General features: G+C 26.5%; 472 protein-coding genes, 3 tRNA genes, 6 pseudogenes, 6 riboswitches and 3 other annotated features (2 of these 490 only partly in view). Of the genes and pseudogenes, 387 read left to right on the forward strand and 94 right to left on the reverse strand.

Going from position 1 to position 461,373, the window contains the following annotated elements; all coding sequences use genetic code 11:
• From FRIFI_RS03180 to FRIFI_RS03190, 3 genes are all read left to right on the forward strand, one after another.
• On the forward strand, window positions 1-598 hold the 3' portion of the coding sequence (locus tag FRIFI_RS03180) for an LPXTG cell wall anchor domain-containing protein (RefSeq protein ID WP_166504953.1). The gene continues 71 nt to the left of window position 1, outside the view; only the last 598 of its 669 coding nucleotides appear in the window; its start codon lies beyond the left edge, outside the window; it ends in the stop codon at window positions 596-598.
• 231 nt (window positions 599-829) lie between these two features.
• Entirely contained in the window at window positions 830-1,327 is a 498-nt protein-coding gene (locus tag FRIFI_RS03185) for a TspO/MBR family protein (protein ID WP_166504954.1), read from the forward strand.
• A 157-nt stretch (window positions 1,328-1,484) separates the two neighbouring features.
• Window positions 1,485-1,997, forward strand: coding sequence for an HPF/RaiA family ribosome-associated protein (locus FRIFI_RS03190; RefSeq protein WP_166504955.1), 513 nt, complete (start codon window positions 1,485-1,487; stop codon window positions 1,995-1,997).
• Window positions 1,998-2,042: 45 nt separating this feature from the next.
• On the opposite strand, the gene FRIFI_RS03195 is transcribed toward FRIFI_RS03190, so the two are convergent.
• Window positions 2,043-3,017 carry a hypothetical protein gene (locus FRIFI_RS03195; RefSeq protein ID WP_166504956.1) on the reverse strand — a complete coding sequence of 325 codons (975 nt, stop codon included), beginning with the start codon at window positions 3,015-3,017 and terminating at the stop codon, window positions 2,043-2,045.
• Between the two features lie 169 nt (window positions 3,018-3,186).
• Between FRIFI_RS03195 and FRIFI_RS03200 the strand changes: the two genes are divergently transcribed.
• From FRIFI_RS03200 to FRIFI_RS03280, 17 genes are all read left to right on the forward strand, one after another.
• Window positions 3,187-3,423: a YabP/YqfC family sporulation protein gene (locus tag FRIFI_RS03200; protein WP_092927041.1), complete on the forward strand. Its 237-nt coding sequence runs from the start codon at window positions 3,187-3,189 to the stop codon at window positions 3,421-3,423.
• 12 nt (window positions 3,424-3,435) lie between these two features.
• On the forward strand, window positions 3,436-4,743 hold the full coding sequence (gene yqfD, locus FRIFI_RS03205; protein WP_092927039.1) for a sporulation protein YqfD: 1,308 nt from the start codon (window positions 3,436-3,438) through the stop codon (window positions 4,741-4,743).
• A 12-nt stretch (window positions 4,744-4,755) separates the two neighbouring features.
• Entirely contained in the window at window positions 4,756-5,757 is a 1,002-nt protein-coding gene (locus FRIFI_RS03210) for a PhoH family protein (RefSeq protein WP_092927037.1), read from the forward strand.
• 20 nt (window positions 5,758-5,777) lie between these two features.
• Window positions 5,778-6,239, forward strand: a complete 462-nt coding sequence (ybeY, locus tag FRIFI_RS03215) for an rRNA maturation RNase YbeY (RefSeq protein ID WP_092927035.1) — start codon at window positions 5,778-5,780, stop codon at window positions 6,237-6,239.
• Window positions 6,240-6,243: 4 nt separating this feature from the next.
• Window positions 6,244-6,960, forward strand: coding sequence for a diacylglycerol kinase (locus FRIFI_RS03220; RefSeq protein WP_092927033.1), 717 nt, complete (start codon window positions 6,244-6,246; stop codon window positions 6,958-6,960).
• A 344-nt stretch (window positions 6,961-7,304) separates the two neighbouring features.
• Window positions 7,305-7,718 carry a cytidine deaminase gene (gene cdd / locus FRIFI_RS03225; protein WP_092927031.1) on the forward strand — a complete coding sequence of 138 codons (414 nt, stop codon included), beginning with the start codon at window positions 7,305-7,307 and terminating at the stop codon, window positions 7,716-7,718.
• A gap of 28 nt (window positions 7,719-7,746) precedes the next feature.
• Window positions 7,747-8,637, forward strand: coding sequence for a GTPase Era (gene era / locus FRIFI_RS03230; protein ID WP_092927029.1), 891 nt, complete (start codon window positions 7,747-7,749; stop codon window positions 8,635-8,637).
• A 14-nt stretch (window positions 8,638-8,651) separates the two neighbouring features.
• Entirely contained in the window at window positions 8,652-10,031 is a 1,380-nt protein-coding gene (gene mgtE / locus FRIFI_RS03235; RefSeq protein ID WP_166504957.1) for a magnesium transporter, read from the forward strand.
• 72 nt (window positions 10,032-10,103) lie between these two features.
• Window positions 10,104-10,259 (forward strand): YqzL family protein, encoded by a 156-nt coding sequence (locus FRIFI_RS03240; protein ID WP_092927025.1) that lies wholly within the window; start codon window positions 10,104-10,106, stop codon window positions 10,257-10,259.
• The gene (gene recO / locus FRIFI_RS03245; RefSeq protein ID WP_166504958.1) at window positions 10,225-10,998 is read left to right on the forward strand and encodes a DNA repair protein RecO; all 774 of its coding nucleotides are present in this window, start codon (window positions 10,225-10,227) and stop codon (window positions 10,996-10,998) included. Before FRIFI_RS03240 ends, recO begins: the two co-directional genes overlap by 35 nt.
• On the forward strand, window positions 10,991-11,626 hold the full coding sequence (locus FRIFI_RS03250; RefSeq protein WP_242977267.1) for a DUF4342 domain-containing protein: 636 nt from the start codon (window positions 10,991-10,993) through the stop codon (window positions 11,624-11,626). Before recO ends, FRIFI_RS03250 begins: the two co-directional genes overlap by 8 nt.
• 208 nt (window positions 11,627-11,834) lie before the next feature.
• A complete protein-coding gene (gene glyQ, locus FRIFI_RS03255) occupies window positions 11,835-12,710 on the forward strand; it encodes a glycine--tRNA ligase subunit alpha (RefSeq protein ID WP_092927021.1) in 876 nt (291 codons plus the stop codon).
• Window position 12,711: 1 nt separating this feature from the next.
• The gene (gene glyS, locus FRIFI_RS03260; RefSeq protein ID WP_166504959.1) at window positions 12,712-14,778 is read left to right on the forward strand and encodes a glycine--tRNA ligase subunit beta; all 2,067 of its coding nucleotides are present in this window, start codon (window positions 12,712-12,714) and stop codon (window positions 14,776-14,778) included.
• A gap of 372 nt (window positions 14,779-15,150) precedes the next feature.
• A complete protein-coding gene (locus FRIFI_RS03265) occupies window positions 15,151-15,789 on the forward strand; it encodes a helix-turn-helix transcriptional regulator (RefSeq protein WP_092927017.1) in 639 nt (212 codons plus the stop codon).
• 10 nt (window positions 15,790-15,799) lie between these two features.
• Complete coding sequence (locus FRIFI_RS03270; protein WP_092927015.1) at window positions 15,800-16,636, forward strand: pyruvate, water dikinase regulatory protein; 837 nt, start codon at window positions 15,800-15,802, stop codon at window positions 16,634-16,636.
• 149 nt (window positions 16,637-16,785) lie between these two features.
• The gene (gene ppdK, locus FRIFI_RS03275; RefSeq protein WP_166504960.1) at window positions 16,786-19,410 is read left to right on the forward strand and encodes a pyruvate, phosphate dikinase; all 2,625 of its coding nucleotides are present in this window, start codon (window positions 16,786-16,788) and stop codon (window positions 19,408-19,410) included.
• A gap of 318 nt (window positions 19,411-19,728) precedes the next feature.
• A complete protein-coding gene (locus tag FRIFI_RS03280; protein WP_092927011.1) occupies window positions 19,729-19,977 on the forward strand; it encodes a zinc ribbon domain-containing protein in 249 nt (82 codons plus the stop codon).
• Between the two features lie 145 nt (window positions 19,978-20,122).
• Here FRIFI_RS03280 and FRIFI_RS03285 read toward each other — a convergent pair whose 3' ends face one another.
• Entirely contained in the window at window positions 20,123-22,303 is a 2,181-nt protein-coding gene (locus FRIFI_RS03285) for a DNA topoisomerase (protein WP_092927009.1), read from the reverse strand.
• 86 nt (window positions 22,304-22,389) lie between these two features.
• The gene (locus FRIFI_RS03290) at window positions 22,390-23,019 is read right to left on the reverse strand and encodes a hypothetical protein (RefSeq protein ID WP_166504961.1); all 630 of its coding nucleotides are present in this window, start codon (window positions 23,017-23,019) and stop codon (window positions 22,390-22,392) included.
• Between the two features lie 93 nt (window positions 23,020-23,112).
• Here FRIFI_RS03290 and dut point away from each other — a divergent pair, with 93 nt between their 5' ends.
• The 3 genes from dut (at window position 23,113) to FRIFI_RS03305 (ending at window position 25,639) form a co-directional block, all read left to right on the forward strand.
• Window positions 23,113-23,544: a dUTP diphosphatase gene (dut, locus tag FRIFI_RS03295; protein WP_166504962.1), complete on the forward strand. Its 432-nt coding sequence runs from the start codon at window positions 23,113-23,115 to the stop codon at window positions 23,542-23,544.
• A gap of 313 nt (window positions 23,545-23,857) precedes the next feature.
• Window positions 23,858-24,982: a C40 family peptidase gene (locus FRIFI_RS03300; RefSeq protein WP_166504963.1), complete on the forward strand. Its 1,125-nt coding sequence runs from the start codon at window positions 23,858-23,860 to the stop codon at window positions 24,980-24,982.
• A 249-nt stretch (window positions 24,983-25,231) separates the two neighbouring features.
• Entirely contained in the window at window positions 25,232-25,639 is a 408-nt protein-coding gene (locus FRIFI_RS03305) for a hypothetical protein (RefSeq protein ID WP_092927001.1), read from the forward strand.
• Window positions 25,640-26,249: 610 nt separating this feature from the next.
• On the opposite strand, the gene FRIFI_RS03310 is transcribed toward FRIFI_RS03305, so the two are convergent.
• From FRIFI_RS03310 to FRIFI_RS03320, 3 genes are read right to left on the reverse strand one after another with little or no spacing between them, the layout of a single operon-like run.
• On the reverse strand, window positions 26,250-26,822 hold the full coding sequence (locus FRIFI_RS03310; RefSeq protein WP_092926999.1) for a manganese catalase family protein: 573 nt from the start codon (window positions 26,820-26,822) through the stop codon (window positions 26,250-26,252).
• A gap of 21 nt (window positions 26,823-26,843) precedes the next feature.
• A complete protein-coding gene (locus FRIFI_RS03315; protein WP_166504964.1) occupies window positions 26,844-27,107 on the reverse strand; it encodes a spore coat protein CotJB in 264 nt (87 codons plus the stop codon).
• Between the two features lie 2 nt (window positions 27,108-27,109).
• On the reverse strand, window positions 27,110-27,319 hold the full coding sequence (locus FRIFI_RS03320; protein WP_092926995.1) for a spore coat associated protein CotJA: 210 nt from the start codon (window positions 27,317-27,319) through the stop codon (window positions 27,110-27,112).
• Window positions 27,320-27,572: 253 nt separating this feature from the next.
• Between FRIFI_RS03320 and FRIFI_RS03325 the strand changes: the two genes are divergently transcribed.
• The 11 genes from FRIFI_RS03325 to FRIFI_RS03375 all read left to right on the forward strand — a co-directional run bounded on the left by FRIFI_RS03325 (window position 27,573) and on the right by FRIFI_RS03375 (window position 37,780).
• Complete coding sequence (locus FRIFI_RS03325; RefSeq protein WP_092926993.1) at window positions 27,573-28,436, forward strand: tRNA 2-thiocytidine biosynthesis TtcA family protein; 864 nt, start codon at window positions 27,573-27,575, stop codon at window positions 28,434-28,436.
• Window positions 28,437-28,652: 216 nt separating this feature from the next.
• Window positions 28,653-29,669 carry a 3'-5' exonuclease gene (locus tag FRIFI_RS03330; RefSeq protein ID WP_166504965.1) on the forward strand — a complete coding sequence of 339 codons (1,017 nt, stop codon included), beginning with the start codon at window positions 28,653-28,655 and terminating at the stop codon, window positions 29,667-29,669.
• 96 nt (window positions 29,670-29,765) lie between these two features.
• A complete protein-coding gene (locus tag FRIFI_RS03335) occupies window positions 29,766-30,983 on the forward strand; it encodes an MORN repeat-containing protein (protein ID WP_092926989.1) in 1,218 nt (405 codons plus the stop codon).
• 29 nt (window positions 30,984-31,012) lie between these two features.
• The gene (locus FRIFI_RS03340; RefSeq protein ID WP_166504966.1) at window positions 31,013-31,966 is read left to right on the forward strand and encodes a S8 family peptidase; all 954 of its coding nucleotides are present in this window, start codon (window positions 31,013-31,015) and stop codon (window positions 31,964-31,966) included.
• Between the two features lie 167 nt (window positions 31,967-32,133).
• On the forward strand, window positions 32,134-32,820 hold the full coding sequence (gene ftsE / locus FRIFI_RS03345) for a cell division ATP-binding protein FtsE (protein ID WP_092926985.1): 687 nt from the start codon (window positions 32,134-32,136) through the stop codon (window positions 32,818-32,820).
• Window positions 32,804-33,709, forward strand: a complete 906-nt coding sequence (gene ftsX, locus FRIFI_RS03350; protein WP_166504967.1) for a permease-like cell division protein FtsX — start codon at window positions 32,804-32,806, stop codon at window positions 33,707-33,709. The genes ftsE and ftsX overlap by 17 nt, the downstream gene beginning before the upstream one ends.
• 20 nt (window positions 33,710-33,729) lie before the next feature.
• Entirely contained in the window at window positions 33,730-34,848 is a 1,119-nt protein-coding gene (locus tag FRIFI_RS03355) for a murein hydrolase activator EnvC family protein (protein ID WP_166504968.1), read from the forward strand.
• Between the two features lie 175 nt (window positions 34,849-35,023).
• Window positions 35,024-35,521: a 3'-5' exonuclease gene (locus FRIFI_RS03360; RefSeq protein WP_092926979.1), complete on the forward strand. Its 498-nt coding sequence runs from the start codon at window positions 35,024-35,026 to the stop codon at window positions 35,519-35,521.
• 194 nt (window positions 35,522-35,715) lie between these two features.
• Entirely contained in the window at window positions 35,716-36,015 is a 300-nt protein-coding gene (locus tag FRIFI_RS03365) for a hypothetical protein (RefSeq protein ID WP_092926977.1), read from the forward strand.
• Window positions 36,006-37,025, forward strand: a complete 1,020-nt coding sequence (locus tag FRIFI_RS03370; RefSeq protein WP_092926975.1) for a serine/threonine-protein kinase — start codon at window positions 36,006-36,008, stop codon at window positions 37,023-37,025. The genes FRIFI_RS03365 and FRIFI_RS03370 overlap by 10 nt, the downstream gene beginning before the upstream one ends.
• 275 nt (window positions 37,026-37,300) lie before the next feature.
• The gene (locus FRIFI_RS03375; protein WP_092926973.1) at window positions 37,301-37,780 is read left to right on the forward strand and encodes a hypothetical protein; all 480 of its coding nucleotides are present in this window, start codon (window positions 37,301-37,303) and stop codon (window positions 37,778-37,780) included.
• 34 nt (window positions 37,781-37,814) lie between these two features.
• On the opposite strand, the gene FRIFI_RS03380 is transcribed toward FRIFI_RS03375, so the two are convergent.
• Entirely contained in the window at window positions 37,815-37,994 is a 180-nt protein-coding gene (locus tag FRIFI_RS03380; protein WP_166504969.1) for a hypothetical protein, read from the reverse strand.
• Between the two features lie 88 nt (window positions 37,995-38,082).
• On the opposite strand from FRIFI_RS03380, the gene FRIFI_RS03385 reads away from it, so the two are divergent.
• Window positions 38,083-39,003 (forward strand): biosynthetic peptidoglycan transglycosylase, encoded by a 921-nt coding sequence (locus tag FRIFI_RS03385; protein ID WP_092926972.1) that lies wholly within the window; start codon window positions 38,083-38,085, stop codon window positions 39,001-39,003.
• Window positions 39,004-39,013: 10 nt separating this feature from the next.
• On the forward strand, window positions 39,014-39,433 hold the full coding sequence (locus FRIFI_RS03390) for a DUF3785 domain-containing protein (protein WP_092926971.1): 420 nt from the start codon (window positions 39,014-39,016) through the stop codon (window positions 39,431-39,433).
• Between the two features lie 39 nt (window positions 39,434-39,472).
• Here FRIFI_RS03390 and FRIFI_RS03395 read toward each other — a convergent pair whose 3' ends face one another.
• Window positions 39,473-40,114 (reverse strand): SIMPL domain-containing protein, encoded by a 642-nt coding sequence (locus FRIFI_RS03395; protein WP_166504970.1) that lies wholly within the window; start codon window positions 40,112-40,114, stop codon window positions 39,473-39,475.
• A gap of 140 nt (window positions 40,115-40,254) precedes the next feature.
• Between FRIFI_RS03395 and FRIFI_RS03400 the strand changes: the two genes are divergently transcribed.
• From FRIFI_RS03400 to buk, 5 genes are all read left to right on the forward strand, one after another.
• Window positions 40,255-42,198, forward strand: a complete 1,944-nt coding sequence (locus FRIFI_RS03400) for a sigma 54-interacting transcriptional regulator (protein ID WP_166504971.1) — start codon at window positions 40,255-40,257, stop codon at window positions 42,196-42,198.
• Between the two features lie 258 nt (window positions 42,199-42,456).
• Window positions 42,457-43,722 (forward strand): pyridoxal phosphate-dependent aminotransferase, encoded by a 1,266-nt coding sequence (locus FRIFI_RS03405; RefSeq protein WP_242977268.1) that lies wholly within the window; start codon window positions 42,457-42,459, stop codon window positions 43,720-43,722.
• A gap of 82 nt (window positions 43,723-43,804) precedes the next feature.
• The gene (iorA, locus tag FRIFI_RS03410; protein ID WP_166504972.1) at window positions 43,805-45,604 is read left to right on the forward strand and encodes an indolepyruvate ferredoxin oxidoreductase subunit alpha; all 1,800 of its coding nucleotides are present in this window, start codon (window positions 43,805-43,807) and stop codon (window positions 45,602-45,604) included.
• A gap of 1 nt (window position 45,605) precedes the next feature.
• Window positions 45,606-46,193, forward strand: a complete 588-nt coding sequence (locus FRIFI_RS03415; RefSeq protein WP_092926961.1) for an indolepyruvate oxidoreductase subunit beta — start codon at window positions 45,606-45,608, stop codon at window positions 46,191-46,193.
• Between the two features lie 194 nt (window positions 46,194-46,387).
• Window positions 46,388-47,473 carry a butyrate kinase gene (buk, locus tag FRIFI_RS03420; RefSeq protein ID WP_166504973.1) on the forward strand — a complete coding sequence of 362 codons (1,086 nt, stop codon included), beginning with the start codon at window positions 46,388-46,390 and terminating at the stop codon, window positions 47,471-47,473.
• Window positions 47,474-47,595: 122 nt separating this feature from the next.
• On the opposite strand, the gene FRIFI_RS03425 is transcribed toward buk, so the two are convergent.
• The 3 genes from FRIFI_RS03425 to FRIFI_RS03435 form a co-directional block, all read right to left on the reverse strand.
• On the reverse strand, window positions 47,596-47,898 hold the full coding sequence (locus FRIFI_RS03425; RefSeq protein WP_242977269.1) for a DUF1540 domain-containing protein: 303 nt from the start codon (window positions 47,896-47,898) through the stop codon (window positions 47,596-47,598).
• 107 nt (window positions 47,899-48,005) lie between these two features.
• Complete coding sequence (locus FRIFI_RS03430; protein ID WP_166506222.1) at window positions 48,006-48,311, reverse strand: DUF1540 domain-containing protein; 306 nt, start codon at window positions 48,309-48,311, stop codon at window positions 48,006-48,008.
• Window positions 48,312-48,388: 77 nt separating this feature from the next.
• Window positions 48,389-48,814 carry a hypothetical protein gene (locus tag FRIFI_RS03435; RefSeq protein ID WP_166504974.1) on the reverse strand — a complete coding sequence of 142 codons (426 nt, stop codon included), beginning with the start codon at window positions 48,812-48,814 and terminating at the stop codon, window positions 48,389-48,391.
• 176 nt (window positions 48,815-48,990) lie between these two features.
• Between FRIFI_RS03435 and FRIFI_RS03440 the strand changes: the two genes are divergently transcribed.
• On the forward strand, window positions 48,991-50,190 hold the full coding sequence (locus FRIFI_RS03440; protein ID WP_166504975.1) for an ion channel: 1,200 nt from the start codon (window positions 48,991-48,993) through the stop codon (window positions 50,188-50,190).
• A gap of 107 nt (window positions 50,191-50,297) precedes the next feature.
• Here the strand turns inward: FRIFI_RS03440 and yidA are convergent, their stop codons facing one another.
• Complete coding sequence (gene yidA / locus FRIFI_RS03445) at window positions 50,298-51,113, reverse strand: sugar-phosphatase (RefSeq protein WP_166504976.1); 816 nt, start codon at window positions 51,111-51,113, stop codon at window positions 50,298-50,300.
• A 137-nt stretch (window positions 51,114-51,250) separates the two neighbouring features.
• On the opposite strand from yidA, the gene FRIFI_RS03450 reads away from it, so the two are divergent.
• The 65 genes and pseudogenes from FRIFI_RS03450 (at window position 51,251) to FRIFI_RS03755 (ending at window position 107,704) form a co-directional block, all read left to right on the forward strand.
• A complete protein-coding gene (locus tag FRIFI_RS03450; RefSeq protein WP_166504977.1) occupies window positions 51,251-52,945 on the forward strand; it encodes a M3 family oligoendopeptidase in 1,695 nt (564 codons plus the stop codon).
• 109 nt (window positions 52,946-53,054) lie between these two features.
• A riboswitch (glycine riboswitch) is annotated at window positions 53,055-53,164 on the forward strand.
• Window positions 53,165-53,336: 172 nt separating this feature from the next.
• On the forward strand, window positions 53,337-53,627 hold the full coding sequence (locus FRIFI_RS03455; protein ID WP_242977293.1) for a GrdX family protein: 291 nt from the start codon (window positions 53,337-53,339) through the stop codon (window positions 53,625-53,627).
• Window positions 53,628-53,713: 86 nt separating this feature from the next.
• A pseudogene (locus tag FRIFI_RS03460) lies at window positions 53,714-54,384 on the forward strand (NAD(P)/FAD-dependent oxidoreductase).
• A gap of 19 nt (window positions 54,385-54,403) precedes the next feature.
• A complete protein-coding gene (trxA, locus tag FRIFI_RS03465) occupies window positions 54,404-54,721 on the forward strand; it encodes a thioredoxin TrxA (RefSeq protein ID WP_166504978.1) in 318 nt (105 codons plus the stop codon).
• 118 nt (window positions 54,722-54,839) lie between these two features.
• Window positions 54,840-55,494 (forward strand): annotated as a pseudogene (locus FRIFI_RS15440) (glycine/sarcosine/betaine reductase component B subunit); the annotation flags it as partial.
• Between the two features lie 237 nt (window positions 55,495-55,731).
• Window positions 55,732-55,875: a hypothetical protein gene (locus FRIFI_RS15445; RefSeq protein WP_334293983.1), complete on the forward strand. Its 144-nt coding sequence runs from the start codon at window positions 55,732-55,734 to the stop codon at window positions 55,873-55,875.
• A 20-nt stretch (window positions 55,876-55,895) separates the two neighbouring features.
• On the forward strand, window positions 55,896-56,063 hold the full coding sequence (locus FRIFI_RS15350) for a hypothetical protein (RefSeq protein WP_330405576.1): 168 nt from the start codon (window positions 55,896-55,898) through the stop codon (window positions 56,061-56,063).
• Window positions 56,047-56,178 (forward strand): hypothetical protein, encoded by a 132-nt coding sequence (locus FRIFI_RS15355; protein WP_330405577.1) that lies wholly within the window; start codon window positions 56,047-56,049, stop codon window positions 56,176-56,178. The genes FRIFI_RS15350 and FRIFI_RS15355 overlap by 17 nt, the downstream gene beginning before the upstream one ends.
• A gap of 32 nt (window positions 56,179-56,210) precedes the next feature.
• Window positions 56,211-56,387 carry a hypothetical protein gene (locus FRIFI_RS15360; protein WP_330405609.1) on the forward strand — a complete coding sequence of 59 codons (177 nt, stop codon included), beginning with the start codon at window positions 56,211-56,213 and terminating at the stop codon, window positions 56,385-56,387.
• 338 nt (window positions 56,388-56,725) lie between these two features.
• A riboswitch (purine riboswitch) is annotated at window positions 56,726-56,827 on the forward strand.
• A gap of 152 nt (window positions 56,828-56,979) precedes the next feature.
• Window positions 56,980-57,552, forward strand: coding sequence for a xanthine phosphoribosyltransferase (locus tag FRIFI_RS03480; protein ID WP_092926942.1), 573 nt, complete (start codon window positions 56,980-56,982; stop codon window positions 57,550-57,552).
• A 319-nt stretch (window positions 57,553-57,871) separates the two neighbouring features.
• Window positions 57,872-58,522, forward strand: a complete 651-nt coding sequence (gene fsa, locus FRIFI_RS03485) for a fructose-6-phosphate aldolase (protein WP_092926940.1) — start codon at window positions 57,872-57,874, stop codon at window positions 58,520-58,522.
• Window positions 58,523-58,738: 216 nt separating this feature from the next.
• Window positions 58,739-59,440, forward strand: a complete 702-nt coding sequence (locus FRIFI_RS03490) for a hypothetical protein (protein WP_092926938.1) — start codon at window positions 58,739-58,741, stop codon at window positions 59,438-59,440.
• 205 nt (window positions 59,441-59,645) lie between these two features.
• A complete protein-coding gene (locus FRIFI_RS03495; protein WP_166504979.1) occupies window positions 59,646-60,662 on the forward strand; it encodes a sensor histidine kinase in 1,017 nt (338 codons plus the stop codon).
• A gap of 125 nt (window positions 60,663-60,787) precedes the next feature.
• On the forward strand, window positions 60,788-61,474 hold the full coding sequence (locus FRIFI_RS03500) for a lytic transglycosylase domain-containing protein (protein ID WP_092926934.1): 687 nt from the start codon (window positions 60,788-60,790) through the stop codon (window positions 61,472-61,474).
• A gap of 179 nt (window positions 61,475-61,653) precedes the next feature.
• Window positions 61,654-62,961 (forward strand): GGDEF domain-containing phosphodiesterase, encoded by a 1,308-nt coding sequence (locus FRIFI_RS03505; RefSeq protein WP_166504980.1) that lies wholly within the window; start codon window positions 61,654-61,656, stop codon window positions 62,959-62,961.
• A gap of 93 nt (window positions 62,962-63,054) precedes the next feature.
• The gene (locus FRIFI_RS03510; protein ID WP_092926930.1) at window positions 63,055-63,477 is read left to right on the forward strand and encodes a YaaR family protein; all 423 of its coding nucleotides are present in this window, start codon (window positions 63,055-63,057) and stop codon (window positions 63,475-63,477) included.
• A gap of 11 nt (window positions 63,478-63,488) precedes the next feature.
• Entirely contained in the window at window positions 63,489-63,809 is a 321-nt protein-coding gene (locus tag FRIFI_RS03515) for a FliM/FliN family flagellar motor switch protein (RefSeq protein WP_092926928.1), read from the forward strand.
• 33 nt (window positions 63,810-63,842) lie between these two features.
• Window positions 63,843-64,115 carry a flagellar biosynthesis anti-sigma factor FlgM gene (flgM, locus tag FRIFI_RS03520; RefSeq protein WP_166504981.1) on the forward strand — a complete coding sequence of 91 codons (273 nt, stop codon included), beginning with the start codon at window positions 63,843-63,845 and terminating at the stop codon, window positions 64,113-64,115.
• Window positions 64,112-64,525, forward strand: a complete 414-nt coding sequence (locus tag FRIFI_RS03525; protein WP_166504982.1) for a flagellar protein FlgN — start codon at window positions 64,112-64,114, stop codon at window positions 64,523-64,525. The genes flgM and FRIFI_RS03525 overlap by 4 nt, the downstream gene beginning before the upstream one ends.
• 17 nt (window positions 64,526-64,542) lie before the next feature.
• On the forward strand, window positions 64,543-65,826 hold the full coding sequence (gene flgK / locus FRIFI_RS03530) for a flagellar hook-associated protein FlgK (RefSeq protein WP_166504983.1): 1,284 nt from the start codon (window positions 64,543-64,545) through the stop codon (window positions 65,824-65,826).
• A gap of 9 nt (window positions 65,827-65,835) precedes the next feature.
• Window positions 65,836-66,768 carry a flagellin N-terminal helical domain-containing protein gene (locus tag FRIFI_RS03535; protein WP_166504984.1) on the forward strand — a complete coding sequence of 311 codons (933 nt, stop codon included), beginning with the start codon at window positions 65,836-65,838 and terminating at the stop codon, window positions 66,766-66,768.
• 13 nt (window positions 66,769-66,781) lie between these two features.
• Window positions 66,782-67,177 carry a flagellar assembly protein FliW gene (fliW, locus tag FRIFI_RS03540; protein ID WP_166504985.1) on the forward strand — a complete coding sequence of 132 codons (396 nt, stop codon included), beginning with the start codon at window positions 66,782-66,784 and terminating at the stop codon, window positions 67,175-67,177.
• Complete coding sequence (gene csrA / locus FRIFI_RS03545) at window positions 67,164-67,376, forward strand: carbon storage regulator CsrA (RefSeq protein WP_092926915.1); 213 nt, start codon at window positions 67,164-67,166, stop codon at window positions 67,374-67,376. Before fliW ends, csrA begins: the two co-directional genes overlap by 14 nt.
• 13 nt (window positions 67,377-67,389) lie before the next feature.
• A complete protein-coding gene (gene fliS / locus FRIFI_RS03550; protein WP_092926913.1) occupies window positions 67,390-67,773 on the forward strand; it encodes a flagellar export chaperone FliS in 384 nt (127 codons plus the stop codon).
• 11 nt (window positions 67,774-67,784) lie between these two features.
• Window positions 67,785-69,356 (forward strand): flagellar filament capping protein FliD, encoded by a 1,572-nt coding sequence (fliD, locus tag FRIFI_RS03555; protein WP_166504986.1) that lies wholly within the window; start codon window positions 67,785-67,787, stop codon window positions 69,354-69,356.
• 16 nt (window positions 69,357-69,372) lie between these two features.
• Window positions 69,373-69,693 carry a hypothetical protein gene (locus FRIFI_RS03560; protein WP_166504987.1) on the forward strand — a complete coding sequence of 107 codons (321 nt, stop codon included), beginning with the start codon at window positions 69,373-69,375 and terminating at the stop codon, window positions 69,691-69,693.
• 117 nt (window positions 69,694-69,810) lie between these two features.
• A complete protein-coding gene (locus tag FRIFI_RS03565; protein WP_166504988.1) occupies window positions 69,811-70,617 on the forward strand; it encodes a flagellin N-terminal helical domain-containing protein in 807 nt (268 codons plus the stop codon).
• A 137-nt stretch (window positions 70,618-70,754) separates the two neighbouring features.
• A complete protein-coding gene (locus FRIFI_RS03570) occupies window positions 70,755-71,558 on the forward strand; it encodes a flagellin N-terminal helical domain-containing protein (RefSeq protein ID WP_166504989.1) in 804 nt (267 codons plus the stop codon).
• Window positions 71,559-71,643: 85 nt separating this feature from the next.
• The gene (locus FRIFI_RS03575; RefSeq protein WP_166504990.1) at window positions 71,644-73,878 is read left to right on the forward strand and encodes a glycosyltransferase; all 2,235 of its coding nucleotides are present in this window, start codon (window positions 71,644-71,646) and stop codon (window positions 73,876-73,878) included.
• Window positions 73,879-73,915: 37 nt separating this feature from the next.
• On the forward strand, window positions 73,916-74,518 hold the full coding sequence (locus FRIFI_RS03580; protein ID WP_166504991.1) for an HAD-IB family phosphatase: 603 nt from the start codon (window positions 73,916-73,918) through the stop codon (window positions 74,516-74,518).
• On the forward strand, window positions 74,491-75,141 hold the full coding sequence (locus FRIFI_RS03585; protein ID WP_166504992.1) for an NTP transferase domain-containing protein: 651 nt from the start codon (window positions 74,491-74,493) through the stop codon (window positions 75,139-75,141). Before FRIFI_RS03580 ends, FRIFI_RS03585 begins: the two co-directional genes overlap by 28 nt.
• A 273-nt stretch (window positions 75,142-75,414) precedes the next feature.
• On the forward strand, window positions 75,415-75,939 hold the full coding sequence (locus FRIFI_RS03590; RefSeq protein ID WP_240276285.1) for a class I SAM-dependent methyltransferase: 525 nt from the start codon (window positions 75,415-75,417) through the stop codon (window positions 75,937-75,939).
• 65 nt (window positions 75,940-76,004) lie between these two features.
• Entirely contained in the window at window positions 76,005-77,483 is a 1,479-nt protein-coding gene (locus FRIFI_RS03595; RefSeq protein ID WP_166504993.1) for a CDP-glycerol glycerophosphotransferase family protein, read from the forward strand.
• 918 nt (window positions 77,484-78,401) lie between these two features.
• Window positions 78,402-78,483, forward strand: a riboswitch (cyclic di-GMP riboswitch).
• 453 nt (window positions 78,484-78,936) lie between these two features.
• Window positions 78,937-79,260: a flagellar basal body protein gene (locus tag FRIFI_RS03600; protein WP_166504994.1), complete on the forward strand. Its 324-nt coding sequence runs from the start codon at window positions 78,937-78,939 to the stop codon at window positions 79,258-79,260.
• Window positions 79,261-79,264: 4 nt separating this feature from the next.
• The gene (flgC, locus tag FRIFI_RS03605; RefSeq protein ID WP_166504995.1) at window positions 79,265-79,669 is read left to right on the forward strand and encodes a flagellar basal body rod protein FlgC; all 405 of its coding nucleotides are present in this window, start codon (window positions 79,265-79,267) and stop codon (window positions 79,667-79,669) included.
• Between the two features lie 15 nt (window positions 79,670-79,684).
• Window positions 79,685-80,002, forward strand: coding sequence for a flagellar hook-basal body complex protein FliE (fliE, locus tag FRIFI_RS03610; protein WP_166504996.1), 318 nt, complete (start codon window positions 79,685-79,687; stop codon window positions 80,000-80,002).
• A gap of 22 nt (window positions 80,003-80,024) precedes the next feature.
• Window positions 80,025-81,587, forward strand: coding sequence for a flagellar basal-body MS-ring/collar protein FliF (gene fliF / locus FRIFI_RS03615; RefSeq protein ID WP_166504997.1), 1,563 nt, complete (start codon window positions 80,025-80,027; stop codon window positions 81,585-81,587).
• A gap of 16 nt (window positions 81,588-81,603) precedes the next feature.
• The gene (gene fliG, locus FRIFI_RS03620; RefSeq protein ID WP_092926885.1) at window positions 81,604-82,680 is read left to right on the forward strand and encodes a flagellar motor switch protein FliG; all 1,077 of its coding nucleotides are present in this window, start codon (window positions 81,604-81,606) and stop codon (window positions 82,678-82,680) included.
• Window positions 82,661-83,440, forward strand: a complete 780-nt coding sequence (locus FRIFI_RS03625) for a FliH/SctL family protein (protein ID WP_092926883.1) — start codon at window positions 82,661-82,663, stop codon at window positions 83,438-83,440. Before fliG ends, FRIFI_RS03625 begins: the two co-directional genes overlap by 20 nt.
• Window positions 83,437-84,744, forward strand: coding sequence for a flagellar protein export ATPase FliI (gene fliI / locus FRIFI_RS03630; protein WP_092926881.1), 1,308 nt, complete (start codon window positions 83,437-83,439; stop codon window positions 84,742-84,744). The genes FRIFI_RS03625 and fliI overlap by 4 nt, the downstream gene beginning before the upstream one ends.
• A gap of 15 nt (window positions 84,745-84,759) precedes the next feature.
• Window positions 84,760-85,200, forward strand: a complete 441-nt coding sequence (gene fliJ, locus FRIFI_RS03635) for a flagellar export protein FliJ (protein WP_166504998.1) — start codon at window positions 84,760-84,762, stop codon at window positions 85,198-85,200.
• Between the two features lie 12 nt (window positions 85,201-85,212).
• A complete protein-coding gene (locus FRIFI_RS03640; protein ID WP_166504999.1) occupies window positions 85,213-86,454 on the forward strand; it encodes a flagellar hook-length control protein FliK in 1,242 nt (413 codons plus the stop codon).
• A gap of 11 nt (window positions 86,455-86,465) precedes the next feature.
• On the forward strand, window positions 86,466-86,996 hold the full coding sequence (locus FRIFI_RS03645) for a flagellar hook assembly protein FlgD (RefSeq protein ID WP_166505000.1): 531 nt from the start codon (window positions 86,466-86,468) through the stop codon (window positions 86,994-86,996).
• A gap of 21 nt (window positions 86,997-87,017) precedes the next feature.
• Window positions 87,018-87,887, forward strand: a complete 870-nt coding sequence (locus tag FRIFI_RS03650) for a flagellar hook-basal body complex protein (RefSeq protein WP_166505001.1) — start codon at window positions 87,018-87,020, stop codon at window positions 87,885-87,887.
• 20 nt (window positions 87,888-87,907) lie between these two features.
• The gene (locus tag FRIFI_RS03655; RefSeq protein WP_092926871.1) at window positions 87,908-88,723 is read left to right on the forward strand and encodes a motility protein A; all 816 of its coding nucleotides are present in this window, start codon (window positions 87,908-87,910) and stop codon (window positions 88,721-88,723) included.
• On the forward strand, window positions 88,713-89,420 hold the full coding sequence (locus FRIFI_RS03660) for an OmpA family protein (protein WP_166505002.1): 708 nt from the start codon (window positions 88,713-88,715) through the stop codon (window positions 89,418-89,420). The genes FRIFI_RS03655 and FRIFI_RS03660 overlap by 11 nt, the downstream gene beginning before the upstream one ends.
• A 20-nt stretch (window positions 89,421-89,440) precedes the next feature.
• Window positions 89,441-89,893, forward strand: coding sequence for a flagellar biosynthesis protein FliZ (locus FRIFI_RS03665; protein ID WP_166505003.1), 453 nt, complete (start codon window positions 89,441-89,443; stop codon window positions 89,891-89,893).
• Window positions 89,877-90,545, forward strand: coding sequence for a flagellar type III secretion system pore protein FliP (gene fliP, locus FRIFI_RS03670; protein WP_092926865.1), 669 nt, complete (start codon window positions 89,877-89,879; stop codon window positions 90,543-90,545). The genes FRIFI_RS03665 and fliP overlap by 17 nt, the downstream gene beginning before the upstream one ends.
• Before the next feature lie 13 nt (window positions 90,546-90,558).
• The gene (gene fliQ / locus FRIFI_RS03675; RefSeq protein ID WP_092926863.1) at window positions 90,559-90,828 is read left to right on the forward strand and encodes a flagellar biosynthesis protein FliQ; all 270 of its coding nucleotides are present in this window, start codon (window positions 90,559-90,561) and stop codon (window positions 90,826-90,828) included.
• 4 nt (window positions 90,829-90,832) lie between these two features.
• Window positions 90,833-92,659, forward strand: coding sequence for a fused FliR family export protein/FlhB family type III secretion system protein (locus FRIFI_RS03680; RefSeq protein ID WP_166505004.1), 1,827 nt, complete (start codon window positions 90,833-90,835; stop codon window positions 92,657-92,659).
• 17 nt (window positions 92,660-92,676) lie between these two features.
• The gene (gene flhA, locus FRIFI_RS03685; protein WP_092926859.1) at window positions 92,677-94,734 is read left to right on the forward strand and encodes a flagellar biosynthesis protein FlhA; all 2,058 of its coding nucleotides are present in this window, start codon (window positions 92,677-92,679) and stop codon (window positions 94,732-94,734) included.
• Window positions 94,735-94,751: 17 nt separating this feature from the next.
• Entirely contained in the window at window positions 94,752-95,465 is a 714-nt protein-coding gene (locus FRIFI_RS03690; protein WP_166505005.1) for a sigma-70 family RNA polymerase sigma factor, read from the forward strand.
• Window positions 95,466-95,480: 15 nt separating this feature from the next.
• Window positions 95,481-96,254, forward strand: a complete 774-nt coding sequence (locus FRIFI_RS03695) for a flagellar hook-basal body complex protein (protein WP_166505006.1) — start codon at window positions 95,481-95,483, stop codon at window positions 96,252-96,254.
• A gap of 12 nt (window positions 96,255-96,266) precedes the next feature.
• Entirely contained in the window at window positions 96,267-97,016 is a 750-nt protein-coding gene (locus FRIFI_RS03700; RefSeq protein ID WP_166505007.1) for a flagellar hook-basal body complex protein, read from the forward strand.
• Window positions 97,017-97,080: 64 nt separating this feature from the next.
• The gene (locus FRIFI_RS03705) at window positions 97,081-97,968 is read left to right on the forward strand and encodes a flagellar motor switch protein FliM (RefSeq protein ID WP_092926851.1); all 888 of its coding nucleotides are present in this window, start codon (window positions 97,081-97,083) and stop codon (window positions 97,966-97,968) included.
• 3 nt (window positions 97,969-97,971) lie between these two features.
• Complete coding sequence (fliN, locus tag FRIFI_RS03710) at window positions 97,972-98,235, forward strand: flagellar motor switch protein FliN (protein ID WP_092926849.1); 264 nt, start codon at window positions 97,972-97,974, stop codon at window positions 98,233-98,235.
• A gap of 32 nt (window positions 98,236-98,267) precedes the next feature.
• Window positions 98,268-99,386 (forward strand): hypothetical protein, encoded by a 1,119-nt coding sequence (locus tag FRIFI_RS03715; RefSeq protein ID WP_166505008.1) that lies wholly within the window; start codon window positions 98,268-98,270, stop codon window positions 99,384-99,386.
• 430 nt (window positions 99,387-99,816) lie between these two features.
• A complete protein-coding gene (locus FRIFI_RS03720; protein ID WP_240276099.1) occupies window positions 99,817-101,562 on the forward strand; it encodes a methyl-accepting chemotaxis protein in 1,746 nt (581 codons plus the stop codon).
• A gap of 107 nt (window positions 101,563-101,669) precedes the next feature.
• Window positions 101,670-103,814, forward strand: a complete 2,145-nt coding sequence (locus FRIFI_RS03725) for a chemotaxis protein CheA (RefSeq protein ID WP_166505009.1) — start codon at window positions 101,670-101,672, stop codon at window positions 103,812-103,814.
• A gap of 25 nt (window positions 103,815-103,839) precedes the next feature.
• Window positions 103,840-104,907, forward strand: coding sequence for a protein-glutamate methylesterase/protein-glutamine glutaminase (locus tag FRIFI_RS03730; protein WP_166505010.1), 1,068 nt, complete (start codon window positions 103,840-103,842; stop codon window positions 104,905-104,907).
• Between the two features lie 16 nt (window positions 104,908-104,923).
• A complete protein-coding gene (locus FRIFI_RS03735; RefSeq protein WP_092926844.1) occupies window positions 104,924-105,538 on the forward strand; it encodes a chemotaxis protein CheC in 615 nt (204 codons plus the stop codon).
• A gap of 10 nt (window positions 105,539-105,548) precedes the next feature.
• Window positions 105,549-106,034, forward strand: a complete 486-nt coding sequence (locus FRIFI_RS03740) for a chemotaxis protein CheD (RefSeq protein ID WP_166505011.1) — start codon at window positions 105,549-105,551, stop codon at window positions 106,032-106,034.
• A gap of 19 nt (window positions 106,035-106,053) precedes the next feature.
• Complete coding sequence (locus FRIFI_RS03745) at window positions 106,054-106,536, forward strand: chemotaxis protein CheW (protein ID WP_092926842.1); 483 nt, start codon at window positions 106,054-106,056, stop codon at window positions 106,534-106,536.
• Window positions 106,520-107,329, forward strand: a complete 810-nt coding sequence (locus tag FRIFI_RS03750) for a CheR family methyltransferase (RefSeq protein WP_092926841.1) — start codon at window positions 106,520-106,522, stop codon at window positions 107,327-107,329. The genes FRIFI_RS03745 and FRIFI_RS03750 overlap by 17 nt, the downstream gene beginning before the upstream one ends.
• A 21-nt stretch (window positions 107,330-107,350) precedes the next feature.
• Entirely contained in the window at window positions 107,351-107,704 is a 354-nt protein-coding gene (locus FRIFI_RS03755; RefSeq protein WP_092926840.1) for a response regulator, read from the forward strand.
• A gap of 53 nt (window positions 107,705-107,757) precedes the next feature.
• Here FRIFI_RS03755 and FRIFI_RS03760 read toward each other — a convergent pair whose 3' ends face one another.
• Window positions 107,758-108,156 carry a GtrA family protein gene (locus FRIFI_RS03760; protein ID WP_092926839.1) on the reverse strand — a complete coding sequence of 133 codons (399 nt, stop codon included), beginning with the start codon at window positions 108,154-108,156 and terminating at the stop codon, window positions 107,758-107,760.
• Between the two features lie 600 nt (window positions 108,157-108,756).
• Between FRIFI_RS03760 and FRIFI_RS03765 the strand changes: the two genes are divergently transcribed.
• The 3 genes from FRIFI_RS03765 to tpx all read left to right on the forward strand — a co-directional run bounded on the left by FRIFI_RS03765 (window position 108,757) and on the right by tpx (window position 112,429).
• Window positions 108,757-109,449 (forward strand): response regulator transcription factor, encoded by a 693-nt coding sequence (locus tag FRIFI_RS03765; protein WP_166505012.1) that lies wholly within the window; start codon window positions 108,757-108,759, stop codon window positions 109,447-109,449.
• Between the two features lie 228 nt (window positions 109,450-109,677).
• A complete protein-coding gene (locus tag FRIFI_RS03770; protein WP_166505013.1) occupies window positions 109,678-111,816 on the forward strand; it encodes a sensor histidine kinase in 2,139 nt (712 codons plus the stop codon).
• A 124-nt stretch (window positions 111,817-111,940) separates the two neighbouring features.
• Window positions 111,941-112,429 carry a thiol peroxidase gene (gene tpx / locus FRIFI_RS03775; protein ID WP_330405578.1) on the forward strand — a complete coding sequence of 163 codons (489 nt, stop codon included), beginning with the start codon at window positions 111,941-111,943 and terminating at the stop codon, window positions 112,427-112,429.
• 54 nt (window positions 112,430-112,483) lie between these two features.
• Here the strand turns inward: tpx and FRIFI_RS03780 are convergent, their stop codons facing one another.
• A complete protein-coding gene (locus FRIFI_RS03780) occupies window positions 112,484-113,521 on the reverse strand; it encodes a YdcF family protein (RefSeq protein WP_166505014.1) in 1,038 nt (345 codons plus the stop codon).
• A gap of 209 nt (window positions 113,522-113,730) precedes the next feature.
• Between FRIFI_RS03780 and FRIFI_RS03785 the strand changes: the two genes are divergently transcribed.
• The 9 genes from FRIFI_RS03785 to rbsB all read left to right on the forward strand — a co-directional run bounded on the left by FRIFI_RS03785 (window position 113,731) and on the right by rbsB (window position 122,667).
• A complete protein-coding gene (locus tag FRIFI_RS03785) occupies window positions 113,731-114,360 on the forward strand; it encodes a DUF3786 domain-containing protein (protein ID WP_166505015.1) in 630 nt (209 codons plus the stop codon).
• 99 nt (window positions 114,361-114,459) lie between these two features.
• Window positions 114,460-115,242 carry an HAD family hydrolase gene (locus FRIFI_RS03790; protein WP_166505016.1) on the forward strand — a complete coding sequence of 261 codons (783 nt, stop codon included), beginning with the start codon at window positions 114,460-114,462 and terminating at the stop codon, window positions 115,240-115,242.
• Between the two features lie 132 nt (window positions 115,243-115,374).
• Window positions 115,375-116,760 carry an MATE family efflux transporter gene (locus FRIFI_RS03795; protein ID WP_176579602.1) on the forward strand — a complete coding sequence of 462 codons (1,386 nt, stop codon included), beginning with the start codon at window positions 115,375-115,377 and terminating at the stop codon, window positions 116,758-116,760.
• The gene (locus FRIFI_RS03800) at window positions 116,761-117,405 is read left to right on the forward strand and encodes a pentapeptide repeat-containing protein (protein ID WP_166505017.1); all 645 of its coding nucleotides are present in this window, start codon (window positions 116,761-116,763) and stop codon (window positions 117,403-117,405) included.
• A 577-nt stretch (window positions 117,406-117,982) separates the two neighbouring features.
• Window positions 117,983-118,891 (forward strand): ribokinase, encoded by a 909-nt coding sequence (gene rbsK, locus FRIFI_RS03805; RefSeq protein ID WP_166505018.1) that lies wholly within the window; start codon window positions 117,983-117,985, stop codon window positions 118,889-118,891.
• A gap of 3 nt (window positions 118,892-118,894) precedes the next feature.
• Window positions 118,895-119,290 (forward strand): D-ribose pyranase, encoded by a 396-nt coding sequence (rbsD, locus tag FRIFI_RS03810; RefSeq protein ID WP_166505019.1) that lies wholly within the window; start codon window positions 118,895-118,897, stop codon window positions 119,288-119,290.
• A gap of 1 nt (window position 119,291) precedes the next feature.
• On the forward strand, window positions 119,292-120,785 hold the full coding sequence (gene rbsA, locus FRIFI_RS03815; RefSeq protein WP_166505020.1) for a ribose ABC transporter ATP-binding protein RbsA: 1,494 nt from the start codon (window positions 119,292-119,294) through the stop codon (window positions 120,783-120,785).
• Between the two features lie 2 nt (window positions 120,786-120,787).
• Window positions 120,788-121,762, forward strand: a complete 975-nt coding sequence (gene rbsC / locus FRIFI_RS03820; protein WP_166505021.1) for a ribose ABC transporter permease — start codon at window positions 120,788-120,790, stop codon at window positions 121,760-121,762.
• An 11-nt stretch (window positions 121,763-121,773) separates the two neighbouring features.
• Window positions 121,774-122,667, forward strand: coding sequence for a ribose ABC transporter substrate-binding protein RbsB (gene rbsB / locus FRIFI_RS03825; protein ID WP_092926818.1), 894 nt, complete (start codon window positions 121,774-121,776; stop codon window positions 122,665-122,667).
• 121 nt (window positions 122,668-122,788) lie between these two features.
• On the opposite strand, the gene FRIFI_RS03830 is transcribed toward rbsB, so the two are convergent.
• Complete coding sequence (locus FRIFI_RS03830) at window positions 122,789-123,139, reverse strand: cupin domain-containing protein (RefSeq protein ID WP_092926816.1); 351 nt, start codon at window positions 123,137-123,139, stop codon at window positions 122,789-122,791.
• Between the two features lie 149 nt (window positions 123,140-123,288).
• Here FRIFI_RS03830 and FRIFI_RS03835 point away from each other — a divergent pair, with 149 nt between their 5' ends.
• From FRIFI_RS03835 to FRIFI_RS03860, 6 genes are all read left to right on the forward strand, one after another.
• Window positions 123,289-123,585 (forward strand): hypothetical protein, encoded by a 297-nt coding sequence (locus FRIFI_RS03835; RefSeq protein WP_166505022.1) that lies wholly within the window; start codon window positions 123,289-123,291, stop codon window positions 123,583-123,585.
• 179 nt (window positions 123,586-123,764) lie between these two features.
• Window positions 123,765-124,271 (forward strand): superoxide dismutase family protein, encoded by a 507-nt coding sequence (locus FRIFI_RS03840; RefSeq protein WP_092926812.1) that lies wholly within the window; start codon window positions 123,765-123,767, stop codon window positions 124,269-124,271.
• Between the two features lie 614 nt (window positions 124,272-124,885).
• The gene (locus FRIFI_RS03845) at window positions 124,886-125,557 is read left to right on the forward strand and encodes a coiled-coil domain-containing protein (RefSeq protein WP_166505023.1); all 672 of its coding nucleotides are present in this window, start codon (window positions 124,886-124,888) and stop codon (window positions 125,555-125,557) included.
• A gap of 145 nt (window positions 125,558-125,702) precedes the next feature.
• Window positions 125,703-127,820 (forward strand): DNA topoisomerase III, encoded by a 2,118-nt coding sequence (locus FRIFI_RS03850; RefSeq protein ID WP_166505024.1) that lies wholly within the window; start codon window positions 125,703-125,705, stop codon window positions 127,818-127,820.
• A 178-nt stretch (window positions 127,821-127,998) separates the two neighbouring features.
• Complete coding sequence (locus FRIFI_RS03855) at window positions 127,999-128,958, forward strand: alpha/beta hydrolase (RefSeq protein WP_166505025.1); 960 nt, start codon at window positions 127,999-128,001, stop codon at window positions 128,956-128,958.
• Window positions 128,959-129,121: 163 nt separating this feature from the next.
• Entirely contained in the window at window positions 129,122-129,712 is a 591-nt protein-coding gene (locus tag FRIFI_RS03860) for a DUF2238 domain-containing protein (RefSeq protein ID WP_092926804.1), read from the forward strand.
• Between the two features lie 19 nt (window positions 129,713-129,731).
• Here the strand turns inward: FRIFI_RS03860 and FRIFI_RS03865 are convergent, their stop codons facing one another.
• Window positions 129,732-130,970, reverse strand: a complete 1,239-nt coding sequence (locus FRIFI_RS03865; protein WP_092926802.1) for an NAD(P)-dependent oxidoreductase — start codon at window positions 130,968-130,970, stop codon at window positions 129,732-129,734.
• Window positions 130,971-131,264: 294 nt separating this feature from the next.
• Between FRIFI_RS03865 and FRIFI_RS03870 the strand changes: the two genes are divergently transcribed.
• The 4 genes from FRIFI_RS03870 (at window position 131,265) to FRIFI_RS03885 (ending at window position 135,437) form a co-directional block, all read left to right on the forward strand.
• The gene (locus FRIFI_RS03870; protein ID WP_166505026.1) at window positions 131,265-132,125 is read left to right on the forward strand and encodes a hypothetical protein; all 861 of its coding nucleotides are present in this window, start codon (window positions 131,265-131,267) and stop codon (window positions 132,123-132,125) included.
• Between the two features lie 167 nt (window positions 132,126-132,292).
• The gene (locus tag FRIFI_RS03875; RefSeq protein WP_166505027.1) at window positions 132,293-133,369 is read left to right on the forward strand and encodes a peptidylprolyl isomerase; all 1,077 of its coding nucleotides are present in this window, start codon (window positions 132,293-132,295) and stop codon (window positions 133,367-133,369) included.
• A gap of 244 nt (window positions 133,370-133,613) precedes the next feature.
• Window positions 133,614-135,185 carry a hypothetical protein gene (locus tag FRIFI_RS03880; protein ID WP_166505028.1) on the forward strand — a complete coding sequence of 524 codons (1,572 nt, stop codon included), beginning with the start codon at window positions 133,614-133,616 and terminating at the stop codon, window positions 135,183-135,185.
• Window positions 135,186-135,230: 45 nt separating this feature from the next.
• Window positions 135,231-135,437: a hypothetical protein gene (locus FRIFI_RS03885; RefSeq protein WP_092926795.1), complete on the forward strand. Its 207-nt coding sequence runs from the start codon at window positions 135,231-135,233 to the stop codon at window positions 135,435-135,437.
• Window positions 135,438-135,464: 27 nt separating this feature from the next.
• Here the strand turns inward: FRIFI_RS03885 and FRIFI_RS03890 are convergent, their stop codons facing one another.
• A complete protein-coding gene (locus FRIFI_RS03890) occupies window positions 135,465-135,815 on the reverse strand; it encodes a hypothetical protein (protein ID WP_166505029.1) in 351 nt (116 codons plus the stop codon).
• 178 nt (window positions 135,816-135,993) lie between these two features.
• Window positions 135,994-137,085 carry an AI-2E family transporter gene (locus tag FRIFI_RS03895; RefSeq protein WP_166505030.1) on the reverse strand — a complete coding sequence of 364 codons (1,092 nt, stop codon included), beginning with the start codon at window positions 137,083-137,085 and terminating at the stop codon, window positions 135,994-135,996.
• Window positions 137,086-137,243: 158 nt separating this feature from the next.
• Between FRIFI_RS03895 and cspBA the strand changes: the two genes are divergently transcribed.
• The 5 genes from cspBA to cspC (FRIFI_RS03920) all read left to right on the forward strand — a co-directional run bounded on the left by cspBA (window position 137,244) and on the right by cspC (FRIFI_RS03920) (window position 145,994).
• Window positions 137,244-140,549 carry a bifunctional germination protease/germinant receptor pseudoprotease CspBA gene (gene cspBA / locus FRIFI_RS15220; protein WP_278336168.1) on the forward strand — a complete coding sequence of 1,102 codons (3,306 nt, stop codon included), beginning with the start codon at window positions 137,244-137,246 and terminating at the stop codon, window positions 140,547-140,549.
• A gap of 24 nt (window positions 140,550-140,573) precedes the next feature.
• Complete coding sequence (gene cspC / locus FRIFI_RS03905; protein ID WP_166505032.1) at window positions 140,574-142,259, forward strand: bile acid germinant receptor pseudoprotease CspC; 1,686 nt, start codon at window positions 140,574-140,576, stop codon at window positions 142,257-142,259.
• A 54-nt stretch (window positions 142,260-142,313) separates the two neighbouring features.
• Window positions 142,314-142,508, forward strand: a complete 195-nt coding sequence (locus FRIFI_RS03910) for a CDIF630_02480 family spore surface protein (RefSeq protein WP_166505033.1) — start codon at window positions 142,314-142,316, stop codon at window positions 142,506-142,508.
• A gap of 114 nt (window positions 142,509-142,622) precedes the next feature.
• On the forward strand, window positions 142,623-144,290 hold the full coding sequence (locus tag FRIFI_RS03915) for a S8 family peptidase (protein WP_166505034.1): 1,668 nt from the start codon (window positions 142,623-142,625) through the stop codon (window positions 144,288-144,290).
• Window positions 144,291-144,311: 21 nt separating this feature from the next.
• Window positions 144,312-145,994: a bile acid germinant receptor pseudoprotease CspC gene (gene cspC / locus FRIFI_RS03920; protein WP_166505035.1), complete on the forward strand. Its 1,683-nt coding sequence runs from the start codon at window positions 144,312-144,314 to the stop codon at window positions 145,992-145,994.
• A gap of 36 nt (window positions 145,995-146,030) precedes the next feature.
• Here cspC (FRIFI_RS03920) and FRIFI_RS03925 read toward each other — a convergent pair whose 3' ends face one another.
• Entirely contained in the window at window positions 146,031-146,423 is a 393-nt protein-coding gene (locus FRIFI_RS03925) for a hypothetical protein (protein ID WP_166505036.1), read from the reverse strand.
• A gap of 138 nt (window positions 146,424-146,561) precedes the next feature.
• Window positions 146,562-146,794 (forward strand) — a binding site (T-box leader).
• A 94-nt stretch (window positions 146,795-146,888) separates the two neighbouring features.
• Between FRIFI_RS03925 and asnS the strand changes: the two genes are divergently transcribed.
• The 8 genes from asnS to FRIFI_RS03965 all read left to right on the forward strand — a co-directional run bounded on the left by asnS (window position 146,889) and on the right by FRIFI_RS03965 (window position 153,108).
• Entirely contained in the window at window positions 146,889-148,289 is a 1,401-nt protein-coding gene (gene asnS / locus FRIFI_RS03930) for an asparagine--tRNA ligase (RefSeq protein ID WP_166505037.1), read from the forward strand.
• A gap of 158 nt (window positions 148,290-148,447) precedes the next feature.
• Window positions 148,448-148,636 (forward strand): ferredoxin, encoded by a 189-nt coding sequence (locus FRIFI_RS03935; RefSeq protein ID WP_092926779.1) that lies wholly within the window; start codon window positions 148,448-148,450, stop codon window positions 148,634-148,636.
• A gap of 224 nt (window positions 148,637-148,860) precedes the next feature.
• A complete protein-coding gene (locus FRIFI_RS03940; protein ID WP_092926777.1) occupies window positions 148,861-149,043 on the forward strand; it encodes a hypothetical protein in 183 nt (60 codons plus the stop codon).
• A 65-nt stretch (window positions 149,044-149,108) separates the two neighbouring features.
• A complete protein-coding gene (locus FRIFI_RS03945) occupies window positions 149,109-149,402 on the forward strand; it encodes a rhodanese-like domain-containing protein (RefSeq protein ID WP_092926775.1) in 294 nt (97 codons plus the stop codon).
• Between the two features lie 87 nt (window positions 149,403-149,489).
• Complete coding sequence (locus FRIFI_RS03950) at window positions 149,490-150,830, forward strand: hypothetical protein (RefSeq protein WP_166505038.1); 1,341 nt, start codon at window positions 149,490-149,492, stop codon at window positions 150,828-150,830.
• A 19-nt stretch (window positions 150,831-150,849) separates the two neighbouring features.
• A complete protein-coding gene (locus FRIFI_RS03955) occupies window positions 150,850-151,326 on the forward strand; it encodes a zinc ribbon domain-containing protein (RefSeq protein ID WP_166505039.1) in 477 nt (158 codons plus the stop codon).
• A 90-nt stretch (window positions 151,327-151,416) separates the two neighbouring features.
• A complete protein-coding gene (locus FRIFI_RS03960; protein WP_207733502.1) occupies window positions 151,417-152,163 on the forward strand; it encodes a nitroreductase family protein in 747 nt (248 codons plus the stop codon).
• Window positions 152,164-152,250: 87 nt separating this feature from the next.
• Window positions 152,251-153,108 carry an alpha/beta hydrolase gene (locus FRIFI_RS03965; protein ID WP_166505040.1) on the forward strand — a complete coding sequence of 286 codons (858 nt, stop codon included), beginning with the start codon at window positions 152,251-152,253 and terminating at the stop codon, window positions 153,106-153,108.
• A 38-nt stretch (window positions 153,109-153,146) separates the two neighbouring features.
• Here FRIFI_RS03965 and FRIFI_RS03970 read toward each other — a convergent pair whose 3' ends face one another.
• Entirely contained in the window at window positions 153,147-154,736 is a 1,590-nt protein-coding gene (locus FRIFI_RS03970) for an oligosaccharide flippase family protein (protein ID WP_166505041.1), read from the reverse strand.
• A gap of 165 nt (window positions 154,737-154,901) precedes the next feature.
• Between FRIFI_RS03970 and uvsE the strand changes: the two genes are divergently transcribed.
• Complete coding sequence (gene uvsE / locus FRIFI_RS03975) at window positions 154,902-155,861, forward strand: UV DNA damage repair endonuclease UvsE (protein WP_166505042.1); 960 nt, start codon at window positions 154,902-154,904, stop codon at window positions 155,859-155,861.
• A 92-nt stretch (window positions 155,862-155,953) separates the two neighbouring features.
• Here the strand turns inward: uvsE and FRIFI_RS03980 are convergent, their stop codons facing one another.
• A complete protein-coding gene (locus FRIFI_RS03980) occupies window positions 155,954-156,502 on the reverse strand; it encodes a TetR/AcrR family transcriptional regulator (protein ID WP_166505043.1) in 549 nt (182 codons plus the stop codon).
• A 224-nt stretch (window positions 156,503-156,726) separates the two neighbouring features.
• Between FRIFI_RS03980 and FRIFI_RS03985 the strand changes: the two genes are divergently transcribed.
• From FRIFI_RS03985 to FRIFI_RS04000, 4 genes are all read left to right on the forward strand, one after another.
• Window positions 156,727-157,560 (forward strand): DegV family protein, encoded by an 834-nt coding sequence (locus FRIFI_RS03985; protein ID WP_166505044.1) that lies wholly within the window; start codon window positions 156,727-156,729, stop codon window positions 157,558-157,560.
• Window positions 157,561-157,675: 115 nt separating this feature from the next.
• The gene (locus tag FRIFI_RS03990; RefSeq protein ID WP_166505045.1) at window positions 157,676-157,891 is read left to right on the forward strand and encodes a hypothetical protein; all 216 of its coding nucleotides are present in this window, start codon (window positions 157,676-157,678) and stop codon (window positions 157,889-157,891) included.
• A 35-nt stretch (window positions 157,892-157,926) separates the two neighbouring features.
• Window positions 157,927-158,307 (forward strand): hypothetical protein, encoded by a 381-nt coding sequence (locus FRIFI_RS03995; protein WP_166505046.1) that lies wholly within the window; start codon window positions 157,927-157,929, stop codon window positions 158,305-158,307.
• A gap of 70 nt (window positions 158,308-158,377) precedes the next feature.
• Complete coding sequence (locus tag FRIFI_RS04000) at window positions 158,378-159,232, forward strand: RelA/SpoT domain-containing protein (protein ID WP_166505047.1); 855 nt, start codon at window positions 158,378-158,380, stop codon at window positions 159,230-159,232.
• A gap of 31 nt (window positions 159,233-159,263) precedes the next feature.
• On the opposite strand, the gene FRIFI_RS04005 is transcribed toward FRIFI_RS04000, so the two are convergent.
• Window positions 159,264-161,210: a sensor histidine kinase gene (locus FRIFI_RS04005; RefSeq protein ID WP_166505048.1), complete on the reverse strand. Its 1,947-nt coding sequence runs from the start codon at window positions 161,208-161,210 to the stop codon at window positions 159,264-159,266.
• A gap of 268 nt (window positions 161,211-161,478) precedes the next feature.
• Here FRIFI_RS04005 and FRIFI_RS04010 point away from each other — a divergent pair, with 268 nt between their 5' ends.
• The 10 genes from FRIFI_RS04010 to FRIFI_RS04055 all read left to right on the forward strand — a co-directional run bounded on the left by FRIFI_RS04010 (window position 161,479) and on the right by FRIFI_RS04055 (window position 175,690).
• Entirely contained in the window at window positions 161,479-162,876 is a 1,398-nt protein-coding gene (locus tag FRIFI_RS04010) for a sigma-54 interaction domain-containing protein (RefSeq protein ID WP_166505049.1), read from the forward strand.
• A gap of 271 nt (window positions 162,877-163,147) precedes the next feature.
• The gene (gene ord / locus FRIFI_RS04015; protein ID WP_092926751.1) at window positions 163,148-164,212 is read left to right on the forward strand and encodes a 2,4-diaminopentanoate dehydrogenase; all 1,065 of its coding nucleotides are present in this window, start codon (window positions 163,148-163,150) and stop codon (window positions 164,210-164,212) included.
• Between the two features lie 84 nt (window positions 164,213-164,296).
• Window positions 164,297-164,608 (forward strand): 2-amino-4-oxopentanoate thiolase subunit OrtA, encoded by a 312-nt coding sequence (ortA, locus tag FRIFI_RS04020; RefSeq protein WP_092926749.1) that lies wholly within the window; start codon window positions 164,297-164,299, stop codon window positions 164,606-164,608.
• Window positions 164,598-166,016 (forward strand): 2-amino-4-oxopentanoate thiolase subunit OrtB, encoded by a 1,419-nt coding sequence (gene ortB / locus FRIFI_RS04025; RefSeq protein ID WP_166505050.1) that lies wholly within the window; start codon window positions 164,598-164,600, stop codon window positions 166,014-166,016. The genes ortA and ortB overlap by 11 nt, the downstream gene beginning before the upstream one ends.
• Window positions 166,017-166,143: 127 nt before the next feature.
• Complete coding sequence (locus FRIFI_RS04030) at window positions 166,144-166,518, forward strand: ornithine aminomutase subunit alpha (RefSeq protein ID WP_166505051.1); 375 nt, start codon at window positions 166,144-166,146, stop codon at window positions 166,516-166,518.
• Window positions 166,512-168,728, forward strand: coding sequence for a D-ornithine 4,5-aminomutase subunit OraE (oraE, locus tag FRIFI_RS04035; RefSeq protein WP_166505052.1), 2,217 nt, complete (start codon window positions 166,512-166,514; stop codon window positions 168,726-168,728). Before FRIFI_RS04030 ends, oraE begins: the two co-directional genes overlap by 7 nt.
• 2 nt (window positions 168,729-168,730) lie before the next feature.
• Window positions 168,731-170,122, forward strand: coding sequence for a GlmL-related ornithine degradation protein (locus FRIFI_RS04040; RefSeq protein ID WP_166505053.1), 1,392 nt, complete (start codon window positions 168,731-168,733; stop codon window positions 170,120-170,122).
• The gene (orr, locus tag FRIFI_RS04045; protein ID WP_166505054.1) at window positions 170,107-171,201 is read left to right on the forward strand and encodes an ornithine racemase Orr; all 1,095 of its coding nucleotides are present in this window, start codon (window positions 170,107-170,109) and stop codon (window positions 171,199-171,201) included. The genes FRIFI_RS04040 and orr overlap by 16 nt, the downstream gene beginning before the upstream one ends.
• A 171-nt stretch (window positions 171,202-171,372) precedes the next feature.
• Complete coding sequence (locus FRIFI_RS04050; protein WP_166505055.1) at window positions 171,373-173,523, forward strand: YhgE/Pip domain-containing protein; 2,151 nt, start codon at window positions 171,373-171,375, stop codon at window positions 173,521-173,523.
• Between the two features lie 16 nt (window positions 173,524-173,539).
• Window positions 173,540-175,690 carry a YhgE/Pip domain-containing protein gene (locus tag FRIFI_RS04055; RefSeq protein WP_166505056.1) on the forward strand — a complete coding sequence of 717 codons (2,151 nt, stop codon included), beginning with the start codon at window positions 173,540-173,542 and terminating at the stop codon, window positions 175,688-175,690.
• Between the two features lie 302 nt (window positions 175,691-175,992).
• On the opposite strand, the gene FRIFI_RS04060 is transcribed toward FRIFI_RS04055, so the two are convergent.
• The gene (locus FRIFI_RS04060; protein ID WP_166505057.1) at window positions 175,993-177,105 is read right to left on the reverse strand and encodes a DEAD/DEAH box helicase; all 1,113 of its coding nucleotides are present in this window, start codon (window positions 177,103-177,105) and stop codon (window positions 175,993-175,995) included.
• Window positions 177,106-177,463: 358 nt separating this feature from the next.
• Window positions 177,464-177,560: riboswitch (TPP riboswitch) on the forward strand.
• A gap of 150 nt (window positions 177,561-177,710) precedes the next feature.
• Here FRIFI_RS04060 and thiD point away from each other — a divergent pair.
• The 6 genes from thiD (at window position 177,711) to FRIFI_RS04090 (ending at window position 183,047) form a co-directional block, all read left to right on the forward strand.
• Complete coding sequence (gene thiD, locus FRIFI_RS04065; RefSeq protein ID WP_092926731.1) at window positions 177,711-178,517, forward strand: bifunctional hydroxymethylpyrimidine kinase/phosphomethylpyrimidine kinase; 807 nt, start codon at window positions 177,711-177,713, stop codon at window positions 178,515-178,517.
• 16 nt (window positions 178,518-178,533) lie between these two features.
• Window positions 178,534-179,319, forward strand: coding sequence for a hydroxyethylthiazole kinase (gene thiM, locus FRIFI_RS04070; protein ID WP_166505058.1), 786 nt, complete (start codon window positions 178,534-178,536; stop codon window positions 179,317-179,319).
• Window positions 179,319-180,002, forward strand: coding sequence for a thiaminase II (gene tenA / locus FRIFI_RS04075; protein WP_166505059.1), 684 nt, complete (start codon window positions 179,319-179,321; stop codon window positions 180,000-180,002). The genes thiM and tenA overlap by 1 nt, the downstream gene beginning before the upstream one ends.
• Window positions 179,990-180,613, forward strand: a complete 624-nt coding sequence (gene thiT, locus FRIFI_RS04080; protein WP_166505060.1) for an energy-coupled thiamine transporter ThiT — start codon at window positions 179,990-179,992, stop codon at window positions 180,611-180,613. The genes tenA and thiT overlap by 13 nt, the downstream gene beginning before the upstream one ends.
• Window positions 180,614-180,642: 29 nt before the next feature.
• The gene (gene thiE, locus FRIFI_RS04085; protein ID WP_092926723.1) at window positions 180,643-181,257 is read left to right on the forward strand and encodes a thiamine phosphate synthase; all 615 of its coding nucleotides are present in this window, start codon (window positions 180,643-180,645) and stop codon (window positions 181,255-181,257) included.
• Between the two features lie 134 nt (window positions 181,258-181,391).
• Entirely contained in the window at window positions 181,392-183,047 is a 1,656-nt protein-coding gene (locus FRIFI_RS04090) for a sensor histidine kinase (protein WP_166505061.1), read from the forward strand.
• Window positions 183,048-183,082: 35 nt separating this feature from the next.
• Here the strand turns inward: FRIFI_RS04090 and nhaC are convergent, their stop codons facing one another.
• Window positions 183,083-184,489, reverse strand: a complete 1,407-nt coding sequence (gene nhaC, locus FRIFI_RS04095; RefSeq protein ID WP_092926719.1) for a Na+/H+ antiporter NhaC — start codon at window positions 184,487-184,489, stop codon at window positions 183,083-183,085.
• 283 nt (window positions 184,490-184,772) lie between these two features.
• Here nhaC and FRIFI_RS04100 point away from each other — a divergent pair, with 283 nt between their 5' ends.
• Window positions 184,773-185,687: a DNA-processing protein DprA gene (locus FRIFI_RS04100; protein WP_166505062.1), complete on the forward strand. Its 915-nt coding sequence runs from the start codon at window positions 184,773-184,775 to the stop codon at window positions 185,685-185,687.
• Between the two features lie 62 nt (window positions 185,688-185,749).
• Here FRIFI_RS04100 and megL read toward each other — a convergent pair whose 3' ends face one another.
• Window positions 185,750-186,943 carry a methionine gamma-lyase gene (gene megL, locus FRIFI_RS04105; RefSeq protein WP_166505063.1) on the reverse strand — a complete coding sequence of 398 codons (1,194 nt, stop codon included), beginning with the start codon at window positions 186,941-186,943 and terminating at the stop codon, window positions 185,750-185,752.
• Between the two features lie 328 nt (window positions 186,944-187,271).
• On the opposite strand from megL, the gene FRIFI_RS04110 reads away from it, so the two are divergent.
• Window positions 187,272-188,219: a polysaccharide deacetylase family protein gene (locus FRIFI_RS04110; protein ID WP_092926713.1), complete on the forward strand. Its 948-nt coding sequence runs from the start codon at window positions 187,272-187,274 to the stop codon at window positions 188,217-188,219.
• A 46-nt stretch (window positions 188,220-188,265) separates the two neighbouring features.
• Here the strand turns inward: FRIFI_RS04110 and FRIFI_RS04115 are convergent, their stop codons facing one another.
• Window positions 188,266-188,517 carry a DUF1294 domain-containing protein gene (locus tag FRIFI_RS04115; RefSeq protein ID WP_092926711.1) on the reverse strand — a complete coding sequence of 84 codons (252 nt, stop codon included), beginning with the start codon at window positions 188,515-188,517 and terminating at the stop codon, window positions 188,266-188,268.
• A gap of 127 nt (window positions 188,518-188,644) precedes the next feature.
• Here FRIFI_RS04115 and FRIFI_RS04120 point away from each other — a divergent pair, with 127 nt between their 5' ends.
• The 5 genes from FRIFI_RS04120 (at window position 188,645) to FRIFI_RS04140 (ending at window position 191,994) form a co-directional block, all read left to right on the forward strand.
• Window positions 188,645-189,247 (forward strand): NUDIX hydrolase, encoded by a 603-nt coding sequence (locus tag FRIFI_RS04120; protein ID WP_092926709.1) that lies wholly within the window; start codon window positions 188,645-188,647, stop codon window positions 189,245-189,247.
• A 90-nt stretch (window positions 189,248-189,337) separates the two neighbouring features.
• Window positions 189,338-189,985, forward strand: a complete 648-nt coding sequence (locus FRIFI_RS04125; RefSeq protein ID WP_166505064.1) for a C40 family peptidase — start codon at window positions 189,338-189,340, stop codon at window positions 189,983-189,985.
• A gap of 189 nt (window positions 189,986-190,174) precedes the next feature.
• The gene (gene cysK / locus FRIFI_RS04130) at window positions 190,175-191,074 is read left to right on the forward strand and encodes a cysteine synthase A (protein WP_092926705.1); all 900 of its coding nucleotides are present in this window, start codon (window positions 190,175-190,177) and stop codon (window positions 191,072-191,074) included.
• Between the two features lie 19 nt (window positions 191,075-191,093).
• Window positions 191,094-191,609: a serine O-acetyltransferase EpsC gene (epsC, locus tag FRIFI_RS04135; protein ID WP_166505065.1), complete on the forward strand. Its 516-nt coding sequence runs from the start codon at window positions 191,094-191,096 to the stop codon at window positions 191,607-191,609.
• Window positions 191,610-191,685: 76 nt separating this feature from the next.
• Window positions 191,686-191,994 carry a GIY-YIG nuclease family protein gene (locus tag FRIFI_RS04140; protein ID WP_092926701.1) on the forward strand — a complete coding sequence of 103 codons (309 nt, stop codon included), beginning with the start codon at window positions 191,686-191,688 and terminating at the stop codon, window positions 191,992-191,994.
• A 27-nt stretch (window positions 191,995-192,021) separates the two neighbouring features.
• Here FRIFI_RS04140 and FRIFI_RS04145 read toward each other — a convergent pair whose 3' ends face one another.
• Window positions 192,022-193,029, reverse strand: a complete 1,008-nt coding sequence (locus FRIFI_RS04145; RefSeq protein ID WP_166505066.1) for a collagen-like domain-containing protein — start codon at window positions 193,027-193,029, stop codon at window positions 192,022-192,024.
• A gap of 249 nt (window positions 193,030-193,278) precedes the next feature.
• Here FRIFI_RS04145 and FRIFI_RS04150 point away from each other — a divergent pair, with 249 nt between their 5' ends.
• Complete coding sequence (locus FRIFI_RS04150; RefSeq protein WP_166505067.1) at window positions 193,279-194,496, forward strand: hypothetical protein; 1,218 nt, start codon at window positions 193,279-193,281, stop codon at window positions 194,494-194,496.
• Window positions 194,497-194,569: 73 nt separating this feature from the next.
• On the opposite strand, the gene FRIFI_RS04155 is transcribed toward FRIFI_RS04150, so the two are convergent.
• From FRIFI_RS04155 to FRIFI_RS04170, 4 genes are all read right to left on the reverse strand, one after another.
• Window positions 194,570-194,755, reverse strand: coding sequence for a hypothetical protein (locus FRIFI_RS04155; protein WP_166505068.1), 186 nt, complete (start codon window positions 194,753-194,755; stop codon window positions 194,570-194,572).
• A 239-nt stretch (window positions 194,756-194,994) separates the two neighbouring features.
• On the reverse strand, window positions 194,995-195,177 hold the full coding sequence (locus FRIFI_RS04160) for a hypothetical protein (RefSeq protein ID WP_166505069.1): 183 nt from the start codon (window positions 195,175-195,177) through the stop codon (window positions 194,995-194,997).
• A gap of 217 nt (window positions 195,178-195,394) precedes the next feature.
• A complete protein-coding gene (locus tag FRIFI_RS04165; protein WP_166505070.1) occupies window positions 195,395-195,637 on the reverse strand; it encodes a hypothetical protein in 243 nt (80 codons plus the stop codon).
• Between the two features lie 227 nt (window positions 195,638-195,864).
• Complete coding sequence (locus tag FRIFI_RS04170; RefSeq protein ID WP_166505071.1) at window positions 195,865-196,104, reverse strand: hypothetical protein; 240 nt, start codon at window positions 196,102-196,104, stop codon at window positions 195,865-195,867.
• 381 nt (window positions 196,105-196,485) lie between these two features.
• On the opposite strand from FRIFI_RS04170, the gene FRIFI_RS04175 reads away from it, so the two are divergent.
• The 4 genes from FRIFI_RS04175 to FRIFI_RS04190 all read left to right on the forward strand — a co-directional run bounded on the left by FRIFI_RS04175 (window position 196,486) and on the right by FRIFI_RS04190 (window position 199,295).
• Window positions 196,486-196,842: a GntR family transcriptional regulator gene (locus FRIFI_RS04175; RefSeq protein ID WP_166505072.1), complete on the forward strand. Its 357-nt coding sequence runs from the start codon at window positions 196,486-196,488 to the stop codon at window positions 196,840-196,842.
• Window positions 196,843-197,142: 300 nt separating this feature from the next.
• Window positions 197,143-198,306: an AI-2E family transporter gene (locus tag FRIFI_RS04180; RefSeq protein ID WP_092926690.1), complete on the forward strand. Its 1,164-nt coding sequence runs from the start codon at window positions 197,143-197,145 to the stop codon at window positions 198,304-198,306.
• Between the two features lie 249 nt (window positions 198,307-198,555).
• Complete coding sequence (locus tag FRIFI_RS04185) at window positions 198,556-198,960, forward strand: hypothetical protein (protein WP_166505073.1); 405 nt, start codon at window positions 198,556-198,558, stop codon at window positions 198,958-198,960.
• Window positions 198,961-199,067: 107 nt separating this feature from the next.
• Window positions 199,068-199,295: a hypothetical protein gene (locus FRIFI_RS04190; protein WP_166506227.1), complete on the forward strand. Its 228-nt coding sequence runs from the start codon at window positions 199,068-199,070 to the stop codon at window positions 199,293-199,295.
• A gap of 43 nt (window positions 199,296-199,338) precedes the next feature.
• Here the strand turns inward: FRIFI_RS04190 and FRIFI_RS04195 are convergent, their stop codons facing one another.
• Window positions 199,339-199,485: a hypothetical protein gene (locus FRIFI_RS04195; protein WP_166505074.1), complete on the reverse strand. Its 147-nt coding sequence runs from the start codon at window positions 199,483-199,485 to the stop codon at window positions 199,339-199,341.
• A 291-nt stretch (window positions 199,486-199,776) separates the two neighbouring features.
• On the opposite strand from FRIFI_RS04195, the gene FRIFI_RS04200 reads away from it, so the two are divergent.
• Window positions 199,777-201,636, forward strand: coding sequence for an SEL1-like repeat protein (locus tag FRIFI_RS04200; protein WP_092926686.1), 1,860 nt, complete (start codon window positions 199,777-199,779; stop codon window positions 201,634-201,636).
• Window positions 201,637-201,681: 45 nt separating this feature from the next.
• Here the strand turns inward: FRIFI_RS04200 and FRIFI_RS04205 are convergent, their stop codons facing one another.
• Together FRIFI_RS04205 and FRIFI_RS04210 are read right to left on the reverse strand one after the other, a co-directional pair.
• Window positions 201,682-202,644 carry a calcium/sodium antiporter gene (locus FRIFI_RS04205; RefSeq protein ID WP_166505075.1) on the reverse strand — a complete coding sequence of 321 codons (963 nt, stop codon included), beginning with the start codon at window positions 202,642-202,644 and terminating at the stop codon, window positions 201,682-201,684.
• A 188-nt stretch (window positions 202,645-202,832) separates the two neighbouring features.
• Entirely contained in the window at window positions 202,833-203,768 is a 936-nt protein-coding gene (locus FRIFI_RS04210; protein ID WP_092926682.1) for a magnesium transporter CorA family protein, read from the reverse strand.
• 377 nt (window positions 203,769-204,145) lie between these two features.
• On the opposite strand from FRIFI_RS04210, the gene FRIFI_RS04215 reads away from it, so the two are divergent.
• Window positions 204,146-205,276 carry an aldo/keto reductase gene (locus tag FRIFI_RS04215; RefSeq protein WP_092926680.1) on the forward strand — a complete coding sequence of 377 codons (1,131 nt, stop codon included), beginning with the start codon at window positions 204,146-204,148 and terminating at the stop codon, window positions 205,274-205,276.
• A gap of 148 nt (window positions 205,277-205,424) precedes the next feature.
• Here the strand turns inward: FRIFI_RS04215 and FRIFI_RS04220 are convergent, their stop codons facing one another.
• Window positions 205,425-206,480 (reverse strand): NAD(P)H-dependent flavin oxidoreductase, encoded by a 1,056-nt coding sequence (locus FRIFI_RS04220; protein WP_166506228.1) that lies wholly within the window; start codon window positions 206,478-206,480, stop codon window positions 205,425-205,427.
• A 587-nt stretch (window positions 206,481-207,067) separates the two neighbouring features.
• Between FRIFI_RS04220 and FRIFI_RS04225 the strand changes: the two genes are divergently transcribed.
• The 3 genes from FRIFI_RS04225 to FRIFI_RS04235 all read left to right on the forward strand — a co-directional run bounded on the left by FRIFI_RS04225 (window position 207,068) and on the right by FRIFI_RS04235 (window position 211,539).
• Window positions 207,068-209,083, forward strand: coding sequence for a sigma-54 interaction domain-containing protein (locus tag FRIFI_RS04225; RefSeq protein ID WP_092926676.1), 2,016 nt, complete (start codon window positions 207,068-207,070; stop codon window positions 209,081-209,083).
• Window positions 209,084-209,465: 382 nt separating this feature from the next.
• Window positions 209,466-210,200, forward strand: coding sequence for a gamma-glutamyl-gamma-aminobutyrate hydrolase family protein (locus tag FRIFI_RS04230; RefSeq protein ID WP_092926674.1), 735 nt, complete (start codon window positions 209,466-209,468; stop codon window positions 210,198-210,200).
• A 31-nt stretch (window positions 210,201-210,231) separates the two neighbouring features.
• Window positions 210,232-211,539, forward strand: coding sequence for an APC family permease (locus FRIFI_RS04235; protein ID WP_092926672.1), 1,308 nt, complete (start codon window positions 210,232-210,234; stop codon window positions 211,537-211,539).
• A gap of 79 nt (window positions 211,540-211,618) precedes the next feature.
• Here the strand turns inward: FRIFI_RS04235 and typA are convergent, their stop codons facing one another.
• Window positions 211,619-213,442 carry a translational GTPase TypA gene (typA, locus tag FRIFI_RS04240; protein ID WP_092926670.1) on the reverse strand — a complete coding sequence of 608 codons (1,824 nt, stop codon included), beginning with the start codon at window positions 213,440-213,442 and terminating at the stop codon, window positions 211,619-211,621.
• A 400-nt stretch (window positions 213,443-213,842) separates the two neighbouring features.
• Window positions 213,843-214,451, reverse strand: coding sequence for an acetate uptake transporter (locus tag FRIFI_RS04245; protein ID WP_092926668.1), 609 nt, complete (start codon window positions 214,449-214,451; stop codon window positions 213,843-213,845).
• A 230-nt stretch (window positions 214,452-214,681) separates the two neighbouring features.
• Between FRIFI_RS04245 and FRIFI_RS04250 the strand changes: the two genes are divergently transcribed.
• Window positions 214,682-214,873 (forward strand): DUF1450 domain-containing protein, encoded by a 192-nt coding sequence (locus tag FRIFI_RS04250; RefSeq protein WP_092926666.1) that lies wholly within the window; start codon window positions 214,682-214,684, stop codon window positions 214,871-214,873.
• A gap of 455 nt (window positions 214,874-215,328) precedes the next feature.
• On the forward strand, window positions 215,329-215,457 hold the full coding sequence (locus tag FRIFI_RS15225) for a hypothetical protein (protein ID WP_271891992.1): 129 nt from the start codon (window positions 215,329-215,331) through the stop codon (window positions 215,455-215,457).
• A 51-nt stretch (window positions 215,458-215,508) separates the two neighbouring features.
• Here the strand turns inward: FRIFI_RS15225 and FRIFI_RS04255 are convergent, their stop codons facing one another.
• Window positions 215,509-216,033, reverse strand: coding sequence for a 2'-5' RNA ligase family protein (locus FRIFI_RS04255; RefSeq protein WP_092926664.1), 525 nt, complete (start codon window positions 216,031-216,033; stop codon window positions 215,509-215,511).
• A 225-nt stretch (window positions 216,034-216,258) separates the two neighbouring features.
• Here FRIFI_RS04255 and FRIFI_RS04260 point away from each other — a divergent pair, with 225 nt between their 5' ends.
• The 23 genes and pseudogenes from FRIFI_RS04260 (at window position 216,259) to FRIFI_RS04370 (ending at window position 241,542) form a co-directional block, all read left to right on the forward strand.
• Window positions 216,259-216,930 carry a PspA/IM30 family protein gene (locus FRIFI_RS04260; protein WP_166505076.1) on the forward strand — a complete coding sequence of 224 codons (672 nt, stop codon included), beginning with the start codon at window positions 216,259-216,261 and terminating at the stop codon, window positions 216,928-216,930.
• A gap of 124 nt (window positions 216,931-217,054) precedes the next feature.
• The gene (locus FRIFI_RS04265; protein WP_092926660.1) at window positions 217,055-217,729 is read left to right on the forward strand and encodes a hypothetical protein; all 675 of its coding nucleotides are present in this window, start codon (window positions 217,055-217,057) and stop codon (window positions 217,727-217,729) included.
• Between the two features lie 80 nt (window positions 217,730-217,809).
• A complete protein-coding gene (locus FRIFI_RS04270) occupies window positions 217,810-218,367 on the forward strand; it encodes a hypothetical protein (RefSeq protein ID WP_166505077.1) in 558 nt (185 codons plus the stop codon).
• A gap of 275 nt (window positions 218,368-218,642) precedes the next feature.
• Window positions 218,643-221,138 (forward strand): heavy metal translocating P-type ATPase, encoded by a 2,496-nt coding sequence (locus FRIFI_RS04275; RefSeq protein WP_166505078.1) that lies wholly within the window; start codon window positions 218,643-218,645, stop codon window positions 221,136-221,138.
• A 210-nt stretch (window positions 221,139-221,348) separates the two neighbouring features.
• A complete protein-coding gene (locus FRIFI_RS04280) occupies window positions 221,349-221,558 on the forward strand; it encodes a cold-shock protein (RefSeq protein WP_092926654.1) in 210 nt (69 codons plus the stop codon).
• A 135-nt stretch (window positions 221,559-221,693) separates the two neighbouring features.
• Window positions 221,694-222,358, forward strand: a pseudogene (locus tag FRIFI_RS04285) (response regulator transcription factor).
• On the forward strand, window positions 222,342-223,610 hold the full coding sequence (locus tag FRIFI_RS04290) for a sensor histidine kinase (protein WP_092926650.1): 1,269 nt from the start codon (window positions 222,342-222,344) through the stop codon (window positions 223,608-223,610). The pseudogene FRIFI_RS04285 and the gene FRIFI_RS04290 overlap by 17 nt, the downstream one beginning before the upstream one ends.
• 294 nt (window positions 223,611-223,904) lie before the next feature.
• Window positions 223,905-224,114 (forward strand): hypothetical protein, encoded by a 210-nt coding sequence (locus tag FRIFI_RS04295; RefSeq protein ID WP_092926648.1) that lies wholly within the window; start codon window positions 223,905-223,907, stop codon window positions 224,112-224,114.
• 157 nt (window positions 224,115-224,271) lie between these two features.
• On the forward strand, window positions 224,272-224,793 hold the full coding sequence (locus tag FRIFI_RS04300; protein ID WP_092926646.1) for a TIGR04002 family protein: 522 nt from the start codon (window positions 224,272-224,274) through the stop codon (window positions 224,791-224,793).
• 16 nt (window positions 224,794-224,809) lie between these two features.
• On the forward strand, window positions 224,810-225,406 hold the full coding sequence (locus tag FRIFI_RS04305; RefSeq protein ID WP_092926644.1) for a TIGR04100 family radical SAM protein: 597 nt from the start codon (window positions 224,810-224,812) through the stop codon (window positions 225,404-225,406).
• Window positions 225,407-225,627: 221 nt separating this feature from the next.
• Window positions 225,628-226,116, forward strand: a complete 489-nt coding sequence (locus FRIFI_RS04310) for a PTS sugar transporter subunit IIA (RefSeq protein ID WP_092926642.1) — start codon at window positions 225,628-225,630, stop codon at window positions 226,114-226,116.
• A gap of 95 nt (window positions 226,117-226,211) precedes the next feature.
• The gene (gene nagE / locus FRIFI_RS04315; RefSeq protein WP_166505080.1) at window positions 226,212-227,651 is read left to right on the forward strand and encodes an N-acetylglucosamine-specific PTS transporter subunit IIBC; all 1,440 of its coding nucleotides are present in this window, start codon (window positions 226,212-226,214) and stop codon (window positions 227,649-227,651) included.
• A 225-nt stretch (window positions 227,652-227,876) separates the two neighbouring features.
• Window positions 227,877-228,731 carry a DUF4438 domain-containing protein gene (locus FRIFI_RS04320; RefSeq protein ID WP_166505081.1) on the forward strand — a complete coding sequence of 285 codons (855 nt, stop codon included), beginning with the start codon at window positions 227,877-227,879 and terminating at the stop codon, window positions 228,729-228,731.
• 206 nt (window positions 228,732-228,937) lie between these two features.
• Window positions 228,938-229,882, forward strand: a complete 945-nt coding sequence (locus tag FRIFI_RS04325; protein WP_092926636.1) for an L-lactate dehydrogenase — start codon at window positions 228,938-228,940, stop codon at window positions 229,880-229,882.
• Window positions 229,883-230,074: 192 nt separating this feature from the next.
• Window positions 230,075-230,251 (forward strand): hypothetical protein, encoded by a 177-nt coding sequence (locus FRIFI_RS04330; RefSeq protein ID WP_166505082.1) that lies wholly within the window; start codon window positions 230,075-230,077, stop codon window positions 230,249-230,251.
• 21 nt (window positions 230,252-230,272) lie between these two features.
• On the forward strand, window positions 230,273-230,422 hold the full coding sequence (locus tag FRIFI_RS04335) for a hypothetical protein (RefSeq protein WP_166505083.1): 150 nt from the start codon (window positions 230,273-230,275) through the stop codon (window positions 230,420-230,422).
• Window positions 230,423-230,661: 239 nt separating this feature from the next.
• A complete protein-coding gene (locus FRIFI_RS04340) occupies window positions 230,662-231,837 on the forward strand; it encodes an MFS transporter (protein ID WP_092926634.1) in 1,176 nt (391 codons plus the stop codon).
• Window positions 231,838-232,032: 195 nt separating this feature from the next.
• A complete protein-coding gene (locus FRIFI_RS04345) occupies window positions 232,033-233,373 on the forward strand; it encodes a uracil-xanthine permease family protein (protein ID WP_166505084.1) in 1,341 nt (446 codons plus the stop codon).
• 149 nt (window positions 233,374-233,522) lie between these two features.
• Window positions 233,523-235,904, forward strand: coding sequence for a PAS domain-containing sensor histidine kinase (locus tag FRIFI_RS04350; protein WP_166505085.1), 2,382 nt, complete (start codon window positions 233,523-233,525; stop codon window positions 235,902-235,904).
• A 760-nt stretch (window positions 235,905-236,664) separates the two neighbouring features.
• Window positions 236,665-237,399 carry a sulfite exporter TauE/SafE family protein gene (locus FRIFI_RS04355; protein ID WP_166505086.1) on the forward strand — a complete coding sequence of 245 codons (735 nt, stop codon included), beginning with the start codon at window positions 236,665-236,667 and terminating at the stop codon, window positions 237,397-237,399.
• Window positions 237,400-237,517: 118 nt separating this feature from the next.
• Entirely contained in the window at window positions 237,518-239,503 is a 1,986-nt protein-coding gene (locus FRIFI_RS04360) for a tetratricopeptide repeat-containing diguanylate cyclase (RefSeq protein WP_166505087.1), read from the forward strand.
• 179 nt (window positions 239,504-239,682) lie between these two features.
• A complete protein-coding gene (gene lipA / locus FRIFI_RS04365) occupies window positions 239,683-240,540 on the forward strand; it encodes a lipoyl synthase (RefSeq protein ID WP_092926624.1) in 858 nt (285 codons plus the stop codon).
• Window positions 240,541-240,558: 18 nt separating this feature from the next.
• The gene (locus FRIFI_RS04370) at window positions 240,559-241,542 is read left to right on the forward strand and encodes a lipoate--protein ligase (protein WP_166505088.1); all 984 of its coding nucleotides are present in this window, start codon (window positions 240,559-240,561) and stop codon (window positions 241,540-241,542) included.
• Window positions 241,543-241,640: 98 nt separating this feature from the next.
• Here the strand turns inward: FRIFI_RS04370 and FRIFI_RS04375 are convergent, their stop codons facing one another.
• Window positions 241,641-243,011, reverse strand: coding sequence for an alanine/glycine:cation symporter family protein (locus FRIFI_RS04375; protein ID WP_092926620.1), 1,371 nt, complete (start codon window positions 243,009-243,011; stop codon window positions 241,641-241,643).
• Between the two features lie 224 nt (window positions 243,012-243,235).
• A riboswitch (glycine riboswitch) is annotated at window positions 243,236-243,323 on the reverse strand.
• Window positions 243,324-243,627: 304 nt separating this feature from the next.
• Here FRIFI_RS04375 and tlp point away from each other — a divergent pair.
• Window positions 243,628-243,855: a small acid-soluble spore protein Tlp gene (tlp, locus tag FRIFI_RS04380; RefSeq protein ID WP_166505089.1), complete on the forward strand. Its 228-nt coding sequence runs from the start codon at window positions 243,628-243,630 to the stop codon at window positions 243,853-243,855.
• Window positions 243,856-243,933: 78 nt separating this feature from the next.
• Here the strand turns inward: tlp and FRIFI_RS04385 are convergent, their stop codons facing one another.
• Complete coding sequence (locus FRIFI_RS04385; RefSeq protein WP_166505090.1) at window positions 243,934-244,368, reverse strand: XRE family transcriptional regulator; 435 nt, start codon at window positions 244,366-244,368, stop codon at window positions 243,934-243,936.
• A 15-nt stretch (window positions 244,369-244,383) separates the two neighbouring features.
• Window positions 244,384-245,679, reverse strand: coding sequence for an HdeD family acid-resistance protein (locus tag FRIFI_RS04390; RefSeq protein ID WP_166505091.1), 1,296 nt, complete (start codon window positions 245,677-245,679; stop codon window positions 244,384-244,386).
• Window positions 245,680-245,790: 111 nt separating this feature from the next.
• Here FRIFI_RS04390 and FRIFI_RS04395 point away from each other — a divergent pair, with 111 nt between their 5' ends.
• Together FRIFI_RS04395 and FRIFI_RS04400 are read left to right on the forward strand one after the other, a co-directional pair.
• Window positions 245,791-246,948: a serine/threonine-protein kinase gene (locus FRIFI_RS04395; RefSeq protein ID WP_166505092.1), complete on the forward strand. Its 1,158-nt coding sequence runs from the start codon at window positions 245,791-245,793 to the stop codon at window positions 246,946-246,948.
• A gap of 78 nt (window positions 246,949-247,026) precedes the next feature.
• Window positions 247,027-247,437, forward strand: coding sequence for an FxLYD domain-containing protein (locus tag FRIFI_RS04400; protein WP_166505093.1), 411 nt, complete (start codon window positions 247,027-247,029; stop codon window positions 247,435-247,437).
• Window positions 247,438-247,568: 131 nt separating this feature from the next.
• On the opposite strand, the gene FRIFI_RS04405 is transcribed toward FRIFI_RS04400, so the two are convergent.
• The 4 genes from FRIFI_RS04405 to FRIFI_RS04420 all read right to left on the reverse strand — a co-directional run bounded on the left by FRIFI_RS04405 (window position 247,569) and on the right by FRIFI_RS04420 (window position 250,445).
• On the reverse strand, window positions 247,569-248,228 hold the full coding sequence (locus tag FRIFI_RS04405; RefSeq protein ID WP_092926608.1) for an amino acid ABC transporter ATP-binding protein: 660 nt from the start codon (window positions 248,226-248,228) through the stop codon (window positions 247,569-247,571).
• Window positions 248,229-248,238: 10 nt separating this feature from the next.
• The gene (locus FRIFI_RS04410) at window positions 248,239-248,850 is read right to left on the reverse strand and encodes an amino acid ABC transporter permease (RefSeq protein WP_166505094.1); all 612 of its coding nucleotides are present in this window, start codon (window positions 248,848-248,850) and stop codon (window positions 248,239-248,241) included.
• Between the two features lie 17 nt (window positions 248,851-248,867).
• The gene (locus tag FRIFI_RS04415) at window positions 248,868-249,659 is read right to left on the reverse strand and encodes an amino acid ABC transporter substrate-binding protein (RefSeq protein ID WP_166505095.1); all 792 of its coding nucleotides are present in this window, start codon (window positions 249,657-249,659) and stop codon (window positions 248,868-248,870) included.
• Between the two features lie 93 nt (window positions 249,660-249,752).
• Window positions 249,753-250,012: a binding site (T-box leader), on the reverse strand.
• 85 nt (window positions 250,013-250,097) lie between these two features.
• A complete protein-coding gene (locus FRIFI_RS04420) occupies window positions 250,098-250,445 on the reverse strand; it encodes a DUF1622 domain-containing protein (protein WP_166505096.1) in 348 nt (115 codons plus the stop codon).
• 179 nt (window positions 250,446-250,624) lie between these two features.
• On the opposite strand from FRIFI_RS04420, the gene FRIFI_RS04425 reads away from it, so the two are divergent.
• Window positions 250,625-252,028, forward strand: a complete 1,404-nt coding sequence (locus tag FRIFI_RS04425) for a YfcC family protein (RefSeq protein ID WP_166505097.1) — start codon at window positions 250,625-250,627, stop codon at window positions 252,026-252,028.
• Window positions 252,029-252,108: 80 nt separating this feature from the next.
• Here FRIFI_RS04425 and FRIFI_RS04430 read toward each other — a convergent pair whose 3' ends face one another.
• Window positions 252,109-252,525, reverse strand: a complete 417-nt coding sequence (locus FRIFI_RS04430) for a hypothetical protein (protein WP_166505098.1) — start codon at window positions 252,523-252,525, stop codon at window positions 252,109-252,111.
• A 202-nt stretch (window positions 252,526-252,727) separates the two neighbouring features.
• Here FRIFI_RS04430 and FRIFI_RS04435 point away from each other — a divergent pair, with 202 nt between their 5' ends.
• The gene (locus FRIFI_RS04435) at window positions 252,728-253,261 is read left to right on the forward strand and encodes a solute carrier organic anion transporter (RefSeq protein WP_166505099.1); all 534 of its coding nucleotides are present in this window, start codon (window positions 252,728-252,730) and stop codon (window positions 253,259-253,261) included.
• A 31-nt stretch (window positions 253,262-253,292) separates the two neighbouring features.
• Here the strand turns inward: FRIFI_RS04435 and rbr are convergent, their stop codons facing one another.
• Complete coding sequence (gene rbr, locus FRIFI_RS04440; protein WP_092926594.1) at window positions 253,293-253,886, reverse strand: rubrerythrin; 594 nt, start codon at window positions 253,884-253,886, stop codon at window positions 253,293-253,295.
• A 215-nt stretch (window positions 253,887-254,101) separates the two neighbouring features.
• Between rbr and FRIFI_RS04445 the strand changes: the two genes are divergently transcribed.
• A complete protein-coding gene (locus FRIFI_RS04445) occupies window positions 254,102-254,323 on the forward strand; it encodes a YdbC family protein (protein ID WP_092926592.1) in 222 nt (73 codons plus the stop codon).
• A 126-nt stretch (window positions 254,324-254,449) separates the two neighbouring features.
• Here FRIFI_RS04445 and FRIFI_RS04450 read toward each other — a convergent pair whose 3' ends face one another.
• Window positions 254,450-255,055 carry a hypothetical protein gene (locus FRIFI_RS04450; protein ID WP_166505100.1) on the reverse strand — a complete coding sequence of 202 codons (606 nt, stop codon included), beginning with the start codon at window positions 255,053-255,055 and terminating at the stop codon, window positions 254,450-254,452.
• A gap of 218 nt (window positions 255,056-255,273) precedes the next feature.
• Between FRIFI_RS04450 and FRIFI_RS04455 the strand changes: the two genes are divergently transcribed.
• The 5 genes from FRIFI_RS04455 to FRIFI_RS04470 all read left to right on the forward strand — a co-directional run bounded on the left by FRIFI_RS04455 (window position 255,274) and on the right by FRIFI_RS04470 (window position 260,657).
• On the forward strand, window positions 255,274-255,975 hold the full coding sequence (locus tag FRIFI_RS04455; protein WP_092926588.1) for an ABC transporter ATP-binding protein: 702 nt from the start codon (window positions 255,274-255,276) through the stop codon (window positions 255,973-255,975).
• On the forward strand, window positions 255,966-258,377 hold the full coding sequence (locus tag FRIFI_RS04460) for an ABC transporter permease (protein ID WP_166505101.1): 2,412 nt from the start codon (window positions 255,966-255,968) through the stop codon (window positions 258,375-258,377). The genes FRIFI_RS04455 and FRIFI_RS04460 overlap by 10 nt, the downstream gene beginning before the upstream one ends.
• Before the next feature lie 101 nt (window positions 258,378-258,478).
• Entirely contained in the window at window positions 258,479-258,577 is a 99-nt protein-coding gene (locus FRIFI_RS15565; RefSeq protein WP_465231454.1) for a PC4/YdbC family ssDNA-binding protein, read from the forward strand.
• Window positions 258,578-258,671: 94 nt separating this feature from the next.
• On the forward strand, window positions 258,672-260,390 hold the full coding sequence (locus FRIFI_RS04465) for an ABC transporter ATP-binding protein (RefSeq protein WP_166505102.1): 1,719 nt from the start codon (window positions 258,672-258,674) through the stop codon (window positions 260,388-260,390).
• A gap of 102 nt (window positions 260,391-260,492) precedes the next feature.
• Window positions 260,493-260,657, forward strand: a complete 165-nt coding sequence (locus FRIFI_RS04470; protein ID WP_141664391.1) for a DUF4177 domain-containing protein — start codon at window positions 260,493-260,495, stop codon at window positions 260,655-260,657.
• Between the two features lie 204 nt (window positions 260,658-260,861).
• Here the strand turns inward: FRIFI_RS04470 and FRIFI_RS04475 are convergent, their stop codons facing one another.
• From FRIFI_RS04475 to FRIFI_RS04480, 3 genes are all read right to left on the reverse strand, one after another.
• A complete protein-coding gene (locus FRIFI_RS04475; RefSeq protein WP_166505103.1) occupies window positions 260,862-261,830 on the reverse strand; it encodes a radical SAM/SPASM domain-containing protein in 969 nt (322 codons plus the stop codon).
• Complete coding sequence (locus FRIFI_RS15230; RefSeq protein WP_278336161.1) at window positions 261,812-261,943, reverse strand: hypothetical protein; 132 nt, start codon at window positions 261,941-261,943, stop codon at window positions 261,812-261,814. The genes FRIFI_RS04475 and FRIFI_RS15230 overlap by 19 nt, the downstream gene beginning before the upstream one ends.
• A gap of 145 nt (window positions 261,944-262,088) precedes the next feature.
• A complete protein-coding gene (locus tag FRIFI_RS04480) occupies window positions 262,089-262,478 on the reverse strand; it encodes a 4Fe-4S binding protein (RefSeq protein WP_092926580.1) in 390 nt (129 codons plus the stop codon).
• A 257-nt stretch (window positions 262,479-262,735) separates the two neighbouring features.
• On the opposite strand from FRIFI_RS04480, the gene pfkB (FRIFI_RS04485) reads away from it, so the two are divergent.
• The 8 genes from pfkB (FRIFI_RS04485) (at window position 262,736) to FRIFI_RS04520 (ending at window position 269,011) form a co-directional block, all read left to right on the forward strand.
• Complete coding sequence (pfkB, locus tag FRIFI_RS04485) at window positions 262,736-263,671, forward strand: 1-phosphofructokinase (RefSeq protein WP_166505104.1); 936 nt, start codon at window positions 262,736-262,738, stop codon at window positions 263,669-263,671.
• A gap of 192 nt (window positions 263,672-263,863) precedes the next feature.
• Complete coding sequence (locus FRIFI_RS04490; RefSeq protein ID WP_092926576.1) at window positions 263,864-264,136, forward strand: hypothetical protein; 273 nt, start codon at window positions 263,864-263,866, stop codon at window positions 264,134-264,136.
• Between the two features lie 283 nt (window positions 264,137-264,419).
• Entirely contained in the window at window positions 264,420-265,256 is an 837-nt protein-coding gene (locus FRIFI_RS04495) for a GNAT family N-acetyltransferase (protein ID WP_092926574.1), read from the forward strand.
• 56 nt (window positions 265,257-265,312) lie between these two features.
• Complete coding sequence (locus FRIFI_RS04500) at window positions 265,313-265,840, forward strand: GNAT family N-acetyltransferase (RefSeq protein ID WP_092926572.1); 528 nt, start codon at window positions 265,313-265,315, stop codon at window positions 265,838-265,840.
• A 27-nt stretch (window positions 265,841-265,867) separates the two neighbouring features.
• Window positions 265,868-266,434 (forward strand): maltose acetyltransferase domain-containing protein, encoded by a 567-nt coding sequence (locus FRIFI_RS04505; RefSeq protein ID WP_176579604.1) that lies wholly within the window; start codon window positions 265,868-265,870, stop codon window positions 266,432-266,434.
• Between the two features lie 491 nt (window positions 266,435-266,925).
• Complete coding sequence (locus FRIFI_RS04510) at window positions 266,926-267,459, forward strand: sigma-70 family RNA polymerase sigma factor (RefSeq protein WP_166505105.1); 534 nt, start codon at window positions 266,926-266,928, stop codon at window positions 267,457-267,459.
• 1 nt (window position 267,460) lies between these two features.
• Window positions 267,461-268,558, forward strand: a complete 1,098-nt coding sequence (locus FRIFI_RS04515; RefSeq protein WP_166505106.1) for a DUF4179 domain-containing protein — start codon at window positions 267,461-267,463, stop codon at window positions 268,556-268,558.
• Between the two features lie 237 nt (window positions 268,559-268,795).
• Window positions 268,796-269,011 (forward strand): DUF3955 domain-containing protein, encoded by a 216-nt coding sequence (locus FRIFI_RS04520; RefSeq protein WP_092926566.1) that lies wholly within the window; start codon window positions 268,796-268,798, stop codon window positions 269,009-269,011.
• Between the two features lie 90 nt (window positions 269,012-269,101).
• Here the strand turns inward: FRIFI_RS04520 and FRIFI_RS04525 are convergent, their stop codons facing one another.
• On the reverse strand, window positions 269,102-270,244 hold the full coding sequence (locus tag FRIFI_RS04525) for an AraC family transcriptional regulator (protein ID WP_166505107.1): 1,143 nt from the start codon (window positions 270,242-270,244) through the stop codon (window positions 269,102-269,104).
• Window positions 270,245-270,681: 437 nt separating this feature from the next.
• Here FRIFI_RS04525 and FRIFI_RS04530 point away from each other — a divergent pair, with 437 nt between their 5' ends.
• A complete protein-coding gene (locus tag FRIFI_RS04530; RefSeq protein ID WP_166505108.1) occupies window positions 270,682-271,491 on the forward strand; it encodes a transporter associated domain-containing protein in 810 nt (269 codons plus the stop codon).
• A 136-nt stretch (window positions 271,492-271,627) separates the two neighbouring features.
• Entirely contained in the window at window positions 271,628-272,542 is a 915-nt protein-coding gene (locus FRIFI_RS04535; RefSeq protein WP_166505109.1) for a hypothetical protein, read from the forward strand.
• A gap of 58 nt (window positions 272,543-272,600) precedes the next feature.
• Here FRIFI_RS04535 and FRIFI_RS04540 read toward each other — a convergent pair whose 3' ends face one another.
• Window positions 272,601-273,698, reverse strand: a complete 1,098-nt coding sequence (locus tag FRIFI_RS04540) for an ABC transporter permease (protein ID WP_166505110.1) — start codon at window positions 273,696-273,698, stop codon at window positions 272,601-272,603.
• Window positions 273,695-274,414 carry an ABC transporter ATP-binding protein gene (locus FRIFI_RS04545; protein WP_166505111.1) on the reverse strand — a complete coding sequence of 240 codons (720 nt, stop codon included), beginning with the start codon at window positions 274,412-274,414 and terminating at the stop codon, window positions 273,695-273,697. The genes FRIFI_RS04540 and FRIFI_RS04545 overlap by 4 nt, the downstream gene beginning before the upstream one ends.
• A gap of 268 nt (window positions 274,415-274,682) precedes the next feature.
• Here FRIFI_RS04545 and FRIFI_RS04550 point away from each other — a divergent pair, with 268 nt between their 5' ends.
• From FRIFI_RS04550 to FRIFI_RS04560, 3 genes are read left to right on the forward strand one after another with little or no spacing between them, the layout of a single operon-like run.
• Window positions 274,683-275,084 (forward strand): DUF2178 domain-containing protein, encoded by a 402-nt coding sequence (locus FRIFI_RS04550; protein WP_166505112.1) that lies wholly within the window; start codon window positions 274,683-274,685, stop codon window positions 275,082-275,084.
• Between the two features lie 14 nt (window positions 275,085-275,098).
• Window positions 275,099-275,302, forward strand: coding sequence for a helix-turn-helix transcriptional regulator (locus tag FRIFI_RS04555; RefSeq protein ID WP_166505113.1), 204 nt, complete (start codon window positions 275,099-275,101; stop codon window positions 275,300-275,302).
• Between the two features lie 20 nt (window positions 275,303-275,322).
• Window positions 275,323-275,529, forward strand: coding sequence for a hypothetical protein (locus FRIFI_RS04560; protein WP_202819467.1), 207 nt, complete (start codon window positions 275,323-275,325; stop codon window positions 275,527-275,529).
• A gap of 32 nt (window positions 275,530-275,561) precedes the next feature.
• On the opposite strand, the gene FRIFI_RS04565 is transcribed toward FRIFI_RS04560, so the two are convergent.
• The 3 genes from FRIFI_RS04565 to FRIFI_RS04575 all read right to left on the reverse strand — a co-directional run bounded on the left by FRIFI_RS04565 (window position 275,562) and on the right by FRIFI_RS04575 (window position 276,858).
• The gene (locus FRIFI_RS04565; RefSeq protein WP_092926554.1) at window positions 275,562-275,774 is read right to left on the reverse strand and encodes a hypothetical protein; all 213 of its coding nucleotides are present in this window, start codon (window positions 275,772-275,774) and stop codon (window positions 275,562-275,564) included.
• 21 nt (window positions 275,775-275,795) lie between these two features.
• The gene (locus FRIFI_RS04570) at window positions 275,796-276,545 is read right to left on the reverse strand and encodes a DUF6873 family GME fold protein (RefSeq protein ID WP_166505115.1); all 750 of its coding nucleotides are present in this window, start codon (window positions 276,543-276,545) and stop codon (window positions 275,796-275,798) included.
• Window positions 276,546-276,645: 100 nt separating this feature from the next.
• Window positions 276,646-276,858: a hypothetical protein gene (locus FRIFI_RS04575; RefSeq protein WP_092926550.1), complete on the reverse strand. Its 213-nt coding sequence runs from the start codon at window positions 276,856-276,858 to the stop codon at window positions 276,646-276,648.
• A gap of 412 nt (window positions 276,859-277,270) precedes the next feature.
• Here FRIFI_RS04575 and FRIFI_RS04580 point away from each other — a divergent pair, with 412 nt between their 5' ends.
• The 4 genes from FRIFI_RS04580 to FRIFI_RS04595 all read left to right on the forward strand — a co-directional run bounded on the left by FRIFI_RS04580 (window position 277,271) and on the right by FRIFI_RS04595 (window position 280,409).
• The gene (locus tag FRIFI_RS04580) at window positions 277,271-278,506 is read left to right on the forward strand and encodes a NupC/NupG family nucleoside CNT transporter (protein ID WP_092926548.1); all 1,236 of its coding nucleotides are present in this window, start codon (window positions 277,271-277,273) and stop codon (window positions 278,504-278,506) included.
• Between the two features lie 88 nt (window positions 278,507-278,594).
• Entirely contained in the window at window positions 278,595-279,305 is a 711-nt protein-coding gene (locus tag FRIFI_RS04585) for a tRNA threonylcarbamoyladenosine dehydratase (protein ID WP_166505116.1), read from the forward strand.
• Window positions 279,306-279,399: 94 nt separating this feature from the next.
• Entirely contained in the window at window positions 279,400-279,879 is a 480-nt protein-coding gene (locus tag FRIFI_RS04590) for a permease (RefSeq protein ID WP_166505117.1), read from the forward strand.
• Window positions 279,876-280,409 (forward strand): permease, encoded by a 534-nt coding sequence (locus FRIFI_RS04595; protein ID WP_166505118.1) that lies wholly within the window; start codon window positions 279,876-279,878, stop codon window positions 280,407-280,409. Before FRIFI_RS04590 ends, FRIFI_RS04595 begins: the two co-directional genes overlap by 4 nt.
• Window positions 280,410-280,431: 22 nt before the next feature.
• Here FRIFI_RS04595 and FRIFI_RS04600 read toward each other — a convergent pair whose 3' ends face one another.
• From FRIFI_RS04600 to FRIFI_RS04610, 3 genes are all read right to left on the reverse strand, one after another.
• Window positions 280,432-280,863, reverse strand: coding sequence for a hypothetical protein (locus FRIFI_RS04600; protein ID WP_166505119.1), 432 nt, complete (start codon window positions 280,861-280,863; stop codon window positions 280,432-280,434).
• Window positions 280,864-281,116: 253 nt separating this feature from the next.
• Window positions 281,117-282,388: a sensor histidine kinase gene (locus tag FRIFI_RS04605; protein ID WP_166505120.1), complete on the reverse strand. Its 1,272-nt coding sequence runs from the start codon at window positions 282,386-282,388 to the stop codon at window positions 281,117-281,119.
• A gap of 8 nt (window positions 282,389-282,396) precedes the next feature.
• On the reverse strand, window positions 282,397-283,098 hold the full coding sequence (locus FRIFI_RS04610) for a LytR/AlgR family response regulator transcription factor (RefSeq protein WP_166505121.1): 702 nt from the start codon (window positions 283,096-283,098) through the stop codon (window positions 282,397-282,399).
• 136 nt (window positions 283,099-283,234) lie between these two features.
• Here FRIFI_RS04610 and FRIFI_RS04615 point away from each other — a divergent pair, with 136 nt between their 5' ends.
• Entirely contained in the window at window positions 283,235-283,990 is a 756-nt protein-coding gene (locus FRIFI_RS04615; RefSeq protein ID WP_166505122.1) for an ABC transporter ATP-binding protein, read from the forward strand.
• Complete coding sequence (locus tag FRIFI_RS04620) at window positions 283,983-286,076, forward strand: FtsX-like permease family protein (protein ID WP_242977270.1); 2,094 nt, start codon at window positions 283,983-283,985, stop codon at window positions 286,074-286,076. Before FRIFI_RS04615 ends, FRIFI_RS04620 begins: the two co-directional genes overlap by 8 nt.
• A gap of 177 nt (window positions 286,077-286,253) precedes the next feature.
• On the opposite strand, the gene FRIFI_RS04625 is transcribed toward FRIFI_RS04620, so the two are convergent.
• Window positions 286,254-287,216: an arsenic resistance protein gene (locus FRIFI_RS04625; protein ID WP_166505124.1), complete on the reverse strand. Its 963-nt coding sequence runs from the start codon at window positions 287,214-287,216 to the stop codon at window positions 286,254-286,256.
• A 620-nt stretch (window positions 287,217-287,836) separates the two neighbouring features.
• Between FRIFI_RS04625 and FRIFI_RS04630 the strand changes: the two genes are divergently transcribed.
• Together FRIFI_RS04630 and FRIFI_RS04635 are read left to right on the forward strand one after the other, a co-directional pair.
• Complete coding sequence (locus tag FRIFI_RS04630) at window positions 287,837-288,025, forward strand: hypothetical protein (protein WP_092926528.1); 189 nt, start codon at window positions 287,837-287,839, stop codon at window positions 288,023-288,025.
• Between the two features lie 243 nt (window positions 288,026-288,268).
• Window positions 288,269-288,775 (forward strand): GNAT family N-acetyltransferase, encoded by a 507-nt coding sequence (locus FRIFI_RS04635; protein WP_242977271.1) that lies wholly within the window; start codon window positions 288,269-288,271, stop codon window positions 288,773-288,775.
• Between the two features lie 168 nt (window positions 288,776-288,943).
• Here FRIFI_RS04635 and FRIFI_RS04640 read toward each other — a convergent pair whose 3' ends face one another.
• Window positions 288,944-289,378 carry a type II toxin-antitoxin system HicB family antitoxin gene (locus FRIFI_RS04640; RefSeq protein WP_166505125.1) on the reverse strand — a complete coding sequence of 145 codons (435 nt, stop codon included), beginning with the start codon at window positions 289,376-289,378 and terminating at the stop codon, window positions 288,944-288,946.
• 257 nt (window positions 289,379-289,635) lie between these two features.
• On the opposite strand from FRIFI_RS04640, the gene FRIFI_RS04645 reads away from it, so the two are divergent.
• The gene (locus tag FRIFI_RS04645; protein ID WP_166505126.1) at window positions 289,636-290,604 is read left to right on the forward strand and encodes a hypothetical protein; all 969 of its coding nucleotides are present in this window, start codon (window positions 289,636-289,638) and stop codon (window positions 290,602-290,604) included.
• An 18-nt stretch (window positions 290,605-290,622) separates the two neighbouring features.
• Here FRIFI_RS04645 and FRIFI_RS15515 read toward each other — a convergent pair whose 3' ends face one another.
• Genes FRIFI_RS15515 through FRIFI_RS04660 form a run of 3 tightly spaced genes read right to left on the reverse strand, consistent with a single transcriptional unit; the run spans window position 290,623 to window position 291,270 of the window.
• The gene (locus FRIFI_RS15515) at window positions 290,623-290,775 is read right to left on the reverse strand and encodes a YvrJ family protein (RefSeq protein ID WP_092926520.1); all 153 of its coding nucleotides are present in this window, start codon (window positions 290,773-290,775) and stop codon (window positions 290,623-290,625) included.
• A 13-nt stretch (window positions 290,776-290,788) separates the two neighbouring features.
• Entirely contained in the window at window positions 290,789-291,016 is a 228-nt protein-coding gene (locus tag FRIFI_RS04655) for a DUF2922 domain-containing protein (protein ID WP_092926518.1), read from the reverse strand.
• 29 nt (window positions 291,017-291,045) lie between these two features.
• Window positions 291,046-291,270, reverse strand: coding sequence for a DUF1659 domain-containing protein (locus FRIFI_RS04660; RefSeq protein WP_166505127.1), 225 nt, complete (start codon window positions 291,268-291,270; stop codon window positions 291,046-291,048).
• Window positions 291,271-291,390: 120 nt separating this feature from the next.
• Here FRIFI_RS04660 and FRIFI_RS04665 point away from each other — a divergent pair, with 120 nt between their 5' ends.
• The 12 genes and pseudogenes from FRIFI_RS04665 to FRIFI_RS04720 all read left to right on the forward strand — a co-directional run bounded on the left by FRIFI_RS04665 (window position 291,391) and on the right by FRIFI_RS04720 (window position 299,416).
• Window positions 291,391-291,672 (forward strand): Mor transcription activator family protein, encoded by a 282-nt coding sequence (locus FRIFI_RS04665; protein ID WP_166505128.1) that lies wholly within the window; start codon window positions 291,391-291,393, stop codon window positions 291,670-291,672.
• Window positions 291,673-292,377: 705 nt separating this feature from the next.
• The gene (locus tag FRIFI_RS04670; protein ID WP_166505129.1) at window positions 292,378-292,692 is read left to right on the forward strand and encodes a hypothetical protein; all 315 of its coding nucleotides are present in this window, start codon (window positions 292,378-292,380) and stop codon (window positions 292,690-292,692) included.
• Window positions 292,693-292,898: 206 nt separating this feature from the next.
• The gene (locus FRIFI_RS04675) at window positions 292,899-293,261 is read left to right on the forward strand and encodes a DUF3796 domain-containing protein (protein ID WP_166505130.1); all 363 of its coding nucleotides are present in this window, start codon (window positions 292,899-292,901) and stop codon (window positions 293,259-293,261) included.
• A 5-nt stretch (window positions 293,262-293,266) separates the two neighbouring features.
• Window positions 293,267-293,470, forward strand: coding sequence for a helix-turn-helix transcriptional regulator (locus tag FRIFI_RS04680; RefSeq protein ID WP_166505131.1), 204 nt, complete (start codon window positions 293,267-293,269; stop codon window positions 293,468-293,470).
• Between the two features lie 44 nt (window positions 293,471-293,514).
• Window positions 293,515-293,589 (forward strand): annotated as a pseudogene (locus FRIFI_RS15450) (cold-shock protein); the annotation flags it as partial.
• A gap of 761 nt (window positions 293,590-294,350) precedes the next feature.
• Complete coding sequence (locus FRIFI_RS04690; RefSeq protein ID WP_166505132.1) at window positions 294,351-294,893, forward strand: sigma-70 family RNA polymerase sigma factor; 543 nt, start codon at window positions 294,351-294,353, stop codon at window positions 294,891-294,893.
• Window positions 294,894-295,976 (forward strand): DUF4179 domain-containing protein, encoded by a 1,083-nt coding sequence (locus FRIFI_RS04695; RefSeq protein ID WP_166505133.1) that lies wholly within the window; start codon window positions 294,894-294,896, stop codon window positions 295,974-295,976.
• A 155-nt stretch (window positions 295,977-296,131) separates the two neighbouring features.
• The gene (locus FRIFI_RS04700) at window positions 296,132-296,443 is read left to right on the forward strand and encodes a hypothetical protein (RefSeq protein ID WP_166505134.1); all 312 of its coding nucleotides are present in this window, start codon (window positions 296,132-296,134) and stop codon (window positions 296,441-296,443) included.
• 97 nt (window positions 296,444-296,540) lie between these two features.
• Window positions 296,541-297,155, forward strand: coding sequence for a hypothetical protein (locus tag FRIFI_RS04705; protein WP_166505135.1), 615 nt, complete (start codon window positions 296,541-296,543; stop codon window positions 297,153-297,155).
• 539 nt (window positions 297,156-297,694) lie between these two features.
• Window positions 297,695-298,165, forward strand: a complete 471-nt coding sequence (locus FRIFI_RS04710) for a CPBP family intramembrane glutamic endopeptidase (protein ID WP_330405612.1) — start codon at window positions 297,695-297,697, stop codon at window positions 298,163-298,165.
• Window positions 298,166-298,507: 342 nt separating this feature from the next.
• Window positions 298,508-299,038, forward strand: coding sequence for a GNAT family N-acetyltransferase (locus FRIFI_RS04715; protein WP_166505136.1), 531 nt, complete (start codon window positions 298,508-298,510; stop codon window positions 299,036-299,038).
• Between the two features lie 165 nt (window positions 299,039-299,203).
• Window positions 299,204-299,416, forward strand: a complete 213-nt coding sequence (locus tag FRIFI_RS04720) for a hypothetical protein (protein ID WP_092926504.1) — start codon at window positions 299,204-299,206, stop codon at window positions 299,414-299,416.
• A gap of 175 nt (window positions 299,417-299,591) precedes the next feature.
• On the opposite strand, the gene FRIFI_RS04725 is transcribed toward FRIFI_RS04720, so the two are convergent.
• The gene (locus FRIFI_RS04725) at window positions 299,592-299,870 is read right to left on the reverse strand and encodes a hypothetical protein (RefSeq protein WP_166505137.1); all 279 of its coding nucleotides are present in this window, start codon (window positions 299,868-299,870) and stop codon (window positions 299,592-299,594) included.
• Between the two features lie 30 nt (window positions 299,871-299,900).
• A complete protein-coding gene (locus FRIFI_RS04730; RefSeq protein WP_092926500.1) occupies window positions 299,901-300,749 on the reverse strand; it encodes a CPBP family intramembrane glutamic endopeptidase in 849 nt (282 codons plus the stop codon).
• Window positions 300,750-301,402: 653 nt separating this feature from the next.
• On the opposite strand from FRIFI_RS04730, the gene FRIFI_RS04735 reads away from it, so the two are divergent.
• From FRIFI_RS04735 to FRIFI_RS04745, 3 genes are all read left to right on the forward strand, one after another.
• The gene (locus FRIFI_RS04735) at window positions 301,403-301,621 is read left to right on the forward strand and encodes a hypothetical protein (protein ID WP_166505138.1); all 219 of its coding nucleotides are present in this window, start codon (window positions 301,403-301,405) and stop codon (window positions 301,619-301,621) included.
• A gap of 216 nt (window positions 301,622-301,837) precedes the next feature.
• Window positions 301,838-302,512 carry a YczE/YyaS/YitT family protein gene (locus tag FRIFI_RS04740; protein ID WP_166505139.1) on the forward strand — a complete coding sequence of 225 codons (675 nt, stop codon included), beginning with the start codon at window positions 301,838-301,840 and terminating at the stop codon, window positions 302,510-302,512.
• On the forward strand, window positions 302,502-303,005 hold the full coding sequence (locus tag FRIFI_RS04745; protein ID WP_092926494.1) for a GNAT family N-acetyltransferase: 504 nt from the start codon (window positions 302,502-302,504) through the stop codon (window positions 303,003-303,005). Before FRIFI_RS04740 ends, FRIFI_RS04745 begins: the two co-directional genes overlap by 11 nt.
• Before the next feature lie 236 nt (window positions 303,006-303,241).
• On the opposite strand, the gene FRIFI_RS04750 is transcribed toward FRIFI_RS04745, so the two are convergent.
• From FRIFI_RS04750 to gltS, 4 genes are all read right to left on the reverse strand, one after another.
• Complete coding sequence (locus FRIFI_RS04750) at window positions 303,242-303,721, reverse strand: hypothetical protein (protein WP_166505140.1); 480 nt, start codon at window positions 303,719-303,721, stop codon at window positions 303,242-303,244.
• Between the two features lie 212 nt (window positions 303,722-303,933).
• Window positions 303,934-304,146, reverse strand: a complete 213-nt coding sequence (locus FRIFI_RS04755) for a hypothetical protein (protein WP_092926491.1) — start codon at window positions 304,144-304,146, stop codon at window positions 303,934-303,936.
• 119 nt (window positions 304,147-304,265) lie between these two features.
• Window positions 304,266-304,586 carry a hypothetical protein gene (locus FRIFI_RS04760; RefSeq protein WP_166505141.1) on the reverse strand — a complete coding sequence of 107 codons (321 nt, stop codon included), beginning with the start codon at window positions 304,584-304,586 and terminating at the stop codon, window positions 304,266-304,268.
• 186 nt (window positions 304,587-304,772) lie between these two features.
• A complete protein-coding gene (gene gltS / locus FRIFI_RS04765) occupies window positions 304,773-306,017 on the reverse strand; it encodes a sodium/glutamate symporter (protein WP_330405586.1) in 1,245 nt (414 codons plus the stop codon).
• A 298-nt stretch (window positions 306,018-306,315) separates the two neighbouring features.
• Between gltS and FRIFI_RS04770 the strand changes: the two genes are divergently transcribed.
• The 4 genes from FRIFI_RS04770 (at window position 306,316) to FRIFI_RS04785 (ending at window position 309,900) form a co-directional block, all read left to right on the forward strand.
• Window positions 306,316-307,230 carry an ABC transporter ATP-binding protein gene (locus tag FRIFI_RS04770; RefSeq protein ID WP_166505142.1) on the forward strand — a complete coding sequence of 305 codons (915 nt, stop codon included), beginning with the start codon at window positions 306,316-306,318 and terminating at the stop codon, window positions 307,228-307,230.
• A complete protein-coding gene (locus tag FRIFI_RS04775) occupies window positions 307,230-308,480 on the forward strand; it encodes an ABC transporter permease (protein WP_166505143.1) in 1,251 nt (416 codons plus the stop codon). Before FRIFI_RS04770 ends, FRIFI_RS04775 begins: the two co-directional genes overlap by 1 nt.
• A gap of 553 nt (window positions 308,481-309,033) precedes the next feature.
• On the forward strand, window positions 309,034-309,513 hold the full coding sequence (locus tag FRIFI_RS04780) for a hypothetical protein (RefSeq protein ID WP_166505144.1): 480 nt from the start codon (window positions 309,034-309,036) through the stop codon (window positions 309,511-309,513).
• A gap of 219 nt (window positions 309,514-309,732) precedes the next feature.
• On the forward strand, window positions 309,733-309,900 hold the full coding sequence (locus tag FRIFI_RS04785; RefSeq protein WP_166505145.1) for a hypothetical protein: 168 nt from the start codon (window positions 309,733-309,735) through the stop codon (window positions 309,898-309,900).
• Window positions 309,901-310,154: 254 nt separating this feature from the next.
• On the opposite strand, the gene FRIFI_RS04790 is transcribed toward FRIFI_RS04785, so the two are convergent.
• The 5 genes from FRIFI_RS04790 to FRIFI_RS04810 form a co-directional block, all read right to left on the reverse strand.
• Window positions 310,155-310,230 (reverse strand) — tRNA-Asn (locus FRIFI_RS04790).
• A gap of 243 nt (window positions 310,231-310,473) precedes the next feature.
• Window positions 310,474-310,549: transfer RNA gene (locus FRIFI_RS04795), tRNA-Asn, on the reverse strand.
• Window positions 310,550-310,793: 244 nt separating this feature from the next.
• Window positions 310,794-310,869: transfer RNA gene (locus tag FRIFI_RS04800), tRNA-Asn, on the reverse strand.
• Window positions 310,870-311,143: 274 nt separating this feature from the next.
• Window positions 311,144-311,764 carry a DUF2812 domain-containing protein gene (locus FRIFI_RS04805; protein ID WP_166505146.1) on the reverse strand — a complete coding sequence of 207 codons (621 nt, stop codon included), beginning with the start codon at window positions 311,762-311,764 and terminating at the stop codon, window positions 311,144-311,146.
• Entirely contained in the window at window positions 311,761-312,090 is a 330-nt protein-coding gene (locus FRIFI_RS04810) for a PadR family transcriptional regulator (protein ID WP_166505147.1), read from the reverse strand. Before FRIFI_RS04810 ends, FRIFI_RS04805 begins: the two co-directional genes overlap by 4 nt.
• A 269-nt stretch (window positions 312,091-312,359) precedes the next feature.
• Between FRIFI_RS04810 and FRIFI_RS04815 the strand changes: the two genes are divergently transcribed.
• The 7 genes and pseudogenes from FRIFI_RS04815 to FRIFI_RS15520 all read left to right on the forward strand — a co-directional run.
• Window positions 312,360-312,980, forward strand: a complete 621-nt coding sequence (locus FRIFI_RS04815; RefSeq protein WP_166505148.1) for a hypothetical protein — start codon at window positions 312,360-312,362, stop codon at window positions 312,978-312,980.
• A 63-nt stretch (window positions 312,981-313,043) separates the two neighbouring features.
• The gene (locus FRIFI_RS04820; protein ID WP_092926472.1) at window positions 313,044-313,235 is read left to right on the forward strand and encodes a hypothetical protein; all 192 of its coding nucleotides are present in this window, start codon (window positions 313,044-313,046) and stop codon (window positions 313,233-313,235) included.
• Between the two features lie 82 nt (window positions 313,236-313,317).
• Window positions 313,318-313,536: a hypothetical protein gene (locus FRIFI_RS15130; RefSeq protein ID WP_242871338.1), complete on the forward strand. Its 219-nt coding sequence runs from the start codon at window positions 313,318-313,320 to the stop codon at window positions 313,534-313,536.
• A 225-nt stretch (window positions 313,537-313,761) separates the two neighbouring features.
• A complete protein-coding gene (locus tag FRIFI_RS04830; protein WP_166505149.1) occupies window positions 313,762-314,400 on the forward strand; it encodes a hypothetical protein in 639 nt (212 codons plus the stop codon).
• 357 nt (window positions 314,401-314,757) lie between these two features.
• Complete coding sequence (locus FRIFI_RS04835; RefSeq protein WP_166505150.1) at window positions 314,758-314,958, forward strand: hypothetical protein; 201 nt, start codon at window positions 314,758-314,760, stop codon at window positions 314,956-314,958.
• Window positions 314,959-315,167: 209 nt separating this feature from the next.
• Window positions 315,168-316,358: a dicarboxylate/amino acid:cation symporter gene (locus FRIFI_RS04840; protein WP_166505151.1), complete on the forward strand. Its 1,191-nt coding sequence runs from the start codon at window positions 315,168-315,170 to the stop codon at window positions 316,356-316,358.
• Between the two features lie 145 nt (window positions 316,359-316,503).
• Window positions 316,504-316,569, forward strand: a pseudogene (locus FRIFI_RS15520) (DUF4177 domain-containing protein); the annotation flags it as partial.
• Between the two features lie 660 nt (window positions 316,570-317,229).
• Here FRIFI_RS15520 and FRIFI_RS04850 read toward each other — a convergent pair.
• A complete protein-coding gene (locus FRIFI_RS04850) occupies window positions 317,230-318,048 on the reverse strand; it encodes a nucleoside phosphorylase (protein ID WP_330405613.1) in 819 nt (272 codons plus the stop codon).
• A gap of 371 nt (window positions 318,049-318,419) precedes the next feature.
• On the opposite strand from FRIFI_RS04850, the pseudogene FRIFI_RS04855 reads away from it, so the two are divergent.
• Window positions 318,420-318,845, forward strand: a pseudogene (locus FRIFI_RS04855) (GNAT family N-acetyltransferase); the annotation flags it as partial.
• A 110-nt stretch (window positions 318,846-318,955) separates the two neighbouring features.
• Here FRIFI_RS04855 and FRIFI_RS04860 read toward each other — a convergent pair.
• Complete coding sequence (locus tag FRIFI_RS04860) at window positions 318,956-319,393, reverse strand: ImmA/IrrE family metallo-endopeptidase (RefSeq protein ID WP_166505152.1); 438 nt, start codon at window positions 319,391-319,393, stop codon at window positions 318,956-318,958.
• A 22-nt stretch (window positions 319,394-319,415) separates the two neighbouring features.
• Window positions 319,416-319,820 (reverse strand): helix-turn-helix domain-containing protein, encoded by a 405-nt coding sequence (locus tag FRIFI_RS04865; protein ID WP_166505153.1) that lies wholly within the window; start codon window positions 319,818-319,820, stop codon window positions 319,416-319,418.
• A 203-nt stretch (window positions 319,821-320,023) separates the two neighbouring features.
• Between FRIFI_RS04865 and FRIFI_RS04870 the strand changes: the two genes are divergently transcribed.
• The 27 genes from FRIFI_RS04870 to FRIFI_RS04995 all read left to right on the forward strand — a co-directional run bounded on the left by FRIFI_RS04870 (window position 320,024) and on the right by FRIFI_RS04995 (window position 345,305).
• A complete protein-coding gene (locus FRIFI_RS04870; protein ID WP_092926452.1) occupies window positions 320,024-320,224 on the forward strand; it encodes a helix-turn-helix transcriptional regulator in 201 nt (66 codons plus the stop codon).
• 46 nt (window positions 320,225-320,270) lie between these two features.
• A complete protein-coding gene (locus FRIFI_RS04875) occupies window positions 320,271-321,086 on the forward strand; it encodes a phage antirepressor KilAC domain-containing protein (protein ID WP_166505154.1) in 816 nt (271 codons plus the stop codon).
• The gene (locus FRIFI_RS04880; RefSeq protein WP_166505155.1) at window positions 321,061-321,450 is read left to right on the forward strand and encodes a hypothetical protein; all 390 of its coding nucleotides are present in this window, start codon (window positions 321,061-321,063) and stop codon (window positions 321,448-321,450) included. The genes FRIFI_RS04875 and FRIFI_RS04880 overlap by 26 nt, the downstream gene beginning before the upstream one ends.
• Before the next feature lie 8 nt (window positions 321,451-321,458).
• The gene (locus FRIFI_RS04885) at window positions 321,459-322,337 is read left to right on the forward strand and encodes a DnaD domain protein (RefSeq protein ID WP_166505156.1); all 879 of its coding nucleotides are present in this window, start codon (window positions 321,459-321,461) and stop codon (window positions 322,335-322,337) included.
• Window positions 322,240-323,007 carry an ATP-binding protein gene (locus tag FRIFI_RS04890; RefSeq protein ID WP_166505157.1) on the forward strand — a complete coding sequence of 256 codons (768 nt, stop codon included), beginning with the start codon at window positions 322,240-322,242 and terminating at the stop codon, window positions 323,005-323,007. Before FRIFI_RS04885 ends, FRIFI_RS04890 begins: the two co-directional genes overlap by 98 nt.
• A gap of 431 nt (window positions 323,008-323,438) precedes the next feature.
• Window positions 323,439-324,518, forward strand: a complete 1,080-nt coding sequence (locus tag FRIFI_RS04895) for a Hachiman antiphage defense system protein HamA (RefSeq protein WP_166505158.1) — start codon at window positions 323,439-323,441, stop codon at window positions 324,516-324,518.
• Window positions 324,493-326,571, forward strand: a complete 2,079-nt coding sequence (locus tag FRIFI_RS04900) for a DEAD/DEAH box helicase (RefSeq protein WP_166505159.1) — start codon at window positions 324,493-324,495, stop codon at window positions 326,569-326,571. Before FRIFI_RS04895 ends, FRIFI_RS04900 begins: the two co-directional genes overlap by 26 nt.
• A gap of 462 nt (window positions 326,572-327,033) precedes the next feature.
• Entirely contained in the window at window positions 327,034-327,210 is a 177-nt protein-coding gene (locus tag FRIFI_RS04905; RefSeq protein WP_166505160.1) for a hypothetical protein, read from the forward strand.
• Window positions 327,211-327,378: 168 nt separating this feature from the next.
• Window positions 327,379-327,720 (forward strand): DUF4258 domain-containing protein, encoded by a 342-nt coding sequence (locus tag FRIFI_RS04910; RefSeq protein WP_166505161.1) that lies wholly within the window; start codon window positions 327,379-327,381, stop codon window positions 327,718-327,720.
• A complete protein-coding gene (locus FRIFI_RS04915; RefSeq protein ID WP_166505162.1) occupies window positions 327,717-328,157 on the forward strand; it encodes a helix-turn-helix domain-containing protein in 441 nt (146 codons plus the stop codon). Before FRIFI_RS04910 ends, FRIFI_RS04915 begins: the two co-directional genes overlap by 4 nt.
• 1 nt (window position 328,158) lies before the next feature.
• The gene (locus FRIFI_RS04920; protein ID WP_166505163.1) at window positions 328,159-328,953 is read left to right on the forward strand and encodes an ImmA/IrrE family metallo-endopeptidase; all 795 of its coding nucleotides are present in this window, start codon (window positions 328,159-328,161) and stop codon (window positions 328,951-328,953) included.
• Between the two features lie 427 nt (window positions 328,954-329,380).
• Window positions 329,381-329,773, forward strand: coding sequence for a GntR family transcriptional regulator (locus FRIFI_RS04925; RefSeq protein ID WP_166505164.1), 393 nt, complete (start codon window positions 329,381-329,383; stop codon window positions 329,771-329,773).
• Between the two features lie 15 nt (window positions 329,774-329,788).
• Window positions 329,789-331,183, forward strand: a complete 1,395-nt coding sequence (locus FRIFI_RS04930) for a PH domain-containing protein (RefSeq protein WP_166505165.1) — start codon at window positions 329,789-329,791, stop codon at window positions 331,181-331,183.
• 356 nt (window positions 331,184-331,539) lie between these two features.
• Window positions 331,540-331,962: a hypothetical protein gene (locus FRIFI_RS04935; RefSeq protein WP_166505166.1), complete on the forward strand. Its 423-nt coding sequence runs from the start codon at window positions 331,540-331,542 to the stop codon at window positions 331,960-331,962.
• A gap of 366 nt (window positions 331,963-332,328) precedes the next feature.
• Window positions 332,329-332,898, forward strand: coding sequence for a TlpA family protein disulfide reductase (locus FRIFI_RS04940; protein WP_166505167.1), 570 nt, complete (start codon window positions 332,329-332,331; stop codon window positions 332,896-332,898).
• On the forward strand, window positions 332,891-333,040 hold the full coding sequence (locus tag FRIFI_RS15455; protein WP_275890807.1) for a CD1871A family CXXC motif-containing protein: 150 nt from the start codon (window positions 332,891-332,893) through the stop codon (window positions 333,038-333,040). Before FRIFI_RS04940 ends, FRIFI_RS15455 begins: the two co-directional genes overlap by 8 nt.
• A gap of 9 nt (window positions 333,041-333,049) precedes the next feature.
• Window positions 333,050-333,934 carry a 4Fe-4S binding protein gene (locus FRIFI_RS04945; protein ID WP_166505168.1) on the forward strand — a complete coding sequence of 295 codons (885 nt, stop codon included), beginning with the start codon at window positions 333,050-333,052 and terminating at the stop codon, window positions 333,932-333,934.
• 77 nt (window positions 333,935-334,011) lie between these two features.
• The gene (locus FRIFI_RS04950) at window positions 334,012-334,680 is read left to right on the forward strand and encodes a response regulator transcription factor (protein WP_330405587.1); all 669 of its coding nucleotides are present in this window, start codon (window positions 334,012-334,014) and stop codon (window positions 334,678-334,680) included.
• Window positions 334,677-336,128: a sensor histidine kinase gene (locus FRIFI_RS04955; RefSeq protein ID WP_166505169.1), complete on the forward strand. Its 1,452-nt coding sequence runs from the start codon at window positions 334,677-334,679 to the stop codon at window positions 336,126-336,128. Before FRIFI_RS04950 ends, FRIFI_RS04955 begins: the two co-directional genes overlap by 4 nt.
• Window positions 336,129-336,300: 172 nt before the next feature.
• Complete coding sequence (locus FRIFI_RS04960) at window positions 336,301-337,644, forward strand: ABC transporter permease (protein WP_166505170.1); 1,344 nt, start codon at window positions 336,301-336,303, stop codon at window positions 337,642-337,644.
• Between the two features lie 11 nt (window positions 337,645-337,655).
• On the forward strand, window positions 337,656-338,285 hold the full coding sequence (locus FRIFI_RS04965; RefSeq protein WP_166505171.1) for an ABC transporter ATP-binding protein: 630 nt from the start codon (window positions 337,656-337,658) through the stop codon (window positions 338,283-338,285).
• Between the two features lie 23 nt (window positions 338,286-338,308).
• Entirely contained in the window at window positions 338,309-338,686 is a 378-nt protein-coding gene (locus FRIFI_RS04970; RefSeq protein ID WP_166505172.1) for an acylphosphatase, read from the forward strand.
• Between the two features lie 859 nt (window positions 338,687-339,545).
• Complete coding sequence (locus FRIFI_RS04975; RefSeq protein ID WP_166505173.1) at window positions 339,546-340,232, forward strand: FadR/GntR family transcriptional regulator; 687 nt, start codon at window positions 339,546-339,548, stop codon at window positions 340,230-340,232.
• A gap of 206 nt (window positions 340,233-340,438) precedes the next feature.
• Window positions 340,439-342,154, forward strand: coding sequence for a dihydroxy-acid dehydratase (gene ilvD / locus FRIFI_RS04980; RefSeq protein ID WP_166505174.1), 1,716 nt, complete (start codon window positions 340,439-340,441; stop codon window positions 342,152-342,154).
• Window positions 342,155-342,185: 31 nt separating this feature from the next.
• Window positions 342,186-343,559 (forward strand): GntP family permease, encoded by a 1,374-nt coding sequence (locus FRIFI_RS04985; protein ID WP_092926428.1) that lies wholly within the window; start codon window positions 342,186-342,188, stop codon window positions 343,557-343,559.
• Window positions 343,560-343,651: 92 nt separating this feature from the next.
• Window positions 343,652-344,296 carry a bifunctional 2-keto-4-hydroxyglutarate aldolase/2-keto-3-deoxy-6-phosphogluconate aldolase gene (locus tag FRIFI_RS04990; protein ID WP_092926426.1) on the forward strand — a complete coding sequence of 215 codons (645 nt, stop codon included), beginning with the start codon at window positions 343,652-343,654 and terminating at the stop codon, window positions 344,294-344,296.
• A gap of 4 nt (window positions 344,297-344,300) precedes the next feature.
• Window positions 344,301-345,305 (forward strand): sugar kinase, encoded by a 1,005-nt coding sequence (locus tag FRIFI_RS04995; protein ID WP_092926424.1) that lies wholly within the window; start codon window positions 344,301-344,303, stop codon window positions 345,303-345,305.
• A 175-nt stretch (window positions 345,306-345,480) separates the two neighbouring features.
• Here the strand turns inward: FRIFI_RS04995 and FRIFI_RS05000 are convergent, their stop codons facing one another.
• Entirely contained in the window at window positions 345,481-346,170 is a 690-nt protein-coding gene (locus tag FRIFI_RS05000; RefSeq protein ID WP_166505175.1) for a YoaK family protein, read from the reverse strand.
• A 231-nt stretch (window positions 346,171-346,401) separates the two neighbouring features.
• Between FRIFI_RS05000 and FRIFI_RS05005 the strand changes: the two genes are divergently transcribed.
• Window positions 346,402-347,214 carry an alpha/beta fold hydrolase gene (locus tag FRIFI_RS05005; protein ID WP_166505176.1) on the forward strand — a complete coding sequence of 271 codons (813 nt, stop codon included), beginning with the start codon at window positions 346,402-346,404 and terminating at the stop codon, window positions 347,212-347,214.
• Window positions 347,215-347,490: 276 nt separating this feature from the next.
• On the opposite strand, the gene FRIFI_RS05010 is transcribed toward FRIFI_RS05005, so the two are convergent.
• Together FRIFI_RS05010 and FRIFI_RS05015 are read right to left on the reverse strand one after the other, a co-directional pair.
• Window positions 347,491-348,144, reverse strand: coding sequence for a helix-turn-helix transcriptional regulator (locus FRIFI_RS05010; protein ID WP_166505177.1), 654 nt, complete (start codon window positions 348,142-348,144; stop codon window positions 347,491-347,493).
• A gap of 20 nt (window positions 348,145-348,164) precedes the next feature.
• Window positions 348,165-349,349 carry a M20 metallopeptidase family protein gene (locus tag FRIFI_RS05015; protein ID WP_166505178.1) on the reverse strand — a complete coding sequence of 395 codons (1,185 nt, stop codon included), beginning with the start codon at window positions 349,347-349,349 and terminating at the stop codon, window positions 348,165-348,167.
• A 241-nt stretch (window positions 349,350-349,590) separates the two neighbouring features.
• Between FRIFI_RS05015 and FRIFI_RS05020 the strand changes: the two genes are divergently transcribed.
• Entirely contained in the window at window positions 349,591-349,971 is a 381-nt protein-coding gene (locus FRIFI_RS05020) for a DUF1540 domain-containing protein (protein WP_166505179.1), read from the forward strand.
• A gap of 292 nt (window positions 349,972-350,263) precedes the next feature.
• Here the strand turns inward: FRIFI_RS05020 and FRIFI_RS15460 are convergent, their stop codons facing one another.
• Complete coding sequence (locus tag FRIFI_RS15460) at window positions 350,264-350,434, reverse strand: flavodoxin domain-containing protein (RefSeq protein WP_334293981.1); 171 nt, start codon at window positions 350,432-350,434, stop codon at window positions 350,264-350,266.
• A gap of 424 nt (window positions 350,435-350,858) precedes the next feature.
• Between FRIFI_RS15460 and FRIFI_RS05025 the strand changes: the two genes are divergently transcribed.
• From FRIFI_RS05025 to FRIFI_RS05045, 5 genes are all read left to right on the forward strand, one after another.
• The gene (locus FRIFI_RS05025) at window positions 350,859-351,059 is read left to right on the forward strand and encodes a cold-shock protein (RefSeq protein ID WP_166505180.1); all 201 of its coding nucleotides are present in this window, start codon (window positions 350,859-350,861) and stop codon (window positions 351,057-351,059) included.
• A gap of 244 nt (window positions 351,060-351,303) precedes the next feature.
• Entirely contained in the window at window positions 351,304-351,807 is a 504-nt protein-coding gene (locus FRIFI_RS05030) for a CarD family transcriptional regulator (RefSeq protein WP_092926411.1), read from the forward strand.
• Window positions 351,808-352,023: 216 nt separating this feature from the next.
• The gene (locus FRIFI_RS05035) at window positions 352,024-354,906 is read left to right on the forward strand and encodes a cell wall-binding repeat-containing protein (RefSeq protein WP_166505181.1); all 2,883 of its coding nucleotides are present in this window, start codon (window positions 352,024-352,026) and stop codon (window positions 354,904-354,906) included.
• Window positions 354,907-355,251: 345 nt separating this feature from the next.
• Complete coding sequence (locus FRIFI_RS05040) at window positions 355,252-356,553, forward strand: D-alanyl-D-alanine carboxypeptidase family protein (RefSeq protein ID WP_242977274.1); 1,302 nt, start codon at window positions 355,252-355,254, stop codon at window positions 356,551-356,553.
• A 146-nt stretch (window positions 356,554-356,699) separates the two neighbouring features.
• Window positions 356,700-357,542 (forward strand): L,D-transpeptidase family protein, encoded by an 843-nt coding sequence (locus FRIFI_RS05045; RefSeq protein ID WP_166505183.1) that lies wholly within the window; start codon window positions 356,700-356,702, stop codon window positions 357,540-357,542.
• A 209-nt stretch (window positions 357,543-357,751) separates the two neighbouring features.
• Here FRIFI_RS05045 and FRIFI_RS05050 read toward each other — a convergent pair whose 3' ends face one another.
• On the reverse strand, window positions 357,752-358,402 hold the full coding sequence (locus FRIFI_RS05050) for an N-acetylmuramoyl-L-alanine amidase family protein (RefSeq protein ID WP_166505184.1): 651 nt from the start codon (window positions 358,400-358,402) through the stop codon (window positions 357,752-357,754).
• A 178-nt stretch (window positions 358,403-358,580) separates the two neighbouring features.
• Between FRIFI_RS05050 and FRIFI_RS05055 the strand changes: the two genes are divergently transcribed.
• The 7 genes from FRIFI_RS05055 to FRIFI_RS05085 all read left to right on the forward strand — a co-directional run bounded on the left by FRIFI_RS05055 (window position 358,581) and on the right by FRIFI_RS05085 (window position 362,849).
• Window positions 358,581-359,093 carry an ECF transporter S component gene (locus FRIFI_RS05055; RefSeq protein ID WP_092926403.1) on the forward strand — a complete coding sequence of 171 codons (513 nt, stop codon included), beginning with the start codon at window positions 358,581-358,583 and terminating at the stop codon, window positions 359,091-359,093.
• Window positions 359,094-359,254: 161 nt separating this feature from the next.
• On the forward strand, window positions 359,255-359,647 hold the full coding sequence (locus FRIFI_RS05060; RefSeq protein ID WP_166505185.1) for an ArsR/SmtB family transcription factor: 393 nt from the start codon (window positions 359,255-359,257) through the stop codon (window positions 359,645-359,647).
• A gap of 11 nt (window positions 359,648-359,658) precedes the next feature.
• Window positions 359,659-360,402 (forward strand): metallophosphoesterase family protein, encoded by a 744-nt coding sequence (locus FRIFI_RS05065; RefSeq protein WP_166505186.1) that lies wholly within the window; start codon window positions 359,659-359,661, stop codon window positions 360,400-360,402.
• Window positions 360,403-360,553: 151 nt separating this feature from the next.
• Complete coding sequence (locus FRIFI_RS05070) at window positions 360,554-360,880, forward strand: arsenic metallochaperone ArsD family protein (protein ID WP_092926397.1); 327 nt, start codon at window positions 360,554-360,556, stop codon at window positions 360,878-360,880.
• 258 nt (window positions 360,881-361,138) lie between these two features.
• Window positions 361,139-361,495, forward strand: a complete 357-nt coding sequence (locus FRIFI_RS05075) for a hypothetical protein (protein ID WP_166505187.1) — start codon at window positions 361,139-361,141, stop codon at window positions 361,493-361,495.
• 310 nt (window positions 361,496-361,805) lie between these two features.
• A complete protein-coding gene (locus tag FRIFI_RS05080; RefSeq protein ID WP_092926393.1) occupies window positions 361,806-362,165 on the forward strand; it encodes a PH domain-containing protein in 360 nt (119 codons plus the stop codon).
• Window positions 362,166-362,213: 48 nt separating this feature from the next.
• On the forward strand, window positions 362,214-362,849 hold the full coding sequence (locus FRIFI_RS05085; RefSeq protein ID WP_166505188.1) for a hypothetical protein: 636 nt from the start codon (window positions 362,214-362,216) through the stop codon (window positions 362,847-362,849).
• 107 nt (window positions 362,850-362,956) lie between these two features.
• On the opposite strand, the gene FRIFI_RS05090 is transcribed toward FRIFI_RS05085, so the two are convergent.
• Window positions 362,957-363,430: a GNAT family N-acetyltransferase gene (locus FRIFI_RS05090; RefSeq protein WP_166505189.1), complete on the reverse strand. Its 474-nt coding sequence runs from the start codon at window positions 363,428-363,430 to the stop codon at window positions 362,957-362,959.
• Window positions 363,431-363,692: 262 nt separating this feature from the next.
• Window positions 363,693-363,800 (reverse strand): helix-turn-helix transcriptional regulator, encoded by a 108-nt coding sequence (locus FRIFI_RS15525; RefSeq protein WP_166506233.1) that lies wholly within the window; start codon window positions 363,798-363,800, stop codon window positions 363,693-363,695.
• Window positions 363,801-364,134: 334 nt separating this feature from the next.
• On the opposite strand from FRIFI_RS15525, the gene FRIFI_RS05100 reads away from it, so the two are divergent.
• From FRIFI_RS05100 to FRIFI_RS05110, 4 genes are all read left to right on the forward strand, one after another.
• Entirely contained in the window at window positions 364,135-364,782 is a 648-nt protein-coding gene (locus FRIFI_RS05100) for a VanZ family protein (RefSeq protein ID WP_207733510.1), read from the forward strand.
• Between the two features lie 114 nt (window positions 364,783-364,896).
• Window positions 364,897-365,142 carry an MBL fold metallo-hydrolase gene (locus FRIFI_RS15140; RefSeq protein ID WP_242977275.1) on the forward strand — a complete coding sequence of 82 codons (246 nt, stop codon included), beginning with the start codon at window positions 364,897-364,899 and terminating at the stop codon, window positions 365,140-365,142.
• Window positions 365,105-365,632 carry an MBL fold metallo-hydrolase gene (locus tag FRIFI_RS05105; protein WP_242977276.1) on the forward strand — a complete coding sequence of 176 codons (528 nt, stop codon included), beginning with the start codon at window positions 365,105-365,107 and terminating at the stop codon, window positions 365,630-365,632. The genes FRIFI_RS15140 and FRIFI_RS05105 overlap by 38 nt, the downstream gene beginning before the upstream one ends.
• Before the next feature lie 451 nt (window positions 365,633-366,083).
• Complete coding sequence (locus FRIFI_RS05110; RefSeq protein WP_092926381.1) at window positions 366,084-366,497, forward strand: universal stress protein; 414 nt, start codon at window positions 366,084-366,086, stop codon at window positions 366,495-366,497.
• 453 nt (window positions 366,498-366,950) lie between these two features.
• Here FRIFI_RS05110 and FRIFI_RS05115 read toward each other — a convergent pair whose 3' ends face one another.
• Window positions 366,951-367,124, reverse strand: a complete 174-nt coding sequence (locus FRIFI_RS05115; protein WP_166505190.1) for a hypothetical protein — start codon at window positions 367,122-367,124, stop codon at window positions 366,951-366,953.
• 42 nt (window positions 367,125-367,166) lie between these two features.
• Window positions 367,167-367,556 carry a DUF2500 domain-containing protein gene (locus FRIFI_RS05120; protein WP_242977277.1) on the reverse strand — a complete coding sequence of 130 codons (390 nt, stop codon included), beginning with the start codon at window positions 367,554-367,556 and terminating at the stop codon, window positions 367,167-367,169.
• 360 nt (window positions 367,557-367,916) lie between these two features.
• Here FRIFI_RS05120 and FRIFI_RS05125 point away from each other — a divergent pair, with 360 nt between their 5' ends.
• From FRIFI_RS05125 to FRIFI_RS05140, 4 genes are all read left to right on the forward strand, one after another.
• Entirely contained in the window at window positions 367,917-368,630 is a 714-nt protein-coding gene (locus tag FRIFI_RS05125) for a polyphosphate polymerase domain-containing protein (RefSeq protein WP_242977278.1), read from the forward strand.
• A gap of 15 nt (window positions 368,631-368,645) precedes the next feature.
• A complete protein-coding gene (locus FRIFI_RS05130) occupies window positions 368,646-369,317 on the forward strand; it encodes a DUF4956 domain-containing protein (RefSeq protein WP_166505191.1) in 672 nt (223 codons plus the stop codon).
• Window positions 369,318-369,536: 219 nt separating this feature from the next.
• Window positions 369,537-370,187, forward strand: a complete 651-nt coding sequence (locus FRIFI_RS05135; protein ID WP_176579605.1) for a sigma factor — start codon at window positions 369,537-369,539, stop codon at window positions 370,185-370,187.
• A 14-nt stretch (window positions 370,188-370,201) separates the two neighbouring features.
• A complete protein-coding gene (locus tag FRIFI_RS05140; RefSeq protein ID WP_166505193.1) occupies window positions 370,202-371,242 on the forward strand; it encodes an anti-sigma factor domain-containing protein in 1,041 nt (346 codons plus the stop codon).
• 211 nt (window positions 371,243-371,453) lie between these two features.
• Here FRIFI_RS05140 and FRIFI_RS05145 read toward each other — a convergent pair whose 3' ends face one another.
• On the reverse strand, window positions 371,454-372,164 hold the full coding sequence (locus tag FRIFI_RS05145; protein WP_166505194.1) for a manganese catalase family protein: 711 nt from the start codon (window positions 372,162-372,164) through the stop codon (window positions 371,454-371,456).
• A 219-nt stretch (window positions 372,165-372,383) separates the two neighbouring features.
• On the opposite strand from FRIFI_RS05145, the gene FRIFI_RS05150 reads away from it, so the two are divergent.
• The 5 genes from FRIFI_RS05150 to FRIFI_RS05170 all read left to right on the forward strand — a co-directional run bounded on the left by FRIFI_RS05150 (window position 372,384) and on the right by FRIFI_RS05170 (window position 375,736).
• Window positions 372,384-372,776: a hypothetical protein gene (locus tag FRIFI_RS05150; protein WP_166505195.1), complete on the forward strand. Its 393-nt coding sequence runs from the start codon at window positions 372,384-372,386 to the stop codon at window positions 372,774-372,776.
• A 421-nt stretch (window positions 372,777-373,197) separates the two neighbouring features.
• Window positions 373,198-373,470 carry a CD3324 family protein gene (locus FRIFI_RS05155; RefSeq protein WP_166505196.1) on the forward strand — a complete coding sequence of 91 codons (273 nt, stop codon included), beginning with the start codon at window positions 373,198-373,200 and terminating at the stop codon, window positions 373,468-373,470.
• A gap of 107 nt (window positions 373,471-373,577) precedes the next feature.
• The gene (locus FRIFI_RS05160) at window positions 373,578-374,024 is read left to right on the forward strand and encodes a GNAT family N-acetyltransferase (RefSeq protein WP_166505197.1); all 447 of its coding nucleotides are present in this window, start codon (window positions 373,578-373,580) and stop codon (window positions 374,022-374,024) included.
• A 1,096-nt stretch (window positions 374,025-375,120) separates the two neighbouring features.
• Entirely contained in the window at window positions 375,121-375,465 is a 345-nt protein-coding gene (locus FRIFI_RS05165) for a DUF2500 domain-containing protein (RefSeq protein ID WP_330405614.1), read from the forward strand.
• A gap of 37 nt (window positions 375,466-375,502) precedes the next feature.
• Complete coding sequence (locus FRIFI_RS05170) at window positions 375,503-375,736, forward strand: hypothetical protein (protein WP_166505198.1); 234 nt, start codon at window positions 375,503-375,505, stop codon at window positions 375,734-375,736.
• 218 nt (window positions 375,737-375,954) lie between these two features.
• Here FRIFI_RS05170 and FRIFI_RS05175 read toward each other — a convergent pair whose 3' ends face one another.
• Entirely contained in the window at window positions 375,955-376,470 is a 516-nt protein-coding gene (locus tag FRIFI_RS05175; RefSeq protein ID WP_166505199.1) for a VanZ family protein, read from the reverse strand.
• Window positions 376,471-376,929: 459 nt separating this feature from the next.
• On the opposite strand from FRIFI_RS05175, the gene FRIFI_RS05180 reads away from it, so the two are divergent.
• From FRIFI_RS05180 to FRIFI_RS05270, 19 genes are all read left to right on the forward strand, one after another.
• Complete coding sequence (locus tag FRIFI_RS05180) at window positions 376,930-377,913, forward strand: linear amide C-N hydrolase (protein WP_166505200.1); 984 nt, start codon at window positions 376,930-376,932, stop codon at window positions 377,911-377,913.
• A 510-nt stretch (window positions 377,914-378,423) separates the two neighbouring features.
• A complete protein-coding gene (locus tag FRIFI_RS05185; protein WP_166505201.1) occupies window positions 378,424-379,632 on the forward strand; it encodes a S41 family peptidase in 1,209 nt (402 codons plus the stop codon).
• A gap of 267 nt (window positions 379,633-379,899) precedes the next feature.
• A complete protein-coding gene (locus FRIFI_RS05190; protein ID WP_166505202.1) occupies window positions 379,900-380,196 on the forward strand; it encodes a YciI family protein in 297 nt (98 codons plus the stop codon).
• A 336-nt stretch (window positions 380,197-380,532) separates the two neighbouring features.
• A complete protein-coding gene (locus FRIFI_RS05195; protein ID WP_166505203.1) occupies window positions 380,533-381,102 on the forward strand; it encodes a helix-turn-helix domain-containing protein in 570 nt (189 codons plus the stop codon).
• 110 nt (window positions 381,103-381,212) lie between these two features.
• Complete coding sequence (locus FRIFI_RS05200; RefSeq protein WP_166505204.1) at window positions 381,213-382,166, forward strand: UvrD-helicase domain-containing protein; 954 nt, start codon at window positions 381,213-381,215, stop codon at window positions 382,164-382,166.
• Window positions 382,167-382,183: 17 nt separating this feature from the next.
• Window positions 382,184-383,494 (forward strand): 3'-5' exonuclease, encoded by a 1,311-nt coding sequence (locus FRIFI_RS05205; protein WP_166505205.1) that lies wholly within the window; start codon window positions 382,184-382,186, stop codon window positions 383,492-383,494.
• The gene (locus tag FRIFI_RS15530; protein ID WP_416389774.1) at window positions 383,494-383,631 is read left to right on the forward strand and encodes a 3'-5' exonuclease; all 138 of its coding nucleotides are present in this window, start codon (window positions 383,494-383,496) and stop codon (window positions 383,629-383,631) included. Before FRIFI_RS05205 ends, FRIFI_RS15530 begins: the two co-directional genes overlap by 1 nt.
• Complete coding sequence (locus FRIFI_RS05215) at window positions 383,624-386,176, forward strand: hypothetical protein (RefSeq protein WP_166505206.1); 2,553 nt, start codon at window positions 383,624-383,626, stop codon at window positions 386,174-386,176. The genes FRIFI_RS15530 and FRIFI_RS05215 overlap by 8 nt, the downstream gene beginning before the upstream one ends.
• Window positions 386,160-387,797 carry a UvrD-helicase domain-containing protein gene (locus tag FRIFI_RS05220; RefSeq protein WP_166505207.1) on the forward strand — a complete coding sequence of 546 codons (1,638 nt, stop codon included), beginning with the start codon at window positions 386,160-386,162 and terminating at the stop codon, window positions 387,795-387,797. The genes FRIFI_RS05215 and FRIFI_RS05220 overlap by 17 nt, the downstream gene beginning before the upstream one ends.
• Window positions 387,798-387,817: 20 nt before the next feature.
• Window positions 387,818-390,988 (forward strand): hypothetical protein, encoded by a 3,171-nt coding sequence (locus FRIFI_RS05225; RefSeq protein WP_166505208.1) that lies wholly within the window; start codon window positions 387,818-387,820, stop codon window positions 390,986-390,988.
• A 728-nt stretch (window positions 390,989-391,716) separates the two neighbouring features.
• Complete coding sequence (locus FRIFI_RS05230) at window positions 391,717-394,479, forward strand: type I restriction endonuclease subunit R (protein WP_166505209.1); 2,763 nt, start codon at window positions 391,717-391,719, stop codon at window positions 394,477-394,479.
• A gap of 49 nt (window positions 394,480-394,528) precedes the next feature.
• A complete protein-coding gene (locus tag FRIFI_RS05235) occupies window positions 394,529-395,161 on the forward strand; it encodes a restriction endonuclease subunit S domain-containing protein (RefSeq protein ID WP_166505210.1) in 633 nt (210 codons plus the stop codon).
• Window positions 395,152-396,696, forward strand: coding sequence for a type I restriction-modification system subunit M (locus FRIFI_RS05240; RefSeq protein WP_166505211.1), 1,545 nt, complete (start codon window positions 395,152-395,154; stop codon window positions 396,694-396,696). Before FRIFI_RS05235 ends, FRIFI_RS05240 begins: the two co-directional genes overlap by 10 nt.
• 15 nt (window positions 396,697-396,711) lie before the next feature.
• Window positions 396,712-397,938 carry a restriction endonuclease subunit S gene (locus tag FRIFI_RS05245; protein ID WP_166505212.1) on the forward strand — a complete coding sequence of 409 codons (1,227 nt, stop codon included), beginning with the start codon at window positions 396,712-396,714 and terminating at the stop codon, window positions 397,936-397,938.
• 14 nt (window positions 397,939-397,952) lie between these two features.
• Window positions 397,953-399,047: a hypothetical protein gene (locus FRIFI_RS05250; protein ID WP_166505213.1), complete on the forward strand. Its 1,095-nt coding sequence runs from the start codon at window positions 397,953-397,955 to the stop codon at window positions 399,045-399,047.
• A 129-nt stretch (window positions 399,048-399,176) separates the two neighbouring features.
• Window positions 399,177-399,530: a helix-turn-helix domain-containing protein gene (locus tag FRIFI_RS05255; RefSeq protein ID WP_166505214.1), complete on the forward strand. Its 354-nt coding sequence runs from the start codon at window positions 399,177-399,179 to the stop codon at window positions 399,528-399,530.
• A gap of 155 nt (window positions 399,531-399,685) precedes the next feature.
• Entirely contained in the window at window positions 399,686-399,838 is a 153-nt protein-coding gene (locus FRIFI_RS05260; protein WP_166505215.1) for a hypothetical protein, read from the forward strand.
• The gene (locus FRIFI_RS05265; protein WP_166505216.1) at window positions 399,826-399,984 is read left to right on the forward strand and encodes a hypothetical protein; all 159 of its coding nucleotides are present in this window, start codon (window positions 399,826-399,828) and stop codon (window positions 399,982-399,984) included. Before FRIFI_RS05260 ends, FRIFI_RS05265 begins: the two co-directional genes overlap by 13 nt.
• A 454-nt stretch (window positions 399,985-400,438) precedes the next feature.
• Window positions 400,439-401,044, forward strand: a complete 606-nt coding sequence (locus FRIFI_RS05270) for a superoxide dismutase (protein WP_166505217.1) — start codon at window positions 400,439-400,441, stop codon at window positions 401,042-401,044.
• A gap of 247 nt (window positions 401,045-401,291) precedes the next feature.
• On the opposite strand, the gene FRIFI_RS05275 is transcribed toward FRIFI_RS05270, so the two are convergent.
• On the reverse strand, window positions 401,292-401,600 hold the full coding sequence (locus FRIFI_RS05275; RefSeq protein ID WP_166505218.1) for a nucleoside triphosphate pyrophosphohydrolase: 309 nt from the start codon (window positions 401,598-401,600) through the stop codon (window positions 401,292-401,294).
• A 125-nt stretch (window positions 401,601-401,725) separates the two neighbouring features.
• Between FRIFI_RS05275 and FRIFI_RS05280 the strand changes: the two genes are divergently transcribed.
• From FRIFI_RS05280 to FRIFI_RS15370, 3 genes are all read left to right on the forward strand, one after another.
• The gene (locus FRIFI_RS05280; protein WP_166505219.1) at window positions 401,726-404,245 is read left to right on the forward strand and encodes a DEAD/DEAH box helicase family protein; all 2,520 of its coding nucleotides are present in this window, start codon (window positions 401,726-401,728) and stop codon (window positions 404,243-404,245) included.
• A gap of 58 nt (window positions 404,246-404,303) precedes the next feature.
• Window positions 404,304-404,666 (forward strand): HIT family protein, encoded by a 363-nt coding sequence (locus FRIFI_RS05285; protein ID WP_166505220.1) that lies wholly within the window; start codon window positions 404,304-404,306, stop codon window positions 404,664-404,666.
• Window positions 404,667-404,944: 278 nt separating this feature from the next.
• Window positions 404,945-405,970: a YHYH domain-containing protein gene (locus FRIFI_RS15370; RefSeq protein ID WP_330405589.1), complete on the forward strand. Its 1,026-nt coding sequence runs from the start codon at window positions 404,945-404,947 to the stop codon at window positions 405,968-405,970.
• Window positions 405,971-406,065: 95 nt separating this feature from the next.
• On the opposite strand, the gene FRIFI_RS05295 is transcribed toward FRIFI_RS15370, so the two are convergent.
• Window positions 406,066-406,524: a hypothetical protein gene (locus FRIFI_RS05295; protein WP_092926353.1), complete on the reverse strand. Its 459-nt coding sequence runs from the start codon at window positions 406,522-406,524 to the stop codon at window positions 406,066-406,068.
• Window positions 406,525-406,660: 136 nt separating this feature from the next.
• Between FRIFI_RS05295 and FRIFI_RS05300 the strand changes: the two genes are divergently transcribed.
• From FRIFI_RS05300 to FRIFI_RS05480, 37 genes are all read left to right on the forward strand, one after another.
• Window positions 406,661-407,548 carry a GIY-YIG nuclease family protein gene (locus FRIFI_RS05300; protein WP_166505221.1) on the forward strand — a complete coding sequence of 296 codons (888 nt, stop codon included), beginning with the start codon at window positions 406,661-406,663 and terminating at the stop codon, window positions 407,546-407,548.
• A gap of 211 nt (window positions 407,549-407,759) precedes the next feature.
• Window positions 407,760-407,860, forward strand: a riboswitch (purine riboswitch).
• A 79-nt stretch (window positions 407,861-407,939) separates the two neighbouring features.
• Window positions 407,940-409,268 carry an NCS2 family permease gene (locus FRIFI_RS05305; protein WP_166505222.1) on the forward strand — a complete coding sequence of 443 codons (1,329 nt, stop codon included), beginning with the start codon at window positions 407,940-407,942 and terminating at the stop codon, window positions 409,266-409,268.
• Between the two features lie 182 nt (window positions 409,269-409,450).
• Window positions 409,451-410,158: a metal-dependent hydrolase gene (locus FRIFI_RS05310; protein ID WP_166505223.1), complete on the forward strand. Its 708-nt coding sequence runs from the start codon at window positions 409,451-409,453 to the stop codon at window positions 410,156-410,158.
• A gap of 143 nt (window positions 410,159-410,301) precedes the next feature.
• Window positions 410,302-413,526, forward strand: a complete 3,225-nt coding sequence (locus FRIFI_RS05315; protein ID WP_166505224.1) for a DEAD/DEAH box helicase — start codon at window positions 410,302-410,304, stop codon at window positions 413,524-413,526.
• A 135-nt stretch (window positions 413,527-413,661) separates the two neighbouring features.
• A complete protein-coding gene (locus tag FRIFI_RS05320; protein WP_166505225.1) occupies window positions 413,662-414,666 on the forward strand; it encodes a PocR ligand-binding domain-containing protein in 1,005 nt (334 codons plus the stop codon).
• 181 nt (window positions 414,667-414,847) lie between these two features.
• Complete coding sequence (locus tag FRIFI_RS05325) at window positions 414,848-416,512, forward strand: propanediol/glycerol family dehydratase large subunit (protein ID WP_166505226.1); 1,665 nt, start codon at window positions 414,848-414,850, stop codon at window positions 416,510-416,512.
• Between the two features lie 13 nt (window positions 416,513-416,525).
• Window positions 416,526-417,089 carry a propanediol/glycerol family dehydratase medium subunit gene (locus FRIFI_RS05330; RefSeq protein ID WP_092926344.1) on the forward strand — a complete coding sequence of 188 codons (564 nt, stop codon included), beginning with the start codon at window positions 416,526-416,528 and terminating at the stop codon, window positions 417,087-417,089.
• A gap of 20 nt (window positions 417,090-417,109) precedes the next feature.
• Window positions 417,110-417,532, forward strand: coding sequence for a diol dehydratase small subunit (locus FRIFI_RS05335; protein ID WP_166505227.1), 423 nt, complete (start codon window positions 417,110-417,112; stop codon window positions 417,530-417,532).
• A 22-nt stretch (window positions 417,533-417,554) separates the two neighbouring features.
• Window positions 417,555-419,372 carry a diol dehydratase reactivase subunit alpha gene (locus FRIFI_RS05340; protein ID WP_092926340.1) on the forward strand — a complete coding sequence of 606 codons (1,818 nt, stop codon included), beginning with the start codon at window positions 417,555-417,557 and terminating at the stop codon, window positions 419,370-419,372.
• 10 nt (window positions 419,373-419,382) lie between these two features.
• On the forward strand, window positions 419,383-419,739 hold the full coding sequence (locus FRIFI_RS05345; protein WP_242977280.1) for a glycerol dehydratase reactivase beta/small subunit family protein: 357 nt from the start codon (window positions 419,383-419,385) through the stop codon (window positions 419,737-419,739).
• Window positions 419,740-419,753: 14 nt separating this feature from the next.
• Complete coding sequence (locus tag FRIFI_RS05350; RefSeq protein WP_092926338.1) at window positions 419,754-420,188, forward strand: GlcG/HbpS family heme-binding protein; 435 nt, start codon at window positions 419,754-419,756, stop codon at window positions 420,186-420,188.
• A gap of 126 nt (window positions 420,189-420,314) precedes the next feature.
• Window positions 420,315-421,022 carry an MIP/aquaporin family protein gene (locus FRIFI_RS05355; protein ID WP_166505228.1) on the forward strand — a complete coding sequence of 236 codons (708 nt, stop codon included), beginning with the start codon at window positions 420,315-420,317 and terminating at the stop codon, window positions 421,020-421,022.
• A gap of 284 nt (window positions 421,023-421,306) precedes the next feature.
• Window positions 421,307-422,206, forward strand: a complete 900-nt coding sequence (locus FRIFI_RS05360; protein WP_166506240.1) for a D-alanine--D-alanine ligase — start codon at window positions 421,307-421,309, stop codon at window positions 422,204-422,206.
• 102 nt (window positions 422,207-422,308) lie between these two features.
• The gene (locus tag FRIFI_RS05365) at window positions 422,309-423,136 is read left to right on the forward strand and encodes a hypothetical protein (protein WP_166505229.1); all 828 of its coding nucleotides are present in this window, start codon (window positions 422,309-422,311) and stop codon (window positions 423,134-423,136) included.
• A 19-nt stretch (window positions 423,137-423,155) separates the two neighbouring features.
• Complete coding sequence (pdxR, locus tag FRIFI_RS05370) at window positions 423,156-424,598, forward strand: MocR-like pyridoxine biosynthesis transcription factor PdxR (protein ID WP_166505230.1); 1,443 nt, start codon at window positions 423,156-423,158, stop codon at window positions 424,596-424,598.
• A gap of 228 nt (window positions 424,599-424,826) precedes the next feature.
• Complete coding sequence (locus FRIFI_RS05375) at window positions 424,827-426,086, forward strand: cytochrome P450 (protein ID WP_166505231.1); 1,260 nt, start codon at window positions 424,827-424,829, stop codon at window positions 426,084-426,086.
• 593 nt (window positions 426,087-426,679) lie between these two features.
• Window positions 426,680-427,174, forward strand: a complete 495-nt coding sequence (locus FRIFI_RS05380; RefSeq protein ID WP_166505232.1) for a hypothetical protein — start codon at window positions 426,680-426,682, stop codon at window positions 427,172-427,174.
• A gap of 171 nt (window positions 427,175-427,345) precedes the next feature.
• On the forward strand, window positions 427,346-427,558 hold the full coding sequence (locus FRIFI_RS05385; protein ID WP_166505233.1) for an iron-containing alcohol dehydrogenase: 213 nt from the start codon (window positions 427,346-427,348) through the stop codon (window positions 427,556-427,558).
• A gap of 14 nt (window positions 427,559-427,572) precedes the next feature.
• Window positions 427,573-427,998 (forward strand): dehydroquinate synthase/iron-containing alcohol dehydrogenase family protein, encoded by a 426-nt coding sequence (locus FRIFI_RS05390; RefSeq protein ID WP_166505234.1) that lies wholly within the window; start codon window positions 427,573-427,575, stop codon window positions 427,996-427,998.
• 138 nt (window positions 427,999-428,136) lie between these two features.
• Window positions 428,137-430,107: a sensor histidine kinase gene (locus FRIFI_RS05395; RefSeq protein WP_166505235.1), complete on the forward strand. Its 1,971-nt coding sequence runs from the start codon at window positions 428,137-428,139 to the stop codon at window positions 430,105-430,107.
• Between the two features lie 160 nt (window positions 430,108-430,267).
• Entirely contained in the window at window positions 430,268-432,049 is a 1,782-nt protein-coding gene (locus tag FRIFI_RS05400) for a BglG family transcription antiterminator (protein WP_242977281.1), read from the forward strand.
• 166 nt (window positions 432,050-432,215) lie between these two features.
• A complete protein-coding gene (gene pfkB, locus FRIFI_RS05405; RefSeq protein WP_166505236.1) occupies window positions 432,216-433,133 on the forward strand; it encodes a 1-phosphofructokinase in 918 nt (305 codons plus the stop codon).
• A gap of 3 nt (window positions 433,134-433,136) precedes the next feature.
• Window positions 433,137-435,029, forward strand: coding sequence for a PTS fructose transporter subunit IIABC (locus FRIFI_RS05410; RefSeq protein WP_166505237.1), 1,893 nt, complete (start codon window positions 433,137-433,139; stop codon window positions 435,027-435,029).
• A 278-nt stretch (window positions 435,030-435,307) separates the two neighbouring features.
• Complete coding sequence (locus tag FRIFI_RS05415; RefSeq protein ID WP_092926315.1) at window positions 435,308-435,910, forward strand: manganese efflux pump MntP; 603 nt, start codon at window positions 435,308-435,310, stop codon at window positions 435,908-435,910.
• Window positions 435,911-436,175: 265 nt separating this feature from the next.
• Window positions 436,176-436,961 carry a 5'-methylthioadenosine/adenosylhomocysteine nucleosidase gene (locus FRIFI_RS05420; RefSeq protein ID WP_242977282.1) on the forward strand — a complete coding sequence of 262 codons (786 nt, stop codon included), beginning with the start codon at window positions 436,176-436,178 and terminating at the stop codon, window positions 436,959-436,961.
• A 326-nt stretch (window positions 436,962-437,287) separates the two neighbouring features.
• Window positions 437,288-437,839: a glycerol-3-phosphate responsive antiterminator gene (locus FRIFI_RS05425; RefSeq protein ID WP_092926313.1), complete on the forward strand. Its 552-nt coding sequence runs from the start codon at window positions 437,288-437,290 to the stop codon at window positions 437,837-437,839.
• A 202-nt stretch (window positions 437,840-438,041) separates the two neighbouring features.
• Window positions 438,042-438,839 (forward strand): MIP/aquaporin family protein, encoded by a 798-nt coding sequence (locus FRIFI_RS05430; protein WP_166505238.1) that lies wholly within the window; start codon window positions 438,042-438,044, stop codon window positions 438,837-438,839.
• A gap of 60 nt (window positions 438,840-438,899) precedes the next feature.
• Window positions 438,900-440,438 (forward strand): glycerol kinase GlpK, encoded by a 1,539-nt coding sequence (gene glpK, locus FRIFI_RS05435; protein WP_166505239.1) that lies wholly within the window; start codon window positions 438,900-438,902, stop codon window positions 440,436-440,438.
• A 223-nt stretch (window positions 440,439-440,661) separates the two neighbouring features.
• Window positions 440,662-442,122, forward strand: coding sequence for an NAD(P)/FAD-dependent oxidoreductase (locus tag FRIFI_RS05440; RefSeq protein ID WP_166505240.1), 1,461 nt, complete (start codon window positions 440,662-440,664; stop codon window positions 442,120-442,122).
• Entirely contained in the window at window positions 442,112-443,356 is a 1,245-nt protein-coding gene (locus FRIFI_RS05445) for an NAD(P)/FAD-dependent oxidoreductase (RefSeq protein ID WP_092926306.1), read from the forward strand. The genes FRIFI_RS05440 and FRIFI_RS05445 overlap by 11 nt, the downstream gene beginning before the upstream one ends.
• Before the next feature lie 2 nt (window positions 443,357-443,358).
• The gene (locus FRIFI_RS05450; protein ID WP_166505241.1) at window positions 443,359-443,715 is read left to right on the forward strand and encodes a DUF1667 domain-containing protein; all 357 of its coding nucleotides are present in this window, start codon (window positions 443,359-443,361) and stop codon (window positions 443,713-443,715) included.
• A 370-nt stretch (window positions 443,716-444,085) separates the two neighbouring features.
• Complete coding sequence (locus tag FRIFI_RS05455) at window positions 444,086-444,772, forward strand: hypothetical protein (protein WP_092926302.1); 687 nt, start codon at window positions 444,086-444,088, stop codon at window positions 444,770-444,772.
• Between the two features lie 220 nt (window positions 444,773-444,992).
• Window positions 444,993-445,517, forward strand: a complete 525-nt coding sequence (locus FRIFI_RS05460; protein WP_166505242.1) for a dihydrofolate reductase family protein — start codon at window positions 444,993-444,995, stop codon at window positions 445,515-445,517.
• Window positions 445,518-445,893: 376 nt separating this feature from the next.
• Window positions 445,894-447,045, forward strand: coding sequence for a cyclically-permuted mutarotase family protein (locus FRIFI_RS05465; RefSeq protein ID WP_176579606.1), 1,152 nt, complete (start codon window positions 445,894-445,896; stop codon window positions 447,043-447,045).
• 50 nt (window positions 447,046-447,095) lie between these two features.
• Entirely contained in the window at window positions 447,096-447,548 is a 453-nt protein-coding gene (locus FRIFI_RS05470; protein ID WP_166505243.1) for a NanQ anomerase/TabA/YiaL family protein, read from the forward strand.
• A gap of 144 nt (window positions 447,549-447,692) precedes the next feature.
• Window positions 447,693-448,445 (forward strand): creatininase, encoded by a 753-nt coding sequence (locus FRIFI_RS05475; RefSeq protein WP_202819468.1) that lies wholly within the window; start codon window positions 447,693-447,695, stop codon window positions 448,443-448,445.
• Window positions 448,446-448,567: 122 nt separating this feature from the next.
• Window positions 448,568-449,080: a DNA topology modulation protein gene (locus tag FRIFI_RS05480; protein ID WP_166505244.1), complete on the forward strand. Its 513-nt coding sequence runs from the start codon at window positions 448,568-448,570 to the stop codon at window positions 449,078-449,080.
• 84 nt (window positions 449,081-449,164) lie between these two features.
• On the opposite strand, the gene FRIFI_RS05485 is transcribed toward FRIFI_RS05480, so the two are convergent.
• Complete coding sequence (locus FRIFI_RS05485) at window positions 449,165-449,593, reverse strand: EamA family transporter (RefSeq protein ID WP_166505245.1); 429 nt, start codon at window positions 449,591-449,593, stop codon at window positions 449,165-449,167.
• A 230-nt stretch (window positions 449,594-449,823) separates the two neighbouring features.
• On the opposite strand from FRIFI_RS05485, the gene FRIFI_RS05490 reads away from it, so the two are divergent.
• Window positions 449,824-450,963 carry an AI-2E family transporter gene (locus FRIFI_RS05490; RefSeq protein WP_166505246.1) on the forward strand — a complete coding sequence of 380 codons (1,140 nt, stop codon included), beginning with the start codon at window positions 449,824-449,826 and terminating at the stop codon, window positions 450,961-450,963.
• 88 nt (window positions 450,964-451,051) lie between these two features.
• On the opposite strand, the gene FRIFI_RS05495 is transcribed toward FRIFI_RS05490, so the two are convergent.
• A complete protein-coding gene (locus FRIFI_RS05495; RefSeq protein WP_092926290.1) occupies window positions 451,052-451,390 on the reverse strand; it encodes a phage holin family protein in 339 nt (112 codons plus the stop codon).
• A gap of 211 nt (window positions 451,391-451,601) precedes the next feature.
• Between FRIFI_RS05495 and FRIFI_RS05500 the strand changes: the two genes are divergently transcribed.
• From FRIFI_RS05500 to FRIFI_RS05535, 8 genes are all read left to right on the forward strand, one after another.
• On the forward strand, window positions 451,602-453,239 hold the full coding sequence (locus FRIFI_RS05500) for a dynamin family protein (protein WP_166505247.1): 1,638 nt from the start codon (window positions 451,602-451,604) through the stop codon (window positions 453,237-453,239).
• 4 nt (window positions 453,240-453,243) lie between these two features.
• Window positions 453,244-454,926: a dynamin family protein gene (locus FRIFI_RS05505; protein WP_166505248.1), complete on the forward strand. Its 1,683-nt coding sequence runs from the start codon at window positions 453,244-453,246 to the stop codon at window positions 454,924-454,926.
• A gap of 81 nt (window positions 454,927-455,007) precedes the next feature.
• A complete protein-coding gene (locus FRIFI_RS05510) occupies window positions 455,008-456,093 on the forward strand; it encodes a glycosyltransferase (RefSeq protein ID WP_166505249.1) in 1,086 nt (361 codons plus the stop codon).
• Window positions 456,094-456,177: 84 nt separating this feature from the next.
• Window positions 456,178-457,638 (forward strand): UDP-N-acetylmuramoyl-L-alanyl-D-glutamate--2,6-diaminopimelate ligase, encoded by a 1,461-nt coding sequence (locus tag FRIFI_RS05515; RefSeq protein ID WP_166505250.1) that lies wholly within the window; start codon window positions 456,178-456,180, stop codon window positions 457,636-457,638.
• A gap of 148 nt (window positions 457,639-457,786) precedes the next feature.
• Window positions 457,787-458,746, forward strand: coding sequence for a DUF2232 domain-containing protein (locus tag FRIFI_RS05520; protein ID WP_166505251.1), 960 nt, complete (start codon window positions 457,787-457,789; stop codon window positions 458,744-458,746).
• 4 nt (window positions 458,747-458,750) lie between these two features.
• Window positions 458,751-459,482: a glycerophosphodiester phosphodiesterase family protein gene (locus tag FRIFI_RS05525; protein ID WP_166505252.1), complete on the forward strand. Its 732-nt coding sequence runs from the start codon at window positions 458,751-458,753 to the stop codon at window positions 459,480-459,482.
• A 60-nt stretch (window positions 459,483-459,542) separates the two neighbouring features.
• Window positions 459,543-459,792 (forward strand) — a binding site (T-box leader).
• Window positions 459,793-459,903: 111 nt separating this feature from the next.
• Window positions 459,904-461,109 (forward strand): tyrosine--tRNA ligase, encoded by a 1,206-nt coding sequence (gene tyrS / locus FRIFI_RS05530; RefSeq protein ID WP_092926276.1) that lies wholly within the window; start codon window positions 459,904-459,906, stop codon window positions 461,107-461,109.
• 208 nt (window positions 461,110-461,317) lie between these two features.
• On the forward strand, window positions 461,318-461,373 hold the start of the coding sequence (locus tag FRIFI_RS05535; protein ID WP_166505253.1) for a hypothetical protein. Its footprint extends 475 nt past the window's final position; the window shows 56 of its 531 coding nt (coding positions 1-56); its start codon is at window positions 461,318-461,320; the stop codon falls past the right edge of the window.

The following is a 461,373-nucleotide window of genomic DNA, read 5'->3' on the forward strand; positions in this document are numbered from 1 at the left end:
CATAACATTAGATATAGACAAAAAGGGAAATATAAGTGCATCGGCACAAATATTAAGCAGTGATTACCTAATGAAAGGTATAGATGAAGCAAAATTAAAAGAATCATATTCTAATGTAGAAAAAATAACAGAACCAGGGAAAACAGGTTATAAAATAACAGAAAACATAGGAAATATCAAAGATATAAAAATTGATAACAACAAGGATTTAAGCAAATACGCTGATTTAATAAAAATAAATCAAGAAGATAAATTTTTATATAATATATATGATGTTAACATAATGCTAAAAGATTATATGCAAAAAAATATGAGTAGTGAAGAATTAGGTATGCTAGGTCTACTTGGTTCTGGTTTTGATTTGAATTTCCACTTAAATACACCTTTAGAATTGATAGAATCAAATGCAACATCTAACTCAGAAAAAGATGGGATACATACATATAATTGGAATTTTAACTTAGGAAATGTAGATAATATATATGCTAAAGTTAAAATACCTAATATAAAAAATATAGCTATATTAGTAGTTGGTATTATAGCTTTAATAGGTATCATTGTATTTATAATAAAAAAAAGAAAAAAGAATAATATATAAATAAAAGCCAGTTCTAATTAGAATTGGCTTTTATTTATATTAAGAAATCATAAGTTACCTATTTTGTTGATAATCTATAATTAAAAACTATAAAATTTGAGAAATAGAAATACTGCTTATGAAATTATATAGATGATTTTTTATATTTAAATACCGAAAATAAACTTGTCATAAAAAAGAGAACTTGTACATACTTATAAATAAGAAAACAATGAAAAGAGGGGGATAACTTTGATTATATCCGTAAAAGAAGTTATAAATTTTTTTATAAGTGTCCTCATACCACTAGTAGTAGGATATGCTAGTAGTATGATATCTCAAATAATAGCAGGAACAAATACAGCAGCTAACTATGCAAGTTTAATAAAACCAGACTTTGCACCACCCAGCTTTATATTTCCAATAGTATGGACAATTCTATACATATTAATGGGAATATCAGCTTATTTAATATTAAAAAAAGGTTATGAATCTACCAAAGTAAAAGATGCAATGTTTTACTATTGGTTACAACTTGGACTTAATTTTTTATGGAGTATATTATTTTTTGGATTTGATTTAAGACTAACAGCATTAATAGTGCTTGTAATAATGTTGTTAATTGTAATAGTTATGACATATAAATTCTTTAAAATAAATAAAAAAGCAGCTTATATAAATATACCGCATATTATATGGCTTATGTATGCTTTATATTTAAATTATTTTATATGGATAATAAATAAATAGAACAAGCAACAATATATAATATACTACATATACTTAATTAATCATAATTAAAAACCTTATAATATAAAACATTAGTAGAACCTAATGATTAAATTAAGGGAGACTATAAAGTGAAAAATAAAATACCATTTTATTAGACTTTAAGGAGAGGATTTGATTGAAACGTAGTATATGTAGTAGAAATGTAGAATTAAGGGATGGTATAAAAGAGTATATTAATTCAAAGTTTGATAAGTTAAAAAGCTCTTTAGAAGATGGATGTGTCAAAGTTATTATAGAAAAAGATGAAAGCATGTATAACATTGAGGTTTTAATGAGTGAAGATAATGTAAATATTGGAAAAGTGGAAAGTATAAATGAAGACTTGTACTCTGCAGTAGATGCTGCCTTTGAAAAAGTATATAGCAAGCTAATAAGGTATAAATCAAAATTGAAATTTAGTACAGACCCATTAATAATAAAAGGCTCAGAAGAAGCTGAAGAAGATGATGAAATAATAATAAAAAGAAGAAAAAAATTCAATCTAAAACCTATGAGCATAGAAGAGGCAGTACTTCAGATGGAACTTTTAGGACATAATTTTTTTATATTTAGAAATCAAGATAATTATGAAATAAATGTTGTATATAAAAGGAAAAATGGTGGGTATGGATTAATAGAGCATGAATAAAGATATGTAGCTTATAAAAAATACTGAGATTTTTCTCAGTATTTTTTATATTTTATTCTCTAGAAGAAGCAACTCATATACTAGAGAATTAAGAGTATTTATATTTATATATAAACTTTTATTAAAATCATTATGTTTATAATCATATTTAAATGTATAACTTTCAATTATATTATCATATTGATAAGTTTTTATATAGTTTTTATCATAGTATAAATCATTATAAGAATTACTTAATTTATTTTTCAAAAATTCATCAACTATTTTTTGATAAAAATCTTTGCTTTGAATAGGAAGAATTTTTAAATTAAAATATGGTCGCTGATAGATATAAAATATTTTATTATCTTTTTTAGAAATTCTTATTTTGTAAATTTTATTTTTAGTCTTAAAAAAATACTGGTAAAACTTAAGTGCATCATTATTATCGAAAAATATATCAAAATCTTCATCGATTATAGATTCTTCACAAAGAGAATCATCAAATATAGCATTTATAGTTTTTATACAAATAAAACGTAAATATTCATCGGAAGTAGTATCTAAAGTATCATCTTTTGTTTTTTCGCATATATTTAATATGCGTGAGTCACTTGATAAATTATAAGAATTTCTTAAGTTAATTTTAGATTTAGGTTTAATTAATGGATATAAAGATTGCATAGATGAAATTAAATTAAAATAACTATTATTAAGAGATGTAAGTATATTTTTCGAATAATTACTTATTGCATATTTTTTTAAACGTTTTAGATCGGAAAGTATATTAAAGCTAAGTATAAGTATAGAATTTAAATCTACCTCATTTATGGATAATGAATTGGTTGTTCTGATAAATTCATTATCTAGAGAATTATGATATATATTTTTATAAAGTTGAGAGAGTAGCTTCATATTCCTACTATTTTCCTCTTTTATAGAAGTTAACGTATCAATCGAATAAGAATAATCTATGAGATAGCTTAAATATATATCTAGGTAAATGCAATTTTGTATGATTTTTACAAAAATATTTTTCATTTAATCACCTCTTTTTTAATAACATAAATATATAGATATTTTATTCAAATAGATATTATAAGTTTACACGCTGACTTTATTTAAATAAAAAAATAATCATATTAGTATTGAGTTATTAGGCTTAAATTCCATAAAAGAAAAATAAGTAAAAAAATTAAGGAGGAATAGTATGATAGATATTTCAGAAGAATTGTTAGTAAATAAACCAACAGTTACTATAATTTCAAATACCTTCGTAAGTATAGAAAATTATATATCTATAATCACCTATGAATCAGATTTAATAAAAATAAAAACTAGAGAAAAAACAATAAAAATATGTGGAAGTGATCTTTCACTTAAATATATACAAGAAGAAGAAATAGGTGTAAAAGGAGTTATATACACAGTAGAATATATAGATTAGGGGGAAATACGTATGATAAGCTATATAAGGGGATATTATGTTATAAGTGTAGAGGGAGTGGAGATAGAAAAGTTTATAAACCTTTTAATAAGAAGTAATGTAAAAGTTTATAATGTAAAAAGAATAAGTAAGACTAAAATAGAATTTTGTGTAAATAGAGAAGATATGAAGGATTTAAAAAGAGCTTATAGGGGAAATAATTTTGATATAAAGGTAAAGCAAAAAACAGGTGTACCCTTTATACTTAAGAGAATCTATAAATTAAAGGGAATGTGGATTTGTGCTATAATATCGTTGTTTTTACTTATTATGACATCTCAATTTGTAACAGATATATACATAAAGGTTCCAGAAGGGATAAACAAAGATGATGTACGAAAAGAGCTATATAATGCAGGACTAAAGCCTGGAGTTTATAAAAAGAATATTGATAGAAAAGAAATAAGAGACCATATAATGTTAGAATTTAATGATATAGCATACATATCTATAAATGTTAAAGGTACAAATATATTTGTAACTGTAACGAAAAAAGCAGAAACTCTAAAATCTACTAAAGATTCAAATTATTGTAATATAATTGCTAGTAAAAATGGTATAATAGAAAAGGTAATACCAAGAAGTGGAAACCCAAGTGTAAATCCTGGAGATATAGTAAAAAAGGGAGATGTGTTAGTAAGTGGCGCAAATACAAAGTCTCTCCCTGAAATATGGGCAACAACTTTTTATGAAGTTAAAAAAACTGATAGCTATGAAGATACTATAAAAGAAAAAACAGGAAATAAAAAAAGAGTATATACCATAAGTTTCTATGATAAAAAATATACATTAAGGAGAAATATAAAGTATAAGGATTATATTATAGAAAACAAAACACATAAATTATCTATAGGAGATTATACTTTTCCTATAAAAATTGAAGTAAGTACTTTCTATGAAGCTAAGAATAAAAAGATAAGCAAGAATAAAGAAGAATTGAAAAAAGAAATATCAGAAAGGGCTCAAAAAGAAATAGAATATATTATACCTCCATCAGCTAGAATCATAAAAGTAGACCATGATTATAAAGTAAATAAAAATAATATGTTAGAATATGTGTTAACAGTACAAACAACTGAGAATATTGCGCATACTTACGCACTTAGCAAGTCAGAAGCAGAGGAATATATAAAAGAAAGTGAAAAAAATGAGTCAGAGGAAGAAATTCCTAAAAATCCTGATAAAAGACCGATTAATGATATAAGAAATGAATTTGAAGATAAAGATAAAGAAGAAAATGACAAAAGCAAAGAAAAAGATAAAAATTCAAATACAAACTAAGGAGGACGTAAATTGATAGTACAAAAGAAATTTATAGTATCAGAAGAGAAGTTTGAAAGAGAATTATTTGGTAACTTTGATGAAAATATTAAATTGATAGAGGATGCTTTAAATATAGATGTAATATTAAGAGAAGGCAATATAGTTTTAATGGGTGAAGAAAAATATGTAGAAAAAGCCTTAAGACTAATGGATGAACTACATTCAACAGTACAAAATGGAAAACATTTAGACAAGCAAAGTATATCTTATTCTTTATCTCTTTTATTTGAAGGTAGTGAAGAAAAGATAAAAGACCTAGAAGAAACTATAGTATTAACTAAAAAAGGTAATCCTGTTAGGCCAAAAACTCTTGGTCAAAAAACATATATAGATTTAATAAAGAAAAATGATATAACTTTTGGAATAGGGCCAGCTGGAACAGGTAAAACATATCTAGCAGTAGCAATGGCTGTTAAAGCTTTTAAAAAGGATGAAGTAAGTAGAATAATACTTACAAGACCAGCGGTAGAAGCAGGCGAAAGTTTAGGTTTTTTACCAGGGGATTTAAAAGATAAAGTAGATCCATATTTAAGACCATTATATGATGCATTATTTGATATGCTAGGTCCTGAAAAGTTTAGCAAATATTTAGAAAGAGGAACTATAGAAGTAGCACCTTTAGCATTTATGAGAGGTAGAACATTAGATAATGCCTTTATAATACTAGATGAAGCTCAAAACACTACTCCAGAACAAATGAAGATGTTTTTAACAAGACTAGGATATGGCTCTAAAGCAGTAGTAAATGGTGACTTAACTCAAACAGACTTGCCTAGAAAAAGTAAAAGTGGATTACTTCATGCTATAAAAGTACTAGATAAAGTAGAAGGAATAGGAAGTATAAGATTAACAGACAAAGACGTAGTAAGACATGAATTAGTTCAAAGAATAATAAGAGCTTATGATAGATTTGACAATAAGGAATTAGATAAGAAAGAAAGCAAAAAAGATAAAAAAAGTAAAAGAAAATAACTAAGGAAGAAGTGAATAAAATGGAATTAATAATGGATAATAGACAAGATAAAATGGACATAAGTGAAGAATTAATAGAGAAAATAAAAGATATCATATTAGAATGTTTGGACTATGAAGGATATGACGATGATTATGAAGTTAGTTTATCTTTTGTAGACAACAAAGAAATACATGAGTTAAACAAGCAATTTAGAGGGATTGATAGACCAACAGATGTGTTATCTTTTCCAATGATAAGTGAAGATGATTTTGATATAGAATTAGAAGAAAAATCACTAGGTGATATAGTAGTATCTTTAGAAAGAGCTTTTGAACAAAGTATAGAATACAATCATAGCTTTGAAAGAGAAGTATGTTTTTTAGTATGTCATAGCATGTTCCATCTTTTAGGATATGATCATGATACTGACGAAAATACAAAAGAAATGAGACAAAAGGAAGAGCATATACTAAATAAGTTAAGTATAACAAGGGAGTAAGTTTATGAAGGGGACAAAAAAACGTCAGGGGATAGTTAAGGCATTTAATGTAGCTATAGAAGGTATATTATATACATTTAAGTCAGAAAGAAATATGAAAATACATTATTGTGTTGCTGTAATAGTACTCGTAGCTAGTATGTTTTTTAAGCCTTCTAGAATGGAGATGATAGCTTTAATTATGGCTATAAGCTTAGTTGTAATATCAGAAATGTTTAATACGGCTATTGAAAAAGCTATAGACATGGTAACAGAAGAACATCATCCATTAGCTAAAATATCAAAAGACGTAGCAGCTGGAGGAGTATTAATAGCTACTTTAAATTCAGTTGTAGTAGGCTATTTAGTGTTTTATGATAAAATATCAAAACCGGCTGAAAACTTGATAAACTCTATAAGAAGGTCAGAACTTCATATAACTTTAATATGTATAGTAGTAGTTTTAATAGCAGTTGTAGTAGTAAAAACCTTGACAAATACAGGAACACCACTAAAAGGTGGAATGCCAAGCGGACATTCAGCATTAGCATTTGCAATGGCTACAATGATAACTATGATGACAGGTGGACTTATACAATCCACGCTATCATATTTAATGGCGTTTTTAGTTGCACAAAGTAGAATTGAAGGAAAGATACATACATTTTGGGAAACAGTAGCAGGATCAATATTAGGAGTTTTAGTGGGGTTAGCAGTATATCAAATAGGATGGTTTTATTAAATATATAAGAGTCTTCTTTTAATCTTTTTAGGGAGGCTCTTTTTATATTTCATTTTAACTACCTATATTATGAGTAAGTTATGTATATTGATTATATTAATAGATATATTGAATTAAAAAGCAGAAATTAGGCAGATACAAAAATATATTGTAAATAATATAAAATATATATTAAAGTACTCAAATTAAGAGTATTTTATTAAAAAATAAGTCTTAAATTATCAATTTTGTGTTATAATGTAAGGTACTAAATAAATATATTAAATATAAAATACGGAAATAAGAATATTTATTATATATATTTTATAATATAGACTTATAAGATATATCAGGAGGCATATATTATGAATAATAAAGAATTATTAAAAATAGCAGAAGAAGCGAGAAAACATTCTTATTCTCCATATTCAAAGTTTAGAGTTGGAGCAGCTCTTTTAACTAAAGATGGAAAAGTATTCACAGGATGTAATGTAGAGTGTGCATCTTTTGGAGCTACTAACTGTGCTGAGAGAACAGCAATATTTAAAGCTATATCAGAAGGACATAGAGATATAGAAGCAATAGCAGTAGCTAGTGATAACTCTGAAAAAAATGAATCAACATACCCATGTGCAATATGCAGACAGGTTATAATAGAATTTGGGTTAGATATAAGAATAATAACAGGTTATTCTGAAGGAACTATAAAGGAAACAACTATAAAAGAGTTAGTTCCTCACTATTTCTCAGGAATAGACTTTGTAGATAATCATAAATAAAACAAAAGAAAAGACAGGAGACATTTATATGTTTAAATCAGGATTTGTTAGTATAGTAGGGAGACCAAATGTTGGTAAGTCTACTTTAATGAATAATGTGGTTGGAGAAAAAATAGCTATAATGAGTGATAAACCTCAAACTACAAGAAATACAATACAAGCAGTATATACGGATGAAGAAGCTCAAATAGTTTTCTTAGATACGCCAGGTATACATAAACCTAAAAATAAATTAGGAGAATTCATGGTTAAATCAGCAACTGATGCATTTAAAAATGTTGATTTAGTATTATTTGTTGTGGATGATTCTAAAAAGATAGGACCTGGAGACAGAAAAATAATAGAAGAATTAAGAAATGTAAAGAGACCAGTTATATTAGTATTAAACAAAATAGATCAATTACAAGAAGATGAACTATTTGAATTAATGGAAATGTATCACAAAGAAAATGTGTTTAAAGGAATAGTGCCAATATCAGCACTTAAGGGAAGAAACATAAAAGAGCTTATAAAAGTAATAAAAACTTACTTAGAAGAAGGACCAAAGTACTTCCCAGACTACATGATAACTGATCAACCAGAAAGAGTGTTAGTAGCTGAACTTATAAGAGAAAAAGTATTACACTATGTTCATGATGAAGTTCCTCATGGAGTTGCAGTTGAAATAGAAAAAATGAAATCAAGAAAAGATAAAGAAATTGTTGATATATCAGCTGTTATCTATTGTGAAAGAGAATCTCATAAGGGTATAATAATAGGTAAGAATGGAAGAAAATTAAAAGGTATAGGGAAATCAGCAAGAGAAGATATGGAACTATTATTAGGTTCTAAGGCAAATCTTCAATTATGGGTAAAGGTAAAAGAAAACTGGAGAAACTTACAAAATTATGTGAGTAACTTTGGATATACTGATAAATAATAAAGGTGGATTATATGGATAGGAAACAGGATGCTTCCCAGGATTTGTTGGGCGAAGTCAAGAGTTTAATTGAAAATAATAAAATACTAGAATTAAGAGAATTATTAGAAGAATATCATACAATTGATATCTTTGATATTATGGAACATTTAGAGGAAGATATGAAAATAAAATTATTTGAAGTACTTCCCCTTGATGTAGCAGCATCTATATTAGAAGAAAGTGATGCTCAGTTTTTCAGTAGTACTTTATCTAAGATAGATATTGATCATAGAAAAAATATCTTAGAATTAATGTCTTTGGATGATATGGCAGATATTTTAAGTCAGCTTGAAGAAGGCGAGATAGAAAATATAATGGAACTTCTAAGTAAAGAAGATGCAGATGATATAAAAGAACTTTTAATATATGAAGAAGAGTCTACAGGTGGTATAATGACCACTGGATACATAGAAGTAAATAAAGACATGACTGCTAAAGAAGCAATTGAACATATGAGAAGTCATGCTGAGGAAGCAGAAACAATATATTATATATATGTAGTTGATAATGCTGAAAAGCTAGTGGGAGTACTATCTCTAAGAGAGTTAATAACAGCTAGAGATTCTAGCATTATAGAAGATCTAATGAGTGAAAACATAATATCTGTATATGTAGATGAAGATAGAGAAGAGGCTGTAAGATTAGTATCTAAGTATAATCTAATAGCAATACCAGTAATAGATAGACAAAAAAGACTTAAAGGAATAATAACAGTAGATGATATAATAGATGTTATGGAAGAAGAAGCAAGTGAAGATATGTACAAATTTGCAGGTACTTCGGAACAAGAAAGAGACTTTGTAGAAAAAGTTAATCCAACATCAAAAGAACAAATAATATCATCAGTTAGAGCGAGAATTCCATGGCTTATAATAACTTTACTTGGTGGATTATTATCTATGGTAATATTTTCTAATTTAGATTTTATAATGAACCCAACTTATGCATCTTTAGTATTTTTTATACCTGTTGTTATAGGTATGGGAGGAAACATTGGAACACAGTCATCAGCACTTGCTGTTATGGTTCTTTCGAATAAAGATTTAGAATTTAAAAATGTTATAAGAGAAGGTATGGTAGGTCTTATAACAGGAATAATATGTAGTATATTAATAGGAATAGTAATATTTATATTTATGAGGGACATAGATATAGTGTTAGTAGTATCCTTATCTCTATTTATAAACATGATAGTTGGAGCTATGATAGGTGCATTTATGCCATTTTTATTTAAAAAAATGGATGTTGATCCATCAATAATATCAGCACCAATAATAGCAACACTTCTTGATATAGTAGGAATTGCTATATATTTAATGATAACAACTTTGCTTTTGGCAAAAATTGTTTAATAAGTTAATGTATGATTTACCCTCTTCTTACTTAAAATATAAATATAACTGTAAGAAGGGGGTTTTTTAAAAATGAACAATTTATGTTGGGAAATTTTTAAAAAGACAGGCAATATAGAAGCCTATTTATATTTAAAAGATTATAAAACACTAAATGAAGAAGTAGAAACTATGAGGGAGATAGAAACAGACTATGATAGTATTGAACACCCAGGGGATAGTACTTAAGGCAGTAAGATATGAAGAAAACGATGTTATATTAACTCTATTTACAAGAAAGCTTGGAAAAGTATCAGCATTAGCAAAAGGAGCTAAAAAAAACAAGAGCGCTCTACTTTCATCTTCGCAGCTTTTTGCTTATTGTAATTATACATTAAGAAAACAAGGAAGTATGTATAGGGTAAGTCAAAGTGATATTATAAAAAGTTTTTATGATATATCCTACGATATAGATGCATTTTCTTATGCTACCTATATAACTAAGTTAGTAGAAAACTCAACCTTAGAAAATCAAACTAACAATAGGTTATTTATACTACTTGCACAAACTTTATATCTATATACTCAAGTTGATGTAGACAAGAAATTTGTAACACATGTATTTGAATTAAAATTTTTAGATTATATAGGTCTTAGACCAATAATAAACAGGTGCTCAGTATGTGGTACTAGAGACTTAAAATCACCAGCATTTAATGTATACGAAGGTGGAGCATTATGTAGTAGTTGTAGTGAAAATGTACAAGACAACATAAGTATAGATGTAACAACGTTAAAATTAATGGAATATATATTATCAAACGATATATTAAGATGTTCCAAAGCAAAAGTATCTAAATATATCATATATGAACTAGAAAAAATACTAAAACAATACTTAGCGGTACATGTAGATAATATAAATCAAAAATCTTTATACATGTTAAGAGAAATGAAAAAATCTTCAAAAGAAGATTTGAATGAGTAAGTTTAGAATAATTATAAGGGAGTGGATAATGGTGAATGAAAATATTACAATAGAAAAACTAGATGCTGTTATACAAAGAGTACCAGGTGCTACGTATGAACAAACTAAAAGTGCATTAACAAAAACTAATGGAGATGTTATAGAAGCGATAATATCTCTAGAAGGACAGATAGGCTTTAGCGGTAAAAGTAAAAAGGTTAAAAAGAATGTAGAACAAGTATTTTCAAAAGATAGTGAAGATATGAAAGAACTTAAAAATAAAGTAAAAGATTTACTTCAAAAAAGTAGCGTCATAAGAGTTATAGTAGAAAAAAATGGTAAAAATATAATGAATATACCTCTTACAGTAGGAGTAGTAGGTTTAGCACTTGGTCCATTGGTAACATTAGTTGGACTTTCAGCTGCAGTTATAGGAAAATATAACATAATGATTCAAAATGAACAAGATGGTTCAATAGTTGATTTAGGGGAATTAAATGAAGAAAAGTTAAGTATGTTAAAGCAAATGCTAAGTAATACTGCTAAAGGGATAAAAGATACTGTAGTGGAAAGCAAAAAAGACGATAAAGACATAACAGATGAGCTTATAAATGAATATGACAATTCAAATTTAGATAACAACAAATAGAGATAAAATTATGATTTTTCAATAAGATTGACAAAAATTCAAGTATTTGTTATTCTAAAAGTTGAAATATACTAAAGGCCTTTCGTTAATTCGAAAGGCTTTGTTAAGCATATAGGAATTTATATTTTAAAACTTATAATAAAACTTAAACTAAAAATTATAGTTTTAACAATATACATAAAATTAAAAATTTATAGGAGGTATTCATATGAATTTCCAAAATATGATACTTACATTGCAAAACTATTGGGCAAAGCAAGGATGTATCATGATGCAGCCTTATGATGTTGAAAAAGGTGCAGGTACAATGAACCCTAATACTCTTTTAAGATCATTAGGACCAGAGCCTTGGAAGGTTTGCTATGTAGAGCCATCAAGAAGACCTGCGGATGGTAGATATGGGGAAAATCCAAATAGACTTTACCAACATCATCAATTCCAGGTTATATTAAAACCATCACCAGATAACATACAAGAATTATATTTAAATAGTTTAAAAGAAATAGGTATAGATCCAAATGAACATGATATAAGATTTGTTGAAGATAACTGGGAATCAACTACAGTTGGAGCTTGGGGACTTGGATGGGAAGTTTGGTTAGACGGTATGGAAATAACTCAGTTTACTTACTTCCAACAAGTTGGAGGTATAGAGTGTGAGCTTGAAACCGGAGAAATAACATATGGACTAGAAAGACTTGCTATGTATATACAAGAAGTAGATAGTGTTTATGACCTAATGTGGAATGATGAGTTAACTTACGGAGATGTATTTAGACAAGCTGAATATGAGAACTCTGTATATGCATTTGAAGAATGTGATGCAGATATGTTATTTAATTTATTTGATACATATGAAAAAGAAGCTACTAGACTTATAGAAAGAGGACTTGTAATACCAGCATACGATTATGTGTTAAAATGTTCTCATACCTTTAACACTTTAGATGCTAGAGGAGCTGTTGGAGTAAGTCAAAGAGCATCATTTATAGGAAGAGTTAGAACAATGGCTAGAAATGTTTCTTCAGCTTACGTTAAGCAAAGAGAAGAAATGGGATACCCACTTATAAAGGAGGGAAAATAATATGAATAACTATCTTTTATTTGAAGTTGGAGTTGAAGAATTACCATCAAGATTTGTAAGTTCTACATTAGACCAAATCAAAGGTAACTTAACAAAATTATTTAACGAAAATAGAATAAAATTTGATGATATAAAAGCTTATGGAACACCTAGAAGATTAGCGTTTATAGTTGAAGGTATAAGTGATAAGCAAACTGATTTAGAAGAAGAAATAAAAGGTCCATCTAAAAAAATAGCAATAGATGCTGATGGAAATTTCACAAAGCCAGCACTTGGATTTATGAAAAGTAAAGGTTTAAAAGAAGAAGACGTAATATTTAAAACTGTTGGAAAAGATGAATATATATTTGGAACAATAAGACAAGCTGGTTGTGAGACAAGTGAAGTATTAAAAACTATATTACCACAAGCAGTTAAGATGGTAGTATTCCCTAAGGCTATGCGTTGGGGTGGAAAAAACATGAGATTTGCGAGACCTATAAGATGGATGGTTACATTACTAAATGATAAGGTACTAGAAATAGACTTAGAAGGTATAATATCTTCAAATGTAACTAAAGGACATAGATTCTTAGGACAAAGTGAATTTGAAGTTAACTCTTTAGAAGATTATCTAACTAAATTAGAAGAAAACTTCGTAATATTAGATCAAGATAAGAGAAAAGCTATAATAAAGGAACAATGTATAAATGTTGCTAACACTTTAGGTGGAGAAATTGAATTTGACGAAGATTTACTAGAAGAAGTAACTCATTTAGTTGAATATCCAACAGCTTTTTATGGAGAGTTTGACAAAGAATACGCTAAACTTCCTAAAGAAGTTGTAACAACTCCAATGCAGCAACATCAAAGATATTTCCCAGTATTAAAGGATGGGAAATTATTACCAAACTTTATAGCTGTAAGAAACGGTAATGACTATAAAATAGAGAATGTTAAAAAAGGTAACGAAAAAGTTTTAGAAGCAAGACTTGCAGATGCATTATTCTTCTACAAAGAAGACACTAAAAAAGACTTAGAAAGTTACATAGAAAAATTAAAGAGTGTTGTATTCCAAGCTAAGCTTGGTACAGTTTATGACAAATCTTTAAGAATAGAAAAATTAAGTGTTAAGATACTTGATTTATTAGGCTTAAGTCAAGATGAAGCTGATACTAAAAGAGCAGCTAAATTATGTAAAGCTGACTTAGTAACAGGAATGGTATTTGAATTTACTGAACTTCAAGGGATAATGGGAAGAGAGTATGCAAAAGTTGGTGGAGAAAATGAAGCTGTTAGTGAAGCAATATTTGAACATTATTTACCAAGATTTGCAGGAGATATACTTCCACAAACTAATGCTGGTATAGCTTTATCTATAGCTGATAAATTAGATTCTATAGCAGGATTTTTTGCAATAGGAATACATCCAACAGGATCTCAAGATCCATATGCACTTAGACGTCAAGCATTAGGTGTTATAAATATACTAATGGATAGAAAGTTAGATATAAGTCTAAAATCATTAGTTGATATATCTTTAGAAAATTATACAAACTTAGAATTTGACAAGCAAACTGTAGCTAATGAAATGATGGAATTCTTCAATGAAAGAATCAAGAACTTATTTAGAGAACTAGGAATAAGATATGATGTTATAGATGCAGTATTAAGTGCAAACATAGACAATGTAAGTGATATGTATATAAGAGCAGAAGAACTTAATAATTGGCTACAAAAAGATGAGTTAGTTGAAATGCTAACAGCATTTAATAGAGTTTCTACATTAGCTCAAAAAGCTACTTCTAGCGAAGTGAAGGAAGAGTTATTAGTAGAAGATGCTGAAAAGGCTTTATACAATGAATTTAAAAATGTTAAAGAAAGCGTAAAATCTTTATTAAATGAAAAGAGATATAGTGAGTCATTAGATGCATTTGCATCACTAAGACCATCAATAGATAATATGTTTGATTCTGTTATGGTAATGGATAAGGATGAAGCTATAAAGAACAATAGACTAGGACTTTTAAAACAAATATATGATACAATGTTAAGTATATGTGATTTATCAAAAATAGTTTATAAATAATATATCGGGGGCTAAGAGGACACTTTTAGTCCCTATATTATTTTAAATAACATTTTCCTAAAAAGATTCAAAATAATTTATTTGGAAAAAATACAAATAATAAATATTAAAATAATTAAAAAAATATCAATAATATATATTAAAACTATTTAATATATACAATGTTATATTATAATAGATTTAGTATAAACAATTTAGCTACATTATTTAGTATATAAACCATTAATATATACAAAAGAATAAATAGTATATAATAAATATATAAAAAGTATGCGAATTGTATAACAAAAAGATTTACAATTACATATATATGGGTATATAATATACTATATAAAGAAAAAGTAATATAAAGTATAGCACATAAGGAAGAGGGTGACTATTATTCAACTTAATGATAGACAATTAAAGATAATTGATATAGTAAAAGAGAATGAGCCTATAACAAGTGAAGCCATTGCTGCTCATTTAAACGTAACTCGTGCTACACTAAGATCTGACTTAGCCATATTAACTATGACAGGAATATTAGATGCAAGACCTAAAGTTGGATATTTTTACTCTGGAGTTAGCGAATTAAATTTAATAGGCAATAACATAAAAGACAAAAAAGTAAGAGACATCATGAGTCTACCTGTATTAGTAAAAAAAGATATGAGTATATATGAAGTTATAGTCAATATGTTCTTATCAGATGTAGGAAGTATATTCATAATAGATAATGACGACATACTATGTGGAGTGGTTTCTAGAAAAGATCTACTTAAAGCTACTATAGGTGCTAGTGATATAAATCATATGCCAATAGGCATGATAATGACTAGGATGCCCAACATAGTTACTATAAATCAAGATGAGGATATAGTATTGGCAGCTAAAAAGATAATAGAACACGAAGTTGATTCTATTCCTGTTGTTGAACGTGATGAAAATAACAAAAACAACTTAAGGGTAGTAGGAAGGATATCTAAGACTAATATAACAAAATTTTTCCTAGAATTAGCTGACAATTAAGGAGGAATAAATGAAAAATTTAATTATATATGTTATATCAGACTCAGTAGGTGAGACTGCGCAACAAGTAACAAAAGCTGCTATTTCTCAATTTAAAATTAGTGAAGAGTGTGAAATAAGAAGATTCCCATATGTTATGGATGAAAACTTTTTATTAGAAATTTTAGAAGGTGGAAAAAGTGAAGATGCTATAATAGTATATACATTAGTAGACGAAAATCTTTTAAATGTTACTAAAAAATTCTGTGAAAAAGAAAATTTAAGTAATATAGACCTAATGACACCAATTTTAAAAGAAATAGCAAATAAAACTCAAATGAAACCTAAAAGAGAGCCTGGTATAATCAGAAAGTTAGATGAAAGCTATTTCAAAAGAGTAGAAGCTATAGAGTTTGCAGTAAAGTATGATGATGGTAAAGACCCAAGAGGTATACTTAAATCAGATATAGTTTTAGTAGGGATATCTAGAACTTCTAAAACACCACTTAGTATGTATCTAGCAAACAAAAACATAAAAGTAGCAAATGTACCTTTAGTTCCAGAAATACCTATACCTAAAGAGGTATTTGAAATAGATAATAAAAAAATAATAGGACTTACTAATACTCCAGAGAAGTTAAATCAAATAAGAGCAGAAAGACTTAAAGCATTAGGACTATCAAGTAATGCAAACTATGCTAACTTAGATAGAATACTACAAGAATTAGACTACTCAGAACAAGTCATGAAAAAAATAGGATGTCCAGTAATAGATGTTTCAAGTAAAGCAATAGAAGAAACAGCTGGAATAATTCTTGATATTATCAAAGAAAATGGATTAAACATATACAAAGATAGTGATAGATAGTTAAATTTAAAGAGAAAAACCTTAAAAACATCTTAGTTAATTTAATACAAGTTATTTATAGTAAATAAAACCTTATATTAAACTAACTAAGATGCATAAAGGCTAATTATATTAAACTAACCAAAATACAAAATGATGGGGGTTAAATAATGGAAGCTAAATATGTTTATAGTTTTGAAGAAGGTAACAAAGACATGAGATATGTTTTAGGTGGTAAAGGTGCTAACTTAGCAGAAATGACAAATATAGGTCTACCAGTACCACAAGGTTTTACAATAAGCACAGATGCTTGTAATGATTATTACAAAAATAATGAGACTATAAGTGATAATATAATAAATGAAATAGAAGAAAAGCTTAAAGAATTACAAGAAAAGCAAGGAAAAACATTAGGAGGCGAAATTAATCCTCTATTATTATCAGTTCGTTCTGGTGCAGTATTTTCAATGCCAGGAATGATGGATACAATACTTAATCTAGGTTTAAATGATACAAGTGTAGTAGCTTTAGCAAATTCTACTCAAAATGAAAGATTTGCATATGATAGTTACAGAAGATTTATACAAATGTTTTCTGATGTAGCTATGGGAATACCAAAATATAAATTTGAAAATGCCCTAGATAAAATAAAAGAAGCTAAAGGATACACTTTAGACACAGAACTTAATGTAGAAGATTTAAAAGAATTAGTAAAAAAATATAAAGAAATATATACAAAAGAAATAAAAAGTCAATTCCCACAAGATCCAAAAGAACAACTAATGTTAGCTATAAAAGCAGTATTCAAATCATGGAATAATCCACGTGCAATAGTATATCGTAAATTAAATGATATCCCAAGTGATTTAGGAACAGCAGTAAATATACAATCAATGGTATTTGGAAACATGGGAGAAACTAGTGGAACTGGAGTAGCATTTACTAGAAATCCTTCAACTGGTGAAAATAAAATATTTGGAGAATTTTTAATGAATGCACAAGGTGAAGACGTTGTTGCAGGTATAAGAACACCAAAGGACATATCTTCACTAAAAGAAGTGATGCCAAAGGCTTATGATGAATTTATGAAAATTACTTCTATACTTGAAAATCACTACAAGGATATGCAAGATATAGAATTTACTATAGAAAATGAAAAATTATATATATTACAAACTAGAAATGGAAAAAGAACAGCTGGTGCATCTATAAATATAGCTGTAGACCTAGTAGGAGAAGGTATAATAAATGAAAAAGAAGCTATAATGAGAATTGAGCCTAAGCAATTAGATCAATTACTTCATCCTAGATTTGAAAGTAAATCTTTAAATGAAGCAACAGTTATAGCAAAAGGACTTCCAGCATCACCTGGTGCTGCTTGTGGAAAAGTATACTTTAATGCAGAAGATGTAGTAGATGCTAAAAATAGGGGAGAAGAATCAATACTTGTAAGACTTGAAACTTCACCTGAAGATATAGAAGGTATGGTATGTGCAGAAGGTATACTTACAGCAAGAGGTGGAATGACATCTCATGCAGCAGTTGTAGCTCGTGGAATGGGTAAATGTTGTGTAGCAGGATGTTCAGACATAAAGGTTGATGAGTATAACAAGGAAATAAGAACTGAAGATGTAGTTATAAAAGAAGGAGAATATATATCTTTAGATGGTTCTAGTGGATGTGTATATATAGGTAAGGTAGAAAAAACTGAAGTATCTTTAACTGGAAATTTCGAAAAATTAATGAATTGGGCAAATAAATATAAATCTTTAATGGTAAGAACTAATGCAGATAATCCAAGAGATGCTAAGGCTGCCATAAAGTTTGGAGCCGAAGGTATAGGATTATGTAGAACTGAGCATATGTTCTTTGACGAAGATAGAATACCAGCAGTAAGAGAGATGATACTTTCTAAAACATTAGAACAAAGACTAGTAGCACTTGAAAGATTACTTCCAATGCAACAAAAAGACTTCGTAGATATATTTAGAGTAATGGATGGTAAATCTGTAAACATAAGATTATTAGATCCACCACTACATGAATTCTTACCACATGATGATGAAACTATAAAAAGCCTTTCAGAGTCAATGAAAGTTTCAGTTAGTGAAATAAAAAGAAGAATAGTAGATCTAGATGAATTTAACCCAATGCTTGGGCATAGAGGTTGTAGACTTGCTATAACTTTCCCTGAGATATATATAATGCAAGCTAAAGCAATAATTAATGGTGCAATAGAAGCTACTAAAGAAGGTATAAAAGTAATGCCTGAAATAATGATACCTTTAGTTGGAGAAGCTAAAGAATTAAAAGTTATAAAAGAAGATATAAAAGAAACGATAGATAATATATTAGAAAAAGAAAATATGAAAATAGATTATACAATAGGTACAATGATAGAAGTACCAAGAGCTTGTTTAACAGCAGATGAAATAGCTAAAGAAGCTGACTTTTTCAGCTTTGGTACTAATGATTTAACGCAAATGACATTTGGATATTCAAGAGATGACGCAGGTAAATTCTTAGGCGAATATGTAAATAGAGAGTTACTAGAAAAAGATCCATTTGAAGTGTTAGATCAAAGAGGAGTAGGAAAGCTTATAGAGCTAGGAGCTAAACTAGGTAAAAGCGTTAAGCCAAATATAAAGCTTGGAATATGTGGAGAACATGGTGGAGAACCTTCATCAATAGAGTTTTGTTACAAAGCTGGATTAGACTATGTATCTTGTTCACCATATAGAGTACCAATAGCTAGACTTTCAGCAGCACAAGCAGTAATAAAAAATGAAAAATAAATAAATTTAATAAAATATCTATAAAAATACAGGTTTGTGATTATATCACAAACCTGTATTTTTATACACAATAATGCCTTATTATAATTATTAACAATATAGATGCAAACTATATAAATTTATTAGAAAACAAAATACAAATTTTATGCATAGTTTTTTAATTAGCGCAAGTAAAGAGCTTTGCGAAGATACTAAAAATGGTATGATTTAATCATACTAACTAAAATATGATTTTAACATATATCACAGTAAAATAAATTTATCATACAATATACTAATGTACTTATAAGATGTATAAATAAGTAAGGAGGAGATTGTATGATTAAGTGTCCAAGATGCTCAAAGGAAGTATCATCAAGACCAGGAAGTATATGCCCTAGATGTGGGCTAAAAGTATCAGAAGTAAACGAAAAAATAAGATGCCCAGAAACAAGTTGCAGAGCATTAGTATCTAAAAAGTTTGAATATTGCCCAAAATGTGGCTGTAAGTTAAAAAATTATACTTTAACAGAATTTATAAAAATGGCAAGATGTAAAATAGATGATAAACTAAATGAAAAAGAATAAAGGTTGCATTTAGAGCAACCTTTATTTGGAAAGAATTGAAGTTTACATAAATTGGTTTCTTTAAGATAGGACTTAATACATGAAAAGAAAACATTTATTAATATATAAGTATGTAAATTATTATATATTAGTTACACTTAAGTAATTATTTTTCTATTTCAATATCCCATCCAAAGTAACCATTAGCCTTTTTGGAATATTTAAGTATAGCATCAAATTTAGTACCATTTTTACTTGTTAGTGATTTAACTTTGGCTTGACCATTTTTTAATATACCTTTAACCATTGTTTTGTTAGGTTTTTTCTTATAAAATTCTAGAAATTTATCATTTTTCCATATACCAAATTTACATTCTTTGTAGTTGTTGCATATATATCCTTTAGGAATCTCAACAACATCGCCACCACATATAGGGCATTTCCCAAGAGATTCATTTGAAGGAGAATCATTCTTAGCACCACTTTTATTAGAAGATTTAGTATTAGATATATTTTTAGTAAATTTTTTAGTTTTAGGATTATAAACATAATTTTCTGTACTTATGCTTTTAGGGCTATCATGTTTTATTAGCTCAACATTTTTATATATAAAGTTAAATATATTGGTTAAATACTCTTTTCTAGTGAAAGTTCCTTTTTGAATATCACTTAGACTTTTTTCTAATTTGCCAGTATAATCAACATCAAATAGCTCTTTTACTGGGAATATTTCAACTAAATTTTTACCTAAATCAGTTACAGAATAAGACTTACCTTTTTTATTAACATATCCTACTTGTGATATCTTTTTTAATACATCAGCACGAGTAGCAGATGTACCTATTGAATAACCCGATAAAACTGTAGTATCATCATCAGGTACATTTTTACCGCAATTTTTCATAGCTTTAAGTAAGGTATCTTCTGTATAAGGCTTAGGTGGTGTAGTTTGTTTAGTTATCGGTTTAATATCTATGACATCAACTATTTCATCCTTATTTACCATAGGGAGTAAATCATCTTTTTCTTCCTTATTGTATACTTCTAAGTATCCTTTAGTTTTAAGTACTTTACCCTTAGTTAAGAATATATTTTTATCTACATCAGTTTTAATTTCAGTATTTTCATATTCTGCAGGAGGCATAAAGTTTGCTATGAATCTATCTTTGATGGCGTTATATACTATAAGTTCATCAGGTGTTAGATTAGTAGGTATTATATAAGTAGGTATGATTGCACTATGGCTATCTACCTTAGAAGAATCGAAAACCCTTTTAGTTTTAGTAAATTTGATTTTGTCACTATAAGGAACTGTTGCCTTTAATTTATCTAAAGCTTGAGACACTTTAGTTGCTAAACTTTCTTCTAAATAAATAGAATCGGTTCTAGGGTAAGTAATATAACCACCCTTACCTTTACCCTCATAAAGAGACTGACACACGCTTAAAACTTTATCTGAAGTGAAATTAGCATGTTTAGAAGTTATATATCCTTGTAGTGAAGTTAAACTGAAAAGTTTAGGTGCATATTCTTTAGACATTGTAACTTTTTTATCAAGTATTTTACCTTGATTAGAAGTTATGCTATTAATAATTTTATTAACATCTTCTATAGTATCAAATTTACTTTCTTTTCCTTTTATATACTTACCTTTATATTTTCCATTTTGGCATTTGAAATTTCCTTCTATTTCATAGTAGGTTTTTGGTACGAAATTTTTAATTTCCATATCTCTATCATAAACTAATTTGACTGTAGGTAGTATTACACGACCTATATTTAGTAGTTTACCGTTACCATACTTTAATGTGGCAACTGATGTAAAATTTATACCTATTAGCCAGTCAGTTATAAGTCTAGTGTAACCTGCTGATTGTAAATTTCTCATTTCATTATCATCTTTTAAATTATTAAGACCCCTAGTTATATCTTCTGGTGTCCATTCGTTTACTAAAATTCTTTTTACAGGTTTTTTGTTCTTAGATAATAAAAATATTAAAAAAGAAATTAATTCGCCTTCTCTATCATTATCTGTTGCATTTATAACATATTCAATATCATCTCTATGTAACAGTTTTTTTACTGTATTAAATTGCTTTTTCTTAGAACTATCTACTTTGAACTTAAACTTTTCTGGTGGAATAAATGGAAAATTAGCCATTTTCCAAGAACCAGAGTATTTATCTTTATCATAGTCTTTGACATCATATAGACTCACCAAATGCCCAACAGCATAAGTAACTATATATCCATTACCTTCAAAATAACCATCAAGACGAGTTTTAGCTCCTAAAAAAGATGCGATAGTTTTAGCCACAGATGGCTTTTCTGCTAGTATAAGTTTCATGTAAAACTCCTTTCAAGGTGCTTAAATACTACATTTGTAACTTAAATATATTATCATAAAAAAATAAAAGACTGCAAGGCAGTCTTTTATAAATAATAGTTAAAATTATTATTATGATTAGTAAGTCCCTTTATATATGAGTTAAAATAATAGTTGCTATCTTCATTATCTATTATCTCAACAAAAGAGATGTGGTTGTAGTCACTTACCTCTAAATCACATAGTTTATTTAAGGTAACACAAGATATAGTTAAAGATGAATCTGGACTTATATAAATACCTTGTGTATCATATAGTGCTGTAAATATTTCATAGCATTTTGATTTATCAGTAATTAATAAATAATCAATAAGACCTTTAAGTTCTGGATACTTATAATAAATATTACTTAAAGTATTATCTTGATTTAAATTATTTAATTCTTCACTATATCCACAGAGTATTATATATAAGTTATTTTCATATAGTGATTTTAGATTAATTATTAAATCTTTTAAAAAGATATTTAAGTTAAATGGTAAATATAGATAAAGTTTATTATTTATGTCTATATTTATGTTATAATCTTCTAATAGATTAATCAAAATACTAGTTGTAGTTGGAGTATAATTTAAAAATTTAATATCATTATACATAATATAGAGATTACCGTTTATACTCTTATTGTAAATAACCTCAAGTTTTTTTTTCATCCAAGGGGCATGTAATAAATTCATATTTGTTCCTCCTAGAATTAGTATTTTAAATTTAATGTATTTTAATACAATATTAAAATAACCCTTAATTAAATTATAAAAGGAGACATTAAAATGTATACATTAAAAATAAAGAAATTACATGATGATGCAATAATACCAAATTTCGCTCACAAAGGAGATGCTGGTATGGATTTATATTCTATAGAAGAAGTGGTTATTCCTGCTTCAGAATCTAGACTTATAAAAACAGGAATAAGTATAGCACTTCCTAAAAATACAGAAGCTCAAGTTAGACCAAGAAGTGGATTAGCACTTAAACATTCTGTAACAGTACTAAATACGCCAGGAACTATAGATGAAGGGTATAGAGGCGAAATAGGTGTAATACTTATAAACCATGGTAAAGAAGATTTCACAGTAAATAAAAACATGAAGATAGCTCAAATGGTAGTTAAACCTATATATGATATAAATATATTAGAAGTTAATGATTTAGATGACACTGAAAGAGGAAATGGTGGATTTGGATCAACTGGATATTAGACTATATTTATTTAAAGGAACCTTATTTTAAGGTTCTTTTTTTATGCCAATTTGTTATAAGCTAAAAATGATATATAAGATTTAAATGTTAAGAAAATTTTATAAGAAGAAAAATATATATAAATTGTAAATATATAACAGTTATCGAAAAATATAGACAAAAACTTACAAATTTGAAATAATATTAGCATGGGCAAAACGTTAAAATATAAAGTAAAAAAGTATTATAAAATGAAATTTAAAGCTAGGGTATAAATACCAATTAAGGAGAGGAGTTGAGTATACTATAGCTTCTAAGCTGTAGTAATAAAATATGAATAAACAAAGTATAAAAATGGGATTGGTAGCAACATCAATATTACTTCCAATGTCAGTTAGTGTATCAAATGCTGATACTATACAAAAAGCAGACATAGAATATAAAACGATAACTGGAAATTCGGTAAACTTTAGAAAAGGACCAAGTACTAGCTATAGTTCAATTGGTAAGTTTTATAAAGGAGACAAAGTAGAGTACATAGGAAAAAGTGGAGAATGGGTAAATGTTAAGTATAATGGAAAAGTAGGATACGTACATGGAAATTACGTTTCAAACTCTTCTGAAGGAAATACATCAGATAATACTATAAAATACAATAAGATAGTAAATGCAAGTTCCTTAAATGTTAGAAAAGGTCCGGGGACTAGTTACTCAAAGATAGATTCAATACCTAATGGAACAAAAGTAGGAGTAATATCTGAGTCAAATGGGTGGGCAAAGGTAAGTTATAATGGACAAATAGGATATGTATCAAGTCAATATTTAAAGAGCAGTGAAGCTTCAACTACACCAAGTGAAGAAAAAGTAAAATATAATAGAAAAGTAAATGCAAGCTCACTAAATATTAGAAAAGGACCAAGCACAAGCCACTCAAAAATAGGTTCAATACCATATGGTGCTGAGGTAGGAGTAATATTAGAATCAAATGGATGGGCAAAGATAAAATACAATGGACAAATAGGATATGTATCAAGCGCGTATTTAACAGCAGATATATCTAATGGTGGTGGAACAACATCTCAAAGCGCCGACAAGGTAATCAATTTAGCACAAACATTACTAGGAAAGCCATATGTATGGGGAGCAGAAGGGCCTAATAGTTTTGATTGCTCAGGATTTACTCAATATGTATTTAAAAATTCTGCGGGGATAAATATACCAAGGGTATCAAAAGATCAATCAAAATTTGGACAATATGTAAATAAAAATAATCTTCAAAAAGGAGATTTAATATTTTTTGATACAAGTGGTTCAAATGATGGAGATGTAAGTCATGTTGGGATATATATGGGTAATAATAAAATGATACATGCATCATCGAGTAAAGGAAAAGTAGTTATATCTGAATTAAGTAATTATTATAATAATGCATATGTAAATGCAAGAAGAGTCTTATAAATAACTTAAAAATTTTCTCACTATATAAAAAATAGATGTATTATTAATAAAACATCTATTTTTTTTATGCAATGATTTTATATTAGGCATAAAATAATTGATTGTTTATGAATATATACAGATGAATAAATTTGAAAATAAAAAAATCTAATATATTAAGTAAAAAGATTTTTGATGAATAAATAATCTAATATATTGAAAATAATATATAGTGTAAATTAAATTTATAGATTAACAAGGAGTGTTTCTATGGGTGTAGTAACAGATTTTTATAAATTCAAATACAGAAAAGATGACTACTATTTAGATGTATTTATAAATAAAGGAGCAATACCAAATATTGAATCAGCCTTAAATGAAATTCTAAGTGATAAATATATACCTAAAGACTCTCAATGTGCATATATGAAGTTAAAAGAATTATTTCAAGAGGCAAGAAAAAGTACAAGTCATGTTTATGCTGAAATAAAAATACACAAATGTTATTTGAGATATATAAATAATTTATATCTATATTTTTTTGATAGAAAAGAGTATAGAGCTCTGAAAGAGTTAAGCGATTATTTTCATTTATATATAGTAGAGGATATAGAAAATATAGCAAATTTTATAACACTAAGTGAAGACGTAAAGATAAGGATACTTTCAAATATATAAAATAATTAAATTCAAAAAAAGGAAATATTTCTAAATATCTTGCATATAATACATTAAATATGAAACATTTAAAATTAATCCTTCATATTTAATGTATTATAAAAAGAAGGAGGGATGTTAATTTGGATGATAGATTAGAATTAGTAATGTTTGGATATGAAAAAGAAATAGAATATGATTATACACCAGATAGTGGAAGTGAATAAAGTAAAAAGGATTTTTCAAGTTTAGATTAAGTAAAGAATAAAATAAAAATTATCTTGCTAAATCAACTAATATAATTTATATAAATAAAAAATGGAGGTAAAAAATGGAGAGAAATATAGATTTGATGATATTTGAATATGAAAAGGAAATGGCATATGATTATATACCTGAACATGAAAATGAATAATAATTAAAGCATAAGTAATATTATATATCAAAAGGAGAAATAAAGTGAATATAGATAATGAATCCGATTAAAAAGGAGCTATCTCAAAGAAAATAGAGTTTAGCTCCTTTTTATTATAAGTTAAATTATAAAGTTTTAAATTAAAAAATATTATACATAAAAAATGTCTAAAGCAAATCAAAAGGTTGCCTTAGACATTAAAAACAAATTTATAGATTAAAATGTATGTTTACTTTCTTCAAAATCATAAACGTCCATCAAAGCTTCCCCAAATCTTTGATAATGAGTAATTTCTCTTTGACCTAAAAATCTTAAAACTTCTATTATATCAGCGTCATCAGTTAGATTTATAAGTTGATAATAGGTAGCTAGTGCTTTTTGTTCAGCGGCCATATCCTCATGTAAGTCAGTAACGGCATTTCCCATAACAGCAATAGGACAAACACTAAATGGATTTCCAGTTGAATCTGTTGGATATATACCAAATCCATTTTGAGCATAATTAGATCCAAGTCCTGCTTCTTCTAACTCAGTAGGAGTAGCATCATATGTTAGTTGATAAACCATAGTAGCTACCATTTCAACATGTGCTAATTCCTCTGTTCCGATATCAGTTAAAAGTGCTTTAGTTTTCCCTGTAGGCATAGTATATCTTTGACTAAGATATCTTAGGGCAGCTGCTAACTCTCCATTAGGTCCACCAAATTGAGTTATAAGATATTTAGCCATAGTTATATCCTTAGTTTTAAGATTAACAGGATGTTGTAATGTTTTTTGATATATCCACATAAATTAAATCCTCCTTAATTATTAGTCGTTAAATTCTCTTTCCCAAGGCCATGGGCTTTCTACCCATCTAAAAGGATACTTGCTAGGTGAAAATCCAAAGTTAGTTAAAGGTCCATACTTATTTTCATATAAGCATCTTGCTTCTAAAAATTGATTACATAGAGAATTAAAAGTAGCAATTGCATTTTTATCACAAGGATTATTATCTAGATATAAATTCATATCTAAACATGCAAAACAAAGCTCTTGAATTTTTCGCATTAATTCATTTCTAGAGTCACTCATAATTATTCTCTACCTCCTTTTTCTCTTAGTGGAGTTGAATATAAATTCTTGTTATAAATTGGAGAATCTATTAGATATAGCTCAGGGAATAGAGTACCACGTTGAAAGGCTTTAGGTAAGCTATACGTTTTAGTGTAGACTTGACGCTTAATATAAGGTCTAGCTAAGGAATATCTAGGTTCCATACAGTTTTTTCTATTATCATCTTGCATAAATTAAACCTCCTGTCTTAAAGTGAGAATGAACTTAATAATAATATATTGTAGTTGCAAAAAAGTGTTACTAATAAATATATAAACTATATTTAGAGCAAAAATACACATTAAAATAAATGAGTAGATTACTTGAATTATTAGCTTAATATATGATAAAATAATTTGCATGTTTTATTAAAAATAGTCTAAATTTGAAATTTAATGAAAATGAATTATAGATATAACCAAAATATAAATAAGAGGTGATAGTATGAGCAACTTAGCGGGAAAAGGCTGTGAGATAATAGTACCTTTTGATGAAAGACAACCATTAAAAGATATAGAAAGAAGTATAATAAAGAGATATAGAAAACATTTATGGTCAAAATTTATAAAAGCTATAAGAGATTATAATCTAGTAGAAGAAGGCGATAAAATAGCTGTTGCAATATCTGGAGGAAAAGATAGTCTACTTATGGCTAAGATGTTTCAAGAGTTAAAAAGACATGGACAAGTAAACTTTGAATTAGAGTTTATAGCTATGGATCCAGGATATCATGAAGACATAAGAAAACTACTTGTAGATAACTGTGAATACTTAGATATACCAATACACTTATTTGACTCAAGAATATTTGAAATAGCAGATGAAATAGCTAAAGATTATCCATGTTATATGTGTGCAAGAATGAGAAGAGGAGCACTATACTCTAAAGCTGAAGAACTAGGGTGTAATAAGTTAGCACTTGGACATCATTATGATGACGTTATAGAAACAACAATGCTTAACCTACTATGTTCGGCTAATTTTAAAACAATGTTACCTAAACTACATTCAACAAACTTTGATGGTATACAAATAATAAGACCACTTTATTATATAAGAGAAGAGCATATAGTAAGATTTATACAAAATAGTGGTATATGGCCACTAAATTGTGCATGTATGGTAGCGGCTAAAAAGACTGGTAATAAGAGATATGAAATAAAAGATTTAATCAAAAGCCTTGGAGAAAACTTTAAGGATGTAGAAAAATCAATATTTAAAGCAGCGGAAAATGTAAATATAGATTCTGTACTTGGATGGCAAAAAGATGGAGTAAAGCATTCATTTATGGAAAATTTTGAAGACTAACTAGAAATTCTTTAAAGTTTACATTATTTATTTTTAGTATAATTAGATATAATATATTTATAGATTTAGGAAGAATTTTTATTCTTCCTTTTATTTTTGATTTTATGAAATATATTTGAATAAGCAAGAAAAGCGAAAATTTTATAAATGTATAGTGAAAAAATATCATAAAATGATAAAATATAAGTAAAGATATTTAGAAGGTGGGAGTTTGGATTGAAAAGAGTTTATATAGACTTTGAAATGAATATGCCAAGTGTAAGAAATAAAAGAGATATGCTAAATGCAGATATAATTGCAATTGGGGCTATACAATATGATACGGATACAGGTAATATAGAAGAATTTAAGTCATTAATAAAGCCTGTAACTAACCAAGAAATATATCCACATATAGAAGAATTAACTCATATAAAGCAAGATGATGTTAAAGATGCTCCAACATATGAAGAAGTTATGAGAAAATTTAAAAAATGGTTAGGTACATTTTCTCAAATAGAGGGTATATATACCTTTGGAAATCTAGATTTAACTTGCTTTAATAATACAGATAAAAAGAGCGCTCAAAAAAACAATCACCCAAGATTTATAAATAATATAAAAGGTTTATTCGTAGATATAAAGGACAAATATTTAGAATGCGGGATAAAATGTATGAATTATGTTTCGTTAAAAAATTTACTAGAATGTGCAAACGTAGAATTTAAAGGAGACGCACATGATCCTTTATATGATGCATATAATTTATATGTATTAGATGAAGTTTTAGAAAAAAATGAAGGTATAAGGGACATACTAATAATAAAAGATTTTATAAGACCACCATTTATAATATTAAATGAAAACTTAGAAAAAGTTTTTGATGAATACACAAATATATACTATAAAAATCCAAAAGAGGCTAGCAAATTTGATATATCCATAGAAGTTATAAAAACTGTATATTTGTATTTGGAATCTATAAATAACATAGACATATACAATATAGATATAATAAGAGATATAAGTAGAAAAATGGACACAATAGATAAGTTAAAAGATATTAGAACTGGGCATTTTTATATACTTGAGAATGTATATTTTGATATGAAAGATTTAATAGATGATTTAATGCTTTATAAGCTAAAGCAAGAGGAATACGTAGAAGAAATAAATAGTATAATAAACTTATTTTCTGATGATTTAAAGTATGAAGAAATAGAATTTGACTATATACTGGAAAAAAGCTGTTGATAAAATTAAATATCAACAGCTTTTTAATATGAATAAATATGTACAAGAATAAATATAAATTATAAGAAACCAAAAAAGGAAATAGGAGGAGTTTTTGTGGAAGAAATAAGTAATTATTTTTCTATAATATTTAAGGTATTTATATCTTTATCATCAATATTTATATTATTTTATGGTGTAAGTATTATATTAAAAGCAAAATATAACAAGCCTAAAAATAAAGGACATACAAGAGGATATACAAGAAATAGCTTAATGATAGACGACAGAAGCAATGTAGATACAAAGAAAGTAAAAGAAAATATAAGACAAATAGAAAACTCTAGTATATCAAGTAAAGAGAAAACTATGCAATATGATAATGGGGATGTATACAAAGGGGAGATTAAAGATGGAAAAAGAGAGGGTTTTGGTATATGTATATACATGAATAAAGATAGATATGAAGGGCTTTGGAAAGATGATAAAATGCATGGAATAGGTAAATATACTTATCATGATAAAGGGTCGTATAGTGGTGATTTTAAAGAAAATAAGATAGAAGGAATAGGAACTTATACTTATAAAAACAAAGACATATATAAAGGATATTTTAAAGACGGAAAAAGACATGGAAAGGGAATTTTATATTGTAAAGATGGAAGCAAATATAATGGAATGTGGAAAGATAACCTTAAACATGGGCAAGGAAGGCTTATTGATGTAAATATGCAGATTTATGAAGGGGATTTTGTAGAAGGCAAAAAAAATGGACAAGGCAGATATGAATTTGTAGATGGAAGCAAATATAATGGTGAATTTAAAGACAATATATATCATGGTCATGGATGCTACATAGATAAATATGGGAATATATATGAAGGTCAGTATAAATATGGATTAAAAAAAGGCAAGGGTATGATGAAATATAGAAATGGTGAAATATATGAAGGTGAATTTAAGGATGATATTATAAATGGAAGAGGAAGATATACATATAAAGATAAAAGTACTTATGAAGGAGAGTTTAAAGAAGGTAAAAAACATGGAGTAGGAACATACACTTGTGAGTTATATAAATATGTAGGCGAATTTAAAGAAGATAAAAAAGGTAAGGTAGGAACCTACTACTTAAGTAATAATATTATTTTAGAAGTAATTATAGAAGAAAATATTATAACACAAGGTGTATATATATGTAATGAAAATAAAAGATACCTACATAATATAGATGTAAGTGAAATAAATGAAAAATATTTATTAAATAATATAGAAAACTACCTCGAAAATGATAAAGAACAGAATCACATTATCACTTCAAAAATATATAATTAATTATAAGAATAAATTTTGGGGTGGTATCTATGAAAAATAAACCTGAAGATTTAAACATTAAATTGTTGCCATTTAAAATAGAAGCAAACTCAAGAGGAAAAAATACAACCAACCAATACGGAGTGGATATGATAAAAGCTAGAGATATGTGGAAAGAATCTAATAAAGGAAGTGGAGTACGTATAGCAGTAATAGATTCAGGATGTGATATATATCATGAAAGCTTAAAAAATAATATAGTAGAAGTTAGAAATTTTACAAATGAAGATAATAAAAATCCAAATATTGTAACTGATAGAGTAGGACATGGTACTCATGTTATAGGCACTATTGTGGCAAATAACCCAAATAATAATATAGTAGGTATAGCACCTAGTGCACAGATATATGTATTAAAAGCTATAGAAGGTAATGGACTAGGAAAATTAAGTTGGGTAGTTAATGCCATAAATTATGCTGTGGAAAAAAAGGTAGATATAATATCTATGTCACTTGGAATGGGTGGAAGTTCAGATAAATTAGAAAGGGCAGTAAAGGAAGCTGTCAAAAAAGGAATATTAGTAGTATGTGCAGCTGGAAATAGTGGTGATGGAAATGCTGATAGTTTTGAATATTCATATCCAGCTGCTTATGAAGAAGTAATATCAGTAGGTGCAGTTGATAAAAAAGGAAATCCTGCTAGTTTTAGTAATGCAAATTTAGTTATAGATGTAATTGCGCCGGGGGTAGAAATACTTTCAACCTATCCAAATAACAAATATGAAGTACTAAGTGGAACAAGTATGGCAACACCGCATGTGACAGGAAGCTTAGCTTTACTTAAAAACTGGTCAAGGGAAGAATTTCAAAGAGATTTAAGTGAAACTGAATTATATGCTCAACTTATAAAGCATACAAAATCTATTAACTATCCAAGAACTATTCAAGGTAATGGGCTTGTATATCTAGCGCAAGTTAAAACTAAAAATAAGAAAAAGAATTAAAAAACTTCGCATATCTATAAAAAAATTAGATATGCGAAGTTTTTTGATATTAAATGATAAAAATTTGCAATTAAAGTTACAAAAAGGTTACAAAAAAATGCTAAATTGTGTATAATGGTATAGTAAATAAAAAATAGGGCAACAAAAGCAAAATTGGAGTGATGAAAATGATTAAATTTACTAATGTAGATAAATTTTATTCAGATGGTAATAAGTCACTAGATAATGTAAATTTAGGAATAAAACAAGGCGAATTTGTGTTTTTAGTAGGACATTCAGGAGCAGGAAAGTCTACTTTACTTAAATTATTGACTAGAGAAGAAAAAATATCATCAGGAAGACTTTCTGTTTTAGGGGAAGATATAACTAAAATAAAAGCAAGCAAAGTACATAATTACAGAAGAAATTTAGGAATAGTATTTCAAGATTTTAGACTATTAAATGAAAAAACAGTCTATGAAAATGTAGAATTAGCGCTTAGGGTTGTAGGTACAAATGCAAAAGAAATTAGACCAAGAGTTATGGAAGTGTTAAAAAGAGTTGGCATAGCTGAAAAACATAGTAAATATCCACATGAATTATCAGGTGGGGAATCTCAAAGAGTTGGTATAGCTAGAGCTATAGTCAATAAACCATCTATAATAATTGCAGATGAATGTACGGGAAATTTAGATATACATAATTCTATTCAAATTTTAAAATTATTAAATGAAATAAATGAAGAAGGTATTACCGTCATAATGGCAACACATGATATAGAAATATTAAAGCTATTTCCAAAGAGAGTCATAGAGCTTAAAGAAGGAAAAATAATTAAAGATACAAAGAGGGAAAAATATGAAATTAATGTCTAAATTTTTATACAGTCTAAAGCAAGGAATAAAAGGTGCTTTTCACAATAAAACTATGACTATTATATCTACAATTTCTATATCTGCATCTTTAATAATACTAGGAATAGTTTTAACTATAGTATTAAATATAAACCAATTTATAAAATATGCACAAGATGAAATAAATGAAGTTAGGGTATCTATAGAAGAATTCACTAATGATGATGCGAGAATAGAATTAAAAAATAAAATTAAAGATATAAATGGTGTTAAAGGTGTTGAGTTTAAAACAAAAGAAGCTTCTTTTAACGATCTTAAAAGAAGTTTTGGAGAAGAAGCATATCTACTTGAAGGTGTACAAAATCCTTTAGAGGATTCCTTCCTTGTTACAATAGATAATCCAGAGAATATAAAGCAAATATCGAGAGAGATATCTAAGTTAGAAGGTGTAACAGAGATAACTTATTTTCAAGATATAATACAAAATTTCTTAAGTATATCAAGTACAGTTAAGAAATTTGGGTCAATTTTAATAGGGGGCTTACTATTAATATGCCTAGTAATAATATCTAATACGATAAAAAGTAGAGTATATAGTAAAAAAGAAGAAATACAAATTATAAAATATGTAGGTGGTAGTAACTTATTTGTAGTATCTCCATTTATGGTAGAAGGCTTTTTTATTGGATTAGTAGGAGCTACTTTAGCTATTGGTATATGTTTGGTTATGTATGGATATATAGTAGAAAATTTAAAGCAATTTATAAATCCAATAAACAATATTATGTCGGGTGCAGTCCTTCCATTGGCTTCTATATCATCTTCACTAATATCGACGCTGCTTATAACAGGAGTAGTTATAGGGGTATTAGGAAGTGTTATATCAGTTAAAAGACATTTAAAAGTATAAAGTAATAGGGGGACGATTGAGTGAAAAAAATATTGACAGTGCTAACAGTATGCTCTTTAGTATTTGGAACAACATATATATATGCAGATACTGAAGATAAAAATATAGAAACTAAACAAAAGAGTGTAGATGATAAATTAAACAAAAACAGAGAAGAGCAAACAACTTTAGAATCTAAAATAAGAGATTTAGATTTTAAAGTGAAAGAAATAGAAGGAAATATAAAAGAAACTAATGATAAAATAGAAAATTTAAATGGTGAAATAGAAACTACTAAAGTTGAAATAGAAAAACTAAACGAAAATATAAGTAAAAATGAAGAAGCTCTAGGTAAAAGATTAAAAGCAATAAACAATAATTATTCTATGGGATATATTAAGGTTATATTAAGTAGTACTTCTATATCAGATTTTTTCAATAACATATATGTAGTTAAGCAAGTTGTAGAACAAGATCAGAAGATACTAAAAGAATTAGATGAAAATAAATCAGAAGTAGAGAAAAAAGAAAAAGATTTAAATTATAAAAAGAAAATGCAAGAAGATTTAAAAATATCTCTAGTAGAAAATAATGAAAAGGTACAATCTGATAAAAATGAACTAGAAGCTTTAAAGAGAGAACTAGAAACTGAAGAAGATAATTTACAAAATGAACTTGAAAAATTAGCAGCAGAAGCAGCAGCTAAACAAGCACAGGAAGCACAACAAAGTGCTGCATCAATTGATGAAAATTTAAATGGAGCAATAATATCAAGTGGATCTTGGCCAGTCCCAGGACATACTAGAATAAGCTCTCCATATGGATATAGGCTTCATCCAGTATTAAATGTTCAAAAGATACATACAGGTATTGATATACCCGCACCAAAAGGAACCCCAGCAGTAGCAACTGATAGTGGTACAGTTATATATTCAGGACCTAAAGGAAGTTATGGAAATACTGTAATGATACAACATGATAATGGAAGGGTATCATTATATGCACATAACGATCAATTACTAGTATCTGTTGGACAGAAGGTTCAAAAAGGACAAGCAGTAACTAAAATAGGAAATACAGGAAGATCAACAGGGCCACATTTACATTTTGAAATAAGAATAAATGGAAAGCATACAAATCCTATGCCATACATAGGGTAATAAAAAATAAGTATCTATTAAAAAATAATTTAATAGATACTTATTTTTTTATTTAGAAATAAATGAATTAAGTTGTACATTTAAATAAATATTAGCAAATTTTGTGCTAAAACATAATACATGTTATCATATAATATATGATTAGATAAACAAGAATCTAAAAGGAGTTTTACACATGGAAGAATATGTAGTTGTGGATTTAGAAACCACGGGTCTTGACCCATATAAGGGTTGCGAAATAATAGAAATCGGAATAACTGAGATAAAAAATAACGAAATAATTAGGAATTATTCAAGGTTTGTAAAACCAACTTCAGATATACCGCCATTTATAACAGATATAACTAACATAACTAATGATATGGTTAAAAATGAAGACCCTATAGAAAAAGTTTTACCTAGATTTAGAAAATATATAGGAAATAGGACTATAATAGCTCATAATGCTAAATTTGACTTAAAATTTTTAAATTATTATTTAGATAAATTAAATTTAGAACCTATAACTAACCATATATGTACATTAGAAATGTTAAAGGCTAATAAGGACTATAAAGGCAAAAATAAAAAATTAGAAACAGCATGTGCATATTATGGAATAGAAAATAAAAATGCACATAGAGCAGATAGTGATACATTAGCTACAGCTAAATTATTTTTAAAAATAAAATGAACAAAAAAGCAAACTATTATTTAAATATAGTTTGCTTTTTTGTTAGAATTTTATGATTTAAATTATTTTCATATAAGACATAAATTTATATCATTTAAAATAAAAAATTTTTAAAACTAATTATATTTAGTGGTTAATTTTTATTAAAACTCATAGTATATAGTATCTTAAAAAACCTTTAGGGGGTTAGACATATGAATTTTATAGAATTTAATATATCTGTAAGTGAGATAGAGTTTTCAATATTTAAAAAAATAAAAAATAAGAAGATATATATCGTTAAAAATAAATTAATTATACCGAAGTCTTTTGATATCGGGAATAGATTAAATTATATAAAAAAATTAGTAAGTACTATTATAAAAGAGCATGATATTAATAAATCCTATATAAATAAAAATGAATCAGAAAATGAAGATACTATACAGTTAATAAAGATAGAAGGTATAGTAGAGGAACTTCTATTTAATTGTGGGGTGGAAATATGCAAATAAATCCAAATGTTAACTTAAAGGTAATAAAAAAGATTAAATCTGAAGGGGTTAATTCAAATTTATATTTAGTAGAAGATACTCAGCTTGGATGTAAATTTATACTAAAGCAAATAAGTAAAAAAAAATTAAAATCTGCAGATAAATACTTTGACGAATCTAAGAAGATATATAGGTGCAATCATCCAAATATAATGAATATAAATACAGCATCTCAAGATGAAAATAATATATATATAACAATGCCATACCTAGAAAGAGGATCTTTATATAATTTATTAGAGAATAAAAGCTTAACCATTAGAGAAGTTATAAAGTATTCATTAGACTTTTTATCAGCAATACAATATATCCATTCTTTGGGTATAATACATTGTGACATAAAGCCAAATAATGTACTTATAAGTGATAATGATAATGCAATACTAACCGATTTTGGTTCGGCATTGTATTTAAATAATTCAGGAAATGCAAGGCTTAGAAATGTATATTATAAGCATATAGCTCCAGAGCAGTGTACAAATTCTATAATAGATAAAAAAATTGATATATATCAAATAGGTACTACATTATATAGAATGTGTAATGGAAATGAAGAATATAATAATCAAGCCAGAAAATATAAGGACTTAAATAGTTTAAAAATAGCATGCGCTAAAGGGAAGTTCCCTATAAGAAAAAAATATTTGCCTCATGTACCAAGAGAAATTATAAACATAATAGAAAAATGTCTTATGATAGATCCAAGGGATAGGTATGAAGATGTTTTAGAAATAATGAATGATTTATCTAGTGTAAGTAGAAACTTAGATTGGAGATATAAAAAATTAGAAGAAAATGACTTTGTATGGGAACTAGAAGATAAAAACTACAATACTTATATAAGGTTATACAAAGAAGATACAGTATGGAAAGTATTGAGTGATGGGAAAATTTATACAGTAGACACAAAGGCTAAGGGATATAAGCTTATAAGAAGTATTATAAAGAATAAAAAAATGACCTTACTTTAAACCGATCAAGTAAGGTCATTAAAAAGGGGTAAAATATATTATAAAAAGGGGTTTATTAGGGAATATATTTTATTTGGGGAGTAAATAATCGGTTATTAGGGGAATAACCTTGTATTTATAATAACAAGATTCGACAAAAAAAGCAATAGTAAATTTAAAAAAAGTTTTATAAAATTTTTATTTAAACTAAATTTAATTAAAAATTAAATTTAGTTTAAATAAAAATGTATAAAAATACATCTTCTGGATAAACTATAAAAATCTAGGAGGTATATATGAAAAAATCTAAATGTTTGCTTTTAACCTTATTATTTTTTATAGCTATGTCAAATACATCAATATGTATAGAAAAAAACAATATACTAAATAAAGATATATTAATAAATAATGTAGAAAAAGATGATATAAAAATAAGCATAGAGGACATAAATATAGTAGAGGAAAAAATAAGTGTAGGAGATGTTTACAATTCTTCTGCTATAATAAGTATGAATGTTAGAAATAATAGTAAATACGACATAGAATTATCTAATATAGATGTATATCCATATCAAGGCGGAAAACCAGTTAAGTATTTTGTTTCAACAGCTAATGAAGATATACAAGGATTTATAGGAAATATAAAAGGTGGAGAAGATAAAGATATAAAAATGGGAATAACACTTCATAATACTAAAGATCCTATAAAATTAGAGTTAAATAATATAGAAGATAAAAGTAAAGAACAAATTGTACATAGCATAAATATAAAGTAAAAAAGAAAAGCGTTGCTTTTCTTTTTTTTATGTATTATTCCATAGGTTGATGAATATCAACAGGACACTCTGGTTCATAAGTACCGCAACCTATACAAGTATCATGTATAAAATAAGCTATAACAAAATCTCCTTTGCTATTATATATATTATATAATTTCCAAAAATCATTTTTTTTAGCCAAATAATATACAAATAATATATAAAGTTGCATAAACTAAGTATAGTCATAATCTTACAAATTTGTTCTTTGATTTATTTTGTATAACAATGTATAATTACTTTATAAATAAGGAGGCTTTATGAGTTATAATAATGATGATAATAAAATAAGACGGAAAAGAGTAAGCTCAAGTACAAGTAAAACAACAAATAAAACGGATAATAAAGTATTTAATAATAGAAGTGTAAGTGAAAAAATAAAAAATGAAAACACTATAAATAGAAGAACAAGAAGTAGTACTTATAGTTCTCGTTCAAGAGCTAAAAAAAGCAAGAGGAAAAAAAATAAAAAGTTATTAAAGTTATTTAAAAATTTACTAATAGCAATGTTATTAGTATTAGCTTTAGTATCAATAGTTTCTAGTATTTATGTATTTACAGTGGTCAAAGGCTCACCTAAAGTAACTAAAGAGCTATTAGAGCAAAACTATATAAGTAGTGAAGTGGTAGATAATAATGATATACCAAAGTATTTAAAAGATGCTATTGTATCTATAGAAGATGAAAGATTCTATAAACATAATGGTGTAGATACTATATCTTTAGTAAGATCTGTAGTACATAATTTACTAACAGATACAACTCAGGGCGGAAGCACTATAGAAATGCAAATTTCTAAAAACTTACTTACAAGTGATGATAAAACTATAAAAAGAAAGCTTAAGGATATGTTTAATGCAACTTCCATGGATAAAAACATATCTAAGGATGAAATATTAGGTATATACTTAAATAATATATATTTAGGTAAATCAGCCTATGGGGTAGGAAAAGGTGCTAAAGTGTATTTTGGTAAAGATGTTAAAGATTTAAACTTAGCTGAATGCGCTATGTTAGCAGGAATAACTAATAGTCCAGCAAAATATGGTCAATTTGTACAAGCAAAGAAAAGACAAGAAACAATACTTTATAAAATGCATGAACTTGGATATATAAATGATGCAGAATATGAAGATGCATTAACTAAAGAAGTAACTTTTGTATCTGAAATAGGTAAATAAGAGGTGTAATATGAAAGAGTATAAGTTTAATTATGAAGATAAAGAATATGTATTAAGTTTAGATAACTGTAGTGGTTTATTAAATGATGAAGAAAAGCCCGTAGATGGTATAAAATTAGAAAATATATTAGAAATGTTATCTAATGGCAGTGAAATAGATTTTGATATGGAATATTACCAAGAAGCTTGCCCAGAATGTCTAAAAGGAGTTAAGGAAAAGCAAAAGTTTTTTGGTTTTTTAGAATATCATTTTTATATATTCACTAAAAATGGAAAGTTTGTTATAAGTGATATAGATAAAAGTTATGAAGGATTAAGTTTTAACAAATTATTAAGAGCAGGTAAAGTTGATGACAGTTATATAGTTAGTATAATAATATGTGAAAACTGCCAAGATTATATAATACAAATAGAAAACTGTATAGTATAAATAAAAAAAGTCTACCATTGATCTGGTAGACTTTTTTTATTACATACAATAAGTTAAAAAGGATGCATCTACTTGTGCTGTTATCTTAACTATACCAGGTACTACATTTGTGATAGATGATTTAGATGAATAATTAATATTATTTAGCTGAGAACTTATTTCAGTAACTTTACAAGGTATGGGATTATAATTAAGAGAAAAACTTTTAGCTAAAATACTAGCTTTATCTTTAGCATCTTGAGTAGCTTTTTTTAATGCTTTATTATAGTATTCATTAGGATTAGATAAAGAAAAATCTATATATATTTCATCATTTGCACCATTTTCAACTACTAAAGAGTAAATATCATTAACTTTACTTAAATCATGAACTATTATAGTTATAAGTTGAGTTACAGTATAAGAAATTAATGTATTTTTTTCATAATCATAATTTTGAGTAGCAGAAATGTCTTTACTAAAAATATCATCCTCTGAAACACCATAATCAGAAAGACTATATAAAAGTCTGTTTAAAATTTCGCTATTTTTATCTTTTGCTATTTCTAAGCTCTTATCTTGAGAAGAGATTCTAACATTAATTTTTGCCATATCAGATTCTATATTTAAAGAACTTACACCTCTAACTGTTAACGAGCCCTTGTCAGAGGGCATATTAAATAGGCTATTTTTATATTGCATAAACAAAACCTCCATACTTTATAGTTTATTACTAAGTTTATATATTTAAATAAGTATACTTTAAATTATATTAATTAATAGAAATTTAATATGATATAATTAATATAAATTTTTAAAATGAGATAAAAGGGGAACTAAAGGTGGAAAATGTAATAGGGGTTATAGCGTCAAATATAGAGTTAAAAGAAAAAATAGAAACACTTTACCCAAGGGAAATAAAAAATAAAGAAATTATAATAGATATTATAGAATTAGATTTATTAGAAGAACAAGGAAAGATATTAGTTGACAAAGGAGCTCAAGTAATAATAGGTAGAGGTGGAGGATATAAGCTTATATTAGATACTGTAAATGTACCCATAATACCTTTAAATATGAAATCTATAGATTTACTAAAAGCTATAAAATTAGCTAGTACATATAAAAAGGAAATAGTTCTTATATTAGGGTATGATGAAGTAGATTTTGATTATATAAGTTTAAAGGATGTAATAAATATACGTATAAAGGAAGAATGGTTCAAATCTAAATATGAAATAAGAAGCAAGGTATTAAAATACATCGATAAAAAAGAAGGTATAGTTATAGTTGGAAGTGGAATAGCTTGTTCTTTTGCTAGACAGTATAACATAGATAATGTATTTATAAATGCTAGTGAAGAATCTATAACAGAGGCTATAGAATACGCTAAAAATATAATAAGTTCATTATCAAATGAGAAATTTAACAATCAAATGCTTATAAATATACTAGATGGAGTAAAAGATGGAATAATAGCTATAGATACAAAAGGCAAAATAATACTATTTAATGAAAGTGCAAAGAAAATATTAAATACAAAAAAGGAAGAAGTATATAAGAAAAATATAAAAGATGTATTTCCTTGTATGGATTGGTTAGTAGAAGCTATGATTAAAAATGAGAGTCATAAGCGTAAGATAAGAAATATAAATAAATTGACAGTAAACACAAGGTCAGTACCCATAATAGTTGATGGACAAGTTCAAGGAATAATTGGAATACTTCAAGATATAACTAATATACAAAGTTTAGAAAGAAAAATACGTATGGATTTAAATAATAAGGGGCTCTGTGCTAAATATACATTTGATGATTATATATTCAAAGATGAAATAAGTAAAGAACTTGTAGAAATGGCTAAAAAGATTGGTAAAACAGAATTTACGACCTTATTATATGGAGAAAGTGGTTGTGGAAAAGAAGTGTTAGCACAAAGTATGCACAATATTAGTCAAAGAAAAGATAAACCTTTTGTGGCTATAAATTGCGCCACTATATCAGAAAGTTTATTAGAAAGTGAATTATTTGGATATGAAGAAGGAGCATTTACAGGAGCAAAAAAAGGTGGGAAGCCAGGGCTTTTTGAGCTTGCTCATGGAGGGAGTATATTTTTAGATGAAATAAATAGCTTACCTATAAATATACAAACTAAATTACTTAGGGTTATAGAAGAAAAAAAGATAATGAGAATGGGGTCAGATCGGGTGATACCTCTAGATATAAGGATAATGGCTGCTACTAATGAAAATCTAAGACAAAAAATAAAAGATAAAACTTTTAGAGCTGATTTATTTTATAGATTAAGTAGCCTAGAGATAAATATACCTCCACTTAGAAAAAGAAAAAAAGACATAGTATTTTTGTTTGAATATTTTGTGAGAAAAATGATAGAAGAAGGTGGTTTTTCAAATCTATCTTCTATCAGTGATAACTTTCAGCTAAAGCAAGAAGAGGTTAATCTATTAAATAATCACAATTGGTTGGGAAATATTAGAGAGCTAAAGAATGTAGCACAAAAATATGTATTAACAGGTAAAATAGAAATATTATATGTGGAAGATGAATATAATAAAGTGGATGAATATAACTTGAATACATGTAATAGTCAATTTGAAAATATAAATTACGAAAAAATAGGTATTGATATAAAAGAGATAAATAAATATGTTGAAACAAAGATTATAAATATATTATTATCTCAAGGATTAAACAAAACACAGGTGGCAAGTATCTTAGGGATAAGCAGAACAGCTCTTTGGAAAAAATATAAAGGTAATGATTAATGTGTTAAAAAATAGTAACTAATGTTAAGATTTATTAACATAAAAAATTATCATCGAAGGTAAGTCATTATAAATAATAAGATTCACATAAATATGAAACTAATAAAAAACAAGCCTACTTAAAAAAAATTGTTTTTTATTAGTTTATATTAATTATTAGTTTATTATAGTAAATTAATTCAAATATTTGAATATTTGGCACAAGTGTTGCTTTATATTAAGGGTGAAAGTAAATAATTATAGGGTGGTGGGAATATTATGCAAAGTATGGCGGCTAAGCATTCTATATGGCCAAGAGAGAAAGATATAATATTTGATTTATCAGGGAGAGCTCAAAGAGCTGAAAAGAATATAGGAAGAGAAAATGTTATAAATGCTACTATAGGAGCATTAATGGATGACTATGGAAGATTAATAACTTTAGATACAGTTTATAGTGAGTATAAAAACTTAGAAAATGCAGAAATATCTGCTTATGCAGCACTTGAAGGTCAGCCAGATTATCTTGAAGCTGTTAAAAAAGTAGTTTTTAAAGATTACATGCCAAATAGTTATATAAGAGCAGTAGCATCTCCAGGAGGAAGTGGAGCTATAAAATTAGCTACTTGGAATTATACAAATCCAGGTGATGAAGTATTAACATCAGATTGGTTTTGGAGTCCATATGTAAGCATTACAGAAGAAATAGGAAGAACGGTAGGAACTTATGAGTTATTTGATGAAAATAATAATTTCAACTTCAAATCATTTAAAAAAGAATTTTTAAGAATAGCAGATAAACAAGAAAGAATATTTACAATTCTAAACACACCAGCACATAACCCAACAGGATATAGCATACCAGATAATGAATGGGACAAAATAATAGGATTATCAAAAGAGGTAGCAGTAAATAAAGAAAAGAAGATAATATTATTTGTTGATATAGCGTATATTGATTTTGCTAGTGATGATAATGCTAGTAGAATGTTCTTTGAAAAGTTCTCAAACCTACCAGAAAATGTATTAGTTATAGTAGGATTTAGTATGTCTAAAGGATTTACAGCTTATGGCATGAGAATGGGAGCAGCAGTTTGTATAACTTCAAGTGAAAATGTAGCAGAAGAATTTTACTATGCTTGTGTACACTCTTGCAGAGCAAATTGGTCAAATTGCAATAGAGGAGCTATGGCAATTCTTTCCAATATAGTAAATAATTCAGAGAAGTTTAAGAAATATAATGAGGAAAAAAATACGTATAAGGAAATGTTAAAAAGAAGAGCTAATGCATTTGTAGAAGAAGCTGAAAAAGTAGGGCTTGATATACTTCCATATAGAGATGGATTTTTTGTAAGTATACCTTGTGAAAATTCAAGAGAAGTATGCGAGGAATTAACTAAAGATAATGTATATATGGTACCTTTAAAAGCAGGGCTTAGATTTGCTGTTTGTGCAGTAAATGAAAACAAATGTAAGATAGCACCAAGTATAATCAAAAATGCGCTTGAATATGTAAAAAGTCAGAAGTTGGTAGAAAATAGATAATAATACTAAATGTATTATATATAAATTAGTTAAAAATATAAGGGAAATAGATTTAAAACTAAGATATATGGGGGAATTTAATATGAAAAAACTAATGACTGGTAATGAAGCCATAGCTCGTGGAGCGTATGAAGCTGGTGTAAAATATGCATCTGCTTATCCTGGAACTCCAAGTACAGAAATATTAGAAAATATAGCTACATATAAAGATTCAATAGTAGCTGAGTGGGCACCAAATGAAAAGGTTGCACTTGAAGCTGCAATAGGAGGATCTATTGCAGGTGCTAGAACAATAGCATCTATGAAACATGTTGGACTTAACGTTGCAGCAGACCCATTATTTACATTTGCATATACTGGAGTAAATGGGGGAATGATATTAGTTTCTGCTGATGAACCAGGAATGCATTCTTCTCAAAATGAACAAGATAACAGAAATTATGCTAAATTTGCAAAAATTGCCTTATTTGAGCCATCAAATAGCCAAGAAGCTAAGGATATGATAAAAGAAGCATATAGAGTAAGTGAAGAATTTGATAGTCCAGTATTATATAGAGTTACAACTAGATTATGTCACTCAAAGGGAATAGTAGAGTGCAGTGATAGAGTAGAAGTTGGAATAAAAGATTATGTTAAAAATCCTCAAAAAACATTAACAGTACCAGCACATGCAAGAGTACTTAGACATTCAGTAGAAGAAAGATTAGAAAAACTAGAAGAATATTCTAATAATACTTCTTTAAATTATTGTGAAATGAATGATAGCAAAGTAGGTGTAATAGCATCAGGAATGTGTTATATGTTTGCTAAAGAAGTATTTAAAAATGATGCATCATATATGAAGCTAGGATTTACAAATCCATTACCTATAGAAAGAATAAAAGAGTTTGCATCTAATGTTGAAAAAATATATGTAATAGAAGAGAATGATCCATTTATAGAAGATCAACTAAAAGCAGCTGGTATAGATTGTATAGGTAAAGACTTATTCCCTAAAATGGGAGAAATGACTCCAGATGTTCTTAGAAAAGCTGTATTTGGGAAAACAAACGATACAATAAAATATAATAAGGAATTAGTAGTGCCAAGACCTCCAGGTCTATGTGCAGGATGTCCACACAGGGGATTTTTCTATGAGTTAGGAAAGAGAAAAAATGTATTAGTATCAGGAGATATAGGATGTTATACATTAGGATTTGCACCTCCATATAATGCTATGGATACAGTAGTATGTATGGGAGCTAGTTTAAGTGCAGGTCATGGAGCTCAAAAAGTATTTAATATGAAAAAAGATAACGAAATGAGAGTAGTTGGTGTACTTGGTGACTCCACTTTCTTCCATACAGGAATAAACTCATTATTAGATGTAGTATACAACAAAGGTAATTCAATATCTGTAATATTAGATAATAGAATAACTGGAATGACAGGGCATCAACAAAACCCAGGAACAGGGTATACATTACAAGGAGAGGTTACTGAAATAGTTGATATAGAAGGTTTAGTTAGAGCTTGTGGTGTTAAGCAAGTTAGAACAATAGATCCAAATAACTTAAAAGAAGTAAAAGAGACGCTAGATTGGGCATTTGAATTAGATGAACCTTCAGTAATAATAACTAGATGGCCATGTGTACTTAAGAGATTCTCTAAAGAAGACATAGAAGAATTTAACAATCCATTTACAAATAAATGTGATATAGATAAAGATGCTTGCATAGGATGTAAGATATGTATGAAAACAGGTTGTCCTGCTATATCATTTGACAAGGATGAAAAAAAAGTAAATATAGATAAAAATCAATGTGTAGGATGTAATGTATGTTCTCAAGTATGTCCTAAAGATGCAATATCTAATAATGGATTAGCTAAGGAGGTAAACTAATATGACAAAAAGTATACTTTTAGTTGGAGTAGGTGGGCAAGGAACTATACTTGCTAGTAAATTATTAACTACAGGGCTTATGGAAGCTGGATATGATGTAAAAATGAGTGAGATACATGGAATGAGCCAAAGAGGAGGTTCTGTTTCCTCTCAAGTTAGATATGGATCTGAAGTATATTCTCCAGTTATAGAAATAGGTGGAGCTGACATATTAGTTTCTTTTGAAAAAATGGAAGCTTTAAGATGGTTAGAGTATTTAAAGCCAGGGGGAAAAATAATATACAATAACTATAGAATGGATTCTATGCCAATACTTACAGGAAAGGCCGAATACAAAGAAGAAGAAATAGAAAAAGAATTAGAAAGATTAAATGGAAGCTTGTTAAATGCAGCAGAAAAAGCACTAGAACTTGGGAATGCTAAAGTAATGAATATAATCCTTTTAGGTGCATTAGTTAAATCTATGAACTTAGAAGACATAAATTGGGAAAAAATAATAAAAGACAATGTAAAAGAAAAATTTGTAGATATAAATATAAAAGCATTTAATGAGGGGATGAAACTAGTAAGTAATGAAGCTTTAGCTTAAAAATCATAAAACACACAAATTTATATAAATAAAAATTAAGCTATTATAAGTTAATACTTATAGTAGCTTAATTTAAATATACATTAAAATTAAGAATAATTATATTAATTTTATTTATAACTTATGGGGAAAAATTATAAATAGAAATTAGAATTATTTAATATATAACTTAAATAAAGGAAAAGGGGATTATTATGAACTATAGAATATTAGCTATAAATCCGGGGTCTACATCAACTAAGATAGCAGTATATGACAATGAAGAGCAATTGTTAGTAAAAGGAATAGATCATAAAGCAGAAGAAATAGCAAATTATGAAAGAATACAAGACCAATTTGAAATGAGAAAACAAGAAGTATTAAAAGTACTAGCTGAAAATAATATAGATATAAATACTTTAAGTACTGTTGTAGGAAGAGGGGGACTACTTCCTCCAGTAAAATCAGGAGCATATTTAGTAAATGATGAAATGATAGATAGACTAGTTAATAGACCTGTTATTGAACATGCATCTAATTTAGGAGCTATAATTTCTTATGAAATAGCAAAATCTATAGGAGTAAATGCATACATATATGACTCAGTAGCTGTTGATGAATTTAATGATATAGCTAGATTATCGGGAATTAAAAATATGGATAGAGAAAGTCTAAGTCATGCACTTAACTCTAGAGCTATGGCTATAAAGTTTGCAAAAGACAATAATAAAAAATATAATGAACTTAATATAATCGTTGCTCATTTAGGTGGGGGCATAACTGTAAGTGTTCATGAAAAAGGAAAAATGATCGATATTGTATCAGATGATGAAGGACCATTTTCACCAGAAAGATCAGGTAGGGTTCCTTGTAAAAAATTAATAAATACATGTTTTTCTGGGAATTACACACATAAAGAAATGTTAAAGATGATAAGAGGAAAAGGTGGAATAGTTTCTTACTTAGATACAGTAGATGTTAGAGAAGTGGAAAAAATGATGGAAGAAGGAAATAAAGAAGCTAAATTAGTACATGATGCTATGTGTTATCAAGTATCTAAAGCAATAGGTGAATTAGCTACAGTTGTAGAAGGAAAAGTAGATGCAATAATATTGACAGGTGGAATAGCTTACTCTAAGCTTGTAACAAAACATATAAAGAGAAGAGTAGAGTTTATATCTCATGTAGAAATAATGCCAGGAGAAAATGAACTAGATTCATTAGCACTTGGTACATTAAGAGTTTTAAATAATGAAGAAACTGCAAGAGAGTATAAAGAAGAAATATTAGCTAATGCATAAATATGTTATAAATTTAAATAGATTTCAACTATAATACATATTAATTAGTTTTTATTGATATTATGGAAAAATCACTGGATAAATATCCAGTGATTTTAGTTTAAGTAAATATTAAAATATAATTATTTAGATATGAAAGTTTCACAGCTTGCATCTTGTTCGTTTATTTGAACTTTCTCAGCTTTACATGCTTTACTAACATTATATTTACATTTCTCAGCTTGACATATTATATTTTCAGGTGTTATATATTCATCATTAGTACTATTTGTAAAAGATCCAAAAGAACCTTCAACAAAAGTTGAACAAGTAGTTTGAGATGTAGAATCTGCGCTACTACCAGCAACATTTATGCCACCGGCAAAGCATTTTCTACTTTTATTATATGCACAGTTAGTTGCAGAACAATTTAAATTTTCATTCATAATTACATACCTCCTAAAATTATCTTCTAGGTTAGTATGTGAAAAATAAAAGAAAATATAACTTATATATTACAATTAAAGAATTATAATTAATCTATTTATAGCTACTATCTAGGACAAAATGTTTCACAACTTTGATTTTCGTTGTTTATTTGAACACTTAATGCAACACAAGAACCTCCGTCATTATGTTTACATCCTTTAGCTTGGCAAGCTATATTATAAGTTTTAGCATAGTCTTCATTACTAGTTGAGTTAGTAAGAGTTGCATTTTTTCTATCTTCAAAAGTTAGACAGTGGGTACCATTTGTATTTGATGCTATAGAACCTGAGATATTTATACCGTTAGCATAGCAATTACTACATTTATTATAAAAACATGTAGATGCTAGACATATTAAATTTCCATTCATAATTAATATACCTCCTAGAATTTTATCTAGTTTAGTATGTGAAAAAAGTAAAGATTTAATCCATTTAAGGTGTATATTTATTCTAGGCAATTGTCACATAAAACTGCGACATCTTCTAAAGTTTCTCTGCCCAAATTTTTATTAATATGATACACATCTAAGTTGTGTTCTTGTCCACAAATAGAACAAGTGTAATCATTTTCTCTAAGTGCGTAATCTTTAAATATTTGCCAATGTATGCTATTTAAGTATTCCTTATACTTAACTTTAAGGCATGCCTCTAAATATTCACTATATAGATTATCTAAGTCAAAGCTAGTTAGATTAGAATATTCACATTCAAAATAATCACAATCATTATATAAATTAGGCAGTGAATCTAGCAATATACATTTTATATTATATTTGTAATTTTCATCAGGACCATCTAGAGAAAGATGAGTACAATAAGAACAGCATTTCTTTGGTAATATTTCTTTAAGTTTCTCAACACTTTTATCCATATGTAACCTCCAATAATTTATATACTTTAAGAAACAATATATAGCAATACTGAGAATTCATTGATAAATACTCTTTATAAGATATATTAAAAAATAGTGAAATATATTCTATAAATAAAGGGTTTTATAAAAAAATAAAGTAATTATGTTATATTAATTAAAACTAGGGTGATGAAATGAGAACTTATAATTTTGAAAGGGTAAGAGAAGATTCATACAACGAACTGGAAAAAAAGAAAAAAGAAATGAAATATATAAATAGATTAAATTTTAAAATAGAAAAAGAGCAAATGTATATAAGAGAAACTTCAAATAAAGAGTATGACAATTTATATAATATATATGATGAAGAAAAGCTCTATAATTTAAGAATACACAAAAAAAGTATTGATAAATTTTCTAGTGAAGAAAGAAATGAAAAAAAATTAATAAATTTAAAAGTATTGTATTGTGAATTTAAAGAATGTAGGTTTGAAAATATAGAATTTATAGGATGTATATTTATAGGAAATGTATTTTTAAAATGTGATTTTGAAAATGTAATATTTAAAGATTGCAAATTTTATAATGAAGAAGATGATATAAATATATTTAAAGATGAATGTAAGCTTAGAGAGGTTAGATTTAATAATAGTAATATAGAAAAAATAAAATTTGAAAACATAGGTTTAAAAAATGTATATATAAAAGAAAGTAATCTAAATGGTTCTATATTTAATAAATGTATAATGAAAGAGGTTATAATTTGTGACAGTGATTTAAGTTCTATTAAAATATTACGTCCTAAGCATTTAGATATATCTTTTGAAGATTATTATTTAAGTAAATTTGATGAGCATACATTTATAGATAAAGTTGACCTAAAGAAAAAAGATAAAAATGAGTATATAGATATATGCAAAGTATATAAGGATATATCAACAAAATTTGAAGCTAATAGATTATCAAATATAGGTGGAGAATATTATTATATAGCTAAGTTAATAGAGAAAAATGGTTTAAAAGGAATAGCGAAGTTAAAATCCATGATATACTGGGCACTTTGTGGCTATGGAGAACGTCCAACATATGCGCTTATAACATCTTTAGAAATTGTATTAGTATTTGCTATATTATATATGATAACAGGTCTTAATATAGGTGGGGAATTAGTAAATTATAAAAGTGCATTAAGGGGAAATGTAGATGTAGCTTCTATAAATAAAGACTTCATTAACTCATTGTATTTTAGTATAGTAACTTTTACAACAGTTGGATACGGAGATATAACGCCAGTAGGATTTTTTAGTACTTTATTATCTGCAATAGAAATGCTTTTAGGTGTTACTATGGTTGGTATTTGGACAGCTACATTGTCTAGAAAGATAACAAAATAGAGGAAATTTAAACGTATATGTATATAAAAAATGGATATAAGTTAGTTTACATAAAGCAACTTATATCCATAAAGAAAGAATTATATTACATTATTAATATTACATTATTAATATTTATTTAGTAAAAATTTATCTATAACATGTGCAACGCCATGTTCATTATTTGTTTTAGTTACATAGTTTGCAATATTTTTTATGCTATCGCGAGCATTACCCATTGCTACACCAAGCCCTGCATACTCTATCATATGCTTGTCATTTTCTTCATCACCTACAGCTATAGCTTTATTTATAGATAAATCTATATTTTTACATAAAGCTTTAAGCGCATTTCCTTTATTAGCTTTTTTATTTAAAAATTCTAGGAAAAATGGAGCAGATCTGACAACTGTGTATTTATCAAAAAATTCTTGAGGTACATTTTTTATTATTTCTTCTAATTTTTCAGGTTCGTCAACAATCATAATCTTACAAAATGTCATGGTTTCATCTATTTCTTCTTCTGGTTTATAAACTAAAGGTATTTTATTTAAATTAGATTCTAAAACAGTATATTTACTAGGTTTTTCGTTAGGTGTTACAACGTCAATTGGTGTACTTATATGAAGATAAGTATTAAGTTTTTTAGAAAGTTCATATATAGATTTAAAATCATCGTAATTCATTTCTATATTAGATATAACTTTTTTAGTTTTAACTTCTTGAACAACAGCTCCGTTAAAGCATATAACATAGTCCCCTTCATCAGTCAAATTAAGTTCTTCAAGTAGTGGAGTTACACCAGGTAGTGGTCTACCAGTAGATAAAACTACTTTATTCCCATTTTGTTTAGCTTCTTGGATAGAGTCAAAAACCTCCTTTGTTATTTTTTTTTCGGTATTTAATAAAGTGCCATCAATATCTAGTGCTATTAATTTATACATATAATCCTCCTATGATATTTACATAAAGATAGTTATAATTATATCAATATATGCAGAATTTATATAGAGAAAATTAAAAAAGAGTGTATGCTATAATATAAATATTAAAAATAAATATAAATAAAGGAGATATTTCAATGAAGTTTTCAGATTTTGAATATGAAAGACCAAATTATGAAAAAAGTAAAAATCAAATAATAGAAATAATAAATAATATAGAAAATTCAAAAACTTACAAAGAGCAAAGACAAAATATTGATAAACTAAATAGCATTAGAAATAATATAGAAACTATGAGTACATTATGTTCTATAAGACATAGTATAAATGTTGAAGATGAGTTTTATGAAAGGGAAAAAGTGTATTGGGACGAATATTCTCCATTATATGAAGAACTTAATTCACTTTTTTATAAATCAGTAGTAAACTCAAAATTTAAAGAAGATATTCAAAAAGATTTTGGAAGACAGTTTATAAATATAGCAAGCTTTAATTTAAAGTCTTTTAGTAGCGAAATAATAAAAGACCTTCAAGAGGAAAATAAGCTTTGTTCTAAATATACAAAACTATTAGCATCTGCTAAAATTCATTTTGAAGGAGAAGAAAGAAACCTATCTGGACTTTTAAAATTTATGTCAAGTGAAGATAGAGATATGAGGATAAAGGCATCTAAGGCATATTACAATTACTTTGAAGAAAAAGAAAATGAATTTGATGAAGTATTTGATAAATTAGTTAAAGTAAGAAATAATATGGCTATAAAACTTGGTTTTGACAACTTTGTAGAATTAGGATATATAAGAATGATGAGAACTGATTACAACAAAGACATGGTAAAAAACTTTAGAAAACAAGTTTTAGATTATATTGTACCTGTAGCAAATAGTCTTTACGAAAGACAATCTAAAAGGATAGGTGTAGATAGACTTACATATGTAGATGAAAACCTTGAGTTTTTAAGTGGGAATGCAACACCTAAGGGAAGTGACGAATACATAATAGAAAATGGAAGAAAAATGTATTCTGAGCTATCAAATGAAACTAAAGAATTCTTTAATTTCATGCTAGAAAATGAACTTATGGACTTAGTAACTAAAAAAGGTAAAGCAGCAGGTGGATACTGTACATATATACCAGATTATAAATCTCCATTTATATTCTCGAACTTTAATCAAACATTAGATGATATAGATGTATTAACTCATGAAGCAGGTCATGCTTTTCAGCTTTATATGTCAACTTGGATTGATATGCCAGAAATAAACTTCCCAACTTATGAAAGTTGTGAAATACATTCTATGAGTATGGAATTTATAACTTGGCCTTGGATGAAATTATTCTTTAAAGAAGATACAGAGAAATATAAATTTACTCATCTATCATCAGCTATTAAGTTTATACCATATGGAATAGTAGTAGATGAATTCCAGCACTATATATATGAACAGCCTAATATGACTAAAGAAGAAAGAAAAAATATTTGGAGAGAACTAGAGAAAAAATATTTACCACATAGAATATTTGAAGATAATGATTTTTTAGAAAAAGGAACTTGGTGGTTTAAGCAAGGACATATATTTAAAAATCCATTTTATTATATAGATTATACATTAGCTCAGATATGTGCATTACAGTTTTGGAAAAAAATGAGGGTGGACAGAATCAATGGATGGGAAAATTATCTAGACATATGTAGAGTTGGAGGAACAAAGTCGTTCTTAGAAATAGTAAAGATAGGTGATTTAAAATCTCCATTTGAAGATGGATGTGTAGAAAGTGTTATAGATGTTATTAAAAATTATTTAGATAGTATAGATGATAAAGCTTTATAATATATATACTGTAGAAATATGTAGCAATATTTACAGAAAAATATATTGAAATTTAAATAGAAAGTTTCTTTTCTTAACTTAGAAAGTATAAAAAAATTAAACATTCCGGTTGAAGGATATAGGAGATTACTTCTAAAAAGAAGTGACCGAAGGTACAAGTTTGATTAAATCCTAATTTAATCAAATGAAATTCTCAGGTAAAAATATTATATTCAGATGGAACTCTGAAGATTATATTAACAGAGAAAACAAATGGGATTTGTTTTCTCTGTTTTTTATTAAATAGACTTAAAAAGGAGAGGATTTTTATAATAATAATAACCAATAATACTATTGTCAAAAACAAAATAAAGCACAAAAATGTAAAATATATAAAGACACATATCTAGAAATTTTAAAAGAAAGTAGAAATCTAATTCACAAAGGTTACGAACTTTTATCACATCCGATGTATTCCAGTATAAAGCTAAATGAAACTCCATACAGAAGTATAATATTAAAAAAATCAAACAAGTTAGATACAAATTCAGTACTATTGATTGAAGAAGCAATATACATTTCTAATAAATTTCAAAATAATAAACAAACACCTAATTGGACAGATAATGTAATAGATGACTTTAGAGTCATAGACTTAGATATTTTAAGTAATACATTAGAAAGAATTCAATATATATTATAGAAATTAAAAATAATATTTGATTGTATCAAAATAATAAAATATTTATCTATAAAAATGTTAAAAAAATAACTATAAAGGAGGGATTTATAGGAGATATATATGATTTAATAATAATAGGATCAGGGCCTGCAGGGCTTTCGGCAGGACTTTATGGTGCAAGAGCAAAGTTAAAAACTCTTATACTTGAAAAAGGAAAAGCTGGAGGACAAATAGTAACAACTCATGATGTTGCTAACTATCCAGGTTCAGTAGAAAATGCTAGTGGACCTAAGTTAATAGCAAGAATGGTGGAACAATGCAAAAGTTTTGGGGCAGAAATGAAAAGCTAACTTGTGCCAAATCAATAGCAGAAAAAGCACAAAACAATCCTAATATAGAATTTGTACACAATACGACTGTGAAAGAATTATGCGGTGATGGAATATTAGAAAAAGTTGTATTTGAAAATATTCTAACAGGTGAATTAAGTGAATATGAAGCAGATGAAGAAGATGGAACAATGGGGGTATTTGTATTCATAGGACTCAAACCAGAAACAGAAATATTTAGAGATAAAATAGATACAGACCAAAATGACTATATAATAACAGATGAAGATATGAAGACTAATATAGAAGGGATATTTGCAGCAGGAGATTGCAGAGTTAAAGCTTTAAGACAGGTAGTAACAGCTACTAATGATGGAGCTATAGCTACAATAAGTGCTGAAAAATATATAGAAAGTAAAGAATGGAATTTAGAAAAATCAACTATTTAATTATAAAGGTGGAGTTTGAATGATAATTTTAGATAAAAATACCTTTGAAGAAGAAGTTTTAAAACATGAAGGTATAGTTGTTGTAGATTTTTGGAGTGAAGGGTGTGAACCGTGTAAAGCATTGCCTCCAGAAGTTGAAGAACTTACTAATAAATATAAGGAAAATTTTAAATTCTGTAAACTAGATACAACAAAAGCTAGAAGATTGGCTATAAAAGAAAAGGTATTAGGACTTCCAACAATAGCTATATACAAAGAGGGTCAAAAAATAGATGAAGTTACAAAAGATGATGCAACTAGGATTAATATAGAAGAAATGATAAAGAAATACCTTTAATATTTATATAAAATAGTTACTTACAACTAGTTTGATAAATATTAAAGGTTATATATTGAGTTAGTTGAGAAATATAAATTTTAGTTTTTTAAAACTTAAATAATTAGGGGGTGCAAGCATGCGTCTTGAGTTAGGTAAAATTTTTATAAGAGATATTCAGTTTGGGAAGTAACTAAAGTTAAAGATGCTACATTATACATCAATAAGGAAGAGATGCTTAAAGAAATTGGTGGGGACGAGCATATAAAGTCTATAGATCTAGAACTAGCTCATTCAGGTGAAAGTGTAAGAATAGTACCAGTAAAAGATGTTATAGAACCAAGAGTTAAAGTAGAAGGTAATGGAGGAATATTCCCAGGAATAATATCTAAGATTGAATTGTTGGAAGTGAAAAAACTCATGCAATTTATGGGTGTGCTGTTGTTACTACTGGTAAAATAGTAGGATTCTAAGAAGGTATTATCGATATGACAGGACCTGGGGCAAAATATTGCCCTTTCTCTAATCTTAACAATATAGTTGCTATAGCAGAACCAGTAGATGAATTAAAACAACATGACCATGAAAAAGCAATAAGAATGATAGGGTTTAAAGTTGCAGCATATTTAGGGGAAACTGCTAGAAATTTAACTCCTGATGAAGTTAAGGTTTATGAAACTAAGCCACTTTTAGAATCAATAAAAGAGTATCCACACCTTCCAAAAGTAGCATATGTTTATATGCTTCAAACTCAAGGATTGCTTCATGATACGTATGTATATGGTGTTGATGCGCTTAGAGAAATATAGGAATAAGTGAATAAAATAATGGAGTATCTAAAGAAGAAGCTAAAAAGATAATAGCAGAGTCCCTAAGAAAATTAGCATTAGATATGATAGAAGAATAGGAGGTAATATTATGGCTAAAAAGATAATAGGGCAAACTCTTCTAGAGATAGCTGATGCAATAGAAAGTGGAGAATTTGGTAAAAAATAAGAATAGGACTGACTACATTAGGAAGTGAACATGGAATAGATAATTTAGTAAATGGAGCTAATTTAGCTAAGTCTAGCTTATTTTATATAGTTTTAATAGGTAAAAAAGTAGATACTAACTTTGAAGTTGTAGAAGTAAGTTGTGAAAAAGAAATTCATAAAAAAATGGAAGAGTTATAACACCAGGCAAAGGAAAAGAAATGATACTTGCAACAACAGGAACTAGTGCAACTAATAGAATAGAGTCTATGGTTAGAAATGCAATATGTGGTATAGCTACTGCAAAAAGCATAGGTATAAGAAATCCAAAGGAGTTATACTTAATGTTGATGGTGCTAGACAAGTTGAAAAATGCTTATATTATCTAGGGCATCAGGAATTCTAGTAGTAAAAAACGCAATAAAGTATGCTTATGATATAGTAAAAGGAAGTATAAGTGAATTAATTAAAAATGAATTTGAAATACTAAAAAAGCTAAATTAAATGATATAATATCTAAATCTACAAAAAAAGAAATAAAAGCAAAACAAGAAGTTAAAATGCCTAAAAAAGAAATAGTTACAGAACAAATAAGTGGAATAGATATTATGGATTTAGATGATGCAATCATAGATTTATGGGAAAATGATATATATGCAGAAAGTGGTATGGGTTGTACAGGACCTATAGTTTTAATTAATATAATTTTATAGTTTATATTAATATTTAATGAAAAAGTAGGCAATATAGAATTAACATATAAAATAAAAACTACAAACACATTAACTAGATATGAAGAAGGTACTATAACTCAAGTTCTAAATCAAAATTGGAGAAAAGTGGTGACTTTTAAATAAATTGAACGAAGACCCTTATATAAAGAAGTTAATGGATAATTATTAAAAGATTACAATACTTTTGAAAGAAAAGGAGAAGTAAAAATATTTATACTATTAAAATTAGAATATAGCTTAGATGCTAGTGAAAGTGTTTAATTTAAATAAAACTATATTGAATAAAGTAAATATATATAATATAATTATATAAATAAATAGATACATAAAAAACTACCTGTATATTTTTGAAGATATGGTTCAAATGTTTCTACATAGCTACCGTAAATAGCTTGACTACAGGAGCTTAATATAAAGTATAGTTTTATTTAGTAATATAATCATTGTTAGTAATTTTAATATTTACATAATGACTATTTCTATATATTTAACTAGATTATTAACTCCTGTCTATAAATAGAGAGGAGTTTTTTATTAGATCAGAGTTAAACATAATGTTTGGAGGATAAATATGGAATTACTACAAGAGAAAATATTAAAAGATGGAAGAATAGAAGGAAATGATATATTAAAAGTTGATAACTTTTTAAATCATCAATTAGATATAGCTTTTTTAAATGAAATGGGAAAAGAGTTTAAAAATAGATTTAAAGATGAAAAAATAGATAAAATATTAACAATAGAAGCTTCAGGAATAGCAATAGCTTCAATAGCATCACAACATTTTGGAAATGTGCCTGTGGTTTTTGCTAAAAAAGTAGAATCTAAGAACTTAGATAAAGAAGTATATGAAACAAAAGTATATTCATTTACAAAAGGAAAAGAATATAGTGTAAAAGTATCTAAAAGATATTTAAATGAAGGTGAAAATATACTAGTTCTAGATGATTTTTTAGCAAATGGGAGAGCAGCAATTGGTCTTAAAGATTTAGTAGATCAAGCAGGAGCTAATTTAGTAGGAGTTGGTATAGCTATAGAAAAAGGATTCCAAGAAGGAAGAGAACTTTTATTAAGTAAAGGTATAAGACTTGAATCATTAGCAATACTTGATTCTATAGAAAATGGAGTTATAAAATTTAGATAATATAATATTTAAAATAAAATAGAAATTTAATTTAGATTATAATATAAAAGTATAGGATAAAGTATTTAATATGTTATTTGTCCTATACTTTTTTATTACTTACAATTAGAGAATATATAATATGTAGGATTTTTAGATTTATATAATAAAATATAAGAAGTTAAATAATTAATTAACGTGAAAAAATATGTATAATATGGTATATTATATAAATGATATTACTTATTAGAATATTTAATTATGACTAGTAAATAATATTAACTATAATATATAAACAAAAAATAATATAAATATATAAATAAGTTTTAGGAGGGCTAATATGAAATTTTTCGTAGATACAGCCAATGTAGAAGAAATAAGAGAAGCAAATGATTTAGGTGTAATATGTGGTGTTACAACAAACCCATCATTAATAGCTAAAGAAGGAAGAGACTTTATAGAAGTAGTAAAAGAAATAACAGAAATAGTAGACGGGCCTATAAGTGCAGAGGTTATAAGCTTAGATGCAAAAGGAATGGTAGAAGAAGCTGATAAACTATCTAAAATACATAAAAATATAGTAATAAAATTACCTATGACAGAAGAAGGACTAAAAGCTACTAAAATATTATCTCAAAAAGGGATAAAAACTAATGTAACTTTAATATTTAGTTCTGTTCAAGCTCTTTTAGCAGCTAGAGCAGGAGCTACATATGTAAGCCCATTCGTTGGAAGACTTGATGACATAGGTCAAAATGGACTTGAATTAATAGAAGAAGTAGTGGATATATTTGCACAAAATGATATAGATACACAAATAATAGTTGCAAGTGTTAGAAATCCAATACACGTATCACAAGCTGCAAGATTAGGAGCAGATATAGCAACAGTTCCACTTAAAGTTATAAAGCAAATGACTAAACATCCTTTAACAGATAAAGGAATAGAGAGCTTTATAAAAGACTGGGAAGGTGCTTCATTAAAATTATAATATATAAAGGGTATGCAAATTTGCATACCCTTTTTAATTATTTAAAAACATGTTTTAACAAAGGTTACACCGCTGTAACTTTAATTACGAATTTGTAATCTAAAGTAACAGCGGTGTAACTGTTATATATTATTTTACTATGGTAATATAAATACATAGAAAGAAATAAAACAAAAATTTACATAAATTTATATAAAGGAAAAGGATGTGATCTAAATGAAAAGAGCTATAACAGCATTATCAGTATTATGTGGAGGAATGTTATTTATGAGTCCAATAAACAACATAATATTTGCACAAAATTCTAATAAAAAACCTGCTACAGAAGTAGTTGAAAATATAAATAACAATGCTAAAGAAGAAGTAACAAAGCAAGAAAATAAAGATAATTTACAAAAGGAAGTAAAAAAAGTTGAAAAACAAGAAATAGTTACAAATAATAAATTAAACAATCAAAATGATTACATAGATAAAAAACAAAGTAAAATAGATAACAAAGAAAATGTAGTAACTAAAGAAGAAACTAAAACTACTGAAAATAATCAAGTAGTAGAAAAACCACAAGTATCTGAAGATAAAAAAGTTGAAGATAATAAAATTGAGGACAATAAAGTTCAAGAAGAAAACAAAGTAGTTTCAAATGATAAAGTACAATCAGATATAAAAGAAGAAAGTAAAGTTGAAGTTATAGAAGTATTAAACAAAGAACAAGCTAAAGAATTAATACAAATGTATAATCAAGGTGTAAACTATACTTACGAAGGTGATGAAAATAACTTTAATGCGTTAAAAGAAAAAGGTTTAAGTGGATATGTATTCTTCCCAGATTATGATACTGATTTAGGATTTTTTGTTGATAAGAATACATCAAATATATACTACTTCCATCCAAGTGGATACCTTAAATTAGCTATATAAGATAATTAATATAAAACTCCAAATTAAAACTTAAAGAAATAGCATCTTTTTTAATTAAAAAGATGCTATTTTTATGTATTGATTTAAATTTATTAATTTATATGATTAGATAACTTACTTATTAAAATATATTAAGAGGCTTAAGTTGATATATAATATAAAAGATAGGACAAAATAATAAATAACAATATGTTAGGAGAGCAAAATGAGTGTATATGAATATTTAAAGCAGAGGACATTATTTTTTATAGTGAATATAGTACTATTTTTAATCACAGCAAGTATAATGTTATTTGTTAAAGTTAATATAAGCATTATAACTATGGTGTTTTTAATATGGTTTACACCAATTAGTATATATATATTAATGGAGATGATAAAGCATAAAAAATATTATGATGAACTTGTAAGTATAAGTGAAAACTTAGATAAGAAATATTTAATATCTGAAGTAATAAGTGAGCCAGAATTTATAGAGGGTAAATTGGTATATAATATTTTAAAATCAAGCAATCGCAATATGCAAGAACATGTTAAGTATTTTAAAAATATGCAAAGTGAGTATCAAGAATACATAGAAACATGGGTACATGAAATAAAAACACCTATAGCGTCGTTAATGCTTATAATGGAAAATCATGAAGACAATATACCAAATAGTATGAAGTATGAAGTAAAAAAAATAGAAAATTATATAGATCAAGTTCTATATTACTCAAGAAGTAATGATGTTAGTAAAGACTATATAATAAAAAAATTTAATCTTGAAAGAATAATTAGGTGCGCAATAAGGAAAAATGCAAGTGATTTTATAAATAAAAGAATAGGGATAGATATAAAAGAAATTAATTTTAATGTATACAGTGATGAAAAATGGGTTGAATTTATATTAAATCAAATTATAAATAATGCTATAAAGTATTCAAAAGAAAGTGAAGGAAAAGTATCAATAAACGCAGTAAAAAATAAAAATAATATAATATTAAGTATAAAAGACAATGGAGTAGGGATAAATGAAAAGGATATAGAGAGAGTTTTTGAAAAAGGGTTTACAGGTGAAAATGGAAGAATATTTGGAAAGTCAACTGGTATAGGACTTTATCTATGCAAAAAACTTTGTGATAAGTTAGGTTTAGGGATAAATATAGTATCAAAACAGCAAGAAGGAACAGAAATAAGAATAATATTTCCTGTTGGAAAAGATGATATAAGAAAAAATTAAAATTTAAATTAGTAAGAGTTAGATTTATAAAATCTAACTCTTTAATTTTTATACAGATAATTAATATATAAAGAATTGATAAAAAATACCGTATTATTAAAAATAAAAAAATACAGGGAGGCATTATGGTTAATGGTATAAATTTATTTAGCAATATAGCTAATAGTAGTATTAATACTCAAAATAAGTGTGGGTGTTGCTGCGAAAAAAATAGTTCCTTTGATGAGTTAATGCTAAATTTAGTATTAACTTTGTTAGATGAAGAAAATTATAATTTAGTAAGTAATTTAAGTGATGCAGTAAGAAAAAAGCAACAAGAGAATAGCATAGTTAAAGAGAGAAATTTAGGTTTAGAAACCATTAATAGTTCTCAAAATTTAAAAAAAGTAAGCGTAACAGCAAGTGATAAAGATACTAAAAGTGAAATAGAAAGTGCAGTAAAAATTGCTTCGAGCAAATATGGTATAGATGAAAATTTAATAAAAGCTGTAATAAAAGTAGAATCTGATTTTAATCCAAACTGTGTATCATCGGCTGGAGCAAAAGGGCTTATGCAACTTATGCCTTGTAATATAAAGGATTTAGGTGTTAAAAATCCATTTGATATAAAAGAAAATATAGATGCTGGGACAAGACATTTAAAAGAATATATAGATAAATACCATGGAAATATCGAAATGGGTCTTATGGCATATAATGGAGGACCAACAAGAATGGTAAAAAGAGGAGTTAGATCTGTAAATGATATTTATAAGATGCCAAAAGAAACTCAAAATTATGTACCTAAAGTTATGAAATATTACAGAGCATAAAAAATTAAAACATATATGAAATATAAAAATTGAAGGTTCAAAGTTAGTTTTTAAACAGTCTTTTTATTTATAATTTATAAATATCTATCAAAAGTCTATATAAATTAAGTTATAGTTAATCGAATATAATTTAGGGATTTGATTAATAAATTAAATGTTAAATTAATTGGGAGATAAAAATGAAAACAAGCAGAAAGATATTGAAATTAGATAAAACTTTATTAAATAAATGTAGACGTAGGGAGAGAATTTCCTTAAATAAGCATGATCATTTAACTAAAGCTTATAATAGAAATTATTTTTTTAATTATATAGAAAAAAAGGTAAATGGAACTCTTATAAACATTAAGGTTATGTCAATTAAATTTTTAAATTCAAATATTGGCATAAAATATGGGGATGAAGCATTAAAATTAATAGCTAAAATTTTAATGAATATGAAAACAAGTAGTATAGTATGTCGACTATCTGGATCTACTTTTGGGGTATATATAGAACAAACAGATATAAATTACGTTAAAAATATAATTGAAGAGATGATTAATAAGATCTCCAATGTAAATATAGGAATTGAAACTGTAAAAATTTCTACAAATATATCATCTGTTATTTATAAAAATGGTGATTTTGATACAAAAGATGCGATTTCTAAATTATCAATATCTATGTCAAATTCTATAAAAAAGGGTGTAAATAAGTTTGAAATATATAATGAAAGGCATGATTTACGCATAAATATAGACACTATAGAGAGTGCTATCTTAAATGAAGAAATTACACTTTATTATCAACCAAAAATAGATATAAAAACAAAGAAAATAAATGGAGTCGAAGCATTAATAAGATGGTTTAGCAAAGAACACGGATATATTGAACCAAATAAAATCATACAATTTGCAGAAAGTTCAGGATATATAAATACCTTATGGAAATGGGTTATGAGAAAAGCTTGTGAAGATATAAATTATGTAAATACAAATTTGGGTAAAGAAATACATCTTTCTGTGAATACTTCTCCTTATCAATTAGAACATAAAGATTTCATAAAAGATATTAAAGAAGCACTAGAAGAAACTAATTTTAGAAGAGATTTATTAACAATCGAAATCACAGAAAGCGATGATATAGAGAATATAGATAATATACAAAAAATTCTAGGTGAAATGAAAGACATGGACATAAAAGTTTCCATAGATGATTTTGGAAAAGGATATAATTCTATTGATTATATAAAAAATTATAATGTTGATGAAATAAAAATAGATAAGTCTTTGGTTAAGTATTTAAGTGATAATCCTTTATTCATAAAAAATTTGATAGATATGATACATACAACCAATACTTTAGTAGTAGCAGAAGGAGTAGAAGAATATTTTGAATATAAACTACTCAAAGATATGGAGTGTGATTTTATTCAAGGGTACTATTTCCATAAACCAATGGAGCATGAAAGTTTGGTAAAAATATTGAATCAAGAGGATATATAATATATATTGTTATATAAAACTTAAGAAAAAATAAGGATATCCGTATTATTACAAAAGCAAGATAATATAAATTACAAAAATTGAGGTTTCAAAATGAAGGTAAGGAATATTGGATTAAATAAAAGTATTAATATAGAAAGTAAGGGTAAAAAAGAAAAGCTAGATTTTGAAGAAAATTTTAATCAAAGAAATAGACTGAAAAACAAAGAAGAACTCGAAGTATATATGAAAGAGATTAAAAATATAGGAGAAAAATTGGTAGTTACTAAAAATTATAGTGATATTATAGATTATAAAAAAGCTATAAAGAATTATTTGAAATCAGCCGTAGACTATGTATATAGTTTAAATAAAGATAATAGCTTTTGGGATAGAAATTATTTTACTACGGTAAGGACTATAAATGAAAAGCTAGAGGCTATAACTAGAGAACTTATTTATGAGCAAAAAGAAAATATTAGTATAGCTTCAAAAATAGATGAAATAAATGGACTTTTAGTAGATATATACATGTAAGGAGGATAACCATGAAAAATGAAGTAGATAATGTAGACGTATATGAAATAGAGTTTGAGCAGCTAAAAGAAGGTGAGAAAACTCCATTAAATAGTGCTACGGATATATTTGGAGCACTATTAGATATAACTGTATCTATGGGAAGTGCTAGTGAAAAAATAGGGAGAATTATAAACTATAAAGTTGGAGATATAATAGAACTAGATAAACAAGTAGAAGAGAATTTGGATATAAATGTAAATGGTAAAATGATAGCTAGTGGAGAAAGTATAATAATGGACAATAGACTAGCTGTTAGACTAGCTAAAATAAAAAGTGCAGATGAAGATTAATACTAATTAATCTAAATACTAAGGAGGAATATTGTGAATATAAATTTGGTTAAATTTAGAAATTTAGAAAGAGTATATAATAATAATAAAGTAGATGTTAATTATGTAAAGAATACGAAAAAAGGTGACACAGTTGAAATATCACAAATGGGAAAGTATTTAAATAAAGTAAATTCATCTAAGGAAGAAGTTAACATAGATAGAGTAAATGAAATAAAAAGTAAGATAGAATCTGGCCAATATAGAATAGATTCTAATGAATTAGCTAAGAAGATAATAGAAAAAATGAGGGGGGAGCATAATTGATTCCAGAGGTGAAAATAGTAATCTTTGAAGAAAAAAGTGTCTTAAAAAATATGCTAGATCTTTTAGATAATCAATATGAATTTATAATTAATAAAGATCTTATTAAGATAGATAAAATAGCTAAGGAATTAGATGAAGCTGCTAAAAAGTTAGCTAGATTAGAAATAAAGAGAAGAAATTTAATGGAGTCTAAGCCTAGTGTAAAGCAGTATATAGAAGATTGCAATGATGAAAATATAAAACAAGCTTATAAAGAAATAAAAGAAATATTAAATATGATAGAATTACAAAAAAAAGCAAATGAAACTCTTATAAAGCAGAGATTATTTTTCACAAAGAAGATGATAAACTGCATAAAGCCAGGAAAAAGTATTGGAACATATAATGCTTATGGTCAAGTAGGGAAGTAATTGTTTGGAGGAAAATTATGTCAGGATTACTAGGAAGTTTACAGACAGCAAAGTCAGGTATGAGTGTAAGTCAAACTTCTATACAGACTACGTCTCATAATATAAATAACATGAATACACCAGGGTACTCTAGACAAAGAGTACAACAAAGTGCAAGAAGTGCTTATAGTTACCCTGGATATAACAGTAGTATGGGTGCAGGTCAACTAGGTACAGGAGTTGAAGCAACAGATATTATAAGAATTAGAAATACATTCTTTGATTTTCAATTTAGAAATGAGTCTCACAATTATGGAAAAATAAGTACAAAAAGTGAGTATTATACTAATATGGAGACTATATTTAATGAACCATCAGACACTTCTATTTCATCATCATTAAGCAACTTTTTTAGCAGTTGGAATGAAATTTCAAAAAATCCTAATGATAGTGGATCAAAGAACACCGTAGTTCAAAATGCAAAATATTTAGCGACTAATATAAGTAATCTTAAAAATAAATTGGAAAAACTATCAAGTCAGGCAAATGATAAAATAAATAAAAATTTAAATGAAATAAACGATATGGTTGACCAATTAAGAGGATTAAATAAAAATATAAGAATAGTCGAAGGTAGTGGAAAAACACCAAATGACTTACTAGATGAAAAAGATAAAGTGTTAGATAAATTAAGTTATAAATTTAATATAGAAGATAATAATGTTAAGAATTTAATTGAAAAAAAAATAAATGATGGAACAAGTATTACATTAGAGGATATAAAAGCAATAGGAGATGTCTCAGGTGAAATACAAGGTTCTATTGATATGGTAGATAAAATTAATGAATATACGTCTAGTATAGATGATCTATCAGAAGGCATTGCCAATGGTATAAATGATGTTTTAGGAATTAATTTTTTTGAATTTGACAAAAAAGGCAGCCCATCACTTAAAGTTAATGATGATTATCTAACAGACTCAAATAAATTATCAGTTTCATCGAAAGTTGCAGGTGAAATATTTAGATTTAAAGATAAAAAAATGAAAATTGGTAATGAACCAGAAATTACCATAGATAAATTTTATAATAATATAGTTCAAAAGCTAGGTAATGAGGCGCAGGAAGTTATAAGAAATGAAAAGAATCAAAATAAAATAATAAATGAAATAGAAAATTCTAGAGCTAATGTATCTGGAGTATTATTAGATGAAGAAATGGTAAATCTTGTCCAATTTCAGCATGCATATAATGCCAGTGCAAAAGTTATATCTACTATAGATTCTTTACTAGACGTAGTAATAAATGGGTTAAAAAGATAGGAGGATAGTATGAGAATAGCCAATTCTTCAATGATAAGAAATAATATGTATGATAATCAAGAAAATCTTCAAAGAACGGACAAGCTTAATAGACAAATCAGTACAGGGAAGGTCATAAACAAAGTATCAGATGATCCATACAAAGCTATAAAAATAATGAACTTAAAAAATGAAATAAAATATACTGAAAAATATAGTTACAATATTGACGAAGCAGTAGGATGGATGAATAATACAGATTCATCTTTAGAAGAAGTAGGAACTGTATTAGGAGATATAAAAGATGAAATAATAAAGTTAGGTAATGGAACTTATTCGGCAGAAGAGATGAAATCTATAAGGGCTGAAATGAATGAAAAAATAAAAGAACTAGGTGAAACATTAAATTCAAGTCATGGTGGTAATCATATGTTTGGAGGAAGTGACGTAGAAGATTTGCCTATAATTATCGAGGAAAAAGACGGAGTAGCTAAACTTACCCTAAATTCTAAATCAAATTCACAAGACTTAAAAGCAATTATATCTGAAGGAATAGATATAGATTACAATGTATCAGCAAAAGAATTATTAAACAAAGATGGTAAAAATTTATTAGAATCTATAAATAAATTATCTACTGCTATGAATGATATAGTTAATGGTAAAGATGTAGAAACTAATAAAGCTCAAGTGTTAGGGACTATAAAAGATGATATTGATACATTGTTTAATCATTCAGTAGATATAAGAACATCATTTGGTGTAAAAGTTAATACTGCAGAAAAAATAAAAGAGCTAAATGATGAAAATATTATGAACATGAAGGATGTATTATCATTAACTCAAGATACAGATAAAGTTAGTGCATATATAGAATTAAAATCAGCTGAATTAATATACCAAATGTCAGTTCAAGTTGGAAGTAGATTGATTCAACCGAGTATAATGGATTATTTAAAATAGCTAGGAGGATCATATGGACATTTTATTTGAAAAAGGTATACCTGGATTTGAAAATTATAATACTTTTCTAGTTGAAGAAATTAAGGAAAATAAAAATTTTATTAGCATGATATCTAAGGATGACTTAAATGTAGGATTTGTTTGTGTATCTCCATTTGAGATAAAAAAAGATTATGAAATAGAATTAAATGAGGATACAATAAATGAATTAAATATAAAAGATTATAAAGATGTACTAGTATTAAGCCTAATAACATTAGGTAATAGTATAGATACAAGTACAGTTAATTTAAGAGCTCCTATTATTATTAACATAAATAATAATAGAGGAAAGCAATTGATACTAGAGGATACTAAATATAATATAAAAGAACCTTTAACAGGAAGTGAAAATAATGCTAGTAATTAGTAGAAAAAAAGATCAATCTATATTAATCGGAGATGATATAGAAGTTAAAATTATAAAAATTGAGGATGGAAGCGTAAAGATAGCCATAGAGGCACCAAAAGATAAGGTTATACTAAGAAGAGAAGTTTACGAAAGTATAAAAGAAGAGAATTCTAAGGCTATAATTAATACTAAAGATATTACAAAGTTATTTAAGTAAGAGAGGGAAAATAATGTATACAACAAATCCATATAATACATATAAGCAAAATTCAGTAAATATGGCTTCTAAAGAACAACTATTGTTGATGTTGTTAGATGGAGCAGTTAAATATACAAAAATAGCAAGAATGGCAATATTAGAAAAAAATATTTCTAGAGCTCACAATGAATTGGTTAGAGTTCAAGATATATTTTTAGAACTTATGATAACTATGGATAAAAGTGCTGGGAAATATATGGAAGATTTATATAATATATATGATTTTATAAAGGGCGAGCTTGCTAAAGCCAATATGAAAAAGGATATTAAGATAATAGATGAAGTGCTTCCTGTAATAGAAGATGTTAGAGATATGTGGTATGAGGTAGACAAAAAAATAAAGACAGGTAAGTAGGTGAATTTTATATGACAAGAGTAAATACAATAAGAATACCAGGTCTTGCAACGGGAATGGACACCGACACAGTTGTAAAGCAAATGCTTGTTGGTGAACAAAATAAAATTGATAAAGTCAAGCAAAAAGAGCAAATAGTAAAGTGGCAGCAGGAAATTTATAGAGACGTAATGAAAGATTTGAAAAATATAAATGATAAATATTTTTCAGTAACGTCTAAAGATTCAATAGTGAGTAGTAAAGCTTGGAATACATTATCAGTTCAAAGTTCTAATAGTAGTGTAATGTCAGCTACATCAAGAGCGGGAGCAGATAATATACATTATAATTTTGAAGTTAATAAAATAGCAGAACCAGCTAAAGTTGTATCTTCAAAAGACAATTTAGACAAGTTAAGTAATTTAGCGGATTTAGGAGCTAAAATAGGAGAATCATTCAAAATCTCTGTTGGAAAAGATGACAAAGGGAATACTTTATACTCAAATCCTATAAAAATAGAATCAAGTGATACTATAGAGAGTTTAGTTGATAAAATTAACAGTAACGGAAATGGAAAAATAAAGGCATCATATAGCAAGATGACTGGAAGTTTTAGTATTGAATCTTTTGACACAGGATCAAACAGTAATATTGAAATCATTTCTGAAGATGGAAGCAAATCTAATTCTCTAGCATTTTTAGGACTAAAAACAAAAAAATACAAGACAAATGCAGATGGAAGTTTTATATTAAATTCAAAGAATGAACCAGGTTTTGATATGGTTGATTTTTCAGGTATAGCAAGTGGAAGTAATTCTTATATCAAAGTCTCAGGAGATGACGGATTTAGTAAAGTAATAAATGAGCAAAAAAATAATTTCTCAATAGATGGAATAGATTATAGTATTTATAATAAAGGAACTTCTAAGATCACCTCAAAAAAGGATACAACAAAAGCACTAGATAACATGAAAGGTTTTGTACAAGATTATAATAAAATAATGGATAAAATGTATAGTCTTATAACTGAAAAATCTAAGAAAGATTATCAACCGCTTACAGAAGAACAGAAAAAGGATATGAGTGAAGAAGAAGTAAAGAAATGGGAAGCTAATGCTAAAAAAGGTATACTTCGAAATGATTCTGAGATGAGAAGATTTATAAATGATATGCAAAATGCTGTATTTGGTGATAATGTAAAAGTTTTAAGTGAAATGGGTGTAACTAGTCCACAAGACTATAATAAAAAAGGTCAGATATCATTAAATGAGGATAAATTTACTAAATCTTTAGAATATAATTCGGATAAAGTCTATAAATTATTTGCAAAAGATAAATCTAGTATAATGGGAAAAATGAATGATATTCTTAACAAGAATATAGGAGGATCATCATCTATATTTGCTAGAAAAGCTGGACTAGAGAGAACATCTTCTGTTGTGAAGAATTTTTACTCAGAACAAATAAAACGACAAGAGGATATGATAAAAAATCTTCAAAGAAAAATGGATACTAAGGAAAATGCTTTGTATAAAAAATTTGCAGACCTAGAAGCTAGTATGAATAAGCTAAATTCACAGATGAGTTATTTTATGCAGGCTTAAGGCTAGGTGGTTAAAAATGAAGGAAAGTATCAAATTATATAAAAGTTTATCATTAGATATAGTAAATAAATTAAAAAGTAGTAGTTTAATTAATATAGGTGATTTATTTGATAAAAGACAAGAAATATTAAGTAATGTACTTGACTTTGAAGCATTTAAAAGCCAGATGATCGATGAAGGAATATTAGAAATTGATAGAGAGATACATATATTACTTAGTGATAGTATAGAAAAAACTAAAGATGAGATAAAAAATCACAAACTATCAAATAGAGTAAATACCTCATATCTAAGTACGAAAAAAGAAAATTTAAATATTTTTAACAAAAAAGTATAAAGTTAATATAAATTATAACGATATATATATATGTAAGGTACTTGGCCAAGTACAAAATACACAATACAAAAGGCAAAAGACAAGGATGTCGTAAAGTCCTAAGGAGAGGAAAAAACAATGAGAATAAACACTAATATGAACGCTATGATAGCGACTAATCAAATGGCAAAAAATACTGCATTATCAGGAAAGTCTATGGAGAAATTATCAACAGGACTAAGAATAAATAAAGCAGGAGATGACGCTGCAGGTCTTGCTGTTTCAGAAAAAATGAGATCGCAAATAAGAGGGATGCAACAAGCAGATAGAAACGTACAAGATGGTATATCAATGGTACAAACAGCAGAAGGTGCATTAGAAGAAGCAGGAAATATAGCTCAAAGAATGAGAGAACTTGGAGTTCAAGCAGGAAATGACACATTATCTGCAACTGATAGAGACAAGGTAAAAGAAGAATTAACTCAATTACAACAAGAAATGAATCAAATAGGTAAAGAAACTAAGTTCAATGGTAAAAACTTATTAAGTGGAGCAGGAGCATTTACAATACAAGCTGGAGCTAATAATGAAACTAGAACTATAAATACTATAGATTTAGTAGGACAAGCTAAAACTTTAGCTAGTATGGACGTTTCTAGTAGTTCAAAAGCACAAGCTTACGTAAGTAAAGTAGATGCAGCATTAGAACAAATAAATACAGGAAGAGCTAAATTAGGAGCAACTCAAAATAGATTAGAGTATACTTCTGCTAACTTAACAACTTCTACAGAAAACTTAAGTGCAGCAGAATCAAGAATAAGAGACGTTGATGTTGCTAAAGAAATGGTTAACTTATCTAAGTTAAACATATTAAATCAAGCAGCACAAGCTATGGTTGGACAAGCTAATCAACAACCTCAAAGTGTAACTCAGTTATTAAGATAGTTTTAAAATAAGTAAATAAATTATAAATATATTAAAAAATATAAAGTATATCTATATTATGCCGATATATATAATATAGATATACTTTTATAAATAAAAGACAAGGATGTCGTAAAGTTCTAAGGAGAGAAAAAACAATGAGAATAAATACTAATATGAATGCTATGATAGCGACTAACCAAATGGCAAAAAATACTGCATTATCAGGAAAGTCTATGGAAAAATTATCAACAGGGCTAAGAATAAATAAAGCAGGAGATGACGCTGCAGGACTTGCTGTTTCAGAAAAAATGAGATCTCAAATAAGAGGAATGCAACAAGCAGATAGAAACGTACAAGATGGTATATCAATGGTACAAACAGCAGAAGGTGCATTAGAAGAAGCAGGAAATATAGCTCAAAGAATGAGAGAACTAGGAGTTCAAGCAGGAAATGATACATTAACTACAACTGATAGAGATAAGATAAAAGAAGAATTAACTCAATTACAACAAGAAATGAGCCAAATAGGTAAAGAAACTAAATTCAATGGTAAAAACTTATTAAGTGGAGCAGGTACATTTACAATACAATCAGGAGCTAATAATGAAACTAGAACTATAAATACAATAGATTTAGTTAAGACTGCAGGAAGTTTAACTATAGATGTATCTGATAATACAAAGGCTCAAGCTTTCGTAAGTACGGTAGATGCAGCATTAGAAAACATAAACACAGGAAGAGCTAAATTAGGAGCAACTCAAAATAGATTAGAGTATACTTCTGCTAACTTAACAACTTCTACAGAAAACTTAAGTGCAGCAGAATCAAGAATAAGAGATGTTGATGTTGCTAAAGAAATGGTTAATTTATCTAAGTTAAACATATTAAATCAAGCAGCACAAGCTATGGTTGGACAAGCTAACCAACAACCTCAAAGTGTAACTCAGTTATTAAGATAGCTTTATTAAGTTAAAAAATAAAGAGTAAAGCATGTGCTTTACTCTTTATTTTTAAATTTAATCACTTAAAAGGAGTATTAAATATATGCTACTAAGTATTGTAATGATGGTAAAAAATGAAGAGAGAAATTTAGATAAAACATTGAACGCACTACGTCCTTTAATGGAAGAAATAAATTCTGAATTAGTAATACTAGATACTGGATCAACTGACTCGACTGTTGATATTGCAAGAAAATATACTGATAAAGTATTTTTTGCAAAGTGGAATGATAACTTTTCAGATATGAGAAATATATCAATAAGTTATGCAAAGGGAGACTGGATACTTATATTAGATGCAGATGAAGAGTTAATTAATTATGAGAAATTAAAAGAATTCTTTGATAAAAGCTTATTCAATAAATATAATAGTGCAAGTATAAATCTAAAAAATATACTTTCGCTAGATAAAAAAAGTTATAGTATGACTCCTTTAATTAGAATGTTTAAAAACTCAAAAGATTTTAGATATGAAGGAGCAATACACGAACAACCAAAATTTAAACATCCTATATATAACAATGTAGCTTTATTTGATCACTATGGATATTTATTTGAAAATGAAGAAATCAAACAATTAAAAGATAATAGAAATAAAAATATTTTATTAAAAGAAATAAAGAAAGAACCGAATAACCCATATATTAACTATCAATTAGGAAAAACTTATTCTATATCTAAAAACTATGAAGATGCAATATATTATATGGAAAAAGGGTATGATTTGTATACAAAAATTAAATATATACCAATATTTGTAACATTAGATTTAGCTATGCTTTATTTAGAAATGAATGAGTTTGACAAATGTGAAAGTTTATGCACTAAGTATATAAAAAATGATAATAAAAATATAGATATATATTATTACCTAGCGACAAGTCAAAAATATTTAAGAAAATATAAGCGAAGCTTAGAAAATTATAAAAGGTATTTATATCTTATAGAAAATTATGATATATCTACACAAGCTAATGCTGTTGAGTGTAATGCAGATACATTAATACACCAAGATAAAGCTAAAGTTAACATTATTGATATTTATTACAAATTAGAGATGTATCAAGAGATAATAAATAATATAGATGATATAAATATTAATATTTTAGAACAAGCTTACTTAGTTATATTTATGAGTTTATATAAATTAAATCAAGAAGAAAAAATCATTGAAATATATAAAAATCTTTCATCTTGTATAGTACAGCAAAATAAATTTAAAGTTGCGTTAGAAAGTATACTAAAAAGAATAAAAGAAGAAGATTTGCCTAAAATGTATAAAATGCTTTCTAAAATAGATGGAAATTACGGTACTTTAAATAAAATAAGATTAGGTGAAAAATTAACGATTGAACAATATAATGAGATACTAACAAAAGAGCAAGAAATATATTATGCAGATATAATATATTATGCTATGAAAGAAAATCTACAATTAGAAGATATATTAAAAAATATAAGTAACTTAAAAATGCAAGGTTATATAGATTATTTAGTTTCAAATAAAAGAGATTTTATATTTGATTTATATGATTACTTAGACAATACTTTAAATACTTTAGACATAAAGAAACTTCAAATTTATAGTTGTGTATCTAAATCATTGTTAACATATGGTGGTTTAGTTGGTAAAAAGTATGAAAATTTATTTTTAATGTATATAACTTATACTTATGATTATTTGAAGCAATTATATAATACAGACTTAGAAGATGATGATTTACTAAATTTATTGAAAAATGAAGATGAAATATTCATTATAAGTATAAATAGAGCTCAAAAACTTAGTAAAACTGATAAATTAGAGTATGTAAAAAAAATGAAAGACTTATTAATAAAAAATCAAAAATACAAAAAGGGAATAGAAATATTAATAGAGAAATTTAAAAATGAATTTGATATAAATGAAGAGCTAAATGGTCTTAAAAAACAATATAAATCGATAATTCAAAATGACATAGAGGTAGGAAATATTATTGGAGCTAAAGAAAATATATATGAATATGAAAGTATATTTGAAGAAGAAGAGGCAGAGATACTAAATTTAAAAGCAATTATAAAAATGTTAGAAGGAAAGTTCGAAGAATCTGATAAAATGTTTAAAAATTCATATTTATTAGATAGATACAATTATAATGTGGTTTTTAATATAGGGTGCATAAAAGAAATATTAGGACAATATGAAGATGCCACTAAATATTTTGAATTAATAGTAAAAAACTGTGAAGACGAAAACATAGTTCTAGAATCAAAAGAAAAAATTATGATTATAAATTAAAATATACAAAAATTATGTCATAAGAGGAGGCTCAAATTTGAGTAAATATAAATTTGTATTTGACCTAGATTCAACATTAACAAAACAGGAAATACTTCCTGAAATGGCAAAGTATATTGGATGTCATGAAAGTATTAGCAAAATAACAGAAGATACTATGTTAGGTAAGTTGTCTTTTGAAGAAAGTTTTCTAAAACGAATTGAAATATTAAAAGAGATACCTATAAAAAAAGTACGTAATATAGTTAAAAATATAACATTAAATGAAGAATTAATTAAATTTATTTTAGAGAATATAGATAGATGTATTATAATAACTGGTAATCTAGATATCTGGATTTGTGAACTCATGGATATGTTAGGTTTAAATGATATATATTATTCATCAAAGGCTTTAACGGATGGTCAATATATTAAATCAGTTGTAAATGTTATAAAAAAGGAAGATATAATAAAAGAAATAGATGGACCAGTAGTAGCTATTGGAGATGGAAGTAATGACTCAAAAATGATAGAGTATGCTGATATAGGAATTGGATTTGGTGCTGTTAGACCAATAGCTCCGAGTGTATTAAATGTTTGTGACTATGCGTTTTATGAGGAGGAGAAATTATGTCAGTTTCTAAAACGATTATTATAAGTTGCGCAGGAATGGGAACTAGATTAGGTCTAAATACTAATAAATCATTAATTGATATTGATGGAAAACCATTAATAATAAGACAATTAGAATGTTTAGACAAGTTTGATGATATAAGAATTGTTGTAGGATATCAAGCCCAAGAAGTTATTGACGTAGTTTGTTCATATAGAAAAGATATTACTTTTGTGTTTAATCATGATTATACTAATACAAAAACTGCTGCTAGTTTATCACTAGGGAAAAAACATTCTAATGAGATGATTATATCATTAGATGGAGATGTATTATTTAAACCTGAAGACCTCGAAAGATTTATATTAGAAGATGATGAAGAAGCAATAGGTGTTTGTTCTCCATATACTAATGAACCAGTATATATAGATACTGAATTTATAGATGGAACTGAACATGCAGTTAGTTTTTCAAGACAACATGGAAAGTATGAATGGACTGGGTTGTTTAAAATATATGCACATAAACTTAATAGCGGAAATGACCATGTATATAAAATGATAACACCTAATTTACCTTTAAAAGTAGTTCATGTAAATTTAAAGGAAATAGATAATATGAATGAATATAAAAAAGCTTTAGATTGGTATAAAAATGGATACAAATAAAATCGGTTAAATATGAATTTATAATCAAACCTTAACTAGGAGAAATGGGATGACGAAAAAAAATACAAGGGTATATAAAGAAAACATAAATATAAATAAAAAAGTGTAAAACTATTTTGGGATAAAAGAGCAGAAAAGTACACAGAAGATAATCCTTATAAAACTGTAAAATGTAACGATAATGATTCTGAATATGCAAAATTATTAGATGAGTATGAAAAAGAGGTTATAATACCTAAATTAAAAATAGATAAAAATTCTAAAGTTTTAGATATAGGTTGTGGAGTAGGAAGATTAGCAGAAATGATAGTATTAAATAGTAAATACTATTTAGGTACTGATTTTGCAGAAGATTTACTTAATATAGCGAGAAAAAGAATAGGTTGTAATAATAGTTATGATTTTCAAATATGTGATTTTATAAATATATATGATAATGAGGTTGTAAAAAGTAATGCCCCGTTTAATAAAGTAATTTTAGCAGGTCTTATAATGTATATAAATGATGAAGAATTTAACATATGCTTTGAAAATTTACTTAAAGTCTTAGATAAAGAGGCTATGATATATATAGCATCACCAATTGCTACAAAAGAAAGATTAACCCTAGGTGATTTTTACTCTAATGAATTAAATAGTGAATATAATGTTATATATAGAACAATTGATGAATACATAGATGTTTTTAAAGTTCTTATAAATAATGGATTTAAGATTATAGAAAATGAAATGTTTCTAACTGATAAAAAACAATACAAAGAAACTGAGAGACACTATTTTATTTTAAATAGAGGTTAAACAATAAACTTATAACTAAAGTTACAATTTAAATCTTGGATTTATAGAAAGTAGTGTGATTAAAAATGAATGAAAAACAAAGAATAATAGAAATTTTAAAAACCTCAATAGAAGGGATTTCTTATATAATTAAAAATTTAAATACAGACTATGAGTTTATGTCTGAAATTTGTATACAAGCTATTAATACAGTTAAAAATAGCTTTGAAAATGCTAAAAAATGTGACGGTAGACTTTATAATCTATCAAATAGTATATTAGAAAAATTAAAAGATTTAAATAAAACAAAAGATACAGATACACTTTATGATTGCCAAGAAATTATTAATATGATAAATGATATGATAGATATTATAAATAAAAATATTAAGGAAAAATATAATATTGTTTTTATGCCATACAATGCATCTATGTGGAATAGCCTTGAAAGTATTTGGAAAGAAGCTAAAGAAGATGAAAATTGTAATTGTTATGTAGTACCAATTCCATATTATAAGTTAATTTATAATAGAAATGGGAATATGGACGCTATATTTACATATGAAGGTGATATGTTGCCTAAATATGTACCTATTACTGATTATAAAACATTTGATTTAGAAAAAATTAGTCCAGATGTTATATATATACACAATCAATATGATGAATATAATAATGCTACTAGAGTAGATAGCAACTATTTTTCTTATAATTTAAAAAAATATACAGATATGCTAGTATATGTTACTTATGGAATATTAGGTACTTATCCAATTTCATTTTATAAAGATTTTTACTCATTTATAGGAACAAGAGAATTTGATAAAGTTGTTGTACAATCTCATGCATTTGCAGACATTGCAGAATATAGTGGGGTAGCTAGAGAGAAATTATTGCCTCTTGGGTCACCTAAATTTGATGCTTTAGTTAGTAGTCTAAAATCAAATACTACAAATGACTATTATAAAAATAAATTTAAAGGTAAAAAGGTATTTTTATGGACTACAAACTTAATGAAAGTTATAAATGGAAGAGATAAAGTATTAGATGAAGTTGAAGAAGTCTTTAATAAAATTAGAAATGATTTAAACTATGGATTAATATATAGACCTCACCCACTGGAGCTGTCATATGTTAAATCAAGAGCCCCAGAATGCTATAAAAGATATAAAGAGTTATTAAGCTCAGCAAAAAATACAGAAAATATAATTATTGATAATTCACCTAGTTATTACGAAGCTTTTCAAATATCTGATGCACTAATAACAGATAGGTCTTCTGTATTAATTGAATATATGGCTACAGGAAAACCTGTTTTAATATATGACATAGAATTAAACAGAGAATACTATCATGAAAAAGTATTTGATATATTTTCTAATTATATAGTTGGTGAAGATGAAATGACTGTAGATAAATTTATAGATTTAGTAGTCAATAAAAAAGATTACAAAAAAGATAATAGAATTAATGCACTAAATACTGTTCTTTCAAATATTGATGGTAGTTGTGGAGAACAAGTTCACAAACATATAAAGCAGTGTATTGAAAATAATTATTTTTAAAATTTCACAATGATATTAAATACAAAAAGTCATGAATAACTTATTATATTAAGTAACTATTTTTACAAGACTTTTTGTATTTTATTATTAAAAATATTAAGTATTAATTAAAACAGGTATATAATTTTAACTATAAGAGTATTTATAATAATTAATAGTTTTATACATATCCCGATAAGTTCATAAAATAAATCTAAATTAAAAGTAGTTAAATTACTACTAAAGTCTTTAATCATTTTTCAAAATCATGAATTTTTATAATATTATATGAACACAATATTAAATTTTCTTTAAAGAAAGAATAAATTTTAATATTGCAAATGTTATAAAATTTATCTAAGTAAAAACTAACTTTACTATACATTTTGTTAGTATAATAAGCTTTGATTTATTAATAAGGTAGATAAGTATCATAAGAAATTTTATTAATATAATTGAGTGTTAAATCAATATTTATATCAAAAATATCTTTAGGAACTAATATAGATATAAATGTATTTAATTTTCTGGTTTTAATATTTTGAATTTATAAATAAAATTACAGTCATAATTGAAAAAAATAGGAATATTATCTAAATTTATAATATTTATGAATTAATCTGAATAAGGATGTTTAAGTTAAAAATTTTTAGTGATGTAGAATTTATTGTCTAATACATAATTTGTATTATTTTAATAAAAAATATAAAGTTCTAATTATATCAGCCGTATAATATAAAATACAATATAAAATATAATATAAAATAAAATTACACTTTGTGATTTAACAAATAAGTTTAAATGTATTTTTAATATTAGTTTGAAAAAAAATAGTAAGAAAATACAAATAAAAACTTGATTAAATGGTAATTATACTATAATATTTAGTGTATGGAAAAAAATGTCGAAAAGTGTAAAAAAAGAACGAAAAACAACGAAAAACAAAATAGGCAAGCTAGAGAAATCTAGTGACGCAAAACTATAGGAGCTAAAGTAGAAACTATGCTAGCCAGTTGCAAAAAACTGTGTGTTTTTGTTTTCGATATATAAGGTTTATAATTTTGGAGAATTATGAATAATATATAAATTATTTTGATTGTTTGTGTCCAAATTATGCATCTCTATTTATCGACGCTGATATTATATAACTCTCTTTAGAGTTATTTTTTTTTGAAGAAATAATATTTTAATAAATCTAATAATTCAATTATATTATCAAAGTTCATTATGTATCTTACATTTTTTATTATAGGAAAAATTATGTAATAGTATAAATTATATAGAAAAAAATAAGTAAAAGTTTACAATTAAAATGATAAGAAAATTAAATATAAGAAAACGAATAATAAATATATTGATTTAATTTTATATCTAAAATAATCAAATTCTAGCAATGATAGTATGCTATGTAGTATACAAAATTACTCTTTATAGAGTGGTTTTTTGATTTATAAAATTAATGGAGGAGAGTAATATGGAAATCTATAATTTAATGAAAATGGGATTAGATGCTACACATTTAAGGAGTAATGCCATTGCAGAAAATATTGCTAACATAAATACTCCAGGGTATAAAAGAAAGTATGTTAGTTTCGAAGATACTTTAAAGAATAAACTAGAAATTCCTAGTATAAAGTTAAAGGTTGATAAGGAATCTGTGGTCAGAGAAGATGGTAATAACGTTGATATTGAACATGAGAAGGTTAATCAAGCAGCTACGACATTAGAATATAATGCGTTAGTAAGTCTTACAAATATAAAAATCGCTATGACAAAAAGTATAATATCTGGGAGGTAAATAAATGAGTGTTTTTAGTGGTATGAGAATTAGTGCAAGTGGTCTGACAGCAGAACGTATGAGAATGGATATAATATCTTCGAATGTTGCTAATATGCAGACTACAAGAACTAAAAATGGAGGAGCATATAGGAGAAAAGTAGCTAGCTTTGAAGAAAATTATGATGAAAAATTAGGGATGTTAGGTGTTAAAACAAAAAAGATTGAAGAAGATAAATCTCCTCTCAGAAAAATATATGAACCAAATCATCCTGATGCAGACAAAGATGGATATGTAGAATATCCAAATGTAGATTTATTAGCTGAAATGTCAGATCTTATAAGTGCATCGAGAGCTTACGAATCTAATGTAGATACTTTAAATGCTCAAAAAAATATGATATCTAAAGCTTTAGAGATAGGTAGATAGAAAGTAGGTGGTTAAATGACAGGAATAAGCAATATAAATATTAATTCTGATATATTCTCTAATGCTATTAATAATAAGACTACATATAAAGTTAAAGGAAATGAAAAGCCAGACAAGCAATTTGAAGATGTTATAAAGAATGCTATAGGTAAGGTAAATGATAGTATTATAAATTCAAATGAAAAGATAGAAGCGCTTATAAAAGGTGAAGATGTTTCTATGCATGATGTTATGCTATCAGCACAAGAATCTCAAATGTCAGTGCAACTTATGATTGAGATTAGAAATAAGTTATATGATGCTTACCAAGAAATTAATAGAGTGCAATTGTAATTCCTTAATAAGGAGCAGATAGATGAATTTTAAAGAGATAATAGAAAAAATAAAAGATTTTATAAAAACAAGAAAAGAAAAATTTAAGGAAATGAGAAAAGAAAAGAAAATAGCCATTATAGTTGGAGTGATTGCAATTATATTAGCTATAATATTTGGAATTAAGTATAAAAATGATAATAAATATGATGTTCTTTTCTCGGGTTTAGATTCAAATGATGCATCTGTTATAACTAAAGAACTAGAAAAAGAAAAAATTGAAACGAAAATAGAGGGCGATAGTATATATGTACCTAAAGATCAGGTAGATAAGTTAAGACTTGAACTATCTGGAAAAGTTTCAAATGGTTCTAAAGGATTTGAACTTATGGATGAAGGATCATCGTTAGGTCTTACAGATGAAGAATTTGAGGTAAAAAAACAAAGAATGATTCAAGGTGAACTAGAAAAAACTATAAAAACTTTTCCGCAAGTACAAGATGCAAGAGTTCATATAACAGAAGGTGAAGAATCTGTATTTGCTAAAGAGAGCATACCTGGAAAAGCAGCCGTTTATGTAGATTTAAATGTAGGAGAACAATTAAGTCAAGAACAAGTTAAATCTATAATATCTTTAGTATCCGCAAGTACACCAAATATACCGAAACAAAATGTTGAGGTAATCAACCAAAATATGGTCTTATTATCAGAAGGAATATTTGATGAAAATGGAAAATCAAATTCTAGCGATAATTCTAATGGGATTGATATTGCAACTAAGGCAGAAAGAGATCTAGATAAAGGATTAGAAAGAGATATAGTTAGATTACTTGAACCTATATTTGGAGAGGGAAAAGTAAGAGCAACTGTTAATGCTGATTTGAATTTTGACACTAATGAAAAAACTCAAACGATAATAGATCCTAACAAGGTTATAGTAAGTGAGTCAAAAAGTGAAAATAAATCTACAGAGCCAGTAAATACAGGTGGTACTGTTGATAACAATATGAATAATAAAGGCAATGTAAATGATGGAACTACTGAAAGTAAAAGTGAAGATATAAAGTATGAAGTAGGAAAGACAGAAATTAAAACTGTTAAGGCTCAAGGTGAATTAAATAGAATAACTGCTTCGGTTGCTATAGATGGCAAATTAGATGCGGGAGATATTAAAGACGTTAAAGATATGGTATCTAATACCATTGGTGTAGAAAAAAATAGAGGCGATGATGTAGTAGTTGTTGCTATGGACTTTGAAGCAAATGCTAAAAAGAATCTAAAAAATGCATTAGGTGATGAAGATGAAGTGGCTAAGTTATTAAAAACAACAGGATATATAGTAGCCGGATTATTACTAGTTATAGTAATAGCACTTATAGCTATATTTGTTATTAAGAAAAAGAATAAATCTAAAGAAATTGATGAAATAGATGAATCTAATGAAATAGATATGATAAATCAAAAGCTAGAAGAAATGGAAAAACATAGGCTACACAATTTAGAAGATGATGAAGATAATATGACTTTAGAGGAAGAAGTTAAGATATACGCTTCAGAAAATATAGAAGAAGTTACAGAATTAATAAATAATTGGTTAAATGAGTAAAGGGTGGTAGTTTGTTTTGGAAAATGAAGTTACTAAATCAGTAGAGAGTACTAAATCAGGAAATGCATTTGATTTAGGTGATATACCTAAAGTGAGAAGAGTTACTGGTGCTAGAAAGGCAGCAGTACTCTTAATGACATTAGGGACTGACGTTTCAGCGGATATAGTTAAAAATCTATCTGATAAGAAAATACAAAGAATCGGTGTAGAAATAGCTAATATACACACTGTCAACGCAAGAGAAAGAAGAGAAATTCTCCAAGAATTTATAGAACTAAATAAAGGAAAAGAATTTGTGTTAAAAGGTGGTATAGACTATGCAAAATCACTGCTTAATGGAGCTTTAGGAAACCAAAGAGCTAATAAATTAATAGAAGGAATTAGATATGATGCTTATACAAAACTGTTTATGGCAGCGAGAAAAGCTGAACCAGAGCAGATATTAGCATGTATACAAGGTGAAAGTACACAAACTATAGCTATAATCTTATCTCACATACAATCAGACAAAGCAGCTTTGATATTAAGTGAGTTACCACCTAAGATTAAAAATGAAGTTTCACTAAAAATAGGATCAACATCATCAGTATCACCAAGTGTAATAAAGGCCATTGATGAAGCTGTAGAAATGAAATTATCAAAACTTGGACAAAGAGAAATGGAAAGTTCTGGTGGTGTTGATAGCTTGGTTGAAATACTTGGTAATGTAGATAGAAAAACAGAAAAAAGTATTATAAGTTACATAGAAGAAAGAAACAATGAATTAGCTGAGGATATAAAGGCCAATATGTTTATATTTGACGACATTGTAAGGCTTGAAAATTCTACTATTCAGAGAATTCTTAAAGAGGTTAATGTTAAAGATATTGCATTTGCTCTTAAGGGAGCATCTAAGGAAGTATCAAATGTCATATTTAGAAATCAATCTCAAAGGGCATCACAAGCTCTTAAAGAGGAAATTGATTTATTAGGAAAAATAAAAATATCTCAAGTAGAGGAAGCACAACAAAATATAGTTAATGTTATAAGACGACTTGAAGATATGGGTGAAATAACTTTAACAAGAGGATCAGATGATGAGTTTATCATGTAGTAACATAATAAAGGCTAAAAATGTTAATTTAAAAGGCGTAAAAACAATAAATAACCTCTCTCAAATTGAAAGTGAAGAAGAAAGAAAGCTTAGAGAAGACTTAGAAAAAAAATTAAGCGAAAAAAAAGAAGAAATAAATATTAAGTTACAAGAAGCTCAAAAAGAATATGATGACATTATAGACAAAGCTAAAGCTGAGGCAAGTCAGATAATTGAAGAAAGCAAGTTAGAAAGAGAAAATATAGAAAAAAAAGCTTATGAAGAAGGATACAATCAAGGCCTTAAAAACGGATATGAAGATGGATACAAAGAATCATATGAAGAAAATATAGAAAAGGCAAAAAAAGAGTCTGAAGAAATTGTAAATAATGCCAGTAAATTATTGATACAAGCCAAGGATAAAGTAGCTGAGTATATGAATCTAAATAAAGAAGAAATACTAAAAATTAGTATAAGTATAGCTCAACAAGTTCTAAGGGATGAATTCAAATCAGAATCATCTATGAATACTTTATTAACTAAGATAATTGAAGAGTATGAACTTAAGGAAAATATAGTGATAAAAGTAAATCCTTTATATAAAGATAGCTTAAATAATGAAATATTAAGTTTAAAAGAATGTAATAAACTTAAAGGCGACGTATTCGTTTTAGAAGATGAATCTATAGATATTGGAAATGCTATTATAGAGAATATAAAAGGAAGAATAATAGTAGGTGTAGATGCTGTAATAGATAAGGTTAAAGAGGAGCTATTATGATAGACATAGATTTTGAAAGAATACTTAGTAGGATAAAGGATATGCCTACTGTTATATCTGAAGGAAAAGTAAAAAAAGTTATAGGTCTTACAATAGAAGTCGAAGGTATAAAAGGATTTGTAGGTGAGTTATGCTCTGTATACAATAATTTAAATACCCCTATAAATTGTGAAGTTGTAGGTTTTAGAGATGGAGATGTAATACTTATGCCTCTTGGTGAGTTAACAGGAATTGGACCTGGTTGCAAAGTAATTGCACAAGGAGTACCACTTAGTGTTAAATGTAGTGATGAACTTTTAGGAAAAGTACTTGATGGCATAGGGAATCCAATAGATGAAAATATGATTTTACAAGGTGAGAGATATAGTTTATTTAATGAACCACCAGATCCAATGAGAAGACCTCGAATAACAAATATAATGCCAACAGGAATAAGAGCAATAGATGGATTTTTAACTTGTGGAGAAGGACAGAGAATAGGAATATTTGCAGGTAGTGGAGTTGGTAAAAGTACAACTTTAGGAATGATGGCAAGAACGGCAGAAGCAGATGTAAATGTTATAGCCCTTATTGGAGAAAGAGGAAGGGAAGTTTTAGACTTCATTGAGAGAGATTTAGGTGAAGAAGGCATGAAGAAGTCGGTAGTTGTTTGTGCTACATCAGATAAATCACCTTTAGTAAGATTAAAGGGAGCACTAACAGCTACATCTATTGCCGAGTACTTTAGAGATAAAGGTAAAAAAGTAATATTAATGATGGATTCTGTAACAAGATTTGCTATGGCTCAAAGAGAAGTTGGATTAGCTATAGGAGAACCGCCAGCACAAAAAGGATATACTCCTTCCGTATTTGCTATGTTACCAAAGCTTATGGAAAGGACAGGAATGTCTGAAAAAGGATCTATAACAGCTTTTTATACTGTTTTAGTTGATGGAGACGATTTTAATGAACCAATAGCAGATACTGTAAGAGGAATACTAGATGGACACATTGTTTTATCTAGGCAATTAGCACATAAAAATCATTATCCAGCTATAGATATATTAAACAGTGTAAGTAGACTTATGAAAGAAATTGCAGATGATAATCATAATAAAGCTGCATCATTTGCTAGAGATATACTTGCTACTTATAAAGAAGCTGAAGATTTAATAAATATTGGAGCTTATGAAGAAGGTTCAAATAAAAATATAGATATGTCTATTAAATATATAGACAGAGTAAATGATTATTTAAAACAAGGTGTTAATGATAGTACACCATTTAATGAAAGCAAAGAGTTATTAATTAATATGTTCAACTAAAGGAGACTGATGTAAGTGAGTAAGTTCAAATTCAAACTTCAAAAACTGCTAGATATAAAAGTAAAAGATGAGGAAGAAAGTAAATTAAGATATACACAAGCTCAAAATCAAAAAAGAATAATAGAGAATAATTTAAGGAATTTAGAAAATTCTTATAAAAAATACTCAGATATAGGAATGTCTAAAGATATAATTAGTCAAAAAATTACTATTAATTATTTAGCAGCACTTACTCAATCTATAAAATTAACTAGTGAAGATTTGAGAAAAGAAGAAATTAATGTTTCTAAAGCAAAAAAAGATTTTATAGAAAAACAAATAGATAGGAAATCTTTAGAAACCCTTAAAGAAAACGAACTTAATAGATTAAAAAAAGAAGAAGATAGATTAGAACAATTAAAAAATGACGAATTTGCATTATATGCATATATAAGAAATAGAACAAATATATCATAAAGGTGAATTAATATGAATTTAAATATGTCTATAAAAGCAATGACTAATGCAAAAGAAAATACTTTAAAAAAAACAGAGGGAAGTAAAGATATAGTCAATTGTTTTTTTGGCGAAATAGAATCAAAGCTTGAAGATATGAGTTTAAATTTCAATACAGATGAATCTAATAAAAAAGACATTGATTTTAATCTCCTTCAAAATATAATATTTAACCTTAAATACATATATAATTTCGTAAATGATGAGTTAAAAGAAGGTAAAGATGTAGAAGGGTTAAATGAAAGTATCAATAATATACAAGTTATTTTTGATTCTATGAATATAGATAAAAATAATTTAGAAATAAATATAAATAATAAAGAAGGATTAGAAACTTTAGAAAATACTTTAGGTGAAATTGAATTTAAGTCTAATTTATTAAGTAACAATGATAAAGATAAATTAAATGATTTATTAGAGAAAATAAATAATGATACAGAAAATATAATAAAAAAATTTGATATAAACGAAAACAAAAGTAGTAATAATATCAAATCAAAACCAACTTCAAATAGCAATGAATTATTAAATAATGATTTTGAAGATACTAAAAATTATAAAAAAAATGACTTAATAAAGGAAACTAAGTATAGAGAATTAGAAATTAATTCATTAATAAATAAAAAAAACTTAAATCAAAGTAGTAGTTTAGATAACAATGATCTACAAATAAGTAAGTTAGAAGACATCCTTAATAAAGGAAGCATAGGAAATCTAAATACAAATAATATTTTAAAAAATGAAAATACATATAATTTAAATGATAGCTCAGTTAAAGAGATTAGAAAAATATTTATAAATGAAGATATTATAAAAACAGTAAACTACTTAAAAAGAAGTGGTAATGAAGAAATAAAAATTAAAGTTAATCCAATAGAATTAGGAGAGATGACTATAAAACTTATAAAGCATGGAGAAGAAAATAGTTTATCTATAACTGTTAGTAAAAATAATATATTTGACTTGGTAAATAAAAATATAAATGATATAACTAAACATTTGAATGATATGAACATAAAAGTAAAAGATGTATCAATAAATATAAATTCAGAAAACCAAAATGTATTTTCAGACAATCTAAACCAAAATTTTAATAATAAAAATAGCCAGCAAGAAAGACAGAAAAATAACCAAAGACGTATAAGAGATATTATGTTAGAAGATATAAATGAAATCTCTAATATAGAAGAAGATAATCTAAATATATTAGTATAGGAGAATATAAAATGAGTGGATTAGTAAGTATGAATAAACCAGATATAATAGGAAGTCAAAAAGTACCTAAAAATCAAAAAAGTCAAAAAACAGAAAATAACACTCCTATAATAATGCCGGGGGAAGAAAATAACAAAGAATTATTTTTAAAAATGCTAGTTGCTCAAATGCAAAATCAAGATCCTTTTAATCCTCAAGATCCCACTCAATATGTAACACAATTATCTCAATTTACTATGCTAGAACAGACAATGACTCTTAATCATAATATGAAACAAATGATGGGAATGACTAGTGGGTTATTAACTAATTCAGCATTAAATTCTGCGACATCTTTAATAGGTAAGGAAGTCGAAATGAATGCCACAAAATTAGATGAAAGTTCAAATAACACAAAGTCAGAAAATAAAACTATAAAAGGTATGGTAGAAGGTGTTCATATAAAAGATGGGACTGTATATATGGACGTAAAAGATAAAGATACAGGCGAAGTTGCATCTATTGAATATGCAGCTTTAATGAAAATAAATGAAAAAAATTAGAAGTTAAGGGAGATTAGTTTTATGTTAAGATCAATGTACTCAGGAATAAGCGGTATGAAAGCAAACCAAACTAAGATGGATGTTGTTGGTAATAATGTCGCGAATGTTGGAACAAGTGCATTTAAAAAAGAATCTGCAAGATTTTCTGATGCTTTAAACCAAACATTTTTATATGCAAGTGCTCCAGGTGGAGTAATTGGTGGAGTAAACCCTGGACAAGTTGGTATAGGTACTAAAGTTAGTGGTATCTTTAAAAATATGATACAGGGACCAATACAACCAACAGGAAGACCAACAGATTTAGCTATGGATGGAGATGGTTTTTTTACAGTTCAAACAGGAGTTAATCAATATGCATATACAAGAGATGGATCATTTAGTCTAGATTTAAATGGTAATTTAGTAACAGCTGATGGTTATAAAGTATTAGGAGAGGATGGAAATCCTATAGAAATACCAAAGGCAGTAGATGCAAATGGAAATCCAGCACCAGATGGAGCTAAGAATGTTAAAAAGGTATTATCTTTTAATATAGATAAGGAAGGTAAAATATCTTATTTATTAGAGGATGGTACAAAAATGCCATTAGTTGATAAAAATGGAAATATAGTTAAAGGAACACAGCAAAAACTTAAAATAGCAGTTTTTCAAAATCCAGAAGGATTAAAGTTATTAGGTGGAAATCTTTATTCAGAATCTGCAAACTCAGGACAACCGTTAAAGACAGCTGTTCATGGTCAAATTAACCAAGGAGCCATAGAAATGTCTAACGTAGATTTATCAGAAGAATTTACAGAAATGATAGTTACAACAAGAGCATTCCAAGCTTCTAGTAAAGTTATAACAACTAGTGATGAATTATTACAAGAGATAATAAACCTTAAGAGATAAAAGAGGAGAAAGATAAAGAAATGAAAAAGCTTGATATTTTAACACCAATAGGACTAGTGCTAGCTTTTGCTCTTGTAATGTTTGGAATATCTATGGGTGGGACTGGAATCAAACCATTTATAGATATGCCTTCTTTAGCAATAACATTAGGAGGATCATTTTCTGCAGTATTAGTAACATTTTCGGTTGCTGATATAAAAAAGATTCCTAAGTACTTTAAGTTATGTACAACATCAAACAATTTATACAAGATGGATTTAGTAGACCAGTTTAAAGAAATTTCTAAAAAGATAAGAAAAGATGGAGTACTAGCTATAGAAGAGGAAGTTTCGCAGATAGAAGATGAATTTTTAAAAAAAGGATTAGAATTAGTAATAGACGGTGTGGACACTGAAAGTATAAAAGAAATATTAGAAACAGAAATAGCAGAAAAAGAAGTACTTTATTCGGGTGGATCTAAAATGTTTAAAGTATGGGGATCTTATGCACCAGCATTTGGTATGGTTGGGACACTAATAGGTCTAATACAAATGCTTACAGACATGGGTTCTCCTGAAGTAATAGCAAGTGGTATGTCAAAAGCATTAATAACTACTTTTTACGGTGCATTATTCTCAAATGCAGTATTAAACCCTATAGGATTTAATATAGAGGGAAAAGGTGAAAAAGAAGTTGTATTTATGGAAATGATGATTTGTGGAATTAGCAGTATACAAAATGGAGAAAGTACAAGAGTAATAGAAGAAAAATTAATAGCATTCTTAGATGAAAAAGAAAGAGCAAAATATTATAAAAGAGAAGGAAATGAAAAGGTAGCAGATTTAGATGGCGCGTAAAAAAAAGAAAGGCGATGATGTCAATACAAATGCGTGGATGGACACATATGCCGATACAATAACTTTACTTCTTACATTTTTTATATTGCTATATTCAATGTCTGCAGTAGATACTCAAAAACTTAATGAGTTAACTGCTGCATTAAAAAATTCACTTCAAGGAAGTACAAAAGTAACTGATTTAAAAAATATAGACCAGCTAAAGGTAGCTATAGAAAAAGATAGAGATAAATTAGCATCAAAATACGAAGATTTATCTAAAAAATTAAATAAAATAATAGATGAAAAAGGTCTTAAAGATGACATAAAAGTTAGAGAAGAAGATAGGGGTATAGTATTACAATTAGGAGAAAATATATTATTTGACCCAGGAAAAGCAAATTTAAAAGAAGATAGAAAAAAAGTGTTAGATGGAATAACGAGTATAATAAAAAGCACTGATAATGACGTTTTAGTTGAAGGTCATACAGATGATGTTCCTATGCATAATAAAGAGTTTGCTTCTAACTGGGAACTATCAACTGCAAGAGCTGTAGGTGTAGTTGAATATTTCGTAGATGAGCAAAAACTAGATCCTATTAGATTCTCTGCAAAAGGATATGGAGAATTTAAACCATTAGTTAAAAATGATACACCAGAACACAGGGCAACAAATAGGAGGGTAGATATTTTAATTGTTGAGCAAAAGGAGAAGTGATAATAAACATCATGGATAATATGTTGCAATATATAATAAATTTATTGATATTTGTACCACTAATTTTAATCTTAATAGTAGTTTCTTTAAGATTAAGTAAAGCAAGTATGTCAACTATTGCAGGCAAAAAATATACTAAAGTTTTAGAAGTTACAAATTTAAAAAAAGACATAGATTTATTTGTTTTAAAGATAGGTGATGAGGGATGTGTATTAGTATCATCACCTTCTAAAGTAGATAAAATTAAGGATTTAACTAAAGAAGAAATAAATTCAATAGAAAAAATAAAAGATGATTCTGAAATAAACTTAGGGCAGTTTACTCCAAGATATAAGAAATTTAATTTTTTTGGAAATAAATCAAAATATAAAAGCCTTAAAGTAAATAAATCAGATTATAATAATTTAAATCTTAGTAAATACAAGATAGATAAATTAAACTTAAAGAGGAATAAATATGGAAGATTTCGCTAGTATGATGTTAAAAAATCAGCAACATTTAGCTCCTTTAATAAAATTATTTATAGTTTTAACATTTTTAATGTTTTTGCCAACTGTAATATTTATGATGACAAGCTTTGTTAGAATAATTATTACACTCTCATTTTTAAAATCAGCATTAGGAGCACAGCAATCTATACCTAATCAGATTTTAATTGGTATAGCCATGGCACTTACCATATTTATAATGGCACCTACTATAAGTGATATAAATAAAACTGCAATAAAACCTTATATGGAAAAAAAGGTTGAATTTAAAGAAGCTATAGAAAAAGCTGAAGTACCTGTAAGAAAATTTTTATTAAAGCAGACAAGAGAAAAAGATATAAAATTATTTTTAGAAATGTCTAATATGGATGGAAAAAAAGTCACAAGAGATGATATTCCATTATATATATTAGTCCCGGCATTTGCTATAAGTGAATTAAAAACAGCTTTTCAAATAGGATTTTTAATATATTTACCATTTTTATTAATAGATTTAGTGGTATCAAGCACACTTATGTCTATGGGGATGTTTATGCTCCCTCCGGTTATGATTTCATTACCTTTTAAATTACTATTATTTATTATGGTAGATGGATGGAATTTATTAATAAAATCTTTACTTTTAAGCTTTAAATAATGAGGAGAATATTATGAATGAAACTATGGTAATGAGTATAGTAAAAGAAGCATTATATACAAGTATGTTGGTGGGAGGCCCAATTCTTATACTATCTTTAGTTGTTGGACTACTAGTAAGTGTATTTCAAGCAACTACTCAGATTCAAGAACAAACATTAACTTTTGTACCTAAGTTGATAGTTATAGCATTAACATTAGCTTTAGGTGGAAATTGGATGTTGCAGGAACTTATAAAATTTACAACAAAAATAATGAGTATAATAGCTAATATAAAAGGATAAAAAATTGATATTTATATTTATTAGAATAATAACCTTTTTTGCTATCATAAATGTAATATTTCCTGCAGGAACACCAAATATATTTAAAGTAGTATTTTCATTATTTATGTCTACAATAATAGCTTTTTCGGTACATGTAAATGTACACATTACTACAGTTTTACAATTAATAAATTACAGTGTAGTTGAAATAGTAACAGGATTAGTATTAGGATTTATAACAAGTTTGTGTTTTAATAGCTTAAAAATTGTAGGTAGCTTAATAGATCAACAGTTAGGATTATCTATGATAAACATATATGATCCTAACAGTAAAAATCAATCAACACTTATAGAAAATATAATGTATTGGATAGGTATTTTGGTATTTTTTACTATGAACGGACACCATAGTTTAATAGAAGGAATACAACATAGCTTCGAGATAATACCTGTAGGAAAATCTATACTAATTGGAAATTTCAATTACGTAATAAATGTATTTATTGAATATTTTGCAATTGGTTTTAAAATAGCAGTTCCTATTGTACTTTGCTTAATAATAACTGAGATAATAATGGGATTAATATCAAGAAGTGTTCCACAATTTAATGTAATGGTTATAGGAATGCCAATTAAACTTTTAGTAGGAATAGCAGTTTTTATTATAGGAATGCCATTTATACTAAAAGAAATTCATAACTTATTTAATCAATTACCATCTATACTAGATGGAACTTTAAAAGTAAAGCATGGAGTGTTAAGCTCTATTGGACCTGTAGGTATGATTTTATCTTCTAGTGGTGATAAAACAGAAGAACCTACATCAAAGAAAAAGAAAGACGCTAGAAAAAAGGGTAATGTAGCTAAAAGTAAAGAAGTAACAACTGCAATAACCCTAATAGCCATATTATTTATAATTGGTACAATGTCAAATTATATGATATCAGATTTTAAAAATAATATAATACATTATTTAAGTAATAATTTTAAATTTAATATGGATTATAACATATTGCACACTTTGACAGTAAATTTAATAATTTCATTTATGAAGTTATTTTTACCAATAGGATTGATAATAATTGTATTTTCTGTAATAGGAAATGTTATGCAAACAGGGTTTATGTTTAACTTTGAGAGCATTAAGCCAAAATTTTCAAAACTTAATCCAATAAATGGATTTAAAAATATGTTTTCTATGAAATCTGTAGGAATGTTGATTAAAAGTATAGTTGTAATAGCTGTACTTTTTGAAATAGGATACAGTTTTATGAAAAAAAATTTCGAATTAATAATGAACAGTGGAGACATACATCTTCCATACCTTATATACACTATAGTAAATATAATAAAAGATTTACTAATAAATATAGTTTTAGCAGTAGTAATAATAGCAGTAATTGATTTTGTATATCAAAAGTATAGTTACAGAAAAAGTCTAAAAATGACTAAACAGGAAGTAAAAGAGGAATTTAAGCAAGTTGAAGGAGATCCTCATATAAAAGGAAAGATAAAACAAAGACAAAGAGAAATGGCTAGTAAGAGAATGATGCAAGCTGTTCCATCAGCTACCGTAATAGTAACAAATCCAACACACATATCTATAGCAATAAGGTATGAAAGAGGAAAAGATACAACTCCTATAGTTGTTGCAAAAGGAGCTGATGTAGTAGCATTTAAAATAAGAGAAATAGCCAAGGAACATGATATACCTATTTTAGAAAATAAACCTCTAGCAAGACTTATATATAAAGAGGTAGAAATAGATCAAGAAATACCAGAAGAAATGTATCAAGCAGTAGCAGAAGTATTAGTGGCTGTTTATAAAATTAAAAATAAATACAAATAGTTAAAAAGAGGTCATAGATGGAAAAACTAGATTTGAAGAAAAGATTTGATATAATAGTAGGATTTGGAATAATCGGCATTGTTTTAATGATAATAATACCACTACCTCCATTTCTATTGGATGTAATGCTAACATTAAATATAGCATTTTCATTACTAATATTATTACTTACACTTTTTTCAACTAATATATTACAACTATCAATATTTCCTACTATATTGCTTGTTACAACCTTATTTAGACTAGCTCTAAATATATCATCTACAAGACTTATATTAGGGCAAGGTTATGCAGGAAATGTAATAGAATCATTTGGAAGTTTCGTTGTAGGTGGCAATTATGTAGTTGGAGTAATAATATTTTTAATTATAATAATTATTCAGTTTATAGTCATAACAAATGGTTCAAGTAGAGTCTCTGAAGTTTCAGCAAGATTTACTCTTGATGCCATGCCAGGTAAACAAATGAGTATAGATGCTGATTTAAACTCAGGTACAATAGATGAAAAAACGGCAAGAATTAGAAGAAGAGAATTACAACAAGAAGCAGATTTCTATGGAGCTATGGATGGAGCATCTAAATTCGTAAAGGGAGATGCTATAGCAGGTATAATAATAACAACTATAAATGTATTAGGTGGAATTATTATAGGTGTTATAATGCTTGGGATGAGTTTTTCAGAATCTGTGCAAACATATATTAGACTTACAATAGGAGATGGTCTAGTTAGTCAAATACCAGCACTATTAATATCTACATCAGCAGGTATATTAGTAACTAGATCAGACTCAGATGAAAGTTTTGGAAATTTACTAGGAAAACAATTAATATCTATACCAAAAGCTATAGGAATGACAGGAATAGTTCTTATAGTATTAGGTTTTTTACCAGGGCTTCCAAAACTATCATTTTTCTCATTAGGTATAGGAGCAGTAGGAATTTCGTTTTTATTAAATAAAGCAGAAAAAGAAAAAGAAGCAGAATCTTATGACTTAGAATATAAAGAAGAAGATGCTCAAGCTAGTTTAGAAAACGCAGAAGATGTATCTAAGTTAATAAATGTAGAACCTATAGAAGTAGAAATAGGATATGGTCTAATTCCCCTAGTAGATGAAAGTAATGGAGGAGACTTACTACAAAGAATTGTATCAGTAAGAAGACAATGTGCTATTGATATGGGTATAATAGTTCAACCAATAAGAATAAGAGATAATTTACAGCTAAATTCAAATCAATATAGTATAAAAATAAAAGGAATTGCAGTAGCAACATATGATTTAATGCCATCTATGTTACTTTGTATGAATCCAATGGGAATAGATTCAAGTATAGAAGGTATACAAACAAAAGAACCTACATTTGGCCTTGATGCTTTATGGATAAATAAAGATAAAGCAGAAGAAGCAGAATTATATGGGTTTACAGTTGTAGATCCTACTACAATTTTAGTAACACATCTATTAGAAGTTATAAAGTCGAAGTCTCATGAACTTTTAGGACGACAAGAAGTTAAAGAAATAATAGATGAAACAAAAGAAAGATATAGTGCTGTTGTTGAAGAGCTAATTCCGGATTTAATGACATTAGGTGAAATTCAAAAGGTATTTAAAAACCTTCTTAAAGAAAAAATTGCTATAAAAGATAGAGTAACTATTTTAGAAACTTTGGCAGATAATGCAAGAAATACTAAAGATATAGAACTTTTAACCGAATATGTAAGAATGGCAATGAGTAGAAGCATATGCTCGGAATTAATAGATGAGGATAACTCTATTACAGTAGCTACATTATCTATGGAAATAGAAAATTTAATCGGAAATAATCTTCAAAGGTCAGTAAATGGAACATATCCAGCTATAGACCCAGACACTACTAATAAAATATTTAATAGTATACAAATGACAATAGAAGAAATTAACTTTACGAATAACAGACCAGTATTACTGGTATCACCAAAGATAAGAGCACCTTTTAGAAAATTAGTTGAGATTGTATTTCCAAATGTCTCAGTACTATCTCTTAATGAAGTTCCAAGTGATATTCAGATAAAAGCTCAAGGTGTAGTAAATATATAATATGGAGGAATGTAATAATGAATTCACATCAACAAGAAGAACTTATAATTAGTAATATGCCTCTTGTTAAGCATATTGCATCAAAATACTATACGAGCAAAATGGGAATGGAATATGAAGATTTAGTTAGTTATGGAGTCATGGGACTTATAGACGCAACTAATAAGTTTGATGAAAGTAGAGGAGTGAAATTTTCAACTTATGCATCTATAAGAATATCATCTTATATAATTGATGAAATAAGAAAATACTCACCTATATCTAGAATGTATATGAGCAAAATAAAAGAATATAATAAGGCTGTAGAAATTTTGCAAAATAAATTTTTTAGAAAACCAACTATAGATGAAATAGCAAATCATATGGGTGTTAGTAAAAATGAAATTAATGATATAAATGTAAAAATGTTAGATTTAAACAACGTATATCTTGATAATGTAATTTTTGATGATGAAAATGAAGTTAAGCTTATAGATACTTTAAAAGAAAAAGAAGAGTTATCTCCGACACATTTAGTTGAAAAAGATGAGCTACAAGAAATAATGGCAAAGGCTATAGATACCCTTAATGAAAAAGATAGGCTTGTTTTATCTTTATACTATTATGAGGAATTAACATTAAAAGAAATAGGATTAATATTAGGGGTTTCTGAGTCTAGAGTATCCCAATTAAATAGTAGAGCCATAAAGAATTTAAAGTTAGCTATGAAAAAGTTAAAATATATAGACTAATTGGAGGGAGAAAAAATGATAAGAGGATTATATACGTCTGTATCTGCCATGATGGCATTAGAAGCTAAACAAAGTATTGTTACAAATAATTTAGCCAATGTAAATACTGTAGGTTATAAAGAAGATACTTTAGTTGAGAAAAGTTTTGATGAAATTATGCTATCAAATAATGACAATTACATAAATGGAATTGCTCATAAACAAAAGCTAGGTGGATTAAGCTTTGGTACAAGAATAGATGAGAATGCTACAAATCATAAACAAGGTGCACATATTTCAACTGAAAACAATACTGACTTTGCTATAGATGGTGATGGATTTTTCAAGGTATTAGATCATAATAATAAAACATTTTATACGAGAAACGGATCTTTTAATATTGATAATCAAGGGTATTTAGTAACAAAATCAGGGGATTATGTACTTGGAACAAACAGAAATACAAATAATTCAGAGCCTATATATGTCGGACATGGAAAGCTAGTTATAAATCCAGATAATAGTATAAGCATAGATGGTAATAAAATGTATGATTTTAATATAGTTAAGTTTGATAATAAACATGATTTAACAAAGAGTGGAAATAATCTATATAATGGTAAAAATGAAATAAAAACCAATAATATAAAGATCAAACAAGGGTATTTAGAAGGTTCAAATGTTGATAGTATAGGTACAATGTCATCATTAATGGAGACTGTAAAACTATTTGAAGCAAATCAAAAAGTTATTCAAACGATAGATTCTACTCTTAGTAAAGTCGCAAATGAAATTGGAACAGTAAGATAAGGGAGATAAAATATGTACAATATAATGAAAAATAGCGTATCTGCAATGTCTGCAAGTCAAGGGAAAATAGAGGTAACTTCAAATAATATGGTGAATGTGCAGACTACAGGGTATAAGAAATTAGACATTGGTTTTTTAGATTTGTATAATGAAACATTAGATAGAAGCTACTATCCACACAATAATAATAACAATACTGGTACTGGAGTAAAAGTATCTCAATCTTTTAGAAACTTATCCCAAGGAGCAATAAAGGATACAGGAATAAAAAGTAATTTAGCTATAGATGGAGATGGATTTTTTAGAGTTATAAATCAAAATGGTACATTTAGTTATACTAGAAATGGAGAATTTAATGTAGATTCAAATGGTGATTTAGTTGATGATAAGGGAAATAAATTAGATATACAAGTTATAAATGGAAATGATGTTAATTTATCAAAAGGAGAAGTAAGCATAAATAAGTTGGGAGAAATATTTGTAGATAAAGAAGAAGTTGGTAAGATAAATTTATATAAAGTACAAGGCGATAAAGATTTTATTCCTGCAGGTGATAATTTATTTAATTTAAGAGATGGCGCTAAAATTGAGTTAGTAACTAATTCAAATATACTACAAGGATATGTGGAAATGTCTAATGTAAATATGGAAACTGAAATGACAGACTTAATCATAGCTCAGAGAAGTTTCCAATTTAATAGTAAGGGGCTACAAGCTACTGATGATATGTGGAGTATGATAAATAATCTACAAAGTAGATAAATTTTTATAGAAAGGAGTTAGTATTCTAAAATGTATAATTATATATTTTAGATATATACAGTTTATGGAACAAAATGTAAAAACATATGATTTTAAAAAACCACAAAGATATTCAACTGATAACATGAGATTTTTATCTGTTATATCTGAAGACTATTGCAAAAATACAAATTTATTTTTAGCATATGAGTTAAAAAGACCTAATATAACTTGCAAGGTTGAAAAAGTAGAACAAACAAATTATGAAGAATTTATTAACTCAATAAGTCCAAAATCAGTTATCGTAGAACATGCAATACAACCACTAGTAAAGGATCTTATTTATCAAATTGATAAATCTGTAGCATTAACATACATAGATTTAATGCTAGGTGGAGATGGAGTATTTGAAAATTATGAAAGAGATTTAACAGAAATTGATAAGCAATTAATTTTTCATTTATGCACAAAATTGTTAACTAGGTTATATATAGTTGAGACTTGTAAATCAAGAGAAGTATTAAGAGTACATTCAAATGCAGGTGCTAGTAAAAAGTATCCAGTAAGTGAATCAGTACTTATAGCTCATATGAAAATGATGTATGGAGACAAAGAAATCGGAAAAATGCGCTTTTGCAACCCTTATAGTTGCATGGAACCAATATTAGATCAACTAGAAACGAAGATATTATTTAGAAATAAGAATATAGAGTATGATTTTGAATTTACAAATGCAATTTATAACAATGTTTGTGGTGCAAATGTAGATATAGTAGCTAGACTAGGTGAAACAAATATAAGTGTTGAGGATTTATTAAACTTACAAGTTGGTGATATTTTATCACTAGATACAAAAGTAGCAGGAGATTTAGATTTGTATGTTGCAGGGGCTAAAGCATTTAAGTGTAAACCTGGACTTATAAAAAATAAAAAAGGTGTTATAATAACAAACTCTATAAGAAAGGAAGGGTAGAATATGAGTGAAAAATTTGATAGAGTATTAGATATAGAATTAAAAGTTAGTGCTATACTTGGAAGAACTAAGATGTCTTTAAAAGATATATTTGAGTTATCTAAAGGATCTTTAATAGAATTAGATACATTCGAAGATCAAGAAGTAGAAATATATGTAAATGGAAGAAAAATAGGTTATGGACAAGTTGTAGTAGTAGATAGAAATTTCGGTATAAGAATAACAAGTATATTAGGAGAAGAAGAATTAGTAAAAACTTTAAGCTAAGAACCTATATAGTAAAGGATGGTTAGCAGCACATGGCAAAAATATTAAAAAGTAAATACAGCAGTACGGGGGAAAGGTGTGTAGATGCTTGTTTAAATTATGGGATGCTAAGATATGTAAATGAAGATGGATCACCAGTTAATATAGAGATACCTTTTGATAAATATGAGGAAGCTATAAGTGATTTTCAAGATAGGATTAAAGAAGGTATAGCTCAAAAGGATATGAATCCTAAAGCAATATTAAAAAGAGGTACTATAAGTTATAATCAAGCTAAAGAATTAGCTATAGATGGAAAAATTAAAGGTTTAGATTTTTTTGAGATAGATGGAAGTGTAGAATGTGAACACATACTTGGCATATCAGGAAGTATAGAGTATGCACTATCTATTTGGAATGGAGAAAGTAAGATTGAAGCTTTAGAAAAAGCAGTAATTAGGTCTATAAAAGTTTATGGTGAAGACTTTATATATGGGATAACTCTAGATGAAGACTCAGATGAAGTTGAGTACTTAAAATTTGCAAAGAGTATATTTTCAATAGAAAATCTAATGGATGTAGAACTATATAAATCTAAAAACTATAGTATAGATAATGAAATTGAAGAAAATGATTTAAATCCAAAACATAAGATTTTTAAAAGTTTAGATTTACCACTAGGTTTTTTAGGTGGATTACTAGGGTTTATGATTGTACAGATTGCTACTAATTTTGGAGAAAATATTTCAAATGAAATAGTATATCTATTATTAAATGCTATTACAATGTCTATAGTTGCTTTTATTATGATAAAAAGTATAAATTTTATCACGAAAAAATATGTAAAAAATAGTACATCATCCATAATGGAATTATTCGACGAAGAATTAGAAAAAGTTAGCTATGAAAATTTATTGACTGAAAAAGAAGTAAAACTTATACTAAAAAACATTACAAAGGGTGAAGTTACTAAACTTCTTATGGATATGAAGGGGAGTGTAAATAAGAAAGTATCTAGTAATACTCTTGTAACCAAGGAAACTAAGTTTGTATTAGATTCAAGACGTGCAATAATATTACCTAGTGAATATGAAATAATTCAAACCCTTACTTTACTTTTAAATGAATATAAAAGTAAGAGATCTAAAGACTACAGTATAAAAAAAATATAAAAATAAAGCATATGAGTCTATTATAAATATATTAAATAGCTTCATATGCTTTATTTTTATATATTAAATATAAAAAAATATTTAATATATAAAGTATTTGTTTTTTATCCGTATAAATAGAATATAAAATTTATTCATATTATGTAATTATTAAAAACATAATATATAAAATCTAAAGTATTAAATTAAGTATCCGTATAAAATATATGTTAAATGTATTTAATATATTTGGTATGTTTATTAAAGGTATATTTAGGATTTAGCGTGCACGAACTTCAAGAATTAATATTAATGAAATATAAACTAATAACATAGAATCATATATTAATATAATCAAAGCTCAAAATTTTATAAGGAATTAAAATAGTTTATATACTTATGTATAATTTTAAAATCTATATTATCTAATATGAATTATAGGGAGACGATTATGAGAAAGTTTAAAGATTTAAAAATAGGTAGAAAACTTGCAATATCATTTATAATTGTATTACTACTTGCTACATTTTCAAGTATATATACAATATCGAAATTAAAAGAAGCGGAAGAGTTAAATTCTCAGCTATTTAATGGACCGTATGTAGGAACTAATGAAACTATGGGTATACGTAGGGATTTAGTTTCTGCCGGAAGAAATACAGTTAATATCGTACTTAGACAAAAGCCTGATGTTTACTTCCAAAAGGCAAAAGAAAATTTTGACAGTATAAACAATAGAATAGATAAAATATCTAAAACATTTACAGGAGATAAAAGTGATCTTGAAGAGGTTAGAACTGCTGTAAATAATTATAAATTAGAGTGTCAAAATATTTATGATGTGGCAAGAACTGGTGATTACAAAAAAGCTATGGAAATGAGTGATGAAAATACTCCATTTTATAATGATTATAACAAAGCTGTAGATCTTGCTGTAAAGTTAAACGAAGGATCTAACCAAAGAGGTATTGAATTTAATAAAAACATCCATGAAACAGTAAAAAATGCAATAATTGCATCTGTAGCCGTAAGTGTATTAACTATAGTTGTCGGTCTTGCTATATCAATTTATATAACAAAATCTTTAACAAAGCCAATTGAAGAAATAGAAGAAGCTTCAAATAAAATGGCAAATGGAGATTTTGATATAAATATAGAATACGAATCAAAAGATGAATTAGGTTTATTATCTGAAAGTATGCGTCATATGAGTAAAGAAGTAAAATCAATAGTAGATGACACTGTTTGTGTACTAGGAGAACTTGCTAAAGGTAACTTTAATGTTGAAACTAATGTTGAATATATAGGCGTATTTAAAGATATAGAAAAGTCTGTTACAAGAATAAGTAATGATTTAAGTGAAACAATAGCACAAATAAATGCAGCTGCAGAAGAAGTTGAAGCAGCATCAAATCAAGTTTCAAGTGGATCACAAATGTTAGCTCAAGGTGCTACAGAACAAGCAAGTGCTATACAAGAATTATCAGCAACAATAATAGAAATATCAGATAAGATAAAAGAAACAGCTGACAATGCAAGAAATGCTAACTCATTAACTAACAGTTCTGCAAAACAAGTTCAAGAAGGTAATGAACAAATGAAACAAATGGTAAATGCTATGGAAGAAATATCATTTACGTCTAACGAAATAAGCAGAATTATAAAAACTATAGACGATATAGCATTCCAAACAAATATACTAGCACTTAATGCTGCTGTTGAGGCTGCTAGAGCAGGTTCTGCAGGTAAAGGATTTGCTGTAGTTGCAGATGAAGTAAGAAATCTAGCTGCTAAATCAGCAGAAGCTGCAAAGAACACAGCTACATTAATTGAAAATTCTATGGAAGCTGTAAATAAAGGAACTGAAATAGTTGATAATACAGCACAATCTCTTCAAAAGATAATAGATACAACAAACAGAACTACTGTTATAGTAAATGATATAGCTAAAACATCAGAAGAAGAAGCTGTTGCTATAGCTCAAGTTACATTAGGTGTTGAACAAATTTCTGAAGTGGTGCAAACAAATTCAGCAACTTCAGAAGAAAGTGCTGCAGCAAGTGAAGAATTAAGTGGTCAAGCACAAATGTTAAAATCACTTATTGAAAACTTTAGATTAAAAGATGTAAATAGTTCAAATAGATCAATAAACTTTAATACTGACGAAGCTAGCTATTTTGAAATGAATGAGTTTTAGTAAAAAATAATATATCATAAATTATGATTTAAAAAATGGAAGCTTTTAGCTTCCATTTTTAAAAGTTAGTTTTAAAGGAGTTATCTTATTTAATAAAGGAGAGAAATATGAGTGGAGTAGATTCTTTAAATGAATTTTATGTGCATGAAAATATGCAGTTATTAGAACAATTGGAAGAGATTTTACTTGCAGGTCAATCAGAAAATGGGAAGTTAGATAAAGAGCATATAGAAGAAATTTTCCGAGCGATGCATACTATTAAAGGTTCGTCTGCAATGATGGGGTATGATAGTTTAACAAAATTAACTCATAGTGTAGAAGACATATTTGATGCAATACGTAATGGGTTAGAACTTTCAAGTAATCAGTGGGATGAAGTTGTTGATCTTGTTTTAGCGAGTATAGATTTCTTGAAAGAAGAAATGTTAAATATTCAAGATGGTCTTCTTCCAGAAGCAAGTATTGAAGAACTACATGATAAGGCAATTAATTTTTTAAAAAGTGCAACAAATAAAGAAGATGATATAGATAATAAATCAAATGAAAATATACAAGAGTTAGCGGAAAATAAAGAAGAAAAAATTACAGCTAAAAATAGTAATGAAAATTATTTATGTGCAAAAGTATTCTTTGAAAAAGGATGTGCAATGGAAAGCATAAGGGCTTTAGGTGTACTAACAATATTACAAAGTCTATGCTCTGAAGTAAAGCATATACCACAAGATTTAGATTCAGACTGTGATGATGTAATAATTAAAGACGGATTTGTATTATATATGAGAACAGTTCAGGAACAATCATTAATAGAAGAAGCTATAAAAGATACAATGTTTTTAGATAAATACGAAATACATAGACTAAATGATGAAGAGTTAGAAAGTGTATTTGGAATAATTGCTCCAAAAGAAGAAATAAAGGAAGAAAAAAATTGTGATATTAATGAAGAAATAATAGAAGCTCCAAAAGAAGAAAGTGCAGAGGTAGTAGAAGAGTCAAAAGAACAAAGTACAAATATAATAGAGGAAAAACAAGCACAAGTTCAAAAGAAAGATAAAAAAGAAGAACAAAATCAAGGTCATGCACATAGTAAAAATAGCTATCTAACAGTAAATATTAATAAAATAGATACATTAATGAACCTTGTTGGAGAAATAGTTACTACAGAGTCAATGGTAGAAAAGCAATCTCAAGTAGAAAACTTTGACAGAGATAGCTTTGAAAAACAAGCTAGAAGGCTTCACCAATTAACTAATGAATTACAAGATGTTGTAATGTCTATGCGTATGGTTCCAATATCTTCAACCTTTACTAAAATGCAAAGAGTTGTAAGAGATATGAGTAGAAAAACTGGAAAATTAGTAGACTTAGTTTTAATAGGAGAGCAAACAGAAGTAGATAGAAACATATTAGAAAATATTTCAGATCCTTTAATGCACATGATTAGAAATAGTATGGATCATGGTATTGAAACTTTGGAAGAACGTAAAAATACAACTAAGCCAGAAAGAGCTACTGTAACATTAGAAGCTAAAAATACTGGTGGAGATGTTGTAATAATAATTAAAGATGATGGTAGAGGTTTAAATAAAGAAACTATAGTAAAAAAAGCTATTGAAAAAGGAATAACAACTAAAAGTATAGATGAAATAAGTGACAAAGAAGCATATAACTTTATAATGGCACCAGGCTTTTCAACAAAAGAAGCAGTAAGTGAATACTCTGGAAGAGGAGTAGGTATGGATGTTGTATATACCAATATACGTAAGTTAAGAGGCTCAATAAGTATTGATAGCGAGCCAGGAAATGGTACAACATTTATACTTAGAATTCCTTTAACATTAGCGATAGTAGATGGAATGAAGGTAAATATAGGGGATCAAATTTATATTATACCAGCTCTAAGTATAAAAGAAGTATTTAGACAAGGAGACTATGAAATAGTTAAAAATCCTAATGGGCAAGAACATAGCATTATAAGAGGAAATTGCTATGAAATAGTAAGGGTTTCTAATGTATTAGGTATTAACTCTGAGAAAAATGATGAAGGTATTATGATATTAGTAGAGTCTGAAATGGGAAATGTGTGTATCATAGTAGATGGAATTTTAGGTCAACAACAAGTGGTTATAAAGCCAATACCGACTTTACTTACTCAATTTGACAAAGTTCAATCTTATATGTCAGGATGCTCTATTTTAGAAGATGGCTCAATTAGTTTAATACTTGATGTAAATGCAATAATACACAAGTAATTTAGTTATCTAAGGAGAGATATCTATGGAAGGTAGTAAAAAAATAAAAGTTTTAGTAATAGATGACTCTATGGTATTTAGAAGAGTAGTGTCAACTAGATTACGAGAATATTCAGGTATAGAAGTTGTAGGAACAGCTAAAGATTCTTTTGAAGCAAAAGACAAAGTAATACAACTTAAGCCAGATGTATTAACTTTAGATATAGAAATGCCAGGTATAAATGGTATTGAGTTTTTAAAAATACTAATGGAACAACATCCAGTACCAACTATTGTAATAAGTGGAGCAGATGGAAGATGCTTCGAAGCTATAGATGCAGGAGCAGTAGGATTTGTTGGAAAGCCTACTGCAGATACGATGAACCAGTTTTTTGATGATTTATCGACAAAAATAAAGGAAGCATCTATTGCAAAATTAGACAAGAAAACAAAAGTTCAATCTAGTATTATTCAAAATAAACGTAAGTTATTAGAAAATAATATAGTAAGAAAAAATGATAAAGATATAATTGCCATAGGAGCTTCTATGGGAGGTGTTGAGGCAGTAGAAAAGTTATTAAAACAACTACCACTAGGATTGCCACCAATTGTAATAACACAACATATGCCACCAATATTTACAAAAAAATATGCAGAAAGATTAGATAGAGGGTGCGTATTAAAAGTAAAAGAAGGTGAAGATGGAGAAGAACTATTAAGTGGACATGCTTATATTGCCCCAGGAGCATTACAGATGGGAATTATAAAAAGAAATGGAAAATATATCTTAGATATAAAAAAAGGCCAAAAGATTAGTGGTCATTGTCCGTCAGTAGATTATTTATTTATGTCCGTTGCAAAGCAAGCAAAGGATAATTCAATAGGAGTTATTTTAACGGGTATGGGGTCAGATGGAGCAAGAGGACTTTTAAGTATAAAGAATGAAGGCGGATATACTATAGGACAAGATAAAAACTCTTGTGTTGTATATGGTATGCCTATGGTTGCTAAGAAAATTGGAGCAGTGCTAAAAGAAGCATCTTTAGATATGATGCCAAATATTATATTAAATCAGTTAAAAAGAAGACAATTAACATCGAAAGTAAAAGGATAGTTGGAGGATAATATATATGAAATTTGAATGTGATAAATTAAATGTATTTCGAGAGATAAGTAATATAGGATCAGGAAATGCATCTAATTCATTGGCAGTTATGTTAAATGAGTTAGTAGATATAGGTATTCCTAAAAGTGATATGGTAGGTTTTTCTGATATAACAGATAGCTATGAATCACCAGAGGAGTTAGTTGTTGGAACGGTACTTCAACTATCAGGAGATATGGAAGGTTTTATTATGGTGATAATGAAGGTAGATTCTGCATTCAATTTATTATCTAGACTTTCAGGAAGTAAAATAGATTGCGATAGAAATGATTATAATAAAGTTTGTGAAACATTATCTTCTATTGGTGAAGTTTGTAATATACTTTGTGGAACGTATTTAACAGCAATTTCGGATATGACAAATTTAAATGTAACTCCTTCTATTCCATATTTTAGTGTAGATATGGTCATGGCTATTATGAATTTACCAATGTCATTATATGGGCCTGTATTTGATTCTATACTTTGTATAGAAACAGACTTTTTCACGGAAGATCATGAAATAGAAGGAAAATATTATTTCCTTCCAAAGGCTGAATCATGTGATAAATTATTAGCATCACTAGGATTTAATGTTTAGGAGATAAAAAATGAAAAATATAACGGTTGGTATAGCCGATTTTAATATTGTTAAGGCTCCAGACCAAATTACGACTATTGGATTAGGATCATGTTGTGGAATAGTATTATATGACGAAACAAAAAAGATAGCAGGTTTAGTTCATATTTTATTATCAGATTCAAAGAATGAGAGACAAGTTGTAAATAAAGCTAAATATGCAGATACTGGAATAAGTTTACTGTATGAAGAAATGAAAAAATCAGGAGCAAATCCAATGTTTATAAAAGCTAAAATAGCGGGTGGAGCTCACATGTTTACTTTTAAAAATGCAGATAGTAGTATATTTACTATTGGAGAAAAAAATGTAAAGGCATGTAAAGAAACATTAAAAAAATTACATATACCTATTGTATCTGAAGATGTTTTAGGAACATGTGGTAGAACTATTACTTTTGATGTATTAACAAGTAAACTAAAAATCAAAAGTGTAGGAAAAGGTGAAAAAGTCATTTAAAAAGGAGGATGCCTTATATATGAGCACAAATGATGAAATAATAGATAATAAAATTGATGATTTATGTATGGTATTTATTATAGATAATCAAAAATATGCTTTATCATCAAAATATATTACAGAAATTATTGAAATGCTACCTATAACTAAAGTTCCATTTATACCTGAATATATAAAAGGAATTATAAACTTAAGAAGTAATATAATACCTGTTATGGATGCAAGAATGAGATTTGGAATTAGTCCAAAAGAATATGATGAGAGAACTTGCATAATAATAATTGAAAATAATGATGAAAAAATAGGTTTAATTGTAGATGCAGTAAATGAGGTTATTCATATTCCTGATGGTCAAAGTATGAAAATGGATTCAAATGATAGTGATGATAAGCCTAATTTTATAAAGGGAGTTAGCGAAATAAATAATGAAGTTCAATTAATACTAGATTGTGATTCATTAGTAAAAATTGTAGAGGATATAGATTATGCACTTAACAGATAAAGATTTCATAAGACTAAAGAACTTTATGTATAATAATTATGGGATAAATCTTGACAAAAAAAGGACCCTGATAGAAACTAGATTAGGTCTTATGGTAAAAAGATTAGGATTTAGAGATTTTAAGAGTTACATAGACAATTTAATGCAAGATAAAAGTGGAGAACAAGCAGCAGTTTTAGTAGAAAAGTTAACTACAAACTTTACATATTTTATGCGTGAGGAACAACATTATGAATTTTTAAGGGATGAAGTTTTAACACATGCTTTAAAAAAACCTCCAATAGGAGGAGTTAAAATTTGGTCAGCAGCTTCATCTACTGGAGAAGAACCTTATTGTATAGCCATGTTAGCTCAACAAATGATGTCTAAAAATCCTAGGTTAAAAGTTTCTGTAACTGCATCTGATATATCAAATAATGTCTTAAATCAAGCTAAAATGGGGATTTATTCACAAGACAAAATAGCTAAGTTACCACCAGCATGGATTAAGAGCTTTTTTAGGAAATTAAATGATAGAAATTATAAAATTACAGATAATGTAAGAAACATAGTAGAATTTAAATACTTTAACTTAAATGACAATATAGGCTGGAATCGTTCTAAGTATGATGTCATATTTTGTAGAAATGTTATGATTTATTTTGATAATCCTACAAAGCAAAAATTATGTAAGAAATTATATGATTCATTAAAACCAGGAGGATACCTGATAATAGGTATGTCAGAAAATTTATCTAATCTACAAACTGACTTTGAAAGAGTGAGACCATCTGTATATAGAAAAAATTTATAACAAGTAATTGGAGGAAAAAATATGAAAAGAGTATTAATAGTTGATGATGCAGCATTTATGCGTATGTCTATACGTAATATGCTTGAAAATAATGGATTTGAGATAGTTGGAGAAGCTGAAAATGGAGTAATGGCAATTGAAAAATATAAAGAATTACAGCCAGAAGTTGTTACTATGGATATAACTATGCCTGAAATGGATGGATTAGAAGCACTAAGAGAAATAAAGAAAATTGATCCATCTGCCTCAGTTGTAATGGTATCTGCATTAGGACAAGAGGCAAGAATGAAAGAAGCTATAATATATGGAGCAAAAGGGTTTATAGTAAAGCCTTTTAAGGAAGAGATTATAGTATCTGCTTTATCTAAAATATAATTTAATTTATATGAAAATATAGAAGGATAAAAAATAGTTAGCAATATTGCTAACTATTTTTTTATTACTTTCCTCATAAGAAGAAATATTGGGGGAGTAGTAAAAGCTGGAGCAATTATTGGTGATAATATTTCTCCAAGTTTAAATACATTTACAAGTATTACTATAACTCCCATATTTAATATATACTCAAATATATATATTAAAATTGAATAGAAAAATTTTTTATAAGAATATTTCTTTTCTTTAAAAGTATATTTACTATTTAATATATAAGATGCTGTTATACTAATAACACTAGTTATAGTATAGGCTAATAGGTAGTGAAGTTTAAAGTAAATAAACAAAGTAAGATATATACCTTGAGATATTACAAAATTGCTTATACCTATTATATTGAACTTTATATATTCGATTATTTTATGTCTGTACTTTTTTAATATTGTTGACATATATACACTCCTAAGATGAAAGACATAAACTTATAATAATATTATTTGAGCAAAAATTCAATTTATTCTTCATTATAAGTATTTACTATTTCAAAATTTAATATGGATTTATACTGATTATAAATAACTGTCTTTTCTTCTAGTTTCAAGTTTTATAAAAAATTCAATTATCTAACCAACAGGAATTCCCATCAATATAACATTTACACCAAAGAAATTAGAAAATAAATATCAAGCAGGTATCCTTACGATCTATAAAGATATCGTATAGCTTATAAGAGTAACCATCTCACTTTATAGCACTAAATAATATAAATGATTCTACCTTAGAACAAGTATCAAAATCTACCATAGAAGCGACACCGTAGATATTAACCAAAGATTACATGTTTATATCTTCAAAGTAAAATAGCATTTGCCGAATATCTCTATGTTTACATATTTTGTAATAAAATCTTAAGAATTAGGTTAAGAAATTTTTAAGATTTATACTCTATTATATATTTGTAGGATAGGAAATGAATTTATATTATTAATATTTAAAGGATGTGAAATTATTGTATAATATTAAAGAAAATAATAAAGAAGGTGAAAGTTTATATGTACAATATATTAGTAGTGGATGATGATAAAGAAATCGTTGAGTCAATAGATATATATCTAAAAAATGAAGGATATAAAATATACAAAGCTTATAATGGATTAGATGCATTAGATATTATAGCAAATGAAAAAATACACCTTATTTTGATGGATATAATGATGCCAAAGTTAGATGGAATAAAAGCAACTATAAAAATAAGAGAAGAAAAAAATATACCTATAATATTAATATCAGCAAAAAGTGAAGATACAGATAAGATACTTGGACTTAATATTGGTGCAGATGATTATATAACAAAACCATTTAATTTACTAGAACTTGTAGCTAGAGTAAAGTCAAGCCTTAGAAGGTATGTTAATTTAGGAACTTATAAAAATGAAGATAAAGAAGTGATAAAAAGTGGAGGACTTTCTATGAATCTATTGACAAAAGAAGTTTTAGTAGATGGAGAATATGTGAAGCTTACTCCAATTGAGTTTAATATATTAAGGCTTTTGTTGTCCAATAAAGGAGTAGTATTTTCAATTGATGAAATATATGAGAAGGTATGGAAAGAACAAAGCTTTAATGTAGAAAATACAGTAGCAGTTCATATAAGGAGAATAAGGGAAAAAATAGAAATAAATCCTAGAGAGCCAAAATATTTAAAGGTGGTGTGGGGAGTTGGATACAAAGTTGAAAAGCTTTAGGGGCAAAATTATAAAAAATAAAAGTTTAGTGTTTAATTTAATACTTATACTAACTATATTTATGGTTACACAAATAATAGGAATAATAACATGTTTTAAATTTTTTAGCCAAAATTTATTTATGATATTAGCTAATTTATCACTGATAAATTTTATTATATACAAAATAATGAGAAAACTATCTATATTATAGATAATAATTTAAATAAATTGAGATGAGGGATAAATTTGAAAAAAAATAGATTAAAGAATGTATTTTTAATGTTATCTATGATTTCATTATCAATACTACTTACAGTAATACCAACTACATTTTCAATATATAGGCAAAATATGGGACTATGGACGAGTTATATGCATAAAGACAAGCAAATACTAGAAACAGATTTTTATAAAAGTAATGTATTTGAATTTAATGTACTTAGACCTATTTTATATTGGATGGGAGAAAGTGTATCAGATGTAGATTCAAATATAAGTAATTATATAAATGAAAATACATATTATGAAGATGTTACTAAAGGTTTAGATGAATATGGAAATGAAATAAAAGAGACTAAGGAAAGAAAACCTACTAAAGAAGAAGCTAAAAATGATCTTTTAAATAAGGTTAATTATGGTAGAAACCAGCTAAATCAAATACAAAATATTAAATTTATGGTTAAAAATACTAAAACTAATGAGTATTATACTAATACAGAATATAAAACATTTGATGAATTTGATAAAAATATAGATGAATATACAAATATAAAAATAGACAAAAATAATTCAAATAGAAGTTACATAAAAACAATAAATAAAAAAGTATCAGAAAATCCAACCCATTATATAGAGGGTAAGTTATTAGATGCTACACCAGAAGAAAATTTAGAAGTACATATGTCTTTTCCTAAATTATTATCTAATGTAGAAATTTCAGATAAGGTATATAATGAGTATCACCAATATACACAAACTATAAAAGAAGTGTATATATGTTTAATTTTAATGATTGTAAATATAATTGTATTTATTATATCAGCAGTTACATATAAAAAAATAAAAATAAATGAAGACCATGATGAAGGCATATTAACTAAGTTATCAAACAAAGTACCAATAGATATTATACTATGGTTAATGGCTATAGACTTTTTATTATATGTACCATTTTCACTTTCTTATTATCAAGGTTATAGGTATATGATAGAAAAAATATGTGCAGTAATAGGAGCATATCTACTTATATATGCAGCTTACACTATAAATAGAAGAAGCAAAAAATATGATAAAAAAATATATATATTAAAAGAAACTATTGTATATAAACTATATAAAATATTAAAAAATACTGTTATCAGTGGGTTAAAAGCATCTAAAGAAATACCTTTAATAAAAAGAATAATAATAGTATCAATAGGTATAACATTTATAGGTGGGGTAGTGTCAGTCTTATTGTATGAACTTATCTATAATGAGGTTATGCTTTTATTTGGAATACCTATGTCTATGCTTTTATTTACACTATATATAGTAAAAAAATTAGCTTATTTAAGCGATATAATAGAAGGAACTTCTAGAATTAAAACTGGAGAATTAGATTACAAAATAGATATATTAGGAAATGATAGTTTCACTAATTTAGCAGAGAATATTAATAACATAGGCGAAGGGCTAGAAAAGTCAATAGAAACTCAATTAAGAAGTGAGAGAATGAAATCAGAACTTATAACTAATGTAAGCCATGATTTAAAGACTCCACTTACATCTATAATAAATTATGTAGAACTAATAAAAAAAGAAGAAGTAAGCCCAGAACATGTTAATGATTATATAAAAGTATTAGACCAAAAGTCAAAGAGATTAAAAATATTAATTGAAGATTTGTTTGAAGCTAGTAAAGCAAGTAGCGGTAATTTAGAGCTTAATATGGAAAATATAGATATAGTACAGCTACTTAGACAAAGTATAGGCGAAATGGAAGAAAAATTATCAAATTCTAACTTAGATATAAGACTAAACTTAAGTAGTGAAAAAATTAATATATATGCAGATGGTAGAAGAATGTATAGAGTATTTGAAAACTTATTATCAAATATATCAAAGTACTCATTACCTAGTACAAGGGTATATATAGATTTATTAGAAGATGATGAAAGTGTAATTATTACTATGAAAAATATATCTTCATATGAACTTAACTTTGATGCTACAGAGATAACAGAAAGATTTAAAAGGGCAGATGAATCTAGAAATACAGAAGGTAGTGGACTTGGACTTGCTATAAGTAAAGACTTAGTAAATCTCCAAGGTGGTAAGTTTAGTGTAGAAATAGATGGTGATTTATTTAAGTCTATATTAGCCTTTCCTAAGATAGGTAAATAAATACTACTTTTTTAATATTTATAAAAAACTATATTTTGTTGTTTGTATAATTAATATAAAGGTATAAATATATTAACAAATACTAAAAATAACTTAGGTTTATATAAATAATTAGGAGGTAGTTATGATGAAAGTAACATTTCAAGGAGCACCATTAACATTAAAAGGAAGTCAATTAAAAGTTGGAGATAAAGCTCCTGACTTTACAGTTATAGATAACGAATTAAATCCATTAAAATTAGATGATACTAAAGGAAAAAGAGTATTTTTATCTGTTCCATCAATAGATACACCAGTTTGTGATATGGAAGTAAGAAGATTTAATACAGAAGCTTCAAAATTAAACAACGTTACAGTATATACAATATCAATGGATTTACCATTTGCGCAAGCTAGATGGTGTGGTACAGCTGGCATAGAAAATGTAAAAACTGTATCAGATTATAAAGATAGAGAATTTGGGGAAAATTACGGAGTATATATAAATGAATTAGGTCTTTTATCAAGAGCAGTATTTGTAGTTGATGAAAATGATAAAGTTATATATGTAGAATATTTAGAAGAAATAACTGAAGAACCAAATTATAATAAAGTTTTAGAAATATTAAGATAAATGTAAAAATAAAAAAGCAGTATACATAAATTATGTATACTGCTTTTTTATACTTTAGCCTACTAAAAAATAATTTATTAAGGCTAATATAAAGCTACAAATTAATATAAAGGATACAACAATAAAATGACGTTTTTTATTCATTACTACAATAGCAATATATTCTCTTATTAAAGCATTTGGAATAAAATAAAGAGCAGTTTTTGCGCCAATACCTTCACTTTTTAAGTTAGCTTTTTTAGCATAAAGCCCAGCTCTAAATAGGTGATAATTATTAGTAATAAAAATACTTTTGTATCCACTTGGTTTAATTTTATCCATTATATTTTTAGAAAAACTCATATTTTCAAATGTTGTTGTTGATTTATCTTCAAGTATTGTATCAGAAATAGGTATACCATTTTTTATAGCATATTGTTGCATAGCAAATGCTTCAGAAACTTTCTCATCTTTACCTTGACCACCAGAAAATATTATTTTAGGTGGTTTCGATACTTTAGCTTGTTTATTATAAAATTCAATTGCTCTTTTTATTCTGCTAGCAAGTAAAGGTGGAACTTTATCTCCGATTACTCTGCTACCTAAAACAATTATAAAATCTTGGTTTAGCTTAGGTCTATTAAATTGATATAATAGTGAAATCATCAAGAAATTAAAAACACTAAATAAGAAATATATTTCTATAACGAAAAATCCACCAATAAATATATTAATATCACTAGGTAAAAATCTTTCAGGATTAATTATAGTTAGTATTACATGAAAAAGTAAAGCTAAGCCTAAGAAAAATGTTAATAGATTAGATAAGCTTCTACTCTCCCTTTTTATTACAATTCGTGCATTTATAAATAATCCAATTATGAGTATATAAATCCCAAATATTAAAATAAAAATTGCTATAATAAAAAATATAAAAAATATAACTATCAATAATATATTAGAAGTAGAGAAGGTTATGTATGTTGCAGTTAATAAAAACATAAATAATGAAATATTAAATAAAAAGCCATTATAAAGTTTTCTTTTATCTAGATTATAAGAGATTAAAAAGATAGCAAATGAAATTAGAGTTAGTATTAAAAGTATTTTCATACTTCACCTCCAAATTAAAATAAAACTTTATTGATAATTAATAATATTAGCATAAGTAAAAAATATATACAAATAACAACATCAAATTTACTAGGTAGACACTAATTATTAATAATATATTAAATATAGTATGAAATGTTAGTATAATTAAAAGGTTTTAAACTCTTTATGTAGAAAGTAGTAATATAAATTATTTTGGGGGAATTATCATGGAGAAATTTAATAAAGTTGGAAATTATAATATACCGTTAGACTATGCTAAAAATGAATTTAGTAAAAAAGATCCTATTCTTATGGCAAAGCTATCAAATTCATACTATGATAAAAGCACCAGTATATTTCATGTAAAGTGTATGGATTTTACTTTATATGTAGAATATCCTAGTGGAGATATATATAAAGAAAATGGAGAAAAATTAGATAAAATAGCTTTAGAAATTTTAGTAATAAGATTTTTAGTCAATGCTAATCCAATACCACCAACTAATAAATATATAACATTTAAAGAAATTGATGGAGGACATGTATATTACCCGGCATTTTTAAGAACTAGTATAAATAGATTAACTAAAGAATTTGGAGGAAATGTAGAAAAATTTAAATCTGTAATGAAAAATATTGGAGCAAGTAAAATAAATATGGGAGATAGTGCCTATAAAATTAGATTTTTAAATGATACATATATTATATATATTTTATGGAGTGGGGATGATGAAATAGAATCAGCATCTAATATATTATTTGACTCAAATATAAAGCACTATTTTAATGCAGAGGATATAGCAGTAATTGGCGATATACCATTTATAAGAATATATGAAGAATTAGATAACCTATAAATTATATAATAGTGTTCACATTTATTAACCTAGATTTTATAATTAAAATAAGCAAATACATTTGATATAATATACATAAAGCATCAAAGGAGGAGTCAGATGATAAAGCTTATTGCAACAGATATGGATGGAACACTATTAAATAATAATAATGAAATACACCATGATTTTATAGATGTATTTGAAAAACTACAAGAAAAAGATATAATATTTGCAGCTGCTAGTGGAAGACAATACTTTAATTTGTTAAAAAGATTTGAAGATGTTAAAGATAAGATGATGTTTATAGCTGAGAATGGAACAATTGTAGTTTATAAGGGAGAAGAGATATTTATAAACTCATTAGATAGAAATATAGCTAAAGAATTAGTTAATATAGGAAGAAATATAGAAAATTCAAATGTAATACTTTGTGGTAAAAATTCTGCATATATAGAATCTACTGATGAAGAATTTATAAAAGAAGTAGAAAAATACTATGAAAAGTATGAAGTAGTAAAAGATGTAAATGAAATAGAAGATGATATATTAAAGGTTACTATATGTGACTTTAATGGGGCTCAAGAAAATAGCAATAAATATTACGACGACTATAGAGAGGATTTACAAGTATCTATATCTGGGAAGATATGGTTAGATATAACGAATAAAGGAGCCAATAAAGGAATGGCAATTAAAGCATTTCAAGAGAAAATGGGTATAGATTTTAATGAAACTATGGTATTTGGAGATTATCTAAATGATTTGGAGATGATGGAAGCAGCTTATCACAGTTATGCTATGGAAAATGCTCATGATGATTTAAAGAAAGTATCTAGATTTATTGCAAAAAGTAATGATGATAATGGAGTTTTAGAAGCTATAAAATTAAATATATTATAATAAAAGTCTACTTAGTATAAATTTATGCTAAGTAGTTTTTTATTATATTCATTACTAAAATATCTATTGACTGTATTGTAACCATATACTTTATTGTATAATATGATAAGATACAAAATTTAGGAGGATAAAATGGATAATTCAATAGCAAAAAGCTTTAGCTTTTTATCACTTATAAAATTTACTATACCATCGGTGGTAATGCTTGTATTTATGTCTTTATATACAATAATAGATGGAATATTTGTATCTAGATTTGTAAATACTGACGCATTATCATCTGTAAATATAGTATATCCATTTATAAATGTGGTAATAGCAGTTGGTGTAATGTTAGCAACTGGAAGTAGCGCGGTTATAGCTAAAAAAATTGGTGAAGGGAAAACTGAAGAAGCTAAAAAGAATTTTACATTAATAATACTTTTAGGAGCTACTTTAGGAATCTTAATATCATTTATTGGATATACATTTTTGGAAAAGATAATATATACACTTGGTGGCAATAATAGATTATATGGGTATTGTAGAGATTATCTAACAGCAACTTTAATATTTGTTCCAGCGTTTATAATTAATTTATTATTTCAATATCTTACAATAACTGCAGGGAAGCCAAATATAGGATTATTATTTACCTTAATAGGCGGATTTAGTAACATAATATTAGATTATTTATTTATAGTTCCTATGGATATGGGAATATCAGGAGCGGCATATGCAACAGGTATGGGAAATTTAATACCAGCAATACTTGGAATAATATATTTTAGCAGAAAAAAAGCTTCTTTATATTTTGTAAAGCCTAGCTTAGACATTAACGTTATATTAACTACAATAACAAATGGTTCATCTGAAATGGTTACGAATCTATCGGCAGGGGTAACTACAATGTTATTTAACATAGTTATGATGAAACTTTTAGGATCAGATGGAGTAGCCGCTATAACTATAGTTTTATATGGTGAGTTTTTAATAACATCTGCATATATAGGATTTTCATCAGGGGTTGCACCTATTATAAGCTACAATTATGGGAATAAAAATGAGCATGAGCTTAAAAAGATAATAAAGTATAGTATAATATTTATATTGTTAAGTTCTGTGATATTATTTACAGTAGCGATATTAGCATCTCCAATAATAGTAGGATTATTCTCAGAATCTAAAAGTAATGTTTTTAATATTGCTTATAATGGATTTAGGCTATTTGCTATAGGTTTTTTAATTATGGGAACTAATATATTTACTTCTGCAATGTTTACAGCTTTTTCAAATGGAAAAATATCTGCAACTATATCTTTTTTAAGAACCTTTGTATTTATAGTATGTGGAATAACTTTTTTACCTAAATATTTAAATGTAAATGGAGTGTGGTTAGCAGTCCCATTAGCAGAACTATTGACGGTAATAATATCTATATTATTTATAAATAAATATAAAAATATATATGGGTATTGTAGTAAAAATAAAAAATACAATAAGAAAGAAAAAGAATTAGAGGATATAAAGGAGATATAAATGTCTGTTGTGTATAAAATAGAAAAGCCAAAAATATATAGTGATCTACAAGAGTGTAGCAATATAGTAGAACTTATAATAAATGAGGAAAGTATAGAAAATAAAATAATAGAGGATACTGTAATAAGTGATATATATAATATAAGAATTAGTTTTAATTCCTGTGTTTTTAAGAATATAATATTTGAGGAATGTGATTTAAAAAAAATAGATATAGTAGATTGTATATTTGAAAACTGTGATTTATCTAATATAGATATATCAGATAGTAGTATATATAGAACAGAGTTTATAAATTGTAAATTAATAGGCAGTAGATTCGATGATTCTTTAATGAAAAATGTAGTATTTAAGGATACTATAGGGACATATTCAAATTTTTCATATGCTAAATTAAAAAATATATACTTTAAAGATTCTAGTTTTAGAAATTCAGTATTTCAGGAAATAGAAAGTAAAGGTTTAATTTTAGAATCTACAGATTTGACAAAATCAGTTTTTAGAGGAAGTTCTCTTGATAAAGTAGATTTAACTACTTGTAATATAGATAGTTTAGAAATAAGTATAAAAGATGTTTCAGGTGGAATTTTAACACCTATTCAAGCTTTAGAATTAACTAAACTTATGAATATAGTAGTAAAATAAAGCAATATAAAAGGGATATTTAAAGATTAATAAAGGCATAAAGCTTTAAATAAGTATATAGTGATAGTAAAAATGAACTAAAACATAATTGTTTTAGTTCATTTTTTACGCTTAAGGGAATTATGATATTTCATAAATTGTGGATAACTATTGAAATTAAGTAATACTAATTAATTTTATGAGCGTAAAAAAGACATTTTGAGCAACGGACGAAGTCGTTGGTAACATGAGCACAGCGAAACTTTTACATACAAGGAAATTATATTAATTATAAAACTATTGATAATAAGTAAGATATATTAATAAGTTCAAAATATAAAAAATGATATTTTAAGCAACGAATAAATTTGTTGGTGACATGAGCAAAGTGAATTTTTTTATATAAGAGTATATTATTAAAATATAATTATATACTTTTATATGAAATTAGAGTTAGAATTAATATAAAATGTAAAAAAATGCATATAAATATATAAATATGTTGCACTTAATAAATAAATATGATACTCTATAGGAAAGATAAAATGAATATTAAAATAGAAATGATATATATATTATAAAAATTAGGAGGAACATTGTGAAGAATATATGCGTTATAGGTAGTCTAAATATGGATTTAGTTGTAAATGTAGAAAAGATGCCAAAAGCAGGACAAACTTTATTAGGAAGTAATTTCAAAGAAGTTCCAGGTGGAAAAGGTGCTAACCAAGCAGTAGCTATGGCTAGATTAAATGGAAATGTAACTATGATTGGTAAAGTTGGAAATGATAGCTTTGGAGAAACTTTAGTAAACTCATTAAAAAAAGATAATGTAAATACTGATTACATACAAGTAGAAAAAGGTCCAAGTGGTGTAGCACTTATAACGGTAGATAAGAATGCACAAAACTCTATAGTAGTAGCACCAGGAGCTAATTATAAATTAACTAAAGAAGATATAGATAAAAATATAGATGCGATAAAGAATAGTGATATAGTAGTAGTTCAACTTGAAACTCCACTAGAAACTATAAAATATGCTCTTAAAAAAGCTAAGGAATTAGGTAAGTATACTATATTAAACCCAGCACCAGCAGTAGTTTTAGAAGATGGGATAATAGAAAATGTAGATTTGTTAACTCCAAATGAAACTGAACTTGAAATAATAAGTGGAAAATCAATAAGTAATGAAGATGATATAAATGAATGTGCACAAATAATGATAAACAAAGGTGTAAAAGAACTTATAGTAACTTTAGGTTCTAAGGGGAGTTTATATATAAATAAAGAAACATCAATGTTTAAAAAGGCATATAAAGTTGAAGCTATAGATACTACAGCAGCAGGTGATAGCTATACTGGAGCTTTAGCTGTGGCAATATCAATTGGCAAAGATATGGAATATGCTATGGATTTTGCTTCAAAGGTTGGAGCATTATCAGTTATGAAAGAAGGTGCTCAAAGTAGCCTACCAACATTAATAGAAGTTGAGAACTTTAGGGGGTAAATTATGAAAAAAACTAAACTGATAAATAGTGAAATATCATATACTATATCTAAAATGGGTCATACTGATAGTTTAACTATAGGAGATTGTGGACTTCCGATAAGTGATGATGTTAAAAAGATAGATCTAGCATTAACTCATGGAGTACCAAGTTTTATAGATACTTTAGATGTAGTACTAGAAGAATTATGTGTTGAGGAGATAATAATAGCTAGTGAAATTAAAGAAAGAAACGAAAAAATATACAAAGAAATATTAAAACGATTTGAAAATGTAAAAGTTACGGAAGTTAGTCATGAAGAATTTAAAATGATGACTAATAACAGTAAAGCTTTTGTTAGAACTGGCGAGTGCAGTCCTTATGCTAATATAATATTAAAATCAGGAGTTGTATTTTAACATGAAAACACCTATTTTGAAAATGACAAATATAGTAAAAGAATTTCCAGGAGTTAAGGCACTAGACGGGGTTAATCTAGAGCTTTATGAAGGAAAAGTTATGGCTTTGATGGGAGAAAATGGAGCGGGAAAATCTACACTTATGAAAATATTAAGTGGTGTATATAAAAAGACAAAAGGCCAAATTTACTATAATGGAAAAGAAGAAGATATAAAAGGGCCTAAAGATGCAGCTGATAAAGGAATTGCAATAATACATCAAGAGCTTAACTTAGTAAATGATTTAAGCATAGGCGAAAATATATTTTTAGGAAGAGAACCTAAAAATGGACTTAAAATAGACTTTAATAAACTACATAGTGATAGTCAAAAGTTACTTCAAAAGTTAAATGTAGAGACTAGTTCAAAATGTCTTGTAAAAAACTTAAGCATAGGTCAAAAGCAAATGATCGAAATTGCAAAAGCTTTATCATTAGATGCAAAGATAATAATAATGGACGAGCCAACAGATGCACTAACAGATAAGGAAACTGAGAGTTTATTTAAGGTTATAAATGAGTTAAAAGAAGAAGGAAAAGCAATTGTATATATATCACATAGACTAAAAGAAATATTTGAAATATGTGATTATATAACTGTACTAAGAGATGGAAAATATGTAGGTCAAGAAGAAATAAAAGATATAGACGAAGATAAAATGATAGAGATGATGGTAGGTAGAAAGCTTACAGACCAATTCCCTAGAATTGAATGTGAAAAAGGAGAGCCTATACTAGAGGTTAAAAATCTAAAAAATAAATTTGTAGATAATGTAAGTTTTGATGTAAAAGGTGGAGAAATAGTCGGTATATCAGGACTTATGGGGGCAGGTAGAACGGAACTTGCAAAAACTATATATGGACATATAAAAAAAGAAAGTGGAAGTATATATGTAAATAAAAAAGAGATATTTAACAGAAGCTCAAAAGACGGTTTAAAAAATAAAATAGCTTATGTTAGTGAAGATAGAAAAGGGGATGGATTAATCTTAGATTTATCTATAAGAGAAAATATGACCATATCTTCATTAAATACTATATCATCTTTATTTAAAATAAATAAGCAAAAAGAAAAAGAGATAGTAAATAGCTATATAGATAAGATAAATATAAAAACACCAAGCCAAGAACAACTTATAAGAAATTTAAGTGGTGGTAATCAGCAAAAAGTAGCAATAGCAAAAGCACTACTTACAAATCCAGATGTTTTAATTCTTGATGAACCTACTAGAGGTGTTGATGTAGGAGCTAAAAAAGAGATATATGACTTAATAAATGATTTTAAGTCAAAGGGAAAAGCGGTTATAATGATATCTTCAGAAATGCCAGAAATACTTGGATTAAGTGATAGAATATTAGTACTTAGCCAAGGAAGAATAACTGGAGAGTTTGAGAAAGAAGAAGTAAGCCAAGAAGCAATATTAAAATGTGCAGTAGAAACTAGGGAGGCAGTATAGTTATGTCATCACAATGTATACAAAATACGAAAGATAGTAAATTAGATATAAAAAATATATTAATAAAGTATAAAAGTTTAGTAGGATTATTATTGTTAGTAGGTATAGTTTCAATATTAAGTCCATCATTTTTAAGCACTAAAAATATTTTTAATATATTAAGACAAACATCAGTAAATGCAATAATAGCAGCTGGTATGACTTTTGTTATATTAACAGGAGGAATAGATTTATCTGTAGGTTCAATACTTGCTATAAGTGGAGCAATTTGTGCGAGTTTACTTGTATCAGGACAAAATATAGTAATAGCTATAGTAATATCTATATTAATAGGAGCTGTTGTTGGTTTTTTAAATGGATTTGTAATCTCAAAAGGAAAACTTCAACCATTTATAGCAACACTTGCAACTATGACAATACTTAGAGGTTTAACTTTAGTATTTACAGATGGAAAGCCTATAACATTAGGGAGTGGAGATTTAGCAATAAACTTTGGTAAAATAGGTGGAGGAGAAATATTCTCTATACCAACTCCAGCAATAATAATGATAGTAGTATTTTTAGTATGTGCTTATATACTAAATAGTACTAAAATGGGAAGATATACTTATGCATTAGGTTCTAATGAAGAAGCAACAAAGCTATCAGGACTTAATACAGATAAAATAAAAATATGGGTATACACAATAAGTGGTATATTATCAGCACTAGCTGGAGTTATAATAACCTCTAGATTATATTCTGCACAACCAACAGCAGGTACTGGATATGAGTTAGATGCAATAGCAGCAGTAGTACTTGGTGGAACTAGTTTAACAGGTGGAAAAGGTAAAATAACTGGAACTATAATAGGTGCATTAATAATAGGTGTATTAAGTAACGCACTTAATATATTAGATGTATCATCATATTATCAAATGATGGTAAAAGGTGTAGTTATATTAATAGCTGTACTTTTAGACAGAAGAAGTAACTAGGAGGAAATAAAATGAAAAAATTTCTTTCTATAATAATAACTATAATATTATCATCAAGCCTACTAGTAGGATGTAGTTCTAAAGATAATGGAGTAAAAAAGATAGGACTTATAGTATCAACATTAAACAATCCATTTTTCGTAGATCTAAAAGCTGGAGTAGAAGAAAAAGCAAAAGAATTAGGATATGAAGTAGTAGTTCTTGATTCACAAAATGACCCAGCTAAAGAAGTATCTAATATGGAAGATATAAGTGTTAGAGATGTAGATATAGTACTTTTAAACCCAGTTGATTCAGATTCAGCAATAGCATCTGTTATGGTCGCTAATAATTTAAAGTTACCAGTAATAACAGTTGACAGAGCAGCAAATGGAGGAGAAGTTATATCTCATGTTGCATCTGATAATGTTGCTGGAGGAAAAATGGCAGCAGACTTTTTAATAGAAAAACTTGGTGGAAAAGGAAATGTAGTAGAACTTGAAGGTATAGCAGGTTCTTCAGCTACAAGAGATAGAGGTAAAGGATTTGAAGATGGTATAAAAAATAGTGAGTTTAAGTTAATAGCTAAACAAAGTGCAGACTTTGATAGAAGTAAGGGACTTACTGTTATGGAAAATATTATTCAATCAAAGGATAATATAAATGCTGTATTTGCTCAAAATGATGAAATGGCTTTAGGAGCTCAAAAAGCATTAGAAGATGCTAATATGAAAGATGTATTAGTAGTTGGATTTGATGCAACAGATGATGCAGTTGAATCTGTTAAAAGTGGGAAAATGGATGCAACAGTAGCACAACAACCAATACTTATAGGAGAGACGGCTGTTGAAGCTGCCAATAAGGTTATAAAAGGTGAGAAAATAAATAAATATATACCAGTTGAATTAAAGTTAGTAAAAAAGTAATTCAGTAAAACCTAAATATAAATTGTAAGTATACAAAAAGCTTGATTTAAATAATCAAGCTTTTTTGTTTGCAAGGATTTTACGCTAAGTATAAAATTATTTAAAAATTTTAATAAAAATTTTATTTATCTTTGTATTCAGCACCAGCATTAACTTTAGTAACTTGGACAGCAACCATATCCTCTTTATCAGAGTTTTTAATGCCATGCCATTCATTCGCTTTTACAAAAACTGTACATCCAGTATGAACATTATGTTCTTTTTCTTCAACAGTCATAACTCCAGAGCCTTTTAAAAAGAAAAATATTTGCTCGCCATTTGGATGTCTATGCATTGCTAAATCTTGATTTGGTTTAAAATAATAAACTTCACAAGTTATATCGTTACCAGAAAAGACTGGTGTCTTAGGAACTACAGTATCATTGAAATTTGCTGCTTGTGGGTCTAGTAAATGTTTATGATTTGATTCCATAAAAAACCTCCATATATACGTAATTGAATATATTTTACTCAAAATATAAAAGTTATATTCAATTAATAAATTTTAAACTATTAGAAATAATTATTTATATAAATATGGTATAATATTAAAGAGACAGAAGGATAGGAGAGGCTGATAATATGGACATATTAATAACTGAAGAAGCTAAAAAACAATTTGATAAAATATTAGAAAATAGCGAGCATAAATATATAAGAATATATAAAAATCGTCCGTCTATATATGAAGATGCAAAATTAGACTTTATGTTAGATGAAATAAAGGAAGATGATGAACTTCATGAAGTTGATGGATATAAGATAATAATAAATAAAAGACTAGGATGTCAGATATTTTTCATGAATATATCTTATGGCGGACTAATGAGTAGAGATAAGTTCTCTATAGAATGTGATATTGGGCTATTACACTTTTAAATAAAAAATCTCCATCAAAATAAGATGGAGATTTTTTATTTTTAAATCATTAAAAATTAATTACGTCAAAACCTCATAAAAAGCATCTAAAATTATATGAAATAAATATTAACATTCTATTAATGTAAATCATAAGATATATAGCGATAGAAATGTATTTCATTATAAGGAGGTGCATCATGGATAATTCTTGCCCAAAATATGATATTCAAAAAATATTTTCTGGATACAAACCATCTAAACCAAATGCATATGCTCAAATAAATGGAGGACCATTAGCATCTTGTATAAAAGGAATAGTATACCTGTATCAATTAGAAGAGGGGGTATATGTAAAGGCATATATAACAGGAATACCTAGTATAAATAATCAAACTAGTTCGTTTCATGGATTTCATATCCATGAAGTAGGCGATTGTTCAATAGAAGATAAAAATAATCCATTTACTTCTGCAAAATCTCATTATAATTCAACCAACACAGAACACCCTATGCATGCAGGAGATTTACCGCCAATACTATCTGCTAATGGAATAGGGATACTTTCTGTATTTACCAATAGGTTTACTGTAGATGAAGTTATAGGAAAATCTTTTATACTTCATGAAGGATATGATGATTTTACTTCACAACCTGCAGGAAATTCAGGAAAGCGATGGGCATGTGGAGTTATTCATTATTATTAGTAGTTAAAATCTTAAACTTTATATGATTAATATAATAAGTTGTTAAATCTAATAGGATTAGTGCGCTTAAGGATTTGATATTAGGTTTAAATAAAATGTATCACCATTAAAAAGAGTATTTAACTTTTATAATAAAAGAAAATTTTCTTATTATGATTATTCGTTTTTAAATTTTTATAAATATTAATAAAAATTTAAAAAAATATGAATTATTTTTTTAAAAATGGTTAATATATAACTACACAATTAATTGCGTATCTAAGCACACTAGATAAAAGCTCGGATTGCCGAACCTTTTGCTAGTACCTATTGGGTGTTTAGAAGACGAGATATTTTATCATATTAGATAGTTCACCTAGGCTAAAACTACCTCATTTTAATCTATGGCTGTTAGCTAATAAGGTCAAAACCAATAGATGGCTAAATGCTAAGAAGCAAGTATTATCTAATAAAAGTCAAAAAGAGGGAAAAGCATATAGCTTTGTAAAAGGCAATAGATTTGATGGTTACACCATTAAATCCATTGTCTTTTATTTTGTTTTTTTATTGTAATCATATTATGCATAAAATTTGGTATGATAGTATAAATAATATAACCAAAAGGGGAGATACTTATGAAAATCAAAATAGGATTATTAGCACTAGTACTTAGTACAATATTAGTAGGATGTTCAGATGCAACAATAGAAAATAATGATAGTACAAATAAACCTAGTATAGAAGAAAACAAAGATACACATAAAGATAATAAAGAACAAGAAATTAATAAAGAAGGAATAGAAAATAGTGATAAAAATGATAATAGTATAAATACAGAAAAAGAAGAACCTATTGAAAACCTAGAAGAAATCAATAAGGAAAATATAAATATTGAAAATTATAAAGGAGAAATAGATTTTAAATTATACACATTTGACTCTGAAGATAATGATAAAAGGATAGTACTAAAAGATATACATAATATAGATAAAGACGATACGCTAGAAAACAAAATAAATGCTTTATTATCATCTTTAAAGAAAGACTATTTTAAAGATGAAAAAGCAAATATACAATTAGAGTCAATAAATGATGGGATAGCTACAATAAACCTAGTAGATGAAAATTCTTGGAGACAACACTTCCAGGGTTCAACAGGTGGATATATAAATCAAAAGACAATAGTAGAAACACTACTACAAAGAGATTATGATGGTGAGTGGATAAAGGGTGTGAATGTTTTAATAGATGGTAAAAAACAAGAAGTTTTTGATCATGCATCATTTGAAGAAATTTTTTATAGATAAACTAAAAATATAATATAGAGGATAGTTAGCTAGAAGTTAACTATCCTTTACTTATTTTTATTATTTATGTATAAAATATGGTAATATTATAAATAGAACAACGTAGAGACTTATTTAAATTTAGCCTAGAAGAAAGGAAATAAATATGAAAAAAACATTGGTACTAGCAGAAAAGCCTTCAGTAGGAAGAGATATAGCTAGGGTATTAGGATGCAATAAAGATAAAAATGGATATATAGAAGGAAGTAAATATATAGTAACATGGGCGCTAGGACACTTAGTAACGCTAGCAGATACAGAAAGCTATGGTCAAAAGTATAAATCATGGAATATAGATGACTTACCAATACTTCCAAAATATTTGAAAACAGTAGTTATAAAAAAGACTAGCAAACAATTTAATACAGTAAAATCTCAAATGATAAGAGACGATGTAGGTGAGATAGTAATAGCTACAGACGCAGGGCGTGAAGGAGAACTTGTAGCTAGATGGATAATAGATAAAATACAAGTCAAAAAGCCTTTAAAGCGTTTATGGATATCGTCAAATACAGATAAAGCTATAAAAGATGGATTTAACAAATTAAAAGATGCAAAAGAATATGACAATTTATACTACTCAGCAATAGCTAGAGCAGAAGCTGATTGGATAGTTGGTATAAATGCAACTAGAGCACTCACAACAAAGTATAATGCACAGCTTTCTTGTGGTAGAGTACAAACACCAACATTAGGAATGATATATAAAAGAGAAAAAGAAATAATAGAGTTTAAGCCAAGAAATTATTATGGAATAAATCTAAAATCCAATAAAGGAAATTCAGATATTTTATTTACTTGGATAGATAAAAATAATCAAAGTAGTAGTTTTAATGAAGAAAAGATAGATAAAATAATAAACAAAATAAAAGGAAAAGATTTAAAGATAATAAAGGTAGATAAAACTCTAAAGAAAAAATATTCGCAAGGATTATATGATCTAACTCAATTACAAAGAGATGCAAATAAAATATATGGATATTCTGCTAAAGAAACGCTATCTATAATGCAAAAGCTATATGAACACCATAAAGTACTTACATATCCAAGAACAGATTCTAGATATTTAACATCTGATATAGTAGAAACCTTAAGAGATAGAGTTAAGGCTGTTAGTATAAGTGATTACTCTAGAGTATGTAATAAAATACTAAAGTCTAATATAAAGGCAAATAAATCATTTGTAGATGATAAAAAAGTAACAGACCACCATGCAATAATACCTACAGAAGAAAGAGTATTTTTAGGTGAGTTAAGCGACAAAGAAAGAAAAATATATGACCTTGTTGTTAAAAGGTTCTTATCAGTACTTTGCCCTCCATTTGAGTATGAACAAACGTTAATAAATGCTAGTATTGAAGATGAACACTTTATATTTAAAGGAAATAGAGTGATAAATCTAGGATATAGAGAAAACTATAAAGACTTAGATGATGATGAAGATTATGGCGATGTAATAGTAGTAAAGGAAGGCGAAATTTTAAGTATATCAAATATTAATAAAACTATTGGAAAAACTAATCCTCCATCATATCTAAATGAAGGAAGCCTTCTTACTCTTATGGAAAAAAGTAATCTTGGAACAGTAGCCACTAGAGCAGATATAATAGAAAAATTATTTAATACGTTTGTAGTAGAGAAAAAAGGAAAAGAAATACATATTACATCAAAGGGTAAACAATTATTAGAATTAGTACCAAATGAATTAAAAACACCAGAATTAACAGCAACATGGGAAACTAAGCTTACAGATATATCAAAAGGAAAGCTTAATAAAAATGTATTTATAAATGAAATGAAAGAATACTCAAAAGATATAGTTAGAGAAATAAAGGATAGTGATAGTAAATTTAAGCATGATAATTTAACCAAAAATAAATGCCCAGAATGTGGAAAATACATGCTTGAAGTTAAAGGTAAAAGAGGAAAGATGTTAGTATGTGAAGATAGAGAATGTAATACTAGAAAGACTATATCCCAAACTACTAATGCAAGATGTCCAGTATGCCATAAGAGATTAGAACTTCGTGGAGAAGGAGAAGGAAAGACTTTTGTTTGTAGCTGTGGGCATAGAGAAAAGTTAAGTGCCTTTAACAAAAGAAAAAGTGAAGAAAAAAATAAAGCATCTAAAAAAGATATTAATAAGTATCTAAAAAATCAAAACAAAAATGAGGAAGTATTTAATAATCCATTTGCAGAGGCTTTAGCTAAGTTAAAGAAATAGTATACTAAGTGTAGATATTAAAGAATTTATAAATTATTACCTATAGTAAATAAAGCATCTTACTATGTTTAGTAAGATGCTTTATTTTAATTTAAAATAAAAAACTTGTAAACGTGTAGAAAAATAATAAAAAATATTGTATACTAGGTTTTAGTACTAGGTAACAAAGGAGAAAAATATGAATAAAAGCAATAAAATAAGATTAAAAGTAATAGGATTGTCTTTGACAGTATTTATAGGAGTATCTACATTTATAGGATATTTAGTTTATGATGGTTCGGTAGGTTCTAGTCAGAAAATAAAAAATGAAGATGTTGTAGAAGTATTTTCAAGTAGAGAAAATAAGCCACTAGAAAGACTTAAAAATTATGAAAATGAAGATGTATTTATAGATTCACCAGAAAATGGTTATAAAATAGAAGCTAAGCTTATAAAGTCAAACATAAAAACAGATAAGACTGTTATATTAGTTCATGGCATAGAAAGTTATTATTATGAATATCTAGATAAGGCATATGAGTACCTAGAAAAAGGATATAATGCAGTTATATATAATCAAAGACATACAGGAAATACTGGAGGATATGATTATACATTTGGACTATATGAAAGATATGATTTAGAAAATGTAGCTAAATTTGTAAATGAAAGATACCCTAATGGATTACTTGGGGTACATGGACATTCAATGGGAGCAGGTACTGCACTTATGCACTCTAGTTTAAATGAAAAAAATAAAAATGTAGACTTTTATATAGTAGATTCACCATATCATGAAATGGCTGATGCAATAAGACTTGGAATAGAGGCTGAAAATATACCACTACTTCCTGTAGGATATGCAAAATTTATGGGAGATATATACACACAAGTAAAATCAGGATTTTCTTATGAAGATGTAAAACCTTATAAAGAAGTTCAAAATATAACTACTCCAATGTTCTTAATACATGGAAAAGAAGATAAGGTATGCTCACCACAAAGTAGTAAGATAATATATGAAAATATACCGCATGATAAAAAAGAATTATGGCTTATAGATAATGTTGGGCATGTAAACGGATATGAAATATTAGGAGATGAATATTTTAATAGAATATTTAACTTTATAGATAAAAATGTAATTAATAATGGATAATACAAAATGTAGGAATTATAGAAAGTAATTCCTACATTTTTATATTTTACAATATTGACTATATCAATATTGTAAAATATAAAAAAATGTTAAAATAGTAAGTTATAAACACATATTAAAATTAATATATAAATAATACAATAATAGGAAAAGAGTGATTATTATGGGTAATAAAAAATCAACGAAATATACAACATATGCTTTATATATTTTATACTCAATATCTCTTATATTATTTTTTAAAAATGGTGAAATAAGAAACATAGGTATAGCATCTTTTTGCTTGATAGCTACAATAGCGCTTCATAAGATAAATCAAAAGAATAAAAGGCTTATAAATGACAATTTATATTTAGTATTAGCCTTATTTATAATGATATCTTCTTTATTAGGTTCTTGCTATGATTTTTACGACATAAATCATTATGATGATTTTTTACATGTTTGGTCAGGTCTTATAAGTTGTAGTGTAGCATATTCATTATTGTTATTTTTTAATGATAACAAAATAAAATCTATAAGCAAAATATTTATAATTATATACCTATTTATGTTTAGCATGGGGGTAGCGAGCTTATGGGAAATAATTGAATTTTTATTAGATACTTTTATAGGAACTAATATGCAAGTAGGTGGGCTTAAGGATACAGTTATAGATATGATAGATGCTCTAATTGGTTCTTTAGTTATGATCCCTATAATAATGAGTAGTTATAAGAAATTAAATCTTATTAAAGCAAAAAAAAATTCCTAGATATCTAGGAATTTTTTTTTTATTTTATAAATTGCTTAAGGTAGTTATCCATAGAATCACAAACTTTTTTAGCATCTACAACAGCTTCTATAACAGTCTTAGCTCCATTTGTAACATCCCCACAGGCAAATACACCTTCTCTTGTAGTTTGGCCAAACTCGTTAGTCATTAAAAGTCCATTATTTTTAGTATCAAGACCTTTATTGTTTATAACTATATTGTTTTTAGGAATTTGACTAATAGCTATTAATATACTATCACATTCATATAGCTTTTGACTTCCTTCTATAGAAACTAAAGACTCAGTGCCATCTTCATTTAATACAACTTCAGTATCTTCAAATATTATACCTTCATCAACTATTTCAACAGGGGCCTTGAAAGTTTTAAATAAAACACCTTCATTTTGAGCTTCATGTATTTCATGCTTTGTAGCACTCATACTATCAAAGTCTCTTCTATAGAATATTTCTACACAATCTGAGCCAAAGTATTTTGCACTTCTAGAAGCATCCATTGCTACATTACCAGCACCTATTACTATAACCTTATTTCCAAGGTCATAACTTTCAGGGGATCTTAGATAGTTAATAGCATAGTGAACATGTCCAAGAGATTCACCTTTTATATCAAGTCTTCTTGGATTCCAAACACCAGTACCGATAAATATAGATTTATATCCATCCTCAAATAGTTTAGATAAAGTAACTACAGGACCTATAAGCGAGTTTATTTTTATTTTAACGCCTAATTCTTTTAGTCTTTTTTCTAATAAATCAATATTAGTTCTTGGCAGTCTAAAAGATGGTATACCATAAGTTAATACTCCACCTATTTTTTCATTTTTTTCAAATATAGTAACATCGTAGCCTCTTAAAGCTAAGTTAAGTGCAACTGTAATACCAGCAGGACCAGAACCTACAACAGCAACTTTAACACCATTTTGTTTTGGTTTTTTTAGAGTTATATCTTCTAAATATTCGCTAGATATTTCATGTTCAATATCATGAAAACGTACAGGTTCACCTTTTATGCCTTTTATACAATTACCTCTACATTGGTTTTCATGTGGACATACTATGGCACATATTGCTGATAAAGGATTATTTTCAAATAGTATTTTACCAGCTTCTTTTATTTTACCATCCTTGTATAGCTCAATAATTTGAGGGATTGGAGTATTTATAGGACAATTATTTTGACATCTTGCATTTTTACAATTAATACATTTGTTGGCTTCATTTAAGTTTTTAAGCATTATATTACCACCCTTTATTATATTATGATATAAAATATGATGTACTAAATTATATTAAAGGTATATTATATATAAATATAAAGTACACTAATTAACTCGAAATAAGTTATATTATGTTATATTATAACAGAAAAAAGGATAATTATATACAGAAATTATTACATGATACCCAAAAATCTGTGTTAAATAATTAATTAATAAAATTATAGAATTAGTTTACTAATAACGTATATTTTAGTAATATATTATAAGGCATAATACATATAATATCGACAATTTTAGGGAGGAAAAGTGTTGTTAAAGAAATTTATAAATAAGGTAAAACATTTAGTAGAACAAAATAAAGATAACTCAAAAATACATAAAAAAGATAAAGTAGTATATAAAGAAGAGATTGTAAAACCAGATAAAAATAATAAAATAAGTGAAATAAAAGAAGTTAAAAAAGATGGAATACATAATGAAGATAGGACTTATAATGAAAGTAAAGAACATAAAAAAGAAAAAATTGAAAATAAAAGTATAGAAATTGTTAGTGAAGACGATAAATGTTATATAAAAGATATAAAAATAAAAAGAGGTATGTCTATTAAAGCTATAGATGTATATACAAAAGAAGAGAGAGTTTTTAAGACACATAAAGAGTGTGCTAAAAATCTAGGAATTCCTATTGAGTATATAAAGGAAAACCTAAAGTATGGATATACTGATTATCTAGGAGGAGCTATAAAGTATTTAAGTAAAGAGTTAAATCTTGAAAAAGAGTATGAAAGTTATTTGGATAGTAATAAAAAGCCCTCTCAGATTTTAACGATATTAAATAATAAAATATTTACTTCAAAAATATCAAAGGAAAAAAGAGAAGAAATATTATGTAGTGATAAATTAGACCCTGTGAAAATGCACTATATATTTGAGTGTATAGATGAAGAGTATGATGAGTATTTTAATAAATATAAATCAATAATTAAAAGAGGGGGGAAAAAGAAAGTAGAACTTATAGACACAAAAGGAGAAGTAATAGAGATATTTAAGTCTTTAGATGAATGTGCGAATCATTTAAAAAAAGATAAAAAAGAAGTTGTTAAAATGCTAAAAGAAAAAAATACAAAAGTAGGTAGATATGAAATAAGATATAGTTTAAGAAATATTTAAATTCATAATAAATTCATAAGCACTTCAATTACCATTCACTTATATATACTAAAATAATTAATGACAGAAATAAGAGTATATTACTTTATTAAATTTTAATTTTATTTACATTTCAAATAATGTAAAATATAAATAGTTATAAAAAATAGGTATTAGGGAGGATGTAAATGTCTGAAGATAAGAAAATAAATAGTTTAGATGAACATGAAATTGAAAATGAAAAGGGAGAAAAAAAAGAAGTAAAGCCAGCTAAAAAAAATAAAGGAATAGTAAAAACTGCTATGATAACTTCATTAGTAGGTATATTATGCATAGGAGTAGGATTTACTACAGGAAAAAATGTTGGAAGAAAGTTACCAGCAACACACAAAAATTATAGCGATAATAAGGTAATAGCAACAATTGGAGATACTAAAATAACGGGAAAAGAACTTGAAAAAAAGATGGAACCTTTATTTTATATAAATGGTAAAACAGAAATGACGGATGAACAAATAAAAGCTTATGAAGATAGCATGATAGATTATATGACTACAACAGAAGTATTATATTTAGAAGGTAAAAAGGATGGTATAAAAGCTACACAAGAAGAAATAGATGCTGAATATAAATCTTTAATGGAAAGTATTAGTAAACAATTTGGAATATCAGAAGAAGAATATATAAATAAATTTGGAATAAGCAAGAAAGATTCTGAAAAAGATTTAGAAAAAGAAATTATAGCTACTAAATATATAAAAAAGGCTTCAGAAGTAAGTGATAAAGAAGCTAAAAACTATTATGATAAAAACAAAGATGAATTCTTAAAGGTTAGAGCATCTCACATACTTCTTAAAACTACAGATAAAGATGGAAATGATGTAAGTGAAGATGAAAAGAAAAAGATTAAAGAAGAAATAGATAAAATACTTAAAAAAGCCCAAGTTGGAGAAGATTTTGCTACATTAGCAAAAGAATACTCTGAAGATAGTAGTAAAGATAATGGAGGAGACCTTGATTTCTTTACAAAAGGTCAAATGGTTGAGCCATTTGAAAAAGAAGCATTTGCTTTAAAAGTAGGTGAAATAAGCAAAGAACCTGTAGAAACTCAATTTGGATATCACATAATAAAAAAGACTGATGAAAAGCAAGAAAACTTTGATGATATAAAAGAAGAATTAAAGTATAAGCTATCATATGAAAAACAAAGTAATGTTGTCGATAATTTAATAGAAAAGTATAATGTCCAAGTAAAAGATAGATAATATTTTGCTACAGATATAGGTATTCCTAAATCTGTAGCTTTTATTTATTGTAAAATTTTTTATTAAATTATAAAGTTATACTTAAATGCAAGAATGATTAGAGTTTAACTTTATGGATAATAATCAAATATGATAATAAAAAGTGCTTTAAAGGGATTTTAGTAAACATATGGAATTAATATAGATATTAGTACACTAAGATTTAATCATAGATAAAATGAATTGTCATAAAGGATGTGGTTAAATGAAGAAGGTTAGTAAAAATAGCAAGTGGTTATTCATATTAGTATCTTTACCTATATTAGTATTTTTGCAGTACTTTCTTTTTAAATTTGGAGTTTTAAGCCCTATTGTAAGAGGTATAGAACTTAAAGTAGTAAATGGAGATTATGTTACAGATATAGATGAATATACTATAAAATTAAATGATAAAGTTAAATTATCTAGTGGAGACTATATTTGTATACCATCTTATGCAAAAAAACCTGATATTTGGTTTAACGTATTAGATAGTAAGAATATTCTAGAGATAAAAGGAAATGAATTAATAGGTAAAAAAGAAGGAATATCAACAATAGGTGTTATGAAAAATCAAAGAGTGCTAAGGAAAGTCAACATAAGAGTTATAGATCCGAAAGTTGAGGATATAACATATAGTGTTGATAATAATTTAAAGTATGTAGGAGATAGTGCTACTATAACATCAGAAGTTAAAGTAGATTATGACAAATTTAAAGAAAAAGAAAAAGTATTTTATGAGAGTAGTAATGAAGATGTTATAAAAATAGATGACAATAAAATAAAAGCTGTGGGTGTAGGTAGCGCTAAAGTATATATAAAGTCTAAAGATATGGTAGAAACTTTAAAGTATAATATACAAGCAAAGATTGCAGAAATATCTATAAGTAGCACTATAGAAGTAGGACTTGAAAAAAGTAAAAAGTTAAAACCAGATATAATAACTATGCCTGTTGGACTTAAACATCCTAAGATAAGATATGAACTAGTGGAAAATAAATTAGGAGTAGATAGAAATATAAGTCTTGATAAAAATACAGGAGTTATAACTGGAATAAAAGAAGGAAAAGAAAAGATAAGAATAATCTGCGGTGAAAAAGAAAAAATAGTAACCATAAAAGTTAGTAAAGAGTCAGTTACAAGCAACAAAGTAGAAAATATAAAAGCTTTATATGAGATAGTAGATGGTAAACTTTTAGTTAAATTATCTTGGGATTATATAAATGATGTAAATGAATATTATATATATTTAAAAAATAATTCATTAAATTATCCAGATTTTAATTTATACGATTCAATAAAAGTACAAAAGGATAAAATGGATTCAAATACCGTATACAAAAATATAGAAATAGATTTAATAAATGGTAAAATACCAGATATAAGCATATATGTAGCTGGTAAAACTAAATATGGAATGACAAATCCAAGTAATACTATAAATATAAAGCCAATAGATGAAGATATACAGAATGTAGAAGTTAAAAATCTAAAAGCATCTATAGATAGTAATAATAATTTAGCAACACTTACTTGGGATAAATTAGATATAAAAAATGTTAAATATAGTATTTATGTTAAAAACAATTTAAATCAAGATGAAGGGTTTACACTTCTTGAAAGTAATATAGAAAGTAATAAATATACAATAAAACTTTCTGATGAAAATGTAGACCTAGAAGTTTATGTAAAGGCTAACAAGGATGATAAATATTCAAAACATAGTAATATTGAAATTATAAAAAGAAAAGTTAGCGATGAAGATGTAGATATAGAAGAACCAGTAATAAATCAGTAATAAAAAACATATAAGTAGATATACTTTATTAGAGGAGAGATGGTTTTGAGAAGAAGATATGAACAAATAAGTAGTGCTTCAAAAGACTTAGCAGAAGAAGCTTTTAAGTCATATGCAGGCAAAAGAGACTACAAAAGAGCCATTGAAATCTATTCAATATTATCTACGTATACATGTATCCCAAAAGATATATCAGACTTTTCTAAGAATATGTTATCTAGGCTTAGTAAAAAAATCGAAGAAAATTCATAAAATAAAAGGAGTGGTTACCCACTCCTTTTATTTTTTTATATCATTTACTAGTTCTAAATATCCACTTGGATGGAAATAGTATATATCACTAGTATTTTTATCAACAAAATATCCAATATCTGTTTCTACATCTGGTAAGAATACATATCCTTCAAGATTTTTAGATTTTAGATATTCGAATTTACTAGCATCTCCTTGATATATATAATCTACTTTATCATTATATTTTATAAGAAGGTTTTTAGCATCTTCTTTAGTAAGTTCATGTTGATTATTTGAAATTGTGATAGCAGGTTGAGCAAAAACAACTTTTTGTAAAGGTTGTTGAATAATTAAACAACCACATAAGATAGATAAAACTATAATTGCCTTTTTCATAATACACCAACTTTCATAAATTATTTTAATTATATAAATATTATTTCTATAATTAAATATTAACATAATTATCAAAATATAATAGTTACACCCCTGTTACTTATGATTACAATATCGTAATTAATTTATACATAAACAGTAAATATATAAAAAATGAGTAGCATATGCTACTCATTTTTTATATATTTAGTTGATTTTGTTTATAATCAAAAAATTTATTAAGATATATCTTTATAACACCCATTATAGGAACTGATAAAATCATACCTGGTATACCAAAAAAACCGCCACCAATTGTTACAGCAAGTATAGTTAAAAATGGACTAAGCCCTAGCTGACCACCGACTATTTTAGGTTCTATAAAGGCAATCTCAACTTGTTGAACTAGCATTAAATATACTAATGAAAATATTGCTATACTAGGGTTATAAAATATATTTATTAATACGACTGGTGTCATACCAATAACAGGTCCAAAATAAGGAATTAAGTTTGTAACTCCCATTAAAACTCCAAATAATAAAGAATATGGAGACCCAATAAGCTGAAGACCTATACCTGATATTAAACCAACTATAGCAGAATCTATTATTTTTCCTGTGAAATATTTACCTATATTTTCGTTTAAGGTACTTCCAATATCTAAAGTTAAATTACAAAACTTTTGACCAAATATTACGTTTAGAGTCTTTTTATAAAATGAAAAGAAATCTTCTTTTTCGAGAATAATGTAAAAGCATATTATAAACGCTAATACAAATTGTACAATAAATTTAGATATCGAGAATGTAGTTGAAAATACTTGTCCTAAATATCCTATTAGTAAATTACTTATTTGTGGCATAGCAGAAAATAGTTTATCTCCTACTGATTTTAAAGTATTTGGATCAACATTTTTTAAGCTATCACCAATCTGTATAAGAAAAGTTTGAGTCTTTTCAGCATATAAAGGAACTTGACTTATTATATCTGCTAAACTACTTATTAATATAGGTACTGTAATGAATATGAAAGAACCTATTATAAGAAGTAAAAATCCATATGTTATACATAAAGCAAATATCCTTTTAATCTTAAATTTATTTTCTAAGAAACTAACAATAGGAGTGAATATATATGCTAATACAAATGCTATAACAAATGGAGTTAAAAGCGAAAATAAAACTTTCAAAATACCTAAGAAGTACTGATAATTATCTATAAGTTTTATTATTATATAAGTAACTACTAATGTAAGTACGAGACTTAGATTAATTTTTTTATTTTTCAAATTAATACATCCTTTCTAATCTAATATTTTATCTTAATTGATTTAAAATAAATCAATATATGTATTATACAATAAATTTAGCATAAATACATACATATATATTATAAATATTAGAAATAGCAAAAATAAATATAGGTATAAGCATAGGGGGTGTTTTTATCGAATTTGAAGTAATTGTCAGATATAATGGAGATATTTCGTTTATGCAACAAGAATTAGGAGTATTCGTAGAAATTTTAGAATATAACTACGCCATAATAACAGCTGATAGTGCAGAAAAAATTGATGCGCTACTTAATTATCCTCAAATAGTATTTATAGAAAAACCATTTATATTAACCACTCAAGATGTACAAAGTTTTTCGAGGACTGGAATAACTAGGTTTAAAAATTTAAATAATCTAAGTGGAAAAGGAACAATAATAGGTATCATTGATTCGGGGATAGATTACAATTTAGATGTATTTAAAGATAATCAGGGAAATTCAAAAATACTTTATTATTGGGACCAATCAATACAGGGAAACCCTCCAGAAGGATTTAGAAATGGTACTCTTTATACAAATGAAGATATAAATAGTGCAATAAGAGGAGAAAAGATAATACCGGTATCTGCAACTAGTGCCCATGGAACTCATGTAGCAGGGATATGCGCTCAAATTGCAAATGAAGCTAAATTAATAGTTGTAAGAGTTGGAAATAGATCAACTGATGTTTTTTCTAGAAGTACAGAGTTTATGAGGGCTATAAAATTTGTATTAAATAAAGCATTAGAACTATTAATGCCAATTGTTATAAATATAAGCTATGGTAGTAATGAAGGATCTCATAGAGGATTATCGTTATTTGAACAATATATAGATGATATGTGTTCATTTTGGAAGAATAATATAGTTGTTGCAGCTGGAAATAATGCAGACAAAGGCGGACATAGAAATATAAACATAAAGCAAGATAGAGAAGTTGAAGTTGAATTTGTAGTAGGTGATTCAGAAAAGATACTAAATATAAATATATGGCCTGACTTTATTGATAATTTTAGTGTTAGGTTGGTAAGTCCATCTAACGCTAAAACGCAAGAAATATCATTAACATCAGGAGAAATAAGAAATATAATAGGTGCAACTAGAATAAAAGGATACTTTTACCCTATAGCACCATATTCTCTTATAAGAAGGGTTACTCTTCAAATGACATCGAATACATTTATAAATGCGGGAATATGGAAATTGGTATTTACGCCTATAGATGTAGTCGTAGGAAATGTAAATATATACCTACCAACGTCAGAGGGAATAAGCAAAGATACTAGATTTTTAGGTGCAGATAAAAATTTGACTGTAACTGTTCCAGGAACTGCAAGTAAGGTAATAACTGTTGGAAGTTTTAACTCAAGAACTGACAATGTATCTGTATTCTCAGGAGAAGGGGATATAGAAAGAAATGTAATTAAGCCAGACTTACTAGCTCCAGGAGAAGATATACTATCAGTATTACCAGGTGGGAGTTTAGGTGCCTTAACAGGAACGAGTATGGCTACTCCACATGTGACTGGCTCGGCAGCGCTCTTAATGGAATGGGGAATTGTAAATAGAAATGATTTATTTTTTTATGGTCAAAAGTTAAGAGCATTTCTTATAAAGGAAGCTAGAAGAAACCCTGTATATAGATACCCAAATAACTCTATGGGATACGGCCTTTTTGATTTATCAAATGTAGATTTGAGTAGTATGTCTCAAATGAATAATGAATACGATTTTTTATATAGAAGTAATAAAAAAAAAGCGAAAAAGCTTAGAAGACTAGAAATTCCAGACGATATAAAAACATATATTCAAATTTTTCATGGACCTGGATTTGAAGAAGAATTAAAAAAAACAAATTTAGATTATAAGTTTTATCCTATAAGTGATAAAAATGGAATATTAATGATACCTGTAGGAGAACAAAATAAGATTAGTACAATAAAACGTTTAAGCTCTTATAAAACCTCAGAACCTATAATAACAATGAACTCACTAGGAACTATAACTAGAGGGATAGAGAACGGAGTTGTAGCCACAGAGGAAATTGGTGCAAATTTTTTTAAAGATAATATAAATATAAATTTAACCGGTAAAGGTGTATTAATAGCTATAATCGATTCTGGAATAGATTACTTACATGAAGATTTTATATATCCAGACAGAACATCTAAAATATTATATTTATGGGATCAAACTAAAGATGGTAGACCACCAAATGAGTTTTATATAGGTACAGAATATACAAGAGAAGAAATAAATAAAGCAATTTTAGAAAATGATAAGTCTTTGTCAGTAGATGAAGAGGGAACAGGTACAATGTTAAGTGGTATATGTGCAGGACTTGGAAATATAGATAAACGATATGAAGGTGTAGCTCCAGATGCAGAGTTGATAATCGTAAAACTAAAAAAAATTGATGGAAATTATAATAATGCACTTGTAGAAGCTGCGATGGATTATGCCTATAAAAAAGCAGCAGAAGCGAAAATGCCTTTGGTAATAAATATATCTTTAGGAAGTAATGACGTAGTAGGAGCTACACAGAGGATATTAGCAGATACACCATTATTTAGTAGAGGGGTATGTCTTGTATCTGCGGCTGGAAATGAAGGTAATACTAGAACTCATGCTACAGGAGTGATTAATTTTAAGGGAGATGAGCAAGATATAGAATTGGAACTTGCTGAAGATGAAGAATTTCTTGATATTAATTTATGGATAAATAAGCCAGATAAAGCAAGTGTGGCAGTAATATCACCAAGTGGAGAAGTAAGTAAGTTCATTGAAGTTGCAAATTTTAATGAGGTAACGGGAAAATTTGACCTTGAAGGTACATGGTATGCAATAACTTATATATATCCAACATCGTTTTCAGGGCAACAAAAAACTATAATAAGACTAAAGGATGTGACAAAAGGTGTATGGAAGATTAGATTAAGAGGAGAATACATAAGTAATGGAATCTATAATATATATTTACCAAATAGAGCACTTATAAAACCAGGAACTCAGTTTAGAGCATCAAGTCCAAATAATACTATAAACTATCCTTCTACTTATAGTGATGTTATATCAGTAGGAGCATATAACATAATAAATAATAGCTTATGGCCATCTACTTCGAGAGGACCAACTATAAATGGTTTGTTAAGACCAGACATAGTAGCACCAGGGGTAAACATAATATCAACATACCCAGATAATAAGTATGCCACTATAACGGGAACTGCAGCATCAGCTGCGTATGTATCTGGAGCTGCAAGTTTTTACTTACAATACACATTAGTAGAAGGTTATTATAAACAAAAATCACTTACAACAATGATAAGAACTTTTCTTCAGGCAGGTGCAAAAAGAAATAAGGAAATAATTTATCCAAATGAAAGTTATGGATATGGAGAGTTAGATATAATTGGAATGTTTAATCAATTAAAATAAAGTTAGATAGGGAGTAAAATCACTGTGGAAAAATCTTATATTATAGTGTATCAAGGTAGTTTAGATGAAGTAATAAATGATTTATTAAAAAATCAAATAGAAAAATATATAATATTAAATGATAATATATTAGTAATATATGTTCCTATAGATTTTGATGAATTAAAACTAACTAAAATAGATACTATTGCCTGGTGGCAAAATTCAGCTCCAATGAGTTCATTAATAGATATAACAAATAATATGAGTGAAGGAGAAAATACTACTAGTGCTGCTGGAACTGATTATATTTATAAAAATCCGTATATAAATATTACAGGAAAAGGTATATTAATAGCTATAATAGACTCTGGAATAGATTACTTAAACCCAGATTTTATAAATTTAGATGGTACAACAAGGATAGTATCGATATGGGACCAAGAAAGTACAAAAAAAGATCCTCCAGAAGGATTATTATATGGAAGTGAATTTACAAGAGATGAAATAAACCAAGCTATAAAAGAAAATGATGATACATTAACTAAAGATAATATAGGCACAGGAACAATGGCAGCTGGAATTGCATCAGGCAATGGAAGGTTAAATAGAGAATATAAAGGTGTGGCCGTAGATAGTGAACTAATAATAGTAAAACTTAGAGAATACAAAGATAGATACAAAAAAGGTAAAACAAATTATGAAAAAACAGATTTTTTAGCTGCTATAAAGTATGTTTTAGATATAGCTAAAAAAGAGAAAAAAGAGTTAATAATAAATTTGACTGTAGGTCTTATGCCAAAATCAATAATAGAAATTACTATGTTAGAAACATTTAAAGATATAGGTAAATCAGGAATTGTAGTAGTAAGTGGTGCAGGAAATGAAGGAAATACAGATATACATTATCAAGGGGTAATTACATCTTTAGAAGAAAAAAATGATATAACTATTCAAGTAGGAGAGCAGTTAAATTTAGATATAAGAATAGTGGCAGTAGGTCCAGATAAGATTGGAGCATCAATAATATCTCCAGGGGGAGAAGTAAGCTATCAAATAATGTATTCTCCAGATTTTTTTGTATATAGAGGAAAATTTAATCTAGAAGATACAGCCTACGAAATGAAATTTACTTATCCATGGCTAGAATCAGGATACCAAGAATTAATAATAAGATTACTAGACGTTAAGCCTGGTATATGGAATGTAAGGCTTGCACCTGAATTTATAATTAGAGGTGAATATGATTTATATTTACCAAATAAAAATTTAATGTCTGAAAATACTAGATTTCTAGATCCAGATTCAGTAGCAACTATAACTCTGTATGCAACACCAGAAAATGTAATAACAATAGGTGGATACAATGGAAGGACTGATAGTCTATGGATAGGTTCATCAAAAGGACCTGTAAAAAATGGGGGGATAAAACCAGATATAATAGCGCCATGTGTTGATATAATTTCCACATACAAAGACAAGTCATATAATACAGCGACAGGTACTGGCGTAAGTTCATCAGTAGTAAGTGGAGTATTAGCATTAATGATGGAGTTTATAAAAGAACAAACTAATGAGTATGAAGAAGCATTATATACTCAACAATTAAAAACATATTTAATGCTTGGCGCGACTAAGAATGAGATATATACATTCCCAAATGTTTCCCAAGGATATGGAGTTTTAAACCTAAAAGATACTATAATTTCTATTTCAAATAACTTTGAATAAAGCGTATTTTATAAAAAATAATGCAAAAACTAAAGATGAAAAGAGGTGATAGTTTTGAATAATGAAAAATGTAGAGCATTAAGTGGAGAAAATAATAAAAGATTAAAATCAAATAGGCCAACAAATCAAGAAAGCACAGCTGCTTGGGCAAATACACAGGAACTACAAGAAGTAACTAATGTATCAATACCATCTTTAAATAATGTAGAAAATGCTAAAGAGTGGGTTGATAATGGAAGTAGATTATAATAAAAAAAGTATGCTTTAAGAATTTAAAGCATACTTTTTTATAGAGAAGATTAAAATTTTTATCTAAAAATTTTTAACAAAAATAATGGTATATACGGGGGTGATATAAATACTATGAAAAAAGACTTTAGAGTAAATTATACCTTAGTGGGTAATGTTGTTTATGGAGAAGGTTTTGAAGAAGATTTAAAAAAACTAGGAGATAAATTTAAGTTTGAAAAGATTTCAGATACCTTTGGTATATTATTTATGGAGAATTATGAAGTTAGCAATTTTGAATATCTTTTCAACTTGAAATCAATATATAGATTAGAACCTAGTGTTAGATTATCATCGTTAGTGAATATAAATAGAGGTACTTTTAATGGTGTTGTGGCTAACGAAGATATAGGGGCAAATTTTATTAAAGAAAATCCTAATTTATCAATAAGCGGCAAAGGCGTTATAATTGGTATTGCAGATTCTGGGATTGATTATTTACATCCCGATTTTATATATCCAGATAAAACATCTAAAATTTTATATTTATGGGATCAAACAAAAGAAGGAAAACCACCAAATGGATTTTATATAGGTACAGAGTATAATAGAGAGGATATAAATAAAGCAATTTTAGAAAATGATGGTTCTTTATCTGTAGATGAAGAAGGTACAGGAACTATGATAAGTGGAATATGCGCAGGATTAGGAAACTTAAATCCAGAGTATAAAGGAGTAGCAGAAGAATCAGATCTAATAATAGTAAAATTAAAGAAAATAGAAAATGATTATAATAATGGTTATTTAATAGCGGCTATGGAATATATGAATCAAAAGGCAAGACAAGAAAGAAAACCTCTTGTTAACAATATTTCCCTGGGAAATAATAGTTTGGTAGGAATTAGCTCTAGGCTTTCTTATGATAAATTGTTTTTTGAGCATGGATTATGCCAAGTAATAGGAGCAGGAAATGAAAGTAATACACAGACGCATGCATCAGGAAAATTAGGATTTAATGGAGATATACAAGATGTGGAGATAGATATAGGTGAGGATGAAGAAATCTTAAATATAGAGCTATGGGTAAATAGACCAGATAAAATTGATTTATATATAATATCTCCAAGTGGAGAGGAAAGTCAGCTTGCATTTGTTTCTGATTTTAATATTATAAGTGGACTATTCAATTTTGAAAATACTAGATATACAATATCTTTTTCGTATCCATTTTCTTACTCAGGCCAACAAAGAACAGTAATAACTTTAGCCAATGCTAAAAAGGGAATCTGGAAAATTAGATTAATAGGAGCATATATAACAAATGGAATATATAATATGTATCTAGAAAATAGAAAATTCATCAAACCAGGAACTAAATTTTCAAAGAGTGACCCGGAAAATACTATAAATTATCCATCAACATTAAATGATGTAATAAGTGTAGGAGCATACGATACTATAAATAATAGTTTATGGGCATCATCTTCAAGAGGACCTACTATAGAATCAGTATTAAAACCAGATATAGTAGCCCCGGGTGTAAATATAATAGGTCCATATATAAATAAAACATATGCAACAGGTACTGGAACAGGTATAGCATCAGCCTATACATCAGGAGCAGTTGCATTATTTCTTCAATATATACAAGTAAATGGGAATTATGAAAATAAAGCATTTGTACAAAAGATAAGAACATATCTAAGTGCAGGAGCCAGAAGAAATCAAGATGTTGGATATCCTAATTATAGCTATGGATATGGAGAGTTAGATATAAGAGGATTGTTTGAACAATTAAGGTAATTTTAGGGAGAATATATCTATATGGAAAAATCATATGTGGTTGTTTATGAGAATTTAGAACGTTTAGAGGCTGATTTAAATTTATATAACATAGATGAATATATTATACTAAATAGTCAAATAGCAGCAATTTATGTTAATGAAAGTTTTGAAGAAGAAACATTAAAAAGTATAAAAAGCATATCAGATTGGATACCATCAGTACCTATGAGTTCATTAATTAATATAACTGATAATTTAGAAAGTGGAACAAGCGTAAAAATAGCATCAGGTATTGACTATGTTGATAAAAATCCATATATAAGTTCATCAGGAAAAGGATGTATAATTACAATTATAGATTCTGGAATAAATTATCTACATCCTGATTTTTTAAACCCAGACGGTACCACAAAAATAGTATCTATATGGGATCAAGAAAGTCAGTTTGGAACTCCACCAACAGGGCTAAAATTTGGAAGTGAGTTTAAGAAAGATATTATAAATGAATATATAAGAAATAATGACCCAAGTCTAAGTGAAGACACTATTGGAACTGGGACAGTAGCTTCGGGAATAGCATGTGGTAGAGGAAACTTAAACAGAGAATACAAAGGGGTAGCAGTAGATAGTGAATTATTAGTAATAAAGTTAAGAGAATACAAAGATACTTATAAAGAAGGAAAAATTAATTATGGTTTATCAGACTTTTTAGCAGGCATAAAATATGCTATAGATATAGCTCAAAAAGAAGAAAAAAATATGATAATTAATTTAACTTTAGGTGAACGATCAAGGTCTGTAGTAGTAACTACATTATTAGATACTTTTAACTATTTAACAGTAAGTGGTGTAATAGTAGTTAGTGGTGCTGGAAATGAAGGAAATACGGATATACATTACCAAGGACAGGTAAGTAGTTTAAATGATATTCAAGACATACCAATTCAAATTGGAGAGCAAAAAAATTTAGATATAACATTAAGTGTTGCAGGTCCAGATAAAATAGCAGCAGCAATAATATCACCATCAGGAGAAATAAGCTATAGAGTTGTATATGCACCAGATGATTATATATATAGAGGCAAGTTTAATATAGAAAATACATTTTATGAAATGAGATATTTATATCCTTGGATAAAATCAGCGACTCAAGAATTAACAATAAAATTGAATAATGTTAAGCCAGGTGTATGGACTTTAAGGTTATTTCCAGAATTTATTATAGATGGATTGTACGATGCTTATTTACCAAATAAAAACTTAATCTCTAATGAAACTAGATTTATAGATCCAAATTCATTTGTAACTATAACTTTGTTTGGTGCAGTTTCAAATGCAATAACTATAGGAGCATATGATGATAAGATTGATAGTGTATGGATAGGATCATCAAAAGGCCCAGTAAGAGGTAGACCTATAAAGCCAGATTTATTAGCACCAGGGGTTGATATAATATCTCCATCTAAAAACGGGAATTATACAACATCAACGGGGACAGGAGTAAGTAGTTCTATGATAAGTGGGGTTGTAGCTATACTTATGGAATATGTATCAAGTCAGAGTACGTTTAAACGAAATTTATTATTTACAGAAGTTTTAAAAACTTACTTAATGCTTGGAGCAAGAAAGAAAGATTTATATATATATCCAAATGTAACAAGAGGTTATGGAGTACTTGATTTGCAAAATACATTTATACAATTAGCTAAAATATTAAGATGAGTAGACCTATTTTAATAGGTCTACATAAAATATAAATTATTCACTAGGAACGAGTATATAATCACCATAAGATATTTGATAATCTTTGGAAATGGTATCAGGATTTTCATTAAGAGCTACTAATCTAAAATATTCAATATTCTCAATATCAGAATTATAAATTTTTATTATATCGTCTAAAGTCTCGCCGGATAAAACTAAGTGTTTAACTAATATTCTATCTTTCATGACATTATCGTATGCTTTTTTATAGCTTAATTTAGATAGCTTTGAAAAAAATGAAACATTTTCTACAAAATAATCTTTAGCTCTATCTAGAGAAGTTATATAATTATAAACAGATGAGCGTATGATATTAGAAGAATATCCTTTATCAACTGATGGTGATATAAATGTTATTATAAATAAAAATATAAATAGATATTTCAAGCAATGCACCTCCTAGCTAATATTATTGATAAATAAATATAGTATTAAACATTTGTGATAATTATTTAGAAAATAAATTATTGACTAAAAAAATATAAGTTGGTATAATCTTTTTAAATAGTTGAAATAATATAACAATAATAGACTGTGAAGAGAAGAGTAAATATAAAAGGTAGTCATAGCGAGTTGAGGATGGTGAAAGCTCAATACGAAGTTTATATTGAAGAACATCTCGGAGTTTCTAACCGAAATCTTGAAAGAGAGTAGACTTAGACGGGAAGTCCCGTTACAGACTATAAGCAATGCTTACTAAGAGGCCAGTTTTGGCAATTAGGGTGGTACCGCGAGAGCAACAGCCTTTCGTCCCTTTTTATAGGGATGAAGGGCTTTTTTAATACAAAATAATAAATATTTTAGTAATAAATAAAATAAGTAATATAAAAAATAAAATATGGAGGAAACAAAATGCAAAAAGAATTTATAGAAATTAAAGACTTGTACAGAAAAAAAGAAGAGTATGTAGGTAAAACTGTAAATGTAGCTGGATGGATAAGATTATCTAGAGCATCTAAAAACTTTGGATTTATAGAGTTAAATGATGGAAGTTTCTTTAAGAACATGCAAATAGTAATAGCAGAAGATAAATTAGAGAATTTCAAAGAAATATCTAAATTACCAATAAGTTCATCAATACTTGTAGAAGGAGAATTAGTATCAACAGAAGGTGCTAAGCAACCAGTTGAAATACATGCTACTAAAGTAGTAGTAGAAGGAGAATCAGATTCTTCATATCCATTACAAAAGAAAAGACATACATTAGAGTATCTAAGAACAATAGCTCACTTAAGACCAAGAAGTAACACTTTCTCTGCTGTATTTAGAGTAAGAAGTTTAGCAGCATACGCTATACATAAGTTCTTCCAAGATAGAAACTTCGTGTATGCACATTCTCCAATCATAACAGGAAGTGACTGTGAGGGTGCAGGAGAAATGTTTAGAATAACTACTATGGATTTAAACAACATACCTAAGAATGAAGAAGGAAATATAGACTATTCTAAAGACTTCTTTGGGAAAGAAGCTAACTTAACAGTTAGTGGTCAATTAAATGCAGAAATAATGGCACTTGCATTTAGAAATGTTTATACATTTGGACCAACTTTTAGAGCTGAAAACTCATTTACTCAAAGACATGCATCAGAATTCTGGATGATAGAACCTGAAATATGTTTTGCAGACTTAGAAGACAATATGGAACTTGCTGAAGACATGATAAAATACGTAATAAACTACGTAATGGAAAATGCTCCAGAAGAAATGGAATTCTTCAATAACTTTATAGACAAAGGATTATTAGATAGATTAAACAACGTAGTAAACTCTGAATTTAAGAGACTTACTTATACAGATGCTGTTAAAATATTACAAGAAAGCGGACATGAATTTGAATACCCAGTTAATTGGGGAGATGATCTTCAAACAGAACATGAAAGATATTTAACAGAACAAATATTTAAAGCTCCAGTATTTGTTACTGATTATCCAAAGGACATAAAAGCATTCTATATGAGAATGAATGAAGATGGAAAGACTGTTAGAGCAATGGACTTATTAGTTCCAGGAGTAGGAGAAATAGTTGGAGGTTCTCAAAGAGAAGAAAGAGAAGAAAAACTATTAGAAAGAATAGAAGAAATGGGATTAAACAAGGAAGATTACTGGTGGTACTTAGAACTTAGAAAGTTCGGAACAGCTACTCACTCAGGATTTGGACTAGGATTTGAAAGAATAATAATGTACATGACAGGAATGTCTAATATAAGAGACGTAATACCATTCCCAAGAACTCCTAAAAATGCTGAATTCTAATATTTATATATTAAAGCACTAGACTTATGTTTAGTGCTTTTTATATTATAATAATATTTAAAAAATAAATAAAAAATTAGTTATATAAAAAAATCTGTTTAGACCATCACAATATGGATATATACATAATGTAAACAAATTAAATAGGAGGCTTTAAAATGAAAGCATTTGTAGATAAAGACGTATGTATAGGATGTGGAGCATGTGTAGGAATATGCCCAGAAGTATTTGATATGGATAATGATGGATTAGCAGTAGCTATAGAAGGAGAAATAAGTGAGGATTTACAAGAAAGTGCACAAGAAGCATGTGAAGGATGTCCAGTAAGTGCAATAACAATTGAATAGTAAAATTAAAAGCTTAGGGAATATCCTAAGCTTTTAATTTTACTATTCGGCTTTAAATCGAATTATCTACACGTTACTAAATATAAGCGAACTTTATATACAGAAAAATTTAACAAATTATCTAAATAATATATGAGTAGTATAAGTCCTAATTTAATAAAATATAGAAAAATAGATTATATTTTATGTTATAATTATTAATCATAATAAAAATTGGAGGCAAAATGATAAAGATACTTGACAATATAATGTTGATAATAGATATTTTATTAATTATATATTTTTATAACTATGCAGTTGATACAACAGATATAGTTCAAAGGCTTATAAGTTGTGCAGCTATAACTATGGAAATATCATTTATAATAAGACATATTAAGCTTATGAAATCTAGAAAAGTTAATTAATACAATGTTTTTAACAAAATATTCAGGGTATTAAATAGATAGATTAAAGATTTAAGGAGGATAATATGGCTTATATAAATATAGATAATAAAAAATTAAAAGAATTAATGAAAAAAGAGGATACTATATTAATTGATATAAGGACAAGGGAAGAATATGAAGAGAATAATATAGAAAACTCTATAAATATACCATTAAATAATTTATTATTTGAGATAGATGAATTAGAAGAATACAAAGAAAAAAATGTTATTGTTTACTGTAGAAGTGGACATAGAAGTATAACAGCATGTAATCTACTTCATATGGAAGGATTCAACAAATTATATAATTTAGAAAAGGGAATAATTGGATTGTAAACTCTAGCTTTTAGCTAGAGTTTTATAGTATACTTGATAATATGAGTATAGCAATAAATAAGTTAAATGCTTGTATTGGAGGTAAGAATGAATACAGAAGAAAAATATAGTAATTATTCAAAAGAGGATGGGAAAATCTTAAATAAAATTTCAAATTATTATAGACTAGAAATAAATAATGAAATGAATTGTTCTAAGTGCCATACTGAAAGTAAATATGGAAGTAATTATTGTAAACAATGCGGCAATGAGCTTTTTAAAGTAGTAGATAAAAACTTATTTAATATAGTAGAAAAAAGTAAATTTAATATTAATAATATAAAAAGCTATGCTAGTAGCACTAATATATTTATAACCTCTGTATCATCTATATTGATTTTATTTATTTTATCTGTAATTTTTAATGGTATGATGGATATAAGTTTAGGAAAATTAGGGATTAGTATAAGTCCACTTCATACAATGCTAGGTATGAATTTAGGTAGTATTAATATAACATCATCATCTTTAATAGGTGTAGGTGAAGTAAGCGTACATTTAGGAGTAATATCTTTATTAATAGCACCTATAATATCCTTAGTTATAAGTAATATATTATTTATGAAAAATAAAAGTAACACACCTAATGAACTTATTATAAATTCTATAGGGGTTGGAATAGTTTACGCTTTATTTATGGCAGTTATAAGTATGATATCAAAAATTGAATTAAACTCATATGATATGATGAACATAGCTACTTTACTTAAAGTAAAGTTTGCTACAACAAGTATATTTATAAATAGTTTTTTAATAGGATTTTTATCTACATTTACTATAGGATATAAAAAAAGAATAGGCAAAGAAAACATATATATAAATATATTTAAAAAAGTTATAAATATATTTATGATAGGTTACATATTAGTATTTATAATTGTTGGTATACTTACTATATCCGATAGTACATATTTATACGAGTTTGGTATATCTGAATATATGAAATATATAAACACAGGAATAGTCGTAAGTCAATTGTCTGTTTATATGTGGGGATTTGCAAATTTAATTCCTATGGTTATAGGTGATTATACAATATCTATATTTAATATATTAAATTCTAATTTATTTTTTGATACTAAGCTTATATTTATAATAGTATTTATATTAGTAAGTCTTATAATATTAATAGCTGGATGTAATTTAAAGAAACATTTTAAAAATAATGATAAAAATGTATTACTTATATTTAGTATAATGTATTCTTTTGTTATGGCATTAATATCTATGTTAAGTAAAATTGATGTTGGTATGGGAATGTTAACTACAAATGTAAATAATCATAATGTTATTACATTTGGACTACCTATTATAATTACAATTATAAGTTCATTTATATATAGCTATATATTAGCCTTTATAGGATATAAACTTTATAACTTTGAATAAGTATAGTTGGAGGATAAATATGGAAAATATACAAGAGAAAATAGAAGGTGAAGTATCAAAGATTAAAGATAAAATAGAAAAGAGTAAAAATAAAGTAGACTTAATAAAAGAAAAAAATAGTATAAATAAGATTATAAATGAAAATCAAGAATTAAAATCAAGGCTATTTTTAGATATGGGGATATTAATTTATGATAAAATAAGAAAAAATGAAATCGTAGATACTGATTTTGATGAGATAAGTAATGAGATAGTAAAAATAGATAAAATAATATATGAAAATATGAAAATAATAGAAGCTTTAAATAAATCTATGGAAGAGAGTATATGTGAATGTGGAAACACAATAAGTAAAGGTGCTAAATTCTGTGCAGAATGTGGCAAAAAAGTAGAACTTAAGCTAGAAGAAAAAGAATATATAACTTGTGAAATATGTAATATGAATATAGATATAGATTCCATATATTGTACATGTTGTGGAAATAAAATAAATTAAAAAATAAGCATCACGTAAATTTTACGTGGTGCTTATTTTTTATTAATATAAATTGCATATAGATATATAATTATATAGGGAGGGGATATTATGAATGAAGTAATAAATACTATAAATAAAAGAGTGTCATTAAGAAGATACAAGGATAAAATGATAGAGAAAGAACATTTAGATTTAATAATAAATAGTGCAATAAAAGCGCCAACAGCAGGAAATATGATGATGTATTCTATTATAAAGATAACAAATAAAAATACTAAAGAATTATTAAGTAAAACTTGTGATAATCAGCTATTTATAAAAAATGCACAAGTAATATTATTATTTTTAGCAGATATGAGAAAATGGTTTGACTATTTTAATATATGTGATGTTAAAGATATAAAATCACCTGGAATAAATGATTTTATGTTAGGAGTAAATGATGCTATAATAGCATGTCAAAATGCAGTTTTAGCGGCTGAAAGCCTAGGTATAGGAAGTTGCTATATAGGAGATATTATGGAAAATTATGAAAAGCATAAAGAAATATTAGATTTACCAAGCTATACATTCCCAGCTTGTATGATAACACTAGGCTATTATCCTGATAATTTTAAAAAGATTTATAGAGATAGATTTGAAAAAGAATATGTTGTTTTTGAAGAAAAATACCAAAGATTAAATGAAGATGATTTAAATAAAATGTATAAATATAAAGAAGAAAAAATGATAAAAAATAACCCCAAAAATGCTAAAAACTTTGGCGAATTAATATACAAAAATAAAATTAGTTCAGAATTTTCAATAGAAATGGATAGGTCTATAAAAGAGTGGATAAAAGATTTTACTGGATAATTTAATAAAAAATAGTTACTTAATTTAATGAAAATATACTTTATATATGATAAACTATAATAGTATTTTGAGTTATGGAGGGAGCATATGGGAAAAGACAGAAAAGAAAGAATATCAGACGATACTTTTAGCATAACTATGGAATTAGAAAGACCACTAATAATAGATCAGATAAATAAGCATACTGAACAAAAGGAAAAAGAATTAAGAAGAAAAAATATCAAAAGAAAAATACTTATAACAATCGCTATAATATTAGGCATATCATTTTTAGGATTTTTTATATGGATAGGAAATACATATGAACCAGGAACATTGGCAAAAGAAGCGTTAATAAGTGATAAGAATGTAGAAGTTAAAATAGATAAAAATATAGTGTTTACTCCAAAAAATAAGGATGTAACTAAAGGGTTTATATTTTATCCAGGAGCTAAAATAAATCCAGAAGCTTATGCACCAATATGCAAAGAGATAGCAGAGGCTGGGTATGAAGTAGTTATATTAAAAATGCCACTTAATATAGCTTTTCTGGGAGAAAATGAAGCTAGTAAAGTAATGAAGGAATATAAAAATATAACACATTGGGTAGTAGGAGGACATTCTTTAGGGGGAGTGGTTGCTTCAAGCTTTGCAGCTGAAAACAACTTAGTAGATGGAGTTGTATTACTTTCATCATATCCTATGACTGATAAGTTAAAAAATATGACAAAAGACGTAGTGTCTATATGGGGAAGTAAGGATGGTGTAGTAAACTTTGAATCACTAATAGATTCTAAAAAAGATTTACCTAACAATACTACTTATGTAGAAATAGAAGGTGCTAATCATTCCTATTTTGGAGATTATGGACTTCAAAATGGAGATAATGAAGCATTAATAAGTGAAAAAGAGCAAATTAACAAAACTGCTAAGAGTATAATTAAATTCTTAAAAGAGATAAATTAAACAAAAAATACTATAGGAATCCTATAGTATTTTTATTTTTACATATTATTGTAAAATTTATAAAAACCTACGTCACTAATTTTAGTAGGATTTATATCCTTTCTAAAAGCATTTATAAACCACATAACATCATTTTTTCTTATAGATTTAAACAATATTAAAAATATAAAATAAAACAAAATAACTAACAATACTTGTGGTATAATTAGAGTCTTTATATTTGTAACATCAAAAATATATTTTACTATAGTAGCAGATAAAGTAACGGATATGGCTGGTTTTAAAATCCAATCACCTATAAGAAAATCAAGTTTTGTAACTTTTAATAGTTTATTTATACTTAAAGTTGCATTTAGTAAAGTACCAACAAATAATACTAATATAAAACCTTCAATACCCTTTTTAGGGATTACAAAAAATATTAATGCAATTCTAACACTCATATCTATAAGGTTATATTTTAATGTACTAACTTGTTGGTCAAGAGCATTTAAACTACCATCAACAACTCTATCTAGATACATAAAAGGTATCAAAGGAGCAAGAATTCTCATCATATCTCCAACTTTAGCGCTATTATATATAGTAATGCCCATTTCTTTAGAGTATATAATAAAAAGTCCTGATGCAAACACTGCTATCATAAGTGTAAATTTAAAAACTCTAGATATTATACTATTTACTCGATTAGTTTGATTAAGTGCTTTAGCTTCGGCTATTTCAGGTATTATTAGCGTAGAAAATGAAGCTAAAAATATAGATGGAAAGCAGAGAATAGGAAGTACCATACCCTTAATCATACCAAATATAGATAAAGAAGCAGAAGTAGTAGAACCAAATTGTCTAAGAGCATTTGGTATTAAAATATCTTCTAAAGTCCTAAGGCCTGTTTGTATATAAGCGCTACAAGCAATAGGAAAAGCTATTTTGGAAATAGTCAATAAACTACAATTAGAACTAGTACTATCAATGCGCCTAAATCCGGATTTTTTTTCAAATAAATATAGAATGTAAGAATAAACAGCTGCTAGTATATTAGCCACAGTCATAGCTATAGCTACTAAAATACAAGTATAATCAAGACCTTTAGGCAAATATAAACCTAAAAAAGTTATTATTATTATCATTGATGAAGATACTTCAAGAATATCTGAAGTTATACTTTTTACAATTTTTCTCATTCCATAGAAATATCCATGAAGACAAGAGCAAATACCGATAAAAGGTAAACTTAAAGCTAATATTTTTAGAGGGAATATAGTTCTTTCATCTCCGATAAATTTTATAGCTATAAACTCTGAACTATTGTAAATTACAAATGTAGTTAAAGAACTGAAGAAAAGACTATATACAAAGGCTCTATTCATAATTTTTTTTATATTAGCTCTGTTATTTTTTCCAAGTTCTTCAGCTATAAGCCTAGTGGTAGTTACTCTAATACCAGATATGGCAAAAGTAGAAGTCATTATATGAATACTCATTATAAGTTGATATAACCCCATACCTTCAGCACCAATTTCATTAGAAATATACACTCGAAATCCAGTATTTATAAATCCCAGTGTAACGGTGGTAAACGTTAAAATAAACGCATTTATTAAAAGTTTTCTTCTTTTAACTATGTTCATAAAATTTATCTCCTCATTAAGTTAATATATAGTCTATAAAAATAATTATATTAATATAGACATGTATATATATATGAAAAATTAATAGTAAATATTATCTATTAATAAAATTAAAAAAAAAGCAAAAATTAATAGTAAATATAAAAGCTGATAAGGAGAATAGATATGAGAATAAGGCTAGGATATGTTGCTATAGCACTTAATTTACCAAAAGTAACTTCATCAAGTACTCTTACATTTAAAAGATATTCTAGTATGAATAGTGATGAAGAAAGATTGAACAAATTAAAAAAAGTAACATATTCAAATATAATTGATTTAGAGAAAATATTAAAATATAATATAAAAAATAATATACACTTTTATAGAATAACTTCAAATCTTATACCATTAGCAACTCATCCAGAAGTTATGTGGGACTATAGAAAGTATTTTAAAAAAGATTTTGAATATATAGGTAAGATCATAAATGATAATAACTTAAGAATTGATATTCATCCAGACCAATTTAATGTAATAAATACTGATAGAGAAAGTGTATTTTTAAATACATCTAAGAATTTAACTATGCAAGCTAATTTTTTAGAAGATATAAATTGTAAGGATGCTAAGATGGTTATTCATATTGGTGGAGCAAAGGGAGGAAAAGAAAAAGCTATAGAAAGATTTATAACAAATTTTAAGAAACTTCCAGGTATAGTTAAAAATAAGTTAATCTTAGAAAATGACGATAAAATATTTACTGTAAAAGATGTTTTGTATATATGTAAAATACTGAATTTACCTATGGTTTTAGACATACATCACCATAATTGTAACAATAATGGTGAAAATATAGATAGATTGTTAAATGATATATTTAATACATGGAAAAATGAGAAACTGCAACCTAAGATACATTTTTCTACGCCTAGAGAATTTGAAAATGATAGAAGACATTCTGATTATATAGATGCTAAAGAATTCTTAAAGTTTATATATTTAATAAAAGATAATGTAAATAAGGATGTAGATGTAATGATAGAGGCTAAGAAAAAAGATTTAGCATTACAAAAGTTAGTAAGTGACATAAAAGATTTAGACAAATTTATAGTATTTGAAGATGAAAGTACTATTATATTATAAGATAAGGTTATTTTCTTAATATAAAAATAGTGTTTTAAATATAGAATAATTACTATTATATAAAAAGACATCTTAAAATTTAAGATGTCTTTTTATATAAAACGACTAACCAAAAAGTTAGCTATAGATTCATATGGTATTTTTTCTGTTTTTAATAAACCTTGTACAACTAAACCATCTATTATAGATACCAATAAAAAAGAAAGAGCTTCTGCATCTTTTTTATTAGTTTTTATAAGCTCTGATTTAATGGTATTTCTCCATTCAATATATTTAAGTTTTATTTCTTCTCTTAAATCATCATTACTAGTTATAGCTTCACAAAGTATATACATGTGAATTCTGCCTCTTCCTTCAATAGTTGATATTTTATCCATTATAAGATTTATCATTTGCTCGTTAGAAGCATCAGAATCTATATTACATACGCAATCAAGAGCAGCATTTGTAATAGCCATTAAATGCATGTTGGCTATATCTGATATTAAATCATCTTTAGAAGAATAATGATAATACAAAGTTCCTTTACTTATATCAACAGCTTTTGCTATATCTGCTAGGCTTGTATTTTTAATACCATTTTTAATCATCAAATCTGTTGCAGTAAGCAAAATATTTTCTTTCATATTATTTGGTTTCATGTGATATCCCTTTCAAATACTACTATTATAACAAGTAAATTATAATATCATAAAATTTTATTGTCAATAAATCATATAATTGAGAAGATCTCAATAATATATTTTAACTATTGACTTTTATATATAGTAAATATACAATGAAAATATAAATCAGTCAACCGACCGACTGATTTATATTTTTAATATTATGGTGAATTTAAAAATAATAAAGTGAGGAAAGATCTATGAAAAGGGTAAAAATAATAACAGATAGCTCATGTGATTTAAATAAAGATACAATAGAAAAATATGATATAGGCATAGTAAAACTTAATGTTTCTTTTGGAGAAGATGTTTATGAAGATGGAGACATAGAAAAAAGTGAATTTTATAAAATGATGGATAATTCTAATGAACTTCCAAAAACTTCTTGTCCATCTCCTGAAAAGTTTGTAAAGCATTATGACTGCAAGGAAGAGGAAATTTTAGTACTTACATTAACATCTAAATTATCAGCTACATACTCAACAGCATTGCTTGCTAAAAATATGTTTTTAGAAGAAAACAACAAAAAGATTGAAATAATAGATACATTAAATGGCTCAATTGGTCAAGGATTATTAGTTGTTAAAGCATGTGAATTAGCAGAGGAAGGAAAATCCCTTGAGGAAATAGTTACTGAAATTGAAAAATTAAAAAATGAAGTTATATTTTTTGGAGCACTAGATACTCTAGAAAATGCTATAAAGGGAGGAAGAGTAAATCCTTTAGCTGGAAAAATAATAAATGCTCTTAATTTTAAGATTATAATACAGGTAATAGATGGTGTAGTTAAACCAGTAGATAAAGCAAGAGGAGATAATAATTGTATAAAAAAAGTAATAGATAGTGTAAGTAAATATATAAATGATGATAAAAAATCATTAGCAATAGCACATTCAAATTGTATAGAAAAAGCAGAAAAAATAAAAGAGATAATGAAAGATAAATATGATTTTAAAAATATAACTATAAGTGAAGTTGGATCAGTTATGGGAACATATACTTCAAAAGGTGCAATACTTATAAGCATATTATAGTAGCTCAAAATATAAATAGTATTAAATAAATTAAAGGACTTACTCATATGAGTAAGTTCTTTTTTGTTTTATACTCCTATAAAATTGTAAAAATACTATTTTTAGGGGGGAGCATATGGAAACTTTAGATATTAAGATAAATAAAATGAAACAATATATAAATACTAAAGACATAAGTGCTATAAACAAACTAAAACTTAGTGTGATTAAAGATAATAATAAATACAATTTAAATGAAGATGATTTTAAATATATTGATGAGTATAATTACTATGTTAAATTTTTAAGAAATTTAAAAAGGTATATAAAATCAAATGATAAAAAAATATAATAATTAAAGAATATAAAGATAATTTAGATAGACTAATGTATATTATCATTAGTATAGATATAAATACTATATCTGTAGGAATACCTGTGAATATACAAACATTAAGTGGCAGTAAAAACAAGGCATATATGGAATGTGTATACTATCAATACAAAGAAAGATCTAGTTTATACATAAATAATTTTAGAGCTATTAAATCAAAAAAAGGATATGGTAGAAAAATACTTATTAATTTAAAAGATATAATTAGGGATATTAATAAGGTACTTAAAGAGAATAATCTAAAGGAAGTAAAAATTATAGAAGGTCTATTAGTAGCAGATGAGAATATTATAAGTGAAAAGGATTTAAGAAACTTATATAAAAAATATGGATTTATTATAGACAATCAAAATAATATATCTATTAACCTATAGAAAGATTGATTACAAATAAAGTTTTTTATAGGTTATAATATTATTTATACGAACTTAAGTGGAGGCTAAAATGATTAATAAAACAGACTTTTTAAATAGTTACAATATAAGTGAAGATTTTTTAATCGAAAATAGCATAAATTGGAATAATTTAGTAGATATATATGAGGACTTTAAAAATTATAGAAAAAGTTATGAAACGCAAGCTGAACTAATAGCAAATATATTAAGGGCACATAAAAAAGTACACTCAGTTAAAACTAGGGTTAAAGATGAAGAGCACTTATTAGAGAAAGTAATAAGAAAAACACCAGACAGAAGAAAAAAGTATGGAGAAGATTTTAATTTTACTGTATCAAATTATAAACAAGAAATAACAGATTTATTAGGAATAAGAGTTATACATATATTTAAGGAAGATTGGGAAGAAATACATGATTTTATAAGCCTTATGTGGAGTGTTAATGAAATAGTAGCAAATGTTAGAGAAGGGGACAATACTAAGCAGTTTGAAGAATTGGGTATAGAAGTATGCTCAAGAATATCGGGGTATAGATCAGTACATTATCTTATAGAATCTTACCCTACAACACAAAGGGTTATATCGGAGATACAAGTTAGAACTATATTTGAAGAAGGTTATGGAGAAATAGATCATCAACTTAGATATTCATTAAGCGAAATACCAGAGTTATTAGAACAAAATTTAATGTTATTAAATAGGATAGCAGGAAGTTCTGATGAAATGGCATCTCTTATAAATATGTTAAGTAAAAGTTTCGATGAAATGGACATAAGAAAATGTAGACTAGATATAAAAAAAGAGAAAATGTTAGCACTAAAAAAGAAAATAGAAATTAATAAAGAAATGAGTGACATTAAAAAATTAGAACTTATAAGAGATATAGATGAAATTTTAAGGTAATAAAAAGATACAAGTTTTAACTTGTATCTTTTTATTTAAATATATCAGATAGTTCAATGCTAGCACTATTTAAGTTAGAAGGTATTTCTAAATCATCATCAGTAGTTAATGTAGAGTTTATAGGTAATGATACTATAAAAGAGGATCCTTCACCTAATTTTGAGTTAACACTTATAGTACCTTGGTGAAGTTTTACAAATGATTTAACAATAGAAAGTCCTATTCCACTTCCTTCATTTTGTCGTGTAAATACACTATCTATTTGAGTAAACTTTTCAAATATTTTATTTAAGTTAGCTTCATCTATACCAACACCATTATCTTGAACTATAAAATTAAAATTATTTTTATCTGCAATTATTGTTGCAAATATATATTCTCCTTCACTTGAGAATTTTATAGCGTTTGAAAGAAGGTTTAGTACTATCCTTTCAATTTTTTCAGGATCAACACACATGTTAAGTTCTTCTACATTAGTGTCAAATATTATATTTAGTTTCTTAGATTTAGCATAAGGAATTACAGATAAAACAGTATTTTCTATAAATGATATTATATCTATATTTTTAAGTTTTAAGTTATAAAACCCACAGTCAAACTTAGCTACGTCGATAACATTATTTATAAGTCTAATGAGTCTATTTGAATTTTGAGAAATAATATTTAAGTTACTAAGTATTTTATCATCATTATGTAAAGTTTCTTTAGACAATAATATACTTAAAAGTTGATTAGCTGATGAAATAACAGTAACTGGTGTCCTAAGCTCATGACTTATATTAACTATAAAATTACTTTTTGCAATATTAGCATCTTCAGCAATCTTTTTAGATTTATTTAATTCTTCTTTGTGTTTTAAAGTTTTATGGGTATGTATAAGTAAAGCAATTATTATACATACTAGTCCAATTAAAGTAAAAGTAACAGGAAAAATAAGTTCCTTATACTTTTCAAAAAATGGAATAGGTTTATTTATTATTATTGAGTTTTTTGGAAGCTTATTTTCTTGTATATTATATTTAACTAAATTATCATAATTAAAACACCATACATTAGCCTCATCACTGGTTATAAGTTGTTTTGTATTTACTTTATCATCTAATATCGATTTAAGTAATTTACTTGCAAGAGTAGATTGTTCATAATGACTTACTACTTTCCCACCAACCATATTATCATAAAGATTATAGTTTAAGGTTGTAAACATAGGTGCATCTATATACTTAGAGATTGTTTCAACTGATTCATATATATATAAGTCTTTAGGTGAGTTAATTATATATGGATGTAGATACAAAACAACATCTTTATTTTTATCTATATTAGATAGCTTAGATAAAAAGGATTCATCAATTTTATCGGGTATTACAATATTTTTATAATTAAAATTTTTGTATTTAGATTTAAAGCTATAAAATTCATCAATCTCTTTTTTATACTTACTTTCATCACCACTTATTAAGATTAAGTTTTTATTTTCATTAAATAAATTATGTATTAGATTTAAATTTTCTGATATAGATGGATTTTCTATAACACCCCCATTTATATTACTCTCCATTGCCCTTTTTATATTATCTTCATCTGAAATACCAAGAAATACCACAGCAGTATTTTTAAATAACTCTAAATTATTTAGTGCAAAATCTAAAGCAGCATCGTCCCCGAGAATAATGCCATCATATTTTCTATAATTTTTAGTTTTAAATTTTATTAAATTATAGAAATTTTTTCTGAATTCTTCATCATTAAATTTTTTTATATCCATATATTCTATTTGAACTTCGTAGTTACTATCGATAGAATCACAGATACCATTTAATTGGTCATCAAATGTTATAAAACTTGGAGAGTATGAACTGATGAATAATACATTTTTTGTTGAAATTGCATTTGTATTTGTGGTATTTAGACAAAATAAAACTATTAATGTAGGTAATATTAAATACCTAAAATTATTTTTAACTTTATTCAACATTTTTATACACCCTTTTGAAAAAAATTGTAATTATATAGAAATTATAGCAGAAAAAAGTATAAATACCTACATCAAAAATAGAAAGATATTTTATAACACATATATAAATAATTGAAATAATATAAAATTATATATCTAATAAATATATTTGATAAAAAAGGAAAATAGGGTGCAAAAGTTAAATTCTTAAAAGTATGTTGTAATTTTAAGAAAAAGTTTGATACAAAAAATTTTTATATTATAAAATAGATATTTAGGTGGAGGGGCTATGCAAAATAATATATATAAAGAAGTTATAGAAAAAATAATAGAAAGCATAGATGAAGGTATACATTTTATAGATAAAAATGGAAAAACATTAATATATAATAATGCTATGGCAAAATTAGAACATATGAATAAAGAAGATGTATTAAATAAATCTTTCAAAGACGTATTAAAAAATATGGAAATAAAAAATAGTACGCTACTTAAGGTTATTAGAAATAAAAAAGAGATAAAAGATAATGTACAAAAATACTTAAACAAAGATGGAAAAGAAATAACTACTATAAATACGACAATACCAGTTAAAATTAATGGGGAGCTAATTGGCGCATTAGAAGTTTCAAAAGATATGACTCAAATTCAAACATTATCAGAACAGATTATAAAATTAAATGATATTAAGGAAAATAATAGAAAAAATAAGACAAAAGAAGGATATAATTTTAGCGATATAATAGGTGAAAGTGAATGTATAAAAAAAGCAATTAACATATCAAAAAAAGCAACTAAAAGTGATGCAACAGTATTTATATATGGGGAAACAGGAACAGGAAAAGAACTTATAAGTCAATCTATACACTATGAAAGTAAAAGAAGAGATAAACCATTTATAGCACAAAATTGTGCGGCACTTCCCGAAAGCTTATTAGAAGGAATACTATTTGGAACTGTAAAAGGAGGATTCACAGGTGCAATAGATAGGCCAGGTTTATTTGAACAAGCTAATAAGGGTACAATACTTTTAGATGAAATAAATTCTATGCCACTTCAACTTCAAGCAAAGCTACTTAGGGTGCTTCAAGAAGGATATGTAAGAAGAGTTGGAGGAACAAAGGATATACCAGTTGACGTAAGGGTAATAGCTACAACTAATGAAAATCCTGTAGATATATTAAATGAAGGAAAACTTAGGAAAGATTTATATTACAGATTAAATGTAATTTATATAGAAATACCACCTCTTAGAGAAAGAGGTGAAGACATTATATTGCTTGCAAATAAATTTATAAAAAAATATAATTATAAATTAAATAAAAACTTAATTGGTATATCTGAAAAGGGAGCTAAGGTACTTAAAAATCACTTTTGGCAAGGAAATGTAAGAGAATTAGAAAATACTATATACTCTAGTATGAGCCTTATGGAAAATGAAGATGTTTTAGATGAAGATATGATAAATATAAATGAATATAAAACCAATTTATCAGAAAATACATATATAATAGATATAGGCTCAAAGCCTTTAGATTGGATAATAGGAGATATAGAAGAACGATATATACATGAAGCTTTAGAAAAATCGGGAGAAAATGTAACAAAAGCAGCTGCTATACTTGGAATAACAAGGCAAAACCTTCAGTATAAAATGAAAAAATATAATATAAGAATTAATAGATAGTATAAGAGCAAAAAATTTTGCAGTACATGCAAAATTTAATGCTCTTTTTTTTTATTTTCAAACCTATTGATATATATCATTTGTATAAGGTATCAACAGTTTTATGATTAATATAAAATTCTTGCATGTAAAAAAGGAAAGATACCCTATGTATAAAAAATTACGAGGGGAAAAATAGATAAATTTTTAAAAAATAGGAAAAATTAAAAAATTGGCATTACTCTTGCTTTATATATAAAGCATAAAAAATAAATATAAGGGGGAAGTATATATGAGAAATATAAAAGTTGGAATATGGGGATTTGGAGCAATGGGAAGTGGAATGGCAAAAATGTTACTTAAAAAAAATGGAGTAGATATAGTTGCAGTTTGTGATATGCATCCAGAAAGAGTAAATAAAAGTGTATATGATGTACTAGGGTGTGAAAGAGGAGAAAGGCCAGAAGTTATAATAAAGCCTGATTATAAAGAAGCTTTCACTGATGAATGTGCAGATGTTGTGTTACTTGCAACTGACTCATTCACTAAAGGAGCATTTGATAAGATAAAATACATATTAGAAAGAAAAATAAACGTTATATCAACAGCAGAAGAAATGTCTTATCCAAAAGCACAAGAACCAGAATTAGCTGAAGAATTAAATAGGATAGCTAAAGAAAATGGAGTAAGTGTACTTGGTACAGGAATAAACCCAGGATTTGTACTTGATTTACTAATACTTGCTTTAACTGGAACTTGCGAAGAAGTAGAGTATATAAAGGCTGCTAGAGTAAATGACTTATCTCCATTTGGTAAAGCAGTTATGATAGAACAGGGGGTTGGAGTTACAAAAGATGAATTTGAAAATGGAGTTAAAGATGGATCAATAGCAGGTCATGTAGGTTTTCCTGAATCTATAAACATGATAACACATGGTATAGGATGGAATTTAGAAAAAGTAGAGGAAACTAGAGAACCAATAATGAGTAGTGTATATAGAAAGAGCGAGTACGCTGAGGTAGAAGCAGGAAATGTTGCAGGTTGTAGACAATGTGGATATGGATATGTTGATGGAAAAGTTAAAATAGAAATGGAACATCCACAACAAATATTACCTCACTTAGAAGGGCAATCAACAGGAGATTATGTAACTATAAAAGGTACTCCAAATATAAATTTACAAATAACTCCAGAGATACCAGGAGGGATAGGTACTATAGCAATGTGTGTAAATTCTATACCACATGTTATAAATGCAATACCAGGACTTAGAACAATGCTTGATATACCTGTTCCAAGAGCAATAATGGGCGATATGAGAGAATTAGTTAATTTAAAAGAAACTGTTAAGGCTTAAATATAAATTTATAAATAAAGAATATAACAAACCAATACTAGTAAATTAATTTTACTAGTATTGGAAAAAAAGGAGAGTAGATTTATGGATGCTAAGCGTGGAAATTGGGTAATAATTCACAACATAGTATTAGAATCTAGCCAAAGGGCGCCACAAGTTCCAGATGATACAAAATTACATCCTCTTGAAATGTGGGTTAAAGGATTTATAGAAGAAGATGCTAATATTGGGGAACTAGTCAATATAAAAACTATAACAGGAAGAAATGTAAGTGGAAAATTACTAAAAGTAGAACCATATTATGAACATGATTATGGAAAGTGTATACCAGAATTACTTCAAATAGGTTTACAGGCAAGAAATATACTATTTGGAGGTGAAGAAAATGAAAGATAATAGTTATAGTGCTGTAATGAGTAGAAAAAATGAAATAATGAAAAATGCAATAGGGATAGACTATACAAAGTTTGAAAACGAAGGAATATCCTTTGATTATGAAAAAATGATGAAAGAAACAGGATATTCTTTAAGCGAAATAGAAAAAATCCAAGGAAATTTCGCAGTAGGAAATACTCCATTAATAGAGCTTAAAAATATAACTAAACTTGCTAGAAAAGTATCGCCAAAGGGAAAAGGTGCAAAGATATTTGTAAAAGATGAAGCATGTAATGCATCTGGAAGTTTTAAAGCAAGACGTGCAGCAACAGCAGTATATCATGCTAAAAAGATGGGATATAAGGGAGTAATTGCAGCAACTAGTGGAAATTATGGAGCAGCAGTTGCATCTCAAGCAGCTATGCAAGGCCTTAAATGTATAATAGTTCAGGAGTGTTATGACAGTAATGGAATAGGTCAGCCTGAAATAATAGAAAAAGCAAGAAAATGTGAAGCCTATGGTGCAGAAGTTGTTCAATTAACTGTAGGACCTGAGTTATTTTATACATTTTTAACATTATTAGAAGAAACAGGATATTTTAATGCATCACTTTATTCTCCATTTGGGATAGCTGGTGTTGAGACATTAGGATATGAAATAGCTATGCAGTGTAGAGAAAAATTAGGAAAAGATCCAGATGTAGTAGTATGCACTAATGCAGGGGGAGGAAATTTAACGGGAACAGCTAGAGGACTAAAAAAAGCTGGGGCTACAGATGTTAAAGTAGTAGGTGCAAGCGTCAACCTAAAAGGACTTCATATGGCTAGTGATACTCAATTTAATAAAAAATCATTTACTACAGGGCACACTGGGTTTGGAATACCATTTTGTACTTGGCCAGACCGTTCAGATGTACCAAGATCAGCTGCAAGACCACTAAGATATATGGATAGATACTTAACAGTAAGTCAAGGGGAAGTATTTTATATGACAGAACTACTAGCACAACTTGAAGGTATAGAGAGAGGTCCAGCTGGAAATACATCTTTGGCAGTAGCATTTAGTTTAGCTAGAGAACTAGATGAAGACCAAATAATAGTAGTTCAAGAAACAGAGTATACAGGAGCTGGAAAACATATAAATCCACAACTTACATTTGCGCGTGAAAATGGGATAGAAATTAAGTTCGGAAATCCACAAGATGAAGTTTGTGGAGAAAATTTAATATTACCATCACATCCAAGTATGATAAAAGCAGTTGATTTAGACATGAATAAGATAAAAAAATCTTATATAAAAAATGCAATAAAAAATAATAATGTAAGTAAGTTAAATAATGAAGATATAGAATTTTTAGCTAAAGATTGTAAGTGCGATATAGAGTTTGTAAAAAATGTTGCTAATGAAATACTAGTTAAAGGGAAATAGCCTTACATACTAATTATTTCACTTATCATGATTAGTTAGTATAGAGTATAAAAAACTAAAAATTAGGGTTTAAAATTATAATATAGAGATTCGTAAATAGAAAGTAATAGAGAATAGGGGGAGACGTATGAAAAAGAGAAATGATGATTTTAATGAAAGAAGAGCTCATCTAGCAAATTTAAGTGATGAAGAATTAAAGAATAGATTTTGGAGCTTAGCAAGTGAAATAGTTGAACCGATGATAGAACTAGGAAGAAAAAATACCACACCATCAATAGAAAGATCAGTACTACTAAGAATGGGATTTTCTTCTTTAGAAGCTAAAGAAATAGTAAATGGTGTACTTGAAAATGGACTTATAGGAAAAGGTGCGGGGCATGTTGTTTATAAATTTTCCAAGGAAAAAAATATAAGTGTTCGCGAAGCTGGTCTTATGCTTATAGAAAATAAGTATTGGGATGAAGCAGTTAGTTTATTTGCGAAGGAGGGAGCACAATGTTAAAAGAAAATAAAAAATTAGATATAGAATATATATTAAAAGATCTAGAAAATTATAGACCAAAAAGAAGAGGCTGGACATGGAGAGAAAATGAAAAAGATTTAGAAATGGGACCTTTTAAATATAAGGATTGTTCAGCACCTTTAAAAGAAAGTGTAGCACTTCCTTCAGCTAAATACTTTAATAATATAGACCCTCAACCTAATGCAGTTATAACAACAGAAATAGCATCAGGAAGATTTGAAGATGATATAAGAAGAATGAGAATGGCAGCACATCATGGAGCAGACCATTTAATGGTTATAAGAACGGCTGGTCAATCTCACTTTGATGGATTAATAGAAGGAACACCACAGGGAATAGGAGGAGTTCCTATAACAAGAAAGCAAGTTAGAGCACAAAGAAAAGCTCTTGATTTTATAGAAGAAGAAGTTGGAAGACCAATAAACTATCATTCTTATGTAAGTGGAGTTGCAGGACCTGAGGTTGCTGTAATGTTTGCAGAAGAAGGAATAAACGGAGCTCATCAAGACCCACAATACAACGTATTATATAGAAATATAAATATGATAAGATCATTTGTTGATGCTTGTGAAGCAAAAAATATAATGGCTTTTGCTAATATGGCTCAAATAGATGGAGCACACAATGCAAATGCAACAGCTAGAGAAGCTTGGAAGGTTATGCCTGAACTTATGGTTCAACATGCACTAAACTCAGTATTCTCAGAAAAAGTAGGAATTAATAAAGACAATATATGCCTATCAACAGTACCACCAACAGCACCTCCAGCACCATGTTTAACACTAGACCTACCTTATGCAGTAGCTTTAAGAGAGTTATTTAGTGACTATAAAATGAGAGCACAAATGAATACTAAATATATGGATTCATCAACTAGAGAAGCAACAGTAACTCATGTACTTAACTTATTGACTTCAGTTTTAACAAGAGCTGATATACAATCTACTATAACTCCAGACGAAGGAAGAAACGTTCCTTGGCATATGTACAACATAGAAGCTTGTGATACTGCAAAACAAGCACTTGTTGGTATGGATGGACTTATGGATATGATAGAACTTAAAAAAACAGGTCCACTTAGAGATAAAGCAAGAGAGTTAAAAGAAAGAGCAGTATTATATATGGAAGAAATATTAGAAGAAGGTGGATATTTCGAAGCTGTTGAAAAAGGATTCTTTGTTGATTCTGGTAACTACCCAGAAAGAAATGGAGACGGAATAAGTAGAAAGATAAGAGAAGGAGTAGGAGCAGGAAGTGTATATGAAAGAGATGAAGATTATCTAGCTCCAGTTACAGCTCACTTTGGATACAATAATGTAGCTCAATATGATGAAACTTTAGTAGATAATCCTTCTAAGTTGATAGATGGATGTACTTTTGAAGAACCAGATAAAATAATATATATAGATGAACTAGATGATATGGATAATGTAAACGTAAGACTTAAAGAGGTAGAAGAATTTAGAAATTCTACTAATATAAAGCCAGAAATGGAATGGTGTGCAGATGGTACAGTAATGCTTACTATGATGCTACCAACAGATAAGAGAACTGCTGAATTTGCAGCTATAGAATTTGCTAAGAAAATGAATCTAGAAGAAGTAGAAGTTATCCACAGAGAAGTTATGCATAGTGCAGAAGGAACTAGAATAGAGTTGAAAGGTAAAGTTCCATTTAGCATAGATATAGCTAAACTTGATATACCAGAAGAGCAAAAGGTAATGACAGATGATGAAATAAGAGAAGATATAGAAAAAATGCCTATGAAAATCGTTTGTGCAACAATAGGAGAAGATGAACACTCTGTTGGACTTAGAGAAGTTATAGACATAAAACATGGTGGTATAGAAAAATATGGTATAGAATGCCACTACTTAGGAACATCAGTGCCAGTTGAAAAATTAGTAAATGCAGCAATAGAGTTAAATGCAGATGCTATACTTGCATCAACTATAATAAGTCATGATGATATACACTACAAAAATATGAAAAAATTACATGAATATTGTGTAGAAAAGGGAATAAGAGATAAGGTAATGGTAGCAGCAGGAGGAACTCAAGTAACGCCTGATATAGCAGTTGAAAATGGAATGGATGCTGGATTTGGAAGAAGTGATAGAGGGGTTAACGTAGCTACGTTCTTAGTTGAAAAAAGAAGAGAAAAATTAGCACTAGAAGGAAATAATTAAACATGAAAGTAGACGTATTAGTTGCTGAAATAGGCTCTACAACAACTGTTGTAAATGCCTTTTTCGGCATACATACAGACAGTCCAAAATTTATTGGTCAAGGTCAAGCACCAACAACTGTATTTGAAGGTGGAGATGTAAGAAATGGACTAAATGGAGCAATAGATGATTTAGCTAAGAAGTTAGGAGTAGACAGTATAGAATATAATGACTTTTTTGCTACATCTAGTGCAGCAGGCGGTCTTAAAATGACTGTTCATGGACTTGTATATGATATGACGGCTAAAGCTGCTAAAGAAGCAGCACTTGGAGCGGGAGCTGTTATACATAAAGTAACAGCGGGAAAACTAAGAAGAACAGATTTAAAAGAAATAAAAGAGATAAGTCCTAATATAATACTTATAGCTGGTGGGGTAGACTATGGAGAGCGAGATACTGCAATTTATAATGCAGAATTAATAGCAGGACTTAATCTAGGAATACCTGTTATATATGCTGGAAATATTGAAAATATAGAAGAAATAAAATTAATATTTGAAGATACAAACTATAAGCTATATATAGTTGACAACGTATATCCTAAAATTGATTATCTAAATATAGAACCAACTAGATGCGTCATACAAAATGTATTTGAAGAACATATAACTAATGCGCCGGGTATGGAACATATAAAAGAATTAGTCAATTCTCACATAACACCAACACCAGGGGCTGTTATGGAGGCATCAAAGCTACTTAGAAAAAATATAGGAGATTTGATGGTTATAGATGTAGGAGGGGCAACTACTGATATACATTCTGTAACAGAAGGAAATGATGGAATAAGTAGAATACTTGTAAATCCAGAACCAATAGCTAAAAGAAGTGTTGAAGGTGACTTAGGAGTTTACGTTAATATGAGAAATATAGTAAATACCATAGGAAAAGAAAATCTACAGGAAGAATTAAGTGATATAAACTTAGATGAAGTTATAGAAAATTATTTACCAATACCGAAAACTAAAGAACAAATAATTTTAGTAGAAAGACTTACTAAAGAAGCAGCTCTTCGTGCCACTAAAAGACATTCAGGAATTATAAGGAGTATATATTCTACTAGTGGTAAAAGTAGGATAGCTGAAGGTAAGGACTTAACAGAAGTTAGATATATTGTAGGAACTGGTGGTGCTTTAACTAGGCTTCCTAACAGAGTTGAAATAATGAAAGAAATACCTAAAAACAACAAAAATAAGGACTTATTGTTTCCAAAAGAAACTGTAAAGGTATTAGTAGATAATGACTATATAATGGCATCTCTTGGAGTATTATCTAAAAAATACGAAGATGCAGCTCTTAAGCTTATGTTAAAGAGTTTAAATTTTAAGGAGGAAACTTTGTGTATCCAAGATTAGAAATAAATATAACTAAACTTAAACACAATGTATGTAGGCTTAAAAGTATATTAAATGAAGAGAACTTAAAAATGGCTATAGTAACAAAAGCATATTGTGCAATTCCTGAAGTCGTAGAAGAAATAAGTAACGAATATGTAGATTATATAGCTGACTCAAGAATTAAAAATTTAAAGAAACTTCAAAGTCTAAAACTTCCTAAAATATTACTTAGAATACCAATGATAAGTGAATCAAAAGAAGTTGTTAAATACTCAGATATAAGTTTTAATTCTGAAATAGAAACTATATATAGATTAAATGAAGAAGCTAAAAACATTAATAAAGTTCATAATATAGTTTTAATGGTCGATTTAGGGGATTTAAGAGAAGGATATTTTAATGAAGAAGAGCTATGTAATGTAGTAGATAACGTATTAAACCTAAAAAATATAAAACTTATAGGGATAGGCACTAATTTAACTTGCTATGGAGCTATACTTCCATCACAGGAAAATTTAGGAGGGTTAGTAAAAATAGCTAAAAATATAGAAGATAAACATAATATAAAATTAGAATTTATATCTGGTGGAAATTCAAGTTCTATATATTTACTTCAAGAAGGAAAATTGCCAAAAGGTATAACAAATCTAAGACTAGGAGAAGCCATACTTCTTGGAAAAGAAACTGCATATGGAAACTTCATAGAAGAAACATATCATGATAGTTTTAAATTATATTGTGAAATTATAGAAATAAAAGATAAACCGTCAATGCCAATAGGAGAAATAGGTAAAGATGCCTTTGGAAAAGTGCCTCATTATGAGGATAAGGGTATAATGAAAAGAGCAATAGTTGGCATAGGAAAGCAAGATATAGATATTGAATCAATATTTCCAACTGATGAAAATATACAGATAATAGGTGCAAGTTCTGACCATATGATACTAGATATAACAAATAGTGAAAGTATATATAATATAGGAGATATACTAGGGTTTGTAGTTACTAGCTATGGTGGAATATTAACAGCTTGCACAAGTAATTATGTAGAAAAAAAAGTAATATATAACTTAAGTACTCAAATACAACTTGTATAGGTAAAAAGCTATCTTTAAAGATAGCTTTTTTTATAATATTTTATATAAAAATGGCTTTTAAGTTTATAGAATAAGTATATTTATGATTTTAAAAAAATTTAATTATAACGTGAAAAGTGATATAATACTACATGAAGTATGTTTAGGAATCAAACTAAAATGGAGGTAAATATGAAAAATTCCATTAAAATTTTTAAAACAGATATGAAGAATCTAATTAAAAATCCTATAGCTCTAATAATAGTGATAGGATTATGCTTCATACCATCGTTATATGCATGGGTAAATATAAAAGCTTGTTGGAACCCTTATGAAAATACTAGTACAGTTCCAATTGCTATAGTAAATAATGATAAGGGAACGACTCTAGATGGCAAAAAATTAAATGTTGGAGACGATGTCATAAGTGAACTTAAGAAAAATAAGGACATTGGATGGAAATTCGTTGACTCTAAAAAGGGTAATATGGGTGTATTAGATGGAAGCTATTATGCAATGATAGAAATACCTAGCGATTTTTCAAAGGACTTAACTAGTGTTACAAGTGGAAAACCTATAAAGCCAACTATTATTTATAAAGTAAACACTAAATCAAATCCAGTAGCAGGTAAAATAACAGAGGTTGCTGAGGAAACACTTGTAAATGAGATTAATTCAAATTTTATAGCCACTGTAAATAAAACTTTATTCTCTTCATTAAATACATATGGAAAAGATATTGAAGATAGTAAAGATAAAATATTAGAATTAAAAAAAGCTGTGATAGGTTTAGATGAACACATGGATATTATTAATTTTATACTTGATAGTGTCAATAATAATTCTGAGAACTTAGCTACATATTTAAAAAGTATACAAAGTACACTACCACAAGTTACAGGTGGGCTAGATGCAGTATCTAATAATAATATGAATACAAGTAAAAATATAGAAAACATAAAAGATAATTTAAATAGCTCATTTAATGGTATTAAATCAACTTTAAACCAGATTAATAATGAAAATAATCAGACAAAGGATATAGTAAATAGTATTAGTCATAATTCTGGTAATATTTCAAAAGCAGATGTTGCATCAGCGATATCGCAGATAAATAATCAAATTAATAGTACTAAAAACCAAATAGATTCAATTATTAAATATTTAGAAGAATTTAATGAAGTTAAATCTAATAAAAATATAAATAAATTAATTAATGAATTAAATATAATAAAAGATGAATTAAGTAAACAGCAAGAAAACATAGGGAATCTTAAAAATCAACTAAATGGATCAATAGAATCTATGAAAGATACATTAAACTCTATAAATTCAACTGCAAGTAATTTATCAAGTAATGTAAATAATGCAATAAATTCCTATGATTCTAAGGTTAGACCAGCACTAAACAATACTGCGGATAGTTTAGTAAATGCAGCTAAAAATGCAGCTACATTAGTAGATAGCTCAAAGGGATTAGTTCAAGCTTTAAATGATATGCTAGGGTATGTATCTAAAGGGAGTAGTTTAACTGCAGAAATGTCTAAGGATTTAGACTCTAAATTAAATCAATTTAAAGATACTATACATATATTAAGTACAGAATTAAAAAAAGTTAGTGATAATGATTTAAATTCTATAATATCAATACTTCAAAGTAAGCCACAACTTATGGGAAATTATATATCTAATCCATTTAATTTAAAATCAGAACCAATATATCCTATTGAAAATTATGGATCTGGTATGGCACCTATATATACAACACTTTCACTATGGGTTGGAGGATTAGTACTTACATCACTTCTTACAACTGAAGTGGATAAATTTAAAGAATTAAGTATAAAAGAAAAATACATTGGAAAAATGATTACATTTGTATTTTTAGCAATGATACAAGGTTTTATAGTAGGTCTTGGAGATAAATTTGTACTTGGCGTTCAAACTGAAAATCTAGGACTATTTATATTTACTACAGTACTTTCATCAGCAGCATTTGCAATTATTTTATATACATTGGTTTCTCTATTTGGGAATATAGGAAAAGCAATAGGTATAGTGCTTATGGTTATACAAATTGCTGGATCTGGAGGAACTTATCCTATACAAGTAGACCCTTTAATATTTAGAATAATGCAACCATTTTTCCCATTTACATATACACTAAGCAACTTAAGAGAAGCTATAGCAGGTCCACTTTTAAGTACAGTTATGTTTAATGTGTCTATACTTATAGTGTTTGGAGTAGTAACTATACTCATAGGATATTTACTTAAAGAAAAGCTTAATAAATCAGTTAGAAAATTTGAGAAAGAATTTAAAGAATCTGGTTTATCAGAATAATTATAGAGGTGAACATATGAAAAAGATTTTTGAAATTTATTTAAGAGATTTAAAAAATATATTAACTATTAAGTCAGCCTTTATAATAATCGGAGGGCTTTGTTTGATACCATCGTTATATGCGTGGGTTAATATAGAGGCTTGCTGGAATCCTTATTCAAACACGGGAAATATTCCAGTAGCTATAGTAAATCAAGATGAGGGAACTTCCGTTGATGGAAAGTTTATAAATGTAGGTGATGAAATAGTTAAAGAGCTTAAAAAGAATAAAGACATAGGGTGGCAGTTTGTAGATGAGTGGCAAGGAAATTATCAGTTAAATGAAGGAAAATTTTATGCATTAATTGAAATACCACCTGATTTTTCTAAAGATTTGTCAACACTTACAACGAAAGACCCTCAAAAGCCAAATATTATATATAAGGCTAATGAAAAAGTTAATGCAATAGCTACTAAAATAACAGATGTTGCTAAAAATAAGTTAGTAGAAGAAATAAAAGCTAATTTTGTTGATACTTTAAATAAAGAAGCTTTTTCATTTTTATCAACATTAGGAGTTAAGTTAGAAGACAATAAACCGCAGATAATAGAATTAAAAAATGCTTTAGATAGTACATATAATAATTTAGAGAAAATAAATAATTATGTAAAAGAAGCAAATTCTCATGCAAATACACTTAAAAAGTATTTAAATAATACAAAAGGAAATCTTCCTCAGATAAAAAAAGAAATAAATAGTCTTCAAGATGTAGTAAAAAATAGTAAAAATTTAGTATTAGTTACAAAGGATAGTGTGAATAATGCATCAGAAAATATGAATAATAATATGAATACTATAAATAATATAAATACTAAATTACAAAATGAAATTGATAATTTAAAAAATATAAATGATGGTTCTTCAATTGAAAATGTAGAAAATACGATAGAGTCGGTATTAAAATTGATATCAACTATGGAAAATACGATAGATAAAGTTATAAGTGATCTTGAAAATATAAATAGCAAACATGAAAGTTCTAAGACACAAAATATAATAGATTCACTTAATACTTTAAAAACTATACTTTCTTCAGAAAAAGATAAATTAAGTGAGTTAAAATCAGTAATTGAAAGTGGTGGAACTAAAGAACAAATAGATGAACAACTTAATTCTTTATCAGAATTAGAAAATTCATTTAACAATAAGTTAAATTTAACAAATACTATATTTACTTCTGATGTATCTAATGTTTTAGATAGTGTAGGAGATGCTATGATTTCTAGCTCTTCTGATATAAACAACATATTAGAAAGTATAAATGTTATAATACCTCAAATAGATGCACTTTCTACTTATGGAATATCAAGTAGTGATGTTTTTGTAAAACAAGCAGGTAATATATCAAAAGAACTTAATAAGTTTGAAGATGATTTAGATAAGTTAGTAGAAAAAACTAAGATATTAACAGATAAAAATTTAGACAAGTTAATTTCAATATTAGATAAAAATTCAAAAGAGATAGCATCTTTTATATCATCACCTGTTAATGTTAAGACAGAAGAGTTATATAAGGCAGGTATATTTGGAGTCGCTTTAATGCCATTTTACTCAGTACTTGCAATATGGGTAGGAGCACTTTTATCTACATCACTACTTACAACAGAGTGTGAAGAATTAGCGGGAGAAAAAACTAATTTAGTTCAAAAACATTTTGGTAAAATGCTTACATTTATGACAGTATCATTAATACAGTCTTTAATAATTGCAACAGGTAATATATTTATATTTGATAAGCCTGTTAGTATACCTTTAATGTATTTATTTACTATAGTATCTTCTATACTATTTACTACAATTATATTTACATTAGTTTCTTTATTTGGGAACTTAGGTAAAGCTATAGCTATAGTTATTATGGTCTTCCAAATAGCAGGTTCTGGAGGGATATATCCTATACAAACTAACCCTAAGATATTTGAAATATTACAACCATATTGGCCATTTACTTATGCTATAGATGGATTTAGAGAAGCTATAGCAGGACCTAGCATGAGTGCTGTATATTATGATTTATCTATGTTAGCAATATTCTTTGTAATATTTATATCATTAGTCATATTTAAGAAAACTTTCCATAATATAACTGAATTTATGAATGATAAGTTTAAGGAGTCTGGTTTATAGTTATAAATAATGGTAATTATTTAACAAATAAATATTGAATAGCATTTCCATGACTAGTAAAATAATAATCATAATAAACATTAAGGAAGTGACAATATGAACAAGGATTATTATTGCCCATACTGTAAATCTAAATTAGATGTACTAGATGGATGAGGTACTATTAATTATTATTGCATGGAGTGCAATATGCTTATATCTAGAAAGAAGATATTGACTAAAGAAGAATTAGAGAATATTGATATAGAAAATAAAAATACCTAAAGGAATAATTCCTTTAGGTATTTTTATTAACATTACTATTAGTTATTATCTATTTCTCTTCTTGGGATAGTATATTGAATAGCATTTTCAATTTGCTCTAAATATCTTTCATCTTTTGGGGCAACAAATAGACAAGTATAACCTTTTTTACCAGCTCTACCAGTTCTACCAATACGATGTATGTAGTCTTCTGAAGTTTCTGGTATATCATAGTTATATACATGAGTAACACCAGTAACATCAATACCTCTAGATGCAACATCAGTAGCTATAAGATATTGTATATCTGCATTTCTAAAAGATTTCATAATTCTTTCACGTTTTGATTGAGGGATGTCGCTGTGAAGTTTAGCACAATTATACCCTCTTTGACAAAGTGCTTCATCTAAAGCATCTGCTCTTCTTTTGGTTCTACAGAAGATTATAGCTAAAAAAGGATTATCTTTATCAAGTACAGAACATAGTGCATCTTGTTTTCTTCTATCTGTAGTTTCTACAACTTCTTGATTTATATTTTCAAGTGTTATTTCTTCTTTTTCTATAGATACAACAACAGGATTAGTCATATATCTATAAGCTAATTTTTTAACTTGTGAGTTCATAGTAGCGGAGAAACACAATGTTTGACGCTTTTTAGGAACCTCCTTTAATATAGCTTCAACTTCATTTTTAAATCCCATAAATAACATTTGGTCAGCTTCATCTAGTACAAAAGTTTTTAACTTACTAAGATTTACAGTTTTTCTATCTAAGTGATCTAAAAGTCTTCCTGGTGTAGCTACTATAAGGTGTATATTTCCCTTTAACTTTTTTAATTGACCTGCTATATCTTTTCCACCATAAGCTGATAATACATTTATATTCTTACCTTTTGAAAGTTCAATGGCTTGTTCAGTTATTTGAATAGCTAACTCTCTTGTTGGTGACAATATAAGTGCTTGAACATAATTAGCGTTTGGATTAATATTTTCAAATATAGGAAGTAAAAATGCTAGAGTTTTTCCCGTACCAGTTTGAGCTTCTGCTATAACATCTTTTCCAGACTTTATAAATCCAATACTTTCTTTTTGTATAGGTGTAGGAGAGTTAATTCCCCTATTTTTTAGTACATTTACTAAATCTTTACTAATTCCAAGTTCTTCAAAATTCATTATATATTACCTCTTAATATCTTTATAATTTGAGCAACGGATTTGACCGAAATAGTTTGCCAACACGTTGCTTAAAGCATTAGTGAACGTTATATCGTTGCAACATAGAAATAGTTATCCTGAATGTCGCTTAAACGAAGTAAACTTTTTATTTATATTTTCCGTATTAATAAATAATATCATATAGTTATAATTAATACTAATAATATTATTTATTAATATAAAATATTAATGTTAGTTTTATATATTAATGGGTATTAAGTAAATGTTAGTATTTATAAATATACAGAAGATTTTATAAATTATAATTAAAGTTGATTTATTTAGATTATAGAAATATACTATAAGTATAAAATAAAATATTTGCTAGGGGTGCCGAAAGGCTGAGAGACGAAACGTTAACCCTTGTACCTGATCTGGATAATACCAGCGTAGGAAAGCTTGATAATATATTATTATATTATATATTAAATTAGAAATTAAGGCTATATTCCAATGTTGGGGTATAGCTTTTTAATTGCAAAAATATATGATATTGAAGTTAATTGAGGAGATAACAAGCTTTAGCAAATTAAATATTTAATAAATAAAAGGGAGAAGATCATATGAAAAACTACAAAATACCTACACTGACAATAGCAGGTTCAGACTCGTCTGGTGGAGCAGGTGTACAAGCTGATTTAAAAACATTTAGTGCAATAGGAACTTATGGGATGAGTGTTATAACAGCTATAACAGCCCAAAATACTAAAGGTGTATTTATGGTAGAAGATTTAAGCAAAGAGATAATTAAAAAACAAATAGAAGTTGTATTTGATGATATACGTCCAAAATCTTTAAAAATAGGTATGGTATCTAGTGAAGAAATAATAAAAGAAATAGCAAAAACTCTAGATAAATACAAACCAGAAAATCTAGTTATTGATCCGGTAATGATATCAAAGAGTGGATATTCACTACTTAAGCCAGAAGCTAAGCAAAGTATGATAGAGTATCTTATACCAATGGCCTACATAATAACACCAAATACACCAGAAGCAGAAGAAATAACAGGTATTAAAATAGACAATGTTGAGGATATGAAATTAGCAGGTCAAAAAATATTAGAATTAGGTCCGAAGTTTGTACTTATGAAGGGGGGACACTTAGACGGTGATGCTGTAGATATACTTATAGGCAAAGATATATTTAAAGTATATAAGAGTGAAAGGCTATATAGAAAAAATACGCATGGAACAGGATGTACACTATCTTCAGCAATAGCTGCACACTTAGCATTAGGATATGATATATGTGAAAGCGTAAAAAGAAGTAAGGAGTATATAACAAACGCAATAAGATATAGTTTTGATATAGGAAGTGGAGTAGGACCTGTTCATCATTTCTATGAAATAGAAAATAAGAAAATATAGTATTGGGGTAGAGAATATGTATAGTTTAATAAATAAAGTTAAAGAAATTAATCCATTAGTACTTCATTATACTAATGAAGTAACTATAAATGATTGTGCTAATATAACATTGGCACTAGGAGCGAGTCCTTTAATGAGTTTTTCATATGAAGAAGTAGAAGAGATTGTTCAGGTAGCAAGTTCAGTAGTTATAAATATAGGTACTATGAAATCTTCTAACTTAGAATTATTTTTACAAGCAGGTAAAATGGCCAATAAGTACAATAAACCTGTTGTACTTGACCCAGTAGGAGTATTTGCTACAAAAACTAGGGCAAATTTTGTAAAAAGATTATTAAATGAAGTAAGATTTACTGCAATAAAAGGAAATGTAGCTGAGATTAAATATATAGGTGGATTTGATGTTAAAGGCAAGGGTGTTGACTCTTTTGATGATGACAAAAATATTGATGAAGCTATAAAAAAGATTGCTAACAAATTAGAATGTGTAGTTTGTGCAACTGGAAAAGTAGATAGTGTAACTGATGGAAATAGAATAATTAAAATATATAATGGAACACCTAAGTTAAAGTATATAACTGGTACAGGGTGTATGTGTGCTAGCTTAATGGGATCATATCTTGGGAGTAGTGATAAAACTTTAGAGGCTATCTCTATGGGGATAATGACGATGAGTTTATGCGGACAGCTAGCTGATAAAGAAAATATATCTATAGGAGACTTCAAAGTTGAGCTTATGAATAATATATATGACCTAGATGAAGAAAAGCTAAATAAATTTGGAAAGGTTGAGGTTATATAATGAAATTTACAGATTATTTATTTGAAGAAGTTAAAAATATATGGCAAGAATACTTAGAACATCCATTTATAAAAGAACTAGGAGAAGGTACTTTACCTAAAGAGAAATTTAAAAATTATTTAGTACAAGATTATTTATACCTTAAAGAATTTGGTAAAGTATTTGCAATGTGCTTAATAAAGTCAAAGACTATAGAGGAAATGAACTTTTTCAGTAGAGCCATAAGTGCATCGATAGAATATGAAACAGCAGTACATGTTAGTTATATGAACAAATTAGGAGTACCACCAAAAATAGCAGAAACATGTAAATATGAAATAACAACAGATAATTATACTAGTTATATGCAAGCTATAGCCTTAAAAGGAAATTTAAGAGAAATTGTAATCTCTACAATGCCTTGTAACTGGAGCTATAATTATATAGGACACTATCTACTAGATAATTACAAAGAGACATTAGAAGGAAATTACTACAAAGAATGGATAGATATGTACTCTGAAGGAAAATTTGACGAGAATCTAAGGGAGTGGTTAGATTATGTTAACTATTTATGTAGAGATATAAGTAATGAAGAAAGAGAAAACTTAAAAGAAATATTTATAAAATCAAGTTTACATGAATTAGAATTTTGGAATATGGCCTATAAAGAAACTAAGGAGGGAGACTTATGTCTAGTTTAAATAATATATTAGGAATAGTTATATTAATCGTTAGTATAGGATGGTTTTGCTTGTATCTAAAAGATATGAAAAATAGAAAATTAAGCACAAAAGAAATAGTAATAATCGGTATGTTTTCAGCAATGTCTTATATACTTTCTATGATTCAATTTATAAAATATCCTCAAGGCGGGGGAATAACTTTATTTTCAATGTTACCTACAATGCTACTTGCTATACTTTACGGTAAAGAAGTTGGGATAACTGCAGGTTTAGTTTTTGCTTTAATAAAGTTAATAAGTGGACCAACAATAATACATCCAGCTCAGTTTTTATTAGATTATATACTTCCAATGATGGTACTAGGGTTAGCAGGAATATTTGGAAGAGATAAAAAATTTAATATATTTGCAGGATGCATATTAGCAACTAGCCTTAGTGTTTTAATGTATATAATATCAGGAGTATTATATTTTGCACAATATGCACCTAAAGGAATGAATCCTATAGTATATTCATGTGTATATAATATATCAAGTGCAGGTGTAGAAGGATTATTAACTAGCATATTAATATTATTTATACCTATAAAGAGGTTTAGTAAGGTTTTAAATATATCAATTAGCCAATAAATACTAAAAAATTAATATAGGAGATAAAGATGAGAGAAAAATTAAAATTATATTTAGTTACAGACTCAGATATTTTAAAAGGTAGAGATTTTTATGAGTCTATAGAAGAAGCATTAAAAGCAGGCGTAAAAACAGTTCAATTAAGAGAGAAAAAAGCATCAGGAAAAGAATTTTTAGAAAAAGCTTATAAATTAAGAGAACTTACAAAAAAATATAATGCAATTTTTATAATAAATGATAGAGTAGATATAGCAATGTTAGTAGGTGCAGACGGTGTTCATATAGGACAAAGTGATATACCATGTAGTGAAGTTAGACATTTAATAGGGAATGATAAGATAATTGGGGTATCTACTCAAAATCTAGAATTATCACTTAAGGCAAAAAATGATGGTGCAGATTATATAGGTGTAGGATCAATGTTTACTACAACTACTAAATTGGATGCAAAACATGTGAGTATAGAAGAATTAAGAAGTATAAAAGAAAATATAGATATACCAATAGTATGTATTGGTGGTATAAATCTATCTAATATATCTGCTTTAAAAAATGAAAATATAGATGGATATGCAATAGTATCAGAGATATTAAAATATGATGATATATATGGTCAAACTAAAAAATTTATGGATGTTATATAATATAAAAAAAGAAGATGCTTTTAAAAGTATCTTCTTTTTTATTATAAATTAAACTCTAAAAAGGTAATACAATTCAAGGAAATTGCCTAAAAGTGTAGAATACTTATTAAGGGTTATATTTGGGGGAGATAAGAATGAAAGAGTTTTTTAATAATTTGAGTGATAGTATATTTATATTAGATAAAGATTTTAATATAATATTTTGTAACAATAAGTTATTAGAGTATATAAATGAAAAAGACATTAATTCCTTAAACATAGATATAAGTAGTAAAGTAAAAATAGAAAAATTAGAGTTTAAAAACTACTTCGATATAGGTATAAAACTAAATACATCAAATGGAGAATTTGAATTAAGCACTAATATAACTAAAACGAAAGATAATGGTACATATATATTAGTAAGAGATATAACTGACAATAATATAGATAATATGGTAATTAATATAGATAACAATAGAAAAAGGGAGTTTAAAAATTCAGAGAAATTAATATATGATATGAGTGCTATCTTAGATGAAATAAAAAAAGACAGCGATATATATAAAATCTTAGAAAATATAGATTTAGAAGGTACTATAATTAACTTTATAGATGAAATAAAAAAAGTAGAATTTATAAAAAAGGATTTGGAGGTATTCTTAAGTATATCTGCAGATGTAATAGGAGCTATAGATAGAAATGCTTACATTAAACTTTTTACAAAAGAATGTAATAAAATAACAGGATTTAATGAAGAAGAATTAACATCAACTAGTATAATAGATAAAATATATGATGATCATAAAGAAGAATTTTTAAATATCTTAAGTTTAAAGGATGGAAATGTAAAGGTAATAGAAAATAAAATGATATGTAAAGATAATAGCTATAAATGGCTGAGATGGCACTTAAAATATATAAAAGAAAGAGATATCATAGCATTTTCTGTAAGAGATATAGATAAAGAAAAAGAAGATGTAGAAGCTAGGCAAAAATTAGAGCAAAATATATATTTAGAGTCAATGAAAAATGAATTTTTCGCAAATATATCCCATGAATTTAAGACACCGCTTAATATTATGCTTGGAATAATACAGTTAATAGATATTAATATAGTAAAAGAAAATATAAAATTTAATGATAAGATAGATTTAGAAAATTATATTAAATTATTTAAGCAAAACCTATATAGGATACTAAGATTGGTAAATAATATCATAGATATAACAAAAATAGATGCAGGATATTATGAATTAGAGCTTGGAAACTATAATATAGTAAATGTAGTAGAAGAGATAAGTTTATCTGTAACTCCTTATGCTAAAAATAAACAAATTGATTTGGTATTTGATACAAACTGTGAGGAAATGATACTTGCATTTGATCCAGAAAAAATAGAAAGAATACTTTTAAATTTATTATCTAATTCTATTAAACATACAAGTATTAATGGATGTATTTATGTGAATGTAGAAAGCAAAGGAGATAGAGTGTATATATCTGTTTGTGATAATGGAGAAGGTATAGATAGTAATAAATTACAAAGTATATTTGAAAGATTTACACAGGTAAAGAGTAATATAGCAAGTAGTTATGAAGGTAGTGGAATAGGTTTATCACTAGTTAAATCTTTAGTAAATCTTCATGGCGGAGATATAAGTGTAAAAAGTGAGGTAGGAAAAGGTAGTAAGTTTGAATTTTATTTACCAAGCAAGTTAGTAAAAAGCAAAACAAATATAAAGAAATTTATATCAGAAAATAGTAAGATTGAAATGTGTAATATAGAATTTTCTGATATATATAGATAAAAGCATCCATATGGATGCTTTTATTTTTTAGTATTTTATTTATTTACTTCTTTTTTAGGGATTGTAGCTATTTTAAATTTAATTGCTATCAAAAATAGTGAAACAATAGGATTTATTAAGTTTAAGAATGCATATGGAAGATAGGCAAAAGTACTAACTCCTAATGTACCATAGATGTAAGCTCCACATGTATTCCAAGGAACTAAGGCAGAACTCATAGTCCCACTATCTTCAAGCGCTCTTGATAGCATTTTAGGATGAAGACCTCTTTTTGCGTATTCATCTTTAAACATTCTTCCAGGTATAACTATAGATAAATACTGTTCACCAGCTACTGTATTAGTCATTACACATGTAACCATAGTTGAAAAAACAACTCCAAATGTACCTTTTGCAAATTTAAGTAAAGCTGAAGCTAAAGCCTCTAACATACCAGTTTTTTCAAGTATTCCACCTAAAGCTAGAGCAGATATTGTTAAAGAAACAGTACTCATCATATTCATTAATCCGCCTTTAGATAATAATTCATCAACTTCTGCAACACCAGTATTAGAAACAAAACCAGTATGAGCTGCACTTATTATATCTCCAACTGATGCACCTTGAAATACTATAGCAAATACAAATCCTAAAATAGCACCAAATATAAGCCCAGGTATAGCAGGAACTTTAAATATTACCAGACCAATAACCACTATTGGAGGTATAAATAATATAGGTGATAGAGTATTAAATGAACTAGCCAAAGTATCTCTTATTAAATTAATATTAGACATGTCTAATTCTTGTCCTCCATATCTCATACCTATTATACTGTAAAGTACAAGGCATATTAAAAGAGAAGGTATAGTTGAATAAAGCATATAATTTATATGTTCAAATAAAGTAGCACCAGCCATAGCAGGAGCTAAGTTTGTTGTATCTGATAGAGGAGAAAGTTTATCTCCAAAATAAGCACCTGATATTATTGCTCCTGCAACTATAGGTGCTGGAATTTGAAGACCTTGCCCAATACCTAAAAGAGCAACTCCAACAGTTCCCATAGTACTCCATGATGAACCAGTAGCTAAAGAAACTATACCACAGATAATAGTAGTAGCTGCTAAGAATATTCCTGGAGATAAGATTTTTAATCCCCAATAAATCATAGATGGAACAACACCACTAATTATCCAAGTTCCAATAAGCACACCTATTATCATTATGATAAGAATAGCCTGCATGGCCATTTTTATAGAAGAAAACATGCTTTCCTCTAATTCGCTCCACTCAAATCCAAGTCTGTAAACAGCTACTAAGCCAGCGACTATAGCTCCACCGATTAAAGGAACATGAGGAGAAGCTCCGTATTTAAATATAGATATACCTAGAAATAAAGCTAAACATACAATTGGTATTAATGCATCAACTAAGGTAGCTTGCTTTTTTTCTCTTTTACTCATAAAATAAAAGTCCCCCTTAGAAATTTATAATTTTCACTAGAAGTAAATAAAAATATGATTACAATTAAATAAAGCAAATAATATGCCAGATGTATATGATAATAAATAAAAAAGTATTATATATGTAATTAATTAGAAAATTATCTAAAAATTAAAAAAATTATAAAAATATAAAACGCGTTATTGCAAAAAAATAAGCAACTATGCAAAAAAATTTGCTGAAAAGCAAAAATTACTATTTAGATTGGTTAAACTAATTAAAACGATAAATCAGGAGAAAGATATGAATGATTTAATTCTTACGCTGCTTAATTTAAAATACATAGGAAATAAAACAATAGAATACATACTACATATTAGCAAAAGTACAAAACATAATGAAAAAGAGATTTTACATTTACTGGAAGAGGCAAATTTGAAAGGTAAAACAAAACGAATATATACGTTAGATGATATAAAAATAGCTATTAATAAAACATATAAAATTAAAGAATCTTGTATAAAACAAAATATAAAAATTGTAAGCATACTAGAAAGTAGCTATCCTGAAAAGTTAAGACACATAAATGATAGACCATTATTACTTTTTTATAAAGGAAATTATAGTGCTATGACAAATAATAAATCAATAGCTATAATAGGAAGTAGAAAAGCTAGTGTAAAAGGGCTAAAGTCATCTTACAATATGGCCTATTTACTAGGGAAAGATGGATATAGTATTATAAGTGGACTAGCTAAAGGTTGTGATGAACAAGCACATAAAGGTTGCTTAGATGCATTTGGAAGTACAGTAGCGGTTTTACCATGTCCTTTAGATAATATATATCCTAAAAGTAATGTAAAGTTAGCAAATGATATAGTAGATAATAAAGGGTGCTTAGTAAGCGAATATCCATTAGGAAGTAATATACATAAAAGCAATTTTATAAGAAGGAATAGACTTCAAAGTGGATTAAGCAATGCTTTAATAGTATGTGAGACAAATGAAAATTCTGGTACAAATCATACCATTAATTTTTGCATAAATCAAAATAGGATTTTATCTTGTATAAATATTAAGCGAAATGTAGAGATTATAGATAATAAAAATTGTATAGTTATAAATGATGAATGTGATATAAATAAGCTTAAAGAAAAAATAGAAAATGGTAATAAAAATTATATAGATAATGGTAAGCAACTAGTATTTAAATTATAAAAGTTATCTAAATAAAAACTAGAGAGGGCGTTTACCTCTCTAGTTATATTAAAGAAAAATTACTATAGTCTATCAAGACCTTGTTTTAAATCTGCTATTATATCATCACAATCCTCTAATCCAACAGATATTCTAATTAATCCATCTGAAATTCCTGCTGCAGCTCTTTCTTCTGGAGTATATGGAGAATGAGTCATTGAAGCTGGATGTTGAATTAATGTTTCACAGTCCCCTAAACTAACAGCAAGAGTGCATAATTCTAAAGAATTTAATAATTTCTTACCTGCTTCTAATCCACCCTTAACTTCAAAGGCTATCATACCACCAGGCATATCCATTTGTTTTTTAGCTAGTTCATATTGAGGGAAGCTTTTAAGTCCTGGATAATTTACTTTTATAACATTTTCATGAGTTTCTAAAAATTCTGCAACTTTCATAGCATTTTGAGTATGTCTATCCATTCTAATTTGTAAAGTTTTCATACCTCTAAGTATTAAATAAGCATCGAATGGGCTTAAAACAGCACCAGTCATATCTTTAACTCCAAATAATCTTACTTGATTTATAAAGTCTTGTTTACCAACTACAAAACCAGCTATAACATCTCCGTGACCGTTTAAGTATTTAGTAGCTGAATGAACAACTACATCTGCACCTAATTCTAGAGGTCTTTGTATGTATGGAGTACAGAATGTATTATCTACTATGACTATACAATTTTTAACTTCATGTGCAATATTAGATATAGTTTCAATATCCATTATCTTTAAATCTGGATTTGCTGGAGTTTCTAAATAAACAACTCTAGTATTTTCTCTCATAGCAGATTTAACTTCATCTATATTAGATGCATCTACGAAAGTTACATCTACACCATATCTACTTATACCATGATTTAGTAATGCAAATGTACAACCGTATAATGTTTTTGAAGCAACAACATGATCTCCTGCTTTTAAAGCAGTCCAAAGAGCAGAACTTATAGCACCTATTCCAGAAGCTGTTGACATACAAGCTTCTCCATTTTCAAGTAAAGCCATTTTCTCTTCTAATTGAGAATTTGTAGGATTTCCTAATCTAGAATATATGTACCCACCTTCTTCAAGAGCAAATCTTCTACCACCTTGTTCAGCACTATCAAATACAAAAGTTGATGTTTGGAATATTGGTGTAGTTAAAGCACCAGATACTGGATCTTTATGATGTCCTCCGTGAATAGCTTTTGTAGCAAATTTTTTCCCTCTTAAGTTTTCCATAGTAATTCCCTCCTAAATTTGATTAAATAGTAGTGTCTTACAATTTTCTTGAAAACGTTTTGTTAAGTTTTCAACATCAATATAACACTAAAAAAAATTCTTGTAAACAATATGGAATAAAATAGTAAGATTTCTATAATTTAAAATATTTAGATATAATGAAAATTAAAGAAATTAGATACCATTATTTGATAAATTAAAAACCATTAGTATAAAATAGTTGGATACAAAATTGTAAATTTTATCATGTGGTTTTTTACAAATAAGTGCTATATAATTAAATGTAGAACAATTATAGACAATAAAAGACAGAACGGGGGAATTTTTTATGCCGAAAAAGAACAATATAAACTTTGGTTCTAAGAAAAAAGGTCGCGTTGATGTTAAAAAAGTAGCATTAGTTTCAGTAGCATCAATAGTCATAATATTTGGAGGCTATAAGTTAGTCGGAGCGACAGCATCATTTATAGCTGAACAAAAGCAAGAAAAAATTGAAATGCAAAAAAAGGCTGAGGCAGAAAGATTAGCAGCTGAGAAGAAGCGTAAAGAAGAAGAAGAAGCTAAAAAGAGAATGGTCGGAGTTAATCATGAAGGTAAAAAATATACTTATGATGCATTAAAAGTGGCTGACAAATTAAAGAAATACGATTATAGCAACAATGGAGAAAAAGTAGTATTTTTAACTTTTGATGATGGAACATCAACAACAGTTACTCCACAAATATTAAAAATATTAGATGAGTACGGAGTTAAAGCAACATTTTTCTTAACAGGAGAAAATATTGAACGTGGCGGATCAAAAGCTAAAGAACTTATAAAAGAAGAATTTGATAAGGGTCATGCAATAGCTAATCACTCTTATAGCCATGATTATAAAATACTTTATCCTAATAGAGTTTTAAATTTAGATAATTTTAAAGGTGACTTTGCAAAAACTGATAAGATATTAAAGGATACTTTAGGTCCAAACTTCTCAACAAGAGTTATAAGATGTCCAGGTGGACATATGTCATGGAAAGGTATGGAACCATTAGATCAGTATTTAAACGAAAATAAAATGGCATCTATAGACTGGAATGCTTTAAGTGGAGATGCAGAAGGTGGAAGAAAAACTCCAGCTCAATTAGTAGAATATGCTAAAAAGACAGCACAAGGTAAAGAAATGGTAGTTGTATTAATGCATGATACATATGGAAAAGAAGCTACTGCAAAAGCATTACCTCAAATAATAGAATATTTCAAATCAAATGGATATGAATTTAAAACATTATCTTAATTTTATAAAAAGCCTACAGGTATTTATTACCTTGTAGGCTTTTTTATTATGTTAAAATTAGCATCTGAATAATTAAAATTATTGGAACTCCTATTTTAAACTTGTTTTTTTGCGTTTTATGGTGGAATCTATACATTCCAATTAATATACCTAAACTGCCACCTACTAATGATAGCATCATAAGAGTATTTTCGCTTATTCTATATTCATGATTTATGGCCTTTTTCTTATCTATATACATTGAATAAAAAGAAGCTATATTTATAATTAACATATAAAATAAAAATAAATTTTCCATATATAATCCTTTCTTTTTAATTAAAATATTAATAATCGTAAATGAATATAATAACTTATATACTATAAAAATATATTATACATTAGTATAATATTAACATAGAATAAATAAAAAGGAAGTGTAAAACATGACTAAAATAAAAGATGTAACCACATTAGTTAAAACTAAATTTGTAGGGCTTTATGATGTTGAATATGAAAATAAAAATAATGACATAAGACACTGGATGGTAGCATCAAGAAAAGATGAAAATAATCTAAAGGAAATATATATAAACGATAAAGAAGATAAAATAGATGCAGTAGTAATAGCAGCATATCATAAAAGCGAAAAGAAGTTAGTACTTATAAAACAATTTAGAGTACCTATAAATAGTTATATATATGAACTTCCAGCAGGACTTGTGGATAATGAAGAGGGTATAGAAAAAGCGGTAAAAAGAGAATTAAAAGAGGAAACAGGTCTAGAACTTATAAGTATAAATAATATAAATAGTAATGATAAATTATATTTATCTCCAGGAATGACTGATGAATCAGTAGCATTTGTATATTGTTTATGTGATGGCAATTTAAGTAAAGAATTTTTAGAAGAAGATGAAGATATAGAAGCATTTTTAGTATCAAAGGAAGAAGCTAAAGAAATAATAAACGGAAGAGAAAAAATAGATATAAAATCATATCTACTACTTCAAATGTTTATAAACTTAGGTGAAAAACTATTTCATTAATTATATTATATAAATACTAAATATATATATATGATAACCGTATTATTTAATGTACGGTTTTTTATATATAAGTAAGTAGGGAGATTTAGTATGAATGTTAACCAAATAGTTATGATAGAGCTTTTAAATGCTATAAGCAAATCTAATTCAAAAAATAAAGCTTGTACAAACAATAATTCAAATGTATTTGATTTTGTATTACAAAGTACATTTAATAGTATACTTAATGATAGTCCAACATGTAGCTGTAGTTGTAGCTGTAGTAATGAGAATCAAAATAAACTTAATGGTTTAGATACACTTTTAAGTAATGTTAACGTAAGTAAAGTTAATAATAGTAGTAATATAAATAATGCTCAAAAAAGTAATAATAAGATGGATGATGCAATAAAATTGCTAGAAAGCCAAATAGGAAAGCCATATGTATGGGGGGCAACAGGACCAAAATCTTTTGATTGTTCTGGGCTAGTTCAATATGTTTATAAAAATGCACTAGGTAAAGATATACCTCGAGTATCCTATGAACAAAGTAAGTTTGGCAAAGCTATTGACAAAAAGGATTTACAAGTCGGAGATTTAATATTTTTCGATACTATGAATAAAGGCAGAGTTAGTCATGTGGGAATGTATGTAGGAAATGGTGAATTTATACATGCATCTAATCCAAAAGATGGAGTTAAAAAATCTAAACTAACAGGTTATTACGAAAAACACTATAGAGGAGCCAGAAGACCATAGAATTAATTACCTATAAAATAAGTTAAGATGTATCATAAGTTTATGATATAGCTTAACTTATTTTATAGGCAGATATTCTTAAGATTAAGTAAGTGATTTTTTTTATAGTATAAATATATATATTTATGGGATTTATATTTATATATTATAAAATAATAGAAATAAATACTAAAATATAAGGAGCAAATTATGATTAATGAAAATATACTATCTACAATAGGAAATACTCCTATGATAAAACTTAACAATATAGGTAATAAAAATATATATGTAAAACTAGAAAAATACAACCCAGGAGGAAGTATAAAAGATAGAGCTGTTTTAAATATGATAAAAGGGCTAGAAGAAAGAAATATATTAAAAAATGGAAGTGTATTGGTAGAAGCTACAAGTGGGAATACAGGTATAGCTCTATCAATGGTAGGAGCTTTAAAAGGATACGAAGTTATAATAGTAATGCCAGACACTATGAGTGAAGAAAGAAGGACACTTATGAAATGTTATGGTGCCAAATTAATATTAACAGATGGCAAGCTAGGTATGGATGGTGCTATAAATAAAGCTAAAGAGTTAATAGAAAATAATGAAAACTATATAAGTTTAAATCAATTTGAAAATGAAGATAATCCATATGCTCATTACAATACAACAGCAGTTGAAATATTAAATGATGTTAAAGATATAGACATTTTTGTTTGTGGTGTAGGGACAGGAGGAACATTGACAGGAATAGGAAGATACCTAAAAGAAAAAAATAAAGACATTAAGGTGGTAGCATTAGAGCCAAAAAGTTCACCTGTAATATCTAAAAATATTAAAGGACCTCATAAAATTCAAGGTATAGGAGCAGGATTTATACCTAAAAATTATGACGATAGTATAGTAGATGAGGTTATTACAGTAAGTGATGAAGAGGCCTATGAAGGAGTAAGATTAATGGCTAAAAAAGAAGGGATATTAGTAGGAATATCATCAGGTGCAAATGTTTATGGTGCACTAGAATTATCAAAGAGATTTCCTAATAAGAAAATAGTTACAGTATCACCAGATGGGTTAGATAAATATATGTCTTTGAATATATTTAATTAAATCATAGAGGGATGATTATATGTTTGAGAAAATTAAAGCAGATATTGAGTATATAATGGAGAATGATCCAGCAGCAAGAAGCAAAACAGAGGTATTTTTACTTTATCCATCTATACATGCAAGGATAGGGCATAGTATTTCTCATTTTTTATATAGACATAAGAGATTTTTTTTAGCAAGGTTAGTATCACAAATCTCAAGATTTTTAACAGGTATAGAAATACATCCTGGGGCTAAATTAGGTGGAGGAATACTTATAGATCATGGTATGGGGGTAGTTATTGGAGAAACTGCTGAGGTTGGAAGTAGAGTAACTATATATCATGGAACAACTTTAGGTGGAACAGGAAAAGAAAAGGGAAAAAGACATCCAACTGTTGGTGATAATGTAATAATTGGGGCAGGAGCCAAAGTTTTAGGTCCTATCAATATAGGATCAAATTCAAAAATAGGATCAAATGCAGTTGTTTTAAAAGATGTACCAAATGGAGCTACAGTTGTTGGAATACCTGGTAAAGTAGTTAAGGTGAGATAATTTCAAAAAGTAACACAATATATCTAAAACATGTTATTATATATTATAAAGTTAAAAATTAAGGATGGATGATTTTATGCACTTTACATATATAATAAGATGTAGAGATAATTCTTTATATACAGGATACACAACTGATGTAATAAGACGTATGAAAGAACACGAAAAAGGTATAAATTCTAAATATACAAGGTCAAGAGGTTTTTTAAAATTAGAAGTATGTTTTGTAAGTGATACGAAAAGTAAAGCTATGAAATTAGAAAGCTATATAAAAAAACTTTCTAGAAATAAAAAGCTTTGGCTAATAGAAAATAATGAAGAATTTGTAAATGAATTAGAAGATAAAGAAGAATATAAAATATATAAAGAGGAAGCTTTAAAATAATTAAGCTTCCTCTTTATATATTTTATATTAATTTTTATAAGGGATTTTCTTAGGAGGCATATATTTTTCTTTTACTTTTTTACCAGGAGCTTCATATCCCTTAGGTCCCATAGGCCCAACTTCACCTTTGGCGCCTTTAGGCCCAGTAGGTCCCATTTCACCTTTAGATCCAGTAGGTCCCATAGGTCCCATTTCGCCTTTAGATCCAGAAGGCCCCATAGGTCCCATTTCGCCTTTAGATCCAGAAGGCCCCATAGGTCCCATTTCACCTTTAGATCCAGTAGGTCCCATAGGTCCCATTTCGCCTTTAGATCCAGAAGGCCCCATAGGTCCCATTTCGCCTTTAGATCCAGAAGGCCCCATAGGTCCCATTTCACCTTTAGATCCAGTAGGTCCCATAGGTCCCATTTCACCTTTAGCACCTTTAGATCCAGTAGGTCCCATAGGTCCCATTTCACCTTTAGCACCTTTAGGTCCAGCAGGTCCCATAGATCCCATTTCACCTTTAGCACCTTTAGGTCCAGCAGGTCCCATAGATCCCATTTCACCTTTAGCGCCTTTAGGTCCAGCAGGTCCCATAGGTCCCACTTCACCCTTAGGTCCTTTAGGTCCAGCAGGCCCCATAGGTCCCATTTCACCTTTAGGTCCTTGTACACCTACACACGAACTTGTACCACATAGAGGATTAACATATGTTTCTTTACCAAAATCTATATATTGAATGGCATTAAGTTTTACGTATATAGGTCCTTTACCTGATGGAGTTTTACCAACAACTCCGCAACTATTTACATCACATATACAAAGTCTTAATATACAATTATTATCTACTAACTTTAATCCAACAATCCTTCCTATACAATTACATAATATATGAAATATTTCACAGTTGCACAAATCGACAGGATATACAAACATAGGGGACATTTTTAAATTTGCACCCTTATCTTTTTTATATTCTTTTTCACAATGGCAATCATCTAAATCATAGTACTTTTTACACTTCTTAGTTTTATTCATACAATCTTTATGCATACAAACACCCCATGTCAAATATTTTAATTTAGTAGTAATACTACATAATATACATATATGATAAAAACATTTAAAAGGAAACAATAAGTCACCAAAATAAGTAAAATATATATACAATAAGTGATGGGAAAATATAAGAGATATTCACTTTATCAAGCATTTTAAATAAGTCACCCTTAAGAAATTTAATACATATAATGATGTAAGGTGTCGTATAGATACTTTAATTAATAAAAGGAGGCTTATTTTGTGAACTCTGAAGAGAAAAATAATAGAATAGAAGGTTATGAAGAATATGAAGATTATATGTTAATGGATAGGATTTCTAAAAGATCTCCTTTTTACAATTTGAATAAGAGTGTTGAAAGAAAGTACAATAAAAATTGTAAAGAAGAAGAAAAAAAATATAATAAAAAGTCAGACGAGAGTAGTGAAAAATGCGAAGTAACAGAATCAAATAACAGTACTAAAAGCAATGTCAATCAAAATGATAAAGAAGAAGAAAAAGATCACAACAAAAAATCAGACGAGAGTAGTGAAAAGTGCAAAGTAATAGAATCAAATAATAGCACTAAAAGTAATGTCAATCAAAATGATAAAGAAGAAGAAAAAGATCACAATAAAAAATCAATCGAGAGTAGCAATAGATATAAAGCAACAGGCTTGCATAACAATACTAGAAGTAATGGTAATAAAAACTATAAAGAAGAAGAGCACAACAAAAAGTCAGGAAAGAAAATTGACACAAACAAGTTGGTAGAATTATTACTACAATATATCAATAATAAGAAAATTAATCCATTAACTATAATGAACTTAGATGACGATACAAAAAATATATATCCAAAATCTAATTTAGAAGATATAAATGCACTAGAAGGTTTATTATCAAATATGTTAATGAGTGATTATAAACTAAACGAAAGTAATAATAACTCAATTGGCGAAATTATAAAACTAATGAATGGAGGGATGTCAAAAATGAATTCAAATTATGGGAATAGAGAAAATAATAAAAATAATGAAGATATAAACGAAAATATAAAAAGAATACTAGAAAGAGTAAATATAGATGAATTAAAACAAGAAGTAGAAGGAAAATCTATGGATGGAATTATAGAAATGGCTAAAAAAGTATCATCAAGTATGAACTTCGATAATAGACAAAATGAAGAAAAGAAATCAAATGTGAATAATGATGTAAGTAATATATTAGAAGAAATAGATATAAATAAACTAAAACAAGAAGTAGAAGGAAAATCTATGGATGAAATTATGGAAATGGCTAAAGAAATAGCATCAAATATAAATTTTGATAATGGACAAAATGAGAAAAGTAAACCAAATATGAATAATGATGTAAGTAATATATTAGAAGAAATAGATATAAATAAACTAAAGCAAGAAGTAGACGGAAAGTCTATGGAAGAAATTATGGAAATGATAAAAAAGATATCTAAAAAATAATTGCATATATAAAAATAAGACACCTATTATATTGTAGGTGTCTTTTATTAATTAATATATATTATAATTTATACTAAATTAAGCAATCATCGTGTCTTTTTTTGTTACAGCAGAATAAAAGGATTATTATTATAAATATAAAGCATTTATTATTATCACAGTCGAAGTCGAAGTCGCAGTCAAATCCATTGTTACAAAGTAATAAAAGGAATATTATTAAAAAGTTATCATCACAAAAACAATTATTTTTTCCAAACATATTAAAACCTCCATTATATTTTTATTTAAGATTTAAATTAAAAGATATAATTTTTTATATCTAATAAATAATATGTATTAAATGCAGAAAAAGTTACTAATTTCGACAAAAAATTGGAGCGAATTAATTATGTAGTAAATTCAAGTAAAAATATAAAAAATAATTGTATATATAAAAAAGGCACCTATGATATAATAGGAGCCTTTTGTTAATTAATATATATTATAACTTATATTATCTTAGCAATCATCATGTCTTTTTTTATTACAGCAGAATAAAAGGATTATTATTATTATAAATATAAAGCATTTATTATTATCACAGTCGAAGTCGAAGTCGCAGTCAAATCCATTGTTACAAAGTAATAAAAGGAATATTATTAAAAAGTTATCATCACAAAAACAATTATTTTTTCCAAACATATTAAAACCTCCATTAATTTTTATTTAAGATTTAAATTAAAAGATATAATTTTTTATATCTAATAAATAATATGTATAAAACATAGAAAAAGTTACTAAATTCGACAAAATAATTAAAATAAATTAATGGATTATGTAATAAATTCAAATAAAAATATACATAAAAAAGGCACCTACAATAGGTGCCTTTTATTAATTAATAGATATATAACTTATATTATCTTAAGCAATTACCATGTCCTTTTTTATTACAGAAGAATAAAATAATTATTATAAATATAAAGAATCCATTTTTATCGTTGCATTTATCATGGTGACCACATTCATCATTATGATTCCATTTATCATCACAGTCGCAGTCGAACCCATCGTTACAAAGTAATAAAAGTAATATTATTAAAATATTATCATCACAAAAACCATTATTTTTACCAAATATATTTAAACCGCTTCCAAACATACTAAAACCTCCATCGTATTTTTATTATTTAAATTTCAAATTAAAAGATATATTTTCATATATCTAATAAATAATATGTATAAATAACAGAAAAAGTTACTAATTTCGACAAAATAATTAGAGTGAATTAATGAATTATGTAATTAATTCAAATAAATGTATATAAAAATGAGGCACCCATAATATAATAGGTGCCCCTTGTTAATTAATAGATATTATAAATTATATTATCTTAAGCAATTGCCATGTCCTTTTTTATTACAGAAGAATAAAAGGATTATTATAAATATGAAGAATCCATTTTTTTTGTCGCATTTATCATGGTGATCCCATTTATCATGATGATTGCATTTATCATGATGATCCCATTTATCATGACGGTCGCAGTCGAATCCATCGTTACAAAGTAATAAAAGTAATATTATTAAAAAGTTATCATCACAAAAACCATTATTTTTTCCAAACATATTAAAACCTCCACTATATTTTTATTATTTAAGATTTAAATTAAAAGATATATTTTCATATATCTAATAAATAATATGTATTAAATACAGAAAAAGTTACTAATTTCGACAAAATATTTAAAATTATATTACATGAGTATTTAACAACGTATCAATACCTAATGTAAGTCTAGTATAAAAGTAAAATAGAATTTATTATATTTCGATATATAACGAGAATATTAAAAAATAATTTACAAATTAAATGTATTAATTAGACAATACACTTAAGAATAGTTTTTACTAAAAGTGTGCTAACTTAAGTAGTACATATTAGAAATAAAGTTAAAAAAATTTTAATCTAAGTGTACTACGTAAATAATACACTAAAAAGGAGTCAAATTGGATTTAAAAATAGATAACAAATTTTCTATATATACTCAGATAATAAAATATATAAAAAGAAAAAAAGTAATAGGAAAACTAAATTCTGGAGATATAATACCATCAAGAAGAGAGATGGGATTAGAACTTAATGTAAATTTAAATACAGTACAAAAGGCATATAAGGAGATGGAGGAAATGGGAATAATAAATACATTTAAAAACTATCAAAGCACTATAACGATAGATGAAAATATACTTAAAAATATAAAATCAGAATTAATAAATGAATCTCTAAATGAATTTATAGAAAATATGAAAGCAATAAATGTAAGTAAGGAAGAGGTACTACAAATAATTAAAGAAAAATTTTAGGTAGAGATTATCATAGAAGTAAAAAATGTAACTAAAATATATAAAAAGGGAAAATAACAGTATTACTTGGAATAAATGGTGTGGGTAAATTAATAATATTAAAATATATAAGTGGTCTTACTAAAACAGACAAAGATGAAACACTATGTAGTTAAGATTAAATTTTAATATGAAGATAAATTCATATTAAATATATCAATTTATTGACAATAAATATGTTATATTGGTTATAATTATATGATAGGTAAAAAATAATCATCTATTAGAAGGTAAATTTAATTAGGAGGAATCACAAAGTAAATGAAAGTTGAATGGAATAACAAATATACTACTATATCGGTGTATGCGATTATAGTTATATGCTGTAGTTTATTGTTTTTTAATATATTAGACAAACTACCAGCATTTACTGAAAACTTAAGTTGGGTTATGTCAACATTACAACCTTTTGTTATAGGATTTGTAATAGCATATTTACTTAACTTTATACTAGTATTTTTTGAAGAAAAAATTTTAGTGTTTGATTCAATTAAAAACATGAAACAAAAAGGTAAAAGAGCTATAAGTTTATTATTAACTTACACAACAGCTTTTATAATACTTTATTTATTTATACAATTTGTGTTACCACAGTTAGTAGACAGTGTGGTAGGACTTGTTAATGACATACCAACATATGTAAATAATGTAACTGTATTCATAGAAAGTCTAACTAAAAATATAGATTTAAACAATGAATATATGACTATAGCTGTAGGTAAGTGGAACGAATTTATAGACTATACTATAAAAATAATATCTAATTTAATTCCGGTACTTGGAGGCATGTTAAAAACTACTGCATCAGGTGTTTGGAATATAGTATTAGGCTTAATAATATCTATTTATATGTTAATAGATAAGGAAAAGTTCTGTGGACTTAGCAAAAAAGTAACTTATGCGATATTTAATAAAGCACGTGCTGACAAAGCTATTGAGTTAACAAATAGAGCTAATGATACATTTGGTAAGTTTTTAAGTGGAAAGATAATAGATTCAGCTATAATAGGTGTATTAACTTTCATTGTACTTACAATATTTAAAATGCCATATACATTACTTATATCAGTAATAATAGGTATAACTAACATAATACCATTCTTTGGGCCGTTCTTTGGAGCTATACCTTCAGTTATAATAATAATGTTTGTATCTCCAATTAAAGCATTATGGTTTATATTAATAATAATTATTATACAACAATTAGATGGTAATGTAATAGGACCTAAGATATTAGGAGATTCAATAGGAATATCAGCATTTTGGATATTATTCTCATTATTAGTAGCAGGAAAGTTATTAGGATTAGTTGGAATGATAATAGGCGTTCCTTTATTTGCTTGGCTATACTCTATAGTAAAAGAGATAGTGGAATATAGATTAAAGAAAAAAGGGCTGCCAGAAGATACAGAAAAATATATGTAATGCAAAGAGGCTGTTGTAGAATGATTAAATCTAATCATTTTGCAACAGCCTCTTAAATGTTATAAATTCTGAGAGTAACGTAATAACATTTATATTATTGACAAAAAGAATATAAATATACATAAAAAAATAATTTACTTGATTGAGTCAATTATACATTGTATAATGGAGGAAAAGCTTATTTTATATAAGAGTACTTAGCTATAAATTATTAATCATAATAATCACATCATTAGGAGGAAAAGTCTTATGAGTAGGGAGTTAGAATTAGAAGACAACGAAATAGTAAGAGCTAGTATGAAGTGTTATAGGAAAGTAAGCAATACTGAATTAGTATTAAATTTTTTAACCAATATGTTTGTAGCGAGTCAATCACTAGTTGCAGCAGGAGAAATCGTTAATGAATACATAGTTACATTAACAGATAAAAATTTATACTTAGAAGGAATATATCATGTACCATTAGGGGGATTATCCGAGGGAAACAATTTATCAAAGATACCCTTAAAAAATGTTGAGGATTTTATTGTAGAAGAAAAGGGGAAAGAAGAGTTAGTTACAATATTAGTAAGTAAAGGTAAAAATTTAAAATTAATACGTAAAAACAATGGTTGGACAAATGATGCTATGAAGATTAAAGAGCTATATTTTTAATATAAAAAAGAGCTATCTAATATTAGATGGCTCTTTTTTATGATTTATAATTATGATATAATAAGACAAAATTAAAATATATAAAGAAAGGAAGAGTTATGGCAGAAATAACTATAAAACTTACAAGAGATAATTTTAATTTTAGATTTAAGCAGTATGAAGGAATGTTTTTTAATGCAAGTATAAATGAAGGTAATGAAGTTGTAAGATATAAAATAACTAAAGATAAAGAAGGAAAAGAACTTAAGGAATTTGGTAATACACATATAAAAGAAAATCATATGTTGTATATACCTCAAATTGAAGCATATATAGATTTAAAAACATTAAAATAGAAAATACCCCACTTAAAGTAAATCAAGTGGGGTATTTTCTATTTTAGATAAACATTCTATAAACTAAAAGTATTATAAATAGTACAAGTGCTATCTTAAAGACTAATCCACCTAAAAACTTAATTGCTTTTATAGCGATACCAATTAATACAATAGCCATAACTATTTTAAAAATTAAATCTATATTCATAAAATCACTCCTATTTACTAAGTTATAAATATTTATTAAAAAACATTATAATGCTAATACATAAATGAACAAGCCACTTAAACTCATAATAAATATAATTTATACATAAATTATATAAGATATTAGTATGCATGGCTATACACTACATAAAAATTAATTAAATATATCTACTATTACAATATTATTACAGAAAGACAAAAAATTAGCTAAAAATTGTAAGTTTGTTATATAATATATAATTATTAAAACAGATTACTAAAATAAAAGTAAAGTTTAAATAGGGAGTTAAATATGAGAAGTACAAAATTTTCAATACAAAATATAAAAAATATTCCAAAAGACCCAGCAATACATCATACTAAAGCAAGTTTGCTTGAGAAAATGGGTAAAATAGATAAAGCTATAGAAGTATATATAAAATCTGCAGAAGAAGGATATGTAAAATCTCAATATGCATTAGGTAATATATTTGAATCTAGAGGTCAATACAATGAAGCAGAAAAGTGGTATTCTATGGCATTTAGGAATGGACAAGAAGAAGCTGCTCTTAATCTAGGCAATATATATTTTATATCTAATGCTTATGAATATTCACTTTATTGGTATGAAAAATTGGCTATTTTAGGAGATCTACAAGCCCAAAATAATTTAGGAGTTGTTCATTATAAGCTTAAAGATTATATAAGAAGTGAAAAGTGGTTAAAAGAAGCAGCTAAAGGTAATTTTGGTTTAGCTTGCTTTAATCTAGGTATACTTTATGATAAATTAGGAAAAAAAGAAGAATCTATTGAATATTATAAGAAGGGTTCAGTATTATTAAATGAAGAATCTAAGTATAATTTAGCGATAATAAACTATATAGATGGTGATGATAAGTCAGCAATAAGCTTATATAAACATTTACATAAAGTAGGAAATTTAAAAGGGTGCTTTAATATAGGTCTTATAATGGAGATTAATGAAGAATTTGAAGAGGCCGAAAGATATTATATAAAAAGTGCTGACAAAGGTTGTACAAAGTCTCAATATAGATTGGCATATATATATGATAGAGATGAAGATGATAAAAATGCTATAGAATATTATGAAGAAAGTATAAAAAATGGATGTGCTTTAGCAAGTTATAGATTAGGAAACTTATATAATAGAAATAATGATATAGAAAATGCTAAAAAGTATTATGAGATAGCATCAAATTCAGATATAATAGAAGCTAAAAATAATTTAGCAGGTTTATATTTTGAAGAAGAGGATTATGAAACAGCGAAAAAATATTATGAGGAATGTATAGAAGGAGGATTAATAGAATCTATTGAAAATATGGGTGATTTATATCATAAGATAAATGATATAGACAATGCCATATCTTGTTATAGAAAAATAGAAAATAAGTTATCATGTCAAGTTAAGCTTGGGAAGATATATGAAGATAAGTGTGATTTTGAGAAAGCTTTAATGTGGTATAAAAGAGCTAGTGAAAATCAAGATGTAGAATCTAGCTATAAAGCAGGATGTATATATGAAGCTAATAATGATATAGAAAATGCTAAGAAGTATTTTAATATTGCCATATTAAAAAATCACATAAATTCAAGAATACATTTAGGTAGAATATACTTTGCAGAAGAAAATTATGAAGAAGCAAAGAAAATGTTTGAAACACCAGCGAATGATTCAAATATATATTCACAACACATGCTAGGTCTTATATATGATATTTTCTATAAAGACTATACAAATTCAAAGTATTGGTACGAAAAGGCTAGAAACCAAAAGTGCGAAGAATCTATATATAACTTAGGGCAATTAAGTCTAAAATTAAATGAAGATGAAGAAGCTAAAAAATACTATAAAGAAGGTTTTAATTTAGGAAATAAAAAATGTGAATACATGCTAGCTGGTATATATTATAAGAAAAGTTTAGATATGTATAAAAGTCTAGCAGAAGAAGAATATGATAATTCTAAGCAAATATTAAAGACAATGCCAGATCTGAGCATAAACTTTGATGAAGTACTTACTCCGCCATTTAAAGAAATTGATTTAAATGAGGAAGAAGAAGAGTATGTACCAATATATATATTAGAAAAAGATGAGAATTTAAAATTACAATTTGAAAAACCATTAGAAGAAATGATAATAGATAAATAATAGAAAAAAATACCTCAAAGTAAAATATATTACTTTGAGGTATTTTTACCTTGAAACTAAATATATCATATATATAAAATATGTAGTTATTAAAAATAAACTTTCGTACTTTGTTATTTCTTTATCTTGAACAACAAATATATAAGAAAGTATTATAGCGCATATCATAAATATACTATCCAATATTAGTGCAGGCTCTAGAGATAAAGGAGAGATAAATGCTGATGCACCTAAAATAAATAAAATATTAAATATATTAGAACCAATTACATTCCCAACAGCAATATCGTTTTCACCTTTAGTGGCTGCAATAACAGATGTAATAAATTCTGGTAAAGAAGTACCAAGTGCTACAACTGAGATACCAATTAAGTGATCACTTACGCCAAAGGAATAAGCTATATTAGTTGCACAACTTACAACCATTTTCCCACCAATTATAATAGCTATAAGACCAACTCCTGAAATTAATAAAGACTTAGCTAAAGAATTATCTATAGATATAGAGGCTATATTTGTATTTGCTTCTAAAAATTCATAACTTTCTTTTAGTGACAAGTTTCTATTTCTTAATGCTTCTTTTATCATATCATATAAAAATAGTAAAAATAACAATAAAAGTATCATACCATCAATACGACTTATAGTTAAGTCTATTGACAAGTATAAAGCTATCATAGAGGTAATTATAAGTATTGGCATCTCCTTTTTTACTATTGATTTTCTAACCTGTAAATTTTTAATAAAAGCAGTTGTACCTAAAACCATCAATATATTAAATATATTAGAGCCAATAATATTTCCTAGAGATAAACCATTTTGATTATCTATAGAAGCTATTATACTAACTGAAACTTCAGGTAATGATGTACCAAAAGCTACAATAGTAAGTCCAATTAAAATTGGAGGAATTTTTAGTATAGTGGCAATATCTGATGAACCGTCAACAAAGTAGATAGCCCCTTTTATAAGCAGTAAAAAACCGAAAATTAGTAATATGTAATTCATACAATTACCTCCCAAAAATAAATAAGTAAATATAAGTTCACGCAACTTTATAATAAAAAACCTCCAAGGTAGAGCATGTCTGCCTCGAAGGTCTTGATTTATAAAAAACTTGTTAATCAAGTTATTTTACAAGGGTTCTATAATATATGAAAATTATATTATAGAATATATTAAAATTAATTGTTATATTATAATAGCTTATTTCTAGACATAAAGAATGTAACAACTAAGCAAATTAAAGCAGTAATAACCATTACAATCCAAAATCCATTAATATGATTTGCATAAGGAATACCTCCAACGTTCATTCCAAAGAAACCAGATACAATAGTAGGTATAGTAGTTATAAGAGTAACAGATGTTAAAAACTGCATAACATTATTTTGATTATTACTAATAATAGCACTAAAAGCATCCATAATTCTACTTAATATATCTCCATATATAGTGGCCATCTCTAAAGCCTGTTTATTTTCAACTATAACATCTTCTAGCAAATCTTCATCGTCAGAGTATTTTTTTATACTAGTAGTACGAACCATTTTATTTAAAACTAGTTCTATAGCTTTTAAAGAAGTAGAAAAATAAACTAATGATTTTTCAAGTTCTAGAAGCTGTATAAGTTCTTTATTTTTCATAGATTTAGTAACTTCTTTTTCTATAACGGTAGTTATTTTATTTATTTTTCTTAGATAATATAAATAATAACTAGCATTTTTATGAAGAATTTGAAGTATAAACCTAGTTTTTTTATAAGTGTAAAATTCTTTTATATGGCCTACAATAAAATCATTTATAATTTTAGTTTGAGCAGAACATACAGTAAGTATTGCATTTTCACACATTATTATACCAATAGGAATAGTAGTATAATGAGTTGAATTTACATCACTTTCATCAACTGGGATATCAATAAGTATAAGTGTATGATTATCTTCGACATCTATTCTAGAGCGTTCCTCCTCATCAAGAGCAGATCTTACACTATCTTCATCTATATTTAATAAATCAACTATCTCACTTATTTCATTTTGATTAGGTTCAACAAGATTTATCCAACAGCCATTTTCAAATGAATTTAACTTTTCTAATTTGTTGTCAATAGTCTTATAGTATCTTATCATGGCAACACATCCTTTATTCAATTTTATATAAATCTTATCACTTAGTATTATTAATTAAATGACTGATTTATATAAGAAGATAAGTAAATTAGCCATTTAAAAGATAATAATAAGTGATGCTTTTTAAATCAATATCCCCCAAAGGACTTTGATCCATTTTCCATCACTCTCCTATTAAAAATAATATTAAAAATTTTATATCCTTTAAATAGGATACCTTGTTATCAAACATAAATCAAGTTTTCAGTTAAAAATATATTAAAAAAATAAAGAATATAGCATGATTTATTTGATTAATAATAAAAAATTGTAATATATAGGAAAAATTATTAAATATAATATAAGTAGATAATATTTTTAGAGGGGGAGGAAGTAATATGAGATATAGAGAAATCGGAAATACTGGTGAAAAAGTGTCTATATTAGGATTTGGGTGTATGAGGTTTCCATTAAAGGATAATAAAATAGACAAGAAAAAATCAAGGGAAATGCTTATATATGCAATAGATAACGGTATAAATTATATAGATACAGCATACCCATATCATAATGGAGAAAGTGAAATATTTGTAGGAGAAGTATTAAAAGATGGATATAGAGAAAAGGTTAAATTAGCGACAAAGCTACCTTCATGGCTAGTAAATAAAAGAGAAGATATGTATAAATATATATATGAACAATTAGAAAAATTACAAACTGACTATATAGACTTTTATTTAATACATAATCTAAATAAGAAAGATTATACTAGATTAAAGGAAAATGGGTTATTTGATTTTATAAAAGATATAAAAGAAAGAGGAATAGTAAAACATATTGGTTTTTCATTTCATGATACATTAGATGTATTTAAAGAAATAGTAGATGACTATGACTGGGAATTTGCCCAGATACAGTATAATTACATAGATGAAGATTATCAGGCAGGTACAGATGGACTTATGTATGCTCGAGAAAAAGGATTAGGTATAGTTATAATGGAACCGCTTCGAGGAGGAGCATTAGTAAATAATTTATCTAGTGATATAACAAATATAATTAATAATAGCTTAACTAGTAGAAATGCTGTAGGATGGGCTTTTAAGTTTTTATATGATAAGAAAGAGATAGATGTAGTTTTAAGTGGAATGTCAAGTTTAGAACAAGTTGTAGAGAATATAAATATAGCTTCTAAGGAAGGTATAAAAGAATCTATGAGTAAATATGAAAAAGAAACGATAAAAGAGCTTAGAGATATGTTTAAATCCAAAATAAGAGTAAATTGTACTGGATGTAAATATTGTATACCATGTCCAAACAGTGTTAAAATACCAAACTGCTTTGAATTATTAAATAATGCATTCATGTTTAATGATATAGGAAAAAATAAAGAACAATACAATATGTTTTTAGTAGGGTCGGGAAATGATGCAAAAAAATGTGTAGAATGTGGATTATGTGAAGAGAAATGTCCTCAACATATAAATATAATAGAAAAGTTAAAAGAAGTTAAAGATACATTTAAATGATAAAAATATATTAGTTTTAGAAAATAAAAATAGACTAACATATGTTAGTCTATTTTTATTTTAAATTTTTAGCTTTAGAATTAGGAAATAGCCCTAGATTTAGGAGTGTAAGAGCATTTAAATACAATTAAAGCTAAAATTTAATTATCTATAACTTAGAAGTTAATTCTCTTATAACCTCATCAACAGAAGATAATTTATCTACTTTGTAGGCATTTTCACCACAAAATAGCAATCCATTATCAACATCTCCTTTTACTGCATTTATAAGAGCTTCTGATATACAATAAGGAGTAGTTTTAGGATTACAAGGAATTAAACAATTATAGCATTTAGTTATTTTAGGTGATGATATAGAATTACGTTCTATAAATTTATTGTGTATTGCACGACCAGGCATTCCAACTGGACTTACAACTAAATTTATATTGTCTTTAGTAGAATTTATATAGGTTTGTTTAAATTCATAAGATGCATCACACTCATAAGTTGCAACAAATTTTGTACCTACTTGTACACCACTAGCACCTAGATTTATATATTTTAAAACATCATCAGCACTGAATATGCCGCCAGCGGCTACCACTGGTATTTCTTTATTATATTTAACACTATAAGCTTTGGTAATTTTTAGTATATCTACAAATTCTTTATCATAATTAATGCTATCTATATTTTCTAGTTCACTTTTTTTGTAACCTAAATGACCTCCAGCTTTTGGACCTTCAACTATTATTAAATCAGCTGTAGTTTTGTCTTTTTTGTCCCACATTTTTAGGATAACACTACAAGCTTTAGCAGTTGAGACTATTGGTGCAATTTTTACTTTAGAGCCTTTAATTAAAGAAGGTAATTTAATAGGAAGACCAGCCCCAGATATTATAAGGTCAACACCAGAGGAAATAGCTTCCTTTACATGTTCTTCGTAGTAGTTCATAGCTACCATTAGATTAACACCTATTATTCCTTTATTAGAATTTTCTTTAGCTTTTATTATATGACTTCTAAGGGCCGATAAGTTAGCTCTTAGAGGGTTATATTCAAAATCTTTTTCATCATAGCCAATTTGTACGCCAGATATAACTCCTATACCACCAGCACGACTTACAGCAGCTGCAAGGGAAGATCTAGATACTCCTATACCCATTCCACCTTGTATTATAGGAACTTTAGCTATTAAATCTCCAATTTTTAATGCTTTAATAAAAAACGCCTCCTTAATATAAAAAAATTATATCAAATATTAATACCAGGTACTAATAATATTATATAATAAATTGTAAGAAAATAACAAGTAAATTTTTAGAAAAATAAAGATATTGTATAATGATATATTATAAAAATTTAAAAAGGTTACAATATTTAAACTATAAATAAATAATAAAAAAGTACTATAATGTATACATAGTAAAAAATAGGAAAAACTAATGAATATACATGAAATTTCAAAATAAATTCATAAATACTTCATATATTAAAGATATAATATAAGCAAAGGAGTGATAGATATGGGTATAATACTTATAACAGCAGTAATAGTTTGTGTTATGTATGGATTAACATTCTTATCATGTTTAAGCGAGAATCACATACTAGATGATATAAACCAATAGACGACATAAAATAAAATATTAAATAGATATAGAATAAACATAAAAAAGAAGTTTGCTATAAAAATAGCAAACTTCTTTTTTATAAAAGACAAATTAAGTATAAATTAGATATAATAGTGGATAATTAGATAACAAAAATTAAAAAATATATAATACAAAGTAAAAAGGGAGACTTAATATGAAAACAATAGGTATAGTTACAGATGGATTATCCACATTAGAGGTCTTTTTAAACAACAATATAAAGATGATATTCAAAGACAAATTAAAAATAAACAATTATTTTTTTAATAATCTACAAAAAGGTCAAAAAATCGATGATGATATAATTCTTGTCATGCTTAGAGATAGGTCTATAAAACTAAAAAATTATATAGATGATAGCAAGAAAATAATAATAATAAATAGAAGTGTAAAGCAAAAAGATATATACAGACTGTTTTCACTACCTAAAAATATAGATGTGTTAGTTGTAAACGATAACAAGGAAACAATACTTGAAACTATATCCATGCTATACCACATAGGTATAAATCACTTAAATTTAATTCCCTATGATAAAGAAAAAGAATACAAGGATATTAAAGTTTGTGTAACTCCTGGTGAAACACACTTAGTTCCTGATTATATAGAAGAAGTAATTGATATAGGGCATAGATTTATAGACATATCTACATTTCTACAAATAATAACCAAACTAAAAATCGATGAAAAAGAAGTAACACAAAGACTAATAAAATACTCTGAAGAAGTTATTAGTATACATTCAGGAATAAATCATACCTATAAAAATCTTACAGTAGAAAATGATGAGCTAAAATCTATTATAAAGTTATCTAAAAATGGTATGATATTACTTTCAAATGAAGGTATTATAAAAGTCCTTAATGAAAGTGTGAAAAATATTTTAGATATAAAAGAAGATATAATAGGTAAAAACATTAAAAATTTAGATGATAAAGAATTAAAAGATATATTAAATAAAGATAAGACAAAAGATGATAATGTTATTAAATATAAAGATAAGTATATAACAATAAACAAGCACACAATAAATAGCTTTGGTAAAAATATAGGGTCATATTTTTGTATACAAGAGGTAACTTATATAAAAAAATTAGAACAAAATTTAAGTAAAGTTCTTAAAGATAAAGGTCAAGTAGCTAGATATACTTTTGATGATATTAAAACTAATTCTATAAATATGGAAAATACAAAAAAGTTAGCCAGAAAGATATCTAAATCAGATTATACAGTTTTAATAACTGGTGAAAGTGGAACTGGAAAAGAGTTGTTAGCTCAGTCTATACATAATGATTCAAATAGAAGTAAACAACCTTTTATAGCTATAAACTGTGCTGCTATGCCTGAAAATTTATTAGAAAGTGAGTTATTTGGATACGAAGAAGGAGCATTTACTGGTGCATTAAAAGGTGGTAAAAAAGGACTATTTGAACAAGCTCATAATGGAACTATATTTTTAGATGAAATAGGGGATATGCCTATGTATCTTCAAACAAAGTTACTTAGAGTACTTCAAGAAAATCAAATTATGCCAGTTGGAGGACAAAGCGTAATAGATATTGATGTTAGAGTAATAGCAGCAACAAATAGAGATTTGCTTAAAATGATAAAAGAAGAAAAGTTTAGGGCAGATTTATATTATAGAATAAATGTATTACCTATACACATACCTCCACTTAGAGAGAGAAAAGAAGATATAGATATGATGCTTAAACATTTTATAAAAAGAAAAATTAAGGTAAGTGAAGATGTAAAAATTATAATAAATGATTATGATTGGCCAGGTAATATAAGAGAGTTAAGAAATACAGCTATGTATATAGATACTATGGCATCAAAAGATGAAGTTACTACAAATGATTTACCTCATAATCTAACTAATATAAAAAAGGATTATAAAAAAGATATAGATTATATAAAAAATAGAACATCTTTAGAAAAGACAGTAAAGGTAATGAAATGTATCAAAAATCATAATGACTTAAATAAATCATTAGGAAGAAGTGCTATACTTAAAGAACTTATAAAAGAAGATATACTAATAAGTGAAGGTGAAATTAGACATATATTAGAAGTATTAAAAGGAAGAAATATTGTAGTATCAAAAAGTGGTAGGAAAGGAAGCGAATTAAGTCAAAAGGGAATAGAGGTGCTTAAGTTATTAAAATAGGCAGTTAAGTAGGCAGATTTAACTGCCTATTTAACCTATAAATATATTTTAACATTATGTATTATTTAATAAGTAAAGTAAAAGTTTTCCTAAAACGAATATTGAAAAAATTTTTATGATTATTGCTATTTTTCTATTGAAAATATTCATGAAACTAGACTAAATTAACTCATAAAATGAGTGTATACCTTTATTAGAAGAACATCTGAAAATGTATAAAATTAAAAAATATATTAAGTTAATGGACTTAAAAATTATACAAAATATCTAAATATAAAAAAATAAAATACAAATTTGGCATAGTGTTTGCTTAAAGTAATTGATGTACAAAAGATTATAGTTATAATCTAAAAATAATAGAAGAATTGGAGTGCATTAATTTATGACAAACAAAAAGCCTATAGTAGGTATATCAGGTAGCCTTATAATAGATGAAGGAGGAATGTTTCCAGGATACGAAAGAGCATATGTAAATAATGACTATGTTCAATCAGTCGCTATGTGTGGGGGTGTACCTTACATAGTTCCAATGGTTTATAATGATGAAATAATAAGAGAACAAGTAAAAAATATAGATGCTCTTATTTTATCTGGAGGGCATGATGTAAATCCCTTAAATTGGGGAGAAGAACCACATCAAAAATTAGGTGGAATATTACCTAAAAGAGATGCTTATGATTTTAAATTATTAAAATATGCCTTAGAAATGAAGAAGCCAATTTTAGGTATATGTAGAGGAGAACAAGTTATAAATGTATGTGAAGGAGGTAGCTTATATCAAGACTTATCTCTAATAGATGGATGTTATATAAAGCATAATCAAGGTCATTTATCAAATGTAGCTACACATACAGCCATAATAAGAGAAGGTACGAAGTTACATAATATATTAGGAGAAAGTGAGATACATGTTAATAGTTTTCACCATTTAGCTGTAAATGAGTTAGCTAATGGATATATAGTTTGTGCAGAATCTAAAGATGGAGTAATTGAAGCTATAGAAAAAGAAGGAGAAGAATTTGTATTAGGAATTCAATGGCATCCAGAAATGATGACAAAGGATTATCCTATCATGCAAAAGCTATTTAAGGCATTAATAACAGAAGCAACTAAATAATTATAAATATATATTTTGGTGGAGGAAGACTATGGAAAGTAGTAAAAAATTAGGTTTTTGGAGTATAGTACTTCTAGGCATTAACTCAATCATAGGTTCAGGTATATTTGGATTGCCAGGAGAGGCATATAAAATGATAGGACCTGCAAGTATTGTTGTACTAGTATTTTGTACAGTACTTGCAGTATCTATAGCGCTTTGTTTTGCTGAGGCAGGAAGTTGGTTTGATGAAAATGGTGGACCATATCTTTATGCTAAGGAAGCGTTTGGTCAATTTATAGGTTTTGAAGTTGGATTTATGAAGTGGGCTATAGGTATGATAGCTTGGGCAGCTATGGCAAACTTTTTTGCAATAACGATTTCTACTGTTTGGCCTCAAGCAGCAGATCCATTTACTAAAAATGTTATAATAGGTGTAGTATTAATAGGTCTTGGAATAGTAAACATAATGGGTGTACAAGCATCAAAAGTTTTAAATGATATAATAACTATAGGTAAACTTGTTCCATTAATATTCTTTATAGTTGTAGGAATTTTCTTTGTAAAAGGTGGTAACTTTAAACCGTTTGTAATTGTACCATCTGGTGAAGCTACAACAACAGCATTTGTTGCAGCTGCAATATCATTATTTTATGCATTTACAGGATTTGAATCTTTGGCAGTTGCAGCAAAGGATATGGAAAATCCTAGGGAAAACGTTCCAAAAGCTTTAATTACAGTGATGGCAATAGTATCAATTGTATATGTGTTTGTTTTAGCTATAAGTGTTGGTGTATTAGGTCCTAAGTTAAGTGGAGCAGCAACACCTGTAGCAGATGCAGCTAAATCAATGGTAGGTAATATTGGAACTTATATAATAACAATAGGAACAGTAATATCTGTTGGTGGTATAAATATAGCAGCATCTTTCTTAACACCAAGATCAGGGGTTGCATTAGCTGAACAAGGATTAGTTCCAAAGTGCATAGCTAAAAATAATAAAAAAGGTGCTCCATATATAGCAATAATAATAACAGTTGTTGGAACTCTTTTAATAGCTTGGTCAGGTTCATTTAAATTTTTATTACAAATAAGTGTTATATCTAGATTTATACAATATATACCAACATGTATAGCAGTATTAGTATTTAGAAAGAAATATAAAGATAAGCAAGTAAGATTTAGAATACCAGGTGGAGCATTTGTACCAATATTTGCAGTATTAATTAGTTTATGGCTATTAATAGAAGCAGGAATTAGTGACCCTATGAAGATAGTATGGGGACTAGGTGGATTACTAATAGCTGTACCATTCTATTTCTATATGACTAAAGTGTATAAAGTTAAAAATGTTGAATAATAAATAGTATCTAGAATTAATATTTTAGAAATATAAAAAAGAACACTTTAGAGAATTACTAAAGTGTTCTTTTTATAAACTATTTATTAGCTTGTCTAGATTTGTTGTATTTTAATCTATCATGCTCATTTAAGAATTTCTTTCTAAGTCTTATAGCATCTGGAGTTATTTCAACTAACTCATCATCTTCTATAAATTCTAAAGCTTCTTCTAATGTGAATGTTCTAGCAGCTTGTAACTTAACTGCTTCATCAGTACCAGAAGCACGAACGTTAGTTAATTTCTTATTTTTACAAGGGTTAACAGTCATGTCATCTTTTCTAGAGTTCATACCTATTATCATACCTTCGTAAACTTCAACAGCAGGGTCAACAAACATTTGAGCTCTTTCGCTTAATGCATTAAGAGCATAAGCCATAGTAGTACCAGCTGTTTGAGCTATTAAAACTCCGTTAGTTCTTCCAGGTATTTCACCTTTATGTTCTTCATATCTCTCAAATGATCTAACTAAAGAACCTTCTCCACGAGTATCGTTTATGAATTCACTTCTGTATCCAAGTAATCCTCTTGTTGGAGCGATGAATGTTATTTTAACATAGTCACCTTCTATTTCCATAGCTTCCATCATTGCTTTTCTTAGGTTTAATTTATTTATTACAGTTCCTGAGTAAACTTCTGGACAGTTAACTATAACTCTTTCCATTGGCTCTAATAACTTACCATCTTCTTTTATAAATAAAACTTCTGGTTTAGAAACACCTATTTCGTATCCTTCACGTCTCATGTTTTCTAAAAGGATAGATAAGTGAAGCTCTCCACGTCCTGATACTCTGTATCCATCAGTTGTGTCTAATGGCTCAACTTTAAGACCAACATTAACTTCTAATTCTTTGTCTAATCTATCTTTTAAGTGTCTTGTAGTTACGAACTTACCACTTTTTCCGCAGAATGGAGAGTCATTAACTAAGAAGTTCATAGATAAAGTAGGTTCTTCTATGTGTATCATTTCCATTGGAATTGGATTGTCACTATCACATATAGTTTCACCTATAGATATATCACTTATACCAGCTATAACAACTATATCTCCAGCATAAGCTTCATCTTTTTCAACTTGGTTTAATCCTTCATAAACTGTAAGCTTAGATATTCTTCCTTTAGCTACTGAACCATCAGCTTTACATATAGAAACTTGAGAACCATTTTTTATAGTTCCTTTGTAAACTCTACCGATTCCAAGTCTACCTACATAGTCATCATAAGCAAGTGCAGATATTTGTAATTGAAGAGGTTCTTCACTGTAATCAGGGTATGCTTCAACATGTTCAACAACAGTTTCAAATAATGGAGCTAAGTTAGTACTTTCATCGTCCATTTCTTTCTTAGCTATACCTTGTTTAGCTATACCGTATATTATTGGGAATTCACATTGCTCATCAGTTGCGTTTAAGTCAACGAATAAGTCAAATACTTCATCAACAACTTCTTCAGCTCTTTGATCTTGCTTGTCTATCTTGTTTATGAAAAGTATTGGTCTAAGTCCAGCTTCTAAAGATTTTTGTAAAACGAATCTTGTTTGAGGCATTGGTCCTTCACTAGCATCAACTAGTAATATAACTGTATCAACAGTCTTTATAACACGTTCAACTTCAGAAGAGAAGTCACTATGTCCTGGTGTATCTACTATATTTATCTTGTAGTCCTTATAGTTTATAGAACAGTTTTTAGAATATATTGTTATACCTCTTTCTGCTTCAAGGTCATTACTATCCATTACACAGTCTTTAACTACTTCATTATCTCTAAATGTTCCAGATTGATGTAAGAAAGCATCAACTAAAGTTGACTTACCAGCATCAACGTGGGCTATAACCGCTATGTTTATTATTTTGTTTTTTGACATTGAATATGCTCCTTTCGCATTAAAATAACTTATTTAGTATAGCACAGTATAACTGTGTATACAAGATACTAAAACTTAAAATAAAAGTATAACAATGAATATATTTTATGTAAAAAAAAATAATTTAAAGTTAATTTTAAAGATAAAAAATAAAAGTTAGTTTTTTTATCTAAGGGAAAATGTTTGTGGTAAAGGGTAGATATGTATTAAAAATTTTGAATAGAATTTAGATTGCATTTTTTAGTTTAATGAAAATAACAATGAGGAAATCAATAAATACAAATAAAAAATATTAATTAAATGAAAAAATCCTACCTATTTATATAGGTAGGATTTTAATGTCTAAAATATGTCTAAAAATTATTATAATATAAATTTAAAAATCTTAGTTAATATTAAATTATTTTTTGAATATTCCAAATGGCTTACCAACAGGTAAAAATACTCTTCCAAAATGAGCATTCAGTACTGAAGCAGCAGAACCATAGAATGAGAATACTGCTATAAGCATTTCTGAGTATGCAGCAAATGTATGAGTTGCTTCTGACATTATACCGAATGAACTTAAAGTAAGCCCTATAAATAAGCAGTCTATAAGTACAAATATTATAAATAATACTTTATGTGTCTCCATTGCACCTATAGTCATATATAAAGTAAATATTAGGTAACCTAAGTATGCAAAACCTAATTGCTTAACATCTATAGTAGAAGCTAAAGCTTGTCCAAATACTCCATTTTGAATTAACCATACTAATCCAACTGAGTACCAGAAAAATGCATATCCACCAAATGCAGTAGCTCCAAATGTATTGTTATGTTTAAAATCGTTTATACTTGCCATTAATTGGGCAGATGCTCCTAAAAATATTGCCCATGGGATAACAAAAGATACACCAGAAGTTAATCCTAACTTTTGAGATGATGCAACTAATGTTATCATTGCTAATCCAAAAAGCCCTAATGCTGAAGGATCAGCAGTTACAACTTTAACTTTAGTTTCGTTCATGATTTCCTCCAAAAAAATTTATTTATAATTATATAAGTTCATCTTTGTATACAATATACTTTATTCATAACAAAGACTAAACTATAATAACATCTTTATTGACAAAAACGCAAGAGAAAATTCAAAAAAATTCAAATTGAATAAAATTTATAAAAATATACAAATGTTTACTGTATATTTTTATAGGGTAATAATAATTTAAAATAATTAATTAAATAAGGAGAATGAAAATGATTAGAGTGTGTCCATATTGCTCAAACGTTGATGTTAATAAATTAAAAGAAATAGCTGGAGAAGAAAATGTAAGTACAGGATGTATAGGTGTTTGTAGAATGTATTCAAAAGAGGCTGTAGCTAAGATTGATGGAAATCTTGTTATAAAGCAAACAGAAAAAGAGCTATTTGATATGATAAAAAAATAAAAAAATACCATGATTAATCATGGTATTTTTTATGCTTAAGGAAATTATGATACTTTAAAAACTGTGTATAATTATTGTAGTCAAGTAATACCAATAAGTTTAGTTGATCGAAAAAAAGATATTTTGAGCAACTGATGAAGTCATTGGCGACACGAAGTGTTTCTCTGACACGTCGCTTAGGCGAAGTAAATTTTTTATCATATATAAAAGGAAAGGGATATATATAAATTAATTAATATATATAATTCAGAAAATCGATAAAAAAATCTATCTATAAATATACAATATAAATTAAAACAAAAACATGGGAAATATTAGTGTGGGTAATATGAACAAAGAAGGCAAAAACAGTTCTTGGAATTACATTTATCTCGTCACTTATGTTGGTAGGATGTAGCTCCACTAAAACTTCAAATGTTGATCAATTTGTAGTACTACAAAATTAAAATGCAAGAATGAATATAAATCTATCAATAGATAATATATATTTTAAGATATCAAAAGGATTTAATACGATAGTAAACTTATACGAAAGTAGTGAAGTAGATAGAGTTGGTGGTCCAAAAATTAGAAACTGTATATAATTATAAAATTCCCCTTTATTTTTTAAAGGGGAATTTTATATAAAAATATATTTATTTGAGAATATATTCTTTGTGAAGTATCCAATTATTATCTATCCACTTATATATTGAAATATTATCAAAACTGCAATAGAAATCACAAGGGATATTATTTACATAATCCCACAGTTCATTAAACTTACTTCTTATTTTTTTAGAACTTATTGTAACATGGAATATTTTATCCTTACCATCATGGCTATCAAAGTTTATATAATTTATAGAGGAAAGTTCATCTATAAGTTTATCATGAACAAATTTAGCATCATTACTCATAAAAACTTTCATATATATAACTCGATCATCAAAATGATCATATCCATGTATTTCATAAGGTGTAGCATCATTAGAATTAGAAAATATATTTAATGTTTTTTCTAATTGCGAAATATCATCACTTTCAAAAGGGGATTTTATAGTAAAGTGAGCAGGCAGTTTAGAAGATTTAACACCAAACTTATCAAAGACATCCTTTCTTAAAGTGTTATTAAATTTGCCTGCATCTTTTTTTAAAACACTAACTATTACATATCTCAAATGTTTACCTCCAAGTATATTTATACTAATTTTTAACAAATATTTCATAAAGAATTCATATAAATATTATAAAATGAAATATAACATATATTTATATATTAAGTTAAAAGGTTACAGTATTTATACCAATTATAGTATAGACACATGTTATATATAAATATACAATATATTATAAGGTTATGATTATCAATGTATAATCACAATAATAAAAGGATGGGATGAAAAATGAGCTTTTTTAAAAGACTAAAAAATATAGTGGATGCAAAGGCTAACAAAGCGTTAGATAAGCATGAAAATCCAATTGAAATGTTAGAACTATCTATAACTAAAAAAGAAAAGTTATTACAAGATGCTAAAAAACAATGTGCAAACTTTATAGCATCAGTAGATGGAATTAGAAATGAGAAAAAAGATATACAAGAAAAAATAGATAAATATGAAGAAGCCACTAAAGTTGCTATACAAAAGGAAGACAATGAAAAAGCGCAAAACTTTGTAAAACAAAAATTAGAACTTCAAGGAAAATTAACTCAAACAGAAGCTAGAATAAAAGAACAAGATGAAAAAATACAACTTGTAAAAAATAAAATATCAGACTTAGAAATAGAAATATCTAAAATGAAATCTAAAAAGCAAGAATTAGCTACAAGACTTGATGTTGCTGAAATAAATAATGATATAAATGAGACATTAGCTGGTTTAAATGATGATCATGGTATAAACTTAGATGAACTGGAAAAGAAAGTTGTTCAAAAGGAAAGCTATGGTAAAGCATTAGAAGATTTAAAACCTAAAGACGAAGATGAACTTTTAGATGAATATATAAGTAGTTCTCCATCAGTTGATGATGAAGTAGCTAAAGAATTAGAAAGAATAAAAGAACAAATGAAAAAATAAGTAGATTATATTAATCTATTTAAATATTTGTAGATGAATGCTTCGTTTAAATACCAAATCATAAAAGTTGGTTATATAGACGAAGCAAATTTTTTTTATTAGTTAATGTAAGGGGTGCAAAGTTATGGCAAATGAAATAATACAAAGCGAAAAAGACAAATATAAAAAGATTTACTCAGATATAATGTTTTCTTATGATGACTTAAGACAAATGTTAGATGAAAATGAATTAAATAAAAGAACATTTATAAATAAAGTTGAAACATTAAAAGATTATATGGACTTTTTAGATAGATTAGAAAGTGAAAGTAAAAAAGATAAAGGCTTTTTTAAAAAATTATTCAGTAAAAGTGATGATATAGAATCAAAAATTAATAATTATTTAACTATAGATAAAAAAAGGGATATAGATAAACTACAAAAGTGTAGCAAATGTAAGTGTATAAATTGTGCATCAAATTGCATGGTTAATTCTTGTTTAAATTGTAGAGAAGAAGAATATGTATATGGATGTGATAAAAAAACTGATGCATTTACTAAAACAAAGGAAACTGTGACTTTATACGATGGTAATAAAGAAATAATATTTAATGTAGCAGGATACTTAATAGAAAAAAGTGATAGCAATATATTTAGATATGTATATTTAATTGATTCAAAAGACTATGATAATCAACATTTATTAAGATACTCTAAATTTAAAGGGGAAGAAAATTATGATTCTGTAATAGTTGATGATAGTCAAGATGAACTTATAAGACTTAATAATAAATTTATAGAACTAGGGCTTACAGTATAGTGAAGAAAAATAAGTTAAGATTATTTCCCCTATTATTAGTAGCTTTATTTACGTTTTTAGTTACATTTAATTCACTCTCAATGATAAAATCAGAGGCCTATGGGAAAGATTTAGGTGAAGTAGCTTACTCAAGAAGTAGGAGCTCTTTTCATTCAAGTAGTTCTAGTAAAAGTTACTCTAAGCCAAAGAGTATAAAGCCAAGTTCTGGTAGTTTTTCTAGTAAACCAAGTAGTAGCTTAAAGAGCAGTAAAAGTAGCAAACCACAAAGTACTATAAAGCCAGATTCAGGAGGCTTTACGACTAAGCCAAGTGATAACAGCAATATAGACAGTAAAACAGATAGCAAATCAAATAGCACTATAAAACCAGACTCAGGAAGTTTTTCTACAAAGCCTAAAAATGAAAGTAATGAAAATAATTCTAATACCAATAAAAAATATTATGACTATGATGAGCCTAAATCAAGTAGGCCTATATTTGGAGGAGGATATTATAGCGGAGGATTTAGTCCTTTTGGAAGAATGTTTTATAGTTTTTCAATGAGTTCGTGGATAGTAAAGCTAGTAGTTATATTAACTATAGTAGTAGTGTTATATATAGCAATAGATTTTATAAAAAATAGAAGAGACGGAGATTAATATTAGTAAAGAAAAAACAACCTATGGTAGATAATAAGTCTATACATAGGTTATTTTTTTACAGATAAGGATTTTTTAGTATAAAAGTATTGATAAAAAATAGGTTATAAAATGGATATTTTAAGTATAAGAGGAAATTATTATGATATTAGGAAAGTATATTTTTTATTTGTTAAGTGATAACACTTAAAAATTTATAGACTTATAAAAATGTTTTAATATACCTATACAGGGTATATAAAAAATATAATTAAAAAATAAAGGAGCCAAATGACATGGGTAATATAATTACAAAAACGTATAAAGTCACAGGAATGACTTGTGCAGCATGTGCAAAAGCTGTTGAAAGAGCCGTCAAAAAGCTAGATGGAGTACAAAGTCAGAGTATAAACATGGTGACAGAAAAGTTAGAAATAGTATACGATGATAGTAAAGTTGGTTTTGAAGACTTTAAAAAAGCTATACAAAAATCAGGATATGATATATTAGAAGATACAACATATAAAAAGGTTGATTTAAAAATTGGTGGAATGACATGTGCAGCATGTGCAAAAGCTGTTGAAAGAGCTACTAAGAAATTAGATGGAGTAGAAAGTTCAAGTGTGAATATAGCTACAGAAATAGCATCAATAAGTTATGATCCAAGCAAGATTAAATTATCTAAATTAGAAGAAGCTATTAAAAAGTCAGGATATGAAGTATTAGAGAATAATAAAGATAAAAATCAAATAGATGAAGATAAATTAAGAAAAGAAAAAGAAATGAAAACTTTATTTACTAAGTTTATAATAGCTGTAGGATTCTCTATACCACTATTTTATATAGCGATGGGACCTATGATAACAAAACCCTTTGGTCCATTACCAGTACCAAGCATAATAAATCCTAATACAAACCCTTTAAATTATGCACTAATTCAAATGTTACTTGTTATACCTGTAATGGGAGCTGGGTATAAATTCTATGTAAATGGATTTAAAGCATTACTAACAAAAAGTCCTAATATGGATTCTCTAGTTGCAATAGGTACATCAGCAGCATTTTTATATAGTGTATATACAACATTTAAAATAGCAAATTATAATGGACAAATGCCTCACGGACATCATCAGTTATACTATGAAAGTGCAGGAATAATAATTGCTTTAATATTACTTGGGAAATATTTAGAATCAAGATCAAAAGGAAAAACTAGTGAAGCAATAAAAAAACTTATGGGACTTCAACCAAAAACTGCACTTATATTAAAAGGTGATAAAGAAATTGAAGTACCAATAGATGAAGTTGAAGTTGGAGATATAATAATAGTAAAACCAGGTAGCAAGATACCAGTAGATGGTGTTGTAGTAGATGGTACTACATCAGTAGATGAATCAATGCTTACAGGGGAAAGTATACCTGTTGAAAAAAATATTGGTGATAAGGTAACTGGAGCTAGTATAAATAAGCATGGAAGTATAAAATTTAAAGCAGAAAAAGTAGGTAGTGATACAGCTTTATCTCAAATTATAAAATTAGTGGAAGATGCACAAGGCAAAAAAGCACCTATTGCAAAACTTGCAGATACTGTATCAGGATATTTTGTACCAGTTGTTATAATAATAGCTATAGTGTCAGCAGCAGCTTGGGCTTTATTTGGAAATAAAGATTTAGAGTTTGTCTTAACAATATTTATATCTGTATTAGTTATAGCCTGTCCATGTGCATTAGGACTTGCAACACCAACAGCTATAATGGTTGGTACAGGAAAAGGGGCAGAAAATGGAATACTTATAAAAGGTGGAGAAGCTTTAGAACTTGCACATAAAGTAGATACTGTAATATTTGATAAAACAGGAACTATAACTGAAGGTAAGCCAAAAGTAACAGATGTTATAGTAAGTGATGATATAGATGAAAAATATATAATACAAATAGCAGCAAGTGCAGAAAAAACATCAGAACATCCATTAGGGGAAGCTATAGTTAAGTATGGTGAAGAAATAGGAATAAAATTTGTAGAAGTTAAAAACTTTAAAGCTATACCAGGACATGGTATAGAAGTAAACATAGATAATAAAAATATATTACTTGGTAATAAAAGATTAATGGAAAGTAGAGATATAAGTCTAGAATCTCTACATAAAAAATCTGATAGGTTAGCACAAGAAGGAAAAACACCTATGTATATAGCTATAGAAAATAATATAGCTGGAATAATAGCAGTTGCCGATACTGTTAAAGAAAATAGTAAAAAAGCAGTAGACAAATTACATGAAATGGGAATAAAAGTAGCTATGGTAACAGGAGATAATAAAAAGACTGCCAATGCTATAGCTAGAGAGGTTGGAATAGATATAGTAGTATCAGAAGTATTACCTCAAGATAAATCAAATGTAGTTAAAAATCTTCAAAATGAAGGTAAGTTTGTTGCTATGGTTGGAGATGGTATAAATGATGCACCAGCACTAGCACAAGCTAACGTAGGTATAGCTATAGGAAATGGAACAGATGTGGCTATGGAATCTGCAGATATTGTTTTAATGAAAAGTGATTTAATTGATGTATGTAATGCAATAAAACTAAGTAATGAGACAATTAAGAATATAAAAGAAAACTTATTCTGGGCATTTGGATACAATACAATAGGAATACCAATAGCAGCAGGGCTACTTTATATATTCGGAGGACCGCTACTAAATCCAATGTTTGCAGCAGCAGCTATGAGTTTAAGTTCAGTATCAGTAGTAAGTAATGCACTTAGACTAAAAAACTTTAAAACATACAAATAATAAAAAAGAGTTACCTTAAGCAACTCTTTTTAGTTTATAAAAAATTAATTTAAAATAGTGTAAAATGATGAAAATAAAGTTTGTAAATTAGGCAAGCTATTATTTGGTATTAGTAAATCAAAACAAGATGAACTTTAAAGAGTTAATAGTATAAAATATATAAGTAAAGAAATAATATTATTAATTAATAATATTAAAGGAGTAGACAAAATGGCAAAGTTCAACGGTGTAGTAAAGTGGTTTAATAGTGTAAAAGGATATGGTTTTATAACTTGTGATACTGGTGAAGACGTATTTGTTCACTTTACAAATATAAAAGAAGAAAATGATGAAAAGAATTTACATGAAGGTGAAGAAGTTAGCTTTGATATGGTAGAGGCTCCAAAAGGAATGTCAGCTATAAATGTACACAAATTATAAAAATAAGGAACTATCAATTGATAGTTCCTTATTTTTAATTACGGAAAAAATTATATACTTCATAAAAAATTCATATAGTTATAAATTAATTATGATAAAATTAAATATAAATAAAGATCAAATGGAGTTGATAAAATGAGTGAATCTATATTAGTTATTGAAGATGATTCAGATATACAAGAACTCATAGTTGAGTTTTTAGGTTCTAAGGGATATAAAATAGACTCAGCTAATGATGGAGTAGAAGGTATACAAAAGTTTAAGGAAAAAGAATATGATTTAATAATACTTGATATTATGATGCCAAATTTAGATGGACATTCAGTATGTAAAATGATTAGAAAAAATTCAAATGTACCTATAATATTTTTAACAGCATTAACTGACGAATCAGATCAGATAAAAGGGTTTGATTTAGAGTGTGATGATTATATAACAAAGCCTTTTTCATTTAAGTTACTTATAAAAAGAGTAGAAGCAGTGCTTAGAAGGACATCACAAACTAGTAGTGACTGTTTAATCTTTGAAGACTTAAAATTAGATTTAAATACGTATACAGCACAAATAAAAGAAGAAACTATAGAACTTACTTTAAAGGAATTTAATATACTTAAGACTTTAATAGAAAAATATCCACAAGTGGTAACTAGAGAAAGTTTATTAGATAGTATATGGGGATATGACTATTATGGAGATACAAGAATAGTTGATGCACATATAAAAAATATAAGAAAAAAATAGTATTACCATATATAAAAACAGTAAAAGGTATAGGATATACTCTTGAAAAAGATATTTAGTAAATGGGAAAAATTAAATATAAAGTATAAACTATTTACAATAACAACAGGGTTATTACTAGCATTAGCTATAATAATATACCTAATCTTATATTTTTTATTACCAACATATTATTATGAGTATAAAATAGGGAATTTCGAAAAAAGTGTAGCACGACTTAAGAAAGAATCAGTATTTTATACAACGGATGAATTAAAAGAGAAGCTACATCAACTAGAAGCGAGTCAAAATCTATCTGTTCTTTTAACTAACCAAAGTGGAAGAAGAATTTATGGTAGAACAGAATTATTAATACTTAATCATAGTAAATATATAATAAATAATAGTAGAGAATACCCTAAGAATATTACTATATATACTAAAGATTCAATACTCCCATATAATTTAAGTATAGTAATGCCGCTTCAGCCTATAGATGAAGCTACTGAGGTTATAAGAAATCTTATGCCATATATTATAGGGGTAGCTATATTAATAGCTATAATAGGTGCATACATATATACAAAAGTAATAACTAAACCTTTGATAGATATAATAGAAACTGAAAGAGAAGCTGAAAATAAAAGAAAAGAATTTATAGCTACTATATCTCATGAACTAAAAACGCCAATAACTATAATAAGTGGACAACTAGAAGGTATGATTTATAATATAGGGAAATATAAAGATAGAGATTTATATTTAGAAAAATCATATGATACTACACAAGAGTTAAAAGAATTGGTAAATGAGATGATAGAAGTATCAAAATGTGAAATATTAGAAACTGATTTGACTTTAGATACTGTTAATTTAAGCAATATGGTTGAAAATATAATAAAAAGACAAGCATTTTTAATAGAAGATAAAAATTTAAATACAGTAATAGATATAGAAAAAGATTTGTATGTAAAATGTGATGAAGATAGAATAAAAAAAGCAATAAGTAATATAATAAACAATGCTATAAAATATTCACCAAATAAAGAAACTATAATAGTGAAGCTGTACACTAAAAGTGTAAAAATTGCTAGAAGAAAAACTGATTCAAAAATATATTTAGAAGTCGAAAATACAGGCATTACTATAGATAAAAAATATCTAAATGAGATATTTAAGCCATTTTTTAGAGTAGAAAAATCAAGATCTAGAAAAACTGGAGGAAGTGGGCTAGGGTTATATTTAGTTAGTAAAATACTTCAAAGTCATGGATTTAAGCATAACATAAAAAATAAAGAGAATTCAGTAATATTTACTATAGAGTTTAATTAAACTTTCAAAGTTCATTCACTTAAAACTCATATTAAATTCATATTAAAAAGTTAATATATAAGTATAGAAAGACTAGCTTAAAAACCATAATATAATACCCTAAAATAATGGCAACACTCCCTCACATCCTCCTATGGGTTGCCATTATTTATATCCCCTATATTTTATATAGGGGATATTTTTAATTGTAAGTAAAATGTATAATTTATAAAATAATAAATTAGATTTTGTACAAAAAAAGAAAGTAATAATTTTTAATAAAATGCAAAAAATAATATAAATAAAGGAGGATATATGACTACTATGAAAAATTATATGAATAATATGAAAAATGATATGGAAAAAAGACTTGATGGAGCTAAAGAAAAAGCAGAAGATGTAAAAGAAAATGTACTAGGATTTATGGCTAATATGGAAAATCAAGTGGAAGATGGAATGGAAAGATATAAAGAAAAAAAATTTGCTAAAAATTTAAAAAAACAAATGGAAAAAGAACATAAATAAATACCTAAAAGAGCTAAATTATTTAGCTCTTTTAATATTTAAATAAAATTGTATCATTACATTTTATATTTATTATATATTTAAGATCCATATATGGAAATTGTATGGGTTAGGTAGTAATATTTAATTAGGATTCATTAAAAGTGGAGGAATAATTATGGATAGAATGAATGAAGTAAGTAAAACTAAAACAAAATTTTTAGTGACATCATCTTTATTTGCCGCACTAGTTTGTTTAACAACAGCATATATATTACATATTCCAGTAGGAGCTAATGGAGGGTATGTTCATATAGGGGATTCATTTATATATTTAGCAGCAGCTATACTTCCTACTCCTTACGCAATGATTTGTGCAGCAATAGGAGCTGGAATGGCAGATTTAGTTAGTGGTGCAGCTATATGGCTAATACCAACAATAATAATAAAGCCAATATTAGTATTATTTATAAGCTCAAATAGCGAAAAAATAATAACTAAAAGAAATATAATAGGAAGCTTTATTGCGGGATTTGTAGGATGGTTTTTATATATGATAGCAGGGGGAATTATATCAGGTACATTTGTAGGTGCATTTGTATTGTCTCTTGTAGGTTTTGTACAACCAATAGGAAGCTTTATAGTGTTTTTATTAATTGGAAGTACTTTTGATAAATTAGAAATAAAGAAAAAATTTTAATAAAAAGGAGATAGATATGAATATATTATATACAATAGGTGATAGTCTTTATGTAAACTTAACTAATAAATGTCCATGTAGATGTATATTTTGTATAAGAGATGAGAAGGATGAAATTGAAAAAAGTGGAAGTTTATGGCTAGAACATGAACCAAGTATTGACGAAATAAAGGAAGCTTTTAAAAATTATAATTTAAGCGATTATAATGAAGTTGTATTTTGTGGATATGGAGAACCCTTAGTTAGACTAGACGAAGTAATAGAAATTAGTAAGTTTATAAAAGAAAAAAGTAATGTAAAAGTTAGGGTTAATACCAATGGTTTAAGTGATTTGATTCATAAAAAGAAAACAGCAATACTATTAAAGGATAATATAGATTCTATATCAATTAGCTTAAATGCTCCAAATAAAGAGGTTTATACAAAGGTTACAAGACCTAAATACGGGGAAGTATCATTTGAATATATGATAAATTTTGCAAAAGAATGTAAAGAGTATATAAGTGAAGTAGCTTTTTCCGTTGTAGATGAAATATCGCAAGAAGAAATAGAAATGTCAAAAGTGTTAGCAAATAAGCTTGGAATAGATTTAAAAGTAAGAAATAAAAATTAAAATACTTAGAGTACACTAAAAAACTATAAAAATAAATTTATTTTTATAGTTTTTTAGTATATATAATAATAAATAAGTATTAAAATATAAATTTAAATTCAATGGGGAATATTTCATAAAAAGTAAAAAAAATATAAAAAAAGTATAAAATTTGACGGTATTTATGGTAAACTACAACTAAAAAGAAAATTAAATTAACAAAAGAACAGGAGCAAAGAGCAATGGGAATATTTGATATCTTCAAAAAGAAAAATAAAAGCAGTATTATATTATCGCCTACAAATGGTGAAATATTAGAGTTATCATATGTACCAGATGAGGTATTTTCCAACAAGATTATGGGAGATGGATTTGCTATAAAGTCAAATGATGGGGTTATAGTATCACCAGTAGATGCAACAGTTGAGATGATATTTGATACTAAACATGCTATGGGGTTAAAAACTGATGATGGTTTAGAATTACTTATACATTTAGGAATAGATACAGTGAATTTAAAAGGTGAAGGTTTCGAGATATTCACAAATGTTGGAGATAAAGTTAAAGCAGGAGATAAAATAATGAAAATGGATGTTGACTTTATAAAAAATAATGCAACATCGGATATAAGTCCTATAATATTTACTAGTTTAGAAGATGGACAGTCTGTAAAAATTGTAACAGGTGCTGTAGAAGCTAAAGAAGAAAATAGAATAGAAATAGTTAAATAACTAACAAATAGGGGGTCTTTAGATATATCTAAGGACCTTTTATATGTAATAAAATTAAATTAAAATAAATAATGACATCAACAGGAGGAAATTATATGCTTAAATTTTTACAGCGTATAGGTAAATCACTTATGTTACCTATAGCGGCACTACCAATAGCAGGTATTATGCTAAGAATTGGACAACCTGATGTAATAAAAGCATTGTATGCAGTGCCATTTATGTCTCAAATACTTCCATTTTTTGGAGCAGCAGGGTCTGCATTATTTGATAATTTACCATTATTATTTGCGCTAGGAGTTGCAGTTGGTTTATCTGATGATCAAAATGGTGCATCAGCTCTAGCAGGTGTTATATCTTATCTAACGTTAACTAATGTTACTACTAAATATTGGGGTATAAATTTTGCACCAGAAATAGCATCAACATTAAATATATCATTTTTAGGTGGTATACTAGCAGGTTTAATAGGTGGATTATCTTATAATAGATATAGAAAAGTTCAACTGCCAGAGTTTTTAGCATTCTTTGGTGGAAGAAGAGCAGTTCCTATAATGTCTGGATTAATATCAGCTATAGTAGCTATACCTTTAGCTATAGTTTGGCCTAGTATTCAAGCTTTTTTAGGAGATATATCAGCAGCTATAGCAGGGTTTGGAGCTATGGGAGCAGCATTATATGGATTCTTTAATCGTCTATTAATACCAATGGGACTTCATCATGTATTTAATTCATTCTTCTGGTTCCAATTAGGAAACTTTAATGGGACAACAGGCGATTTAAACAGATTCTTTGCAGGAGATCCTACAGCAGGACACTTTATGGCAGGATTTTTCCCAGTAATGATGTTTGGTTTACCAGCAATAGCATTTGCTATATACTGTGCAGCTAAGAAAGAAAAGAAAAAAGCGGTAGCAGGTATGCTTTTATCTTTAGGACTTACAGCTTTATTAACAGGTGTTACAGAGCCACTTGAATTTTTATTTATATTTTTATCACCAGCATTATTAGTAGCACATGCAATACTTACAGCAATATCTATGTTTATTACAGATTCACTAGGAGTACTTCATGGGTTTACATTTTCAGCAGGAGCGATAGACTATTTACTAAACTTTAACTTAGCTACTAATCCAATATATATATTACTAGTAGGGCTTGGAATTGGTGCTTTATACTTTGTAGTATTTTACTTTTTAATAGTTAAGCTAGATTTACCAACTCCAGGTAGAGAAGATGATGATGAACTTAGTTCAAATCCAATACAAAATAGTGAAGTAGCAGCAACTAGTGAAGATGAAATATCTAGAAAATATATAGAATATCTAGGTGGAGATGAGAATATAATTAAGGTTGAAAACTGTGCAACTCGATTAAGATTAGAACTAGTTGATACTAATAAAATGAATGAAAAAGGTTTAAAATCATTAGGGGTAAAAGGTGTTGTTAAATTAAGCAAGACTAGTGCTCAAGTTATAGTTGGTACGAAAGTTGAATTCGTAGCTGATGGAATAAATGAAAGTCTTAGAAAATAGAAAATAATAAGGATATCTAAATTTAGATATCCTTATTTATAATACCATGAATTTTAAACTTTATTAATTTTAGATGATTTAAGCAAGAGATGTTTTTAGTAAATACTAAGACAAAGTGTCGGTAGTAGGAGTAAATTAAATTTTTCTTGTTCAATTTTTACAAAAGTATAGCTATAATATAAAATAAATGAAAATAAAAATTATCTAAAAATAGGAGGGGGATATATGTTAAATACTAATAAAGAACATGTAGTTAAATGGTCAGTACAAGGTAAAATTCATCATCCAATAGGTGGAAATTATAGAATAAGTCACGATGGAAAACCTATGATACTTCCAGCAACAGGTGGAATATCATATAATGTATCTGTTGGTGATAGTGTTTTTAATTGGGCAGGTGACCATGTAGAGCCAGGTGTATCTATAAGAAATGAAAATAGTTCAGAAAATGCAGCATTAATGACATTTGCATGTATTGGAAATGAAGCTAAAATAGTATCAGGAGATGCTAAAGGTAAAAAGGGATATGTAACAGGTATGCATGGAGGTATAGACCATGTGTTAATATATTTTGATGAGGAAACTTTAGAAGATTTAGCAATCGATGATAAAATAATGATAAAAGCATATGGACAAGGGCTTAAGTTAAATAACTATGAAAATGTACACATAATGAATATAGATCCTAATTTATTTGAAAAATTAAACATAAAAGAAGAAAATGGAAAGCTTAAAGTTAATGTTGTAGGAAAAGTACCAGCATATTTAATGGGATCTGGTATAGGTTCTAAAAGTGCCGCTACAGATGGTGATTATGACATAATGACAGCTGATATGGAAGAAATAAAGAGATTAGGTCTTGATAAGTTAAAATTTGGCGATTTAGTATTACTTCAAGATTGTGATAACACATATGGTGTAGGATATTTAAAAGGTGCTGTAAGTATAGGAGTTGTAGTTCATAGTGATTGTGTGAAATCAGGTCATGGGCCAGGGGTAACAGTTATAATGACTTGTAAAGATGACACTTTAGAAGGTATTATAGATGAAAATGCTAATATAAAAAATTATATGAAATAAAAAATAAGGTCTTCTATTTAAATAGAAGACCTTATTTTTGAGTTAAAAGTAAGTATATCTATAGTTACTAAAAAATAAATATTTTATTTTAATATATGAGAATATGTATATTCAAAAAAGTGAAATCTATTATAAAAACAATTTTAAAGATTTAAAATTTACAAAAAATGGTATATAATATGAAAAGACTAACTAGGAGGGGCCAAATGAATAAAAGTAAAGTTGTAATAGTAGGAACAGGAATGGTGGGAATGAGCTATGCTTATTCAATGGTAAACCAAGGAACATGCGAAGAATTAGTGCTTATAGATTTAGATAAAAAAAGAGCTGAAGGAGAAGCTATTGATTTAAATCATGGACTTAGCTTTGCACCAAGAAAAATGAAGATATATGCAGGGGATTATAGCGATTGTAGTGATGCCTACATAATATGCATAACAGCAGGTGCTATACAAAATGAAGGAGAGACAAGATTAGACTTATTACATAAAAATACAAAAATAATGAAGTCTATAATAGGAGAAATAAAAAAGACAGGCTTTAAAGGAATATTATTAATAGCTACAAATCCAGTTGATATAATGACTTATGTATCATGGAAATTATCTGGTTATGATAAATCGAAAGTCATAGGATCAGGAACGACACTAGATTCAGCTAGACTTAGATATACATTAGGTGAAAGATTAAATGTAAATCCTAAAGATATAAATGCATATGTAATGGGTGAACATGGAGATTCTCAATTTGTAGCTTGGAGTTATGCACTTTGTGGATTACAACCAATATATCAAATAGCATCTAGAAAAGATAAGAATATAGATTTTGATGATTTAGAAAAAATAGAAGATGAAGTTAGAAATATAGCTTATAAAATAATTGATTGTAAAAAGTCGACATATTATGGTATAGGAATGGCTTTAACTAAGATAACTAAAGCTATACTTGAAAATGAAAATACAGTACTTACAGTATCATCATATTTAAATGGAGAATATGGAAATGAAGACGTGTATATAGCAGTTCCAAGTATAGTAAATAAAGATGGAGTAAGAGAAGTGATACATTTACCACTTGATGCTACAGAAAAAGAAAAGTTAAATGATTCTATAAAGATAATGAAAGAAAATATAAAAAAATTAGACTTATAAAAATAAATAATTAAAAGCGCTACTTAATTTTAAGTAGCGCTTTTAATTATTTATAGTTATGTAATAGTATATGAAATATTTAGAGTATTAGTTTAAACAAATTTATCTAAAATATAAAAAAACTTATAATAATAAAACTTCAATATATGGATAACTTAAAAGTAAGCACAATTTAAAAGAAAGGATAAAGTTATGAAAAAAGAAGTTAAAGTAAATGAAGGAAGGTCAGATAATAATCCACATATGGATAAGTTATTAAAAGAAAATAAAAATAGAATGGAAATTGCAGAAGAAATAAGTACTAATAAAAAAATAGGTGACATAGTAGGCGAAAGATTAGCTAAAAAACATCATTTCCCACCATGTTAAATTAAATTTAGGAGGAAACTAATGGAGAATAAATTTTCAAATGGACATTATAAAGACGCAATTGAGTATGCAAAATATATACTTTCAAATAGTTCCTCTATAAAAGAAATAGCTGAGAATATAAATGAATTAGAAAAAGAAGACGATAATAAAAAATCAAGTGATAATTAAATTAGCAACACAATAATATAGTTATAAAATAGTAGGTTAATTAATATTTATATTAAATAACCTACTATTTTATTTGAATAAATTATTTAAGTAGACGCATTTAGATATATAAATTATTGAAAAATATAAATAGAAATACTAATATTAATTATTAATGAATGAGGTAATAGAGTTTAGGGGGGATTATTATTAATAAATTACTTAATACATATAAAGGACTCCCAAAAGAGATATACATATTGTTTATAGGTAAAATAGTAAATAGTATAGGTTCTTTTGTACATCCTCTTATGTCATTGATACTTACACAAAAAATAGGAATGTCAGCTTTTGAAGCCGGTCAATTTGTGACAATGCTTGCAGTATTTCAGGCTCCATGTATGATAACTGGAGGAAAGTTAAGTGATACGATTGGAAGAAGAAAAGTTATAATAACATTTCAAGCTTTAGGTGCACTTATGTTAATTATATGTGGGCTTATGGATACTACTGTATTAACAGCTAAGATAATGATATTATCATCATGTTTTTATTCAATATCATCACCTGCTTATGATGCGTTAAATGCAGATTTAACTAATGAAGGAAATAGAAAAGAATCATACTCACTATTGTATATGGGAGTGAATATTGGTTTTTCTATAGGTCCAATACTTGGTGGATTTTTATATAAAGATTATTTATTTTTAATATTTATAGGAGATGCTATAACTACCTTAATAGCCCTAACACTATTTATATTTTATGTAAAAGAGCCAACAAAAATTAAAAAAAGCAATGTAATAGACTCAAAAGAGATATATGATGATGAATATAAAGATTTTTCTACTTTAAAAGTATTAATTAAAAGACCTATACTAATAGCATTTCCTATTATAATGCTATTATATCAATTTTCATATTCTCAATGGGGATTTTCTCTTCCTCTTCAAATGGGAGAAATATTTAAAGAGGATGGGGCAAGATTGTATGGATTATTAGGAGGATTAAATGGATTTATAGTAATTATATTAACTCCTATATTAACTAGTAAAACTAAAAAATATAAATCTATGAACATTATGTCTATAGGAGGAATTTTATATGGGTTATGTTTTTTAGTGGTTAGTTTTTCAAAAGTGATGCCATTATTTTTCCTAGCAATAACATTATTAACTATAGGCGAAGTTTTAATAGCTATTAATAGTTCGGCTTTTATAGCGAACAATACTCCTATATCTCATAGGGGAAGGATAAGTTCTGTAATACCATTAATTACTGGAATGGGATATGCAATGGGACCTATGATAATGGGGAAAATTATAGATTCAAGCTCTATATCTATAGGGTGGATAGTAGTTATGTTGGCATCTTTTATAGGAGCATTCGGACTTTTAACATTAAAAAAACTTAAATTAGAAATAAATGAAGAATAACTAGTATAAAAAATAGAAATTAATATGAATATTAAGAATAAAGTACTTACTAAATCGTACTTAAATAGATAAAATTTAAAAAAAGTTCATAAATTATTGAAAAAAAATCCTGTTATGCTATAATTAACCTATAAATACGAATTATTAAATAAATTTATGGAATAATAATCGGTTTTATAGGGGAGGAAATATAAAATGAAGAATCAAAGTTCGGTTATTTATCAACTAGATGGTAAGCCAAAATTAACAGAAGCTATACCCTTAGGTCTTCAGCATATACTAGCGATGTTTGTTGGAAATGTTACACCACTTATAATAATTTCTAATATACTTAACTTGTCATTAGCTGATAAAACTTCTTTAATACAATGTGCTATGTTTGTATCTGGAATAGTAACATTAATACAATGTTATAAAGTTGGTCCATTTGGAGCAAGGTTACCAATAGTTATGGGAACTAGTTTTGGGTTTGTACCAGTACTTACAGCAATAGGTGCTAAGTATGGATATGAAACGATACTTGGAGCATGTCTAGTAGGTGGGCTTATAGAATTAATGTTTGGTCAAAGTATGAAAAAATTAAGGAGATTTTTCCCGTCAGTGGTAACAGGAACAGTAGTTTTAGCTATGGGTATATCTTTACTTCCAACAGGTATAAATTATTTTGCAGGTGGAGTAGGAGCTAGTGACTTTGGTTCAATATCAAATCTTATATTAGGAACAGTAGTTTTACTAACTGTATTAATTTTTAATCAATATACTAAAGGGATAACTAGTTTAGCATCAATACTTATAGGACTTATAGTTGGATATATAGTAGCAATACCAATGGGAAAGATAGATTTTTCGCAACTATCTCAGATGTCTATGATATCTGTTCCAATGCCGTTTACATTCGGGTTTGAATTCCATCTAGACGCAATATTTGCAGTAGCTTGTGTATTTATAGTTTCAGCTGTTGAGACAGTAGGGGATATAACATCAATAGCCCATTCAGGGATAGGAAGAGATGCTACTGATAAAGAAATAGCAGGTGGAGTTATGGCAGATGGTATAGGAAGTGTTATAGGGGCAATGTTTAGTGTACTTCCAAATACTTCGTTTGGCCAAAATGTAGGGATTATAGCCATGACTAAAGTTATAAATAGAAATGTAGTAGCAACAGGTGCAGTATTTTTAATATTAGCAGCAGTATTTCCAAAATTTGGAGCAATAATATCTTTAATGCCTTCAAGTGTATTAGGTGGAGCTAGTGTAATGATGTTTGCAATGATTGCAGTTAGTGGGATAAAGCTTATAACTAGTGAGCCTCTTAATAATAGAAATAGCACAATAGTAGCACTTTCATTAGGAGTTGGCGTTGGATTATCATTTGTTCCAGGAGTTCTTTCTAATATGCCAGAATCTATACAATTAATATTTGGAGATTCAGGACTTGTATTAGTTGCAATTATAGCAGTAGTTTTAAATATAGTACTTCCAAAAGAAGAAAAATCTGTAGAATTAGAAGTTAAATTAGAAGGTCAAATATCTTAATACAAAATAAAAGATAGTTATTTTTATATGTAAAAATAGCTATTTTTTTATAAAAAACTTTATATATATGTGTTAAAATTTTATTTAAATTTAGGTATAAGTTATATATAATTATAATAGGGAAAGATATAACAGGGGGAAATATACCGATGAAAAGGATATTTAATAAATTAAATGAGAATATAATAATTATAAATAATAAAGGAGATATATTATTTTGTAATGAAGTATTATTAGAAAAATTAGGGTATAAACAAAAGGATATAATACAAAATAATATAAATAATATTTTATATAATATAGAAGATATTGATTGTATAAAAAAAGAAGAAAATATAGATTTGTTGTTTTATAGAAAGACAAAAGACATTGTCAAATTTAACTGTGATATAATAATAGATTTTTTTGAAGAAAAAGAAGCAATTTTTATATTATGTAAAGAAATAAGCAAATCATATACAATAGAAGACTTAGATAATCTACTAGATAGTATACCGATAGGATTATGGATTAAGAATATAGATGGTAAATATTTATACTCAAATAGATATCTAGCAAGTCTTGCCAACAAAGAAAAAGAAAATATGATAGGAAATTATGATATAGATAATTTTAAAGATGAATATGCACATTTATATAAAGAGGTAGATGAAGAGGTAATAAATACAAAAAAGCCAAGGCTATTTGAAGAAGCTATAATAGTAAATGGAATAAGCAAAGAGTTTGAATCGTATAAGGCACCTATACTTGGTGAAAATGAAGATGTAATTTATACGGTAGGAGCTACAAGGGATATAAGTTTGAGAAAAAAGATAGAAAAGCAGGTATTTAATAACCACAATCAAGTATCAACTTTGAACAATATTTTAAATATATCTAATCGTGATATAAAAGGATTATTAGAAAATGGTTGTTATGAGCTCTTAAAATACTTAAGTATTGATGGAATATCTATATGGTTGTATGATAAAGATAAAAAAGAATTAAAATCATATATAAGAAGAGGTTATTCTGTTGTATCACAGCATGAAGGTATAATAAAACTAGGTAAAGATACAATAGAGTGGGAAATTTTTAATAATATGTCAGATGGCTTAAGGGATATAAATGAAGTAAGCCATATAGATATATGTAAAAAAATGGAAAATGATGGAGTGAAATACATAGGAACTTATAAAATAAAATTAAGAGATGATATTATAGGCATATTAACTATATATTATAAATATGATAATAAACCACCAGAATATGACCAAAGTAATTTTATAAAAGCTATATGTGGTCAGATGGCTATATTAATCAAAAACTTAAAACTCACTAATGAAATAAAAATAGAAAATAAAAAAAGAAGCAATACAGAAAGAGAATTGGCATTGTTTTTAGAAACAGCAGTTGATTTAGTAGGGGTTATAGATGAAGATGGATATTTTAAAAAAGCAAACTCAAAATGGAGTGAAGTATTAGGATGGACAGAAGAAGAATTAATAAATATTAATTTAAAAAATTTACTACATCCTGAAGATATGAAAAAGGTATTATCAGTTAAAGATTTTAAAAAAGGTTCTAAATTTAGAAAAAATGTTAAGTATAGATATTTAAACAAAAATGGAAAATATATATGGTTACATATAGGTAGCAAGTATGTAGAGGAAGAAAATCATTTTTTAGTTACAGGAAGAGATATAACAAAAGAAATGTATGTTGAAGAACAAACTAAAAAACTAGAAAAAGCTATTGAAATAGAGAGTATGAAAAATGAATTTTTCTCTAATATATCACATGAATTTAAAACTCCACTTAATATAATACTTGGGAGCATGCAGTTATTAAATCAAAGTATATATAAAAATAGCATAACTACTGAAAAACTTATTAATCATATAAGTACAATAAAGCAAAATTCTTATAGACTTTTAAGACTTGTAAATAATCTTATAGATATAAGTAAAATAGAAACAGGATACTATGAATTACAACTTTCTAATAATAATATAGTTAATATAATAGAGGATATAACTCTATCAGTTGTAAATTATGTAGAGTGTAAAAATATAAATTTAATATTTGATACTGATACAGAGTGTGAAATATTAGCATGTGACCCTGATAAAATAGAGAGGGTTATGCTAAACTTATTATCAAATGCAATAAAATATACAGGAGAATATGGAGAAATAATAGTAAGTTTAAAATCAGATGGTAAAAAGGTAATAGTATCTGTAAAAGATAATGGGACTGGAATACCTAAGGATAAAATAGGAATTATATTTGATAGATTTGGACAAGTAAATGATGCACTAATAAAAAGAAGAGAAGGTAGTGGAATTGGTTTATCCTTAGTTAAATCTTTAGTAGAAATGCATGGAGGCTCTATAAGGGTAGAAAGTGAATTAAATATAGGAAGTGAATTTATATTTGAAATACCTGTATCTTTAATTGAAGATGAAGAAGTAACTATATTAGATAAAAATTTAAGAGATACACAAATAGAAAAGTGTAATATAGAGTTTTCAGATATATATAATATTTAAAAATATATATAATAAATTAATGAATAATTAATTATAAACCATGAAGGTTTTCACTAGCTAAAGTGAAAACCTTTTTTGAATTATATTATTATTATCGATGCTTTGTATAGTTGCTTACGCAGACTATAAATGTATTTATAGTAAATTAGATAGAAAATAAATGGAATATGGAGTTTACTGATAATAATTAAAGAATATAAAATATACATCTTATATGCTTTAATTTACAAAAAGTAATGTATAGAATCTTAAAAAAGTAGATATATCAAGTAATAAAAAATATTTGATATATCTACTTTTTTAGATGCAGTAAATAAACATGATTATAATTATATAGCAATATTATTTAATTTATTAAGTTTTTGTAGTTTGTATTTTTTAAACATCAATGTATTAGACATATTACACAAAGTTAACTTACCTATCTTTCAAATGAATTGCTACTTTCATAGGAACAACAAAATTTACTTCCTTTAAATAAAAAGAAGAATGCGCTGCCCATAATAAGAGGGGTTATAAATGATACAGCTAAAGCGATTGAATTGCTATATGTACTTTTTGTAAAAACTGCAAGAATTAATAAGATAAGATTAATTTAAAAATATGAAAAAAGATGAAGATAAATAATAATACAGATTGGCTAAAATCAAAGGATTCATTGAAATGGTATTATAAACTTATCATAAAAAATAAATAATACTATGATAAAATATGACTATAGACCATAAATTAAGATATTTTGCATAAGGGAGGGGAATTAATGAATATCATATATTTTTTAGTAGGAATAATAGCGACGACTATTGGTGCAATATCAGGAATTGGTGGAGGAGTTATAATAAAGCCAGTACTTGATACATTAGGAAATTATGATATAAGTACGATAAGTATATTATCTAGCTTTACTGTGTTTTCTATGTCAATAGTAGCTTTATTAAAAAGCATAAAAAATAAAGTTAAATTAGATGGAAAGAGAACTATATCTCTAGCAATAGGTTCTATAATAGGTGGGATATTAGGTAAAAATTTATTTACCTTATTTTTAGCGGCTTTAAACAACAATTTACTAGGCCAAAAAATACAATCAACTACATTATTTATACTTATGGGTGTAGTTTTAATTTTATATATTAATGAAGGTAAAATTAAAGGTTTTAGAGTTAATAATATAGGATTTTGTGCATTGATAGGTATTATATTAGGTATAATTTCTTCATTTTTAGGAATAGGTGGAGGACCGATAAATGTAATTGCATTAATGTATATACTAGGTATGGGAAGTAAGGAAAGCTCTATACATTCTATATTTATAATATTTTTTTCACAAGGGTCTAAACTTTTATCGGTGTTTTTATCAGAAGGATTTAGTGTATATAACTTAGAGGTACTTCCTTTCATGGTTGTAGGTGGTATTATGGGAGGATTTATAGGAAGTTATTTATTAGGAAAGATGAAGAAAAACAATATAAAAAATCTTTTACATATACTATGTTAATTATTATGTGTTTTAATTTGTACAATTTAATAAAAAAATAGTTAAATATATATTTAATAACCAAATAATTGTTAATATCAAAAAATATCTAAGTAAGAAAATGAGGGGAAAAAATATAATGATAAAAAATATAAAAAGTATTTTTTTACTTCTTACTATTTTATTTATAATTTGTGTATCAATAAAAAATAATAGTGTATATGCACAAAAACTAAATGATAGTAATTTGAGTAAAGATAGCATAATAGATAGTATAGAGAGTACATATAATAAAAAAGAATTAGAAAAAAACTATATAAACAAAGTTAGGGCTAATTTAAAGGGTGAAGTAAAAGACAGTGAATATTACTTTATACAAGGTTATATAGACTATAGTATACATGATTATAAAAGTGCAATAAAAAATTTTGAATTAGCCAAAAAGGATATAAAAAATTCTAAGGATACATTTTTAAAAGTATACAATTATATACTTTTAAATAATTGTCTTTTAGAAGAAGGCAAAAGTGAAAATTTAATAACTAATGCTAAGAAGGCAATTACATATATAAAGGAAGATAAGTCATATAAAAATAATAGTAATGTAGTTTGGGAAGTAATATTTCCATTAAGTTATAATGCAAAAACTAAGGATGAATCAATAAAATTACTAAAATCATATATAGAAGAAACTAGCAATTTAGATATAGAGACTAAAATGGCATTAAGGGGAAATTTAGCTATAATATATACTATGGATAGAAAGTATGGCAAAGCTATATATAATTATTTAGATGTTATAAATTTAGCAAAGAAACATCCAAATATAGATAAAGCTGGTGTGTATGAAGCTAAAGCATATACTTTTATAGGTAATATAGTATATGAATTAGGTCTGCATAAAGAAGCTATAGATTGGTATGATATGGCAATAAATATAAAAATACCAAATAAATTAAACAATGCAGAAGCAAAGGTAAATACATATATAAATCAGATGCATGCATACTTAAGTATCGGTGATTACGATAAATGTAGTGATGTAGTAAATGAGACAAAAAAATATATAAAATATCTAGATAAAAATGAACAAGATGATGTAGAAATTCTTCTAAATTATAATATAGCCAATATAAATATACATAAAGGAAATTATGAAGAAGCTAAAAAATATATAAAAAAAGGTTCAGAGTTATTAAAAGAAGATAAAGTAGAATATTTTATTCATAAAGATATTTTCTTAGGATTATCATATGCAAGTATATTAAAAGAAGAAGGAAATTATAAAGAAGCTTTAGATATATATAATAAAATACTAAAGCTAAAAAATGAAGGTGCTAAATATATAGAAATTGATATCTATTCTGATATAGCTGAAATATACAGTAAAATAGGAGATCTAGAATCATATAAAAAATACAATGAAATACTAAAAGAAAAGAAAGAATCTTTAGATGAAATTATAAAAAATGATTATATTGAATATTCAATAAAGGCATATGAAAATGAAGTATTAAAAGAGAAAGAGAAAAACGAACAAATAAAAGTATTAATTATGACATGTATAGTAGTAATATTAATTATTATTTTAATAGCAAGAATAGTTCGTGTGAAAGCATTAAAAAAATTACACTATCAAGATAGTATGACAGGTCTTTATAATAGGAGATATCTAGATGATTATGAACAGAGAAATATAAAGAAACTAGAAGAAAAGGAAATTTCTATAGTATTACTAGATATAGACTACTTTAAGAAATATAATGATAATTATGGACATATAGAAGGAGATAAAGTAATAAAAGAAGTATCAAATTCAGTTCTTATGAATATTAGAAAGAAAGGGATAGGAATAAGATTTGGAGGTGAAGAAATAGTTATTATACTAGAGGACACTAGTGAAAATGAAGCCATAGAAATAGTAGAAAAAATACAAAAAGATATAAAAAATAAGGCAATAGAACATAAGTATTCATTAGTTAATGACATAGTAACTACAAGTATAGGTATATATACTAAAAAGAAAAATATGAAAGAAGATATATATTTAGCAATAGATAAAGCAGACAAGGCATTGTATGAGTCTAAAAATAATGGAAGAAATAGATATAGTATATATAATTAAAAAAGTAATGAACTTTTAATTATAAAAATTATATTAAATTTTAAATAAAAGCCCTTAAAATGATATTAATGTTTTAAGGGCTTTTATTTAAAATTTGAATAAGTATGAAGGAATTTATATGTTAATATCTAATATTGTATAAAGAAAGGTATATGATAAACGTTTATCAGGGGGATTATATGGAAAAAACAAAAGTAAGAAGAAAGCCAAAGTGGCTAAGAGTAAATTATGAACGTCAATCTATAAAAGAGATTGAAGTTATGATGGAACAGTTATCATTAAATACAGTATGTAAAGAAGCAAAATGCCCTAATTTAGGTGAATGCTATAAAAAAAGAACAGCTACATTTATGATAATGGGAAGTCAATGCACTAGAAATTGTAGGTTTTGTAATGTAACTAATGGTAAACCTCAAAATCTTGATATAAATGAACCAGAAAATGTAGCAAAAGCAGTAAAAGAACTAGGATTATCTCATGCAGTTATAACAAGTGTAACAAGAGATGATTTAGAGGATTGTGGAGCTAGTCACTTTGCAAAAACTATAGAAGCTGTGAAGAGTTTAAATCCAGATACTACTGTAGAAGTGCTAATACCAGATTTAAAAGGTATCAAAGAAAATTTAGATATAGTTATAAAAGCAAATCCTGATGTAATAAATCATAATGTCGAAACTGTAGAAAGATTATATGATACAGTTCGTCCAGAAGCAATATATGAAAGAAGTATAGATGTTTTAAAATATGTAAAGGAAGTAGCACCTCACATATTAACAAAAACTGGTATAATGGTTGGCCTTAGTGAAAGTGATGAAGAAGTATTTAAGGTTATGGATGATGTACTTAAGGTAGGATGCGACATATTTACAATAGGTCAATATCTAAGACCATCAAACAAACACATAGAAGTTTATGAATACGTAACACCAGAAAAATTTGAAGAATATAGAGTGGTTGGAGTAGAGAAAGGATTTAAGTATATAGCAAGTAGTCCTTTAGTTAGAAGTTCGTATAATGCACAAGAAGCTATTAAATAGACAAAAGGGGATAAAACCATGATATATGTAGAAAATAATTCAACTAATCCATACTTTAATTTTGCACTAGAGTATTATCTTATAAATGAGAAAGACTTAAAAGATGATGTTATATTTATGTTTTGGAGAACAAATCCAACACTTATGATAGGAAAATTCCAAAATACAATAGAAGAAATTAATGAAGATTATGTAAAAAATAATAATATAAATGTAGTTAGACGTATAACAGGTGGCGGAACCATATATACGGATATGAATGGATGGCAATTTAGCTTTATAACTAAAAACTATAATGGAAATGGAATAGACTTTAAAACATTTACAACACCAATTATTGAGGCATTAAAAAGTCAAGGAATAGATGCATACTTTAATAGTAGAAATGATTTATTAGTAGATGGCAAAAAATTCTCTGGAAATGCACAATGTGTTAAAAATGGATGTAAATTACACCATGGTTCTATACTATTTGACACTAACATAGAGGAAATGGTAAGAAGTATAACTATAGCTGAAGATAAGATAATATCTAAAGGAATAAAATCAGTTAAAGATAGGGTTGCAAATCTTAAAAACTATTTAAAGGAAGATATGGATAGTTTAAAGTTTAAAGATATAATGCTAGAGAGTTTACTTAAAGAATCTAGTGGAGTTTATAATTTAACAAAAGAAGATATAAAGAGAGTAGAAGAAATAGCTAAAGAAAAATTTGAAACTTGGGAATGGAACTACGGTAAATCTCCTAAATTTGAAATCACTAAAGGAAAAAGATTAGATGGAGGAAAGGTAGAATTTAGGATTAATGTAGATAAAGGCATAATAAAAGAATGCAAGATAAATGGAGACTTTTTTGGAGAGGGCGAAATAGATGATATATCAAGTTTACTATGTGGATGTAGATATAATAAAAAAGATATATTAGATATATTAGAAAATATTGATATAAATAAGTATTTCTATAGAGTGAACAAAGAAGAACTTATAGAATGTATAATATAATTTTAGATATAATAATAAAAAACCTGTATCAATAATATTGATACAGGTTTTTTATTTAAAATAACATATATAAAATATAAGTTATTAATGTAATTTATTTATATATTAATAGCATAAGAATCTTCTTTTTTTAATTTTAAATAATTCATATAGGTATTAGTTTCAGCTATAACTACAGGAGTAAGATAAATTAGAGCTATAAGGTTAGGTATAGCCATAAGAGCATTAACAATATCCGCAATTATCCAAACCATTTCAAGTTTTAAAAATGACCCAATAAGTATCATTAAAACAAAGACAACCCTGTAAGCGCTTATAAACTTAATACCAAATAAAAACTCAAAACATCTTTCTCCATAATAACACCAACCAAGTATAGTAGTAAAAGCAAATAAACTTAAACTAATAGTTAAAAATAAAGGTCCAATATGTGGAAGAACACTTTCAAATGCACTTTGAGTCATAAGAGCACCATTTAAATCTCCTTTCCATACACCAGATAATATAAGAGAAAATCCAGTAAGAGAACAGATTATCAAACTATCTATAAATGTCCCAGTCATAGATATAAGACCTTGCTCAGCTGGATGATTAGTTTTAGCAGCAGCTGCTGCAATTGGAGCACTACCAAGTCCAGATTCATTAGAAAATACACCTCGAGCAATACCATTTCTAATAGCCATAGATACACTAGCTCCCATAAATCCACCTATAGAAGATGTAGGTGTAAAAGCACTTTTTAGTATTAAGATAAATGTAGATGGTATTTTATTAAATGAGCCTAAAATAATTAAAAAGCACATTAGTATATATACAAAAGACATAAATGGAACTACTGTAGATGCTACTTTTGAAATATTTTTAATACCTCCAAATATAACTAAGGCTACAATTAATGTTAATATAATTCCAGTTATTTTAGGATTAATTCCAAAACTTCCATTAATAGAATCAGTTATAGAATTAACTTGAGTAAATGTACCTATACCTAAAAGAGCAACTAAAATACCACTTATAGCAAAGAAAATAGCAAGAGGTTTATACTTAGATCCCATACCATTTACTATATAGTACATAGGACCACCAGAAATTTCGTTTTTTTCATTTTTAGTTCTATACTTTATAGCAAGTACTCCTTCAGCATATTTAGTAGCCATTCCAAAAAATGCTGCAACCCACATCCAAAATAATGCACCAGGACCTCCTATTTTTAGAGCAGTAGCAACACCAACTATATTTCCAGTACCAACTGTAGCAGCAAGAGCAGTGCATAAAGCGCTAAAGCTTGAAATATCTCCACTACCATTATTTTCTGATTTAAATATTAATTTTAAAGCAGTAGGTAATTTAGTTATTTGTAAAAATCCAAGTTTAAAAGTAAATAATATACCAGTACCAACTAATAGTATTAGTAAAGGTGGTCCCCATATAAATGAGTTAATTTGAGATAAAACATCAATTAAATTCATAAAAATACACTCCTTATATATTCGCTTATTTTTAAGCGAAGTGAATTTTATGCCTTAATAAATCAATAAAGGAAAATGAATTAATTGACAGGAAGATAAGATATTTAGAAATTTTTAATTTTCTAAATAATAAGAATAATAATTGCTTGAATAAAAAAAGCCAAGTCTTAAGACTTAGCTCTGGATAAACTACAACTATAAAACTATACAAAAAGTAAGTATAGTACATAATCCCTGTCCTTTTGCCTGAGAGATTGAGCAAAATTGCCTTGCCCCTTCGGCGCCTATATAGGTCTCTCCAGAGTTCCCTAAGCTTTACAGTCCTACTTATAAAAGTACCTGAGAGTGCGACTCCTTCGGTGTGTCAAAATGACATCTCTTCTATAAAGCTTCAATCGGGTATTGATTTGTTATTGCATTTGCTATAATAGTACAAAAAAAAATATCAAATGTCAAATCAAAAAAAATAAAATTAAAAACTTTAGCTATATAAACTAGATATTTAAAATCTTAGGATAATTTCTACAATATATATTTTTTGACTTAATCAAACTAGAATAAAAATATGTTTATTGAACAATATAACTAATGAAAATTAATTAAAAGGAGATATAAAATGAAACCAAATCCAGACGATAGAAGAGACAATGTTGAGAAAATACAATGTAATATAAATCATACTCTAAAAAATATTAGATTAGCAAATGAAATGATTGAAAAAGTAGATAATCCTGAAGAAAGAAGAAAATTAGAGGAAAAAAATAAAAGAAGAGAGGAATCTCTTAGTAATATGCGTAGTGAAATAAAAGAAGAAGCTAATGTAAATAAAAATGAGTATAGATAATTAAAATATATAATTTATAGTTAGACATAAAAAAGGTAATAAGTATGTACTAACATAAACTTATTACCTTTTAAAATATTAATCATCTAAACAAGCCAAACCTCTATCGTATAAAAGTTCATTTAATTTTAGAATACCGATTCCTTTGTTTACACCAAATATAATTACAGCATCTCTTAAATTTTTAGAATATAGCTCACCACAATCTGCAAGTCTTAAAGCTTTATTAGTTTCTTTAATATCTAGACTTGCTCCGATACAAAGTTTGATAACTTTATCGCGACTAGGTTTTTTACTTCCATTTAAAATTTGATAACCATAAGTTCTATCTATACAAGCATTTTTTATAAGTTCACTTTTAGTAATTTGTTTATGTTTTAAAATATCTTCAAAAAATGTTTTGAACTCTAAGCCTTTATATTTATCATAGATATCTACTAGATATTCATCTAAGCAGCTTTCATCTTTTATATTTTTTAAAACTCTCATTAACTCTATTGTTTCATTATTCAAGCTATCACCTCCAATTTATATAGAAGATTGTTTCATATAAAGTTGTTTTTTTACAACTATAGTATTTTTTCTTTTAAATAAATTATCTAAATAATTATAATAAGTACCAGGTGTTATTATACCATTTATTGCTATTAAGTCTAAACCTATAGAACCTACGATAGTATCTGCAAGTCTTACACAATTTGCTGTTAGAGTAAAGTATGTTTTAAAATACCCAGATTTGAATTTATAAAATTTACAATTAGTATCTAAAAACATTAGATTTGTTTCATCAGTATACTCTTTAAATGGATCTTTCTTTGAATTACATTCCCAGTGAATACAATTATTTTTAATAGATGATATTTTATCTTTAATAGCATTATGTTGAATTTTATTTAATGCTAAAGTAAACCCTATTAGAGAACGATTGCATTTAGAATTTATAAAATTAATATATTTTTTAGTATCAGCTTCTAATAAAACACCATCGCTAACAAGTGTAAATAATCTATTAGAACTACTATCATAAGTTCCATATGAATAAGTTATTCCATCAAAAGATATATCAACATGACCAAATCCATTAGCACAATCAGGAGCTAGATGAATAAATATATCTATTGTTGAAAAAGAGTTATCTATTAGATTATCATAGTCACTACTTTCAACTAAAACTTTATTATTAGGATTTACCTTGATAAAATTATTAATTTTATCTAATAGATGTTGAGGTATAAATGCGGCATAAACTATTGGTAGTGTAATCCTAAATCTCCTTTTTAAATTAGATTTAAAGGCATTGATATCTAAAATCTCCCTTAAAAAATCAGAAAAAAGTGTAAGAGATATTAGTATCACATATATACTGCATATTTTATCTACTATAGATATATAATCTAGTGGATAAAATAATAAAACAACACCAAATCCTAATGATATTAAGCTAAAAATAAAGCCTCTTACACATTCTTTTACATTGTTTTTGTATAAAATAATAGCTGCAGTAATTCTACCTACAAAATTTAATAATGCATACAGACCTATTATTCTTATAATAGATACCGTTAAAAAAATAGGATTATATTTAATAAAAAGCCCAAGAGAAATACAAAGAATACCTTCAACTAGTGTATTTATATGGCGCTTTTCTTTGTTAAAAATATAAGTTAGCATAGATAATGTACCTATAACTAATAAAAAAGTTAGTATCATATCAGTTGTTATACTTCCTATAAAATCAGAACTAAATAACATAATAAGTCCTAGTATAAATAAAATTATAGATTTTGATAATATAGAAAAAGGGGATATAGTTTTTACGTTCATATAAAACCTCCTTACAGATAGTATAATATTATCATTAAATTAGAAGTTTAACAAAATAGTATTTATGTATGATATAATTTTACTGAAAATGTAGATAAAGAGGGATTAAATTTGAATTTAGAAGCAGAACTAGAGTTGTCTTTATATGAAGAACTAAAAACAATACATAAAAGTAGTAAAAGTGAAGTAATACTTGTTCATAATAATATAAAAAACAAATTATATATAAAAAGATTATTAAAAGAATGTAATAAAGATGTATACTATGCTTTAAAAAATATAAAAAGTGAAAATATACCTAAAATATATGAAGTATTTGAAATAGATAATAAGTTGGTAGTAATAGAGGAGTTTGTAAATGGTAAAACTCTTCATGAAAAATTAAAAGAAACAGATCATTTAGAAGAAATAGAAGTTATAAATTATATAATATCTTTATGTGACATATTAAATATATTACATAATCTAAATCCACCAATAATACATAGAGATATTAAGCCATCTAATATAATGATAAGTAATGATAATGTATTAAAGCTTATTGATTTTGATATATCTAGAAATTATAAATACGGAGAAAATATGGATACAATTTTACTAGGCACTAAAGGTTATGCATCTCCTGAACAATTTGGATTTGAACAAAGTGATTGTAGAAGCGATATATACTCATTGGGTATTATGATGAATGTGCTAACTACAGGAAAGCATATAAAAGAAGTTGAAAATAAAGGGTTATTGGAAAATGTTATAAAGAAATGTACTAAGATATCTCCAGATGATAGGTATCAAGATGTATCAGCACTAAAGAGTGATTTAATAAAATTAATTTATAAAACACAAGCCAGTAAAGAAAAAAATATAAACAAAATAGGATATAAATTAAAAGAAAAAATTATAAATGAAGATAGTAGTAAACCTATAAATATTAAAACTAAAAAAATTAATAAAAACACTAGGTTAAAATCTAAGTATATACCAGGGTTTAGAAATGGAAATAGGATCAATATGACACTATCTACAGTATTTTATATATTTTTAATAATAGGACTATTTGTTGTAAGTAGCATTGGTGAATTAATACAAAACTTAATAGTAGTAATAATGCTTTTAATGTATTTTTTATTATATACTAATTTTCTAGATATAAAAAACAAGTTACCAATTATAAAAAGTAATAAATTACATATAAAGATACTTGGATATGTACTATATTCTAATATAATATTTTGGAGCCTAGGTATACCATTAACTTATATTGTAGGGTAGTTGTATGCTATGAGCATACCAATAGGCTATAAATAAACTTTATAATAAATAATGAAATAGTTATTATGGAGGTTATTTATGAAAAAAGTTTTACTAGGAGTTATAATAGGATTTGTAGTTATAATAGGAGGTTGCGCTCTAATGCTTGCACAAGGTGCATCTAGTGTTAACCATGCTATAGAAGAAACACAATCACAATCAGAAAAAGAAAATAAGAAAATAGAAGAGATGGCTAAAAATATTACTTGGGAAATAAAAAAAGAAGATTACATGACTAAAATAGTTGGAGTTTTTGAAAATACAAGTAATGAAATGATAGATTATGTTCAGTTTGATTATAAGCTATTAGGAAAAGATGGTACTGTTATAGAAAAATCTTTTACTAATGAAAGTGATATAGCACCAGGAGAAAAAAGAAAAGTTGAAATATTATGTGAAAAAGATGATTTTGATAGCTACGAAATAATTGCTACGAATACTGCATTTTAAGGAAAGTATATCTTAACAATTGTTAAGATATACTTTTTTTAATACTAAATGCTAAACTTGATTAACGGAAGTAGTTGTCGGTGATATGAAACACTTTGCCTATACGTAGTTCAAGTGAAGGAAATTTTTTATTAAAGTATGGCTAAATTATCAACTAATCCATTTTTTATAGTTATGCTTTTATCGGAAATTTTATTTGCAAAATCTAAGTCATGAGTAATTATTAAAATAGTCATACCATTTTCTTTTAACTTATACATGATATTTATTATATCCTCTATAGATTCTAGGTCTAGTGCAGATGTAGGTTCATCAAAGCATAATATCTTTGGGGATAGGGCTATTGCACGAGCGATTGCTACTCTTTGTTTTTGTCCACCAGATAGTTCAAACGGATATGAATTTAGTTTATCTTTTAAGTTAACTAAATCTAAAATACTAGTAGCTTTTTCTAAAGCTTCTTTCTCACTTTGACCTAGTACATTAACTAATGCACAGGTAATGTTTTCAAGTACAGACATATGTGGAAATAAATTAAAATTTTGAAATACCATTCCAATTTGACCTTTTAACTTTAGTATATCCATAGAGCTTTTCATAGTGGTTTTATCTATTACAATACTTCCACTATCAAAATCTTCTAGTCCACATATACATCTAAGTAAAGTTGTTTTACCAGCACCGGATTTTCCAAGTAAAACTCCAATTTCACCTTTATTTATATTAAATGATATATTATTTAATATTTTATTTTTACCAAATGATTTATTTAAATTTTTTATTTCTAACATATAAAAACTCCTATCTATAATATGAATACTTATTTTCTAAAGCTTTAAAGACACTACTTAGTATGAAAATTAATCCTAAATATATAAGACAAACCTCAAGTAGAGGAATTAAACTTAAAGTTCTATTAGAAGCTATCTGAGCAAGTCTTAGTATATCGTTAAGTCCTAATATATAAACTAAAGATGTATCTTTTATTAATGTTATAACTTCATTAGACATTGGAGCTAAAATACTTTTTACTACTTGGGGTACTATTATTTTTTTATAAGTTGTTAATCTGTCAAATCCAAGTACTAAAGAGGCTTCATATTGACCTTTATCTATTGACTCTATGCCTCCTCTAAATATTTCTGCAAAATATGCACTATAGTTTAGAGAAAAGGCAAGTATTGCTACTGTAAATCTATCAAATACAATTCCTAAAAGAGGAAGTCCGTAGAATATAAATATTAGTTGTAATAAAAGTGGAGTACCTCTAAAGATTAATATATAAAATTTTGAAATACCATTTAAAATATTGTTTTTAGATAATCTTAATGTGCAAATAATTATACCTAGAGGTATTGATATTATAAGTGTTAGCATAAATACAATAAACACTATTTTTAATCCTTGTAACATATTAAATCCTCCTAAATCTAGTTAAACCATTTTTTATAAATTTTATCGAAAGTTTTATCTTCTTTAACTTCAGTTAAAGCTTTATTGACTTTATTGGAAAGTGAAGTATTTCCTTTTTTAAATCCGATAACAAAGCTTTCCTCTCCAAAGTTATCCTTTAAGATAACAAAATTTTGTTTATTTGAATTGCTTATATAATACTTTGCTAATACTTCATCAGCTACAACTGCATCAACTCTACCAAACTCTAAGTCTCTAAATGCATTGTCAAAGCTATCATAAAGTATAGGTGTTTTATCCTGTAAGTTATTAACTATATTAGTATCTTTTTCTATAACATCAAAACCAGCACTACCTTGTTGAGTTCCTAGCAACTTTCCTTTTAAATCAGATTTATTTTTTATAGAAGAATTATCTAAGGTAACTATAACTTGTTTGTTAGTTAGATAAGGATTAGAGTACTCTACTTTTTTCTTTCTTTCTTCTGTTAGTGTATAACCATTCCATAAAGCATCTATATTACCAGAGTCTAGCTCTGTATCTTTCATGCTCCAATCTATATTTTGAAATTTTACATTCATATTAAGCCTAGAGAAAACTTCTTTAGCAAGGTCTATATCAAATCCTACAACTTCATTATTTTCATCTAAAAAACCCATAGGTACAAAGGTATTGTCATACCCTATAACTACTGTATTATCTTGATTATTATTTTTATAATTAGTAAATTTTTTCTCACAACCTCCAATTAATATTAGAGGGATTATAATTAATATCATTAAACTAAATTTTTTTAATATATTTTTCATATAATATCTCCTTATAGTAAATTTAATTTTTTAAGTGTATTTCTTTGCGCGCATAAGGAAATAAACTAAAAAAACTCCCGCCTCTAGCTATTGCTAGAGGACGGGAGTTAACTCACGTGGTTCCACCTCTATTTATTAATGCCTCACGACACTAACCTCTTTGAGTACGACAAATAAATTGTTTATACTCTAGCACTATAACGGGTGCAGGGAATCCGGAAACAGCCTACTAAGATATCTTTTCGGTGCTCTGCTTAAAGATGTGTTCAAAGTAAAATCAATTGCACCTCTCACCAACCGGTAACTCTCTGTTAAAGATACTTACTTTTACTATTTCTTATCATTGCATTTAGTTATGTAATTAACTTTATTGTTTTAAATAATAAATCTATTTTTTATTTATGTCAATATTTTTTTTTAATACTAAAAATTAATATATTAGTTTTTATTAATATATTCAATTTCTTTATTTAAGAAATAAGAGATAATTGTCCTTATTATAACTATGGCAGCAAGGCCTAATATATGATTAAGGCTAGGGTCTAGTATTGATTCTATAATATCTGCACCTATTAGAATTTCTAAGCCAAATAGTATGTATGTGCCCAAAAAGTTTTTGATGGTAGTAACATTTTCAACAGCAGTCTTTCTAGTCTTAGATACAATTTCTGATTTTAACCATAAAGCAAATTGAATTGCTATACCCCATATTATTACTATTGTAGATAAACCTTGTAAAATAATTATTAATTTTTCTAAAATATTTTTAAAATCCAAATTAACCATATCCTTTAAATAAATTATATAAATATAGGTTGTGTAAAATATAAAAACTTATTACTAATTAGATATGACAAAATATAAAAAAAAACTACTGAATATAACATAAATTTAAAAGTAAAGTATTTTAATTTATTATTAAGTATGCTATAACTATTTTAGAAAAAAAATATACGGAGGAAGTTATGGGAAGACAAACTGACAAAAAGAAGTTTAACCTGCCTACTGCATATACTATATTGTTTTCTATAATTATAGTAATAGGTGTAATTACACAGTTTATACCACAGGTTAATAAAGCAGGGATATCAGACGTTGTAATGTCTCCTATAAAAGGATTAAAAGATGCTATAGATGTATCTTTATATGTGCTTTTAATGGGTGGATTTTTAGGTGTTGTAGCAAAAACAGGGGCACTTGATGCAGGAATAGGTTCAATAGTAAAAAAGCTAAATGGGAAAGAATTTATATTAATACCAATACTAATGTTTACATTTTCATTAGGTGGAACTTGCTTTGGTATGTCAGAAGAAACATTAGCCTTTTATGCATTAATAACAGCTACTATGTTAGCTGCTGGATTTGATTCTTTAACAGCAGTTGCTACTATATTATTTGGTGCTGGATGTGGAGTTTTAGGTTCAACTGTAAACCCATTTGTGGTTTCAATAAGTATAGATTCTCTTAAAGGTGTTGGAGTTGAAGTTAATCAAGCGGTAGTTATGGGAATTGGAGCAGCACTTTGGTTGTCATCACTATTAATATCTATATACTTTGTTATGAAGCATGCTAAAAAGGTTAAAGAAAATCCTAATGCAACTTTATTATCAAAAGAAGAAGTAGAATCAGCTAAAAGTGCATTTATAAATTCAAAAAAAGAGACTTTAGAATTTACAACTAAGAGAAAAATAGTATTAGCTTTATTTGGATTATCATTTGTAGTTATGATATGTGGAGTTATTCCTTGGGAAAAGTTTGGAATAACTATATTTAAGCATACTGACTTTTTAACAGGTAATGCACTTGGAAACTGGTGGTTTTCAGAACTTGCTACATGGTATACATTAATGGCTATTGTAATTGGTGTAGTATATGGATTAAAAGAAAAAGAAATAGTTTCAGCTATAATAGACGGAGCATCTGAGATGGTAGGAGTTGCGCTTATAATAGGTATATCAAGAGGAGTATCTGTTATAATGAGTAGTACAGGACTTGATGTTTATGTTCTTAATAATGCATCACATGCATTAAGTGGAATGTCACCTATATTATTTATAAACATAGCATTTTTAATATATATAGGTTTATCATTTTTAATACCTTCTACATCAGGCTTAGCTAGTGTATCAATGCCTATATTTGGACCATTAGCAAAAAGTTTAGGATTTCCATCAGAATTAATTATATCAACTCTTGGTGCTGGATGCGGACTTGTAAATCTTATAACACCAACATCTGGAGTTATAATGGGGGGACTTGCTATAGCAAAGGTTGAATATAGTACATGGGTTAAGTTTGCAAGTAAGATAATCATTTGTATATATATATCATCAGCTATTATATTATCAATAGGGATGATGTTATTATAATTAAAAATATTTAATAAATATGAGATAGTGATAGTAGTGTTTTAAATTATACTATAACTATCTCATATTTTACTTTATACCTAATTTATACTAAAAAGCATATTAATAGAATTTGAAGGAGACTTATCTTTTATAAAAGATTTAAATATTACATTTCCATCTTTGAGGTTATACTTTTCTAAATTGAATTTATTTTCAAAAACAAATTCTAAATCTACATAACTATTTGGAGTAATATTATTTATATCTTTAGATTTTATAGTATAGCTATATTGTTTTTCGTATTTATCGCTTAATATTAAGCTAATATCTGGATCTATAAATTCATCGTTCGATTCATTTTTTAATCTTATATTTATTTTTGTGCAATTATTATCATTTATATAACCTAAAAATTCAAATTTCAAATTAGGGTCTATATTATTATCAAAAGAATTAAAACCTATTAAATACATACTTAATGAAAATAATAAAAAAGCCATAAATAACTTTCTCATAATATAAAAACCTCCAAATTAAAAGATTATATAAGTATTCTTTATAATATATAGAGTTTCCTCTATATAATTAGTTATTAAGTACAAAAAAATATAAGTATTTATAAAAGTTAACTCACATTTTGTAGAAGACTGCATATATATATTATTAAGAAGATGATATTTAATATATCATGTCTAATAAAAAAAAAGGGTGGATATTATGGTATGCAAAAAAGGAAATTATAAAAAGCATAATTGTGGATGTCATAAAAATTTTTGTTGTAAAGGCATAAATATAAATAAAAAAGAGTGTGAAAAAAATCATAAATGTAAATGTGATCATGATATTGATTGCTCAGAATGTAGAAGACTTAAATGTTTAGCTCAAAGAAAATGTGATGAAGCGAATGAAAGAATAAATAGAGCAAATCAAGCTGCACAACAAGCACAACAATCAGAAAGAAGAGCAGAGGAATTAAAAAGACAAGCTATGGAAGAATGTGAAAGAGCTCGTAGATTATGGAATGATTGTAGAAGAATATCAAATGAGGGTGAAGAGTTAATGTGTGAAGCTCGAAGACTTATGAAACAAAGTGATGAATGTCATAAAAATTGTCATGAAGAGAATGATGGATGTAGCTCAAATGGTCATAACTGTGAATGTAACTCGAATAATCATAGCTGTGGGTGTAATTCAAATGATCATAACTGCGGGTGTAACTTAAATTGTAAATGTGTATGTAATTGTAGATAATAAAAATCCCTAGAATAACTAGGGATTTTTATTAATTTTCAAATGGTGAATTAGAATATAATATAAAATATCCTTGTGGATATGAACAAACTGGGCAAGCCATTGGAGCTTTAGTACCTGTATGAACATGACCACAGTTTAAGCAAATCCACTTTTCTTCAGTATCTTTTTTAAATAGAGTATTGTTTTCAAGGTCACTAGCAAATCTTCCAAATCTATCTCCATGAATTTTTTCTATTTCAGATATTTTCTCAAAACTATTAGCTACCTCTAAGAAACCTTCTTCACGAGCTGTTTTAGCAAATTCTTTGTAAACTTTATCCCATTCTTCGTATTCATTATGTTGAGAATCTTTTAATGTTTTAATTAAATCGTCATATACTTCAACAGGATATCCAGCATCTATAGTTATAGAAGAGCCAGAAAGTTCTTTTAGATGATTATAAAAAACCCAAGCATGAGCTTTTTCTTGTTCTGCTGTATAATTAAATACTTTTTGAACTACATATAAATTTTGCTTTTTAGCTAAACTTTCTCCAAATGTATATCTGTTTCTAGCTTGACTTTCTCCAGCGAAAGCCCTCATTAAATTTTCTTTTGTTCTACTATCTTTTAATAAACTCATATTATACTCCTTTAATAAAATATTGCTATTAGGATTATTTACCAAAATAAATAAAATATACATTTATAGTAATTTAATAACTTTTAATTAATAAAGATTGATATTTTTAATAAAAATTAAGTAAATTAAAGCATTTGTTAAATTATTTATTAAAGTTTTATATAAAACTTTTCGTGGTATAATTACTATATATACAAACATAAAGAGGTGAAATCATGTCAAGTATAAAATATGATATAGTAAAAGAGGTAGGGATAATATCAACTACAACTTCAGGGTGGAAAAAAGAATTAAATATTATAAGTTGGAACAATAGGGAACCTAAGTATGATTTAAGAGATTGGTCATCAGAACATGAAAAAATGGGAAAAGGAATAACTTTAACAGCAGAGGAATTAAAATCTCTTAAAGAATTATTAAATAATATGGATATATAGAAATTTTAGTTTATATATTTTTTATATTGAAGTAAAAACTTAGATAACTTAGCATATTTATATATTTTTATTTTATGATGGATTTAAGATAGCATTTTATACACAAAAAATATCTCCAAAAGCAAACTAGCTTCTGGAGATATTTTTATCATGTTTTTTGTTACAAGTTATCCTGTTTTTGCAGTTGTGATTTTTTTTACATATGCAATTAAAATTATTTTTTATTTCATAAAAAGTAGAAAATTTTCTAGGGTAATAGTTTAGAGAACTAAATGATGAAATATCACACTTAGAGTAATCATCGCAGTAATTTTGGTTACAACAAGAATCACAGTTGTTAGATTCAAGTGATACTACCTTTTCTGAATCATAAGTAGCTTTGTTTACTAATAATTTGAAACTAGAATATTTATCTTCATAGTCAGATAAATCAAATTGATAAAATCCTTCACAATCGCTTATAGTATGAGCTATTCCTTTATAGTAAATTTGATCGTCATAACATTCAACTCCTAACAATTTTACTAAGGCATTTTCTACTGGCTCTCCTTTATGATTTACTATTTGCCCCCAAAGTCTAACTGATTTGTACTCAGGCATAACAATGTCTGATCTTATTTCAGGCTCACAGTAGTCAACATCAATATCTAAAGAATTAGCTCCAACTATACTATATTTTGATAAGCAGCTGCAATTATATTCATTGTCTTGGTAGTATGATATACCAAACACCTCCTTTGAAATTTAGTAATTTTTAGCGTCTAATATAGCATATGAACAAAGCATTAAATGTGATTTTTATTATTTAATAATTTTAATGTTTAAAGTTATACATGATGTTTTATATAATAAAATTTGAGAATATAAATATATAATAACTTTATTAAAAGTACTTAAAAATGTATGAGTATAATTAATTATAAAAAATTTAAAAATGAAAGGGCTTTGTCATGTCTATTAGATTAGTGAATGTAGGGAAAATTTATAAAAGTGGAGAAGTTGAAACAGTAGCATTAAAAGATATAAATATAGAAATTAAGGATAGTGAATTTATAGTTATACTAGGTCCAAGTGGTAGTGGAAAAAGTACAATGTTAAATGTTATAAGTGGATTAGATACACCAAGTAGTGGAGAAATCTATTATAATGATGAAAAAATAAGTGATTACAATGAAGATAAGCTTACAAAATTTAGAAGAAATAATTTAGGGTTTATATTCCAACAGTATAATCTACTTCAAAATCTTACAGTAAAAGAAAATATTGAAATAGGTTCAAGTATAGGAAAAAATCCATTAAATATTGATGAAGTGTTAGATGCAGTAAGTATGAAAAATGAAAAAGATAAATATCCATACCAATTAAGTGGTGGGCAACAGCAAAGAGTTTCTATAGCTAGAAGTATAGCTAAAAATCCAAAGATAATGTTTTGTGATGAACCAACTGGTGCATTAGATGAAGAAACTGGAAAGCAAGTATTAGAAATGATACAAAATATGAATGAAAGATTTAAAACAACAACAGTAGTTATAACTCATAACCCAAATATTGCATTTATGGCTGATAGAGTAATAAAAATGAATTCAGGAAAAATAGTCGAAGAAATCTTAAATACCAAAAAAAGAAAGGCAAGTGAAATAAAATGGGGGTAAGAGTTTTATTTAAAAATACTTTAAATACATTTAAGAAAAAGAAATTACAAATTCTTGCCATAGGTATAATAATAGCACTTAGTTCTTTTTTATATACAACCATGTTTTATGCTATTGATAGCTTAAAAACACCTTTGGAAAATTTTATTAATGAAACTAATCAAGAAGATTTTTCTATAAGTATGATAAATAGTTTAACAGAATTTGATATTAATAATTTATCAGATAAAGAAAAAATGAAAGCAAGTAGTATGCTTATATATACATTAAGTGATATAAAAAAGTCAGATATTAATATTTATAATAAGATAATAGAAAATAGAATAAATGCATTTGAAAAAGATTATAAAGGTTTTAAATTAGAAAATAGATCTTACAAAGAAGTAAACTTTAAAAATAATGGTAAAAGTAATAAGATAACATTATTTAAAGATAGTAAAAATATAAACCTATCATATATAGAAAAAGGAAATAAGCCTAAATTAGATAATGAAATAGCAGTAACTAATATATATGCTAAGAAAAATAACTTAGATATAGGCGATAGTATTGACATAAACGGAAAGAATTACATTATAACAGGGTTTGTATTGTTTGCAGATAATACACTGCCTATAAGTGGAACAGATTTTAATATAGATAATTCTAAAATGACTTTAGGATTAGTAAATAATACAGAATATGAAAGTATAAAGGGAAAAGAAGATTTTTATTTATCTGGAGTTTCTAATAATGAAGAAAGCTTAAAAAACTTCAATGAAGATATTATTAAAACATATAAGGATAAAAATGATTTAAAGTATATAACTAGTATAGTACTTACAAAAAATCAAATGAAAAGTGGAGCAATATATGAAGAAATAAAGGGCGGTCAAGCTATGACTATAGGTATAAGTGTAAGTATTAGTACAATAGCTGTTTTAATAGTACTTATGATAACTTATAGAATAGTTAAAAATGAAAAAACTCAAATAGGAGTTTTAAAAGCACTAGGATATTCAAAATATGAAATACTTAAACCATATATAATGATACTAACAATAATATCTTTACCACTTTTACTTATTGGATATATATTAGGGGTATATACAGCACCATATATGAGTAATTTTTACTTAGAGTTTTATTTAATACCTAGTGGAGAAATAAAAACTAATTTAAGTGTATTATTAGTAGCAATAGTAGTACCATTAGTAGTTATAATAGGACTGTCAACTATACTTATAAATAAGATGCTTTCTAAAAAGGCAATAAACCTTATAAAATCAAGTGATAATGAAAAGGTAGGAAAACTTAATAAATTAGTTAGTAAATTATTAAAAAATGCTAAACCTCAAACAAAATTTAAATACTCATTTATACTTGCAAATACTAATAAATTTATAGTATTTTTCTTAGGAATAGTATTTTCATCAATGCTTATAATAATGAGTCTTATGATGTCTGATTTCTTTGATAAAATGAGTGTAGATTATTATAAATCAGTAGGATATATATATGAGGGAATTGTCGATATGTCTAAAGAATATCCAAAGCTTAACAATGATGATGAGAAATTTATAAGTTTACCTAATGGCATATACAAAGAAGACAATATAAACATTACTGGAATAGACAGTGATAATAAATTACATAAAATATATGATAAAAAAATTAATGATATAACTAAAGAATTAAAAGATGGTATTGTAGTAAATAATAGTTTTTACTTAACTTATGGAGTAAAAAATGGTGAAACTATAAATATAACTATAAATGATAAAGTATATAAAGAAAAGATAGTAGGAATATCTAGGGATTATGGAGAGCCTAAAGTATATATGGATAGAAAGAATTTAAGTAATATAATAACTAAAGATGAAGCATTTAAAAATATAGATAAAGATGATTTTTATACTGGTGTATATTCAAAAGATAAATTGGATAAAGGTGATTATTTATCAGTTATAAATAAAAATGATATATTAGAACAAACAAAATCAATGCAAGGATTTGTAAAAGTAGCTATATATTCAATGATAATTACTGCAGTATTTATAGCTGTTATAGTTTTATATGTGCTTACAACTATGACTGTAGAAGATAATTATTATTCAATATCTTTACTTAAAGTAATGGGATATTCTAAAAAAGAAGTTAATTCTATGATGTTAAGTAGTTACCTAGTTTATTCTATAATTTCATATATTGTAAGTATACCAATAACTGTACTTGGGTTAGGATTTGGCATTAGATACCTAGCTAGTGAGTTTGGAATGGTTATGCCATTTGAATTTGAAATATGGCAAGGTATAGTTGGCTTAATTATAATATTATTTATATTTATGCTAGGAACATATGCAGCTAAGAAAAAAATAGAAAAAATATCATTACAGGAAGTTTTAAAATCTTGTAGTGAGTAATAAATTACACAAATTCCATATAACAATATACTGTTTGTATAAGTATTATACAATCATTTTTGTGGTATAATCATTGTATAATAAAGGTAAAGATGTGAATTATGGCAAGTATAAAATACGATATAGTTAAAGAAATAGGAGTGATATCTAGTATAACTTCAGGATGGAGTAAAGAACTATTAAATAATATAGATATATAAAACTGTAGTCTAAACTACAGTTTTTATATTGAAGTTTAAATTTAAATAGTTTAGATAAGTTAAAAATTGATTGTTAATATTAGGAGAAATAGTTATGAAAATGCTTTTGAAATATGCTTTAAAATACAAAGGGCAGTTTTTTACAAGAATAGCTACGATATCTTTAGTAGCATTAGCTAGTATATGTTTTGATTTTATGATGGGATTTATAGTAGACATATTTGCAAGTGGGGATGTAAATAAATTTATACCAATAATAGTGGCAACAATTGGATTAATAATTATAATGTTTATAACAGAGTATTTAGATGGTCTTGTAATGTCTAAATATATAAAAAATACAGTAAATTACTTAAGATGTGATATATTTTTTAAAGTAATAAATAAAGATATAAAAGACTTTTCACTAGATAACAGTGGTAAGTACATATCAGTATTATACAATGATGTAAAAATGATAGAAGATAATTTTTTAAATAATATATTTTTAATAATATCATCATTAATATCTTTTACAATATCATTGGGAGTATTATTTTTTATAAGTCCATCTATAGTTGTATTTATAGCAGTATTTGGAGCACTTGGATTTATAATACCAAATGCTTTATCTAAGAAGTTAGTTATAGAAAAGAATGAATACTCAAAAAATCTAGAAGAAATAACTTCATTAACGAAAGATTTGTTTACAGGATTTGAAGTTATAAAAGGCTTTAATATAAGTAATAAGATAAATAAAATATTTAAAGAAAGTTCGATTAAAGTAGAAAGTAGTAAAAGAAGATATGCAATACTTGAAGCAATAATAAAAGGATTTTCTCTATCTTTTAGTGTAACTATATACCTAGGAGTATTAATTTTAGGTGGGTATTTAATGTATAAAAAAAGTATATCAGTAGGTACTGCCATAATAATAATACAATTAAGTACCCATATAGTATCTCCAGTTAAAACAAGTATATCTCTCATAAATCAAATAAAATCAGTATCTCTTATAGCAGATAAAATAGAAGAAATACTTGAAACATCCAATGAAAGTATAGAAGAAGTTAAGCTTAATGAGTTTGAAAATTCTATAGAAGTTAAAAACCTTAATTACTCATATACTAGTGATAGAAAAGCTTTAGATAATATAAATTTAACTTTTGAGAAAAATAAAAAGTATGCAATAGTTGGAGAAAGTGGATGCGGTAAAAGTACTTTAATAAAATTACTTATGAGGTATTATACAGACTATGAAGGAAGTATAAATTTTGATAATAAAGATTTAAAAGAAATATACAGTTTAGATTTATATAAAAATATATCAATGATACAACAAAATGTATTTATGTTTGATGATTCTATAAAGGAAAATATAAAATTATTTGCAAATTATAGCGATGAACAAGTGTTAGAAAGTTGTAAAAGGTCAGGGATATTACCTCTCATAAATAAACTTGAAAATGGAATAGAGTCACATGTTGGAGAAAATGGAAATAAGTTATCAGGTGGAGAAAAACAAAGAATTGCTATAGCTAGAGCACTTATAAATAATACACAGATACTTATACTAGATGAGTCTACATCTGCATTAGATAATGAAACTGCTTATAACTTAGAAACATCACTGTTAAGTCTTAATGATTTAACGATGATAGTTGTAACTCACAAGCTTATAAAAAATATATTAATAAATTATGATGAGATAATAGTTATGAAAGAAGGAAGGGTTATAGAAAAAGGAAGCTTTAAAGAATTAATCGACCTTAAAGGATATTTTTATAGCTTATATTATATACAAAGTGATGATAACAAAAATAAAATAACATAGACAATTTAAGCAAACAAAATTAACTTAAAAATTTGTAAAAATAGCATATATTATAACCCTCTTAAATATATCAATTATAAGAGTATATTTAAGGGGTTTTTTATGAGCAAAAAAACATATGAATATAAATGTGTAGTAATAAATGAAAATGCTAAAAAGACAGCTGAAATATTAAATAAATATGGAAGTGATGGATGGAAGTTAGTATCTGTTTGGAACTCTTGGCACTATCTTAGCAAAAAGATAAAAATAGAAGATGAAGATTAAAATAATCTATAAAATATATTAGCCTAATTAAATATGTAAAAATTAATGTATAAGTAAATTAAAAAAATGTACCCTATAGAGTAGTTTTTAAATTATCTACTTACATAGGATACATTTTTATATATTTAAATTTTAAAATTTTTAAATAAAACTATATTCAATCAAACATATTAGATATAGATATTAACTTATTTAAGTTTTTATCTAAAATTGTTTGATGGCTTTACATTGATAATTAAAAGAAGGTATATTATCAACAAAAGGCTCTAGGTTACGTCTACATCCACCACCGCAAAGCTTAAAGTACTTACATTTTTTACAGGTATTATGTATGTATAAAGAACGATTTAAAAATTCTAATGCCTTAGAAGAAGCCATAAGTTCGTCTAAAGAATCTTTATTAATGTTACCTAATTTCCAATAATCAAAGCAGTATAAGTCACAAGGATAAACATCACCATTGGATTCAATAGCTATATTAAGACTGCAAAATCCATTCATACCACAGCTAGTTGGATTATATCCTTTAAGAACAGTTATATAATCCATAAAGTTTCTTATTTCTACAAACTTACCGTTTTTAATATCTTTATACCAAAGATTAAATAATTTATCTAAAAATATATAAAAACTAGTAGTATCTAAGTAATTTTTAAACTCATTTTCTATATATTTATTTTGATTATCTATCTCGAAGTTTTTTATATAGGGTATAAATTGTATATATGGAAAATCATTAGATTTAAAATACTCATAAATCTCATCTATATTTTTAGCGCTTTCTTTAGTTACAACAGATAGTATATTAAAATTAACCTTATATTTTTTTAATATATTAATAGCTGATATAACCTCATCAAAAGTGGAAGAGCCATTTTTATATGTCCTATATAAATCGTGAGTTTCTTTTAAACCATCTAGTGATATTTCAACTAAAAAATCGTTTTCTTTAAAGAAAATCGCAAATTCATCATCTATATTTATACCATTAGTTTGAATAGAATTTACAATATTAATATTATTATTGTTATATTTATTTTGTAATGTTATAAGCTTTTTATAAAAATCAATGCCTACTAAAGTAGGCTCTCCACCTTGAAATATAAAGTTTATATAATCTACATTTTTACTTAAAGCATTTTTAACTATATTTTCTAGTGTAGAAATATCCATAAAATCATTAGTATAAACATCCCTATTTTTGATATATCTTTATAAAAACAATATTTACAATCTAAATTACAAGCACTAGAACTAGGCTTTATTAAAATTGTTAAATGATTCATAAAATCCCCCTTTAGGTAGATAAAATTGTATATCTGTTATTAATAACTATTATATATTAAAAAATAATATTTATTAAATATAAAATATATTAATAACCCCTGTTTTTATATTAAACAGGGGTTATTAATATATTTTATTATAAAATTAACCTTCTTTAATCTCAAGAATTCCCATAGGACAAGCATCAACACAAAGTCCACAAGCTATACATTTAGATGGCACAGGCTTATCATCTACTTTTGCTATTATGCCTTTAGGACAGGCATCAACACAAGTAAGGCAACCATTACATTTTTTCTTATTAATCATATAAACACCTTTAGGATTTTGAGTTATTGCTCCTTGAGGACATTTTTTAGCACATAGACCACATTGATTACATGCCTTAACATCTAAAGAATCATCTTTCTTTAATCCTATTTTTATACATGGAGTGTTTAATCCATAATGCTTATAAAATGCATTTGAGCAAGTCATTTCACAAGCTAAGCAATTTTGACATAGAGATCTGTCTGTAACAACTAATTTTTTCATTCCCTTTTCCCCCTAAAAATTTAGATTGTATTGCTAACTGTATTCAAGTTAAGTGTAGGACAAATACTTATAAAAATCAATTTGAAATTATGACAAGTAAGATAATTTATAAAACTTAAAAATTTTAGAACAACAATATGAAAAATATATTAAATATGAAGAAGAAAATAACAAATTAATCAAATGAAATTACAAATACATAAATAAAGTAAATTTATATAATATTAGTGTAATCATAAAAAGGGAGGACAAAGATTATGATAACAGTTATAACATTTAATCCATCAATAGATACACTTTACAAATTAGAAACTTTTGAAATAGGAAAGGTTCAAAGGGCAGGGGATGTTAAAAAAAGTGCAGGTGGAAAAGGTATAAATGTAGCTAGAGTACTAAATCAATTAGGACATAGTCCCATGTGTATGGGTTTTGTAGGTGGATACAATGGCCTTTATATAAAGGATGAAATAAAAAAAATTGGTCTTAGAGATGAATTTATAAAAATAGATGGTGAAACTAGAGTTTGTTTAAATATAATAGATAAAAATAAAGTAAGTACAGAAATACTTGAAAGTGGTCCTATAGTAGAAGAAAACGACATGATAAAGTTTGAAAGACATCTAGAAAATATATTAGAAGAAACTAAGATACTAGTAGCTAGTGGAAGTTTACCTAAAGGATTGCCAATTGATTACTATGGATTGTTAGGAGAAATATGTAGGATTAAAAATATAAAATTTATATTAGATACTAGCGGTAAATACCTTGAAAGTGCAATAAATAGTCATATATATATGATAAAACCTAATATAGATGAACTAGAGGCTTTATGTAAGTGTAATATAAATAATAAAGAAGATGCTATAAAAGAAGCTTATAAATTATTAAGATATAATATAGAAAATATATGTATATCTATGGGCAAAGATGGGATGATTCTTGTAAACAAAGATAGTATATATGAAATAAAAATACCAAATATAAAAATAGAAAATACAGTTGGTAGTGGAGATTCATCAATAGCAGGATTTGCATATGGATTATTAAATGATTATTCATTAAAGGATTGTCTAAGGTTATCTAATGCTTGTGGAATGTCTAATGCTATGAATATTAAAACTGGATTTATAGATGTAAATGAAATTGAAAAATTATTTAAAGAGATAGAAGTATTAGAGTATAGTAAAATCTAATATAATTAGGTTATGTAAACTAAAAAATAAAATAAGTTAAAAAAGCTATAAAATTAGGGAAGATACTAAATTTTATAGCTTTTTTAATTATAAAATAATATAAATACAAAAACCTCTATTTGAATGAATATGCGTTAAAAATGTTGTGTGTTATAATTAAATTAGCAGTTAATATCAAACTAAGGGGGAAGTATGAAAAATAAATTTTTAATTGGTTCATTAAAGTGTATGGTAATTTCGTTTATTATCGGTATGATATTAATATTTTTATCGACATCTATAGGGCTAAAAATGGGATATGATGCAATTCAAGCTAGTGGTGGAGGAATGGAAACATCTCAATATGAAATGATTGTTAAATCTAATATAGATAATTTTAGAACAGGTGGATTTGTTTTTTCTTTTATAGGTGGATTAGGGATGTTGATGAGTGGATATACTTTATATAAAAATATTGAGGAGTAATATTTATCTATTTAAATAAAATTATTATATTGAGAGTAGTAAGATTGAAATTACTGCTCTTTTTATTTTTTATTTGATTTTAAGAATATATAAAGCCTTGTGAAGTAGTCAAAATAATATATAAGTATTTATAAAATCGTGGACACATTTTTATTATTAAAGAAGGAGGAACGAAACGTTCCTCCTAGGATAAAATATATTTATGTATTAATAATAAGTAAATAAGATGTATAATTAAAATAAATCAATTTTATTAAAACAAAGAAGTAAAAAGGGTGAAAAAATGAATTATAAAATACTTACACATGAAGACTATGATGATATAGTGGATATATCAAGAAATATTTGGGAAGGAAATGATTATCTACCTAGTGTATTTCACAAATGGGTAGATGAAAAAGATGGGTGTTTTTTAGGGCTAGTTGTAGATGATAAGGTGGTAGCAGTAGGAAAATATAGTATTCTAATAGATGGACAAGGATGGCTTGAAGGGCTTAGAGTACATGTTGATTATAGAGGGAGACAATATGCACATGCAATTTGCGATATGCTATTTAATTTAGCAAGAGAAGATTTAAGAAATAATAAGATAACTAATATAGCAATGTGCACTCATAAAGATACTGTAGCTAGCATAAATATGATGAAGGCAAAGAATTTTTATTTAGAAGATAGTTGTATGGTAGTATTTAAAGAAAATGATAATTATAATAAAGATATAAATGATATTAATATTGAAAAATGGGACATATCATATGAAGAATTTAAAAACTTAGATTATTTTAAGAAAAATAAAAATAGAATAACTTATGGATTTACTTATTTTAATTTATGTAAAGAAATATATGATGAGTTAGTTGAAAGTAATTCTTTAGTAATAGTAAATGGTCATAGATGTATAGTTAAAGTAAAAGGAAATCCTTCTATAATATGTATAGATAATACTTTTGAAGGTATTAATGACTGTGTAAATTATTATTTATTAAAAGAGAACTATAGTGAAGCTGAAATATATATACATAATCCAAGTGATGAATTAATAAGCAAGTTAAAAGAAAACAAATATGAGTCATTAACTAATTTTGAAAATGATTGTTTGTATTATGTTTATAAAGAATAGAAATAAAGTATATAGATTAATCTATATACTTTATTTCTATAAAGGGGGAAAAATTAATGGGTGTAGAACTAAAAAAGATAACACATAAAGATATAGATGATTTTAAATTAATACAAAAATGGAATAATGACAACAGTATAAAGTATTTACTTAGACCTAATTTTAAAGAAGGAGAAATAGAAGATATAATATTAGAGGAATTAATAGAAGGAACTAGAATAAATGAATACAAGCATACATACATGATAGTTGAAAATGATAAAAAGGTTGGATTTGTAACTATTAATACAAATTTTAAAATGTTATTTAATGAAAGTGATGACACTGCTTGGATTAGTATATGTGTAGGGGATAATAAATGTAGGGGTAAAGGTATTGGACTAAAAGTAATGAAGCTATTAGAAGATAAGGTAATGAAGTTAGGTAAAAATAAAATAGAGTTAGGAGTGTTTGAATACAATACTAAAGCTATAAATTTTTATAAGAAAAATGGATATAAAGCAATAGGAAAATCTGAAAACTTTGTGTATTACAATGGAAATTGGTATAGTGATATAAGAATGGAAAAACAGATAAATTTATAATCAAAATTAGTTAGGGAGATATTTGCAATGAAGGAGAAAATAATACATCAAAAAACAGAAAAAGAAAAAATGTTATCAGGAGAACTCTATTGTGCCTTAGATAGTGAATTAGTAAAAGAACATGAGAAAGCTCAAAGCATTCTTAGAAAATTTAACAATTCTTCAGATATAAATAGAAGTGAAATATTAAAATCTCTATTTGGAAAAACAGGTGAAAATTTTTGTGTAAAACCTACTTTCCGTTGTGACTATGGATACAATATTTATGTAGGAGAAAATTTCTTTGCAAATTATGATTGCATTATATTAGATGTTTGTAAAGTAACAATAGGAGATAATTGTATGATGGCTCCAAGAGTATGCATATATACTGCAACTCACCCATTAGATGTAGAATTAAGAATATCTGGCTTAGAATATGGTAAGCCAGTTACTATTGGAAATAATGTTTGGCTTGGTGGAAATTCAGTTATAGCGCCTGGGGTAACAATTGGTGATAATGTAGTGGTTGCAGCAGGAGCTGTAGTTGTAAAAGATGTTTTGGATAATGTAGTAGTAGGTGGAAATCCTGCTAAAATTATAAAATATTTATAGTAAATATCTATTATTAAATATTTTTCAAAAACTATAAAACTTTATTAAAGATAAGTAATACCAAGTAATATCATAGAATTTATTCTGATATTAGTTGGTGTTAATTTATGTACATTTTTAGTTATATATTATTAATTATAACCTTCAAATAAATGCCTTCCAAAAATATTAACTTTTTATTTAAAATATTTTTAACTTCTTTTCTAAGTGACTTATCTGTATAAAAATCAATAATACATTCTTGTGTTTTTTACTTACACTTGCGTATCTATAAATCATTTGGTATAAAGTTCTTTGTGATAAAATCTATAAATTAATAGTTTATGGCACTGTTAAATGTATTGATTTTGCTAGAGTAATTTAGTTAGTGTCAAAATTTTGATTATATAACAAATAAATAATTAAATAAAAAAATATTTAAACATGCAAGTTTTTTAATTTTATTTACGAATTAATTAGTGTAAAAGCTTTTATAGTTAGGAGGAAGTAACTTGCAAGACAAATTAATGATTAAATATATCAAAAAGGAAAATCAAAAAGGAATGGAAATTTTAATAGACCAGTATAATGCTCTTATTACTTCAGTAGTTAGATATCATTTAGGTACACTTATTAATTACGAAGAAGAATGTGTTAGTGATACTTTACTAGCCATTTGGGATAATATAGAAGGATTTGAAAAAGATAAAAACTCTTTTAAAAACTGGATATGTGCAATAGCTAAATATAAAGCAATTGACTACAAAAGAAAATATCTAAATAAGATAGAGACATCTAGTTTAGATGAACAAACATATTATATAGACAAAAATTTATTAAAGGTAGAAATTCAAGAGGAATTAAATGAGACATTAAACTTCTTATCAGAAGAAGACAAAGAAATATTTAGACGATATTATCTAGATGATGAAAGTGTAGTAGATATAGCAAATGATAAAAAGTTAGCTATTTCAAGTATACATAGTAAATTATCTAGGGGTAAGGCGAAAATAAGAAAAGCTTTATTAAATGACGGAGGAAAATAATATGATAGATAAATATAAAGTATTAAATAATGAAAAAATTCAATTTGATAGATATGATGAAGTAAAAACTGATAACGAAAAAATGAAAAATATAATGAAATCTAAGTTAAAGTCAAGAAAACAAGTAAATAAAAAATTAATAGCAGCAAGTATATCAGCAACACTTATACTAGGCTCTGTGGCTCTAACTAATGAAACTACATGGGCATATATTGATAGATTAGTAAATCATATTGAATCTTTCCTAGATAGAGATTATGGTGAATTTGAGAAGTACAAATTTGAAGGGAATCAATCAATAGAAGATAATGGATTAGTTCTTAATCTAGGAGATGTAATGCTTGATGATAGACAATTAATTATAAGTTTAAGTATGGATTATACTAATTTTGATTTTAAAGAGCATGGCATTAATAAAAAAGATTTTATACCAGATATACCAATAATAACTATAGGAGATATGTCTTTCCCTGGTCAAGGAGGGGGAATCATGCAAAGAGATTTAAGAGCTGAAAATAAAAAAGAGTTTTTATATACTGTTAATTTAACTAGTATTGACACTGACGGAGATGGACTTGTGGATACTGACTTTGAGATACTTGATAATCTAGAAAAAAATAAAGATTATAATTTAAAAATTAAATTTAAAGATTTTGATATAGGGGAATCAAAGACTGAAAAAGGAAGGTTATTAAGTAAAAGTTTTGGCAATTGGGAGTTTAACACAACTATAAATAGTTCTAATATATCTAGTGATTTAAAAATTGTTGATATTAACAAAGTTATGGATATAGGTAAAGGGGTTAAATTTAAAATTGATCAAGTAAGAATTTCTCCTACTTCAGTGAATATTAAAACACAATTAGAAGGAGATGAGTCCAATGTAACATCCTTAATACATAATGCAGATGTCTCTGTAAAAGATGAAAGTGGAAATAGATTATTTGGTGGGGGAATTGGTAATTCAAATGGAAATGGCATATACCATAATTTTGAACGTAAAGGTAGCGAAAAGAAGATTACTATAATTCCTGTAATCTATTCTGAAAATAATACTAAATATTTTGAAGATGAAAAAATAGAAATAGATATTCCTTAAATTAATATTTTTTAATAATACCAATGATTATTAATATAGTCATTGGTATTATTTATTTTTATTAAACTTTTGTGAATTTTTAATAAGGTTATATAAATATTTTAGATAATATAATTGCAAAAAAAGTGTAATAAAAAAATATCGAAAAACAATAAAAAAGTATTGAAATATATTTTTATGTATTATATAATTTATTTATCGAAAAACAATAATTATATATCGCGTATGGAGGAAAATATGAAAAAATATATTTTAAATTTAATACCATTTATTATAAGTATAGGATGTTTTGTAAGTTTTAATTTTATAGGAAGTGAAGTAGCACCAGATGGTACTTTAGTAGAGCCATTTTTCTTAATACCTATAGGATATCTATTTTTATTTATAGGAATAATAGGAGTATTAGTTAGAGTAGGATTAAATTATTTTAAAAGATCAAAATGTAATCAATAGATAAATTAAAAGCTGGCATATAAGCCAGCTTTTTCATATATATAGAATTTATGTTAAGTATAAAATTGTTTAGAATTAATAAAAATGAGGTTAATCATATATTGATTTTGAGTATTCAGTTGGAGAAATACCAAATGATGTCTTAAATTTTTTAGAAAAATAGTGAATAGAAGAAAACCCAAGCATATCAGATATTTCACTAATAGTATAAGAAGTGTTTTTAATAAGTTCTTTACTTTTTGATAATTTTAATTCATTTATATAATTTTTTACAGTATTATCCATATTCTTTTTAAATAATGAGTGTATCATAGATGGACTTATACAAAAATGACTACATAATGTATTTATAGATAATTTTTCGTATATATGTTCATCTATAAATAAAAGTATTTCATTTAATAAGCTGTTTTCATAAGTTTGTCGCATGTGAGTCGTTGGTTTAGATTGAAAGTAGGTATTTTTTAGTCTGGCAGTATGTATAATAAGCTGTTTTAAGTAACAAATAGATAAATCATTGGAGTATATATCGTCGTTTGAAAGTTCTTCTATAAGTTTGCTTATAATATTGTAGGATTCTCTTTCTAAAGTAAATACTTTATTACAAAGTACTTCATAGTCATTAGAGTCCATTTTAAAGTTAATAGTTAAGTAAGAGCTAATATTATTTAAAGTAGCTTGAGTATGAAATTGAAATGGAGCATAAAATATGAGATCGCCTTGTTTTAAATTATATTCTTTACCATCTACATTAGTAGATAGGTTTCCTTTATCAACATATGTAAGCTCCCAATAAGGGTGAGATTCACCAGCAAAAGAATAGTTAGTCCCCTTTTCTTGATAAAACTTAGTATAAATTTGATCAATATTAAGGGAAGATGAAATTTTAGTATAAGTATATTCTTCTTTTAGATTTATAGACTTAAATTCATCTTTAGATATTATGCTTACTTCACTTTCATCTGAAATTGATATTAAATTGAAATATATTCCTTTTTTTAAGTTAATTATCCTATTTATTATAAAAGATTTTATATCTTTTCCATCTAATGAAACTAGTATCATAACAACACCTTTATTTACTTTTAAAAAGGTAGAGTTATCAGATGTTAATTTTAACTTCTTAATACTTTTGTTTTTTATATTTATATCTTTTGAAAAATCTCTATCTAAACTATCACAAACTAGTTCCCCAAAATTTTTAAAGGTAGGATTAGTAGTTTTTATGAACATGGATACCCCCTAAAAAGTTTAATATGTTAAAATTTTCCCCTAATATAATTTTATACTATTTAATATGGTATGTAAATTAAGATAAATAAAAGTGTATTTATTAAAAAAGTTGTAAAGGAAAATGTTTATTCTAAGTAAATTAGGGTATAAAAGTAAAAAATGTATAATGAATTATTTTTGTAGGATGAAACAATCCTAAAGTGAATTTATTAAGTAAAATATATGAATAAAAGTTCAAAGTAAATTTTATAAAAATTGGTTTTAAAATATTTAATTTTAATATAAAATAAAATTATAAGATATAAGTATAGACGTAGTAAATATTTGTCTAACAACTTATACAGACATAAGTCATAGTATATACTATAGGTAAATTGACTTATATAATTAACTGTGATAAAATCATTTAAAAATTTATATTTAAAGGAGATATGAGTATGTTAGAACCTGAACCCGAAAGGACCATCTTACAATCAATTTTTAAAAATGTGAAGGACTTTATAAATAATATTATTCACATTATAACAGGTAAAAAAGAAAATAATGAATTAGATAATCTAGCTGTAGATAGTAAGTTTGAATTAAACGATAAAGTAGCTAGAGAAATTATGGTATCAAGTAAAGATGCATTTTTAATAGATGTAAATGAAAATATAGATACTATATTAGATGATATATCTATAATAAATTATTCGAAAATACCTGTATACGAAGAATATGTAGACAATATAATAGGAGTCTTACATGTAAAAGATTTAATGATTGAGGCTAGAAAAGAAGGATTTAAAAATATAGACATAAGAAAGATTCTTCATAAACCATGTTTCATACCAGAAACTAAAAATGTAAGTGAATTATTCAATTCAATAGATTCACAAAATGATAATTTATTTATATTAATAGATGAATATGGAGCATTTTCAGGCATAGTAAGTATGGAAGATTTAATCTGTGAGATCAAGGGTATAACTTATGACAAAAGTGATTTACACCATGATAAAATCAAAAAAATAGATGACAACAACTTTATGGTTAAAGGAGTATTAAGTGTAAGTGACTTTAACGAAATATTTAATGTTAACATTGAAGAAGGAGATTATGACACCTTAAACGGTTATATTATAAATCAGCTAGGAAAGATTCCAAATGAGAACGAAGACATACAGATTAATTTAGGGAAGTTAATTCTTAAATTAATAAGAATTAATAAAAGAAGAATAGAAGATATTCAAATAAGTATATTATAGGTGTAGATTATTCTACACCTTTTTATAATATTATAAAAAATAATAGTATCTATTTGATATACATAATAGAGTAACTTTTAATTATATATTGTCATATACATATACAAAATAAAAAAATCAACTAGGGGGATTTTACATGCAATTAAATAATGACAATATGAATAAAAATAATATGAATAATAAATCTTTACAAGGGCAAGGAACAAATCAACAATTTCCAGGTGGGTCTCAAAATCAAGGAACAAATCAACAGTTTCCAGGAGGATCTCAAAATCAAGGAACAAATCAACAGTTTCCAGGAGGATCTCAAAATCAAGGAACAAATCAACAGTTTCCAGGAGGATCTCAAAATCAAGGAACAAATCAATTATTTCCAGGAGGATCTCAAAATCAAGGAACAAATCAGCAATTTCCAGGAGGATCTCAAAATCAAGGAACAAACCAACAATTTCCAGGAGGATCCCAAAATCAAGGAACAAATCAACAATTTCCAGGAGAATCTCAAAATCAAGGTGTAAATCAACAATTTCAAGGAGGATCCCAAAATCAAGGAACAAATCAACAATTTCAAGGAGGATCCCCAGGACAAGTTGGTTTACCAAGCATGCCACCGCAACCACAACCACAGCAACAACAACAACAACTAAAGTCAAAGCCTCAGCCTGATAGTGGTAATGAAAGGTCAAGAGTAAAGATAAAGTCAGTATTTGACGATAAATTTGTAGTAATTGGTAGAGATGTTTTTTTATATGCAACAGCTCAAAATGCTAATAGCGGTGATACATTTAGACTTATAATAGATGGTAATAAAGCAAGAATAAGAGAAGCAGGAGGAAGTTTCGTAAGAGTAGATAATAGAGATTTTTTAATTGCAGATACTGATAGAAGAGGAGCTACAGAGTTTACAATATATAGAACAGGTGATAGAGAATATGTATTAAGGGCACCTAATGGATACTTTGTTAGAGTTAGAGAAAGTGATGCTAGACTAGTAGCAAGGGCAGTAAATGCTGATGAAAGAACTAGATTTAAATTTAGAAGAGTAGACTAAAAATAAAGCGTACCTTATAATTTTATAAGGTACGCTTTATTTGATTAAAAAATGAATTTTATATTTTTCTATATCTTTTTAGACCTACTATATTTAATAATGAAAGTATTATAGCAAAGAGTAGCAATATAATTATATCCATATATATATCATTAAAGGTATATCCTTTTAGGACTACACCACTAAGTGCATTAGAACCATAGTATAGTGGTGTAAATCTAGATAAAACTTGTAACCAATTAGCCATAGATTCTACTGGAATTATTCCTGTAAAAAATATTTGAGGTACTATTATAATTGGTACAAATTGCATCATCTGAAATTCTGAATTTGCAAAAGTAGACATTAAAACACCTAAAGTTAATGCTACAAAGGCTATTAATATATTTATAATTATTACTAAAAATACACTTCCAACTATTTTTATATTTAGTATATATACAGAAAATAGTACTAAAATTATAGTTTGTATAACTGAGAATAATCCATAACCTAGTAAGTAACCTCTTATAATCTCACTTCTTTTAATTGGAGTAGAAAGCAGTTTGTCTAATGTACCTGAAGTTCTTTCCTTTAAAAGAGATATACCTGATACTAAAAATACAAAGAAGAATACAAAAAATCCAATTAGTATAGGGTTTAAAGTATCAAAGTAAGATAAATTTTTATCTCCATATATATAGTTATTTTTAACAGATACTTTGCTAATACCTAAGTTAGCGCTTAAGTTAGGTGTATTTTTAGCAAAGGCAAATTGCTTTTGATATGAGCTAAGTGAATTTTTAATATTAATCATTTCGTCTTTTGCTAATGTAGCATTTATCTTAGCTTCAATCTGTTTACTATTTTGAGGAGAACTATTTTCATAAGTAACATTTAAAGTATTATCATCTAAATATATAAATGCGCTTAAATCATCTTTTATATTATCTTTATTTGAATAATTTAGTATATTTAAATCTGTTTCCTTTAAGTTATCATTAAATTCACTATTAGTATTATAAACACCTATATTTAGTTTTACATCTTTACTTGAATTAAATAAAAAATATACTAAAGACATAACTATAAGAGGTGCAAACATCATAAGAGCTAGGGTTCTTTTATCGTTTATAGTTTGTTTTATAATTCTAATTGCTAATGCTTTAACTCTCATTTAGTTTCACCTCCTAATTTTAAAAATATTTCTTCTATAGTATTAACTTCAAATTCTTTTATTAAATTATTAGGAGTACCAGTAGCAATTATTTTACCGTCCCTTATTAAAGCTAATCTATCACATTTTACTGCTTCATCCATAACGTGAGTTGTTACTATTATAGATTTTCCTTCATTTTTTAAGTTATAAAGCTCATTCCATATATCAAATCTAAGGCGAGGGTCTATACCTACAGTAGGTTCATCTAATATTAAAAGAGCAGGGTCTTGAATTAGAGATATAGCAAGTGATAGTCTTCTTTTCATACCTCCTGAAAAACTTTTAACTTTTTTAGAAAGGTGATTTTCAAGATTAACTAATTTTGAAGTATAATCTATTCTTTCTTTTATTTTAGATTTATTTAATCCAAATATTTTTCCAAAGAAATCTAAATTTTCTTTTGCACTTAAATCTTCATATAAAGCATCTGACTGTGCCATATATCCTATGTTTTGTAATACATCTAAATTAGGAATGGGTTTATTAAATACTTTTATAAATCCGCTATCTATTTTTTCCATACCTATTATAGCTTTAACAAAAGTCGTTTTACCAGCACCAGAAGGTCCTATAAGACCAACTATTTCACCTTTTTTTATATCTAAGCTTAAATCATCTAAAATTATAGATTTAGATAGTTTCTTAGATATATTTGAAACTTCAACAATATTCATAAAATACTCCTTTCTATTTTAGTATGTACTGTGCTTATTAATGATTATACTACAATTACAATAAAGTTAGAAAACTTAAGGATAATTAAAATTTTCATATAAAAATAAATTTATAAGTTTAATTTAAAATAATATATATTTATGTAAGTTATTCCAAATGAGAAATAAGTATTGACATTTTTCTACAAAATATGTAATATGAAGTTAACTTCATGTGAAATAAACTTCATATGAAAATTAAATATTATAATATTTAGAGGTGAACTATTTGGAGGATAAATTTATACAACGTGTTATTATATCAGTAATAATTATTCTAATGGGAATTATCGAAATGGTAATTAATTCATCTATAGAAGTAAATTTTGGATATTTAACCGCAATTATAGGTGGAATTCTTTTTATATTATCTATTGCTTCTAACATTAAATATCAAGTAAATAAAGAAGAAATAGATAAAGAATTTTCAAGAAAGTACGATGAAAGAGATGACTTAATAGATGGTAAAGTTGCTAAATTTACTTTAAGGGTTTTAATAGCTATAATCCTACTTACTATGTTCATTTCAAACTGGGTCAAAATTCAAACTGATAATGCTTTATTAATTATAATAATATCTTTTATGGTCACTGAATTTTTAGCTAGAAAATATTATAATAGTAGGATTTAATTAGGAGTGATTTGGTGAGGAATAGAGTAAAAGAATTACGGTTAGAACATGGATTAACACAACAAGAATTAGCTGATAAGGTATATGTATCTTCGAGAACAATAATATCTTTAGAAAAACAAAAATATAACCCATCTGTTTTACTTGCATATAGAATTGCTTCAGTTTTTGATTTATCGATTGAAGAAGCATTTATATTTGATGATGGGGACAAATAAGAAATGGAGAAATGAAAATAATGAGAATAGCATTTATAATTTTTGGAATAATTTTAACACTTTGGGGAATACATAGAATGAAAACTGATGATGCATTTTTTGGAAAAAGCCAAACAGGTAAAAACATATTTAATTTAATATTAATGGGAGAAGCATCTGGGCTAGGACAATTTTTAGGTGGAGTTTTATGTATAGTTATAGGTATAATATCTTTTATAATTAAATAAATAAAAGAGAGGACTTTTAAGTCCTCTTTTTATTAATCTATTATTTCTATAGATTTTATATTATTTTTATCTAAAGATATAGAACTACCAAGTTCAAATCCAGAGACAGTAAGTAAACTTACATATTGATTAGAATTAAATTTGTCCATCCAATCAAGTAGGGCATTAAAGTTTTTAATGTTATTTCTTTCTACTATTTTAGTAAAGCCATTATTAAAGGTTATTTTTAATTTATCAACGCTCAAATATGTCACACCTTTCAAAATTTAGTACATAATAGGTATTAAAGAGCCTAAGTCTAATAATTTTTCATCACTTAAAGAAATAATTTCTTTATTTTTAGATTTAACAAAATCATAAATTTTATCATAATCAGGGTGAAGCTTGATATTACCGTAAAAAGCTAATTCTTTATGAGATATAAGTCCGCTACATCCACCTATAAATCCATAATTCATATTAAATAAATCAATATTTCCTTTAGATATAAGTAAACAATCAATATTGTGTTTTATTACTTCTTTATATATACCTTCATCTGAAGTTATAATAGAATTTTCATCAACAATACATACTGAACATTTTGTATATCCTTGATTTACATTAATCATAGTAAGATTATTTTCTTTTATGTACTTTAAAATGTTTTTGTCTGTATAATCAAAATTATGAATAGCATACTTTCCAAACAAGCAAACATTATATTGTATATTGTTTGGATATTTACTTTCTATAGGTAGATTTCCTTTTATAACATTAAAGTTATACTTTTTTAATTTATCATTATAATAATCATAGACATCAGGAGATACAACTATATTTTCATCATTTAATTTAAATATACTTATATCTGGATGAAACTTTATAGCATCATAAGAATTTTTACATCCAATTGTTTTTATTAAATCTATACCTCTAGCTCTTAAATTTTTCTCCATAGTAGGAGTAATTCTTTTGTCTACTATTGCTAATTTAACATAGTCATTAACTATAAAAGAATCTTTTATAAATTTCATAAATTTTCTCCTAAATATATAATAATTTTAGCTTATCATAAAAATTTAATATTTTACAATATTAAAAGGCATGTTTTTACATGCCTTTTAAGTAACTTTATTATTTGTTATCTTCACTATTACTTTCATAAATATTAGGATCTTGAGATGGATAAGAGTTATTTGTATTTATTACTCTAAAATTTATTAAATCAGTAGTTTCACTATCAGAACTTTCAAAAACGTCGTTATTATCTATTATTTGATTGTATTGGTCATCAAAATGATTTAAAAATGATAAATTATCATGTTTTTTGTTAGAGTTTTTTTTCATTTTATACTCCTTTGATAATAAATTATATATTAAAAGTATATGTAAGCTAATATATTTTATACTAATACTTAGATTAAATTGTTATAAATTTAGATAATATAAAGATTGAAAATGGGTAATATATATACAAATGGGTAATATATATAAAAATGTAAATAAATAATTAATAAATAAAATAAAAGTCTTGTCATAATAAATAAGAAAAGGTTATAATATTAAAGAAAAATAACATTTACATTTTAATTATATTGGTAAATAAAGTTTTGTTAATTGTCGAAAAGTATTGAAAAATGATATGTGTGGGGCAAGGCTTCTAATATTTAATTTTTAAGAAGTGCATATTATAAATACTTAGACTAGATAAATAAACTAAATTTATCAGAAATTAAACAAAAGTAGAGGGCGAGAAAATATGACAATACTAATAAATGCACTAGGCATAATTATTTTGTTAGGAATATTGTATCTATTATCATCTGATAAAAAAGCAATAAATAAAAAGATGATAGCTAAAGCATTTATAATACAATTTATCCTAGCATTTTTACTGGTAAAATTCCCACTTGGAAGAGCTGCACTACAAAAGGTATCTGATGTAGTAACTGCTACTTTAAGTTATGGATTTGAAGGTTTATCATTTGTATTTGGGCCACTAGCAGATTCAGGTGCTCCAACAGGGATGATATTTGGTATACAAGTTTTAGGTAACATAATATTTATATCAGCGTTAGTAGCTGCATTATACTACTTAGGTATAATAGGAGCTGTTGTTAAAGCAATAGGTGGGGTTATAGGTAAAGTACTTGGAACTTCTAAAGTAGAAAGTTTCGTTGCTGTTGCTAATATGTTCTTAGGACAAACTGAATCTCCAATATTAGTTTCAAAGTACTTATCAGGAATGACTAAAAGTGAAATAATGTTAGTTTTAGTATCTGGTATGGGTAGTATGTCTGCAACTGTTTTAATGGGATATGCAGGTCTTGGAATACCTATGGAATACTTACTTATAGGTGGAGCATTAGTGCCACTTGGAAGTATAATAGTATCTAAGATAATACTTCCAGAAACAGAAGTTGAACATGAATTTGTAGCTAAGGGTCATGAACATGAAGGTGCTAAAGAAGAAATAAGCATAGATAATAAAGGGGATAATCCAAACCTTATATCTGCAATATCTCAAGGTGCTAATGACGGGCTTCAAATGGCATTAGGTATAGGTGCTTCACTTATAGCTATAATAGCTTTAGTTGCACTTGTTAATGGTATATTAGGAGTTGTAGGATTATCATTAGAACAAATATTATCATATATATTTGCACCAATAGGAGCATTAATGGGTCTTCCTACAGACAAGATATTAACAGCTTCTCAGCTTTTAGGAAGTAAGTTAGTATTAAATGAATTCGTTGCTTTTGGACAATTAGGTACAATGTTACCAAACTTAGACTACAGAACTGGTCTTATGATGGCAATATCTCTTTGTGGATTTGCTAATATATCAAGTATGGGTATATGTATATCAGGAATATCAGTATTCTGTCCAGAAAAGAGAAGTTTATTAGCTAAATTAGCATTCAAAGGAATGTTAGGTGGATTCTTCGTTAGTGTACTAAGTGCATTAGTAGTTGGATTAATAATAGCTATATAATTAAATAAATAAGATTATTAAGGAGGAACGAATCGTTCCTTCTTTTTTTGTTATACTAATTAAGATATAAATAAAAAGGAGAGTTAAAATGGAAAATAAATTTATAAAAAGAACAGCCATTTTAATAGGTGAAGATGGATTAGAGAAACTTAAAAATTCAAATATTCTAGTTATAGGAGTAGGGGGAGTAGGAAGCTTTTGTGTAGAAGCTTTAGTAAGAGCTGGAATAGGAAATATAACTATAGTAGATTATGCTAAAGTTTGTGAAAGTGATTTTAATAGGCAACTACCAGGGCTTAACTCAAAATTAGGCAAAGACAAAGTAGAAGTAGTAAAAGAAAGGCTTTTAGATATAAATAAAAACTTAAATATAAAAGCTATAAATACTATATTTAATAAAGATACTAGCAAAGAAATAATTAATGATGATTATGATTATGTAGTAGATGCAATAGATATGGTATCATCTAAAATTCATTTAATAGAAGAGTGTAAAAAAAGAAATATACCAATAATTAGTTCTATGGGTATGGGCAATAAATTAGATCCAACAAAAATAGAAGTAAGTGATATTTCAAAAACTCATACTTGTCCTCTAGCTAAAGTAGTAAGAAAAGAATTAAGGGACAGAAATATTGATCATTTAAAAGTAGTTTTTTCAAGTGAAAACCCTTTAGAGTTAAAAGAAAAAATATCAGATGGTCATAGAATAATTCCTGGAAGTATATCTTTTATGTCATCTTCTGGAGGTCTTATTATAGCATCTGAAGTTGTTAGAGATTTGTTAAATAATAAATAGAATTTTTTCTATAATTTCTTTAAGTGGCAATGATAATAAATATTGCATATTATAATTAAATTCTAATTATAGCATGGCTACGGGGGGAGTATGTTTGATTAATTTTATTATTTATTTAATGTGTATTATTTTATTTATTTTTTCATTTATAAGAGATTCAAAAAAAACAAAAAGTGCTTTTGTAAAAGGTGTGAAATCATTAGAAGCGATAATGCCTCAATTTTTTCTTATCGTAATTATAATTGCTATAATCTTATCTGTATTAGACACAGAGTCTATATCAAAGCTTATTGGCGAAGAATCAAAATTTATTGGAACAACTATATCATCAGTGATAGGTGCAGTTACTATGATGCCTACATTTGTGGCTTTTTCAGTAGGGGATTCTCTACTTAAAAGTGGGGCTGGATATGCACAAGTAGCAGCATTTATATCAACTTCTACTATGGTTGGAATACTAACACTTCCACTAGAATCAAAATTTATAGGAAAGAAGGCTGCTTTTTATAGAAATGTTGTAGCATTTTTATTTGCTTTTGTAGTAGCTTCTTTTGTAGGGGGAATTTTAGGATGATAAATATAAGATTTATTTTAAATAGATATAAATATGTACTTATTGGATTTATTATTTGCATATTTATATATTTTTTTAATAATAATTTGGGAACTAATATTTTTAGTAACGTAAAATCTAGTACTTTGCAGATGTTAGGTATACTTCCAGGGGTTATGATTTTACTTTCTCTTTTGGATGAGTGGGTTCCTAGAGAGTATTTTATTAAGTATATGGGAAATAAATCAGGGCTACTTGGTATATTTTTATCTTTTGCTTTAGCTTGTTTTGCAGCAGGTCCTATGTATGCAGCATTTCCTTTTGCCAAAGTTCTTATGGATAAAGGGGTTAGGTTTTCAAATATAATTATATTTTTAAATGCTTGGTGTGTTGTTAAGATTTCTACGTTGACATTTGAAATAGATGCTCTTGGATATGAGTTTACATTAGTTAGACTTATAGTTGATATAATTGGAGTAATATTTATGGGATACTTAGTTGAGTTTATAGATAAAAAACAAATACCTTTTAGTAGAAGACATAATGCCTAAAGGTATTATATCTTCTAAAATATTATACAAATGTTTTAGTTTTATTAACTATAGAATTTGTAATTAGGTCAAATTTAACGTAATTTCCAAATTGGACTTGGTCTAAATATTCTACAATTATAGGATTTAAATCAACGTAAATATTTGATGCAAATATACCTATATTTTCAATTGGTTTAAGCTTTATATGAAAACCATTATCTACTAAACTTAATTTTATATTTTTTAGATTATTTATAGCTTGTTTAGTTTGAGATACTATATCCATACATTCTATTGTTGAGTTTTTAATAATTTCTATTATTTCATTTATATTAATTTCTATATTTAAATCTTTAGTGTTTTCATCTTTGCATTTAAATGCTTTGTCAATTATATAGTAAAGTATTGTTTTTTCAAGTATTGGTAGCTTAGTTGGTGAATTAGCTATTATTTTTGGTAAGTAAATTTCCATATTGTATCCTTTCTATTATGTATTTATTGGTTATTATAACATGAATTTATGTTAAATTTAATCTATGATAATGAGATGATATTAGTAAGTGTATGAAAAAAAGCTAGGAGGAACGATTCGTTCCTCCTTCTTTTAATATATATTTTTTAATGGTATTTGCACAAATATTAAGGATAACATTATTATCAAAGAAGCCAATGTGGTAGTATTAGAATAAAGCTAAATTAAGGGGAAGATTATAGTATTATATATATTAAATTTTAATAATTGCCAATAAATTAAATTCACACTCAGTATAAGTGATATTAAGCGTGCCACTATATTTTTTTACAATATCATCTATGTTTTCAATACCAAAGCCATGCATATTTGCATCTAACTTAGTAGAGTTATACTTTCCACTTTTAAATTTAATAACACCATTATAATTATTAGAAATAGAGTAACTAAAATAACCTTTATTGCAGCGAGCTTTTAAAGATATTTTTCTCTGTGAAATGTCACTTAACTTTAAAGAAGCCTCAATAGCGTTATCAAGTGTATTTGAAAAAATAGAACAAAGGTCAATATCTTCTAAAGGAAGAATCTCGTCTATATCAATATTAAAAAAACAATCAATTTGATTTTGTATTGCTAAATTGTATTTTGAATTTATAACTGCATTTACAATACTATTTTTACAAAACACTCTATTGCTTACATTAAACTTATCTGAAAGTTCATTAAAATAATCTTTTGCACCTTCTAAATTATCATATTCTAAAAATGAATATATTACAGATAAGTGGTTATTCATATCGTGATGTAGCTTTCTTACATTTTTTTGATTTTCTTCAAGCTCTCTATAGTAGCTATATTCTAGTTTTAGGTTTTGATTTTCAAGGCGATTTTTAACATTTTTAACTATATACTCAATAAGAAATATCATACTCAAGCTAGTAATTATACATGCAATTGCTATGGGATATGCTTGATATTCTTTTCCTAAAGGTGTATTTATAATTGTTGTTATTATGGAAATAAAAGGTGCTAAGCATATAATATCTATCATAATCCATGTTTTTATATCAATATATCTACCTATATTACTTAGCTTGTCTTTAGAAAAATGGTAAATTAAAAACCAAGAAAATGAAATAATACACATTTCTAGTGTTTGAGCAAAATAATCCATCCATAAAGTTTCACCTAAATAAATATAAACCTTAGCACAAAAGTCATTGGCCATTAAATTTATAGATACTACAATAGGATAAAAAATCATTACAGCAGAAATATTTTTAATATAGCTAGATTTATAAAAAACAACCATTATTAAAATAAAACCAATCATAGTATAAAAAACATTAACAATATCTGAAGTATATATAATTACATTTGGAATAAGATAAGCACCAAGTATAGAAGTAAATTTAGCATATTTATTATCTTTAACTGATGAAAAATTTGATATAACCTTATAAAAATAGTAGCTTGTTACTGCATAAAGTATTAAAGTTGTAAGATTGTAAATTATATCATACATAAAAGTACCTACCTTAGCATTGTTTTTGCAAATTCAATCATAAATGAATTATATCTACCACGACTTATAGGTAATGTTTCTTTATTTATAACTAAACTACTAGATTCTACTGAAGATACATGATTGATATTAATAAGATAACGTTGATGAATTCTTACGAAAAATGAAGGTAGATTTTTTTCAAGATTGTCTAGTTTATCATAAAAATCTATAGTTTCCGTGAAAGTAACTGCATTTACCTTACGCCTATCGCTAGTAAAATAATAGGTATTACTTAAGTTTATCTTTTCAGTTTTAGATTTGGATTCTACAATATAAAACTTATCTTGAATTTCATCTAATTCTTCAAGAGCAGAGTTTAAAACCTGTCCTATTTTTTCTGGTTTATAAGGCTTTAATATATAGTTAAATGCCTTAACTTCATACCCTTGAAAAACAAAATCGGGATATGATGTAACAAATATAATTATAGATTTTTTATTATGTAATCTAATGTTTTTGGCAGTATCTATTCCATTTAGAACTTTCATTTCTATATCTGAAAATATAATATCATAATTTTCTTTAGTAATTGAATCAATAAGACTTTCCCCACAATCAAATTCATAGATTTTATAATCTAACCCCTTTAAATCTAAATGTATTGATAATATATTTTTTAGTAAATTAATTTGAGATTTTTCATCATCACATATTGCAATTTTTAGCATAAAAATTATCCCCCCTACTTTTTTATTATAGCATACCAAAAATTACAATATCACTGCAAAAGATTACATTTGGTACAGTTTTTAATTGTGCCTTAAAAATATACAATTAAATTATAAAATATTAGGAGGGAAGATTATGCTTAAAGTTAAGAATTTATATAAAAGTTATAAAACAGGAAATGTAAATTATGATGTACTAAAAAATATATCTTTTGATGTGAAAAAAGGAGAGTTTGTAGCTGTTATGGGGCCATCAGGAAGTGGAAAAACTACACTTTTAAATTGTATTTCTTGCTTTGTGCCTTTTGAAAAAGGTGAAATATTACTTGGAGGAGAAAATATATCAGGATTAAATGAAGAAAGTTTAGCGGATATAAGAAATCAAAAGTTAGGATTTGTTTTTCAGGACTTTATGTTATTAGATGGATTAAGTGTAATAGAAAATATTTGTTTACCACAAATTATAGCAGATAAAGATGTTACTAAAATGGAAGTACTAGCAAATAAGCTTTGTACTACTTTTGGTATTTCACATATTAAAGATAAATATCCAGCAGAAATATCAGGAGGAGAAAAACAACGTAGTGCTGTTGCAAGAGCTCTTATTAATAAACCATATATTATTTTAGCAGATGAACCAACTGGAAACTTAGATAGTAAATCATGTAGAGCTGTTATAGATTCGTTTGTTCAAGCAAAAAAAGAATTAGGTGCAACTGTATTTATGGTAACTCACGATAGTTTTGCAGCATCATTTTGTGATAGAGTTATAGTTCTTAAAGATGGTGAAGTATATACAGAGCTTACTAAAACTACAAATAGAATTGAGTTTATGGATAGACTCCTAGATACACTTAAAAAACTAGGAGGTGATGATAGTGACAATGAATAATGTTATATCAAAGCTTAGAAAAAACAGCATAAAAAATTATTATATGCTTGCTTTTTGTATAACCTTATCAGTTTTATTAGTTACTTCATATGCATTGATGTTTTTTAGTCCAACAGTAATGAACATCTTACCATCAGGAGGAGATAGTAGAAAACAAGGTTATATGATATTTTCTATAGCAATTATTGGATGTGCTGTATTTACAACTTATGCATCTTCTTTATTCTATAAATATAAAAGTCGTGAGTTTGGAATTTTAATGGCATTAGGAGAAAGAAAGTCAAAGCTTAAAAAAGTTTTATTAAAAGAACTTATATTAATTATTCCTATATGTTTAATAGTTGGGGTGGTTCTTAGTATTCCTGTTTCTTATATAATATGGAAAGTTTTTCAGATATTTATTATAGATACAAAAGAAATGACATATCAATTTGGAGCTACAGGACTTATATTTGGATTTGGATTTTGCATTTTTGTAACATTATGTATATTTATAAATGGTGCTAAGTTTATAAAAAGAAGTAATATTATGGATATTATTTATGAACAAAGAAAGTCTGAAGTTGTAAAAGATATTAAACCTTGGACTGGTGTAGTTGGCTGGATATTAGTTATAAGTGGATTATTTTTAGGATATGGTGTTCCAAATATAATAGTAGAAATAATAGGATATATTATGCCATCTATATGGAATGTTATGTATTTATTATCATTTTTAGGTCTTTATATGGTATTAACTCACGCAATAATCTATAGCAAAAAAGGAAAAAATCCTAAAAAGTATTATAAAAATATTATATCAACAAATATGATGAGATTTTCAGGAAAACAGACAGTTAGGAACATGTGTGTAATAACATTTTTAATTGCAGGAGGATTGTTTGCAGCATTTTATACACCTACAATTATGGCTAGTCTTTTAGTAGATATAAAAAACAATCCTATAGATTATGCTTTTTACTATAAAGGAAATGAAAATCAAATAAATAAAGAAGAAATATATTCTCTTTCTAAGGATAATAATGTTTCTATAACAGATTACTATGAAGTAGATGCTATTTCACTTATTACAAATGGATATTATAGAGATTATGATGAAAATAATATGCTTATAAATGAGTATGTAGAAAAGATGCAGTATAATGCGTTTTTCAAAGAAAGTGATTTTAATAAAGTATCAGGACAAAATATTGATGTTACTAAAGGCGAGTATTATAAAGTTATAGCTGAGGGAGAATCTGAAAGCATTTGGTCAAAATTTAATGATTTAGATAAAATAACTCATCCAGCAACAGGTGAATCTGACAAAATAAAATTTGCAGGAACAGTTTCTTTTAGACCTTTTGCGAAAAAACATCAAGGAAAGTATGTAATATCAGATGAAGATTATTTAAGACTTTCAAAAGGATTACCAAAAGAACAATACGAGAAGTTTGTGTTATTTAATGTTATAAATCCTAATGAAACTTATGAATTTGCTAAAGCTTTAAAAGAAGAAATTATAAATAGAAGTTCAAAAGATGTAGCAGTATTAACTTCTTTTGATGAGTATGAAAAAATGTTAGCACAAAAAAATGGAGGAGAGTATGATTATGATATCAAGTTAGAACTTTCTTCAGATAATAATCAACTTTTTAATGAGTGGAAGTATTATCCTATGTTTAAACCTTTAGATAAACAAGATTTACTTAAGAATATGGCTGTATTTATTATGTTATTCATTTATATAGCAATAATATGTTTAGCATCAACTGCAATAATAGCCTATACTAGAGCAGTAACTATTGGACTTGATAATAAACAGCTATTTTCAGATATAAAAAAGCTTGGAGCAAACAAAAAATATATTGAAAAAAATATTAAAAAGCAGCTAGCTAAGGTATTTATATATCCAACAGTAATAGGAAGTATTTTTACATATATGATATATCTTACTATATTCTACGGAAATAGCGGAGGTAATATATCGCAAGGAGAGTTTTTAGCTCTTGTTGTAGGATTATTAATAATTTTACTAGTAATATTATTTATGTTTATAATATATAAGTTTTCTCTTGAAAAAGTTAAAAAGATAGCAAAAATTTAGATAGCAGTGTATATTTATGCTTGCCTATATAACTATTTGAATGATTAATATATTAATTAAAGAAAATATAAAACTATTAGTAAATTTTATTATTTTAAACTATAATATAAAATTTAATAAATAACTGTACCTGAGATTTTAAAGTGTTTAAATACATAAGGTACAGTTATTTTTATATTATGTTTGTTTAACATAATTAATATTTAATAATATTTTAGACACTAGAAATAACACAGGCAATTCTATTAAAGGTCCTATTATAAGCGCTAATGATATTAAAGGCTCATTAGGAAAAGCTGAAACTGCTATTGCAAGTGCTATAGGTGAGTTTCTAGCTAAAGTAGTTAAGTTTAAAGCAACATTATCCTCTTTACTTAATTTTATTTTTCTACCAACAACTTGTCCAATAACTAAGTTAATTATAAAAAATAGTAGCACCGGTAGTAAAAGCTGTAAAAGTACTTGAGGATTTTTAAGTAATACTTTACCTTGAGATGCAAACATTGAAATTATTGCTAAATTTAAAAAATAACCTTGGTAATCACAAGCCTTTGGAGATATATTTTCTTCAAAATAACTTAAACCTTTTTTATTAATTGTAATTTTTCTAAAAATAGTAGCTAATAAAAGAGGTATAAATAAGCTTACAACCATTCCTTGAGTAAGGCTTAATGCATCTATGTTTACACTTGAGCCTCCAATTAAAAATACATACACAGGAAGCAGTAGTAATTGAAGCATAAAGTTTAGTGGTAAAATTGATGCTCCTAATGCAACATTACCTTTTGCTATAGCTGTAAATATTAAATACCAATCAGTACAAGGTGTTACCATAAGCATTATAAATCCAATTAAAAGCTCTGGACTATTTTGTAAGAAAAATTTCCCTAAAAAGAATATTAAAATAGGTGTCCATACAAAATTTATAAGTATTGCTGTTAATGTAAACTTTATATTTTTAAATGATTTTGTAATATCTTTTAATGGTATTTGTATAAATACTAAAAATAACATTATTATCAAAGAAGGCATAATTAAATATTCAGAATAGGTTTGTATAATATTTATTTGCCCGAGTATTATTCCTATTAAAACCATCAATAATATAATCAAACTTTGAAATTTATTAATATTGTCCATTTTAAACCTCCTTATATATTTACAATTTTATAGATATTTATTATCAATTGCAACTGTTTATTAAGAAGAATTAAAATATAAAAAATGGGAAAATAAAAGAGGAACGATTCGTTCCTCTTTATCTAAAGTTTATATTCAATTATATTATCATCACAATTAGTAATTATTACTGGAGTGATTAAAGATATATGCTCTGCTCATATTGTAAAAACTATATTAGATGATACATATGGAAGCTAATAAAGATTTATGAAAAACACTAAAATAATAGATAAAAAGGGAATGTATTTCATTCCTTTTTTTATTTTATATGTTTAAAAGAATTGTTGGTTTTTAAATATATGATACTGATATTAAGTTATAATATAAGTATGCAAAAATTGTAGGGGGGATTTTATAGAAGCCATTACGACAGATATAGTTGATGATGAATTTCACAACAAAATAGACAAAGAGTTTTTAGAAAGGCAAAAAGCAAAATGTTATACGTTAACTAATCCACCGGTAGAAAAAGCAACCCAAGGGATACTTAGCAATTATAAAGTAGTAAAAAAAGGAATTTTATACTTCGCTGATTATTATAGTGATGGATAGTAAAGAAGAGATAAGGGGGAGATAGTTTGGATAAAAAAATACTATATTCATTATTAATTACTATAGGTATAGTTTTGGTATGTGTGTTTGTTGTAAATATGGTTTTAAATGCTGTATTAGGAGAGCTTGGGATATATGTATCAATGTTTGCAACTATAATATTTACCATAATTTATTGTACTCAACTAATACTTAGTAAATTAGATAATAAATAAAGAGTGTAAAAATGTTATAAATAGGAATGTTCACGAAAACATCTATTTTTATGTACACTTATTTTCTTATAAGTTATTAAAGGATATTAAATTAATATGTAAAATTTTATGTAGTAGTGTTTATTATAAAATTTTTATTAAAAGGGGATAAGCAAAGTGATTAATAGCAAAAATTTAATAATAAGACAATTGGAATTAGGAGATGAAGAATACTTATATAAATGGTAGAATGATGGAGATATGATGGAACATGCTACTCATGTATTTGGAACTTTACAGAGTAAAGAATCGATAAAGAAGAGCATTTTAAAAGATATTGAAGATACAACAATGTTTCCAAATTCTAAAAGATTTATTATTTGTAAAAAAGATACTTTGGTTCCGATAGGGGAAATAAATTATTGTAATTGGGATAGTAGGAATCAGAAAGCTGAGTTAGGCATAAAAATATGCAATATTGAAGAGCAAGGTAAAGGTAATGGAGTAGATGCTTTATATCACTTTATAGATTTTATGTTCAAGTTCTTAAATATAAATAAAATAGAGCTGACTACTATGAGTGATAATAAAAGAGCACAACAATTATATAGAAAATTAGGCTTTAAAGAAATTGGTATAATTAGAGAGGCTTATTTTGATAGTCGATATGGTAAGTTTGCAGATGTAATGTATATGGATTTATTAAAAAAAGATTGGGATAATTTAAAAAGTGACATACTTAAATTTGAGAGAATTGAAGAATTCATATAACAGGAAAAATAAAAAGCTGGCAGGAAAAAATCCTACCAGCTTTAACACAGAAAACAAATTTAACACAGAAAGGTATCTGTATTAAAATTGAACATTTAACATTATATCATAAATTTTATAAAAAGTATAATAAGAATAGTGAATATATTTTTAAAAATTATTTAAATATTAATACTTTTCTACTATTCCAAGTTCTTTTTTTAAAGCATCTTGTAGTATTTGAGAAAAATTTAAATTTTGTTTCATAGCTTCTATATTTAACCATTGTGGAATAGTTAAAGTTTTCTTTATAGATATATTATCGAAAGCCTTTCTTACTCTAGGCATTATTGCATTTACAGACATTAAAAACTCATTATCCTTTAACTTATCTTTATATTCAATAGGATTTATTGGATCTGGTAAATCTTCATTGTCTTTTTCCCTTCCATATATTCCAAATTCTAAGCATTCAGTTATATTTTTTAAGAGTTCTTCTAAGTCTTCACCATCTGTATATACTTCACCAAAATTTGGGACATATGCTGCATAATATTCATCAGGACGTGAATCATCTTTTTCTAAAGATACTACGGCTATATAAGTATAAAAATCTTTTTTCATTTTTTATTTTCTCCTTTGATAATAATTGGTTTGTTAATATAAAGAAAAATAGACTTAAGATAATTTTTTAATTTATTATTTATATATAAAATAACACGTATTTGAATACGTGTAAATAGGTAAATACAAAATAATCCAATATATAAATAATTATATTTTTAGTTGTGATTTATTTATTTTTATAAATTTAATAATAAATTTAATTCTATTTGTTAAACATAGTAATGAACTTACTAAGAAATGAAAAGAGGACAGCTATGTTTAAAATCAAAGTTATATTTTTAATTACAATAGCACTAATAAGCACACCTATAATAGGAATATGTGAAGGAAAACATGATAAATTAACACTAGGTGGAAAATATATAAAAGAAAGAAAAGTAGAAGATGAACATGATGTTGATAATAGTGAAGAACATTATAGCCTAGAAAGATTTTTTAGACCATCTAATATGCCTATATTAAACGATAGAATAGAAACTTCACTTTACGATATCTATAATGGCAAACCTTCTGATGTAAAATTACCTAAAAAGCTTTTAGAAAATCCAAGGGACACTATAATAAACTATTTTAGTGTTTTAAGAGAAGCAGCAAATCCTACTAAAAGCACAAACACTGGATGTGGTACATTAGGTGAAGCAAAGGGTCCTTATCCTGTTTCATATAACTTTTTATCAGACTCTTATAAAGAAAAATATTCATATAAAGATTATTTAAAATCATTTGAAAACAAGCTACACATTAATTTAATAAAGCTAAATGAAGTTCCACCAAGTGAAAATAATCCTAATGAAATTAAGTACTTTGTTGAACTAGAAGTAATAGAAGGCTCTAAGGAGCAAAAGGGATTATTTACATATTATTATGGATATATTTATTTAGATAAAGAAAATGGATATTATAAAATTAAAGATATAAAATATACAGCTGAAAACTATTTGTGTGCACCTTATCATGGATGGTCATATGATGCAAGGAGTCTTGTTGCCATTGAGTATGGAGATTGGTGTTCTTTAGTTAGTGGTGATATAGATGTTAAGGAAGAAGGATATGAAAAGAGAGTTTATTTTAATGATAAAGATGGAAATGAATACTATGTTTTATTTTATCAGTTAACTAATGGTGTTGATATAAAAATAGCTGATTATAAAAAAGGTAAAGATGGCAAATGGGAATTAATTTATATTTACCCTGAAAAATGCCTAGAGAAGAAAAAGAATTAAAATAAAAAGGGATGAAATTCATCCCTTTTTTATACTTAATATATTGTTAGATAAATTATTAATACTATCAGTAAGATTTAATAGCTTTCCTTCAATTCGTATAAGTAAATACATAGACAAAGTGATAGGAAATCCAATATTAGATATTAAAGTTTGTATATCAAATTCCATAATATCACCTATATTATAATACTAAATCGTATTCAGTAGTGCCAGTCTCAACAACTTTAGCCTCAACTAAAGAATCTAAATCCTCACCATTTACCTTAAATATATTTTTAGATAATATAGTATTCATAGCTGTTTTTATTTCAGATTCAGTTAAATTTTCTCTAGGGTCATCAACTGATATAGATATTTTTTTACCAGATAAAGTTTTAAAAGACATAATTAATTTTTTCTTGATTTCCATAGCATACCTCCTTAAAATTATAATTAATACTAAGCTGATAAAGTATTGTTATCAACTTTAGCCACTTCAAGTAATGTTTGATTTTGAAGTGATGATAATATAGTCCCTACGTCATATACATCTTGATCAGTTGCATCTGGATTTACATTTGAGTAAGACTTTGTTCTTACTACTGTTTTACCAGTTTCATCATCTTTTCCACAATCAAATCTAAGCTTTAAATATGATGGATTTTTAGTTATAGTTACTGCCATTTTCATTCCCCCTTTAAATTTAAACTATAAGTAACTTCCCTTACTTATAATTAGATAGTACTTAAGATTAAACACATGTAGTTAAAACATAAGTGTACAAATTTTGTTTAGGAGGAGAATATGAAGATAAAAAATGAAGATGTTAGTGAAAGATTAGAGGTGCTACTTGAAATAGTAGGTAAGGAGAAGTTTTTAGAAATAGCTAGAATGTATGGAGGGAGTAATATTTATATACCAACATATACTAGCGCTATAAAAAATGCTAGAAATAGAGAGATTATAAAAAAATACAATGGGTTTAATGTAAATAATTTAGCTAGAGAGTACAATATGAGTGTTACTCATATAAAAAGAATACTAAAAGAAGATATAACAACAGCTAAATTAATTAGACAAAGCTAATTAAATAAAGGGGGATTTATATTAAAGAATTATTATTTAATGAAAATTTAAGAGCTCTTGGGATTACTGAAATTAAGAAAAAAGAATTAGCAGATGCTACAATAACCCCACTTGGTCATGAAAGACTACTAACTGGAGCACTAGCGTTAGCATACACAGGATATGATGTTTTAACTAATAAGGTAAATTTATAATAAAGTATTTATTAAAATTATTGGAGACTAATAAAATAGGTTTAAGATTTAATAAAGGAAGGGATTCAAAATAACATGTAATCCCTTCCTTTTTATATTTATATACTAAGTTTTATTTGTTTAAAATTTGTAACGAGTCGTACCACTATACGTATAACCAATCGTCAACAAGTGGTGAAAAAAATTGTAACGACTCGTATTAAAATATAGGACAAGAAAAAGAAGAAGAAAAAGAATAAGATAAAGAAGAATAATAAAAAGAAGAAGTAAGTAATGTAGATTTAATTTGTTTATTAATATAAATAACTAGTTTATTTAATGAACACTAAATTGATAAATAATAGATATAAAGTTTAAGTATGCTTTGTCTAAAAAACTTTGAACTATTTTGTACTTGGTAAATAATTCAATAAAATGTATAATATAACCAAAGTTAGTAACTGTAATTTAACGTCAATTATTTTTCGTTAAACAAATACATAAGTTAGAAAGCTAGGGGGTAAATATCATTATGGATTATGGTCTGTTAAATAGGGGAAGCTTACTATTTGGGGTGATTGCTGTTATACTTCCAATAATTAATCTTATGAGGGAGAATAAGTCTATTAATAAGAATTGGAGTATTTTCTCTATAGCTAGTGCTAGTGCATGTGCTATTTCATTATGTATGCAAATTTTCTACATAAATCATTTAGTTAATATAGAGGACTGGACAGCAATGATGGATACTTTAAGTACAGTAGCACTTGCATCAGCATTACTTCTTGTAATTACAATTACACTAAATGCTATTGTTTGTTCTATATATTGTAAAATAAAATCTTAAATTTAGTAAAAGATGCACCTTAGTATTTTAATATATTGAAATAACTAAGGTACATCTTTTTTTATCTATAATTTATCACAAAGTTGGCTAATAAAGCCAAATATTAAAATATATATTTTTTACTTTAGTCATAATATAAAAATCAATGTGATATATATGTAATATAGAGATATAAATATATCACATATATGAAGGGGGATTTATTTATGAAAGAGTTAAACAAGTATTCAATTTTTTTTGCACTTTTTGGATTTTTAGGTTTTAAAGAATTAAACGGTGACCCACTAGGACTTATATATTTTGCCTTCTTTGGTCAATTAGCTAATTATTGGTGGTACAAGCTAGGTGATTGTGAAGATGAGAGATTAATTTACAATAAACATAGAGCAGCTTCTATAGTATTTCCTGCATGTTTTGCTATAGCAATTGTATCAAGTGTATTAATTCAGTTATATACAGTAGATGTACTAACACTTTATAGACTACAAATATTAATAGTAGCACTTACTTTTGCAATATCAATGAATTTATGGGCATTTTTAACTTACAAATTTGATTTAGGGAAGTAAAGATTATGGCAAAGTTTATTAGTAATTTAAAGAAATATCGTCAATTTAATGAGTTAACTCAAGAAGAATTAGCTAATAAAGTTAGTGTTAGAAGAGAAACTATAGCTCGTTTAGAAAATGCAAAATACAATCCTTCACTTGAATTAGCTGTTAGAATTTCAAGGGAGTTAAATACTCCCATTGAAGAATTATTTATTTTTGAATTTTAATAAATTTAGAGAAATGTAGAAATAGGTTCACAGGTGTATTTTTAATGAATAACGGAATAGTAAAATGGTTTAACAATGAAAAAGGATTTGGTTTTATATCAGTAGAAGATATTAAAGAATAATATTAATATAATGCGAACGAAAAGTAGGAGTTATCCAATTGGTACACCCCTATTTTTTTATTATTGAAGTTGTTTCTAATATCAACATTGACTTAAAACATAGCCTATTTTTTTAATTTTTCCAAATACATATAAATAAATCATCTTAAAAATTTAACCTTATTTATATTTGTATCAATTGTATTTATCTTGATTTATATTTGTATCAATTGTATTTATCTTGTCTCTTACTTTATTTCATTATTTGTCTCTGTTAGATAATTTTGTGATTAATAGTAAATAAAAATGACTATAGGTATTGAAAACACAGTAACCTTTAGTCATTTTACTCTTTTCTCATTAATTACCACTATAAAAAAATGAGTTCATTTAAAAAAAGTTACCTGTGATAATTAATACTTGTTCGTATTATATTAAAATTACGTATTTTTATACATTCATACTGACCAGATAAAATAAGTTCATATAATCCGGAAAATTAACTCTTGCAAGACTTGATTCCATTCAAAATTCTTTATATTCTTGACAAACTCATTAAACACATAATTTTAAGTAAATTAACAATTAAAATATTCTTTCTTATAGATCTTGACTCCTTGATTTGTTTGAAATAATATTTCTTACTATACATAACGTCTTTAAATTATAATTTGTGACAGAAAAAAGTTTTAAGACTTTTAAAAAAACTGAAACTTTTGATACACTTATTACGTCTAATAAAGGGAATATAAAGGACACATAAGGGAGAATTATTACTAATGAAAACTATTAAAGATCTAAATAATAACAGATATAGGCTCATAGTAGAAAAAGCTATGAGGGGAAATAGGGATGCAATTGAAAAAATTATAAACGATCATAAAGAATACTTATATAAAACAGCTTTTTTATACATAAAAAATGAACAAGATGCTGTAGAGGTATGCCAAGAAACAGTATATAAAGCAGTTATAAATATACATAAACTAAAAAATCCTGATTATTTTAAAACATGGATTACTAGAATACTAATAAATAATGTTAACGATAGAAGTCGAAATGAGGGCAGAACTATTAATAATATTGAAAAACTCGAATCAATTGAAGATATATCATATGAAAAATTAGAAGATAAAATTGATTTGTATAATGCTATAGACATATTAGAAGATAAATTTAAAACCCCTATAATACTTCAATATTTTTATGATATGACTATAAAAGAAATCGCGGATATAACTGAAACTAATGAAAATACAGTTAAAACTTACCTAAGACGAGGTAAAGAAAAACTATATAAGATATTAATGGAGGGTAACTAAGTGAATAAATTAGATCATATAAAGATACCGAGTAATTTTGATTGTGCTATAGATGAGGCTATAGATAAGGCTTTTAGTGAAAAAAAGAGAATTAAATCACGTAAAAGAAAAAGTATAGCAGCAGGACTATCCGTAGCTCTTATCGTAGGAACTATAGCTATAAATAGTGAAACAACATGGGCTTATATAGAAAATATAACAAAACATATTGAATCTTTTCTAGGCAGAGAGGATAGTATATTTGATAAATATAAATTTGAGGGGTTGCAAACTGTTGAAGATAATGGACTAAAATTTAGCTTAGGTGAATTAATGATAGATGATGGACAGATATTAGTTAGTATGAGTATGGACTATACAAATTTTAAACCAAAAGATAAAAATATAGATGCATCTAAGATACATCCATCTCTTCCTACTGTTACTATTGATAATATTCCATTATTAGCTCCAAGTGGTGGTGTAGTAGAATATGAAAAGGTCGAAGGGGAGAATAAAGTAAATATGTTATTAAAAATTAATTTCTGGGATCTAAATACTGATATAAATAATACAGATAAAAATTCATATGAAATTTTAGATAATATAGAATCTGGCAAGGAGTATAATTTAAAGATGACTATCAGCAATCTTTATTATAATGATAAAGAAGAATATAATCTTGGTTCGGGAAAATGGGAATTCAACACCAAAATCAATGCATCGAATATAATTAAAGATACTCACGTTCATAAAGTAAATAAAAAAATTAAAATCGACGAAGATGTATATAAAGGCGATTTAGATATAGAAGAAATTAGAATATCTCCTCTATCAGTTAAAGTTAAATATAATTATGATTTATATACTGATATTAGTGTTAATAAGAGACGTGAACCTCGTTTTATAGTAAAAAATCAAAATGGAAAAGAATTAGAACTAGGGTCTGGCGCAGGCGGACAACTAAATAATGGAAAATGGTATATTGGTGACGAATTTAATTTAAAAGGTAATGAGAAAAAAATTATTATAACACCTTGTGTGTATATTAATGACAAAGCAAAACTATTTACAGAAGATGCTATTGTATTAGATATTGATTAAACTTAATAGTTATTCTCTTAGATATGTTAATATACATAAAAAACACAAAAATGACTAGAATTTCATGATTAGAAATTGCTAGTCATTTTTTGTGGATTTAATTTATTTATGGTAAAATTAGTAAATAAGCTAACTTGAATGGAGTGAATTCAGAAATGAGTAAGTATAAAGACTGGAAGATGGTAGATTGGATTATAGCAGGAATTTTAGCTCTCTCCTCTGTATCAGTACCTAATTGGATTATAGACCACAATCTATATGTGGTTCCTATAATGGCAACAGTTTATGATTACCCATATAATATTCCTATAATGGTAGCAGGTGTATTTTTAATATATTGCTTTTTATTAGTAATATATTGGATAATAAATAAAAATATAAATATGGTAATTCATTATTGCTTAATAGCAATCATATATATAACAATTCCTATGCTATATGTTATTGCATATAACTCGGGCGTTTAAAAAACTTAGTAAATAAAATAATTATTCCCCGAAACTAAAGTAAGTAGTCTTAAAATTTTACTTTAGAGACTAGTTATATATATATGGAGGCTATCACATGATAAAGGCGAAAAACAAACGGTTTATTCTTTTGCTAGGGTTATCAATTCTTCTTATTTCTAGTGTATATGTATATAAACATGCTATTTTTGAAAGAAGTTCTATAACAGAAGTATTGGAAACTTTTATCAAAGATGATTACAATTATAATGGAGGAAAGAATGATTTCTCAACAGTTGGAAATGAACAATTAAAGAAATATCTATTAGCAAGAAATACTGTAAAAGCTACTAATAATAAAACAAATTATATAAAAGTACTTTCTCAAAATTTTAAATTTGATTATGGAAACTTTGTGAGCTCTGGAAACTGTGTAAAAATTAATGTTTATATAGAGGAATATTACTCTTTTAAAGATGAAAATACTGGGGAAATAAATGAAGCCGGGGCAGGAAATGATTATGTAGTATATCTTTCAAAAATAAATGGGAAATGGAAAGTTATGTCTGCAACAATTAAAGTTAATGCTGATGCAGTAGATGATGAATTTGATGTAAACAAAGAATTAGGTTATGAAGGAAAGAAAAATCAAAAAAATGTTGAAGCAAATCTAAATAAAATGCTTGATAGGCTTAACTATTTAAAAGACATATATTCTAAACCTCTAAAATAGAATGTTTAAGTATAAATCAGATAATCTATATTTATTTAATTATAATTCTTAATACATAAAATTAATCACTAATCCCGAAATTTAGATTTTCGGAATAGCTGTATATACAAAAGAGTATATCCTTTGAAATAACTATATTTCATTAGATATACTCTTTTGTATTTTTTAAAAAACTATATTAACTTTATTTTTCAAAGACTTTACTTTGCAATGCTAAATATAGAAAAATATACCATAATATTTTAGTTTCTAATGTCAATTCATTCTAATTATATAATATAATCTTGTAGTTGCATAAAACCTATACTTTCCCAATTTTAGAATAGTTACTTAAAGATATAAAGTCAGTACTTTGATTAACATTGTAAATACTCAAAATGCTGACTCTACCCATAGATAAACTTAATACAATAGTGTAAATTTAAGCGAATATCTCAGCATAGAGATGTTCCTATTTTTGAATTTTAAAAATATTTTTAGTTCTTAGGAATCTAATTTTATATGTTACTATATGATCTGCTATAAAGTATATAAGTATAATACTAATTGGATGGATAGTTCAAAGTTCTGCCGAAGAAATTGTAACTCGCGGATGGCTTATGAATGTTTTAAGTGCTAAGTACAATGTATGGGTTGGTTTAATTGTATCATCTACTTACTTTGGATTTATGCATTTACTTAATCCAAATGTTAGCTACATAGCGGTTATAAATTTAGTTTTAACAGGATTTTTATTTGGACTTTATGTTCTAAAAACTAATAACCTTTGGGGGGCTTGTGGCATTCACTGTTCTTGGAATTTCTTTATGGGAAATATATTTGGGTTTGAAGTTAGTGGAACTAATACTTCTGTTGGTACACTATTTGATTTAAACCTGGTTGGAAATCCCTCATTGTCAGGTGGACAGTTTGGACCTGAAGGAGGTATTTGTGAAACTATTGTAATAATTGTAGCTATAATAGTCATTATTTATTTAGATAAGAAAAAGTTTTTTAAACAATGTGCATAAAATTTTATCTAATACTATAAACAGAGGTTGCCTTAAAATTATATAGAAAACTGATTATTTTAATTAGTTTGATTAACTGTATTTATTTTATTGGCTCTGTTTTAAACCAATGTTGATTTTATAAATTATTTTTACAATAAAAGCAGGAGTATAACCCCTGCTTTTAATTTTGCATTATATAATAATTGTATATTTATTTTAATAATATCATTTTCAATATTAATTTAAAATATAGCCATTTGATTAAAGAGTAAAACTGGTAAAATTATTAAATCTAGGGGGAGATTTATGAATAAAAAAAGAAATATTGTAGACTTAATATTTTAATAAGGGGATTAGAATATGAATTTTAAGAATTTAGAAACCAATCGATTATTGTTAAGAAGCATATCAAAGAATGATTCATTAGATATATTTAACTACCTATCAAAGGATGAAGTGACTAAATATCTAGGAAAAACATCACTTAAATGTGAAAATGAGGCTAAAATATTAATTGATAAAATTTTAAAAGCTAGTTCAGAAGATAATGGTATGAGATGGGGAATTGTTCTTAAGGAAAATAATAAATTAATTGGGTTAGCAGGGTATAATAGCATAGATTTTAAAAACAAAAAATGTAATTTAGGATATGATATAGATAGTACTTATTGGCACAATGGATATGGAATGGAAGCTGTTAGTGAAATAATTAGATACGCATTTTATGATTTAAATTTACATAGGATAGAAGCTGAAGTTGTTATAGGGAATAATCCATCTTCTAACTTATTGATAAAGCTTGGATTTAAAAAAGAGGGAATACTTAGACAAAGTATATTTAAAGAAGGCGTCTTTTTGGATGTGGAAATATTTTCATTAATTCAAGAATAGATTCATTGAATTAGTTTAAATTTATAAGGGCTGGATTTAATTTATTTAATTATTGGAAAAAAATTTAGAAAAGTATATAATATAAAAAAGCAACAATTACTATATATAAAAAACTATATAAGTAATTCTTAAAATTTTCAATAAAAGGGTATGGGGAGAGAGACAGTGGAAGAACAAAATCAAATAATAGAGCAACTTAAAGATATATCTAGTGAAATATCTAATTTGCAAAATAGTGTAGACAATGTAAATAATAGTATAAATAATTCAGGTGGCACAGGAATTATAGGTATTTTAATTCTAATATTATTAATTTCTATAAATGATAATTTGCGTAAATTAACACGAGCAATAAAAGATAATAAAAATAATGTATAGCTTATTAGTATAATAAATGTCTTTTTTATTAAATTTAGACCTCATTAGAATTTGTATTAAAAATAAGCAAAAAAATGGCTAGAACTATTGTAATTATCAAAAGTCTAGCCATTTTTATATACTTTAGTTTAAATATGTTAAGATTCTTTATTTGATCTACTCAATAAATTGGTAATTATTTTTTTAAAAATGTAGGTTTTAGCAATAATTTAGCTGATATCATAAAAATAGCTAAAGATATAAAACATGGTACAACTCCAGATAAATTTGGGGGTAACTTGGTAAATACAGGCTCCATTAATAATATTGCTCCAAGAACTGCTATGCCTAACCCTATATAAGAAATTACTCCATATTTTTTTATGTATTTTCCATCTTTATAATTTTTTACAATAAAATAAAGTCCCACAACAAAGAGTAAAGTACCAAGAAACACCATAATCCATAATAACATGATAAAGTACCTCCCACCGTAAATTTATAACTAATTATCTATAGCTAGCTTATTATTTTTTTCTTGTAATTGTTTTATGTAGTTTAGCCCCTTTAAAATACAATATAATCCTAAACAAATGTATGCAATTTTAAATATTATATTACTTGGTACTGGTATGAATATAATTAAATTATTTATAAAATGAGCTAAAATAGATAGTTTCATAGATTTTGTATAATAATAAATATATCCTAGTATTACTCCTAATATAAAAGCATTTATCCCTTGAGGTATATTTAAATGTGCAATAGCAAATATTATCGCAGAATATATTATAGCTTTTTTATGATTTATTTTATATTTACTTAGAAATCCATTTAATAATATTCCCCTAAAAAACAGTTCTTCAAATATAGGTGCTTCTATAAGTGTTTGTAAAAATAACATTAAACTTAGTACAAAAAATTCTATACCACTAGAATTTTCAATAATAAAATCAATAGTTTCATCAGGTATAGGTCCTTCAAACTGTGTTAATACTTCAAACAATACAGCCTCTCTAATTAAAATATACCCTATTATTATCAAACAAATATGTAAATAATCTTTCTTGTTAGGTTTAAAATTATTGTTATTTATTTTAGTACTACCTTTTTCAGTAAATATATGTCCTGCCAATATTACCATAGCTATACTTATAGATACTGTTACTATCATTACAAGTATAATATTATTTCCAAAAGACATATTTGGATTTATTAAAACACTAATAAAAACTGATAACAAACTTATTATATTTTGAACTAAAATATATATAGCTATAGCAAAAAGTGATTTTAATAAAGATATTGGTTTAATTTTTATTTCATTTTTATATATTTGCTTTAAATTATACATCTCCACCCCTTAAATTATTTACCCACATATATTATTTACAATTTATAACAATTTCAAACTTTAGTTATATTATACATAATATTTAATCGTTTTCCTATTACAAAATGGTTTCATTAAACTTGAAGTAAAGTATCTTGATTTAAGTTAGCTAAAGAAATTAAATGGGTATTTTTTTGCATAGCATATTGTATATAAAGAGGACAAAAATTAGCCTTCTTTAATAATATTTATAAGATTATTAACAAAATTTTATTTAGTAGATTTATTAGAGAATTTAATGATAAAAATTTAAAAAAAATATTGACAAATTAATTGAAAAATATTATCATTTAATTAGAAAGTTTGATAAAGATAATCAATTTCCTTTAATGGATATATATACTTTGGTGAGGAAGTAGCCAAACTATAATAAATCCTTAAACCCTTAATTATGTATTCAAATTATGTATTCAAAAAAGTATCTTAATTTTTAAGATACTTTTTTTTGTGCATATAAACTAGTTAAATTTTAAAAATAGGTAAAATAATTATGTACCATAATTTAATATTATTGGTGTTTTGATTTAAATAAAATTATAGAAAATTAATCTATTGATAGTACAATATTATTAAAGATAAAAGCTAGTAAAATTATTAAATCTAGGGGGAGACTCATGAACAAAAAAAGAAATATTGTCTTAAGGATATGTTTTTTATTGGGAATAGTAGGAATGGTTATGGTATATATGAAGGGTAATGATGGTAAGAAAATAAAAAGCTTAAAACAAGTGTATTTTGAAATGATAGAGGATGATATAAAAGGAGAAAAAATTACTTCAGATGAAGTGATGAAAAATATTGAAAATACTAAGGTATGTTTACTTTTATCATAATATTATCACAAAGTTAGCTAACACATAGCCAAAAAGAAAAATAAACAGACTTGAATAAGAAAATAAAGAACTTAAAGAGTAGATTAAAATTAATTATGATGATATATATAAACAGTTATAATATAATTATATCATAGAGATATATTAAAAAAAGGTATTGGAGAATAGTTAAAAATAATAGTTAAAGTTCAGCTATTATTTTTTAGGAGATTAATTATGAAAAGAATATTAATGCTTTTTCTAAGAATGTTATCAGGATTTTTATTATGTGCACTTTCTACTGTACTGTCAATAAAATCAAATTTGGGTTTGAGTCCATGGGATGTTTTTCATCAAGGTTTGTCTAATTTAGTTGGCCTTACAATCGGTCAGGCAAGTATAATTGTAGGTCTATTAATTGTAATTATAGTTAGTATATTAGGTATAAAAATAGGATTTGGAACATTAGCAAATATGATTATGATTGGATGTTTCATAGATTTAATAATCTATATAGATATAATTCCTACAAGTGCTAATTTATTTTACGGCGTATTACTTATGATAGGAAGTATGTTTGTTAATGCAATAGGAAGTTATTTATATATAGGGTGTGAAATGGGATGTGGCCCGAGAGATGGATTAATGGTAGTCTTAGTAAAGCTTACATCAAAGCCTGTAAGTATAATAAGATTTTTTATAGAAGGTCTGGCTCTAATAACTGGATGGATATTAGGTGGGACTGTTGGACTAGGTACTTTATTAACTGTATTTGGTATAGGCTACTGTGTTCAAATGATGTATAAAGTATTTAATTTTGATGTTAAAAATTTAAATCATAAAGATATAAAACAGTGTTTTGCATTTGTTAAAGAATGCGTAACTGACAAGGAGGATATTAGTGAAGTTTAGAAAATCAAAAACAAATGATGTAAAAAGTATAATGAAAATCATCAACCAAGCCCAAGAATTCTTTAAAAATAAAGGAATAGACCAATGGCAAAATGGTTATCCAAATGAAGATACAATTATTGGGGATATAAAAAATGTTGAAAGCTATGTACTAGAAAAAGATGGAGAGGTTGTTGCTACTTCAATGGTAACATTTAAAGGAGAACCAACGTATGAATCTATCTATGATGGAAAGTGGCTAAGTAACAATAAATATGCAGCTATCCATAGAGTAGCTGTAAGTAATAACCACAAAGGGTTAGGTCTATCAACTGAGATTATTAAATGTGTAGAACAACTTTGTGTAGATAGCGGTGTACATAGTATTAAAATTGATACACATGAAGAGAATATTCCTATGCAAAGGGTACTTAAGAAAAATGGATTTAAGTATTGCGGAATAATATATGTAGATGATTCAAGTAAAAGAATAGCTTTTGAAAAATTGTTATAGTTTAATTTATTCGATAATTAGGCAATTTCTTTAGTAGTTTCTAAATTTAGGTTTAGATAATAATTTTATAAAATAAAGTAATTTAAAAAGTCGTACATGAAAATAAATATAATAAAGAATTCTAATTTAAAAGGACCATATAACGGTCCTTTTAATCATTGTATTTTTCAACATTATAATTAAACATAGCGTAAAAATTTATAGTACTTATCATAGTAATAGAACTACTTTTTATATTATTTAAAATATTTTCCGTAAGGCGTAAAATGTTTTAATTCTTCAATTACTTCATCTAAAGGATTCTCGATTTTTTCAATATCATCTCCAATAAATTTTGATAAATAATTAAATAATAGTTCTCCATTTCCATCCATTATAAAACTAGATAAATTATCTCCATCTTCGCTTTCTAAAACAATAATTATTAATTTTCCAGTACTTATTTGATATTCATAAGATGAGCAATCTATATCTTCAACATTTTCGTTAAAATGATTTATAGTTATTTGTATTTCTGATTTTTCATTTTCACTTAATAGTGATTGAATAAAATCTAAATCACTTATTTTATATATTATTGAATTGTCATTTAACTCAATAGTAGAAAGATTTCCACTTAAATTTAAAAGATCTTCTTTAGTAATTTGTTGAACTTTAAATTCATCTACTAAACATTTTGAAATGTCTTTTATTTTACATTTGTTCCCTATATTCATCAATATTACCCCCTTATATTTTATTATATATAAGTATAGATTAAATATATATAAATTTTAAAACTTATTAATGGTTTCTAAATATAATTTTAAGTAATAGTATTGTTTGTATTTATGAAATCATCTATCTTAGTGTATACTTTTTTAACTCTATAAAAACTAATGAATAATGGTATAATACCTAATACAATCTTTATATAAGTAAAATTTTACTAAAAAAATATAAAATACAAAGCTAAAGCTATCGCATAGACATATTGAAAAATAGCCATAGTTGATATATATTTTTTAGTGCTTTCACTTTCATCTTTATCACTTAAAAATTTTAAAGCATATTTAATTCTAATCCATTCAGCTATTAAAGTTACTATAATTATAAAAATCATAAATATAACAACCAATTTAAAATCAATAACATTATCCATAATATTCCCCCTAATTAACCAAATAATTGTTATATATTAAATGATAACTTACACCTATTATAATAACTAAAAAGAATGGCAATTTTGATATTTTTTTATACTCTGTATTGTTTTATATATTACTTTATCCCATTATGATCTTTTAACGCATATTCAATAACATTATTATTAAAACATATATCCTTGAATGAAAATAAAAAACCTATAATTAAACCAGCTATAATATCACTATCATTAAATATAGGTAAAATAAAAATTATTATTAAAAATAATATATTTGCAATTATTCCTAATCTACGTTTCTTTTTTTCACTTAAATTATTTACTTTTATTTGTACTCTTTGAAATAATTGTGGTTTGATATGATTTAACTTATAAAATAAAAAACTAAATAATAGTGTTGATAAATATGCCCATATTACAAAAATTATAAATGACATTATGTTTTCCCCCTAATATATACTTTCATATGAAATTTTAATATATCCTATATAATTATACATTATAAATTAGTGATTTAGAATTACAAAGGAAAAACCGTATCACAAGAAGTGATACGGTTTTTATTATATATATTTGAAATAAATATACAATTATTTTAAATACACTATTTTTTATAAATATGTTTATAGTAGATTCATAAAAGTCGTTATAACTGCTGAATTTATAAATTCTATAAATAATGCTCCAACTAATGGCAATATGAAAAATGCATTAGGTGCTGGACCATATTTAGAAGTTACAGATTCCATATTTGCTATTCCATTTGGTGTAGCTCCAAGACCAAATCCACAATGTCCTGCTGCAAGCACTGCTGCTGTGTAATCTTTTCCCATAACGTTAAATGTAACAAAGTAGGCAAATAGTATCATTAATAATGTCTGTAAAGTTAGTAGTATTAGTATAGGTATAGCTAGGTCTACAAGCTCCCATAATTTTAAGCTACACATAGCCATTGATAAAAATAATGATAAACATATTGAACCTATACATTCTAATTCATTGCTTGATACATTATGTATCCCTTTTGCATCTGAAATATTTCTCATAATAGCTGCTACAATCATAGAACCTATATAAGATGGCATTGTTATACCTATATATGAAAATAAGCCTGATACTATAGTCCCAAGTCCCATAGCTATTATTATTTGTATAATTGAGCTTGTCAATTTACTTTCTGAAAGTTTTCCTATAGATATTTCATTGTATGATACTTCTTCATTTACGTTTGTTGATACTAATTCTTCTTTTACTTCTATTTCCTCTGGTTGAAGATTATGTTTTTGAACTAATCTATTTGCAAGAGGACCACCTATAATACTTCCTGATACTAATCCAAATGTAGCACAGGCCATAGCTATACTAAGAGCACCTTTAAGTCCATTTGCTTCAAGAAGAGGACCAAATGCACCAGAAGCTCCATGACCACCTGTCATAGAAACAGAACTTGAAACAAGTCCTAATAGTGGGTCTACACCTATTAACTTAGCAGAGAAAACACCAACTATATTTTGAGCTAATATTAATATTACTGATATAATTAAAAACTTAATTACTTGTGTTCCACCTTTTTTTAAAACTTTCATACTTGCAGTGAATCCAACCGTTGTAAAGAAGGCTGTCATTAATATATTTTGTAGCGTTGTATCAAATACTATCGTAATTATTCCTGTTTGCCTTAATATAAAGGCTATTACTGCAAAAGAAAATCCTCCTACAACTGGTGATGGTATACAGTATTTATTTAATATAGAGATTTTACTTTTTATAAAAGACCCTATTAAAAGTACAGCAGTAGTAAATGCAATACTTTGAATTATATCTAAATTTAGGGTCATCATTTTTAATTCATTTGAAAATTGAAACATAAGTTTACCCTCCTTAATATAAATTTAAATTTTAAACATTATAATGAATAATTTAAAAACTTAAATTCTTATGATTTTATTTTCTGATAATTGAGAGTAGAAGATGTTGAAATTCATGGAACTTATTTTATATATTACAATAAAAAATTGATAAAGTCAACTTAACTGATACCTTAAGAGATTTTATAGATAAATTATAAAGTGTTTAGTGAATTAGATTTGTTAAGGGAAATAGTTGAATATAAATAATCGTTAATATACTATATAGTAGATAACATCTTTAAAGAGGGGAGAAAATATGAAGCTAGAAGTGAAGGATCTAAGAAAAAGTTTTTCAGAAAATGAAGTATTACATGGAATATCCTTTTCAGTTGAAAGTGGAAAGGCACTTGGACTATTAGGGAGAAATGGTGCAGGAAAAACTACAACAATTCGTATATTAATGGACGTTTTCAAGGCTAATTCAGGAGAGGTATTAATAGATGGAAAGAAGTTTAACCCAAGAGATTACCAGATAGGGTACCTACCAGAAGAAAGAGGATTATATCCTAAAAAGAAAGTTACAGAACAGATAGTTTACTTAGCTCAGTTAAGAGGTGCAGATGCTAAGAGAGCAAAAGAAAGTACAAAGATATGGCTTGAAAAATTAGGCATAGAAGAATATGCAAATAGAACATTAGAGAGTTTATCAAAAGGAAATCAGCAAAAGGTTCAATTAGCACAAACATTAGTATGTGATCCAGAAATAGTTATACTTGATGAACCATTTAGTGGATTAGATCCAGTTAATTCACAGATACTTAAAGATACTGTCAGAGAATTAATAAATGAAGATAAACTAGTAATATTTTCTAGCCACCAAATGAGTTATGTTGAAGAGTTTTGTGAAGAAATAGCTATTTTAAATAAAGGTGAGATTGTGCTGAGTGGAAATCTTAAAGAAATAAAAAAAGAATTTGGTAACAATAGATTAATACTAAGTGCAGAGAATTTTACATTAAATGATTTAGAATCTATATGTAAAGATAAGTTTAAGGAATTAGTAACGGTAGATGAAGTTAAAAAGGATTATTTAATATTAGTGCTAAATGAAAATACAACGAAAAACCAACTTTTAGAAAGTATATTAAAAGAAAATATAGATATAGAGAAGTTTTCTGTATATGAACCAGACTTAACAGATATATTTGTAAAGAAAGTAGGTGAAGAGTAATGAAACAATTTTTCACAGTATTAAAATTTGAACTTGGAAACTACTTTCATAAAAAATCTTTTATAATAAGTACTATAATAATTTCATTAGTAATGATAATTGGATTATCCCTACCTAATTTTATAGATATGTCATCTATATTGCCAATAGGAAATAAAGGTGAAGCTAAATTAGAGGATCTTGCAGAAGAAGATAAAACTAATTTTGCAATATATGATGAAAAGAATATTATTCCTAATAAAGGAGAGCTAAAGACTTATTTTCCAAACTCATATTGGAAAGTGGTAAAAAGTAAAGATGAATTAGATAAGTTAGTTGAAAATAAAGATGTAGAAGCAGGTTTTAATGTTAAAAATCCAACTGAGTATGATTATGTTGTTCAAAATACTAAGTTTAATGATGAGAATAAGTATATATTTGATGAACTTTTACAAAAAGAGTATAGAAAAAATAAAATTACTAGTGAAGGAATAGATTTTAATAAGGTAGATACAATTTATAATACCAAAATAGCATCTAATGTTGAAATACTAGGCAAAGATAGTGCAAATAATTATTTTTATGCTTATATACTAATCTTCGTTATATATATGATGATTTTAATGTATGGTCAATTAATTGCCATGGGAATAACGGCAGAAAAAAGCAATAGAGCAATAGAGGTATTAGTTACAAGTACAAATACAAATAACTTGATATTTGGTAAAGTTATTGCAGGTGCAATAGCAAGTATAATACAAGTTGGAGTAATAATGTCATCAGTACTTATTGCATATAAGGTAAATAGTAAAGCGTGGAATGGAATATTAGATAATTTATTTAAAATTCCACCAGAATTAATAGCTACATTTGCTATATTTGGAATATTAGGTTACCTATTCTATTCATTCATATTTGGAGCATTGGGAGCTTTAGTATCAAAGACAGAAGATATAGGGTCAAGTGTTGGACCTATAATGATGATATTTATTGTAGTATTTATGATTAGTATATTTGGATTAACTAATGGAGATAGTACACTAATAAAGGTTTGTTCATACATACCATTTGCATCTCCAATGACAATGATAGTAAGGGTTGCAACAGGAGCTGTTACATCAGTAGAATTTATAATATCTGCATTAATATTAATAGTATCAACAGTATTAGCAGGAATAGGTGGTGCTAAGATATACAGAATGGCTACCTTAATGTATGGAAATCCAATAAAACTTAAAAATGCCCTAAAGTGGCTTAAAAGTGAAAGGTAAATATTAAAATATGAGAAACTAGGCTTTAAGCCTAGTTTTTCTTTATAACATTTTGATAAATATAATTTTATGTAATAGTATTGTTTATAAAATCATCTGCTTTAGTGGACATATTATTAAGTTTTAGTTTTGACATAATTAAATTAACAATTGTTATATATTGCAAAAAAAGATTGAAAGGGGAAATTATTGTGAGAGATTGTATTGAATGTAATCATAAGTTTACATTTTATGATAGATTAAAATGTTTTTTTAGCTTAGAAGGACATTTGAAATGTTCAAAATGTAACTCAATTTATAAATCTAAAGCAAATGTATATAGGGGAATATACATTTTTATTATTACTATGTCAAATATATTTGTATTTAATAATATCATTATTTTAAATGATTTTATGCTAAAATTTAAACTGCAAATATTAATATTATTTATAACTATTCCTTTGTTTGATTTATTACCTCATAGGTTACATAGATACGAAAAGATTAATTAGAAATTGGTATATATTATGAATTATATAATAGGCTATACAGTATTATGCAAGGGGGAAAAATGAATTCGAAGAAAAACAAGATAATCCTAATATTAGGTTTGATAATAATTATTATGTTTATTGTTATAAAAGTATTTGTAAAAAGTAATGAAGAGTTTGGTGGAGCAGTAATAAGTGGAAGTATTGGTGCACTTAACCTTGATAAAAATGAAAACATCTCAAAAGAAGATGAAGAATATATCATTAGGGTTTGTTTCACAAAACGAAAAAATGGTATAGATATAAACTCAGAAAATGCTAGAAAATTAGGAAAACCAACAAATACTATGTCCTTATTTTTATATAATAAAATTGAGGGAGTATCAAGTAGAGTCCATCGTTATAATTTATGGATAGGTAATAAAATAGGATATATTCAAAATATTAAAGATAATAAAGTTTATATATTGAGTAGTGATGAAAATAAATTCTTTATAGATCAATACTTGAAATTTCATAGTATTGAAGAAGTAAAAAGTATGATATCAAATGAGTTCTGATTTAGATTATAATTTTGTTATATTACGAATTAAGAAATCTAGAAGTTTAAATAATTAGTAATTCATAATATAGCATTTTTATTTAAATACTTATTTCCTAGCATGGGAGCGATAGGAATTGGATATCTTTTAGGTAAAACATTTCTTATTTTTAAGAGTAAGATAAGTTTTAATAAATAATATATTTATATATAAGTAGAAAAATAGGAGGGGTATAATGTGAATTACTTTGAACATTCATATTATCTAGGTATATTAATGATAATTGCAGGCTTGATTATGAGATATGGTGCGGGGGAAAGACCTAATTCATCAGGTTATAAAACATGGACTTCTTGTAAAAATGGCACTAAAAGGAAAAGAAAAAATCATGTTAAGTTTATATAGTTAAATTATAATTAAATATATATTTTGAAGGTGTGAAAGTATGGAAATATGGGATGTTTATGATAAAGATAGAATTAAAACTGGTGAAACAATGGTAAGATGTAGCTAATTTGCGGCTGAAAGATTGTATGGATATTCATTGTAAAAATGTGAATAAAAAAGTAGGAGTATATAAGTAGGTATACAATTACTTTTTTGTTATTAAAACATAGCCAAATAAAAAAACTCTTAGTCAAAACTAAGAGTTTTTAAAGTGGCGGGAATAACAGGGCTCGAACCTGTGACCCATTGATTAACAGTCAATTGCTCTACCAACTGAGCCATACTCCCATATATTTTGGATAGGTAGAAAATTTTCACCTGTCCGTTACAGTTATTATTTTAACCAGTTTATTAAATTTTATTAATATTTTTTAAAAATTATTTAACTATTATAAAATATTTATAAATAGCTGTAATATACAAAAGAGAATTATGTTAATTAAACTTTGGTGACCCTTTATATAATATAATTGATAAAATATTTAAATATCCAAATAAAAAACTCTTAGCCAAAACTAAGAGTTTTTAAAGTGGCGGGAATAACAGGGCTCGAACCTGTGACCCATTGATTAACAGTCAATTGCTCTACCAACTGAGCCATACTCCCGTATATTTTGGATAGTGTAGAAAATTTTTACCTGTCCGTTACAGTTATTATTTTAACCAGTTTATTAAATTTTATTAATATTTTTTAAAATTATTTAACTATTATAAAATATTTATAAATAGTCTGTGATATACAAAATGGAATTATGTTAATTAAACTTTGTTGACTCTTTATATAATATAATTGATAAAATATTTAAATATCCAAATAAAAAACTCTTAGCCAAAACTAAGAGTTTTTAAAGTGGCGGGAATAACAGGGCTCGAACCTGTGACCCATTGATTAACAGTCAATTGCTCTACCAACTGAGCCATACTCCCAAATATTTTAGATAGGGTAGAAAATCTTCACTTGTTCGTTACAGTTATTATTTTAACCAGTTTATTAAATTTTATTAATAGTTTATTAAAAATTATTTATATAAGAATTTAAATAACTTAAAATAAAAATACAAAAGTGGAAAAAGTTGAAACAACAATAAAAGTAGCTATACCACAGTAACTAAAATTAATTTAGCTATGGTGGTATAGCTATATGATAAATTTAATTCTATATAGTTTAAACCTTATATAATATAACTCTTTTAATGTTGAATTATTCATAAAGCTTTTTATCTTTTTTATATTTCTTTACTAAGTTAAAGTATTTTACAGTTTGTATTCCTAAAAATAGAGTAATTAAAATTAATCCCCATAATAGAGTATTTAATAATAAATGATTAGAAGCTTTGTATTTACTTACAAAAGTAATTATTGCAAGAAGTATAGTTGTAAATAAATACATATTTCGTATTGGAGTAAGATATTTTATTAAATCATCATTACTTGTGTGTAGGTTAAAATCCATTCCATCATTTTGCTTTTCTAATATTAGTAATTCTTTGTTAAAACTTCCTGGGGAAGTTGCAATTTTACCGCCATTACTCCATGGTCTAAATTTCATTTTACCAAATGACCAGTTTATATTTATATTCTTTATAAAACTCTTATACCCAATATCGTTTTCTAAAAAATTCTTATATTTTTTTATTTCAGAGTTTGATTTATCAGCAACAAATTCAACGCAGTATATATATTCTGATGGATTGCATTTTTCAAACTCATAGGTTAATTTTCCTACCTTAACAAGTCTATATCCATGTTTAGCCATTTTATTTAACCATTTTTCTTGCCCCTCTAAAAAATCAAAGAAATACTTAAACACTATTTTTTTCATATTTTATCATCCCCTACTATTTTTAAAGAGATATTAAGAACATCATTTAATCGTGCAATTTCATTTTCAACTACGATTTTACCTTTAGATGTTATTAAATACTCCTTTTTCCTACTATCATCTTTACTCTCGTATGGCTCTATCCATCCTTTTTTTAACAAAGTATTAATAGCTCCATAGAGAGTCCCAGCCCCTAATGATAAACGACCACTTGTTTTTAATTCTATAAATTGCATAATACCATAGCCGTGGTTAGGCTTGTATAGTGCCAATAGAATAAAAAGTGTCGTTTCTGTTAAAGCACCACCTTTTACGTTATCTCTCATTTTATTTCTCCTTTATTACAGTAACCTTTATTACGTTTACTGTAATAAGATTATATCAGTAAACGTAATAATTAACAATAAAATTATATATTTATTAAGGCTTACATTAATCCTACATATCTTATCATTTTAAAGATATAAGAGAAGAACTTAAAGTAAATTATGTTGAAATATACAAATAGTTATAACATATAGTATAATTATGCATATATTTATTTACAATTATTATATAACACAAAATAAAAAATAATAGTAAGGGGGTATTTAAAATGATAAGTGAATATACTAATGAATCTTGGTCTATTAGAACATCTAAGGATGAGTTATTAAACTTTATTATATTTACTGGGTGTATGTATAATTTAATTGATAATGAAAATTTTAATGAATCAAATACACCTTGGCCAACTAATCTATCAAATCTAGTTTTTGATGATTTACATATTGAAAAGCTAAAATTACAGTGGAAACTATGGTTTAATGGAGTTATAGAAGAAAGATGTAATAATATTAACCATAATAGAATGAGTATACTTGTTAGTGAAATATATAATGTAAATAATTTTTTAGAGCTGGAATATATTGAGCTTAGGGAATGCTGTAAAAAATCATATCCATATTTCATTGAGTGGTGGGATATGCAAGCTGGAGGTAAAAGTGCGATTTCTTACTATGAAATTATGGGAGAAAATAGATTTTGTGATTATATAGATGAATTAGAATGTGAATTAAATAGAAAAGTTAAGGGATTTAATCTTTATATAGATATAGTATATACGGGAGTACCAGATGTATTAGATGTAAATGATGAATATATTGTAATAACTCCAAATGGATATATGTATTTAACTAAGGATTGGTGGATGAGAAAATTAGCTAAATTAGCATAATAATTCCTAAAAAATTTTAATATAATGCTAATTTAAATAAGACATATTTTAGGGGTATTATCAATGGATTTAGAAAAATGTCCATTATGTGGATGTAATGAAATTGGAGAAGGTAGTTTTGTAGGTTATGGTGGATTAATTAATTCGAATAGTTTAATTCCTAAAACACAAGAAGTAGTAGCTAGTGTATGTACAGAATGTGGATATATAATAGCTATGAGAGTTTTAAAACCTAATAAATTTAAGAAGAAATAATAATATATAGGTTAAAAACTATCCATAAAAAATTAAATGTATGTTATTATAAACTTTATTATTAAATGAAGGGCTAAGAGATATGAATAAGATTTTAATGATAGAAAAAACTAAGAAGTTTGTAAAGAACAAACTATATGGTGAGGGAAGTGGACACGATTGGTTTCACATAGAAAGGGTTTATAACTTAGCTAAATATTTAGCAGAAAAAGAAATAGCAGAAAAAAGACATAAATTTATGGAAGAGTTTTTAAATGAGTTTTATGATGAATGGAGTTTTAGTGGACAAGGTGTTAAATAAAGGGGGGATAAAATGACTACATATTTTTTTACAATTCCATACGGGGCAATTGCAGTATTTGGGATATTGATAGCTGGAGTTGGCTTATTTTTATATAATAAAAATAAGCATAAAAAGTAAACTAATAGAGGATTTAAAATATTTTCATCCTTAGGGATTATCATTTAGGAAATATTTTAAATAATATATATAAATAGGAATTTACATAAGAAAGTGAGTTAGACAGTGATAAAATTTTTAGAACAAATAAGAACTCCTAAGAATGATTTGACGACTTCCAAAAAGATAATAAATTCAATCATAATTTTTCTTCTTGGAATTGGACTTGGAACTTTTTCAAAGTGGCTAGATACTTTAGCTATAGATGATGGTATTTGGTGGCAACATATTTTAGGTATACTAGATTTAGGAAATGTATTCTCTTTACTTGGAGTGTGGATTTTACTTGCAGTATGTATATCTATTTTTAGTAATACACCTTTACGAGCAGGCATTAATGTATTTTTATTCTTTTTAGGTATGTGTGTTAGCTATCATATATATAGTATTATTTTTGCAGGATTTAATCCGATGAATTACATGATGATATGGTATGCAGTAACAATTATTTCTCCATTATTGGCATTTGTTTGTTGGTATGCTAAAGGAAATGGAATTGTACCATTTATTATTAAGGTATGTATAATTACAGTTATGATATTATGTTCTTTTAGTATAGGAATGTGGTATTTCGATTTTACAAGTATAATAAATACAGTGTTTTTTATAACTATATTAGTTGTTTTGTACGATACCCCAAAGGGATCTATATATAGTTTAATGACTTCTATAGTATTGGCATATTTAATCAGATTATTTATATAGTTAAAATAGCTAGATATTGGGTAATTCCCATATGTCTAGCTATTTTTATTGCTTATTTATCATGTAATTATTTAAGATAGTTAAAAAATAAAATATTAAAAAGCATGTGGAGATATAAATACTAAATCATTAACAAATTATTTCTTTTAGTGGACAGTTGTTTAACTATAAGTTCTGCTATAATTAAATTAACAATTGTTATATATTATAATAAAAGGTTGAAAGGGGAAAATATTGTGAGAAATTGTACTGAATGTAATCATAAGTTTACATTTTATGATAGATTAAAATATATTTTAAAAAGGGCAAAACAAAGTAAATGATGCTCAAAAATATGTTTTTTGTGGAGGAGATAGTATGAGAAAGTGTTTAAGATGTAATGAAACTATGGTTGAAGATTATATGTTGAAAACTGAAAATTTTACAGCTCAAGCTTCAGTGTTATTAGGAAAGGGAAGTGGAGTTTTTTCAGATACAAAAGGAAAAGTAAAGGCTACTGTTTGTCCAAATTGTGGTGAGATTTCAATATTTTTTGATAAGTTAGATAAAATTAAGTAGTTTATTTATTTAATATATTGCGAGCTTACAGGGTAGTAATCTAAAGTTATTACTCTATTTTTGTGTATCTGATTTAATATTATAGAAATACTTAAATTTTGTTGAATATTAAGTACTAGTTTGCTATCATTTGTGTTGATGATGATAATATTTTGTCATACTAAATATTTTATTTTAAAAATTTATTCATATTAAAAGGGGGATTTATTATGAAAAAGATTTTCGATAGCTTAATATTTAAGCTAGTACTAGCAGTTACTATTGGTCTTATAGTTGGATTTATATCTTCAGAGTCCGTAATGAACGTAATAGTTACTCTTAAATACGTTTTAGGTCAGGTTATATTCTTCTCAGTTCCATTAATAATCATTGGATTTATAGCTCCATCCATAGCTAAATTAAGACATAATGCTTCTCAATTATTAGGATTTGCAATTGGTTTTGCTTACATATCATCAGTGGGTGCAGCAGCATTTTCTGCAATATTTGGTTACATATTAATTCCAAAATTATCAATCGCTTCAACTACAGGGTCTTTACGTGAATTACCAGAACTTATCTTTCAATTAGACATACCTCAAGTAATGCCTGTTATGAGTGCTTTATTTTTATCTATAATAGTTGGTTTAGCTGTAACTTGGACTAAAGCTGACTTAGTTGAAAAATTTCTAAATGAGTTTCAAAATATAGTTTTAAGCTTGGTTAATAAAGTTGTAATACCTATATTACCTTTCTTTATAGCTACAACATTTGCTAGTTTAGCATATGAAGGTTCTATAACTAATCATCTTCCAGTATTCTTAAAGGTTATAGTTATTGTACTTATTGGTCACTTTATATGGATGTCAGTATTATACCTTATTGCAGGTATCATGTCAGGAAAAAATCCAATGGAAGTTATAAAATATTATGGTCCAGCTTATTTAACAGCTGTTGGAAGTATGTCTTCTGCTGCAACATTACCTGTAGCACTAGAATGTGCTAATAAGTCTAAAGTTTTAAGAAAAGATATATTAGATTTTTCTGTTCCGCTTTGTTCAAATATACATCTTTGTGGTTCTGTTTTAACTGAAGTATTCTTTGTAATGGTTGTATCTCAAATTCTTTATGGTCATCTTCCAAGTGTTGGGAATATGGTTTTATTTATATTATTACTTGGAGTATTTGCAATAGGTGCACCTGGTGTTCCTGGGGGAACAGTTATGGCATCTCTTGGTCTGATAACTAGTGTTCTTGGATTTAATGAAACTGGAACAGCTCTTATATTAACTATATTTGCTCTTCAAGATAGTTTTGGAACAGCTTGTAATGTTGTTGGAGATGGTGCGTTGACTCTTATGCTTACTGGGGTTGCTGATAAGAAGAATATAAAGAGTGATGATAGATCTTTTAATTTATAGTTAGTTTAATTCTTTTATAAATATAATCAAGCCTTACTACATGTATTTTTGTATAAGGCTTGTTTTTTATAGAGGGGTGAGATAGGATGTTTGAATATAAATTTATATAAGTACCATTAAAACAAGGATTTAAAGTAAAAAAGGCGACCATTTTGAGAAATGCAAAAATATTATTAATGAAGAAGCAAAAAATGGGTGGAGATTAAAATAGCTAGTTATTCCACCAGCAGATAGTAATGGGATGTATTATCCATATTGTTATCAAATAGTATTTGAGAAAGAAATCGATTAATACATAATATTGAGGGAAGAAATAGAAAACCTATGTAGTAAATATGGTATAATCTAGCTAAAAGGAGTAGAAGGATATGAATAATAAATTCAATCATAATTTCTCTTCTTGGAATTGGACTTGGAATTTTTTCAAAATGGCTAGATACTTTAGCTATAGATGATGGTATTTGTTTGTTGGTATGCTAAAGGGAATGGAATTGTACCATTTATTATTAAGGTATCTATAATTACAGTGATATTATGTTCTTTTAGTATAGGAATGTGGTATTTCGATTTTACAAGTATAATCAATACAGTGTTTTTCATAACTACATGAGTTGTTTTATACGATAAACCAAAGGATTCTATATATAGTTTAATAATTTCTATAGGATTGGCATATTTAATCAGATTCTTTATATAGTTAAAATAGCTAGAAATTGGATAATTTTTATCAAGAATAAATTTAAATAAATGTTAAAAAGAGTTAAACTTAGTATACTATATATGAATAGTATGTTAAAAAAATCCAACAGATAATACATTGTCTGTTGGATTTTTTAATTCGTAATATATTAATAGTACTAACAAATATATATTATTTAGTTGCTATTTTAACTGCCATTTCCATAGCTATAGTTGCTATTTTATCTTTTTCAATTAATTTTTCATCATTTGATAAACTTCTTTGGTTCCACTCTTCACTATCTAAATTGTCTGCGGCATAGAAAAAATGAAATACTTCTTTTTCTCTAAAAGAGGCTATTGCACCCACTGCTGAACATTCCATATCTACACATATACATCCTTGTTCTTTTCTTCTTCGAACCTTATCTTTTGTTTCACGATACATTGCATCTGTTGTCCACACTTTTCCTATTGTGTATTTTAATTTATGACTATCTAGTATTTCTATAAATTCATCCATGTATTTAGTATTTACTTTAATTTCATCAGAGGGTGGTGCATAGTGATAGCTCGTTCCTTCATCTCTTATTGCACTATTTGGTATTATAATAGAGCAATCTTCTATTGATGCATCTAGTACGCCACAAGTTCCAAATAATATTATTTTTTCACATCCCATTTGAAATATATCTTCTATTTCTCCTATGCAACATGGAGCTCCTACAGTTGACATGTATAGAGCTATGTCTATATTTTCATAATTTACTTTGTATATTATGTTTTTTCCGTTTGTTCCACTCATCTGTGCTATTTGGGTAGCATTTAATTCTTTTATTATTCTTGTAAAAGTTGTTTTTGAAAAACATGATACAGCTATTTTAGGAAATCCATCTATTTTACTTTGTATATTCCAAGGGTTTATTATAGCCTTTTTATTTTCATCGAACTCATGTAGTACTATATATATATCATCCCTCCAAATTATATATTTTTGTAATTGTAGCAGAATATAGTTTTATCTGCAATATAACTATTTATAAATATTTTTATTTAATATTTTTTATGGTGTCATAACTTTATAGTATCGACACTTATTTTTATGTGTATGAAAATATATGTTTTAGTGGCAATTAGTTTTAGAACGATTATTTAAATAAAAATTAGAGGGATTGAAAGCTGTAAAGAATAAATATAAATAAAATGTTAAATTATAGAGCTTTAATTACAAATAAAGGGGGATTATTTTATATGTTAAAGCATATAGGAACTAAAATAATAAATACAGATAGGTTAGTTTTAAGGAAATATGAAATAAATGATGCTGATGATATGTTTAGAAACTGGGCATCAGATAATTAAGTTTCCAAATTTCTATCATGGGATTCACATAAAGATGTCATGTTTACTAAGTCGCTTTTAGATTCTTGGATTAGAGAGTATAGTGATGAAAAAAACTACCATTGGGCTATTGAATTAAAAGAAATTAATGAAGTTATTGGTGATATTGATGTATTTAATTTAAAAGATAAGCATTCTTCTTGTGAAATAGGTTATTGCTTATCAAGGGCATTTTGGAACAAAGGTATTATGAGTGAGGCATTAAATGCAGTTATTAAGTATTTATTTGATGAAGTTGGATTAAATAGAATAGTAGCAATGCATAATACTAAAAATATTGCTTCAGGTAAAGTTATGATAAAAAATGATATGAAATTTGAAGGTACATTAAGGCAAGCAAGTAAATTAGGTGATAGTTTTTATGACTTAAATGTTTACTCAATTTTAAAATCTGAGTGGAAAGCTTAAGATATAGTTTTTAATATTCAATAATTAAATAGATGTTTTATTACACAAGATATTTAAGTATATTACATATAAAGAGGGCTAAAATTAGCCCTCTTTAATATTTATAAAACTTACTTATTAAGATTATTGTACTTATGCTCAACTAATTCATAAGAAACACATTCACACTTTGAAATTTCCTCTAAAGAATAGCCATAATACTCACTAAATACACTATCATCTAAAAGTATTTCAGCAGCAAATTTATTAGCTTGTTTTTCTAGTTTATCCTTAGATTGAAGTGTATTTCTAGATATAAATAATATATTTTTATCTTCATGAAGTATAGCATGACCAAGTTCATGGGCTGCTACTAAGTTAACTTCCTCATCACAAAGATTACTATCAATACATATAACTTTCTCACCAAATTCTTTAGTATAATATCCTCTAAGATTTCCCTTAAGAGGATAGCGAATATACAGTATATCTAAATAATCCATAAGTTCAAAAGGATTATTAGTTTTATATTTATTTATAAGCTTTTTAGCTTCATATTTAGCATTCATAAAATCTCCCCAATAACATTAATTATTTTCCCCTTAGTTTTGACTCTTGCTTTTTCTTAGCTAAAGTAAGAACAACTTCCATTGATTGTAAGAAACTATCTAGTTCTTCATCAGTCATAGGCTCACCATCAAACATTAAACTACCATGAGCTCCAATCTTTTTAAGCATTTTATCCATTTCTAATTTAACATCAGCTATTCCTTCATCTGATATGTAGTTTTTATCATCAGTTCTAGCAAACAAATAATCAGTAGAAACATTAAAATAATTTGCTAATTTATTTAAAGTTTCACCTTTTGGCTCTCTTATTCCATTTTCATATCTAGATAGAGTTACCTTAGTGGTATCTAATTCTTTAGCTAACTCTTCAAGAGTCAACCCTTTTTCTTTTCTTAAAGCTTTTAATCTCATAGATAAAGTTTCCATTTTTTCACCCACCTTAATTTAATTATAGCAGAAGTAGTCCAAATGTATAACAAAATTATCTAAAAATACAACTTGTTACCATATTTTTACCTTTTGGATAAAAACATGTTGATATTTTACCTAAAGGGTAATACTATTAAATTATCAAGGGAAGTTACCAAAGTTTAAATAAAAATAATCATAAAATATATAAAGGAGTAAATATGGGATATAAAAGAAACTTAAAGGGGTTAAGGGTAAGTAAAGGATTTACACAAAAGGAGATAGCTAAACTTATACATATGTCAAAAGTAACTTATGTAAAAAAAGAAAATGAGAAAAGCTCATTTACAGTTTATGAAGCATTAGATTTAGCTAAAATACTTGGAGTTAGTGTGGAAAGCATATTTTTAGGTAACAAATAAATTATCTAAATATGAAATAAATTTTAATTAAAAAATGGGGGATAAAATGTTTGATTTAAAGGTATTTAAAAGCAGTGAATATGGAGAAATAAGTGTAGTATTTGAAAATAATAAAGAATACTTTGAAGCAACTAAAGTAGCACAAATACTAGGATATACTAATCCTAGAAAAGCAATAAGAGATCATTGTGATAAAGATATGGGGACAATTTATAGGGCAAAAGTAATAACTGGAAAAAATAAAGATGGAAGTTTAAAAACTAAAAATATAAATAAAAAATTTATAGATGAAGCAAATCTATATAGGCTAGTATTAAAATCTAAACTACCTAGTGCAAAGAAATTTGAAAAGTGGGTAGTAGAAGAGATTTTACCAAGTATAAGAAGAAATGGGGTATATATGAATGATGAAACAATAGATGAAATACTTAAAAATCCAGAATTTCTATTAAAACTAGCTCAAAAATTAAAAGGTGAAAAAGAAAAAGTAAAAGCATTAAACAAAGTTATAAAAGACTTTGAACCATATATAAAAATAGGACAAGTAGTAGGGGAATGTGAAGATGCTATAAGTATAGGTGCATTTGCTAAAATGTTAAATTCACTAGGAATAGATATTGGAAGGAATAGACTTTTTTATTGGCTTAGAGTAAATGGATATATTATGAATCAAGGAAATGAAAACCAACCAAAGCAAAAGTATGTAGAACAAGGACTATTTAAAACTCGTCAGTACGTAGTAAATACAAATAATGGTCAAAAGATAAAAGTAACTACTTATATAACAGGGAAAGGTCAAAAATATTTTATAAAAATTATAGGGGAGGAATTTGGATATGAGAAAAATTACAGATTTCATTAAGAAAAAAGAAAAAGAGGTAAACCTACCATTTGGAAGTGATGAGTGTGGTAAGTTTTTAAAAGAAACCTATAAAGAAACTTTAAATGAAGTAGTGGTGCTAGATGATGGTCTATATGAAAAAATAGAACATTACAATAGCATAGTAGATAATATAAACAAGCTTGAAAAAGAAAAAAAGACAATAGAACATATTATTCAAAGTGAAATGAGAGAGTACGAAACAGCATTTTGTAAAGATAGAAAAATAACTTGGAAAAAAGTAATTAAAAATAGTATAGACACTAAAAAATTAAAAGTAGATTATCCAGAAATAATTAAAAATTATACAAAAACAAGTACATCTAGAACTTTTAGAATGAAGTAGGTGAGGTTGTGGCAATATTTAGAAAGATACATACACAGTTTTGGAGAGATGATAAAGTATTAGAAGAATATACTCCAGAATGTAAAATATTTATGGTCTATATTCTTAGCAATCAAAATACTACTCAAATAGGAATATATAAAATAACTAAAAAACAGATAGCCTTTGAACTAGGCTATTCTGTTGAAACTATAAATACTTTAATGGACATATTTATAAATAAATACAAAACTATAAAATATAATGAAGAAACTAGGGAATTGGCCATTAAACATTGGGGAAAGTACAACCTAGATAGAACTGGAAAGCCAATGATGGATTGTATAAATAAAGAGCTAAAAGAAGTAAAAGATAAATCACTTATAAAATATGTAAGTGAGAGTATACCTAAAAAAGAAATAAAAGATTTGTTTGATATGTATAGCAATGGCGACTCGTACCACCATACGTATAACGAGTCGTATGAAAATATAGGACAAGAAAAAGAAGAAGAAAAAGATAAAGAAGAATATAAAGAAGAAGAAGTAAATGATGTAGGTAGGTATGCTAAATTATATGAAGAAAATATAGGATTTGTAAATCAATTAGTTAGTGAGTGGCTAATTTATATAAGTGAAAATATAGATATAGGATTATTTAAAAAAGCTATAGAAGTAGCTACTGATAGAGGACATGTTAATAAAGGGTATATAAATGGCATTATAAATAAGTGGATAGATAACAATATAAGAAGCTTAAAAGATTTAAATGCTTATGAAGTAAGTTCTAAAAACAAAGGGGATAGGAAAAATGGAAAGAGTAGATACATTAAAGAACTTGAAGATGAGTCAATATATCAAAAGCCAAGTGAAGAACAAATCAGAGAAATACAAAGACTCCTACAGTGAGTATAGATGTGTTAAGTGTAGAGATTTAAAATTTATAATAGAAGATAATACTGCCATACCTTGTGAATGTAGGGCTTTAAGAGAGTGTGAAGATATATTAAAAAATAGTGGCATAAGTGATGAGTTTAGGAAAAAGACTTTTAAAAACTTTAATTATGCTTATGATGTTCAGACAATAGATGCTTATTACAAGGCTTTAAGCTATAAAAAGAATTTTAAAAATATAGAAAAGACTAGACAAAACTCTATAATATTTATGGGGCAAGTAGGAAGTGGCAAGACTCATTTATCTCTAGCTATTAGCAATGATTTGATGGATAGTGGAGTAGGTGTTTTGTATATGCCTTATAGGGATGTTATTATATCTCTTAAGCAAAATATTATGGATGAGGAGTATTATAGAAAAGCTATTGGTAGGTATAAAAGGGCTAGGGTACTACTTATTGATGATTTGTTTAAGGGTGGGATTAGCAAAAGTGATATAAATATTGTATTTGAGATTATTAATTTTAGATATTTTAATAATTTGCCAATGATTGTTAGTACGGAAAAGAGTTTTGATGAGCTTGTTGAAATTGATGAGGCTACTGGTAGTAGGATTATTGAGATGAGTAAGGACTATTTGGTGAGTGTTAAGGGGAAGAGGTTAAATTATAGGATATATGGATAGGAGGAACGATTCGTTCCTCTTTGTTTATGCGGTAAATTTATATGAAAATATGGTTGTTTACTTATGTTGTTTTTTTTATGATTATATAAATGACGAGTATTTATATAGGATTAGCATTAACATATGATGTATTTAAATTACGGACAAGGGTTCGGTTCCTCTAGTTTCCAACATTGAAATCCACGAAAATACATTGATAATTTAGTCAATGTATTTTTTTTGTTTATTTATATATTATTTTGGTTTTATCAAACAACAAATGTATTATATTTTTACTTAAAATAAGTAATATTTTGTAAAGACTATTTTGAAGTAATTTTAAATTTAGCCTTTTATTATAAAATTGATTATAAAAAATATAAATATAAAATTAAAATATATATGAGCATGTTAGATAAAGCGTGAGTATTAGATGAAAATAAGGTCTTACTATGTATAAAGATGATAAAGATTACACATATAAGTATAAAAATGGTAATATAAATATAAGGATTAATAATAAATTTATAATTATTTATGATAACAAGGGGATGAATAATAGTTTGGGAGTAAAGATTAAAAAAAAAATACCATTAAAAAAAGATACACATCATAACTTCGATGTCCATTATTACAATGATAAGTATTCTTTTATATATATAGAATTTGAAGATAATGAAAAATTTTATGATAAAATATTTGAATATTTCTTTAATCCAGATAGATTAATAAAATATATTGAAGGAAAGTCAGGAATTAAATTCAACAGAACGAAGAGAGACTACTCTATTTTATATAAACATCTCAGATTGTATATAGATGATTTTAATGAAAGTAAAACTATCAAAGAGCTAGAAAATGAAATAAAATCTATTTTATTGGACGAAGATTTACTTGAGGAAGATGAAGGGGGATTTAAAATAAGATTGGATAAGATAGGAAGAATGGGGGAGTATTTTTTTAGTTGTTTATTAGGCGAGTATTTCGGATTTGAGTGTGTGATACCTAAAATACAGTTGACGTCAGATCCGAATATGAATGTATATGGTATAGATACTTTATACTATGACTTAGCTAGAGACGAAATATTATTTGGAGAATCTAAGTTTTGTAAAAGCATAGAAAATGGTGTAACTTTAATAAATAAATCTTTAAAAACTTATGAACAACAAATATCTGATGAATTCTGGTGCGTTCTAAGTAATCGTTTTTACAAACAAAATTTAAATGTATTCAATGATAAATATGGTGATGTAGCAGAAGTATGTATTAGCTTTGAAGAATTTATAAAGGAAGCAGATATAAAATCTATAGGTATTCCTATATTTATAGCACATGGTAGAAATCTTGAAAAAGATGAAATAATAAGAAAATTATCTAATATAAAAAAAGTGGATTTTTTAGGTGTACCAACAACATATTACTGTATATCTTTACCTATTATAAATAAAAGTAAGTTAGTATCGGCAATAACTATGGGAATAAAGGAAAGGTTGGAGTATTATAATGAGCAGAGAAAACATAATCAATGACATCCAAAAAATAAGAGAAAAGTATATTAGAGAGATACATGTATCTGATAATAAGACTCAAAAAATTAGAGAGTTAGCAGATATTCTTTATACTTTAGATTTAACGGTATATTCTAAAGATTATTCCTTTGATTCTGCATTATATAGTGCTTTATCTGAATCCTATATAGATAGCAATATATCTTTACATCCCGGACAATTAGAAATAATAGATGAAATAGTAAATAATAATGCATTAATAGTAAGTGCTCCAACTAGTTTTGGGAAAACTTTTTGTATATTTGAGTATATAATTCGATACAAACCTAAAACTGTAGTTTTGGTGGTGCCAACATTAGCTCTTGTCGATGAATACTTAAAGAAGATAATAAAAAGATATAATTTTCAGTTTAAAGATTATAAAATACATACTGTGATAGATGATGAAAAAAAATATGATTTTGATAAGTGTAATATATTTATTTTAACACACGATAGAGTAGTTCAAGAAGAATCATATAGAACATTTCCAAAGATAGATTTTTTAGTAATAGATGAAGTTTATAAACTTAAGAAGGATATAGAGGATGATAGAGTTTTAGTATTAAATATGGCATATTATAATCTCTCCAAAATATCAGATAAGTACTTGCTATTAGCTCCATTTATAGATTCGATAGATAATATTGAAGCATTGGAAAATGAACCAAAGTTTTTTAAGTCAAATTATTCACCTGTTGTAAATGATATTAAGACTATAAATATATCAAATGACAATGATAGGTATTTAGAGTGCAGAAAAATTTTAAAGAGTTTTGATAAAGATGATAAAAGTATTATATATTTTCCGACGGTATCAGGTATATATAAATATGTAAATGAAATAATATGTGAAGAACCGATTTTAGAGGATTTAGATGATGATGTGAGAGATTTTATTAAATGGGCAAAAGAAGATATACATGAAGAATGGTGCTTAGTCAAAGCTTTAGAAAGAGGATATTTAATTCATAATGGTCAAATACCCATTGGTACAAGAATGTTTCAACTAGACTTTTACGAAGAGAGTGATACTTATAACACTCTTCTATGTACATCAACCCTATTAGAAGGTATAAACACCACAGCTAAGAATATTATAATTACAAGACCCTCAAGATTATCAGAGAAACATAGTGAAAAAGATGCCTTTACAGCATTTGATTTTTTTAATCTCGTTGGGAGGGCAGGAAGGTTAAATCAACATTTAATAGGTAATGCATATTATTTAAAAGGTAGTAAGGATCCTAAATTTATCAAAGAAGATGCAGTAAAAAGTATTAGATTTGAAATAAATGATGATAGCAAAGATATAGATATTCAAAAAGGTAATATTGAAAAACATCAAGAAGTACAAGATTTTCTTAAAGATTTGGAAATATCGATAGAAGAATATTTATCAGAAGTTGGAAGTAGACTTAGATTTAATACAGTATTAAATATATACATTCGTTATAATAAATATAAAGCAGAATTGTTTGAAGAATTAGATATATTAAGTAATGATTCTAAGAGGGGGAGACTTTATCTAATTAGAATTCTATATAAAATAATAGAAGAAAAAGAGAATAAATTATACTCTAATATTATAAATAATTTACTGAATAAAAGTAGGCCTAAGATAAAATCAGTAGTAAAAAAAACTTTAGATTATTATAAAGGACTTGATATTAATTATGTTATAGCAATAACTATAAGATTAAAAATGAGTTATATAGAAAATGATTTTTATACAAAACTGTTAGTTATAAAATTTTTTATAGTTAATATTGATCCTACATATTCGCATCTTATAGATATACTTAACAATAAAGTAGTATCTTCAATTGAACAATTATATTTTACATCGTCAAGACATAAAAAAATGCTGACTGATTTAGGAATATATGAAAGAGATATTGATAAAATTATATCTATTATAGGAAATGATTTTGATGATGCTACAGAATTGAAATATAAGTTAATTAAGAATAAAAATAATTTAAGAAATTTAAGTTTTATATCTAAGTATGTAATTGAAAAGCTTATACAATAATTAAGATTTTATAGCATTTTAATAATATTATACTTTGATAGCGTATCAAACAAAGCCACATTGATAAATCTAAATAGATAATTATAATAATTGAAGCTAATATTTAAGTATGATAATAATAAAATAGGAAGAGATGAGCAGAGGCACTTATACAGAGAAGCATGTATTAAATAAAATGAGGCTATACCAGTTTTAAGTAAGGCGTTAAATGAAAGGTTAAAAATTAAGTCTAATGATAATCAGTAGATATTTAATAATCTTAGAAATAAGCTAGAGAAAGTAAATAAGGAAATTGAAAATGTACTTAAGGTTATAATGAGTGGTATAGTTAACAATATGATTAAAGATAAGTTAGATAAATTAGAACAAGTAAAGTTAAATTTAGACTTAAAGATAAATGAATTATCTATAGAAAGTAATGATGTAGAATAAGTAGATATAACAGAAGATCAAATTAGAAGTATGTTTGGAAAGTTTAAAGGTTTTATTTTTATTAGAAATTTACCAGAATGTAAGAAGTTTATAAGTGATTATGTTACAGCAGTAATAGTATATAGAGACCATGTTGAAGTGATATTCAATGTGGTCTTTTCTTTTGTTGCTAATGAAAAAAGTCACAATTTATATATAAAAAGGTAAGAAATGAAATTATAAATAGATATATAATAGGAGAATTAATTATAATAATATATGGATAATAAGATGTTAATGATTTATAATAATTTATAGTAATTTATAATAATTTATAAAATGGTTATCAAATAAACATTAATAGTATATAATATAAATAAGAAAAGGGAATAATTTATGATTGAATCACTAGCAGAAAAAATAATAAGAAAGAACTTTGAAGAGGGGAATTATGAAATAACGACCCATGCATTTGAAAGAATGAATGAGAGAATGATAGATATAGATGATGTAGAGAGATGTGTAGTACAAGGAGAAACAATTGAATTTCAAAAGGATATAGATACGAAAGATATAAAAGTATTATTTCAAGAAGATACTGAGGATATTCCTGAATTTTATGTTGTAGTAAAGGCATCATATGATATGCCGTCAATTGTAACAGTATGTAGAACTGATAGTGAAGTTTGGGAATGTATAGATAATGTTTTACGTAGAAAGGAGAGATTTAGAAGATGACGAAAAAATGTTATATATGTGATAGTAATATGAATAAAACTACTACCTCAATTAAAACAGGATGGGGAGAATATAAATTAACGATAGATGGTATCAGTGCAAATGTATGTCCAAACTGTGGAGAAATAACTTTAGAAAGTAAAGAAGCTATAATGATTCAAAAACTTAGTAAAAGTTTATCAAGTATAGATGATAAAGAAAAACCTAATATATTAAATTTAACCGAAGTAGCAGATTTGCTTAGAGTAAGCAATCAAACAATATATAATATGATAAGAGATGGAAGAATTAAAGCATATAAAGTTGGTAGAGAATGGAGATTCTTAAGAAAAGATATAGAAACATTCATGAGTGAAGATGTATGTCACATAGCTGCAAGAGGACAAAAAAATACACTAACAGACAATGATACTAAAATAATCGAGAAGTATCTTTAGTATGAGAAAATATATAAATGATAAAAAACCAGAAATATACGCAGAAGAAATTATACAAGCGTTAAATTTAGAGCCACCTATTGATCTTGAGAAGATATGTGAATACTATGATGTGAATGTTAATAATGAACCTTTAAAAAATGTAGAAGCTATATTGATTATATCTAAGGGAAAAAAGAATATATTAATAAATGAATCTAAATACATTTATAATGAAAGAAAAAGATTCACAATAGCTCATGAAATTGGTCACTTATTCATACCATGGCATGATAATATATCTGGGTGTACTGGTATAGGCAATTTTAATTCTGAGGATAATGTAGAGAACGAAGCAGATTTATTTGCATCAGCTTTACTAATACCTAAAAATGATATAATTAAGGATATAGAAGGAAAGAGTGTCACTTTATCATTAATAGAGGAATTAGCTAGAAAGTATCAAGTATCTTTAGGAGCAATGACTAGAAGGATATTGAAATATACGGATGATAATGTAGTAGCATTATTTTATTTTAAAAATGGTAAAAAGATAGTACAAGCATCATCAGCTTCATTTAGTTCTAGTTTAAAATCAGGCAAAATAAAAGAATCGGCAGCCGATAAGATGATAACAGGCAAAATGTATAAGTCGAAAGTATTACAAGAACATACGTATAATACCTGGTTTAGTGATAGTAAAGAAGGTTATATGATTGTAGAGGAATCATTATATCAAAGTAATTTTGACAGAGTCTTTACATTAATTAGAAAATATACATTTACAGATAATAATGAATCTATATTAGATTTTTAAAATTGTCCGTATTATTCTTATGAATCGTCTCCAACATTGAAATTCACGAAAAACGTATTGATTTAATTGTCAATGCGTTTTTTATTTTGATTATTATAAAGGACATAAAATTGAAGCCTATAATGAGCTATATTTTGTAACAACTATATACTTATAAATAAAAAGGTTTATATAAGATTATATATTAAAATATGCATATTAGTTGGAAATAAAAGAAAGTAACTAGGTATAAATAGATACAGTATCGAAAACTTAGACGTACCTCGTCTCCACCATTGAAATCCACGAAAAAGGTATTGACCATATTTAGTCAATATCTTTTTTTATTTTGAAAATTATTGAAACAAAGTATTATTTGTATTACTATATATAATACAAATAATACTTTATTTTAGTTTCAAATTATTTTAAAATCGAGGTGATTTTAATGATTATTAATTTAAATTTTGAAAGTGAAGTTCCTATTTATTTACAACTTAGAAATGAGATTGTAATAGGAATTGGTAAGGGGGAATTTGTTCAGGGAGAAGGTATTCCTACTGTTAGACAAATGGCTGAGGATTTAGGGATTAATCCTATGACAGTCAATAAGGCTTACGGACTTTTAAAAAGAGAAGGTTTTATCACAATTGATAGAAGGCATGGAGCTAAGGTTAATTTACTTTCTGGTGGAAAGTTGGAGTTTAAGGAAAAGTTAGAAGAAGACTTGAATTTGGTTATATCAGAGGCGAGTATCAAAGGTGTAAAAAAAGAAGAGTTTATGGATATGTGTGAGAATATATTTAGTCTGATGAAATGTGTGTCTTTAGATAGCAAATAGGGGGAAAGAAAATATATGAAGAATTTTATCTTAATGCCTGCATTTATTATGATTACAATTGTGGTTTATTTTACAATGAAGAGTGCAGCCAAACCAAGAAGAAATATATTATTTGGAGTTACTCTTCCAACTGAAGCTTTAAGTGATGATGTTGTTTTAAAGATGATTGATGATTACAAGAGAATAATGAATATATTTACATTAGTAATTATATTAACTGGATTGCCAATAGCTTTTATAAATAAGGAACTTTTATCAGTTTTATATTTGCTTACTTGGAGTTTAGTTACGGCAGAATGGTTAGTTAGGCAACCTTATATACATATGAATAGAAAGCTTAAAAAGTTGAAGAGAGATAATGAATGGTTTATTGGGGAAAAAAGAGTTGTAAGTATGGATACTAAAATTAGTAGGTTATTAAAAGATAAGATGCCTATACCTAATAAGTATATTCTTATACCTTTTGGTATATCTTTGATTCCACTTATTATATCTATAGTTAAGTATGACGAAGATTTAAAGTATGCAACTTTTATAGCAGTTATATTAATGGCTGTATTAGCATTATTATATTTTGTAGGATTTAGAAGTAGTAATAAGCTTAGATTAAAAGTGTATAGTAAAAATAGTGATATTAATTATATTTTGAATAAAGAAGAAAAATACTTAAATTCAATTGCTTGGTTTATTACATCTTTAACTTCAAGTATAATTTTCTTGTTTACATATTTAGTAATTTATGAAGTTATTAATGTAAGTTATAACGTTATAACTATTATAGCTATTTTAGGGGCTATAGTTACTTTTGTAGTATATATTTATACTAATAATAGAATAAAAAGTTTAGAAGAAGAGTTACTTAAAATAGATAAGGAAGTTATTTATACAGATGATGATGAGTATTGGATAGATGGATATAAATATTATAATGAAAATGATTATAACTCAAAAGTAAATCCTAGATTTGGATTTAATACATATACTTACAACTTAGCTACTAAAAAAGGTAAAATATCATATTATTCAGGATTTATAATATATGCAGTGATTTTTATACCATTATTTTTTAATTTATTAAGTATGGAACTTACTAATCATAAGATTAATATATCAAGTGAAAGTATAAGTATTGATTACCCTTATTATGATTATGAATTTAGTGTTAATGATATAGAAGATATTAAATTAGTAGATGAAGTTAGTTTTAAACTGAGAACTAATGGTATAGGTACTGATGAATATTGTAGAGGCAATTTTAGATCTAGAGAATATGGAAAGTGTAGAGTATATATTTACAATAATAGTAAACCATATATCATTGTAAAATTGAAAAATAACTATTTTATATATAACGAAAAAACTAAAGATGAGACTATGGATATATATCATCGGTTAATAGAAAAATTATAAAATTAAACCACATTAAATTCATAGATATTTATCAAAACTGCTTGTGCTAATAATATAAAACTACAAAATAATTTATAGTATATATGGATAGGAGGAACGATTCGTTCCTCTTTGTTTATGCGGTAAATTTATATGTTCATAGTATAGATAATAACATAATGATGAAAGTTTATTTAAGAATCATTACAAATCTAATAACTTAGAAAAATATATATAGCTTATAATGTAAAAATATAAAGACTATAAAAGGAGGTTATTATGGAAAGTTATTTTACAATAGGAAATAATATCATAGAAGGAAAGAAATTTTACCTATACGTAGTATTTTAGAAACTATTGCATTTTCTAGTAATGCCATGTATGTATCATTACCTATGGTAGATACTTCAGAAGGTTTAAATTCAGAATTAGGACCATTTTTAGAAGGTGGAGATGTTTTAGTTCTTTACAAAACAGTTTTTGTAGGAAATTCAGGACAATCATCAAATGACAATGGATATAGATGGTTAAAAACATTTTTAGGACATTTTGGTTATAATGTAGTTCAAGTTCCATTAAAAAATAATGTGCTACATTTAGATTGCGCATTAAGTTTGGTAAGAGATGGACTAATGATTGTATGTGAGGAAGCTTTAATAAATGGTATTCCAGAGGAGTTAAAAAATTGGGATAAGATATCAGTGCCTTATAGTGATGTATCAAGATTAGCTGTAAATGGATTGCCAGTTAATGATTCAGTATATATTTTAGATCCGGAGTTTGAATATATAGGAAAATAACTAATTAGTAAGGGGATAACTGTTGAATATATTGATTTTGAAATTTCAAGAAGTTTAGGAGGATCATTTAGATGTAGTACACAGCCATTATTAAGATATTAAACAGTGATAAAATGAATATTTTAATAATTGTACTTAGAAAAACTTAATCGTGGGTATGAAATAAAAAAAGTTATTAGTAATTTGCTAATATCTTTTTTTATTTTAATAATACTAGCGTAATTATATATATATTTAGTAATAGAAAATAGAAAAATATTTTACAAGGAAAAATTTATATTTTATAAAGATAAGCATTTAATTTCATATTGGTTTTACATTAAAACATTATAATATTTATAAAGATAAATATTAGGAGGGGAATATATGAATAAAAGTAAATTAAAAAAGGGAGTTACACTATTATTATCAGCTATAACTATATTTTTAATAGTGGGATGTACAAATTCAGAAAATAGTAATCAAAATATTTCATCTAGTAATATTTTTAAAGAAATGAAGACTAAAGATATTAATGGGAATACAGTAGATAGTTCTATTTTCTCAGAAAAGAAACTTACATTAGTTAATGTATGGAATACAGGGTGCACTCCTTGTATAGATGAAATTCCAATATTAGATAAATTAAATAAAGAGTATGAGAAAAAAGGTGTTTCAATAAAAGGATTATTATTAGAGTCAGGGGTAGGATTAACTGAACAAGAAAAATCAGTAGTAGAGGAAATATTAAGTAAATCTAAATCAAGTTATCAACAAATTACTATGTCAAAGAATATGTTAGAAGATGATATTTTTAAAAATATAGATGCATTCCCTACGACATTTTTTATAGACAAGGATGGCAATATTGTAGATCAAATAGATGGTTCTAATGATTATGAAGGATGGAAATCTAGAATAGAAGACGTATTAAAAAAGGTTGATGTAAATGAGTAAATTTATAAAAAAAAATAAAATTGGCTTAGCTTTAATAACTTTAGGCATGTTATCATTATTTCTTGGCATTCATAGAGGTGAGCACTTAACTGTAGCCAAAAAATCTAATATTATATGTCTTGAATGCATAGGAATTGGATAGGGGATAGCTATGAATTTAATAACCAAAATAAAATCTAATTTTAGACTAATTTTTCAAATTGTATTTACAGCTTTAACTAACGGTTACTTACTAGGATATATGAATGGTAAGATATATAAAGGGGATAGTAAAAAACTATGTGTGCCTGGGCTAAATTGTTATTCATGTCCAGGTGCAATAGCATCTTGTCCAATTGGATCTCTTCAAGCAGTACTTGGAAGTAGAGATTTTAAAATTTCATTTTATATAATTGGATTTTTAATGATTATAGGTGCATTTATCGGAAGATTTGTATGCGGTTGGCTATGTCCATTTGGATTAGTCCAGGATTTATTATATAAGATTCCCGGAATTAAGAAAATAAAAAAGGTACCTAATGATAAGTATCTAAGGATTTTAAAATATATTATATTAGTAGTATTTGTAATTATATTACCATTATCCATATCTAACTATTCAGGTGATGGGAAACCATGGTTTTGCAAATTAATTTGTCCTTCTGGGACACTGCTTGCAGGTATACCGCTTATATCAATGAATAGTTCACTTAGACGTATAATAGGACCTCTATTTGCTTGGAAAATGCTAATTTTAATAAGTATTATTGTTTTATCGATTAAGATATACAGACCATTTTGTAAATATATATGTCCTTTAGGAGCTATATATGGTTTATTTAATAAATATTCTATTTATAGATATGAAATAGACTACAATAAATGCACAAAATGTAATTTATGCCATAAAAAATGTGATATGAATGTAATTGTGCATGAGACACCAAATAGTGTAGAATGTATAAGATGTGGAAAGTGTATAGACGTATGTCCTAAAAATGCAATAACAACTACTTTTTCTAAATCTAAAGGTTTAAATGAGAAGTTAAATATTTAAAATTTACTAATGGAAAGTATAATATATTAGATTATGTTTTGTCTATATTAATTAAAATAATAATGAGGTTATTAAAAGTGAATGCAAAGATATTAATTGTAGAAGATGAAAGAGATATAAGGGAAGGAATAAGTGAATATTTATCTGAGGTTGGATATGAAGTTATGGTAGCCGAAGATGGACAAGAAGGAATTGATTTATTTAAGGGAAGTAAATTTGACTTAGTAGTATTAGATATAATGCTACCAAAATTAAATGGATTTGGTGTTTTAAATCAAATTAGGGAAATAAGTAATGTGCCAGTAATGATGTTAACTGCTATGAGCGATGATTATACTCAAATTATGAGCTTTAATGAAAAGGCGGATGATTATATAACTAAGCCTTTCTCTGTAATAATACTTCATAAAAGAATAGAGGCACTATTAAGACGTAGTCAAGATGTAGAAAATACAAACAAATGGGTGTATAAAGATATAGAGGTAGATTTCTTAGGTTTTTCAGCAAAAAAGCAAGGAGAATCAGTAGATTTAAAGCCAAAGGAAATTAAATTATTGGAGCTATTATTAAAATATAAAAATCAAGTATTAACTAGGAGTCAAATATTAGATAATTTATGGGATATTGATGAAGCTCCAACTGATCGTGTAATAGATGTGTATATTAAAAACCTTCGTAAGAAGTTGTTGATAGACTGTATTGTAACAGTTAAAGGAATTGGATATAAGTTTGAGGAGCAGATATGAAAAAATTAAAGCTATTTCAAAAAACTTATTTATTTACAATGATATTAATGGGGATAATAATTATTATCTCTCATACTTTACTATATATGCTATTACCTACATTTTATATTAATAAAAAGCAACAAGACTTAGAGAATATTAGTAGGCAATTGATAGAAAAGTTAGAAGACAGTGATGAAAATGCTAGTAAGAGTATAGCAAAAGATTTTGCTAATAGATATAATGTTAATATTTCATTAACCATAAAAGATGAAACCTCCGTATTTGAAGGTATTAAGCAAGCTGATGTGTATATAGAGCCTGAATTAATTAATGAAAAATCTTTAATAATTCCTGAAGTAGAAAAAGATATAAACTCAGAAGGACTAAATAATTTACCTAATGAAATAAAACAAAATGCTAATTACTTAAAGGCAAAAGGCAACTCAATAATTACTAATAAAAAATTTAATACATCAGATAATATAAATGGATCCGTAAAAATTGTAATGGATTTACAGTCTTTTAAAGAAGCTAGAAGTGTTGTATTTATGATATTACCATATTCTATAGGGATAAGTTTAGTTATTTCACTATTTGCATCATACGTTTATGTAAAAATAATAACTGATCCAATAAAAGAAATATGTGAAATAACAAAAGAAATGAAGGACTTAAATAAAGATGTTTATTGTAATATAAATACAGGTGATGAAATAGAATTATTAGCAACCAATATAAATAGTTTATATAAAACCCTTTGGAATACTATACATTCTTTAAAACAAGAAATTGAAAATGTAAGTAAATCTGAGCAAAGTAAAGTAGACTTTTTAAGAAGTGCTTCTCATGAACTTAAGACACCTCTTATGAGTATTCATATAATGTTAGAAAATATGATGCTTAATATTGGGAAATATAAAAATCATGATGTTTATTTACCTAAATGTAAGGATGCAGTGGTTGATTTAAGTAACATGGTTCAAGAGATACTAGATACATCAAGGCTAAATACTTTAAGTGAGCATAGTGAATATAAAATTATAAACATAAAAAATGTATTAGAGAAAACTATAGAGCCATATAAAATCACAGCAAAATATAAGAATATTAACATGAGCGTTGATTATTCTAATTCATTAAATATAAATACAGATGAAAGTTTATTAAAGAAAGCTTTATCAAATATTATTTCTAATGCAGTAAACTATACAGATTCAGGAAAAAATATAAATATATACTTTAACAACAATTCATTGATTATAGAAAATGAATGTGATCCAATTTCAAAAGAACATTTAGAGCGAATATTTGAAGCTTTTTATAGAGCGGAATTTGATAGAAATAAAAATACTGGAGGAAATGGATTAGGTCTATATATTGTTAAACAGATATTAAATACATTAGATATACCATATTCATTTGATGCTACTGAAACAGGTATGAAATTTACTATGACTTTTAAATAATATAATCGTATAGAAACTATTAAAGAACACTTAGCAGTGTTCTTTTTTTTATAAATAGAAGAAGAAATATATAAAATACACATGATTAGTTATTTAATTTTATATTTGTTTCACATTGGAATTATATTATTTAGCTATAAACAAAAGAAATATTATTTAAGGAGGAGAAATAATGGACGTACTAAAGAGAGCTTGGTTATATATAACTAGGAAGAAGAAGAAAAGTTTAATAATGCTATTTATATTATTTGCAATAGCTACAGCTATATTAAGTGGTATAGCAGTAAAAAAAGCTACAAATATAGCAAAAGAGAATGCTACCTCAGGGTTAAGCAACTTCTTTAGTATAAATTCGCAAAGAATTTCAAGAAAAACTATAGAAGAGATATTAAAGATTAAGGACATTAAAAACTATAATGCATCAATAGATGGTGGAGGAAATATTGATGGGCTTAAAAAAGTAAAACCAACTAAAGAAGCACCATATGACTATGAAGGATTAGAAAAAACTTTTATAGCAACTGGAAATGATAATACAGAATCAGATCTTAAGTTTGTTAATAAGAGTATTAAATTAGTTGAAGGAAGGCACATAAAGCCTGGAGATAAAGGTAAAGTGCTAGTACATAAGAGTTTAGCTAAACTTAATAATTTAAAGATAGGCGATAAATTAACTATAAATAAAATGCATGGAAGAGATAGTCATGCAGTTCCAGGAAAAGGTCAAGATCAAATGACACTTGAAATTGTTGGTATATTTGATAATGTAATAGAAGAAGCAGAAAGAGAAGGGACTTATTTAGATTTAATAGAAAATTATTTATTAACTGATAATAATTCTATACAAGAGTTTTATGGATATACAGATAATGATGATGTATTTTATACAACAAGTTTCTATGCAGATAAGAATACTAATATAGATTCTGTTATATCTAAGGTAAAACAATTACCTATAAACTTAAATGGTGCAAGAATCGACAAGAGCGGGGATATATTCCTTGCATTATCTAAGTCATTTGAGACAATGGATAAGATTGTAAATATGATGTTAATCGGAAGTACAGTAATCGGTGTAGTTATATTATCACTAATATTAACATTTTGGATTCAAGGAAGAATTCATGAAACAGGAATATTATTATCTATTGGAGTTTCAAAGTTTAAGATAATAGCACAATATATAAGCGAATTATTGATAATTAGTGTATTAGCATTTAGTTTATCATATTTCTCAGGACAATTAATAGCTCAAAATGTTGGGGATTCATTAATGCAAAAGGCAGCAAATGAAACTGTACAAAGTATAAAACAAGAAGCTGGATTTGCTTTAGGAAATGACCCTGACACTAAGATGCTTACTTACACATCAAAAGATATAGAAGTTAAAATAACCCCTAAAGAAATGATCTATGTATGGGCTGTAGGATCAGCAGTTATAACTGCATCAGTAGCTATATCATCATTATCTATAATACGTTTAAAACCAAAAGAAATATTATCTAAAATGAGTTAGGAGTGAAGGATATGTCTATTTTAAAATTAAATCAAATTGATTATTCATATAAAAATGGAAAAAATGTATTAAAAAATATAAATATGGAATTTGAGCAAGGTAAGTTCTATACAATTTTAGGTACATCAGGAGCTGGGAAAAGTACATTATTATCCTTATTAGCAGGATTAGATGAACCTAAAAATGGTCAAATTTTATTCAAAAATACAGATATAAAAGAAAAAGGATATGAATACCATAGAAAAAATAATGTATCTTTAGTTTTTCAAAATTATAATTTAATAGATTATTTAACACCATTAGAAAATATAAAAATAGTAAACCCTAAAGCTACCGAAATGGATTTAGAGGTACTTGGACTAAAAGAAGAAGAGATAAATAGAAATGTTTTACAATTATCAGGAGGGCAACAACAACGTGTTGCAATAGCAAGGGCACTAGTTGCTAATTCACCTATAATATTAGCAGATGAGCCAACTGGAAATCTAGATAGTGATACGGCAAGTGAGATTGTAGAAATATTAAAATCAAGTGCACATGAACATGGAAAGTGTGTAATTGTTGTAACTCATAGCAAAGACATGGCTAAAGCGGCTGATGTGATATTAAGATTAAAAAATAGAGATTTAGTAGAAATTTAAATTTATAAAAAGGAAGATTAATTATGAGAAAATATAGTAAACAAAATAAGAATTTTATAGTTGTAGTATTATATGTTATATCTTCAATTACAGCTATATATACATTATTTAGTATATATAATTCATATATATACATTTCGGGACTTGTAAACAACAATGGTTTAGTTATAAGTGAACAGTTAATGAGTGTTGTATCTTATTATATAAATGCATCTATGCCATATGTATTTTATACTATAGCTATTTGGGGGATAGGTTATATTATATATAAGCTAGATAACTTAAAAATGTATGAGACAAATAGTGAAGATAATCAGGTAGAAAAGGATATTAATATAGAAGGAGCTGAGGAAGATTTAGATTCTTTTATAAATGAATTGAAAAGCGATAACATTCAATAATAAATGAAAAGCTAATAAATCATATAAATAATGAATGTAAGATCATATACAAGAAATAAATAATAGTTAAGAAAATAGTAGATATGATTTATGAGGATCGTCTTTACCATTGAAATACACGAAAAACGTATTGACTTAATTGTCAATGCGTTTTTTATTTTAGTTATTATAAATAATACAAATTGAAGTCTATAATGAGCTATACTTTGTAACAACTATATTAGATTATATAGAAGATGATGTACTTGAAAAACATATTATTGAAAGTGTAATTAATGGACATATATTACTTATAGATATATTAATTGAAAATAAAATTTTAAATAAATGGACAGAGTTAGATAACTAAAAATTAATCTATATTGAACTTAACTCCCATGCCTAAGATGAATTTCTTAGGTATGGGAGTTTCTCATGAAATTAAACCACATTAAATTTATAGATATTTATCCAAACTGCTTATGCTAATTGAATATCACTATTAATGACATATATATTATAGCCTAAATCCTAATAGCTACTTTAAAAGTAAATTATTAAATGAATTGTATAGTAGTGAATTATACTAAAAAAGAATTTATAGAATGAATAAATTTGCTATTTATTTTTAAAGTTAATATAGTATAATATAGTTGTAAGAAAAATAAAAAGAAATCACAATCTAGTCATGTAGAGTAGTGATTTCTAGTATAAATTATTTTTATTTAATTTAAAGTAAAACTTTAAACCACTTTTTCTACGGTTAATAGATAAGTGGTTTTTTATTTTATAAGGAGACATAAAAACTTAGAATAAGCAATTACATAATTAAGCGTAAAGACTCTACAAAAAACATATCAAAAAACAAGAGGAGTAAAATATGAAGGAAGAAATAACAAAACCATTAGGAGAAACAACTTCAGAAAAAATAATAAAGTTAATAGTAGATGAAAACCTAAAAATAGGAGACAAATTACCAAATGAATATGAACTAGCAGATAAATTAGGTGTAGGTAGAAGTACAATAAGAGAAGCGATAAAAGCATTAGTATCAAGAAATATACTAGAAATAAAAAGAGGTTCAGGAACATTTATAAAATGTGGGGTAGCAGATGATCCATTAGGATTAATGTTTGTAAAAGACAAACTAAAACTAGCAGTTGACTTATTAGAAATAAGATTTATGATAGAGCCTAAAATAGCAAGTTTAGCAGCTATAAATGCAACTAAAGAAGATATAGAAGAGCTATCAAAATTATGTGATGAAGTTGAAGAACTTATATTAAATGGAATACCACATATGGAAAAAGATATAGAATTTCATACAGCAATAGCTAGAAGCAGTAAAAACTTAGTAACAACAAGTTTAGTTCCAATAATAAATAAATCTATAGCAGTATTTATAGACGTTACAAATACACAATTAAAAAATGAAACAATAGAAACTCATAAAGAGATTTTAAATGCAATAAAAAATAAGAATGCAAATGAAGCACATGATGCTATGTTACTTCACTTAGCATACAACCGTAGAAATATAAATAGGATAGTAGCTGAAAAAAATTAAATAAATAAAACAAAAATACGTCTGATTAATCAGATGTATTTTTGTTTTTATATTTAATTATATGCTGATTAAAACTACTTAAATACCTTAGGAAAAAGTTTTTACGAAAAAAATAGATAAAATATTGTAAAAATACGTCAGACGTGTTAATATTAAGTAAAGAAAGACGTCAGACGTATTATAAAAACCAATAAGGAGAGTAGGATATGATTAGTCAAGAAGTTAGAAAAATAGCTCCTGAAATGGATCCTTTAAGGAGAGGTATGGGATGGAGTGTAGATGATTTATCTAAGCCACAAATAATAATTGAAAGTACTTTTGGAGATAGTCATCCAGGAAGTGCACACCTTGATATATTTGTAAATCAAGCTATTAAAGGTGTTAATGAACTTGGAGGAAAAGGTTCTCGATTTTATGCAACTGATATATGTGATGGTCAAGCACAAGGCCATGATGGAATAAATTATTCTTTAGCATCAAGGGATACACTAGCAGCGTTAATAGAAATACATGCAAATGCAACACCTTTTGATGGTGGAGTATTTATCTCAAGTTGTGATAAGGGTGTTCCATCTCATTTAATGGCAATAGGTAGAGTAAATATCCCATCAATAGTTGTTACTGGTGGTGTTATGGAAGCTGGGCCTAATTTACTTACATTAGAGCAAATAGGAATGTATAGTGCTATGTATCAAAGGGGAGAAATAACAGAAGAAGAGTTAACATATTACAAGCATAATGCATGTCCTTCATGTGGTGCATGCTCATTTATGGGAACAGCCTCAACAATGCAAGTTATGGCAGAAGCATTAGGATTAATGTTACCAGGAAGTTCTTTAATGCCAGCAACATGCAAAGATTTAGAAGATGTAGCTAAAGAAGCAGGACGTTATGCTGTTAAGTTAGCTAAGTTAAATTTAAAGCCAAGAGATATAGTAACTTATAAATCTTTTGAAAACGCTATTATGATTCATGCAGCAATCTCAGGTTCAACTAATTCATTATTACACATACCAGCAATTGCACGTGAATTTGGAATAGATCTTGATGCAAATGAATTTGATAAAATACATAGAAATATACCGTACTTACTAGACATCAGACCTGCTGGAAAATGGCCAGCAGAGTACTTCTACTATGCTGGCGGAGTTCCTGCAATAATGGAAGAAATAAAAGATTATCTACATTTAGATGTTATGACAGTTACAGGAAAAACATTAGGTGAAAACTTAGAAGATTTAAAAATAAATGGGTATTATGAAAAGTGTGATGAGTATTTAAGTAAAGTTGGATTAAAAAGAGAAGACGTAATACGTAAAAATACAAATCCAATAGGTGACAATGGTGCAATAGCTATACTTGGAGGTAATCTAGCACCAAAAGGAGCCGTTGTTAAGCACTCTGCAGTTCCAAAAGAAATGCACAAAGCTATATTAAAAGCTAGACCATTTGATAGTGAAGAAGAAGCTATAAATGCAATATTAACAAAAGCTATAAAGCCAGGTGATGCAGTTATCATAAGATATGAAGGTCCAAAAGGAAGTGGAATGCCTGAAATGTTTTATACAACAGAAGCTATATCATCAGATGAAGAATTATCAGCGAGTATAGCATTATTAACAGATGGAAGATTTTCTGGAGCATCTAAAGGTCCTGCAATAGGGCATATATCACCAGAAGCTGCAGTAGGGGGACCAATAGCTTTAGTTTGTGAAAATGATTTAATAGAAATTGATATACAAAGTAGAACGTTACAAGTTATAGGAATTAATGGCAAGGAATGTAGCTTAGAAGAAGTTGAAAAAGTATTTGAAGAACGTAGAAAAAATTGGGTTCCTAAAGAGGAAAAATACAAATCAGGAATACTAAGCATATATTCTAAAAATGCAGTTGATCCAATGTTAGGTGGATATATGAAATAATTAAAAATTAATTATAAAATGGGGGAAAAATATGTTAACTGGACCATTATTAATAGGTGTATTTTTATTAGCAATCGCTATATTACTAGTTTCAATAATAAAGTTTAGACTTAATGCATTTATAGCATTATTAATAACATCATTAGTAACATCTATTTTAGTTGGAATGCCAATAGGAGATATAGCCTCTACTATCTCAGGTGGATTTGGATCTACATTAAGTGGAATTGGGATAGTAACTGGATTAGGTGTAATGTTAGGAAAGTTTATGTTTGAATGTGGAGCAATAGAAACTATATCTAATGCAATACTTAATAAGTTTGGTGAGAAAAATAGTCCAGCAGCAATAGCTATATCAGGATTTTTAACTGGTATACCAGTATTTGGGGATGTAGTGTATATAATGTTTGCACCTATGTTAAGAGTTTTATCTAAAAAAACTAATATATCAATGGTAACATTTGCATGTGCAATATCAGTAGCAACTACTTGTACATATTCATTAGTAATACCTACACCAGCACCACTTGTTGTTTCAGAAAGTTTAGGAATTGATGTAGGAATATTCTTTGTATATGCAATTTTAACAGCTTTTGTAGCAACAATTACAGGTGGTATATTATATGGCAAGTTTTTAGATAAGCAAGATAAGAAAAATGGACATTTCTATACTTTTGAAGATATAGAAGAGATAGAAGATGAATTAGAAGCTACTAAAGAAACTAGACCTATGCCATCTTTCATGAAGTCTTTATCAATCTTATTAGTTCCAATAATGCTTATACTTTTAGGAAGTTTTGTACCTTTAGCATTAGGAGATAACAATTCGGTAGTACCTTTAGTTAAGTTCTTAGGAGATAAAAATGTTGCAATGTTGATAGGTGTTATATATGCAGCGCTTATATCAAAACCATATATAACTAGAAGTATATCTGATATTATGAATGACGCAGCTGACCAAATTGGTCTTATATTACTAATAACTGGAGCAGGTGGAGCTTTCGGAAAAGTTTTACAAGCAACAGGGATAGCAGATTATATAGCTGGTTCATTATCACAATTTAGTATACCAATATTACTACTTTGTTTCTTAATATCTCAAATTATACGTTGTGCACAAGGTTCAACAACAGTTGCGCTTATGACAACAGCATCTATATTAAGTGGAACAATAGCAGCAAGTTCTGTATCTCCTATATTATGTGCAATAGCAATATGTGCAGGTGGAATAGGTTTATCACTTCCAAATGATTCAGGATTCTGGGCTATAAGTAGATTCTTTAAAATATCAGTTCAAGACACTATAAGAGGTTGGACAGTAGGTGGATTTATAGCAGGTTTATCAGCACTTGCATTTATATCTATACTATCTTTATTCCAAAACGTTTTACCAGGTCTTTTGTAATTAGTTTTTAAATAAATGGGAATCTCAAAATTAATATATAATTATTTGAGATTCTCTTTTTAAATATATAAATTTAATCGGAGGAATTTATTATGAAAAAGATGAAAGTTTTAAAAGCACTACAAGAGTGTGGCGTAGTTGCTGTTGTTCGTGGAAATACAAAAGAAACAGGAATAAACATTGCAAAAGCTTGTATAAAAGGAAATGTAAAAGCAATAGAAGTAACGTATACTAATAAATTTGCAAATGAAATAATACGTGAATTAAGTGAAGAATTTAAAACTCAAGACGATGTAGTAATAGGAGCAGGAACAGTACTAGATCCTGAAACTGCGAGACTTGCTATATTACAAGGAGCTGAATATATAGTATCGCCATCATTTAATTTAGAAACTGCTACTTTATGTAATAGATATAAAGTAGCTTACATACCAGGAGTTATGACTATAAATGAAATAGTTTTAGCACATGAAAGTGGAGTCGATGTTATAAAATTATTCCCAGGAAGTGCATTTGGACCAAGCTATATAAAAGCTATAAAAGGACCACTTCCATATGCAAATGTAATGGTAACTGGAGGAGTTAACATAGATAACTTAGATGCATGGATAAATGCTGGAGCTGATTTAGTAGGAATAGGTGGAGAGTTAAATACTATCGGAGAAGAAGGTAAATTTGATGAAATAACATCAATATGCAAAAAATATATAGAAAAATTAAACAAAGCAAGAGGATAATAAAATGAGAGTAGCTGGATTTGGGGAAATAATGCTTAGACTAGCAACTAATAAAGGTTTTATGATATCTAATACAAACAACTATAATGCAAATTATGGTGGAGGAGAAGCAAATGTTTTAATATCTTTATCAAAGTTTGGAATAGATACAAAAATGATAACAAAAGTTTCTAATAATGACATTGGAGAAGGAATCATAAATTATTTAAATAGCCATAGAGTAAATACTAGCCAAGTTCAAAAAGGTGAAGAAAGAACGGGAATATACTTTTTAGAAGTAGGAAGTGGAAATAGAGCATCAAAAGTAATTTATGATAGAGCAAACTCAGCATTTAGTAATATGAAAGTTACTGATTTAGATATAGAAAAAGCTTTAGAAGATGTAGATTTATTTCATTTTTCAGGAATAACTTTAGCTTTATCTAAAGAACTAAGAGAATTAACTATGAATATACTAAAGCATTGTAAAAAGAACAATATATTAGTAAGTTATGACTCAAATTATAGAGCAAAGCTTTGGACTATAGAAGAAGCAAGACAAGCTACATTAGAGATATTGCCTTTCGTAAATATACTATCAGCAGGGATATTAGATGCTGAAAATATATTAAAGATGAATTGTGAATATGAAGATAAGTATGAAAAGTTAAGTCATTATTATAATGAAATAAATAAGATTTATCCAAATATAAATCATATGTTTTCATCCATAAGAACTATACAATCAGTATCAGTAAATACTTTACAGTGTAATTATTATACTGAAGGAAAGTTTTATACATCTAAAGAATATATTATAGATGATATAGTGGATAGAGTAGGTGGAGGGGATGCCTTAACTGCTGGAATACTATATTCTATATTAAATAATAAAGAAGCTGAGTACCTGGTAGAATTTGCAACCGCATCATCAGTTTTAAAGCATAGTATATATGGAGATGCAAACTTAGTTAATGTAGATGATGTAGAAAACTTAATGCAATATGGAGCTGGAAAAATAGCTAGATAATCTATATTTTTATATAGAGAATCGTGGGTATTATTGTATAGCAAAGTAAAGTTGAAAAATAACTATTGTATATATGTTATGATGATAATGGAAGAATGATTATATGACTAAATAAAAGTAAATTTTACTCCCATGCCTAAGATGAATTTCTTGGGTATGGGAGTTTCTTATAAAATTAAACAACGCTACATTCATAGATATTTATCCAAACTGCTTGTGTTAATAATATAAAACTACAAACCCATACAGCCTTAGTACTTATAGCAATAGATATTAAAGTACCTGGAATAGCTCCTAATGCAAAAGAGAAAGTAAGACATGTAAAAATAATTAACTTTCTTATAGAATCTTTACTTTTTTCGTCTAATGCACTATATAATAATTGACCAACATTTCTAATATTTCCTGTACATATAGTTGTGTTAAATGCAATACCAAGGCATTCTCTAAATAAACACAGCTGATATCCCATAAAAAAAGAAACTAGATTAGTAACAATAATATCCGGGAAAGAAGTAGGTATGAGTCCTATAAAGAATAGTGCAATTGCTTCTAAGATTAGGGCTAGTTTTCTCCAATCTCCTTTAAATTTATGTATTACAAGTAGAGCTTTAACTAGTTCACTAAATGCAGCACCTAATATACAAGCAACAATTGGAATAAAGTAGCTTAGTGCACCTTGCCACTGACCAAGTGCTATGTTAATTCCTAATTTAGACATATTAGCAGTGTGCATATTAGCCAATATATGATGCCTTGTAATGTAGGTATATCCATTCATATACCCTCCAACAATGGTTACTATCATTATAAATATAGGTTTTTCCCAAGGAGGGACTTTCTGTTTTATTTTATTATTTTTCATATAATTTTACCTCTTGACATGTGAATATCACTATTAATTACATATATATTATACCCTAAATTATGATAGTTCTTTAAAAATAAATTATTAGTATGATTAAAAGCATTTAGTATTTTAACTTACGATATTTGAAAATTAAAATACAGGATAAAAAGGCAAAAGACAACTTACATATTTATATCAATAAGAATAAGCTACTAATAAAGACTTTCTATTAATGGAGGTATTTGTATGGGATATTATGTTAAAGTAGAATCAAATGTAAAACTTTACGTAGAAGATCTTAACCCAGAGGGGAAGAAGACAATCTTGTTTTTGCACGGGTGGCCAGGGAGTCATAAATTGTTTGAATATCAGTTTAATCAGCTTCCTAAAATGGGATATAGATGTATTGGTATAGATCAGAGAGGATTTGGTAAGTCAGATAAGCCTTATGAAGGTTATGACTACAATCGATTGTCAGACGATGTTAGATGTGTGGTTAATGCATTAGGGCTACATAATTTTACACTGGCAGGACATTCAACTGGAGGAGCTATAGCTATCAGATACATGTCTCGCCATAAAGGATACGGAGTATCTAAACTTGCTCTTTTTGCAGCAGCAGCTCCTAGCCTTATCAAACGTCCAAATTTTCCATATGGTTTAGAAAAAGAGGAGGTTACCAAAATTATTGAGGGAACATATACTGATCGTCCTAAAATGTTGAGTGATTTTGGTGACATTTTTTTCTTTCAGTATATAACTAAACCATTTTCTGATTGGTTCTTGCAATTAGGCTTACAGGCAGAAGGTTGGTCAACAGCAGCCATTGCAAATACTTGGATAAATGAAGTGTTATTTACTGATCTAAGAGAAATTAATGTTCCAACTTTAATTATTCATGGAATTCATGACAAGGTTGTTCCATTTTCACTAGGCAAAGTACAAAATCAAAGTATTAAAAACTCAAAGCTTGTACCATTTGAATTTAGCGGTCACGCATCGTTTTATGATCAGCAAGAGAGATTTAACGAAGAATTGGTAAAATTTATTGAAGAATAAAGTTTTGTATGAGTAAATCTAGCATGGTATTGTAAAAATATATATAGTTTTAATGAGATTATTAATATTGATGAGTCTATTGGTAGTAGGACTATTTAAGATGAGTAAGGGGTATTTGGTAAGTATTAAGGGGAAGAGATTAAATTATAGGATAAATAAAGAGGAACGATTCGTTCCTCCTTATTTATACGTAAAATAGAATTTACCAAGTTTTATGTATGATGGCAGTATTTTGGTAAAAATCAATTTTGGTATACTAGTTACATCAATTAAAAATTATAGATAATTTTTTAATTTACTCTTGTTATCATTGTATTTAATTATAGGCCCGGTGTAATATCTATCACATTTTAAAGCATCAAATACCATATTCATTAAAACTAATTTATACTCCTCATCATAACAATATAAATACAATCCTTCCTTTTTTAAAACATAAGAAATAGGAAATACTTCCATGACAGTATTTTCAAGCTGTAACTTTACAAAAGACTTATCATCTATAGCATCCTCAATTACTTTATATACATCTTTTTTATTAATACTTTGGTCTTCATCTAAGTCTATTATAAATATTTCTTTTAATTTTTCTAATATTTTATTACATCTATCAGAGTCAACAAGCCTAAATTTTTCAATAAGATCTGTCTTTTTTAAGTCTGGTTTTATATGCTGAGAAATATATAGTGATAATATTAAATCTTTATAATCATTGTCAGTTAGTATATATTTAGCTATTATATAATTTTTATCTATTTCTACTCCACCATTTACACCTCGATATGAAATTATAGGAATACCCAATAGCGATAATTTATCTAAATCTCTCTGTATAGTTTTTTCACATACATTAAACATCTCTGCTAAATTCTTTATTGTAGTTTTAGAGTTGATTTTTAATAGATAAAAAAGTATTTCTAATAATCTCATATCTTTCTCCTTTTAATCAATTACTTATTATTTTTTAGCCACTCAATAGCACAATAAGCATGCATTGCTGATCCTGTAACCATTATATCCTCATTAAATACAACTTTATTATTATGCATAGGAAGTCCATATAGTGGATTTTCTTGTTCAGTACCTGCACCTAGCATAAAGTAAACACTTGGAACTTCATATGAGTAAGATGCAAAATCTTCAGATCCCATACCTCCACCTTCAAATGAAACAACAGATTTTTCTCCAACTAAATCTTTTACATAGTTTCCAAGTTCATTAGCTAAATTTGTATCATTTGTAAGAGGTGGAACAGAAGATAATTCTATAAGTTGTGCTTGTCCTCTAAACATTTGTGCTGTTGAAGTTACTATTTCACTCATTCTATTAAATATAAATTCTCCTAATTCCTTATCTAAACTTCTTATTGTACCTTCCATAACAACTTCTTCAGGTATTATATTTGGAGCATCTCCACCAGCAAATTTACCAATTGTTAGTACTGCTGGTTTAGTTGGAGATACTTCTCTACTAATTATCTCTTGTAAAGATAAATATATATGAGAAGCAATATTTATAGGGTCTACGCCTGTTTCAGGAAGAGCACCATGGCATCCAGTTCCTTTTACAACTATTCTAAATCTAATACATCCTGCTATACTAGTTCCTAATCCATATAATACAACATTTGAAGGTGTTCCAGAGTGAACATGCATAGCCATAGCAGCATCAACTTTAGGGTTTTCAAGTACACCTGCTTTTAACATATTTTTAGCCCCAGTAAATCCTTCCTCATCTGGTTGGAATACTAATTTAACTGTACCTTCAATTTGATTTTGGTTTTGTTTAAGTAGCTTAGCTGCTCCTAAAAGCATTGCAGTATGCATGTCATGACCGCAAGAATGCATACATCCATTTGTTGATTTAAAATCACACTCAGTAGCTTCATTCATTGGAAGTGCATCCATATCTGCTCTTAATAAAAATGTTTTTCCTGGTTTATTTCCTTGTATAGTAGCTATTATACCACTTTCACAAATTTCTTTTGGATTATATCCAAATGATTTTAATGTATTTATTACAAAAGCTTTTGTTTTAGGTAATTTAGCTCCAACTTCTGGATTACTATGAATTATTCTTCTATAATTTACTATTTCATCTTTTATTAAATCTGCTTGTTTTATAAAGTTATTCATATATTTGCACCTCTTTATTAATTTTGATAAAAAATTTGCTTATATCATATTTTTCACTATATACAGTAAAAAATTCCTTAATGTATAAAGTGTTTTTTTTAATATAAACCTTAAATAGGACATATATAGTCTGTTTTATAGATATTATTTATTTTTTTAGATAAAGTTAAACACATCAAATCGAATTATATTTTGTATTTTGGAAATAATAAAATAGATATTTATTAAGGAGGAAAACAAAATGCAAAGTGGGAATTTAAAATGTAATGCAACTGATTGTATACATAACATAAATTATGACTGTAAGGCAGGTGCCATACATGTAAGTGGGCTTGGTGCAGTAGAGGTTAAAGGGACTAGTTGTACAAGCTTTGTAGATAAAGAGAGTAGTAGTTTAGTAAATAGTTTAGCTGGAAGTCCTAATGAGAAAGAATCATTTTTTAATAGTTCTAATAACAGTTTTGTAAATAGTACAGGTGATTCAACTACAAAGCCATCTGATATAAAATGTGAGGCTCATAATTGTAGATATAATGAAAATAAAAAGTGCTATGCAGAATATGTTGAAATAGATAAAGTCGATGTATATTGTAATTCCTTTGATTATGGAGGACATATTTAATACTATAGAAAATACGCTTCTTAAAAATATTTATAGAAGCGTATTTTAAGTAGATATCTATAATAATTTGTTTTGATGTTTCTTTATCTGGTACAGAAAATAAAGCTATATAATTCTCTGGTACTTTAATTTCTGCCATACCTTTTAGTTGCCACTCTTTATATTTACATAGCCTTTGAATATAGTTTATGGCTTTTGCTGTATCTCCTCCACAAGTCATTACAAAGTAAACTTTGTTACTTCCTAAAAATTTTGTATTTTTTATAAAATCCGTAACAACTATTGGCAACCTTCATGCATAAGTAGGGCATACGAATACGAATGGTTTATCTGTTGATATTAATTCATCTGTTTTTCCTTCTTTTATAAGTTGATTTAGTGATATCAGTTCATCATTTAATTCTTGTGCAATTTTGCGAGCTACATATCGGCTATTACCAGTACCGCTAAAATATAAAATCATAATTATATCTTTTTAACTATTTTTTATTTTAAATATTAATCCTTTTTCTCTAATAAAGTAATTTATCCATAGATTGTATTTTAATAAATATAAAATTTACTAGTTTAAAAAAATTATAGAACATTAATATTTTTTAGATTTATTGGTAAAGAATTTGATTACCATTAAATTTTAATGCCTATTTAGGTTGTATAGATTTTATATTAAAATGTGAGCATACACTGTTAATCCTAAGCGATACCTTTAACAGCTGAGCCAGATTTAATAAATTAAAAATATATACTAATAGAAAATAAATAAGACAGATTTAAAATAAAAAATATATAATAGTATCTATTATTATATATTTATGCTATAATAAATATTGTAGAGATACAAAAGCAAGTCAAGAATATCTTGATGCAGGTTCAATAGGAGAAGTTATATGAATAACGGAATAGTAAAATGGTTTAATAATGAAAAAGGTTTTGGATTTATATCAGTTGAAGGTGGAGATGATGTTTTTGCTCATTTTTCGGCTATACAATCAGATGGATTCAAATCATTAGAAGAAGGTCAAAAAGTAAGCTTTAATATAGTTAAAGGGGCTAGAGGTCCTCAAGCAGAAAATATAACTATATTATAATATATACATTGTTATTAGAAAGATTCCTTAGTGGGGTCTTTTTTATATTTATAACAGTATAAAGAGTTGAATATAATATTAATAATATTTAATATAGAAAATAATTTAAACTTAAAATCTACATTACTAGCAAACTTTAAATAAAATACTATATTAGTATACAGTACATCTTTAGAAAGATAAATCTAGTTAAATAGGCTAAGTTTTATTTTCATATATAAAATAAAAGAGGAGAGATAAAAGCATGTACAAAATTGGAGAATTTATTATTTATAGTAATTGTGGATTATGTGAAGTAGAGGATATAGGTCCACTTAATATTTCAGGTATTAACAATAAAAAGGATTATTACACGCTAAAACCAATATATGAAAATGGAAAAATATTCATACCAATAGATACAGATGTATTTATGAGAGCAATTTCTACGTATGAAGAAGTTCAACAATTAATAGATGGTATTTCTTCCATGGAGGAAATGGATTGTAATGAGAAAAATGTAAATTTATTGCAATCTAAATATAAACGTTTTATTAAAAACTATGAGTGTGTAGATTTATTAGCTGTAATATTAGGTGTTTATAAGAAGAAATATAATGGAAAAAAACTAGGTCAAGTAGATGAAAAGTTTATGAAATTAGCTAAAGGATTAATTAATGATGAATTTTCAATTGCCTTAGGAATATCTAGAGAAGAAGTAGAAAAATATATTAAAGAAAAAGTTAGAGATAGACAATACAATAACTAAAAATATAACTATTAATATTTATATAGATATATATACTAGAATATTATCTTTAATAATACAATTGTAGATTTGATTGTTGAGAATTATTTCCACTATTGAAATCCACGAAAATACATTGACAATTTTGTCAATGTATTTTTGTTTTAGTGTATAAAGATTTTAATAAAAATAGTATAATTAATTTTAAGGGCATTATTACAAATAGGGGGAAGTAACATGAGAAAATATAATAAAAATATGGGGATTATTTTATCGGGAGTAGTAATAGCTACGACTACACAAATCACAACACTATCATATGCATTAGAAGACGATAAAATCCAAACTAAACTAGAAAAAAACATAGAAGAAAAAGTTACACAATCTTCTAATTATGCAAAATCAGAGGTTGCAAAAGTAACAAATGAAAAAGAGTTAGTAGCAGCATTGAGAAATGAAAATATAAAAACAGTAGAGATAAAAAATGATATAGTCATAACTCGACATGCAAGTGATCCTGAGAGGATAGAAGTAAATGGAAAGGAAAAAGAAATAAAGGGAAATGGACACACAGTAAGCGCTATCAAAGAAAATATAACAATATGGATATGTGCGAATACAAAGATAGATAATCTAAAGATAAATCAAATAAGAATATCTAGTTGGAGTGGAACTAACTTAGATATAGTAAACAACAGTGAAATAAACAATGTAAGACTAGAGATTTCAATGAATACAAGGTTAGAAAATGTAAGAATAAATAAAACTATAATACAAAATAGCAAAAACTTAGTTATAAAATCAAGTAAAATGGACTCGAGTTCAATTTCTCATTATGGAGGTATGGGTGGCATTGCGAAGATAATTGATACTGAAATAAATGGGAATCACTGGAGGGATGATATAATACATACGTATGATAGTAAGAGTAATAAAGCATCCATATATTTATCCGGAGGGGATATAGAATTAGAGGATGTAAAAATAACAAATCCAGATGATTATGCAATATATGCAGTAGGTTCTAGTATAATAGATCAATTAGAAGAGCAAAAGATAAGAATAAAAGGAACATTAGATATAGATGGGGTACAAAAAGAAGCAATATTGTTAAAGATGAATAATGATAGTAATAAAAGTGTGCCACTAGAACTTCATATAGACGGAGATATAAAGCAAAAAGGGGATACATATACAATAAAGGCAGAAAATAAAGGCAACAATATTAAGGTACACTATGATGAAAGTAAGATAGAAAAAGGAACTGACCCATGGTCAAATGAATATTACAACACTAAAAATAGAGAAGGAAACACACCACCACTTCCGAATTATGAAAATCCATTTGTAGTAGTAACAAATGAATATGATTTTCTAAGAGCATTAGAAGACCCAAATGTAAAAACTCTAAATATAAGAAATGATATAGTTATAAATGGACCTGAAGGCGAACTATTTAGTATAAGGATAGAAGGAAATGAAAAAGAAATAAAAGGAAATGGATATACAATAAGTAATAGTGCAGGACCAAACTTGTTTTACATATATGCAAATACAAAAATGGATAATTTAAAGCTAGATAGAGGAAGGATATTCACTGTAGAAGGAAAGAGTTTAGATATAGTAAATAACAGCGAAATAAATGATATATTCATAGAGTTTACAAATAATATATTATTAGAAAATATAAAAATGAATAAATCATCAGTATATGGTAATGGGAACTTAGTTGTAAATTCAAGTAAATTAAAAAATAGCTCGATTTCAATCTCAGACTATTATAAAAATAAAGGTGGAGTAGCTAAAATAACTAATACTGAAATAGATAGTCGAGCTAATGCAATAGATTTAAGTGGAGGAAATATAGAATTAGAAAATATAAAAATAACAAATCCAGGAGACCACGCAATATATGTAAAAGGGAGCAAGAAACTTGAAAGTAAGATGAGAATAAAGGGAACATTAGAGATAGATGGTTCAAAAAAAGACGCAATAGTTTTGAAGAAAGGTGATAATAGTAGTACAGATAATCCAGTAGAGCTATATATAGATGGAGATATAAAGCAAAAAGGAGATACATACACAATAAAGGCAGAAGATGAAGGTAAATACACTAAGGTATATTATGATGAAAATAAAATAAAAAAAGTAATTGATAAGTGGTCACATACTTATTATAGTACGAAAAATAGAGAAGGAAAAGAACCACAGTCTGTCGTATATGAAAATAAGCTAGTTGGAGATGATAGATATCAAACAGCTGTAAAAGTAAGTAATGAAGGGTGGAAAAACTCATCCCAGGTAGTAATAGTAAATTCAAATTCAATAGCAGATGCACTTAGTGCAACACCATTTGCAAAACGTAAAGATGCACCAATACTTCTAACAGGACCAGATAAATTAAATAGTGAAACTAAAAAAGAAATATCAAGGCTTAACGCTAAATATATTTTTGTAATAGGTGGAGAAAGCTCTGTATCAAATTCAATTATAAATGAATTAAAGTCTATGAACCTTACTGTAGAGAGGATAAGTGGAAATGATAGATATAAGACGTCTTTAGAAGTAGCTAAAAAATTATATCTTGCATCATCAGAAATAGCAGTTGTAAATGGAGTAACAGGACTTCCTGATGCAATAAGTATTGCTCCAGTTGCAGGGGATAGATATATGCCAATAGTATTAGCATCACCAAATGAAGGAACTAAGGTATTTGACCAATATATAAAAGATAACGAGGTATCAAAATCTTACGTTATAGGAAGTGAAGCATCTATATCAGATGAAATAGCTAATAAATTACCAAATCCAGAAAGATTAGGTGGAATAGATAGAAATGAAACTAATGCAGCTATATTAGAAAAGTTTTATACAAATGAAGAATTAAATAACATATTTATTGCTAAAAATGGAATGAAGAAGCCAGATGATTTAATAGATGCACTTTCAGTAGGGGTGCTAGCATCTAAAGAAAAGTCACCAGTAGTTATAGTAGGAAATGATTTAAATGCTAAGCAAGAAAGTATACTATCCAAAAAACAACCAGGCAAAATAACTAAGGTTGGTGGAAATGGAAATGAAAATGCATTTAATAAATTAGTAAATATGTTTAAGAATTAATTTGGAGACAATATTATAATCGAGGGTATTATTCCTACGAATCGTCTTTAACATTGAAATTTACGAAAAAGCTATTGATAAATTATCAATAGCTTTTTAATTTTATATAAAAAATATATCTCTAGATAATAGAAGATAGTTGTTATTTTTCACATTATAAATAAGTTTTTGTTTATTTATTATTAATATAGTATAATTAAAAAGAAATCGATTAAATCACTCTTATTCTATTAGTAAGAGTGCTTTCTTACGTCTAAGAAGGCTATATTTAGGCTAAGACCAAGAAAAAAGCTATAAAACTTTAAAAGTAGCAACTAATAATATACGATAGAAATGAGGTTTAAAGTGAAAAAATTTAAGTCTTTTAAGACAATAATTCTAACAATTTTAATATTAGCACTAACATCTGTTAGTAGTTTAGCTAATGCCCAAGATAACACAGGTCAAATCCAAGGAATAGTTGCTGAGTCGGCAATAGTTATGGATATGGATACTGGCGAAATTATAGCATCAAAAAATGCCGATAAGCAAATGCCTGTAGCAAGTACTATAAAATTACTAACATCATTAATTTACGCAGAAAATACTTCAAAGTCAGAGCAGATTTCGTTTACTGAAGATGCACTTAAAACTACTCAAACAGCATTAAATAACTTTAAAAAGGTTAATCCAGGAGATAAAATTTCAAGTGATGATCTTATGAAAGCAGTTATGATTTTTTCTGCTAATGATGCTGCATATTTAATGGCAGACTCTGTAGCTGGAAATACTAAAGATTTCGTAAAGATGATGAACGACAGAGCAAAGTCTATGGGATTAAAAGATACACATGTAGTAAATCCATGTGGATTAGAAAGTAATGCTCTAAATCCAGAAAATAAAGAAATAAACTTATCAAGTGCATACGATATAGCAATAATTGCAAGAGAAGCTTTTAAGAATGAATGGATTAGAGATACCATATCAGAAAAAAATAAAAAGGTAACTGTTAACCTAGCAGGATCACCTGTTATTATTGAAACAAGAAATAAAATGCTTGGCCAACATGGCAATATAGGTGGAAAGACAGGAAATGAAGCTAAAGCAGGTCGCTGCTTTGTTGGTTTCTTTGAAAGAGATGGTAGAAAATTAGTTACAGTTGCTCTTAATTCTGTGTATGGGGCAAATGATGTAGATGTATTTAATGATACAAAGATAATTGCAGATGATGGATATAATGCTAAAAAGCAAGTATTTAAAAAAGCTGGAGAAAAGATTGATACAGTAAAATTAGAGTACAAGTTATTTGGGTTATTCGGGCCTAAAAAGACTGTAGATGCTCCAATTGTAGTATCAAAAGATATAATGTATTATAAAAATCCTATCAATGATAAAAATGCAAAAATAGAATATAACACTAAAGATAAAAATGCATGGAAATTAGCAGATAAAGAAGTAGAGCTAACATTTTCATTACCAAATTATAAAGCAAAGGTACCAGGAAAAGTGGATATATCATTATTTGATTTAATTAAAGCTAATATAGTACCATATGGTATTTTTGTTGCTGTTGTAGGAGTTGTTTTAGCAGTGTCTATAATATTGTATAGGAAAATATCTACAAATAGAATGCGTAAAAGAAAAGGATATATATTTTATAAAAAATAAATATAAAAAGCACATTGATTAATTAGTCAATGTGTTTTTTATATTTAAGAATAAAAATTTTGTATTAGCTAGTATTGAGTATAATGGTGCCAAATAAAGAAAAAGCCTCATAGGATATTATAAGAAAGTAAATTTAGAGGTGAAGTATGAAAGAATATAAAAGACAACAACAAAATTTATATAAGTATACCTTAGCTAACACTAATCTAAGAGAAGAAAAGTCTACTTCTTCAAATGTAATCACTGTAATACCTGCAAGGTCTAAGGTTCAAGTTATTGAAGCTGAAGAATATTGGTATGAAGTATTATATAATGGAAAAAGAGGATATATATATAGTGATTATTTATCCAAAACGAAATATACATGGACAGATGTTACTTTAAGATCTTATCCATCTGCTGAATCAAATCCAGTAACTACAATTCCTCCAAAATCTATAGTACAAGTTCTGTCTGTAAATGGAGATTGGAGTCATGTTATGTATAATAATCAAGAAGGATATATATTTAGCTATTTCCTTTCTGATGATGGAAACCTACCTAAAGAATATGATTTTAAGTACTTTTACACAGATATGACAAAGTTTGTAAATGATAATAAAATTAAAAGTCCCACTACAAATTTAATTACAACAGATTTAAAAAATAAGCTTACTTATATATTTGAAAAAAATCATGATGGTTCATGGAATTTACTTTATAAGTGGTCATGTACAGTAGGAAAACCTAGTACACCAACTATTAGGGGAACTTTTTATGTTAGCGGTAGAAAGCCTTACTTTGGATCTGATATTTATAGGGTAAAATACGCTACTAGAATCCGAGGTAGCTACTATTATCATTCAATTTTATTTAATGCAGCAGGAACTGAAATAATTGATGATAGACTTGGTATGGCTTTGAGCCATGGATGTGTTAGATTAGCTACAGAAAATGCTATGTGGATTTATAATAATGTATTAGATAAAACTACTATAATTATAAATTAACTGATAATTTAAATTCATTTTAATTTCTTTTAGTCTATAGTTTTCAGATAATATGATTAATATAAGATGTATTTGAATATAGATTAAGTATAAGGTTTAATATTTATAAGAAGGAGGAACGAATCGTTCCTCCTTGATTTATATATTATTAAAATTGAGAATAAATATAATTAGATAATATATTTTATACTTTTTTACACATCTATCTCTTATATTATATAAGTATCACTAAATCCTTTAGATATAGCTTTGTTTTTAAAATTTATAGCATTTTTCATATCCTCAAAAGCTCCTATACACACACGATATAGTTTTTTATTATTCATTTCCTTATTTACAAAAGATAAAAGCTCATTAGATATTGTATTTGCTATATTTTCCAGGAAATAACTATTAGATAGATTTTTCTCAAATTCTATATTTGATATAAAATCTATTTCTATTAATAGTGCAGGCATTGTTGTTTTTCTAAGCACATAAAATTCTTTTGATATTTTCACTCCTCGATTTTTAGTATTTATTGATTTTGATAGAGAATTACAAATGTTTTTAGATAGGTTATATAGTTTTGAATTTTTGGCGTATACCCATACTTCGCATCCTCTTACTGATTTATTATTTGATGAATTTAGGTGGATGCTTATAAAGTAATTACATTTTTCTTTATTTGCCTTATTTACTCTTTCTTCTAGTGTGTGGTATGTATCATTTGTTCTACTTGTTATTATAGTTTTATTTGATTTTTCTAATGTATTTTTTATTAAGTTTCCTACCTTTAAGACTATATCGCTTTCTTTTGAAAACTCTCCTAATGCTCCTGGGTCTTTGCCACCATGACCAAAATCTAAGTACCATTTCATATTATCAACTCCTTTTTATTAGATTCTATTAGAGAGAGTCTTTAAATTAAATTAATATATGTGTATGAGTTTAGTTTGTCCTTAAAAAACAAATTGTATGGTTACAATTAATATTGAGAATTTTTATAAACACAAATATAATTAACTTATAAGATACTCAAAATTTGGAGGGAGTAATATGGATAATAAAACTAAGAAAATCGTAATAAATGGACTTATGATAGCATTAGTATGCCTTGCTACAATGACTATTCAAATTCCAATACCTGGGACACAAGGATATGTAAATGTAGGTGATAGTGTAATATTTATTTCATCAATTTTATTTGGACCATTTACAGGAATGATTGCAGGGGGAGTAGGTTCAGCACTAGCAGATATTTTAAGTGGATATTCTCATTGGGCATTATTTACTCTTATTATAAAAGGTTTAGAAGGATATATAGTAGGTGTTACTATATTAAAAAGACATACAATGATAAATATGGTTTCTTCAACTTTACTAGGAAGTATAGTTATGGTAATTGGTTACTTTTTAGCAGGTATATTATTAAATGGAGGTGTTTTAGTTTCAGCAGGTTCTATACCAGCAAACATAGTTCAAGGAATAACAAGTATAGTTATAGCAGTTCCTATTACTTGCTCTTTAAGAAAAACAAGTTATGTAAAGCGTCTTAATGCTCAACACTAAAAATAAAGCCAAGGATTTTTATCCTTGGCTATTTTTATTATATTAAGCTAATTATAAAGAAGAAGGATATAAAAAAGAATTGATATAATAGTTTACAAAATTAATTTTTTAGCATACCATATGATTAAAAGTGAATATGATAATTTGATGAAGGAGATTTTATGAAGATAATACAAATGTTAAAGGCTCTAGGAGATGAAACTAGAATAAGAATAGTCAATATTTTAAGAGAAGGTCCATTATGCGTTTGTGAAATTGAATCAATACTTAGAATTACACAATCTAATGCATCTAGGCATTTGAATAAGTTAATGAATGCTAATATAGTTACTTATTACAAAGAGGCAAAATATGTGTATTATAAATTAGATGAAAAAACTTTAAAAAAATATAACTTTATAAAAGTTTTTTTAGAAAATGAATTAGATAAAGAGGAAAAATTAAAATATGACTATGATATTTTAACAGCCTATAAAGATGCTGGATTAAATTGTGAAAATGTATCTAAAGTCAAAGATATAATTTGTAAAATTAACAAAAGAAAATCACTTTAGGAGGGAAGAACATGAGAATAGCAGTAATATCAGATATACACAGTAATATATATGCACTTGATAAAGTTTTATTAGATATTGACAAAAAAAATGTAGATATGATAGTATGCACAGGTGATCTAGTAGGATATGGAACTCGACCAAATGAAGTTATACATAGGATAAAGGAAGAAAATATACTTACTATAATGGGAAATTATGATGATGCTATAGGAAACTCTAAAATAGTATGTGGATGTGATTATCCAGATCCTAAAGATGCTCATAATGCTGGACTTTCAATGCATTTTACAGGGAAAGAAATAACTGAAGAAAATAAAAAATATTTAAGAAATCTTCCGAAAGAAGTAGTATTAATTTTTAACAATAAAACTATAAGATTTGTTCATGGAAGTACTAGAGTAATAAATGAATACTTAAAGGAAAACTCTAAAGAAGCAGATGAAGTTATGAACGAGTTGGTAGAGGATATATTAGTTTGTGGTCATACGCACATACCATATGCAAAGTATCATGGAGAAAAATTACTTGTAAATGCAGGAAGTGTAGGAAAGCCAAAAACTAATAGACCTGATGCAAATTATGTAATTATAGATATAAAAAATAATGATGAGTTATCAAAAACGTATTCAAGTGTTGAAGTTGAAATAATTGAAGTAGAATATAATTTTGAGAAACTAGCAAAAGAAATTGAGGAAAATGAAATACTTCCAAATAAATTTGCAAGACTTATAAGAGAGGGTAACTCAAAATAAATCTATATTTAAGATAACATATTTATATTAAATATAAGTAAACATATTCATAAATTTGAATATGTTTATATAAGTAAGAAGTATTTGTTGAAGTAGCAAATAAAACCAGATACTAGTTTGTAAAATAAAATTATATAGAAGGTGAATAATTGTGAGAATAGAGATTTTTGAATCAATGAATTATGGAATACAAGGTTTAACGGATACATCTAAGGATATGAAAGCTTCAAAATTTTATCAAGATTTAAATATGTTAAAGTCTCAATATAACGATATAGAAGTTTTAACTTATAAGGTGGATGTATATGGAGCTAGACCTAAAAAAATAGATTTTTTAATAAATACAGGTGGAAATAAATTAGTCAAGGAAATGAGCAATAAAAAGTTGCCCATAATATTTATAAATGATGAGATTATCAAATGTGGAGAATATCCAAATATAGAAGAAATTAAAGCGTATATACAAGCTAGTAATTAGTTTTAAATATAAAATCAGAAAAATAAGAATAAGGAGGAGCGATTCGTTCCTTATTTTTATTTGCATAATATGTAAAAATATAATTGAAAGATTAAAAAAGCAATATATGAAAGGTATATAAAGTATTATGGAAAAAGAAATAATATTCTTGTTTAATTAATTTTAAAAATTAATATATGTGTATATATTTGATATAAATCGTAACTATTATATCTAACCTAATCTATTATATAATTATAAATAAAAGGGGAGATTTATATGTCAAATATTAAAAATGATTGTAACATTATGCAAAATCATATAAAAAAATCAAAGTCTAATTTAAGTGTATTTATGTATACAACTAACGCAATTATGTTTATGCTAATGACACCTTTTGTTAAACTTCACGAGAAACACTTTAATAAAGTTGAAGAATATGTAAATATCCTTAATGATTATTGTAAAGAAAATAATTTAGATATAAAATTTGATAAATTTTATGAATTTGAAAACTCATCTATTATGTACAGTCAATTACAACTAGGAGCATTAACCGTTAAACAATATGAAGCAAGAATAAAATATTTAAATACCCTAAACGAGAATATTGAGTATTTAAAAAGGTGTATATAAATAATCGTGAATCGTAATTAAATTATTTATATATTTTTATAACTTAATAACATAAATAAAAAGTGATTTAGAATAATTTCTAGTCACTTTTTTTATTTAACTAAATATTTTTAAAAGGCCTTATTTTACAATATATTAAATAAAAAAATTAATATATTAATATATTTAACTGTAAATTCTACTAAAAAATATAAAAAAATTAATAAGACGACTAAAAATGGCAAATTTCGACAAGGTAGATATGTATAATTAATATGGTGAAAATCAAAATAACAATATCTGGTATTTAATAAAGAAAAGGAGATAAAGTATGAACATAGTAAAATTAGGATTTTTCGGATATGAAAATATGGGAAAAGAACATGAAGGATTCAATCACTTCTTAGGAACTAATGAAGAAATAATATACTCATTTAAAGGAATAAGAGATGAACTTGTATTTACAGACAAAAGAGTAATAATGCTTAATATCCAAGGATTAACAGGAAAGAAAAAAGAATTTAGGTTTTTCCATTACAACAAAATAAACAGCTATGCAATAGAGAGTTCTGGAAGTTTTGATTTAGATAGTGAAGTTAAGTTAGTAATAGGTAGTGTTCAATATGAGTTTGAACTAGGCAAAGGCATAGATGTAATGGCTATAGGTAGATTAATAAGTGATGCAGTATAAAAATTTTTAAATAGGAATAATAAATTTTGTATTAAGGAGAGCAATTATATGAATAAGTTTTTAACTAAAATTAGGGAAATGGGTGCAAAGAAAGTAATAAGCTATATAGTTACATTTGTAGTAGCAATTTTCCTAGGAATAGGTATGGGAGCATCTGGTATGGTATCAAAAGCTGACTATGACGAATTAAAATCAAAGTATGGTAAAGTAAGTAATGAACTAGAAAGCTCAAAGAACACAGTAAATGAATTACAAGCAAAAGTAGATGAAGCAAAGCCATTTTTCGAAATGAAAGATGCAGAAAAAGAGGCTATGAAAATAGAAACTCATAAAAAAGAAGAAGAAAATAAAAAAGAGCAAGAAAGAATAGCCAAAGAGAAGAAAAAAGAAGAAGAAGCAAAAAAACAAGCTGAATTAGATGCAAGAAGTATAACTTTAGGAAATGGAACTTATTTAGTAGGTAAGGATATACCAGAAGGTGTATATGATTTATATGCTGTAAAAGGTGGAGGAAATGTAATGTCATCTGACTTTAGAGTAAATCTAATAATGGGCGTAAGTGGAAATGATGATTTTTATCAAAGAGAAGAACAAAATGTAGTATTAAAGGATGGCACTAATATAGAGCTAAAGGGAGTTACAATAAAATTTGTTCCAGATGATGGGTACGTTATAAATAACTAATAAAAAAAGAGGAACGAATCGTTCCTCTTTTTTTATTTGGATGTGTTATATACTAGAGATAAAATTTATAGTAGGAGTAAAATGCTTATAAATTTAAGATTATTCATTTAATATGCAGATAAACTGGAATTTATATATTTTTTCATTATATAATTCGTTAGCCTTATACCATTTCTCTCAACAAATTGTTTTTTTATTACTTTATATCTACGCTTTTCAAAAAATGGTTTTGCAGTTATGGATGAATGAGTTATAATGTATTCTACATGGTATCGCTTTTCTAATTTATCGCAAAGAGCAGTAGCAATACCAATGTTTTGATAATCCTTATGTACATATAATCTATCTAGATATCCTTCATTATTAATATCACCAAAGCCAATTATCATATTATTTTCTTCTGCAACCAATGTATAGTTATTTAAAAAAGATTTATCCCATTTATAAATATCAATATTTCCTGTAGCCCATACATTTAATTGTTCTTGTGTATAGTCTTTTGCATTAATGAAATGAACAGTATTATAAAACAAATCTGCTATTTTATCACAATCACTTGATTTATATTCCCTTATCTTCATATTTCTTTTCCTCCGAAATTTCTATTTAATTTAAATACATACTTGGTCTTTATTAAATATCTTTTTAAAACTTTATATATCTATATTACAACTTAATTTAAAAAAAGTAATTAATTATCAACAATTATTTAAAATAGAGCAAAATAAAAAAAGACCAGTTTTTTCTAGTCTTTTTATTGTTTATAATTTTATATATTATTTAGTATAACAAGTTTATATTTTAAGTTATTAATTGGTTAATTACAATATTTTTCAATACTATTTAAAATTCAAAGATAAATAGTTTTTCAAGGGGAGTATTTAACTCCTTTGAAATTCTAACAGCTAATTCAAGTGAAGGATTGTACTTTGCATTTTCTAAGCGAGCTATAGTTTATCTTCTAACATTAACTTTATTAGCTAATTCTTCTTGGGTTAATTCATTAAATTGACGATACTTTTTTTAATTACTAATAAACTTTGCCATAATTTTAGTTTCCTGTATCAAATTTATAAGTTAAAAATGCCACCTGTTAATGTGATATATTGATATCTCTATATTACATATATATCACACTCATTTTATATTATGACTTAAATTTAAAAAATACATCTTAATAAATATTAAGAGCTTCTTAATATTTTCTTAATATTTAAAAATTACTATTATGCTAGTATTTATATTAATAAACAAATCAAATTTTGAAAGGAGATAACTTATAATTATGTCGAGTCTTTATCCATTTATTTGTGTAATATTACCTTGTTTAATATACCAAATATTTGCTATAAAACAGGGAGATTTAAAAGAAAAAACATATTTAGTACCACATTTAATATGGGTATATATTTTCTTAATTTATATTTATTTAGCAATTAGTGTAGCAGGGATTGGTAGTGTATGGGATATAGGTCAATATAGTGGAATTATTAGATTAGAAGAAATAAATTTAATTTTATTTAACTCAAATGGTATTTTGACTTATATTTTAAATATTATTATGTTTATGCCTTTAGGATTTTTACTTCCTTTGATTTGGGAGAGATTTAGAAATCCTATTAGAGTATTTCTAACTGGAGTAGGCTTTTCATTAGCAATTGAGATTTGTCAACTATTCAACCATAGAGCTACAGATATTGATGATTTAGTAATGAATTCTTTAGGTGCTGTTTTGGGGTATTTTATATGGATATTTGTAAGCAATTTATTTAATAGCATAAATAAAGAAATTGCTTTTATATCTAAAAGTGAAGATACTATGGATACATATAAAACCACTATGTCCATATCTAAAAATGAGGCTATCATATATCTTATATTATCTGTTTTAGGAGAATTTTTCTTGTACAATTGGTATATTTTCCCTAACTAAGCTATTATATATTAAAAAGATAACTTTTGTATTGTATAATATCAATAAATCAGATGGTTATATGTTAAATAATTTAGATACTAATTTATTGGGGAAAAGATTGGGGGATTATATTTGATAATAACAACTTTAGTTGAGAATACTACAATATCAAAAGAATATAAGAAAAAACATGGATTGTGCTTACATATTAAAACTAGAGAACATAGTATTTTGTTTGATGTAGGTCCAGATGATACATTTATAAAAAACGCTAGAAAGCTAAACATTGATATTTCTGATGTTGATATAGTTATTATTTCTCACGGGCTATACTTCGATAATGAAGTTTGCAAAATATTATGTAGGGCTAGATGCTAAAATTAAGAATAATCATAGAATTGTTTTAATTGATGGTAATTATAAATTAGATGATAGTATATATTTATTTTCAAATGTTAAAGGAAATAATTTAATTCCAAATTCAAATAAATCACTACTAAAAAAAGAAGAAGATAGATATGTTCAAGATAATTTTAATCATGAGCAAAATCTTATTTTAAAAGAAAACAATAAATATACACTTATTGCAGGTTGTTCTCATCGTGGTATAACTAATATTATAGAAACAGCAGAGAAGATAATTGGTAACAATTTAGATATGACTATTGCTGAATTTCACTTGTTCAATCCTGTATCAGTGAAAAGTGAGAGATTTGAATTTATTGAGTTAATGAGCGAGAAACTATCAAATAAAAATATGGATTTTTATACTTACCACTTCACAGGTATAAAACCATTTAATATATTAAAACAACGCCTTAAAAATCAAATTAAATATTTATCAACAGGTCAAGTAATTAAAATCTAATTAATAAATGTAAGGGGGATAGGTATCTTTATTAAATGTATACATACTATATATATAGTTAAAAATGGTTTAAATACATTTAGAGATGAATTAATAAAATTAAGTTTGACATTTCTTTATTCTGAGAGGCTTTACAAGGGTTGAAGATATTAGATTTTTTTAAACTATTACCTAAATACAAATTTAAGTAATAGTTTAAATTTGCATTCTTAAATTTTATCATTTTTATTATTTATAAAATACTTATAAAACAATGAACTAAATCCTCCTATTTTAGAAGTTATAATAGAATCAATAAGTTCAATCATTGGCATAATAACCATTCCTTTTAATATTTAAATTTTTATAATAATTTGGGAAATGTTTTCCAAAAAAGACTATTTTTCTACAATATTTTCTGATAATATATTAAGTATACAGTTAATATTTCTTAAAAAGGATGTGTTGAGAAATGAAAAAAATATTAATTCCTATTGATGGAACAGCAAGAAGCCAAAAATCTTTAGATTTTGTATTAAATAATTTTTCTAAAGATGAAGTTGAAATAGTATTAATAACTGTTAGTGATATTAGCTTAACTAATATTACAAATCCAATGATTATAGATATGAAGATAGAAAAATCTCAAAAAGAAGCAGGTATTATGTTAGAAAAGTTTAAGAATAAATTGCAAGGATATAAAGTAGAAAAATATTGGATATTGGGAGATCCAGGCAAAGAAATTATATCAAAATCAATAGATGGTAAATTTGATGAAATAATAATGACCAAATCTACTAAAAAGAACTTTATTGATTCTATAGGTTCTGTAACTTTATATGTGGTAAAAAAATCTAAATGTACAGTTACTATAGTACCTGAATAGTAAGAGGATTAAATTTTAAAGATTAGATAATTAAAGAAAATGTATAATAAATGCAAATAATATAGATAAAAATAAATCAAAAGTAGTATAATAAATAAAATTTTATAAAAAAGAAAAAAGAGTGTATTTACTAAAATGTAGCAATTTCAATAGATACACTCTTTTTTACTATTTTGAGAATTTAAATTTAGAAATTTGTTATAAACTTTATGTATGAAGAATTATTATATATATCTTTAGAGCTTTTATAAATAAAGTAAGTGAATAAAAGCTTACTACTAAAATTTCAAGAGTTAAAGCTATATATATTATCTAACTTATAATTAGATATTCTATTTTAGAGGCTTAGAATACACTTCTTTTAAATATTTAAGTCTATTAAGCATTTTATTTAAGTTTTTATCAACACTTTCATGTGTTTCTTTTCCTTCATAACCTAATTCTTTATTTACATCAAATATTTGTTAATTCAGAACTAACTATATTATAGTCATTAAGTATGTTTATAGTTTCATATTCATCATTTACATAATTTTCATAACTATCTTTTAGATATTTCTCAAATAATAATTCCTCTATATCTGTTTTATTAGTCGTAGATGTTTTAATTACAGGATAATTATTCAATAAAACCTGTATAAAGATTTATAAATAAACATATTCTGGAGATTAAATCTCTCTTTTAAACTCTAGATATCTACTCCCTTGAAATTTCAAAGTCCCTACATCTCCCTCAACAATCATACCAAATTCTTTTCCTGAAACACTAAACTCCATTCTATCAGTACTTTCAAACTCAAATGTAATATAATAGTTTGTAGATGAACCTCCGTTATGATGTACTCCATTTGAGTCAACATGTCCAGCGTGTCTTATAACTTCACTTCTTTTAGAAACAACTTTACTTTTTATATCTAATATAGGTTGTTTATTATTGTAAGACCATTGATTAACACCTCTAATTATATTAATTATAACTGTACCTAAAATAAGAAAAAAGATTATAAAAAACATGACCGTAAATAAGTCAAAAGTTGGATCAAAAAAATACATATCCATAATAGATACCCCTCATTTCGTATATATTTTAAAAATGTAATTTATGCTAATTTTAAGCTATAGATTCATTTATGTGGTAACAAAATAGATACATTTTTGATTATTCTTAAAAAATACATACTAAAGAAATCTAGTAAAAAAGCCCTTAAAATCTAAATAAATAGATTCTAAGGGCTTTAACTTTATGTAAAATCTATAAATATATTTATTTGATAAATCTTAAATAAGCATTCATGGTATCAGTATATTCTAAATTAATTATATTTTTATTTAAATATTTCTTTAATATTAGAAAAAAAGTCCCTAAATATTTAAAAAAATTTGTATTATATATCGAAAGATAATTTAGGAGGTGAAAATATGAGCAATATTGACATGTTATCTGTATCAAGAAAAGAAGTAAAGTTTTTAGTTTCTCTTATAGATAGAATTTACTTGTTAAATTCTTTAAGTAAAGTATTAACTCCAGATAAATATGGTGATTATAATGGCTATAAAACAAGAAGTGTATATTTTGATAGTATTGATAATGAAGATTTTACACAAAAGTTAGTAAAAACTGAAAAAAGAAAGCGTGTAAGACTAAGAATATACAACACTACGGATACTTTTGCTAAGTTTGAAATTAAGCGAAAACATTTAGACAGAGAATTAAAAGAAAGTATAACAATTTCTAAAGAAGATGCAATAAAGTTAATAAATGGAGATTATTCTGTACTATTAAAATATAATAATAATCCTCTTTCACATTATGCATTTAATCTAATGAAAACTCATAATTATAGACCAGTTTCTATGGTTGAGTATGATAGGAGAGCATTCACACATGAAAGCTTTAATACAAGAATAACTCTTGATAACAATTTAAGGTATACAAACTTTAATTATAATTTATTTGATGAAGATATAAACTTCAAACAAGCTATGCCTAAGGATCAAACTATTCTTGAAGTTAAATATGATAGATTCTTGTTTTATCAGATACAAGAAATTTTATCAAAATGTAATTTTATTGGGAAGCCTCCAAGCAAGTATGGAACATCAAGACAATTATTAAATAGATATTATTATTAGACAGGAGATGATATTATGAATCAAATTTTAAAAGGAAATATAGATATAAACTCAATAATTCAAAATGCACAAACACCAAAATTTATTATACAAAGTATTATCATGACTATTGTTTTTTCTGCAATAATTTATTATACATATAAGCTTTCATATGATACGCTAAATTATAATAAGAAATTTAATATAACACTTGTTATGATAGCTTTTATAAGTACTGTTCTTATGGATTTAATTCAAAGTAATTTAGCCATATCTCTAGGAATGCTAGGGTCATTATCAATAGTAAGATTTAGAACAAATATAAAAGATTATAGAGATATAGGATTTATTTTTTGGAGTATGTCAGTAGGTCTTGCATCAGCCACACAAAATCTTTTTTTATGTCTAATAAGCTCTTGTTTAATAGCTTTATTTATGATTATTACGGGAAAAGAAAGTAAGTGTGGAAATAAATTATTGCTAGTTGTAAGAGGTAAAGAAGTTAATTTAAATACAATTCAAGAGATACTTGATAAATATAAAATTAAAAATAATATAAAAGCTAAAAATATATTAAGTGATTCCTTTGAGCTAGTTTACGAGATAAAGGTATCAAATAATCAAGATAATTTATTGATAGATGACTTACTAAAGTTTGAAAAAATAGATAGTGTAAATGTATTAGCACCAAGTACAGAAGTTATATAAAGAACAAAAGCAGATAGTTTACTAAAATATCTGATTTTACTTATTGGACGATATATAAATTAATAATTTAAATTAAGAAATTAATATTAGTAATGTAATTGAACATTACTAATATTAATTTTATCAATAAGAAAAGTATATGTAGTTAATTAAATAGAAAGTTATTTATTATATAAAACTAGCAAATATATTTTAAGAATCAGGATGGGAATAATAATTATGTCAAAAGAGGTATTTCTAAAGGGTGATATAAATGAGATCGTTGAAGAAAATATCGGATTTATAATAAATACAATTTCAAAAGTTACAGGTAAATATGTTTCAATTGAAAATGACGATGAATTTAGCATAGGCCTTATGGCTTTTGTTGAAGCATTAGATAAATATAATCAAGAAAAAGGTCCATTTTTATCATTTGCAAAGATAGTAATTGAAAGCAGAGTAAAAAATTATTTAGTAAAAGAGAAAAAAAAGGTTGATGTTGTATCAATAGATTTATATAAGGAGATAGGAATAGACATAAATAATATCTTATATAATCCAATTGAAGATAAAACAGAACTTATAAATGAAATACAACAATTTAAAGAAGAACTTAATTTATTTAAATTAACAATGGAAGATTTAATAAAAGAGGCACCAAAGCATAGTGATACAAGGGAAAATGCTATTAATGTATCAAAGAAAGCAAGTAAAGACCTTGAGGTTACTGATTTTATGTATGAAAAAAAGAGACTTCCAATAAAAAAAATCTCTTTAAAATATATGGTTACAGAAAAAGTGATAAAGAGAAGTAAAAAGTTTATAATTTCACTTATAATAATTTTCTTTAAAAAATATAGAAACCTAATGTTATGGATAGGGAAATAGAGGTGACTAAGCTTATGTATTACAAAGGTATCGTTATGGAATTAAATAAAGACCATGCAATAGTTATGATAAATAGTGGGGATATATTAAAAATAAAAATTAAAAAGGGGTTATTGATTGGGGATGCAATTATATTTACTGAAGAAGATATAATTAAAGAAAGCAAAGTTATAGAATTTAAAAATAAAAAATGGATAAAGCCATTGGCATTAGTTGCATCAATTTTCTTTATAATTATATTTAACTTTTCAGGTAAAGACAAAGAGCCTATATCTAATCCATATGCATTAGTAACATTAGATATAAATCCAAGTATAGGGCTTGAAGTTGATGAGAATAAAATAGTAGTTAATGCAAAAGGTTTAAATAAAGATGGAAAGAAAATGAATATGAAAGATTTAAATGGGAAAAGTCTTGATGAAGCAACTAAGATTATTAGATCCTATGTACAAAGTAATAAAGATATAAAGAATAAAGATTCAATGATAGTAGGATTTGCATTTTTAGAAAATACAAACAATAAAGTATTTGAAAAAAGTATCCAAAATATAATAAGAAAGAACTTTAGTGGAGTTGAAATAGTTTATATGTATGGTTCATCACAAGATAGAGAAATGGCAATTGAAAAAGGGATAAGCCTTGGAAGATATAAAGCAGATGAGATAATAAATGAAGATTTATTAGAAGATACTATAGAAAATATGTCTGTTGATGAGCTTATAAATCTACTAAAAAATAAATCTACTCCAGTTTATTTAAATAAAGAAATAAAAGATGAACTTGAAGATAGATATGAAGACAATAAAGATAATGACGATAGTGATCGTGATTATAATGACAGCAACAAAGATAATGACGATAGTGATCGTGATTATAATGACAGTAACAAATATGACGATGATAAAGATCGTGATTATAATGACAATAACAAAGATGATGAAAAAGATCGTGATTATAATGATAATAACGAAGATGATGACGATAAAGATCTTAAATATAAAGATAATAACAAAGACGATGATAAAGATCATAATTATAATGATAATGATGAATAAAAAATATAGACTTATAATTAAAAAACAATAAATGTAAAAATATGGTACAATTTACAAATAAATTTAATTTCAATTAGTATCTAAAACACATTTAAAGTAAATATATCTAGGGAAAATGCCCTTGAAATCCATTTATTTGGGTTCTAAGGGCTTTAACTTTATTTTATAAATACCTAATTACAGTGTATATTTCAAATTGATATACTTAATGTTACTTTTTAGAATTCTTTCCAACTGGAATACTATCATTATTTATAGGGTTATCAAATGATGGTGGAGTAATATTTATTTTAGTATCATGGTTAGGTCCAGGAGTAGATAAGTCAAAATATAACTTAGAATCTTCTGTAACCCCAAAGTCTTTATTTGAGCCTGTACCTTTAACTTTATTTAGTGCATCTCTAAATAAAGCATTATGTGCTTCCTCTCTATTAAGTAAGAAATCAATAGTTTCTCTAACGTATTTATCTTCAATTTGTCTATATAAGTATTCATATACAACTTTTGCTCTTTGCTCTGATGCTATATTAGATAATAAATCTGCAACTAAATCACCGGTTACAGTTACATAATTTGCACTCCATGGTGCTCCTGATGAATTTATTAATACAGGTGATAATCCAGTTAATACGTGTGTCTCTATCTCTCCTGAATCAACAGCCTTATAATCTACATCATGTCCGTTAAGTAAGTTTATAGTTTGAGCTACCATTTCCATATGACTAAGTTCTTCTGCAGCTATATCTAAAAATAAATCTTTTATAACAGGATCTTTTATTCTAAAACTTTGTGCCATATATTGCATAGCTGCTTTAAGCTCTCCATTACCTCCACCTAATTGTTCTTGCATTAAAACTGCATATTGAGGGTTTGGTTTTTCTACTTTTACTTCTCTTAATAACTTTTTATCATGCTTAAACATTTAAATATGTACCTCCATTTGATCTTTGGTTAAAAATATATTTTCCAAATTAATGTAAATTATTCTTGTTTGAATAAATAATGTGTTAATTTTTCTTTATGTAAAGTACATAATTAATACCTAAAGTAAAATTTAAGATATACTTAGAATTATTATATGGATTGTAAATTATTTTTCAAAGATATATTATTAAAGTAATACAAATTAATGGGGGATTCGATGGATAAATACAATAAATTATTTAAGTTGACAAGGGCATTAACATACCTATTTATACTTTCCGTACTTATATTGATTTTTACTGGATTTATTATAGGAGAAGGAGAAATAGTACAGTATAGTGTAGGTTTTTTTGTCATAAGTTTTATTTCATGCTTAGTCATAGGAGGAATTTCATTAATAATAAAAATCATATATCTAAATTCGATGGATAGAAAAAGAAGATTAATTAATGCTTTAAAAGATTTTTTATGTTCATTTATAGTATTATTTATTTTAGAATTTATTCTGAAAAGTTCAGGTATAAATTTAGGTAGTATCTTTAGTATAAGTTTTGGAAGCGCGGTAGGAGTAAATTTTGGAGATTTAATATTCTTTAATCACAAAGTTTAACTAGTCACTAAGAAGTTTTTTTATATATAGTAAAAACTTATAGAAAATAATCTTTATAATCAATTCTAGGGAATTTTTATATTAATTAAGGGACAAACCTTACACACTCATAAATAACTTATTTTTGTTATATTTTACTAGGCATCTTTAAATATGTTTTTAGAGAATAGTATTTATTGAAATTGTTCATGAAAACATCTGTTTTAATGGACATTTAGTTTTAGAATTTAAATTATGATATAATAATGTAATTAATCAAGAAGGTAGGTGTCATCATGTTTTGTAAAATTAGATTAATTAATTTAGCTCCAAGCAAAAGCTGCAATAATATCAAAGCATAGTTTGTAAGGAGCGATAAAATAGATGTTTTGTGCAGTTTTTGATTAAATATTTGCTCTAATAATAAATAGGAGAAATACTTATGAAATATAAAAAAGCACAAAATATATTACCTAAAGATGTTTTAGATTTAGTTCAAAAATACATCGATGGTGATTATATATACATTCCAAAGAAAGATGATAGCAAAAAATCTTGGGGTGAGGTTAGTGGAATAAAAGCTGAACTAAAAACAAGAAATCTTGAAATATATAGTAAGTACTTACAAGGAACATCAATTAAACAATTGTCTAAAGATTATTTTCTATCTGAAAGTAGTATTAGGAGAATATTATATATCTATAAAAATAAATAAATATATTTAATTGATTATAGTTAGTACAGAAATGTTCTTAATAAACTTTTCAAATTATATTTAACATATAATATTAAGTAACATACTTACTTAGGAGGAATTGTTAAATGATAAAAATTGAAAATTTAAATATTATTAATAATAAGGATATGGAAGAAATACTAGATACATGGGAATCATCAGTAAGAGCGACACATGACTTTTTAAGTGAAGAAGATATAATCTCAATAAAACCTCAAGTTATAGAAGGTGCTAAATATGTTAGTAAACTTTTATGTGTAAGAGACAAAAATGGTATTATAAAAGCTTTTATGGGAATACATGATTTTAAAATTGAAATGTTGTTTGTAAGTAATGAAAGTAGAGGACATGGAATCGGAAAAAAACTTGTAGAATATGCAATAGAAGTATTAAATGTAAATTATGTAGATGTAAATGAGCAAAATCCACAAGCATTAGGCTTTTATAAACATATAGGATTTAAAGTTTTTAAAAAATCTGAGTTCGATGAACAGGGTAATCCATTCCCTATACTGCATATGAAATTAAAATAATACAACTTATAGTATAACTAAATAAATATAAATAGAGTAATAATATTATTACTCTATTTTTCATTCAAAAAACATAGGATTTAATGAACATATTTAATTGCTCTATAATATATCTAAAAATATTTAAATCAATATCCAAACGGTACAAGAAATAAAAAACATCATTTTATGTACAGTTTTTTATATCAAAATAACAAGTTTTAAAATTTTACTTTATAAACTTGTTAGGTATTTTAAATAAGTTTTTAGAAAATAGTTTACTAAATTTTTACGAAAACATCTGTTTTAATGCACAATCTGTAAAATAAAGATATCTTTAAATGTTTTTTAAGACTAGTTAAAACTAAATTTAATAATAATTTAAGATTAGTTTAAGTTTAGTTTAAGTTTAGTTTAATTATTATGATATATTATAATAATTAAAAAAACTAGATTTCTAGAAAGGATCTGATTAAAATATCACAATTAATTGCAATAATTACTGCTATTTTAAGCTTATTAAATTACTCATTTTGGACAAGCAATAATCTTGATTTTTTATTTAAACTATTTAGTGTAAGTGGACAAGGATTGTTAGTAATATTTACACTTTTTGCTATGATATCTTATTCTGGAAAAAAGCTTACATTCAATTATAGAAATTGTCCTTATAAAGTATTTACTATAAGATATTCAATATTATTAATTTCGTTATTAGGAAATTTATCTATATTTATTGTCTTATTCCTAAACTTTATAGGAAAAATAAATGCTTTGTAATTTAATTAGAATATAACTATTTACTAAATTTCACTTTGGAGATTAGTTATGTATTTTGTATAAAGTTAATGCCATTAGAACACAAATAAGTAGGGTTCTAATGGCATTTTTGCTGCATATCTTTAAATGTGTTTTAGAAGCTAAAATCTAATGAATTAAATAATTTTAATAAATTTTTAATATTCTTAACAATCAAAAATGTATCTTATTTGTTACCACATAAATGAATCTATAGTTTAAAATTATCATAAATTACATTTAAAAAATATACGCGAAATGAGGGGTATCTATTATGGATATGTATTACGGTGAGCCAACTTTTGACTTATTTACGATCATGTTTTTTATAATCTTTTTTCTTATTTTGGGGACAATTATAATTAATATAATTAAAGGTTTTAATCAATGGTCTTACAATAATAAACAACCTATATTAGATGTAAAAAGTAAAGTTGTTTCTAAAAGGAGTGAAGTTATAAGACACGCTGGACATATTGATTCAAATGGAACACATCATAACGGAGGCTCATCTACAAATTATTATATTACATTTGAGTTTGAAAGTAAGGATAGAATGGAGTTTAGTGTTTCAGGAAAAGAATTTGGTATGATTGTTGAGGGAGATATAGGCGTTTTGAAATTTCAAGGAAGTAGATACCTAGAGTTTAAAAGGGATATTTAATCTAAATGCATTCAAAATTACTATTAGGGAGGACAATATGAAGATTAAATTAAATATAGGGAGTTTAGCAATAATTTTAGGAGTGTTGATATTATCTTTAGAATTATATGGGCTTAAATTTATACAACTTATGGAATTACAATTTACAGGTAGTTGCCCTACTAATTCATTTAACTATATAAATACTGAATTAGGCATAGCAATTGTCTTACCTATTTTAATAATAGGGTATGGGATTATGTTAATTGTAAAAAAAGATATTGGAGAGTAATAAAATATATAGTAATTTGTGTACAAAAAACACATATTTTAGTGGACACTTAATGTTATGTATTATAATTAAGTAAATAATTGATTATATTGAAAAAAATAAGTGGCTAATTCACTATGGAATTTAATTAAAAAAGAGCATTAAAATTTAATGCTCTTTTTTAATTAAATTTATTTGTTTAAAGTTAATTCTAACCACAAATTGGACTTTATATATTTTTAATTTGCCAATATTAGTATTGATAAAAGACCTACTAATACAACTGTAGCAATTGAAGCAAGTATATTAAGTACTTTAATGGTTTTGTTTTTAAATATTTTTGTGAATATATAAAATATTCCAATCCCCACTATTCCACCTAATGTATTACCTATAAGGTCTGTTATATCTGTCGCACCTATAGCAAAAATAAACTGTAAAACTTCAATTGATAAGCTAATAAAAAAAGACAGTGAAATTTTTTTAATAAAAGGCCATTTTGGATTCAACATACATGTATATATACCAACAGGAACAAATACAAGTATATTATTGATAATTTCATTAATATATATTTTTCCATTAACAATAACAGATTCAGAAAAAGGAATTAAATTAATACTCCTATTACCATGAATTGCATCAAGAAAAAAATCAAATGAAAAACTCATTTTAAATAAAAGAATCCATATTAATATGAAAAAATATACTGTAAACAAAATCGTAGTTAAATTGCGTTGCTTTTTATATTCCATAGTATCCTCCACTAATTCGTTAACCCCTTGAATTTTCAATCCTATTATATCATAAAAAGTATTCACAAAAATAGACGCTTTTATAGACATCTTCAATAAATACTATTTTCTAAAAATACATTTGAAGATATTTAATAAAAAGCACTTAGAATACATTTAGGTGAAATTAAACAAGGGGCATATAAAAAACTTTACAATAAGTATACACGCTTTTTTAAGAATAAAAATTAATTAAGGAATAGGTGATAAAAGAAATACTTACGTACATAAGCAAAATTTAAATAGATAGTTTTTTATAAGGAAGAGTACTTGAACTAGAGTAAATTTAATGTCTAGACAGAGTACAGGACAACTTAAAGGGAAAATAAATAATAGAAATTTTTATGTTTTGAATGGATAATCTTGGGCATAAAAAATATTAAATAAAAGATTATAATAAAATGACAGGAGATGAGTTAAATGTGTACGCATGTTCACATTTCAAGCAACAAAAATAACTTTTATTGGGGAAGAACTTTAGATACTTCTTTTAATCCATTTGATATTGGTTCAAAAGTAACTATTGTTCCTAAAAATTTTACTTTAGATACACAAAGTAAACCATGGAAAACAAAATACGCTTTTTTAGGTATAAGTTTATCAGGCTCTACTTTATTTTTTGATGGAGTAAATGAAAAAGGACTTGCTGGAGGACTTTTATTTTTAAAGGCATGTACATGGGATAAAAAAGACAATATAGAAAATGAAGGACTCATAGCTATTAATAGTGGTGAAATAATTCCTTGGATTTTAAGCAACTTTGAAAATGTTAGTGATATAAAGAAAAATATATCAAAAGTTGTAGTTACTGGTGATGATATTCCTTCATTAGGAGAGTTAGGTAAAGGAAATCCTATCACTGCTCATTATACTTTTACAGACAAAATGGGTAATTCAGTCGTATTAGAACCAACAAATAATGGACGTTTTAGAGTTTTTGATAATAATGTAGGTGTAATGGCTAATGATCCAACATTCGATTGGCATATGACTAATTTAGCAAATTATATTCAAGCACAAGGATTTAATAGACAACAAAATCATTTAAACAATAAAACAGCAATTACACCAATTTCAAATGGTACAGGTCTACTTGGATTACCAGGAGATTATACTTCACCATCAAGATTTGTACGTGCAGTATATTTAAGAAATCTTATAGGAGAAGTTAGTGATGAAGAAGCACCTGCTCAATTATTTAGTATTTTAAATTCTGTTTGGGTTCCAAAGGGAGTTATGCGTTTTTTTGAAGATAAAGATGACTCAGATTTTTCAAGTTATATGTGTGCATATGATCAAAATTTAGGTAAATTATATTTACGTGTTTTTAATCATATAGATACAATGGAATTCTCTTTAGAAAATGTCAGAGAAAATGAGCTAGTAACTTATTCAGTTAACTAGAAATTAAGGAAAATGATTTTTATAAAAAGTATTAAAAAATATTAACATATAGATATCATATGGTTTTAGTGTATAAATTAATAACAAGCAAAAAATACATAAGATATTGTTATATACGTTAAAACAAACTAAAAAAGAGTATGTTTGTTGAAATATATAAATTTCAACAAACATACTCTTTTTTAGTTATAACTATTATTTAAGGTTAAATTTTAATCGAAGCTTATAGCTATTACAAATTACAAATGAAATTTCATCTAAGAATATATATACTTTATTTAAAGAATGAATTACTTGTTGTTTACGGTAAATATCGTAAATAAGATTAAGTTATGATGATGTGGATGTTACTAAGTATATGGCCAAAATAACGGTTAATGATAGTGAGCATGTTAAGATTTGGTTGGATTATAATGATAAATATAAAAAGAAGGTACTAAAGCTTATAAATTCAAAGTAAATATATAAAAACATTCTTTTCCTTGTATTAAGGTTAATTAGGGGGATTATATGAGAAAAATAATAAAATTAATTGTAATAATTTTTTTATTAGGTCTATCAATTGGATGTAGCAGTAATGATAAATTAAAAGAATTAACTAAAGAAGAAAAAGTAGAGGATTTTGATTATTATATAAATACAATGAAAGAAAATTACGGCAACTTCGATGTATTTTATAATAAATACAATACAGAATACTTAGATTTATATGATGTTTTTAAAGAAGAAGTAGAAAACAGTAATAGCAATGAAGAATTTTATAACAAAATGAACACTTTAATAAATTTACTTGGAGATGGTCATACCAATCTAATACCACCAGATAGCATAGATTGGTATATAAATTCATATAAAGAAAGTTATCAAGGTAATGTTTTAAATGATAAAGATTTAATAGATAAAAATAAAAAATGGAAAATCTACCTAGGTGAAAATAATAATTTACAAAGTTTAAATAAAAAAATTAATGAAAAGATGTTTAAAAATAATAAGGGGAATATAGAAACAAAGATAATTGATGATGAGATAGCGTATATTAAAATAAATAGTTTTGGAGAATTTACTAATGAAGATATTAATAAAATAAATGAGTTATATAAAGAGATTAATAATTATAAGGACTATATTATAGATATAAGAGGTAATGGAGGTGGTAATAGTAAATTATGGATTGACCATATAGTAAGTCCTATAGTAAACAATACATATGAAAGCACAACATATGCACTTCATAAAGATGGAAAAATAACAAAAGAATATTATGAAGCAAGAGGAAATGATTTAAAGGATATAAATAAATTTCCTAACAAGGATATGTTAAAAAAAGTGAGAAATATAGAAGATTTTAAATATTACACTGAATATAAATTAAAATTTTCTAATGAAAGTATATTTGATGGTATAAAAAATAAAGAAGGTTATAATGGAAATATATATTTATTGGTAGATAAAAGAGTATTTTCAGCAGCTGAAGGATTGGCTATATTTTGTAAAGACAGTGGATGGGCAAAAGTTGTAGGAAATGAAAATAGCGGTGGTGATGGTGTAGGTATTGACCCTATAGTATTTAAATTACCAAATAGTGGTTTAGCCGTTAGAAGTACAGCAGAGAAAGGTTTAAATGCAGATGGAAGCAGTAATTTAGAAAATGGAACATCATTAGATTTATATATGAATTCCTTAGATGATTTAATCGAGTATATAAAAAATGATAATTAATAGTTGTAATACGTTCAGCAAATCTAGGTACAGAGAATTAATAGATAAGTATAGCAAAGAAGGGTGGTAGAAGTTTACTAAATTTAATTACAAACTCTATCTTAGTATGTATATTACAAAAACTATGATAGAGTTATTTTATTTTGCTTAGTTAATAGTTTTTAAATGTATTTTTAAGGGTATTTATCATTTTAAATAAGTTAAGTCTAACTATAAAAATGATAGTTAAATACATTTATCATACATAGTTAAAGGAGCATAATAAAAATGAAATATTTTATTGTTGAAGGAAAACTAAAAAATCAAAATCCAATTGATGAAAATATCATGAAAAAGCACATGGCTTATTCTCAAAAGGCAATGGATGAAGGATTAATATTAATGGCTGGACTTAAAGAAAATATGAGTGGAGGACTATTTGTTATGAAGGCAGAATCTATTGAAAAAATAGATGAATACCTATCTAATGAGCCACTTAAACTTTCTGGTATACAAGATTACAACGTTATAGAATTTTTACCTCATTACTTTAACCAATCACCTAGTGAATGGTTTAATAACTAATTTATAAAAAATTAATTGAACGTATTTATAAAACTAGTATGTAAAGGGGAGATAAAATTAAAAATAGACTACAAAATAACTGTACTTTAGTGATTTAAATATATAAATGCTAAAGTTCAGTTATTTCTTTAGTTTATATATTCTACAAAATATATCTTATTTGGTAAGTTTTCTATTCTTATATTTTACAATTATACTATAATTAAAGAGTTTAGAATAAGATAGTTAATATTTATTAATAAGGAGGAACGAAACGTTCCTCTTTTTTATTTAATAAATAACCCAATAATATTGAATAATAACCCAAAATGGGTTATTATTTAATGGGTGATAAAAATGGATAATTTAGGAAAAAAACTCAAAGAAGCTAGAAAAAGAAAAAATATAACTCAAGAAGAACTAGCTAAAAGGATTGGAATAAGCAAACATGCAATAGCAAAATATGAACAAGGGCAAAGAGAACCTAATTTAAAAATACTTACAAGTATTATAGATGAACTTGAAATGGACTTTTGGGAAGTAGCACAAGATGCTAATTTAGAAATAGAAGCAGCACCTCCTTATGAAGAAGGTATTAAATTTGGTGATGAGGTATATGAAAAGGCTATGAAAAAGCTAGATGGAATGTTTAAGGAAAAGGATATTAAGTATCTTGATAAAGAGGAAATGTTAAAAAAGGTACTTTGCGAAAATAGGGATCTAGGAGTTAACAGAAGGCTTATATCAATGTGCCATAGGGAGTATTGTAAGAGGTTTGGTGTTAAGAACAATGGTGTTATAAGCTTTGATAGTTATACATATTTTGATGATTTTAAGAGAGAGTTTTATGATGAACTTGTAAGGGCTTTATTGTTTACTGTTGAGCTCAAGATGAAGGAAGCTGAGGATAGGATAAAGAAGTATTAATTTAAATATTACAAACTTAATACATAATAATTAGCTATTATACAATGGTAATAAGTAAAATTAAATTAAATAATTATAAAATATAAGAATATATTGGAGGAGCATGGAAATTGAATGCAAAAGACCCTAAGTACTCAGTATCTATATACAACAAAATATTGGACGAAAATACCATAAATGATATAAAAGAGTACTTAAAAAAAGGAATAACAGTATACTTGTTTATAAATGAGAAGGTAAATAAAGAAATTTTGCCAGATATACTAAAGTATGCAATAGAAAGTTATTTTCTAATTGTAACTCAAATAAATATAAATTTATATAACAAAGGATTAAAGAGCATTGATAATGATATATTAGATTATGATTTTTTTGAAAATGTATGCAAAGATAAAGAGAACGAATTTAATAATCAACAATTTAAAATAGTTCACTCAAAAGTAGATGCTAATATTTTGATAAAAGCTGGTGCTGGAACTGGCAAAACTACAACAATGATAAATAGGATTTTATTTTTAAGACATATGAATAGATTCTTTAAACTAAATGAAGTTGTACTCATAACATTTACTAATGAAGCTAGTATTCAAATGAGAGAAAGACTTATAAAAAGAATAGAAAAATACTATAGTTTAACAAAAGATAATAAATACCTTAAATGGCTAGATGAAGTAGCTAATATGAGAATAAGAACAATACATTCTTTTGCAAGAGATATACTAGAAAAACATGGAGAGCATTTAGGTTTTTATGATAATTTCAAAATAACAACATTTAAATATAAAAGATACAAATTAATAGAAAAATACATTGAGGAATTTAAAAACTCAAATGATGATAATATATATTCTGAATTTGAGAGAATTCCACAATATGAGCTTATTAGAAAGATTATAGCTATAATCGAAAAATTGGATAACTTTGCAGTAGATACAAACTCTATAAATTATAATGTAAACTTTGGAGATGAATCATCAGGATTTAATAAAATGTTAGAGTTTATAATTAAAAATGTTACAAATGAACTTGAACAAATAAAAAAGAAAATAATTCATGGGAAATAAATGATTTAATAAAAAAATTGCCAAACTTAGAATTTAAAAATGGACATAATTTAAATTTAAAAGTTTTGATGGTAGATGAATTTCAAGATACTGATAAAACTCAAGTAGACTTTGTATCTTGGATAATTGAACATTCAAATGCAAAACTATTTGTAGTTGGTGATGAAAAGCAAAGTATATATAGATTTAGAGGGGCTGATTATACAGCATTTGAACAACTAAAGAAAAACTTCCAACAGATTTCAATAGATAAACTTAATGAATTTAGCTTAGTAAGAAACTATAGAACTAATAAAAAATTATTAAATAATATTGATGAATGGTTTGTTGAAATAGGAGATAGAGTAGAAAGATTTAATTACAATGAGAGTGATAGAATATATTCACTTAAAAATAGTGAATGTGAAAATGAAATAGAAATAAGAGATTTAGAAATGTCTCTTAGCAAAACAGATTTAATAAAAAATCTTTTAGATATAAAAAAAGAAACTGAGGAAGTTTGTATTTTAGTTAGAAGAAATAGTGATGTTAGTTATATAAAAGAAATATGCGATGAAAATGCTATACCTTGTGAAGTATCATCTACAGGAGATTTTTTTAGATGTGAACCAGTAAGAGAACTTTACATAATGATTAAATCTCTAATTAATAAAAATGATAATAAAACAATTTATTCATTGTTAAATACATCATACAGTGATGTAGAGATAAGTAAATTGGAATTATTAAAAAGTATATCTATGGAAGAAAATGATATAAATAAACTTTTAAAGAGCTACTTAGAAAAATTAAATTGGGATAAGTATATACAAAAATCAAAAGTAGAATCTCCGATAACATTAATAGAAGAAATGATAAACGATATAAAACCAGAAGTAAAATATTATAAAAGTAAATTGAATAAGTTTAGTAAAGAAGATGCTAAAGTAATGGCTACTGAGTACAAAATGAACTTAGATCATTGTATGTTTTTAATTAGAAAAAATTTTAATAAAAATGCATCAACTTTAAATAGTATAGAAAATTATCTAAAAATAAATATACAAACAAATGATGTAGAGAGTATAAAAAAAGCAAATCAAACATATAAGAGAAACTTCATAAAATGTATGACAATACATAAATCAAAGGGATTAGAATTTGACTATGTAGTGCTTCCAGAAACATCACATGAGTTTGTTCCAAATAAAAGAGACTTAGAAATTATAATCAGTAGAGATAGATTTGAAAATGTAAACATAGCTTATAAGATAACTTTTGGAAATAGTATAAAAACTGTTTCAAATAATTTATATAAGGAACTAAAATTTGATGAAAAAAAGAGATAATAGGGGAAGAAACACGATTATTTTATGTAGCATTAACTCGTGCTAAAAAAGAACTATATGTTCATAAAAAGAGCATAACGTCATCTAATATAAACTCATGGATGACTTTAATTCCGGAGGTACAGTATAATGTTTAGGGTTGAAATACATGATAACTCATATGAATATTTTTCAAAGATAGATTTAGAAGAGAATGCATTTCATATAACTTCAAATCTATCCTTAGAAAAATTAATCAAAGAAAACAATAAAAATCCAAGCTACGTATGGAAAGTAAAAAATATAACTCATTTATTAGAAAATATATATCCTAATCTTCATGACTTACTAAATAACAATAGATTAAAAATAGATCTTAGAGATATTTTAATAAAAAATGAAGTACATGAGAGCTTAATGAAAGAAGAAAATATAAAAATACTATTTAGTGATTATATATTTTTAATACAAAGTGGAATAAGACAAATTCCAACTATAGAAAACATAAGCAAAGAACAAGAAGTAATAATAAATATATTTAACCAATTTGTACAAAAAGGAAGTGTACAAGAAATAATAAAAGAATTATCATCAGCAGCAAACTTAAAAAATAAATATACAGAAGTTATAAATGAAAATATAAAGACAATATATTTATATAACTTCAATAACTTATATTTATCTAGAATGGTATTTTTCACAAGATTAAAGTACCTAGGATATGAAGTTGTATTTAGAATACCTCAATTAAATATAGAAAATATTGATGAGCCTTGGAAAAAACTATATTCTAAAAAGTATTTTATGTGGGATGAAAGTAAGTATATAAAATATAATCCATTAGAAAAAAGTACATATACCGATTACATACAAGGACTTGAAGTAAAGGATGATAATAAAGATATAGTATTTAAAGAATTTTTAGGAAGCTTTGAGTTTAAAAATGAGCTAAAACATAATAAAGATAAATCTATATCATATTATGCACTAGATACAAATCTTATAAATCAAGTTTTTGACATAGATGAAGAAAAAGAACAACATATGCCCCTTATAAAATTTATGACTAACATATATACTCCTAAGTTTAAAGACTCAGATATATATTTAAATTATAGTTTATTAACGGAGCTTTTAACATCAGGGTGGATTGAAATAAAAGAAGGAAACCGGATCATAAATGGAATAGATCATTTAGATTTTATAAAAAATTTAGAAAGTTACTTTGAAGGATTAGAAGATATAGAATCTATTTTAAATAGAATAGAAGATCTGAGAAATTTAAAACTAGCTAGCGATACCATGGAAAACAAGGTAAAGCAAAAAATAATTAAAAACAAAGTTAAAAGATATTTATCAAATCCTTTTAGATGCATATCATATGTAAATGTTGAAAATTATGATATAACAATAGTTCAATTTAAGTCTTTAATAGAGAGATTAAGATATATATTAAGAAACATCTTAAAAAGGGAAGATGAATTTGTTGAATATAATAAAAATACAATATTTTTAAAATCAATACTAGAGAAAAATATATTTATAAATGAATTAAGAGAGGATGAGGAATATAAACCTATAATAGATAAAATATATAAAGCATTAGAATATAAGCATGATATAGATATTATATACAAAGAAGATGTAAAAGAGCTTACAAGAATACTTTTAAGTAAAAATAGTGAAGAAGAAACACACAAAGTACTTCCAATTGACACGATAGATGGAGATTGGCAAAGAAAAGTATATGATGAAATTCATATAACAGATTTATCATTTAAATCATATCAAAAGTATCTAGAATCTAGAAAAACTATAGGAAAGTATATAAATCATAAATTTATAAATAAAATACTAAATACAAATATGTATAAAGATAAAGAAGAATTAAAAAAATGCTTAGAGATAGCTAAACTATCAGTAAATAATACTGAGCAATTTTTCAGCTTTGATATATCAAATTTAATAGTAAACTATAAAGGTAAAATTGTGCTAAGTTATATACAAAACCTGAGGGATGGAGATAGCGAAAGTATATTACTTAGAGTATTAAAAAATTTATACCAAAGAGAACATAATATAGAAAATACACTCTTAGATTATTTAGATAATATAGAAATAGAAGAAAACAAAAAAGAACCTCTTATAATAACTAACGATATATTAAACAAACATAGAGTAATATCACCAGTTGGATATAGAGATTTAGACTTTTGTTATACTAAATTTATATACTCAAATATACTAGAATCAAATGTAATATATGAAAGTGATTTCCATCATAAGCTATTATTTTCAACAATTATATCGCTTTTAAAAAGAGATATACCAAACTATGAAGATAATATAAAAAGATTTTTATTTCCACTTTTTCCACAATGGAATGAAACTACAAAGGAGAATATGGTAATGACAAATCTTAAAAACCTACAACTAAAAGAGTATTATTTATATGAAAATATAAATTTTCCTAAAAATATAGATAGATTACAAATACTTATGAGCAAATATATAGTTACAGAAAAGTATAAGGTTAAAAATAGATATGAAGAAAATAAACTAGATACAGAAAAATTATTTAAAGAATTTAGCACAAATTACTTAAATAATAATGAGTTATATAATCCTGGTAGACATTGTACAATGTGTCCACATATTTTAATTTGTGATAAGGGGGAATATCCAGTTGAGCGAGATAATTAGTAAAAATGATTTAATAAGTTTTTTCTCAAATATAGCAGAAATATGGCAACATCATATAGACTACAATTTCTTCAAAGACATAGAGCTTTCTCCAGATCAAATTAAAATAATAGATCATGATGAAGATCAAATGCTGATTAATGGATATGCAGGTACAGGAAAAAGTATAACTCTTTTATATAAATTTATAAATACGATACTAAGAGAAGCAGAGTCTAAAAAAATATTATATATTTCATATAATTATACATTAATAGCAGATACAATAAAGAAACTTAACGATAGTGAAATATATATGAAAAATAAACATCGACATGAAATAGATGTAACAACATACCATGAAATGGCTTATAAGCTTCTAAGAAAGCTAGAAGTAATAGATGGAAAGAAAAAATCAAAACTAACACAAGAAGAAATAATAAGAAACGATCAAGATGCACTTAGAAGAATAGGTGTAATTGTTGATAAGTATAAAAATCCACAATCAGAAGAGTATGAAAAAATACCAAAAGACGAAAAACTTTACTCAACACATGATGCTAGATTTATAAAAGATGAAATAAAGTGGATGAAAGAAAATGGATTTGTAGATAAACCAGAATACATAGAAGTCGAAAGAAAAGGTCGTTCAAGAAGTATACGTCTTACAAAAAAGCAAAGAAATACTATATACAAAATATTTGAAGTTTACAATAAAATGTTAAAAGAACAGTTTCATAACCATATGGACTTAGAAGATTATGCACTAGAGATAATAAGAAATAAAAAATGGATAAAAGATGATTTAAAGTATGATTATGTATTTGTAGATGAAGTTCAAGACTTACAGCCTATGCAAATAAAAACATTAGTTATGCTTACAAAAAAATCACTAATTATATCTGGTGACCCAAGACAAACAATTCATAGAAGAAGTCCATATTCATATGAAAAATTAGGAATAAATATAACTGAAAGAGGTCGAAATAGAGTTTTAAATAAAAACTACAGATGTAGTGCTCAGACAATGAGATTAGCAAACTCTCTAAACTTTGATAATGGAGAACATAAACTAGATAAAAGAAACTTCGTTAGAGAAGGAGATAAGCCACTTATAGTAAAATGTGAAAATGCAAATAAAGAAATGGAATTTGTTATAAATAAAATAAAAGAAATATTTGATGAAAATCCTAATGAAACAGTAGCAGTTATACATAGAGAAGAATCAGAAATATCAAATAGTAGATATTCAGATAGATTAAAGGCACTAAAAGGACACTTTTTAAATGTAAGTGATAGTAAAAACTATAGCTCTAAGTTTAATACAAATAAAACAAAACAAATACTATACACATCAGCATACGATATAAAAGGATTAGAATTTGACCATACATTCTTAATTCAGTTTAATGATGAGCATTATCCTCAAAAATATCAAATAGAGGAATTACTAAAAAATCAAGAGATGGATGAAAGTATGCTAAAAGAAGATATAGATGAGATAAAAAATATAGAAAAGAAATTATTATATGTAGCAATGACAAGAGCCAAGAAAAACTTATATATGACATACAGTGGAAATATATCAGAGTTTTCAAATGACTTTGAATCACAAGATTATGAAACACAAATATATAAGTAACAGCAAGGAGGGGATAATATTTGAGGTTTAACAAAAGTAAAGCTATAACAAAAGAAGATAATAAAAATCAAAAGATTTATATAAATAAAATAGATACAGATGAAACAATAATATTAGATAATGAGTATATATTTCTAGATAGTATAAAAACAACACAAGATATAGTTGTAATGAAAAAAACTATAGTACTTGGAGATATGGAGTGTAATTTTTTAAACGCGCTAGAAGAAATAATATGCTATGGAAATATCAAGGTAAACACAATATACACAAATAAAGACATAGAATACTTCAAGGACATAAGTTACAATACTGTAGTTTCTGGGAATGTAAGAAAAAAACAAATAGGCGAAGAAACAATAAGAGAAGTAGAAGTAATAAAAGAAGTGCAAGTAATAAAAACAGTAGATGTAGAAGTTGAGAAAATAGTTGAAGTTAACCCTCTGCAAGACACAAAAATAGATAATGAAACACTAGCTGATAAGCTGATAATAATAGATGAATTTAAAGATAAGATTGTAAACTATAGAGATAGTGAACTTATATTTTTAGAAAATGATATTTTACTAGAAGATTTAGAACAAATTGGATTAACCTTCGAGGAATACAAAAGAGATAGTGAAATATTAAAAAGCATAATACATTACTCAAATATTAATGAAATATATACACTAAATGAGTATCTAGAGTTTTTAAATATAATAAAAGATATACCACAGTGGCTAGAAGAACTTGATATAGTAGACGAAGTGATAAACAATCATAAAATATATTTTAGTGAGGAACTACTAGAGCTAGAGATAGTTTTAGATAATGTAGATGATTTTATAAAATTAATAGGAAGTATAAATAGTTGTAAAAAAGAATTAGGAAATAACTATGAAGAAATAGGACAATTAGTAATAAAAAAGTACTATGAAACTATAAATGGGCAAATAGAACAAAATCAAGTTCAAAAAGAACTTATAGACACTAAAAAAGAAAATATTGTAGATATAATAAGAGAAGTAGCTTATCAAGAAATTAAAGAAAAAGTTGATATAAATGAATTATACGAAAAGTATATATGGAAAAAAGGGAAATTAATAGAGTGTAATATTATAAATATAAAAAATGACACATTAGAGCTTGAAGAAATTAATAATAGTGATAAAGATAACTTATCAATATTAATGAAGAAACAAAAACAAAGCATATATCAAGTAGGAGATAAATTATTTGTTCATATAAATAATGTACAAATAAATAATGAAAAAATAGAAATAGAAGTATCTAATGATTCTGATAATATGCCTAGACTTTTATTTAATAAGTTAAGAGAAAAATATGATTTAAGTAAATGTAGTATACAAAAATATGAAAGAATAAAAGGTATAGCAACTTGTATAGTTATAGTATTGCTTGAAAAAGATACTGACACTAAAATGATTAAACATATACAAGAAGATATGAAAAAATACTTAGGAAAAGAAGATATAAGAATATTTATATATGATAAAAATCCTGAAATATTCCTATGTAATATGCTAGATATAAAAGAAAGCAACATATGTACATATAAATCACTTAAAAAATGTGTAGTAACAATAAATCCTGATGAAGAAAACAGAATAAGTAACTTACTAGATAAACAAGGAAATAATATAAAAAATATATTTGAATATGAAATAGATATAAAAGTAAATTCTGTAAATAAAAATATTAATCTAAATAAAGATACTAAAGAAGAAAATAACCTAATTAAAAAATTAGATAATAAAAGAGAACGTGAATCAGATAATGAGACAAAAAATGTAGAAATAGCTAATGATAAAGAAATATATGCTAAATTACTATCTCAAAAAGGAAACTTACTTGGTGGTAAAATAATAAAAATGTCCAATGAAGAGATACAAATAGATATAGGATATAAGGCAGAAATAGTAATTAAATACTTTGATAAAAGTGTTCTTACAAAATATAAAGTAGGAGACTATATAGAAGGAGTAATAGAAAATATAACGAAAAAAGAAGACCAAAGCGTAAGATCTATACTAAGTAGAGATGATGTAGACTTTGTTAAGGGATGTTTAAAAGATGTTAGAAATGAAATGAATTTAAAAAGTATAACATTTAAAGCAGTTAAAAAAATTAAAAATAAAAATGAGTATGCAGTTTTGATAACAACTTTAGAGAATATATTAGAAAGTAAAATAAGAGAGTTAAAAGAAAAAGTTGAGGCTAAATTAGATGTAGGAACTGTTGAAATATATATCTATAATAGCGACATAACAAAACTTATAAAAAATATTACAAAGGCTAATATAAAAAGCACTAAGAAGTATGACATACTTAGCATGTGTAAAATAGTATGCTCAAAAGAAGACATGCAGAATGTAAAAGAAAAAGAAGAAACAATAAAATTACTTACATCTTGTAAAAAGATAGATATAAAAGTGAGTCAAGATGATGGTAGTAAAAGTAAAGTAGTAGCAAATGATTTAATAAAAGAAATAGAAGAAAAAGGAAATGATACGTCAAAATCAGAGCTAGCAATAACTAAAGTTAGTCCAGGAATGAGAAAAGATCTTATTAACTTAGAACAAAAATATGATAGTAAAAAATGGAGCATTGTAGAAGGCAAAGTTAAAGCTATATACAAAGATGAAATAGAGTTTGAAATAGAAGAAAATGTAGTAGGTGTGCTAAAAAGATATACTGCAACTGAAAAAAATAAACTGTATAAACATAATGAAGTAGCTCCATGTTATGTATGTGGTGTAGTTAATACTGGAGATAAAGTAAAATTACAACTTATAAAAAGTAGTGATAATTATTTCAAACAACTTTTTAATTATTATAAAAATCAATTAGATATAAAACTTTGTAACGTTAAAAAATGTACATATGATAAGGAGCATGGAGTACTTATAATAATAGAAGATAGATATAAAAAGGTGACTAAAGAAGAATTAAAGTTTATAGAAGAACTTATGAATAATGAGTGTGGTAGAGATATAGTTAAAATAGTTAGATTTCAGTTTAATGCAGAAGCTTTTTTAAGTGAAGTATTTGATGTTTTTATAGATCAAGTAAAACAAGAAGGACCAGGAAGGTTTAAAATAGTTAAACTAGATTCTAGAAAAAAGGAAAGAGCACAGTTTGTATATAATCAAATATATAGAATGATTAATTATAAAGTGGAGCTATAAAAGTTAAAGGATTAAAATGAAGATAGTATAGTAAGATTTTTATAACCCATATTAGCCTTGGTAAATCTTGTGTAGATGAATATTTTTTTGATAGATATTATGGTTTATTGAGTGAAAGTGATGACTATAAAGGTTTAATAACATCAACTGATGATTTTAATATTGATTGGGAAAGAGAAGATATAAAATCCTATCAATAATATTTAGAATTAGTTTGATAATATAAAAGTTGATACACAATTTAGAAATAAATAAAAATAGGAGGAACGAATCGTTCCTCCTATTTTTATTATTAAGTTGTAAGTATTTAATAAGATGATTTGTAGCCTTAAATTTTGAAAATAAAATCATAAATAGAATAGTAATAAAATTTAGAAAACTAAATAAAATCAAAGTATAAATATTTTAATGTTATAATTTAGATGAAAAAAGTTGATAGCAACAATTAAAAATATATATGAAAAAAATTAGCTTTAGTATAATTTAATAAGTGGAATTAGTAAAAATACCCCTATGTAAGGGTGTTTTTATGTATAAGTCTAATAATTATAAAATAAAGAATTATAAGATTAAGTTAAATAAGTATATTAAGCTTTGTAAATAAAAGCAAATAAATATAAAATTTAAAAAGATTTAAAAAAATGTTATAATTCTTAGTAGATAAAAATACTAGTAATTATAAAAAATGGAAATATATATAAATTTAGTATTGAGGGGGAGAAACAATAATGGCACACCAAAGTGAAGCAGAATTAGAATCAAATCTAATCAAACAACTTGTAAGCCAAGGATTCAATCAAGTTAAAATATCTGATGAGGAAGAACTTATAAATAACTTTAGAAAAGAATTATACGAACACAATAAATCAAAACTAAATGATGAGCAATTTACAGATAAAGAGTTTGAAAGAATACTTCGTCATGTAGAAGGAAAAAGTGTATTCCAAAGTGCAATGATACTAAGAGATAAGTTTATACTAGAAAGAGAAGATGGTAGCGAAGTATATATAGAATTCTTTGACACTCAAAATTGGTGTAAAAACAGATTCCAAGTAACTAATCAAACAACAGTAGTTGGAAAGTATACAAACCGTTATGATGTTACATTACTTATAAATGGACTACCACTTGTTCAAATAGAATTAAAACGTAGAGGTCTTGATTTAAAAGAGGCTTTCAATCAAATAAATAGATATAAAAAGCACTCATACCAAGGGTTATATAGATATATTCAAATATTTGTAGTAAGTAATGGAGTAGACACAAAATACTTTGCAAATAGCGATAAAGAAATCTTATTTAGTCATACATTCTTCTGGAGTGATGCAAATAATAAAAGAATTAGTAATCTAAAAGAATTTACAGAAACTTTCTTAGATAAATGTTTTGTATCAAAGGTTATAGCAAGATACATGATAACTAATGAAACTGATAAACTACTAATGGTTATGAGACCATATCAAATATATGCAGTAGAAGCACTTGTAACTCGTGCTTTTGAAACTAATAACAATGGATTCATATGGCATACAACAGGTTCTGGAAAGACTTTAACATCTTTCAAAGCTAGTCAAATACTATCAAAAGAGCCTAATATTAAAAAAGTATTTTTCTTAGTTGATAGAAAAGATCTAGACTCTCAAACAATAGCAGAGTTCAATAAATTTGAGCCTGATAGTGTTGATACAACTGATAGAACAGATACTTTAGTTAAGCAAATAAAAGATATAAATAAACCACTTATAGTTACAACAATACAAAAGATGGCTAATGCTATAAAAAATGATAAATATGCTAAAATAATGAACCAATATAGAGAAGAGAAGGTAGTATTTATAATAGATGAGTGCCATAGATCTCAATTTGGAGACATGCATAAGGCAATAAATAAACACTTTATAAATGCTCAATACTTTGGATTTACTGGTACACCAAGATTCTTTGAAAATAGAAGTCAAGAAGGTAGAGTTACAGCAGATTTATTTGAAAAATGCTTACATACATATTTAATAAAAGATGCTATAAGTGATGGAAACGTACTTGGATTCTCAGTTGAATACATAAAAACATTTGATGGTGGATTTGATGAAGAAGATGATGAGAAAGTAAAAGCAATAGATAAAGAAGAAGTATTTATGTGTGATGAAAGAATAAACTTAGTTGCAAATCACATTTTAGATATTCATAATGCTAAGACTAAAAATAAGCAATATACAGCAATATTTACGGTTCAAAGTATAGATATGCTTGTAAAATACTATGATGCATTTAAAGCTATAAACCATGACTTAAAAATAGCTGGAATATTTAGCTTTGGAGCTAATGAAGAAAGTGAAGGAAAAGATGAACACTCTAGAGACTCACTTGAAAGAATGATTACAGACTACAATAAAATGTTTGACTGCAATTACTCAACAGATACATTCCAAAGTTATTTCTCAGATGTATCTAAAAAAGTAAAAAATGCGAAAATAGATATACTAATAGTTGTAAATATGTTCTTAACTGGGTTTGACAGTAAAACATTAAATACTTTATATGTCGATAAAAACTTAAAGTACCATGACTTAGTACAGGCATATTCAAGAACTAATAGAGTTGAAAAGTCTACTAAACCTTATGGAAATATAGTTTGCTATAGAAAATTAAAGAAAAGAACTGATGAAGCACTATGTTTATTCTCACAAACTGATAATACTGATGTTGTATTAATGGAAAGTTATGAGCATTACTTGGATTTATGGCATGCAGAGTTTAAAAAATTAAAAGATTTAACACCAGAACCAGGTGACGTAGATAGTCTTCAAAGTGAAGAAAATAAAAAGAAATTTATATTAGCATTTAGAGACTTAACAAAGGTCCTAACAAAGCTAAATACATTTACAGAGTTTGAATTTGAAGAAGAAAAACTAGGAATGGATGAACAAAGCTACCAAGACTATAAAAGTAAGTACTTTACAATATATGAAAGTGTAAAAAGACAAGAAGATGAAAAGACTTCAATACTGGCAGATATAGACTTTGGAATAGAGCTTATGCATAGTGATAAAATCAATGTAAGCTATATCATGAATTTAATAAGAGAGATAGATCTATCTGACCAAGAGAAAAAGGCTCGTGATATTAAAAATGTAATAACAGAACTTGATAGAGCAGATAATGAAGAGTTAAGACTTAAAGTTGATTTACTAAAAGAATTTTTAAATAAAGTAGTACCAGAGCTTGGAACTGATGCAGATATAGATACTGCTTATGAAGAATTTGAAGAAGTAAAAAGAGAAGAAGAAGTAGATAGCTTTGCAAATGAAATAGGCTTAGATAGATATAAGATAAAAGATTATATTTCGGAGTATGAGTATTCTGGAATAATAAATAGACAAGAAATAAGTGAAGAGATAAAAACTGAGTTAAAACCTAAGTTTACACTTAGAAGAAAGATGGTAAATCAGGTTAAAAACTTTATATTTGATCACGTTAGAAAATTCGCATAAAGTTGTTATTTTTATTATTCTTAAATTAGAAAACATAAAATTGCTATTTATGAAAATAGCAAAGAATAAAGGAGGTGCTACATCGAAGTTAGAAAAGTTAGGAAAAGTAAATCATGGATTAACCACATCTAGAATTACAGCTAAACCAGATGAACTACAAGAAGAAATACCTTTATTTACGATACAAGATCTAAATATAGAAATGGGAAGCTATGATTTAAAATCAGAAGGTAAAACTATATCAGTGAGTCAAGAAACTTTTGATAAAAAATTATTATCAAGAGAAAACATGGTGATAGTAGGTCTTACAGTGCATAAAGCTTATGTAATAGAAAAGCATCATGAAGGAAAAATAATACCTTCAAATTTTGCTTATATGTACTTGGATGAATCTAAAATAGACTCCAATTATTTTACTTGGTATTTTAATGAGCATCCAAATATAAAAAGGCAGCTACAAGTAGCAACACAAGGATCTATGGGAATAATGGCTTTATCAGTTCAGATGCTTAGAGAGTTAGAGATAGAGTTACCTACCATTAAAACACAAAGAAAGTTAGGTAAAATTTATGAACTAAGAAGAAGAAAAGAAAAAGCATTATATGAAAAAAATATTTTAGAAAAAGATTTATATAAACAATCAATGATTAATAAATTAAAGGAGGCAATGCCATGCAAGTAAGTGAAAAACAACAAGAACAACAAAGAGAATTACACACAAGATTATGGGCTATAGCAAATGATTTAAGAGGAAATATGGAAGCCAATGAATTTAAAAATTATATCCTTGGGTTAATATTCTATAGATACCTTAGTGAAAAAGTTGAAAATAGAGCTAAGGACTTATTATCAGAAGATGATATAAGCTATCGTGATGCCTGGGCAGATGAAGAATATAGAGAAGCATTACAAGAAGAGTTATTAGAACAATTAGGATACTTCATAGAGCCAGAATTCTTATTCTCTACATTACTTCAAGCAATAGAAGATGGAAGATTTGATATAGAAATGCTTCAAGGAGCAATAAATGATATAACAGAATCTACATTAGGAGCAGATAGCCAAGAAGACTTTGACCATTTATTTGATGATATGGATTTAGGTTCTACAAAGCTAGGAAGAGATGTAAAAAGCCGTTCAAAACTTATAGCTAAAGTAATGGCAAACATTGCTGAAATAGATTTTGCACATGAAGATTCTGAAATAGATGTACTTGGAGATGCTTATGAATATTTAATATCTCAATTTGCTGCAAATGCAGGAAAAAAGGCTGGAGAGTTCTATACTCCACAACAAGTTTCAAAGATACTAGCAAAGATTGTAACAGTTGGAAAGACTGACTTAAAGGATGTTTATGACCCAACTTGTGGTTCAGGTTCCCTTCTACTTCGTGTAGCAAAAGAAGCAAAAGTTAGAAAGTTCTACGGACAAGAGCTTACATCAACAACTTACAACCTAGCTCGTATGAATATGTTACTTCATGATATAGAATATACAAACTTTGATATAAAGAATGATGATACATTAGAGCATCCAGAGCATGAAGGGATGAAGTTTGAAGCTATAGTTGCAAACCCTCCATACTCGGCTAAATGGAGTGCAGACCCTAAATTTTTAGATGATGAAAGATTTACTGCTTATGGTAAATTAGCTCCAAAGTCAAAAGCAGACTTTGCATTTGTTCAACATATGATTCATCATTTAGATGATAAAGGAACAATGGCAGTTGTACTTCCTCATGGTGTACTTTTCAGAGGTGCAGCAGAAGGAGTGATAAGAAAGTATCTAATAGAGGAAAGAAACGTATTAGATGCTGTCATAGGGCTTCCAGCTAATATATTCTATGGTACAAGTATACCTACAGTTATTTTAGTATTTAAGAAGTGTAGAGAAAATGGAGATAACATTTTATTTATAGATGCTTCTAATGAATTTGAAAAAGGAAAGAATCAAAATAATTTAACTGATGCTCAGGTTGAAAAGATAGTTGATACTTATGTTGAGAGAGAAACTATTGATAAATACAGTTACGTGGCTTCTATGAATGAGATAAAAGAGAATGACTATAATTTAAATATACCAAGATATGTTGATACTTTTGAAGAAGAAGAGCCAATAGATTTAGTAGCTGTTAGTGAGAGAATTGCTAATATTGATAAAGAAATAGCTAGTATTGATGATGAGTTAGCAGTTTATTTAAAAGAGCTTGGATTATAAGGGGAGGTGGATGATATGAATAAGACACCGAAGCTTAGATTTAAGGAGTTTAGTGGAGATTGGGAGCGTGTTAAAGTCGGTAAAGTTTTTTCTCAAGTAAGAAATGGTTTTGTAGGAACAGCAACCCCTTATTATGTAGATGAAGGGGTTCCATACTTACAAAGTAACAATATAAGAAAAAATAAAATAGATAAAAGAAAAATAGTTTATATAAATGATGAGTTTCATAATAAGAATAAAAAATCCATATTAAAAAAAGATGATATTTTAATGGTTCAATCAGGTCATGCAGGTGAATGTGCTGTTGTAACAGAAGAATTTGAAAATGCGAACTGTCATGCATTGATTGTAATGACACCTACAAAAAATATAAATTCAACTTATTGCTCATATTATATAAACTCAGATATAGGACAAAAGAGGATATATAAGTTAATAACAGGTAATACAATAAAACATATACTTGCATCGGAAATGAAAGAGTTTAATATCATAAAACCTGAGTTAAAGGAACAAGAGAAAATAGCAACATTCTTTTCTTTAATTGATGATAAGATTTCTCTTCAAGATGAGAAGGTGGAGGCTCTTAAAGATTATAAGAAGGGTATTATGCAAAAGATTTTTAGCAGAGAGTTAAGGTTTAAGGATGATGATGGTAGAGATTACCCTAAGTGGAATCATAAAAAACTAAACAGTTTTGTTGAGAGAGTTACAAGAAAAAATAAAGGCATTCAATCAACATTACCATTAACTATATCAGCTCAATATGGATTAGTAGACCAAATAACATTTTTTAATAAAACAGTTGCAAGTTCAAATTTAGAAGGATATTACTTATTAGAAAAAGGTGAATTTGCATACAATAAAAGTTATTCAACAGGATATCCATTTGGAGCGATAAAAAGGCTAGATAATTATGATAAAGGTGTTTTATCAAGTTTATATATATGTTTTGCGCCATTAGAAAATATAGACTCTGATTTTTTACTACAATATTTTGAAACATCTTGCTGGTATAAAGAAATATCTATGATAGCAGTAGAAGGCGCTAGAAATCATGGTTTATTAAACATAAGTGTTAGTGATTTCTTTGAAACTTATCATTGGATACCTTCTTATGAGGAGCAGGTCAAGATAGGGAAGTTCTTATGTCAAATAGATGAAAAGGTAGCAAAAGAGCAAGCGAAGCTAGACTCTTTAAATGAATATAAAAAAGGATTATTGCAACAGATGTTTATATAAAGTGGGGTAGATAAATGAACTCAATAATAAATGAATTTAGAGAATTCGTTAATAATAATTTAGATTATATAATTTATGTATACGCTAACAAAAATGGCAGAAACCAGTGGAACTGTATATGTGCAAGTATGAATTGGATAGAAGTAGCACTAGATAATATATCTTGCATCCAATATGATGAAAAAAATATTAATATAAAGTGTATGCAAGTTTATTCATATATATCAGCAATTGACCTTATTTGGGAATCTATTAAACAGTTACATAGAGTTATAGTTTCTCCTAAAGGAGTACCCTTTAAGGATGATATTAGAGTGTTTGAAAAACAATTAGAACTAAATGACAATGAGTACTTTAAACATTTAAGAGCTATATTTGGTGCGCATCCTGTTAATATTAAAGACCCTTCAAATCCAACGGCTAAATATTTCGCTAACTGGCCAAATGAAGACCTCTTTGGGGATTATGATTTTGTTAGCACACTTTGGACTGCGGATACAGGTGAAGAAGCTTTAGATTTAAGAATAGGTTTTAAGTTTAGTCAATTAGATGAGTTTTTAAATATTAGATATGAATATTTAAAGGTTTTAAAAGATAAGCTAAATGAGGATATTAATAGGCATTACATTAAAATGAGAAAAGTAAAAATAAAGTCTTCTGATGATATAAGAGTTCAGCTTAATATATTAAAATCAGAGCTAGATATTAGGAAAACAGATGATTATTATAGTGAGATAATAAATAAGCTTATTGGTTTTTTTAATTCTGACAGGATTATAGCTAGTAATAATCCTGTTATTCTTAGGTATTTAGAGAAATTACAGGATGTAATTAATGAATTAAAACATAATATTCAAGCCATGATTTTTACGGAGCTTGAAAGTCATTCAATTATACATTTAAGGTATCCAAAAGAGCTATATTACAATTTATCTAAGGTTTACAATTATTATAATCATTATGATATAAACATTGATAATTATAATTTTTATATCAAACCGATAGCGGAATTCTTAAAAGAATATGTTGACATAACTTATGATATGAGTTATGAAGAGTGTTCATTAGCTATAAATGCAGGTTTATTTGAATATTGGGGTAAGAATTAAGGCAGAGAAATCTGCCTTTTTAATATTTAAATAAATACATATTAATAAAGAAATGTTAAATTATTCAACAAAAAATGTTGAATGAATTACGTATTTATGATTATATAGAAATATAAGGAGGATGAAGCGATGAAACTCACTGAATTTGGTAGATTCTCAAGGAAGTTGAGAATAGATAATGGAGAGTTACTTAAAGATATGGCTACAAAACTAGATGTAACGGTCTCATATCTATCAGCAGTAGAAATAGGAAAGAGAAATATACCAGAAAAATGGGAAGAAGAAATAGTAAGAGCTTATCATCTGAACCTACAAGAAAGAGAAGATTTGAAAAAAGCAATTATTTACTCTAAGAAAGTATTTAAAATAAATGTTGAAAACTTTGAAAAAGAAGAAAAAGACTTAATATTAATGCTAGCAAGAAAAGTAGATAATATGGATGAAAAGGAAAAAAACAATCTGAAACAAATTTTATTCAAATAAAATGAGGTGATTAGCTTTTAAAATGAGGTGATTAGCTTTGAGTTTTAAGGCAAAACCTAGATCTATTAAAGATATTAGAGAAAAGGCTGAGTTAATTAGAACTGTGACAGAAATGGCTATGGATACAAAAACAGAATAATTTCCTATTTTACATTTTGGCTGAACTTATAATATCTCAAATTGCTGAAGATTTTACCTTTGTTATTGGAAGTAAAGAAGAAATGGGTAATAATCTAGGTCTTACTGATATAAAAGAAAAGACAATAACTATTAGAGAAGATTTATACTACCTAGATTGTCTAATATAAATGAATTAGAACTTAAAGAAAGATTTACTAGAGATGTAACAAATATTGGACATCTTAGAACTGGAAATCTAGAAATAAGATTTACACATATAAATCAATTTGAAGAACTTCAAAAGTATATAATGAAATCTTATGAAATGAACTAGTGAATATGATTTAGAGGTAAGCTAGATAGGAGTAAATTGGTAAACCTATACAAAAATTAAGACTATAACTAAATAATTATAGTCTTAATTTTTGTATAATATATTAATTTCTATTAAGTTGAATACTATTATAAGGACCAATATTAACTATAATTAGGATATTTTTTTAAATATTTTCCTTTTTTATAATATCATAACCTTTTGTCTAGAGTGTATTATTAAGAAACGTTGGACTAAAGTAGCATATGTATATACTAAGTTATGATATAAAGTATTATAAAAAAATTAATCAATAAATTAGAAAACAAACTAAAATATTATTGAATATATTTTAGTTGGGTATAAATATAAGGAAATAAAAATATAATAATGAAGTATTTACTAAAAATCAATAGGAATTAGATACTTATGTTTTTTTAATAAGTACGAGCATTAAAAATAAGAGGTGTTTAAAATGTTTGATAAAATAGTATTACCTTATGGATTTCGCGATTTAGAACCGTATATAGACGAGGATACTTTAGAAATTCACTATGGAAAGCATCTTCAAACTTATGTTAATAATCTAAATAATATATTAAAAGGCTATGAAGAATTTACTAAAGGAAAAACATTAGAAGATATATTAAAAAATGTATCTAGTTTACCAGAAGAAATTAGACAGTCTGTAATAAACCAAGGTGGTGGAGTTTACAATCATAATTTATATTTTGCAAATTTATCTCCAAACCCTTGCGAAACACCAAAAGGAGATTTACTAAATAAGATAAATGATACTTTCGGTAGTGTTGAGAACTTAAAGAGTGAGTTAAACAAGATTGCTATATCTAAGTTTGGTTCAGGTTATGCATCTTTACTTATGGATGAAAATAAAAATTTATATGTAAAAGCTACATCTAATCAAGATACAACTCTTGAAGAAGGGTTAACACCTATACTTACAATAGATGTTTGGGAACATGCTTATTATTTAAACTATCAAAATCGTAGAGCTGAGTATGTTGAAAATATATGGCATGTAATTGATTGGAGTAAAGTCGAAAAATTATATGAGAAGTAGATGGTATTTTGAGATAAAATAACAAATGAAGACAATTTCACAAGTTTATATAAAATACCAAAACAAATAATATGTGCGATTGTTTTGATCAGTGATTAAAGTAAAAGGCTTTGTTAATTATAAACAAAGCCTTTTTTAAATTATTTTTATAGATTTATAAATGCTTCTCCAAAACTTAAATTCAATACATGATTTATATAATTTCATAAAAATCAAGTAATGTGAGATATCATTCTTATTTATATAATTAGTATGTTTTCTTCAAAACTAAATTATCATCAAATCCGCCACGAGAATTCCTTTTCTCATTTCTTCTACTCAAAACATCATCCTCACTATAACCATACTTCTTACCAATCGCAAAAAGTACTTCCATAACATCAGCAATTTCATCTAAGTTCTTATCCTCTAAAAGTTCATTAACCTCTTCACCAAGCTTCTTATAAAGATACTCAAGAGCGACCTCATCAGAAACCCTCTCAATTTCACACTTATTCCCACTAGCCTCTATAATTTCAGGAATCCTATCCCTAACTAATTTATCATAAACTTTCATAAAATACCTCCAAATAAGATAATAACTAAATTATAAAATGAACTAAAACACTTGTCAAAACATGATAAAATATAGTTATACAAATTGGAAATAATAAGCAAAAATACAATGGAAAGGTTAAAGCAATGAATTTAAATATAAATTGTATAACAGGTCATAATGATCATTTATATAAACGGATACAGCAAAGCATCCATACAGCTTCATCAATAGATATAATAGTATCATTTTTGATGGAAAGCGGAGTTAAATTAATACAAAAAGACCTAGAAACAATAAAAAATAAAAATATACCAATAAGAATACTAACAGGAAACTATCTAAACATAACACAACCATCAGCATTATACCTTATAAAAGACATACTAGGGGATAATGTTGATTTAAGATTTTATAATGATACAAAAAGAAGCTTTCATGCAAAAGCATACATATTTGAAAAAGAAAACGAAGGAGAAATATTTATAGGGTCTTCTAATCTTTCAAGAAGTGCATTAACAAGTGGTATAGAATGGAACTATAGAATAGATAAAAAAGCCAATCATGATGATTTTAAATATTTCAAAGATGTATTTGAAGATTTATTCCACAATGAATCAATAATAGTAAATGATATAGAACTAGAAAAATACTCGAAAACTTGGAAAAAGCCTAAAATATATGCCAGTATAAATAATGATAAAGAAGATATAAATTATGTATATGAAGAGAATAATAAAGTAACATCTATATTTGAACCAAGAGGAGCTCAGATAGAAGCATTATATGAGTTAAAAAAGACTAGATTAGATGGAAATGACAAGGGATTGGTAGTAGCAGCTACTGGTATAGGTAAAACATATCTAGCAGCATTTGATAGTAGAGAGTTTAATAGAGTATTATTTGTGGCACATAGAGAAGAAATACTAAAACAAGCCTATGATAGCTTTAAAAATGTAAGAACTGATAAGTGTATAAATGATACTGAAGTTTATGATAAAGTAGCAGATAATATTGAAAATAGCTTACCTTCTAATACATATAATGAAGATGGATATAATATGGGATTTTTTATGAATTCTATTAAGGATAATGATAAAGATATAATATTTGCATCTGTTCAAAGTTTAGGAAAAAAAGAATATTTAAATAAAAAATATTTTTCAAAAGACTATTTTGATTATATAGTGATAGATGAATTTCATCATGCAGTATCTAAAAACTATCAAAATATAATAAATTACTTTGAACCTAAATTTATGCTAGGGCTTACGGCTACACCAGATAGACTAGATAATAAAGATGTATTTAGTGTATGTGATTATAACACAGTGTATGAAGCTACACTAAAAACTGCCATAGACAAAGGGTTCTTAGTTCCATTTAGATACTATGGTATATATGATGATAGTATAGATTACAATGATGTTGAGTATAAAAATGGTAAGTATAATGATAAAGAATTGGAAAAAGCTCTAAGTATAAATAATAGAGCAAATTTAATATTAAATCATTATAAAAAATATAAATCAAGTAGAGCATTAGGATTTTGTACAAGTAAATCTCATGCAGAGTTTATGGCAAAATATTTTAATGAAAATGGGATACCTTCATGTGCAGTATATAGTGGAAGTGATGGAGAGTATAACGAAGAAAGAAGTATTGCATTAGATAGACTTAGAAAAGAAGAAATTAATGTTATATTTTCAGTAGATATGTTTAATGAGGGATTAGATATAAAAAGTATAGATATGGTAATGTTTTTAAGACCAACAGAAAGTCCAACAATATTTTTACAACAATTAGGTAGAGGTCTTAGAAAAGATAAGAATAAGAAATATCTAAATGTCTTAGATTTTATAGGAAATTATAAAAAAGCTAATTTAGTACCATATTTATTAACTGGAGAAAGTAAAACTAAAGAATCATCATCAAAATTATATTTGCAAGAAGATGATTATCCAGAGGACTGTATTATAGACTTTGATTTTAGGCTTATAGATATATTTGAAAGAATGAGAAAAGAAAGTCAAAAGATTGAAGATATGATTAAAGAAGAATTTTATAATATAAAAAGAGATTTAGGACATAGACCTTCAAGATTAGAACTATTTACTTATATGAATGATGATTTATACAATAATATAAAGAAAAAAGCTAAGATAAATCCATTTAGAGATTATATAAGCTTTTCAGAAAAATTAAATGAATTAAATGAAGATGAAAAAATTATCACTGATACTATTGCTTATGATTTTATAAAATTTATAGAAAATACTAGTATGAGTAAGACTTATAAATTGCCAGTATTACTTGCATTTTATAATAATGGTAATATGAAGCTTAAAGTAGATGATGAAGGCTTATATAAATCTTTTAAAGATTTTTATAGCAAAGGTTCTAATAAGGTTGATATGCTAAAAGATAAATCAACATCTAAGTTTGAAACTTGGGAGCAAAAGCAATACGTAAACCTAGCTAGAAAAAATCCAGTACATTTTTTATGTAAAAGTAGTAGTGAATTTTTCTATTTAGATGGAGACTATGTTTGTTTAAATGAAGAGTTAGGTAAGTACTTAGATAATGAGAGCTTCATTAAAAATATAAAAGACGCTATAGACTTTAGAAATAAAGAGTATTATAAAAATAGATTTAAAAATAAGTAAAATAAATAGCTTAGACCCTGTGTCGCGAAATATGACATAGGGGGAAAAGGAGAAAATTATGAATTGTATATTTTGTGAAATGGATAATTATATACTAGAAAATGAATTAGCATATGCTATATTTGATAAATTCCCAGTTAACAAAGGGCATATGCTATTTATCCCTAAAAGGCATGTAAAAGACTTTTTTGATATAACAAAAGAAGAAAGAGAAGCTATATTTAATTTAGTAGAAGAAGGTAAAAAACTATTAGATGAAAAATATTCTCCTAATGGATACAATGTAGGTGTAAACTGTGGTGAAGTATCTGGGCAAACTGTTATGCATGTTCACGTTCACCTTATACCAAGATATATTGGTGATACATCTTGTCCAAAAGGTGGGGTAAGAGGTGTTATACCAGATAGGATGAAATATTAACACAATACTTTAGTTGGAGAACTAACATAATTGTAAAAACTATGAGGAATAAATTGTTCCCCTATATAAAATACAAATATAATGCCAAAAATGGAGTAGAAAAATCTACTCCATTTTCACGTATACAAATTGATAATAAAATTTCTTACATGGGAAAAATGTCATAAAATGTCGAAAAAATATTTTGAAAAAACTTTCAATTTAATTCCAATTAATTCCAGAAAATGTTAAAATAATTGGGGCAAAAAAGGAAAAAATTAAGAAAGGTTTATCGCAAAATGAAAAAAAGACTTATAATATTTACAACAATAGCAATTTTGTTTAGTCAACCATTTGCAGTTGATGCACATCAAGGAAGAACAGATTCTTCTGGAGGACATAGAGACAATAAGAACAAATCAGGCTTAGGTCCATATCATTATCATTGTGGAGGTCATCCAGCACATTTACATACTAATGGATGTCCATATAAAGGTGGGGGAGAAAGTAGTGCTCCAACACCAAAACCACAAACACCAAGAACAAAACCACAAATAACAAAAGAAAGTATAGTGAAAAAGGGAGCAGAAGAAGGATATAATGCTGGATATTATATGAAAGAAAATGATGGATATAATTATAGTGGGGAATATTCACAAGAGTATAGAGAAGCATATAATAGTGCTTTTAATAAAGGTAGAGAAAAAATAGAGACTAAAAAATTAGAAGCAAAAGAAAATGGATATAATGATGGTATTATAAATAAGTACAATAATATATATGATCAAGAGGTTTTAACAAACTCATATAAAGATGGATTTGATCAAGGAAATGAAGAATACAAAAATAAAAAAATTAAAGAATATGAAGAACTTGCAATAAATGATTGCAAAAACAACATAGAAATTAGAGATTTTAGCAAAGATATAGACAGTATTTATGTAGATGTGTACAATGAAGCTTATACAAAAGAGTATGATAGAATAAAAAATGAAGAGTATGAGAAAAAAGGATATAATGATGGTATTTTAGATAAATATAATAATGAAGTAGACTCTTTATACTTAGAAAGTTATAAAAAAGGACACCAAAGAGGTATTGATGAAAGAAATTTAATCATGAAAGAATGTTTTGATATGGGATACGAAGGAAAAGATTTAAACTTCAATAAAGAGTATGAACCAATAAAAGAAATATTAGAAAAAGAATATAACAAGGGGAAAAAGCAACAAGAAAAAGAGAGCATCATGGGAGCTGGCGTTTTAGGAGCAGGTACAATAGTTGGTGTTGGAGTTATAAGAAACGTTAAAAAAAGAAAAAAATAAAAATTAATCATCTTTAAACATATGTATCATGATATAACACTTTATTTTACATACATATTAAAAACAAAAGATAAGGAGGAACGAATCGTTCCTCCTTATTTTTTATCTTCTATTACACCTATTATATCTGTTCCTACCAATGAATCCCCTCTAAAACGTTCTTCAATTAATAACTTCACCTTATCTCCAACTTTTAAATTATTCTTTTCTAAGCTTTTATATAAATCAGACTTTTCAATTGGCTCCTCTTTATAAACTCTTTCCCTACCTTCACTATCAGTATATTCAATTTCTAAGTCCCATTCTTCATAATCGTATATTTTTTTCTTTTCCTTTACTTTTTTCGTTGTTCCATCTTCTTGCTTAACTTTTTTAGTAACTTCTTTTGTTTCCCATTTACCCTCTTCAAACTCCATTTCAGTAATGATACCTGTTGTTTCAAAGTTTTTAGAAGTAGATTTTACAAAAAATATAGAATATATGAAGTACACAGGAATAGCTATAATTACTATAGCTACAGCAATAATTATTAATGTATAAATTTTTTTCCCCATAATATATCCTTCCTTTAAACAATAATATATAATAGTCTAACAAAATAAGACATTTAAATCAATAAATCATTAAACTATCTACATATCTAGTAATTTTTATTGTATAATCATAAAAAATAAGCTATTGGAGGATATTATGAACTTAAAAGAAAAAATAAATAGCTTTCCAAAAACACCAGGTATATATCTTATGAAAGATAAAAACAACAACATAATATATGTAGGAAAATCAAAAAAGCTTCAAGATAGAATAAAAAGCTACTTTACAAATTCTAAAAATCACTCAAGAAAGATACAAAGAATGGTAAAGGGAATACATGATATAGAAATAATAAAAACAGACACAGAACTAGATGCACTACTACTAGAATGTGAGTATATAAAGAAAATAAAGCCAATGTACAATACTCTAATGAAAAACCATGAAAATTACTCATATATAAAAATAGATACAAATAAATACTACCCATACCTTGAAGTAGTAGAAGAAATAGATGACAATAGTATATACTTTGGTCCATATACAAAGTTAAGTAACTTAGAAAAAATAAAAGAAATATTAAACGAAAACTATAAACTAAGAAGATGCAAAAAAATGAATAAGTGCATAAACTATGACTTAAATAAATGTATAGGACCTTGTAGAGAAAAAATATCTAAAGATGAATATGATAAAATAATAAAATTAGTAATAAGTGATTTAAAAGGTGAGAGCGATAATATACTTAGCATACTAAAAGATAATCTGAATAAAGAAATAGAGAGTCTTAACTTTGAAAAAGCATCTAAGATAAAAGACGATATGGACAAGATAAAAAGCTTAATTAATAAGCAAAAAGTAATAAATAGTAGTATAGACAAAAATATAAAAATTGCATTAAATGAAGTTAGTGAGGACACTTATAAAATATATATTATCTACAGAGGTAAAATAATAAAGTCAGAGATAGTTAAAAAAGATGTAATTGATAAAATGGACACAGAAAAATATATAAAAGAAAATGTAGATGAAAAAATTATATAAATGATGATTTTAATGAATGTGTAGATAAGTACGACTTAGATTTTATGAATATAATTTATAATTACATAAAATAGTTCGGATTTTAATTTAATTTTTGAAAAATAATATAAAATTATATATTAAAATATGAAAATATAACTAAAATTTTATTAAAAATACAAACCTTTAAATAAAAATATTGATAAAAATTCAGTGATGATGTATAATTAATTCAAAATATAGATATATTATTCGTATAATATGGTGATATGGTCCATATGTTTCTACGAACTCGCCGTAAATGAGTTTGCTATGAATAGCTACACATACTTATAGACTAGATTTGTAAGATATATGTTCTATTCAATTAGAATATATATCTTTTTTTAAAATTAAAATCTAGGAGGAAAGTATGATAGCACAAAAACAACAAAGTAAGGCATCTTTATCTTTTTTAGATAAAATATTTAAATACACTGAACGTGGATCAAATGCAAAAACTGAAGTAATAGGTGGAGTTACAACATTTTTAACTATGGCCTACATAGTATTTGTAAATCCTGCAATATTATCTGATGCAGGGATGGATAAATCAGCACTTATAACTGTAACAATACTTGCTACTGCTATTGGAACATTAATATTTGCATTTTTAGGTAATGCACCTTTTGCACTTGCACCAGGTATGGGGCTTAATGCATTTTTCACATATTCACTTGTTATTGGAGAAGGGGTTCACTGGACACAAGCTCTAGGAGTTGTATTTATATCTGGAACGATATTTTTAATTTTAGCAATAACTGGAGTTAGAAAATATATTGCAGATGCAATACCAAAAGAACTTAGCATAGCATCAGCTGCAGGTATTGGATTGTTTTTATCATTTGTAGGACTTAAAGGTATGGGAGTAATAGTTGGTAATCCTGATACATTAGTTGCTTTAGCTGATTTTACACCAACAGTTTTAATAGCTTTATTTGGACTTGTTTTAATGGGAATATTTGAAGTTAAAAAAGTTAAAGGTGGAATTTTAATAAGTATTATTGTAACAACTGTTTTATCTATAGTATTAGGATATGTAGAACTTCCTACATCTATAATTTCAGCTCCTCCAAGTATAGCACCAGTTGCTTTTAAGCTTGATATATTAGGAGCACTTAAATTTTCATTAATAGGACCAATATTTTCATTTATGTTTATAGATATGTTTGATTCTTTAGCGTTTTTAATAAGTTGTTGTAAGCAAATGGGACTTGAAGATAAGGATGGAAACATAAAAGGTTTATCAAGAATGTTATATGCAGATGTTACTTCTACTTTAATAGGTTCTATGCTTGGAACAAGTACTGTTACTACTTTTGGAGAATCAGCAGCAGGAATAGCAGCTGGTGCTAGAACAGGTCTTGCATCAGTAGTTACAGCTTCATTATTTTTAGTAACATTATTATTTACACCACTTTTAGGTGTAGTACCATCTTATGCTGCATCTCCAGCACTTGTAATGGTAGGGGTATTTATGTTTTCAAGTATTAGACAAGTTGACTTTAATGATAGCAAGATTGCTGTTAGTGCATTTGTTACAGTTTTATTAATGCCACTTACTTATAGCATTAGTATAGGTTTATGTTTTGGATTTATTTCATACATTATAATGCATGTTGTTTCTAAGGAAACTGAAAAGATTAGTGTAACTCTTTGGATAATAGGAGCATTATCTGTATTAAATTTAATGCTTAGTTAATATAATTAAATAAAATTAAAAGAGCTTCTTAAAATTTTAAATATTTTAAGAAGCTCTTTTATTATATAATAATTATTTGACTAAAGTAGATTTTAATGTGTATATTATATAAGTATTAAAATTAGAATTAATAGCTTTAGGATAAGCTAAAAAAAGATAGTATATAGACTAGGAGAAACATAATGAATGGAACAACACATAAGTGTGGTGGAGTAGCGCTAGCAACTCTTACAGTGGTAGCACTAGGGGGATTTAAAAATATATCAATAGAACAAGGTGTAATGTTAGTTACAGGAGCATCTTTTGGAGCATTACTACCAGATATAGACCACAAAGGTAGTGAAGTAGGTAAAAAACTAAAGCCAATATCTAAATTTGTAGCAAAGCATACAGAACACAGAGGATTTACACATACCTTAGTAGCAGCACTTATAGTAGCTATACTTTCCTTTGGTGGCATATATATACTTAAAAATTTCTACACTAAAGACATAACATCAAGAGTAGCAATAGGAATAATTAGTGGATTTTTAATATGGATAGCATTAGATACAGCACTAAACTCAATGAGACCTAAATTTGTACATAACAAAAAAATAAAAAAGCTATTAGATTTAGAATATCCATCTTTAATAGTGTTAATGGTTTTATGTACAATATTTTCTAATATGATTTATAATAGTTTAGATATATTTGCTTGGGGAGTGACTGTTGGATATATTAGCCATCTTCTTTTAGATATGCTAAACCCAACAGGTGTACCAATACTTTACCCATACAGTAAACATAGAATAAGTGTGGCAAATATTAAAACTGGTAAGCACGAAGGTATAGTAAGTGCAATTTGTAATATTATAACAATATTTTGTTTAATTATATTGTTTACTTAAAGTTTAATATAATATATAGATTATTATTTAAAAATATATAAAAGGTCTATGCCTAATTTATTGGGATAGACCTTTTATATCGTATTAAAGAATACAATGTATGATATAATACAAAATAGTAAAAGGTAGTTAGGGGTGAATTCGTGATACTAGATAAAATAAATTCAAATGCAAAAAAAATAACTAATATAACTAGATGGAGTAGAGGACAAGAATACTATGAAATAGGAAATGTATACAACCTAAATATATTTATAGAAGGTAAATATATATGCATACATTCAATAGTAGAAGGATCTAAGGCATATATAGACTATAAAAATGAATTAGCTTTAAATCTAGAAAACTTAGCCCTTGAAGATACCTCTTGCACATGTGATGATTATATTAAAAATAAAAAGTCTAATAGTCATCCATATATGTGTAAACACTTAGTAGCAACATTTTTAGAAGCTATTTATGATATAAAACAATCAAAAGAAGAGTTTCCACTTGAAACTTTACATGAAAATATAAAAAGTATAGAAACAATAGATATAATAGAAAAGAAAACTCCACAAGATATGATACTTGAAAGTATAGAGACTGAAGAAAAAATAAATCTAGAGGTATTAATAGATACATCTACAAATCAACAATATGCAAAAGTTGAATTTAAGATAGGAAAAAATAAGATGTATGTTTTAAAAAGCCTAAGCGATTTTACAGAAGCTAGAAAATTTGGAAGTAGCATAACTTATGGAAAAGACTTTAAATATGAGCCTAAAAAACATACTTTTTCATCACAAGATGAGGCAATAGCTTCATATATAGATGAAATGGTAACTATAAACGAACAATTTAAAGTATTACAAAAAGATAAAGATCAAATAGAATTAGTAGAAGGAAAAATTTTAAATATAATTGGAGATTCTTTAAAAAGATTTTTAACTACTTTAGGAAATAAAAGAATTAAGATAAAAATAGATGACATAATATATGAACCTAATATACTTTATAAAGACTTACCAATATCTTTTAATATAGAAGATAAAAATGATAAATTAGTTATAAGTAGTGATGAAAATATGCCAATTCCTTTAAATGAAAAGGCAGATGTATTTTTCTACAATGGAGATATATACCTACCTTCAATAAATCAATATAGTTCATATAAACACTTTTATAAGCATTTAAAAGAAGATAATAGTATAAAATTTGATAAATCAAAAGTACAAGAAGTTATAACTAAAGTAATACCAAAGTTAGAACAAGCTAGTTTAAATGTATCAATTGATGAAAACATAAGTAAAAAGATAAGAAAAGATTTAAATACTAAGATTTACTTAGATAGAAAAAAAGATTTGATAATTCTTGATTTAAAATTTATATATGGCAATGAAAAAGAAAATAAAGATTACTATATAATAAGAGATGTTAACAAAGAAAATAATATAAAAGAAGTTTTAAATAATTTAAAATTTGAAGAAGAAACTGATAATAAATTTGTATTTGTAGGAAGTGAACTTGACTTATATATATTATTAAGCGATAAAATAAGAGAACTAAAAGAAATAGGTGAAGTTTATTATTCTGATAAGTTTAAATACAACATATTAAATCCAAATATAAATGCAAGTGTAAATGAAAATAAAGATAGAAAGTACTTAGAAATTAACTTTAATATTGAAAATGTTGATGAAAAAGAGTACAAAAAAATATTAAAAGCCTTTAAGGAAAAGAAGAGATTTTACAAGCTTAAAAATGATACTATAATAGATTTAAAAGATGATAAAGCACAAGAGTTTTTTAAACTATTAGATACATTAGTTGGTGATTTAACTAAAGATATAAGTAGTAGTAAGTTAAAGATAAATAATAACAAGGCTATATATTTAAATGAACTTTTAAAAAATGATGAATTAGAATTTATAAGTGGTAAAGAGTATTTAAAATCAATAGCAGATAAAATAAATACTATTAATAATATAGATATTAAAGTACCTAAAAATCTAAATGCAATATTAAGAGATTACCAAATAGATGGGTATAAGTGGCTTAATACTTTAAATCATTATGAGTTTGGTGGTATACTTGCAGATGAAATGGGACTTGGTAAAACTATACAAACAATATCTTTTTTACTTTCAAAGGAAAATAAAAAAAGTCTAATAATAACTCCAACTTCCCTAGTACATAACTGGAAGGATGAAATAGAAAACTTTGCTCCAAGTATGAAAGTACTAATTATGCATGGAGATAAAAATCAAAGAATTAAATTATTTAAGGAAATTAGTGAAGTAGATGTAGTACTTACTACATATTCAACTCTTAGAAATGATTTTGAGTATTATGAAAAAATGTATTTTGATTATTTAGTAATAGATGAAGCTCAAAATATAAAAAATCCATTTGCTAAAAACACAGAATGTGTTAAAAATATAAATGCAGGGGTTAAATTTGCTTTAACTGGAACACCTATTGAAAATAATTTAATAGAACTTTGGTCTATATTTGATTTTTTAATGCCAGGATATTTATTCAATAGAAGGTCTTTTGAAGAAAAATTTATAAAAGGCGATAATAAAAATATAGATGAACTTAAGAAAATGATAAATCCATTTATATTAAGAAGACTTAAAAAAGATGTTTTAGAAGAATTGCCAGAAAAAATTGAGAAGAAGTTCTTCGTTGAAATGAACAAACCTCAGAAAAAAGCATACACAGCACTTGTAAATGACATAAACAAAAAAAGGGAAAATGAAGAGTTCAAACAAGATAAAATAACTATATTTTCATATTTAACAAAGCTTAGACAGCTTTGTCTAGACCCATCTATACTAATAGAAGACTATAGTGGTGGAAGTTCTAAAATTGATGTTTGTTTAGAATTAATAAAAGAAAATATAAATGAAGGACATAAGATATTACTATTTTCTCAGTTTACATCAGTACTTAAAAATCTAGGAGATAGATTAGATAAAGAGAATATAAATTATTCTTATTTAGATGGTTCAACTAGTGCAAACAAGAGAATAAACCTTGTTAATGAATTTAATGAAGGTGATAAAAATAAGGTATTTTTAATATCCCTAAAAGCAGGAGGAACAGGTCTTAACTTAACAAGTGCAGATATTGTTATACATTTTGACCCTTGGTGGAATCCAGCTATTGAAGACCAAGCAACTGATAGAGCACATAGATTTGGTCAAAAAAATGTTGTAGAAGTCATAAAGCTTATAGCTAAAGGAACTATTGAGGAAAAGATTATAAAGCTTCAAGATGATAAAAAAGATTTAATTGAAAATATTATAAGTGGTGATATGAATAACTCTTCATTATTATCTAGTTTACGTGAAGAGGATATTAATGAACTATTTAGTTTATAGATGAAACATTAAAGGAGGAACGAATTGTTCCTCCTTATTTAGTATGCTTAGTATTAAGGTATTGAAAAAGTTTGCACATAACAATATAATAAAGACATAAAAAGAGTCTATAAAATGTAAAAAGGATGTGTCACATTGAACAATACATTATCATTAGAAAAAATAATAAACATAGAATCATTCCAAAAAATACAAGATGATATAGCACAAGCTACAGGAATAGCTATAATAATGGTTAATTACGAGGGAAAGGCAATAACAAATCATAGTAATTGTACTAAATTTTGTTCTATGATTAGAAAAATAGATAGATATTCAGCCATTTGTGAAAAATGTGATTCAAGAGGTGGACTAGAATCTGTAAGAATGAAAAATTCATATATATATATATGCCATAAAGGTTTAGTAGACTTTGCTGCACCAATAATAGTTAAAGATCAATACTTAGGTGCTGTTATGGCTGGTCAAGTTCTACTTGAAGATAATGAAAATATCGAATTAGAAGAAATTGTACGGGTAAATAAAGACTTTGATAATTTAGGTGAAGATTTAAAAAAAGAGCTAGAAAAAGAATATAAAAACTTACCTGTTGTTAGTATTACGAAGATAAAAGCCATAGCACAAATGATGTTTCATATTAGTAACTATATAGTGGAAGAAGCAATTCTTAAAATGTCATTAAATGAAGCTAGTCATAAATTAAAAGAAGAAAATAAGAAAAACCAATTAGAAGAAGTGAATATAGAAATAGAAGAAGAAAACATAGATGAAAATGTTAATTTAAAGATTAACGAAGAAAATGAAATTAAGTCACCTATAATACAAGCTATTGAATATATTGATAATAATATAAATGAAAATATAACTTTGGATAAGATATCACTTGTTTGCAATTTAAGCCAATGTTACTTTAGTAAGTTATTTAAAAAAGAAACTGGATTAAATTTTATAAACTACTTAAATTCTAAAAAAATATCTAAAGCAAAAGAATTACTAGTAAGTACAGATGAGCCAATTAATAACATAGCAATAAATCTTGGATTTGAAGATTGTGGTTATTTTATAAGAGTATTTAAAAAGTCAGAAAACATTACCCCAAAAAAATATAGAGATTTACATATTAAAAATAGTTCTATTTAAATATAGGACTATTTTTTTATTTAAAAATACATAAAAGACAAAATAATCTTATTTAAATACGTATAAATTGATAAAAAAATCACATATAAAGGCAAAATATTGTAATGGAATAAATATAAAAATAAGTTAAAATTATAACAAGTGAAACCGAGAAAACGATTTAACTAAGGGAGATGAGAATATGAAGTCAAAAAGATTTGAAGTTTTAGCTAAGCGCCCAGTAAATCAAGATGGTCTTATTGGAGAGTGGGCAGATGAAGGATTAATAGCAATGGGTAGCCCAAATGATCCAAAGCCTTCTATAAAGATAGAAAATGGTAAGGTAGTTGAGTTAGATAGTAAAAAAAGAGAAGATTTTGATATGATAGATAGATTTATAGCAGACTACGCTATAAATTTAGAAAAAGCAGAAGAATACATGAATTTAGATTCAGTTGAAATAGCTAAAAAATTAGTAGATATAAATGTTTCAAGAGAGGAAATAGTTGATATAAGTACAGCTATAACACCTGCTAAGATTGTTGAAGTTGTATCTCATATGAATGTTGTTGAGATGATGATGGCACTTCAAAAGACTAGAGCAAGAAAAACTCCGTCAAATCAATGCCATGTAACTAACCTAAAAGACAATCCAGTTCAAATAGCAGCAGATGCAGCAGAAGCAGCAAAAAGAGGATTTTCAGAACAAGAAACTACTGTTGCAATAGTTAGATATGCACCTTTTAATGCATTAGCTATACTTGTAGGTTCTCAAGTTGGCCGTGGAGGGATATTAACTCAATGTTCTGTTGAAGAAGCTACAGAACTTGACTTAGGAATGAGAGGTCTTACAAGTTATGCTGAAACAGTTTCAGTATATGGAACAGAGTCAGTATTTACAGATGGAGATGATACACCTTGGTCAAAAGCATTTTTAGCATCTGCTTATGCTTCAAGAGGATTAAAAATGAGATATACATCAGGTACTGGATCAGAAGCATTAATGGGATATGCAGAAGGTAAATCAATGCTTTATTTAGAAGCAAGATGTATATATATAACTAAAGGTGCTGGAGTTCAAGGACTTCAAAATGGAGCTGTTAGTTGTATAGGTATGACAGGAGCTGTTCCATCAGGAATAAGAGCTGTACTTGCAGAAAATCTAATTGCATCTATGTTAGATATAGAAGTAGCATCTGCAAATGATCAAACATTCTCACATTCTGATATAAGAAGAACTGCGAGAACTTTAATGCAAATGCTTCCAGGAACGGACTTTATATTCTCAGGATATAGTGCAGTTCCAAACTATGATAATATGTTCGCTGGATCAAACTTCGATGCAGAAGATTTTGATGACTATAATATACTTCAAAGAGATTTAATGGTAGATGGTGGACTTAGACCAGTAAGTGAAGAGGAAATAATAGCTATTAGAAATAAAGCAGCAAAAGCTATACAAGCAGTATTTAAGGAATTAGGATTCCCTGATGTAACTGATGAAGAGGTAGAAGCTGCAACTTATGCACATGGAAGTAAAGATATGCCAGAAAGAAACATAGTTGAAGATTTAAAAGCAGCAGAAGAAATGTTAAAAAATAAAATAACTGGACTTGATATAGTTAAAGCGTTAAGTAAACATGGATTTGATGATGTTGCAAATAATGTATTAAACATGCTTAAGCAAAGAGTTACAGGAGATTATTTACAAACATCAGCTATATTAGATGAAAACTTTGATGTTATAAGTGCCGTTAATGACATTAATGACTATAAAGGTCCTGGAACAGGATATAGATTAAGTGAAGAAAGATGGAATGAAATAAAGAATATACCTAATGTAATAAAACCAGAAGATATAGATTAAGGAGTTGATATAGATGGATAAGTTTATAATGCCAACTCTTCAAATAGAAGAAATGGGAGAAGCTAGTGTTGGAACAAGATCAGATGAAGTAGTTATAGGGATAGGACCTGCATTTTTAAAATATCAAACTAAAACTATAGTTAATATAAAACATGATGAAGTATTAAGAGAACTTATAGCAGGTATAGAAGAAGAGGGATTACATGCTCGTGTTGTTAGAATACTAAGAACTTCTGATGTCTCATTTATGGCAAATGATGCTGCGAAATTAAGTGGTTCAGGAATTGGTATAGGTATTCAATCTAAGGGAACAACAGTTATACATCAAAAGGATTTACTTCCACTAAACAATGTAGAACTTTTTCCACAAGCACCTCTTTTAGATTTAGATACTTTTAGAGCAATAGGAAAAAATGCAGCAAAATATGCAAAGGGAGAGTCACCAAATCCAGTACCAACTAAAAATGATCAAATGGCTAGACCAAAGTTTATGGCAATAGCTGCATTACTTCATATAAAGGAAACGAAACATATTATAGAAAATAAAAAACCAAATGAGATAAAAGTTAAATTCTAATTATAGAAAGGAGAAATTTCATGCAAAAAAATAGAATAACACCTAAGGATTATCCTTTAGCAACTAAGATACCAAATCTTATAAAGACTCCAACAGGTAAAAAACTAGAAGATATAACATTAGAAAGTGTTATGTCACAAGATATAAAGCCTGAAGATATAAGAATATCTAAAGAAACTTTAGAAATGCAAGCTCAAGTAGCTGAAGGAATGAATAGAAATGCAATAGCAAGAAATTTTAGAAGAGCAGGTGAACTTATAAGTGTTCCTGATGAAAGAATATTAGAAATATACAATGCATTAAGACCTTTTAGATCTACAAAAGAAGAATTACTTGAAATAGCTGATGAACTTGAAAATATTTACAATGCTAAAGTAAATGCAGATTTTATAAGAGAAGCGGCAGAGGTTTATGAAGTTAGAAAAAAACTAAGAATAGAATAATAAATAAAAGGATGTAAGCAAAATGAAAATAATAGCAGGTGTAGATATTGGAAATGCTACTACCGAAGTAGCACTTGCAAAAGTTTATGATGATAAAGTAGATTTTATTTCTAGTAGTATTGTCCCAACTAGTGGAATAAAAGGAACAAAAGAGAATATAAATGGTGTAATTTCATCTTTAAATATTGCTCTTAATAATGCAAAGCTAAAAATGGAAGATTTAGATTTAGTAAAAATAAATGAAGCAGCTCCAGTTATAGGAGATGTAGCTATGGAAACTATAACTGAAACTATAATAACTGAATCAACTATGATAGGGCATAACCCAGCTACACCTGGTGGAGAAGGTTTAGGTATAGGTAAAACCATAGATATAAGAGATTTAGAAAATTTAGAAGATATAGATTTAAAAGAAAGTTATATTCCTCTTGTGTTAGAAGATATAAATTTTTTAGAAGCATCATATAGAATAAATTTTGCAGTTGAAAGAGGAATAAATATAACTGGTGCCATTGTTCAAAGAGATGATGCAGTATTAATAAATAATAGGTTAGATAAAAAAATACCAATAGTAGATGAAGTAACTCTACTTGAAAAAGTACCTATAGGCATGCTATGTGCAGTTGAAGTTGCTATGCAAGGAAAGGTTATAGATAAGTTGTCAAATCCTTATGGAATAGCAACTGTGTTTAATTTAACTTCTGAAGAAACTAAGATGATTGTTCCTATATCTAGAGCACTTATAGGAAATAGATCTGCAGTAGTTATAAAGACTCCTAAAGGGGATGTTAAGGAGAAAAAAATTCCTGCTGGTAAGATAATTATCGAAGGGGAAAGAAGAAAAGAAATAGTTGATGTTGACCAAGGTGCTAAGAAGATAATGGATGGAGTTAATTTAAGTTTACCAGTTTGTGATATAAAAGGTGAAGCTGGAACTAATGCAGGTGGAATGATTGAAAGAGTAAGGCAAGTAATGAGTGAGCTTACTAATCAAAACATATCAGATATAAAGATTCAAGATTTATTAGCGGTAGATACATTTACTCCACAAAACGTAAAAGGTGGACTTGCAAAAGAGTTTTCAATGGAAAATGCTGTAGGAATAGCAGTTATGGTTAAAGCAGATAAACTCCAAATGCAAATGATAGCAGATGAACTTGAAGAAAAGCTAAAGATAAAAGTAGAAGTTGGTGGAGTAGAAGCTGACGTTGCTATAAAAGGAGCACTAACAACTCCAGGTACTAGCGTACCTCTTGCAATACTTGATATGGGAGCAGGTTCAACAGATGCTTCTATAATGAATAATAAAGGTGAAGTTAAATCAATACATTTAGCAGGTGCAGGAAATATGGTAACTATGCTTATAAAATCAGAACTTGGTCTTGAAGATTTTTCAACAGCTGAAGATATAAAGAAGTATTCTTTAGCAAAGGTAGAATCGCTATTTAATATAAGACATGAAGATGGAAGTGTAGAATTTTTTGAAAAACCACTAGACCCATCAGTTTTTGCAAAAGTTGTAATTATAAAAGATAATGAACTGATTCCTATAGATGGTCAAAATTCAGTTGAAAAAATAAAAAATATAAGAAGATTAGCTAAAGAAAAAGTGTTTGTTACTAACTGTCTAAGATCACTTAGTATAGTGTCTCCTACAGGCAATATTAGAGATATTGAATTTGTAGTATTAGTTGGAGGCTCATCCCTAGACTTTGAAGTACCACAACTTATAACTGATGCACTATCTCACTATGGGGTTGTAGCAGGTAGAGGAAATATAAGAGGAATAGAAGGTCCAAGAAATGCAGTAGCAACAGGACTTATATTAGCATCTAAATAAGGAGCAAGCTATGATTATAAAGTGTTATGATTTAGATACACCTAGTATATATGTATATCACTCAGCTGATACAGATATAGATGAATTTAAGGAAGTTTTGTGGGGGATAGAAGAAGAAGGAATTCCGTATATAGTAAAACAAATGAAATTTAATAACTGTGAAACTTTAAGCCATGAAGCATCTTTAAAATCTAGGTTGTCTGTAGGAATTGGTATAAATAAAGAAAAGATAATCTTAACAACTAATAAATTAAAAAAAGATAGACCATTATTTTGTATAGATTTTAATCAAGAATTAAGATCATTTAGAAACCTAGGAGCTAACGGAGCAAGATTAGTTAAAGGAATTGAACTTAAGAAAATATAAAGAGGTGATATTACTTGAAAAAATTAAATGAATATAAAGAATTAAGCTTAGAAATAGTTAAAGAAATGGCTAAAGCAGCAGAAAAAAAAGCTTTAGAAATAAATGTACCTGTAGTATTTTCAGCAGTTGATAAAGGTGCAAACCTTATGTTAATGCATAGAATGGAAGATGCTTTTATAACAAGTATAGAAATCTCAATAAACAAAGCATTTACATCTGCTTGTTTAAGACAAGGAACTCATGAGATAAGTGAAGTTGTTCAACCAGGAGAATCTTTATATGGACTTCAACTTACAAACAATGCTAGGATAGTTCCTTTTGGTGGAGGTCTACCAATTGTAGTAGATGGACAAGTTGTAGGAGCTGTAGGTGTAAGTGGAGGATCAGTAGAAGAAGATAGATTAATAGCACAAGCTGCTGTTGATGCTTTTCATAAAGTTAATAGCTAATAACATAAGACAAGCAGTTGATATTTGTGAGAATTTATAAGCTAGAATAAATATGGCTTATGTATCATTATTAGCTAGTATTATCCCCCTTCAGAAATGAGGGGGGAATTTAATGGGAGAAATATTATGGATTTAAGATTTTTTGCAGAATTAGTAGGAACGATGATATTAGTATTACTAGGAGACGGAGTTGTAGCTAATGTAATACTTAAAAAAACAAAAGGTGTAAATGGTGGAATAATATCTATAACAGCTGGGTGGGCATTTGCAGTTACCATACCAGTATTTATGTTTGGTAATATAAGTGGAGCTCATTTTAATCCAGCAGTAACATTAGCTCTTGCATCTATTGGAAAGTTTCCGTGGGAAGATGTTCCAATGTATTTAATAGCACAATTTATAGGAGCATTTATAGGAGCTTCATTAGTATTAATTTCTTATTATGATCATTTTAAATTAACTGAAGATAAAAGTATTAAATTAGGTGTATTTTGTACAGCTCCAGAAGTTAGAAACTTAAAGTCAAACTTTATAACTGAATTTATAGGAACTTTTATATTAATGTTTGCAATATTAGGTATAGGAGCATATCCATTAGCTGAAGGAATAAGTCCGATTGCAGTAGGTATAGTAGTATGGGGCATAGGTTTAAGTTTAGGAGGACCTACAGGATATGCTATAAATCCAGCTAGAGATTTAGGGCCAAGACTTGCACATTTTATACTACCAGTTCCAAATAAAGGAGATTCTGACTGGCAATATGCTCCAATACCAGTTATAGCACCTATATGTGGAGCTATAGTTTCAGCATTTATTTACAATATGATATTTTAATGTTAAATATATATGTATATACTAAAATAAATGTTGCATTAGCAATAAAAATAAACTAAATAATGCTTAATATAACTTTGCAAATAATATTAATTTAAATAAAAGCCATATATAAGTAGAAATATATTCATACTTATATATGGCTTTTTATATGAAAATAACAGTGGTACCACTACTACTTAAAACTTATATATATGTGGTACTTTAAATAAAGTTCATTTAATCATATAATCTTAATATAAACAAGAAAAGAACTAATTGACATATAGGAGATGGATAAAATGATGAAAGTTGGAGTTATAATGGGTGGTGTATCTTCAGAAAGAGAAATATCACTAAAATCAGGAAGAGGAATACTAGGTAGCATAGATAAAAATAAATATGAAGTAGTAGAAGTAATATTAGATTCAAAACAAGATATATTTGAAAAAGCAAAAGGATTAGACTTTGCACTACTTGCATTACATGGAGAATTTGGAGAAGACGGAACAGTTCAAGCAATACTTGAAGCAATGGATATACCATACTCAGGATGTGGACCTTTAACTAGTGGTTTATGTATGGATAAAAACATGAGTAAAAAAATATTAAAAGAAGGAAACATACCAACAGCTCCTTGGACTACTGTAAAAGACTTAGATAAAATAGATTACGATAAAATAGAAGAAATAGGTTATCCTTTATTTATAAAGCCAAATAGCGGAGGTTCTAGTGTAGCAACATTTTTAATAAAAGATAAAAGTGAAATATATGATGCAGTTAAAGAAGTATTAAAGTATGACAAAGAAGCCATGATAGAAAAATATATAAAAGGTGAAGAATACACTTCATTTATATTAAATGGAGAAGTATTCCCTACAATATCTATAAAAACAGAAAATGAATTCTTTGACTATGAAGCTAAATACTCACAAGATGGAAAAGGTGCAAAAGAAGAAGTAGTATACTTAGATAAAGATTTACAAGAGAAAGTAAATGAAGTTTCTAAAAAATGTTGGGATGCTTTTAATTGTAGAGTTTATGTAAGAGTTGATGTTATAATAAGTGAAGGAGTACCTTACGTTTTAGAACTTAATACATTACCAGGAATGACAGCTACTAGCTTAATACCTCAAAGTGCAAAAGCAAGAGGTATAGAGTATAGTGAGTTAATAGATAAAATAATAGAATATTCACTAGCTTAAAAATTATTAATAAAATTTTATAAATTCTAAAACTACAAGGAGGAACGAATCGTTCCTCCTATATTTGTTATCTAAACAAAAACTAAATAAGGAGAAAAGTAAATGATAGAAATTTTAATAACTAGTCTTGAAAATTTATTTGCAGTTTTAGGTACTTTTATAGTTTTTGGCCTTATATTTAATGTAATTCAAACTATAAATGAAAGACTTATAGTATCTACATTTGGATTTAAAGGACTAGTAGTTACAGGATATATAGGAACGGTAGTACATGAGTTAAGTCATATGATAATGGCAAAAATATTTAATCATAAAATAGTGGATTTTAAATTATTTAGACCTAAAAAAGCACTTTTAGATGGAGTATTTGGATACGTTAAGCACTCTTATAAATCAAATAGTTTGTATCAAAGGGTAGGAGACTTTTTTATAGGAATAGCACCTATGATATTTGGAACAGCTTTAATATGGTTAATAATGATGGTTTTAACTCCTAATACTTACAATGAACTTATAAACAATATAAATGTTATAGAGTATTTAAATAGCCTAAATAATATAGATATAAATAGTATAATAAATATTTTATTAATACAAACAAAAGTAATAATAGACAGTATGTTTTTAACTAAAGATATTTTTAGTATTAGTCATATAATAATGCTTATATTAGTTTACTTTATTTCAACTCATATTACATTAAGCAAAAAAGACATACAAGGAAGCTTAAATGGGTTAGTTATATGCTACATTATATCTATAATTCTAACTATAATTAGTACAATATTTAAAAATGAAAGTATTTTTTTATTAGATTTAATTATAAAATTTAACATATATACAATATCTTTTTTAATGATTGGGCTAATATTTTCACTAGTTACATTAGTTATAACTTTCACTTTAAATAGGATTTTAAATAATTATTAAGATAGAGGTGATATAACACTTGATATTTTCAAATATAGATTTTAATGATGAAGAACCAATATATATACAAATAAAAAATAACATAAAAGATATGATATCAAAGGGAATGTTTAATAAAGGAAGCAAATTACCTTCTACTAGAGAGCTTAGCGAAATACTAAATGTAAGTAGAAACTCAGTAATATCTGCTTTTGAAGAATTAAAGGATGAAGGAGTTATACACTCTCAAAAAGGAAAAGGAACATTTGTAAGTATATCTAATGTATATAAGGAAAATACTTGGAATATAAATTGGGATGAAAAATATAATAAATACGCAAATTTATGCGAAGAACTTGATATAGTAAAAAGTGAAATACCTTGGGAAAAAGATTTAATATCTTTTAAAAGCATATCTCCTCAAGGAGAACTATTTGACATTGATGAAATAAAAAAATCATTTTTAAATAGAATAAGCCTTGAAGGTCATAAGCTACTTAACTATGGCTATGCAAAAGGATATCAACCACTTATTAACTATTTACTTTCATATATGGAGGATAAGGGCGTTGATACTTCTAACAAAGACATATTAATAACTAATGGATTTACAGAAGGTCTTGATATAATACTATCTTCATTTACTAAAAGTGGAGATACTATTATATGTGAAAATCCTACTCATAATACTGCCATAAAGCTTTTTAAGGTTTACGATTTAAATATAGTAGGAATTGATATGACTGACAATGGAATGGATTTAGAGATTTTAGAAAAAGAGCTTAAAAATAATGATGTTAAGCTTTCATTTGTAGTTCCATCTTATCACAATCCAACAGGTATAGTTATGAGACACAAAGAAAGATATGAACTTTATAATCTTATGAAAAAGTATAATGTTCCTATAATTGAAGATGGATTTAATGAAGAACTACTTCATACAGGTTCTCACATATGTCCAATTGCAGCCCTTGATGGTTCATCTAATGGAGTATTGTATATAGGAAGTTTTTCAAAGGTACTTTTTCCTGGTATGAGAATAGGTTGGATATTAGCGGATAAGAGTATTATAAATAAATTAGAAAGTGTTAAAAGATGTAAAAATATTCATGTATCTTTTTTAGACCAAGCTATTTTGTATGATTATTTAAATAATGGCTCTTTTGAAAAGTATATGAAAAAAATAAAAAAGTTCTATAAAGAAAAATATGAATTTGCACTAGAATGTGTTAAAAAATATATACATACAGATTATATTATGGGTGAAGGGGGACTTCATATATTTTTAAAATTAGATAATATAAATAGTAGAGAATTATTATCTAGATGTTATGAAAAAGGTGTTATATTTATGTGTGGAGATGTATTCTATATAGATGATAGTGGACATGATACATTAAGACTTGGTTTTTCAAGGCTTGATTTTGAGGATATTGAAAAAGGAATCAAGATAATTGGTTCTGTTATAGATGAGCTTAGGTAATAAAAAAGTGAAATTAAAAAATAAGATATATAAATTATAATTTTAGTAAGAGGAACGAATAGTTCCTCTTATTTTTTACTTTAAAGAAATATTAGATAAATAAGCTATATAGAACACCATCATTTATTATATCTTTATAAACAAGTAGAATAGCTTATAATTGGTATGGAAAAAATAAAAGAGCAAAGCAATTTTTAAAACATGTAATATAAAGGAGTATATAAGATAATGCCAATTAAAGAACAAGTTCCAAAAGATAAAGGTATTGACCATACTATAGCTATGTCCCAGGAGGCATATCTATTTATAAAAAATAGGGTTGATAAATATCAGTCGGATATATTTGAGACACATTTGCTAGGAGAAAAAGCAATCTGTATAGTTGGAGAAGAAGCAGCAAGGATTTTTTACGATTCAGAGTTATTTAAGCGAAATGGTGCTGCTCCAAAACGTGTACAAAAAACATTGTTTGGTATAGGCGGTGTACAGTCTATGGATGGAGAACCACATAGGCACCGTAAAAATCTTTTCATGTCATTGACTGACTCACATCATCAAAATCAACTTTCAAAAATTCTAATGGATAAATGGCAATCATCAATTAGTAAATGGGAAGGGAATAAGGAGATTGTACTTTTTGATGAGGCAAAGTATATTTTATGCTGGGCAGCATGTAATTGGGCTGGGGTTCCTCTCTTAGAATCTGAGGTAAAAGAGAGAGCAGAGGATTTTAGTGCAATGGTTGATGCCCTTGGAGCAGTAGGGCCACGATATTGGAAAGGTAAAATAGCTAGATCTAGAGCCGAAGAGTGGATAGGGAAAGTTATAGAAGATGTTCGTTCTGGTAAGCTTAAGGTTGAAGAAAGCTCAGCGCTTTATGCTATGGCTTTTCATAGAGAACTAGATGGTAGTCAACTAGATACTAAAATTGCTGCGGTGGAACTTATCAACATACTACGTCCAATTGTTGCAATCTCAACATTTATTACATTTTCGGCTTTAGCTTTATATGAGTACCCAGAGTGTAAAGAAAAACTTTTGTCTGGTAACAGTAAAGATTTTGAAATGTTTGTGCAAGAAGTTAGACGCTATTACCCATTTGGGCCATTTTTAGGGGCAAGAGTAAAAAAGGATTTTGCTTGGAATAAATACGAATTTAAAAAAGACATGCTTGTTATTCTTGATATTTATGGTACAAATCATGATTCACGAATATGGGAGAAGCCTTTTGAATTTATACCAGAGCGTTTTAAAGAGCGTAATGAGAGCTTATTTGATTTTATTCCTCAAGGTGGCGGAGATCCTGCAAAAGGTCATCGCTGTCCAGGGGAAAAAATTACAATTGAAATCATGAAAGCTAGTATTGATTTTCTTATTAATAAGATTGAGTTTGAAGTACCTAATCAGGATTTAAGTTATAGCCTAGAAAGGATACCTACGTTGCCTAAAAGTGGATTTGTAATGAACAATATTAGACGAAAAATTTAGTTTCTTAATGTTTGATTATAATAGAATAAAATTAAAATAATTAAACTTTATAAATTCTAAAACTACAAGGAGGAACGAATCGTTCCTCCTTATTTTTTACTTCAAAAGTAATCACAATTACAAATTAATAAAAAGTGAAAATAGTCATATTTTAAGAAAGTATATTACTAGAAATAATACTGGTCAAAACTAAAAGTTTAAGTTATAGCACTGTATCTAGATACAACATTATTGGTAAAAACATAGATTTTAAATTTTTAGAAGAGTTTGTTAAATCTATGAATAATTAAATAAAAAATAGTAGCAGATGCTCCTGTTTTATACTAATTTTAAAATATATTTCCAAAATTCAAACTTTTTGATACGTATTATGATTACAATGTAATTAGAAAATAAAATATGTAATTAAGATAGTTAGATAAGGAGGATAATATCTTGAAAAAAATTATATCATTATTATTAACAAAGCCTCTAACTTATGGATTGGAAATGAATATTTTGAGCTGATAAATATTTTAAGATCTAATGGAGGTGGTTGGAAAACTGAATGGGTAGATTTATACAACAATGGGCATAGAGGATTAATTTGTATTATGTTAGATGTAGTTAATATAGATGAAGTTTATAACTTATTAAATAAAAAAAGTATTGAAATTACAAAACCTGAGCATTTAAAATTTAAATGTTTTTTCAACATGCTTACAAGAACTATGCCTTGGCAAAATAGTTATATTAATTTTTTTGAAGGAGTTCCATTGCAAATTGGATTTCAACAAATGAATAATGAAAAATCTCGAAAGTTTATGAATGAATATATGATTCCAAATAGCAGAGACAATGATATCATTGGTATAAGTGAAGTTATAGTAAGAGGACCATTAACTAATAATGATATAAAGCTTATTCATAATATATTTGATATTTATATTACCCAAACAGAACCTTTAACTATACAATTAAATCAACAACACGTCTTAGTTTTTGAAGATAGCGAAAGTTATTCAGTCGATATAATTACCAAATGTAACAATAAAAGCTTTAATAATAAAAGTATATCTATAGAAAATATTGCTATTAAGAATATATAGTTCATTATTTAATATAATTCCTATTAAATAATGAACCTTGAGTAATAAATTCATATCCTACTTCTTTTAAATTCAAAGACTTAAATAAGTTATTACAGCATAACCTTAATTTATTAATATTACTAGATAGTATAGGCCCAACTATCTTTTTATGATCTATAATAGCTATACTTGCATACTAATGGAGGAGAAATAAAAGATTACGAAGGTGTTAATAAATCAAAACTACCTCAATTACCACTAATATGTGTAAACACAACAGCAGGAACAGGTAGTGAGTTAACAATATTTTCTATAATAACAGATGAAGAAAGACATGTTAAAATGGCTTTAGTAGAGAAAAATATGACTCAAATGTGCGCAGTTAATGATGACAAAATTTAATCGCTCGTGAAAATATGGCATATGCTGAGTATTTAGCAGGAGTTGCATTTAACAATACATCATTAGGGTATGTTCATGTTATAGCTCATCAATTAGGTGGATTTTATGATTTACCTCATGGAGTATGTAATGCAGTATTACTTCCAAGAGTTGAGAAGTTTAATGCTAAAGTATGTGCAAATAGATTAAAAGATGTTGCTAAGTTTATGGGCATAGACGTATCTAATATGAATGATGAAGAAGGGGCTAATGCTTGTATAAATGCTATAGAAAAATTATCAAAAGCTGTAGATATACCAACAGGACTTAAAGAACTTGGAGTGAAAGAAAAAGATTTTGACACTTTAGCAGCTAATGCATTAAAAGATGCTTGTGGTTTAACTAATCCAATAACTGCTACTCATGAAGAAATAAAAGAAATACTTAAATTATCTATGTAATAAATATAAATATTAATATATAGCCTAAGGATTATTTCCTTAGGTTTATTTATTTTAAATAAAAATAATAAAGGGAAAAAACAAATAATGTAGAATTATTAAATCTTGAGTATATTTTGGGACAGGGAGATTTAATAAATGACAAAATTTAAGAAAATAATATACATATTAACTGTTATATTAATGACTCAGATGTTTATATCTAAAATACATGCAAAAAGTACAAAAGATGCGTCATTTAACGTTTTAGTACTAAACTCTTATCATCAAGGACATTACTGGGAGTCAAATATAACAATGGGGCTTAAAAATTATATATCAAATAATAATGAGTCAAATATAAACTTTAAAGTTGAATATTTAGATTTTAGAGTTAATCACAATAAAGAATATATAAAATCATTAAAAGATATGTTAAGTAAAAAGTACCCAAAGGGAAGTATAGATGTTATATATACAGTAAATGATGAAGCTTATGAAGTTTTTAAAAATGAAGTAAAAAATATAAATAGTAATTTTTATAAATTACCTCTTTTATTTAGTGGAGTAGATAACAATTTAGAAGAAACTAGCAAAGAAAAAGAAAATATGGCAGGTATATATCACCGTGATGATACATTAGATTTAATGATTTTAATGAAAGACTTAACTCCTAAAGCAAGATATATAAATATAATAACAGAAGAATCAGGATATGGATATTCTATTTATAAGGAAGTATCAAGGATAGTAGATAGATACTTAAAAGATCAAGTAAAAATAAGACATATAAAAAGTAATTATTTAGAAGATATAACAAAAGAATTAAGTGAGATTAAAAACTCAGAAGATACTATTAATGTAATAGGAGGAGAATTTCAGAACGAGAATTCAGGAAAGTATATAACTCCTATAGAAGTTATAAGCACAATAAAAAATTATAGCAGTGCACCAATATACTCTAACGATCAAACCTATATGAATGCTGGGATATTAGGGGGTAGCATGGATATAGGTCAAGAACAAGGTAGTATAATTGGAGAGATGATAATTAAGTTAAAAAGTGGAGAAAAAATAGAAAATATTAAAAGCGTTCCAGAACCTAAAGTAAAATCATACGTAGATTATAACAGTATATATGAGTATAATATTAATCCTTTTTCTGTAATAAAGGATGTAGTTGTTTTAAATAAAGAGCCTTTTGAATTACTAATTCCTACATGGATGAAAGGAGTTTTAATATTTTTAAAAATCATATCAATAATAATTATTATAGGTATAATCATAACTTTTATTAGATTTAGAAATGATAAATTAAAAAGAATAGAAATACAAAAAAGAGCAAAAGAAAGAGAGAAATTAAAATCAGATTTTATAGTTAATCTAAGCCATGAATTAAGAACACCTATAAATATAATATTAGGAACAACTAAAGTATTAGAAAAAAGTCTTGAAAAAGGAAATCTAGATAAAGATTATATATTAAGTAAGCTAGAAAATGTAGATAAAAATGCCTATAGACTGCTTAAAATATCAAATAATATAATAGATATGACTAAAGCTGAATCTGGAATGTTAAAATTAAACTTAGAAAATTGCAATATAGTATGTGTTGTAGAAGATATATTTGAGTCTAGTATAGATTTTGCAAGAAGAAAAAATATTGATATGGTATTTGACACAGAATGTGAAGAGGTAAAAGTAGCTATAGATATATTTCAAATTCAAAGAGTTATATTAAATTTGTTATCAAATGCTATAAAGTTTACACCTGAAAATGGAGTTATAAGTGTGTATATTTATAAAGAAAAAGAAAATGTAGTTATTGAAGTAAAAGATAATGGAGTAGGTATATCAAAAGAAAAGGTTGATTATATATTTCATAGATTTTATCAAGTGGACAACTTATATACTAGACACAATGAAGGTAGTGGAATAGGACTTTGTATAGTAAAGGAAATAATAGATATTCATGATGGAAAAATACAAATAGAAAGTGAAATAAATAAAGGTTCTACTTTTAAGATATGCCTTCCTAGACATTTGAAAGTAAATGAAATGCAAAATGAAGGTTCAAGTATAAAAGATATAAATAAAATAGTAGATTTAGAAATGTCTGATGTATATTAATTAGTAATCTGTATATAAGCTTTAAAGATGCTTATGTATAGGTTACTTTACTTTAAAATAAATGATAAATACTTAGTAAATGAAAATAAATTTTTATTTGAAACTATAATTACACTTATAGTAGAATAAAATAATAGATAAAAAATTATAATAAGGATTGATGATATTGACATATATTTTAAACAGTAGACAAGTTAAGATAATTAATATATTAAACAAAAGTACACAACCTATAACTAGTAAGGCTTTAGCATATGAACTAGATTGTTCTACAAAAACAGTTCAAGGAGAAATAAAAGAGATAAACTCTACTTTAGAAAATGTAAAAATAGATTCTATAAGAGGAAAAGGATATATATTAGTTGGAAATGTAGATTCTATTATTGATAAAGATGATGAACAAACTAACGTTAATATAGATAGAGTAGGATATATATTAAAAAAGATACTACTACTTTATAAAGATAAAACATTGAAAATAGAAAGTTTAGCAGATGAAATGTATGTTAGTCTATCTACCATAAAAAATGACTTAAAAGAAGTTAAAGTTATACTTGAAAATTATAATTTAAAAACTATATCAAAACATAAGCTAGGTATTAGTATTTCAGGAGATACTAAAAATATAATAAAGTGTATAATAGAAAGTAGCTTAAAGTACAAAAACATAAATATTGAAGACTTTTTTAGTGACATTGTAGCTTCAAATATATCTTCAATAAGAAGTGAAATATTATACAATATACATAAAAAACATATAATATTTACTGATTATGAATTTAATAATATATTCAATTATATACTACTATCACTATCATTAGAAGATAATAATAATTATAAAGAATTTATAAAAATATATATTAATAACTACCAAGAAAAAATAAACAGTAATTACAATAAAGAATATGAAGAAAAAGTACTAAGCTCTATAGATGAGTTTATTAAAAATTTAAAATTAGCTACATCTATAGATTTAAGTAATGATAATATATTTAAAAAGTATTTATATAAGCATATACTTAGTTTTTATACTAACAAAGAACTAAACATAAATACTCAAAGTATAATAGCAAGCGATATAAAGGCTAAGTATCCATTTGCATTTGAACTAGCAACTATTGCAAAAAATACATTAGAAAAAGATTTAGATATTAAAATAGATGAAAATGAGATTGCAAATATTGCAATTCATATAGGAGGAGCATTACAAAGAACTTCTCATAAAGAAAACAAAAAAGTATTAAAAGCTATAATAGTATGTGCATCAGGCATTGGAACATCTATGCTTATAAAGGCAAAGATTGAAGCTAAATTTGATAAAAGAATTGAAATACTAAAAGTAATTCCTTCTTACTTAATAGATTTTATAGGAGTACTTGATGTAGATTTTATAATATCTACGGTACCTATAGATATTAAAAATATTCCTGTTATAAATGTATCACCATTTTTAGATGAAAAGGAAATAATGATAATAGAAAAGTTTATAGATACAGGTAAAATTTATTATAATATAAATTTATCTGAAATATTTGATAAGGATTTATTCTTTACAGACTTAGATTTTGATAATAAATATGACGTAATAGATTATATGTCTGATAAATTACTTAAAAAGAATTATATAGATGAAGAAATGAAACTATCTTATATTGATAGAGAAAAGATAGCTACAACAGAAATTGGAAATATGGTAGCTATTCCTCATGGTGCTAAAGGAAAGGTATATAAAAATACTATAGCAATAGGAATACTTAAAAAAAGCATAAAGTGGGAAGTAGGGGATGTAAGGCTTATAGTAATGCTTTGTATACAAAAAGATAGTATATTAAACTATGAAGATTTACTTTCAAGCATATATAAAAGAATAGATTCTATAGCTAAAGTTATAAGTATATGTGAATCTAAAAATTATGATAAATTTATAGCTATGTTTAAATAAATCTATTTAATTTATAATCTAAAAAAATTTAATATAATAAAGGTGAAAATACACCTTTATATTTAATAGATAAATTTCTCTTTTAACTAAGAGAAATTTTTTGTCTTTTAGGAAAAGGTATTCTAGCTTATTATAAGTATATAAGATAACACAATGAGGTGATAAAATGATTTATACAGTTACACTTAATCCATCTATAGATTATGTAATAAAGCTAGATAATCTAAAAAATGGAGAGGTAAATAGAACTAAAGAAGAGTATGTATATCCAGGTGGTAAAGGTATAAATGTATCTTTAATATTAAAAGAACTAGGATATGAAAGTAGAGCACTAGGATTTGTTAGTGGGTTTACAGGTAATTATATAAAAGATGTATTAAAAGATAAAGGATTAAATGAAGATTTTATAAATATAAAAAATGGATTTACAAGAATAAATGTTAAGGTTAAAAGCAGTGAAGAAACAGAAATAAATGGTCAAGGACCAAATATAAGTGAAGAAGATTTAAATAAATTATATGAAAAATTAGACACCCTTAGGGAAAACGATGTATTAGTATTAGCAGGAAGTATACCTAATACTTTAGATTCTTCTTTTTATGAAAATATAATGAAAAGGCTAGAAAATAAAAATATAAAAATAGTAGTAGATGCAACTAAAAATTTATTAATTAATGTATTAAAGCACAAACCATTTTTAATAAAGCCAAACAACCATGAATTAGAAGAATTATTTAATGTTAAACTAGAAACTGTTGATGAAATAATAACTTATGCTAGAAAGTTAAAAGATATGGGAGCTAAAAATGTATTAATATCAAGAGGGAAAGATGGAGCATTACTTATAACAGAAAATGGAGAAACCTTTATAAGTAACGTAGCAAAAGGTAAAGTTAAAAATTCAGTAGGTGCAGGAGATTCTATGGTAGCTGGATTTATAGCTGGATATCTAAATTCAAAAGACTACAAAGAAGCCTTAAAACTAGGAGCAGCTAGTGGAGGTGCAACAGCATTTTCTAATGATTTAGCAGATAAAGAACACATATATAGTTTAATAGATGAAATAAATGTAGAGAGGAGATAAGCTATGAAGATAGTAGATTTAATAAATAAAAAATCTATAAGCCTTAACTTAAAAGCAACTGATAAAAGTGATGCTATAGACAAGCTAGTAGATTTAGTAAATAATAGTGGCAATTTAAATAATAAAGAAGAATATAAAAAAGCAATAATAGCTCGTGAAAATCAAAGTACAACAGGAATAGGTGAAGGAATAGCAATACCTCATGCTAAAACTAGTTCAGTTAAAAATGCATGTTTAGCTGCAGCTATTTGCAAAGATGGTGTAGACTATGAATCTTTTGATGGGAGCCTATCACACTTATTCTTTATGATAGCAGCACCAGAAGGAGCTAATAACACTCACTTAGAGGTGTTATCAAGATTATCTACAATACTTATGGATGAAGAATTTAGAGAAAAACTTATAAATGCTAAAAGCGAAGATGAGTTTTTAAGTTTAATAGATAAAAAGGAAAAAGAGAAATTCCCAGAAGAAAAAGAAGAAAAAATAGAAGTATTTAAAGAAAAAACTTCAAAATACCCAAAAGTATTAGCAGTTACAGCTTGCCCGACAGGTATAGCACATACTTTTATGGCAGCAGAAAGCTTAAATAAACAAGCTGAGAAAATGGGAGTTAGCATAAAGGTAGAAACTAATGGTTCATCTGGTGCTAAAAACGTATTAACTAAAGAGGAAATAGAAAATGCAACAGCTATAATAGTAGCGGCAGATAAAAAAGTTGATATGGCTAGATTTAACGGAAAAAAAGTTATAATAACTAAAGTTGCTGATGGAATACACAAAGCAGAAGAGTTAATAACTAAAGCAGAAAATGGAGATGCACCTATATATAATCACGAAGGAAATGTAGAAACAAAAGATGAAAGCAGCGACGAAAGTGCATTTAGAAAAGTATATAAGCACTTAATGAATGGTGTATCAAACATGCTACCATTTGTAGTAAGTGGAGGTATACTAATAGCATTAGCATTTTTACTTGATAATTACTCAATAAATCCAGAGACTTTTGGTTCAAATACACCGCTAGCAGCATTCTTTAAATCAATAGGGGATATTGCCTTTGGATTTATGTTGCCAGTACTAGCAGGATATATTGCATATAGTATAGCTGATAGACCAGCTTTAGTAGTAGGGTTTGTAGGTGGAGCACTAGCAAATACTGGTGGTTCAGGTTTCTTAGGAGCACTACTTGCAGGTTTTATAGCAGGATATTTAGTAGTAGGACTTAAAAAGGTGTTTAGTGTGTTACCAGATTCATTAGATGGTATAAAGCCAGTACTTTTATATCCTTTATTTGGGACACTTTTAATGGGTATTATAATGACATTTTTAATAATACCTCCAGTAGCAGCACTTAATTTAGGTATAACTAATTTTTTAAATGGACTTGGAACTAGTTCTAAATTAATACTTGGATTAATACTTGGTGGTATGATGGCGATAGACATGGGGGGACCAATAAACAAGGCAGCTTATGTATTTGGAGTAGCATCACTACAATCAGGTCAATTTGAAATAATGGCAGCAGTTATGGCAGGTGGTATGGTACCTCCTTTAGCAATAGCACTTGCTACAACTTTCTTTAAAAATAGATTTACAAAAGAAGAAAGAGAATCAGGTAAGGTTAATTATGTAATGGGATTATCATTTATAACAGAAGGTGCAATACCATTTGCAGCAGCAGACCCACTTAAAGTTATACCAGCTTGTGTATTAGGTTCAGCAACAGCAGGAGCACTTAGTATGATGTTTAATGCAACACTAAGAGCACCACATGGAGGAATATTTGTTGTTCCAGTTGTTGGTAACCCTTTAGGATACTTAGCTGCAATAACAATAGGTTCAGTAGTAGGTATGATAGCATTAGCAGCTTTAAAAAAGCCTATAAATGAATAATATATACTTAGTTAAAAATAGATAGACTTATATAAAAATAAGTCTATCTATTTTTTATATACTAAATGATTAAAAACTTTATTTATATATAAATTTGTATTATAATAAGATGTATATCCTATCATACTGAGGGAGTAGTTTGCACGTATTGTGTGATTAGGTCAACATAATGACTAAATAGTCTGGTCTAATCTTAAAAAACGAGACTCAGGTATGCTTATTTTGCATACCTAGAGTCTCGTTATTTTTTTGCAAAAATAAAAAATTAGGAGGAAATTATGAGTATTACAGCAGTATTATTTACAGCTTTAGCACTTTCAATGGATGCTTTTGCTGTATCGGTAACAAAAGGAATGACTATTAAACATTTAACAAAATCTTTAGGTATAAAAATAGCCTTATTCTTTGGAATATTTCAAGGTGGAATGCCACTTTTAGGGTGGGTTATGGGTATTGGATTTGAAAAGTACATAAAATCTATAGATCATTGGATAGCACTTATATTATTAAGTTACTTAGGATATAAAATGATAAAAGGATTCATAGATGAAAGAAAAGAAGCAAATGAAGTAGATACTTTGTTAGCTGCTACATCTGAAGAAGAGCTATCTACAAAGGATATTTTAGTGTTATCTGTAGCTACTAGTATAGATGCTTTAGCAGTGGGAATAAGTTTTGCTTTTTTAAGTATAAACATAGTAGAGGTATCAATAGCTATAGGTGTTATAACATTTATAATGTGTTTATTTGGAGTTTTTATAGGTAAAAAAATAGGAAACGTATTTAATGGATATGCAGAACTTATAGGTGGAATTATACTTATAGGCATAGGTATAAATATATTTAATGAACATACACATATATTTAGTCAGTTATTTTAAGTACATATAATCAAAACATAAAAAATATATGATAAAAGTATAGATATAGTAAGTTTTCAATAGCTTATTATATCTATTTTTTTATAAAAATTAAAATGCCTAATAGATATATTACAAAGTGAAAAACGAACTTTATTTAATTTTAATATATAAAAATTCATAATAATACATAAAAAATATAAAAAAATATTGAAAATGTATGAAAATAATGATATAAATAATATTGTAAAATGATTTTGACATAAAATTAAGGAGTAATTAGAAAATGAAAAAAATATTAGTTTTACTACCAACAATATTATTATCAATATTTTTAATGGTAGGGTGCACATCACAATCAGAACCAGGAAATGAAAATGTATTAGGGATAATAGGGGCTATGGAAGAAGAAGTAGAGATATTAAAAGAAAAGATGGATATAAAAGAAACTACGACTATAGCAGGTATAAAGTTTTATAAAGGAACATTACATGATAAAAATATAGTGTTAGTTCGTTCTGGTGTAGGAAAAGTTAACATGGCTATGTGTACTCAAGTTTTAGTTGATAAATTTAATGTATCAGCTCTTGTAAATTCTGGAGTTGCTGGGACTATGAATGAAGATTTAAATCAAGGAGATGTAGTTATATCAACAACTACAGTTCAGCATGATTTTGATACAACAGCATTTGGAGATCCACTTGGAGAAATATCAAGATTAAATAAAAGATTCTTTGATGCAGATAAAAATATGATAAATAAAGCAAAAGAAGCTGCTAAGAATGTAAAAGGTGTAAATATAGTAGATGGAATGGTAGCTACAGGAGACCAATTTGTAGCAGGTGGAGATATTGCTAAAAAAATAAAAGATAATTTTAAAGATGTAGAGGCAGTAGAAATGGAAGGAGCAGCTATGGCACAAGTAGCTTACTTAAATGATATACCATTTGTTATACTTCGTTCAATATCTGATAAAGCAAATGGAGAAGCTGATTTATCATATGAGGAATTCTTACCAATAGCAGCTAAAAATGCTAGTTCATTATTAGAAGAATTTATAAAAATATACTAATATTAAGAATAAATAAAAGTTGGGCTAATTTATAGACCAACTTTTTTATTATATAAAGCTAATATAACTAAAAGTCGAATACATATTAATCAAAAATTTTATTAGGATGGTTATAAAGGGATAAATAAAGAAGTAGTTAATGTAGAAAATTTTTGGGATGATTTACGAAATCAAAATGACTATAAATAATTAAATGGGCTAAATATAAAAGGGGAACGAATCGTTCCTCTTTTATATTTTAAAATTTGTTAAAAAAATAATTAATATTGCACTTTTTTTTATTAATGTATAATAAATATAGACGCATACAAATTTGGAGGGAAAAAATGAGAGAAATTTTAGAAGTAAATCCTATAATAGGTGCAATTAAAAATGACGAAAACTTAGAAGCTGTAGCAAAATCAGATTGTGATATTGTATTTTTATTAAATGGAGATATACTTAATTTAAAAAAAATAATCGAATATCTTCATAAATATGATAAAAAGGTATTTGTTCATATAGATATGATATCTGGAATAGCATCAAATCCGGTTATTGTTGATTATATAAAAAGAGAAGTAAAATTAGATGGAATAATAACTACTAAAACTAATATTGTAAAAAGGGCATTAGAGCTAAACCTAGATGTTGTGCAAAGGTTTTTCTTTATAGACTCAATGTCACTTGAAAATGCTATAGAAAGCTTAAGGAAAGTAAAGCCTCAAGCTATAGAAATAATGCCTGGAATAATGCCAAAGATAGTAAAAAGGATAAATAAAACTTATCCTAATATACCAATAATATGTGGTGGACTTATAGATGAAAAAGAAGAAGTTATAAATATATTATCTTGTGGTGCTATGGCAGTTTCAACTACAGATAAAAGTATATGGTAAGGATTAAAAAAAGGCTGTTAAAAACTTAACTGCAATGTTAAAAACTTAACCTTAAAAAATATTGACGGGAAAAAGTTTTTTTATTATTATTTAATTAAATCAATACTAGGCTGGAGACGAGAGAGCTAATAGTTTTTTTACTATGAGCTCTCTCTGTTTTTTTACAAAAAATTGATTTTATAAAAATTAAGGGGGAATTAAGTTGAAAAAAACATTGATGGGAGAGTGTATCTCTGAATTTATAGGATCCTGGATACTAATATTTATAGGTTGTGGATCAGTTGCATCACTTGTATTAAATGGAGCTAGTATTTCACAGTGGGAAATCGGTATAATATGGGGCCTTGCTGTTACCATGGCAATATATGTTACAGGAGCAGTGTCGGGTACACATATAAACCCAGCAGTTACTATAGTTTTAATGGTGTATAGGGATTTTCCAAAGAAAAAGGTCTTACCGTACATAATAGCTCAAATACTAGGATGTTTTGTAGGAGCTGCTACAGTTTACTTTTTATTTAAGAACTTATTCATATCTTTTGAAAATGCTAATAATATAGTAAGAGCAAGTGCAAGTGGTATGGCTACAGCGGGAATATTCTCAACATACCCACATGCTGATATAAGTATAATGACAGCTTTATTTACAGAAATAATAATAACAATGCTTTTAGTTATGGTTATACTTGCAGTTGGAGAAGCTAAAAACTCAAACAAGCCTCATGCTAATTTAGCACCAGTTATGATAGGTTTAACAATAGCTATAATAGGTGCAAGTTTTGGAGTATTAACAGGATTTGCAATGAATCCATCAAGAGATCTTGGACCAAAATTATTTGCAATGATAGCAGGATGGGGAACTAATGCATTAGGAGAAAATATGTATTTCTTAGTTCCAATAGTAGGTCCAATTATAGGTGGTTTACTTGCAGGATTTGTATATGACAAAGGTGTAAAAAGATATTTAGATGATGAAGAGGTTACAGAAGCATCTAAGTAGAAACATTAAATACAACAATAATTATAAATATAAATTTTAAAATTTCCGGGAGGGATTTGTATGGAAAGAAAGTATATAATGGCGCTAGATCAAGGAACAACAAGTTCAAGAGCAATATTATTTGATAAGAGTGGAAACATAATAGCAACTTCCCAAAAAGAATTTACTCAATTTTATCCAAATGCAGGATGGGTAGAACATAACCCTATGGAAATATGGGGAAGCCAAAGTGGAGTTATGAGAGAAGTTCTAGAAACTAATTCTATAAGACCAGATGAAGTTTGTGCAATAGGTATAACTAACCAAAGAGAAACTACAATAGTTTGGGATAAAAATACAGGAAAGCCAATATACAATGCGATAGTTTGGCAATGTAGAAGAACATCAGGGATATGTGATGAATTAGAAGCTAAAGGATACAAAGATACTATAAAAGAAAAAACAGGACTTATACTAGATGCATATTTTTCAGCAACTAAAATAAAATGGATACTTGATAATGTAGAAGGTGCAAGAGAAAAAGCAGAAAATGGAGATCTATTATTTGGTACAGTAGATACTTGGTTAATATGGAATTTAACTCGTGGAAAGGTACACGTAACTGATTACTCAAATGCTGCTAGAACTATGCTTTATAATATAAAAGAGTTAAAATGGGATGATGAAATACTTGAAATGTTAAACATACCAAAGAGTATGTTACCAGAAGTAAAACCATCTAGTTGTGTATATGGACACACAGACAAAGAAATGTTAGCAGGAGCTGAAATTCCAATAGCAGGATGTGCAGGAGACCAACAAGCAGCACTATTTGGGCAAACTTGTTTTGAAGAAGGAAGTGCAAAAAACACTTATGGAACAGGTTGCTTTATGTTAATGAATACTGGAGAAAATATGGTAGAATCTAAAAATGGATTATTAACAACAATAGCTTGGGGTGTAGATGGGAAAGTTGAATATGCATTAGAAGGAAGTATATTTATAGGTGGTGCATCTATACAATGGTTAAGAGATGAACTTAGAATATTATATGATGCTAGCCAAAGTGAATTTTATGCTCAAAGTGTAGATGATACTAATGGAGTATATGTAGTACCGGCATTTGCAGGGCTTGGAGCACCATATTGGGATATGTATGCAAGAGGTAGCGTAATGGGACTTACTCGTGGTGCTAATAGAGCACATTTAGTTCGTGCAACACTTGAATCAATAGCATACCAAGTTAAAGATGTATTAAATGCTATGCAAGAAGATTCAGGACTAAAGCTAAATGGGCTTAAAGTAGATGGAGGAGCAAGTGCAAATAATTTCTTAATGCAGTTCCAGTCAGATATATTAGATGCAAATATAAATAGACCAAAGGTAGTAGAAACTACTGCGCTAGGAGCAGCTTACCTAGCAGGATTGGCTGTAGGATTTTATGATAGCAAAGAAGATATTAAAAAATCTTGGATAATAGATAAAGAGTTTACTCCTAATATGAGTGATGCAAAGAGAAACTTATTATATAAAGGATGGAAAAAAGCAGTACAAAGAAGTCTTGATTGGGCAAGAGAAGATGAAGAACTTAAATCTGAATTAGCATCAGTTGAGAGTTAATATAAAATTAGTGACAAAAAATATTTTATAGTATATAATTAATATATCGAGGAAAATGTTTACAATTTTAAAGTAATATCTATAATTTACAAATTATAACAAAGTGAATTTTATTAAGTACAATATTTAAATATTTTTGGCTAAGAGATGAGAGAGCCTTCTATACAACGTATAGGGGGCTCTCTGTCTTTTTTTAGAAAAAACATAAGTTGGAGGGAAAGTTATGTATGATATAGCAATAATAGGCGCTGGAATTGTGGGAAGCTCTATAGCTCGTGAATTATCTAAATATAATTTAAAAACAGTAGTACTAGAAAAGGGAGTTGAAGTTTGTCAAGGAACTACTAAAGCAAATAGTGCTATAGTACATGGTGGATATGATGCAAATGAAGGAAGTTTAAAGGCAAGATTAAATGTAGAAGGTAACAAGTTGTATCCTAAACTTTGTGAGGAGCTAAATGTAGAATTTAAACAAAATGGTTCTTTAGTTTTAGCTTTCGATGAAGAAGATAAAAAACATATACAACAACTTTATGATAGAGGAATAAAAAATGGTGTAGAAGGTCTAAAAATACTAAACAAAGAAGAAGTATTAAAACTTGAGCCTAGTGTAAATAAAAACGTAGTAAGTGCACTACTTTGTGAAGTAGCAGGTATAGTTTGTCCATTTAATTTAAATATAGCACTTATGGAAAATGCTATAACAAATGGAGTAGATTTAAAATTAGAAAGTGAAGTAGTAGATATTAATAAAATAGATGATGAATTTAATATAAAACTAAAAAATGGCAAAATAATAAAATCAAAATATGTAATAAACGCAGCTGGAGTATACAGTGACAAAATAAACAATATGATAGGCGGAGATGAGTATTATATCATACCTAGAAAAGGAGAGTACAAAATACTAGATAAATCTGAAGGGAAAATAGCAAATCATACATTATTCCAATGCCCAACAAAAAAAGGTAAAGGTGTATTAGTAACTCAAACAGTTCATGGAAACTTATTAGTTGGACCAAATGCAAATGTTGTAGATGACAAAGAAGATATATCTACAAGTAGAGAAGGTATTGAAGAAGTAGTTAATGCTTCAAGAAAAAGTATAGAAAATATAGATTTTAGAAAGACAATAACATCTTTTGCAGGACTTAGAGCAACACCAAATACAGGAGACTTTATGATATTTGCATCAGATAAATGTAAAAACTTTATAAATGTAGGTGGAATAGAATCACCTGGGTTAGCCTCATCACCAGCTATTGCAAAATATGTAGTAGAAATTCTAAAAGAAGAGGGATTAAACTTAGAGAAAAACACAGATTTTAACCCAATAAGAAGAAAAAATAAGCCATTTTCACATATGAGTAGCAAAGAAAAAGAAGAAATAGCAAAAAAAGATGAAAGATATAAAAAGATAATATGCAGATGTGAAATGGTAACAGAAGGTGAAATAATAGATGCTATAAAATCACCATGTGGAGCTAAAACTGTAGATGGAGTTAAAAGAAGAGTAAGACCAGGAATGGGAAGATGCCAAGGTGGTTTTTGTGGTCCTAAAGTTATAGAAATAATAGCTAGAGAACTTAATATAAATGTTGAAGATGTATTAAAAGATTATGACAAATCAAACATGGTAGTAGGTAAAGTTAAGGAAATGAGGGGTGAGTTAGTTGAAATATAATGTTGTTGTTGTTGGAGGAGGACCAGCAGGTCTTGGAGCAGCTTATGAAGCTAAGAAAAATGGTGCAAAAGATGTACTTATAATAGAAAGAGACAGAGAATTAGGTGGAATACTTAATCAATGTATACACAATGGATTTGGACTTCATGAATTTAAAGAAGAACTAACAGGGCCTGAGTATGCTCATAGATTTATAGAAATGATAAAAGAAGAAAATATAGATTATATGCTAAATACTATGGTACTTAATATAACTAAAGATAAAACTATAGAAGCACTTGGAGAAGATGGACTTATAAATATAAGTGCAGATTCAATCGTTCTTGCTATGGGATGTAGAGAAAGAACTAGAGGTGCAATCGATATACCAGGATATAGATGTGCAGGAGTATATAACGCAGGAGCAGCTCAAAGGCTATCAAATATGGAAGGATATATGGTAGGTAAAGAAATAGTTATATATGGATCAGGAGACATTGGTCTTATAATGGCAAGACGTATGACATTAGAAGGCGCTAAAGTTAAGGCAGTAGTAGAAGTTAATCCTCACAGTAGTGGGCTTACTAGAAATATAGTACAGTGTTTAGATGATTTTAATATACCTTTAATGTTAAGCACAGGTATAAGTTATATTCATGGAAAAGAAAGAGTTAAAGGAGTTACACTTTCAAAACTTGATGAAAACAGAAAGCCTATAAAAGGAACAGAAGAATATATACCATGTGATACAGTACTTTTATCAGTAGGACTTATACCAGAAAATGAGTTAAGTGTTGATTTAGGAGTAAGTCTAGATAGTAAAACTAGTGGACCAATAGTTAGAAATAGCATGGAAACTAATATAGATGGTGTATTTGCTTGTGGTAATGTAGTTCATGTACATGACTTAGTAGATTTTGTTACAAAAGAAAGTAGAATAGCTGGTAAAAATGCAGCTCTATACTCATTAAATAAATTAAAAAATAATGAAAGTGTAAAAACTTTAGCAAGTGAAGGAATTTCTTATATAGTACCACAAAATATAGACACAACTTGTGATGAAGATATAAATTTATTTATGAGAGTTAGAAATATATACAGTAACAAAAAATTAGTAGTAGAAAGTAATGGTAAAGTAATATTAGAAAAGAAAAGAAAACATATGATACCATCTGAAATGGAAAATATAAAATTATCTAAAGATTTATTTAAAGATATAAAAGAAAATATAACTGTAAGTGTTAAGGAGGCTTAAATATGGCAAATATAACTTGTATAGTATGTCCTATGGGATGTCCATTAGTAGTAACTAAGACTGATGATGGATATAAAGTAGAAGGAAATACTTGTAAAAGAGGAGAAAAGTATGGAGTAGAAGAGTTAACTAATCCTAAAAGAGTTATAACTACTACTGTAAGACTTGAAAATTCATATTTAAACCTACTGCCAGTAAAAACAAAAGAATCTATACCAAAAGATATGATGTTTGAAATAATGAGAGAATTGGACACTATAAAGGTAAGTGCACCAATAAGTGTAGGAGATGTTATAGTTAAAAATATACTAGACACAGGTATTGATGTAGTTAGTGCTAAAACAGTAGATATTTATTAAAAAGATAGCTTATGCTATCTTTTTTTTATATACCAGTACTTTATATTAAGCATAAAGCTGTTGATAGCTTACATAGACAACATATATCAATAAGATTAAAATGCAAAAAAAGATATTTTGAGCAACAGACGAAGTCGTGGGCGACATGAAGTGTTTTGCCGACACGTCGCTCAAGCAAAGCGAATTTTTGTTGTACCCAAAAAGTATAAATATAAAAGTTACATCCTTGTTACTTTAATTACGAACTTGTAATCTAAAGTAACAGCCGTGTAACTGTTATATATAATTTTAATATGTTAATATAAATACATAGAAGGAAATAAAATAAAAACTTACATAAATTTACATAAATTAAAAGGACGTGATTAAAATGAAAAGAGCTATAACAGCATTATCAGTATTATGTGGAGGGATGTTATTTGTAAGTCCAATAAACAACATAATATTTGCACAAAATTCTAATAACAAACCTAAAGTAGAAGCAGTTGAAGGTATAAACACTAATACAAAAGAAGAAGTAAATAAAGAAGAAAATAACAACATAGATAAACAAGTAATAAAAAATGAAAGCAATAATAAAGTACATAATGAATCAGTAAAAGTTGAAAATAAAGAAGAAGTTAAAAAAGATGATAATAAAATAAATAAAGAAGAAAACAAACAAGAAAATAATCAAGTAGCTAAAGAAGAAAATACAACTACTAATGAAAATGCAAAAGTTGAAAATAAACAAAAAACTGAAGATGATAAAGTACAAGAAGAAAATGTAGTAGTTTCAAATGATAAAGTACAACCAGACATAAAAGAAGAAAGTAAAGTTGAAGTTATAAAAGTATTAAATCAAGAACAAGCTAAAGATTTATTAAAAATGTATAATCAAGACGCAAACTATACATACCAAGGTGATGAAAATAACTTTAGTGCATTAAAAGAAAAAGGATTAAGTGGATATGTATTTTTCCCAGACTATGATACTGACTTAGGTTTCTTTGTAGATAAAAATACATCAAATATATACTACTTCCACCCAAGTGGATATCTTGAATTAGCTATGTAAAATAAATTAATATAAGCTAAAAAAGAGCACCTCTAAAAAAGAGGTGCTCTTTTTATATAGTAATACTAACAATTAATGATTTTAAGTTGATAATTTAATATAATATCTATTTTTAATAGAATATAAGAAACTATGTACTATAATATATTTATAATTTAAAATATTTTATGATAAAATGTAAATTAAACTAAAAAAATCAGTAAGAAAGAGAGACATAAATATGAAAAGAAAAATAATATTAAACTTAGCAATTAGCATAGATGGATATATAGCAAGTGAAGATGGAGGATTTGACTGGATAGTTGGAGATGGAGATAATTCTTTAAATAGTGATAAAAAGTGGGATTTTAATGAATTTCTAAGTGAAGTAGATACTGTAGTAATGGGAAAAAAATGTTATGACCAAAATTTTCATAATGACTACAAAAGCAAAAAGGTGTATGTAGCTACATCAAAGGAGCTAGAAGATTATGAAAATATACATTTTATAAATGGCGATATATGTAAAGTAATAGAAGAAGAAAGAAAAAAAGAAGGAAAGAACATATTTTTATTTGGAGGAGGGAAATTAGTAGACAACTTTATAAAAGCAGATATTATAGATGAATATATAATAGGAATAATACCTACAATACTTGGAAAAGGTAGACCATTATTCTTGGGTAATAACCCTAAAATAGATTTACACTTAGATGAGTATATTTCAGACAATGGGATTGTCATATTAAGATATTCAAAAAGATAGTATATAAAATTTAAATATATAAAGTTATGAGAATATTTATTTTCATAACTTTTTCTATATATATAATATTAAATTTTAGTTAAAAAATACATAAAAAATTCTATTATAGTTTATGTATTTATTACATTAAACATAAAATTAATTTTATATAGAAGTTATATAAAAATCTTATTGATAAGAATATTTTTTATTAGTACAATCTAATTGTAAAAGTAAAAAAACTAAAAATATAGTTATGTCATTTTTATAAATAACAGTATATATAAATCTTAAAGTATATAAAATTGATAAATAGTTTTTGACTAAAATAAATACCTCTACAAATTATATCTATAATTTTTAGTTTTAAAAATATATTATTTATTGGAGGTAAGTAATGAGAAAGCTAACAAAGGCTATGGCAATTGCAATTTCATCTACGTTTATACTAGGTGCAAGTACTATGAATTATACTGGAAATGCAGGTGGAAATGATGTAGATAGAATACTCTGGGAACATGGTGGTGACTTAGAGGCACAATTTGGACAAGATAAAAATATAGGTACTGCAGGTTTACTTGCGGGTAAAGATGGCGAATATATAATAGCTGGTGGAGGAGCAAATTTCCCAGATAAACCAGTTTTAGATGGAGGGGCTAAAAAGCTTTATCCAGATGTGTATGTACTAAAGGAAGAAGATGGAAGACTGAAGCAAGTTAGCCATGAAAAACTAAATTATGAAATTGGATATGGGAGCTCAATTACTGATAAAGAAGGGGTTTACTATATAGGTGGAAGTAGTAATGAAAAAGAAGCTGATAATGTAACTTTATTTACAGTTAATAAAAAAGGAAAACTTAAAGAAAAGCACATAGGAGATTTACCATTTACACTTAGCGATGGAATAGCAGTTAAAAAAGATAGATATATATATGTTGGTTTAGGAAAGCAAAATGGAACACCTAGTAATAAGATGTATAGATTTGACATAAAAAAAGGTGAGACTAAAGAGTTAGCACCTATGCCAGGAGAAGCAACTAGAAACCAAGCTGTAGCTCAAATATTAGGTGATGATATATATGTATTTAGTGGTGGAGATAAAGTAGCATATACAGATGGATATAAATATAACATAAAGAATAATAAATGGGAAAAGGTTTCTGATATTAAAATAAATGATAATAAAATATCTTTATTAGGAGCAAGCTCAGTGAAACTTAATGAAGAAGAAATGTTAGTTATAGGTGGATTTAATAAAGAAATATATGATGATGCAGTTTATAATCTAGATAACTTAAAAGGAGAAGAATTACAAGCCTTTAGACAAAAATATTTTGGTGCAGATCCTCAGGAATTTAATTGGAATGAAAATATATTAATATATAATGCAGAAGAAGATAGCTGGAAAACTGTAGGAGAAATTCCATTTAATGCACCTTGTGGAGCAGGTCTAATACTTAATGGAAATAAGATATATTCAATAAATGGGGAAGTAAAACCAGGTGTTAGAACAGAAAGAACTTTTGTAGGAACAATAATTAATGAGTAGCTATCAAGGTATAAATTTAATTAAAGACTTTTAGAATAGGGGGAAAATTTATGATATTTGGCAATATAAAGCATATAAAAAATTATCCTAACTTAAGTAAAGACCTACTTAGATGTTTTGAATATGCTAATGAAAATGATTTGAATAGATATGAAAAAGGGACATATACTATAGATGAAAAAGATATATTTGTAAATATAGTAGAATATGAAACTTATGAGAAAGAAGAAAGATTTTGGGAAGCTCATAAAAAGTACATAGATATTCATTTAATGATAGATGGATGCGAAAGAATTGACTTAAATTTCATAGAACAATTAACTCAAAAAGATTATGAAGAAGAATCGGACTTTTTACCTCTAGAAGGTGAAAATAATGGATATGTAGAATTAAGAAAAGGAAATTTCTTGATTTGCTATCCAGAAGATGCTCACATGACAGCTATAAAAGTAAATGAAAAAGAATATGTAAAGAAAGCTATATTTAAAATTATAATAAGATAAATATAAGAGAGGGTATATGCCCTCTCTTATTAAAGTATAAAAATTAAATTTTTATTATTGGTAAATTTAATTATTTAAACTTGTTAAATACATTTTTTTATATGATATAATTTATACAGTAGTATTAATAAAGGAGTGATTTTTATGACACTAATGGCAGAAATGACATGGTATGAGTTTAATGAAAGAAAAGACAAAGATGTAGTAATATTACCTATAGGGTCTGTTGAACAACATGGACCACACTTACCATTATCTACAGATACTATAATATCTGAGGGATTCTCTAAATTATTAGGAGAAAAAACAAATTCTATAGTAATGCCTTCTATAAATTATGGATATAAATCTCAACCGGCATCAGGTGGAGGTCCATTATTTCCAGGTACTATAGATTTAAATGGAACTACTTTAATAGAGTTAGTAAAAGATATTTTAGAAGAGTTAATAAGAGATGGTGTAAGAAAAATAGCTATAGTAAACTCTCATTTTGAAAATCAAGCATTTTTACTAGAAGCCATAGATTTAGTAAGCAAATTTATGCCAAATGATACTAAAATAATAATGATGAGCTGGTGGGACTTAATAAGCCAAGATACTATTGATAAAGTATTTGATGAAATAGAGTTTCCAGGGTGGGCATTAGAACATGCAGCTATAACAGAGACTTCATTAATACTTAAATTTGCTCCACAACTAGTTCATATGGATAGATTAATAGATGAAAAAATAGAAGAAGTACCAACTTATCATGTATATCCAATACCAAAGGATTTAGTTCCAAAATCAGGATTATTAGCCATAGGAAGAACTAGTTCTAAAGAAAAAGGAGAACTAATAGTAAATGAAGCTTTAGACAAAATGGTTAGTATAGTAAACAAAGAATTTATAAAATAAACAAGAATATTTTGCTATAAAAATACATTAAAAACCTATGGCTATAAATAACTAGCAATAGGTTTTTAATGTATTTACTATTATTTTAATTTATTAATATTAAAGTTTTGGAGGAAATTAAAATGAAAATTGCAATAATTGGTTATAGTGGAAGTGGAAAATCCACACTTGCTAGGAAGCTTTCAAAATATTATAAGGCACCTGTTTTATTTCTCGACAAAGTTAATTTTTTGCCCAATTGGATTGAACGTGATAGAGATGAAGGGCGTTTGATAGTATGTGATTTTATGAAAAATGATTCTTGGGTGATAGATGGAAATTATAGTGATTTTTTTCAAAAAGAAAGATTAGAACAAGCTGATAAAATAATTTTTTTGAATTTTCCACGTAGAATTTGTATTTATAGAGCATTAAAGAGGTATTTTAGATACAAAAACACAACTCGTGAAGATATGGCTAAAGGATGTATAGAGAAAATTGACTTAGAATTTATTTGGTGGATTCTTTATGAAGGCCGCACTAAAGAAATACGCAATCATTATAAACAAATAGAACAAGATTTTAAAAATAAAATAGTAGTTTTGAAAAAAGCAAAAGAAGTTAATTTGTTTCTACAGAAAATAACAAATTCATAGTATATAGTAAATAAAAAAATTAATTACTATGTACTATGAAATATATAGTTAATATTTTTATTGTCTTGATATGTAATATAAAATTTATCCTAAGGCAACAAATATAGTACCAATAGCTATAAATAAAACGCCTATTATACCTTTTACACTTATTTGTTCTTTAAATATTAAAATAGAAAAAATTACAGTTAAAACTACAGATAACTTATCAATAGGAGCTACTTGCCAAGTTTTACCTGCCTTTAGTGCTATATTTAAAAATAACCAAGACAAAGCACCAGATACGCCAGCAAATACTAAGAATAGTAAGTCTTTTTTATGACTTAAAAGAGAAGATAGATTAGAAAAATCTCCTTTTATAAAAGATACTAATACTAAAAATACTCCCATTATAACTGCTCTAACACTAGTAGCTAGTGAAGGAGACAAGTTAGTTACTCCCACCTTAGAAAAAACTGTTACAAAACTTGCACTGATAGCCGCTAAAAGTGCATAAAATAACCAATTACTCATAAAACCTCCTTGCGAATTAATATTAAATGTTAATTAAAAATAAATGAAAATAAATATCAATAACTAAAATAATACTTTATAAATCTTATATAGTCAATAAATATTTAAATGCAATAAAAAATTATATAAAAAATAATAAAATATTATATCTTGTTTGAAAACATACTAATTTAAACTTGTTTGTTGTATAATTTAATAATAAACAATCAACAAAAGGAGAGTCAAAATTTATGAGGGATTTTAAACTGAAAAATCAATTTATACTAGCAACTTATATAATTATATTATCCTTTTTATTATTAAATATAAAAACTGTAGGAAATGTTTTAAACACTACATTATCTATATTAAAACCTTTTATAATAGGATTAGCTATAGCATTTTTACTAAATGTACCTATGAAATCTTTTGAAAATAGATTAATAGGAAAAATTGTTAAAAAATATAATATAAAGAATTCAAAAATTATTATAAGGATAATATCATTAATATTAACACTTATAACAATAGGGCTATTATTAAGTGCATTTATAAACTTAGTAATACCACAATTAGTAAAAAGTACTTCAAGTTTAATAAGTAGTATTCCGCAGGATATAGACTCATTACAGTCTTATATAACAACTTATATGTCTCATATAAATATATCAGATAATTTACATCACAGTTTATTATCAGGAGTTGATAAGATGTCAGACTTTATGATAAAAACTTTAAATTATTTTATATCTAATATAGTTGGAATTACTTTTTCAATAACATCTATAATAACTAACTTATTATTAGGTTTTGTTATAGCCATATATATGTTACTTAGCAAAGACAAGCTTATAGTTCAATTTAAAAAGGTGATATATGGTCTTTTAAGTGAAAATATGGCAGATAAAATAATGAGCATTATTAAATTAGGAGATGTTAAATTTTCAAAATTTATAGTAGGACAATGTACAGATGGTATAGTTATGGGAAGTTTATGTTTTATAGGTATGACCATATTTAATATGCCTTATGCTATATTAATAAGTACATTAATAGGAATTACAGATTTAATACCGATATTTGGTACATTTTTAGGAGCAGCTCTTTCTGCTTTGATATTATTTATGATAAAACCTGTAACAGCACTTTACTTTATAATAATGATAGTTATAATTCAGCAAGTAGAAGGGAATTTTATATATCCATTTATAGTAGGAAATTCCATAGGATTATCATCATTTTGGATATTAGTTCCTATAATAATAGGTTCATCAATGTTTGGAGTATTAGGGATCCTAATAGGAGTACCTCTTTTTAGTATGATATATACTTTATGTGGTGGGTATATAAATAACAGGATAAAATCAAAAAATATAAATATACAAAAATAATTTGATACTTGTATTTATTTTATATAAACAATTAAAATAATATAAAAAGGGACTAAAGTTGGCTTTTAGTCCCTTTTTATATTATTAATTAGTCTAATATACTATATAAAACACTATTTACAATAGATAGCAATATAGATGCACCTATTGCACTTAAAGTACTATTTATATAAACTCCATTAACAAATGAGAATGCTAGCTTTAAAACTAATCCATTTATAATTAGTGAAAATAACCCTAAAGTTAAAACTGTTATAGGGAATGAAAAGAACTTAAGTATAGGCTTTATAGTTAAATTAAGTAATCCAAATATTAATGTAAGTATTATTAATGACTTAAAAGAACTTATATATACGCTATTTAAAAGTAAAGATACTATATATAAGGATATAGCATTAACGACTATAAATAATGATGCTTTTCTCATAGTAAATCTCCTTTCAAAATATTACAAATTTATACAAATATTAAATCATATATACAATAATATTTCAAGTTAGTATAATATTTAAGATAATTAGATCATATACTTTAAATATGGTTTTGTTTTTAATTTTGTCTATATATTAAATTTATATACACTACACTTATTAAAGTAAAAATATAATTAAATTAATTTACCAAAAAAGGATGATATTATGTATAATTCAAGATATGAAGAATTAAACAATATTATGAAAATTATTACACCTATAGAAAATGAAATAAATAATATTACAAAGTATATATATACCAAAGATAAAACAAAATCAATATATATTATAGATTATATACAAAAAGAGATAAATAAATTAAAAAACAATGTAAAAGAGCTAGAAAATCCATTTGTACTTTGTATAGTGGGTTGTGGGAACTACGGAAAATCAACTCTTATAAACTCATTAATAAAAAGGGAGGTAGTAGCTACAAAAGATATACCAAGTACTTGGAAGGTTGATGTTTTTTTAAAGAGTAATTTAGAAAAAATAGAGATAATATATGACAACGAAGAAAAAATTTTAAAAAGTATACAAGGTGGATATAGATTACTGAAAGATGAAGAAGATAAGTACAAAAAATCTAAAGAAAAAATATATAGATTAGTTCAAGAGCTTAAAAAAGAAAATACAAAAACAAAAAAAGAACTTAAAGAATACAAAAGAGAATTAGAAGAGAAATATTTATATAAACCTCAAATATGTAAGATTAAATATTACTTAAAAGAAGGAAATTTAATAAATGATTTTACTATAGTAGATACACCGGGACTTAACCAAAGTCTATTAAATACTGATAAAAAAGTAGAGAGATATTATGAGATAGCAGATGGAATTATATGGGTAATAGATGCTCAAAATATAGTATCTAGTGAAAATACAAAGCTTATAAATGAAATTAATGATATAGATAAAAATTACACTAACAAAAATATAATAGCTGTTGTAAATAAGATTGATATAATAAAAGAAAAAGATCTAGATAAAGTTAAAGATAAATGTGAAGAATTATTTAAAGATAAGTTTAAAGACATTGTATACATATCAGCTAAGGATGCTATAAAAGGAATATTAAATGAAGATTATTATTATATACAGAAAAGCAATATAGAAAAATTATATAAAAGTATAGATGTTAATTTTAAAAAACTTTGTGAAAATAAGCAAATAGAATCCAAATACAAAAATTTATATATAACTAAAAGTAATATACTACAATCTATATACTCACATAAGAGAGAATTATACAAAGACTTATCTATATATAATGAAATAGATTATGAATTAAAATACACCTTAGATAATATAAAAAAGGATGCTCTAAGTTATATAAAAGATATAGATATAGAAACAAAGGACCATATAATAAGTTTGCAAAATAAATGCAATAATGATTTTAGTAATATATATGATATAATTTATAAAAAATCAAATTTCAATAAAGACTCCATTTATCAAAAAATAGATACTAATATAAATTTAGATAAAATCCAGGTACCAATTCAAAAACAATTAAAAGATAAAGCAAAAGAAGATAAACTAGAAAATTTATTTAATAAATTTTTAGTTAAAGCATTTAATGAAGACGTAAATTATAAACCAAATTACCTATCTATAAATAAAGAACTCATAACAAAAGACATAGAAAAAATATTAAAAGATAATATAAATACTATAATTTCAAACATAGAATATATAAAAAATCATAGTTTTGAAAAAGTATATATAGACTATAAGTATATAAATATTTATATAGACTTCCTAAACAATATAGAAAGAATTTTAAATACTTTGGGGTGATATTTTGGAAAATAATAAAGGTATATGTATAGTTAAAGAAGAAATATTAAATTCACCAATAAGAAAAAAGTTAATTGAAGATTTAAATTTACCATATAAAAATACAATAAAAGAACCATTACAAGAAGTGGTTGAACTTATTAAATCTATAGAAAGTAATAAGGAAGAACCATTAAAAATTGTTGTGTTAGGAGAAGTTAAATCAGGAAAATCAAGCTTAGTAAATTCATTAATAGGAGGGGATATAAGTGAAGTAGATGTACTTGAAGCTACTTCTAGTATAATAGAAATAGTATATAGTAACATGCCATATACTAAAACATATAAAGACATAACAAAGGTGGGTCTTAATATAGATTATTTAAAAAAGATAAATATAGTAGACACACCAGGGTTAAAGAGCATAACTGTAAACAATGAAGAAAAAACTTTAAACTATATAAAAAATGCTGATTTGATATTATTTGTAATAGATGCAACTCACCTAGGACAAGAAGATGTAATAGAAGCGCTTGATTTGATAAGTGAGTATAAAAATAACATTATAGGTATAGTAAATAAGTGTGATTTATTAAGTTCTGATAAAGAAGAAATTATAGATTATATAAAAGATGAATATGGAATATATATAGATGAATTTTTTATGATATCTTCATATCTTGAATACCAAGAGAAGGTATTACCTAAGGTAAAAACAAAAAGTACTGATTTAGTATTATCAAACTATAATGATTTAAAATACGAATTTAATAGATTAAATGATTATATAAATTATCTAATAAAAAATTCTCAAGAAGAAAAAAATAGTAGTATAAAATCATCTTTAGATAGAATAATACACAAAGATATAGTTTGTCATAATGATTATCTAAAGACTTTATATGTTTTAGATGATGAACTATTAATATACAATAAATTACTTCAAAACAAAAGAGACTATATAAGTTCAAAGATGGATTTTGAGATAAAGGATTGGGTAGATAGAATATTTTTTAGTGATGAAATACAAAAAATTAAATTAAATATAGATTTAGCTAAGTTATACATAAATGAAGGATATATAAATGAATTAGTAAACAAGAAAAAAATAGAATTGGATAATTTATTTTTTAATGAGTGGAGTCAGTGTTTAAAAGAAATAAGCAATGAAATGGATGATGATATAAAAAGATATATAAATGATATAACATATAAAAATGAATGCATAGATACCCAAAGCTTTAAATTAGAAAAAAACCAAGCAACAGCAAATGAATTATTAGCAGTAGTAGGAACAGGTGCAGTGCTTGGGGCAACTTCGGGTACAGTTGTTTCAATGTATAGTGCAATACTTGGAGCATCGGCAACCTCAACTACTATATCAGCAGCACTAATGACTTATTGTCCACCGCTATTAATAGCAGGGACTATAAGTGGAGCAGTAGGGAAAGTTATATATGATAAAGTACGAGATGATAAAAAGAGCAAGGAATTGCTAAATGATATAGATACTTTTATAGAAAATCTAAAGTATAAAATAAGTGAGAATCTAAAAGATATATATGAAAATTATAGTATAGAGATAAACTATACAACACTAGAAATACTAAAAAATATAAAAGGTATACAAACTAACAAACACGAAATAGAAGATACAATTAAAGAAATAAATATATATATAGATAAATTAAAAACATATATACATTAATGAAAATTCAGTACAATAAACACAAAAAATGTCATTTTATCATACATTGAAGTATAACTTTTAATTAAGGGAGCAAATAGTATGATTACTATAAGTTTATGTATGATAGTAAAAAATGAAGAAAATATTTTAAAAAGATGTTTAGATAGTATTTATGATATAGTAGATGAAATAATAATAGTAGATACAGGGTCAGTAGATAAAACAAAGGAAGTTTGCAGAAATTATACTAACAATATATATGATTTTAAGTGGATTGATGATTTTTCAAAGGCTAGAAATTTTTCCTTTGATAAAGCAACCAAAGATTATATACTTTGGTTAGATGCAGACGAGTATTTAGATGAGAAAAATAGAAAAAGACTTATAAACTTGAAAGAAAATTTAAATGAAAGTATAAGTGTTATATCTACAGAGACTCATATGTGTATAGATGAAAATAATAATCCTAAAATAGTAGCTAGAAGAAATAGAATAATCAAAAGAAATGAAGGTTTTAAGTGGGTAGGATATGTTCATGAATATATATCTATAGAGGGTATAAATGAAAGTAATGTATATGATAGTAATATTTGTATAATACATGATAAGGTAAAAAATATAGATGATAGAAATCTTAAAATATACGAAAAAAAACTAAAAGATGGCAAAATATTAAGCAATAGAGATTTGTATTATTATGGAAGAGAATTATATTGTAATTTAAAATATGAAAAATCTATAGAAATATTAAAAGAATTTATAAAGGTAAGTAAATTTAAGGAAGAAACGGTAGATGCATTATGCAAAATAGGAGAATGTTATATAAAACAAAAAGAATACAAACTAGCAAGGATATATTTATATAAAGCCTTTGAAGAAGATATACCAAGAGCTGATATAATGTATAATATAGCTTATTCATTTGAAGAGGAGGAAAAATATTTACAAGCTATAAGTTGGTATAAAATAATACTTAATACTGATATATCTTGTGATACTAACCAATGCATTAATATGAGTTACTTAAGATTTAAACCTCATTTAAATCTTTGTTGCTGTTATTATGAATTGAAAGATTTACCAAGGGCTTATTATCACCATCAAAAATGTATGGAATTAAATCCAAATGATGAATGTGTAAAATGTAATGAAAAGTACTTTAATTCTATAATAAAAGAAAGATAAGGTGGGGAGACCCACCTTAAATTATATATCATAAAAAATCATATGTAAAATATACTGTATTAAACAATAGATAAGGAGGATATGATGAGATTAGATAAAATTTTAGAGAATGTAGATACTTTAAATATATATGGAGACAAAAATATTGATATAGATAATATATATTATGATTCAAGAGAAGTAACAAAAAACAGCCTGTTCATATGTATAAAAGGATATAATACTAATGGACATTTATATATAGAAAATGCCATAAAATCTGGAGCTAAGGCATTTTTAATAGAAGAAGATATAAATATAGATAATATGGATAAGTATACATTTATAAAAGTAAGTAATACTAAAGATGTCATGGCAAAAATTGCATCTAATTTTTATAATGAGCCAAGTACAAAATTAGACGTAATAGGAATAACAGGAACAAATGGGAAAACTAGCGTATCAACTCTTTTAAAGGAGATATTAAATAAAGTTAATAAATGTGGTCTTATAGGAACTATCGAAATAGACAACTCAAAGGAAAAAATAATACCTAAAAATACAACTCCAGAAAGTTTAGACCTTCAAAAAAGTTTCAATGATATGTTAAAAAATAACTGTAAATATTGCGCTATGGAAGTATCTTCTCATGCACTTAGCTTAGGTAGAGTGAAAGATACTAGTTTTTTAATGGGATTATTTACAAACTTAACTGAAGAACATTTAGATTTTCATAAAAATATAGAGGATTATAGAAACTCTAAAGAAAAGCTATTTTATATGACAACAAAAGCAAATATAATAAATATAGATGATGAACATGGTAAGATTATATTAAATAATATTAAAAACTTAGATATACCTGTATACACTTATGCTATAAATGAACATGCTGATTTTATGGCAAGTGATATTATATTAGAAAAAGATCATATAGAATATAAAGTAAAAACTCCAACTTATGAAGATTATATCTATGTAAATATACCAGGAAAGTTTAGTGTATATAATACATTAGGAATAATAAGTATTTGCTACATATTAGATATAGATATAAACATAGTTAAAGAAGTATTTAGAAATACTAAAGGTATTAAGGGTAGATTTGAAAGCATAAAAAATAATAAAAAACTAAATGTTATAGTAGACTATGCACATACTCCAGACGCTTTAGAAAATATATTAAAAGCTTCAAAAGAATTTACAAAAGGCAAGGTAATAACAGTGTTTGGATGCGGAGGAGATAGAGATAGACTAAAAAGACCTATAATGGGAAAAATAGCACAAGAATACTCTGATGTAGCTATAATAACATCAGATAATCCAAGATGTGAAGATCCCCATAAAATAATTAATGATATATTAAAAGGTATTAATATAAAAAAGGATAATTATATAATTATAGAAGATAGAAAAGAAGCAATATATAAGGCAATAGATATGGCAAATGATAAAGACTTAGTTATAATAGCGGGAAAAGGACATGAAGATTATCAAATAATAGGTAAGAAAAAGCATCCTTTTGATGATACAAAAGTAGCACTTGAAGCTATAAATTTAAAGTAGGCAACAAATAAACTCATATATATTAATAAAAGGAGCTGTGAATATTCACAGTTTCTTTTATATTATAATAAAGCATGCTTTATTATTTTTTTTAGAAGTATTATAATATACGGATAAGCTAAATAAAAATTAAAAGGTAGGTAATTTGATGAATGAAACTAAAAAGTTAACAGAGTCAGCAATACTATCCGCACTATTTGTTATAAGTACCTTACTATTTGTAGGAATTGGTTTTGGATATGCACTTTACATAGATTTTATAGTTCCTGTATTTTTTTCAATAGTAGTACTTAGATGTGATTTTAAGTATTCAGCACTTTCTGGAATAACATCACTTTTAATAGTATGGTTGATACTTGGGAATATAGGCATAGCTATATGGTGTAGCCAAAGTGTAATACTTGGAATACTTTGTGGCTACTTTATAAGTAAGGATACATCTATTATGGATGATATGGTATATACTTCTTTTATAGGCGTTGTACTTATGGTATTTGTAGATGTATATGCATCTAAGTTAATAGGATACAGCTTTATGAAAGAGTTTCAAGGATATATAAATATACTAAAGTCGGGAGAATATGTACAAGTTATTTATTATATACTTATAGCTGCATTTCCTTTTGGAACTGTATTTTCTATATATATTTTATCCTTATTTATGTGCAAGAAATTAAATATGCTAAAAGGAAATATAAATAAAAAATTTGAAATTATAGCTAACTTTAGAAGACTTTCAAGATTTGTATGTTGTTCTAAAAATGTATTTTATGTATTATCAGTATATATTTTTATAGTAGAAGTTTTTAAAGCGTTTAATATAAACATAGATAATACATATCTAAAAACTATAATAATAAGTATAGAGTATCTATCATTTTACTTTGTGATAAAAGATGGATATACAGCAATACAAAATTATTTATTATCTAAAAATAAGAAAGTAGCTCATATAAGGATATTATCTATTTTAATGTTAATAGCATTGGTATTAATATTTAAGATAACTACATTTATTATAATCATAATTAATATAATATTAGATATAAAGGTAAATATAAGAAATCAACAAATAGGAATATTAAATAATATATTAAGTAGAGGGTGAAAATGTGGTTAAGGATGTAAGTTTTATCAAAAAATGTCCCTTTTCACATAGAGGACTTCATAACAATATATATCCAGAAAACTCTATGGGGGCTTTTATAAATTCTATAAAATATAACTATGGTATAGAATTAGATGTACAACTTACAAAAGATAAAAAGGCAGTAGTATTTCATGATGAGTTTTTAGAAAGAATGACAGGATATAAAGGTACTATAAATAATATGACTTATAATGAAATAAGCAAACTAAGGCTATTAAACACTGATGAAAAGATACCTCTTTTAGTGGACGTATTAGATATTGTAAATAACAGGGTACCAGTCTTAATAGAATTAAAGGCTCTTGGAGATGCTATAGATATGAGTAGTGAGGTTTATAAGATAGTAAAAAATTATGAAGGTAAGTTTGCTATACAGTCTTTTAATCCAAGGGTACTTCTATGGTACAAAGAAAATGCAAATAATATAATAAGAGGGCAAATATCATTTGATTACAAAGATACAATAATAAAATGGTACAAAAAAATATTTTTAAGGGGAATGATACTAAATTTTAAAACAAAGCCTGACTTTGTATCTTATGATATAAAAAGTATTCAAAGTAAAAGGGTTCAGTTAATTAGGAGTAATATTCCAGTTATAACTTGGACTATACTTAATTGTAATCAATATAAAAAAGCATCCAAATATGCAGATAATATAATATTTGAAGGTATAGATCCAAATAAATGTTAAAAAGTATTGACAAAATATAATTTTAAGAATATATTATAGACATAAATGAAAAAATATTAATATAAAGCTATGATAAGAATTAGTAGGATTAATGTATTCTAACAGAGAGTTTCCGGTAGGTGAGAGGAGCAAGAAAAGTTAATTTGAATACATCTTGGAGCAGTTTTCCTGAAAGATAACAACCACTAGGGAAAAACGGAGTAGCATACGTTATAATGCTAGGGTATAATTTTGTACCTAATGAGGTTAATACTGTGAGGTATTAATAAATTAAGGTGGTAACACGTAAGCACAAGCTTTCGTCCTTTTATAAGGATGAAGGCTTTTTTTAATACAAAAAAGTTTTATATCATTAAAAAATGATTTGCTAAAAAATAAGACTTAAGCAAATTTATAAATATAAAATAACAGGAGGGTAAATATGTTTAATTTAGATGAACAAGTAAAAATTATATTAAAAGGTGTAGAAGATTTAATAGATGAAAAGGACTTAAGAGAAAAATTAACTAATGCTCACAAAGAGGGAAGACAGTTAGTTGTTAAGTTAGGTCTTGACCCATCAGCACCAGATATACACTTAGGGCATACTGTTGTTCTTAGAAAAATGAAGCAATTACAAGACTTAGGACACAAGGTAGTAATAATAATAGGAGACTTTACAGGAAAGATAGGAGATCCAACTGGAAAATCTCAAGCTAGAAAGGCATTAACTACAGAGCAAGTTTTAGAAAATGCAAAAACTTACCAAGAACAAATATTTAAAGTTTTAGATAAAGAAAAGACAGAAGTAAGATTTAACAGTGAATGGCTAGGAAAGTTAAACTTTGAAGATGTTGTTAAATTAGCTGCAACTATAACTGTTGCTAGAATGTTAGAAAGAGAAGACTTTAAAAAGAGATATGAAAGCCATACTCCAATATCAGTACACGAATTCTTCTACCCATTAATGCAAGGATATGATTCAGTTGCTATAAAAGCTGATATAGAATTAGGTGGAACTGACCAAAGATTTAACTTACTTATGGGTAGAGCACTACAAAAAGAATTTGGTCAAGATTCTCAAGTAGTTATAATGATGCCTATAATAGAAGGACTAGATGGCGTTAATAAAATGAGTAAGAGTTTAGGAAACTACATAGGAGTAGATGAAGAAGCTGGTGTAATGTATCAAAAAGCTATGGAAATACCAGATTCATTAATAGTTAAATACTACAACTTAGTAACTGATGTTCACCCTGATGTAGTAGCTGAAATAGAAAAAGATTTAAAAGAAGATAGAAAAAATCCAAGAGATATAAAAATGGAACTTGCTAAAGAAATAGTAAGATTATACCACGGAGAAGAAAAAGCAAACTTCGCTGAAGAAAGATTTAAATCAGTATTCCAAAAAGGACAAATACCTGTTGATATATTAACAGTAGAAGCAGATGCTAATGATTTTGATTTAGCTCAAATAATAGTTGATAACAAGTTAACTCCAAGTAAAAGTGAATTAAGAAGATTAGTTAAGCAAGGTGGAGTTAAAGTAAATAGTGAAAAAATAGCTGATTTACAAGAAGTAGTAGCTGAGGGTGAATTAGTAGTTCAAATAGGTAAGAAGAAGTTTATAAAAGTAGTTGTAAAATAATATAATTAAAAGAGATATAAGAAACTAACTTATATCTCTTTTTGGATTAATATCCTAATATACCTCACATTATACTTAATGATAAAATATATTATACTAAAGATTAATAGATGATATAACAAGTACTAATTAGAATAAAGCAGTTGTAAAAAATAATGATAAATGTTATATTTTATCTATTAAAGACGAAAAAGAGATGAGGAGCTATATGTATTTACCAAGTAAAATAACTAAAATATTATCTAATATGAATAGGTCTTATAT

Source organism: Romboutsia hominis (assembly GCF_900002575.1).
GTDB classification, from domain to species: domain Bacteria; phylum Bacillota; class Clostridia; order Peptostreptococcales; family Peptostreptococcaceae; genus Romboutsia_C; species Romboutsia_C hominis.

Coding starts and splice junctions, on each gene's coding strand:
- FRIFI_RS03195 (WP_166504956.1), bottom strand. CDS start 3,017: ATGAAAAATATTTTTGTAAAAATCATACAAAATTGCATTTACCTAGAT.
- FRIFI_RS03200 (WP_092927041.1), top strand. CDS start 3,187: ATGATAGATATTTCAGAAGAATTGTTAGTAAATAAACCAACAGTTACT.
- yqfD (WP_092927039.1), top strand. CDS start 3,436: ATGATAAGCTATATAAGGGGATATTATGTTATAAGTGTAGAGGGAGTG.
- ybeY (WP_092927035.1), top strand. CDS start 5,778: ATGGAATTAATAATGGATAATAGACAAGATAAAATGGACATAAGTGAA.
- FRIFI_RS03220 (WP_092927033.1), top strand. CDS start 6,244: ATGAAGGGGACAAAAAAACGTCAGGGGATAGTTAAGGCATTTAATGTA.
- cdd (WP_092927031.1), top strand. CDS start 7,305: ATGAATAATAAAGAATTATTAAAAATAGCAGAAGAAGCGAGAAAACAT.
- era (WP_092927029.1), top strand. CDS start 7,747: ATGTTTAAATCAGGATTTGTTAGTATAGTAGGGAGACCAAATGTTGGT.
- mgtE (WP_166504957.1), top strand. CDS start 8,652: ATGGATAGGAAACAGGATGCTTCCCAGGATTTGTTGGGCGAAGTCAAG.
- FRIFI_RS03240 (WP_092927025.1), top strand. CDS start 10,104: ATGAACAATTTATGTTGGGAAATTTTTAAAAAGACAGGCAATATAGAA.
- recO (WP_166504958.1), top strand. CDS start 10,225: ATGATAGTATTGAACACCCAGGGGATAGTACTTAAGGCAGTAAGATAT.
- FRIFI_RS03250 (WP_242977267.1), top strand. CDS start 10,991: ATGAGTAAGTTTAGAATAATTATAAGGGAGTGGATAATGGTGAATGAA.
- glyQ (WP_092927021.1), top strand. CDS start 11,835: ATGAATTTCCAAAATATGATACTTACATTGCAAAACTATTGGGCAAAG.
- glyS (WP_166504959.1), top strand. CDS start 12,712: ATGAATAACTATCTTTTATTTGAAGTTGGAGTTGAAGAATTACCATCA.
- FRIFI_RS03270 (WP_092927015.1), top strand. CDS start 15,800: ATGAAAAATTTAATTATATATGTTATATCAGACTCAGTAGGTGAGACT.
- ppdK (WP_166504960.1), top strand. CDS start 16,786: ATGGAAGCTAAATATGTTTATAGTTTTGAAGAAGGTAACAAAGACATG.
- FRIFI_RS03280 (WP_092927011.1), top strand. CDS start 19,729: ATGATTAAGTGTCCAAGATGCTCAAAGGAAGTATCATCAAGACCAGGA.
- FRIFI_RS03285 (WP_092927009.1), bottom strand. CDS start 22,303: ATGAAACTTATACTAGCAGAAAAGCCATCTGTGGCTAAAACTATCGCA.
- FRIFI_RS03290 (WP_166504961.1), bottom strand. CDS start 23,019: ATGAATTTATTACATGCCCCTTGGATGAAAAAAAAACTTGAGGTTATT.
- dut (WP_166504962.1), top strand. CDS start 23,113: ATGTATACATTAAAAATAAAGAAATTACATGATGATGCAATAATACCA.
- FRIFI_RS03300 (WP_166504963.1), top strand. CDS start 23,858: ATGAATAAACAAAGTATAAAAATGGGATTGGTAGCAACATCAATATTA.
- FRIFI_RS03305 (WP_092927001.1), top strand. CDS start 25,232: ATGGGTGTAGTAACAGATTTTTATAAATTCAAATACAGAAAAGATGAC.
- FRIFI_RS03310 (WP_092926999.1), bottom strand. CDS start 26,822: ATGTGGATATATCAAAAAACATTACAACATCCTGTTAATCTTAAAACT.
- FRIFI_RS03315 (WP_166504964.1), bottom strand. CDS start 27,107: ATGAGTGACTCTAGAAATGAATTAATGCGAAAAATTCAAGAGCTTTGT.
- FRIFI_RS03320 (WP_092926995.1), bottom strand. CDS start 27,319: ATGCAAGATGATAATAGAAAAAACTGTATGGAACCTAGATATTCCTTA.
- FRIFI_RS03325 (WP_092926993.1), top strand. CDS start 27,573: ATGAGCAACTTAGCGGGAAAAGGCTGTGAGATAATAGTACCTTTTGAT.
- FRIFI_RS03340 (WP_166504966.1), top strand. CDS start 31,013: ATGAAAAATAAACCTGAAGATTTAAACATTAAATTGTTGCCATTTAAA.
- ftsE (WP_092926985.1), top strand. CDS start 32,134: ATGATTAAATTTACTAATGTAGATAAATTTTATTCAGATGGTAATAAG.
- ftsX (WP_166504967.1), top strand. CDS start 32,804: ATGAAATTAATGTCTAAATTTTTATACAGTCTAAAGCAAGGAATAAAA.
- FRIFI_RS03360 (WP_092926979.1), top strand. CDS start 35,024: ATGGAAGAATATGTAGTTGTGGATTTAGAAACCACGGGTCTTGACCCA.
- FRIFI_RS03365 (WP_092926977.1), top strand. CDS start 35,716: ATGAATTTTATAGAATTTAATATATCTGTAAGTGAGATAGAGTTTTCA.
- FRIFI_RS03370 (WP_092926975.1), top strand. CDS start 36,006: ATGCAAATAAATCCAAATGTTAACTTAAAGGTAATAAAAAAGATTAAA.
- FRIFI_RS03375 (WP_092926973.1), top strand. CDS start 37,301: ATGAAAAAATCTAAATGTTTGCTTTTAACCTTATTATTTTTTATAGCT.
- FRIFI_RS03380 (WP_166504969.1), bottom strand. CDS start 37,994: ATGCAACTTTATATATTATTTGTATATTATTTGGCTAAAAAAAATGAT.
- FRIFI_RS03385 (WP_092926972.1), top strand. CDS start 38,083: ATGAGTTATAATAATGATGATAATAAAATAAGACGGAAAAGAGTAAGC.
- FRIFI_RS03390 (WP_092926971.1), top strand. CDS start 39,014: ATGAAAGAGTATAAGTTTAATTATGAAGATAAAGAATATGTATTAAGT.
- FRIFI_RS03395 (WP_166504970.1), bottom strand. CDS start 40,114: ATGCAATATAAAAATAGCCTATTTAATATGCCCTCTGACAAGGGCTCG.
- FRIFI_RS03405 (WP_242977268.1), top strand. CDS start 42,457: ATGCAAAGTATGGCGGCTAAGCATTCTATATGGCCAAGAGAGAAAGAT.
- iorA (WP_166504972.1), top strand. CDS start 43,805: ATGAAAAAACTAATGACTGGTAATGAAGCCATAGCTCGTGGAGCGTAT.
- FRIFI_RS03415 (WP_092926961.1), top strand. CDS start 45,606: ATGACAAAAAGTATACTTTTAGTTGGAGTAGGTGGGCAAGGAACTATA.
- buk (WP_166504973.1), top strand. CDS start 46,388: ATGAACTATAGAATATTAGCTATAAATCCGGGGTCTACATCAACTAAG.
- FRIFI_RS03425 (WP_242977269.1), bottom strand. CDS start 47,898: ATGAATGAAAATTTAAATTGTTCTGCAACTAACTGTGCATATAATAAA.
- FRIFI_RS03430 (WP_166506222.1), bottom strand. CDS start 48,311: ATGAATGGAAATTTAATATGTCTAGCATCTACATGTTTTTATAATAAA.
- FRIFI_RS03435 (WP_166504974.1), bottom strand. CDS start 48,814: ATGGATAAAAGTGTTGAGAAACTTAAAGAAATATTACCAAAGAAATGC.
- FRIFI_RS03440 (WP_166504975.1), top strand. CDS start 48,991: ATGAGAACTTATAATTTTGAAAGGGTAAGAGAAGATTCATACAACGAA.
- yidA (WP_166504976.1), bottom strand. CDS start 51,113: ATGTATAAATTAATAGCACTAGATATTGATGGCACTTTATTAAATACC.
- FRIFI_RS03450 (WP_166504977.1), top strand. CDS start 51,251: ATGAAGTTTTCAGATTTTGAATATGAAAGACCAAATTATGAAAAAAGT.
- trxA (WP_166504978.1), top strand. CDS start 54,404: ATGATAATTTTAGATAAAAATACCTTTGAAGAAGAAGTTTTAAAACAT.
- FRIFI_RS15350 (WP_330405576.1), top strand. CDS start 55,896: ATGATACTTGCAACAACAGGAACTAGTGCAACTAATAGAATAGAGTCT.
- FRIFI_RS15355 (WP_330405577.1), top strand. CDS start 56,047: ATGCTTATATTATCTAGGGCATCAGGAATTCTAGTAGTAAAAAACGCA.
- FRIFI_RS03480 (WP_092926942.1), top strand. CDS start 56,980: ATGGAATTACTACAAGAGAAAATATTAAAAGATGGAAGAATAGAAGGA.
- fsa (WP_092926940.1), top strand. CDS start 57,872: ATGAAATTTTTCGTAGATACAGCCAATGTAGAAGAAATAAGAGAAGCA.
- FRIFI_RS03490 (WP_092926938.1), top strand. CDS start 58,739: ATGAAAAGAGCTATAACAGCATTATCAGTATTATGTGGAGGAATGTTA.
- FRIFI_RS03495 (WP_166504979.1), top strand. CDS start 59,646: ATGAGTGTATATGAATATTTAAAGCAGAGGACATTATTTTTTATAGTG.
- FRIFI_RS03500 (WP_092926934.1), top strand. CDS start 60,788: ATGGTTAATGGTATAAATTTATTTAGCAATATAGCTAATAGTAGTATT.
- FRIFI_RS03505 (WP_166504980.1), top strand. CDS start 61,654: ATGAAAACAAGCAGAAAGATATTGAAATTAGATAAAACTTTATTAAAT.
- FRIFI_RS03510 (WP_092926930.1), top strand. CDS start 63,055: ATGAAGGTAAGGAATATTGGATTAAATAAAAGTATTAATATAGAAAGT.
- FRIFI_RS03515 (WP_092926928.1), top strand. CDS start 63,489: ATGAAAAATGAAGTAGATAATGTAGACGTATATGAAATAGAGTTTGAG.
- flgK (WP_166504983.1), top strand. CDS start 64,543: ATGTCAGGATTACTAGGAAGTTTACAGACAGCAAAGTCAGGTATGAGT.
- FRIFI_RS03535 (WP_166504984.1), top strand. CDS start 65,836: ATGAGAATAGCCAATTCTTCAATGATAAGAAATAATATGTATGATAAT.
- fliW (WP_166504985.1), top strand. CDS start 66,782: ATGGACATTTTATTTGAAAAAGGTATACCTGGATTTGAAAATTATAAT.
- csrA (WP_092926915.1), top strand. CDS start 67,164: ATGCTAGTAATTAGTAGAAAAAAAGATCAATCTATATTAATCGGAGAT.
- fliS (WP_092926913.1), top strand. CDS start 67,390: ATGTATACAACAAATCCATATAATACATATAAGCAAAATTCAGTAAAT.
- fliD (WP_166504986.1), top strand. CDS start 67,785: ATGACAAGAGTAAATACAATAAGAATACCAGGTCTTGCAACGGGAATG.
- FRIFI_RS03560 (WP_166504987.1), top strand. CDS start 69,373: ATGAAGGAAAGTATCAAATTATATAAAAGTTTATCATTAGATATAGTA.
- FRIFI_RS03565 (WP_166504988.1), top strand. CDS start 69,811: ATGAGAATAAACACTAATATGAACGCTATGATAGCGACTAATCAAATG.
- FRIFI_RS03570 (WP_166504989.1), top strand. CDS start 70,755: ATGAGAATAAATACTAATATGAATGCTATGATAGCGACTAACCAAATG.
- FRIFI_RS03575 (WP_166504990.1), top strand. CDS start 71,644: ATGCTACTAAGTATTGTAATGATGGTAAAAAATGAAGAGAGAAATTTA.
- FRIFI_RS03585 (WP_166504992.1), top strand. CDS start 74,491: ATGTCAGTTTCTAAAACGATTATTATAAGTTGCGCAGGAATGGGAACT.
- FRIFI_RS03595 (WP_166504993.1), top strand. CDS start 76,005: ATGAATGAAAAACAAAGAATAATAGAAATTTTAAAAACCTCAATAGAA.
- FRIFI_RS03600 (WP_166504994.1), top strand. CDS start 78,937: ATGGAAATCTATAATTTAATGAAAATGGGATTAGATGCTACACATTTA.
- flgC (WP_166504995.1), top strand. CDS start 79,265: ATGAGTGTTTTTAGTGGTATGAGAATTAGTGCAAGTGGTCTGACAGCA.
- fliE (WP_166504996.1), top strand. CDS start 79,685: ATGACAGGAATAAGCAATATAAATATTAATTCTGATATATTCTCTAAT.
- fliF (WP_166504997.1), top strand. CDS start 80,025: ATGAATTTTAAAGAGATAATAGAAAAAATAAAAGATTTTATAAAAACA.
- FRIFI_RS03625 (WP_092926883.1), top strand. CDS start 82,661: ATGATGAGTTTATCATGTAGTAACATAATAAAGGCTAAAAATGTTAAT.
- fliI (WP_092926881.1), top strand. CDS start 83,437: ATGATAGACATAGATTTTGAAAGAATACTTAGTAGGATAAAGGATATG.
- FRIFI_RS03640 (WP_166504999.1), top strand. CDS start 85,213: ATGAATTTAAATATGTCTATAAAAGCAATGACTAATGCAAAAGAAAAT.
- FRIFI_RS03645 (WP_166505000.1), top strand. CDS start 86,466: ATGAGTGGATTAGTAAGTATGAATAAACCAGATATAATAGGAAGTCAA.
- FRIFI_RS03650 (WP_166505001.1), top strand. CDS start 87,018: ATGTTAAGATCAATGTACTCAGGAATAAGCGGTATGAAAGCAAACCAA.
- FRIFI_RS03655 (WP_092926871.1), top strand. CDS start 87,908: ATGAAAAAGCTTGATATTTTAACACCAATAGGACTAGTGCTAGCTTTT.
- FRIFI_RS03660 (WP_166505002.1), top strand. CDS start 88,713: ATGGCGCGTAAAAAAAAGAAAGGCGATGATGTCAATACAAATGCGTGG.
- FRIFI_RS03665 (WP_166505003.1), top strand. CDS start 89,441: ATGTTGCAATATATAATAAATTTATTGATATTTGTACCACTAATTTTA.
- fliP (WP_092926865.1), top strand. CDS start 89,877: ATGGAAGATTTCGCTAGTATGATGTTAAAAAATCAGCAACATTTAGCT.
- fliQ (WP_092926863.1), top strand. CDS start 90,559: ATGAATGAAACTATGGTAATGAGTATAGTAAAAGAAGCATTATATACA.
- flhA (WP_092926859.1), top strand. CDS start 92,677: ATGGAAAAACTAGATTTGAAGAAAAGATTTGATATAATAGTAGGATTT.
- FRIFI_RS03690 (WP_166505005.1), top strand. CDS start 94,752: ATGAATTCACATCAACAAGAAGAACTTATAATTAGTAATATGCCTCTT.
- FRIFI_RS03695 (WP_166505006.1), top strand. CDS start 95,481: ATGATAAGAGGATTATATACGTCTGTATCTGCCATGATGGCATTAGAA.
- FRIFI_RS03700 (WP_166505007.1), top strand. CDS start 96,267: ATGTACAATATAATGAAAAATAGCGTATCTGCAATGTCTGCAAGTCAA.
- FRIFI_RS03705 (WP_092926851.1), top strand. CDS start 97,081: ATGGAACAAAATGTAAAAACATATGATTTTAAAAAACCACAAAGATAT.
- fliN (WP_092926849.1), top strand. CDS start 97,972: ATGAGTGAAAAATTTGATAGAGTATTAGATATAGAATTAAAAGTTAGT.
- FRIFI_RS03715 (WP_166505008.1), top strand. CDS start 98,268: ATGGCAAAAATATTAAAAAGTAAATACAGCAGTACGGGGGAAAGGTGT.
- FRIFI_RS03720 (WP_240276099.1), top strand. CDS start 99,817: ATGAGAAAGTTTAAAGATTTAAAAATAGGTAGAAAACTTGCAATATCA.
- FRIFI_RS03725 (WP_166505009.1), top strand. CDS start 101,670: ATGAGTGGAGTAGATTCTTTAAATGAATTTTATGTGCATGAAAATATG.
- FRIFI_RS03730 (WP_166505010.1), top strand. CDS start 103,840: ATGGAAGGTAGTAAAAAAATAAAAGTTTTAGTAATAGATGACTCTATG.
- FRIFI_RS03735 (WP_092926844.1), top strand. CDS start 104,924: ATGAAATTTGAATGTGATAAATTAAATGTATTTCGAGAGATAAGTAAT.
- FRIFI_RS03740 (WP_166505011.1), top strand. CDS start 105,549: ATGAAAAATATAACGGTTGGTATAGCCGATTTTAATATTGTTAAGGCT.
- FRIFI_RS03745 (WP_092926842.1), top strand. CDS start 106,054: ATGAGCACAAATGATGAAATAATAGATAATAAAATTGATGATTTATGT.
- FRIFI_RS03750 (WP_092926841.1), top strand. CDS start 106,520: ATGCACTTAACAGATAAAGATTTCATAAGACTAAAGAACTTTATGTAT.
- FRIFI_RS03755 (WP_092926840.1), top strand. CDS start 107,351: ATGAAAAGAGTATTAATAGTTGATGATGCAGCATTTATGCGTATGTCT.
- FRIFI_RS03760 (WP_092926839.1), bottom strand. CDS start 108,156: ATGTCAACAATATTAAAAAAGTACAGACATAAAATAATCGAATATATA.
- FRIFI_RS03765 (WP_166505012.1), top strand. CDS start 108,757: ATGTACAATATATTAGTAGTGGATGATGATAAAGAAATCGTTGAGTCA.
- tpx (WP_330405578.1), top strand. CDS start 111,941: ATGATGAAAGTAACATTTCAAGGAGCACCATTAACATTAAAAGGAAGT.
- FRIFI_RS03780 (WP_166505014.1), bottom strand. CDS start 113,521: ATGAAAATACTTTTAATACTAACTCTAATTTCATTTGCTATCTTTTTA.
- FRIFI_RS03785 (WP_166505015.1), top strand. CDS start 113,731: ATGGAGAAATTTAATAAAGTTGGAAATTATAATATACCGTTAGACTAT.
- FRIFI_RS03790 (WP_166505016.1), top strand. CDS start 114,460: ATGATAAAGCTTATTGCAACAGATATGGATGGAACACTATTAAATAAT.
- FRIFI_RS03795 (WP_176579602.1), top strand. CDS start 115,375: ATGGATAATTCAATAGCAAAAAGCTTTAGCTTTTTATCACTTATAAAA.
- FRIFI_RS03800 (WP_166505017.1), top strand. CDS start 116,761: ATGTCTGTTGTGTATAAAATAGAAAAGCCAAAAATATATAGTGATCTA.
- rbsD (WP_166505019.1), top strand. CDS start 118,895: ATGAAAAAAACTAAACTGATAAATAGTGAAATATCATATACTATATCT.
- rbsA (WP_166505020.1), top strand. CDS start 119,292: ATGAAAACACCTATTTTGAAAATGACAAATATAGTAAAAGAATTTCCA.
- rbsC (WP_166505021.1), top strand. CDS start 120,788: ATGTCATCACAATGTATACAAAATACGAAAGATAGTAAATTAGATATA.
- rbsB (WP_092926818.1), top strand. CDS start 121,774: ATGAAAAAATTTCTTTCTATAATAATAACTATAATATTATCATCAAGC.
- FRIFI_RS03830 (WP_092926816.1), bottom strand. CDS start 123,139: ATGGAATCAAATCATAAACATTTACTAGACCCACAAGCAGCAAATTTC.
- FRIFI_RS03835 (WP_166505022.1), top strand. CDS start 123,289: ATGGACATATTAATAACTGAAGAAGCTAAAAAACAATTTGATAAAATA.
- FRIFI_RS03840 (WP_092926812.1), top strand. CDS start 123,765: ATGGATAATTCTTGCCCAAAATATGATATTCAAAAAATATTTTCTGGA.
- FRIFI_RS03845 (WP_166505023.1), top strand. CDS start 124,886: ATGAAAATCAAAATAGGATTATTAGCACTAGTACTTAGTACAATATTA.
- FRIFI_RS03850 (WP_166505024.1), top strand. CDS start 125,703: ATGAAAAAAACATTGGTACTAGCAGAAAAGCCTTCAGTAGGAAGAGAT.
- FRIFI_RS03855 (WP_166505025.1), top strand. CDS start 127,999: ATGAATAAAAGCAATAAAATAAGATTAAAAGTAATAGGATTGTCTTTG.
- FRIFI_RS03860 (WP_092926804.1), top strand. CDS start 129,122: ATGGGTAATAAAAAATCAACGAAATATACAACATATGCTTTATATATT.
- FRIFI_RS03865 (WP_092926802.1), bottom strand. CDS start 130,970: ATGCTTAAAAACTTAAATGAAGCCAACAAATGTATTAATTGTAAAAAT.
- FRIFI_RS03875 (WP_166505027.1), top strand. CDS start 132,293: ATGTCTGAAGATAAGAAAATAAATAGTTTAGATGAACATGAAATTGAA.
- FRIFI_RS03880 (WP_166505028.1), top strand. CDS start 133,614: ATGAAGAAGGTTAGTAAAAATAGCAAGTGGTTATTCATATTAGTATCT.
- FRIFI_RS03890 (WP_166505029.1), bottom strand. CDS start 135,815: ATGAAAAAGGCAATTATAGTTTTATCTATCTTATGTGGTTGTTTAATT.
- FRIFI_RS03915 (WP_166505034.1), top strand. CDS start 142,623: ATGAAAAAAGACTTTAGAGTAAATTATACCTTAGTGGGTAATGTTGTT.
- cspC (WP_166505035.1), top strand. CDS start 144,312: ATGGAAAAATCATATGTGGTTGTTTATGAGAATTTAGAACGTTTAGAG.
- asnS (WP_166505037.1), top strand. CDS start 146,889: ATGCAAAAAGAATTTATAGAAATTAAAGACTTGTACAGAAAAAAAGAA.
- FRIFI_RS03935 (WP_092926779.1), top strand. CDS start 148,448: ATGAAAGCATTTGTAGATAAAGACGTATGTATAGGATGTGGAGCATGT.
- FRIFI_RS03940 (WP_092926777.1), top strand. CDS start 148,861: ATGATAAAGATACTTGACAATATAATGTTGATAATAGATATTTTATTA.
- FRIFI_RS03945 (WP_092926775.1), top strand. CDS start 149,109: ATGGCTTATATAAATATAGATAATAAAAAATTAAAAGAATTAATGAAA.
- FRIFI_RS03950 (WP_166505038.1), top strand. CDS start 149,490: ATGAATACAGAAGAAAAATATAGTAATTATTCAAAAGAGGATGGGAAA.
- FRIFI_RS03955 (WP_166505039.1), top strand. CDS start 150,850: ATGGAAAATATACAAGAGAAAATAGAAGGTGAAGTATCAAAGATTAAA.
- FRIFI_RS03960 (WP_207733502.1), top strand. CDS start 151,417: ATGAATGAAGTAATAAATACTATAAATAAAAGAGTGTCATTAAGAAGA.
- FRIFI_RS03965 (WP_166505040.1), top strand. CDS start 152,251: ATGGGAAAAGACAGAAAAGAAAGAATATCAGACGATACTTTTAGCATA.
- FRIFI_RS03970 (WP_166505041.1), bottom strand. CDS start 154,736: ATGAACATAGTTAAAAGAAGAAAACTTTTAATAAATGCGTTTATTTTA.
- uvsE (WP_166505042.1), top strand. CDS start 154,902: ATGAGAATAAGGCTAGGATATGTTGCTATAGCACTTAATTTACCAAAA.
- FRIFI_RS03980 (WP_166505043.1), bottom strand. CDS start 156,502: ATGAAACCAAATAATATGAAAGAAAATATTTTGCTTACTGCAACAGAT.
- FRIFI_RS03985 (WP_166505044.1), top strand. CDS start 156,727: ATGAAAAGGGTAAAAATAATAACAGATAGCTCATGTGATTTAAATAAA.
- FRIFI_RS03990 (WP_166505045.1), top strand. CDS start 157,676: ATGGAAACTTTAGATATTAAGATAAATAAAATGAAACAATATATAAAT.
- FRIFI_RS03995 (WP_166505046.1), top strand. CDS start 157,927: ATGTATATTATCATTAGTATAGATATAAATACTATATCTGTAGGAATA.
- FRIFI_RS04000 (WP_166505047.1), top strand. CDS start 158,378: ATGATTAATAAAACAGACTTTTTAAATAGTTACAATATAAGTGAAGAT.
- FRIFI_RS04005 (WP_166505048.1), bottom strand. CDS start 161,210: ATGTTGAATAAAGTTAAAAATAATTTTAGGTATTTAATATTACCTACA.
- FRIFI_RS04010 (WP_166505049.1), top strand. CDS start 161,479: ATGCAAAATAATATATATAAAGAAGTTATAGAAAAAATAATAGAAAGC.
- ord (WP_092926751.1), top strand. CDS start 163,148: ATGAGAAATATAAAAGTTGGAATATGGGGATTTGGAGCAATGGGAAGT.
- ortA (WP_092926749.1), top strand. CDS start 164,297: ATGGATGCTAAGCGTGGAAATTGGGTAATAATTCACAACATAGTATTA.
- ortB (WP_166505050.1), top strand. CDS start 164,598: ATGAAAGATAATAGTTATAGTGCTGTAATGAGTAGAAAAAATGAAATA.
- FRIFI_RS04030 (WP_166505051.1), top strand. CDS start 166,144: ATGAAAAAGAGAAATGATGATTTTAATGAAAGAAGAGCTCATCTAGCA.
- oraE (WP_166505052.1), top strand. CDS start 166,512: ATGTTAAAAGAAAATAAAAAATTAGATATAGAATATATATTAAAAGAT.
- FRIFI_RS04040 (WP_166505053.1), top strand. CDS start 168,731: ATGAAAGTAGACGTATTAGTTGCTGAAATAGGCTCTACAACAACTGTT.
- FRIFI_RS04050 (WP_166505055.1), top strand. CDS start 171,373: ATGAAAAATTCCATTAAAATTTTTAAAACAGATATGAAGAATCTAATT.
- FRIFI_RS04055 (WP_166505056.1), top strand. CDS start 173,540: ATGAAAAAGATTTTTGAAATTTATTTAAGAGATTTAAAAAATATATTA.
- FRIFI_RS04060 (WP_166505057.1), bottom strand. CDS start 177,105: ATGAATTTTGAAGAACTTGGAATTAGTAAAGATTTAGTAAATGTACTA.
- thiD (WP_092926731.1), top strand. CDS start 177,711: ATGAAAAACTACAAAATACCTACACTGACAATAGCAGGTTCAGACTCG.
- thiM (WP_166505058.1), top strand. CDS start 178,534: ATGTATAGTTTAATAAATAAAGTTAAAGAAATTAATCCATTAGTACTT.
- tenA (WP_166505059.1), top strand. CDS start 179,319: ATGAAATTTACAGATTATTTATTTGAAGAAGTTAAAAATATATGGCAA.
- thiT (WP_166505060.1), top strand. CDS start 179,990: ATGTCTAGTTTAAATAATATATTAGGAATAGTTATATTAATCGTTAGT.
- thiE (WP_092926723.1), top strand. CDS start 180,643: ATGAGAGAAAAATTAAAATTATATTTAGTTACAGACTCAGATATTTTA.
- FRIFI_RS04090 (WP_166505061.1), top strand. CDS start 181,392: ATGAAAGAGTTTTTTAATAATTTGAGTGATAGTATATTTATATTAGAT.
- nhaC (WP_092926719.1), bottom strand. CDS start 184,489: ATGAGTAAAAGAGAAAAAAAGCAAGCTACCTTAGTTGATGCATTAATA.
- FRIFI_RS04100 (WP_166505062.1), top strand. CDS start 184,773: ATGAATGATTTAATTCTTACGCTGCTTAATTTAAAATACATAGGAAAT.
- megL (WP_166505063.1), bottom strand. CDS start 186,943: ATGGAAAACTTAAGAGGGAAAAAATTTGCTACAAAAGCTATTCACGGA.
- FRIFI_RS04110 (WP_092926713.1), top strand. CDS start 187,272: ATGCCGAAAAAGAACAATATAAACTTTGGTTCTAAGAAAAAAGGTCGC.
- FRIFI_RS04115 (WP_092926711.1), bottom strand. CDS start 188,517: ATGGAAAATTTATTTTTATTTTATATGTTAATTATAAATATAGCTTCT.
- FRIFI_RS04120 (WP_092926709.1), top strand. CDS start 188,645: ATGACTAAAATAAAAGATGTAACCACATTAGTTAAAACTAAATTTGTA.
- FRIFI_RS04125 (WP_166505064.1), top strand. CDS start 189,338: ATGAATGTTAACCAAATAGTTATGATAGAGCTTTTAAATGCTATAAGC.
- cysK (WP_092926705.1), top strand. CDS start 190,175: ATGATTAATGAAAATATACTATCTACAATAGGAAATACTCCTATGATA.
- epsC (WP_166505065.1), top strand. CDS start 191,094: ATGTTTGAGAAAATTAAAGCAGATATTGAGTATATAATGGAGAATGAT.
- FRIFI_RS04140 (WP_092926701.1), top strand. CDS start 191,686: ATGCACTTTACATATATAATAAGATGTAGAGATAATTCTTTATATACA.
- FRIFI_RS04145 (WP_166505066.1), bottom strand. CDS start 193,029: ATGCATAAAGATTGTATGAATAAAACTAAGAAGTGTAAAAAGTACTAT.
- FRIFI_RS04155 (WP_166505068.1), bottom strand. CDS start 194,755: ATGTTTGGAAAAAATAATTGTTTTTGTGATGATAACTTTTTAATAATA.
- FRIFI_RS04160 (WP_166505069.1), bottom strand. CDS start 195,177: ATGTTTGGAAAAAATAATTGTTTTTGTGATGATAACTTTTTAATAATA.
- FRIFI_RS04165 (WP_166505070.1), bottom strand. CDS start 195,637: ATGTTTGGAAGCGGTTTAAATATATTTGGTAAAAATAATGGTTTTTGT.
- FRIFI_RS04170 (WP_166505071.1), bottom strand. CDS start 196,104: ATGTTTGGAAAAAATAATGGTTTTTGTGATGATAACTTTTTAATAATA.
- FRIFI_RS04180 (WP_092926690.1), top strand. CDS start 197,143: ATGAAAGTTGAATGGAATAACAAATATACTACTATATCGGTGTATGCG.
- FRIFI_RS04185 (WP_166505073.1), top strand. CDS start 198,556: ATGAGTAGGGAGTTAGAATTAGAAGACAACGAAATAGTAAGAGCTAGT.
- FRIFI_RS04195 (WP_166505074.1), bottom strand. CDS start 199,485: ATGAATATAGATTTAATTTTTAAAATAGTTATGGCTATTGTATTAATT.
- FRIFI_RS04200 (WP_092926686.1), top strand. CDS start 199,777: ATGAGAAGTACAAAATTTTCAATACAAAATATAAAAAATATTCCAAAA.
- FRIFI_RS04205 (WP_166505075.1), bottom strand. CDS start 202,644: ATGAATTACATATTACTAATTTTCGGTTTTTTACTGCTTATAAAAGGG.
- FRIFI_RS04210 (WP_092926682.1), bottom strand. CDS start 203,768: ATGATAAGATACTATAAGACTATTGACAACAAATTAGAAAAGTTAAAT.
- FRIFI_RS04215 (WP_092926680.1), top strand. CDS start 204,146: ATGAGATATAGAGAAATCGGAAATACTGGTGAAAAAGTGTCTATATTA.
- FRIFI_RS04225 (WP_092926676.1), top strand. CDS start 207,068: ATGAAAACAATAGGTATAGTTACAGATGGATTATCCACATTAGAGGTC.
- FRIFI_RS04230 (WP_092926674.1), top strand. CDS start 209,466: ATGACAAACAAAAAGCCTATAGTAGGTATATCAGGTAGCCTTATAATA.
- FRIFI_RS04235 (WP_092926672.1), top strand. CDS start 210,232: ATGGAAAGTAGTAAAAAATTAGGTTTTTGGAGTATAGTACTTCTAGGC.
- typA (WP_092926670.1), bottom strand. CDS start 213,442: ATGTCAAAAAACAAAATAATAAACATAGCGGTTATAGCCCACGTTGAT.
- FRIFI_RS04245 (WP_092926668.1), bottom strand. CDS start 214,451: ATGAACGAAACTAAAGTTAAAGTTGTAACTGCTGATCCTTCAGCATTA.
- FRIFI_RS04250 (WP_092926666.1), top strand. CDS start 214,682: ATGATTAGAGTGTGTCCATATTGCTCAAACGTTGATGTTAATAAATTA.
- FRIFI_RS15225 (WP_271891992.1), top strand. CDS start 215,329: ATGAATATAAATCTATCAATAGATAATATATATTTTAAGATATCAAAA.
- FRIFI_RS04260 (WP_166505076.1), top strand. CDS start 216,259: ATGAGCTTTTTTAAAAGACTAAAAAATATAGTGGATGCAAAGGCTAAC.
- FRIFI_RS04265 (WP_092926660.1), top strand. CDS start 217,055: ATGGCAAATGAAATAATACAAAGCGAAAAAGACAAATATAAAAAGATT.
- FRIFI_RS04270 (WP_166505077.1), top strand. CDS start 217,810: ATGATAAAATCAGAGGCCTATGGGAAAGATTTAGGTGAAGTAGCTTAC.
- FRIFI_RS04275 (WP_166505078.1), top strand. CDS start 218,643: ATGGGTAATATAATTACAAAAACGTATAAAGTCACAGGAATGACTTGT.
- FRIFI_RS04280 (WP_092926654.1), top strand. CDS start 221,349: ATGGCAAAGTTCAACGGTGTAGTAAAGTGGTTTAATAGTGTAAAAGGA.
- FRIFI_RS04295 (WP_092926648.1), top strand. CDS start 223,905: ATGACTACTATGAAAAATTATATGAATAATATGAAAAATGATATGGAA.
- FRIFI_RS04300 (WP_092926646.1), top strand. CDS start 224,272: ATGGATAGAATGAATGAAGTAAGTAAAACTAAAACAAAATTTTTAGTG.
- FRIFI_RS04305 (WP_092926644.1), top strand. CDS start 224,810: ATGAATATATTATATACAATAGGTGATAGTCTTTATGTAAACTTAACT.
- FRIFI_RS04310 (WP_092926642.1), top strand. CDS start 225,628: ATGGGAATATTTGATATCTTCAAAAAGAAAAATAAAAGCAGTATTATA.
- nagE (WP_166505080.1), top strand. CDS start 226,212: ATGCTTAAATTTTTACAGCGTATAGGTAAATCACTTATGTTACCTATA.
- FRIFI_RS04320 (WP_166505081.1), top strand. CDS start 227,877: ATGTTAAATACTAATAAAGAACATGTAGTTAAATGGTCAGTACAAGGT.
- FRIFI_RS04325 (WP_092926636.1), top strand. CDS start 228,938: ATGAATAAAAGTAAAGTTGTAATAGTAGGAACAGGAATGGTGGGAATG.
- FRIFI_RS04330 (WP_166505082.1), top strand. CDS start 230,075: ATGAAAAAAGAAGTTAAAGTAAATGAAGGAAGGTCAGATAATAATCCA.
- FRIFI_RS04335 (WP_166505083.1), top strand. CDS start 230,273: ATGGAGAATAAATTTTCAAATGGACATTATAAAGACGCAATTGAGTAT.
- FRIFI_RS04345 (WP_166505084.1), top strand. CDS start 232,033: ATGAAGAATCAAAGTTCGGTTATTTATCAACTAGATGGTAAGCCAAAA.
- FRIFI_RS04350 (WP_166505085.1), top strand. CDS start 233,523: ATGAAAAGGATATTTAATAAATTAAATGAGAATATAATAATTATAAAT.
- FRIFI_RS04355 (WP_166505086.1), top strand. CDS start 236,665: ATGAATATCATATATTTTTTAGTAGGAATAATAGCGACGACTATTGGT.
- FRIFI_RS04360 (WP_166505087.1), top strand. CDS start 237,518: ATGATAAAAAATATAAAAAGTATTTTTTTACTTCTTACTATTTTATTT.
- lipA (WP_092926624.1), top strand. CDS start 239,683: ATGGAAAAAACAAAAGTAAGAAGAAAGCCAAAGTGGCTAAGAGTAAAT.
- FRIFI_RS04370 (WP_166505088.1), top strand. CDS start 240,559: ATGATATATGTAGAAAATAATTCAACTAATCCATACTTTAATTTTGCA.
- FRIFI_RS04375 (WP_092926620.1), bottom strand. CDS start 243,011: ATGAATTTAATTGATGTTTTATCTCAAATTAACTCATTTATATGGGGA.
- tlp (WP_166505089.1), top strand. CDS start 243,628: ATGAAACCAAATCCAGACGATAGAAGAGACAATGTTGAGAAAATACAA.
- FRIFI_RS04390 (WP_166505091.1), bottom strand. CDS start 245,679: ATGAACGTAAAAACTATATCCCCTTTTTCTATATTATCAAAATCTATA.
- FRIFI_RS04400 (WP_166505093.1), top strand. CDS start 247,027: ATGAAAAAAGTTTTACTAGGAGTTATAATAGGATTTGTAGTTATAATA.
- FRIFI_RS04405 (WP_092926608.1), bottom strand. CDS start 248,228: ATGTTAGAAATAAAAAATTTAAATAAATCATTTGGTAAAAATAAAATA.
- FRIFI_RS04410 (WP_166505094.1), bottom strand. CDS start 248,850: ATGTTACAAGGATTAAAAATAGTGTTTATTGTATTTATGCTAACACTT.
- FRIFI_RS04415 (WP_166505095.1), bottom strand. CDS start 249,659: ATGAAAAATATATTAAAAAAATTTAGTTTAATGATATTAATTATAATC.
- FRIFI_RS04420 (WP_166505096.1), bottom strand. CDS start 250,445: ATGGTTAATTTGGATTTTAAAAATATTTTAGAAAAATTAATAATTATT.
- FRIFI_RS04425 (WP_166505097.1), top strand. CDS start 250,625: ATGGGAAGACAAACTGACAAAAAGAAGTTTAACCTGCCTACTGCATAT.
- FRIFI_RS04430 (WP_166505098.1), bottom strand. CDS start 252,525: ATGAGAAAGTTATTTATGGCTTTTTTATTATTTTCATTAAGTATGTAT.
- FRIFI_RS04435 (WP_166505099.1), top strand. CDS start 252,728: ATGGTATGCAAAAAAGGAAATTATAAAAAGCATAATTGTGGATGTCAT.
- rbr (WP_092926594.1), bottom strand. CDS start 253,886: ATGAGTTTATTAAAAGATAGTAGAACAAAAGAAAATTTAATGAGGGCT.
- FRIFI_RS04445 (WP_092926592.1), top strand. CDS start 254,102: ATGTCAAGTATAAAATATGATATAGTAAAAGAGGTAGGGATAATATCA.
- FRIFI_RS04455 (WP_092926588.1), top strand. CDS start 255,274: ATGTCTATTAGATTAGTGAATGTAGGGAAAATTTATAAAAGTGGAGAA.
- FRIFI_RS04460 (WP_166505101.1), top strand. CDS start 255,966: ATGGGGGTAAGAGTTTTATTTAAAAATACTTTAAATACATTTAAGAAA.
- FRIFI_RS15565 (WP_465231454.1), top strand. CDS start 258,479: ATGGCAAGTATAAAATACGATATAGTTAAAGAAATAGGAGTGATATCT.
- FRIFI_RS04465 (WP_166505102.1), top strand. CDS start 258,672: ATGAAAATGCTTTTGAAATATGCTTTAAAATACAAAGGGCAGTTTTTT.
- FRIFI_RS04470 (WP_141664391.1), top strand. CDS start 260,493: ATGAGCAAAAAAACATATGAATATAAATGTGTAGTAATAAATGAAAAT.
- FRIFI_RS04475 (WP_166505103.1), bottom strand. CDS start 261,830: ATGGATATTTCTACACTAGAAAATATAGTTAAAAATGCTTTAAGTAAA.
- FRIFI_RS15230 (WP_278336161.1), bottom strand. CDS start 261,943: ATGAATCATTTAACAATTTTAATAAAGCCTAGTTCTAGTGCTTGTAAT.
- FRIFI_RS04480 (WP_092926580.1), bottom strand. CDS start 262,478: ATGAAAAAATTAGTTGTTACAGACAGATCTCTATGTCAAAATTGCTTA.
- pfkB (WP_166505104.1), top strand. CDS start 262,736: ATGATAACAGTTATAACATTTAATCCATCAATAGATACACTTTACAAA.
- FRIFI_RS04490 (WP_092926576.1), top strand. CDS start 263,864: ATGAAAAATAAATTTTTAATTGGTTCATTAAAGTGTATGGTAATTTCG.
- FRIFI_RS04495 (WP_092926574.1), top strand. CDS start 264,420: ATGAATTATAAAATACTTACACATGAAGACTATGATGATATAGTGGAT.
- FRIFI_RS04500 (WP_092926572.1), top strand. CDS start 265,313: ATGGGTGTAGAACTAAAAAAGATAACACATAAAGATATAGATGATTTT.
- FRIFI_RS04505 (WP_176579604.1), top strand. CDS start 265,868: ATGAAGGAGAAAATAATACATCAAAAAACAGAAAAAGAAAAAATGTTA.
- FRIFI_RS04515 (WP_166505106.1), top strand. CDS start 267,461: ATGATAGATAAATATAAAGTATTAAATAATGAAAAAATTCAATTTGAT.
- FRIFI_RS04520 (WP_092926566.1), top strand. CDS start 268,796: ATGAAAAAATATATTTTAAATTTAATACCATTTATTATAAGTATAGGA.
- FRIFI_RS04525 (WP_166505107.1), bottom strand. CDS start 270,244: ATGTTCATAAAAACTACTAATCCTACCTTTAAAAATTTTGGGGAACTA.
- FRIFI_RS04530 (WP_166505108.1), top strand. CDS start 270,682: ATGTTAGAACCTGAACCCGAAAGGACCATCTTACAATCAATTTTTAAA.
- FRIFI_RS04535 (WP_166505109.1), top strand. CDS start 271,628: ATGCAATTAAATAATGACAATATGAATAAAAATAATATGAATAATAAA.
- FRIFI_RS04540 (WP_166505110.1), bottom strand. CDS start 273,698: ATGAGAGTTAAAGCATTAGCAATTAGAATTATAAAACAAACTATAAAC.
- FRIFI_RS04545 (WP_166505111.1), bottom strand. CDS start 274,414: ATGAATATTGTTGAAGTTTCAAATATATCTAAGAAACTATCTAAATCT.
- FRIFI_RS04560 (WP_202819467.1), top strand. CDS start 275,323: ATGAGAATAGCATTTATAATTTTTGGAATAATTTTAACACTTTGGGGA.
- FRIFI_RS04570 (WP_166505115.1), bottom strand. CDS start 276,545: ATGAAATTTATAAAAGATTCTTTTATAGTTAATGACTATGTTAAATTA.
- FRIFI_RS04575 (WP_092926550.1), bottom strand. CDS start 276,858: ATGAAAAAAAACTCTAACAAAAAACATGATAATTTATCATTTTTAAAT.
- FRIFI_RS04580 (WP_092926548.1), top strand. CDS start 277,271: ATGACAATACTAATAAATGCACTAGGCATAATTATTTTGTTAGGAATA.
- FRIFI_RS04585 (WP_166505116.1), top strand. CDS start 278,595: ATGGAAAATAAATTTATAAAAAGAACAGCCATTTTAATAGGTGAAGAT.
- FRIFI_RS04595 (WP_166505118.1), top strand. CDS start 279,876: ATGATAAATATAAGATTTATTTTAAATAGATATAAATATGTACTTATT.
- FRIFI_RS04600 (WP_166505119.1), bottom strand. CDS start 280,863: ATGGAAATTTACTTACCAAAAATAATAGCTAATTCACCAACTAAGCTA.
- FRIFI_RS04605 (WP_166505120.1), bottom strand. CDS start 282,388: ATGTATGATATAATTTACAATCTTACAACTTTAATACTTTATGCAGTA.
- FRIFI_RS04610 (WP_166505121.1), bottom strand. CDS start 283,098: ATGCTAAAAATTGCAATATGTGATGATGAAAAATCTCAAATTAATTTA.
- FRIFI_RS04615 (WP_166505122.1), top strand. CDS start 283,235: ATGCTTAAAGTTAAGAATTTATATAAAAGTTATAAAACAGGAAATGTA.
- FRIFI_RS04620 (WP_242977270.1), top strand. CDS start 283,983: ATGAATAATGTTATATCAAAGCTTAGAAAAAACAGCATAAAAAATTAT.
- FRIFI_RS04625 (WP_166505124.1), bottom strand. CDS start 287,216: ATGGACAATATTAATAAATTTCAAAGTTTGATTATATTATTGATGGTT.
- FRIFI_RS04635 (WP_242977271.1), top strand. CDS start 288,269: ATGGAACATGCTACTCATGTATTTGGAACTTTACAGAGTAAAGAATCG.
- FRIFI_RS04640 (WP_166505125.1), bottom strand. CDS start 289,378: ATGAAAAAAGATTTTTATACTTATATAGCCGTAGTATCTTTAGAAAAA.
- FRIFI_RS04645 (WP_166505126.1), top strand. CDS start 289,636: ATGTTTAAAATCAAAGTTATATTTTTAATTACAATAGCACTAATAAGC.
- FRIFI_RS15515 (WP_092926520.1), bottom strand. CDS start 290,775: ATGGAATTTGATATACAAACTTTAATATCTAATATTGGATTTCCTATC.
- FRIFI_RS04655 (WP_092926518.1), bottom strand. CDS start 291,016: ATGGAAATCAAGAAAAAATTAATTATGTCTTTTAAAACTTTATCTGGT.
- FRIFI_RS04660 (WP_166505127.1), bottom strand. CDS start 291,270: ATGGCAGTAACTATAACTAAAAATCCATCATATTTAAAGCTTAGATTT.
- FRIFI_RS04665 (WP_166505128.1), top strand. CDS start 291,391: ATGAAGATAAAAAATGAAGATGTTAGTGAAAGATTAGAGGTGCTACTT.
- FRIFI_RS04670 (WP_166505129.1), top strand. CDS start 292,378: ATGGATTATGGTCTGTTAAATAGGGGAAGCTTACTATTTGGGGTGATT.
- FRIFI_RS04675 (WP_166505130.1), top strand. CDS start 292,899: ATGAAAGAGTTAAACAAGTATTCAATTTTTTTTGCACTTTTTGGATTT.
- FRIFI_RS04680 (WP_166505131.1), top strand. CDS start 293,267: ATGGCAAAGTTTATTAGTAATTTAAAGAAATATCGTCAATTTAATGAG.
- FRIFI_RS04690 (WP_166505132.1), top strand. CDS start 294,351: ATGAAAACTATTAAAGATCTAAATAATAACAGATATAGGCTCATAGTA.
- FRIFI_RS04700 (WP_166505134.1), top strand. CDS start 296,132: ATGAGTAAGTATAAAGACTGGAAGATGGTAGATTGGATTATAGCAGGA.
- FRIFI_RS04705 (WP_166505135.1), top strand. CDS start 296,541: ATGATAAAGGCGAAAAACAAACGGTTTATTCTTTTGCTAGGGTTATCA.
- FRIFI_RS04715 (WP_166505136.1), top strand. CDS start 298,508: ATGAATTTTAAGAATTTAGAAACCAATCGATTATTGTTAAGAAGCATA.
- FRIFI_RS04725 (WP_166505137.1), bottom strand. CDS start 299,870: ATGTTATTATGGATTATGGTGTTTCTTGGTACTTTACTCTTTGTTGTG.
- FRIFI_RS04730 (WP_092926500.1), bottom strand. CDS start 300,749: ATGTATAATTTAAAGCAAATATATAAAAATGAAATAAAAATTAAACCA.
- FRIFI_RS04735 (WP_166505138.1), top strand. CDS start 301,403: ATGAACAAAAAAAGAAATATTGTCTTAAGGATATGTTTTTTATTGGGA.
- FRIFI_RS04740 (WP_166505139.1), top strand. CDS start 301,838: ATGAAAAGAATATTAATGCTTTTTCTAAGAATGTTATCAGGATTTTTA.
- FRIFI_RS04750 (WP_166505140.1), bottom strand. CDS start 303,721: ATGAATATAGGGAACAAATGTAAAATAAAAGACATTTCAAAATGTTTA.
- FRIFI_RS04755 (WP_092926491.1), bottom strand. CDS start 304,146: ATGGATAATGTTATTGATTTTAAATTGGTTGTTATATTTATGATTTTT.
- FRIFI_RS04760 (WP_166505141.1), bottom strand. CDS start 304,586: ATGTCATTTATAATTTTTGTAATATGGGCATATTTATCAACACTATTA.
- gltS (WP_330405586.1), bottom strand. CDS start 306,017: ATGTTTCAATTTTCAAATGAATTAAAAATGATGACCCTAAATTTAGAT.
- FRIFI_RS04770 (WP_166505142.1), top strand. CDS start 306,316: ATGAAGCTAGAAGTGAAGGATCTAAGAAAAAGTTTTTCAGAAAATGAA.
- FRIFI_RS04775 (WP_166505143.1), top strand. CDS start 307,230: ATGAAACAATTTTTCACAGTATTAAAATTTGAACTTGGAAACTACTTT.
- FRIFI_RS04780 (WP_166505144.1), top strand. CDS start 309,034: ATGAATTCGAAGAAAAACAAGATAATCCTAATATTAGGTTTGATAATA.
- FRIFI_RS04805 (WP_166505146.1), bottom strand. CDS start 311,764: ATGAAAAAAATAGTGTTTAAGTATTTCTTTGATTTTTTAGAGGGGCAA.
- FRIFI_RS04810 (WP_166505147.1), bottom strand. CDS start 312,090: ATGAGAGATAACGTAAAAGGTGGTGCTTTAACAGAAACGACACTTTTT.
- FRIFI_RS04815 (WP_166505148.1), top strand. CDS start 312,360: ATGATAAGTGAATATACTAATGAATCTTGGTCTATTAGAACATCTAAG.
- FRIFI_RS04820 (WP_092926472.1), top strand. CDS start 313,044: ATGGATTTAGAAAAATGTCCATTATGTGGATGTAATGAAATTGGAGAA.
- FRIFI_RS15130 (WP_242871338.1), top strand. CDS start 313,318: ATGAATAAGATTTTAATGATAGAAAAAACTAAGAAGTTTGTAAAGAAC.
- FRIFI_RS04835 (WP_166505150.1), top strand. CDS start 314,758: ATGAGAAAGTGTTTAAGATGTAATGAAACTATGGTTGAAGATTATATG.
- FRIFI_RS04840 (WP_166505151.1), top strand. CDS start 315,168: ATGAAAAAGATTTTCGATAGCTTAATATTTAAGCTAGTACTAGCAGTT.
- FRIFI_RS04860 (WP_166505152.1), bottom strand. CDS start 319,393: ATGAATGCTAAATATGAAGCTAAAAAGCTTATAAATAAATATAAAACT.
- FRIFI_RS04865 (WP_166505153.1), bottom strand. CDS start 319,820: ATGGAAACTTTATCTATGAGATTAAAAGCTTTAAGAAAAGAAAAAGGG.
- FRIFI_RS04870 (WP_092926452.1), top strand. CDS start 320,024: ATGGGATATAAAAGAAACTTAAAGGGGTTAAGGGTAAGTAAAGGATTT.
- FRIFI_RS04875 (WP_166505154.1), top strand. CDS start 320,271: ATGTTTGATTTAAAGGTATTTAAAAGCAGTGAATATGGAGAAATAAGT.
- FRIFI_RS04880 (WP_166505155.1), top strand. CDS start 321,061: ATGAGAAAAATTACAGATTTCATTAAGAAAAAAGAAAAAGAGGTAAAC.
- FRIFI_RS04890 (WP_166505157.1), top strand. CDS start 322,240: ATGGAAAGAGTAGATACATTAAAGAACTTGAAGATGAGTCAATATATC.
- FRIFI_RS04895 (WP_166505158.1), top strand. CDS start 323,439: ATGTATAAAGATGATAAAGATTACACATATAAGTATAAAAATGGTAAT.
- FRIFI_RS04900 (WP_166505159.1), top strand. CDS start 324,493: ATGAGCAGAGAAAACATAATCAATGACATCCAAAAAATAAGAGAAAAG.
- FRIFI_RS04905 (WP_166505160.1), top strand. CDS start 327,034: ATGTTTGGAAAGTTTAAAGGTTTTATTTTTATTAGAAATTTACCAGAA.
- FRIFI_RS04910 (WP_166505161.1), top strand. CDS start 327,379: ATGATTGAATCACTAGCAGAAAAAATAATAAGAAAGAACTTTGAAGAG.
- FRIFI_RS04915 (WP_166505162.1), top strand. CDS start 327,717: ATGACGAAAAAATGTTATATATGTGATAGTAATATGAATAAAACTACT.
- FRIFI_RS04920 (WP_166505163.1), top strand. CDS start 328,159: ATGAGAAAATATATAAATGATAAAAAACCAGAAATATACGCAGAAGAA.
- FRIFI_RS04925 (WP_166505164.1), top strand. CDS start 329,381: ATGATTATTAATTTAAATTTTGAAAGTGAAGTTCCTATTTATTTACAA.
- FRIFI_RS04930 (WP_166505165.1), top strand. CDS start 329,789: ATGAAGAATTTTATCTTAATGCCTGCATTTATTATGATTACAATTGTG.
- FRIFI_RS04935 (WP_166505166.1), top strand. CDS start 331,540: ATGTATGTATCATTACCTATGGTAGATACTTCAGAAGGTTTAAATTCA.
- FRIFI_RS04940 (WP_166505167.1), top strand. CDS start 332,329: ATGAATAAAAGTAAATTAAAAAAGGGAGTTACACTATTATTATCAGCT.
- FRIFI_RS15455 (WP_275890807.1), top strand. CDS start 332,891: ATGAGTAAATTTATAAAAAAAAATAAAATTGGCTTAGCTTTAATAACT.
- FRIFI_RS04945 (WP_166505168.1), top strand. CDS start 333,050: ATGAATTTAATAACCAAAATAAAATCTAATTTTAGACTAATTTTTCAA.
- FRIFI_RS04955 (WP_166505169.1), top strand. CDS start 334,677: ATGAAAAAATTAAAGCTATTTCAAAAAACTTATTTATTTACAATGATA.
- FRIFI_RS04960 (WP_166505170.1), top strand. CDS start 336,301: ATGGACGTACTAAAGAGAGCTTGGTTATATATAACTAGGAAGAAGAAG.
- FRIFI_RS04965 (WP_166505171.1), top strand. CDS start 337,656: ATGTCTATTTTAAAATTAAATCAAATTGATTATTCATATAAAAATGGA.
- FRIFI_RS04970 (WP_166505172.1), top strand. CDS start 338,309: ATGAGAAAATATAGTAAACAAAATAAGAATTTTATAGTTGTAGTATTA.
- FRIFI_RS04975 (WP_166505173.1), top strand. CDS start 339,546: ATGAAGGAAGAAATAACAAAACCATTAGGAGAAACAACTTCAGAAAAA.
- ilvD (WP_166505174.1), top strand. CDS start 340,439: ATGATTAGTCAAGAAGTTAGAAAAATAGCTCCTGAAATGGATCCTTTA.
- FRIFI_RS04985 (WP_092926428.1), top strand. CDS start 342,186: ATGTTAACTGGACCATTATTAATAGGTGTATTTTTATTAGCAATCGCT.
- FRIFI_RS04990 (WP_092926426.1), top strand. CDS start 343,652: ATGAAAAAGATGAAAGTTTTAAAAGCACTACAAGAGTGTGGCGTAGTT.
- FRIFI_RS04995 (WP_092926424.1), top strand. CDS start 344,301: ATGAGAGTAGCTGGATTTGGGGAAATAATGCTTAGACTAGCAACTAAT.
- FRIFI_RS05000 (WP_166505175.1), bottom strand. CDS start 346,170: ATGAAAAATAATAAAATAAAACAGAAAGTCCCTCCTTGGGAAAAACCT.
- FRIFI_RS05005 (WP_166505176.1), top strand. CDS start 346,402: ATGGGATATTATGTTAAAGTAGAATCAAATGTAAAACTTTACGTAGAA.
- FRIFI_RS05010 (WP_166505177.1), bottom strand. CDS start 348,144: ATGAGATTATTAGAAATACTTTTTTATCTATTAAAAATCAACTCTAAA.
- FRIFI_RS05015 (WP_166505178.1), bottom strand. CDS start 349,349: ATGAATAACTTTATAAAACAAGCAGATTTAATAAAAGATGAAATAGTA.
- FRIFI_RS05020 (WP_166505179.1), top strand. CDS start 349,591: ATGCAAAGTGGGAATTTAAAATGTAATGCAACTGATTGTATACATAAC.
- FRIFI_RS15460 (WP_334293981.1), bottom strand. CDS start 350,434: ATGATTTTATATTTTAGCGGTACTGGTAATAGCCGATATGTAGCTCGC.
- FRIFI_RS05025 (WP_166505180.1), top strand. CDS start 350,859: ATGAATAACGGAATAGTAAAATGGTTTAATAATGAAAAAGGTTTTGGA.
- FRIFI_RS05030 (WP_092926411.1), top strand. CDS start 351,304: ATGTACAAAATTGGAGAATTTATTATTTATAGTAATTGTGGATTATGT.
- FRIFI_RS05035 (WP_166505181.1), top strand. CDS start 352,024: ATGAGAAAATATAATAAAAATATGGGGATTATTTTATCGGGAGTAGTA.
- FRIFI_RS05045 (WP_166505183.1), top strand. CDS start 356,700: ATGAAAGAATATAAAAGACAACAACAAAATTTATATAAGTATACCTTA.
- FRIFI_RS05050 (WP_166505184.1), bottom strand. CDS start 358,402: ATGAAATGGTACTTAGATTTTGGTCATGGTGGCAAAGACCCAGGAGCA.
- FRIFI_RS05055 (WP_092926403.1), top strand. CDS start 358,581: ATGGATAATAAAACTAAGAAAATCGTAATAAATGGACTTATGATAGCA.
- FRIFI_RS05060 (WP_166505185.1), top strand. CDS start 359,255: ATGAAGATAATACAAATGTTAAAGGCTCTAGGAGATGAAACTAGAATA.
- FRIFI_RS05065 (WP_166505186.1), top strand. CDS start 359,659: ATGAGAATAGCAGTAATATCAGATATACACAGTAATATATATGCACTT.
- FRIFI_RS05075 (WP_166505187.1), top strand. CDS start 361,139: ATGTCAAATATTAAAAATGATTGTAACATTATGCAAAATCATATAAAA.
- FRIFI_RS05080 (WP_092926393.1), top strand. CDS start 361,806: ATGAACATAGTAAAATTAGGATTTTTCGGATATGAAAATATGGGAAAA.
- FRIFI_RS05085 (WP_166505188.1), top strand. CDS start 362,214: ATGAATAAGTTTTTAACTAAAATTAGGGAAATGGGTGCAAAGAAAGTA.
- FRIFI_RS05090 (WP_166505189.1), bottom strand. CDS start 363,430: ATGAAGATAAGGGAATATAAATCAAGTGATTGTGATAAAATAGCAGAT.
- FRIFI_RS05100 (WP_207733510.1), top strand. CDS start 364,135: ATGTCGAGTCTTTATCCATTTATTTGTGTAATATTACCTTGTTTAATA.
- FRIFI_RS05105 (WP_242977276.1), top strand. CDS start 365,105: ATGAAGTTTGCAAAATATTATGTAGGGCTAGATGCTAAAATTAAGAAT.
- FRIFI_RS05110 (WP_092926381.1), top strand. CDS start 366,084: ATGAAAAAAATATTAATTCCTATTGATGGAACAGCAAGAAGCCAAAAA.
- FRIFI_RS05120 (WP_242977277.1), bottom strand. CDS start 367,556: ATGGATATGTATTTTTTTGATCCAACTTTTGACTTATTTACGGTCATG.
- FRIFI_RS05125 (WP_242977278.1), top strand. CDS start 367,917: ATGAGCAATATTGACATGTTATCTGTATCAAGAAAAGAAGTAAAGTTT.
- FRIFI_RS05130 (WP_166505191.1), top strand. CDS start 368,646: ATGAATCAAATTTTAAAAGGAAATATAGATATAAACTCAATAATTCAA.
- FRIFI_RS05135 (WP_176579605.1), top strand. CDS start 369,537: ATGTCAAAAGAGGTATTTCTAAAGGGTGATATAAATGAGATCGTTGAA.
- FRIFI_RS05140 (WP_166505193.1), top strand. CDS start 370,202: ATGTATTACAAAGGTATCGTTATGGAATTAAATAAAGACCATGCAATA.
- FRIFI_RS05145 (WP_166505194.1), bottom strand. CDS start 372,164: ATGTTTAAGCATGATAAAAAGTTATTAAGAGAAGTAAAAGTAGAAAAA.
- FRIFI_RS05150 (WP_166505195.1), top strand. CDS start 372,384: ATGGATAAATACAATAAATTATTTAAGTTGACAAGGGCATTAACATAC.
- FRIFI_RS05155 (WP_166505196.1), top strand. CDS start 373,198: ATGAAATATAAAAAAGCACAAAATATATTACCTAAAGATGTTTTAGAT.
- FRIFI_RS05160 (WP_166505197.1), top strand. CDS start 373,578: ATGATAAAAATTGAAAATTTAAATATTATTAATAATAAGGATATGGAA.
- FRIFI_RS05165 (WP_330405614.1), top strand. CDS start 375,121: ATGTTTTTTATAATCTTTTTTCTTATTTTGGGGACAATTATAATTAAT.
- FRIFI_RS05170 (WP_166505198.1), top strand. CDS start 375,503: ATGAAGATTAAATTAAATATAGGGAGTTTAGCAATAATTTTAGGAGTG.
- FRIFI_RS05175 (WP_166505199.1), bottom strand. CDS start 376,470: ATGGAATATAAAAAGCAACGCAATTTAACTACGATTTTGTTTACAGTA.
- FRIFI_RS05180 (WP_166505200.1), top strand. CDS start 376,930: ATGTGTACGCATGTTCACATTTCAAGCAACAAAAATAACTTTTATTGG.
- FRIFI_RS05185 (WP_166505201.1), top strand. CDS start 378,424: ATGAGAAAAATAATAAAATTAATTGTAATAATTTTTTTATTAGGTCTA.
- FRIFI_RS05190 (WP_166505202.1), top strand. CDS start 379,900: ATGAAATATTTTATTGTTGAAGGAAAACTAAAAAATCAAAATCCAATT.
- FRIFI_RS05195 (WP_166505203.1), top strand. CDS start 380,533: ATGGATAATTTAGGAAAAAAACTCAAAGAAGCTAGAAAAAGAAAAAAT.
- FRIFI_RS05215 (WP_166505206.1), top strand. CDS start 383,624: ATGTTTAGGGTTGAAATACATGATAACTCATATGAATATTTTTCAAAG.
- FRIFI_RS05230 (WP_166505209.1), top strand. CDS start 391,717: ATGGCACACCAAAGTGAAGCAGAATTAGAATCAAATCTAATCAAACAA.
- FRIFI_RS05235 (WP_166505210.1), top strand. CDS start 394,529: ATGAAAATAGCAAAGAATAAAGGAGGTGCTACATCGAAGTTAGAAAAG.
- FRIFI_RS05240 (WP_166505211.1), top strand. CDS start 395,152: ATGCAAGTAAGTGAAAAACAACAAGAACAACAAAGAGAATTACACACA.
- FRIFI_RS05245 (WP_166505212.1), top strand. CDS start 396,712: ATGAATAAGACACCGAAGCTTAGATTTAAGGAGTTTAGTGGAGATTGG.
- FRIFI_RS05250 (WP_166505213.1), top strand. CDS start 397,953: ATGAACTCAATAATAAATGAATTTAGAGAATTCGTTAATAATAATTTA.
- FRIFI_RS05255 (WP_166505214.1), top strand. CDS start 399,177: ATGAAACTCACTGAATTTGGTAGATTCTCAAGGAAGTTGAGAATAGAT.
- FRIFI_RS05270 (WP_166505217.1), top strand. CDS start 400,439: ATGTTTGATAAAATAGTATTACCTTATGGATTTCGCGATTTAGAACCG.
- FRIFI_RS05275 (WP_166505218.1), bottom strand. CDS start 401,600: ATGAAAGTTTATGATAAATTAGTTAGGGATAGGATTCCTGAAATTATA.
- FRIFI_RS05280 (WP_166505219.1), top strand. CDS start 401,726: ATGAATTTAAATATAAATTGTATAACAGGTCATAATGATCATTTATAT.
- FRIFI_RS05285 (WP_166505220.1), top strand. CDS start 404,304: ATGAATTGTATATTTTGTGAAATGGATAATTATATACTAGAAAATGAA.
- FRIFI_RS15370 (WP_330405589.1), top strand. CDS start 404,945: ATGAAAAAAAGACTTATAATATTTACAACAATAGCAATTTTGTTTAGT.
- FRIFI_RS05295 (WP_092926353.1), bottom strand. CDS start 406,524: ATGGGGAAAAAAATTTATACATTAATAATTATTGCTGTAGCTATAGTA.
- FRIFI_RS05300 (WP_166505221.1), top strand. CDS start 406,661: ATGAACTTAAAAGAAAAAATAAATAGCTTTCCAAAAACACCAGGTATA.
- FRIFI_RS05305 (WP_166505222.1), top strand. CDS start 407,940: ATGATAGCACAAAAACAACAAAGTAAGGCATCTTTATCTTTTTTAGAT.
- FRIFI_RS05310 (WP_166505223.1), top strand. CDS start 409,451: ATGAATGGAACAACACATAAGTGTGGTGGAGTAGCGCTAGCAACTCTT.
- FRIFI_RS05325 (WP_166505226.1), top strand. CDS start 414,848: ATGAAGTCAAAAAGATTTGAAGTTTTAGCTAAGCGCCCAGTAAATCAA.
- FRIFI_RS05330 (WP_092926344.1), top strand. CDS start 416,526: ATGGATAAGTTTATAATGCCAACTCTTCAAATAGAAGAAATGGGAGAA.
- FRIFI_RS05335 (WP_166505227.1), top strand. CDS start 417,110: ATGCAAAAAAATAGAATAACACCTAAGGATTATCCTTTAGCAACTAAG.
- FRIFI_RS05340 (WP_092926340.1), top strand. CDS start 417,555: ATGAAAATAATAGCAGGTGTAGATATTGGAAATGCTACTACCGAAGTA.
- FRIFI_RS05345 (WP_242977280.1), top strand. CDS start 419,383: ATGATTATAAAGTGTTATGATTTAGATACACCTAGTATATATGTATAT.
- FRIFI_RS05355 (WP_166505228.1), top strand. CDS start 420,315: ATGGATTTAAGATTTTTTGCAGAATTAGTAGGAACGATGATATTAGTA.
- FRIFI_RS05360 (WP_166506240.1), top strand. CDS start 421,307: ATGAAAGTTGGAGTTATAATGGGTGGTGTATCTTCAGAAAGAGAAATA.
- FRIFI_RS05365 (WP_166505229.1), top strand. CDS start 422,309: ATGATAGAAATTTTAATAACTAGTCTTGAAAATTTATTTGCAGTTTTA.
- FRIFI_RS05375 (WP_166505231.1), top strand. CDS start 424,827: ATGCCAATTAAAGAACAAGTTCCAAAAGATAAAGGTATTGACCATACT.
- FRIFI_RS05380 (WP_166505232.1), top strand. CDS start 426,680: ATGTTAGATGTAGTTAATATAGATGAAGTTTATAACTTATTAAATAAA.
- FRIFI_RS05390 (WP_166505234.1), top strand. CDS start 427,573: ATGGCATATGCTGAGTATTTAGCAGGAGTTGCATTTAACAATACATCA.
- FRIFI_RS05395 (WP_166505235.1), top strand. CDS start 428,137: ATGACAAAATTTAAGAAAATAATATACATATTAACTGTTATATTAATG.
- FRIFI_RS05400 (WP_242977281.1), top strand. CDS start 430,268: ATGATATTGACATATATTTTAAACAGTAGACAAGTTAAGATAATTAAT.
- pfkB (WP_166505236.1), top strand. CDS start 432,216: ATGATTTATACAGTTACACTTAATCCATCTATAGATTATGTAATAAAG.
- FRIFI_RS05410 (WP_166505237.1), top strand. CDS start 433,137: ATGAAGATAGTAGATTTAATAAATAAAAAATCTATAAGCCTTAACTTA.
- FRIFI_RS05415 (WP_092926315.1), top strand. CDS start 435,308: ATGAGTATTACAGCAGTATTATTTACAGCTTTAGCACTTTCAATGGAT.
- FRIFI_RS05420 (WP_242977282.1), top strand. CDS start 436,176: ATGAAAAAAATATTAGTTTTACTACCAACAATATTATTATCAATATTT.
- FRIFI_RS05425 (WP_092926313.1), top strand. CDS start 437,288: ATGAGAGAAATTTTAGAAGTAAATCCTATAATAGGTGCAATTAAAAAT.
- glpK (WP_166505239.1), top strand. CDS start 438,900: ATGGAAAGAAAGTATATAATGGCGCTAGATCAAGGAACAACAAGTTCA.
- FRIFI_RS05440 (WP_166505240.1), top strand. CDS start 440,662: ATGTATGATATAGCAATAATAGGCGCTGGAATTGTGGGAAGCTCTATA.
- FRIFI_RS05450 (WP_166505241.1), top strand. CDS start 443,359: ATGGCAAATATAACTTGTATAGTATGTCCTATGGGATGTCCATTAGTA.
- FRIFI_RS05455 (WP_092926302.1), top strand. CDS start 444,086: ATGAAAAGAGCTATAACAGCATTATCAGTATTATGTGGAGGGATGTTA.
- FRIFI_RS05460 (WP_166505242.1), top strand. CDS start 444,993: ATGAAAAGAAAAATAATATTAAACTTAGCAATTAGCATAGATGGATAT.
- FRIFI_RS05465 (WP_176579606.1), top strand. CDS start 445,894: ATGAGAAAGCTAACAAAGGCTATGGCAATTGCAATTTCATCTACGTTT.
- FRIFI_RS05470 (WP_166505243.1), top strand. CDS start 447,096: ATGATATTTGGCAATATAAAGCATATAAAAAATTATCCTAACTTAAGT.
- FRIFI_RS05475 (WP_202819468.1), top strand. CDS start 447,693: ATGACACTAATGGCAGAAATGACATGGTATGAGTTTAATGAAAGAAAA.
- FRIFI_RS05480 (WP_166505244.1), top strand. CDS start 448,568: ATGAAAATTGCAATAATTGGTTATAGTGGAAGTGGAAAATCCACACTT.
- FRIFI_RS05485 (WP_166505245.1), bottom strand. CDS start 449,593: ATGAGTAATTGGTTATTTTATGCACTTTTAGCGGCTATCAGTGCAAGT.
- FRIFI_RS05490 (WP_166505246.1), top strand. CDS start 449,824: ATGAGGGATTTTAAACTGAAAAATCAATTTATACTAGCAACTTATATA.
- FRIFI_RS05495 (WP_092926290.1), bottom strand. CDS start 451,390: ATGAGAAAAGCATCATTATTTATAGTCGTTAATGCTATATCCTTATAT.
- FRIFI_RS05500 (WP_166505247.1), top strand. CDS start 451,602: ATGTATAATTCAAGATATGAAGAATTAAACAATATTATGAAAATTATT.
- FRIFI_RS05510 (WP_166505249.1), top strand. CDS start 455,008: ATGATTACTATAAGTTTATGTATGATAGTAAAAAATGAAGAAAATATT.
- FRIFI_RS05515 (WP_166505250.1), top strand. CDS start 456,178: ATGAGATTAGATAAAATTTTAGAGAATGTAGATACTTTAAATATATAT.
- FRIFI_RS05520 (WP_166505251.1), top strand. CDS start 457,787: ATGAATGAAACTAAAAAGTTAACAGAGTCAGCAATACTATCCGCACTA.
- tyrS (WP_092926276.1), top strand. CDS start 459,904: ATGTTTAATTTAGATGAACAAGTAAAAATTATATTAAAAGGTGTAGAA.